Origin of the sequence: Paenibacillus sp. CF384 (genome assembly GCF_900106745.1) — a bacterium.
In the GTDB taxonomy this organism is placed as follows: domain Bacteria; phylum Bacillota; class Bacilli; order Paenibacillales; family Paenibacillaceae; genus Paenibacillus_Z.
The window spans coordinates 461,372-922,744 of the sequence record NZ_FNNV01000001.1 but is presented as its reverse complement, the minus strand read 5'-3'; the positions used below and the strand labels follow the sequence as shown (position 1 = coordinate 922,744).

At 49.3% G+C, this 461,373-nt stretch carries 429 protein-coding genes, 7 pseudogenes, 3 riboswitches and 1 other annotated feature (2 of these 440 only partly in view); of the genes and pseudogenes, 374 read left to right on the top strand and 62 right to left on the bottom strand.

Annotation, left to right across the window (positions count from 1 at the left end; all coding sequences use genetic code 11):
• The 65 genes from BLW29_RS04310 to BLW29_RS03990 all read left to right on the top strand — a co-directional run.
• Nucleotides 1-1,907: the 3' portion of a chemotaxis protein CheA gene (locus BLW29_RS04310; protein WP_090976498.1), read on the top strand. 166 nt of this gene lie to the left of the window's left edge; 1,907 of the gene's 2,073 nt are visible here — the last part of the coding sequence; its start codon lies beyond the left edge, outside the window; its stop codon occupies nucleotides 1,905-1,907.
• A 14-nt stretch (nucleotides 1,908-1,921) separates the two neighbouring features.
• Nucleotides 1,922-2,383: a chemotaxis protein CheW gene (locus tag BLW29_RS04305; protein ID WP_090976496.1), complete on the top strand. Its 462-nt coding sequence runs from the start codon at nucleotides 1,922-1,924 to the stop codon at nucleotides 2,381-2,383.
• A 5-nt stretch (nucleotides 2,384-2,388) separates the two neighbouring features.
• The gene (locus BLW29_RS04300) at nucleotides 2,389-3,006 is read left to right on the top strand and encodes a chemotaxis protein CheC (RefSeq protein WP_090976495.1); all 618 of its coding nucleotides are present in this window, start codon (nucleotides 2,389-2,391) and stop codon (nucleotides 3,004-3,006) included.
• The gene (locus BLW29_RS04295; protein ID WP_090976493.1) at nucleotides 3,003-3,497 is read left to right on the top strand and encodes a chemotaxis protein CheD; all 495 of its coding nucleotides are present in this window, start codon (nucleotides 3,003-3,005) and stop codon (nucleotides 3,495-3,497) included. Before BLW29_RS04300 ends, BLW29_RS04295 begins: the two co-directional genes overlap by 4 nt.
• 1 nt (nucleotide 3,498) lies before the next feature.
• Complete coding sequence (locus BLW29_RS04290) at nucleotides 3,499-3,921, top strand: hypothetical protein (protein ID WP_090976491.1); 423 nt, start codon at nucleotides 3,499-3,501, stop codon at nucleotides 3,919-3,921.
• A 4-nt stretch (nucleotides 3,922-3,925) separates the two neighbouring features.
• Nucleotides 3,926-4,711, top strand: a complete 786-nt coding sequence (locus BLW29_RS04285; RefSeq protein ID WP_090976489.1) for a FliA/WhiG family RNA polymerase sigma factor — start codon at nucleotides 3,926-3,928, stop codon at nucleotides 4,709-4,711.
• Nucleotides 4,712-4,732: 21 nt separating this feature from the next.
• A complete protein-coding gene (locus tag BLW29_RS04280) occupies nucleotides 4,733-6,139 on the top strand; it encodes a FapA family protein (RefSeq protein ID WP_090976487.1) in 1,407 nt (468 codons plus the stop codon).
• A gap of 44 nt (nucleotides 6,140-6,183) precedes the next feature.
• Nucleotides 6,184-6,507: a hypothetical protein gene (locus BLW29_RS04275; protein WP_090976486.1), complete on the top strand. Its 324-nt coding sequence runs from the start codon at nucleotides 6,184-6,186 to the stop codon at nucleotides 6,505-6,507.
• A gap of 33 nt (nucleotides 6,508-6,540) precedes the next feature.
• Complete coding sequence (locus tag BLW29_RS04270; RefSeq protein WP_090976484.1) at nucleotides 6,541-7,149, top strand: DUF6115 domain-containing protein; 609 nt, start codon at nucleotides 6,541-6,543, stop codon at nucleotides 7,147-7,149.
• Nucleotides 7,142-7,711 carry an MltG/YceG/YrrL family protein gene (locus tag BLW29_RS04265; RefSeq protein WP_090976483.1) on the top strand — a complete coding sequence of 190 codons (570 nt, stop codon included), beginning with the start codon at nucleotides 7,142-7,144 and terminating at the stop codon, nucleotides 7,709-7,711. The genes BLW29_RS04270 and BLW29_RS04265 overlap by 8 nt, the downstream gene beginning before the upstream one ends.
• Nucleotides 7,712-7,914: 203 nt before the next feature.
• Nucleotides 7,915-8,613 carry a 30S ribosomal protein S2 gene (gene rpsB, locus BLW29_RS04260; RefSeq protein WP_090976482.1) on the top strand — a complete coding sequence of 233 codons (699 nt, stop codon included), beginning with the start codon at nucleotides 7,915-7,917 and terminating at the stop codon, nucleotides 8,611-8,613.
• A 151-nt stretch (nucleotides 8,614-8,764) separates the two neighbouring features.
• Nucleotides 8,765-9,415, top strand: coding sequence for a translation elongation factor Ts (tsf, locus tag BLW29_RS04255; protein ID WP_090976480.1), 651 nt, complete (start codon nucleotides 8,765-8,767; stop codon nucleotides 9,413-9,415).
• A gap of 115 nt (nucleotides 9,416-9,530) precedes the next feature.
• Entirely contained in the window at nucleotides 9,531-10,259 is a 729-nt protein-coding gene (pyrH, locus tag BLW29_RS04250) for a UMP kinase (RefSeq protein ID WP_090976478.1), read from the top strand.
• A 4-nt stretch (nucleotides 10,260-10,263) separates the two neighbouring features.
• Nucleotides 10,264-10,818, top strand: coding sequence for a ribosome recycling factor (gene frr, locus BLW29_RS04245; RefSeq protein ID WP_090976476.1), 555 nt, complete (start codon nucleotides 10,264-10,266; stop codon nucleotides 10,816-10,818).
• A 70-nt stretch (nucleotides 10,819-10,888) separates the two neighbouring features.
• Nucleotides 10,889-11,656: an isoprenyl transferase gene (locus tag BLW29_RS04240; RefSeq protein WP_090976474.1), complete on the top strand. Its 768-nt coding sequence runs from the start codon at nucleotides 10,889-10,891 to the stop codon at nucleotides 11,654-11,656.
• A gap of 27 nt (nucleotides 11,657-11,683) precedes the next feature.
• Nucleotides 11,684-12,478, top strand: a complete 795-nt coding sequence (locus tag BLW29_RS04235) for a phosphatidate cytidylyltransferase (RefSeq protein WP_090976472.1) — start codon at nucleotides 11,684-11,686, stop codon at nucleotides 12,476-12,478.
• A 20-nt stretch (nucleotides 12,479-12,498) separates the two neighbouring features.
• Nucleotides 12,499-13,638 (top strand): 1-deoxy-D-xylulose-5-phosphate reductoisomerase, encoded by a 1,140-nt coding sequence (locus BLW29_RS04230; RefSeq protein ID WP_090976470.1) that lies wholly within the window; start codon nucleotides 12,499-12,501, stop codon nucleotides 13,636-13,638.
• Nucleotides 13,639-13,717: 79 nt separating this feature from the next.
• A complete protein-coding gene (gene rseP, locus BLW29_RS04225) occupies nucleotides 13,718-14,998 on the top strand; it encodes an RIP metalloprotease RseP (RefSeq protein WP_090976468.1) in 1,281 nt (426 codons plus the stop codon).
• A gap of 7 nt (nucleotides 14,999-15,005) precedes the next feature.
• A complete protein-coding gene (gene proS / locus BLW29_RS04220; protein ID WP_090976465.1) occupies nucleotides 15,006-16,454 on the top strand; it encodes a proline--tRNA ligase in 1,449 nt (482 codons plus the stop codon).
• A gap of 81 nt (nucleotides 16,455-16,535) precedes the next feature.
• Nucleotides 16,536-20,846 (top strand): PolC-type DNA polymerase III, encoded by a 4,311-nt coding sequence (locus BLW29_RS04215; protein WP_090976462.1) that lies wholly within the window; start codon nucleotides 16,536-16,538, stop codon nucleotides 20,844-20,846.
• 566 nt (nucleotides 20,847-21,412) lie between these two features.
• On the top strand, nucleotides 21,413-21,874 hold the full coding sequence (rimP, locus tag BLW29_RS04210) for a ribosome maturation factor RimP (protein ID WP_090976460.1): 462 nt from the start codon (nucleotides 21,413-21,415) through the stop codon (nucleotides 21,872-21,874).
• Nucleotides 21,875-21,936: 62 nt separating this feature from the next.
• The gene (nusA, locus tag BLW29_RS04205; RefSeq protein WP_090976458.1) at nucleotides 21,937-23,034 is read left to right on the top strand and encodes a transcription termination factor NusA; all 1,098 of its coding nucleotides are present in this window, start codon (nucleotides 21,937-21,939) and stop codon (nucleotides 23,032-23,034) included.
• A 26-nt stretch (nucleotides 23,035-23,060) separates the two neighbouring features.
• Entirely contained in the window at nucleotides 23,061-23,378 is a 318-nt protein-coding gene (gene rnpM / locus BLW29_RS04200) for an RNase P modulator RnpM (protein WP_090976456.1), read from the top strand.
• Nucleotides 23,359-23,694 (top strand): L7Ae/L30e/S12e/Gadd45 family ribosomal protein, encoded by a 336-nt coding sequence (locus BLW29_RS04195; protein WP_090976454.1) that lies wholly within the window; start codon nucleotides 23,359-23,361, stop codon nucleotides 23,692-23,694. Before rnpM ends, BLW29_RS04195 begins: the two co-directional genes overlap by 20 nt.
• Nucleotides 23,687-26,620 carry a translation initiation factor IF-2 gene (gene infB, locus BLW29_RS04190; protein WP_090976452.1) on the top strand — a complete coding sequence of 978 codons (2,934 nt, stop codon included), beginning with the start codon at nucleotides 23,687-23,689 and terminating at the stop codon, nucleotides 26,618-26,620. Before BLW29_RS04195 ends, infB begins: the two co-directional genes overlap by 8 nt.
• A 7-nt stretch (nucleotides 26,621-26,627) precedes the next feature.
• Complete coding sequence (gene rbfA, locus BLW29_RS04185) at nucleotides 26,628-26,981, top strand: 30S ribosome-binding factor RbfA (protein ID WP_090976450.1); 354 nt, start codon at nucleotides 26,628-26,630, stop codon at nucleotides 26,979-26,981.
• Nucleotides 26,978-27,988, top strand: a complete 1,011-nt coding sequence (locus BLW29_RS04180; protein WP_090976448.1) for a DHH family phosphoesterase — start codon at nucleotides 26,978-26,980, stop codon at nucleotides 27,986-27,988. Before rbfA ends, BLW29_RS04180 begins: the two co-directional genes overlap by 4 nt.
• Complete coding sequence (truB, locus tag BLW29_RS04175; RefSeq protein WP_371264668.1) at nucleotides 27,985-28,908, top strand: tRNA pseudouridine(55) synthase TruB; 924 nt, start codon at nucleotides 27,985-27,987, stop codon at nucleotides 28,906-28,908. Before BLW29_RS04180 ends, truB begins: the two co-directional genes overlap by 4 nt.
• Before the next feature lie 28 nt (nucleotides 28,909-28,936).
• Entirely contained in the window at nucleotides 28,937-29,893 is a 957-nt protein-coding gene (locus tag BLW29_RS04170) for a bifunctional riboflavin kinase/FAD synthetase (protein ID WP_256208318.1), read from the top strand.
• Between the two features lie 167 nt (nucleotides 29,894-30,060).
• A complete protein-coding gene (gene rpsO, locus BLW29_RS04165; RefSeq protein ID WP_090574209.1) occupies nucleotides 30,061-30,330 on the top strand; it encodes a 30S ribosomal protein S15 in 270 nt (89 codons plus the stop codon).
• Between the two features lie 241 nt (nucleotides 30,331-30,571).
• The gene (gene pnp / locus BLW29_RS04160; protein WP_090976444.1) at nucleotides 30,572-32,677 is read left to right on the top strand and encodes a polyribonucleotide nucleotidyltransferase; all 2,106 of its coding nucleotides are present in this window, start codon (nucleotides 30,572-30,574) and stop codon (nucleotides 32,675-32,677) included.
• A gap of 128 nt (nucleotides 32,678-32,805) precedes the next feature.
• A complete protein-coding gene (locus BLW29_RS04155) occupies nucleotides 32,806-33,801 on the top strand; it encodes a polysaccharide deacetylase family protein (RefSeq protein ID WP_090976442.1) in 996 nt (331 codons plus the stop codon).
• A 74-nt stretch (nucleotides 33,802-33,875) separates the two neighbouring features.
• Nucleotides 33,876-35,141, top strand: coding sequence for a M16 family metallopeptidase (locus BLW29_RS04150; protein ID WP_090976440.1), 1,266 nt, complete (start codon nucleotides 33,876-33,878; stop codon nucleotides 35,139-35,141).
• Entirely contained in the window at nucleotides 35,122-35,565 is a 444-nt protein-coding gene (gene dut / locus BLW29_RS04145; RefSeq protein ID WP_177186483.1) for a dUTP diphosphatase, read from the top strand. Before BLW29_RS04150 ends, dut begins: the two co-directional genes overlap by 20 nt.
• 360 nt (nucleotides 35,566-35,925) lie before the next feature.
• On the top strand, nucleotides 35,926-36,825 hold the full coding sequence (gene dpsA / locus BLW29_RS04140) for a dipicolinate synthase subunit DpsA (RefSeq protein WP_090976438.1): 900 nt from the start codon (nucleotides 35,926-35,928) through the stop codon (nucleotides 36,823-36,825).
• Nucleotides 36,822-37,409: a dipicolinate synthase subunit B gene (locus tag BLW29_RS04135; protein WP_090976436.1), complete on the top strand. Its 588-nt coding sequence runs from the start codon at nucleotides 36,822-36,824 to the stop codon at nucleotides 37,407-37,409. The genes dpsA and BLW29_RS04135 overlap by 4 nt, the downstream gene beginning before the upstream one ends.
• Nucleotides 37,410-37,466: 57 nt before the next feature.
• Complete coding sequence (locus BLW29_RS04130) at nucleotides 37,467-38,507, top strand: aspartate-semialdehyde dehydrogenase (RefSeq protein WP_090976434.1); 1,041 nt, start codon at nucleotides 37,467-37,469, stop codon at nucleotides 38,505-38,507.
• Nucleotides 38,508-38,587: 80 nt separating this feature from the next.
• On the top strand, nucleotides 38,588-39,805 hold the full coding sequence (dapG, locus tag BLW29_RS04125) for an aspartate kinase (protein ID WP_090976432.1): 1,218 nt from the start codon (nucleotides 38,588-38,590) through the stop codon (nucleotides 39,803-39,805).
• Between the two features lie 41 nt (nucleotides 39,806-39,846).
• Nucleotides 39,847-40,710, top strand: a complete 864-nt coding sequence (dapA, locus tag BLW29_RS04120) for a 4-hydroxy-tetrahydrodipicolinate synthase (RefSeq protein WP_090976430.1) — start codon at nucleotides 39,847-39,849, stop codon at nucleotides 40,708-40,710.
• 378 nt (nucleotides 40,711-41,088) lie between these two features.
• Nucleotides 41,089-42,768, top strand: coding sequence for a ribonuclease J (locus BLW29_RS04115; protein WP_090976428.1), 1,680 nt, complete (start codon nucleotides 41,089-41,091; stop codon nucleotides 42,766-42,768).
• Nucleotides 42,769-42,926: 158 nt separating this feature from the next.
• A complete protein-coding gene (locus tag BLW29_RS04110; protein ID WP_090976426.1) occupies nucleotides 42,927-43,685 on the top strand; it encodes a ClpP family protease in 759 nt (252 codons plus the stop codon).
• Nucleotides 43,682-43,906, top strand: a complete 225-nt coding sequence (locus BLW29_RS04105; RefSeq protein ID WP_090976425.1) for a YlzJ-like family protein — start codon at nucleotides 43,682-43,684, stop codon at nucleotides 43,904-43,906. Before BLW29_RS04110 ends, BLW29_RS04105 begins: the two co-directional genes overlap by 4 nt.
• 76 nt (nucleotides 43,907-43,982) lie before the next feature.
• Entirely contained in the window at nucleotides 43,983-46,607 is a 2,625-nt protein-coding gene (locus tag BLW29_RS04100) for an FtsK/SpoIIIE family DNA translocase (protein ID WP_090976422.1), read from the top strand.
• A gap of 98 nt (nucleotides 46,608-46,705) precedes the next feature.
• A complete protein-coding gene (sleB, locus tag BLW29_RS04095) occupies nucleotides 46,706-47,488 on the top strand; it encodes a spore cortex-lytic enzyme (RefSeq protein ID WP_090976420.1) in 783 nt (260 codons plus the stop codon).
• 129 nt (nucleotides 47,489-47,617) lie between these two features.
• Complete coding sequence (gene yfmF / locus BLW29_RS04090; protein WP_090976418.1) at nucleotides 47,618-48,898, top strand: EF-P 5-aminopentanol modification-associated protein YfmF; 1,281 nt, start codon at nucleotides 47,618-47,620, stop codon at nucleotides 48,896-48,898.
• A 4-nt stretch (nucleotides 48,899-48,902) separates the two neighbouring features.
• Nucleotides 48,903-50,189: an EF-P 5-aminopentanol modification-associated protein YfmH gene (gene yfmH / locus BLW29_RS04085; protein ID WP_090976416.1), complete on the top strand. Its 1,287-nt coding sequence runs from the start codon at nucleotides 48,903-48,905 to the stop codon at nucleotides 50,187-50,189.
• 14 nt (nucleotides 50,190-50,203) lie between these two features.
• Nucleotides 50,204-50,935 carry an elongation factor P 5-aminopentanone reductase gene (gene ymfI / locus BLW29_RS04080; protein WP_090977120.1) on the top strand — a complete coding sequence of 244 codons (732 nt, stop codon included), beginning with the start codon at nucleotides 50,204-50,206 and terminating at the stop codon, nucleotides 50,933-50,935.
• 88 nt (nucleotides 50,936-51,023) lie between these two features.
• Complete coding sequence (locus tag BLW29_RS04075) at nucleotides 51,024-51,275, top strand: DUF3243 domain-containing protein (RefSeq protein ID WP_090976413.1); 252 nt, start codon at nucleotides 51,024-51,026, stop codon at nucleotides 51,273-51,275.
• Nucleotides 51,276-51,425: 150 nt separating this feature from the next.
• On the top strand, nucleotides 51,426-52,190 hold the full coding sequence (locus tag BLW29_RS04070; RefSeq protein ID WP_090976411.1) for a DUF3388 domain-containing protein: 765 nt from the start codon (nucleotides 51,426-51,428) through the stop codon (nucleotides 52,188-52,190).
• 20 nt (nucleotides 52,191-52,210) lie between these two features.
• Entirely contained in the window at nucleotides 52,211-53,143 is a 933-nt protein-coding gene (locus tag BLW29_RS04065; protein WP_090976409.1) for a helix-turn-helix domain-containing protein, read from the top strand.
• Nucleotides 53,144-53,252: 109 nt separating this feature from the next.
• Complete coding sequence (locus tag BLW29_RS04060; RefSeq protein WP_090976407.1) at nucleotides 53,253-53,741, top strand: YajQ family cyclic di-GMP-binding protein; 489 nt, start codon at nucleotides 53,253-53,255, stop codon at nucleotides 53,739-53,741.
• Nucleotides 53,742-53,878: 137 nt separating this feature from the next.
• Nucleotides 53,879-55,207, top strand: coding sequence for a 30S ribosomal protein S12 methylthiotransferase RimO (rimO, locus tag BLW29_RS04055; RefSeq protein ID WP_090976405.1), 1,329 nt, complete (start codon nucleotides 53,879-53,881; stop codon nucleotides 55,205-55,207).
• Nucleotides 55,204-55,779, top strand: a complete 576-nt coding sequence (gene pgsA, locus BLW29_RS04050) for a CDP-diacylglycerol--glycerol-3-phosphate 3-phosphatidyltransferase (protein WP_090976403.1) — start codon at nucleotides 55,204-55,206, stop codon at nucleotides 55,777-55,779. The genes rimO and pgsA overlap by 4 nt, the downstream gene beginning before the upstream one ends.
• A gap of 120 nt (nucleotides 55,780-55,899) precedes the next feature.
• Nucleotides 55,900-57,141: a competence/damage-inducible protein A gene (locus BLW29_RS04045; protein WP_090976402.1), complete on the top strand. Its 1,242-nt coding sequence runs from the start codon at nucleotides 55,900-55,902 to the stop codon at nucleotides 57,139-57,141.
• Nucleotides 57,142-57,363: 222 nt separating this feature from the next.
• Complete coding sequence (recA, locus tag BLW29_RS04040; RefSeq protein WP_305728481.1) at nucleotides 57,364-58,422, top strand: recombinase RecA; 1,059 nt, start codon at nucleotides 57,364-57,366, stop codon at nucleotides 58,420-58,422.
• A gap of 90 nt (nucleotides 58,423-58,512) precedes the next feature.
• Nucleotides 58,513-59,178, top strand: a complete 666-nt coding sequence (locus tag BLW29_RS04035) for a RecX family transcriptional regulator (RefSeq protein WP_090976398.1) — start codon at nucleotides 58,513-58,515, stop codon at nucleotides 59,176-59,178.
• A 180-nt stretch (nucleotides 59,179-59,358) separates the two neighbouring features.
• Nucleotides 59,359-60,900 carry a ribonuclease Y gene (rny, locus tag BLW29_RS04030; RefSeq protein ID WP_090976396.1) on the top strand — a complete coding sequence of 514 codons (1,542 nt, stop codon included), beginning with the start codon at nucleotides 59,359-59,361 and terminating at the stop codon, nucleotides 60,898-60,900.
• A gap of 75 nt (nucleotides 60,901-60,975) precedes the next feature.
• A complete protein-coding gene (locus BLW29_RS04025; RefSeq protein WP_090976395.1) occupies nucleotides 60,976-61,770 on the top strand; it encodes a TIGR00282 family metallophosphoesterase in 795 nt (264 codons plus the stop codon).
• A gap of 141 nt (nucleotides 61,771-61,911) precedes the next feature.
• Nucleotides 61,912-62,172, top strand: a complete 261-nt coding sequence (locus BLW29_RS04020; RefSeq protein WP_028597363.1) for a stage V sporulation protein S — start codon at nucleotides 61,912-61,914, stop codon at nucleotides 62,170-62,172.
• 101 nt (nucleotides 62,173-62,273) lie between these two features.
• A complete protein-coding gene (locus BLW29_RS04015; RefSeq protein WP_090977118.1) occupies nucleotides 62,274-63,224 on the top strand; it encodes a dipeptidase in 951 nt (316 codons plus the stop codon).
• A 190-nt stretch (nucleotides 63,225-63,414) separates the two neighbouring features.
• Nucleotides 63,415-65,148: a 2-oxoacid:acceptor oxidoreductase subunit alpha gene (locus BLW29_RS04010; protein WP_090976393.1), complete on the top strand. Its 1,734-nt coding sequence runs from the start codon at nucleotides 63,415-63,417 to the stop codon at nucleotides 65,146-65,148.
• A gap of 3 nt (nucleotides 65,149-65,151) precedes the next feature.
• Nucleotides 65,152-66,018 carry a 2-oxoacid:ferredoxin oxidoreductase subunit beta gene (locus BLW29_RS04005; RefSeq protein ID WP_090976391.1) on the top strand — a complete coding sequence of 289 codons (867 nt, stop codon included), beginning with the start codon at nucleotides 65,152-65,154 and terminating at the stop codon, nucleotides 66,016-66,018.
• Between the two features lie 100 nt (nucleotides 66,019-66,118).
• Nucleotides 66,119-66,691: a phosphate propanoyltransferase gene (gene pduL, locus BLW29_RS04000; RefSeq protein ID WP_090976389.1), complete on the top strand. Its 573-nt coding sequence runs from the start codon at nucleotides 66,119-66,121 to the stop codon at nucleotides 66,689-66,691.
• Between the two features lie 173 nt (nucleotides 66,692-66,864).
• Nucleotides 66,865-68,466, top strand: a complete 1,602-nt coding sequence (gene miaB / locus BLW29_RS03995; protein WP_256208310.1) for a tRNA (N6-isopentenyl adenosine(37)-C2)-methylthiotransferase MiaB — start codon at nucleotides 66,865-66,867, stop codon at nucleotides 68,464-68,466.
• 22 nt (nucleotides 68,467-68,488) lie between these two features.
• Entirely contained in the window at nucleotides 68,489-68,977 is a 489-nt protein-coding gene (locus BLW29_RS03990; RefSeq protein ID WP_256208308.1) for a YlbF/YmcA family competence regulator, read from the top strand.
• Nucleotides 68,978-69,034: 57 nt separating this feature from the next.
• Here BLW29_RS03990 and BLW29_RS03985 read toward each other — a convergent pair whose 3' ends face one another.
• The gene (locus BLW29_RS03985) at nucleotides 69,035-70,264 is read right to left on the bottom strand and encodes an MFS transporter (RefSeq protein ID WP_090976384.1); all 1,230 of its coding nucleotides are present in this window, start codon (nucleotides 70,262-70,264) and stop codon (nucleotides 69,035-69,037) included.
• Between the two features lie 110 nt (nucleotides 70,265-70,374).
• Between BLW29_RS03985 and lepB the strand changes: the two genes are divergently transcribed.
• From lepB to BLW29_RS03775, 42 genes and pseudogenes are all read left to right on the top strand, one after another.
• Entirely contained in the window at nucleotides 70,375-70,977 is a 603-nt protein-coding gene (gene lepB / locus BLW29_RS03980; protein ID WP_256208307.1) for a signal peptidase I, read from the top strand.
• A 2-nt stretch (nucleotides 70,978-70,979) separates the two neighbouring features.
• Complete coding sequence (locus tag BLW29_RS03975; protein ID WP_177186482.1) at nucleotides 70,980-71,987, top strand: DUF4184 family protein; 1,008 nt, start codon at nucleotides 70,980-70,982, stop codon at nucleotides 71,985-71,987.
• Nucleotides 71,988-72,054: 67 nt separating this feature from the next.
• Nucleotides 72,055-72,396: a DUF3889 domain-containing protein gene (locus BLW29_RS03970; protein WP_090976380.1), complete on the top strand. Its 342-nt coding sequence runs from the start codon at nucleotides 72,055-72,057 to the stop codon at nucleotides 72,394-72,396.
• Between the two features lie 139 nt (nucleotides 72,397-72,535).
• Nucleotides 72,536-72,844 carry a rhodanese-like domain-containing protein gene (locus BLW29_RS03965; RefSeq protein ID WP_090976378.1) on the top strand — a complete coding sequence of 103 codons (309 nt, stop codon included), beginning with the start codon at nucleotides 72,536-72,538 and terminating at the stop codon, nucleotides 72,842-72,844.
• Nucleotides 72,845-72,974: 130 nt separating this feature from the next.
• On the top strand, nucleotides 72,975-75,179 hold the full coding sequence (locus tag BLW29_RS03960; RefSeq protein WP_090976376.1) for a heavy metal translocating P-type ATPase: 2,205 nt from the start codon (nucleotides 72,975-72,977) through the stop codon (nucleotides 75,177-75,179).
• Between the two features lie 78 nt (nucleotides 75,180-75,257).
• Nucleotides 75,258-75,496, top strand: a riboswitch (cobalamin riboswitch).
• 145 nt (nucleotides 75,497-75,641) lie between these two features.
• A complete protein-coding gene (locus BLW29_RS03955; protein WP_090976374.1) occupies nucleotides 75,642-76,673 on the top strand; it encodes an ABC transporter substrate-binding protein in 1,032 nt (343 codons plus the stop codon).
• Nucleotide 76,674: 1 nt separating this feature from the next.
• Nucleotides 76,675-77,715: a FecCD family ABC transporter permease gene (locus BLW29_RS03950; protein ID WP_090976372.1), complete on the top strand. Its 1,041-nt coding sequence runs from the start codon at nucleotides 76,675-76,677 to the stop codon at nucleotides 77,713-77,715.
• Complete coding sequence (locus BLW29_RS03945) at nucleotides 77,712-78,497, top strand: ABC transporter ATP-binding protein (protein WP_090976370.1); 786 nt, start codon at nucleotides 77,712-77,714, stop codon at nucleotides 78,495-78,497. Before BLW29_RS03950 ends, BLW29_RS03945 begins: the two co-directional genes overlap by 4 nt.
• A gap of 14 nt (nucleotides 78,498-78,511) precedes the next feature.
• Complete coding sequence (cobT, locus tag BLW29_RS03940) at nucleotides 78,512-79,570, top strand: nicotinate-nucleotide--dimethylbenzimidazole phosphoribosyltransferase (protein WP_090976369.1); 1,059 nt, start codon at nucleotides 78,512-78,514, stop codon at nucleotides 79,568-79,570.
• A 45-nt stretch (nucleotides 79,571-79,615) separates the two neighbouring features.
• Nucleotides 79,616-80,212 carry a bifunctional adenosylcobinamide kinase/adenosylcobinamide-phosphate guanylyltransferase gene (gene cobU, locus BLW29_RS03935; protein WP_090976366.1) on the top strand — a complete coding sequence of 199 codons (597 nt, stop codon included), beginning with the start codon at nucleotides 79,616-79,618 and terminating at the stop codon, nucleotides 80,210-80,212.
• A gap of 1 nt (nucleotide 80,213) precedes the next feature.
• On the top strand, nucleotides 80,214-81,029 hold the full coding sequence (gene cobS, locus BLW29_RS03930; protein ID WP_256208304.1) for an adenosylcobinamide-GDP ribazoletransferase: 816 nt from the start codon (nucleotides 80,214-80,216) through the stop codon (nucleotides 81,027-81,029).
• 248 nt (nucleotides 81,030-81,277) lie between these two features.
• Complete coding sequence (locus BLW29_RS03925) at nucleotides 81,278-82,318, top strand: LacI family DNA-binding transcriptional regulator (RefSeq protein ID WP_090976364.1); 1,041 nt, start codon at nucleotides 81,278-81,280, stop codon at nucleotides 82,316-82,318.
• Nucleotides 82,319-82,680: 362 nt separating this feature from the next.
• Nucleotides 82,681-84,075, top strand: coding sequence for an ABC transporter substrate-binding protein (locus tag BLW29_RS03920; RefSeq protein ID WP_090976362.1), 1,395 nt, complete (start codon nucleotides 82,681-82,683; stop codon nucleotides 84,073-84,075).
• Between the two features lie 193 nt (nucleotides 84,076-84,268).
• The gene (locus BLW29_RS03915; protein WP_256208303.1) at nucleotides 84,269-87,205 is read left to right on the top strand and encodes an extracellular solute-binding protein; all 2,937 of its coding nucleotides are present in this window, start codon (nucleotides 84,269-84,271) and stop codon (nucleotides 87,203-87,205) included.
• 109 nt (nucleotides 87,206-87,314) lie between these two features.
• Nucleotides 87,315-88,187 (top strand): carbohydrate ABC transporter permease, encoded by an 873-nt coding sequence (locus BLW29_RS03910; RefSeq protein ID WP_256208382.1) that lies wholly within the window; start codon nucleotides 87,315-87,317, stop codon nucleotides 88,185-88,187.
• Between the two features lie 4 nt (nucleotides 88,188-88,191).
• Complete coding sequence (locus tag BLW29_RS03905) at nucleotides 88,192-89,058, top strand: carbohydrate ABC transporter permease (protein WP_090976358.1); 867 nt, start codon at nucleotides 88,192-88,194, stop codon at nucleotides 89,056-89,058.
• Between the two features lie 13 nt (nucleotides 89,059-89,071).
• Nucleotides 89,072-90,547 carry an NHL repeat-containing protein gene (locus BLW29_RS03900; RefSeq protein WP_090976356.1) on the top strand — a complete coding sequence of 492 codons (1,476 nt, stop codon included), beginning with the start codon at nucleotides 89,072-89,074 and terminating at the stop codon, nucleotides 90,545-90,547.
• Nucleotides 90,528-91,148, top strand: a complete 621-nt coding sequence (locus tag BLW29_RS03895) for a Yip1 family protein (protein ID WP_090976354.1) — start codon at nucleotides 90,528-90,530, stop codon at nucleotides 91,146-91,148. Before BLW29_RS03900 ends, BLW29_RS03895 begins: the two co-directional genes overlap by 20 nt.
• A 14-nt stretch (nucleotides 91,149-91,162) precedes the next feature.
• The gene (locus BLW29_RS03890; RefSeq protein ID WP_256208301.1) at nucleotides 91,163-93,739 is read left to right on the top strand and encodes a DUF5696 domain-containing protein; all 2,577 of its coding nucleotides are present in this window, start codon (nucleotides 91,163-91,165) and stop codon (nucleotides 93,737-93,739) included.
• Nucleotides 93,736-94,638: a carbohydrate ABC transporter permease gene (locus BLW29_RS03885; protein ID WP_090976352.1), complete on the top strand. Its 903-nt coding sequence runs from the start codon at nucleotides 93,736-93,738 to the stop codon at nucleotides 94,636-94,638. Before BLW29_RS03890 ends, BLW29_RS03885 begins: the two co-directional genes overlap by 4 nt.
• A 21-nt stretch (nucleotides 94,639-94,659) precedes the next feature.
• Nucleotides 94,660-95,658, top strand: a complete 999-nt coding sequence (locus BLW29_RS03880; RefSeq protein WP_256208299.1) for a carbohydrate ABC transporter permease — start codon at nucleotides 94,660-94,662, stop codon at nucleotides 95,656-95,658.
• Nucleotides 95,659-95,685: 27 nt separating this feature from the next.
• The gene (locus BLW29_RS03875) at nucleotides 95,686-97,428 is read left to right on the top strand and encodes a DUF5060 domain-containing protein (RefSeq protein WP_143044351.1); all 1,743 of its coding nucleotides are present in this window, start codon (nucleotides 95,686-95,688) and stop codon (nucleotides 97,426-97,428) included.
• A gap of 35 nt (nucleotides 97,429-97,463) precedes the next feature.
• A complete protein-coding gene (locus BLW29_RS03870) occupies nucleotides 97,464-98,489 on the top strand; it encodes a glycosyl hydrolase (protein WP_090976350.1) in 1,026 nt (341 codons plus the stop codon).
• A 49-nt stretch (nucleotides 98,490-98,538) separates the two neighbouring features.
• Nucleotides 98,539-99,507: a glycoside hydrolase family 113 gene (locus BLW29_RS03865; protein ID WP_090977102.1), complete on the top strand. Its 969-nt coding sequence runs from the start codon at nucleotides 98,539-98,541 to the stop codon at nucleotides 99,505-99,507.
• A gap of 153 nt (nucleotides 99,508-99,660) precedes the next feature.
• On the top strand, nucleotides 99,661-102,207 hold the full coding sequence (gene hrpB, locus BLW29_RS03860; protein WP_090976348.1) for an ATP-dependent helicase HrpB: 2,547 nt from the start codon (nucleotides 99,661-99,663) through the stop codon (nucleotides 102,205-102,207).
• A gap of 13 nt (nucleotides 102,208-102,220) precedes the next feature.
• Nucleotides 102,221-102,511: a DUF1294 domain-containing protein gene (locus BLW29_RS03855; protein WP_090976346.1), complete on the top strand. Its 291-nt coding sequence runs from the start codon at nucleotides 102,221-102,223 to the stop codon at nucleotides 102,509-102,511.
• Nucleotides 102,512-102,745: 234 nt separating this feature from the next.
• The gene (locus BLW29_RS03850; RefSeq protein WP_090976344.1) at nucleotides 102,746-104,839 is read left to right on the top strand and encodes a HelD family protein; all 2,094 of its coding nucleotides are present in this window, start codon (nucleotides 102,746-102,748) and stop codon (nucleotides 104,837-104,839) included.
• A 712-nt stretch (nucleotides 104,840-105,551) separates the two neighbouring features.
• Entirely contained in the window at nucleotides 105,552-106,379 is an 828-nt protein-coding gene (locus BLW29_RS03845; RefSeq protein ID WP_090976342.1) for an aminoglycoside adenylyltransferase domain-containing protein, read from the top strand.
• Between the two features lie 121 nt (nucleotides 106,380-106,500).
• Nucleotides 106,501-107,601: a DUF3900 domain-containing protein gene (locus BLW29_RS03840; protein ID WP_090976340.1), complete on the top strand. Its 1,101-nt coding sequence runs from the start codon at nucleotides 106,501-106,503 to the stop codon at nucleotides 107,599-107,601.
• A gap of 22 nt (nucleotides 107,602-107,623) precedes the next feature.
• The gene (locus BLW29_RS03835) at nucleotides 107,624-108,046 is read left to right on the top strand and encodes a ribosomal maturation YjgA family protein (RefSeq protein ID WP_090976338.1); all 423 of its coding nucleotides are present in this window, start codon (nucleotides 107,624-107,626) and stop codon (nucleotides 108,044-108,046) included.
• Between the two features lie 113 nt (nucleotides 108,047-108,159).
• Nucleotides 108,160-108,921, top strand: a complete 762-nt coding sequence (locus BLW29_RS03830) for an SDR family NAD(P)-dependent oxidoreductase (protein WP_177186481.1) — start codon at nucleotides 108,160-108,162, stop codon at nucleotides 108,919-108,921.
• A gap of 76 nt (nucleotides 108,922-108,997) precedes the next feature.
• Nucleotides 108,998-109,666 (top strand): response regulator transcription factor, encoded by a 669-nt coding sequence (locus BLW29_RS03825; RefSeq protein WP_090976333.1) that lies wholly within the window; start codon nucleotides 108,998-109,000, stop codon nucleotides 109,664-109,666.
• A 2-nt stretch (nucleotides 109,667-109,668) separates the two neighbouring features.
• The gene (locus tag BLW29_RS03820) at nucleotides 109,669-111,090 is read left to right on the top strand and encodes a HAMP domain-containing sensor histidine kinase (protein ID WP_256208296.1); all 1,422 of its coding nucleotides are present in this window, start codon (nucleotides 109,669-109,671) and stop codon (nucleotides 111,088-111,090) included.
• 203 nt (nucleotides 111,091-111,293) lie between these two features.
• Nucleotides 111,294-111,728 carry a GNAT family N-acetyltransferase gene (locus BLW29_RS03815; protein WP_143044350.1) on the top strand — a complete coding sequence of 145 codons (435 nt, stop codon included), beginning with the start codon at nucleotides 111,294-111,296 and terminating at the stop codon, nucleotides 111,726-111,728.
• A gap of 25 nt (nucleotides 111,729-111,753) precedes the next feature.
• A pseudogene (locus tag BLW29_RS03810) lies at nucleotides 111,754-112,143 on the top strand (GNAT family N-acetyltransferase); the annotation flags it as partial.
• Nucleotides 112,144-112,266: 123 nt separating this feature from the next.
• On the top strand, nucleotides 112,267-112,689 hold the full coding sequence (locus BLW29_RS03805) for a GNAT family N-acetyltransferase (RefSeq protein ID WP_090977098.1): 423 nt from the start codon (nucleotides 112,267-112,269) through the stop codon (nucleotides 112,687-112,689).
• 22 nt (nucleotides 112,690-112,711) lie between these two features.
• Complete coding sequence (locus tag BLW29_RS03800; protein WP_090976329.1) at nucleotides 112,712-113,197, top strand: DUF1572 family protein; 486 nt, start codon at nucleotides 112,712-112,714, stop codon at nucleotides 113,195-113,197.
• A 30-nt stretch (nucleotides 113,198-113,227) separates the two neighbouring features.
• Entirely contained in the window at nucleotides 113,228-113,704 is a 477-nt protein-coding gene (locus tag BLW29_RS03795) for a GNAT family N-acetyltransferase (RefSeq protein WP_090976327.1), read from the top strand.
• 337 nt (nucleotides 113,705-114,041) lie between these two features.
• Complete coding sequence (locus BLW29_RS03790; protein ID WP_090977096.1) at nucleotides 114,042-114,521, top strand: 8-oxo-dGTP diphosphatase; 480 nt, start codon at nucleotides 114,042-114,044, stop codon at nucleotides 114,519-114,521.
• Nucleotides 114,518-114,715, top strand: a complete 198-nt coding sequence (locus tag BLW29_RS03785) for a hypothetical protein (RefSeq protein ID WP_090976325.1) — start codon at nucleotides 114,518-114,520, stop codon at nucleotides 114,713-114,715. Before BLW29_RS03790 ends, BLW29_RS03785 begins: the two co-directional genes overlap by 4 nt.
• A gap of 30 nt (nucleotides 114,716-114,745) precedes the next feature.
• Nucleotides 114,746-115,450: a class I SAM-dependent methyltransferase gene (locus BLW29_RS03780; RefSeq protein WP_090976323.1), complete on the top strand. Its 705-nt coding sequence runs from the start codon at nucleotides 114,746-114,748 to the stop codon at nucleotides 115,448-115,450.
• Nucleotides 115,451-115,452: 2 nt separating this feature from the next.
• Entirely contained in the window at nucleotides 115,453-116,019 is a 567-nt protein-coding gene (locus BLW29_RS03775) for a GNAT family N-acetyltransferase (RefSeq protein WP_090976321.1), read from the top strand.
• Nucleotides 116,020-116,064: 45 nt separating this feature from the next.
• On the opposite strand, the gene thrC is transcribed toward BLW29_RS03775, so the two are convergent.
• Nucleotides 116,065-117,342: a threonine synthase gene (gene thrC / locus BLW29_RS03770; RefSeq protein WP_090976319.1), complete on the bottom strand. Its 1,278-nt coding sequence runs from the start codon at nucleotides 117,340-117,342 to the stop codon at nucleotides 116,065-116,067.
• 183 nt (nucleotides 117,343-117,525) lie between these two features.
• Between thrC and BLW29_RS03765 the strand changes: the two genes are divergently transcribed.
• From BLW29_RS03765 to fosB, 21 genes are all read left to right on the top strand, one after another.
• On the top strand, nucleotides 117,526-118,422 hold the full coding sequence (locus BLW29_RS03765; RefSeq protein WP_090976317.1) for a LysR family transcriptional regulator: 897 nt from the start codon (nucleotides 117,526-117,528) through the stop codon (nucleotides 118,420-118,422).
• Between the two features lie 152 nt (nucleotides 118,423-118,574).
• Nucleotides 118,575-119,897 (top strand): FAD-binding oxidoreductase, encoded by a 1,323-nt coding sequence (locus BLW29_RS03760; protein ID WP_090976315.1) that lies wholly within the window; start codon nucleotides 118,575-118,577, stop codon nucleotides 119,895-119,897.
• Nucleotides 119,894-120,454: an MFS transporter gene (locus BLW29_RS03755; RefSeq protein WP_256208295.1), complete on the top strand. Its 561-nt coding sequence runs from the start codon at nucleotides 119,894-119,896 to the stop codon at nucleotides 120,452-120,454. Before BLW29_RS03760 ends, BLW29_RS03755 begins: the two co-directional genes overlap by 4 nt.
• A 143-nt stretch (nucleotides 120,455-120,597) precedes the next feature.
• Entirely contained in the window at nucleotides 120,598-121,260 is a 663-nt protein-coding gene (locus BLW29_RS03750; protein WP_090976313.1) for an FMN-dependent NADH-azoreductase, read from the top strand.
• 265 nt (nucleotides 121,261-121,525) lie between these two features.
• Nucleotides 121,526-123,931, top strand: a complete 2,406-nt coding sequence (gene helD, locus BLW29_RS03745; protein ID WP_256208294.1) for an RNA polymerase recycling motor HelD — start codon at nucleotides 121,526-121,528, stop codon at nucleotides 123,929-123,931.
• A gap of 20 nt (nucleotides 123,932-123,951) precedes the next feature.
• Nucleotides 123,952-124,389, top strand: a complete 438-nt coding sequence (locus BLW29_RS03740) for a GNAT family N-acetyltransferase (RefSeq protein WP_090976311.1) — start codon at nucleotides 123,952-123,954, stop codon at nucleotides 124,387-124,389.
• Nucleotides 124,390-124,560: 171 nt separating this feature from the next.
• The gene (locus tag BLW29_RS03735; RefSeq protein WP_256208381.1) at nucleotides 124,561-125,166 is read left to right on the top strand and encodes a TVP38/TMEM64 family protein; all 606 of its coding nucleotides are present in this window, start codon (nucleotides 124,561-124,563) and stop codon (nucleotides 125,164-125,166) included.
• A gap of 3 nt (nucleotides 125,167-125,169) precedes the next feature.
• A complete protein-coding gene (locus BLW29_RS03730) occupies nucleotides 125,170-125,667 on the top strand; it encodes a tetratricopeptide repeat protein (RefSeq protein WP_090976307.1) in 498 nt (165 codons plus the stop codon).
• 17 nt (nucleotides 125,668-125,684) lie between these two features.
• A complete protein-coding gene (locus tag BLW29_RS03725; RefSeq protein WP_090976305.1) occupies nucleotides 125,685-126,812 on the top strand; it encodes an NADH:flavin oxidoreductase in 1,128 nt (375 codons plus the stop codon).
• Nucleotides 126,813-126,987: 175 nt separating this feature from the next.
• Nucleotides 126,988-127,335, top strand: a complete 348-nt coding sequence (locus BLW29_RS03720; RefSeq protein ID WP_090976303.1) for a hypothetical protein — start codon at nucleotides 126,988-126,990, stop codon at nucleotides 127,333-127,335.
• A gap of 101 nt (nucleotides 127,336-127,436) precedes the next feature.
• The gene (locus BLW29_RS03715) at nucleotides 127,437-127,850 is read left to right on the top strand and encodes a hypothetical protein (protein WP_090976301.1); all 414 of its coding nucleotides are present in this window, start codon (nucleotides 127,437-127,439) and stop codon (nucleotides 127,848-127,850) included.
• Nucleotides 127,840-128,295, top strand: coding sequence for a hypothetical protein (locus tag BLW29_RS03710; protein WP_090976299.1), 456 nt, complete (start codon nucleotides 127,840-127,842; stop codon nucleotides 128,293-128,295). The genes BLW29_RS03715 and BLW29_RS03710 overlap by 11 nt, the downstream gene beginning before the upstream one ends.
• A gap of 49 nt (nucleotides 128,296-128,344) precedes the next feature.
• Nucleotides 128,345-128,776, top strand: a complete 432-nt coding sequence (locus BLW29_RS03705; protein WP_177186480.1) for an NUDIX domain-containing protein — start codon at nucleotides 128,345-128,347, stop codon at nucleotides 128,774-128,776.
• Between the two features lie 148 nt (nucleotides 128,777-128,924).
• Nucleotides 128,925-129,590, top strand: a complete 666-nt coding sequence (locus BLW29_RS03700) for an HAD family hydrolase (RefSeq protein WP_090976295.1) — start codon at nucleotides 128,925-128,927, stop codon at nucleotides 129,588-129,590.
• Nucleotides 129,591-129,668: 78 nt separating this feature from the next.
• Complete coding sequence (locus tag BLW29_RS03695) at nucleotides 129,669-130,352, top strand: HAD family hydrolase (protein WP_090976293.1); 684 nt, start codon at nucleotides 129,669-129,671, stop codon at nucleotides 130,350-130,352.
• A 23-nt stretch (nucleotides 130,353-130,375) separates the two neighbouring features.
• Nucleotides 130,376-130,876, top strand: coding sequence for an NUDIX domain-containing protein (locus BLW29_RS03690; RefSeq protein ID WP_090976291.1), 501 nt, complete (start codon nucleotides 130,376-130,378; stop codon nucleotides 130,874-130,876).
• Nucleotides 130,877-130,942: 66 nt separating this feature from the next.
• On the top strand, nucleotides 130,943-131,449 hold the full coding sequence (locus BLW29_RS03685) for a GNAT family N-acetyltransferase (RefSeq protein WP_090976289.1): 507 nt from the start codon (nucleotides 130,943-130,945) through the stop codon (nucleotides 131,447-131,449).
• Nucleotides 131,450-131,464: 15 nt separating this feature from the next.
• Entirely contained in the window at nucleotides 131,465-131,953 is a 489-nt protein-coding gene (locus tag BLW29_RS03680) for an NUDIX domain-containing protein (RefSeq protein ID WP_090976287.1), read from the top strand.
• 33 nt (nucleotides 131,954-131,986) lie between these two features.
• On the top strand, nucleotides 131,987-132,466 hold the full coding sequence (locus BLW29_RS03675) for an SRPBCC family protein (RefSeq protein WP_090976285.1): 480 nt from the start codon (nucleotides 131,987-131,989) through the stop codon (nucleotides 132,464-132,466).
• A 36-nt stretch (nucleotides 132,467-132,502) separates the two neighbouring features.
• A complete protein-coding gene (locus BLW29_RS03670; RefSeq protein WP_090976283.1) occupies nucleotides 132,503-133,090 on the top strand; it encodes a hypothetical protein in 588 nt (195 codons plus the stop codon).
• 24 nt (nucleotides 133,091-133,114) lie between these two features.
• Nucleotides 133,115-133,537, top strand: coding sequence for a metallothiol transferase FosB (fosB, locus tag BLW29_RS03665; protein WP_090976281.1), 423 nt, complete (start codon nucleotides 133,115-133,117; stop codon nucleotides 133,535-133,537).
• Nucleotides 133,538-133,562: 25 nt separating this feature from the next.
• Here the strand turns inward: fosB and BLW29_RS03660 are convergent, their stop codons facing one another.
• Together BLW29_RS03660 and BLW29_RS03655 are read right to left on the bottom strand one after the other, a co-directional pair.
• Nucleotides 133,563-133,937 carry a VOC family protein gene (locus BLW29_RS03660; RefSeq protein ID WP_090976279.1) on the bottom strand — a complete coding sequence of 125 codons (375 nt, stop codon included), beginning with the start codon at nucleotides 133,935-133,937 and terminating at the stop codon, nucleotides 133,563-133,565.
• 166 nt (nucleotides 133,938-134,103) lie between these two features.
• A complete protein-coding gene (locus tag BLW29_RS03655) occupies nucleotides 134,104-135,510 on the bottom strand; it encodes a sulfatase family protein (protein WP_090976277.1) in 1,407 nt (468 codons plus the stop codon).
• 128 nt (nucleotides 135,511-135,638) lie between these two features.
• Between BLW29_RS03655 and BLW29_RS03650 the strand changes: the two genes are divergently transcribed.
• The 7 genes from BLW29_RS03650 (at nucleotide 135,639) to BLW29_RS03620 (ending at nucleotide 139,788) form a co-directional block, all read left to right on the top strand.
• A complete protein-coding gene (locus BLW29_RS03650; RefSeq protein ID WP_371264667.1) occupies nucleotides 135,639-136,667 on the top strand; it encodes a formylglycine-generating enzyme family protein in 1,029 nt (342 codons plus the stop codon).
• On the top strand, nucleotides 136,664-137,209 hold the full coding sequence (locus tag BLW29_RS03645; protein ID WP_090976273.1) for a GrpB family protein: 546 nt from the start codon (nucleotides 136,664-136,666) through the stop codon (nucleotides 137,207-137,209). The genes BLW29_RS03650 and BLW29_RS03645 overlap by 4 nt, the downstream gene beginning before the upstream one ends.
• Nucleotides 137,206-137,952, top strand: coding sequence for a ferritin-like domain-containing protein (locus tag BLW29_RS03640; protein ID WP_090976271.1), 747 nt, complete (start codon nucleotides 137,206-137,208; stop codon nucleotides 137,950-137,952). Before BLW29_RS03645 ends, BLW29_RS03640 begins: the two co-directional genes overlap by 4 nt.
• Nucleotides 137,953-138,019: 67 nt before the next feature.
• Nucleotides 138,020-138,526, top strand: a complete 507-nt coding sequence (locus tag BLW29_RS03635; RefSeq protein WP_090976269.1) for a GNAT family N-acetyltransferase — start codon at nucleotides 138,020-138,022, stop codon at nucleotides 138,524-138,526.
• Between the two features lie 122 nt (nucleotides 138,527-138,648).
• The gene (locus tag BLW29_RS03630; RefSeq protein WP_090976267.1) at nucleotides 138,649-138,987 is read left to right on the top strand and encodes a GNAT family N-acetyltransferase; all 339 of its coding nucleotides are present in this window, start codon (nucleotides 138,649-138,651) and stop codon (nucleotides 138,985-138,987) included.
• A 29-nt stretch (nucleotides 138,988-139,016) separates the two neighbouring features.
• A complete protein-coding gene (locus tag BLW29_RS03625; RefSeq protein ID WP_090976265.1) occupies nucleotides 139,017-139,319 on the top strand; it encodes a hypothetical protein in 303 nt (100 codons plus the stop codon).
• A 1-nt stretch (nucleotide 139,320) separates the two neighbouring features.
• Nucleotides 139,321-139,788, top strand: coding sequence for a GNAT family N-acetyltransferase (locus BLW29_RS03620; protein WP_090977090.1), 468 nt, complete (start codon nucleotides 139,321-139,323; stop codon nucleotides 139,786-139,788).
• 65 nt (nucleotides 139,789-139,853) lie between these two features.
• Here the strand turns inward: BLW29_RS03620 and BLW29_RS03615 are convergent, their stop codons facing one another.
• From BLW29_RS03615 to BLW29_RS03605, 3 genes are read right to left on the bottom strand one after another with little or no spacing between them, the layout of a single operon-like run.
• Complete coding sequence (locus BLW29_RS03615; protein ID WP_256208293.1) at nucleotides 139,854-140,342, bottom strand: YhjD family protein; 489 nt, start codon at nucleotides 140,340-140,342, stop codon at nucleotides 139,854-139,856.
• Nucleotides 140,339-141,604: a DNA polymerase IV gene (locus BLW29_RS03610; protein WP_090976263.1), complete on the bottom strand. Its 1,266-nt coding sequence runs from the start codon at nucleotides 141,602-141,604 to the stop codon at nucleotides 140,339-140,341. Before BLW29_RS03610 ends, BLW29_RS03615 begins: the two co-directional genes overlap by 4 nt.
• Nucleotides 141,594-141,809: a hypothetical protein gene (locus BLW29_RS03605; protein WP_090976244.1), complete on the bottom strand. Its 216-nt coding sequence runs from the start codon at nucleotides 141,807-141,809 to the stop codon at nucleotides 141,594-141,596. Before BLW29_RS03605 ends, BLW29_RS03610 begins: the two co-directional genes overlap by 11 nt.
• A gap of 473 nt (nucleotides 141,810-142,282) precedes the next feature.
• Here BLW29_RS03605 and BLW29_RS03600 point away from each other — a divergent pair, with 473 nt between their 5' ends.
• The 5 genes from BLW29_RS03600 to BLW29_RS03580 all read left to right on the top strand — a co-directional run bounded on the left by BLW29_RS03600 (nucleotide 142,283) and on the right by BLW29_RS03580 (nucleotide 147,339).
• Nucleotides 142,283-142,957 carry a response regulator transcription factor gene (locus BLW29_RS03600; protein WP_090976261.1) on the top strand — a complete coding sequence of 225 codons (675 nt, stop codon included), beginning with the start codon at nucleotides 142,283-142,285 and terminating at the stop codon, nucleotides 142,955-142,957.
• Nucleotides 142,954-143,958: a sensor histidine kinase gene (locus BLW29_RS03595; RefSeq protein WP_090976259.1), complete on the top strand. Its 1,005-nt coding sequence runs from the start codon at nucleotides 142,954-142,956 to the stop codon at nucleotides 143,956-143,958. The genes BLW29_RS03600 and BLW29_RS03595 overlap by 4 nt, the downstream gene beginning before the upstream one ends.
• A 178-nt stretch (nucleotides 143,959-144,136) precedes the next feature.
• Nucleotides 144,137-144,568, top strand: coding sequence for a hypothetical protein (locus BLW29_RS03590; protein ID WP_090976257.1), 432 nt, complete (start codon nucleotides 144,137-144,139; stop codon nucleotides 144,566-144,568).
• Nucleotides 144,569-144,584: 16 nt separating this feature from the next.
• Entirely contained in the window at nucleotides 144,585-145,352 is a 768-nt protein-coding gene (locus BLW29_RS03585; RefSeq protein ID WP_090976255.1) for an ABC transporter ATP-binding protein, read from the top strand.
• A 124-nt stretch (nucleotides 145,353-145,476) separates the two neighbouring features.
• Nucleotides 145,477-147,339, top strand: a complete 1,863-nt coding sequence (locus tag BLW29_RS03580) for an FtsX-like permease family protein (protein ID WP_177186479.1) — start codon at nucleotides 145,477-145,479, stop codon at nucleotides 147,337-147,339.
• A 240-nt stretch (nucleotides 147,340-147,579) separates the two neighbouring features.
• Here BLW29_RS03580 and BLW29_RS31665 read toward each other — a convergent pair.
• The 4 genes and pseudogenes from BLW29_RS31665 to BLW29_RS03560 all read right to left on the bottom strand — a co-directional run.
• Nucleotides 147,580-147,765, bottom strand: a pseudogene (locus BLW29_RS31665) (NAD(P)H-dependent oxidoreductase); the annotation flags it as partial.
• A gap of 118 nt (nucleotides 147,766-147,883) precedes the next feature.
• Nucleotides 147,884-148,987 (bottom strand): GerAB/ArcD/ProY family transporter, encoded by a 1,104-nt coding sequence (locus BLW29_RS03570; protein ID WP_090976252.1) that lies wholly within the window; start codon nucleotides 148,985-148,987, stop codon nucleotides 147,884-147,886.
• Nucleotides 148,984-150,153 (bottom strand): Ger(x)C family spore germination protein, encoded by a 1,170-nt coding sequence (locus BLW29_RS03565; protein ID WP_177186478.1) that lies wholly within the window; start codon nucleotides 150,151-150,153, stop codon nucleotides 148,984-148,986. Before BLW29_RS03565 ends, BLW29_RS03570 begins: the two co-directional genes overlap by 4 nt.
• The gene (locus BLW29_RS03560; protein WP_090976249.1) at nucleotides 150,150-151,688 is read right to left on the bottom strand and encodes a spore germination protein; all 1,539 of its coding nucleotides are present in this window, start codon (nucleotides 151,686-151,688) and stop codon (nucleotides 150,150-150,152) included. The genes BLW29_RS03565 and BLW29_RS03560 overlap by 4 nt, the downstream gene beginning before the upstream one ends.
• A 110-nt stretch (nucleotides 151,689-151,798) precedes the next feature.
• On the opposite strand from BLW29_RS03560, the gene BLW29_RS31320 reads away from it, so the two are divergent.
• Nucleotides 151,799-152,275: a hypothetical protein gene (locus tag BLW29_RS31320; RefSeq protein WP_177186477.1), complete on the top strand. Its 477-nt coding sequence runs from the start codon at nucleotides 151,799-151,801 to the stop codon at nucleotides 152,273-152,275.
• A 110-nt stretch (nucleotides 152,276-152,385) separates the two neighbouring features.
• Here BLW29_RS31320 and polYB read toward each other — a convergent pair.
• Nucleotides 152,386-152,541: pseudogene (polYB, locus tag BLW29_RS03555) on the bottom strand (DNA polymerase IV); the annotation flags it as partial.
• Nucleotides 152,531-152,746 carry a hypothetical protein gene (locus tag BLW29_RS03550; RefSeq protein ID WP_090976244.1) on the bottom strand — a complete coding sequence of 72 codons (216 nt, stop codon included), beginning with the start codon at nucleotides 152,744-152,746 and terminating at the stop codon, nucleotides 152,531-152,533. The gene BLW29_RS03550 and the pseudogene polYB, both read right to left, overlap by 11 nt.
• Nucleotides 152,747-152,970: 224 nt before the next feature.
• Here BLW29_RS03550 and BLW29_RS03545 point away from each other — a divergent pair, with 224 nt between their 5' ends.
• The 38 genes from BLW29_RS03545 to BLW29_RS03350 all read left to right on the top strand — a co-directional run bounded on the left by BLW29_RS03545 (nucleotide 152,971) and on the right by BLW29_RS03350 (nucleotide 190,804).
• A complete protein-coding gene (locus BLW29_RS03545; protein ID WP_177186476.1) occupies nucleotides 152,971-153,639 on the top strand; it encodes a histidine phosphatase family protein in 669 nt (222 codons plus the stop codon).
• Complete coding sequence (locus BLW29_RS03540; protein ID WP_177186475.1) at nucleotides 153,636-154,001, top strand: ankyrin repeat domain-containing protein; 366 nt, start codon at nucleotides 153,636-153,638, stop codon at nucleotides 153,999-154,001. The genes BLW29_RS03545 and BLW29_RS03540 overlap by 4 nt, the downstream gene beginning before the upstream one ends.
• A 154-nt stretch (nucleotides 154,002-154,155) precedes the next feature.
• Nucleotides 154,156-154,728 carry a hypothetical protein gene (locus BLW29_RS03535; protein WP_256208291.1) on the top strand — a complete coding sequence of 191 codons (573 nt, stop codon included), beginning with the start codon at nucleotides 154,156-154,158 and terminating at the stop codon, nucleotides 154,726-154,728.
• Entirely contained in the window at nucleotides 154,721-154,933 is a 213-nt protein-coding gene (locus BLW29_RS31100; RefSeq protein ID WP_143044348.1) for a hypothetical protein, read from the top strand. The genes BLW29_RS03535 and BLW29_RS31100 overlap by 8 nt, the downstream gene beginning before the upstream one ends.
• A gap of 232 nt (nucleotides 154,934-155,165) precedes the next feature.
• Nucleotides 155,166-155,795, top strand: a complete 630-nt coding sequence (locus tag BLW29_RS03530; protein WP_090976238.1) for a hypothetical protein — start codon at nucleotides 155,166-155,168, stop codon at nucleotides 155,793-155,795.
• Between the two features lie 115 nt (nucleotides 155,796-155,910).
• Nucleotides 155,911-156,504 (top strand): chymotrypsin family serine protease, encoded by a 594-nt coding sequence (locus BLW29_RS31095; protein WP_143044347.1) that lies wholly within the window; start codon nucleotides 155,911-155,913, stop codon nucleotides 156,502-156,504.
• 28 nt (nucleotides 156,505-156,532) lie between these two features.
• Nucleotides 156,533-157,033 (top strand): hypothetical protein, encoded by a 501-nt coding sequence (locus tag BLW29_RS03525; protein WP_090976236.1) that lies wholly within the window; start codon nucleotides 156,533-156,535, stop codon nucleotides 157,031-157,033.
• 306 nt (nucleotides 157,034-157,339) lie between these two features.
• The gene (locus tag BLW29_RS03520; protein ID WP_256208289.1) at nucleotides 157,340-158,269 is read left to right on the top strand and encodes an RHS repeat-associated core domain-containing protein; all 930 of its coding nucleotides are present in this window, start codon (nucleotides 157,340-157,342) and stop codon (nucleotides 158,267-158,269) included.
• Between the two features lie 157 nt (nucleotides 158,270-158,426).
• On the top strand, nucleotides 158,427-158,684 hold the full coding sequence (locus tag BLW29_RS32080) for an RDD family protein (protein WP_177186474.1): 258 nt from the start codon (nucleotides 158,427-158,429) through the stop codon (nucleotides 158,682-158,684).
• A 623-nt stretch (nucleotides 158,685-159,307) separates the two neighbouring features.
• Nucleotides 159,308-160,306, top strand: a complete 999-nt coding sequence (locus tag BLW29_RS03505) for a type I glyceraldehyde-3-phosphate dehydrogenase (RefSeq protein WP_090976227.1) — start codon at nucleotides 159,308-159,310, stop codon at nucleotides 160,304-160,306.
• Nucleotides 160,307-160,502: 196 nt separating this feature from the next.
• Nucleotides 160,503-160,883, top strand: a complete 381-nt coding sequence (locus BLW29_RS03500; protein ID WP_177186473.1) for a MerR family transcriptional regulator — start codon at nucleotides 160,503-160,505, stop codon at nucleotides 160,881-160,883.
• 1 nt (nucleotide 160,884) lies between these two features.
• Nucleotides 160,885-161,859: an oxidoreductase gene (locus BLW29_RS03495; protein WP_090976223.1), complete on the top strand. Its 975-nt coding sequence runs from the start codon at nucleotides 160,885-160,887 to the stop codon at nucleotides 161,857-161,859.
• A 176-nt stretch (nucleotides 161,860-162,035) separates the two neighbouring features.
• Nucleotides 162,036-162,941: an MORN repeat-containing protein gene (locus tag BLW29_RS03490; protein WP_090976221.1), complete on the top strand. Its 906-nt coding sequence runs from the start codon at nucleotides 162,036-162,038 to the stop codon at nucleotides 162,939-162,941.
• Between the two features lie 27 nt (nucleotides 162,942-162,968).
• Nucleotides 162,969-163,535 (top strand): YdcF family protein, encoded by a 567-nt coding sequence (locus BLW29_RS03485; protein WP_090976219.1) that lies wholly within the window; start codon nucleotides 162,969-162,971, stop codon nucleotides 163,533-163,535.
• A 94-nt stretch (nucleotides 163,536-163,629) separates the two neighbouring features.
• The gene (locus BLW29_RS03480; protein ID WP_090976217.1) at nucleotides 163,630-164,187 is read left to right on the top strand and encodes an ATP-binding protein; all 558 of its coding nucleotides are present in this window, start codon (nucleotides 163,630-163,632) and stop codon (nucleotides 164,185-164,187) included.
• A gap of 69 nt (nucleotides 164,188-164,256) precedes the next feature.
• Complete coding sequence (locus BLW29_RS03475; RefSeq protein WP_090976215.1) at nucleotides 164,257-164,724, top strand: NUDIX domain-containing protein; 468 nt, start codon at nucleotides 164,257-164,259, stop codon at nucleotides 164,722-164,724.
• Between the two features lie 29 nt (nucleotides 164,725-164,753).
• Nucleotides 164,754-165,281: a hypothetical protein gene (locus BLW29_RS03470; RefSeq protein ID WP_090976213.1), complete on the top strand. Its 528-nt coding sequence runs from the start codon at nucleotides 164,754-164,756 to the stop codon at nucleotides 165,279-165,281.
• Nucleotides 165,282-165,324: 43 nt separating this feature from the next.
• Entirely contained in the window at nucleotides 165,325-166,080 is a 756-nt protein-coding gene (locus tag BLW29_RS03465; RefSeq protein ID WP_090976212.1) for a Nif3-like dinuclear metal center hexameric protein, read from the top strand.
• A gap of 33 nt (nucleotides 166,081-166,113) precedes the next feature.
• Nucleotides 166,114-166,542: a VOC family protein gene (locus tag BLW29_RS03460; protein WP_090976211.1), complete on the top strand. Its 429-nt coding sequence runs from the start codon at nucleotides 166,114-166,116 to the stop codon at nucleotides 166,540-166,542.
• 142 nt (nucleotides 166,543-166,684) lie between these two features.
• Nucleotides 166,685-167,932, top strand: a complete 1,248-nt coding sequence (locus tag BLW29_RS03455; RefSeq protein ID WP_090976209.1) for a GNAT family N-acetyltransferase — start codon at nucleotides 166,685-166,687, stop codon at nucleotides 167,930-167,932.
• Nucleotides 167,933-168,126: 194 nt separating this feature from the next.
• Nucleotides 168,127-168,489, top strand: coding sequence for a hypothetical protein (locus BLW29_RS03450; protein WP_090976207.1), 363 nt, complete (start codon nucleotides 168,127-168,129; stop codon nucleotides 168,487-168,489).
• A gap of 426 nt (nucleotides 168,490-168,915) precedes the next feature.
• On the top strand, nucleotides 168,916-169,491 hold the full coding sequence (locus BLW29_RS03445; protein ID WP_090976205.1) for a hypothetical protein: 576 nt from the start codon (nucleotides 168,916-168,918) through the stop codon (nucleotides 169,489-169,491).
• A gap of 1,285 nt (nucleotides 169,492-170,776) precedes the next feature.
• Nucleotides 170,777-171,118 (top strand): hypothetical protein, encoded by a 342-nt coding sequence (locus tag BLW29_RS03435; RefSeq protein WP_090976202.1) that lies wholly within the window; start codon nucleotides 170,777-170,779, stop codon nucleotides 171,116-171,118.
• Between the two features lie 51 nt (nucleotides 171,119-171,169).
• A complete protein-coding gene (locus tag BLW29_RS03430) occupies nucleotides 171,170-171,460 on the top strand; it encodes a hypothetical protein (protein WP_090976200.1) in 291 nt (96 codons plus the stop codon).
• A gap of 49 nt (nucleotides 171,461-171,509) precedes the next feature.
• Nucleotides 171,510-171,986 carry an NUDIX domain-containing protein gene (locus BLW29_RS03425; RefSeq protein ID WP_256208286.1) on the top strand — a complete coding sequence of 159 codons (477 nt, stop codon included), beginning with the start codon at nucleotides 171,510-171,512 and terminating at the stop codon, nucleotides 171,984-171,986.
• 674 nt (nucleotides 171,987-172,660) lie between these two features.
• Nucleotides 172,661-173,425: a DUF7683 domain-containing protein gene (locus BLW29_RS03415; RefSeq protein ID WP_090976196.1), complete on the top strand. Its 765-nt coding sequence runs from the start codon at nucleotides 172,661-172,663 to the stop codon at nucleotides 173,423-173,425.
• A gap of 79 nt (nucleotides 173,426-173,504) precedes the next feature.
• Nucleotides 173,505-174,074, top strand: a complete 570-nt coding sequence (locus BLW29_RS03410) for an NUDIX domain-containing protein (protein WP_090976194.1) — start codon at nucleotides 173,505-173,507, stop codon at nucleotides 174,072-174,074.
• 125 nt (nucleotides 174,075-174,199) lie between these two features.
• Nucleotides 174,200-175,111, top strand: a complete 912-nt coding sequence (locus BLW29_RS03405; RefSeq protein ID WP_371264666.1) for an ADP-ribosylglycohydrolase family protein — start codon at nucleotides 174,200-174,202, stop codon at nucleotides 175,109-175,111.
• 88 nt (nucleotides 175,112-175,199) lie between these two features.
• On the top strand, nucleotides 175,200-175,730 hold the full coding sequence (locus tag BLW29_RS03400; protein WP_090976190.1) for a hypothetical protein: 531 nt from the start codon (nucleotides 175,200-175,202) through the stop codon (nucleotides 175,728-175,730).
• A gap of 446 nt (nucleotides 175,731-176,176) precedes the next feature.
• The gene (locus BLW29_RS03395) at nucleotides 176,177-176,539 is read left to right on the top strand and encodes a hypothetical protein (protein WP_090976188.1); all 363 of its coding nucleotides are present in this window, start codon (nucleotides 176,177-176,179) and stop codon (nucleotides 176,537-176,539) included.
• A gap of 44 nt (nucleotides 176,540-176,583) precedes the next feature.
• Nucleotides 176,584-177,054: a GNAT family N-acetyltransferase gene (locus BLW29_RS03390; protein WP_256208285.1), complete on the top strand. Its 471-nt coding sequence runs from the start codon at nucleotides 176,584-176,586 to the stop codon at nucleotides 177,052-177,054.
• A 523-nt stretch (nucleotides 177,055-177,577) separates the two neighbouring features.
• Entirely contained in the window at nucleotides 177,578-178,306 is a 729-nt protein-coding gene (locus BLW29_RS03380; protein ID WP_090976184.1) for an amino acid ABC transporter ATP-binding protein, read from the top strand.
• Nucleotides 178,307-178,374: 68 nt separating this feature from the next.
• Nucleotides 178,375-179,223: a transporter substrate-binding domain-containing protein gene (locus tag BLW29_RS03375; protein ID WP_090976182.1), complete on the top strand. Its 849-nt coding sequence runs from the start codon at nucleotides 178,375-178,377 to the stop codon at nucleotides 179,221-179,223.
• A 65-nt stretch (nucleotides 179,224-179,288) separates the two neighbouring features.
• Complete coding sequence (locus BLW29_RS03370) at nucleotides 179,289-179,942, top strand: amino acid ABC transporter permease (RefSeq protein WP_090976180.1); 654 nt, start codon at nucleotides 179,289-179,291, stop codon at nucleotides 179,940-179,942.
• Nucleotides 179,943-179,991: 49 nt separating this feature from the next.
• Entirely contained in the window at nucleotides 179,992-180,642 is a 651-nt protein-coding gene (locus BLW29_RS03365) for an amino acid ABC transporter permease (protein ID WP_090976178.1), read from the top strand.
• A 24-nt stretch (nucleotides 180,643-180,666) separates the two neighbouring features.
• Complete coding sequence (locus BLW29_RS03360; RefSeq protein WP_090976176.1) at nucleotides 180,667-181,974, top strand: sensor histidine kinase; 1,308 nt, start codon at nucleotides 180,667-180,669, stop codon at nucleotides 181,972-181,974.
• Nucleotides 181,975-181,979: 5 nt separating this feature from the next.
• Nucleotides 181,980-182,879 (top strand): response regulator, encoded by a 900-nt coding sequence (locus BLW29_RS03355; RefSeq protein WP_090976174.1) that lies wholly within the window; start codon nucleotides 181,980-181,982, stop codon nucleotides 182,877-182,879.
• A 437-nt stretch (nucleotides 182,880-183,316) separates the two neighbouring features.
• Nucleotides 183,317-190,804 carry an immunoglobulin-like domain-containing protein gene (locus tag BLW29_RS03350; protein WP_090976172.1) on the top strand — a complete coding sequence of 2,496 codons (7,488 nt, stop codon included), beginning with the start codon at nucleotides 183,317-183,319 and terminating at the stop codon, nucleotides 190,802-190,804.
• Nucleotides 190,805-190,925: 121 nt separating this feature from the next.
• Here BLW29_RS03350 and hisC read toward each other — a convergent pair whose 3' ends face one another.
• Nucleotides 190,926-192,044, bottom strand: a complete 1,119-nt coding sequence (hisC, locus tag BLW29_RS03345) for a histidinol-phosphate transaminase (RefSeq protein ID WP_090976170.1) — start codon at nucleotides 192,042-192,044, stop codon at nucleotides 190,926-190,928.
• 409 nt (nucleotides 192,045-192,453) lie between these two features.
• Between hisC and abc-f the strand changes: the two genes are divergently transcribed.
• The 7 genes from abc-f to BLW29_RS03310 all read left to right on the top strand — a co-directional run bounded on the left by abc-f (nucleotide 192,454) and on the right by BLW29_RS03310 (nucleotide 198,575).
• Nucleotides 192,454-193,938, top strand: coding sequence for a ribosomal protection-like ABC-F family protein (abc-f, locus tag BLW29_RS03340; protein WP_090976168.1), 1,485 nt, complete (start codon nucleotides 192,454-192,456; stop codon nucleotides 193,936-193,938).
• A 253-nt stretch (nucleotides 193,939-194,191) separates the two neighbouring features.
• Nucleotides 194,192-194,728 carry a P-loop nucleotide/nucleoside kinase family protein gene (locus BLW29_RS03335; RefSeq protein WP_090976166.1) on the top strand — a complete coding sequence of 179 codons (537 nt, stop codon included), beginning with the start codon at nucleotides 194,192-194,194 and terminating at the stop codon, nucleotides 194,726-194,728.
• Nucleotides 194,729-194,795: 67 nt separating this feature from the next.
• The gene (locus BLW29_RS03330) at nucleotides 194,796-195,596 is read left to right on the top strand and encodes a DUF3221 domain-containing protein (protein ID WP_090976164.1); all 801 of its coding nucleotides are present in this window, start codon (nucleotides 194,796-194,798) and stop codon (nucleotides 195,594-195,596) included.
• A gap of 140 nt (nucleotides 195,597-195,736) precedes the next feature.
• Nucleotides 195,737-196,402, top strand: a complete 666-nt coding sequence (locus BLW29_RS03325; protein ID WP_090976162.1) for a class I SAM-dependent DNA methyltransferase — start codon at nucleotides 195,737-195,739, stop codon at nucleotides 196,400-196,402.
• Between the two features lie 65 nt (nucleotides 196,403-196,467).
• Nucleotides 196,468-196,986, top strand: a complete 519-nt coding sequence (locus BLW29_RS03320) for a hypothetical protein (RefSeq protein WP_090976160.1) — start codon at nucleotides 196,468-196,470, stop codon at nucleotides 196,984-196,986.
• 55 nt (nucleotides 196,987-197,041) lie between these two features.
• Nucleotides 197,042-197,854, top strand: coding sequence for an alpha/beta hydrolase (locus tag BLW29_RS03315; RefSeq protein ID WP_177186472.1), 813 nt, complete (start codon nucleotides 197,042-197,044; stop codon nucleotides 197,852-197,854).
• A gap of 61 nt (nucleotides 197,855-197,915) precedes the next feature.
• A complete protein-coding gene (locus tag BLW29_RS03310; protein WP_090976156.1) occupies nucleotides 197,916-198,575 on the top strand; it encodes an alpha/beta hydrolase in 660 nt (219 codons plus the stop codon).
• A gap of 95 nt (nucleotides 198,576-198,670) precedes the next feature.
• Here BLW29_RS03310 and BLW29_RS03305 read toward each other — a convergent pair whose 3' ends face one another.
• Complete coding sequence (locus tag BLW29_RS03305) at nucleotides 198,671-199,906, bottom strand: outer membrane protein assembly factor BamB family protein (RefSeq protein WP_177186471.1); 1,236 nt, start codon at nucleotides 199,904-199,906, stop codon at nucleotides 198,671-198,673.
• Between the two features lie 577 nt (nucleotides 199,907-200,483).
• Between BLW29_RS03305 and BLW29_RS03295 the strand changes: the two genes are divergently transcribed.
• Nucleotides 200,484-201,089 (top strand): hypothetical protein, encoded by a 606-nt coding sequence (locus BLW29_RS03295; protein ID WP_090976150.1) that lies wholly within the window; start codon nucleotides 200,484-200,486, stop codon nucleotides 201,087-201,089.
• A gap of 9 nt (nucleotides 201,090-201,098) precedes the next feature.
• Here the strand turns inward: BLW29_RS03295 and BLW29_RS03290 are convergent, their stop codons facing one another.
• Nucleotides 201,099-202,352, bottom strand: a complete 1,254-nt coding sequence (locus tag BLW29_RS03290) for a sensor histidine kinase (RefSeq protein ID WP_090976148.1) — start codon at nucleotides 202,350-202,352, stop codon at nucleotides 201,099-201,101.
• 186 nt (nucleotides 202,353-202,538) lie between these two features.
• On the opposite strand from BLW29_RS03290, the gene BLW29_RS03285 reads away from it, so the two are divergent.
• The 3 genes from BLW29_RS03285 to BLW29_RS03275 are packed head-to-tail and all read left to right on the top strand — an operon-like array spanning nucleotide 202,539 to nucleotide 204,521.
• Nucleotides 202,539-203,456, top strand: a complete 918-nt coding sequence (locus BLW29_RS03285) for a phosphotriesterase family protein (protein WP_177186470.1) — start codon at nucleotides 202,539-202,541, stop codon at nucleotides 203,454-203,456.
• A 49-nt stretch (nucleotides 203,457-203,505) separates the two neighbouring features.
• Nucleotides 203,506-203,817 carry a DUF1806 family protein gene (locus BLW29_RS03280; protein ID WP_090976144.1) on the top strand — a complete coding sequence of 104 codons (312 nt, stop codon included), beginning with the start codon at nucleotides 203,506-203,508 and terminating at the stop codon, nucleotides 203,815-203,817.
• On the top strand, nucleotides 203,814-204,521 hold the full coding sequence (locus BLW29_RS03275) for a PIG-L family deacetylase (RefSeq protein WP_090976143.1): 708 nt from the start codon (nucleotides 203,814-203,816) through the stop codon (nucleotides 204,519-204,521). Before BLW29_RS03280 ends, BLW29_RS03275 begins: the two co-directional genes overlap by 4 nt.
• On the opposite strand, the gene BLW29_RS03270 is transcribed toward BLW29_RS03275, so the two are convergent.
• Nucleotides 204,522-205,679, bottom strand: coding sequence for an acyl-CoA dehydrogenase family protein (locus BLW29_RS03270; RefSeq protein WP_090977083.1), 1,158 nt, complete (start codon nucleotides 205,677-205,679; stop codon nucleotides 204,522-204,524).
• Between the two features lie 273 nt (nucleotides 205,680-205,952).
• Here BLW29_RS03270 and BLW29_RS03265 point away from each other — a divergent pair, with 273 nt between their 5' ends.
• The 5 genes from BLW29_RS03265 (at nucleotide 205,953) to BLW29_RS03245 (ending at nucleotide 210,325) form a co-directional block, all read left to right on the top strand.
• Nucleotides 205,953-207,302: a helix-turn-helix domain-containing protein gene (locus BLW29_RS03265; RefSeq protein WP_090976141.1), complete on the top strand. Its 1,350-nt coding sequence runs from the start codon at nucleotides 205,953-205,955 to the stop codon at nucleotides 207,300-207,302.
• Between the two features lie 7 nt (nucleotides 207,303-207,309).
• Entirely contained in the window at nucleotides 207,310-207,903 is a 594-nt protein-coding gene (locus BLW29_RS03260; protein ID WP_256208283.1) for an effector binding domain-containing protein, read from the top strand.
• Nucleotides 207,904-207,992: 89 nt separating this feature from the next.
• Complete coding sequence (locus tag BLW29_RS03255; protein ID WP_090976139.1) at nucleotides 207,993-208,403, top strand: VOC family protein; 411 nt, start codon at nucleotides 207,993-207,995, stop codon at nucleotides 208,401-208,403.
• A gap of 67 nt (nucleotides 208,404-208,470) precedes the next feature.
• On the top strand, nucleotides 208,471-208,980 hold the full coding sequence (locus BLW29_RS03250) for a DUF4362 domain-containing protein (protein ID WP_090976137.1): 510 nt from the start codon (nucleotides 208,471-208,473) through the stop codon (nucleotides 208,978-208,980).
• Between the two features lie 70 nt (nucleotides 208,981-209,050).
• Nucleotides 209,051-210,325 carry an MFS transporter gene (locus BLW29_RS03245; protein ID WP_090976135.1) on the top strand — a complete coding sequence of 425 codons (1,275 nt, stop codon included), beginning with the start codon at nucleotides 209,051-209,053 and terminating at the stop codon, nucleotides 210,323-210,325.
• A gap of 35 nt (nucleotides 210,326-210,360) precedes the next feature.
• On the opposite strand, the gene BLW29_RS03240 is transcribed toward BLW29_RS03245, so the two are convergent.
• The 5 genes from BLW29_RS03240 to BLW29_RS03220 all read right to left on the bottom strand — a co-directional run bounded on the left by BLW29_RS03240 (nucleotide 210,361) and on the right by BLW29_RS03220 (nucleotide 214,347).
• Entirely contained in the window at nucleotides 210,361-210,867 is a 507-nt protein-coding gene (locus tag BLW29_RS03240; RefSeq protein WP_090976133.1) for a hypothetical protein, read from the bottom strand.
• A 66-nt stretch (nucleotides 210,868-210,933) separates the two neighbouring features.
• Nucleotides 210,934-211,803 (bottom strand): SDR family oxidoreductase, encoded by an 870-nt coding sequence (locus BLW29_RS03235; protein ID WP_090976131.1) that lies wholly within the window; start codon nucleotides 211,801-211,803, stop codon nucleotides 210,934-210,936.
• An 89-nt stretch (nucleotides 211,804-211,892) separates the two neighbouring features.
• Entirely contained in the window at nucleotides 211,893-212,351 is a 459-nt protein-coding gene (locus BLW29_RS03230; protein WP_090976129.1) for a hypothetical protein, read from the bottom strand.
• A gap of 92 nt (nucleotides 212,352-212,443) precedes the next feature.
• Nucleotides 212,444-212,968, bottom strand: a complete 525-nt coding sequence (locus BLW29_RS03225) for a hypothetical protein (protein WP_090976127.1) — start codon at nucleotides 212,966-212,968, stop codon at nucleotides 212,444-212,446.
• A 176-nt stretch (nucleotides 212,969-213,144) separates the two neighbouring features.
• A complete protein-coding gene (locus tag BLW29_RS03220) occupies nucleotides 213,145-214,347 on the bottom strand; it encodes an HD-GYP domain-containing protein (RefSeq protein WP_090976125.1) in 1,203 nt (400 codons plus the stop codon).
• A 326-nt stretch (nucleotides 214,348-214,673) separates the two neighbouring features.
• Here BLW29_RS03220 and BLW29_RS03215 point away from each other — a divergent pair, with 326 nt between their 5' ends.
• The 3 genes from BLW29_RS03215 to BLW29_RS03205 all read left to right on the top strand — a co-directional run bounded on the left by BLW29_RS03215 (nucleotide 214,674) and on the right by BLW29_RS03205 (nucleotide 216,972).
• Nucleotides 214,674-215,282: an N-acyl amino acid synthase FeeM domain-containing protein gene (locus tag BLW29_RS03215; RefSeq protein WP_090976123.1), complete on the top strand. Its 609-nt coding sequence runs from the start codon at nucleotides 214,674-214,676 to the stop codon at nucleotides 215,280-215,282.
• On the top strand, nucleotides 215,282-216,040 hold the full coding sequence (locus BLW29_RS03210) for a ThiF family adenylyltransferase (RefSeq protein ID WP_090976121.1): 759 nt from the start codon (nucleotides 215,282-215,284) through the stop codon (nucleotides 216,038-216,040). The genes BLW29_RS03215 and BLW29_RS03210 overlap by 1 nt, the downstream gene beginning before the upstream one ends.
• A 164-nt stretch (nucleotides 216,041-216,204) precedes the next feature.
• Entirely contained in the window at nucleotides 216,205-216,972 is a 768-nt protein-coding gene (locus BLW29_RS03205) for a class I SAM-dependent methyltransferase (protein WP_090976119.1), read from the top strand.
• Between the two features lie 546 nt (nucleotides 216,973-217,518).
• Here the strand turns inward: BLW29_RS03205 and BLW29_RS03200 are convergent.
• Nucleotides 217,519-218,226 carry a FadR/GntR family transcriptional regulator gene (locus BLW29_RS03200; RefSeq protein WP_090976117.1) on the bottom strand — a complete coding sequence of 236 codons (708 nt, stop codon included), beginning with the start codon at nucleotides 218,224-218,226 and terminating at the stop codon, nucleotides 217,519-217,521.
• Between the two features lie 238 nt (nucleotides 218,227-218,464).
• Between BLW29_RS03200 and BLW29_RS03195 the strand changes: the two genes are divergently transcribed.
• The 25 genes from BLW29_RS03195 to BLW29_RS31310 all read left to right on the top strand — a co-directional run bounded on the left by BLW29_RS03195 (nucleotide 218,465) and on the right by BLW29_RS31310 (nucleotide 255,497).
• Entirely contained in the window at nucleotides 218,465-219,622 is a 1,158-nt protein-coding gene (locus tag BLW29_RS03195; RefSeq protein WP_218147086.1) for an extracellular solute-binding protein, read from the top strand.
• A complete protein-coding gene (locus BLW29_RS03190; RefSeq protein ID WP_090976115.1) occupies nucleotides 219,619-220,818 on the top strand; it encodes a CaiB/BaiF CoA transferase family protein in 1,200 nt (399 codons plus the stop codon). The genes BLW29_RS03195 and BLW29_RS03190 overlap by 4 nt, the downstream gene beginning before the upstream one ends.
• A complete protein-coding gene (locus BLW29_RS03185; protein WP_256208281.1) occupies nucleotides 220,815-221,930 on the top strand; it encodes a CaiB/BaiF CoA transferase family protein in 1,116 nt (371 codons plus the stop codon). The genes BLW29_RS03190 and BLW29_RS03185 overlap by 4 nt, the downstream gene beginning before the upstream one ends.
• 19 nt (nucleotides 221,931-221,949) lie before the next feature.
• On the top strand, nucleotides 221,950-222,789 hold the full coding sequence (locus BLW29_RS03180; RefSeq protein ID WP_256208280.1) for an amidohydrolase family protein: 840 nt from the start codon (nucleotides 221,950-221,952) through the stop codon (nucleotides 222,787-222,789).
• Nucleotides 222,790-222,804: 15 nt separating this feature from the next.
• Complete coding sequence (locus BLW29_RS03175) at nucleotides 222,805-223,269, top strand: MaoC family dehydratase (RefSeq protein ID WP_090976113.1); 465 nt, start codon at nucleotides 222,805-222,807, stop codon at nucleotides 223,267-223,269.
• A gap of 86 nt (nucleotides 223,270-223,355) precedes the next feature.
• Nucleotides 223,356-224,984, top strand: coding sequence for a response regulator (locus BLW29_RS03170; RefSeq protein WP_090976111.1), 1,629 nt, complete (start codon nucleotides 223,356-223,358; stop codon nucleotides 224,982-224,984).
• Nucleotides 224,981-226,849, top strand: a complete 1,869-nt coding sequence (locus tag BLW29_RS03165) for a cache domain-containing sensor histidine kinase (protein ID WP_090976109.1) — start codon at nucleotides 224,981-224,983, stop codon at nucleotides 226,847-226,849. Before BLW29_RS03170 ends, BLW29_RS03165 begins: the two co-directional genes overlap by 4 nt.
• Nucleotides 226,833-228,533 (top strand): extracellular solute-binding protein, encoded by a 1,701-nt coding sequence (locus BLW29_RS03160; RefSeq protein WP_090976107.1) that lies wholly within the window; start codon nucleotides 226,833-226,835, stop codon nucleotides 228,531-228,533. Before BLW29_RS03165 ends, BLW29_RS03160 begins: the two co-directional genes overlap by 17 nt.
• Nucleotides 228,534-228,685: 152 nt before the next feature.
• Nucleotides 228,686-229,591, top strand: coding sequence for an ABC transporter permease (locus BLW29_RS03155; RefSeq protein ID WP_256208277.1), 906 nt, complete (start codon nucleotides 228,686-228,688; stop codon nucleotides 229,589-229,591).
• Nucleotides 229,592-229,610: 19 nt separating this feature from the next.
• Nucleotides 229,611-230,489: a carbohydrate ABC transporter permease gene (locus BLW29_RS03150; protein WP_090976105.1), complete on the top strand. Its 879-nt coding sequence runs from the start codon at nucleotides 229,611-229,613 to the stop codon at nucleotides 230,487-230,489.
• A 75-nt stretch (nucleotides 230,490-230,564) separates the two neighbouring features.
• Complete coding sequence (locus BLW29_RS03145) at nucleotides 230,565-232,322, top strand: extracellular solute-binding protein (RefSeq protein WP_090976103.1); 1,758 nt, start codon at nucleotides 230,565-230,567, stop codon at nucleotides 232,320-232,322.
• Nucleotides 232,323-232,418: 96 nt separating this feature from the next.
• Nucleotides 232,419-234,908: a glycoside hydrolase family 2 protein gene (locus tag BLW29_RS03140; protein ID WP_177186469.1), complete on the top strand. Its 2,490-nt coding sequence runs from the start codon at nucleotides 232,419-232,421 to the stop codon at nucleotides 234,906-234,908.
• 111 nt (nucleotides 234,909-235,019) lie between these two features.
• Complete coding sequence (locus BLW29_RS03135) at nucleotides 235,020-235,412, top strand: hypothetical protein (protein ID WP_090976099.1); 393 nt, start codon at nucleotides 235,020-235,022, stop codon at nucleotides 235,410-235,412.
• A gap of 225 nt (nucleotides 235,413-235,637) precedes the next feature.
• Entirely contained in the window at nucleotides 235,638-240,257 is a 4,620-nt protein-coding gene (locus BLW29_RS31995; protein WP_090976097.1) for a fibronectin type III domain-containing protein, read from the top strand.
• A gap of 170 nt (nucleotides 240,258-240,427) precedes the next feature.
• Complete coding sequence (locus BLW29_RS03125; RefSeq protein ID WP_177186468.1) at nucleotides 240,428-243,307, top strand: beta-galactosidase; 2,880 nt, start codon at nucleotides 240,428-240,430, stop codon at nucleotides 243,305-243,307.
• Between the two features lie 7 nt (nucleotides 243,308-243,314).
• Nucleotides 243,315-245,285: a right-handed parallel beta-helix repeat-containing protein gene (locus BLW29_RS03120; protein WP_090976094.1), complete on the top strand. Its 1,971-nt coding sequence runs from the start codon at nucleotides 243,315-243,317 to the stop codon at nucleotides 245,283-245,285.
• A gap of 22 nt (nucleotides 245,286-245,307) precedes the next feature.
• Nucleotides 245,308-246,594, top strand: coding sequence for an alpha-L-fucosidase (locus BLW29_RS03115; RefSeq protein ID WP_090977071.1), 1,287 nt, complete (start codon nucleotides 245,308-245,310; stop codon nucleotides 246,592-246,594).
• Nucleotides 246,595-246,709: 115 nt separating this feature from the next.
• Nucleotides 246,710-247,291 carry a QcrA and Rieske domain-containing protein gene (locus BLW29_RS03110; RefSeq protein ID WP_090976092.1) on the top strand — a complete coding sequence of 194 codons (582 nt, stop codon included), beginning with the start codon at nucleotides 246,710-246,712 and terminating at the stop codon, nucleotides 247,289-247,291.
• Nucleotides 247,292-247,372: 81 nt separating this feature from the next.
• Entirely contained in the window at nucleotides 247,373-248,269 is an 897-nt protein-coding gene (locus BLW29_RS03105) for a proline iminopeptidase-family hydrolase (protein ID WP_090976090.1), read from the top strand.
• Nucleotides 248,259-249,071, top strand: coding sequence for an AAC(3) family N-acetyltransferase (locus BLW29_RS03100; protein WP_090976088.1), 813 nt, complete (start codon nucleotides 248,259-248,261; stop codon nucleotides 249,069-249,071). The genes BLW29_RS03105 and BLW29_RS03100 overlap by 11 nt, the downstream gene beginning before the upstream one ends.
• 261 nt (nucleotides 249,072-249,332) lie before the next feature.
• Nucleotides 249,333-251,120, top strand: a complete 1,788-nt coding sequence (locus BLW29_RS03095) for an AAA family ATPase (protein ID WP_090976087.1) — start codon at nucleotides 249,333-249,335, stop codon at nucleotides 251,118-251,120.
• A 234-nt stretch (nucleotides 251,121-251,354) separates the two neighbouring features.
• Entirely contained in the window at nucleotides 251,355-252,170 is an 816-nt protein-coding gene (locus BLW29_RS03090) for a GNAT family N-acetyltransferase (protein WP_090976085.1), read from the top strand.
• 165 nt (nucleotides 252,171-252,335) lie between these two features.
• The gene (locus BLW29_RS03085) at nucleotides 252,336-253,418 is read left to right on the top strand and encodes a tetratricopeptide repeat-containing glycosyltransferase family 2 protein (protein ID WP_090976083.1); all 1,083 of its coding nucleotides are present in this window, start codon (nucleotides 252,336-252,338) and stop codon (nucleotides 253,416-253,418) included.
• A gap of 19 nt (nucleotides 253,419-253,437) precedes the next feature.
• Nucleotides 253,438-254,145 (top strand): glycosyltransferase family 2 protein, encoded by a 708-nt coding sequence (locus BLW29_RS03080; protein ID WP_256208274.1) that lies wholly within the window; start codon nucleotides 253,438-253,440, stop codon nucleotides 254,143-254,145.
• Nucleotides 254,146-254,159: 14 nt separating this feature from the next.
• Nucleotides 254,160-255,497, top strand: coding sequence for a glycosyltransferase family 2 protein (locus BLW29_RS31310; RefSeq protein WP_177186467.1), 1,338 nt, complete (start codon nucleotides 254,160-254,162; stop codon nucleotides 255,495-255,497).
• A gap of 60 nt (nucleotides 255,498-255,557) precedes the next feature.
• Here the strand turns inward: BLW29_RS31310 and BLW29_RS03070 are convergent, their stop codons facing one another.
• Nucleotides 255,558-256,229 (bottom strand): class I SAM-dependent methyltransferase, encoded by a 672-nt coding sequence (locus BLW29_RS03070; protein ID WP_256208273.1) that lies wholly within the window; start codon nucleotides 256,227-256,229, stop codon nucleotides 255,558-255,560.
• Nucleotides 256,230-256,414: 185 nt separating this feature from the next.
• On the opposite strand from BLW29_RS03070, the gene BLW29_RS03065 reads away from it, so the two are divergent.
• From BLW29_RS03065 to BLW29_RS03040, 6 genes are all read left to right on the top strand, one after another.
• Nucleotides 256,415-257,164 carry an ABC transporter ATP-binding protein gene (locus tag BLW29_RS03065; RefSeq protein WP_090976079.1) on the top strand — a complete coding sequence of 250 codons (750 nt, stop codon included), beginning with the start codon at nucleotides 256,415-256,417 and terminating at the stop codon, nucleotides 257,162-257,164.
• A complete protein-coding gene (locus BLW29_RS03060; protein WP_090976077.1) occupies nucleotides 257,133-257,915 on the top strand; it encodes an ABC transporter permease in 783 nt (260 codons plus the stop codon). The genes BLW29_RS03065 and BLW29_RS03060 overlap by 32 nt, the downstream gene beginning before the upstream one ends.
• Nucleotides 257,916-257,990: 75 nt before the next feature.
• Nucleotides 257,991-258,707 carry a response regulator transcription factor gene (locus BLW29_RS03055; protein ID WP_090976075.1) on the top strand — a complete coding sequence of 239 codons (717 nt, stop codon included), beginning with the start codon at nucleotides 257,991-257,993 and terminating at the stop codon, nucleotides 258,705-258,707.
• Nucleotides 258,697-259,647, top strand: coding sequence for a sensor histidine kinase (locus BLW29_RS03050; protein WP_256208272.1), 951 nt, complete (start codon nucleotides 258,697-258,699; stop codon nucleotides 259,645-259,647). The genes BLW29_RS03055 and BLW29_RS03050 overlap by 11 nt, the downstream gene beginning before the upstream one ends.
• A gap of 20 nt (nucleotides 259,648-259,667) precedes the next feature.
• Entirely contained in the window at nucleotides 259,668-260,606 is a 939-nt protein-coding gene (locus BLW29_RS03045) for an ABC transporter ATP-binding protein (RefSeq protein WP_090977064.1), read from the top strand.
• The gene (locus tag BLW29_RS03040) at nucleotides 260,587-261,270 is read left to right on the top strand and encodes an ABC transporter permease (protein ID WP_090976073.1); all 684 of its coding nucleotides are present in this window, start codon (nucleotides 260,587-260,589) and stop codon (nucleotides 261,268-261,270) included. The genes BLW29_RS03045 and BLW29_RS03040 overlap by 20 nt, the downstream gene beginning before the upstream one ends.
• A gap of 100 nt (nucleotides 261,271-261,370) precedes the next feature.
• On the opposite strand, the gene BLW29_RS03035 is transcribed toward BLW29_RS03040, so the two are convergent.
• Nucleotides 261,371-262,018, bottom strand: a complete 648-nt coding sequence (locus BLW29_RS03035) for a ThuA domain-containing protein (protein WP_090977062.1) — start codon at nucleotides 262,016-262,018, stop codon at nucleotides 261,371-261,373.
• A 25-nt stretch (nucleotides 262,019-262,043) separates the two neighbouring features.
• On the bottom strand, nucleotides 262,044-262,766 hold the full coding sequence (locus tag BLW29_RS03030; RefSeq protein WP_177186466.1) for an SDR family oxidoreductase: 723 nt from the start codon (nucleotides 262,764-262,766) through the stop codon (nucleotides 262,044-262,046).
• A 153-nt stretch (nucleotides 262,767-262,919) separates the two neighbouring features.
• Between BLW29_RS03030 and BLW29_RS03025 the strand changes: the two genes are divergently transcribed.
• Nucleotides 262,920-263,657 carry a WecB/TagA/CpsF family glycosyltransferase gene (locus tag BLW29_RS03025; protein WP_090976068.1) on the top strand — a complete coding sequence of 246 codons (738 nt, stop codon included), beginning with the start codon at nucleotides 262,920-262,922 and terminating at the stop codon, nucleotides 263,655-263,657.
• Between the two features lie 10 nt (nucleotides 263,658-263,667).
• On the opposite strand, the gene dapA (BLW29_RS03020) is transcribed toward BLW29_RS03025, so the two are convergent.
• Nucleotides 263,668-264,552 carry a 4-hydroxy-tetrahydrodipicolinate synthase gene (gene dapA / locus BLW29_RS03020; protein ID WP_090976066.1) on the bottom strand — a complete coding sequence of 295 codons (885 nt, stop codon included), beginning with the start codon at nucleotides 264,550-264,552 and terminating at the stop codon, nucleotides 263,668-263,670.
• Between the two features lie 109 nt (nucleotides 264,553-264,661).
• Here dapA (BLW29_RS03020) and BLW29_RS03015 point away from each other — a divergent pair, with 109 nt between their 5' ends.
• Both BLW29_RS03015 and BLW29_RS32075 read left to right on the top strand, forming a co-directional pair.
• Nucleotides 264,662-265,528, top strand: coding sequence for a LysR family transcriptional regulator (locus tag BLW29_RS03015; protein WP_090976064.1), 867 nt, complete (start codon nucleotides 264,662-264,664; stop codon nucleotides 265,526-265,528).
• Between the two features lie 3 nt (nucleotides 265,529-265,531).
• Nucleotides 265,532-266,436 (top strand): annotated as a pseudogene (locus tag BLW29_RS32075) (polysaccharide deacetylase family protein).
• Between the two features lie 74 nt (nucleotides 266,437-266,510).
• On the opposite strand, the gene murA reads toward BLW29_RS32075, so the two are convergent.
• Both murA and BLW29_RS02995 read right to left on the bottom strand, forming a co-directional pair.
• Nucleotides 266,511-267,806 carry a UDP-N-acetylglucosamine 1-carboxyvinyltransferase gene (murA, locus tag BLW29_RS03000; RefSeq protein WP_090976059.1) on the bottom strand — a complete coding sequence of 432 codons (1,296 nt, stop codon included), beginning with the start codon at nucleotides 267,804-267,806 and terminating at the stop codon, nucleotides 266,511-266,513.
• The gene (locus BLW29_RS02995) at nucleotides 267,793-268,611 is read right to left on the bottom strand and encodes a DeoR/GlpR family DNA-binding transcription regulator (RefSeq protein ID WP_090976057.1); all 819 of its coding nucleotides are present in this window, start codon (nucleotides 268,609-268,611) and stop codon (nucleotides 267,793-267,795) included. The genes murA and BLW29_RS02995 overlap by 14 nt, the downstream gene beginning before the upstream one ends.
• A gap of 134 nt (nucleotides 268,612-268,745) precedes the next feature.
• Between BLW29_RS02995 and BLW29_RS02990 the strand changes: the two genes are divergently transcribed.
• The 18 genes and pseudogenes from BLW29_RS02990 to BLW29_RS02910 all read left to right on the top strand — a co-directional run bounded on the left by BLW29_RS02990 (nucleotide 268,746) and on the right by BLW29_RS02910 (nucleotide 283,597).
• Nucleotides 268,746-269,756: an aminoglycoside phosphotransferase family protein gene (locus BLW29_RS02990; RefSeq protein ID WP_090976055.1), complete on the top strand. Its 1,011-nt coding sequence runs from the start codon at nucleotides 268,746-268,748 to the stop codon at nucleotides 269,754-269,756.
• A gap of 82 nt (nucleotides 269,757-269,838) precedes the next feature.
• On the top strand, nucleotides 269,839-270,351 hold the full coding sequence (locus BLW29_RS02985) for a GNAT family N-acetyltransferase (RefSeq protein ID WP_090976053.1): 513 nt from the start codon (nucleotides 269,839-269,841) through the stop codon (nucleotides 270,349-270,351).
• Between the two features lie 29 nt (nucleotides 270,352-270,380).
• Nucleotides 270,381-270,991: pseudogene (locus BLW29_RS02980) on the top strand (nucleotidyltransferase family protein).
• 149 nt (nucleotides 270,992-271,140) lie between these two features.
• On the top strand, nucleotides 271,141-272,421 hold the full coding sequence (locus BLW29_RS02975; protein WP_090976050.1) for an erythromycin esterase family protein: 1,281 nt from the start codon (nucleotides 271,141-271,143) through the stop codon (nucleotides 272,419-272,421).
• Nucleotides 272,422-272,585: 164 nt separating this feature from the next.
• On the top strand, nucleotides 272,586-274,130 hold the full coding sequence (locus tag BLW29_RS02970) for a spore germination protein (RefSeq protein WP_090976048.1): 1,545 nt from the start codon (nucleotides 272,586-272,588) through the stop codon (nucleotides 274,128-274,130).
• Nucleotides 274,127-275,236, top strand: a complete 1,110-nt coding sequence (locus tag BLW29_RS02965) for a GerAB/ArcD/ProY family transporter (RefSeq protein WP_090976046.1) — start codon at nucleotides 274,127-274,129, stop codon at nucleotides 275,234-275,236. Before BLW29_RS02970 ends, BLW29_RS02965 begins: the two co-directional genes overlap by 4 nt.
• Nucleotides 275,233-276,441 carry a Ger(x)C family spore germination protein gene (locus BLW29_RS02960; protein WP_090976044.1) on the top strand — a complete coding sequence of 403 codons (1,209 nt, stop codon included), beginning with the start codon at nucleotides 275,233-275,235 and terminating at the stop codon, nucleotides 276,439-276,441. Before BLW29_RS02965 ends, BLW29_RS02960 begins: the two co-directional genes overlap by 4 nt.
• Nucleotides 276,442-276,454: 13 nt before the next feature.
• Nucleotides 276,455-276,676, top strand: coding sequence for a hypothetical protein (locus BLW29_RS02955; RefSeq protein ID WP_090976042.1), 222 nt, complete (start codon nucleotides 276,455-276,457; stop codon nucleotides 276,674-276,676).
• Nucleotides 276,677-276,799: 123 nt separating this feature from the next.
• Complete coding sequence (locus tag BLW29_RS02950) at nucleotides 276,800-277,678, top strand: GNAT family N-acetyltransferase (RefSeq protein WP_090976041.1); 879 nt, start codon at nucleotides 276,800-276,802, stop codon at nucleotides 277,676-277,678.
• A gap of 88 nt (nucleotides 277,679-277,766) precedes the next feature.
• On the top strand, nucleotides 277,767-278,327 hold the full coding sequence (locus BLW29_RS02945) for an FAD-dependent oxidoreductase (protein ID WP_090976040.1): 561 nt from the start codon (nucleotides 277,767-277,769) through the stop codon (nucleotides 278,325-278,327).
• A 102-nt stretch (nucleotides 278,328-278,429) separates the two neighbouring features.
• Nucleotides 278,430-279,317, top strand: coding sequence for a LysM peptidoglycan-binding domain-containing protein (locus tag BLW29_RS02940; RefSeq protein WP_090976038.1), 888 nt, complete (start codon nucleotides 278,430-278,432; stop codon nucleotides 279,315-279,317).
• A 120-nt stretch (nucleotides 279,318-279,437) separates the two neighbouring features.
• Nucleotides 279,438-280,163, top strand: coding sequence for a phytanoyl-CoA dioxygenase family protein (locus tag BLW29_RS02935; protein WP_090976035.1), 726 nt, complete (start codon nucleotides 279,438-279,440; stop codon nucleotides 280,161-280,163).
• Entirely contained in the window at nucleotides 280,160-280,384 is a 225-nt protein-coding gene (locus BLW29_RS31090; RefSeq protein ID WP_143044345.1) for a DUF1450 domain-containing protein, read from the top strand. The genes BLW29_RS02935 and BLW29_RS31090 overlap by 4 nt, the downstream gene beginning before the upstream one ends.
• 69 nt (nucleotides 280,385-280,453) lie before the next feature.
• Complete coding sequence (locus BLW29_RS02930; RefSeq protein ID WP_090976033.1) at nucleotides 280,454-281,311, top strand: AraC family transcriptional regulator; 858 nt, start codon at nucleotides 280,454-280,456, stop codon at nucleotides 281,309-281,311.
• Nucleotides 281,312-281,419: 108 nt separating this feature from the next.
• Nucleotides 281,420-282,082 (top strand): MBL fold metallo-hydrolase, encoded by a 663-nt coding sequence (locus BLW29_RS02925; RefSeq protein ID WP_090976031.1) that lies wholly within the window; start codon nucleotides 281,420-281,422, stop codon nucleotides 282,080-282,082.
• Entirely contained in the window at nucleotides 282,079-282,555 is a 477-nt protein-coding gene (locus tag BLW29_RS02920; protein WP_090976029.1) for a CcdC family protein, read from the top strand. The genes BLW29_RS02925 and BLW29_RS02920 overlap by 4 nt, the downstream gene beginning before the upstream one ends.
• Nucleotides 282,556-282,575: 20 nt before the next feature.
• Nucleotides 282,576-282,917, top strand: coding sequence for a DUF1801 domain-containing protein (locus BLW29_RS02915; RefSeq protein ID WP_090976028.1), 342 nt, complete (start codon nucleotides 282,576-282,578; stop codon nucleotides 282,915-282,917).
• Nucleotides 282,918-282,940: 23 nt separating this feature from the next.
• The gene (locus BLW29_RS02910; protein ID WP_177186463.1) at nucleotides 282,941-283,597 is read left to right on the top strand and encodes an HAD hydrolase-like protein; all 657 of its coding nucleotides are present in this window, start codon (nucleotides 282,941-282,943) and stop codon (nucleotides 283,595-283,597) included.
• Nucleotides 283,598-283,617: 20 nt separating this feature from the next.
• Here the strand turns inward: BLW29_RS02910 and BLW29_RS02905 are convergent, their stop codons facing one another.
• Nucleotides 283,618-284,328 (bottom strand): MerR family DNA-binding transcriptional regulator, encoded by a 711-nt coding sequence (locus BLW29_RS02905; protein WP_090976024.1) that lies wholly within the window; start codon nucleotides 284,326-284,328, stop codon nucleotides 283,618-283,620.
• A gap of 321 nt (nucleotides 284,329-284,649) precedes the next feature.
• Here BLW29_RS02905 and BLW29_RS02900 point away from each other — a divergent pair, with 321 nt between their 5' ends.
• From BLW29_RS02900 to BLW29_RS02870, 7 genes are all read left to right on the top strand, one after another.
• The gene (locus BLW29_RS02900) at nucleotides 284,650-285,045 is read left to right on the top strand and encodes a MarR family winged helix-turn-helix transcriptional regulator (protein ID WP_090976022.1); all 396 of its coding nucleotides are present in this window, start codon (nucleotides 284,650-284,652) and stop codon (nucleotides 285,043-285,045) included.
• A gap of 17 nt (nucleotides 285,046-285,062) precedes the next feature.
• Entirely contained in the window at nucleotides 285,063-285,689 is a 627-nt protein-coding gene (locus tag BLW29_RS02895) for an MFS transporter (protein WP_177186462.1), read from the top strand.
• 5 nt (nucleotides 285,690-285,694) lie between these two features.
• Nucleotides 285,695-286,636, top strand: a complete 942-nt coding sequence (locus BLW29_RS02890) for an MFS transporter (protein ID WP_090976018.1) — start codon at nucleotides 285,695-285,697, stop codon at nucleotides 286,634-286,636.
• 124 nt (nucleotides 286,637-286,760) lie between these two features.
• Nucleotides 286,761-287,489, top strand: coding sequence for a hypothetical protein (locus BLW29_RS02885; protein WP_090976016.1), 729 nt, complete (start codon nucleotides 286,761-286,763; stop codon nucleotides 287,487-287,489).
• An 88-nt stretch (nucleotides 287,490-287,577) separates the two neighbouring features.
• Nucleotides 287,578-288,102: a DinB family protein gene (locus BLW29_RS02880; RefSeq protein WP_090976014.1), complete on the top strand. Its 525-nt coding sequence runs from the start codon at nucleotides 287,578-287,580 to the stop codon at nucleotides 288,100-288,102.
• Between the two features lie 170 nt (nucleotides 288,103-288,272).
• On the top strand, nucleotides 288,273-288,749 hold the full coding sequence (locus BLW29_RS02875) for a DinB family protein (RefSeq protein ID WP_090976012.1): 477 nt from the start codon (nucleotides 288,273-288,275) through the stop codon (nucleotides 288,747-288,749).
• 27 nt (nucleotides 288,750-288,776) lie between these two features.
• Complete coding sequence (locus BLW29_RS02870) at nucleotides 288,777-289,370, top strand: YdeI/OmpD-associated family protein (RefSeq protein ID WP_090976010.1); 594 nt, start codon at nucleotides 288,777-288,779, stop codon at nucleotides 289,368-289,370.
• Here the strand turns inward: BLW29_RS02870 and BLW29_RS02865 are convergent.
• Nucleotides 289,367-289,735 (bottom strand): MmcQ/YjbR family DNA-binding protein, encoded by a 369-nt coding sequence (locus BLW29_RS02865; protein WP_090976008.1) that lies wholly within the window; start codon nucleotides 289,733-289,735, stop codon nucleotides 289,367-289,369. The two genes, BLW29_RS02870 and BLW29_RS02865, sit on opposite strands and share 4 nt — an antisense overlap.
• A 330-nt stretch (nucleotides 289,736-290,065) precedes the next feature.
• On the opposite strand from BLW29_RS02865, the gene BLW29_RS02860 reads away from it, so the two are divergent.
• The 5 genes from BLW29_RS02860 (at nucleotide 290,066) to rpoN (ending at nucleotide 295,641) form a co-directional block, all read left to right on the top strand.
• On the top strand, nucleotides 290,066-290,866 hold the full coding sequence (locus tag BLW29_RS02860) for a hypothetical protein (RefSeq protein ID WP_143044344.1): 801 nt from the start codon (nucleotides 290,066-290,068) through the stop codon (nucleotides 290,864-290,866).
• A 140-nt stretch (nucleotides 290,867-291,006) separates the two neighbouring features.
• The gene (locus BLW29_RS02855; protein ID WP_090976004.1) at nucleotides 291,007-291,297 is read left to right on the top strand and encodes a chorismate mutase; all 291 of its coding nucleotides are present in this window, start codon (nucleotides 291,007-291,009) and stop codon (nucleotides 291,295-291,297) included.
• Between the two features lie 156 nt (nucleotides 291,298-291,453).
• A complete protein-coding gene (gene gabT / locus BLW29_RS02850; protein WP_090976002.1) occupies nucleotides 291,454-292,815 on the top strand; it encodes a 4-aminobutyrate--2-oxoglutarate transaminase in 1,362 nt (453 codons plus the stop codon).
• A gap of 14 nt (nucleotides 292,816-292,829) precedes the next feature.
• Nucleotides 292,830-294,257 carry an aldehyde dehydrogenase family protein gene (locus BLW29_RS02845; protein ID WP_090976000.1) on the top strand — a complete coding sequence of 476 codons (1,428 nt, stop codon included), beginning with the start codon at nucleotides 292,830-292,832 and terminating at the stop codon, nucleotides 294,255-294,257.
• 49 nt (nucleotides 294,258-294,306) lie between these two features.
• Nucleotides 294,307-295,641 carry an RNA polymerase factor sigma-54 gene (gene rpoN, locus BLW29_RS02840; protein WP_090975998.1) on the top strand — a complete coding sequence of 445 codons (1,335 nt, stop codon included), beginning with the start codon at nucleotides 294,307-294,309 and terminating at the stop codon, nucleotides 295,639-295,641.
• 3 nt (nucleotides 295,642-295,644) lie between these two features.
• Here rpoN and ablB read toward each other — a convergent pair whose 3' ends face one another.
• Complete coding sequence (ablB, locus tag BLW29_RS02835) at nucleotides 295,645-296,523, bottom strand: putative beta-lysine N-acetyltransferase (RefSeq protein ID WP_256208269.1); 879 nt, start codon at nucleotides 296,521-296,523, stop codon at nucleotides 295,645-295,647.
• A 153-nt stretch (nucleotides 296,524-296,676) separates the two neighbouring features.
• On the opposite strand from ablB, the gene BLW29_RS02830 reads away from it, so the two are divergent.
• The 4 genes and pseudogenes from BLW29_RS02830 to BLW29_RS02815 all read left to right on the top strand — a co-directional run.
• Entirely contained in the window at nucleotides 296,677-298,008 is a 1,332-nt protein-coding gene (locus tag BLW29_RS02830) for an aspartate aminotransferase family protein (protein ID WP_090975996.1), read from the top strand.
• Entirely contained in the window at nucleotides 298,005-298,730 is a 726-nt protein-coding gene (locus BLW29_RS02825) for a CoA transferase subunit A (protein WP_090975994.1), read from the top strand. Before BLW29_RS02830 ends, BLW29_RS02825 begins: the two co-directional genes overlap by 4 nt.
• Nucleotides 298,673-299,335, top strand: a complete 663-nt coding sequence (locus BLW29_RS02820) for a 3-oxoacid CoA-transferase subunit B (RefSeq protein WP_090975992.1) — start codon at nucleotides 298,673-298,675, stop codon at nucleotides 299,333-299,335. Before BLW29_RS02825 ends, BLW29_RS02820 begins: the two co-directional genes overlap by 58 nt.
• A gap of 21 nt (nucleotides 299,336-299,356) precedes the next feature.
• Nucleotides 299,357-300,613 (top strand): annotated as a pseudogene (locus BLW29_RS02815) (peptidase); the annotation flags it as partial.
• Nucleotides 300,614-301,220: 607 nt separating this feature from the next.
• On the opposite strand, the gene ablA reads toward BLW29_RS02815, so the two are convergent.
• Together ablA and BLW29_RS02805 are read right to left on the bottom strand one after the other, a co-directional pair.
• Nucleotides 301,221-302,717 (bottom strand): lysine 2,3-aminomutase, encoded by a 1,497-nt coding sequence (ablA, locus tag BLW29_RS02810; RefSeq protein WP_090977058.1) that lies wholly within the window; start codon nucleotides 302,715-302,717, stop codon nucleotides 301,221-301,223.
• Nucleotides 302,718-302,874: 157 nt separating this feature from the next.
• Nucleotides 302,875-304,293 carry a sigma-54 interaction domain-containing protein gene (locus BLW29_RS02805; protein WP_090975989.1) on the bottom strand — a complete coding sequence of 473 codons (1,419 nt, stop codon included), beginning with the start codon at nucleotides 304,291-304,293 and terminating at the stop codon, nucleotides 302,875-302,877.
• A gap of 136 nt (nucleotides 304,294-304,429) precedes the next feature.
• Between BLW29_RS02805 and BLW29_RS02800 the strand changes: the two genes are divergently transcribed.
• The 5 genes from BLW29_RS02800 (at nucleotide 304,430) to BLW29_RS02780 (ending at nucleotide 309,698) form a co-directional block, all read left to right on the top strand.
• Nucleotides 304,430-304,720, top strand: a complete 291-nt coding sequence (locus tag BLW29_RS02800) for a hypothetical protein (RefSeq protein ID WP_090975987.1) — start codon at nucleotides 304,430-304,432, stop codon at nucleotides 304,718-304,720.
• A 141-nt stretch (nucleotides 304,721-304,861) separates the two neighbouring features.
• Complete coding sequence (locus tag BLW29_RS02795; protein ID WP_090975985.1) at nucleotides 304,862-306,556, top strand: M3 family oligoendopeptidase; 1,695 nt, start codon at nucleotides 304,862-304,864, stop codon at nucleotides 306,554-306,556.
• Between the two features lie 198 nt (nucleotides 306,557-306,754).
• Nucleotides 306,755-307,531: an RNA polymerase sigma factor gene (locus tag BLW29_RS02790; RefSeq protein WP_177186461.1), complete on the top strand. Its 777-nt coding sequence runs from the start codon at nucleotides 306,755-306,757 to the stop codon at nucleotides 307,529-307,531.
• Nucleotides 307,532-307,536: 5 nt separating this feature from the next.
• Nucleotides 307,537-308,520: a hypothetical protein gene (locus BLW29_RS02785; RefSeq protein ID WP_090975981.1), complete on the top strand. Its 984-nt coding sequence runs from the start codon at nucleotides 307,537-307,539 to the stop codon at nucleotides 308,518-308,520.
• 950 nt (nucleotides 308,521-309,470) lie between these two features.
• The gene (locus BLW29_RS02780; protein ID WP_090975979.1) at nucleotides 309,471-309,698 is read left to right on the top strand and encodes a hypothetical protein; all 228 of its coding nucleotides are present in this window, start codon (nucleotides 309,471-309,473) and stop codon (nucleotides 309,696-309,698) included.
• Nucleotides 309,699-309,702: 4 nt separating this feature from the next.
• Here BLW29_RS02780 and BLW29_RS02775 read toward each other — a convergent pair whose 3' ends face one another.
• Nucleotides 309,703-310,455: an SDR family NAD(P)-dependent oxidoreductase gene (locus BLW29_RS02775; RefSeq protein ID WP_090975977.1), complete on the bottom strand. Its 753-nt coding sequence runs from the start codon at nucleotides 310,453-310,455 to the stop codon at nucleotides 309,703-309,705.
• Nucleotides 310,456-310,608: 153 nt separating this feature from the next.
• Nucleotides 310,609-310,779, bottom strand: coding sequence for a hypothetical protein (locus tag BLW29_RS31305; RefSeq protein WP_177186460.1), 171 nt, complete (start codon nucleotides 310,777-310,779; stop codon nucleotides 310,609-310,611).
• A 157-nt stretch (nucleotides 310,780-310,936) separates the two neighbouring features.
• On the opposite strand from BLW29_RS31305, the gene BLW29_RS02770 reads away from it, so the two are divergent.
• From BLW29_RS02770 to BLW29_RS02700, 14 genes are all read left to right on the top strand, one after another.
• A complete protein-coding gene (locus tag BLW29_RS02770) occupies nucleotides 310,937-311,707 on the top strand; it encodes a gluconate 2-dehydrogenase subunit 3 family protein (protein ID WP_090975975.1) in 771 nt (256 codons plus the stop codon).
• 12 nt (nucleotides 311,708-311,719) lie between these two features.
• Nucleotides 311,720-313,441 (top strand): GMC family oxidoreductase, encoded by a 1,722-nt coding sequence (locus BLW29_RS02765; protein ID WP_090975973.1) that lies wholly within the window; start codon nucleotides 311,720-311,722, stop codon nucleotides 313,439-313,441.
• Nucleotides 313,438-314,202, top strand: coding sequence for a twin-arginine translocase subunit TatC (gene tatC, locus BLW29_RS02760; protein ID WP_256208267.1), 765 nt, complete (start codon nucleotides 313,438-313,440; stop codon nucleotides 314,200-314,202). Before BLW29_RS02765 ends, tatC (BLW29_RS02760) begins: the two co-directional genes overlap by 4 nt.
• Before the next feature lie 27 nt (nucleotides 314,203-314,229).
• Nucleotides 314,230-314,427 (top strand): twin-arginine translocase TatA/TatE family subunit, encoded by a 198-nt coding sequence (gene tatA, locus BLW29_RS02755; protein WP_090975971.1) that lies wholly within the window; start codon nucleotides 314,230-314,232, stop codon nucleotides 314,425-314,427.
• 20 nt (nucleotides 314,428-314,447) lie between these two features.
• The gene (locus BLW29_RS02750) at nucleotides 314,448-314,879 is read left to right on the top strand and encodes a cupredoxin domain-containing protein (RefSeq protein WP_090975969.1); all 432 of its coding nucleotides are present in this window, start codon (nucleotides 314,448-314,450) and stop codon (nucleotides 314,877-314,879) included.
• A gap of 151 nt (nucleotides 314,880-315,030) precedes the next feature.
• The gene (locus BLW29_RS02745; RefSeq protein WP_090975967.1) at nucleotides 315,031-315,462 is read left to right on the top strand and encodes a MerR family transcriptional regulator; all 432 of its coding nucleotides are present in this window, start codon (nucleotides 315,031-315,033) and stop codon (nucleotides 315,460-315,462) included.
• Between the two features lie 31 nt (nucleotides 315,463-315,493).
• Entirely contained in the window at nucleotides 315,494-316,945 is a 1,452-nt protein-coding gene (locus BLW29_RS02740) for an MFS transporter (protein ID WP_090975965.1), read from the top strand.
• A 20-nt stretch (nucleotides 316,946-316,965) separates the two neighbouring features.
• Entirely contained in the window at nucleotides 316,966-317,877 is a 912-nt protein-coding gene (locus tag BLW29_RS02735; RefSeq protein ID WP_090975962.1) for a DMT family transporter, read from the top strand.
• Nucleotides 317,878-318,454: 577 nt separating this feature from the next.
• Nucleotides 318,455-318,892, top strand: a complete 438-nt coding sequence (locus BLW29_RS02730; RefSeq protein WP_090975959.1) for a DUF1761 domain-containing protein — start codon at nucleotides 318,455-318,457, stop codon at nucleotides 318,890-318,892.
• 151 nt (nucleotides 318,893-319,043) lie between these two features.
• The gene (locus BLW29_RS02725) at nucleotides 319,044-321,539 is read left to right on the top strand and encodes a WG repeat-containing protein (RefSeq protein WP_090975957.1); all 2,496 of its coding nucleotides are present in this window, start codon (nucleotides 319,044-319,046) and stop codon (nucleotides 321,537-321,539) included.
• A 157-nt stretch (nucleotides 321,540-321,696) separates the two neighbouring features.
• The gene (locus BLW29_RS02720) at nucleotides 321,697-321,906 is read left to right on the top strand and encodes a cysteine-rich CWC family protein (protein WP_371264664.1); all 210 of its coding nucleotides are present in this window, start codon (nucleotides 321,697-321,699) and stop codon (nucleotides 321,904-321,906) included.
• A gap of 21 nt (nucleotides 321,907-321,927) precedes the next feature.
• A complete protein-coding gene (locus BLW29_RS02715) occupies nucleotides 321,928-322,716 on the top strand; it encodes a class I SAM-dependent methyltransferase (RefSeq protein WP_090975955.1) in 789 nt (262 codons plus the stop codon).
• Nucleotides 322,717-323,132: 416 nt separating this feature from the next.
• Nucleotides 323,133-323,969, top strand: coding sequence for a phytanoyl-CoA dioxygenase family protein (locus tag BLW29_RS02705; RefSeq protein WP_177186458.1), 837 nt, complete (start codon nucleotides 323,133-323,135; stop codon nucleotides 323,967-323,969).
• A 73-nt stretch (nucleotides 323,970-324,042) separates the two neighbouring features.
• Nucleotides 324,043-324,666 (top strand): polysaccharide deacetylase family protein, encoded by a 624-nt coding sequence (locus BLW29_RS02700; protein ID WP_256208266.1) that lies wholly within the window; start codon nucleotides 324,043-324,045, stop codon nucleotides 324,664-324,666.
• A 7-nt stretch (nucleotides 324,667-324,673) separates the two neighbouring features.
• Here BLW29_RS02700 and BLW29_RS02695 read toward each other — a convergent pair whose 3' ends face one another.
• On the bottom strand, nucleotides 324,674-325,558 hold the full coding sequence (locus tag BLW29_RS02695) for a LysR family transcriptional regulator (RefSeq protein ID WP_090977051.1): 885 nt from the start codon (nucleotides 325,556-325,558) through the stop codon (nucleotides 324,674-324,676).
• Nucleotides 325,559-325,667: 109 nt separating this feature from the next.
• On the opposite strand from BLW29_RS02695, the gene aroA reads away from it, so the two are divergent.
• From aroA to BLW29_RS02620, 15 genes are all read left to right on the top strand, one after another.
• The gene (aroA, locus tag BLW29_RS02690; protein ID WP_090975946.1) at nucleotides 325,668-327,014 is read left to right on the top strand and encodes a 3-phosphoshikimate 1-carboxyvinyltransferase; all 1,347 of its coding nucleotides are present in this window, start codon (nucleotides 325,668-325,670) and stop codon (nucleotides 327,012-327,014) included.
• A 17-nt stretch (nucleotides 327,015-327,031) separates the two neighbouring features.
• Complete coding sequence (gene aroC / locus BLW29_RS02685; protein ID WP_090975944.1) at nucleotides 327,032-328,087, top strand: chorismate synthase; 1,056 nt, start codon at nucleotides 327,032-327,034, stop codon at nucleotides 328,085-328,087.
• Between the two features lie 45 nt (nucleotides 328,088-328,132).
• Nucleotides 328,133-328,702: a GNAT family N-acetyltransferase gene (locus tag BLW29_RS02680; RefSeq protein WP_090975942.1), complete on the top strand. Its 570-nt coding sequence runs from the start codon at nucleotides 328,133-328,135 to the stop codon at nucleotides 328,700-328,702.
• Between the two features lie 191 nt (nucleotides 328,703-328,893).
• Nucleotides 328,894-329,919, top strand: coding sequence for a DUF2332 domain-containing protein (locus BLW29_RS02675; protein WP_090975940.1), 1,026 nt, complete (start codon nucleotides 328,894-328,896; stop codon nucleotides 329,917-329,919).
• Between the two features lie 55 nt (nucleotides 329,920-329,974).
• Nucleotides 329,975-330,568 (top strand): pentapeptide repeat-containing protein, encoded by a 594-nt coding sequence (locus tag BLW29_RS02670; protein ID WP_177186457.1) that lies wholly within the window; start codon nucleotides 329,975-329,977, stop codon nucleotides 330,566-330,568.
• Between the two features lie 133 nt (nucleotides 330,569-330,701).
• Nucleotides 330,702-331,613: a phytanoyl-CoA dioxygenase family protein gene (locus BLW29_RS02665; RefSeq protein WP_090975936.1), complete on the top strand. Its 912-nt coding sequence runs from the start codon at nucleotides 330,702-330,704 to the stop codon at nucleotides 331,611-331,613.
• 340 nt (nucleotides 331,614-331,953) lie between these two features.
• Nucleotides 331,954-332,940 (top strand): phosphotransferase enzyme family protein, encoded by a 987-nt coding sequence (locus tag BLW29_RS02660; protein ID WP_090975934.1) that lies wholly within the window; start codon nucleotides 331,954-331,956, stop codon nucleotides 332,938-332,940.
• A gap of 196 nt (nucleotides 332,941-333,136) precedes the next feature.
• Entirely contained in the window at nucleotides 333,137-334,126 is a 990-nt protein-coding gene (locus BLW29_RS02655; RefSeq protein ID WP_090975932.1) for an aldose 1-epimerase, read from the top strand.
• A 24-nt stretch (nucleotides 334,127-334,150) separates the two neighbouring features.
• Nucleotides 334,151-335,245: a Gfo/Idh/MocA family protein gene (locus BLW29_RS02650; RefSeq protein ID WP_090975930.1), complete on the top strand. Its 1,095-nt coding sequence runs from the start codon at nucleotides 334,151-334,153 to the stop codon at nucleotides 335,243-335,245.
• A 30-nt stretch (nucleotides 335,246-335,275) separates the two neighbouring features.
• Nucleotides 335,276-336,178, top strand: a complete 903-nt coding sequence (locus BLW29_RS02645; protein WP_090975927.1) for a sugar phosphate isomerase/epimerase family protein — start codon at nucleotides 335,276-335,278, stop codon at nucleotides 336,176-336,178.
• Between the two features lie 74 nt (nucleotides 336,179-336,252).
• Nucleotides 336,253-337,278, top strand: a complete 1,026-nt coding sequence (locus BLW29_RS02640) for a LacI family DNA-binding transcriptional regulator (protein WP_090975925.1) — start codon at nucleotides 336,253-336,255, stop codon at nucleotides 337,276-337,278.
• 64 nt (nucleotides 337,279-337,342) lie between these two features.
• Nucleotides 337,343-338,434, top strand: coding sequence for a fatty acid desaturase family protein (locus BLW29_RS02635; RefSeq protein ID WP_090975923.1), 1,092 nt, complete (start codon nucleotides 337,343-337,345; stop codon nucleotides 338,432-338,434).
• Nucleotides 338,434-338,751 carry a MocE family 2Fe-2S type ferredoxin gene (locus tag BLW29_RS02630; protein WP_090975921.1) on the top strand — a complete coding sequence of 106 codons (318 nt, stop codon included), beginning with the start codon at nucleotides 338,434-338,436 and terminating at the stop codon, nucleotides 338,749-338,751. The genes BLW29_RS02635 and BLW29_RS02630 overlap by 1 nt, the downstream gene beginning before the upstream one ends.
• 276 nt (nucleotides 338,752-339,027) lie before the next feature.
• On the top strand, nucleotides 339,028-339,684 hold the full coding sequence (locus BLW29_RS02625) for a GntR family transcriptional regulator (protein WP_256208265.1): 657 nt from the start codon (nucleotides 339,028-339,030) through the stop codon (nucleotides 339,682-339,684).
• Nucleotides 339,685-339,738: 54 nt separating this feature from the next.
• Complete coding sequence (locus BLW29_RS02620) at nucleotides 339,739-340,914, top strand: helix-turn-helix domain-containing protein (protein ID WP_090975916.1); 1,176 nt, start codon at nucleotides 339,739-339,741, stop codon at nucleotides 340,912-340,914.
• Nucleotides 340,915-340,977: 63 nt separating this feature from the next.
• On the opposite strand, the gene BLW29_RS02615 is transcribed toward BLW29_RS02620, so the two are convergent.
• Nucleotides 340,978-341,877, bottom strand: coding sequence for an RraA family protein (locus BLW29_RS02615; RefSeq protein WP_090975914.1), 900 nt, complete (start codon nucleotides 341,875-341,877; stop codon nucleotides 340,978-340,980).
• A 268-nt stretch (nucleotides 341,878-342,145) separates the two neighbouring features.
• Here BLW29_RS02615 and BLW29_RS02610 point away from each other — a divergent pair, with 268 nt between their 5' ends.
• From BLW29_RS02610 to BLW29_RS02595, 4 genes are read left to right on the top strand one after another with little or no spacing between them, the layout of a single operon-like run.
• Nucleotides 342,146-343,105 carry a carbohydrate ABC transporter permease gene (locus BLW29_RS02610; protein WP_090975912.1) on the top strand — a complete coding sequence of 320 codons (960 nt, stop codon included), beginning with the start codon at nucleotides 342,146-342,148 and terminating at the stop codon, nucleotides 343,103-343,105.
• Nucleotides 343,102-343,932 (top strand): carbohydrate ABC transporter permease, encoded by an 831-nt coding sequence (locus BLW29_RS02605; RefSeq protein ID WP_090975910.1) that lies wholly within the window; start codon nucleotides 343,102-343,104, stop codon nucleotides 343,930-343,932. Before BLW29_RS02610 ends, BLW29_RS02605 begins: the two co-directional genes overlap by 4 nt.
• Before the next feature lie 37 nt (nucleotides 343,933-343,969).
• On the top strand, nucleotides 343,970-345,313 hold the full coding sequence (locus tag BLW29_RS02600) for an ABC transporter substrate-binding protein (protein WP_090975908.1): 1,344 nt from the start codon (nucleotides 343,970-343,972) through the stop codon (nucleotides 345,311-345,313).
• Nucleotides 345,314-345,351: 38 nt separating this feature from the next.
• On the top strand, nucleotides 345,352-346,314 hold the full coding sequence (locus BLW29_RS02595; protein WP_090975906.1) for a mannonate dehydratase: 963 nt from the start codon (nucleotides 345,352-345,354) through the stop codon (nucleotides 346,312-346,314).
• A 60-nt stretch (nucleotides 346,315-346,374) separates the two neighbouring features.
• Here the strand turns inward: BLW29_RS02595 and BLW29_RS02590 are convergent, their stop codons facing one another.
• Nucleotides 346,375-347,808, bottom strand: coding sequence for a mandelate racemase/muconate lactonizing enzyme family protein (locus tag BLW29_RS02590; RefSeq protein WP_256208264.1), 1,434 nt, complete (start codon nucleotides 347,806-347,808; stop codon nucleotides 346,375-346,377).
• Between the two features lie 192 nt (nucleotides 347,809-348,000).
• Between BLW29_RS02590 and BLW29_RS02585 the strand changes: the two genes are divergently transcribed.
• The 3 genes from BLW29_RS02585 to BLW29_RS02575 all read left to right on the top strand — a co-directional run bounded on the left by BLW29_RS02585 (nucleotide 348,001) and on the right by BLW29_RS02575 (nucleotide 349,907).
• Entirely contained in the window at nucleotides 348,001-348,663 is a 663-nt protein-coding gene (locus tag BLW29_RS02585) for a 3'-5' exonuclease (RefSeq protein ID WP_090975905.1), read from the top strand.
• Between the two features lie 97 nt (nucleotides 348,664-348,760).
• Complete coding sequence (locus tag BLW29_RS02580) at nucleotides 348,761-348,949, top strand: hypothetical protein (protein ID WP_090975903.1); 189 nt, start codon at nucleotides 348,761-348,763, stop codon at nucleotides 348,947-348,949.
• A gap of 10 nt (nucleotides 348,950-348,959) precedes the next feature.
• A complete protein-coding gene (locus BLW29_RS02575; RefSeq protein WP_090975901.1) occupies nucleotides 348,960-349,907 on the top strand; it encodes a hypothetical protein in 948 nt (315 codons plus the stop codon).
• Nucleotides 349,908-350,222: 315 nt separating this feature from the next.
• On the opposite strand, the gene BLW29_RS02570 is transcribed toward BLW29_RS02575, so the two are convergent.
• A complete protein-coding gene (locus tag BLW29_RS02570) occupies nucleotides 350,223-351,266 on the bottom strand; it encodes an SIS domain-containing protein (RefSeq protein ID WP_177186456.1) in 1,044 nt (347 codons plus the stop codon).
• A 214-nt stretch (nucleotides 351,267-351,480) separates the two neighbouring features.
• Here BLW29_RS02570 and BLW29_RS02565 point away from each other — a divergent pair, with 214 nt between their 5' ends.
• The 4 genes from BLW29_RS02565 (at nucleotide 351,481) to BLW29_RS02550 (ending at nucleotide 355,711) form a co-directional block, all read left to right on the top strand.
• Nucleotides 351,481-352,347: a class II fructose-bisphosphate aldolase gene (locus tag BLW29_RS02565; RefSeq protein ID WP_090975897.1), complete on the top strand. Its 867-nt coding sequence runs from the start codon at nucleotides 351,481-351,483 to the stop codon at nucleotides 352,345-352,347.
• Between the two features lie 16 nt (nucleotides 352,348-352,363).
• On the top strand, nucleotides 352,364-353,086 hold the full coding sequence (locus tag BLW29_RS02560; RefSeq protein ID WP_090975895.1) for a DeoR/GlpR family DNA-binding transcription regulator: 723 nt from the start codon (nucleotides 352,364-352,366) through the stop codon (nucleotides 353,084-353,086).
• A gap of 187 nt (nucleotides 353,087-353,273) precedes the next feature.
• On the top strand, nucleotides 353,274-354,731 hold the full coding sequence (locus BLW29_RS02555) for a hypothetical protein (protein WP_090975893.1): 1,458 nt from the start codon (nucleotides 353,274-353,276) through the stop codon (nucleotides 354,729-354,731).
• Nucleotides 354,731-355,711, top strand: a complete 981-nt coding sequence (locus BLW29_RS02550; RefSeq protein WP_090975891.1) for a Gfo/Idh/MocA family protein — start codon at nucleotides 354,731-354,733, stop codon at nucleotides 355,709-355,711. Before BLW29_RS02555 ends, BLW29_RS02550 begins: the two co-directional genes overlap by 1 nt.
• A 48-nt stretch (nucleotides 355,712-355,759) precedes the next feature.
• Here BLW29_RS02550 and BLW29_RS02545 read toward each other — a convergent pair whose 3' ends face one another.
• Nucleotides 355,760-358,012: a helix-turn-helix domain-containing protein gene (locus tag BLW29_RS02545; protein WP_090975889.1), complete on the bottom strand. Its 2,253-nt coding sequence runs from the start codon at nucleotides 358,010-358,012 to the stop codon at nucleotides 355,760-355,762.
• 187 nt (nucleotides 358,013-358,199) lie between these two features.
• On the opposite strand from BLW29_RS02545, the gene BLW29_RS02540 reads away from it, so the two are divergent.
• The 17 genes from BLW29_RS02540 to BLW29_RS02460 all read left to right on the top strand — a co-directional run bounded on the left by BLW29_RS02540 (nucleotide 358,200) and on the right by BLW29_RS02460 (nucleotide 382,093).
• Nucleotides 358,200-359,834 carry an extracellular solute-binding protein gene (locus BLW29_RS02540; RefSeq protein ID WP_090975887.1) on the top strand — a complete coding sequence of 545 codons (1,635 nt, stop codon included), beginning with the start codon at nucleotides 358,200-358,202 and terminating at the stop codon, nucleotides 359,832-359,834.
• Nucleotides 359,835-360,080: 246 nt separating this feature from the next.
• Nucleotides 360,081-361,706: an extracellular solute-binding protein gene (locus BLW29_RS02535; RefSeq protein WP_090975885.1), complete on the top strand. Its 1,626-nt coding sequence runs from the start codon at nucleotides 360,081-360,083 to the stop codon at nucleotides 361,704-361,706.
• 85 nt (nucleotides 361,707-361,791) lie between these two features.
• The gene (locus BLW29_RS02530; RefSeq protein ID WP_090975883.1) at nucleotides 361,792-362,691 is read left to right on the top strand and encodes a sugar phosphate isomerase family; all 900 of its coding nucleotides are present in this window, start codon (nucleotides 361,792-361,794) and stop codon (nucleotides 362,689-362,691) included.
• Nucleotides 362,688-363,812, top strand: a complete 1,125-nt coding sequence (locus BLW29_RS02525; RefSeq protein WP_090975881.1) for a carbohydrate kinase family protein — start codon at nucleotides 362,688-362,690, stop codon at nucleotides 363,810-363,812. The genes BLW29_RS02530 and BLW29_RS02525 overlap by 4 nt, the downstream gene beginning before the upstream one ends.
• A gap of 18 nt (nucleotides 363,813-363,830) precedes the next feature.
• Entirely contained in the window at nucleotides 363,831-364,142 is a 312-nt protein-coding gene (locus BLW29_RS02520) for a hypothetical protein (protein ID WP_090975879.1), read from the top strand.
• Nucleotides 364,143-364,144: 2 nt separating this feature from the next.
• Nucleotides 364,145-364,984, top strand: coding sequence for a hypothetical protein (locus BLW29_RS02515; RefSeq protein ID WP_090975877.1), 840 nt, complete (start codon nucleotides 364,145-364,147; stop codon nucleotides 364,982-364,984).
• Between the two features lie 46 nt (nucleotides 364,985-365,030).
• A complete protein-coding gene (locus BLW29_RS02510; RefSeq protein ID WP_177186455.1) occupies nucleotides 365,031-368,798 on the top strand; it encodes a beta-galactosidase trimerization domain-containing protein in 3,768 nt (1,255 codons plus the stop codon).
• A 31-nt stretch (nucleotides 368,799-368,829) separates the two neighbouring features.
• Entirely contained in the window at nucleotides 368,830-370,845 is a 2,016-nt protein-coding gene (locus tag BLW29_RS02505; RefSeq protein WP_090975873.1) for a family 20 glycosylhydrolase, read from the top strand.
• 210 nt (nucleotides 370,846-371,055) lie between these two features.
• Nucleotides 371,056-372,498, top strand: a complete 1,443-nt coding sequence (locus BLW29_RS02500) for a hypothetical protein (RefSeq protein ID WP_090975872.1) — start codon at nucleotides 371,056-371,058, stop codon at nucleotides 372,496-372,498.
• Between the two features lie 189 nt (nucleotides 372,499-372,687).
• The gene (locus BLW29_RS02495) at nucleotides 372,688-374,805 is read left to right on the top strand and encodes a right-handed parallel beta-helix repeat-containing protein (protein WP_090975870.1); all 2,118 of its coding nucleotides are present in this window, start codon (nucleotides 372,688-372,690) and stop codon (nucleotides 374,803-374,805) included.
• Between the two features lie 80 nt (nucleotides 374,806-374,885).
• On the top strand, nucleotides 374,886-376,040 hold the full coding sequence (locus BLW29_RS02490) for a Gfo/Idh/MocA family protein (protein ID WP_090975868.1): 1,155 nt from the start codon (nucleotides 374,886-374,888) through the stop codon (nucleotides 376,038-376,040).
• Between the two features lie 24 nt (nucleotides 376,041-376,064).
• On the top strand, nucleotides 376,065-377,228 hold the full coding sequence (locus tag BLW29_RS02485) for a dihydrodipicolinate synthase family protein (protein WP_090977047.1): 1,164 nt from the start codon (nucleotides 376,065-376,067) through the stop codon (nucleotides 377,226-377,228).
• A 14-nt stretch (nucleotides 377,229-377,242) separates the two neighbouring features.
• The gene (locus tag BLW29_RS02480; RefSeq protein ID WP_090975867.1) at nucleotides 377,243-378,064 is read left to right on the top strand and encodes a sugar phosphate isomerase/epimerase family protein; all 822 of its coding nucleotides are present in this window, start codon (nucleotides 377,243-377,245) and stop codon (nucleotides 378,062-378,064) included.
• A gap of 18 nt (nucleotides 378,065-378,082) precedes the next feature.
• A complete protein-coding gene (locus BLW29_RS02475) occupies nucleotides 378,083-378,880 on the top strand; it encodes a creatininase family protein (protein ID WP_177186454.1) in 798 nt (265 codons plus the stop codon).
• Between the two features lie 18 nt (nucleotides 378,881-378,898).
• Complete coding sequence (nagA, locus tag BLW29_RS02470; RefSeq protein ID WP_090975863.1) at nucleotides 378,899-380,071, top strand: N-acetylglucosamine-6-phosphate deacetylase; 1,173 nt, start codon at nucleotides 378,899-378,901, stop codon at nucleotides 380,069-380,071.
• Nucleotides 380,064-381,086 (top strand): ROK family protein, encoded by a 1,023-nt coding sequence (locus BLW29_RS02465; RefSeq protein ID WP_177186453.1) that lies wholly within the window; start codon nucleotides 380,064-380,066, stop codon nucleotides 381,084-381,086. The genes nagA and BLW29_RS02465 overlap by 8 nt, the downstream gene beginning before the upstream one ends.
• The gene (locus BLW29_RS02460; RefSeq protein ID WP_177186452.1) at nucleotides 381,083-382,093 is read left to right on the top strand and encodes a zinc-dependent alcohol dehydrogenase; all 1,011 of its coding nucleotides are present in this window, start codon (nucleotides 381,083-381,085) and stop codon (nucleotides 382,091-382,093) included. Before BLW29_RS02465 ends, BLW29_RS02460 begins: the two co-directional genes overlap by 4 nt.
• 1,072 nt (nucleotides 382,094-383,165) lie before the next feature.
• Here the strand turns inward: BLW29_RS02460 and BLW29_RS02450 are convergent.
• Genes BLW29_RS02450 through BLW29_RS02440 form a run of 3 tightly spaced genes read right to left on the bottom strand, consistent with a single transcriptional unit; the run spans nucleotide 383,166 to nucleotide 386,871 of the window.
• Entirely contained in the window at nucleotides 383,166-384,125 is a 960-nt protein-coding gene (locus BLW29_RS02450; RefSeq protein ID WP_090975855.1) for a 1-phosphofructokinase family hexose kinase, read from the bottom strand.
• A complete protein-coding gene (locus BLW29_RS02445) occupies nucleotides 384,122-385,069 on the bottom strand; it encodes a carbohydrate kinase family protein (RefSeq protein ID WP_090975853.1) in 948 nt (315 codons plus the stop codon). Before BLW29_RS02445 ends, BLW29_RS02450 begins: the two co-directional genes overlap by 4 nt.
• A gap of 35 nt (nucleotides 385,070-385,104) precedes the next feature.
• Nucleotides 385,105-386,871, bottom strand: coding sequence for a DUF4091 domain-containing protein (locus BLW29_RS02440; RefSeq protein ID WP_090975852.1), 1,767 nt, complete (start codon nucleotides 386,869-386,871; stop codon nucleotides 385,105-385,107).
• A 258-nt stretch (nucleotides 386,872-387,129) separates the two neighbouring features.
• Here BLW29_RS02440 and BLW29_RS02435 point away from each other — a divergent pair, with 258 nt between their 5' ends.
• From BLW29_RS02435 to BLW29_RS02410, 6 genes and pseudogenes are all read left to right on the top strand, one after another.
• Complete coding sequence (locus BLW29_RS02435) at nucleotides 387,130-387,933, top strand: sugar phosphate isomerase/epimerase family protein (RefSeq protein WP_090975850.1); 804 nt, start codon at nucleotides 387,130-387,132, stop codon at nucleotides 387,931-387,933.
• 72 nt (nucleotides 387,934-388,005) lie between these two features.
• On the top strand, nucleotides 388,006-388,932 hold the full coding sequence (locus BLW29_RS02430) for an ABC transporter permease (protein WP_090977045.1): 927 nt from the start codon (nucleotides 388,006-388,008) through the stop codon (nucleotides 388,930-388,932).
• A 23-nt stretch (nucleotides 388,933-388,955) separates the two neighbouring features.
• The gene (locus BLW29_RS02425; RefSeq protein WP_090975848.1) at nucleotides 388,956-389,843 is read left to right on the top strand and encodes a carbohydrate ABC transporter permease; all 888 of its coding nucleotides are present in this window, start codon (nucleotides 388,956-388,958) and stop codon (nucleotides 389,841-389,843) included.
• Nucleotides 389,844-389,911: 68 nt separating this feature from the next.
• Nucleotides 389,912-391,549: an extracellular solute-binding protein gene (locus BLW29_RS02420; RefSeq protein ID WP_177186451.1), complete on the top strand. Its 1,638-nt coding sequence runs from the start codon at nucleotides 389,912-389,914 to the stop codon at nucleotides 391,547-391,549.
• Between the two features lie 84 nt (nucleotides 391,550-391,633).
• Nucleotides 391,634-392,401, top strand: a pseudogene (locus BLW29_RS32070) (alpha/beta hydrolase family protein); the annotation flags it as partial.
• Between the two features lie 1,220 nt (nucleotides 392,402-393,621).
• The gene (locus BLW29_RS02410) at nucleotides 393,622-394,578 is read left to right on the top strand and encodes a PLP-dependent cysteine synthase family protein (RefSeq protein ID WP_090975842.1); all 957 of its coding nucleotides are present in this window, start codon (nucleotides 393,622-393,624) and stop codon (nucleotides 394,576-394,578) included.
• 17 nt (nucleotides 394,579-394,595) lie between these two features.
• Here the strand turns inward: BLW29_RS02410 and BLW29_RS02405 are convergent, their stop codons facing one another.
• Complete coding sequence (locus tag BLW29_RS02405; RefSeq protein ID WP_090975840.1) at nucleotides 394,596-396,854, bottom strand: helix-turn-helix domain-containing protein; 2,259 nt, start codon at nucleotides 396,852-396,854, stop codon at nucleotides 394,596-394,598.
• 219 nt (nucleotides 396,855-397,073) lie between these two features.
• On the opposite strand from BLW29_RS02405, the gene eis reads away from it, so the two are divergent.
• The 8 genes from eis to BLW29_RS02365 all read left to right on the top strand — a co-directional run bounded on the left by eis (nucleotide 397,074) and on the right by BLW29_RS02365 (nucleotide 405,920).
• Nucleotides 397,074-398,240, top strand: coding sequence for a GNAT family N-acetyltransferase (eis, locus tag BLW29_RS02400; protein ID WP_177186450.1), 1,167 nt, complete (start codon nucleotides 397,074-397,076; stop codon nucleotides 398,238-398,240).
• A gap of 346 nt (nucleotides 398,241-398,586) precedes the next feature.
• Nucleotides 398,587-399,831, top strand: a complete 1,245-nt coding sequence (locus BLW29_RS02395; RefSeq protein WP_090975835.1) for a Gfo/Idh/MocA family protein — start codon at nucleotides 398,587-398,589, stop codon at nucleotides 399,829-399,831.
• Complete coding sequence (locus BLW29_RS02390) at nucleotides 399,821-400,573, top strand: glucosamine-6-phosphate deaminase (protein WP_090975833.1); 753 nt, start codon at nucleotides 399,821-399,823, stop codon at nucleotides 400,571-400,573. Before BLW29_RS02395 ends, BLW29_RS02390 begins: the two co-directional genes overlap by 11 nt.
• A gap of 40 nt (nucleotides 400,574-400,613) precedes the next feature.
• Nucleotides 400,614-401,813, top strand: a complete 1,200-nt coding sequence (locus BLW29_RS02385; protein WP_090975829.1) for an N-acetylglucosamine-6-phosphate deacetylase — start codon at nucleotides 400,614-400,616, stop codon at nucleotides 401,811-401,813.
• Entirely contained in the window at nucleotides 401,810-402,703 is an 894-nt protein-coding gene (locus BLW29_RS02380) for a sugar phosphate isomerase/epimerase family protein (RefSeq protein WP_090975827.1), read from the top strand. Before BLW29_RS02385 ends, BLW29_RS02380 begins: the two co-directional genes overlap by 4 nt.
• A 19-nt stretch (nucleotides 402,704-402,722) precedes the next feature.
• Entirely contained in the window at nucleotides 402,723-403,823 is a 1,101-nt protein-coding gene (locus BLW29_RS02375; RefSeq protein ID WP_090975825.1) for a Gfo/Idh/MocA family protein, read from the top strand.
• A gap of 4 nt (nucleotides 403,824-403,827) precedes the next feature.
• Nucleotides 403,828-404,853, top strand: coding sequence for an NAD-dependent epimerase/dehydratase family protein (locus BLW29_RS02370; RefSeq protein ID WP_371264662.1), 1,026 nt, complete (start codon nucleotides 403,828-403,830; stop codon nucleotides 404,851-404,853).
• Nucleotides 404,853-405,920 (top strand): dihydrodipicolinate synthase family protein, encoded by a 1,068-nt coding sequence (locus BLW29_RS02365; protein WP_090975823.1) that lies wholly within the window; start codon nucleotides 404,853-404,855, stop codon nucleotides 405,918-405,920. Before BLW29_RS02370 ends, BLW29_RS02365 begins: the two co-directional genes overlap by 1 nt.
• Nucleotides 405,921-405,970: 50 nt before the next feature.
• Here the strand turns inward: BLW29_RS02365 and BLW29_RS02360 are convergent, their stop codons facing one another.
• On the bottom strand, nucleotides 405,971-406,981 hold the full coding sequence (locus BLW29_RS02360; RefSeq protein ID WP_256208376.1) for a LacI family DNA-binding transcriptional regulator: 1,011 nt from the start codon (nucleotides 406,979-406,981) through the stop codon (nucleotides 405,971-405,973).
• A 393-nt stretch (nucleotides 406,982-407,374) separates the two neighbouring features.
• Between BLW29_RS02360 and rpiB the strand changes: the two genes are divergently transcribed.
• Together rpiB and BLW29_RS02350 are read left to right on the top strand one after the other, a co-directional pair.
• The gene (gene rpiB / locus BLW29_RS02355) at nucleotides 407,375-407,839 is read left to right on the top strand and encodes a ribose 5-phosphate isomerase B (protein WP_090975819.1); all 465 of its coding nucleotides are present in this window, start codon (nucleotides 407,375-407,377) and stop codon (nucleotides 407,837-407,839) included.
• 18 nt (nucleotides 407,840-407,857) lie between these two features.
• Nucleotides 407,858-408,421 (top strand): helix-turn-helix domain-containing protein, encoded by a 564-nt coding sequence (locus BLW29_RS02350; protein WP_090975816.1) that lies wholly within the window; start codon nucleotides 407,858-407,860, stop codon nucleotides 408,419-408,421.
• An 85-nt stretch (nucleotides 408,422-408,506) separates the two neighbouring features.
• Here BLW29_RS02350 and BLW29_RS02345 read toward each other — a convergent pair whose 3' ends face one another.
• Complete coding sequence (locus BLW29_RS02345) at nucleotides 408,507-409,448, bottom strand: nucleoside hydrolase (protein ID WP_177186449.1); 942 nt, start codon at nucleotides 409,446-409,448, stop codon at nucleotides 408,507-408,509.
• Between the two features lie 250 nt (nucleotides 409,449-409,698).
• On the opposite strand from BLW29_RS02345, the gene BLW29_RS02340 reads away from it, so the two are divergent.
• From BLW29_RS02340 to BLW29_RS02330, 3 genes are all read left to right on the top strand, one after another.
• On the top strand, nucleotides 409,699-410,766 hold the full coding sequence (locus BLW29_RS02340; protein ID WP_177186448.1) for an ADP-ribosylglycohydrolase family protein: 1,068 nt from the start codon (nucleotides 409,699-409,701) through the stop codon (nucleotides 410,764-410,766).
• A 47-nt stretch (nucleotides 410,767-410,813) separates the two neighbouring features.
• Nucleotides 410,814-411,917: an ADP-ribosylglycohydrolase family protein gene (locus tag BLW29_RS02335; protein ID WP_090975810.1), complete on the top strand. Its 1,104-nt coding sequence runs from the start codon at nucleotides 410,814-410,816 to the stop codon at nucleotides 411,915-411,917.
• 289 nt (nucleotides 411,918-412,206) lie between these two features.
• Nucleotides 412,207-412,397: riboswitch (Lysine riboswitch) on the top strand.
• 163 nt (nucleotides 412,398-412,560) lie between these two features.
• Nucleotides 412,561-413,952 (top strand): amino acid permease, encoded by a 1,392-nt coding sequence (locus BLW29_RS02330; protein WP_090977041.1) that lies wholly within the window; start codon nucleotides 412,561-412,563, stop codon nucleotides 413,950-413,952.
• A 67-nt stretch (nucleotides 413,953-414,019) separates the two neighbouring features.
• Here BLW29_RS02330 and BLW29_RS02325 read toward each other — a convergent pair whose 3' ends face one another.
• Nucleotides 414,020-415,891, bottom strand: a complete 1,872-nt coding sequence (locus BLW29_RS02325; RefSeq protein WP_090975808.1) for a metallophosphoesterase — start codon at nucleotides 415,889-415,891, stop codon at nucleotides 414,020-414,022.
• Nucleotides 415,892-416,361: 470 nt separating this feature from the next.
• Entirely contained in the window at nucleotides 416,362-417,990 is a 1,629-nt protein-coding gene (locus BLW29_RS02315) for an S-layer homology domain-containing protein (RefSeq protein ID WP_090975805.1), read from the bottom strand.
• 185 nt (nucleotides 417,991-418,175) lie between these two features.
• On the opposite strand from BLW29_RS02315, the gene BLW29_RS02310 reads away from it, so the two are divergent.
• From BLW29_RS02310 to BLW29_RS02295, 4 genes are all read left to right on the top strand, one after another.
• Nucleotides 418,176-418,907 carry a YheC/YheD family protein gene (locus tag BLW29_RS02310; RefSeq protein ID WP_256208263.1) on the top strand — a complete coding sequence of 244 codons (732 nt, stop codon included), beginning with the start codon at nucleotides 418,176-418,178 and terminating at the stop codon, nucleotides 418,905-418,907.
• 258 nt (nucleotides 418,908-419,165) lie between these two features.
• The gene (locus BLW29_RS02305; protein WP_256208262.1) at nucleotides 419,166-419,753 is read left to right on the top strand and encodes a hypothetical protein; all 588 of its coding nucleotides are present in this window, start codon (nucleotides 419,166-419,168) and stop codon (nucleotides 419,751-419,753) included.
• A gap of 57 nt (nucleotides 419,754-419,810) precedes the next feature.
• Nucleotides 419,811-421,511, top strand: a complete 1,701-nt coding sequence (locus BLW29_RS02300; RefSeq protein WP_090975798.1) for a diguanylate cyclase — start codon at nucleotides 419,811-419,813, stop codon at nucleotides 421,509-421,511.
• Between the two features lie 23 nt (nucleotides 421,512-421,534).
• Nucleotides 421,535-421,963: a GNAT family N-acetyltransferase gene (locus BLW29_RS02295; RefSeq protein WP_090975796.1), complete on the top strand. Its 429-nt coding sequence runs from the start codon at nucleotides 421,535-421,537 to the stop codon at nucleotides 421,961-421,963.
• On the opposite strand, the gene BLW29_RS02290 is transcribed toward BLW29_RS02295, so the two are convergent.
• The 3 genes from BLW29_RS02290 to BLW29_RS02280 form a co-directional block, all read right to left on the bottom strand.
• A complete protein-coding gene (locus BLW29_RS02290) occupies nucleotides 421,960-423,144 on the bottom strand; it encodes an MFS transporter (protein ID WP_090975794.1) in 1,185 nt (394 codons plus the stop codon). The genes BLW29_RS02295 and BLW29_RS02290 overlap by 4 nt on opposite strands.
• Before the next feature lie 142 nt (nucleotides 423,145-423,286).
• Nucleotides 423,287-424,207 carry an ABC transporter permease subunit gene (locus tag BLW29_RS02285; protein ID WP_090975792.1) on the bottom strand — a complete coding sequence of 307 codons (921 nt, stop codon included), beginning with the start codon at nucleotides 424,205-424,207 and terminating at the stop codon, nucleotides 423,287-423,289.
• Complete coding sequence (locus tag BLW29_RS02280) at nucleotides 424,204-425,091, bottom strand: ABC transporter permease subunit (RefSeq protein WP_090975790.1); 888 nt, start codon at nucleotides 425,089-425,091, stop codon at nucleotides 424,204-424,206. The genes BLW29_RS02285 and BLW29_RS02280 overlap by 4 nt, the downstream gene beginning before the upstream one ends.
• Before the next feature lie 279 nt (nucleotides 425,092-425,370).
• On the opposite strand from BLW29_RS02280, the gene BLW29_RS02275 reads away from it, so the two are divergent.
• From BLW29_RS02275 to BLW29_RS02250, 6 genes are all read left to right on the top strand, one after another.
• Nucleotides 425,371-426,852, top strand: coding sequence for a protein adenylyltransferase SelO (locus BLW29_RS02275; RefSeq protein ID WP_090975788.1), 1,482 nt, complete (start codon nucleotides 425,371-425,373; stop codon nucleotides 426,850-426,852).
• 144 nt (nucleotides 426,853-426,996) lie between these two features.
• On the top strand, nucleotides 426,997-427,707 hold the full coding sequence (locus BLW29_RS02270; RefSeq protein WP_090975786.1) for a phytanoyl-CoA dioxygenase family protein: 711 nt from the start codon (nucleotides 426,997-426,999) through the stop codon (nucleotides 427,705-427,707).
• Nucleotides 427,708-427,734: 27 nt separating this feature from the next.
• The gene (locus BLW29_RS02265) at nucleotides 427,735-429,600 is read left to right on the top strand and encodes a glycoside hydrolase family 127 protein (protein ID WP_090975784.1); all 1,866 of its coding nucleotides are present in this window, start codon (nucleotides 427,735-427,737) and stop codon (nucleotides 429,598-429,600) included.
• A 24-nt stretch (nucleotides 429,601-429,624) separates the two neighbouring features.
• Nucleotides 429,625-430,566, top strand: a complete 942-nt coding sequence (locus tag BLW29_RS02260) for a glycoside hydrolase family 43 protein (protein ID WP_090975782.1) — start codon at nucleotides 429,625-429,627, stop codon at nucleotides 430,564-430,566.
• Nucleotides 430,567-430,702: 136 nt separating this feature from the next.
• Nucleotides 430,703-432,025 (top strand): MFS transporter, encoded by a 1,323-nt coding sequence (locus BLW29_RS02255; protein ID WP_177186446.1) that lies wholly within the window; start codon nucleotides 430,703-430,705, stop codon nucleotides 432,023-432,025.
• A 392-nt stretch (nucleotides 432,026-432,417) separates the two neighbouring features.
• Nucleotides 432,418-433,035 carry a histidine phosphatase family protein gene (locus BLW29_RS02250; RefSeq protein ID WP_090975778.1) on the top strand — a complete coding sequence of 206 codons (618 nt, stop codon included), beginning with the start codon at nucleotides 432,418-432,420 and terminating at the stop codon, nucleotides 433,033-433,035.
• On the opposite strand, the gene BLW29_RS02245 is transcribed toward BLW29_RS02250, so the two are convergent.
• From BLW29_RS02245 to BLW29_RS02225, 5 genes are all read right to left on the bottom strand, one after another.
• Nucleotides 433,032-433,832 carry a DUF2935 domain-containing protein gene (locus BLW29_RS02245; RefSeq protein ID WP_090975776.1) on the bottom strand — a complete coding sequence of 267 codons (801 nt, stop codon included), beginning with the start codon at nucleotides 433,830-433,832 and terminating at the stop codon, nucleotides 433,032-433,034. The genes BLW29_RS02250 and BLW29_RS02245 overlap by 4 nt on opposite strands.
• Before the next feature lie 143 nt (nucleotides 433,833-433,975).
• The gene (locus BLW29_RS02240) at nucleotides 433,976-434,302 is read right to left on the bottom strand and encodes a YnfA family protein (protein WP_090975775.1); all 327 of its coding nucleotides are present in this window, start codon (nucleotides 434,300-434,302) and stop codon (nucleotides 433,976-433,978) included.
• A gap of 165 nt (nucleotides 434,303-434,467) precedes the next feature.
• Nucleotides 434,468-434,650 (bottom strand): twin-arginine translocase TatA/TatE family subunit, encoded by a 183-nt coding sequence (locus tag BLW29_RS02235; protein ID WP_090975773.1) that lies wholly within the window; start codon nucleotides 434,648-434,650, stop codon nucleotides 434,468-434,470.
• Nucleotides 434,651-434,683: 33 nt separating this feature from the next.
• The gene (locus tag BLW29_RS02230; protein WP_090975771.1) at nucleotides 434,684-435,241 is read right to left on the bottom strand and encodes a Rid family hydrolase; all 558 of its coding nucleotides are present in this window, start codon (nucleotides 435,239-435,241) and stop codon (nucleotides 434,684-434,686) included.
• A 25-nt stretch (nucleotides 435,242-435,266) separates the two neighbouring features.
• Nucleotides 435,267-436,871 carry a flavin monoamine oxidase family protein gene (locus tag BLW29_RS02225; RefSeq protein ID WP_090975769.1) on the bottom strand — a complete coding sequence of 535 codons (1,605 nt, stop codon included), beginning with the start codon at nucleotides 436,869-436,871 and terminating at the stop codon, nucleotides 435,267-435,269.
• Nucleotides 436,872-437,250: 379 nt separating this feature from the next.
• On the opposite strand from BLW29_RS02225, the gene BLW29_RS02220 reads away from it, so the two are divergent.
• Both BLW29_RS02220 and tatC (BLW29_RS02215) read left to right on the top strand, forming a co-directional pair.
• A complete protein-coding gene (locus BLW29_RS02220) occupies nucleotides 437,251-437,481 on the top strand; it encodes a MerR family transcriptional regulator (protein ID WP_090975767.1) in 231 nt (76 codons plus the stop codon).
• 17 nt (nucleotides 437,482-437,498) lie between these two features.
• The gene (gene tatC / locus BLW29_RS02215; protein ID WP_256208261.1) at nucleotides 437,499-438,233 is read left to right on the top strand and encodes a twin-arginine translocase subunit TatC; all 735 of its coding nucleotides are present in this window, start codon (nucleotides 437,499-437,501) and stop codon (nucleotides 438,231-438,233) included.
• Nucleotides 438,234-438,271: 38 nt separating this feature from the next.
• On the opposite strand, the gene BLW29_RS02210 is transcribed toward tatC (BLW29_RS02215), so the two are convergent.
• The gene (locus tag BLW29_RS02210) at nucleotides 438,272-439,126 is read right to left on the bottom strand and encodes an AraC family transcriptional regulator (RefSeq protein WP_090975763.1); all 855 of its coding nucleotides are present in this window, start codon (nucleotides 439,124-439,126) and stop codon (nucleotides 438,272-438,274) included.
• Nucleotides 439,127-439,254: 128 nt separating this feature from the next.
• Here BLW29_RS02210 and BLW29_RS02205 point away from each other — a divergent pair, with 128 nt between their 5' ends.
• Complete coding sequence (locus BLW29_RS02205) at nucleotides 439,255-440,145, top strand: phytanoyl-CoA dioxygenase family protein (protein WP_090975761.1); 891 nt, start codon at nucleotides 439,255-439,257, stop codon at nucleotides 440,143-440,145.
• Nucleotides 440,146-440,231: 86 nt separating this feature from the next.
• Nucleotides 440,232-440,648 carry a DUF1801 domain-containing protein gene (locus BLW29_RS02200; RefSeq protein ID WP_090975759.1) on the top strand — a complete coding sequence of 139 codons (417 nt, stop codon included), beginning with the start codon at nucleotides 440,232-440,234 and terminating at the stop codon, nucleotides 440,646-440,648.
• 33 nt (nucleotides 440,649-440,681) lie between these two features.
• On the opposite strand, the gene BLW29_RS02195 is transcribed toward BLW29_RS02200, so the two are convergent.
• Nucleotides 440,682-441,263, bottom strand: coding sequence for a TetR/AcrR family transcriptional regulator (locus BLW29_RS02195; protein ID WP_090975757.1), 582 nt, complete (start codon nucleotides 441,261-441,263; stop codon nucleotides 440,682-440,684).
• A 207-nt stretch (nucleotides 441,264-441,470) separates the two neighbouring features.
• Here BLW29_RS02195 and BLW29_RS02190 point away from each other — a divergent pair, with 207 nt between their 5' ends.
• The 8 genes from BLW29_RS02190 (at nucleotide 441,471) to asd (ending at nucleotide 450,137) form a co-directional block, all read left to right on the top strand.
• A complete protein-coding gene (locus tag BLW29_RS02190; protein WP_177186445.1) occupies nucleotides 441,471-442,196 on the top strand; it encodes a DsbA family oxidoreductase in 726 nt (241 codons plus the stop codon).
• 95 nt (nucleotides 442,197-442,291) lie between these two features.
• Nucleotides 442,292-443,701: an ABC transporter substrate-binding protein gene (locus BLW29_RS02185; RefSeq protein WP_177186444.1), complete on the top strand. Its 1,410-nt coding sequence runs from the start codon at nucleotides 442,292-442,294 to the stop codon at nucleotides 443,699-443,701.
• Nucleotides 443,694-444,575, top strand: a complete 882-nt coding sequence (locus BLW29_RS02180; protein WP_090975751.1) for a carbohydrate ABC transporter permease — start codon at nucleotides 443,694-443,696, stop codon at nucleotides 444,573-444,575. The genes BLW29_RS02185 and BLW29_RS02180 overlap by 8 nt, the downstream gene beginning before the upstream one ends.
• Before the next feature lie 16 nt (nucleotides 444,576-444,591).
• Nucleotides 444,592-445,467, top strand: coding sequence for a carbohydrate ABC transporter permease (locus BLW29_RS02175; protein ID WP_090975750.1), 876 nt, complete (start codon nucleotides 444,592-444,594; stop codon nucleotides 445,465-445,467).
• Between the two features lie 21 nt (nucleotides 445,468-445,488).
• Complete coding sequence (locus tag BLW29_RS02170; protein ID WP_090975748.1) at nucleotides 445,489-446,652, top strand: efflux RND transporter periplasmic adaptor subunit; 1,164 nt, start codon at nucleotides 445,489-445,491, stop codon at nucleotides 446,650-446,652.
• 103 nt (nucleotides 446,653-446,755) lie between these two features.
• A complete protein-coding gene (locus BLW29_RS02165) occupies nucleotides 446,756-447,328 on the top strand; it encodes a histidine phosphatase family protein (RefSeq protein WP_090975746.1) in 573 nt (190 codons plus the stop codon).
• A 25-nt stretch (nucleotides 447,329-447,353) separates the two neighbouring features.
• Nucleotides 447,354-448,586 carry a DNA glycosylase AlkZ-like family protein gene (locus BLW29_RS02160; RefSeq protein WP_090975744.1) on the top strand — a complete coding sequence of 411 codons (1,233 nt, stop codon included), beginning with the start codon at nucleotides 447,354-447,356 and terminating at the stop codon, nucleotides 448,584-448,586.
• Between the two features lie 72 nt (nucleotides 448,587-448,658).
• Nucleotides 448,659-448,919, top strand: a binding site (T-box leader).
• 132 nt (nucleotides 448,920-449,051) lie between these two features.
• Nucleotides 449,052-450,137, top strand: coding sequence for an aspartate-semialdehyde dehydrogenase (asd, locus tag BLW29_RS02155; RefSeq protein ID WP_090975742.1), 1,086 nt, complete (start codon nucleotides 449,052-449,054; stop codon nucleotides 450,135-450,137).
• Between the two features lie 73 nt (nucleotides 450,138-450,210).
• Here asd and BLW29_RS02150 read toward each other — a convergent pair whose 3' ends face one another.
• Together BLW29_RS02150 and BLW29_RS02145 are read right to left on the bottom strand one after the other, a co-directional pair.
• Nucleotides 450,211-452,703 carry a hypothetical protein gene (locus BLW29_RS02150; protein ID WP_090975740.1) on the bottom strand — a complete coding sequence of 831 codons (2,493 nt, stop codon included), beginning with the start codon at nucleotides 452,701-452,703 and terminating at the stop codon, nucleotides 450,211-450,213.
• 153 nt (nucleotides 452,704-452,856) lie between these two features.
• Nucleotides 452,857-453,510: a hypothetical protein gene (locus BLW29_RS02145; protein ID WP_090975738.1), complete on the bottom strand. Its 654-nt coding sequence runs from the start codon at nucleotides 453,508-453,510 to the stop codon at nucleotides 452,857-452,859.
• Between the two features lie 47 nt (nucleotides 453,511-453,557).
• On the opposite strand from BLW29_RS02145, the gene BLW29_RS02140 reads away from it, so the two are divergent.
• The 4 genes from BLW29_RS02140 to BLW29_RS02125 all read left to right on the top strand — a co-directional run bounded on the left by BLW29_RS02140 (nucleotide 453,558) and on the right by BLW29_RS02125 (nucleotide 456,094).
• Complete coding sequence (locus BLW29_RS02140) at nucleotides 453,558-453,854, top strand: hypothetical protein (protein ID WP_090975736.1); 297 nt, start codon at nucleotides 453,558-453,560, stop codon at nucleotides 453,852-453,854.
• A gap of 200 nt (nucleotides 453,855-454,054) precedes the next feature.
• Nucleotides 454,055-454,579 carry a GNAT family N-acetyltransferase gene (locus BLW29_RS02135; RefSeq protein ID WP_371264661.1) on the top strand — a complete coding sequence of 175 codons (525 nt, stop codon included), beginning with the start codon at nucleotides 454,055-454,057 and terminating at the stop codon, nucleotides 454,577-454,579.
• Between the two features lie 113 nt (nucleotides 454,580-454,692).
• The gene (locus BLW29_RS02130) at nucleotides 454,693-455,148 is read left to right on the top strand and encodes a GNAT family N-acetyltransferase (RefSeq protein ID WP_090975734.1); all 456 of its coding nucleotides are present in this window, start codon (nucleotides 454,693-454,695) and stop codon (nucleotides 455,146-455,148) included.
• A gap of 4 nt (nucleotides 455,149-455,152) precedes the next feature.
• On the top strand, nucleotides 455,153-456,094 hold the full coding sequence (locus BLW29_RS02125) for a LysR family transcriptional regulator (protein ID WP_090975732.1): 942 nt from the start codon (nucleotides 455,153-455,155) through the stop codon (nucleotides 456,092-456,094).
• A 27-nt stretch (nucleotides 456,095-456,121) separates the two neighbouring features.
• Here BLW29_RS02125 and metE read toward each other — a convergent pair whose 3' ends face one another.
• A complete protein-coding gene (gene metE / locus BLW29_RS02120; protein WP_090975730.1) occupies nucleotides 456,122-458,392 on the bottom strand; it encodes a 5-methyltetrahydropteroyltriglutamate--homocysteine S-methyltransferase in 2,271 nt (756 codons plus the stop codon).
• Nucleotides 458,393-458,559: 167 nt separating this feature from the next.
• Nucleotides 458,560-458,753: riboswitch (cobalamin riboswitch) on the top strand.
• Between the two features lie 181 nt (nucleotides 458,754-458,934).
• Between metE and BLW29_RS02115 the strand changes: the two genes are divergently transcribed.
• Nucleotides 458,935-461,373, top strand: partial view of an S-layer homology domain-containing protein gene (locus BLW29_RS02115; RefSeq protein WP_177186443.1) — the 5' portion only. It continues 831 nt past the right edge of the window; 2,439 of the gene's 3,270 nt are visible here — the first part of the coding sequence; it begins with the start codon at nucleotides 458,935-458,937; the stop codon falls past the right edge of the window.

Below are 461,373 nucleotides of genomic sequence, written 5' to 3'. Positions count from 1 at the left end.
GCTTTGAAGATCTCGCGTCGCTTACACATGAGATGGAGAATGTACTTGATCTTGTCCGTAACAACAAACTCAAAATGGACACCTTCATTTTCGATACGTTGTTTAAAAGCCTTGACGCGCTAGAATCTATGGTCCAAGACATTATCGGCGGCGGCACGGGAAAAGCGGATGTTTCGTCTATCGTTGCTTCGTTGCAAACGATCGTGAAAGCTGACTACAAAAGTGAGCAAAGCACATCCGCTTCAGCGGCAGCAGGTGGCAGCAGTGGGGACGGAGCGATACTGGACGAGTTCCAAAGCTCGATTCTTCTGCAATCTATCGATGCCGGACACTCCGTGTACCACGTAGTAGTCACTGTCCGTGAGGATTGTGTACTCAAGGCAGCACGTGCCTATATGGTATTTGATTTCCTTGAACGCAGCGGTGAGATTGTCAAATCTACACCAAGCGTTCAAGAAATCGAGCAAGAGAAATTCGACCGTTCTTTCACTGTATTTACAATCGCCAGCATTTCAGAAGAGGAACTGAGAAAAGGGATTGAATCCGTTTCTGAAGTTGAAGGTGCAGCGATTACACAATTGGATCGTGAATCATTACAGCAGCTTTGCGGTGCAGCATCGCAATCCGCTCCTGTGGCGGCAGCGAGTCCCATGTATGCAGCGCAAGTTGAAGTGAACGCTGCTAGATCGCAAACAGCAGCAACGACAATGGCAGCTGCTCCGGCAGTAGCTCAGGCTTCAACGGCTGCCAACAATGTTTCGCGAACGATTCGTGTAGATATCGAGCGGTTGGATGCATTAATGAATCTATTTAGCGAACTTCTGATTGACAGAGTAAGACTTGAACAGCTTGCCAGTGAGATACGCAGAAATGAACTGACCGAGACAGTAGAGCACATGACTCGCGTTAGTAGTGATTTACAGAACATCGTGTTGAAGCTGAGAATGGTGCCAGTAGAATCGGTATTCAATCGCTTCCCTCGCATGATTCGCGATTTAGCGAAGACGCTTGATAAGAAAGTAGATCTCATCATATCAGGTGCTGATACAGAACTTGATCGTACTGTTATCGACGAAATCGGTGATCCACTCGTTCATTTGCTTCGTAACTCGCTGGATCATGGCATTGAACCGATTGCAGATCGAATTGCAGCAGGGAAGTCGGAAACGGGCATGGTTCATCTCCGTGCTTTCCATAGCGGCAACCATGTCTTTATTGAAGTAGAAGAGGATGGCCGTGGCATTAACCGAGAGAAAGTGAAACAAATTGCCATCAAGAACGGAGTTGTTACTGCTGAAGAAGCCAAGCGGCTAACAGATAGCGAAATTAACATGCTTATCTTCGCGGCAGGCTTCAGTACGGCAGATAAAATTTCTGATATTTCCGGTCGTGGTGTCGGACTTGATGTCGTCAAATCCAAAATCACTTCACTAGGTGGACATGTCAGCGTAGAATCCGAACCCGGAAAAGGTACGAAATTCTCGATTCAGCTGCCGCTTACTCTTTCTATCATATCAGCCATGCTTGTGAAGCTTGGAACGGAGAAATACGCCATTCCGCTTTCATCCATTGTGGAAACGGGAATCGTTCCACGTGAGCAAATTCGTAAAATTCACGGTAATCGGATGATCGATTATCGCGGTTCTCTTATACCGCTCGTCTCCCTCAGCCAAGTGCTGGATGCAAAGTCGTTCCTAGAGGAAGAAGAGCATGAGACGGAGATCGTCGTTATTCGCAAAGGCGATAAAACATGTGCAATTACGGTAGACGAATTTATTGGTCAAAGTGAGATCGTGTTGAAAACACTTGGAAAATACTTAACAAACATTGAAGGAATCTCTGGTGCAACCATTCTTGGTGATGGACAAGTTGCCTTGATCGTCGATCCAAACGCGCTCATTAAATAGAGGAGGGGTTACGAATGGCTGAGGAAATCAAAGTTATCGTATTTGGTCTGGCACATGAGGAGTATGGAATTGAAGTAGAAAAAGTGCGCACGATTGAGCGTATGATGCCGATTACGCGCGTTCCCAAAACACCGCCTTTCATTAAAGGTGTAATTAATTTAAGAGGTGTTGTGCTTCCGGTCATCGATCTTCGCGGACGTTTTAGCTTAGCGGAATCCGAAGAAACGGAAAGCTCCAGAATCATTATCGTAGCCGTTAATGATTTGGAAGTCGGCTTCATCGTCGATTCAGCAAATGATGTCATCGATATCGATCCAGATTCCATTGATTCGCCTCCGGAAGTTGTAGGCGGCATTAAGGCGAAGTACCTGCGTGGCGTAGCGAAGATCGGAGACAGCCGATTGCTAATCATGCTAAATCTTTCCGAAGTTCTCAATAAGAGCGAAATTATTCAACTGGAACAGCAAGAGGTTTAAGCCGAGTGAATCCATTAGATAAGCTAGAAGCATTCAAGCTTGATGTATTGAAGGAAGTGGGGAACATCGGTGCGGGCAATGCTGCAACGGCGCTCTCCAGACTTCTGGACAAGCCTGTCGATATGAATGTTCCCACTGTCAGTTTAATCCCCTTCGAGAAGGTTGCTGATCGAGTGGGCGGATTCGAACAAGTTGTCATTGCCGTGTTCCTTCGCGTTGAAGGGGATGCACCGGGTAATATGTTTTTCCTGATAGAGGAGCACTCAGCGAAGAAGCTGTTGCGCAATTTACTTTCCATTCCAGTTTCAGAAGAGGGATATTCCGAAATGGAATATTCCGCACTAGCTGAGATCGGTAACATACTCGCAGGTTCTTATTTATCATCTTTGGCCGATTTCACGCAGTTGTACATGTCGCCGACCGTCCCCGCCATCGCAATCGATATGGCTGGAGCTATCTTGAGTTACGGACTTGTTCAATATGGTGAAATGGGCGATTCCGCGCTATTAATTGATACCACGTTTCTTGAAGGTCGGGAGGATCTTGCAGGACATTTCTTCCTTATTCCGGACCCGGAGTCGTTTGGTAAAATATTCAGCGCTTTAGGAGTGCCTAACGAATGATGCAGGAAAATCTCGTGAAAGTGGGCATGGCTGACCTTCAGATTGCACAGAATGGTGCAATCTTGAAGACAACGGGTCTTGGGTCATGTGTAGGCTTGACTTTGTTTGACGAACGCTCGAAGGTGGCAGGCATGGTGCATGTCATGCTGCCCTCCTCCGAGATTGCAAGAGAGGCTCCGATTAATATCGCAAAATATGCCGATACTTCGGTTCCTCATTTGATTGGACTCATGAAGCAAGCAGGCGCAGAACCGAGAAGACTCGTTGCTAAGATGGCAGGCGGCGCGCAAATGTTCGCTTTCACAACAAACAGTGATTCGATGCGGATTGGTCCGCGGAATGTTGAGTCCTGTAAAGAGATGCTGCGTCAATTCTCGATCCCGCTGCTCGCGGAGGATACCGGTGCTAATTATGGTCGGACCATAGAATTTAACAGTCTAAGCGGTGTACTAGTGATACGCAGTGTGCAGCAAGGAGTAAAGGAGATTTAGCATGGTAGGGTCTTGGCGCTGGAATGTCTTCCTTGGAGTAGGCGGCAGTGTACTTACATTATTATTCTCGCTGGACAGTAATGGGATGGCGGTTACCAGCCTCCGTTGCTTGTACGCATCTCTCACTTTTTTTGTACTGGGCTTCGTTTTCCGCGCGTTAGTGGCACTTATTATGAATCCAAAGGCGCAGGCTTTATCACAGTTAGACAGTGATGAATCGAAAGGGAGTTCGGTTGATTACGCAACGCCGGATCAAAGTGATGAGTTGAATAATTTGTTGAAAAACCAGCTGAACGGAAATCTACCGCTCGAAGCAAGTGAAGGAGCCGGGTTCCAACCGCTGACACCACCCAAATTAATATCAACTCAGAATAGAGAGCCTGAAGAATTGGCTAAAGCAATACGTCACCTAACAGGAGGGTGAGAAGATGATTGAGCCGAAAGCGCCTCATTTGTCTAACATCGAGATTTGGCAGAAGTGGAAAGAAGACGGGGACATTGAAGCGAAGAAACTGCTGATTGAACAATACTTGACTTTGGTTGATTTCGTAAGCAATCGTATGGCTATCGGTTTGCCTAAGAATGTGTCCAAGGATGACTTGGCAAGTAATGGGGCAATGGGGTTAATTGATGCGATCGAGAAATTCGATTACCGCCGTGGTCTACAATTTGAAACGTATGCTTCTTGGAGAATTAGAGGCGCCATTATTGATGGTTTGCGTCAAGGCGACTGGGTTCCGCGTTCGGTTCGTGAGAAAGCCAAGCGGATCGAAGAGGCGTACCAGCTGCTTGAACAGCAATATATGCGTTCGGTGACGGATGCGGAAATCAGCGGATATTTGGATGTTACGGAGAAAGAGTTTGACGTTATGCTGCAAGAGATTGCAGTAACGACGGTATGCTCACTTGAGGATCCGATCCGAGAAGAAGAGTCCGAGACCCGATTGTCGCTGCTAATCGATGAGAAAGCGAAGAACCCGGATTACAAGGTACATGAGTTCTTCCTTAAAGAGTCACTCATTCGCGGCATTGATCGTCTGACAGAGAAAGAGAGAACGGTAATTTCGCTCTTCTATTATGAGGAATTATCGCTAAGTGAAATCGCAGAAGTGATGTCTTTATCACCTTCGCGGATTTCTCAGCTTCATTCCAAAGCAATTTTGAGATTACGAGGTGCTTTAGAAAAACAAAAGGATCAGTTAATGCAGCATTAATGCAATAAAGGGGGGCCAGTCTTGTCTACATCTGAAACACTACAATCACATCTCGTTGTTCAGCTTGCACCTGATAAACTGACCGCTACGATCCAATTTAATGTTGCGGATGAACAGTTCTCATGCACGGAAGGACAGCTTGAAGAGTTTCTAAAGAGCCATGGAATATGTTACGGAATCAGTCGCGACATGCTTCGTAATATCGCGCAGCGGCCAAGTGCCTATTTCTACAGTCAAAATGTGATTGCGCAGGGAGAGCTGCCGGTTCATGGTGAGGATGGTCACATCCGATTCTCTTACGATATGAATGAAGGCGAATATCGTCCGGTAGAACTCGAAGGCGGTAAAATCGATTTTAAAGAAGTCACGCAACTGAAGAATGTGAAGCGTGGCCAATTGATCGCCGAGAAGGTCCCGGCTCGGGCTGGGGTGGCAGGCAAATCAGTAACCGGTGATGTGATCACTTGCAGAAACGGAAAAGAAGCTTATTTTAAGATCGGTAAAAATGTCGTGTTGAATCCTGAACAATCAGCTATGTACGCTACGATCGATGGACTCATCTCGCTTACAGATAAAAGTAAAATAAATGTGTTCCCTATCTTTGAAGTAAATGGAGATGTCGATTACAAAATCGGCAACATTGATTTCGTAGGTACAGTCGTCGTACGCGGAAACGTCTTGACCGGATTCAGAATTAAGGCTTCCGGCGATATTCGAGTCATCGGCGGAGTTGAAGGGGCCATATTGGAATCCGACGGCTCTATTGAAATTACCGGTGGAATACTCGCAAGCAACAAAGGCTATGTGAAAGCAAGTCGTAATGTGAAGTGCTCGTTTATTCAAGACAGCAACGTTTCTGCAGGAGAAGATGTATTGGTTTCTCAAAGCATCATGCATTCTCATGTTCGCGCTGGGAGAAATGTCGTTTGCAGCGGCCCCAAAGGGTTGCTTGTCGGAGGGAACATCCAAGCCGGTGATCGCGTTGTTGCGAGAACGATTGGGAATACCATGTCAACGGCAACGACGCTCGAGGTCGGCGTACGGCCGGAGCTGAGAGCGGAACTAAGTGAGCTTCGCTTACAAATCAAAAACACCGTGGATAATCTTGACAAAACGGAGAAAGCACTCAAATTGCTAGATCAGCTTGCTGCTGTTGGGCAACTGACTCCTGACAAAATGGCCATGCGCATCAAGCTGACCTCAACCAAACGTGCCGCGGTTGAAGAAATTGCGGCAGCAAAGGATCGTGTACTTGAAATTGAGAAGTCGCTTGAGGATACCGATCGCGCCAAAATAGATGTCGTAAACGTCGTTTATGGGGGAACTAAGATCGTAATCGGCCGTTACACACGATTTGTTAAAGACGCTACTCAGCGTGTTTCGTTCCGCTACTTTGAAGGTGACATCGTTATGGCACCTTATGTCTAGCATGGCTTAGCAAGTGATAGGGTTGAAGTTTAGGAGGAAACAGCATGCCTTTTAAACCTATAGATTTTCAGATCTCTATTCCACGGACTCCGGAAAACAGCTTGCATCAGCAGCAATTGAATCAGCGGCCGGTCGCAGAACAAATGCGATTGGAGAATGATACTGCTAAACAAACGGAGCTGCTGCGTAATCGCAATACTGCCGTTGAACAGAACATTGACACCAAGATCAAAGACAATCGGCAGCGTGAGTCTCAGAGCAAGCAGAATCGGAAGAAGAAGCAAGATGGTGGAGCTGGAGTTGCTGCGGAAACCGATCACGGACAGAAGCATCCTTACAAAGGCAACCATATTGATATCTCGATGTAACGGATTGTTAAATCGAAATGCAGGTGAATGAAGATGGAATCATGGCAAACGATCATACTTATCGGCGGTATTGTTGTTGTCTGCGCAGCTGTACTACCGCGTAGAATGCCGAGTGGCAAGCAGGAGCAATCGACACAAACCGTTCGGAATATGGAGACGGCACTAGAGCAGTTTATGGAGAACATGGAAGCGGACAATCGTGAGCTTGTTGAGCTTGTCAGCAAATCCACCCAGGATACTCAGCTTCAGTCCAAGAAGCGCGATGAGCGTACGGAATTGCTTGAGAAGCGCTGTGCCGAGTTAGAATTGCTTCTGGTTGAACAAACCAAGCTGCATGCTTCTGCATTAGAGCAGCAGTCTGCACAAATTTCAAATTTTACGATTCCAGTTACGGATACTCATGCCGCTCATTCAAGACCCCAGCATCTAATTCCAGCAGTTACAAGTGATGTGGAAGCGGAAGAGATGGTGGAAGATGAAGAGCCAATTTTGACGATTCGCGACCGTTATACCGATTTGTTCGATATGTATCAAAGTGGTAAATCCATTGATGCAATAGCTAAGAAACTCGGTAAGAACAAAGGGGAAGTTCAGCTTATTCTTCAGCTGTCGAAGCAGGAGGAAGCAGCGCGTCATGAATAAACGTACATTTCTCTTTGGTCTAGGTGTTGGTATTATTATTGGTGCAGCCCTTCTGCAACTGATGATTATTGGTGAGAAACAAGTGAACAAAATGGATGAGCCGGTTCAGCAGGAGACCACAGAATCAGAACTAATCGGGTATTCGAAGACCGAACTTGATCAAGCTGTTGCTGCTGAGCGTAAACGGGTAGAGGCTGAATATAAGAAGAAACTAGCAGACAAGCAGGCATTGCTGGATCAAGTGAAGCAGGATCAAGCGAAGCAAGATGCAGCTAAGGATGATAAGAACGTGAAGGAGACAGCAGCTTCTGAGAACACAGCTGTCTCTAAATCCGTTGTGGTGCGCATTCCGCCAAACTCCAGTGTAACGGAAACAGCAGACATCTTACATGGTAGTGGCGTCATTTCGGATAAAAAATCTTTTATCAGCCTGATGCGTACAACGAAGATACGTGCAGGTTATTTTGCTTTCGAAGGTGACTTGTCTTTGTCGCAAATTCGCACGATTATTACGAGTACACCGAATGCTTCTCCATCCGAGCTGTCATCTTCCGACCAATAAATCCGTATCTATCGAAATATCATAAGGAAACCTGTCAATTGTGGTTGCAAGCGTGTATGCAGATATGTTATAGTAATTGACGGTGTTAAAAACACACGCCGATTAATTCCGTTATTGGTGCTTCGACCCGGTCGAAGTGATGACGGAAAATGATATTGGCGGAGGTAACCACTAAAAACCATTTAACAGGAGGTGTGTAAGAGATGGCGGTAATTTCCATGAAACAGCTTCTAGAAGCTGGGGTACACTTCGGTCACCAAACTCGTCGTTGGAACCCTAAGATGGATCGTTATATCTTCACAGAACGTAACGGTATTTACATCATTGACTTGCAGAAAACAGTTAAGAAGGTCGAAGAAGCTTACAACTTCGTACGTTCGATCGGCGAAGAAGGCGGCACTATTCTCTTCGTAGGTACTAAGAAACAAGCACAAGATTCGGTGAAAGAAGAAGCAGAACGTTGCGGCAACTTCTACATCAATCAACGTTGGCTCGGCGGCACGCTGACTAACTTCCAAACGATTCAAAAACGTATCGACCGTCTTAAAACGCTTGAGAAATGGGAAGAGGACGGCACTTTCGAAGTTCTTCCTAAGAAAGAAGTTATCATTCTCCGTAAAGAGAAAGATCGTCTTGAAAAATTCCTCGGCGGTATCAAAGGCATGAGAGGTTTGCCAAGCGCATTGTTCATCATCGACCCACGCAAAGAGCGTATCGCGGTTGCTGAAGCACGCAAACTTGGTATCCCAATCGTAGGTATCGTTGATACAAACTGTGATCCGGATGAAATCGACTACGTGATCCCAGGTAACGATGATGCAATCCGTGCAGTTAAATTGCTGACAGCTAAAATGGCTGATGCAATTGTTGAATCGCGTCAAGGCGAAGTAACAACTGCTTAATAGAGTTTAACGATACGACACGAAGGGTGGTCAGAAGGTGCATAACCTCTCACCGCCCTTTTTTCGAATGTTCACGCTGATCGTTATGAATGAGCCGCCGGCTCATTCATAACGATCAGTCATACTTAACTAATTTCAGGAGGTTTCCAACATGGCAGTTAGTGCTAGTGCAGTAAAAGAATTGCGTGAAAGAACAGGCGCAGGTATGCTTGATTGTAAAAAAGCGCTTGATGAAACAAACGGTGATATCGCGAAAGCGATCGACTTGCTTCGTGAAAAAGGTCTTTCCGCTGCAGCAAACAAAGCGGGTCGTGTAGCTACTGAAGGTACAGTAGAATCCTACATCCACGCTGGCGGCCGTATCGGCGTTCTGGTTGAAATCAACTGCGAAACTGACTTCGTTGGTAAAACGGAACAATTCCGCGAGTTCGCTCGTGATATCGCTATGCAAATCGCTGCTGCAAACCCTAAGTTTGTTAGCCGTGAAGAAGTTTCCACTGAAGAGCTGGATAAAGAGCGTGAAATCCTTAGAGCTCAAGCGCTGAACGAAGGCAAACCAGAGAAAATCGTTGATAAAATGGTTGAAGGCCGTATCAGCAAATACTACGAAGAATACTGCTTGCTTGAGCAGCCGTTCATCAAAGATCCAGACAAAACAATCCATACCCTGCTGAAAGAGAAAATCAGCACAATTGGAGAGAATATTTCTATCCGTCGTTTCGCTCGTTTCGAGCTTGGCGAAGGTCTTGAGAAAAAAGAAGACAACTTCGTTCAAGAAGTTATGTCGCAAGCTAAATTGTAAACCGAACGCGCAGGCGGGGCGGGGCGTTCGCCCCGCCTATTTCCTATAATTAGGTCTAAATTTTCAAGTCCGTATACGGCCTTTTAAACAAAGTTGAAGATGGAGGTATACCACGTTGCAAAGTCCCGTGTACAAACGTATAGTGCTGAAGGTGAGCGGCGAATCGCTCTCGGGTAATAATGGTTTTGGAATTGACTCCGCAATGATTTCCTCTATTGCAGAGCAGGTAAAAGAAGTAGTGAAACTGAATGTTGAAGTCGCGATCGTATGTGGCGGCGGCAACATCTGGCGCGGAATTGCCGGTTCGGAGAAAGGTATCGACCGTGCAACAGCAGACTATATGGGTATGTTAGCGACTGTCATGAACTCTTTGGCGCTTCAAGATGCGCTGGAGCAAATCGATGTGCCGACTCGTGTGCAAACGTCTATCGCCATGCAACAAATCGCTGAGCCTTACATACGCCGCCGGGCGATCCGTCACCTGGAAAAAGGGCGTGTCGTTATTTTCGCGGCAGGCACAGGCAATCCGTTCTTCTCGACAGATACAACTGCAGCATTGCGCGCAGCTGAAATCGAAGCAGAAGTTATCCTAATGGCGAAAAATAAAGTGGATGGCGTATACTCCGCTGATCCATTTAAAGACGCGACAGCGGAGAAATTCGAAACGCTGACGTATATGGAAGTCCTCAACCGCAACCTTGGCGTGATGGACTCAACTGCTTCATCGCTTTGCATGGACAACAATATTCCACTCGTCGTCTTCAACATTACCGAGCAAGGGAATATCAAACGTGTTGTCCTTGGTGAGAAAATCGGTACTATTGTGATGAAAGGAAGCGTGTAACCTAATGCCACAAGCCATTAAGAAAAGCGCAGAAGATCGGATGGACAAAGCGATCGGAGCACTGAGACGTGATCTCTCCACACTACGTGCAGGCCGTGCTACTCCAGCCCTCCTTGACCGGGTTCAAGTTGAATATTACGGGGCAATGACTCCTGTCAATCAACTGGCTAACGTCAATACGCCTGATTCCCGTACGCTAATGATTCAGCCTTGGGATAAAACCTCCCTGTCTGCGATTGAAAAAGCGATCATGAAATCGGATCTCGGTCTGACTCCGTCGAACGATGGTGCAACTATCCGCCTGAGCATTCCGATGCTGACGGAAGAACGTCGTTCGGAGCTCGTCAAATTGACGAAGAAGTTTGGCGAAGAAGCAAAAGTAGCCATTCGTAACGTTCGTCGTGACGCGAATGACGACATTAAGAAACTCGAAAAAACCGAGATTTCGGAAGATGAGTCCCGTCGTCATCAAGAAGATGTTCAGAAAACGACCGATAAATTTATCGCAGAAGTGGAAAAAGTACTGGCTGCGAAAGAGAAAGAAATCATGGAAGTATAATGCAAGCTCTCCGGCCCCTCCGAATGGTGGGGTTTGTTGCATAAATCAACGTTAGCGGGAGGACGAGCGTGTGTTAAAACGATTGAAGGCGTTATTCAGTAAAGCGTCCGCGAAACCAACTTCGCCGACGCTTGATTCGGATGGCATTCCGAAGCATATCGCCATTATTATGGACGGCAACGGCAGATGGGCCAAGAGCCGAGGTTTGCCCCGCATGGCCGGCCATCACTCCGGTATGAAAACAGTCAAAAAAATTACGATGGCTGCGGATCGACTTGGTGTGAAATATTTAACACTATATGCCTTCTCCACGGAAAATTGGAAGCGCCCAAAAGCAGAAGTAGAGTTTCTCATGAAGCTTCCTCAGGAGTTTCTGTCTATTGAGCTTAAGGATCTGATGGCGAATAATGTTCAGGTTCGAATGATGGGATATAAAGGGGATCTGCCGGACTACACGCTCAAAGCTGTAGAAGAGGCAATCGTCCAAACGGCTAATAATACGGGGTTAGTTCTTAACTTCGCCCTAAATTACGGCAGTCGGAAAGAAATGATCGAGGCGGTACGTTCGATCGGTCAGGCTGTTCAAGAGGGCAAGCTGTCGCCGGAAGATATCGATGAGTCGATGATGGAAGCGAACTTGTTATCCGCAGGGGTTCCTGATCCCGATTTGCTTATTCGAACGAGCGGTGAACTTCGATTGAGCAACTTCATGCTTTGGCAGCTCGCCTACAGCGAGATGTGGTTCACTGACGTCTATTGGCCTGAGTTTACAGAAGAGCATTTCTTTGAAGCTGTGCGTGAGTATCAGCGTCGCGGCCGTCGCTACGGCGGGCTGTAATCGGCCTTACTGGAGAGTGTCATACAGGTGAAACAACGTATAATTACCGGCCTAATCGGCGGCGCAGCATTTATATTTCTAACTGTACTCGGCGGATGGTTTTTCTTTGCACTCCTCCTTCTACTTGCTGTTATTGGATTTATGGAATATACACGGATGAACGGGGTTTCTGCCAAACATCCGTTATCATTAATTGGGCTGGCAGGCATGCTGGTCTTGTTTATTCCTTGGGAAGATTTCGGCTTAGACTCGCCTGCAGCCATACATACAATTTGGTTATTGTTATTCTTATTACTCACGGTAACGGTTCTGACCAAAAATGTCATAACCATTGACGGAGCGGCATTGATGCTGCTTGGAGCCCTATATGTTGGCTATGGATTCCACGCGATGTACGAGGTGCGTAACGCGGAGCTCCATGGTTTACTTACGACTTGTTTGGCATTCGGTGCAATCTGGGCTTCCGATATCGGAGCTTATTTCACAGGACGAGCATTCGGTCGGAATAAATTGTGGCCTTCCATCAGTCCCAACAAAACAATTGAAGGCTCGATCGGCGGTATTGTGCTTTCACTGGCCATCGCGGCTATTTTTGCATGGATATACCCGGATATCATCAGCATCAGCAGGGCGCTGCTAATCGGTCTAATTGCGGCCGTTGCAGGGCAGTTCGGAGATCTCATTCAATCGGCTTACAAACGGATTCGCGGCATCAAGGATACCGGTTCGATTTTGCCCGGTCATGGTGGCGTGTTGGATCGTTGCGATAGCTGGTTAATCGTGTTTCCATTGCTCGTAATGACCGAGCTGCTTCCCCTGTGATTCAAGGAGGCTCCTTAGCGTTGAAGAAAATAACGATTCTTGGTTCTACCGGTTCCATAGGGACGCAAACCTTGGATATTCTAAGTCATGAGCCTGATCGTTATCAGGTTGAAGGCTTGGCTGCAGGCAATAATCTGCAATTACTTATCGAGCAAGCCAATCAATTCAAGCCCAAGAGCGTTTGCTTGTCGACCAAGGCATTAGCGGAAGAAGCTGCTCCACATTTGCCGCAAGGGACTAAGGTGCTCTATGGCAATGACGGACTGATCGAAATTGCTGCTGATAATGAGGCGGATACGGTCGTGACTGCAATTGTTGGCAGCCGCGGGCTGCAGGCAACGCTTGCTGCTATAGACGCAGGTAAACATATCGGACTCGCGAATAAAGAAACGCTTGTAACAGCTGGTCATATCGTGATGAAGCGTGCCCTTGATAAAGGTGTGTCCATTCTGCCAATTGACAGTGAGCACTCTGCGATTTTTCAATGCTTAAATGGGGAACGTCGGCGTGATGTGAACCGTATTACTCTTACAGCGTCGGGCGGCTCTTTCCGGGACCGTACTCGGGATGAACTTGAAGGCGTGACCGTTGCTGAAGCACTAAATCATCCAAACTGGTCGATGGGTGCCAAAATTACGATCGATTCTGCGACTATGGCCAATAAAGGGCTTGAAGTTATCGAGGCTCACTGGTTATTCGGGCTTTCATACGATCAAATCGATGTTCTTATTCACCCAGAGAGTATTATTCACTCTTATGTCGAGTTTGTGGATCACAGCGTTATCGCTCAGCTGGGGATGCCGGACATGCGTGTCCCGATCCAGTATGCGCTCACTTATCCGGAACGCAGGCCAACGCCAACAGAGAGATTGAATTTAGCGAAAATGTCCGCCTTGCATTTCCGGGAGATGGACTTTAATCGTTACCCATGTCTCCGATTTGCTTATGAGAGCGGACAGGCGGGGCAATCCGCGCCTACCGTATTTAATGCAGCGAACGAAACGGCTGTAGCTCGTTTCTTGGCAGGCGAGATCACATTCCTAGAGATTGAAACTGTTATAGCAGCTGTGCTGAACAAGCATCAGCTTGTAGATGTTCCCGATGTTCAGGCCATCGCAGAAGTGGATGCCTGGGCTCGAAGAGAAGCGGCAAGCATCTAACCGGTGGTTCTCTTGTATCGAACGGGAGAATAATGATAATCTAAGTACAGGCCGTTACGAACAGGAGGCAAGGGGAACGATGCATACGATTCAAGTCGTCTTTTTGACGGTAATGGTCTTCTTCGTCATTGTGACCATTCACGAATGGGGTCATTTTTATTTTGCGAAGCGTGCCGGAATATTGGTAAGAGAGTTTGCGATTGGGTTTGGTCCGAAGCTGTTTTCCATCAAACGCGGTGAAACCAGATACACGCTGCGGCTTGTCCCGGCAGGCGGTTTTGTCCGCATGGCCGGTGAGGATCCGGAGTTAGTCGAGATTCATCCCGGGCAGACCGTTGCAGTACGGGTGAAAGATAACACGGTTACTCGGATTTACTTGGATCGTTTAGATGATCGAAGCAATGTTGTCCGCGGCGAGGTCGAAACCATCGATATCGAACGTAAACTTAAGCTTGCTCTTAGTGCGGATGGAATTACGGATTCCTACGACGTACATCCGCAAGCACTTCTGATTAGTAAAGGGAAAGAAACGCAGATCGCTCCGATTGATCGCCAGTTCGGCAGCAAAACAGTAGGTCAGCGGGCGCTCGCTATCGTTGCGGGTCCAGTCATGAACTTTGTTTTAGCTTTCGTTTTATTTGGTCTCTATTTTCAAATGGCCGGTGTTCCCATGGAGAATCCGGATCGTTTGTTAATTGGCAGCGTAGTTGAAGGAATGCCGGCATCACAAACGGATCTTCGTGTAGGTGATGTGATTGATTCGGTGAACGGAGAGAAGATCGGCGGCGATTCCAACAAGATGATCGAGCTGATCAGTAAATCGGTCGATGTGCCGCTCGTATTTAACGTGCTGCGTGACGGGAAGCCGATATCTTTCAAAATTACTCCGAAGAAAGACCCCACTACAGGTGTCGGGAAACTGGGCATCTCAGCTGCGGTACCTACTCGGTCGGTAACATTCGGCGAAACATTCACCTATGCGGGCAAAGCGATGAAGAACATGACAATCATGATCTTTGATGGATTTAAGAAGCTGATTCTCGGTGACTTCAAGATGGAGGATCTTGGCGGGCCGGTTCGGACTGCTCAAGTGACAAGTCAAATCGCCGATGAAGGCATCGTCCAGCTTACTTCATGGGTTGCGGTTCTCAGTCTGTATTTAGGTATCTTTAACCTGCTGCCCATTCCGGCGCTCGATGGAAGCCGTTTGGTTTTCCTCGGATTTGAAGCTGTGCGAGGCCGTCCGGTTGATCCGAATCGGGAGAGCATGGTGCATTTCATCGGCTTTGCGATGCTGATGCTGCTCATGCTGGCAGTTACTTATAATGATATATTGCGATTGGTACGAGGGGAGCACTGAGTCGGTCATGTCGAAGGATAAGCAATTCGTAACGGAAATCACACCGCAAAACGAGGATTTCTCGCGGTGGTATATCGATGTCATCAAGAAAGCGGAATTGATGGATTATTCCCCAGTGCGCGGTTGTATCGTATTCCGTCCAGAGGGTTTTGAAATTTGGGAGCATATGAAGGATGAGCTCGACCGCAGGTTCAAAGAAACCGGTCACCGTAACGCTTACTTCCCGATGTTCATTCCGGAGAGCTTCTTCCTCAAAGAGAAGGAGCATGTGGAAGGCTTTAATCCCGAGCTGCCTTGGGTAACCGAAGCAGGCGGAGAGAAGCTTGAAGAACGTTTGGCGATTCGTCCGACATCGGAAACGATTATCGGCCATATGTACTCCAAATGGATTCAATCCTATCGCGATTTGCCCGTGCTGATTAATCAGTGGGCAAACGTTGTTCGTTGGGAGAAACGGACGCTGCCTTTCTTGCGTACAACGGAGTTTCTGTGGCAGGAAGGCCATACCGCGCATGAAACCGAAACAGAAGCGCGTGAAGAAACAAACCAAATGCTCGATATTTATCGTGACTTCTGCGAGAACTATCTGGCGATTCCGGTCATCATGGGCCAGAAAACGCCATCGGAACGTTTTGCAGGTGCAGTAGATACGTATTCCATTGAAGCCATGATGAAAGACGGCCGTGCCGTTCAGGCAGGAACGTCCCATTACCTTGGCAATAAATTCGCGGTTGCATTCGATATTAAGTACTTGGATCGCGAGAATACGCAACAGTTTGTTCACACCACCTCATGGGGTGTATCGACTCGTCTGTTAGGTGCGTTGATTATGGTTCACGGTGACGATCGTGGTCTTGTGCTTCCTCCGAAAGTAGCACCGACTCAAGTCATCATGATTCCAATTGGCCCGGCGAAGACGCGTGAGCAAGTGGTTGGACGCGTGGACGAGCTATTCGCTGAGTTGAAGAAAGCAGGCATCCGCGTGAAAGTGGATGACCGCAGCGATGTAAGTCCGGGTTGGAAATTCAATGAGTATGAAATGCGCGGTGTACCGATTCGCCTTGAGCTTGGACCTCGCGATATGGAGAATGGACAAGTTGTTCTCGTGTCGCGTATCACAGGTGAGAAGCGGATTGTCCTTCAAAGCAATTTGAAGGAAGAAATTGAGCATATGCTGGTGGAGACCCATAATGATATGCTTGAGCGTGCAAAGCAATTCCGTACGGAGCATACTTACTCTGTGGAGACGCTTGATGAGATGAAGGCACTCTTCGAAGAACAGCGCGGCTTCGCGCTTGCCGGCTGGTGCGGATCAGATGCATGCGAGCGTCAAGTGAAGGAAGAAACGGGTGCAACGAGCCGTAATATTCCGTTTGAGCCTGCAGAGCACAAAACCGTTTGTCTCGTTTGTGGAGAGAAATCCGAGCATTCCGTCGTATTCGCCAGAGCTTATTAATAGCAACAAGAGTAAAAAAGGAATAAACGGCTGTATTCGCTGAAAGGCGGCGACAGCCGTTTCGTCTTGGGGGAGGACAATATGAACCAAACCGGGGGAAAGCGACAGCGGTTCGAACTGCTTCTGAAGCAGGCGGATCTGCCGCAGCAAATGGTCGATGAATATTTCGCAGATGGGTATATAGATAAAGTAATCGTAAGCCGGAGTAACCGGGAATGGACGTTTTGCATTGGCAAAACGACTATGGTTCCGTTACCGGCTTTTGGTGTTTTTTGTCGTGCAGTCGTTGCGAAGTATGCCCATATTGCTCAAATCTCGTTTCAGTTTCAATATAGCAGCGAGGTATCGAAGGATGAACTGATTCAAGAATATTGGCCGGCATTTGTGGAATGGCTGCAGCAGAACAATCCTTCCGTTAATGGCTGGATCAGTAAATCGAAGATCATTGCTGAAGGTGATCTGATTACCCTTCATCTGATGGACGACATGGGTCTTGAGCTTGCGAAGAAGAAGAAGATTGACGAGCTTGCGATTGATTTCTTCAAGCAGCAATTTGCTACTACCTGCCGGATGAAGATGATTGTCGGCGAATCCAATCAAGAGGTGTATGAGCAGTTTGCTCAGAAGCGGGAGCAAGAAGAGCGCGAAGTTATTCAAGCGATGATGACAAGTCCTACGGTATCGGAAGAGCCGCAGCTAGACGAAGGCGAAGTTCGCCTTGTCGTCGGTTACGATATTCGAGATGCGCCTGTGCCGATTATGAACATTATTGAAGAAGAGAAGAAGGTCACCGTGCAGGGCGCGGTATTCGGTCTCGAAGAGAAAGAACTCCGCAATGGCAGCACGCTATTTACATTCAACGTTACGGACTTCACTGACTCTATCGCGATGAAGATGTTCGCGAAGACGAAAGACGATGTCAAAGTGTTGAAGCAGCTCGCTAATGGCAAATGGATCAAGGCACGCGGACGCGTCGAGTATGACCGCTTCATGATGGAGCCCGAGCTGGTCATGATGCCTTCCGATATGCATGAAGTTTTGGCACCAAGGGAATCCAAGGATGATGCCGAAGAGAAACGCGTCGAGTTCCACTTGCATACGACGATGAGCACGATGGATGCGGTTGCTCCGGTGGACGCATACATTAAGCAAGCTGCCAAGTGGGGACACAAAGCGATAGCCATTACAGACCACGGCAATGTGCAGTGCTATCCGGAAGCGGCTAAAGCGGCTAAGAAACATGGCATTAAAGTATTGTTCGGATTAGAGGCAAACGTAGTCAATGACGCCATTCCGATGGTTATGAATGCGCGCGAAGAAGCGATGCAAACGGCTGTTTACGTTGTATTCGACGTCGAGACGACGGGACTTTCCGTTGTAAACAACAAAATCATTGAGCTTGCCGGCGTCAAAATGCATGAAGGCAAAGAAATCGATCGGTTCTCGACGTTCATCAATCCGCATGAAGACATTCCTTATCACATTCAACAGTTAACGAATATTACGAACGAAATGGTCGAAGACGCCCCGGAGCTGGGTCCGAAGATTCATGAGTTTATCGATTTTATCGGGGATGCGGTGCTTGTTGCCCATAATGCCAGGTTTGATATGGGGTTCCTGAATGCAGCCTGCAAGCTGCATGGTCTTCCGGAAGTGAAGAATCCCGTTCTGGATACGCTTGAATTTGCGCGATTCCTGCATCCGACGATGAAGAATCACCGACTAAATACCCTTTCGGATAAATATAAAATCAGTCTCGAAAATCATCACCGAGCCATTGATGACTCCATTGCACTCGGCGGCGTACTATTTGGCTTAATTGGCGATGCGGCTTCTCGCAACATCACCGGTTTACAGATGCTCAACGACTACGTCGGGCTCGACTTGTCGAATATGCGTCCATTCCATTGCTGCATTTACGCATTGAATGGAACGGGCAAGAAGAATCTCTTCAAGTTGATTTCGAAATCGCATACCGAACATTTCAAACGCGTCGCTACGATTCCGAAGAGCAAACTGACCGAATTACGAGAAGGAATTCTAGTCATCTCCGGCTGCGAGAAAGGCGAGTTCTTCGAAGCGGTCATGAATAAATCGTTGGAAGAGGCAGAGGAAGTCGCGCATTATTACGATGTGCTGGAGATTCAGCCGATCGACTTCTATATGCATCTCGTTGAGAAAGGTTTCGTCGCCAGCCGTGCTGAGATTGAACAGGCCATTCGCCGTGTATGTGAGATTGGCGATAAGCTTGGCAAGCCGGTCATCGCGACAGGCAACGTGCATTACATGCTGCAGAGAGATAAGCTGTTCCGCGACATTACGATCCATGGGATTACAGGCTTTAGTCCGCTGAAAGATATCCGCAAGCCGGATGCTCACTTCCGCACGACTAAAGAAATGCTTGAGGAGTTCGCTTTTCTAGGTGAAGCTCGTGCTTATGAGGTGGTAGTCAAGAATACTTCAGAGCTGGCTGATCGATTTGAACCGTTTGATATGTTCCCGCCGAAATTATTCGTTCCTATTATCGAAGGCGCCGATGATGAAATGCGTAATACGTGTTATGACACTGCGCGCAGGCTGTATGGCGAACCGCTTCCGGACGTCGTTACTGAACGACTCGAGAGAGAGCTTGTACCGATTACGAAAGCCGGTTTCGCTGCCAACTATTTGATCTCAGCGAAGTTAGTGAAGAAGTCGAATGAGGATGGTTACTTGGTCGGATCACGGGGATCAGTAGGATCGTCCATCGTTGCGACTTTCCTTGGGATATCTGAAGTAAACCCACTGCCTGCGCATTATACATGCGTAGATGAAGCTTGTAAGTTTAGTGAATGGTTCCTTGACGGCAGTTATCCGAGTGGATTCGATTTGCCGGACAAGGTTTGTCCGAACTGCGGCAAGCCGCTCAAAGGCGAAGGTCAGGATATCCCGTTCGAGACGTTCCTTGGATTCAAAGGGGACAAAGTTCCCGATATCGACTTGAACTTCTCCGGTGAATATCAATCGGTAGCTCATAACTTCACGAAGACGATGTTCGGGGCGGAAAATGTGTTCCGTGCAGGTACAATCGGTACGGTAGCGGAGAAAACAGCTTACGGCTACACGAAGAAATACGAAGAGAGCTATGGGAAGAAGTGGCGCGGGGCAGAGCTTACAAGGCTTGCTAATGGATGTACCGGTGTTAAACGAAGCACGGGACAGCATCCTGGCGGTATCGTTGTTGTGCCGGACTACATCGAGGTTGAGGATGTAACCCCTGTTCAGTATCCCGCGGATGACCAGAATGCCGAGTGGAAAACGACCCATTTTGACTATCATGCCTTCGAGGATAACCTCTTGAAGCTCGATATACTGGGGCACGATGATCCGACCATGATGCGTATGCTGCAGGATCTTACCGGTATTGATCCGACAACGATTCCGATGAACGATCAGAAAGTCATGAGTATGTTCAGTTCAACGGATGCCCTTGGCGTCACGCCGGACAAAATCCGTTCCTCGGTCGCGACGTATGGCGTGCCGGAGATGGGAACCAAGTTCGTGCGCCAGATGCTTGAGGAGACGAAACCATCAACCTTTGCCGATTTGCTGCAAATTTCAGGGTTGTCTCATGGAACCGGGGTTTGGCTCGGCAATGCGCAAGAGCTGATTAAGAACCGTACCTGTACGATCAAGACCGTTATCGGCTGCCGTGATGATATTATGTTATTCCTCATCTATAAAGCAGGCATGGATGCAGGTCTCGCCTTCAAAATTACCGAGAGCGTTCGTAAAGGTAAAGGTCTGACCGCAGAGTGGATCGATGAAATGAAACGCTGTAAAGTACCGCAATGGTACATTGATTCCTGTCTAAAAATCGAGTACATGTTCCCGAAAGCCCATGCGGCTGCTTACGTTATCTCGGCAGTACGGACGGCGTTCTTCAAGCTGTATCATCCAATCGCATATTATGCGACGTACTTCTCCATTCGTGCCGAGGATTTCGATCTAGAGCTGCTATGCAAGGGATATGAGGCGATCTCGAAGAAGCTGGTCGAAATTGAACAAAAAGGCTTCAACGCCACGCCGAAAGAGAAGAACAGCGTTTCCTTGCTTGAGATGGCGCTGGAGATGACTGCGCGCGGCTTCTCCTTCAAGCCGGTTGATCTCTATCGTTCAGAAGCTACTCGATTTATCATCGACGGCAACTCGATTATCCCGCCATTCGGCGCAATCAGCGGGATCGGCGAGAACGCTGCGAAGAACATCGCAGGCGCTCGCGATTTCGGCGAGTTCCTATCGGTCGAAGACTTCCAGCAGAAATCGAAAGCAACCAAAACCATCGTCGAAGTTCTGACGACAATGGGCTGCTTCCGGGGATTGCCGGAGTCGAATCAATTGTCCTTGTTCTAGGTTGTGTCTTCACCGCAGGTGAAGTAAGGAAAGTTCACCGAAGGTGAACAAGCCCCGGAGGGGCGACTGTTTAAGGTTTATTCTTCTGGGGTTTATGGTAGTTTTAGGTGTACTGGTTTCACCGAAGTTGCCGGAGGACCTCGGCAACTTCGGCTTCGCCCCTAAGCGCTGGTAAGCGAGGGGAAGGAGCGGAGTTCGGGGTGCAGCCGGAGAGTTTACGTGCCGCCTTTGAACTCGGGATGCCACCGCGAAAGCGTCTAATCGAGCATCCCGAGTTCAACAGCGGCCGCAGGCGCACCTCGAATGGAGCGACCCACCCCGAGCGCACCTTAAGGCGCCGTATTGTCACCACATCATGGTTATGTTATAATCTTTCTGGTAATGCTGATGATACGACCTTTTCGCAGAAGAGTGGGGAAACCCACTCTTTACGTTTTGTCTGCACCTTTTTACATATACGATGGGACATAAGCAGGTCTGCAACAGGTGCATTTCAGCTGAAAAATTAAACTGACCGTACGCCGACTATGTTGTGGCGCACCGCTGCAGTGGGAGGTACATTGTTTTTGAGCACATCCACAATCAAAACCGCTGTCGAAGAGATGGTTAGACCGTTCCTCGATGAAAATGGATTTGAACTCGTTGACGTAGAGTATGTCAAAGAAGGAAGCAACTGGTTTCTTCGTGTCTACGTGGACAAAGAAGGCAACATTGATATCGATGAATGCGGCCGGATTAGCGAATATTTGAGCGAGAAGCTGGATGAGAACGATCCGGTATCTGACGCTTATTTTCTCGAAGTATCCTCGCCGGGTGCGGAACGTCCGCTTAAGAAGCCCGAAGATGTGAAGAAATCGGTCGGCAAGCATGTGTTTGCAACGACTTATGAGCCGATCGGCGGCTTGAAGGAATTCGAAGGCAAGCTTCTTTCATTTGATGGGGAAGAGATTGTCATTGAAATCGGCAAGAAGAAACATATCTTGCCGTATGCGAAAGTTGCAAGTGCCCGTTTAGCCATCGTCTTCTAAGGAGAAGGCAGCGGCATGATTATAACGTTAGGGAACTAGTTGAAAGGGGGAACTCATTTCCAATGAGCATGGAATTTATTGAAGCACTGACGGAAATCGAAAGAGAGAAGGGGATCAGCAAGGATATCTTGCTGGAAGCCATTGAAGCAGCCCTGATATCGAGCTACAAACGCAATTTTAATACTGCCCAGAATGTACGTGTAGATATTAATCGGTTTACCGGAGTCATCAAAGTGTATGCACGCAAAACTGTAGTTGAGGATGTACTGGATCCTCGACTTGAAATCTCGGTTGAAGCTTCCCGTGAGCTCAACCCGCATTATCAGCTGGATGATATTGCAGAAATTGAAGTAACGCCTCGTGATTTTGGCCGGATTGCGGCACAAACCGCAAAGCAGGTTGTTACACAACGTATCCGTGAAGCAGAACGCGGCCTCATTTACAATGCCTTCATCGATAAAGAAGAAGACATTGTGAATGGTATCGTGCAGCGTCAGGACGTGCGGAACCTGTTTATCGACCTTGGCAAAGTTGAAGCGGTGCTGCCGCTGACAGAATTGATGCCAACGGACAAATTCAAACATGGAGACCGCGTGAAATCGTTCATCACGAAAGTGGAGAACACGACGAAAGGACCGCAAATCTTCCTTTCCCGTACACACCCGGGCTTGCTGAAACGCCTTTTCGAACTCGAGGTACCGGAGATTTATGACGGTGTCGTTGAGATTCGTTCTGTCGCACGTGAAGCGGGTTTCCGTTCCAAAATCGCTGTTTATTCCCGCAATGCCGAAGTGGATCCGGTAGGATCATGCGTTGGTCAGAAGGGGATGCGCGTACAAACCATCGTTACAGAGCTCAAGGGCGAGAAAATTGACATCGTCCGTTGGTCCGAGAGCGTTGAGGAATATGTTGCGAATGCGCTAAGCCCTTCTAAAGTTATCGAGGTTATCGTGTACGAACAAGAGAAGATGGCACGCGTTATTGTTCCGGATTATCAGCTGTCGCTGGCAATCGGGATTAAAGGTCAGAATGCTCGTTTGGCTGCGAAGCTGACGGGTTGGAAGATTGATATTAAGAGCGAAACGCAGGCGGAGCAAGAATTTGGTCGTCCAAAGTCGCCGATGAGCACCATGCATCAGGATTCCGTCTCCATCGACTAAGCACTTATGTTCAGGGGGGATGAACGATGAGACCTAGAAAAATTCCACTGCGTAAATGTGTGGCTTGCCAGGAGATGAAGGCTAAGAAAGAGCTGATCCGCGTCGTTCGTACGCCTGAAGAATCGGTTCTGATCGATTTGACGGGGAAGAAAGCAGGTCGCGGTGCTTATCTTTGCGGGAAGGTCGCTTGTTTTAAGCTAGCCAAGAAGAGCAGAGCACTGGATCGGGCTTTGAAACAAACCGTTGGCATGGAAATATACGATCAGCTCGAGCAAGATTTTATCGCTGTAGAGGATACGTTTAACGCGAATAAGGATGAGATCGATGACGAAGACGAAGCATAAATCGCTTAACATGCTAGGTATGGCAATGCGGGCCGGTAAACTCGTTACCGGTGACGAAACCGTATTGAAAGCTGTCCAGCAGGGAAAAGCGAAACTTGTCATAGTTGCCGGTGATGCATCAGATAATACGAAGAAGAAGTTTCGGGACAAATGTACCACTTACAATGTTAAACTCGTAGAAGCATTCGACCGAATTACGCTCGGAGACGCAATCGGCAAGTCCGAGAGGGTTCTCATTGGTGTAACCGACTCAGGCTTTTCTAAAAGCATTGCACAGAGCTTAATTGAACCTACGGAGGTGGAGTATATTGACTAAACAACAAGACAAAGATAAAACACGCGTTTACGAATATGCGAAGTCCTTAAATATGAGCAGCAAGGAAATCATTACCATCCTAAAGCGGCTCAATCTTCCCGTTAACAATCATATGAGCGTCATGGAAAACGAAATGGTTTCGAAGGTGGAAGGTTTCTTCCGCGATATTAAAGCGAATGCAGCAGCGAAACGTGCCCAGGAGAGCGCGACCGTCTCTGCAGCAGCTCAGTCGTCTAATCGCCAGCAACCGCAAGGCCAGCCTGAACGCAAGGCGGGGTCCAATACGAATGCTCCAGCGCAAGGACACGGACAGGTCAACAAAAATACTCAGGAACAGCAGGGGAATATGAATACAACAAATACGCAAACACCTAGCACAAATGCAGCTCCGACTGCGAACGCAGCATCTCAGCCGGCTAGTACACAAACTCCGGCATCTAGCGTAACAGCGGGCACGACACCGACGACCTCCAATCAACAGCCTACAACAGGCCAATCGCAAGGCAGCTCGAATTCCAATCCGCGTCCGCAAGGTCAAGGCGGCTATCAAGGCAACCGCCCGCAAGGTCAAGGCGGCGGCTATCAAGGCAACCGTCCACAGGGCCAAGGTGGTCAAGGCGGTCAAGGCAATCGTCCACAAGGTCAAGGCGGCGGGTATCAAGGCAACCGTCCACAAGGCCAAGGCGGCGGGTATCAAGGAAATCGCCCACAAGGTCAAGGTACCGGCTATCAAGGTAATCGTCCACAAGGTCAAGGTTCGTCGCAAGGTGGTCAAGGTCAACGTCCGCAAGGTCAAGGCGGCGGCTACCAAGGCAACCGTCCACAAGGTCAAGGTGCGAGCGGCGGTGGCGGCTATCAAGGCAACCGTCCTTCAGGTCAAGGCTCGAATTCAGGCGGCGGCCAAGGCGGCGGATTCCGTCCATCAACTCCGCGTCCGGATCAAGCGAGTCAATCGCCGAGTCGCAACAATGCACCGGCTCGTACATTCGAGTCACGCAGCACGTCTTCCGATGATCATGCTAAGAAAAGAAACAATCCAAAGGCAGCTAACAGCAACTTTGGTGCGAATAAACGCTTTGAAGATTCACGTACAGGCAACTTCAAAAACAACCGCGGCGGCAAGAACAACCGTGGCAAAGGACAACAGCAAGAACGTAAAGAGAAAATCGACAATACGCCGAAGAAAATTATTGTACGCGGCGAAGTGACGGTTGGCGAATTGGCAAAATTGCTGCATAAGGATGCTTCCGAGGTTATCAAGAAGCTCATTACGCTTGGCGTCATGGCTACTATTAACCAAGAGGTTGACCTAGATACTGTACAACTGATCGCAACAGAGTACGGTGTTGAAGTTGAAGTGAAGATTCCAGTGGAAGAAGATGCATTCGAAACATTGGAAGAGAAGGACGAAGAGGATACACTCGAATCCCGTCCTCCGGTTGTAACGATCATGGGTCACGTCGATCATGGTAAAACAACGCTTCTTGATGCCATCAGACACACCAGCGTAACTTCCGGTGAAGCAGGCGGCATCACGCAGCATATCGGTGCTTACCAAGTTGAGATCAATAATAAGAAAATCACTTTCCTTGATACACCGGGTCACGAAGCGTTTACGCTTATGCGTGCTCGTGGTGCTCAAGTAACGGATATTACAATCATCGTTGTAGCAGCCGATGACGGCGTTATGCCGCAAACGATCGAAGCCATCAACCATGCTAAAGCAGCAGGCGTTCCGATCATCGTAGCGGTTAACAAGATCGATAAGCCAGGCGCTGACGTAGATAAAATCAAACAAAGCTTGACCGAGTATCAGCTCGTTCCGGAAGAGTGGGGCGGAGATACGATCTTCGTTAACGTATCCGCTAAGCAGCGCACCAATCTTGAGGAGCTCCTTGAGATGATTCTGCTCGTTGCCGAAGTGAACGACTACAAAGCCAATCCGAACAAGCGTGCCCGCGGTACTGTAATTGAAGCCGAGCTGGACAAAGGTAAAGGTCCTGTTGCGCGCGTTCTGGTTCAACACGGTACACTTAAGATCGGCGATGCATTCGTAGCAGGCAACTGCTTCGGCCGTGTTCGCGCCATGGTGAATGACAAAGGACGCCGTCTCAAAGAAGCGGGCCCAAGTACACCGATCGAGATTACCGGTCTGACAGAAGTACCGCAAGCTGGCGATCCATTCCTTGTATTCGAAGACGAGCGTAAAGCGCGTGCCATTGCAGATCGCCGTGCCATCAAGCACCGTCAATCCGAGCTTGGTGCAAATTCGAGAGTAACGCTTGAAGATTTGTACAATCATATTAAAGAAGGCGAAATCAAGGATTTGAACGTAATCATCAAAGCGGACGTTCAAGGTTCCTCTGAGGCGCTTAAAGGATCGCTTGCCAAAATCGACATCGAAGGCGTACGCGTTAAGATCATCCATAGCGGTGCCGGCGCGATCACGGAGTCCGATATCAACTTGGCAGCAGCATCGAGCGCGATCGTTATCGGCTTCAACGTTCGTCCAGAGCCGCAGGCGCTAGCAACTGCAGAGCAGGAGAAAGTTGATATTCGTCTTCACAGCATCATCTATAACGTGATTGACGAAATTGAGCATGCTATGAAAGGGATGCTTGATCCGATCTTCAAAGAGGTTATTATGGGTCAGGCTGAAGTGCGTAATATTTTCAAAGTTACCAAAGTCGGCGTAATTGCAGGCTGTATGGTTACTTCCGGGAAAATTACACGCAGCGCGAAGGCTCGCTTAATCCGTGCCGGAATCGTGGTTTTGGAGACCGAAATCGAATCGCTTAAAAGGTTCAAGGACGATGCAAAAGAAGTGGCACAAGGCTACGAGTGCGGCATAACGCTCGAGAAGATGAACGACCTTAAAGAGGGAGACATCATCGAGGCTTACGTCCTGGAAAGTGTAGAGAGGTGATTAACCTATGGCTAAAGTCCGCGTAGGACGTGTAGGTGAACAAATCAAGAAAGAATTGAGCCAAATCATTCAGACCGAGCTCAAAGATCCGCGCATCGGTTTCATTACAGTAACCGGCGTTGATCTAACGAATGACCTATCGCAAGCACGTGTATATCTTAGCGTGCTGGGAAGCGAAGAGCAGAAAGAAGAAACGCTTAAAGCTCTTGCCCGCGGTACAGGTTTCATTCGCTCCGAGCTCGGCAAACGCATTCGATTCCGCCACACACCGGAGCTGCTGTTTAAATTCGATGGCAGCATCGAGTACGGCAGTAAGATCGAGGCGTTGCTGCATTCGATTAATGGCCGGAGCGGCGAATGACCGCGGCGAAAGCTGCGGTGTTCTCAGCCGCTTATCAAGAACAGCTGCAAGCGGCGCTTGACTTCATTCGAGACGGCAATCGGTTTCTTGTCGTCTCGCATGTTCAGCCGGATGGAGATGCAATCAGCTCGACGATTGTGGTCGGCTGGCTTCTTCGCCAGTTGGGCAAGCAGGCCGTCCTGATTAATGAAGGTGCAGTGCCGATTCGTCTTCATTTTCTGGAATCGTCTGCGTCAATCATTAATTATAGCAAGCAGCCATTGGAAGAAACGTTCGACCGCATCATCGCTATTGATTGCGCGGACTTCCGCCGAATCGGGCGGATAAGTGAACGATTTGCCGAATCAGCTCAGTTGCTTAATATCGATCATCATCCTACTAATGATGCTTTCGGCACAGCTAACTTAATCCGAATCGATGCGGCTGCAACGGTCGAAATTTTATACGATCTTATCGAGCATGGGGCCATTTCACTTGATCGTGAAGTCGCTACCGCTATATATACGGGTCTACTTACCGATACCGGAGGATTCCGTTACTCCAATACCACTCCAAGGGTCATGCAAGTTGCATCGCGCATGCTTGCGGAGGAAGTTGAAGGACACTGGATTGCCAACCATTTGCTGGAGCAAATGACCAAGCCCCAATTACTTCTCTTGCAGCGTGGGCTGAATCGGTTGACGTTCTCGGATGATAACCGGATTGCATGGTTGTATGTGGCTTTCTCCGATATGTCGGAAACCGGTGCAGTTGGCGATGACCTTGAAGGTCTCGTTAACTACGCGGTAAATGTGGAAGGCGTTGACGTAGGCATCTTGTTCAAAGAAACCGAGAATGGCGATGTGAAAGTCAGCATGCGTTCTTCCGGCAAAGCAGATGTCGCGGCAATTGCACAATCATTCGGCGGTGGCGGACATGTCCGGGCAGCAGGTTTTCGATTGGAGCAAGGCATGCAGGAAGCGATCGGCAAAGTTGTGCAAGCAGCAAGTGAGGCGCTAACGCTATGATGGATGGCATTTTGGCAGTTTGGAAGCCGGCTGGCTGGACCTCGCATGACGTGGTCGCGAAAGTCAGAGGCATCGTTAAAGTCAAACGTATCGGCCATACGGGTACGCTGGATCCTGCTGTAACCGGTGTGCTGCCGCTATGTATTGGCCGTGCGACGCGCGTAGTCGAATATGTGCAGGAGCGGCCTAAAAGTTATGAAGCGGTGATGCAGTTTGGTATCGCGACAGATACAGAGGATTTAACCGGTACTGTGCTGGAAGAGCTGCCTTCTGTAACGTTGACTGAAGCGGATATTCGCCGTGTCTTGTCTTCGTTCTTAGGCGAGATCGAGCAAGTACCTCCGATGTTTTCCGCTGTACGAGTGGATGGTAAACGGTTATATGAGTTGGCACGCGAAGGTCAAGTGATTGAACGGAAATCCAGACCTGTAACGATTTATTCGCTGGATTTGCTGGAGATGAAGCTGGATCAGCCGCATCCGTCGATTCGTTTCTCCGTTTCCTGCTCCAAAGGCACTTATATTCGCACCTTGTGTGTAGATATTGGACAAGCCCTTGGTGTACCTGCTGTAATGGCGGAATTAACGCGAACGATGTCCGGCGGATTTACGAAAGAGCAGTGCTTCACCCTTGAACAAATCGCGCAGCTGCAAGCTGCCGGCGAATTAGAAGAGAAGCTTACTCCATCGGATGAAGCGCTTGATCATTTCCCCCGTGCTACAGTTAGCATGGAGAATGTACAGCGCGCCTTCCAAGGCAAGCGGATCTACTTGAACGCGCTGTTCGATCATGGAGATTACACTACGAACTCCATCATCCGCCTCTATGGCAATGACGGTACATTCGTCGGGTTGTTTACTCCGGATGAAGAAACAGCGACGCTTAAAGCTGTTAAGGTCTTTACCAAAACAGCAGATTAGTGAAGAACATAAAGCAGGTGTGACTGCAGTGGAAATCATCTCATTACAATATCCGATTGTCTCGACTCAAGCAGCGCTGTCAGCGAAACCGAAAACGGTGGCAATCGGTCATTTTGACGGCGTACATCGCGGCCATCAGAACGTGATTCGTCATGCGATGGAAGCTGCCCGCGCGGCAGGTTTGCAGGGAGCAATCATGACCTTTCATCCTCATCCGAAGGAAGTGCTTGGTCAAACCGGGCAGTATACGACTAGCCTCACTCCCCTTGCAGAGAAGGTGGAGCGTTTTCGCGAATTAGGCGCACATGTCGTATACATCGTAAACTTCGATTTAGAGTTCGCGAGCGTGACGCCGTCTGACTTTGTCGAGTACGTGCTGCGTCCGCTTCAAGTGAAGCATGCGACGGTCGGCTTTGATTTTTCCTTTGGAGCCAAGGGTGCAGGGAAGCCGGAAACATTATGGGCACTTGGTGAGCCTGATATCGAGGTGGAAATCGTGGATCCTTTCATGCAGGATGGAGATAAAGTAAGCAGCACGCTAATTCGTGAAGCACTTTCCGAAGGGCGGCCTGAAGTAGCGGAGCAGCTCCTCGGCGAACCGTACCAAGTACGGGGAGTTGTAATTCACGGGGAAGGCAGAGGACGGACGATCGGTTTTCCGACAGCGAACATTAAGCAAGAAGCAGCCTATGTGATACCTAGACAAGGCGTCTATGCTGTAATGGTACAAGTTGACGGGAAGCGGGTGCCGGCTGTTCTCAACATTGGCGTGAAGCCGACTTTCCATGAGAAACTGCCGGAGCCTGTTATGGAGGCTCATCTGCTTGAATTCAGCGGAGATCTGTATGATAAATCCATAACGGTGCAATTCATTTCCTTCTTGCGAAGTGAGAAGAAGTTCGGCTCCATTGATGAATTGATTGCTCAAATCAAATCTGATGCCGAACAGGCGAGTTCCGTTCTGGCTGCTTACAATAAGAATTAAGCTCGGCATTTACTTCTTGTAGGCAGTTGTGGTATACTCTATTTCGTTGCGTAATCATGTTCTATTCACACTACGCGCGACTTTACAGAACCTTAGCTTGGCCGGTTCGTTTTTCACCGGGCGACGGCGAGGCTAACGGCGATTATGATAGAAGGAGGTGAACATGGATGGCACTTACACAAGAGCGTAAACACCAATTGATCGACGAACACAAAACCCACGCGAACGATACCGGTTCTCCGGAAGTTCAAATCGCTATCCTGACGCAAAACATCGTCAACTTGACAGATCATCTTCGGACGCACAAGAAAGATCATCACTCGCGTCGCGGTCTGCTTAAGATGGTTGGTCAACGTCGTAAACTGTTGGCTTACTTGAAAAACAAAGACGTTAAACGTTACAGCGCATTGATCGAAAAACTCGGCCTTCGCCGATAATAGATGCGGGGATAAAAGCAACCTGGTTGTCAAGCCGCCTGGGATTCCAGGCTCAGCTGCACTGGGTTGCTTTTTGTAAATGAACCATACATAATATTTTTGAGCAGCTCCCTTCGGAGCTTTTCTTATAGGTAATTATTCAGCAGTTTATGGTATGTAAGTACGCGTATGGAAATTAATGAAACCTGACAGCTGAGCATTCCGGGTGGAATGTAGCGGCTTGCAGTTAAGGAGGAATAACATGCTGCATCGTGTAGAAACCACGCTTGGCGGCCGACCGTTCATTCTTGAAACGGGTCGTTTAGCCAAACAAGCAAACGCAGCGGTAACCGTGAAATACGGTGAAACTGTAGTATTATGTACGGTTGTATCATCCAGCGAACCGAAGAATCTAGACTTTTTCCCGCTGACAGTCAACTATGAAGAGCGTCTATATGCGGTAGGTAAAATTCCAGGCGGTTTCATCAAGCGTGAAGGACGTCCAAGCGAGAAGGCGATTCTGGCGAGCCGTTTGACAGACCGTCCGATTCGTCCGCTATTCCCTGAAGGATTCCGTAACGAAGTTCAAATTGCCAACATCGTCATGAGCGTGGATCAAGATTGCACGCCGGAAATCGCAGCGATGATCGGGACTTCCGCAGCGTTGACGTTGTCGGACATTCCGTTCAACGGCCCTATCGGCGGCGTAATTGTTGGCCGTATCGACGGTCAATTCATTATCAACCCGACTGTTGAGCAAGAAACGAAGAGCGACGTGTACGTTGTAGTCTCAGGTACTAGAGATGCGATTATGATGGTAGAAGCGGAAGCTAACGAAGTGCCGGAGGATGTTATCCTAGAGGCGATCATGTTCGGTCACGATGAGATCAAACGTATTGTCGGAACAATTGATGAGCTTCAAGTTCTTGCCGGCAAACCGAAGGTTGAAGTGAAGCTGAAAACTGTAGATGCTGGTGTTAATGAGGCTGTTCGCGCGTTTGCGAAAACACGCCTTGTTGAAGCGGTAAGTATTGTGGAGAAGCATGCCCGTCAAGAAGCGATTGATGTGGTGAATGCAGACACGATTTCCCACTTTGAAGCTGAATATGCGGAAACGCCGGAGCTTCTTGGCGATGTGAAGGAAGTCCTTTACGATATCGTCAAAGAAGAAGTTCGTCGTTTGATCACGCATGATAAGGTTCGTCCGGATGGACGGGCTCTAAGCGAAATTCGTCCGATTGAATGTGATGTCGCATTGCTGCCGCGTACGCACGGTTCTGGTTTGTTCACACGTGGACAAACGCAAGCACTAAGCATCTGTACGCTTGGCGCGCTTGGCGATGTGCAAATTCTGGACGGCATCGATTTGACTGAAACGAAACGTTTCATGCATCACTATAATTTCCCGCCGTTCAGCGTAGGGGAAGCTAGACCGCTTCGTCCTCCGGGCCGTCGTGAAATCGGTCACGGTGCTCTTGGCGAGCGTGCGTTGTCCAAAGTCATTCCGAACGAAACTGAATTCCCATATACGATTCGTCTCGTTTCCGAGGTACTGGAATCGAACGGTTCAACCAGCCAAGCAAGTATCTGCGCAAGCACACTTGCTATGATGGATGCAGGCGTTCCGATCAAAGCACCGGTAGCAGGTATCGCAATGGGTCTAATCAAAGACGGCGATCACTTCTCCATTCTCTCGGATATTCAAGGGATGGAAGATCACCTCGGCGATATGGACTTTAAAGTTGCCGGTACGGCAGCAGGCGTAACTGCGATCCAAATGGATATCAAAATCGACGGTATCGACCGTGCGATTCTTGCGCAATCCTTGGAGCAAGCACGTGTAGGCCGTTTGCACATTCTTGGTAAAATGAATGAAGTGATGCAAACACCTCGTACAAGCCTGTCGCAATATGCACCTAAGATCGTCATCATGAAGATCCATCCGGACAAAATCCGTGATGTTATCGGCTCCGGCGGTAAAATCATCAATAAAATCATTGATGAAACCGGCGTAAAAATCGATATCGAACAAGACGGAACCGTGTTTATTGCGTCTTCTAATGCAGAAGCCAATGAGCGTGCAAAACAAATCATCGAAGGCATCGTACGTGAAGTTGTTGTAGGCGAGGTATACCTCGGTACAGTGAAACGGATCGAGAAATTCGGCTGCTTCGTAGAAATTTTGCCGAACAAAGACGGTTTGGTTCATATTTCGCAAATCTCCACAGAGCGTGTAGCTAAGGTTGAAGATGTCCTGAAAATTGGCGATCAAATTACCGTTAAAGTAACGGAAATCGATCAACAAGGCCGTATCAACTTGTCCCGCAAAGCGGTTCTGTCGCCTGAGGTTCCTGCTCAGCAGTCCTAAGGCTAGCGTAAGCAACAAGAAATGAGAGACAGATGATAGCATCTGTCTCTTTTTTGTTGTTCTTTCGCTTCTTCTCATAAAGTGGGCCGAGCCATAATATGATGAAGGAGAAGGGTGGGACAGCTCCTATGAAGCTGAAGAAAGCAATCGTCATGGCAATCGTCATGCTTACATTGATTACATTTGTTAGGCTTTATAGCCCGCTCAATGAATACGTGACGCTCCTTAAGAATGGAGAGCGTGCTGCGTCTGTACCGGCGCTGTACGCATTCTCCGGAACCAACTCCGCTCTGATGGATACGATTCGTTCAGAGGCAGAGAAGAAGCGCATTGCGCCGGTGGATGCGAGAGTGGACCGGGTGTGGAAAGCGATACCGGGCTATAACGGGCTCGAGATTGATGTGGATAAGACCTATCGGCTCATGGAGAACGCCCCGGAGAGTGAGCCTATTCGATTTGTATACAGGGAAGTTGAACCGAAAATTAGTTTGAATGATCTTGGACGGGTCCCCATCTATAAAGGCAATTCCAACAAACCGATGGTAGCGCTGATGATCAACGTTGCTTGGGGAAATGAGTACATTCCTTCCATGCTGAATACGCTGAGGAAAGAAAATGTCAAAGCTACGTTCTTCTTCGACGGGTCTTGGCTCAAGAAAAATACGGATGTTGCTAAGCAGATTCAAGCAGAGGGACATGAAATCTCGAATCACGCTTATACACATCCGAAGATGAGTCAACTTGATCGGCGTTCTGCATATAATCAAATTGCAAAGACAGAAGCACTGCTGAAGTCGACCTTGAATGTAACGAATCATTGGTTTGCGCCGCCTTCGGGCGATTTTAACCAAATGACGGTTGATGTCGCGGCAGAGCAAGGGCTCAAAACAGTTCTCTGGACGCTCGATACGATTGACTGGACGCATCCGCCTGCCTACGCAATCATTCGTAAGGTGCGCACTCGGGTAGAGCCGGGATCGCTCATCCTCATGCATCCGACAGATTCATCAAGCGCTGCACTTCAAGGGATGATTACCGCAATTAAGCAGAAAGGGCTAATGCTCGGAACAGTAAGTGAAACGCTTTCCCCCAAGAGAACCTCATTAGTTGAGGCAAGACCATAATTTTGTTATAGTGAAGTCATTGTATTTCTGCTAGATGATAAAGAAGCAGCAGAAAACGTGTAGGAGGAACCGAATTGAATAACTATACCCTTAGCAATGGTTTACGCGTCGTAGTAGAATACATACCGACATTCCGATCGGTGGCCTTTGGGATTTGGGTCAAGACTGGCTCGCGAAATGAATCGCCTGAGAATAATGGGATATCCCATTTTATCGAGCACATGTTGTTTAAAGGAACGGAACGTCACAGCGCCAAAGATATCGCAGATCTGTTCGATGGAATCGGCGGTAATGTAAATGCGTTTACAGCCAAAGAATACACCTGTTATTTTGCCAAAGTATTGGATCAGCATCTGCCGATCGCCGTGGATGCGTTAGCGGACATGTTCTTCAATTCACAAATGGACGCAGCGGAATTAGCAAAAGAGAAAAACGTCATACTCGAAGAAATTTCGATGTACGAGGATACACCTGATGATAAGGTTCACGATGAAGCGTCTCGTGCTGCATATGGGGATCACCCGCTCGCTTACTCCATTCTTGGTTTGGAAGAGCGGTTAAGTGCCATGAACGGCGACTCGCTGCGCGGATACATGAAGAGCCAGTATCGAATCGATAATACCGTCATCAGTGTGGCAGGTAACGTAGAAGAGAAGGCCTTGCTGGAGCTGCTCGAGCAGCATTTTGGAGGATTCCAGAATAACGGGACGGAAACGGCGGTTTCTACGCCAACCTTTAACGGACAGTATCTGTTCCATAAGAAGAAAACCGAACAAAACCATATTTGTATCTCGTTCCCGGGCTGTTCGATAGCAGATCCGCAGCTGTATGCGATGATTTTGCTGAACAATGCGGTAGGCGGAGGCATGAGCTCCAGATTGTTCCAAGAAATCCGTGAGAAACGCGGTCTTGCTTATTCGGTTTATTCCTACCATACGTCTTATGCAGATAGTGGACTATTTACTGTTTATGCAGGGACGGCGCCTAAGCAAACGAAAGAAGTGCTGGAGCTGACGATGGCTCAAATGCATGACTTGGCTGTGAAAGGGCTAACGGATACGGAACTGCACCGCGGTAAGGAGCAGCTTAAAGGAAGTCTGATTCTTAGCCTTGAAAGCACGTCCAGCCGGATGAATCGTCTTGGCAAAAACGAGCTGATGCTTGGCCGTCACTATACGCTGGATGAAATGTTGAAGCGCATTGATGATGTCGATATGAAAGATATTCAAGACGTAACGAAACGAATGCTATCTGTTCCTTTTGCCGTGGCGATGGTCGGCAGCAACGATAAAGCAGCAGCGTCAATCGGGAGGGATTCACTTGTTTCAAGTACACTTTAAACGACTGCCCGGCAATGAAGAAATCGCGCTGCCCCGCAAGATGTCAGAGCTTGCGGCGGGATTCGATCTTCAAGCGGCGGTCAATGAGCCAGTAATCTTGAACCCGGGAGAGCGCAAGCTCATTCCTACGGGGTTCTCGATGGCTATGCCTGCAGAACTGGAAGCGCAAATTCGTCCCAGAAGCGGGCTTGCTTATAAGCATGGGATCACATGCTTGAATTCGCCCGGGACAATTGATGCAGATTACCGCGGGGAGGTAAAGGTGCTGCTGGTTAATTTGGGGCAGGAGCCATTTGCGATTGAACGTGGGGAGCGCATTGCGCAGATGCTGTTCCAAATCGTGCCTGATGTAGCGATTACGGAAGTGGATGAGCTGCCTGATACTGTACGCGGTACAGGCGGCTTCGGCCACACAGGGGTGTAATCTTAAGCTGCAAGTGTAGAAATTATCTATTTATTGTACGAAGAGCACCGGGGCAGTAGCCCTGGTGCTTTTTTGTCTCTTCATGCCGCTCGAATTTGATTTTCACCCCGCTCTGGGCGAATGCATAAGATGGTCTATAACCAAGTGCGCATACTGTCATTTGGGTTGCCTTGACGGAAGGCGCTGGGGCAGTTAGAGAGGTGCTGCTAACCGAACCGCGATATACGCGCGTCTAACGGTTACAGTAGGACTGCTAACCGAGCCGCGATACATTCGCGTCTAACGGTTACAGTAGGACTGCTAACCGAGCCGCGATACATTCGCGTCTAACGGTTACAGTAGGAAAGGAGTGATTCCCTTATGTTGACAGGGGTTCAGGTCTTGCTTCTTGGCGGTGACGCTCGGGGGCTTGAGGTCATCCGGAAGCTGACCGAGCTCGATGCATCGGTTACGGTTGCGGGCTTTGATCAGCTGCATTCCTCACTGGATGGAGCGGTGCGCGCCGAGCTCAGCGAGGATTTATTTGCAAATGCCGATGCGCTTGTCCTTCCGGCTGTCGGAACGGACGATGACGGCAAAATCATTGCTGTTTTCAGTGACCGCGAATTAGCGCTTACTGATGAGTATGTTGCACGTTTACCGAAGCATTGCACCGTGTATACGGGGATGGCTAAGCCATATTTGCGGAATTTATGCGGCAAATATGCCATTCGGCTTGTGGAGTTGTTTGACCGCGATGATGTTGCCATTTATAACTCGATCCCGACAGCGGAAGGTGCTGTCATGATGGCCATTCAGAACACGGATATTACCATTCATGGTTCATCCTGTATGGTGCTTGGCATCGGCAGAACAGGATTTACATTGGCACGAACCTTGCAGGGACTTGGGGCAAAAGTGAAGGTAGGTGTGCGCCGCGAGGAGCATTTTGCAAGGGCGTATGAGATGGGGTTTGAGCCCTTCTACATCAAGCAATTACAGCAGTTTGTGGGGAATATTGACTTGCTTTTTAATACAATTCCGACTATGATAGTCACAGCGCAAATTATAGCAAATTTGCCATCGCGAGCGGTCATTATTGACCTCGCTTCGAAGCCCGGCGGAACGGATTTCCGCTTTGCCGAGAAGCGCGGAATTAAAGCGATGCTCGCCCCCGGCCTACCAGGAATCGTCGCACCCAAAACCGCTGGACGTATCATTGCGGATTGTTTAAGTCGATTGATTGAGGAAGATTTCAGGCAACGGGGGAATGAGCAATGAAATGGCAAGGCAAAACGGTGGGCTATGCGCTCTCCGGTTCTCACTGTACGTTTGCAGAGGTCATGCCGGTCATTCAGCGGTTTGTTGACGAGGGAGCGAATGTAGTTCCGATTGTGACGCAAACACTGATTACTACGGATACGCGATTTGGAACTGCGGCAGAGTGGCAGCGACAGCTGAAGTCCATCACTGGCAATGAAATTATTTCGACAATCGTTGATGCTGAGCCCCTGGGGCCGTCTAAACTGCTCGACGTTCTTGTTATTGCACCTTGCACGGGCAATACGACAAGTAAACTCGCCAACGCGATGACGGATAGTCCTGTACTCATGGCTGCGAAAGCGCAGATGCGCAATCAACGCCCGCTTGTTCTCGCCATCTCGACGAATGACGGTCTCGGCTTAAACGCCGCTAACATTGCAAAACTTTTAGTATGTAAAAACGTTTATTTCGTACCTTTCGGACAGGATAATCCGATCCAGAAGCCCAACTCGCTTGTCGCCAAAATGGAGCTGGTACCTGAGGCTTGTGAAGCCGCTCTACTAGGTAAACAGCTGCAGCCTTTATTGATCGAACGATCTTAATTTGTAAGTAGAAAAGTCTCAATTTTACGAATTCAGATGTAATTGGAGCGATCCTTGATGTCGAATCAGAAGTTGTTTAACGTCGCAGTAGTTGGTGCGACAGGCGCAGTAGGAGAACAAATCATTGGTTTGCTCGAGAAAAGGGATTTTCCGATTGCTGAGCTGAAATTGCTGTCTTCCGCACGTTCAGCAGGTTCGAAGATCATATTCAAGGGAAAAGAAATTACGGTGGAGGAAGCTTCACCGGATAGTTTTAAAGGCATTGAAATCGCCTTGTTCAGTGCGGGCGGCGATGTGACTAAAGCACTTGCCCCCCACGCTGTCGAGCATGGCGCTGTTTGTATCGATAATACGAACGCTTATCGGATGGACCCGGATACGCCGCTAGTCGTACCTGAGGTGAATATTGATAAGGTAAACGATCACAAAGGAATCATTGCGAACCCGAATTGCTCGACGATTCAGCTGGTTGCAGCGTTGAAGCCACTGCAAGACCGTTATGGTATTTCACGTATTATCGTTTCCACCTATCAAGCCGTTTCCGGCGCGGGCAGCCGTGCAATCGACGAGATGCTGCGTCAAACTCGCGAGGTTCTGGATGGCAATGAACTGATACCGGATATCCTGCCGGTTGGATCGTTACCAGTGAAGCATCAGATTGCATTTAACGCGATTCCGCAAATTGATAAGTTTCAAGACAACGGGTATACGCTTGAAGAAATGAAGATGGTTCGCGAAACAAAGAAAATCTTGGATGATGAGTCCATTGACGTAACAGCGACATGTGTTCGTATTCCTGTCGTTTATGGTCACTCGGAATCCGTATACGTAGAGCTCAAACAAAATTATGAACTGGAAGACGTCAGGACGCTCATTGCCGATGCTCCGGGTGTCGAGCTTGTCGACGATCCTGCAGGTCAACGTTATCCGCTTGCTACTGAAGCGGCTGGCAAACCTGAAGTGTTCGTGGGACGACTCCGCCGTGATCTAGGCCATGCACTCGGTTTGAATCTATGGATTGTTTCCGATAATCTGCTCAAAGGTGCAGCATGGAATGCTGTGCAAATCGCAGAATACATCGCAATTGAGAAAGAATAGACGTTATACAAGTGAAGCAGGTTGTTCAGGAAGCTAACGATTCGACGACGTTGTTCTCGTTCGGATACGGAGGCTTGTGAATGCGCATCCTCGTTCAGAAGTTCGGTGGGACTTCATTGTCCTCGGACGAAGCAAGACAATTAGTAATCGGACATATTGATCGGGAACGGCAACGACAGTATGGGCTGGTCGTTGTCGTCTCAGCAATGGGGAGAAAAGGTGATCCCTATGCAACGGACACGCTTCTCTCGCTTATTCGCAATCATGGTGATTCATTACCTGCCAAAGAACGCGATATGCTGCAAGGTTGCGGAGAGATCATCTCCGCTGCTTTATTGTGCAGCCTGCTGCGTGCCTCAGGGATCGCAGCAATCGCGTTGACTGGCGGAGGCGCAGGCATTATAACCGATAATCAATATGGGCGTGCCCGTATTATTGAAATTCGGTCGGAAGCCATTCATAAAGCGCTTGAGGATGGCCAAGTTGTAATCGTTACCGGATTTCAAGGCGTAACCGAAGCAGGGGATATTACGACGCTCGGCAGAGGTGGCAGCGATACTTCAGCAACTGCCTTAGGGGCTGCACTCCGCGCAGAGCGAGTCGATATTTATACAGATGTCAACGGCATTCTAACCGCAGATCCCAGGATCGTGAAGGATGCTCGGCCGTTATCCGTAATCAGTTATGCTGAGATCGGCAATATGGCTAGGCAAGGCGCGAAAGTCATTCATCCGCGAGCAGTAGAGATTGCACAGCAAGCGCGCATTCCTCTTCGCGTACGATCAACTTTCTCGCAAGAGGAAGGTACGCTTGTGACAGACACCTTCGATGCTGCTGCCAAAGCTTCTGCAGTGCGCGATCGTCATGTCACTGGTGTGGCGCATGTCAGCGGCGTTACTCAAATTACGGTACAGGCGCAGGATGGTCACACCGATGTGCAATTGCAAGTGTTTCAAGCGATGGCTAGGCATCAAATCAGTGTTGATTTTATTAACGTAAATCCCGGTGGTGCGGTATATACCGTATTTGATCATGATGCAGATAAAGCCGTTTCGGTTCTGCATGATATCGGTTATGCACCGCGAGCAGTAAGCGGATGTGCCAAAATCTCCGTCATAGGCGGCGGAATGAACGGTGTTCCCGGCATCATGGCACGTATTGTGGAAGCGCTGACGGAGCAAGGCATTCCGATCTTGCAATCCGCAGATTCCAACACTACAATCTGGGTGCTGGTCAGTGAAAATTATATGGCCGGCGCACTGCAGGCGCTGCATTCTAAATTCTCATTACATGAATAGCAATCGTAAGTAGTCCTTATTCACCTTGGGAGGAATCATACATGGATTTCGGAAGAATAATTACGGCAATGGTTACCCCGTTCCATGCGGACGGATCGATTGACTGGGAAGCGACAGGGCGGTTAATGGACTACTTGATCGAGGATCAGCAAAGCGACAGCCTCGTGGTTTCCGGGACGACCGGAGAATCTCCGACGCTAACCGATGACGAGAAGATCGCTTTGTTTACTTATGCTGTAGAGCACGCTCGCGGACGCTGCAAAATTATTGCAGGCTCCGGAAGCAATGAAACGGCTCATTCGATCCACTTGACTCAAGTGGCAGAGAAATGCGGGGTAGATGGGGCATTATTGGTTGTGCCTTACTACAACAAGCCGACGCAAGAAGGCATTTTCCAGCATTTCAAAGTGATCGCTGAAGGTACTAAACTGCCGATCATGGTGTATAACGTACCTGGTCGTACGATTGTCAGCATGTCTGCGGAGACTACGCTTCGTCTTGCGCAAATTCCGAATATCGTGGCTACGAAAGAGTGTGCTTCCCTGGACCAAGTGACCTTAATTGCTTCGCAAGCGCCTGCAGGTTTCCGCGTTTACAGCGGTGATGACAGCAGTGCTCTGCCTGCGGTTGCTGTTGGGGCTCATGGTATTGTCAGCGTGGCCAGCCATATTATCGGCAAGCAGATTCGTGAAATCATCGAGTCTTATTTGAAGGGCGATGTTGCACAAGCCTATAAGGTGCATGCCGCTTCGCTGCCTATTTTCAGAGGACTGTTTGATCTTCCGAACCCTGTCCTTGTGAAAGCGGCGCTGAACCTGAAAGGTTTGCCTGTTGGAGGCGTTCGTTTGCCACTGGTGGACGCGAACGAGTCAGAGTTAGCTGCGCTCCGGGGTATTTTGAACTAATACGTTATTCACTGCTCGTGGTACTTCATTCCGCAGTCGCCACAAACCGGTGCGCTTGCATCGGTTTTTTGTTTGTACATAGAGAAGGTCATTCTTGATGGGACATTTTCTCCTTTACTTGTTTTTCGTATTTTCAATCATGTATAATGAAAGCAAGTGACGGTGTGCGGCAAAATATTGAAAATGTGTAACGCCTAGGGTGGCGTTGAACAGCACTAGTTATTACTTGTATGAAGCGCGTTCCTGCGGGAGGAACGTCCAGCCATACAATTTGGACAACTATTATATAAGTTCGATCAGATTAGCTTCGGTTTCTGCCCTAACGGCAGTGATGAGGTCTGGTTTGTTTCGTAAAACTATTAGGAGGTACGGATACACTTGTCTAAGAAAAACATCCAGGATAAGCTGCTTATTTTCGCACTAGGCGGCGTCGGTGAAATCGGGAAGAACATGTATGTCATTCAATATGGTAATGATATCGTAGTCGTAGATGCAGGTCTTAAATTCCCGGAAGAAGATATGCTCGGAATTGATATTGTAATTCCAGACATTACGTATTTAACGGAGAATCGCGATAAAGTTAGAGGGATTCTGATTACGCATGGTCATGAGGATCACATTGGCGGCTTGCCGTATGTATTGAAGCACCTGAATGTGCCGATTTACGGTACGAAGTTAACACTGGGCTTGATCGAAGGCAAATTGAAGGAAGCGGGCTTGCTTGGCGAGACCAAACGCATCCTGATCAATGCAGATTCGGAAGTTCAATTGGGATCCATGAAAGCGTCGTTCTTCAGAACGAACCACAGTATTCCGGATTCTGTTGGCGTATGCTTGGATACTCCGGAAGGAACAGTCGTGCATACGGGCGACTTTAAATTCGACCATACTCCCGTAAATAATCAATACGCTGACTTGCAGCGTATGGCGGGAATCGGAGAACGCGGTGTTCTGGCATTGCTTTCGGATAGCACGAATGCAGAACGTGCAGGCTTCACACCATCGGAGAGCAAAATCGGTGTGGAACTTGAAGATATTTTCCGTAAAGCTACACAACGCGTAGTAGTCGCTACATTTGCATCCAACGTTCACCGTATTCAACAAGTGGTGAACGCAGCAATCGCAACGAAGCGCAAAATCGCCGTTGTTGGCCGCAGCATGGTCAATGTCGTGTCGATTGCTTCAGAGCTGGGCTACTTGAACATTCCGGAAGGCACGATCATTGAGCCTGAAGAAATCAACAAAATGGCAGCTGACCGCGTTGCAGTCCTATCGACTGGCAGCCAAGGCGAGCCAATGTCCGCTCTTACGCGCATGGCGCGTTCCACACACCGTAAGGTTGATATTATGCCTGGCGATACCGTTATTATTGCTGCAACTCCAATTCCGGGTAACGAGCGTTATGTTGGCCGTACTGTAGACGAGCTGTTCCGTCTTGGAGCTAACGTTATCTACGGAGCTGGATCTGTTTCCGGCGTTCACGTTTCGGGTCACGGCAGCCAAGAAGAATTGAAACTGATGCTTAATCTCATCAAACCGAAGTATTTCATTCCGATTCACGGTGAATACCGTATGCTTCGCCAGCACGCATTGCTTGGCGAATCCGTCGGAATCGAGCGCGAGAATATCTTCGTTATCGACAATGGCGATACGGTAGAGTTCACAGGAGGAGTTGCCCGTAAAGGCAGCAAAGTGCCAGCCGGCAACGTTCTGATTGATGGACTTGGCGTAGGCGATGTAGGTAATATCGTACTTCGCGATCGTAAGCTTCTGTCCCAAGACGGCATTCTGGTTGTCGTAGTCACGTTGAGCAAGCAAGATGGTGCGATTTTGTCCGGTCCGGACATCATCTCCCGCGGCTTTGTTTACGTGCGCGAGTCCGAAGGTCTGCTCGAGGAAGCGAACCGCATCGTAACTTCAACCTTGCATAAGCTGATGAACGATAAAGTCAATGAGTGGGCATCGCTCAAAACAAACGTGAAAGATGCACTCGGACGTTTCTTGTATGAGCAAACGCGCCGTCGCCCAATGATTTTGCCAATCATCATGGAAGTATAAATTGTCCCACCAATAGGAAGCGGTCTCCGAAGAGCATCATGCTCAAGTTCGGAGGCCGCTTCTTTTTGCCCGGAATTGCATAATTCTACAGGCAGATTCCATACTATGCAGAGCCGACCATAGGCAGTCTAGGTGGAACGTTGAGGAGGACAAGGCATATGTTTGAGGATGAACTAGTGTTTAAATCGGAGCAGCCGGAGCCGCCGGCACCGGATCGAAAAACGAGCACCAATCCGGTTGTGGAAACGATTCAGCAGCTTGGTCAGACGGCGACACCGCAAGCGGAGTCCAATATATTTTGCATGACGATTATCGGGCAGGTAGAGGGACATCTCGTATTGCCCCCACAGAACAAGACAACCAAGTATGAGCATCTAATCCCGCAGCTTGTCGCAGCTGAACAAAATGCTAAAATCGAAGGAATCATGATCGTGCTCAATACGGTCGGCGGGGATGTGGAAGCAGGGTTAGCCATTGCTGAAATGATCTCTTCGCTAACGAAACCTACGGTAACACTGGTGCTCGGCGGAGGTCATTCGATCGGGGTGCCAATAGCGGTAGCCGGCAATAAATCGTTTATCGCGGAATCCGCAACGATGACCATACATCCGATTCGATTAAATGGACTCGTCATCGGGGTTCCGCAAACCTTCGAATATTTGGACAAAATGCAAGAGCGGGTCGTTCGGTTCGTCACTTCCCACTCCAATATTACGGAAGCGAAGTTCAAAGAATTGATGTTCAAGACAGGCGAATTGACCCGGGATATCGGGACGACGGTTATTGGGCCGGATGCGGTGAAGCATGGTTTAATCGATGCGGTTGGGGGCATTGGACAAGCACTGCGTGATTTGAATATACTGATCGATCAGCGCAAGCAAGGAGCAGTTGCCGGGGCAGGAGGTCTGACACAATGACGATATATTCAACCATGCCTCTTGAGCTTGTCTATGACGGAATCAACCATCAGCCGGGTCCTTATGTGTCCATCAGAATAGGGGACGTACAGCTGCAAATCGAATCGGTTACGCCGGGTGTCGGCCGTATCGTGCGTTTGCTTGACGGGCCGTTAGATGCATATTTGCGTCCGGAGCTTTCACCGGGAACGTTGATTCCATTCGGACATCCATCCTCGTAGAAAGCCCGTCCTTGCTGGATAATAGTAGCACAACCTATGGTCTCCTATGGTATAATGACTACCAGAGGTGACCATTTTGGCGAAGAAAAAGAAGAAGCGCAAGAGCTCAATTGGGACGAGCCTTAAATATGAAGTATATGGCATTTTACTCATAACCGTGTCCGTGATCGCACTGTCGGGTGAAGCGACGGTTGGCCGTTCCTTGTCCAAATTATTCGGATTATTGCTGGGTAAGTTTTATTTCGTACTCCCCCTTGTCGGCATCTATGTCGGGCTGATCGTCATGATGAAACGCGCCTGGCCTACAGGCTGGTCCTCCCGCAAGACGGGCTTTCTGCTCGCAGTGCTTGCTTGTACCTTATGGAGCTCGGTAGCGGTTATGGATCTGAAAACAGAGCCAACCGGCGGGCTGTCTGCTTCTTACATACTCACTCAACTTGGAAGCGATATCCGAGGGACGTTAATGACCTCTGCACAACAGGCTCAGGCGGAAGGTGTCGTTCAAACGGTAAGCGGCGGGTATGCGGGAGCCATTCAATATACGTTGCTTTATTGGCTATTTGGTTACTTTGGCGCGAAGTTCGTGATGATCGTGATGTTTGCGATTTCAATTATGCTCATGACCAACAAATCCTACGTGGATTTGCTGCGTGCAGGCCGTATCAGAGGCGGTCGTTTCTGGTCTCTGCTGCGGATGAAGTTGTTCTCGAAGAGGCAATCGTTGGCAACTGCCGGTGCGAAATCAGGTCCGGTTAAAGGCAATGTCGTTACCTTGGATGACCTGGATGACGATGATGACGAGAATTATGCGCCGGTGCATAACCAGCGTGCGAAGAAAAGCAGATTTCCCATTTTCTCTTGGTTTAATGAGGTACCGAAGGCCAATGAGGATGCTCATGATTCGGAATGGCAGATGGATGACGGACAAGTCACAGCTGTCAAAGGTCAAGGGGGACGGATGCCTTGGCAGGACGATGAAGATGCGGACGAGCTTGGCTGGCAGGCGAATGTACTGGAGCAGATTGAAGATCGAACCGCGAAATCAACGGAAGAATCGTCTTGGGAGCTTCCTTACGATGATGACAAGGATAATACCGAGGTTCTGACTGATTTCCATCCGATTGACAATCCGGCTGAAGTAGAGGATGACTTGCCTGAGGCGGATGATTTCGAGGAAGAGCTGCCAGCTGCAGCTATCCCGACAAGTCCTGCCATGATGCCCGATGATCCTGATTCACCGGATGGGACCATAAATGTCATCAATCGACCGATGGAGAAACCCTATGTATTGCCATCGCTCTCACTCCTGCAGAAGCCAAGCGGGCTTGGCAAGTCAGGGGAAACAGCCGACTCCTTGGAGTCCAGACGTAAACTGGAAGCCACGCTTGAGAGCTTTGGCGTAAGAGCCAAGGTGCTTGATGTTGTGCGAGGACCGGCAGTAACTCGGTATGAAGTACAGCCTGCTACCGGCGTTAAGGTTAGCCGAATTGTCGGTCTGACCGATGATATCGCGCTTGCTCTTGCAGCGAAAGACATTCGAATGGAAGCACCGATTCCGGGCAAATCGGCAATTGGAATCGAAGTTCCGAATACAGAAGTATCGGTTGTCACGATGCGAGAAGTGATGGAGACACCGTCATTCTTAAATGCCAGCTCGAAGATGTCGATTGCATTTGGTCGGGATATCTCAGGGCAACCCATTGTCGGTAACCTGGCTAAGATGCCGCATTTGCTTGTAGCGGGTGCAACAGGCTCCGGTAAATCCGTCTGTATCAACGGAATTATTACAAGCATTCTGTACAAGGCGCGGCCGGATGAAGTGAAGCTGCTTATGATCGATCCGAAAATGGTCGAGCTCAACATGTACAATGGGATTCCCCATTTGCTTGCCCCGGTTGTTACAGATCCAAGGCGGGCTTCGTTAGCTCTGAAGAAAATCGTCGTTGAAATGGAGAAGAGGTACGAGCTGTTCTCCAAATCAGGTGCACGTAATATTGAAGGGTACAATACGCTGATGGCGGACAATCCGGCAGCGGTTCTGCCGTTTATCGTTGTTATTGTGGATGAGCTTGCTGATTTGATGATGGTTGCCGCTAACGACGTAGAGGATGCGATTTGTCGGCTTGCACAGATGGCACGTGCTTCAGGCATTCATTTGATCATCGCTACGCAGCGTCCGTCGGTTGACGTTATTACGGGCCTTATCAAGGCGAACATTCCATCGCGGATCGCGTTCGCCGTGTCTTCGCAGGTCGATTCGCGAACGATTCTCGACGGGGTCGGCGCGGAGAAGCTGCTCGGACGCGGGGATATGCTGTTCCTGCCCGTAGGTTTGTCCAAGCCGATTCGCGTACAGCAAGCCTTCCTTTCCGATCAAGAGGTAGAAGCGATCGTCGCTTATGCACGCGGTCAAGGTGAAGCCGAATACAAAGAGGATTTGGTGCCAGAGATCGATGATACCGTCTCCGAGAATGAAGAGATTCTGGACGAGCTGTACGAACAAGCGGTAAGAATCGTGCTGGAAGCGAAGCAGGCTTCAGTTTCCCTTCTCCAGAGACGGATGCGTATTGGGTATACGCGTGCTGCCAGGCTGATTGATCAGATGGAAGCTCGTAGTATTGTAGGACCTTACGAAGGCAGCAAACCACGTGAAGTGCTGCTCACGATGGATCAATATGAAGCAGGAAAGATTAGCTCTTAAGGCAAATTCATGCATAATCGTATCCTTGATTTCTCATACTAGGAATATGCTTCGCTTGCTTTGCGAATCCATTTGCAAGAGAAAGGCAGATTCTAAAGATGAGAAATCGTTTAATTACGGTGACCATCGTCATCGTCCTTCTGTTGTTCGGCGCCTTCACATTGAAGCATGCCTCGTTCGGTAAAACAACCGAAACGTTCAGCAGCGCTACACTCAAAGTCGGGTCATCAGGAAAAGACGTCACAGAGCTGCAAGGCCGGTTGAAAGCACTTGGCTACTTCGACGGCAAAGTTGACGGAGTTTTCGGGACCAACACGAAAAAAGCAGTCACATGGTTTCAATGGAAGTTCGGCCTCAAATCCGATGGGGTTGTCGGGGCAAAGACGAAATTGAAGCTGTGGGAAGCAACGAAGAATTGGAAACCGTCTGCAGCAGATACGAGCAGCGGCGGGAGTAGCGGCAGTGGATCAAGCGGTAATCAGAACAATTCCGGATCAGACGTAAACAAGTCCAACAACCTTGGTTTGTCTGCGAATGATCTTAAGCTGATGGCCAATGCCGTGTATGGTGAATCCCGCGGGGAGCCATTTATCGGACAGGTAGCTGTGGCAGCCGTTATCCTGAATCGAGTGAAGTCGCCAAGCTTCCCGAACACGGTTTCCGGCGTTATTTTCCAGCCGGGGGCTTTCACGGCAGTTGCCGATGGACAAATTTGGTTGACACCCAATGAGAACGCGAAGAAAGCGGTTCAGGATGCCATCAATGGTTTAGATCCTACCGGCGGATGCCTCTATTACTTCAATCCGGTGACTGCAACTTCCAAATGGATATGGTCACGTCCACAGGTGAAAACGATCGGAAAACATATTTTCTGTATGTAGTAATTTGAGGAGCAGCCTGCTGATCGACGCGGGTTGCTTCTTCCATTTCCGATCGGGTAGAATGGAATAGAACCTAGGAAATTGGAATAGATTGACTTTAGAAACTTGAGCGGAAGGGGGTCGTGTTGCGTGAGCAACTCTCCATTTCAACGAGGACAGCTGAATCGAATTCGCTTGCATGTTCTGCCCACACAGCGCTTCAAAACATTTTCTATTTCCTTGTACTGTGGTCTCCCGCTGACGGAAGAGACTGTTACTCCGGTAGCTCTAATACCATTTGTGCTGCGCCGGGGAACGGCATCCACGCCGGAGACAATTGAGTTCCGCGAACGTCTTGATGACTTGTATGGTGCAGGCTTCGGCTTCGACGTGTACAAACGCGGCGATGCTCAAATTGTGCAGTTCAGAATGGACGTCATTAACGACCGGTTCGTATCGTCCGAGCAGCCGCTGCTTGGCGAGTCTTTGAAACTGTTAGGCGAGGTCCTTACCGAGCCGACATTAGAGAACGGGCATCTTCGCTCCAAATACGTAGAGGCCGAGAAAGAAACACTGCGTAAGCGTCTTGAGGCGATCATTAACGATAAAATTCGTTATGCGGCGGAGCGTTGCTTAGAGGTCATGTGCGAGGATGAGCCTTATCGTCTTCACCCGCTCGGCAAACTCGAAGACATTGCGAATCTGACACCGGAGTCCGTTACGTCGGCTTATCGAGAATGGCTGTCCAACGCTGCATTTGATTTGTATGTAGTGGGCGACACTTCGCTGGAAGAAGTGAAAGCGCTCGTAGCGGAAGCGTTTCATCATAACGAGGGAGCGCCGGCCGATTATAAGCTGCCGGAGATTCGTAAGCCCATTAGTCAGGTTCAGACGGTTGTCGAACAAATGGACGTGAATCAAGGCAAGCTGAACTTGGGCCTTCGGATTAACACGGCTTATGGCGATGACGATTACCCGGCAGCCCTGCTGTATAACGGTATTCTGGGCGGCTACCCGCATTCCAAGCTGTTTCTTAACGTACGTGAGAAAGCCAGCCTAGCTTATTATGCGTCCTCTCGCTTAGACGGTCATAAAGGCATTTGCACGATCCAATCCGGCATTGAAATCGCCAATTACGATAAGGCGACTACGATTATTAAAGAGCAGTTAGAGAGTATGCGAAGCGGCAGCTACAGTGATCTGGAAATGAATCAGACGAAAGCGATGATCGCCAATCATCTGCGGGAGCTTCAAGATTCCGCTAATGAAATGATCGGCTTCGATTTCAATGCCATTCTTTCCAAGCGCGAACGTTCCGCTGCACAGCTCCTAGAGCAAGTGCAGGCTGTTACTGCGGAGCAGATTGCGGCTATCGCACACAAAACCGAGCTCGATACGATCTATTTCCTGCGTGACAGGAAGGAGGGCTAAGCCTATGGAAACGTTAGCTTACCCAGGCGTTCAAGAAACGCTGTACCGTGAAATTTTACCGAATGGTTTGGAAGTCGTTGTTCTGCCCAAGGAAGGGTTCAGCAAGACCTATGCGACATTCTCCACTCGCTACGGATCGATTGATAATCGGTTTGCCGTAGGCGATCAAGCACCGATCTCAGTTCCGGACGGCATCGCTCATTTCTTGGAGCACAAGATGTTTGAAGAGCCGACAGGTGATATTTTCGCAACCTTTGCGTCTCAAGGTGCATCGGCGAACGCATATACTAGCTTCGATCGCACCGTTTATCTCTTCTCGGCTACGGAGCAAATCGATGCGAACCTGGAAACCTTGCTGGACTTTGTGCAAAATCCTTACTTCACCGACGAGAACGTCGAGAAGGAGAAAGGGATCATCGAGCAGGAAATCAATATGTATCGCGACAATGCGGATTGGCGTGTTTATTTTGGGTTGATCGATGCGTTATATCACAAGCATCCGATACATATCGACATTGCCGGCACGGTCGATTCGATCCGTCAGATTACCAAAGAAACGCTGTACAGCTGCTATGAAACCTTCTACCACCCATCCAACATGTTTCTGTTCGTTGTGGGAGGCGTGCAGGCGGAAGCGGTTATGAAGCTGGTGCGGGAGAATCAGGCGCGCAAAACCTTCGAGCCGCAAGGCCCAATCTCCAGATTCTTCGATCCGGAGCCGGATACAGTGAAAATTCCGCGTAAAACAACAGCTTTGCCTGTTTCTATGCCGAAATGCATGATCGGCTTTAAAGAGGATCGCGGTGCTTTGAAGCCCGAGGAGCTGCTTCGGACAGAGCTTGCAACAAAGTTGATGTTAGAAGCGTTATTAGGTTCAAGTGCACCTATTTATCATGCTTTATATGATGATAATCTCATTTCGGATTCGTTCGGGCATGAGTTCAACAGCAGTGAGGATTATGCTTTCTCCGTTTTAGGCGGAGAAACGCGCGATCCGGATGAGCTTATTCGCCGGCTTCGTGCTGCAATAGATGAAGCACAATCAACGGGACTTAACGAGGAAACATTCGAGCGGACCAAACGCAAAAAAATCGGCGGCTACCTTCGTATGCTGAACTCCCCTGAAGCAATCGCCGGTGAATTTACACGCTATCGTTTCCGTGGCGCAGATCTGTTCAAGATGCTGCCCGTCTATGAAAGCATTACGCTCGAAGAAGCAAATGAGCGGCTGCGTAATCATTTTGACTGGAATCGAATGGCTGTATCCATCGTAGCGAAAGAATCAGATTGAAAACATTAAAAGAAATGACGGTGCTCGTGACCGGGGGAAGCCGTGGGATCGGAGCGGCCATTGCGCGCCGCTTCGCCGCGGAGAACATGAACGTCGTCATTCATTATAATCAGGCACATGAAGCGGCCAACGAGACGGCTCGCAGCTGTATGCGGCTCGGTGCTGCCAATGTGTTGACCGTTACTGCGGATATTCGTTCGAAGGAGCAGCTTGTTCGCATGCGCGAGAAGCTGGAGTCTCGTGGCATGATGCCGGATATCGTCGTTAACAATGCCGGAATTGCCCATTACAGCATGTTAGAGGATGTGACGGAAGAAGCTTGGGACGAAGTCATGAACGTGAATTTAAAGGGTATGTTTCTCTGTACGCAGCTCTTTATGCCCGCGATGATTTCCCAGCGATTCGGCCGCATCATTAATGTCTCGTCCATATGGGGGATGTCCGGTGCCTCGTGCGAGGTGCTGTACTCCACCAGCAAAGGCGGCATGAACGCCTTCACGAAAGCACTAGCCAAGGAATTGGCGCCGTCAGGAGTTACTGTAAACGCAGTAGCGCCCGGGGCTGTCGATACCGTGATGCTGGACAACCTCAATGCAGAAGAGAAGTCGGCATTGGAGTCCGAAATTCCCGTTGGCCGTTTTGCGCAGCCTGAGGAAATTGCATCGCTGGTTTATTTCTTGGCGTTGCCGGAGTCCGCGTACATTACAGGCCAAATCATTAGTCCAAACGGCGGTTGGCTGACTTGATGCTCAAATCCGAATAAGATTGATCCTTTGCGTGTACAATACGGTTGTTGCCGTATAACGGCTAACATGCGAAGGAGGAACAGAAACAATGTCAACTGTCCTTTCTAATTTCGAAAATTGGAAGAATTTCTTGAGCGATCGCGTGGATCAGGCCAAGGGAATGGGATTGAATGAAGACACCATTGCAAATCTTGCCTATGAGATCGGCTCCTTCCTTGGAGAAAAGGTCGATCCCAAAAACGAGCAGGAACGCGCAATCAAGGAACTTTGGGATGTCGGCGACGAGCAGGAACGAAAAACGATTGCTGGCCTAATGGTCAAGCTTGTACAAAGTTCGTAAACCTTCCACGAGAAAAGCCTCCCGAAACGGAGGCTTTTCTGTAATGTTTGCCTGAGGTTGCAGGATATTGACGAATATTGTAGAATAATCTTTTATCACACATGAATTATTAGCTTACTACCTATTCCTCCACAAACACGAGGTGTCATAATGGAATTTAAACAATGGTACATGGAATACAGAATACATAAGAACCGCCCGGGCTTGCTCGGCGATATCGCCTCCTTGCTCGGTATGCTTGAAGTCAACATTCTTACGATTAATGGTGTAGAGAACCGTACACGCGGCATGCTGCTGCAAACGAATGACGACGAGAAGATTGAAATTCTCGGACGTATGCTTCAGAAGGTAGACAATATTACGGTACTTAAGCTGCGTGAACCCAAACTCGTAGATATATTGGCGGTTCGTCATGGCCGCTATATCGAACGTGATTCTGACGATCGCAAAACATTCCGATTTACGCGGGACGAGCTGGGGATGCTGGTTGATTTCCTTGGAGAAGTGTTTAAACGAGAGGGTAACCAATTAATCGGACTGCGTGGAATGCCGCGCGTCGGTAAGACGGAATCCATTATTGCGGGCAGCGTCTGTTCCAATAAACGCTGGACTTTCGTTTCTTCTACGCTGCTTAGACAAACCGTGCGCAGCCAGCTGTCGGAAGAGGAGATGACCCCGAACAATATTTTTATTATCGACGGGATTGTCAGCACAATTCGTTCAAATGAGAAGCATCATGCGCTATTACAAGAAATTATGGCAATGCCATCGACCAAAGTTATCGAGCATCCGGATATTTTCGTGAAAGAATCGGCGTATGAATATAGTGATTTTGATTATATTATCGAATTGCGAAATACACCCGACGAGGAAATTTCTTACGAATCGTTTACGATGGGCTTTAACGATTTTTGATGAAATGAGGAGGTGTGGTCATGTCGGATTTGGGTGCCTTGCTTCAGAAGGCGAGGGAACAGCGAAGGCTGTCCCTGGATGATATCCAGGAATTGACGAAAATTCGTAAACGCTATCTTGAAGCGATTGAGGAAGGCAATTATAGTGTGCTTCCCGGTTCATTCTATGTGCGTGCGTTTGTAAAGAACTATGCGGAAGCAGTTGGGCTTGATGCTGACGAGGTTCTTCGGTTGTACAACAAAGAAATCCCCTCTAACGTTCCGGAGCAAGTGGTGGAGCCGATCCAACGACCACGCCGTTCTCAAACGCAAGCCAATGATCGATGGGGCAAATGGGGATTCCGTACGCTGATGTGGTCGTTTCTGCTCTTGATTATCGTGGTTGTTTATATTTATGCAATCAAGCAGCCTAACAAAGATAATGTGAATACGACAGATCAGACGAAGATGACGGACCAGACGAAAGCACCGGATTATAACCCGGATAAGGATACGGTCAAGAATAACGATAATTCGTCCACTAACGAATCTACCGGCGGCAAAGATGAAGTTCCGGTTACGCCGCCGCCAACGGATGAGACGCCAGTGGAGGAGCCTGTCGTGCCAGCTACAACGCTGACGCTTGATCGTTCTTCCGGTTCGACGGATTATTACAAGGTTGCACCTGCCGGCACGCATAAACTCGTGTTCAAAGCGACAGGTGCTGCTTGGATAGGCGTTAAAGAGAACAACAAGAACGGGAAAAAATATTTGCTGCAGCATAGTTTTACTAAATCCGGTGAAACGACTGAGCTTGATATCAATGGTCCTGTTTATATTAATATCGGACGCGCGGATTTAGTTGACGTGACCGTTGACGGCGTTCTGCTAGAGGACGGCAACGGGACGGGGAAGCCGCACCGCATGCAGCTTGATATGGCTGAAGGGGAAACGACGGAAACACCTGCACAATAACGTGAACAAGGCATTCATGCCGGGAATAGCCGGGAGGAATGCCTTTTCTTGTGCAGGAAGATGCGTTATAATACTTGTCAATGAAAAAGCAAAGGAGCTGCAATGGAAGATGGCTGAGAATTCATTTGATATCGTATCGAAAGTCGATATGCAAGAGCTGAACAATGCAATCACACAAGCGGAGCGGGAGATTGAAACGCGCTTTGACTTCAAGAACAGCAAGAGCAGTATTGCAATCGAGAAAGAAGATATTGTCGTCGTATCGGATGACGAGTACAAATTGGCGAGCGTCATTGATATTTTGCAATCCAAAATGATCAAACGCGGTGTGCCGATCAAGAACATGGAATTTGGCAAATTGGAGCCGGCTTCGGCGGGAACGGTTAGACAGAAGATTAAACTGAAACAAGGCATCGAGCAGGATATCTCGAAGAAAATTAATATTCTGATTCGTGATTCCAAGCTGAAAGTGAAAAGCCAAATTCAAGGCGATTCCATTCGTGTAACAGGCAAGAGCCTTGATGATTTGCAAGCGGTCATGGCGTTGCTGCGCGGCGCAGATCTTCAAATTGATCTGCAATTTACGAACTACCGCTAAGCGATTTAGGTACATAAGAAGAGTCCCGGTCCGCAGGCAAAGTCGCGGTGGCTGGGACTTTTTCGTATTTTGACACTGTATATGCCTTGTATTATACTTGTTAGGATAGCTTTACGGAGGGGTTTGGGGGATACAAAATGACAGAACGAGTGAAAGTCGTAACATTGGGCTGCGAGAAGAATTTGGTCGATTCGGAGATTATGTCCGGTCTAATCGATCATCGCGGCTACCAATTGGTGGATCAAGCAGATGATGCCACCGTTATTATCGTGAATACATGCGGATTTATTGATGCGGCTAAGGAAGAGTCCGTTAATACAATTCTAGACATGGCGGAATTCAAGCAAACAGGCCGGCTTAAGGCGCTTATCGTCTCCGGTTGTTTGACACAGCGGTATAAGAAGCAGTTGATGGAAGAAATGCCGGAGATCGACGGTATCGTCGGTACAGGTGATTTCCATCAGATTACGGATATTGTCGAAGAAGCGCTTCGCGGTAAACGTCCGGTTAAAGTCGGCAATCCGGTCTTTGACTACGATCAGAAGCTCCCGCGTTTAGTGACAACACCGCGTTACACAGCTTATGTCAAGATCGCCGAAGGCTGCGACAACGCTTGTACATTCTGTTCGATTCCGATTATGCGCGGTAAATTCCGCAGCCGTTCGATGGAATCCATCGTGGCTGAAGTGGAGATGCTGGCTAAGCAAGGCGTGAAGGAAGTCAGCTTGATTGCACAGGATTCGACGAATTACGGTACGGATCTGTATGATAAGTTTATGCTTCCGGAACTGCTGAATCGTGTTAGCGAAGTGGAAGGCATTGCATGGGTGCGTCTGCATTATGCATATCCAGGCTTCTTTACGGACGAATTGATCGATACTATCGCAGCAAATCCGAAAGTATGCAACTATATCGATATGCCGCTCCAGCACAGCGAAGATTCCATTCTGAAGAGAATGCGCCGCCCGGGACGCCAGACGGATACGCGTGCATTAGTACAGCGCATTCGTGCCCGCATTCCGGATGTAGCGCTTCGGACATCCATTATTGTTGGGTTCCCAGGTGAAACCAACGAGGATTTCGAGCGACTGTGCGACTTCGTACGCGAGATGAAATTTGATCGTCTGGGTGTGTTTACCTACTCGGCTGAAGAAGATACACCGGCGGTTCGCTTGCCGGATGCTGTTCCTGATGATGTGAAAGAGTGGCGCTCCAACACACTCATGGAAATTCAGCGTGAAGTATCCAAAGAGCTTAGCGGCAAACATGTCGGCAAAGAGATCGACGTGCTGGTAGAACGCTATGACGGCCGCAGTGATGTATACGTTGGTCGCTCGGAATACGATGCACCTGAAATTGACGGTGAAGTGTTTATCTCGAAATGTAAAGCCGCAATCGGCGAAATTCAAAGGGTGCGCATTACGCACGCTTACGAGTTTGATATGTCCGGGGAGGGGCTCGCGTGAATTTAGCCAACCGCATTACGCTTGTCCGCATCTTTTTGGTGCCCATAATTATGGTGCTGCTGCTGATTAATGTCGATCTGAAGCCGCTCACCTACGATGATTTTTCCATTACTTGGAATCAAATTTTGGCCGCGCTGGTCTTTATCGTTGCAGCGAGCACGGATGGACTTGACGGTTATATTGCACGCAAGAACAAAATCGTCACTAATTTGGGCAAGCTGTTAGATCCGCTGGCAGACAAGCTGTTAGTTGCGGCGGTGCTTATTTCGCTTGTTGAAATGGCTAAGCTTGATGCTTGGATTGCGATCGTCATCATTAGTCGGGAGTTTGCAGTTACTGGCCTTCGCCAGATTGCATTGCTTGAAGGCTCTGTTCTGGCTGCCAGCACGTGGGGCAAATGGAAGACCGCCATCCAAATTACGATGATTATCGCGTTATTGCTTAACAATTTCCCGTTTGCATTTCTGGATTTTCCATTCGATTTGATTTCTAGTTATGCAGCGGCACTCATCACGGTTTACTCCGGTATCGATTATTTTGTCAAAAATAAAAATCTCATTCCGGTAGCCTAAACCGGCATTCACGCATTAAACATGTAGCATCACTCCTTCTGTTCGTCCGGAAGGGGTGGTGCTTTGCTTTTCCTACACCTGGTTGCTAATCCACCTTATACATAGATCGGAGCTGTTGGCATGCGCGCAGAAATTATTGCTGTAGGTACGGAATTGCTGCTGGGTCAGACTGTGAATACGAATGCTACCTATTTGTCTCAGGGGCTTGCGGAGCTGGGCGTCGATGTTTATTTTCAGACTGTCGTCGGCGATAATGCAGGCCGAATTCGCCAAGCGATCGAGCTTGCGCGCACTAGAGCCGATCTCATTCTCTTTACGGGCGGGCTTGGGCCGACGATGGATGACTTGACGAAAGATGCGCTGGCGGATTATTTGAACCGTTCCATTGCGATTCATCAGCCGTCTATGGACAAAATAGAGGTTATGTTCAGTTCGCGCGGCATTCACATGGTGGAGAGCAATCGTCGTCAAGCGCACCTAATTGAAGGCAGCGATCCGCTGATGAATGATGCGGGCTTAGCTGTAGGCAATGCACTCACCGTAGACGGCACAAGCTATGTACTGCTTCCGGGGCCGCCGCGCGAGATGAAACCGATGTTCGATGGGCCGGCAAAAACGTGGATTCGATCCGTCATGGGTGAGGAACGCAGACTGTTCTCTCGTTTGCTGATGTTCGCCGGCATCGGTGAATCAAGTTTGGAGCAGGCTATTATTGATTTAATCGAAGGTCAATCCGATCCGTCGATTGCTCCATATGCCAAAGAAGGCGAAGTTGCGATTCGGATTTCGACGAAAGCGTTAAACGAGCAGGAGGCCGAAGCGCGTCTCAAATCGGCGGAGGATCAAATTCTTGCACGTGTTGGCACGCATCTGTACGCTCGTGAAGACATTCCGCTCGAGGAAGCTGTCATTAGGCAGCTGCGAGCCACAGGACGCTCACTAGCCAGCGCAGAGAGTCTCACAGGCGGTTTGTTCGCGCAGCTCGTGACACAAGTCCCCGGAAGCAGCGGAGAGTTTGTTGGCGGCGTCGTAACGTACACCAATTTAATGAAACATAAATTGCTGAGCATCCCGATGTCGCAGCTCGAGGGAACTGATGCACCAGGTGCAATCAGCGAGTCGACTGCGGCGCTTATGGCGGAGCGGGTACGCGAACTTGCAGGCAGCGATTTCGGCGTGTCGTTAACCGGAGTAGCCGGCCCGGCAGAGTCTGAGGGGAAACCGGTCGGGCTTGTGTATTTCGGACTTTCGGAGCGCGGGAAGCCCACACAGGTGTTTACGGCGAATCTTAGCGGCAGCAGGGGCATTATTCGACTGCGTGCTGCAAAGTCGCTTCTATATCGGCTGTGGCAGTCGCTATAAATTAGAATAAATTGTTAATTTAGGCTTGTCAGATGATTAATTTTCGACTATAATCGACATTAGTTAGCGGAAGAACCGTGGCGAAGATTACTTTGCTGCGGTTCTTTTTTTGTTTCTCTATTTGGCCAAATGAGAAATAAGAATATATGTTCGTAAAAACTCTTGTCAAAGCGAACGAAACAAGGTATCATGAAAGTATAAATTATAAGGGATGTGGATTTCTTGGCAGATCGTAAAGCCGCATTAGAAATGGCATTGCGTCAAATAGAGAAGCAATTTGGTAAAGGATCCATCATGAAGCTTGGTGAATCAACTCATATGCAAGTTGAAACAGTGTCGAGCGGTGCACTTGCATTAGATATTGCACTTGGAATTGGCGGCTTCCCACGCGGCCGGATTATTGAAGTATATGGACCGGAATCCTCCGGTAAAACAACAGTTGCGCTTCATGCGATCGCAGAAGTTCAACGTGCAGGCGGACAAGCTGCATTTATCGATGCGGAGCATGCGCTTGATCCTTCGTACGCAAGCAAGCTTGGCGTTAACATTGATGAGTTGCTTCTGTCGCAGCCAGATACGGGTGAGCAAGGCCTTGAGATCGCAGAAGCACTTGTTCGCAGCGGCGCGGTAGACATTGTCGTTGTCGACTCCGTTGCGGCACTCGTACCGAAAGCGGAAATCGAAGGCGACATGGGAGATTCCCACGTTGGTTTGCAAGCGCGTTTGATGTCCCAAGCACTTCGTAAGCTCTCCGGTGCGATCAGCAAGTCGAAGACGATCACGATCTTTATTAACCAGCTTCGTGAGAAGGTCGGCGTTATGTTCGGTAACCCTGAGACAACGCCAGGCGGACGCGCACTGAAGTTCTACTCCACGATTCGTCTGGATGTACGTCGTATTGAGTCCATCAAGCAAGGGAACGACGTGGTCGGTAACCGGACGCGTATTAAAGTTGTTAAGAACAAAGTAGCTCCTCCTTTCAAACAAGCCGAAGTCGACATTATGTATGGTGAGGGCATCTCTAAAGAGGGAAGCATCGTGGATATCGGCGTCGAGCAGGATATCGTTCAGAAGAGCGGTGCTTGGTTCTCTTATAACGGCGAACGTCTTGGACAGGGCCGCGAGAACGCGAAGCAATTCCTTAAAGATCATAAGGACATTGCGGCTGTGATCGAGAAGCAAATTCGTGAAGCCAGCAACATGGCGACTGCAGCTGCAGTCGCAGCTGGAGATGCATTCAGCGAGGACGACGAGGACGAGTTGGATCTAGATTTGGAATAAACCGACGGAGATCGGTTACCCCGGAGAAGCACCTTTACAGGTGCTTCTCTGTTTATTAAGTAAGTGGTCTGAATTGGGGGAGTGACAGAGGTGTTAGTAATTACCGGCGTAGAACAGGACCGGAAGGCCAAGCAGCGCTACCATCTATTTGTCAATGATTCGCAAGAACCGTACACCAGCGTACATGAAGACCTACTGATTAAATTTCGACTGCTGAAGGGCAGAGAAATTCATGGGGATGAGCTGAAGCAGATTGTCCAAGAGGACTCTAAGCACCGGGCGTACATTCTATCGCTATCCCATTTAGGGGCAAGGCAGCGTACGGAGAAAGAGATTATGCGGTATTTGGCAAGGAAGGAAATCGACCCCGAAACTGCGGAGAAAGCATTGGAGCGTCTGAGACAAGAAGGTTTGGTCAACGATAAGCAATATGCTAACATGTATGCTTCGGAACGGATGCGAACCCAGATGAAAGGGCGCCGCTTATTGCAGCAGGAGCTTGTGCAGCGAGGAATCTCCAGAGATATGGCGAAGCAGGCTTCCCAGAAGCTGAATGAGCAATCGGAGACGGATATCGCCATACGAGCCGCCCACAAGAAATGGCCGTATATTAAAGGCGAACCTCGTGAGAGGAAACAGAAATTAGCGGTGTTTCTGCTGCGCCGCGGGTTTCCGATGAATACGGTAAGAGAAGCGGTAAAGGCTGCTGTTCTCGGAATGGAAGATGATGAGGATGGGCATATGCTTGACAATTGATTTTCACAAAAGATAAAATAAGTTTGTATTCTTTATTCTAGAATCGATTTTCCTTCCAAAAATTGATTCGAAACGATTATTTTCGTCAAATTAAGTATGTATGATCGGGTTAAAAACCGGCTAGAAAACCAAATAATGTCCCAAGCGTTTGCTTAGGTGAGCAACGAGGAGGTGAGAAAGATGCCAGTAGTGGTATGGATCCTGATCATTCTCGTTGTTGGTGCAATTTTCTTTGGTGTCGGTTATTTTATTCGCAAATCGATCGCCGAGGCCAAAATTTCAAGCGCCGAGCAGGCCGCTAGTCAAATTGTTGACAATGCGAAGAAAGAAGCCGAAGCGCAGAAGAAAGAAACGGTTCTCGAGGCGAAAGATGAAGTCCACAAGCTCCGTACCGAGGCTGAGAGAGATATTCGCGAACGTCGCAATGAGGTACAGCGTCTTGAAAGACGACTGATTCAGAAAGAAGAGTCGTTGGATAAAAAAATAGAAGCGCTGGAACGCAAAGAAGAACAAGTTGCCAACAAAGAGAAGCGGATCGAGGAAACACAGGAACAAATCGATACCCTTTACAAACAGCAGCTTCAAGAGCTTGAGCGGATTTCGAACTTAACAATGGAAGATGCGAAACAAATCATCTTGAACAACGTTGAGCAGGAAGTTCGTCATGAAACTGCACAAATGATTAAAGAAATCGAGCAGCAGGCGAAGGAAGAAGCAGATAAGAAAGCACGTGATATTATCTCGCTTGCGATTCAACGCTGTGCAGCAGATCATGTGGCTGAAACTACGGTTTCCGTAGTCGCATTGCCAAATGAAGAAATGAAAGGCCGCATTATCGGACGTGAAGGCCGCAACATTCGCGCACTGGAAACGTTGACCGGTATCGATCTCATAATCGACGATACACCGGAAGCGGTCATCTTGTCTGGTTTCGATCCAATTCGTCGTGAGATTGCTCGTACATCACTCGAGAAGCTTGTAGCTGATGGTCGTATCCATCCTGCACGTATCGAGGAAATGGTTGAGAAATCGCGCAAAGAAGTGGATGAACGTATCCGTGAATACGGAGAACAGGCGACTTATGAAGTTGGCGTCCACGGTTTACATCCAGATCTCATTAAGATTTTAGGTCGTCTCAAATATCGTACAAGCTATGGTCAAAACGTGCTCAAGCACTCCATGGAAGTCGCTTATTTGACCGGCTTAATGGCTGCAGAGCTGGGTGAAGACTTGACGCTTGCAAGACGTGCCGGATTGCTGCATGATATCGGCAAAGCGCTCGATCATGAAGTGGAAGGCTCACATGTCGAGATCGGCGTAGAGCTGGCGAAGAAATACAAAGAGCATCCTGTTGTCATCAACAGTATCGCGTCCCACCACGGTGATTGCGAAGCAACATCTGTAATCGCCATGCTCGTTGGTGCGGCAGATGCGTTGTCGGCAGCAAGACCGGGTGCACGCAGAGAAACGCTCGAGACGTACATCAAACGGCTGGAGAAGCTGGAAGGCATCTCGGAATCGTTCGACGGAGTCGAGAAATCTTACGCGATTCAAGCAGGCCGCGAGGTTCGCGTTATGGTTCAACCTGACAAAATCGACGACACAGAAGCATTCCGCCTAGCGCGTGATATTACGAAGAAAATCGAGAGTGAACTCGATTATCCGGGGCATATCAAAGTAACGGTCATTCGTGAGACACGTGCTGTCGAATATGCGAAATAAGTAAATAGCAAGGTACCTAGAAAAGTGGCTGCTTGCAGCCACTTTTCTGGTCTTCACTAGAGAGGTTATGGTGTCATGAACGTATTGTTTATTGGGGATATCGTCGGTAATGTGGGTCGTAACGCGGTTAAGAAGGTGCTGCCGGCACTGAAATCCAAATATAACCCGCATATTATTATTGCCAATGGCGAGAATGCAGCAGCTGGCAGAGGCATCACATCAACGATTGTGAAAGAATTGCTTGAGGCCGGTGTTCACGGCATTACAATGGGCAATCATACTTGGGATAACAAAGATATTTTCGAATGGATCGATGATCAGCCTCGGATGGTTCGCCCAGCCAACTTCGTGGAAGAGGCCCCTGGTCAAGGTGCTGCCTTGATAAAGGCAAACGGCAAAGAACTGGCGATCATTAATCTGCAGGGAAGAACGTTCCTGCCGCCAATCGACTGCCCGTTCCGTAAAGCAGATGAGCTGATTGAAGAGATGCAGCAGCAAACGAGAAATATCTTGGTCGATTTTCACGCCGAAGCGACTTCGGAGAAAATCGCGATGGGCTGGTACTTGGACGGACGCGCATCCATCGTAGTCGGCACGCATACACATGTGCAGACGAATGATGATCGCATTCTCCCGGGCGGCACTGCTTACTTGACGGATGTAGGCATGGTTGGGCCTAGAGACGGCGTGCTGGGCATGGAACGGAGCGCAGTACTCCACAAGTTCCTGACGCAGCTGCCGACACGGTTTGTGGTGGATGAGGGAGACTGGCATCTCCATGCCATCGCGGTTGAGATTGATGAAGCAACCGGGGCAGCCACGAAAATTCAGAAAATACGACTAACCGAAACAGATTGGCTGCTCATGTAGCAGACAATCTGTTTTTTTTGTTCTATGAAAATTCTCATAATTCAGAATATATTGCAAAGTGAAAGCAGGAATTATTTCACCTCTCTCGAATATCTATCTAAATAGCGATATTCATCCATCATTCCCGAGGAGGTACTATCCATGGATGTCTTAAAAGTTTCAGCAAAGTCCAATCCAAATTCTGTTGCAGGAGCGCTGGCCGGCGTATTACGCGAACGCGGCGCAGCTGAATTACAAGCAATCGGGGCTGGTGCGTTGAATCAAGCGGTAAAGGCGGTGGCAATTGCAAGAGGATTTGTAGCGCCGAGCGGAGTAGACCTTATTTGTATCCCAGCATTCACAGACATCGTAATCGACGGCGAGGATCGTACAGCGATAAAACTCATCGTTGAGCCGAGATAGATACGCCCACATAATTCCATCTGAACGCTTCGACCTGTTTACGCTGTAGGCAGGTTTTTTTGCGTGAAAAATAGGTGTTACAGAAAGGTGTGTTCATGTCCATGCCAAAGCTGCGAAGTGTGGATTTTCATTGTGATGTGCTGTGGAAGCTGCTTGAAGATCAGTCCTTGTCTTTTGAACAGGACATGACGAATAAACTCGATGTCACTTTACCGCGCCTGAAACAAGCTGGCTCTGTGCTTCAGACCTTTGCCATTTATGTTCCCGAACGGATGGAGAAATCGATGATACCTATTCTACATAGTATTGATTTGTTTCATCGTAAAGTACTTTCCGTTCCGGAAATGACCTTTGTACGGACTTCATCAGACGCAGCGAAGCTCATGAACAACAGCCATTCAATAGGGGCCATGCTGTCGCTGGAAGGAGCAGACGGTTTGCATGGCGATCTGGCGATGCTGCGCATCCTCTACGAGCTCGGAGTGAGGGCTTTGGGGTTAACATGGAACTATGCGAACTGGGGCGCTGACGGGGCCATGGAGCCGCGTGGAGGCGGTCTTACAAAAAAAGGCGAAGCCCTCGTAAAAGAATGTGATAGATTGGGTATACTGTTAGATGTGTCTCATTTGAGCGACCGTGCATTTTGGGAAATGATCAAGATTTCAACAAAGCCATTGATTGCATCACATTCGAACTCTCGGAGTCTGTGCGCGCATCCCCGCAATCTTGCGGACGATCAGCTTAAAGCGCTCATTGAACGGGGAGGTATGATTGGGATTACTTTCGTGCCCCAATTTGTTGCGTCTCATCATGCTGCGGCCATTGCTGACGTGCTGCGTCACATAGAGCGAGTTTGCGAGCTTGGCGGTGAAGATCAGCTGATGTTCGGATCGGATTTCGATGGGATAGAAGCACATGTACAAGAGTTGGCGCATCCCGGAGAGCTTTATCGTCTACAGAATGCACTGCTGGCGCGATATTCCGAAGAGCGAGTGGATGCATTTCTCGCCGGAAATGCATTGCACTTTCTTGTAAAGCATCTTCCTAGCTGAACGATTAAGGGATTCCCATCTCGCTGTGATATGGGTATAATCGAAAAGAACTATGCGATGAAAACGCATTTACACCTTGCATTTTAGTACTTTGAGTCATAAAATTTATTTGACTGTTGAAAGAATTTTATTATTATTGTTAAAAGATGTCGAAAATATTGCAGGTTCATCAAAAGAGGAGATGGGCGTTTTGATTAGTCAATTGTCTTGGAAAATCGGGGGACAACAAGGGGAAGGCGTTGAAAGTACCGACCGTATTTTCTCGACAGCTCTTAACCGTCTTGGGTACTACTTGTATGGTTACCGTCACTTTTCTTCACGTATCAAAGGCGGTCATACCAACAATAAAATCAGAATCAGCACCAAGCCGATGCTTGCCATTTCGGACGATTTGGACATTTTGGTCGCATTTGACCAAGAGAGTATCGACTTAAACGCACATGAACTGCGTGCAGGCGGCGTAGTCGTTGCTGATGCAAAGTTTAATCCTGTTCTGCCGGAAGGCATTAATGCACGTCTATTTGCAGTACCGATTACTTCGATCGCGGAGGATCTGGGTACTTCTCTAATGAAAAACATGGTTGCGTCCGGCGCGTCTTGGGCGCTTCTTGGTCTGCCGGTCGATGTATTTAATAAAGCAGTAGAAGAAGAGTTCGGCCGTAAAGGTGCGGCAATCGTTGAGAAGAATATCGAAGCGGTTAAACGCGGATCGGACTATGTGCTAGATCTGGCAGGCGGCCCTTTGGAAGAGTTCCAGCTAGAGCCGGCTGACGGCAAACAGAAGCTGTTCATGATCGGTAACGAAGCGATCGGCCTTGGCGCTGTCGCAGGCGGCTGCCGCTTGATGTCGGCCTATCCAATTACACCGGCTTCTGAGATTATGGAGTATCTCATTAAGAAGCTTCCTAAATTCGGTGGAACCGTTATTCAAACGGAAGATGAGATTGCAGCTGTAACGATGGCAATTGGCGCGAACTATGCCGGTGTGCGTACGATGACAGCTTCTGCCGGCCCTGGTTTGTCTCTGATGATGGAAGCGATCGGACTTGCAGGGATGACAGAAACGCCGCTTGTAATCGTAGATACGCAGCGTGGAGGTCCTTCCACAGGCTTGCCGACGAAACAAGAGCAATCCGACCTTAATGCCATGGTATACGGAACGCACGGTGAAATTCCGAAGATCGTAATCGCGCCGGCTTCCCTGGAAGATTGCTTCTACGACACTATCGAATCGTTCAACCTGTCGGAGCAATATCAAGTACCGGTTATTCTTATGACTGATCTTCAGCTGTCGCTTGGCAAGCAATCCTGCGAAGCGCTGGATTTGAATAAAATGCCGATTAACCGCGGCAAGCTCGTTAGAGAATTGCCAGAACTTGAAACGAATGAGCTGTTCAAACGTTATGAACTAACGGAAGACGGCGTATCCCCGCGTGTTATTCCGGGCGACAAAGGCGGTTTGCACCATGTAACGGGCGTTGAGCATGACGAAACAGGACGTCCTTCGGAGAGTGCCATTAACCGTAAGAAGATGATGGATAAACGTCTTACGAAGCTTGACGGCATGTATATCCGTGATGCGGTTCGCGCAGACGCTCCACATGCAGAAGCGGATCTTCTCATCATCGGCATGGGTTCAACCGGCGGTACGATCGACGAAGCTCGTCTACGTATGGAGAGTGACGGCCTGAAAACGAACCATATTACGATTCGTCAAATTCACCCGTTCCCTACGGATCTGGTGACGCCGTACCTGCAAAGCGCTGCTAAGGTTGTCGTGCTTGAGAACAATGCAACCGGCCAACTGGCAGATCAAGTGAAATTGCACGCAGGTTACGCGGACAAAATCCAAAGCGTTCTGAAATACGACGGCAATCCGTTCCTGCCTTCCGAAGTGCACAAAGCATGCAAGGAGTTGGTCTAAGAGATGGCTACATTTAAAGAGTTTCGTAATAACGTAAAACCTAACTGGTGCCCGGGTTGCGGAGATTTCTCCGTTCAAGCCGCTATTCAGCGGGCTGCCGCTAACGTTGGGCTAGAGCCAGAGGGTCTAGCTGTTATTTCCGGAATCGGCTGTTCCGGTCGTATCTCCGGTTATGTGAATGCGTACGGTCTTCACGGTATTCACGGCCGCGCACTGCCAATCGCGCAAGGCGTGAAGCTTGCGAACCGCGAGCTGACGGTTATCGCTTCCGGCGGTGACGGCGACGGCTTCGCAATCGGTATGGGCCATACGGTTCACGCCATTCGTCGTAACGTTGACCTTACGTACATCGTTATGGATAACCAAATCTACGGCTTGACGAAGGGTCAAACTTCGCCTCGCAGTGCGGAAGGCTTCAAGACCAAATCGACGCCGGAAGGTTCGATCGAGACCACATTGTCGCCGCTTGAAATCGCAATGTCAGCTGGCGCTACGTTTATCGCGCAATCGTTCTCCAGCGATCTGAAGCAGCTGACTGCCCTGATCGAAGCTGGCCTGAACCATAAAGGCTTCTCGCTGATCAACGTATTCAGCCCATGCGTAACGTTCAACAAAGTAAACACCTACGATTGGTTCAAAGAAAATATCGTAAACCTGGATCAATTCCCGGATTACGATCCGACGAACCGTATCGCGGCTATGAACAAGATCATGGAAACGAACGGCATGCTTACAGGCCTCATCTACCAGAACAAAGAACGCAAATCGTACGAGGATATGGTGAGCGGCTTCCAGCCGGAAGGGCTGGCTAACCAAGATCTATCCTTGTCGCAGGAGCAGTTCGACAAATTGGTAGCGGAATTTAAATAATCGCAACGTTCAGCCTATATAGAAGGCATACAGTTCTTCCTTTGAGCTGTATGCCTTTCTTATCGACCTGACGCGTTATAGAAGGGTGTTTAATTAGCATATGACAAAGATGGTTCCCGTTGGCGTATCCGCCAGACATATTCATCTATCGCAGGAGCATGTAGAAATACTATTCGGACAAGGTGCAGAGTTGTCCGTCTTCAAGCCGTTATCTCAGCCAGGGCAATACGCTGCTAATGAAACGGTAGAGGTTGTTGGGCCAAAGGGAAGCTTCGGCAAAGTCCGGATTCTAGGTCCCGTGCGCAAACGTACGCAGCTCGAGGTTTCCCGCACGGATGCCTTCACCCTGGGTATTAAACCGCCTGTTCGCGAATCCGGTGACATCGCAGGCTCTGCGGGCATCACGATTAAAGGACCTGCAGGGGAAGTGACGATCGAAGAAGGCGTGATCGTAGCAGCGCGTCACATTCACTTCCATACGAGCGATGCAGAGCGCTTCGGAATTGCGGATAAACAGCGGTTGACAGTACGCTTGCAAGGCGAACGCGGCCTCGTGCTGGAGAATGTAATCGCACGCGTATCTCCGGAGTTCGCGCTTGATATGCACATTGACACGGATGAAGCCAATGCAGCAGGCGCGTCTACCGGCGATCAAGCTGAGATCATCGGATAACCTGCTATAGTCGATAACTAGAAAGAGACAGTCGCTCGCAGGGGTGAATTGTCTCTTTTTTGTTACAATTGGAATGCTGTAAGGTTGAACAAAGGTTCATTCTTCTTTATAATCGCCAATGGGTTTGCTATAATATTGGAATGGACACGTATGGAGGAAGGGCGTGAAGGTTTGTGAGTAAGGAGACGCACGGCGCGGCTGCAGGCCAAACAAAGCCCGTGAGCGGCGATAAAGACTTCTCCAAGTATTTTGACTTCACAGGTGCGAAGGTACTGAGGGAAGAAGACGGGAAAACAACCTACCGAATTAACGGTCGAGATATAACGGTGAACGCTGCGCCTAATTATAAGGACGAGAAGCGTAGAGGAAAGGAAGCCATTCAGGTTCACTATGAATCGGCAACACCTCCGGAACTGCTGCAGCTCGGCAAAGGCAAGCTCTATCATATTACGACATACGGCTGCCAGATGAACGAGCATGATACGGAAGTCATGAAAGGCATGTTCGAGCAAATGGGCTACTTGCCGACGGATGACCGTACCGAAGCGGATGTCATCCTGCTCAACACTTGCGCAGTTCGCGAGAATGCAGAAGATAAAGTATTCGGCGAGCTGGGGCATCTGAAGCATCTGAAGCTGGAGAAACCGGGATTGATTCTTGGCGTGTGCGGCTGCATGTCGCAGGAAGAATCGGTGGTTAGCCGAATTATGCAGAAGCATAGTTTCGTAGATCTGATCTTCGGTACACATAATATTCATAGGCTCCCTTACCTCTTGCAGGATGCGCTGTTTAGCAAGGAAATGGTAGTAGAGGTATGGTCCAAAGAAGGCGACATTATCGAGAACCTGCCTAAGAAGCGTGAAGGCATGCGCGGCTGGGTGAACATCATGTATGGCTGCGACAAGTTCTGTACGTACTGTATCGTGCCTTATACGCGCGGTAAAGAGCGCAGCAGACGTCCGGAGGATGTAATCGCAGAGGTTCGCGATCTGGCTCGGCAGGGCTTTAAAGAGATTACGCTGCTCGGGCAGAACGTTAACGCCTATGGGAAAGATTTTGACGATATCGAGTATCGGTTCGGCGATTTGATGGCGGATATGGCCAGAATTGATCTGCCGCGCATTCGATTTACGACGAGCCACCCGCGCGACTTTGACGATCATCTGATAGAGGTTCTGGCTACACGGGGCAATCTTGTAGAACATATTCATCTACCGGTGCAATCCGGCAGCACGGAAGTACTCAAACGGATGAGTCGCAAATATACAAGAGAGATGTTCCTGGAGCTGGCAGCGAAGATCAAACGAGCAATTCCAGGCGTATCAATGACTACAGATGTCATCGTAGGTTTCCCGGGCGAAACGGACGAGCAGTTCGAAGACACGCTCTCCCTGATGAGAGAGGTCGGCTTTGCTTCAGCTTACACCTTCATCTACTCACCGCGCGTGGGGACACCTGCTGCGGAGATGGAAGATAACATTCCGGAGGCTGTGAAGAAAGCGCGGCTCGCGCGACTGAACGCCGTTATTGCGGAGCTCAGCCGTCAAAGCAATCAAGATGCGATCGGCCAGGTTGTCGAAGTGCTGATTGAAGGCCAGAGCAAGAACAATGCGCATGTCTTGTCCGGACGTACGCGTACGAACAAGCTGGTACATATCGAAGGACCGGCGGAGTGGATTGGACAATTCATCGAAGCAAGAGTGACCGAGGCTCAAACTTGGTATGTCAAAGCAGAGCCCATCATGGAATATACGAAACACGAAGCCGTATCTTAACAAACTAGAGGAGCTGGACCCATTGGCAAACGAGCAAACAGCGAAACACGATCATAAACATGACCACGATCACGACCACGATTCAAGTTGTACGGTACCGAAATTCAATACGGAAGACATTATCGTTCGTGCAGATATCATGGCCAAGACGAAAGAACTGGCAACCATGATCTTCACTTCGGAAGAAGTTCAACAATTCCAACGTGCAGAGAAACAAATCCAAGGCAATGAGCGCATTCAAGGATTGATCGCAATAATCAAGAAGAAGCAGAAGGAAATCGTTGCTTTCGAAACAACGTTCAAGAACGCAGATATGGTGGCTAAGATCGAGAAAGAGATCGAAGTGCTTCAAGATGAGCTGGACGGAATTCCGATCATTACGGAGTTCCAACAAAGCCAAGCGGATATTAACTATCTGCTGCAGACGGTCGTTTCTGTCATTCGCGACACGGTTGCCGAGAAGATCTCGATCGAGGATGCTCAGGTTGAAGATCCGGAAGAGTGCATGTAGTTAGAGGCAATGAGAAAAACCTGCCGCGCGAGCAATGTGCGGCAGGTTTTTGCGTTGTTAAGCAGATTGTGGCGCTTGACTTCGTCGCCATATGAGTAGTAAGCCAAGTGCAGCAAGAGCGAAGAGGCCGCCCAGCCAGAAACCGTAATCGCGGCCGAAGGCTTCGTTAATGAAACCGGCTAGGAATGGGCCTGCGAACATGCCGATTGAGTATACGGCTTGGTAGAAGCCCATCGCCGTTGCGCGTTTAGAAGACTCAAACGGCTGTATGGCGAGTCCGAGCAGCAAGGGCAGGTGCATGCCCTGTGCAAAGCCGTTAAGCGCCTGCGTAAGAGCCAGCCATCCGAGCGAAGGTGAGTAGGCAATGGCAATCGTGCATACTGCACTAAGTGCGAAGCCTACAGCAATGACACTCCTGCTCCCATATCGAGGTGCAAGGATGCGACCTGTCAGCAAGGAAGCGATGGCGTGAGGAACCATGAAGGCAATGACGATTAATGTAAGCTGACTGCTTGAGGCACCTAAGGATGTTGCTTTCAGCGGCGTAAACCCGAACATGGTAATGAAGAGCACGCAATGCGCCAAGATCGATAGCGTCGATACCTGTATAAGAGAAGGCGTTCGAACGACCTCTCGCAGATGCTGAAGCGAGATTGGCGGACGCTCGACCCCCTCGCGCGGCTCTTTTACTGCAAAGGAGAGCAGTAACCCTGCGATGCCGAGTCCAATCCCGGCGATGAAAGCAGCATTCCAGCTGTATGCTCCGGCAAGCCAGCCGCTCAGCGTCATGCCGATCAATTGCCCGGAGACGGTCATGAAGCTGATATTACTCATCGCTTTGGTCGCTTCAGAGGAAGCGTAGTAGGCGGCGTACAGCACGGTGAAGGCAACCCATGCGGAAGCGCAGACGCCTGACATCATTCGTCCTGCCAGCGGCCATAGCCAGGAGCCGGGAATCGTGAACAATACGCAGCTTAGTGCGCCGCTCACCATGCCCAGCATAAGGAACGGCTTACGTTTATGCAGCTTATCGGAAGCGAGCCCAAGCGGGAAACGGACAAGCATCTGCGTAAAGCCGTAGCTGCCGAGTACGATGCCGATCAGCACATCGGCGTACCCGCTGCTTTTCATAAACGGAGGAAGAATGGGGACATAGACATAAAGGGTAGACCAGTACAATAAGGTGACTATGATGAAAATAACATGATCGGCGCGAGTAGTGGGTATAAGGGCAGCCTTGGCGTCAGCGGACAACGGAAATTCACTCCTTTGGAAAGCTACGTTCATCTCCTAACTTTATCCTACGAGAGCGCGGACGGGCAATGCTTTTTACAAAATGCTGTTTTCAAAGAAACTATTTGCTGGTTAAATTCGTAATAGTTATAAGAAGGTTTTGCTTGAAACGAACGATGCTCACGGAAAGCTGTACGAATTGGAAGGAGAATCATATGGAGAAACCGGAAGTTACACCAACACATAAGAAACCGTGGGCGAGAGAAGTACGAGATTGGATACTTACGCTGGGAGTGGCAATGGTAGCCGCGCTGCTGATCCAGAACTATGCATTTGCCCAAACCGAAGTAAGGAATATCTCGATGCAAAAAACTTTAGTAGAAGGTCAACGACTGATTGAGGACAAAATCAGCTACAGATTTGAATCTCCGCACCGTGGAGATATCGTTATCATCAGCGGTCCTGAAAGTGACAAGCGATTAATTAAACGCGTGATCGGCTTGCCGGGAGATGTCCTTAACATTACCGGAGACGGTCATGTCATTCTGAATGATCGACCATTGGAAGAGCCGTACATAAAAGGTCTCACCTTCTCGAACGGGCTGGAAATGCCTTACACGGTCCCTGCCAACACCGTATTTGTAATGGGAGATAATCGAGAAAACAGTCAAGACAGCCGCGTGTTAGGCCCCATCGCCTTATCAAGCCTGGAAGGTCGCGCAGTATTTCGTCTGTGGCCTCTGAATAAGTTCGGCGGGTTAGAATAACCGTGCCTTTTACATTTGCGCATCCGCTCTTTGCGGTTCCGCTTCGACGGATCAAACCTAAATGGGTAAGTGTTACGGGACTTATCCTCGGGAGTATGTCGCCTGATATGGAGTATTTTGTGGCGATGGAGCCCTATCAGAGTATTGGACATTCGATATTAGGTTTTCTCATACAAGGCTTGCCATTGTGTATAGCCTTCGCATTCGTGTTTCATTATTTGATTAAACCGGTACTGCCAAAGTTTCTTCCATCATTCGGGCGAATGGATCAGTTCGTCTCAAGCTTATGCGTGGAATGGAAGCTGGACTCGGTTCGAGCATGGATCGTATTTCTCGGTTCCTTGTTGGTTGGTTACTGGACCCATATGTTCGTTGATGCTTGGACGCATGCAGGCGGCATATTCGTCGAGACATTCGATTTTCTGCGCGTACACCATGGCGATTCTCCTTTGTATGCAAAGCTGCAGATTGACTTCTCTTTAGTAGGGCTGTTTATACCAGGGCTCATGCTCCTGTATCGATACTTTCGTTTCATGGGGTTGTCGCGGAACACTGTTAAAGAGAAGATTGCTGCTCCAAGTACGAAAATCTCCCTATGGCTTGTGTTACTGAGCACAACGGTAATTGTTTATAAGCTGAAAATGATGGTTATTCATCACAGGCATGATTTCGTCAGTACCGTCGTTGTGGCTCCGTTGTCTTCCCTGTTATTCGGCTTCTATGTTGCATCACTGTTCTATTGGGCCGTGAAGAAGCAGCGTGTGTGGTATGCGCTTGGATCACTTGCTCTTATCGTAGCCACTATAATTGCCCTGCGTTTCGGTACCAATCTAAGAGAACATTTGTTCACAGACGGTATTCCTTATCGATATCTAAACCCGCCTAAGGGAGTATTCGATCCTCTATGGAATGGATTTCTATTGTGCTGGAGTACGGCGCTGCTGCTGTCTAGTCGTATCGTGGCAACAAGTCATCGTGTCGTCAAAAGTCCATTCCAATTGAAACAGTAGCTCTTCCATGTATGAAAGAGCTTGAAATGGGGAATTCTACCATCGCCTAGACTATGGAGGTGGAAGAATGAGACCGTTAATAATTCTAATGATGACTTGTATGATGTTGTTCTGTGCCGTTACACCTGTTTCCGCTGAACCGCCTTACGCAAAGTGGGGCAGACTCGCGATGAAGGAAACGACGCACCGTTATCATGCTGAGATCGTGGACTATAAGCATGTCGGCCGTAAAGTGGAAGAAGCGGGATTGATGTCGGAAACGTTCCGTCTGCTGCTGAACAAAGGCTCTCGGAAGTTTGAAGTTACCGTGCGTATCTGGTTTGAACAGCATAGCGAGAAGGTCGTTCGCATTCAATTCATGGAAGACGGCAAAGTGGATGGATTGCCTGCCTTTTCTTCCATGATCTGAATCTGATCTGGAGCAGCATTCGCTGGGAACGGCTGGTGCTGCTCCTTCTTATGTCGCTTGCCGGATGGACATTTGGCAAGGCGGAGGAGTAGAATGCAGGTATAGGTTTGAATTTAGCGTTAAGGAGCGATTGCAGGAAATGGGAGAAATAACGGCTAGTGAATTGGAAACTCGGCTGCGTGAAGGCGAGAAGCTGAGCGTAATCGATGTACGTGAACCCGATGAGTGGGAGTCGGGTCATATCAAAGAAGCGGTGAGCATCCCGCTCTCCGTCTTTATCGAAAGACTCGGTGAATTGAATGCTTTCGAGGAGCCGCTGTATATGGTGTGCAGAAGCGGCAATCGCAGCGGCAAAGCTTGTGATTATTTGGCTGCCCAAGGGTATGAGGTCGTTAATGTGCTTGGCGGTATGCTGAGCTGGCCCGGGGAAGTGGCTACAGGGGAATAGAATGGTGTACAAGAGAGCACTTTCGCGCTTATTGCGCGAAGGTGCTTTTGTTGTTTATATCATGAGTCGAACAACCCTGCCATATAGTGGAGAGTAGGACAGCTAGTTTGTTTGATGGAGGAGGTTCCTTATGCAGCAGCAACGCGGAGATCAAGCGCTTGATTTGCGAATACACGGCATGAGCTGTACGGCCTGTGCGACCCGCATCGAACGGGCTGTCGGCAAGCTGGCAGGCGTATCCGGTGTATCCGTTCATTATGCGGCCAAATCAGCTTATATCACCTTCTCACCGGAACAAACGACGCCGACATCCATTATCGAACGAATCGGGCAGCTTGGATTTCATGCTTTCCTCTACGGGAAAGATGGGGACAATTCTTCCGAGCTGGACTCGCTTAAGGTGCGTGTCTTCGTGGCGGTGCTCTTCACAATTCCGCTGCTATGGACGATGGTTCATCATTATGCCTGGCTGGAAGCCATCCCGGTTCCATTGATTATTCAGGAGCCGCTGCTTCAATTTGTGCTCGCGGCAATTGTTCAGTTCTTTATCGGGATGCCTTTCTATTTCGGCGCATTCTATGCCCTTCGAGAGCGAACGGCGAATATGGATGTGCTTGTCGCGATCGGAACTACAGCTGCTTTCGCTTACAGCTATATCTCCATGATGACCGGCGGGGCGTTATATTTCGAAACGTCAGCGGTTGTCATAACCGCTGTGCTGCTTGGCAAGCTGCTGGAGGCGTCCGCATCGGAGCGGGTCATGAAGGAAAGCGATAGCTATGCTTCACTTCAGACGAGCGAAGCGGTCATCATTCGCGGTGGAAACAGAGAGAAGATATCACTGGCCAAAATAAGACTCGGTGATCAGCTTATTGCTGCGGTGAATGAACCGCTTCCGACGGATGGGATCATCGTGGAGGGACATTCGACGATGGATGAATCCTTCCTAACCGGTGAAAGTTCGCTTGTCGTGCGGTCGGCTGGGGATCAAGTGTACGCCGGTACTATCGTTCGCGGACAAGAGCTGCGAATTCGGGTAACGGCGACAGGGCCGGATACGATGTTAAGCCGAATTGCGGCCTTGACGCGCCAAGCGCAGGCGACAAAGTCTTCGATCGGGCGAAGAGTGGACCGGTTATCCGCTATTTTTGTGCCGATTATGATGCTGCTTTCGTTGGCTACCTTGCTGCTATGGCTGATTTGGCTGGAGCCTGGCGACTGGGGGAAGGCATCGCTTCATGCGCTGGCTGTGCTTCTGGCAGCATGTCCGTGCGCGCTTGGTTTGGCGGCGCCGATATCGCTCGTACTGGCTACAGGTAAACTTGCCCGCCGCGGCGTCGTGATGAAGGAAGCAGGCGCACTGGAGCGTCTGGCTCAATTGGATACGATTGTACTGGATAAGACAGGTACGTTAACAGAAGGCAAGCCTGCGTTAACGGAAGTTTCCGCATTGTCAGGCTCACCTAGCGCTCTGCTGCGACTAGCAGCGTCTGCGGAGGCAAATTCACAGCATCCATTCGCAGCAGCGATTAAAGCTGCAGGTAAACGGGCTGGGCTAGTGATTCCGGAATCATCCGCTTATCAAGCCTACCCGGGCAAGGGGATTGAAGCAGTCGTTGAAGGCAAGCGCATCGAAATTGGCAATGCCGCATTTGCCGCTGAGCGAGACTGGAAGATGAATCGCGTGCTGCTTAGCTTCGTCAATCGGAAAGAAGAACTCGGAGAGACGGTCATCTATGCCGCGATAGACGGGGAATGCGCCGGTGCGTTTGCCTTCACCGATCAAGTAAAACGCTCCTCGACGGATGCAGTCTCGGCGATGGCTGCCGAAGGCGTTCGCATCCTGCTTGCAACTGGCGATCATTCGTCATCTGCTATGAACGTGGCTCGGATCACCGGAATCGCACAGGATCATGTACATGCGTCCATGCTGCCGGAGCACAAGGCAGCGCTCATTCGCAAGCTGCAAGCGGAAGGAAGAGTCATAGCTATGGCCGGTGACGGCTGGAATGATGCGCCCGCGCTTGCTGCCGCAGATGTCGGGATCGCGATGGGAGGCGGCACGGAGGCAGCGCTGGATGCCGGACATATGACGCTGCTTCGTTCGCGGCTGACCGGTATTTATGAGGCTTTTCAGATCAGCAGAATGACAGTCCGGAATATCCGTCAAAATCTTGGTTTTGCGCTGCTCTATAACTCTATTGTGATCCCGTTTGCGGCAGTAGGCGGTATCGAGCCGTGGATGGCCGGAACAGCGATGGCGCTTAGCTCGGTGTCCGTCGTATTTAATGCGCTGCGTTTAAACGGTCAAATGAATCGATTTCTTCGGAAGTGAAAGCCAATTGTAGACATCCTAAATAGGTGATGGTATAGTTACTCAAGCACAATTTCATAGTTTACGAACAGGTGCTAAGCATATGCGTTAGTTTCAGTCCGCTGAGACATGCAAGCTTAGCTTAAATGGGAAGACCGGTGAAATACCGGCACGGACCCGCCACTGTAAGAAGCGTCGATTCTGGAAGAGAAGGCATGCAAGCCTATTGCCAATCGACAACGCATCAATGATAGGTCACTGAACGATGGGATCGTTTGGGAAGACGTTGATGTCAGAAGCTTCGAGTCAGGATACCTGCCTGTTCAGTATGAACGCTACCTACGAGGACTTAGGGAGGTGTTGGAGATGGGCAACCGTTTATTGCCCGCTGATGTTCTACGGAACGTAAGCATTTCTGACGCTCGAAGTCGGAAATGCTTTTTTTGTTGTACGCAATTATAGAATGGGGAGAGAAGGATTCAAATGAAATCTACATCTAGTTTAATGCCATTAACTAAACTCGTGTTTCTCGTAGCAATAACTGCAATGCTGCTGATTACAGCTGCATGCGGCTCGGGTGAGAATAACGCCAATCAAGCTGCTGAGAATGCAGGAAATGCGGGCAGTGCCGGCAATTCAGCCAATACAACAGAGCAAGCTGCTGCGAATAACGCCACGCCGCAACAACATTCCGTATACCCGCTGTCGTTGAAGGATGTTACGGGAACTGAGCTCACGTTCCAGTCTGCGCCTGCGCGCATTGTTTCACTGCTGCCGAGTGAGACTGAGATCGTCTATGCAATCGATGCCGGGGTTTCTCTGGTTGGGGTAGACAATTACTCTAACTATCCCAAGGAAGCGGAGAGCGTGACGAAGATCGGTGATATGGACGCCGATATTGAGAAGATCGTGTCGCTGAAACCAGACCTTGTGCTCGCCTCCTACACCATGGGGAGTGCCGTTGTAGATAAGCTTCGTTCGCTCCAAATCCCTGTGTATGCTACAGATCCTAAAACGTACGATGCTGTCATAGCGAAGGTAAAGCAGATCGGTGAAATTTTGGATAAAAATGAGCAGGCAGCTGCAGTTACCGCTCATATGGAGCAAGTTAGAGAAGAAGTAGTTAACACCGTTAAAGATGCGCCGAAACGGAATGTGTACCTGGAGTTCGCACCGGGCTGGACAGTGGGAAAAGGAGAGTTCTTGGATGAACTCATTACACTCGCCGGAGGCGTTAACATCGCTAGCGAGCAGGGCTGGTACGAGATTGACCCTGAGTCGGTCGTGAAATCGAATCCGGATCAGATCATATATGCCTCCATGACTCTCGCTGAAGGCGAGACAAACCCTATCCTTACCGGGATAGAAACAAGACCAGGCTGGGCAACAATTAATGCGGTTAAGAATAAGCAAGTGTTTGAAGTGGATCAGGATCCGCTCACTCGGGTCGGACCTCGACTTGCCGATGGGCTGCTGGAGGTAGCGAAGAAACTCCATCCGGATCTGTTCAAATAAGATGAGAACAAGGCTATATATTTATGGAGGAGCAGCGATGCTCCTTCTTGCTGTATCTGTCGTCGTCAGTTTGTCGATTGGCTCATCCGGATTGCCGCTTTTGCGCGTTTGGGGAATATTGATTCATCAGCTGCCGTGGATGGAGGACCCAAGTAGTCTCTATGACGCCAGCGATATCGCAATCGTGACACAGCTAAGATTATCAAGAGTCGTATTAGCAATGCTTGTCGGCGCTTGTTTGGCACTTGCCGGCTCCGGATTTCAAGGCGTTCTGCGTAATCCGCTTGCTGATCCGTTCACACTAGGTGTCGCAACGGGGTGTTCGGTTGGCGCGGCTTTCATGATCGTATTCGGCTACCAGTCGGTGATCGGCTTATGGACGGTTCCGCTCGTCGCTTTCATTACGGGCATCGTTACCCTCTTTATCGTGTTTGCACTTTCACGAGCAAGAGGAGCGATTAATGTCGAGACGTTAATCTTATCCGGTGTCATCGTTCAAGCTTTTCTCGGCGCTTTCGTGACCTTCATGGTGTCGATGTCGCAAGGCGTTATCAACGAAGCTTTATTCTGGCTAATGGGCAGTCTTAGTGCTCGCAGCTGGGAACATGTCCGGCTGATTTTGCCGTTTCTTATCGTGGGATTGCCGGTCATGATCCGCTATGGTCAGCATCTCAATTTGTTCGTGCTGGGCGAACGTCATGCCGCGCATTTGGGCGTAAACGTCGAACGCACGAAGCTGATCGTTCTGATCGTTTCTACATTTCTGACCGCGGTTGCGGTATCGATTGCAGGTGTAGTCGGTTTCGTTGGCTTGGTAGTTCCTCATCTCCTTCGGTTGCTGGTCGGCCCGGACTATCGATTCATTATTCCGTTGTCTGCGCTAGGTGGTGCTATTTATCTCTTATGGGCGGATACGCTCGCTCGAACTGCACTAAGCCCTAAGGAAATCTCGCTAGGCGTGGTGACGGCGCTTATCGGTGCACCGTTCTTTGCCTATTTGCTCTATCGGCGCAAGGTGCTGCAGGGAGGGTCGCAAACATGATCGAAGCAAGGCGATTATCCAAAATCATTGCGGGCAAACAAATTCTGCGCGAGATTAGTTTCTCGATGCAAGAAGGTCGAATGTACGGCATTATCGGTCCGAACGGCGTCGGTAAATCTACGCTTCTCCAGCTGCTGACAGGCATGGAGCAGCCGAATTCAGGCGAAGTGCTGTTAAGGGAACGGGCTGTCAGTGCGTATAAACGCAAGGATTTGGCCAAATGGGTTGCCGTGCTGCAGCAAGGCGGACTGCCGGCGGTTGGTTTTACCGTGCGTGAAGTGGTTACGATGGGGCGTTTTCCTTATCAGAACTGGCTGGGTGAAGAAACTTCGGGCAGCGGCGATGTGGTTGAAGATGCACTTGGCTCCATGGGTTTGCTTGATCTGCAGCATCGACGGATCGATCAATTGAGTGGAGGCGAGCGTCAGCGTGTTGCTTTGGCCAAAGTGATGGCACAGGAGCCTGAGCTGCTGCTGCTCGACGAGCCGACCACTTATCTGGATATCGGGTATCAGATACAGCTGCTCGATACGGTGAAGAATTGGCAGCGGGAGCGCGGGCTGACGGTCATCTCCGTGCTGCATGATCTGAATCTGGCAGCTCATTATTGCGATGCATTGCTGGTACTGCATGATGGTGGTATTGAAGCGTTTGGATCTCCCTCGGAAGTCATTCAACCTGAGCTCATTCAAACGGTGTTCGGTGCCAGATCCATCGTGCTGCCGCATCCGGATACCGGTGTTCCACAAATTCTACTGCAATCAGGTGTACAGCCAGGGTGAAAAGGAGAGTTAGCATGAAAAACGAAAACTATTTAATGGAGTTAATTGATCGGATTCAACCACTCCATGCGGAACAACTCGTAGAAGCACAGCTTCACTTGAACAATTTGACGAAACCTCCAGGCAGCTTGGGGAAGTTGGAGGAACTTGCTAAGCAAATAGCAGGTATAACGGGCGAAGTTTCAGCCGATTTATCCAAACGGGCCGTTATTGTGATGGCTGGCGACCATGGGGTGTGCGAGGAAGGCGTTAGTGCTTTTCCCGCTGAAGTAACGCCTCAGATGGTATTGAATTTTCTCTCAGGCGGAGCTTGCGTGAATGTGCTTGCCAGAGGCGCAGGCGCTGACGTTTACTGCGTGGATATGGGCGTGAATGCGGATTTGGAGCACCCGTCCTTGATTTCGTGCAAAACCCGCAAGGGCACCGCGAACATGACAAAGGAGCAGGCGATGACGCGTGATGAAGCGCTCGCGGCTATTATAGATGGTTATCATTTGACGACAAAGCTTGCTGCTGACGGCTACCGCATGTTCGCTACCGGCGAAATGGGGATTGGCAATACGACGGCTAGCGCTGCACTTTGTGCGGTGCTCGGCAATATGTCGGCAGATGAGGCGGTTGGGCTTGGTACGGGAATTAACGAAGAGCGTCGTTTGCATAAGGTTGATGTGGTTAATCGGGCAATCGCGTGCAACATGCCTTCTCCTTCCGATCCGATTGGCGTACTAGCCAAAGTAGGCGGGCTTGAGATTGCCGGATTAGTCGGCGTCATCCTCGGTGCAGCGGCTAGTCGCTGCCCGGTTATTATTGATGGTTTCATCTCGTCGGCAGCTGCGCTTGTTGCAGCCTCGATCGCACCGCAATCGGCGGCGCATATGATCGGCTCCCATCTCTCGCAGGAACAAGGACATCACAAGCTGCTGGAACAGATCGGATTATCGCCGATGCTTCATTTGGATATGCGGCTGGGTGAGGGGACGGGGGCCGTGCTCTGCTTCCATTTGGTCGATGCGGCACTTCGCGTGATGCGAGAGATGGCTACGTTCGAGAGCGCTGGGGTTTCGCGCGAGTAGCTTTCGGTAAGGTTTGGTGGAACGAGAGGCGGGGGAGAACAGAACATGGCGATATTCATTACAGGCGGCGCTCGGAGCGGGAAGAGCGGCTTCGCCGAAGCCTATGCGAAGATGCTTGCTAAGCGGGGCATCTATGTCGCCACATCTCAGATATGGGATGAGGAGATGAAGGAACGGACGGACCATCATCAGGAATCGCGCGCGGAGTCTGGGTTTGCTTGGGAAACGATAGAGGAGCCCTACGAAGTGGCCGAGCTGCTGGAACGGTTAGAAGCTGTACATGAAGAAGAACGCCCGGCTGTGCTAATCGACTGTCTTACGCTGTGGTTGACGAATCAGCTGCTTCGGGTCGGTGAGCTCGATGAGAGTGACGGTGAATCGTTCCGGTACGATTCCGGTGCTTTGTTAGTTGAGGTTAATCGTCTTGTCGATGCAGTTTCCGGATACACAGGTCCGCTGCTGCTCGTCACCAACGAAGTAGGCAGCGGCATCGTACCTCCTTATCCGCTCGGACGCCGGTTTCGCGACGAGGCAGGGCGAATGAACCGTAAGCTGGCTGCATGCGCTGAGCAGGCTTTTCTGGTGGTAGCAGGTATTCCGCTTGATTTGAAGGCACATGCTTTTGAGTTGGGGGAGGAATAGCGTGCTTATTCGGTTCATGAAAGTACAGCTTCAAGCGCTGGGAACTGCCTTGCAGCTGCTGACAAGAATCCCCGTTCCGGTGGTCATTCCATTCACGCCGCAGATGCTGGCTCGCAGTGTGATCTACTATCCGCTTGTTGGTGCAATTATTGGCGGCATTGTCGCCGGAGCAGCTGCTCTCCTGCATGGTGTGGTACCGGCAATGCCGGCAGCTGTTATTGTGCTAATCGTCTGGATCATGTTGAGCGGCGGTTTGCATATGGATGGTTTAATGGATACTGCCGACGGTGTGCTGAGCCACCGCTCACGCGAGAGAATGCTTGAGATTATGAAAGACAGCCGGGTTGGCGCCATGGGTGTTCTTGCTGCAGTGCTGGTGCTATTGTTCAAATTCTCTAGTCTTGCGGCTATAATGGACGAATCGGAGCTGCAATGGCGCATCTTCTTCCCTCTGATCATGTTGGCTTGCGCCTGGAGCAGGTTATGGATCGTTATTGCCATGGCATTGTTCCCATTCGCAAGGCCAAACGAGGGAATGGCAGCGTTGTTTCGGGCGGTACGCTATCGTCATGCAGCGTGTGCTTTGTTGGTTACGTTGTTGCTGTCGGCAGGAGCATTGCTTATATGGCCGAGCGCAGAGCTTCAGTCGGCGTTTGTTGCGCTTCTGCTGCTAGGCGGTATCACGATTGCAGCGGGCTGGATGCTCGGCTTGTGGCTTACACGCAAATTGAGCGGTTTGACCGGTGATACCTATGGAGCCATGTGTGAAATCATAGAATCGATACTGCTGTTTTATCTGATGTTGGTACTGGTATAAAGGGACGACCTGCGGCTTTGATGCCTGCAAGGTCGTTCTTTGTATGTCCAAATGAAACTTTCGTTAACAATTAGCCATTCGACCAAACAAAAACATAACAAAATTCAACATCTGATTTACGTTTGGCAAACCGTTTGCTATGATTGGTTTACAACAAGCTGCAAATTTGGACTCATTCATCGAAATGCGGCCAAAGATCGATCAATAGGCCGATACACCTAAATTGTGCACAGAATGGACTGGTCTGAATGAGAGGAAAAGTGAAAATCCAAGAAATCGCCGATTTTGCCGGCGTGTCCAAGTTTGCCGTGTCGCGAGCGCTATCAGGCAAGAATGGGGTAAGCGAACGAACGAGAGAAATGATTATGAAAGCGGCTGGCCAGCTCGGATATTTCAAGAATAATGAGCCCGCCCGTTTTACGGGAGAGCTGAACGAGCATGAGGAGATGAAGCGGAGCGGAACCATTGTCGTGCTGTTTCCGAACGTGCGTTATCAGAATCGGGATTCCGTCTACTGGGGGCCCGTATTTGACGGCGTCAACACGAGATTGAGCCAGCGGGGCATGGACATTATTACGCTGACCGAACCGTCCGGCGAGCATGTGTTCTCTCTTCTTAAGCCGGAAGCCATTCAAGGCGTCATTACAATCGGCTCGGTCTCGACTCAGATTCTGCTCGATATTAAACGAATGAATATCCCTGTCGTCATGATCGACCACAGTGATCCGGCACTCCATTGCGACACGGTATTCTCCGACAATTTCAGCTGCATGCAAGAACTTATGACGAAATTAATCAGCAAAGGCTACCGAAAGTTCCAATACGTTGGGAGCATCAATGAGGCGCCTAGTTATTTCGAGAGATGGCTTGCCTTCCGCACAACGCTGGAAAGCTACCAGATCGAATTGAATCAAGACCCGCAGCTGATCGGTCCAGACGCTCAAGATATGTATCTGTTATTCTCCAAGATTAAGCTGGGAGAGCTGCCTGAGGTATTCGTCTGCGCGCACGACGTGAATGCGAGGTATTTGATCGAAGAGCTGAATAAGCTTCAAATCCAGGTGCCGGAACAATGCGCCGTTACCGGTTACGATAACACCTGTGACAATTATCCGATTCTTGCGACGGTCAATGTAAACAAGGAATTGCTTGGCATGAGAGCAGTCGATCAAATCTTGTGGCGGATCTTGAATCCGAGCTCATCCTATGAGAAAAAGCTGATTTACGGCGAAATTATTACTCGTGATACCCATGCTCATCCCATTACGAGCATGGAATCTGTCATGTAATTGCATATAAGGGAATACTAGAAAAGCTCGGTCGAATGCGTCAAAGCGTTCAGGCGGGCTTTTTTTATATGCCGTCAAGCATGACTGTTAGCCTAACAAAATAACAAACAAATAACAATTAAAAAACAATGAATAAATTATTTTGCTGCTTTAGCTAAATTTTAATTGACTCATTTTGGCAGATGATGCTATGATTGGCTCGTGGTTTTGGAAATGTTAGCCTAACGGTGGTGGTGAGACGGCATTAAGCGGTGAAATGTAAACGTTTACTTTGGGGTATCTGGTAAAGTAATGCAGTTCGGAGGCTGGTTAGCGATTGCTCCGAAGTTCGGCAAGACAAACAAATAGGAGGTTGTTTTGCAATGAGAAAAATGAAAGCACTTACAATCCTGTCTGTCGCGTTAATGCTTACTCTAAGTGCATGTGGAGGAGGCAACAGCAATACCAGCAGCAATGGCTCAAACACAACCGAAAGCAACACTGCATCCAATACAACAACCGAACCTGCCGCTAACAATGCAGCAACCGAAGAAAATGCCGCAGAGAACGAGCCTGTGGCGGCAGCTATTGATTTAGGCGGCCGTACAATCAAAATCTCCATGTGGTGGGATGGCAAGCCAAAAGGTGAAACGGCTGGCGAGAAAGCTTCCCTCGCGAAGATTGCTGAGCTCGAAGAGAAATATAACATGAAGCTCGAATTCGTGAACATTCCGTTCGATCAATACATGGACAAGTTCACGACCGCAGTGCTTGCAGGCGAGCCGATGGCCGACATTTCGATGATGGAGTTCAAACGCTCGATTGCGCCAATTAAACAAGGCTTGGTACTTCCGCTCACGGATTTCACAACGGCTGATAACGACATCAACAAAGAACAGAAGCACGTTCAGAAGCTGCCGGCAATCGGCGGAACGGAATATGCGTTCAATACACCTGGCATCTCGGCAGTCGGGCTGTACTATAACCGCGATTTAATCAAGAAGCTTGGCTTGCAAGATCCGCAGGATCTGTATAACAGCGGCGAATGGACTTGGGATAAGTTCATGGAAATCGCGAAGCAAGCAACGACGGACTCCAACAACGATGGCAAGAAAGATACATGGGGCTACGCAGGCTGGGCAGCTGACGCGGCTCGTCACATTGGCGTAACGAATGGCGCGTTGTTCGTTAACGAAACGGACTTATCGCTAGGTTTTACAGATCCGAAGATGTCTGAAGCACTAGAATTCGTTAACCGTCTCTACAATGTGGAGAATGTCGTGAAAGTGAAATCAGGCAATAAAATGGACTGGAACGAAACAAATACGTTCAAAGACGGCGATGTCGCCATGTCGATCAACTATGACTGGAATATGGGTGATCTGACCTTCGAGGTTGGTATCGTGCCAAACCCTGCTGGTCCTCAAAGTGACGGCAAATACACTTTCGCGAACACGGCTCAGAACGGTTACTTTATTCCAAAAGGAACGAAGGATCCGCAAATCGTCTACCAAATCTTCGAAGAATTGCAAGACATCCCAGCGACAGAAGAGTACCTTGGTCAAGACTGGCTTGAGTCCCGCTTCAAGAACGAAGCTGACATCAAGATGGCGATCGAGCACGTAAACGGTACTGGTCGCCTTTCGATTGAAGAAGGCGTAGCAGACTTCCCGTTCTTCACGATCATGGATGATGTTATCGTCAAAAATCAATCCGTAGCGGCAACGCTTGAGAAGTATAAGACAAACGGCCAAGCTGCGCTGGATAAGCTGAAATAAGCTGAACGAAGCAGGGCTGGCAACTAAGGAAGGGGCTGCCGACATAACCGGTACAGCCCCTTTTGTTTCACCAATTGCAGGATGCAGCTTCAACTTAGCTCGTGATCATAACAACCTAACTTATTTTTTAGTTTGTTAGGTGAAAAAATATGAGGTTGGCCGCAGATCAAGTCGCCGCATAGGAGGGCTGACAGTGAAAGGAACTGTTCGAAAGAAGAAGTTGACGGTATGGTCGATCGGGATCATTGGAGCGGTCGGGCTAATTGTGCTCTGGACGCAGCTTGGGGCTGACGACGTGAGCGGAGCAGGCGGGAAGTCGACGTTCGTAAGTGGTTCATGGACCTCGTTGCAGCAAGAACGAGAAGATTACACATCATACCTGGCTAAGAATGAGAATGCCGGGTTTCCTGATCGCGAAGTCATCATCAACGCTTCTGATTATGACAAAGTGGACGGCGATGACTTTGAGAAACTCGACAATTATGAGGGGATGAAAGGCACTTCGCTTATGAGCGGTGAGCAAGGGCGAGTCGACTGGACGGTGAGCGTCCCTGAAGCGGGCTTTTACAATATGTCGGTGCAGTATTATCCCATTAAAGGAAAAAGCTCTAGCATCGAGCGTTCTTTGTTAATCGACGGCGCGCTGCCATTCGAGGAAGCGGGGTATTTGCAGTTCGACCGTATCTGGGACAATCAGCTGGATCAGGTGAAGCGGGACAACCGCGGAAACGATCTGCGTCCTCAGCAGTTTGAGCGGCCCGAGTGGCGCGAAGTGCTGCTAAAGGATTCGAACGGCTACTATGCGGATCCTTTCCGGTTCTACTTAACGGCCGGAACGCACACCCTCTCCTTCGTATCGCAGCGCGAGCCCATGGTCATTCGGCAGCTGCGCTTGTACCAAGACAAGCATCCCGCGCTATATGAAGAGACCGTAAAGCGATACGAGCAGGAGGGATTGAAAGAAACAGACGGTCAGCTCATTACGGTTCAAGCCGAGAATGCGCGTGCCAAGTCGTCTCCGACGCTCTATCCGCAGACCGAGCGGGCCAGCGCAGCCGTGAAGCCGTATAGTCCGGAGCTTGTTCGGGTGAATACAATTGGCGGCTACAATTGGCGAATGCCCGGTCAGTGGATCGAATGGGAGGTAGACGCTCCAGAAGCCGGACTATACAAGATTGCTATGAAGACCAAGCAGCAATTCGTTCGCGGCATCTACTCGACTCGGACGCTTTATGTGAACGGCGAGGTGCCATTCCGAGAAGCGGAGCAAATTCCGTTCCGATATAAGAGCGGATACCGTGTCGATGTCATGGGCGGAGACGAGCCGTATCTATTCGAGCTAAAGAAAGGCAAGAACATCATCCGCCTTGAAGACACGCTCGGCGAATTCGCGCCGCTTATCCGCGAAGTGAAGGACAGCTTGTTTAACCTCAACGCGATGTACCGCAAAGTCATTATGATTACGGGCGCATCCCCGGATAAATTCCGTGATTACCGCGTGGACGAGCAGGTGCCGAACCTGCTGAAGACGTTCAAGCAGGAGGAAGAAAGACTTACGGCCGTCAGCAAAGAATTGAAGAGACTGTCGGGCGGAAGCAGCGATTCCGAAGCATTGCTCAAGACGATGGCGCTGCAGCTCGGCGAACTCATCGACGAGCCGGACACGATCCCTCGCCGACTTGCCGCCTACAAGAGCAACACGGGCGGTCTGGGCACTTGGCTCCAGAAGGCGCTCGAAATGCCGCTGCAAATCGATGAAATCTATGTCGCTTCGCCGAACAAGAAGCTCCCTTCCGCGGGTGATGGTTTCTTTACAAGACTTAGCCATGAGATTATGACGTTCGCGTATTCCTTCTATATCGACTACAACCAAATCGGCAACGCTTCGGACGAGAAGAATCCGCGTTCCATTACGGTTTGGATCGGAAGCGGCCGTGACCAGGCGAATACGTTGAAAGCGATGATCGACGAAACCTTCACGCCGCAAACCGGCATTAACGTGAATCTGAAGCTGGTACAGATGAGTACGCTGCTGCCGGCAACGCTTGCAGGCCAAGGGCCGGATGTAGCGATGCAAATTAGCAACGATATTCCGGTGAACTATGCGATGCGCAAAGCTGCGGCGGATCTATCCCAATTCCCGGATTACAAGGAAGTGGCCGATTGGTTCCGTCCAAGCGCGCTGGTTCCGTTCACGTATCAGAAAGGTGTCTACGCGCTGCCGGAGACCCAAACGTTCAATATGCTCTTCTATCGGAAGGATGTACTTAACGAGCTTGGCCTTGAAGTGCCTCAGACTTGGGACGATATGTACAAGCTGCTCGCCGTGCTGAACAAGAACCGGATGCAGCTGGGCATGCCGATTACAACGCCGCCGACCTCCGTACCTATTCCGGGGCAGAACATTCCGCCGAATGCCATCTTTGCTACGATGCTCATGCAGAACGGCGGGCAATTTTATAGGAACGATGGCAAGGAATCTGATTTGGATTCCAAGATCGGCGTTGAAACGTTCAAAACTTGGACCGACCTCTACAGCGATTATAAGCTCGAGCGTGAATTCGATTTCGCGAACCGCTTTAGAACCGGTGAGATGCCGATCGGCATCGTCGACTACACGACGTATAACCAATTGTCCGTATTCGCTCCGGAAATACGCGGCATGTGGGGCTTCGTTCCGATTCCGGGCACGAAACAGCCGGATGGCACAATCCGCAGGGATACGCCGAGCAATGGAAGCGGCACGCTGATGCTTAATGCCGCGAAGGATAAGGATGCCGCATGGCAGTTTATGAAATGGTGGACAGGCGAGGAAGCGCAGACGAAGTATGGCCGCGAAATGGAAGCGCTTATGGGCGCATCGGCCCGCTATCCGACCGCGAACGTCAAAGCGCTTGACAGCTTGCCTTGGCCAGTGGCCGATTATGACAGCTTGAAAGAGGAATTTGAGTGGGTCCGCGGCATTCCGGAAGTTCCGGGCGGTTACTTCACCGGACGGCATTTGCAGAACGCATTCTTGAAAGTCGTCGTTGGTGCGGATACGGAAGCGCGCGAAGCGATCCTCGACTACGCGCAGTATATCCAAGATGAAATTCGCGCGAAACGCAAAGAATTCGGCCTGCCGGAATAAAGGAGGGGTCTACATGTCAAATATCGATATGCCAAATCAACGAACAACGACAGTGGCCGGACAAGCGGCGACGAGCACTCCGAGCTGGTGGGCTGTCAAATGGGAAATCATGAAGGCACACAAGCATTCTTATGTTCTAATGTCGCCTTACTTGCTGCTCTTTGCCGTATTTACGGTTCTGCCTGTCATCATGTCCATCGTGATCAGCTTCACTTATTTCAATATGCTTGAATTTCCAAAGTTTATCGGCTGGCAAAATTACGGCCGTTTGTTTCTAGAAGACGACGTGTTCTTGATTGCGGTCAAGAACACGATCCTCTTCGCGGTTATTACAGGCCCGCTCAGCTACATAGCCTGCTTTATCTTTGCATGGCTTATTAACGATCTTCGGCCGAAGCTGCGCGCATTCATGACGCTTGTGTTCTATGCGCCGTCCATTTCGGGGAACGTTTACTTTCTCTGGCAGATGATCTTCTCCGGCGACCGATACGGCATCGCGAACGGATTCCTGATTAAGATGGGGGTCATCCTTGACCCGATTCTATGGCTAAAAACGGAACAGTGGATTATGCCAATCGTCATCCTCGTTCAATTATGGTTGAGCTTGGGCACCGGATTCCTTGCCTTCATCGCAGGGCTTCAGACCGTAGACAAGACGCTCTATGAAGCGGGCGCCGTCGATGGCGTCAAGAATCGTTGGCAGGAGCTATGGTATATTACGCTGCCGTCGATGAAGCCGCAGCTGATGTTCGGAGCCGTCATCCAGATCACGGCGTCACTCGCCATAGCGGATGTTTCCATCTACTTGGCCGGCTTCCCGAGTGTGAACTACGCCGCGGAAACGATCGTTACGCACTTGATCGACTTCGGTACGATTCGATTCGAAATGGGTTACGCTTCCGCGATCGCGACCGTCTTGTTCCTCTTGATGCTTGGCGCGAATTTGGCGGTTCAACGACTTCTCAGGAAGGTGGGGAACTAATCGCATGAAGCTCGTGCTACCGCTTCGCAAAAGACGCGTTAATCGTTCCTTTGCCGGAACGTTCTGGCTGACTGTCTTTCTGGCTCTTGTCGCTTCCTTCATGGCACTGCCACTCGTGTATGCGATTAATGCGGCGTTCAAGCCGCTGGACGAAATTTTCTTGTTCCCGCCGACCTTATTCGTCAGGCATCCGACCACGAGCAATTTCATCGATTTGATGACGCTGCTAGGTCAATCGTGGGTACCGTTTTCCCGCTATATTTTCAATACGTTCTTCATTACCGGGATGGGCGTCGTCGGTCACGTTCTGCTCGCTTCCGCGGCGGCTTATCCGCTGGCCAAGCACAAATTTCCGGGCAGCAAAATCATCTTCACGGTCGTCGTGCTGTCATTGATGTTTACGCCTCAGGTCACGGCAATACCGAACTATATGGTCATGTCCTGGATCGGATTAATCGACACGTACTGGGCGGTCATCGTGCCAGCCTTCGCATTCTCGCTCGGCCTTTACTTAATGAAGCAGTTCATGGAGCAAATTCCGGACGCGCTTCTGGAATCGGCGAAGATCGACGGGGCTAACGAATACCGTATTTTCTGGCAAATCGTCATGCCGAACGTGAAACCGGCTTGGCTGACGCTCGTTATCCTCTTGTTCCAAATGCTTTGGGGGACGGACGGCAACGGATTCATCTATAGCGAACAGTTGAAAACGCTTCACTATGCGTCCAATCAAATTATTTTCGGCGGGATCGCCCGTGCCGGCGTCGGCTCGGCTGTCGCATTGATTCTCATGAGCGTGCCGATTGCCCTGTTTATATTCTCGCAAAGCCGCATTATCGAAACGATGACGACGTCCGGCATGAAGGACTAGAGGGGGTGGAAGCATGCGAAGAAAGAGAGTGCTCCTGCTTGCTGCGATTATAGCGCTGGTGATGACGATCGTTGTTCCGCCGCCGCCGGCCTCGGCAGCTGCGCCTTACGAAGCTTACAATTACGATTTCTACGGGGATGCCGTGCCGCTGCCCGCCCCTTACTTACCGGATTATGCGATTACCGGAAGCAGCTTGGGCGTCGGCGAATTCAATCAGCCTAACGATATGTATGTGACTCAGGACGGCACCATGTATATCCTGGACAGCGGCAATGCGCGCGTAGTTATCGTTGACAGTCAATTAATCGTCAAGCAGATCATTACCAAGTTCGATAATAACGGCAAGGAAGATGGATTCGCTGCGCCGGAAGGGCTGTTCGTTTCGGAGAAGAATGAGATCTACGTTGCCGATACCGAGCACAATCGGGTTGTCGTGCTTTCGAACACCGGTAAGCTAATCAAGATCGTCGAAAGTCCGAAATCGGATATTTTGCCGAAGGATTTCAAGTTTGTGCCGCTTAAGGTGACGGTTGACAGCGCGGACCGATTATTCGTAGTCGCCCGAGGCGTCTTCGAAGGCATCATGCAGTTCGATGACAAGAGCCTGTTCATGGGCTACGTCGGTACGATTAGCGTATCGCCAAGCCTGTGGGAACGGCTCTGGAGATCCTTGTCCACGAAAACGCAGAAGCAGCAGATGGAGCTGTTCATCCCAACCGAATTCGCAAGCGTCGATATTGACCGCAAAGGATTCGTCTATGCGACCGCCATCGATAACACGTCGGATGAAACGATCAAACGGCTTAATCCGTCCGGTCAAGACGTGCTTAAACGGTATGGCTATTGGCCTGTCAAAGGCGACATCCGTTTTCGCAGGTTCGGTAATTACTCAGGCCCATCGAAGCTCACCGATATCAAGGTGCTGGATGGCGGCATGTACGTAGCGCTGGATTCCAATCGAGCTCGTCTGTTCACGTACAATGACGAGGGCGATTTGCTCTATGCATTCGGAGACAGGGGCAATCAGCTTGGCGTATTCAATACGCCGGTCGCCGTGGAACGAATCGGCGATAAGCTCGCCGTGCTCGACCGGGGCAAGAACAATGTTGCGGTCTTCCGTCCGACGGAATTCGGCAGCTTGGTGAGACAAGCAACGATACAGCATTATAGCGGGAATGATGACGCAGCCGTCAAGATATGGAGCCAAGTGCTGCGTCTGAATACGAACTACGAGATCGCTTACCTGGGCATCGGGAAATCGCTGCTCATGGAGAAGAAGAACGAAGAGGCGATGGAATATTTCAAGCTCGGCATGAGCCGCAAAAACTACTCCGTTGCATATAAGAGATTTCGCCGAGATGTGATGAAGGACAATTTCGGCCCGTTCATGACGGTGCTGATCTCGCTCGTAGCCGCATTCGTCGCGTTCCGCATCATCAGGAACGTCATAAGAAGGAGGACTGTGAAACGTGAAGCAGGATTATATTAAGTTTCCGCTCCATCTCATCTTGCATCCGTTCGACGGATTTTGGGATATGAAATTCGAGAGCAAAGGGAAGGTCAGAGTTTCCTTGGTCATTCTCTTGCTGCTTGTGCTGACGCTCATCCTGCAGAAGCAATTCGCAGGTTTTCTCGTCAATTTCGTGGATCCGAGATCGTTAAACAGTTTGGATGATTTGCAGTTCACGGTACTGCCGTTCTTCCTGTTCTGCATAGCGAACTGGTCGATCACGACGCTGATGGAAGGCGAAGGCAAGTTCAAGGAAATCGTGATGACGACCGGGTATGCGCTGCTGCCTATGGTGCTGCTCAATCTGCCGATTACGTTTATTAGTCGGTTTATGACCCAGGAGGAGACGCCTTTCTACTGGCTGGTCAACAGCATAGCGAGCATCTGGTTCCTCCTCTTGCTGTTCATCGGCATCATGACGGTTCATCAGTATACACCGGCAAAAGCGGTTCTTACTTTGGCGCTGACGGTTGTAGCGATGGGTTTCGTTGTATTCCTTGGCACGCTGGCATTCAGCTTAGGTCTGCAAATCTATTGGTTCGTCTATGACGTGTATAGAGAAATCATATTCCGTACGTAAAGGAGGCCGCACCCTTGAATAAGCGAATGAAATGGTATGCGGCGCTGGCTTGTATCGGGATAGCGGGCATCTCGGCTCTCGCCTATTACCAGTCTACTAAAGGAGCGCCGGCAATCGAGGTAAGTGCATATATGCAGCCGGATGATAAGCCGACCGCGGCCTCGGAGCTTAAGTATTTGACGGATAGCACGCCTGCCGTTCCGGGCATGAAGCTAGCTGCCCAATCGGATTCGCTCGCGCTGTATATCAACCCGGATACGACCGAAATCGCGGTGCTTAACCGAATCAGCGGCAAAGTATGGCGGAGCAATCCAGAGGATCTGGGGTCGGACGCTAAAGCATCGCCTTTCGAGAAGGACCGACTGGCCGCCCAGATCACGATCAATTATAGAGATGCAATCGGGACGCTTGGATCGATTACGAACTTCACGGATAGTATCGCTCGCAAGCAGTTTAAGGCTGAGGGCATCGAGAATGGTATTCGGCTCACGTATACGATCGGGGATACGTCGCTCGGCATCGATGCGCTGCCGAAGAGAATCAGCAAGAAGCGCATGGAAGAGAAGGTATACAGCAAGCTTGATGAAGCGACGGCGAAATACGTAGGAAACCGGTATTTCCCGCTCGAGAACAATCCGGAGGTATTGGAGCGACTCGATACGGCGGTTTCCAGAGCGCTGGTGCTAAGTAGAATGCTGGATGCTTTTGCAAAAGCGGGCTATACGGCAGAGGATTTGGCCGCTGACAATCAAGAGAACGGATTGTCTGTCGAAGGAGGAGCGAGCCGACCGAACTTTACGGTTCCGATCGAATATCGGCTAGATGGCGATGCGCTGACGGTCCGCGTCCCTGTTCAAGAGATTCAGGAAAGCAAGGGCTATCAAATCCGCACGGTGGAGCTGCTTGACTTCTTCGGAGCAGCCGGCTCCGATGCGAAAGGCTACATGCTTGTGCCGGATGGCTCCGGAAGTTTGATCGAGCTGAACAACGGCAAAATCAAAGAAGAGGTCTATGCCCAGCGCGTCTACGGCGAAGACGAGAACAACAACTCCCGCCGCCGGGGACAGCTGTCGGAAGCCGCGCGCCTGCCGGTATTCGGCATGAAATCCGGCGATGACGCCTGGTTCGCCACGATCGAGAAAGGCGAAGGCATTGCCAGCATCAACGCCGATATCAGCGGCCGCAAAAATTCGTACAACTATGCTTACGCGAGCTTCGCCATTCGGGGGGAAGATGAGCTTGAAATCTACAAAGGCAATAAAGTAGATGAAATCCAGCTTCTGACCGAGGATTCCTTCAAAGGCGATCTGCAGGTCCGTTACAGCTTCTTATCCGGAAGCGAGGCGAATTACTCCGGCATGGCCAAGCACTACCGCGAGAAGCTGGTTCAGGATAAAGTGCTGCAGTCGAATAATTCGCAAGGCGGAATGCCGTTCTACCTCGATGTGCTGGGTGCTGTGGACAAACGCAAGTCGTTCCTCGGCATTCCGTATAAAGGTCTAATGTCGATGACGACGATCGAACAAGCCGGTCTAATGGCCGATCAGCTGAAGGCAGCCGGCGTTTCCAACATCCAAATGCGCTATGTCGGTTGGTTCAATGAAGGCGTCGATCATAAAATCGCGAAGAACGTTAAATTGGACAGCGAGCTTGGCAGTAAAACGGAGCTGAAGCAGTTGTCCGAGAAGCTGGAGTCGATGGGCGGCCGTTTATATCCGGATGTCGCGTTCCAGCATGTGCTCCGCGAGAATCGCAGCTTTAAGCCGGCTTCGGACGCAGCGCGCTACGTAACACGGGAGCAAGCGATGCTTGCGCCAATCAATCGCGCGTTCAACGCGATGGATATCTCGCTTGGTTCCTTTTACTTGCTTTCTCCGGCCAAGCTGCCTTACTTCGTTGACCAATTCATCGACAGCTATGACGGCTACGGAATCGATGCCGTATCGCTTCGCGATATGGGAGACTTGCTGCAGTCCGATTACCGGGTAAGCCGCGTCATATTCCGCGATGTCGCGAAGAACATCGTTACGGAGCAGTTAGGCAAGCTGGACAAGAGCTACCCGAATATGCTGCTGACCGGCGGTAACGCCTATGCGCTCAAATATGCGGATGAGCTGATCGACGTACCGATGTCCTCCAGCGGCTTCAGCATTACCGATCAGGAGATTCCTTTCTACGAAATGGTCATTCACGGTTACAAGAATTATGCCGGCTCTGCCATTAATCTGGATGACAATCAAGATTTGAACTACCATCTGCTGCGTGCGATGGAGTATGGAGCAGCGCCGCATTTCTACTGGTCGTATGAATCGTCGTCCAAGTTGAAATTGACCGCTTATGAATCGTTGTTCTCGACGCACTATACCGACTGGCTCCAAGCAGCTTCCGGTCTGTACGGTAAAGTGAACAAGGCGCTCGCAGGCTTGCAGAACCGGACGATTACGGAGCATATCCAGCATCAGCCTGGCGTCGTGCAAGTGCTTTATGATGACGGCACCTCCGTTTACGTGAATTATTCTGAGAAGCCGGTCACCATCAATGGCGTTCAAATCGCGGCCAAAAATTTCTACGTAGGCGGTGACAACTCGTGAACCTTAGACGATTAACCTTGACGCAGAAGCGTGCATTTCTCGGAATCGCGTTTATTACGCCTTGGCTGCTAGGCTTCGTGTTCCTGTTCGCGACGCCGCTAGTGCAATCTATCCGATTCAGTTTCAGCGAGCTGAAGGTAGCTCCGGGCGGGTACTCGCTCGACTTTATCGGACTGAAGAACTTTACCGACGCGCTCTCCGTCGATCCGAACTATAACCGGATTCTTACCGAGTCGCTGACGGAAATGGCATGGAACGTGCCGATGATCCTGTTCTTCAGCTTATTTACCGCCGTCATGCTCAACTCTAAGTTTAAAGGTCGTCCGCTTGCGAGAGTGATCTTCTTCCTTCCGGTCATTCTTGCTTCGGGTGCAGTGGCCGCAGCTCAATCCTCCGGATTGATTCAACTGACGGGGAGCTCCGAGGTCGCACAGGAATTAGGTCTGGCGCAGAACGGCTTCGATCCGCTTATGCTCGCTTTCATGCTTGCCGATGCGGGCATGCCGACTATCTTCATCGAATATATCATCGATGCCGTACAGCGGATTTATGAGATCATCAGCAGCTCCGGCGTCCAAATTCTTATTTTTCTAGCGGCATTGCAGTCTGTTCCGGTCACGATGTACGAGGTCGCCAAGATGGAAGGGGCAACGCCTTACGAGACCTTCTGGAAGATTACGTTTCCGATGGTTAGCCCGCTTATTCTGACCAACATCATCTATACGATTATCGACTCCTTTACGGAAAGCCAGCTTACCAGAACGATCTACACAACGGCATTCCAAGCGCAAAATTTCGGCCTGAGCGCCGCCATGTCCTGGATCTATACGATCGTCATCAGCTTGGTTCTCGTTATCGTCGGCATTCTGGTTTCCAGGAAAGTGTTCTACTATAACTGACGCAGAAGGGAGGAGAACGGCATGAAGGGTTCGCTTATGGAGAACGAAATCGTGGTTCTGAGGATGCAGAAGGCGAAGAACAAATCGATTGAGCTGCTGTGGTCCATATTTCGCTACATCCTGATTATTGGCATCTCGTTCGTCATCATTTATCCGCTCCTTCAGCAGCTTTCGGTCGCCATCAAGGATAAGGCCGATATTTACAATCCGACCATCTATATGATTCCCGTTCATTTCACGATGGACAATATTAAGCTCGCGATGAACGTGCTGAATTATTGGTCTCTGCTGAAGAACACGCTGCTGTTCGTCGTCTCGACGACGGTGCTTCAAGCCGCATCTTGCGCGCTTGCGGGCTATGGCTTTGCGCGGTTTACGTTTCCGGGAAGAAACATTCTGTTCACGCTCGTCATTCTGACGATTCTCATCCCGTCAAGCACGCTGATGGTGCCGATGTATCTGCACTTCCGCAACTTTGACATCTTGGGCCTAGTGAACCTGTTTACGGGTAAAGAGGGCATCAACATGCTGAATACGTACGGACCATCCTTGATTACGGCCGCGCTTGCCAATGGCTTGAAGTCGGGCTTGTACATTTATATTTTCCGTCAATTCTTCCGGGGCATGCCCGCGGAAATTGAAGAAGCGGCGCTTATCGACGGAGCGGGCGGCTTCCGGACGTTCTTCACGATCATGCTGCCGAATGCGATTCCGCCATTGATCACGGTCACGCTGTTTGCATTCGTCTGGCAGTATAACGATACGTTCTACAGCTCGCTCTTTATGAGCCAAAGCAATCTCATGGCAATCAAGATCGCATCATTGCCGGCTGACGCCAACCAGTATTTGCCGGGCATCCTTGGCGTTGGCGCAGGCTCGAACGTGAAGGTCGATCCGAACCTGGTGTCGATGATCGTGGATACCGGGATTCTGCTGGCAATCGCGCCGCTTGTGGTGATGTATCTGTTCGTTCAACGGTTCTTCGTAGAGAGCGTCGAGCGGACAGGCGTCGTTGGTTAACCGGCAGCCCAAGGGGAGACATCACACATGATTAATCGCAACAAGTTAGCCCTTATTACAGTGGGGAGTTTGTTCGTGCTGGCGGCAGTCGGTTACATGGTGCTGACTGCCGGTAACAGTCCGGGTAGTCAAACCGGACCGCAGCAGAAGGAGCCGGCAGCGGCAGCCAATGCTGAAAAGGCGCCGGATGCAACGCCAACAGCGAAATTGCCGGTTATTCAAAAAGTCGTAGCAAATTCAGCTACAGTCGATCTCTATGCGAAATTCGAACTGACGTTTGAACTGGATGCCGATTACAAGAATCCTTATGATCCGCGCGAGATTGACGTATCAATGGACTTAACTTCACCAAGCGGGAAGAACTGGTCGGTCAATGGTTTCTATGACGGTACAGGTTTTGCTTGGAAGGTCCGGTTCTCGCCGGATGAAGCCGGCAAGTGGAGCTATAAGCTGCGTGCAACAGCGGCAGGGACTTCTTCGAGCGAAGGGCCGCAAGGTTCGTTCGAAGCAGCTCCTTCTGACAACCGCGGCTGGATTCAAGTGTCGGACGGTAATAAACGGTATCTTGAATATAGAGACGGCTCTTCCTTCTACGGCGTAGGCGTGGCCTATCCGTGGGGAATTACCGACGCCAATCTCGATAAGATCGCAGAGCACGGCGGCAACCTTATTACCTACTGGAACGGCAATTACGACAGCTCCGGCAATGGCGGCGGCAGTAATCAGCTGCAATCCGTCACATTCGGCGTCCAGAAAATCGACCCGCTGAAGGCGAAGCGGATCGATGACTTGATCGAGTCGTTCGAGCAGCGGGAGCTGCATATGAACTTCGTCATTTGGCCGCATGATTCGCTGGCCGACACTTTGGACGGGTGGCCGAAAGCATGGGAGAAAAGCGGTTACTCAGCGCTCGGCGAAGCAAAGGATTTCTTCACAGACCAAGAGATGTGGGTCTATCAAGAGCATCTCTATCGGTACATCATTGCCCGCTGGGGATATAGCAGCGCAATCGGTATTTGGGACTTGGTGTGCGAGATTAACGGCACGGATGGCTGGGTGCAAGGCAGTACGGCTGATACCGATGCCTGGACGGCGAAGGTGCACAGCTATTTCAAAGAACATGATCCGTACGGACATCCGACAATGGGCTCTATGGCCGGGAATCGTCAGGATTATTGGGATTACGGCTATAAGACGCTGGATCTCGCCGATCGGGAGAACTACTACAATCTTAGCTACAAGGCTTACGCCCAAGATATCCGCAAACGATGGGACAGTTATGAGAAGCCGCTTATCATCGGTGAAACGGGGAATGTGACCGATACGCTGAAATACCATCAGTCCATCTGGATTTCTCTTGCAAGCGGCTTGGCCTCCTCGCCGTTCTGGTGGGATTTCGGGCAAGTAAGTGATGATATGTTCCAGCATATGAAACATTTGGCCGCTTTTACGGCGGGTATTGATTTTCGCGAGAAGCGCATTCCGGTGAGCAGTGCGGAAGGCGATGAAGGCGGACAAGCGCAGGCTTGGGCGATGCAAGGGGAGCTTCAATCGTATGGCTGGCTGCTCGCTGAGAACGGAGGAGCCGGGGGCAAGTCCGTAACGCTGCCTAGCTGGCCGGCCGGTACGTATACGTTGTCTTGGTATGATCCTTGGACTGGCGTATCGCTCGCAGCTGGTTCTGTAGAAGCGGCGGACGGCAAGCTCGTACTGGTTTCACCGCCTTATACTGCTCAATCCGATTTGGCGTTTACGATTACACTTAACTAGTGTGGCATGACGATCTTAAGCATGGGAGGCAGAGTATGTCAGCAAACGCTGGAGATCACAGGCAATTTCAGGTGCAGCCGAATTTAATCAATCCGAATGCCGATGATTGCGCCAAACGGCTGATGGCTTATTTATGCGATACGTACGGACGCAGCATGCTGACAGGACAGCAGATTGGCGTTGTCACGACGCCTGAAATGGATTTTATCTACCGTGAAACGGGCAAATATCCGGCTGTCGGCGGATTCGATTTCATGAACGATTCCCCCTCACGCTTGGAGCGCGGAGCGGTTGGGACGGACACGGAGCTGGCGCTCAAGTGGTGGGAGGAAGGCGGCATCGTTACCTTCTGCTGGCACTGGAACGCGCCGAAGGATCTTGTCGATCAGCCGCCCGACAATGGATGGCATCGAGGCTTTTATACATCCGCGACGACATTCGATCTTGCGGCAGCGATGGAGGATCCGGATTCCGAGGACTATCGGCTCCTTCTGCGCGATATCGATGCGATTTCGGGCTTACTGGCGAAGCTTCGGGACGCAGGCATACCTGTTCTATGGAGGCCGCTTCACGAAGCATCCGGCGGTTGGTTCTGGTGGGGGGCGAAAGGGCCGCAGCCTTGCATTCAGCTGTGGAAGCTGATGGTCGACCGCATGACCCGTGTGCATGGGCTCCATAACCTAATCTGGGTTTGGAACGGCCAGCATAAGGACTGGTATCCGGGCGACGAATACGTCGACATCATCGGTGAGGACGTTTATGTTCCGGAGCGCAATTACGTTTCGAACGAAATGCGGTTCCGTCAGGCGCTTGATTATACTAGCGTTGCCAAAATCATCGCGCTTTCGGAGAACGGGCCGCTGCCTGACCCAGACCGCATGGTTGCGGACGGGGCACTGTGGGCGTGGAATTGTACATGGTACGGCGATTTCGTAAAGTCGGAGCAGTTTACCGACTGGGAGATGCTGCGGAAAGTATACAATCATGCGTTTACGCTGACGCGCGACGAGCTTCCGGACCTGAGAAACTATCCGCTGCCGGTAGTGCGAACAAGAGACTAACAACGTAAAGGAGAGAAGGCGAGTGCCGACCGATTTGTTCATTAAAGGGATGACGTATGGATGGAATAGTTCCCGAGGCTCCTATAGGCAGCCCTATGCCGTTGATTCTCTCCGCAAGCTGAGCGAGACTGGCAGCGAATGGATCGCATTATCCTTTTATACGATGCAAAATAACGTGTATGCCACAGAGATTCCGTTCGATTACGGATTGACGATGACCGATCGGGATATCGAGCACACCGTAAAAGAAGCCAAAGCTTTGGGCTTGAAAGTATGCTTGAAGCCCGTCGTCAACTCCAAGGACGGGATCTGGCGCGCGCATATCGGCTTCCCGGAGGAATCCGGTGCCGAGCCTTACTGGGACGCGTGGTTCCATTCATATGGCAATTTTCTGAGTCACTATGCGGAGCTCGCGCAAGAGCTAGGCTGCGAGATGTTCTGCATCGGCTGCGAAATGGTGAAAACCGAAGCGAAGGAGGAGCATTGGACGCGGCTGATCGAGCGAATCCGCAGTATCTATGACGGGCCGATCGTTTATAATGCCAACCACGGATCGGAGGAGCGAATCAAATGGTTCGACCAAGTGGATCTCATTGGCACGAGCGCTTATTATCCGGTTGCGAATCATCCCGGTGACAGCGAGGAAGCCATGATTGCCAACTGGCTCCCGGTACGCGAGAAGATGGCTGCGCTTCATGCGAAATTCGGCAAGCCGATCATCTTCATGGAGATCGGATGCAGAAGTGCACATGGCTGCGCGACGATGCCTTGGGATTTCTCGCATACCGAGCTGCCAGTCAGTGAAGAGGAGCAGGCGAACTTCTACAGCTCGGTCTTGAAGGTATTTTGGGACGAGCCATGGTTTGCCGGTCTCTTCTGGTGGGATTGGAGCGTGAAGCTGTACGACAAGGAAGAGGCTGGGTCGAATGTTGGCTTTGATATTTATGGTAAGAAGGCGGAGCACATCTTAAAGGAATGGTATGAGAAGCCAAAGCATTCGTTGGTACAGCTTGGATGAGCTTCTTGCAACACGGCAGCTGTATATTCGAAACGTCATAGTGATTGGTATGGCCGTCAGAGACTTGTCTCTGGCGGTTTTTTGAGTTTTGACGATGAAAGCGGTAAGTCTCTATAATAGGACATATGAGTTTGAGAGACAGGGGAACGAATCATGAACGAACGAAATCACAATCGAACGGTTCGCGCTGAAGAACCGCTTCCGATTGATAGTCTTCTGCCTGAGCTGCGGCAGGTGCTCGAAGAAAGGACTTCTGCCGTGCTCGTTGCCTCCCCCGGCGCGGGGAAGACGACACGAGTACCGCTTGCTCTGCTGGATGCGCCGTGGCTTCAAGGCCAGCGTATCCTCATGCTGGAGCCGCGCCGTTTGGCGGCTCGATCGGCCGCTCGTTATATGGCATCAGCGCTCGGCGAACAAGTGGGAGGAACGGTTGGGTATCGCGTGCGGATGGATACCAAAGTCGGACCGAATACCGTTATTGAGGTTATTACAGAAGGCGTTCTGACGCGGATGCTGCAAGCGGACCAGGCACTTGAAGGCGTTGGACTCGTTATCTTCGACGAGTTTCATGAGCGGCATTTGCACGGAGACTTAGGGCTGGCGCTCTGTCTGCAAACGCAGTCCGTCTTGCGTGAGGAACTGCGGCTGCTTGTCATGTCGGCGACGCTTGAAGCAGAGCCTGTTGCCTCGTTGCTCGGCGATGCTCCAATGCTTGTGAGCGAAGGTCGTGCTTATCCGGTCGAGACTTATTATGCTGACAAGCCGGTATCCGGCAGAATGGAAGATGCTGCTGCTCGAACAGTAATGGAAGCGATGCGTCAGCATGATGGGGATGCCCTCGTATTCCTGCCCGGAGTCGGTGAAATTAGGCGGGTCGAAGGGCTGCTGCGAGCCGCTCAGTCGTCCGCTTCACTGCCTGGAGCGGAATTGCTCGCGATTATGCCGCTATACGGCGCGCTGCCGCCGGAGGCGCAAGATCGTGCCGTCGCGCCACCTTCCGCGCCGGGCTTGCGCAAAATCGTCCTCGCCACTTCGATTGCCGAATCCAGCGTCACGGTGCGCGGCGTGCGAATTGTGGTGGACGCCGGACTAAGCCGCGTACCGCGATTCTCGGCTCGGACCGGAATGGCGAGATTGGAGACGGTACCTGTCTCCATCGCTTCCGCAGATCAACGGCGCGGTCGTGCCGGTCGGGAAGCGCCGGGTTACTGTTACCGGCTGTGGACGGAGCAAATGCATGCTCGTTTGCAGCCTCAGAGCGATCCGGAGCTGCTCGGTGCCGACTTGGCGCCGCTTGCGCTAGAGCTGGCGATCTGGGGGATCGCAGATCCGGGCGAAGATTTGGCCTGGCTCACGAAGCCGCCGGCGGCCGCATATTCGCAAGCGTTGGAGCTATTGCGCGAGCTGGAAGCCATTGACGCGGACGGGAAGCCGACCGCTCACGGACGCGAGATGGCGGAGCTTGGCATGCACCCTAGGCTTGCGCATATGGTGCTGCAAGCCAAGAAGCTCGGCCTTGGCCGCCTCGCGTGCGAGCTTGCGGCACTGCTAAGCGACCGCGACCTGCTGCGCCAATCGCGCAGCATCGACATGCGGCTTCGCTTAGATGCGCTGCATGGGCGGGCCGCTGGCGAGCAGCCGGACGAGGCTGCGGTGAAACGCATCGCCGCGGAGGCTCGGGAATGGATGCGCGCAGCGGGCATCCATGATGCGGCGGCGGCGCAGCAGTCTGGCGATAGCTGCGGCTTGCTGCTCGGGCTCGCGTATCCCGACCGCATCGCGCAGCGCCGCAGCGACGGCCGCTACCTGCTCCGCAGCGGCCGAGGCGCAGCCATTCAAGAGCTGCAGCCGTTATCGAGCTTGGCTTATCTGGCTGCAGCGGAGCTGGAAGACAGCGGGAGCGACAGCCGCATTCAGCTAGCAGCGCCGATTACGCTTGCGGAGATCGAGCATTATTTTGCCGATCAGATCGAGACGGAAACGGAAGTGAAATGGAATCGGCAGACGGAGTCCGTGCGGGCACGGCGCAGACAAAGGCTTGGTTCGCTAATTCTCAAAGAAACGCAGCTCACGGATGCTGAGCCGGCACTTGTCGCAGAGGCGCTGCTTAGCGGTATCGCTGAACAAGGTTTGGAGCTGCTCCCATGGTCGAAGCAGGCCCGTCAGCTGCAAGCACGGATTGCGCTTATGCATACGCACAATAGTAACTGGCCCGATGTTTCGAGTGAGGCTTTAATTGCGACGTTGTCTGATTGGCTCTCACCTTATATAGGTGGGATGCGAAGTCGAAGCGATCTGTCGCGGTTGTCTATGGTGACTCTATTGGAATCGCTGCTTACTTGGCAGGAACGTTCAGAGCTCGATCAGGAGATACCGACTCATATCACCGTGCCGAGCGGCTCGCGGATTCCGTTCGATTACAGCGATCCGGCAGCTCCTTTTGTTGCCGTTCGGCTGCAGGAGCTGTTTGGATTACAGCAAACGCCCCGCATTGCAGGAGGGAAGCTGCCCGTGACGATTCATCTGCTCTCTCCGGCACAGCGACCCGTACAGGTGACGCAGGATCTAGCGAGCTTCTGGCAGCATGCTTATTTTGAAATTAAGAAGGATTTGAAAGGCCGTTATCCCAAGCACTACTGGCCGGATAATCCGCTGGAGGCCGAGCCGACGAACCGCGCGAAGCCACGCCCCAAGAATTAAGGAGGTCTGCTGCATGACACTGACATTACTGGACAAGCTTGTTTTAGCTTACATCATCGTTATCAACGTTTACGTTTTCGCCCTAATGCGTATTGACAAAACGCGGTCCGTCCGCGACCGCAGGCATCGCATCCCTGAACGTCGATTGCTCGGCATGAGCGCAATAGGCGGAGCACTCGGCGGATTCATCGCCATGCGGATGTTCCGTCACAAGACGAAGCATCCTTCATTTTCTGTTGGGCTGCCGCTCTTACTTATTTTGCATATTATCGTTGTGATCTGGTTGCTCCGTACGGTGCTGTAATAGACGTATCTTGTCTAAAATGGGATGGATTGACTCGGACGGTTTGGTTATGCTATAGTGGGCACTCGTGCTCCGCCTCGGAGCCTTATCAATTATCACATATTTTCAGACCAAGCCGCATGCGAATGCGGCTTTCGCCGCCTCCTTGTAAGTCTATGGGAATGGGCGGCGAGAGCTGTATCATACGCTGCATAGAATGCAAGCGGCTTGCAGTCGCAGAGGGAGGTAACTGACATGACCGTTCAAAGTGCCTTTCAAGAAGAGGCTGCGCGCGTAGACGAAGTGCTGCTGCAAATTCGCAAACAGCTTCGCCAAATCGGACCGCGCTACACCGGCAATGACTTCACCGAGCAAATGTTGGAGCTGCAGCGCGAACAGCGGCAGCAACGGCTGGAGGTGGCCGAGCGAGAGCCTTATTTTGGCCGAATTGATTTTCAAGAGATGGTGCATCCTGCGCCGAAGCCGCTCTATATCGGCAAAGCCGGCGTTGCCCATGAGAAGTCGAATGAAGTGTTGGTCGTCGACTGGCGCGCGCCAGTGGCGAGCCTGTTCTATGCTTTCAGCGGCGGGGAAGCGCCTGTTACGTATGAATCGCCGGATGGCGATGTTGAAGGTACGGTGCATCTCAAACGCAATCTGATGGTCCGAGAAGGGAAACTTGAGCGGGTTGTCGACAGCTACGTGCGGGGCCAGGAAGAAGAGTCCGTTACCGATGAGTTTCTGCTCTATCGGCTGGGTGAGAGCAAGGACAACAAGCTGCGCGATATCGTCTCGACGATTCAGCAGGAGCAGGATCGCATCATTCGTACGGATAAAAATAAAGCTGTTTTCATTCAAGGGGTTGCGGGTAGTGGAAAAACGACCGTAGCGCTGCACAGGTTAGCCTATCTGCTGTATCGTTATGCAGGTGCTATTCGGGCAGAGCGGATGGTTATTTTCGCGCCTAACCGCATGTTCCTTGATTATATTTCCGGCGTATTGCCGGAGCTGGGTGTCGGTGACATTCTGCAGACAACTTTTGCCGATTGGGCGCAGGAGCAGCTGCAGCATGAGGTTCGTCTGGATGAGGCTTATGATCCTTTCGTGTATTGGTTCGAGCAACCGAGAACGCGCGAAGAAATGGAGCATGCGCCGAGTCGTGTGAAGGGAAGTTTGGCTTTCAAGGCGCTCGTTGATGAGAAGCTGGCGTTAACCGAAGCTTCGCTTATTCCGGAGCAGTCCTTCGAGCCCATGCCCGGATGGAAGGTAACGCCGGCTATGATCGTCGAGTGGCTGTCAACGGATGATGCAAGCGAGCCTTATATGAAGCGGCGCAGTCGACTGGTTAGTCGGCTCAAGCGCTGGCTGGAGTCCGAATGGAAGACGCGCAGACTGACCGACAGCAAGCTGAAGTCGCAGCTGGGTACGAAGTTGAACGCGTATACGAAGAAGATTCCTTCGTATACGGCATCGCAGCTGTACAGCTCATTGCTGCGTGAGCCGGCCGTTCAAGAGCTGCTGCCTGCGAAGAGCACTGCAGCGACGATCAAAGCGCTGAAGCAGAAGCTCGTTCAGCCGGAGGATCTGGCGCCGCTTGTATATATTCAGCTGCGGCTGTTCGGCTTCGAGCACTCGCCGTATGATCATATCGTCATCGATGAGGCGCAGGATTACTCGCCGTTTCAGCTTGAAGCGCTGAAGCAGTGCCAGCGTCAGCCGTCGATGACGGTGCTCGGCGACTTGCAGCAAGGGATTCACGGCTATGTCGGTATTCATAGCTGGAAAGAGCTGACTTCGCTGCTCCCGGACGACGATACAGGATATTTCGAGCTCGATCGGAGTTATCGGTCCACGATGGAAATCATTGATTTCGCGAACCTTGTGCTCGGAGGGATGGGGACCGGCGTGAAGCCAGCTGTCCCAGTGTTCCGAAGCGGCGAAATGGTGGAAGTAACGAACGCTGCTTCTGATGAGAAGCGGCTTGATATGGTCGTTGAAACCGTGAAGGAATGGCAGAAGTCCGGCCATTATCGGACGATGGCCGTGATGGGCAGAACGGCACGCTCCTGCGAGGAGATTGCCGGTAAGCTTGCTGAAGCGGGCATAGCGGCTTCGCTCGTGCAAAGTAAACAAGATGCCTACGGCGGCGGATTGACCGTCGTTCCTGCGTATCTATCCAAGGGTCTCGAGTTCGACGCCGTGCTGATTGCGGACGCAGATGGAGACAGCTTCGGCAGCAACGATTCCAAGCTGCTCTATGTCGCTTGTACGCGTGCGCTGCATAAGTTAAAGCTGCTCTACTGCGGCGAGTTGACCTCCTTGGTCTCCGAGCCTGTTGTTGCTGGATAGTAAATAGTCTACAGCTGCCCCCTGTCATCCGTTGATGACAGGGGGCAGCCTTGTTTTTATCGCCTTGACGCCGCATTATTTCCTTTTGCGCACCGACTCCCGTTGAGAGCGGCTATTCCGCTCCCGGTATCGCCAACACTCCAAATTCACTACATACTCGCACCTTTCTTCCGCTGAGAGCGGCTATTCCGCTATCAGCGAGCAAACTAGCTCGTTTTGGGCTTTGAAAGCGGATATGCGGCTCTCGGCATCGCCAACACTCCACATGATCTCCTTTCTGGCATTGGTCTTTCGTTGAGAGTTCGAAAATTGAACTCTCAGCTCAGTAAGTGCCTCGATTTCATTGCCTTTTAGGCTGAGAATCGGAAAATCCGACTCTCAGAGGCAAAACCGTCTCCATAAAAGGCTGAGAGTAGGAAAACCCGACTCTCGGCATCAGAAACGACTTGATTTCGCAGTTTGCGCAGGCTGAGAATCGGAAAATCCGACTCTCAGAGGCTAAACTGTCTCAAAAAATGGCTGAGAGTAGGAAAACCCGACTCTCCGCACAGAAAGCGCATCGGTTTCCCCATCGGCACACCTCTGCACGTTGAGATCTTTAAAATAAGAAAGAAAATAATACAACTTTTCTCTTTTTGCCGGGTCGCAATGCCGATAGTATGTGGAGAGAAGCTCCTAAACTGCAAGGCGTAAAGGAAGGGATGGGTGAACCATGAACACGGGCAAGAACATGAACAAATCCATGATTCCAGATGAACTAGTTCCGCTCATGGACGATTTTGGCCGGTTGCTTCGCTTGCATGTGCCGCATCTCGTGCATGGACTTTATCTTCAAGGCTCGATTGCCCTAGGCGGTTATCAAAGCATGAAGAGCGATATAGACTTCATTGTCGTGTTAAATCAAGCTGTCGTAGACGAGGAAGACAATGCGAAGATTACGGCAATACATGAGGAATTACATGTCATGCATCCGTTTCATCTGGCGGTCGAAGGGCTGTATACGAGCTTGTCCCATCTGAGCAAGAAAGCGGAACCGGCTGGGGAGACTTTTCCTCGACTGACCCACGGCGGGAAGAAAAGCTTGCATACCGGCTATGTTGACGCCACATCGGCATGGATTATGAGGGACCACGGCATTGCGGTTTTTGGCCCTGAAGCGTCTGAGCTCGATATCGTCGTGGAATGGGATGAAATTCGCGCGGCTATGAACTATAATTTGAACGTCTATTGGGCAGGAAAGGCCGCTCGTGCAGAGCTCTATATGGATGAAGAATGGATCGATTTCGCTGTGCTGACCCTCGCCAGAATTGTCTACACCATGGAGCACCGCAGCATGATTACGAAGCTTGAAGCGGGTCATTATCTACTGCAGCAGCAGGAGCAAAGTCGGTGGCATCGCGTCCTTCGGGAGGCTGTTCAGATTCGCAGCGGCGGCGGTGCAGAGGGAACCCTGTTCAACACGGATCTCGAACGTGCGCAAGAGGTGCAGCAATTTGTGCTGACTACGATTGCGGAATGCAACGCGAAGTATCATTTCTAAATATTCCGAACACGGTTTCCGGCAGGACAGCTTGGAGCGAATTATGCTATGCTAATGTCTTGAGTGTCCGCTTGACTGACGGGTTCGCACATTACACCAGCTAAAGGAGTTTACATACCGGATGGATTTTATCGTTGAATATTTATCGTTTTTTGTTATACAAGGCGAAGGTGGCGACAACAGCGCCGCGAAGACGTTTAAACATTTTCAAACCTTGGATCGATACGATTACGCAGAGAGCGAGCTGAAGGCTTTCCTGGATGGGGAATTCACGCGTATCTGTAAAAGAAAGGCGGATCGTCATCCAAGCACGGAAGGCGCGCCGACCAAAATCGGCCGTTTTATCGTGGAGCCCGGCTACGAGCTGGACAGCAACCCGAACTATAATACGTTTCAGCGGCTGCGTGCTTCCGGTTCTGCGTCAGAGTTTCACGGCTTCGCCGATGAGCTCGTTCGCCTCTATATGGAAGCGGCTGCTGTGCGGGGCGGAGCTTTATTGGTGGTGCATGCCACGCCGAATCGTCACACGGATGAGCCGCTGATCTTCGTATTGAAATGCGATTTTGAGCCGAAAATCGCCAGGATTACGGATGAGCATAATCTGATTTCGCATGTCGAAATGGCGATCAGCGCCCGTAATATGAAGTCCATTCAATACCCGTTCATGCCGGAGGATGGCATGCTGGAGCCGTGGGAGCTGAAGATTCATCAAGCGTCGCATGCCCGGTATTTCGAGGATTTCCTTCGTTTTGTCAGTTATGAGAAGGCGATGCCGGAGCTTATGAGCGAGCAGATGCTGACGATGGTTCATGAGTATATGGAAGATAAATGGCAGGGGCATGTGGGTGAAGAGCGGCAGCAAGAAGAGAATCAGTTCGAAATTTGGGCGGCCAGTGAGAAAAGGGAGCTGCAGCAGTCCTGGGATCAGGAGCGGGTTGTTGCCGCGGCGGAGCGTCTGGTCGAGCAGCAGCCGAACCTAAGCGTAGCGTTTAAATTAGGCGATGTTTCCATTAAAGGACCGCTAGCCGAGTTTGGGCAATCGATTCATTTTGCAACCTATAATGGCCGTTATATTGCACTTATTGAAGGGGATGCGTTCCAATTCGATCGCAGCATGTCGCCGGTTGAATTGCTGCAGCCGCCGGATTTGCTGGAAGTGCTCGAAGTGGTCGGACGGAAGAAAGAGAAGGCAGACACGAGCAAGCATGATTTGCCTTACTAAAACCGGTAGTTAGGGGCTTCGAATGAGACGTCGTATCTACTATTTCATCGCAGCTGTGGTGCTGATTGTACTGGGGCTGTCTGTTAGGCACTTCGGAGATCGCCTCCCAAGGTTTGTTGCGGATCATGCCGGCGATGCCCTCTGGGCAGGTATGATCTATGTTGGCTTTAGAGGATGCTTAGTTCGCCAACGCGCTTCGATTGCAGCCGGTATCAGCTTCCTATTCTGTATGGCGATTGAATTCAGCCAGCTGTATCAGGCAGATTGGATTCATGCGCTGCGCTCGACAGTGATTGGTGGATTGGTGCTTGGGCAAGGATTCCTTGGCATTGATCTAATTCGTTATACGGTGGGCATCGCTATCGGTTATGGAGTTGATAGCGGACTCCTTGCAATCAGCGGTCGACGAAGGAGCAACAATATTGTACACAAGAGCGATCTGTGAGCCTATGCTTACGGGTCGTTTTTTTGTCCGTCGGAGAAGGTGGGAGGCAGGTTGCGAAGTTCATCCTTAGATCGCTACAATAGAGGAAAATGATCCCAGGGAGGACGACTGTTATGAATCGGGGAAAATCAGTTGCAATTGTAACGGGTACGTCGCGAGGAATCGGCGAAGCGGTGGCGCTGGAGCTGTTAACGGATGGCTATGAGGTTTATGGATTATCACGTTCGGAATCAAGCCTGCTCGCAGGACGGGACAGATTCATTCCTATACCGTGCGATGTGGCGGATGCAGAAGCACTTGAGCAAACCATGAATCGATTGTTTCAGGAAATTACCGCGGATACCGACATAAACGAACTATTGCTCATCAATAATGCAGCGATGCTGGAGCCGTTAAAACCGATCGAGGCCATCAGCGCTTCGGAAATGGCACTGCATATGCAGACAAGCCTGCTGGCACCGATGCTGCTCTGCGGCCGATTTATTCACCATACACGTTCCTTAACGACGCTCCGTCGCAAAACGATCATCAACGTAACTTCAGGTCTTGCCGAATACTCGGCACCTTCCATGAGTATGTACTGCAGCGGCAAAGCGGCACTCAATATGCTGACTCGATGTATTGCCGATGAGCAGCGGGATGAGACGAATCCGGTTCATGTGTTTGCGTTTGATCCCGGTATGACCGATACGCAGATGCAAACCGTTGCTCGTGGACGGGACAAGGTGGATTTTCCGTTGCAAACCTTCTTCCAAACCAGTTATGAGCAAGGAAAACTGCGTTCGACCGCAGATGTGGCGGCAGAGCTGATTCGATTGTTGGGAGAGTCGCATCAGAGCGGGAGCGTTCTGCGCGCATTCGGGAATGAGCGCTAGCTGTTCATATTTTGTTCATGGAACGGCCTTATAATAAGCGCAAGAACGAGTAATTCATAGACCGGAGATGATCACCATGACCAAACTGCTTATCGTAGATGACGATCCCCATATTCGTGAACTGATATCGCTGCTGCTCGCTGCGGAAGGCTTCGAGATCGTGGAAGCAGGCGACGGGAGGGAGGCGCTTGCGGTGCTTGAATCCACGCAGGTGCAGCTAGTCATTCTGGATGTCATGATGCCGAACATGGATGGCTGGGAGCTGTGCAAGGAGATACGCGATGGAATGGAGCTGCCTGTTCTGATGCTGACTGCAAAAGGAGAGACCAGCCAGAAAGTAAAAGGGTTCGAGCTTGGCGCAGACGATTACCTCGTGAAACCGTTCGAACCGCTTGAGCTTGTGGCTCGGGTGAAGGCGCTGCTGAAGCGTTATCGCATTGCAACTTCACAAACGGTGCAAGCCGGCGGCGTTATATTGAACCGGTCAACCTATTCGGTGACGGTTGAAGATTCCACGATGACCTTGCCCATGAAGGAATTTGAACTGCTGTTCAAATTAGCAAGTTACCCCGGCAAAACCTTCGCGCGCGAGCAGTTGATCGAACAGCTCTGGGGTTACGATTACGAAGGCGATGAGCGAACGGTGGATGTTCATATTAAGCGTCTTCGCGAGAAGTTTCCCGAGGAACAGAGCCGGTTTCGCATTCAGACTATACGTGGCCTTGGTTATCGGCTGGAGGTATAGTCATGCCGAAATGGAAGAGGTTCCTCATGGTTTTAGCAGGTGTTTTGCTAATGAACACCGCCATCTATACCTGTTACACGATTGCTTTCACTATTGTTTCCTATACCAAAGAGGCGCGGAATCATTCCGCCGTGACTTCGGCTATGCTTCATGAAGTGGAGCTAATCGCCATTACACTAGCTAACCAAGATCAAGTATCGGAATGGAACGGCGGCTTGGAGTCGCTGTCGAGCAGCAAGGGATATCGGTTTATTATGGTGGACGCTGCCGGTGATGAGCAGCGTATCGGCGAGCTGCATGATGGTGGCGGCAAATCTGTCGAGACTAGGATTGAACGGGATTACACGACTAAGGTGCTTGGCGGAGGAAACGTCGAAAATGTGGAGCGCAGCCATTTTTTTACCAAGGGGCTTGCAATGGTTGGGGTACCTGTTGATATTGGCGGGAAGCGCTACGCTCTGTTCGCTGAACGGGTAGCTCCGAGTATGTACGCCGGATTGTGGCAGCAGCTATTTACGGTGTTCCTCGGTTTCTTGCTCTTGTTTATCATTTTGTTTATTATTGGCCGACCTTGGAAGCAAAGGGAAGGGTTCAATCTCTATATTTCCGCGATTCGCCGAATGGCGAAAGGGGATTTCTCCGTCACGATTAAATTGCCGAAGCAAATGCGCGGTGAATTCAGCGAGCTGGCCCATAGCATTAATGATATGGCTGCGGAGCTGAGTCAGATGGAGCAAATGCGGCAAACGTTTATCTCCAACGTGTCGCATGAAATCCAATCCCCGCTGACGTCCATTCGAGGTTTCGCTCGCGTGCTGCAGCAAACGAATCTGGAAGAAGAACAGCGCCAGCACTACGCGAGTATTATCGAGACCGAGAGCGTTCGACTCTCCCGATTGAGCGATAACTTGCTGAAGCTCACTACATTAGAGGCGGATCAGCAGCCGATGCGGATGAAGCCTTTCCGGCTTGATCAGCAGCTGCGTTCCACGATTCTGGCCTGTGAGCCGGTATGGACGGAGAAAGATTTGCTCATGGATGTGAATCTGGACGAAGAGGTCACTTTTATTGGAGATGAAGAACTATTGTCGCAGGTGTGGACGAATATGCTCGCCAACAGCATGAAGTTCACGCCGGAAGGCGGCAGCATTTCTATCGAAGTCAAGAGGACAAACGGCGGAGCGAGTGTCTGTATCTCCGATAATGGTGTGGGTATCTCTGTGGAGGACCTTCCTCATATCTTCGAGCGTTTCTTCAAGGCGGATAAAGCGCGCAGCCGTATGGCGGGAGGCAGCGGACTTGGATTATCCATCGTGAAGCGAATCGTCGAGATGCACGGCGGGACGGTCACCGCAAGCAGCACACCCGGAAGCGGGACTACGATCACGGTGTTCCTGCCGGATGCGGCGGTTAAGCAGCAATAGGGATTGGATGAAGAGAGGTTGCGACGTCTTTATGTGACGGTTGCAGCTTCTTTTTTTATTTCCAGTTTTTACTATGGCTGTTATACTGGGAGGATACTTGTACTATTAAAGTGTTTATTTACCATTGAGATGAGGGTTTACAAGGATGATAACGATTCAAGAAGTAAATAGAAGTAATTGGTTTGCCTGTACGCAGCTTCTTAATGAAAAGGCATAACCTTACGATTCAACTTTGTACGACGGATGATGTAGAGCTGCTTGCCGTTCTGAATAAACAACTAATTGAAGATGAGAAACACGACAATACGATGGATATTGAACAACTGAAAGCGCGAATGAAGCATTTCATTGAAACGGACTATAGGGCCTATAAGTTTGTGGTGAGCGATGAAGTTAGAGGTTACGCGCTTGTTAATCATAGTAGATCGCCGCTTTATTTAAGGCATTTTTTTATTTGCAGGAAGGATAGAAGAAACGGATATGGGAAATTGGCCTTCGTGAAATTGACTGAATGTTTAAACACTAAGGAGATGGATCTCGAGGTTATGCACTGGAATGAGGCCGCTCATCATTTCTGGAAATCACTCGGGTTTAAAGAACGAAGTGTATATATGAGGTTGGAGAGTTTGGACAAGTAAGCTGACAATAGAAGGGGAGCCTCACATGATCACCATTCAAAAGGTTGACTACGAGCAGAAATCAATTTTGCGACATTTATTGGAGTTGTACCGATACGATTTTAGCGAGTTCTTCCCTGAGGATGAGCTGAACCCACAAGGACTGTTCGAGTATAAATACTTCGATCATTATTGGACAGAAGACAGTAGATTCCCATTCTTTATTAAAGTTAATGATAAGCTGGCAGGGTTTGCACTTGTGAGAGTGCTAGGAACGAATGACAAGAATGAAACGATCTATTGGATGGCTGAGTTTTTTGTGCTGAGGAATTACAGGAGACTGAAAGTCGGACAAGGTGCTGCTTATCAGATATTTAATCACTTCCCCGGCGCATGGAAAGTGGCTCAAATCGAAGCAAATGTACCTGCAAAAGCGTTCTGGAGGAAGACCATTGACAGCTACACGAATGGTGCTTATGAAGAAATTGAAGAAGCGGATTGGAACGGACCGATTCAGACGTTCTCGTCTGTAAGTGGGGGTAACGGCGCAGGAGAAAGTATGGCCAACACTCCTTCTCAGATCCTGATAGGCTCATCGGATGATGCAGCCTATGTGAGAAATAAGCTGATCGAATTTAACGCGAAGCATGTGCCGAACGGCCGTTATGAAGAAGTGAATCTATGCTTGAAGAATGACAAAGGCGAGATTATTGCGGGACTTAACAGTGCGGTCTGTTGGAACTGGATGGAAATTGATATTTTATGGATACAAGAAGATAACAGAGGTAAGGGGCTCGGGAAGCAGCTATTGGAGGAAGCGGAACAGATTGCAAGAGCGAAGGACTGTACGTTTATTAAGCTGAATACGTTCAGTTTCCAAGCACCGGAATTCTATAAGAAGTATGGCTATCAGGTAATCGGGATTATTGAGAATGCTCCAGCAGGCAATAAGCATTATTACTACAAGAAGGACCTGAATTAATTTCCGGATAGAAGGTGTTTACATGGAAGATATAAAAACCATTCTAATCAGCAAATTCGAAGAAATCGAACGAAGGATGCTCTCCGTTCTCGAGCAGCTTGATGATGAAGAAGTCAATTGGCGACCGAATGAAACCAGCAATAGTATCGCGAACTTGATCGTACATATCAGCGGTAACATTAATGAAAGAATCTTGAATGGCATCCTTAACCGCAACGCAGTCAGAAACAGAGATGAAGAGTTTGAAGAGTTGTATCGAACGAAACAGGAACTGCTCGATATTACACGTGAATCTTTTCAGTTCACGATTGAAACGATTAAAGGTTTAACGAAAGATGAGTGGTACAAAACGCAGGTCGTAAGAAACAAGGAAAGAACGCATTTGGAAGTAATCATTCAATGCGCGGCTCATTTCTCGGAACATCTGGGACAAGTGTTTTATATTGCAAAGACGATCAAAGATTCGGAGTATGTAACGACATCGATTCCGAAGAAGTACAAGTCGTAGTTGAATTCGTCGCCGAAGGAGTTCGAACACATGTATGCTCATAGACCGCTGCTCAAGGAAGACCTTGAAACGATAAGTTCGTTCCCTCAGTCGGCTGAAGAACTATTTTATGTAAGCCCGCGTTTTCAATATCCGTTGACGCCGGATCAAATTATGAAGGTCCTTGAGAATCGATTCGAGCCAACAGTCATCCTCGATGAGGAATCTGGCCAAGTAATCGCTTATGCGAATTTGTATGACATTAAAGATGAGAAGTGTTGGCTTGGCAACGTCATTGTATCCAGTAGTTTTAGAGGGAAAGGCGCTGCAGCGTACTTGTTGCAGACCATGAAGGATAAAGCGAAAACAGAATATGGTGCCTTACAATTAGTGTTGTCCTGCGCCAGCACGAATTCCAGAGGATTAGCTTTCTATCATAAGCTTGGATTTAAGCCTATAGGGATGCGAATCAACAATATTGAAGATCAACAGCGGGTTATAACATTTCAGATGATGGTTGAGCTTTGATTGGATGGGAACGGACTTATCATGTGCCAATGAAGTAACCGTACAGCACGGAATTAGAGAGGAAGAAACAAATGATTATTATTCTTATCATTATTGTAATTGTTGCCTTTGGATATATTGGGATTAGGAATAATCAACATTCCGCACTTCGAAGAATGGATTCCATTCAAAGGTCGCTAGATGATATAAACCAGAAGCTGAGAGATATGAAGTCCGGAAGATAGTTCGTTGTATCAGAGAAAGAAAAGTATTATGGAATACAACTATTGAGGCTCGAACAGCCGGACTAAATGGGGTGAATCAGTTGCCAGCGAAGGTCACACACAAGATCTATACGATGTGTATGGTGCAGGACGGAACGAAAGTGCTGTTAATGAATCGCCCCGATAAACGCGGATTTCCTGGCTACATAGCTCCGGGAGGCAAGGTTGATTTTCCGGAAAGTATCGTTGATGGAGCCATTCGAGAAGTGAGAGAAGAGACGGGTCTGATTATTAAAGACATCATTTATAAAGGGCTGGAAGAGTTTTGCGATCCTGATCAAGGCTTGCGGTATATGGTATTTAATTATTTGGCCACTTCGTATGAGGGAGAACTGCTCAGCAATCCACCGGAAGGGGAGCTGTTATGGGTGGAAATCGATGAAGCGTTGAAGCTGCCAATGCAGGATTGGTTCAAGCGAAGGTTTCCGTTGTTCTTTGAACCGGGAACGTTCGAATTAAGTTTCGTATGGGATGAGAAGAACAATGAAACCATAGGGCAGACGATCAAGAACTACGGTGTGGGGAAGCCAATACCTATGAGGTTGGGAAAATGAAATCCTATACATTCGGTTATTTTCTCCTTTCCGTTGTGATTACTGTCATTTTGTTCATGATTCTTGCAGTCATCTTTCAATTTTCTGCGGACGAAGGATTGTTGATTATTATTGGCATCATCGTTTCGCTTCAACTCTCCTTTCTAACAGGATGGACCATCAACAAATTAAATCAAATACAGAGGAAGCGTTAATAAAGCGCTAAGAAAGCGAGCGAATCCGCCATGTCGAACACAAATGTAGGACTCGATCTTGAACGCATTATTTTCATCGGAAGAACGTTTGAAGAATATAGCGATATTTTCAACCTGACAAAGGAAGATCTAATGGATAAAAAGATATTGGATTGTCCGTCCGGCGCGTGCTCGTTTACTGCGATCGCTAATCAGCTCGGTGGAGACGTCACAGCCGCGGATATTGCCTATTATCATCCCGTCCAATCGCTCAAAGAGAAAGGGCTTCAAGATCTGGAACACGGAATTGCGCACATCGAGAAAGTAAAACAAAATTACAAGTGGGACTACTTCAAGTCTTCGGATGAGCTGCATGCTACGAGATCGAAAGCTTTACTAGATTTCACGACCGATATGATTGCAAATCCGCAGCGTTATGTGGCTGCAACATTACCTCAATTGCCGTTTGCAGATAAGCAATTCGATGTGACGTTATCGGCGCATTTCTTATTTATGTATGCAGATCGATTGGATCTCGGCTTCCACAAAGCTACTCTTGCCGAGCTTATGAGGGTAACGAGAAGCGAAATTCGTATATTCCCACTCGTCGATCAAACGAGTGAACGATCTGAGTTTGTGGACGAAGTGCTAAGCTATATTCAAGAGATGGGCTGGAGCTATGAGGTTCAAGCTACAAGGTATGAGTTCCAACGAAATGCCAATCAAATGCTGATTATTCAAGCTGCGGGAGTGTAAGAATGAACTTATTTACGATTGATTGCAAGGACGTCTTATTAAGAGAATTTATAGCTGAAGATTTGGAGTCATTTCATGCGCTGACCTGGCAGCCGGAGATCTATGAGTTCCTTCCGGGCTGGAATGTACCCCGTGAACAGCGGGAAGATTGGTTCATCAACTACGAGCTGCCAGAGAACCTAGCATTTCTACGTGCCGTATCAGACGAAGGTGGTACCATCGGCGAATTGCGTCTGCGTTTGGCCATTATTCATAAAGAATCGGGAGAGCTTATCGGCTGGTGCTGCACGGGCATAAAGGATGAGCTGCCCGCTCCTAACCGAGAGATTATGTATGCGATATCGAAGGATCATCGGGGTAATGGGTATACGACGCAGGCGGCACAAGGGTTAATTGAGTACTTGTTTGAGCAAACCGATGTAGAGGTGTTGAATGCACTAGCGCTTCTGCAAAATGAACCTTCGAATAAGGTCATCAATAAATGCGGATTCGCATTCCAGAGTATCATTGAAATCGAAGATGAGCGATTCAATACTTACACGCTAAAAAAACAGGATTGGTCAAAATAAGTGGAAACAGAAGGCTGAGCGGAGATTGCCGCTCAGCCTATTTGTCTACACCACTAGGCCATTGCCGCTGCGGCCGAGTGTAACGGAGCGGATTACGTTTCGAAGGTGCGGGGCGGCGCTCAGTTTTCCATCGATATGATATTCGCGGATAGCATCGGTATCCTTGAGCATGCTGCCGGTGAGGATGCATGCCGCCGTTTCTTCCGGCGCGATGACGCCTTCACGAACGAGCTTGCGCAGCCCGGCGACGGCCGCGGCGGAAGCGGGTTCGCAGCCGATGCCGCTGCGGTCGATATGGGCTTTGGCCTCCATGATCTCCGCATCGCTGACCGCTGCGGTTATGCCTTCTGTCATATCGAGCAATCGCAGCGCTTTGAGCCAGCTAGGCGGATTGCCGATATTGAGCGCGGATGCCCGCGTCGAAGGCTTCAGCTCCGGTGTGAGCGTCCGAAGGGAGGCTGCGACCATGCGATGGAAGGGACTTGCTCCTTCTGCTTGAATGACGGCTACTCTAGGCAGTCGGTCAATGAACCCCAGCGTGTACAGATCATGCAATCCTTGTCCCAGTGCGGCTGCGTTGCTTAGTGCGCCTCCAGGCAGGACGATCCAGTCAGGGAGCTTCCAATCGAGATCATGGGCAAGCTCGAAAATAATGCTTTTCTGACCTTCGATTCGCAAGGGATTAATGGAATTGCACACATACATGCTTTGCAGCTCAGCGTTGTCGCTTAACCACACAATTCCATCGTCATAGGTGCCGTTGAACGTATTCAGCGCAGCCCCATACGCAAGGGTTTGCAGCACTTTATTCGGTGACACCTCATTGCTTGGAACCAGAACCATCGCCTGCATGCCAGCTGCTGCCGCATACATAGCCAGTGACGAAGAAGTATTTCCGGTTGAGGTGCAGGCGAAGGTAGAATAACCGAGCCACTTGCCATGCGACACGGCAACTGCCATCCCGTTGTCCTTGAAGGAGCCGCTCGGATTCTCGCTCTGAGCCTTCAAGTACAGACGGCGAATACCGGCAAACTCCCTTACCGTTGCTGGTTCGTACAACCCCGTATTGCCTTCGTTTCTGGTCACAATTGCGGTGTCCGGCAGCTCCGGAGCAATGAGCTCCTTATACCGCCACACGCCGCTGGCTGTGGTGCAGTTTCGCATCCCTCGCCGCTCATCGAATATACGCTTCAATCGCGCAGAATCCACCTGACGAAAATCATGAACGATTCGCAGTAATCCCCCGCATAACCCACAATGATAATGCATCGGTTTACGATCCAGCATCACCTGGTCACCGCAAGATATACAAGCTGCCTGCATCATCCTGCCTCCCTTTAGCTGTTCTTTAATGTTTGTTCGCTTGTGAAGCCGCTTCATACTTCATACAATAAATTGGAATGATTAATAATTCCAATACAGAGTTTTATGGTAATCATAATTAATAGTTATGATATAGATACGCTTAGGTTAGCTCTGTCTCAATAGGGAGGCTCCAACGAAACGATGAACCTGTATGGACTTATTGTCTTTCACCATGTCGCTGCTTCAGGCAGCGTTACGAGGGCGGCTGAAATTCTTCGTATCAGCCAGCCTGCGGTTACCGCGCATGTGCGCAATATGGCAGCAGAAATTGGACTCACGCTGTTAGCGCCTAAAGGAAGAGGAATTCTGCTCACCGAAGCAGGCGAGCGGCTGGCTAAACACGCGGCTAAGGTATTCGCGCTTCAGAATGAGATCATGCGCGATCTCGACCTCTACTGCTCCGGTGAAGCAGGAGAGCTTCGCATTGCGGCAACCTCCTTGCCTGCGAACTTCCTGCTTCCCGAACAATTGGTTTCCTACAGAGCCGCTTGCCCCGCTGTCCAAGTGGCCATACAGACACTGAACGCAAGTGATGCACTTACGGCACTTCAGCATTATAAAGCCGATATCGCTGTCATTGGCGGCGGCGGAGAGTCTCGCCAGGGACTGGAACGGAAGCTGCTTCTGGAAGATGAGCTCTGGTTCGTAGTCGCGCCGAATCACCGTTATGCGGGGAAGCGACAAGCTTATGCAACATTGATGGAAGAGCCGTTCATCATGCGCGAACCCGGAAGCGCAGCGCGCGATAGATTGCTCTCGTTATGCCGCGTTCAAGGAACGAATTTGCCTAGAGCTGCCTTGCAGGTGAACGGTGTACATGAATCCCTTCATGCCGCTGCTGCCGGACTTGGCGTAGCATTCGTGTCTTCGCTTGAAGCGAAACGAGCCGTCATGCGCGGCGAGCTGTCCCGAGTTGAAGTGGAAGGCGTGGACCTGCGCAATCCAATCGTGCTGTATACGAGGGAAGGGGAAGCGCCGCCGCCTGCTGCACAGCAATTTATTCAAGTGATTATGAAGCAAGTGGAGGTGATGGTCTGATCGAAATCGAACCTGCCAAGCCTATTCGAAAGCTTCGTATTCGGCCTTTTATACCCCTAGTTGTCCTCATCTACGGTTGTTTGCTGGCCGGATCAATCCTCGCTCGTCTCCATACACAGGATGATGAGTTTGCGAGTAATGTGAGTCGACTCATGGAGGTTCGAATTTACAAGACGATTCACGTGAAAGATACAGCAGATATTAAGGATGCACTTGAGGAAGCGAAGCGAAGAGGGCTGCCGATCTCGGTGTCAGGAGCCAATCACAGCCAAGGCGGTCAAACCTACATAGAGAACGCAATTGTGCTTGATATGAAGCCCTATCATCGCATTATTCGGTTAGACGAGAAGAACAAAGAAATAACCGTAGAGACCGGCGCTGCTTGGGAGCAAATTCAAAAGGCGCTGAATCCGCATGGCCTCTCGCTTCGAATTATGCAATCGCAAAATCTGTTCACAGTAGGCGGCACAATGAGCGTGAATGCACATGGGCGGGATATCCACGAGGGTCCATTTATTGAGTCCGTTAAATCTTTTCGTCTGATGAATGCAGATGGCGATATTGTACAAGTGAGTAGAGCAGAAGAGCCGGAACTGTTCGCGAATGTCATTGGCGGCTATGGCTTGTTCGGCGTTATCTTGGATGTGACGCTGGATTTGACAGAGGATGAAGTGTATAGGCAGCATGTGGTGCCAATTCATTATGAGGCATTCCCGGATTTATTTAAGAAACAGGTACTGGAGCAACCTTCAATCGCAATGGCGATTGCACGTTTGTCCGTGTCACCAGATTCCTATCTGACCGACATGTTCGTCACTACGTATGAGCGGACGAAGGAGCCATTAAACGATAATCTACGAAAGCTTCATGAAGAGAATTTTGCCAGCATAGGGGTTACGAAGTTCGTATTTGGTTTGTCGCGCAAATGGGAATGGGGCAAGGAACTAGTTTGGAAGCTGCAGAAGAAAGGGTATCTCCTTAGTGACGGCGACCTGATCTCCCGAAACAACGCGATGCGACCGGCAGCCAAGTTTATGGAATATGCGGATACGCAGCGAACGGATTTACTGCAGGAGTACTTTGTGCCGATTGATCGCTTTAAGCCGTTTGTCGACGGGATGCGGTCCATTATGCGCGAGGATGAGCTTAATTTGCTCAATATTACGGTTCGTTATGTACCACGGAACGAAGAGTCCACGCTCTCGTATGCGAAGCACGACAGCTTTGCATTTGTGCTGCTCTTCAATAATAAACGCTCCGCGGCCGAGGTAGAGAAGCTTGCCGCATCCACTCGGAGATTGATCGATTTAGCCCTGCGCAATGACGGGACCTACTACTTGCCTTATCAGTTATTTGCGAATGGGGATCAGCTTCGAGCTGCTTATCCGATGACGGACATATTCTTTGAAGCCAAACGGCGAGCAGATCCGGGGCTGCTATTCCAAAATGAGTTCTACGCGAGGTATGCCAAATGACGAAGACGATGCGTTTGATGATGCTGTCGCAAAGTATGATGACGTTCGGCTCCGGGATTGTGTTCCCGTTCTATCTGATCTTTGTAAAGGAGATCGGCGGAGACTTCACGCAATACGGCATCGCCTATGGGTTGTTTACGCTTTGTTCCGCTTATTTGAATTGGTGGTTCGGCAAATCCTCAGACAAATACGGCCGCAAACTATTTCTGCTGTTAAGCGCCTGGGGAACTGCGATATTGTTTCTTATTTTCCCACTCGTATCAAGCATTTGGCAGGTTTATGCACTGCAAATTGCGATGGGGGCGTTTAGCGCGATGCAGCGGACCTGCGAGAAGGCTTATCTCGCCGATCTGACTGAAGAAGGTCGCCGCGGCGAGCAAATCGGGCGTTATCATGTCGGCGTATCCCTATTCTCAGGCGTCGCAGTCATAGCCGGCGGATTCCTCATTGATTTGTTCACGCTTGATTTGATGTTTTATTTGGGGTCGGTCATCTTGTTCATTAGTGGACTTATGCTTTCGCGTGTCGATGAAGCACAAACGCAAACGCGCAGTTGACCCTAATATTCACGCACTTTTTGACATTGTATCCAATAAGACTTACTGACATGCAGCGCTTTGTCATACATCGTTCGTCCCTAGCCGGTACACTCTAATCAGCGTGTTCTTCAATCTAACGAAGAGGCAGGGATCACTACTTTATGGCAAAGCTTCTGTATATTACGGCTCATCCTCATGATCACCAGGCTTCGTACAGTATGGCTGTCGGTAAAGCATTCATCGATTCCTACAAAGAATCTCACCCGCAGGACGAGGTCGAACATTTGGATCTCTACAACACGCAAATCCCCAATATCGATGCGGATGTGTTCAGCGGTTGGGGCAAGCTTGGGGGCGGGAGCAGCTTTGATAAGCTGAGTTCGGAGGAGCAGCAGAAGGTAGCACGGCTGGGCGAATTGTCGGATCAGTTTGTTGCGGCGGACAAGTATGTGTTTGTTACGCCGATGTGGAACTTTTCCTATCCGCCGATTATGAAGTCCTATATTGATGCGATCTGTGTTGCGGGCAAGACGTTCAAATATACGTCGGAAGGTCCTGTTGGTCTTCTCCCGGACAGATCGGCTATTCATATACAGGCCAGCGGTGGCATTTATACGGAAGGTCCGGCTATGGATTTCGAAAGCGGGCATAGGCATTTGTCCAAGATCATGCAGTTCATCGGCATTACGGATTTCAAAGGCATCTTCGTAGAAGGCATGGCCGCAAAGCCCGATCAGGCTGCCTCCATTAAGGAGAAGGCGATCGCAGAGGCGCAGAAGGAAGCCAAAGTATTCGGCAAGCAAACAACAGGCGCAGGGAAATAACGAACCCGAACTCCTTCCGCTGCAGGTGCAGATGTCAGAGCACTTGTAGTGAAGGGAGTTCTTGTGTATACATAGAAGAAGATACGGCTGTCGCAGGAACCTGATTAATTCTATAATAGTAATAGCAAAAGACATTGTTCTGTTCGGCGTCTCGATGATGTATGATATGCATCGTATCTTTCTCTACAGGCTGAAGATGAAATCGGCAGCGGCTCTGCTGATACTTAGGCGGGTTGATTTTATCTCAAGAGAGGATGGGTTTAGGTTGAGTCAAGATGAGGTATGGAAGTCAGAACAAGATCGCGTAGCCTCGGTCGTCAAACAGATCGGGCAGCGGATTGAAACGCTGGAACAACAAACAGCGGATACAAGAGAAGAAATGGTCGATATTCGCAAAAACTTCTGGGATGAAGTAACCGTCAACTTCGAGGATTCGGTTGAAATGGCGGAATCCTTTGCGAGCTTGAAGCAACAGGCAGAGGTTCTCTCGGAGCGTGAACGGACGCATCGTCAAGCTGCGATGCAGCTTAAGACGCTGAGGAAGCTGAAGTCGTCGCCATATTTTGGACGGATTGATTTTCAAGAGGATGGCGAGAGTGTCGATCAAGTATATCTCGGCATTGCATCGCTTCGTGATGCTGCGGATGAGGATTATCTGATTTATGATTGGCGTGCGCCCATTGCGAGTCTCTATTACGATTATCCCCCGGGTCCGGCTCAGGTGGAGACACCTATGGGAACGGTTCACGGGGAGCTGAAACTGAAACGTCAGTTCGTCATACGGGACGGGGAGATCCGCAGCTTATTCGATACAGGTGTGACAATCGGCGACGAGCTGCTGCAAGAGGTGCTGGGCAAACAGTCGGATGCAGCCATGAAGAGCATCGTCGGCACGATTCAGCGGGAGCAGAATCGGATCATCCGAGATGAGCGCAGCCGTCTGCTGCTCGTTCAAGGTGCGGCGGGAAGCGGTAAGACTTCTGCAGCGCTGCAGCGCGTGGCTTATCTGTTGTACCGGTTCCGTGGAACACTGAGCGCCGATCAAATCGTGCTGTTCTCGCCGAACCCGATGTTCAACAGCTACGTTTCGACGGTATTGCCTGAGCTTGGTGAAGAGAACATGCAGCAAACGACTTTTCAAGAATACTTAGCGATACGAATGGGGAAATCATTCAAGCTGGAAAATCCATACGCACAGCTGGAATATGCTCTTACGGCGGAGCAGGAGGCCGGTTATCAAGCCCGGATGGCGGGTATTCGCTTCAAAGCATCGAGTGACTTTGTCGCGATTATTGAGCGGTATCTAGGTGTTCTGTCGGAAGAAGGGCTGAAGTTCCGCGATGTTGCTTTTCGAGATGAACTGCTTGTTTCGGCGGATCAGATTAGTGACTACTTCTATGCGATCGATGGCTCTATCGCGATTCCGAACCGGCTTCGCCTCGTTGCGGAATGGCTGCTCGGTTTATTGAAGGAGCGTCAGCAAGCTGCTCTGGAAGAGGAGTGGGTGGACGAAGCCGTTGAGCTGCTGGATAAAGAAACGTATAACAAGGCTCACCAAAGCTTGAAGCGCCAAAATCGGAAGAACAGAGAAGATACGTTCGACGATTTCGATCGGGAACGAGAGCTGCTCGGCCACTATGTCGTTCAAGAGCAGTTTAAGCCCATTCGCGCGCGCGTACGGAAGCTTGCTTTTGTCGATTTGAAAGCTGCTTATGTGAAGCTGTTCAGTGATCCGACATTCGCAGCGAAATTGTCTGACTCCATTGGCAAGTCATTGCCCCAGGAATGGACGGATATATGTAAGCAAACGACAATGCGGCTGCAAAATCGGACCATGGCGTATGAGGATGCTACGCCGTTCTTATACGTTATCGAGCGTATTCGTGGATTCCAAACGAATACATCAGTCCGTCATATCCTTGTGGATGAGGCGCAGGATTATACGGCTTTCCAATTTGCGTATTTGAAGAGGTTGTTTCCGTTTAGCCGTGTAACCGCGCTTGGTGATCTGAATCAATCGATTAATGCCCATGCAGCATCGGATGAGAACACTGGTTTTGCCGCGCTTGCAGCCCTGTACCCGCAGGAAGAAACGGAAACGGTGGTGCTCAAGCGAAGCTACCGCTCCACGCGTCCCATCGTGGAATTTACAAGCCAGCTCATTCCCGGGGGCAATGAAATCCAGCCTTTCAATCGGGATGGCAATCGGCCGACTTTAACGGTAGCGGCTGATTATGAGGATTTGCATCGTCGCCTTAAGGCTCGCATCGTTGACCTGGTGGCAGAAGGCAGCCAGACGATTGCCGTTATTTGCAAGACAGCGGTTCAAAGCTCGATCGCTTACGATGCACTTCGCGATGATGGTAAGGTCAGGTTGATTGCAAAAGAAACAACGACCTTCGAGCCAGGCATTGTCGTCATTCCATCCTACCTTGCCAAAGGGGTGGAGTTTGATGCGGTTCTGGTGTATGATGCATCTGCCGCCTCTTCCGGCTATACGAGGGAGAGCGAACGCCGATTGTTCTATACCGTATGTACACGCGCGATGCATGAGCTGCATCTGTTTGCGGTAGGCAGCACACGAAGTCCGTTTCTGGATGAAGAAGCGGCACAATACTACGATGTTCCAGGTACAAGGTCTTCTGACAACACGCCGGTTCATACTTTATAAATGTGAAAGAGGTCTTATTCGTGGATTATATAAGAGCTACTACTCCTGATTTGTTAGAAGAAGCGATTGCCGTACGATTCGAAGTGTTTGTGGATGAACAGAAGGTGCCTGCGGATTTGGAGCGGGATGAATACGATGATTCACCTGAAGCCTGTCATCATTTTGTCGTGAAGGATGATGGCAAAGCCATCGCAGCAGGAAGATGGAAAGAATACGAGCCTGGCGTTGCAAAGCTGCAGCGCATTGCCGTTCTGCTGCCCTACCGTGGGCACGGAATCGGTAAGAAGCTGATTGAAGTGATGGAGCAGGATGCTCGCGCGAGTGGCTATACGTCGTCCATCTTAGGTGCGCAATGTACGGCTGAAGGCTTTTATCAGAAGCTGGGTTATGTGACGGAATCCGAAGAGCCATTCCTTGACGCCAATATTCCGCATGTGAATATGCGCAAAGTATTCTAACGCTTGTAACATTGGAACTGCTAAGAAGACACCTATTGAGAAGCCGGTAGTTGATGCCGCGACTCTATGGGTGTTTTTTTGTGCTTGCAACTAGATTACCATTTCTTGCAACCTGCAAATCGAATATGCGATAATCGCGAATAGAAAGCAGGTGTAGATACGTTGAAGCGCGTGTTGGTTATCGGCGGGTATGCTTTAATTATTGCGATTGTTTGGTATAACAAAACCGAGCTTCTGAGTTGGATGAAAGAAGGGGATGCGCCGCTTCTGTTGATCATGCTGCTTGTTACCGGGCTTGCATGCATACCCATCGTCCCGTTCAGTGTTGTCATCGGAACGATGGGATTTCTGTACGGTCCTTTGCTTGGCGCACTGCTTAGCCTACTCTGTGCATGGCTTGCTGCGCTCTTCATGTATGGGTTGTTCCGTTACGCCCTTCGTGAGCGAGGGCGAGAGCTGCTGCGGCGTTATAAACTGACTGATCGCTGGACGGCGATGGTGGAGCGGCACCCGTTCCGATCCATTCTGCTTGCAAGGTTGATGCCGATTCTGCCGCAAACGGCAGTGAATTTGTATGCAGCCGTTGCAGCGCTCCCATTCTTGCCCTACATGCTTGCCACTTTATTCGGCAAAATACCGGCGATGCTGATATTTGCATTCATCGGTGATCACATTTCGGGGGATTGGCAATCGCTGCTGCTTGTGGCAGGTATATATGTCCTATTTCTGCTCACGGTTTATGGTTCTTTTCGATATTGGCAAGCAAGGGGGGCTTAAGGAATGGATGGGCTGTATCAAGCCATTGCGCTGCGAGAGGCGGGGCAATTAGAAGAGGCGCGTCAGCTGCTGCTTAAATTGGTGAAGAAGGACATAGACAATCCGCAAGTATGGTATCAGTGCGCATGGGCACATGATGTTTTGGAGCTCGAACGAGAAGCGGTACCCTATTACCGGCAGGCACTGGCGCTTGGAATCTCTGGCAAAGACAGACAAGGCGCTTATCTGGGCCTTGGCAGCACATTTCGAGTGTTAGGACAGTACGCGGAGGCTAAAGCAATCTTCGAGCAGGGACTCTCCGAATTTCCGGAGTGTCGAGAGCTTCACGTCTTCTATGCGATGGTGCTGTACAACTTGAAGGATTACAGCGGGGCGATGGCAATCATGATGAGAGAGCTTGCTGAAACGACCAAGGATGCGGGTATTCGCGATTATAAGCGAGCTATTCTGTATTACTCGGGCAAGCTGGATGAAGTGTTGGACTCACCGGACGGTAATTAATAATAAGGAGGACTACCATGACGCAAACGAACTTATCTAACCAACCAACGGATATGGAAGTGTTATTTACGCCATTTAAGCTGGGAAATCTGACTTTACCGAATCGGATCGTAATGGCACCGATGACGAGGGGGTTCTCTCCTGATGGAGTGCCGGGACAGAATGTGGCCGACTATTACCGTCGCAGAGCTGAAGGCGGCGTAGGATTAATCATTACGGAAGGCACGCTAATTAATCATCCCGCTGCGTCAAGCAGTCCCAATTATCCTAGCTTCTTCGGTGAAGCAGCGTTGCAAGGCTGGGCCCAAGTTGTCCAAGATGTGCATGACGCAGGCGGCCTTATATTTCCACAACTATGGCATCAAGGTACAGTACGTCAAATCGGCAATCTTCCTAATGTGAATGCACTACCCGTTGGTCCGTCAGGACTAACTGCTGAAGGTGTTCAAGTAAATGAACCGTTGACGCAAGCGGAGATCACTGATATTGTTGAGGCTTTTGCCCAGGGAGCTGCGGATGCGAAGAGACTTGGGTTTGATGGGATTGAAATTCATGGCGCCCACGGTTATCTAATCGATCAGTTTTTCTGGGAGAAAACAAACCAGCGTACGGATCAATATGGGGGAAGCCTTGTAGCACGCACACGATTCGCGGCTGAAATCATTGCAGCCTGTCGTCTTGCGGTAGGTCCTCATTTCCCTATCTGTCTGCGAATCTCGCAATGGAAGGTTACGGATTATAATTATAAATTGGCTGCCAATGCAGATGAGCTTGCACAGTTCTTAGCGCCATTGGTAGACGCCGGCGTTGATATATTCCATTGCTCTACACGCCGATTCTGGGAACCGGAGTTTGAAGGATCCGAGCTTAATCTGGCTGGATGGGTCAAGAAAATAACCGGAAAACCGACGATTACAGTCGGATCCGTTGGACTTGACGGTGAGTTTCTCGGTTCCTTTGCAGGGAAAAGTTCCGGTAATGAAAGTATCGACAAAGTGCTGGACCATCTGGGAAAGGAAGAATTTGATCTAGTTGCTGTAGGCAGGGCTATTCTGGTTGACCCAGAATGGCCACGCAAAATCAAGGAAGGCAAAAAAGATGAACTGCTGCCTTTTACTTCGAGTGCATTACGTACATTATCTTAATCGATAGGACTTCTAACGCAATCTCTACAAGTAATGTAGGGGTTGCTTTTTTATGGGCAAAATTGTATGTAATTTTATAAAAAAGTAAGATTTTAGAATGAATTAAGTCCGAAGCTGGTGAGTTTCGTTTAGGATAGAGATATAAACTAGATGATCCCACTGGAGGTGGAGCAGCGTGTTGAACAAGATAACGAATCCGTATATTGAAATCGTCGGTTATGCCGCATCCATCTTCACGACTGTGCTTTGGCTGGTGTTAGTTTGGAAGGATCCTTACTTCGAGGGGATGAACAAGATTGACCCTACCCACTCTTTTCTGATGTTAGTTCTGCCTGCTTGTTTATTTGGCATTGGATTATTGCAATCTCGGGTCATCCTCATGCTCGCTGCGTTTCTTTGGAGTGTTCCGTTTAGCCTTTTTATGTTATTCTCTTCCAGTATGTATGTCCTGTTTGGCGTGTGCTGCATCCTCTATTTGATTTGCGCTGTCCTGTCTCGCATGAATAAGATTCGATATTGGTAGGGAAGCGAGAGAGGGCAGGCAGCTGTGAAACATTATTGCAGATCATGACGTTGGTAGGATATAGAAACCATTTACAATTTACCAAGGTCGGAGGTTACAACATGAAGCGAATAACGGTGTTTTTCTTGGTTATTTTCTTGGCTGGGTGTCAGATGCATTTGGGCGGAAGCTCAGGGAAATTACATGCGATTACTTTAGCGGAGGCTTATTCTGGGGATATATCAAAGGTTACAAGAATCGAGCTCTTGAATGGTTCCTCAGGGGAACACGCAACTGTGGAAGATAAGGACACGATATCGCAGTGGATCAATCAGGTAAAGGATCTTAGGCTGAAACCGGATGATAATCAAGAGCCGAGAACAGGTTATGTGTTTGGCATCAGCTTGTTTGAAGGGGATGTGAAAACAATGAGGTTTACTCCCAATGGAATAGGGGAGGTGTACTATGAGTCAAATTCTCAGTTCGAAGCCCTTACCCGCTCGTTATTCGAGAAAGCGTTCGGGCATGCGTTCTAAGCGAGTGTTGCGTATTCTCGTGTCGGTTGTTGTTGTGACACTTCTCGCAGTCACCTTGTTTATTCACTCCCTGTATTTATTCAACCCATTGACGTTTCATCGCGATAATGTGACGTTGTACAATTGGTGGCATTATCCCAAATCCGTGGTAATGGAAATCGCAGATATAGATAAAGGTTGGAAAACCGTAGTCGTTACCGATCCGGATGAGATTCGGCAGATATATATGGAGCTTAAGGGCGCTCCGGAAACTGAGAGTAGGAGTACAAAGCAACTAGGCAAACACTTCGTCATCACCACAAGGCATGCCGGCACTTCAGGAAATGTCGGCTGGATTGATCAGTTTAGCGGGTATACGGAAGGCGGGACCTCAATTAACAATGGGAAGGAAGTTGAAATCGGAAGTACGCTTAAGGAAATGCTGGAGAGACTGATGACGGAGTAGGAGTGAGCGGGACGATATGAAAAACATGAAGTTTGAAAAGAGGGATTCCATGCCAAAAGGTCAGGATGCTTCAGGAATCATTATCATCGATGAGCAGAACAGAGTACTGCTGGTTCGTCAAACATATGGGAAGAAGAAATGGTCCATTCCCGGCGGCATGGTCGAAGATGGCGAATCCGCATGGCATGCGGCCGAGCGGGAGCTGCAAGAAGAAGCCGGTATTAGCGTTCGCGACATGGAGCTGTCCGGGCTCTATTATCAACCGCATAAGAACCGATACATTTACACATTTAAGGCAGATCACTATATTGGAACCATACGCGTAGATAATACGGAAATTGATCAGTATGGATTCTTCAATCTGGAAGCGCTGCCGAGGCCGATTTCCAGCTTCACGATTCAACGACTCGCGGATGCGATCACACATACGAAAGCTGTCTTCAAGGAAGAGAAGATTGATCAGTATGAAATCTTGTATTAATTGCTTAGCGGCGTGTAGCTTTATGAAAGTCCGAAGCGCATGTAGAAGAATGTTATCTAATTTGCTTACTCAGCGACATTCTCAGATGGCCGAAGTGTGAGGGAGTTTGAGGTACTTAAAGGACGCGAATTCGAGCAGGGAGGCACGTATGCAGAAGCCGATTAAAGCTGTCATTTTTGATTTGGATAATACGATACTGGATCGAACCCGGATGTTTAGCGACTTTACGCATTCGTTCCTGGGTCATTATTTCAATCACCTTGAATCGACTAAGCCTGTTTATGACCGAATGATGGAACTGGATCTAGATGGCTACAAGGATAGAAATGTGTTATTTGCAGAGCTAATTGCAGAACTGCCATGGCGAGAGAAGCTCACCCATGCGGATTTGGCAGATTACTATAAACGTGAGTTTATCAAACATGCCATCTTAATGGATCAAGCCACGGATGTCCTCTCACACATACGAAAGAATTACCGATCTGGGTTAATCACCAATGGCAGAAATGCCGTCCAGTATGGAAAGTTAGACCAATTGGGTATTCGGGATGCTTTTGAGTTCATTCTTGTGTCCGAAGAGGCAGGAGTGAAGAAGCCGGATGTGCGGATTTTCCAAATGGCGATCAACAAACTTCAAGTTCCAGCAGAAGAATGCATTTATGTTGGCGACCATCCGATCAATGATATTGAAGGAGCTTCAATGGCTGGGATGCGAACAATATGGATAAGGGGCAAGCATAGCTGGAAGGATGATTTGAAGGCCAAGCCCTTACATACGATTGATCAACTCAGTGAACTGATTGAGCTTCTGTAGGGAGGCAGCTGATTAAACGATCAGGGAGGACAATATCATGTTGACGTTCATTACGGCGCTTAGTTTGGAGGCGATCACTTGACCGTTAAAGCTGTATTCTTCGATTTGTTTGAAACCTTAATTACTGAATTTGAGCAGGGCAAGAGAGTGTCGAATCGGAACTATGATTACAGTACGTTACTGGGCATCTCAAACGCAGACTTTAAGAAAGAGTGGAGTCTTCGCCAGGAGAAGCGCATGAATGGGCATTTTGTTTCTTATGGGGAAGTGCTCAGAGATATTGCGCTCGCAAGAAACCTGGAGATCAATGAGGATTCTATTCAATATCTGTACCAAGCCAGAAAAGAAGAGAAGAAGCTCCCCTTCCATGCAATTCAAAGTGAGATTATTGAGCTGTTGACGGAGCTTCGCAGCCATCCACTCAAGCTCGGTTTGATAAGTAACTGCACGGAAGAAGAAGTGACCTATTGGCCCGATTCCCCGATATCGGCGTTCTTCGATGATGTTGTGTTCTCTTTTGACGCCAAATGCAGCAAGCCGGATGCTAGAATCTATGAGATCGCTTGTGAGCGATTGCATGTAAAGCCTGAAGAATGTGTATTCGTCGGTGACGGTGGCTCCAATGAATTGGAAGGGGCATCACGAGCGGGAATGCGCGTGTATCATGCCTTCTGGTTCAACACTTATGTGCAAAGTGATTATCGTAAACTACGAAGTCCGAAAGATCTCGTGAATGAACTTTGGCAGGCGCGAGGCAGATAGGATGATCGAGAGAGGAAGTCCCCATGGAGCTAAGGCAAATGGCAACGGTGTTCTTGTTTTATGACAATCATGTCTTGATCATGAAGAAAACAAGCAGCAGGCTCTACCAGCATGAGTTTTATTCCGGATTAGGCGGGCATCTGGAGCCAAGTGAGCTTAATGACCCGAAGTCAGCTTGCTTCCGCGAGGTTCAGGAGGAATCGGGAATTCCGGAGCAAAATATTCATGATTTGAAGCTCAGGTATGTGTTGCTGCGTGTGAAGGATGGAGAGATTCGGCAGCAGTTCGTCTATTTTGGACGGACAAGCGATAGGCAATGCGTGCCTTCTGAGGAAGGCGAGCTGCTGTGGGTCGAAGAGGCGGAGCTGTTGAAACTCCGAACCTCCCAAATCATTCATTTCATGCTGCAGCATTACTTCGCTCATCGTCAGTCCGAAGAGGTCATGGTTGGAACAATCGCTCTAAACGATGAACAAAAGCCTATCATGCAGTGGGCTCGAATGCAGGATCCGATTATTTTCTAACTGTGCAAATTACCGTTACCAAACTTGGTAATGGTCTATTTATTTCCGAAGAGGTTGGTGGGTCGAATGAACATTCGTGAAGCCTCAATTGATGACAGTGAAGGAATCGCCAAGGTCCATTTGGATAGCTGGCGGACAACGTATGCCGGTTTGGTGTCCGATTCTTATCTGGCCGGGTTGACATTGGAAGGTCGTACGCGCAACTGGATATGGTCATTTAATAATCCGAATCCTGATCAAATTACACTCGTAGCCGAAGAAGCGAATGGACGTATTATCGGTTTTGTCGATGCTGGGAAGAGCCGCGAGCCGGATTGGGGCTATGAAGCCGAAGTGTACGCCATCTATTTGCTGAAAGAAGCGCAGGGGCAAGGCCACGGCAGACGATTGTTTACTGCTGCACTGGACACGATGAAAGCTAGATCCTACTCCTCGCTCATGCTCTGGGTATTGAAAGACAACCCGTCCCTACATTTCTATACCAGGCTTGGTGGAGAAATACTCGGGAGCAAAGAAATTCAAATCGGCGAACAGCTGCTGTTGGAATCGGCGATTGGCTGGAAAACCATATAGAAGGGTGGCGGCAAGATGTCGTTTCCTATTAGAGTCAGACCTACCGCTCTTATTATTGAAAATAATCATGTACTGCTGATCGAATACAGCGAGCATAAGGGGCGACTTCATTATAACCTCCCGGGCGGAGGAGCCGAGCCGGGGGAATCTGTTACGGAAACGCTTGTTCGTGAATTGCGCGAAGAAGCCGATGTCGAGATCGATATCGGTCCGATCGCGTTCGTATACGAGTTTGCTCCTCATCGACAGTCGGGGGAGTATGATTCGGAGACACCTTGTCTTAATCTTATTTTTGACTGTACGATTCAAGAGGGATCTGTGCCTAGATTGCCGGATATCCCGGACCCGATGCAGGTGGGGATACGCTGGGTCAGCCTTCAGGAGCTCGGATCCGTTACGCTGTATCCCAACATGAGCAAGCAAATTATCGAATACGCAAGCACGAAGAGATCCATTGCATTGGTTGAAGATCATCAACTAGAACGGTATGCTAATAACAGGTAATACCTGACCAACTACAAAGGAGCTGTTCTCAAAATGATCCAAACTACATTGATTGCTGAACCGGGTAAACAAGAGTACTTTATGAGCGTTACGTTCGCCGCGCCGCGCGAGCTTGTTTTCAAGACCTATACCGACCCGAATACGATTGCAGAATGGTGGGGGCCAAGATACTTAACCACGACTGTCGACCAGATGGATGTCCGAAAAGGCGGCGTATGGCGATATGTACAGCATGACAGCAAAGGGAATGAATACGCGTTTAGCGGTGTTTATCATGAGAGCGTTGCGCCCGAGCGGCTTGTGCAGACATTCGAGTTTGAAGGAATGCCGGGACAAGCCGGTCTTATCGTAGTAACTTTCGAGGAGCTCCCTGATGGCCAAACCAAGCTGACGGAGCAATCGATCTTCCCATCGCTTGCCGCCCGTGATGGTGTTCTTCAATCCGGCATGGAAGCAGGGGCGAAGGAATTGTTTGAACGTTTTGCCGAGCTGCTGGCGAAGCTTCAAGCTTAGCTCGCTTGTACATAACGAAGTGAAGGTGGGAATGAGATGTCGCCGTCGGTAAATATGAGAAGTGATACGGCCTATACCTTGAATTTCCTGGTGTACATTCAAAACCTGTATGTAAACCAACGAAGCGGGCAGGGCGAGGAACGTTATAAATTTCCTTATCTATCGGGGAGAGAAATCCCATTCTTAGCTGAATTTGAGAGGGAATTTGCGAAGGTCTGGGCGGATGTCGCTTCACCGCTTCTAGCCGAGGAACCCTTCTATGATTTGAACTTGTTCAAATCGAATCAGGAGCTGGTATACGAGCGGCTGTTCGTCCAGGAGGAAGACTGTTATCGACAATACTTCGACATCTATCAATCCTTCCTTGCTTGGTGGAACAGTTGGGCGGGGAGGTTTGCGCTTGATCAGGGTTTCGACAATCGCAAGCTGTATGATGCATTAATGGCTGCCGTTCAAGCAACCGGCGGCGAATTGCGCAAAACGTTCGAGATTAGCATTTTGTATGATGCTTGCACACTAGGGGACGAAGAGGTGTTCCCGTATTTTGCGATTATGCCGTATGCGGATTGTTTGTTGAAAGAGGAAGTACTCGTCGCTAAATTAAAGGCGTGTTTACAACAGTAGCTCTTATGCTTGGGGGAGATAGCTATGCAGCTAGAGCGGTTGAATCATCTATGTTTCTCTGTAAGCAGTTTAGAGCGATCCATTTCCTTCTATGAGCAGGTGTTTGATGCCAAGCTGCTCGTGGTCGGGCGCTCTCTTGCTTATTTTGACTTATTCGGGTTGTGGATTGCCTTGAACGAGGAGCGGGACATCCCGCGAAACGAAATTCATGAGTCTTACACGCATATGGCCTTTACGATTGCGGAAGCAGACTTCGACGCTTGGCTTGGGAAGCTGGAAGCGCTTTGGGTGAATATATTGCCGGGCCGGTCGAGGGAAATAGAGGATCGTCAATCCATCTATTTCACCGACCCGGACGGACATAAATTCGAGCTTCATACGGGAACGCTGGAGGAGCGATTGGCGCATTACCGAAGCACGAAGCCGCATATGACGTTCTATACATAAGTTCTTTAAGTACGTTAGCCGGCAGTTACTGCCATTCCAGAAACTCCAGCCGATTGCCGAAAGGATCCGCCACGTAGAAACGCGAGACACCTTCGTCGGCCCGTGCTTCATCGTCGATGACTTGAATCTGATTGTGCTGCAAATGCTCGCGCAAGGCTTGAATGCCGCGAACGTGAAAAGCCGGATGCGCTTTGGTTGCAGGAACAAAATCCCGCTGTACTCCGATATGGACTTGGTGGATGCCGGATTGAAACCATACGCCGCCGCGCTGACGCAGCGGCTCAGGCTTGGGCAGCTCGGTCCAGCCAAGCACATCGGTGTAGAAGCTGCGAGCCGCTGATTCGCAGCCCTCAGGAGCTGCAAGCTGAACATGGTCGATGCCGTCGTATTGGTAGGACATGTTAGATCCTCCTTGTTACTGGCATTGGTTTTTGAAGTTTTATTCTGTGAAACTTAGTTTCATAATACGCATCTAGATTATACTGCAATATCCCAGAACGTTCCAGTACAAAAAAAGCACAGCTCCGACTTGCGGAGCTGTGCTTTCTGGCAGAGTCTGTCTTGCGTCAGTGCAGCGCTTCATCTCCGACATCGCGCATGAGCTGTTCCATCTCAAGCGTGAGCGATTTAACAATCTGCTCATAGTCCGGCGAATAGTAGACGTTGCGCAGCTCGTACGGGTCTTCGGCCAGATCGAACAATTCCCATTCCGGCGGCATGGATTCGTCGCGGGAGCCTGTTGTGCCGAGCGCCTCGGCGTAGTAATAGATGAGCTTATAGCGCTGCGTCCTCATCCCGTAATGGGCGTACACCTCATGGGCGCCGTCAAGATGCATCCAGTAACGGTAGTACATCGAGGTTCTCCAGTCCTCTGGCGTTTCGGAGTCCAGTACGGACCTGAAGCTTCGGCCTTGCATCGTCTCCGGGATCGGGAGGGCAGCGTAGTCCAAGAAGGTAGGCGCGAAATCAACATTCAGAATCATGGTATCGTTCACGGTGCCGGCTTGAATAGCCCGAGGATAACGGATCAGGAATGGCATGCGCAGGGATTCCTCATACATAAATCGTTTATCGAACCAGCCATGGTCGCCTAAGAAGAAACCTTGGTCGGATGTGTAGATAATAATCGTATCGTTGGTTTCGTCTTCTTCGTCCAAATAATCGAGCAATCGGCCCACGTTGTCGTCGACGGAGGCAATGCAGCGCAAGTAATCCTTAATGTACCGCTGATATTTCCACTTCTTCTCTTGCTCCGGTGTTAATCCCGCAGGCGGTGCGCCTTTGGTATCAAAGTCAGTCAAATCTTCGATGCGCATCTTAGCATTCACGGCCGCCTGAGAGCGAGTGGCATAATCGTCGTAAAAGGTTTCCGGCTCCGGAATATCGATATCTTCGTATAAATGCATATGCTTCTGATTGGGCTCCCAGCTGCGATGCGGTGCTTTGTGATGACACATGAGCATGAACGGCCGTTCTTTATCCCGGTTCTTCAGCCAGTGCAAAGATTTATCGGTAATAATATCCGTTACATAGCCATCAAATTGCTGGGAAACGCCCATCTCAATCATGACGGGATTATGATAATCGCCTTGGTCGGGAAGGACGCTCCAATAATCGAATCCGGTCGGATCATAGTTGCCGCCGTGGCCGAGATGCCATTTGCCGACAATCGCGGTTTGGTAGCCGTCTTTCTGCAGCAGCTTCGGAAAGGTCGTCATGCGCCCATCGAGCGGGTCAGCTAACGTCTTGACGCCGTTCATATGATTGTATTGCCCGGTTAGGATGGCTGCGCGGCTCGGCGTGCAGATCGAGTTGGTGCAGAAGCAATTATCCAAACGCATGCCGCCTGCCGCGATGCGGTCTATATTCGGCGTTTCATTGATTTGGCTCCCATAGGCGCTGATGGCGTGGGAGGCATGGTCATCTGACATGATGAACAGAATGTTCGGTCGTTTCGGAGTATTCGTGGTCAAATTTCATCTCTCCTATCCTCTTAGAAACGTTTCGATAGACTCAAAGGTATTGTATAATATTCCCTTGGAAGCGTCTACAACGGTGCCGATACGGGCAGACCGATTACGATATGCAAGGAGATGACATGATGGCTGAACAACTTAAATCCTGCTGCTGTGCAAGCAGAGGTGATGCTTCTATAGTGGCGCCGGAATCGACTGTGTCATACGAGCGCAGCGTAAGCGCGGATCAACAGCAACGATTACCGGAGGTTGATTCGGAGCTTGCGTCGTCATCGCAGGCAGACGAGAATATGGTGCTCATCCCCGCAGGGGAATTTCTGATGGGAACGGATGATGCGGAAGGGTTTGCGCAGGATGGTGAAGGCCCAATTCGAAACGTGAGGCTGGATGCATTCTACATCTCTCGTTATGCGGTTACGAATGAGCAGTTTGCTCAGTTTGTGACCGCTACCGGTTATGTGACGGAAGCCGAGAAGTTCGGTTGGTCTTATGTGTTTCATTTACTGGCCACTGACGCTGCGCGAGAAGCAGCGGCTGGTTCACCGCAAGGCACGCCATGGTGGCTGGCGGTTAATGGCGCGTATTGGGCACAGCCGGAAGGAGCGGATTCCAACATCCTGGATCGTGCGGATCATCCGGTCGTGCATGTGTCTTGGAACGATGCGACAGCGTATTGCTCGTGGCGCGGCGGGCGACTGCCGACCGAGGCGGAATGGGAGTATGCGGCAAGAGGCGGTCTGGTCCAAAGGCGATACCCGTGGGGGGATTTGCTGAAGCCGGATATCGAGCATCTCTGCAACATTTGGCAGGGGAAGTTTCCGGTCAAAAATAATGCAAGCGATGGCTATCATGGAACCGCGCCTGTCCATGCGTATAAGCCGAACGGGTACGGGCTTTATAACATGTCCGGCAACGTATGGGAGTGGTGCAGCGACTGGTTCACGCCGACGTATCACCGGGTGACATCGGCGGTCAGTCCTCATTATACGAAACCGACGCATGCGCGGTCGATGCGCGGGGGCTCCTATTTGTGCCACAAATCGTACTGCAACCGATACCGGGTAGCTGCGCGAAATTCCAATACGCCGGATAGCTCAACCGGCAATTGCGGGTTTCGCATCGTTGTTGCCGGCGAGGGAGGCAATCAGCAGTGAGTGATCCGATCATCGTTGTTCCTTATGATGCCGCGTGGGTGAACGAGTTTCAGGAGATTGGACTGCGACTGCGCGAGGCACTTGGTGAAACAGCGCTGCGAATTGACCATATCGGTTCAACGTCGGTGCGCGGACTGGCTGCCAAGCCTGTAATCGATATTCAAGTTTCGGTCCGCTCCCTTGAGCCGGTGGACTTGTATCGCAATGGATTTGAACAGCTGGGTTACACGTTCAGAGCGGATAATCCGGAACTCACCAAACGCTATTTCAGAGAAGGAGCAGGCATGCGGCGCACGCATATCCATGTTCGAGAAGCGGGCAGCTTCGGTGAACAATTCGCCCTGCTTTTCCGCGATTACCTGAGAGCCCATCAAGATGAAGCAGACGGCTATGCGAATGTGAAAATGAACCTAATGGCGCAGTTCGCTCAAGATCGGCAGCGCTACGTCGATGAGAAAGATCCTTATATCTGGGCCATCATGCGCAGGGCCAGCGATTGGAGTCAACGCATGGGCTGGAAGCCGGGAGCATCGGATCTATGATGAGGATAGATTTTGCGGTCTGGAAGCATTATTTTCTACATAACCAGCAGAACTTGAGGGCGATTGATTGGGAGGATTCGTATCGGCTGACGGAGGCTGAGCGAAGGTGCATACAGAAATCCGTTCAGCAGTTTCAGCTCGGCGAGAGCTCCGAAGGCAAACATCTTATTCAGCAGGCGAAGCGTTATGCCGAGCGAACCGGGAATCACGATTATTACGAGGCGGTCGCCGCTTTCATCCGTGAGGAGCAGCGTCATGCCAGAGACCTGGCTAGGTTTATGAGAGGTCAGCAATTGCCGACCATTCGCGGCCACTGGGTGGATCATGTATTTCGCAAACTGCGCCAATTCGCTGGCTTGGAGTTGTCTGTCATGGTGCTGATCACAGCAGAAATTATCGCTAAGGTTTATTATGTCGCTCTCGAGCGGAGCACGAAGTCGAAGACGCTGCAGGACTTGTGTGATCAGATTTTGCAAGATGAGGAGAAGCATGTCGAGTTTCAATCGGAGACGCTCTGCAAGCTTGGTGAGGGCAGATGGTCAGTTGTGAATCGCTCCTACAGGCTAGCCCATCGTGTGCTGCTTGAAGGTACGCTCGTCGTGGTTTGGCATCAGCATCGAAGTGTTTTTCGGGCCGGCGGGTACCGGTTTCGCGACTTTCTGGCAGCATGTCGGAAGGAATTTCGCTTATCAAGCAGCATAGCCGCCGGAATCGCACGATTGGGAAGGACGTTTGAGGGATGATTCGGATTACGGAACAGCCAGGGCTATTACATGATCTATGGCAGCACTAGGAGGGAGAGGGCAAGTTATGATCGTGGTCAAAACGATTACACCTGACGATGTAGAGGCGTACTGGCGATTACGGCTGGAAGCGCTGCTTGACAGTCCGGAAGCGTTCGGTGCGACGTATGAGGCATCGGTTGACACACCGATTGAATCGGTTAAAGCGCGAATTCAAGCGAGCGAGGATCAGTATGTTTTGGGAGCGTTCACGGAATCGGGCGAACTTGTCGGCATGGTCGGGTTTCGGAGGGAAGAGTCCGTCAAAGTGAAGCATAAAGGCTTCGTATGGGGGATGTATGTATCGCCGATCGCACGCCAGCAAGGTGTCGGACGACTGCTGCTGCAGGAGCTGCTGAACCGGGGTCGCGAGCTGGACGGGCTGGAGCAAATCAATCTCATGGTCGTTACGGGTAACGAACGGGCGAGAGGCTTATATCTGTCGCTGGGGTTCGAGGTATACGGCTTGGAGCGCAGAGCGCTTAAGTATAGAGGAATCTACTACGATGAAGAACTGATGGTCTATACCATCTAACGGGGAGGTTGTCAGAATGGTGCTTGTTCGTCCATATGAGTCGGAGTCGGATTTGGAACCGCTCACCGCGCTGATGGCTGATCTGGGATCGCCGTTCGACGCTTGAGGATATTAGGCTGCGAATGGCGCATATTGAGGGGAGTCCGAATTATTTTACATTCGTGGCGGAACTTGAAGGTGCTGTAGTCGGCATGGTCGGTCTGAGGATGCAGTTCAGCTACGTCAGCAATGACATTAAAACGCAAGTATCTTCGCTCGTCACGAAGAAGGAGTTTCAAGGTCGCGGCGTCGGCCGGGCGTTGCTTGCGCACGCGGAGCAGTGGGTGCAGGAGCAAGGCGGGCATTTTATCTACTTGAATAGCGGGATAAAGGAAGAACGGCTGGAAGCCCATGAGTTCTATAAGAAGCGGGGCTACATGATTACGGGCTATCGGTTTGCGAAGAAGCTGCAGCGTTCGTAGAACAAACAAGAATAAAGGGGCCAAATACAGTGAGAAAAGTTGAGATTCGCGAAATCGGTACGACGAGCATGTTTAAAACTACGATTTATCTAATGATCATACCTATGGCGCTAATGGCCTTTATTGGACTGATGATTACGATTATCGGGGCGGCCACAGGTAAAGGTACTCTGCTTGTCGTAGGCATTCCTTACTTAATTATTCCTTTCTTTCTGATCTTTGTGTATGGGGCTCTAAGCATGCTTGTAGCTTTGGTGTACAGTGCGTTTGCGAAGAAATTCGGCGGATTGGAGCTAACGCTGGCGGATAAGGATGCGCCTACGGATGTCTAAGCTGAGTATTCGGATTCGATCAATCGGTGAAGGCGAAGAGCTGCCGTATGAGCTGTTGCTGCTGGCCGATCCGGAGCGTTCGGCGATTGATGCTTATGCGGGGAGGAGCATCTGTACGGTATTGGAAGAGGACGGACAGGTGATCGGTGCTTATGTGCTGCTCGCGACTCGGCCGAAGACAGCTGAAATCATGAACATCGCCGTGCGGGAGGACTGCCAGGGCAGAGGGCTTGGCAGGAAGTTAATCGAGCATGCGGTAGCGCATTGCAAGGAGCAAGGGTATCGCGCGCTTGAGATTGGGACGGGCAATTCGAGCTTAAATCAGCTGGGATTGTATCAGAAATGCGGGTTTCGCGTGATAGGCGTGGAGACGGATTATTTCGTCAAGCATTATGCGGAGCCGATTGTGGAGAACGGGATTCCATGCCGGGATATGATCCGGCTGCGGATGGAATTGTCCTTAATGTAGAGAAGGCAGCGATAATAGCTGCCTTTTCTTGTTGCCATTGGTAGGTTGCATATGAATGGTAACAGTCATTTCTTAGTGGTAAGCCCGTTGAAAAGTTTCTCGAGTTGAGCGATATAACTGCCTAATCGTGTACTAATCTCAGACCTCACTAAAAACCTCATTAATGCAAACTGATGTTCATAACCTCGATAGTAAAATTTATAGTGTGCGGCATCGTCAACGCGTTCTTCCTCAATGACTTTAATATGATGTTCCCTTAATTCTTTGCGGATCCCGGCCAAGTCGGCATGGATGGCATTCAACAGCGTGTTCGCAGCTGCCGAATAAAGTGTCTTTAAGGAGTGGTTCGACCTCTCGATCTCAAGCCGATTGTTCTCAACCACTGTCATCATAATCGGTAAAAGTACGGAGTCACGTACCAAGATCAGTATCTGTTGAGGGACCTTCAGTGATGCTCCCTTATCAGGGTCGCCAAGCTCGTTCAGCTGATCGCGATGCTCGGGAGAAATAAACTTCGTGCTCCAACGGCCGTTCCCCTCGAGAAATTTGCTCATTTATAGTGCCCTCCAATTTTGTGAGCCCGCTCGCGCGCTTGCCCAGATTTAAGGAGCGATGCGGCGCTTAATATGGCTGCCTCGCCGAACCGTTCTTTGATGTTGTCCTTGGTTGCGGCGAGTGCGTGCTGCCTGGGTAAGTCTTCAAACAAGTCCAGTTGGTACACGCTATTGTCTGTTAGCTGGGACAAATCCACGGCAAGATTCGTCAATGGATTGCCGTCCCAGTTCGACAGAAACAGTTTCTGTGCAGCTGCGAGAATGTGATGCTCCAAGCAACTGGAACTATCCAGAGTCATTTGGCGGCTGAAGCCGCTGGTTTTAACCCCGTCCGTTGTACCCGCGCTGACAGTGACTGTTCGCCCTTTATACTTGTGGTATCGACTTGTGCGGCATACCTCAATCACGAGCTCGAGCATGAGGGGTTCAACATCCTCTAAAGTCTGATATAGCTTCCAAGGTAAAGCACGGCCTCTCGTGACCGACTTCGGCTTGCCGAACGCTCCCGCAACGACGGGGCTTGGGTCAATGCCACGCGCAGTCTGCCAGTAATAGATGGCCTTGATATCGCTCTGTTTGCCCATTCTCTGCTGCATCCGCCGTTTGAAATCATGCAGCTCCATTCGGGCTAAGTCGCCAATCGTCTGAATCCCCATACGTATAAAGTGCACGGTCATGCGAGAGGCGACCATAAACATGCTGCTGATCGGCAGCGGCCATAACTCGGATTCTATATTGTCGTAATCAAGCGTGAAAATCCCGTCCGGCTGCTTTTTGGCGAAATTATCCGTTGCAGTCTTGGCTAATATCTTGGTTGGCCCGCAGCCGATACGCGTCCAAACGCCGGTAGAGAGCAGCACCTTGCTCTGCATTTGGTTGGCGATTTCCAGTGGCGGGCCGTAGAGCGAGACTGATCCGGTGACATCCAGGAACTGTTCATCAATCGAGAAAGGCTCAACAAGCGGGGTGAATGACTTGTATATTTCCGTAATGAGCAGGGATACGTTGATATAAGTCTGCATCCGCGGCCGGATCACGACGAGGTGAGGACATTTAATAACGGCTTCACCTAACCGCATCGCTGTAGATACACCGTAAGATTTGGCAAGCGGGCAAGCAGCTAATACGATACCCGATTTGCGATTGGGATCGGCGCCTACAATGACAGGCTTATTCGCATGTTCAGGATGCGAAGCCTTCTCTACCGACGCATAGAAGCTTTGGCAATCCGCCAACATGATGACTCGATCTTTAACCGACATCACGGATCACCGGCTCGTGTGCCAAAATATTATGCAGCTTAAACAGACGAGGTCCGCCTGATTCTAGGCAAGTTGCTCGTACATGCGTATGGGTAACGGATCGTATAAGGATCTGTCTCTTGGTTATTCGGTTGCTTCTGTCCTGATAAATGATAACTACGGCCATCCCGATATATTTGCTGAGATTTGATTGTAATGATGGCATTCTTATTCGCCTCCATACGAACGTTTGTTCTTTATTATACTACAAACATATGTTCGATATGCAAGGGGTGTTTCTGGAATTTTTTAATTTCCTAAATTATTCCTGAATTGGTTCGGGAGTGAGATTTTGCGCTAGTGCGTAAACTATTCCAAGAGAAAAGAGGCTAAGACCGGGGCATCCAAATGATAGGGGATTAAAAGGCTTATTGTATTTGTTCATGCTACATTTCACGGACTGAAGCAGGTCTATATCTATTGGAGCGGATTACACGATGAAATCAGTTATTAGATTGGTGACGATTCCGGTAACGGTAACAGCTTTGGGATCGTGTTGCTAATTGATAGAAGATGGCGATTCGTCAATCTGTTGGCTACATTTCACTTAAAAGTCTAGGTAATTATTTTTGCATAACACAGGATATCCAGTATATGATAGGAAAAATAAATATGATTAACAGAAATCGGAAGTGATCGATATTGAAAATTGTCATTGTAGAAGACAATGAGGTTATCCGGAAAGAGCTTATAACTTTTTTTTCGCAATACGGGTACGAGGTTGCGGCGCCGACCGATTTTATCAATATTCCAGAGTACATTGAAAGGGAAAGTCCAGATTTGATCCTGTTGGATATTAACCTACCCATGTACGATGGCTACCATATATGTCGGGAAGTTAGAAAGAAATCGGATACTCCAATTATCGTCGTTACGAGTCGGGACAGCGAAATGGACGAGTTGATGAGTATGCATTTGGGAGCGGACGATTTTATTTCGAAGCCCTATAATACCCAAATTCTGCTCGCCCGCATCGCTTCTATATTAAAACGAACCAACGGCGCAGCAAGTCAGACTCACGATATTATGATCTATCGCGACTTGAAACTTAATTTGTCCAGCGGTACCATCACTTACCGGGACCAAACGCTCGAATTGACAAAGAACGAACTAAAAATTCTATCCTACCTGATTAAACACAAAGGCAAAATCGTATCTCGCGATGATTTGATCGATTTTCTATGGAATACAAATCTGTTCATCGACGACAACAATTTGTCAGTGAACGTTACAAGACTTAGAAAGAAACTGGAAGAGGCCGGAATGCAGGACAATATCGAGACGAGACGCGGGTTAGGATACATTCTGCCATGAGAATCTGGGATTATTTCAAGGATCGTATCGTCTTTCTGGTCGCCAATCTTCTTGTGATTACGCTGCTGTGCAGCGTCCTTTTGTTCTTTCCAATCGGAAAAGCTTTAATCATCCCGACAGTCGCCTTGTGGTTCGGACCTTTGCTTATTTATATGATACTTGAGCTTATTAAAGAGAAAAGGTATTACGATGAAGTAATGGATGCACTGGAAAGCTTGGATCGGAAGTATTTATTGCCCGAAGTGGTGAAAGAACCATCATTTGTCGAAGGAAAGCTCTTGCATCGATTACTTAAGGAAACCAGTAAAGACATGCATGAGCAAGTAAACTTCTATCGCAACCTGCAAAGAGAATACCGGGAATACATTGAAATATGGGTGCATGAGGCAAAGACGCCAATCGCTTCGGCCAAGCTTATCATCGACAATAACGAAGGCCCGGCGACAAAAGCGATCGACTACGAATTGAAAAAAATGGATGATTACGTTGAACAGGTGCTGTATTACTCCAGAAGCCAAAACGTCAGCAATGATTTTATCGTAAGACGGGTATCACTGGAGCAGATCGTCGCGAGCGCAATCAGAAGAAACGCCAGGGACTTCATTTACAAACGCATCGCGATCGATATCGACAGTGTGCACGGCACGGTATTCAGCGATGCCAAATGGTTGGAATTCATACTTAATCAAATCATCGGAAATGCGATTAAATATTGTAAGAAAGGTGAAGGAAATGTGACTGTCCGCACCGATAAAACACGTGATCATATCCATTTGACGATCGAGGATAACGGTATCGGCATCGTAGAGCGGGATGTCGGCAGAGTGTGGGAGAAGGGCTTTACCGGTGAGAACGGAAGGCTTTTTGGCAAATCGACGGGAATTGGACTTTACTTGTGCAAGAGCTTGTGTAACAAGCTTGGGCTTGAAATTTCTCTAACCTCGCAGGTCGGAGAAGGAACGAAAGTAAGTCTTCTTTTCCCCAAACAATCGGAGGCATAATAACACAAAGAGTCGTTGCGGCTAAGGCTGCAACGACTCTTTGTCGTTTCTTTCCTTCAGTCCTTGGGATTTCGCTTCGCTAGATGACAAAAATGTAAGGTTAATGAAACGTAAGGTGATACGTACGATGAACGAAAAAAACTATGATAGAGGCAACCAAAGAAAGAGGAGGATTCAAATGAAAAAAACATGGATTTGGATAGTCGCCTTAAGTTTGATCTCATGTGCTGGATTGTATTATTATTTTCAATTAAACGGTCCGAAAATCGTGCAGGGCTCCGCGGCCTTGAGTGAATCGGTAGATGTGCAAGGAAAGCCAATCGCTCCGTCAAAGACGTTCTCGTCCAAGGCTAAGGCACTATACGTTTCGGCGAAATTCAAACGATTTATCGCAAAAGGCGCAACGGTGAGATGGTATAAAGGCGAGACGATAGTCGAAAATAGAATTAAAGTCGACGAAAATATTAAGCTGAGCAAAGCAGGTTACGCCTATTCGAAACTGACAGCGCCGCCGGAGGGCTTTACCCCGGGCGACTATTCCGTCATCGTATATTCAGCAGGCAATGACGTCTCGGAAGCAACAATATATTTTAAGATTAATGAACAATGAACGGAGGAGGGGAATTATGGAGCCAATTTTGAACGTAGACAAAATCGAAAAATATTACGGAAAAAAAGCCAATATCACAAAAGCAATCGACAATATAAGCTTTAAGGTACAAAAAGGGGAATTTATAGGCGTCATGGGCGCATCGGGAAGTGGAAAGACGACGCTGCTCAACTGCATTTCGACAATCGACACGGTGACGACTGGGCATATCCACATTAATGGCCTGGACATTACTAATCTAAAGTCCGCAAGTTTGGAGAAGTTCAGGGTCAATGAGCTTGGCTTCATCTTTCAAGATTTCAATCTGCTCGACACGCTAACGGCTTATGAGAATATCGCATTGGCGCTAACGATCAAAGGGGAGAAAACGAAGCATATCGATTCGCTTATCCAGGAAGTGGCCCGTAAGCTGGAAATCACCGGGGTGCTGGGGCAATATCCTTATCAACTTTCCGGCGGCCAGAAGCAGCGCGTCGCTTCCGCAAGGGCGATCGTGACGAGTCCCTCCCTGATTTTGGCCGATGAGCCAACCGGTGCTCTGGACTCCAAGTCGGCAAAGTTGCTGCTGGAGTCGTTCGAAAAGCTGAATCGGGAGCTTCAGGCGACCATACTGATGGTTACCCACGATGCTTTTACGGCAAGCTACTCCCATCGGATCCTGTTCATCAAGGACGGCAAAGTATTCAACGAACTAGTCAGGGGCAGCGATACCAGAAAGCAATTCTTCAACCGGATCATCGAAGTCGTAAGCCTTCTTGGAGGCGATGTCGGCGATGTACTTTAGAATAGCATGGAGAAGCGTCAGAAAAAGTTTTAAAGATTATGCGATTTATTTCTTGACGCTATCATTCGCTGTTTGCTTATTTTACAGTTTCAACTCTCTCGAAGCGCAGCAAGCGGTGTTGCAGATGAACCAAAGCTCGGCTGATTACTTGAAGAAAATCGCAGGCGTCATTTCCATTCTCTCCGTAGGCGTTTCGTTTGTTTTGGGAGGATTAATTGTTTACGCTAATGGTTTTCTGATCAAGCGGCGCAAGAAAGAGCTTGGAATTTATATGACGCTTGGGATGGGCAGAAATAAAATATCGGTCATTCTTGTATTTGAGACGTTCCTGATCGGCTTCTTGGCGCTAGGAATAGGGCTGGTGCTTGGGATCACGGTTTCACAGTTCTTCTCTACGATGATTGCCGGGCTGTTCAATGCCAAGATGAATGCTTACGAATTCGTCGTTTCCAATAGTGCGATAGCGAAGACATGCTTATATTTCGGTCTTATTTTTGCCTCTGTTATTTTGTTTAATTACATGATCGTCTCTAAAGTCAAACTAATCGATTTGCTAAACGCATCAAAGAAAAATGAGGATGTGAAAGTCAAGAACGCGTTGGCGTCGATTATCGTTTTCCTCATTTCCGCGGCTATGCTTTCCATTGCTTATAAGACTGTGCTCAATACCGGTTTGGATCCATATAACCCGGCTTTTGTGCTTGGGTTACTGCTGGGCATATTGGGGACGCTGTTGCTCTTCTTCGGTTTGGCGGGATTCTTCCTGCATCTGTTGCAGCGCAACCGGAACTATTATTTGAAAAATTTGAATTTGTTCGTTTTGCGACAGGTCCACAATAAGATCAATACAAATTTCGTATCCATGACAGTCATTTCACTGATGCTGTTCGTTACGTTGTTGTCGTTGTTTGTGGTCATCAACTACAAGTCTAACGTGGACAAAACTGCTGAGGGCATGGCGCCTTTCGCAGCGTCGATGGTTACCGGATGGGTGGAGAAAGGCGCGCACACTCCCGATATTGAAGAAGCTCTAAAGAAAGCGAATTTTCACTTCGAGGATAACGAGACGCATGTGTTTTTTAACGCCTATTCCTCCGGCATTTCGGTTAATGAATTAATGGGCGGGTACCTTGACGAGAACAACAAAACCGACCAATCTCTCCTTAGGGGGGAGATAAACGTCATTCGATTGTCCGACTACAATCACATCAGAGCCTTGGAAAAGGGAGAATCGATCGCTTTAGGCGCCCATGAGGCTTTGATTGTATCGAATTATGGAAACTACAGCAATGGCTTCGGCAAATTCATGGCAAGCTTGAAGGATGTGAAGATCAATGGGGAGTCTTTGCAGGTAAACAACGAAAAGCCGGTTAAGGAAAACATTGTAAACGCACCGTATTGGCCCTTTTTCTTCTACATCGTCGTTCCGGACAGACTAACGGACGGATTGATAGTATCCTTTCGGGCACTCGATATCGAGCCTCGAGGTGGCACTGATCCTATAAATGAGGATAAATATGCGGATTTGTTCAGCCACATGTACGATGCAGACATCCCGCTCGATGGATACACAAAAGGGAAAGCTGTCATGGTCGCTTATGGGATTTCTGCGTTCCTTACTTTTATTGGATTGTATATCGGCCTGGTGTTTCTCATTTCCAGTGCGGTCATATTGGCGCTTCAGCAACTGGTGGAAGCGAGTGACAGCGTGCAAAGATATCGCATTCTGAAAAAGATCGGCGCTACCGACAAGATGATCAACCAAACGATTTTTAAGCAAACCCTGATTTATTTTATAGTTCCGTTCTTGGTTGCCGTCATGCATACGGTTGTCGGCTTGAGAATTATGAACGAGTTTTTTGCGACACACGACAGAAGCATATACGGTTCGTCCGCAGGGATGCTGGCCGTCATCCTTATTCTGATTTACGCTGGATACTTCTATACGACCTATTCCGGTTATAAGAGCATCGTCCGGAATAGCTAAGGATGAATGGAAGGCTCGTTTAGTAGGAACTAATTATTATTGAAGGAAGCAGCTGAGATCGCAGCATTACAACGCAATCAAGCCGATCTTCTACGCCGAAGTGAACGATCAGAAGCAGCTGTTCGTAAGCGGGAGCAAATAGCGGATGTACGTCAAAAAGCCGCTCCGATCGGTCGCGAGACCTCTCGGAGCGGCTTTCTCATTATTAAAACCCGGCAGCAACCGTCGCGACTTGCGGTTCGCAGCTTCCATTGCCGCCATGAACTCGTTCGAGTAGTCGCCGCCGCGAGCGCTCAGCAGCACGACTTTTTTATCGCCTGCGAGACCGACGGGGCCTTCAGCCGTGTATTTGAACGTACGGCCTGCTTGCGCCAAGTAGGAGATGTAAGTGACGAGCGGAGCCGGAACCGTTGCTTTGACGAACGGTACTTTTGCCATGTTATAATTTCATCCTTCATGTGTCTGGATTTATATGCAACCTTAATAAGCTTAGTATAAAACCGTTGCTTACTTTTTTAAAGTATATAATAGTTTTATTGTTGCTCTAAATTTGTCTATATTGTGTCCGCTGTCTGTAAGCTGCCAATCCCCACATCAATAGAGGCAGACCGATCATGAAAATAGGAAGCATAAAACGGACGGCGATCTTTTGCGGGAAAACGATCGAGGTTTCCACGACGTTTAGTGGAATTAAGGTTATTCCGTAAGCGATGCATGCTATAATCCAGGTCATTCTCTTCCAATTGCGAACGCCGAACAGTTGAGCGGAGCCGTGTCCGGATATGAACAAGTACAGCGCGAGCTTCGTAAAGACGCTCATAATCCAAATCGTAACCGCGATGGCATCCAAATTCTCGATGATTCCGCCGAGGGAGACAGCTCGCACTAGCATCATCAAGGGATAATTGTTGCTCTGGCTGACCATGGGGCCAAATGAAAGCAAGCTGGCGATAATCGAGAGCATCGTGAACAATCCGGACACAAGCACGCCGCTCACGGCATACTTTACCGTTTTGCCCTTGGATTTCACGAAGGCGATGATCATAACCAATAAGACGCAGTCGCCGAGAAACGTGAGCGTGGGAATGGAGCCCTTCAGAATGCCGAACACGCTGACATCGCCGAAGAATGGCCGAATGGATTGTAACTCCATATTATTGACCGACAGGACGACGGGGAAAATAACGCCACCCATGACAATCGGTCCGATGACCTCGCAGCAGCGAGCGATCACGCCGACACCGTGGAGGGTTGGATATAGAATCACGGCCAGCATCATGGCTATGATGACAGGCATCGGCGTTTCAGGCAATATCGTTTCGGAGAGGAAGAAAGCGAACTGCTTCAAGATCACCGTGAGCAATACGAGCCAGAAGATCATATAGAGAAAACCGATGGCTCGGCCAATCCATCTGCCGAATAGAATATCGCTATAAAGTATTACCGTCATTCCCGGGAAGCGAAGAGCCGTCTTGGCGCATACGAGCGCGATCAGGAGCCCGGCTCCCGTCGCGATTAACGCCGATATCCAAGCATCCTGACTGGCGATCTGTATCGTCGGCGCAGTCGTAAGCAGCAGCGTCATCGTAATTTGCGTGCTGGTCATGATCCAAAACAACTGTCTTTCGGCTATGTTCATGTCCGTCATTGGGCGTCCTCATTCTTTCTGGTTGCTTGAATGCTCGTTTTTCCCGGCTGCCTGATGAATACGTCAACGTCAAAGTCGACCTCGACTTGCGTAAACCGTTGGTCCCAGCTGTTCATCACCTTGCGCCATTGCCCGGGATAGCGGATATGGAAAGCTTTCGCAAATCCAATGGCGTCCGTACGGAAACGATGCTGCGCCTGCCATAAGGCGCTTCTCAGCTGCTTGGTCATTTCCTCCTCGAACCGTTTACCCAGCTTTCTCAATCGATCGTCATCTTTCATGAGGTTGTAATGCGTACTATTCATAAGGACGTCGCCGTCTACTCGTATCCGTATCGTCATTTTCCATTTTCCGTCTTGAATGCGCGGCTTCCACTTCATCCGGTAATGCCTCATTCGAATAGCGACGATGCCGCCGTTCTCTCTAACGGACATGGTCGCGAATCTGCTGAGCTGCGTATTGGTCAGCCATTTGAAGCCTTGCACATGCGGGGCATCCACGAATCCGACCAGCTTTAGATCCTTTATAACCGCCATGCCTTCAACGCTTATGATGGCCTTCTTGGTTCCGTTCGAGGCGAGCATCATTGTGGTTGCGACGGGAATAACGAATGATCCGGACTCGCCGCTGATCAACTCCTCCACGATGTGAAGCGTCGAATGCTGCAGGGAAGGCTTTTGGGACATTTTAATCAGCGTTTCGTACGTGTTGGGATCTTGGAGCGATTGAATCAATTCCTTTGCCGTTCCTTTGCAGATGAAGAGATTGGCCTGTTCCCGGGGCTGAATATCTCGAACGAGAAAATCCATCTCATCCTGTAACCCGTCCCGGGCAAGCGCCTCTCCGAAAAAATAAGCCTTGGCGTGGCTCCACGAAAACCTTCTCGGCAATTGGGCTTGCAGCTCCGCGAGCGCATCCGGCACCGTTTTGCCCGTATTGGTTGCCGTGTATAGCCTGCCTTGGCCGCCCTCGGCAGCACCTCCCGTTGAAGAAGGGTTCGGTATGAACACTTGAAACGTCAGAGACACCATGCCATTCTTTTCTTTATCGATCCCGGCGGAAATGATTAAAGCCATATTATTGACCTCTTCCCGATCCCAGCAGCCTGTAAGGAGGAACGCGAACAGGCATGGGAGGAGCAAGCAGCGAATAGGCGCTAGTTTCACTGGTCTTCCCCTTTCGCCGGCTCCACTTGACGATTCGAATTGCCCGGACTCGCGTAAGCGGCTGGGCGCCGTTTCATCAATCCGATTGGCGCGCGTATGAGCGTATCCTTAAAGCTGTCGGTTTGAATAGGAGCGATAGGAGTCAGATAGGGGACGTCGAAGGAACGAAGGATGCATAAATGGCTAATGATGACCAAGATGCACAGGATCAGCCCGTAGAGGCCGAACATGCCGGACATGATCATGATGGGAAATCGCAAGATGCGGAGCGCGATATTAAAGGCGTATTGCGGAAGCATGAAAGAAGCGATCCCCGTAATCGCGACGATCATGACCATAGGCGCCGACACGAGTCCCGCTTGAATGGCGGCCTGTCCAATCACGAGCGCGCCTACGATGCTGACCGCCGACCCGATCTGCTTGGGCAGCCGAACGCCGGCCTCGCGAAGCGCTTCGAAGGTGATCTCCATGATAAGCGCCTCCATGAGCGCGGGAAAAGGAATCTCTTCCCTGGATTGGGTGATGCGCAGCAGCAGGGTGGTCGGTACCATCTCCTGGTGAAACGTTAACGTGGCTACATATACGGACGGAGCAAGGAGCGCGAACAGGAAGAAGAGATAGCGAAGCCACCGGATCAGCGTACCGATTAGAAAGCGCTCGTAATAGTCCTCCGGCGACTGCAGCATGGACCATAGGGTAGTCGGAGCGATCATGACAAAAGGCGTATGATCGGTGATAATCAGCACTCGGCCCTCCAGCATGGCCGCGACCGCCACATCGGGGCGTTCCGTCGTTTGCAGCTGCGGAAACGGGGAAAAGACGCTGTCCTCGATGAGCTCTTCGATCATTCCGCTCTCGACAATGCCGTCGATCTCGATTCGTTGCAGCCGGTGTTTGACGCTGGCTACGATCTCTTCTTTTGCGATGCCTTGCAAAAACGCGACGCTTATATCGGTCTTGGAATATCGGCCGAGCGGGAACGTATCGATTTTCAGAGCAGGCGTCTTCAGACGCTTGCGCAGCAGCGTCAAATTGACGATTAGCGTCTCGGTAAAGCCGTCCCGAGCTCCCCGAATGACCGATTCCGCTTGCGGTTCTTCCACGCCTCTTTTCTCGCAATGGATGAGCCCTAGGCTTAGCGCCCCCGGGATGCCATCTACAAGGAGAAGTGGCCGGCCGCTGAATAATTCAGGCACCATTTCTTCATAGGTAACATGCTCCTTGCTGTCCATAACCGTAAGCCAGGCACGCAATTCCGTCAGCGAGGACGCGGTGAGCGCATTATCCGGCTCCATCATTCGCTTTAACACATCGTGATCGATCGAAATGACGTCGGCAAGCCCGTTAATGTAGACGATCACAGCCTCTCGGGAGTCGGAAGCGCGGAACCGGTGATAAAGAACGTCGCCGCAGCCTTCAAACTGCGCTTGAAGCCGCGGCAATACAACGGCTAATTCCGCGGCAAGCGGCCCTCGGATCGTCGGCTCGGCTTGTACCCGTTGGCCGATGCGATCGGCTAGACTTCGTTTCTTCATCCTTTCTCGTCCTCCGTTCCCACCTTCTGGATATCCTATGTTTTGCTCAAAAAACAGTCAAATTATCCGGGTTTGGAAACGATGTACTTCTTTTGGCGGGATTTTCATACTTGGACGGAATCCTTAAACCGACAGTCGCGGCGGCAGAACAAACGGCAACTGCGCCGGCAGCGACCCCGATCAATAGCGCCTTGTCCACGCCTGCAGAAGTGGCGAAAGCTTTAGGGTACATTCACGCCAAGTTTAACGAAACCCTTGCAAGCTACAACCAAGGGTCGCACGATACGATTTCTTACATTCAAGAGACGGACGGTACTCTAACAAAAGCGCCTAACTACTTATATGACGAACGACTTACGCATCAACCGGAAATATACCTTCGCATGGCTGACGTGATCGGCAACGCTGCCCCGTCCCAGAAGTTAAACCATTCAATTTTTCATGCTCGGGATTGTCGGATGGCAAGAACATATATGCTTAAGAAGCCGCGTGGTTGCGGCTTTTTTCGTTTAGCTTACGCGATGTTGATCGCCCGCGCTGCCAATACAGCGACAATCACGAGCAAACGCAGGATTGGACCATCATAAGGAGTTTTGCTCTGCTCGACAACACTATCGTATCCGTCGGGCTAAATGCGGTGTTCGTGTTAAAAACAAGATATAAGTAGCCCGGAAACATGCCGTTCCGGTACGACATAAAGCGTGCTAGCGGCTAAAACGATACCCGATTTACGATTGGGATCGGCGCCTACAATGACAGGCATATTCGCATGTTCAGGATGCGAAGCCTTCTCTACCGACGCATAGAAGCTTTGGCAATCCGCCAACATGATGACCCGATCTTTAACCGACATCACGGATCACCGGCTCGTGTGCCAAAATATTATGCAGCTTAAACAGACGAGGTCCGCCTGATTCTAGGCAAGTTGCTCGTACATGCGTATGGGTAACGGATCGTATAAGGATCTGTCTCTTGGTTATTCGGTTGCTTCTGTCCTGATAAATGATAACTACGGCCATCCCGATATATTTGCTGAGATTTGATTGTAATGATGGCATTCTTATTCGCCTCCATACGAACGTTTGTTCTTTATTATACTACAAACATATGTTCGATATGCAAGGGGTGTTTCTGGAATTTTTTAAAGAATGTTAATGCCTTCTTTTGCGCTAACGGAGCAGGATAACATAATTATTGGAAACGACTTTAGAGGAAAGTGCAATCTAGTCCTCGAAGTTTCTATACTGCATCATATCTTTGGTGTTTCAAAAGGAGTGTTTTTTTGACTAAAATAACGACAGTATATTTAACTCGTCATGGTGAAACCAAATGGAATGTTGAAGGCAAATTGCAAGGCCATAAAGACTCGCCTTTAACCAATTTAGGTAAACGCCAAGCGCAATGGCTGGGAGTCTCCCTCAAGGATATTAAATTTGATGCTATATACTCCAGTGCGAGCCCAAGAGCAATCCATACCGCTGAGATCATTCGGGATAAACGAGAAGTAACTGTTTCTTCATGTGAGAGCTTGATGGAGATAAACATGGGCTCTTGGGAAGGTGAAAAAAGGTCAGAGATTGAAAGGGAATTTCATGATGAGCACAAGACATTCTGGAGTGCACCTCATTCATACATACCTACGAACGGGGGAGAGAATTTCTTTCAACTGCAAGATAGATTAATCCCTCAGGTAGAAGAAATAATATCAAAGCATCCTGGCGGCAATGTTCTTGTTGTCACTCACGCAATTGCGCTTAAAGTTATCATGGCATATTTTAAGGAAGAGTCCCTTGAAAAGTTATGGACTCCACCGATAATTCAACCCACCGCACTAAACAAAGTTGTTAAAGAGGAAGGCAAGTTCAACATTGAGTTGCACGGGGATGTTTCACATTTTGTCAACACCATATGGTTTGTAACGCTATTGCCGATGGGGATACTGCGTACGTGAGTTTATCACTCTCAAGTGGAATCAATCCAAATGAGATATGCGGAAACGGTGGACAATCGTGGTTAATTATAGCTGTAGAAAATCATCAGAAGGAAATGATCCACTTGTTGCTCCTAAATGGAGCGGATATAAACTTTAAAAGTTACGGTGGATGGACGCCTTTGCATGCGACAGTAGATAATTCAATTGATGGAACAATTCAAACCGGAGGAAATCCTGGAGATGAGCCCACAGAGATAATTAGGTATTTAATAGATAATGGTGCGGATAGAAACATCTTGAATGATGAAGGTCAAACCCCACTGGATATTGCAAAAGATTATAAATCAATAAAGATAATCGTTTTTTTTGAGAATAGCTAAACTGCAGTTTAACGTCTGATAGCCAACCATTTCAAAGACAACTGCAATCGATGAACAGGCTGCCGAAATCGGCAGCCTGTTCCGCTAACTGGGCAGTTTAGCGCAACAAATGATTCCAATTTTCGTCTATTACTTTAGTTGGGATAATTTGGGGGTGTTTGAAATTAAGCGATTAATTTCTGTGTTAATTGTATTACAATTAATAACCACAGCTTGTGATTCAAAGACGAATTCAGCGTTAAACCCCAATATCAAACATAATGATGTCCTTGTGCAACAGAATAAAATGCCTAATGAAATGCCTGACGATTTCAATTTCTTAGTTCGTTTCGGTTTAGGTGAGTCTAGAAAAAACGAAATTAATACCTATAATAATACGGTTACAAAAGATTTGATAATTCATGGAACTGCAACTGCAAAAGTGGCTTTTACCAAGGAAGAGAAGCGCAACATTTATGAGAAGATGAGAGAGATAAACATAATGGGAACGAAAGAACTAATCCCAACATTGCCAACCGACCAGAGTTGCGATAAGACACCATACAATGAAGATAGTTGGCAAATTAGTGTAATTGGAGAAACCAAAACTTTAGTCTGGTCAGATAAAAATTGTGAAGTTACAATTGATGCAAAACAGCTATTAGAACTGCGCACATTCATTCAAAAATTAGTTGTAGGAAAAGAAGCTTATAAAGAATTACCCGAAGCAGAAGGTGGTTATGATTAATCGATTAGTAGAAACTGCCATTGAGCTAACGGGTACGATAGCTAAACGAACAAGGAGCAGTTTGCCAGCGGCAACTGCTCCTTGTTTTATTGAAGTAACTGGCACCATCTTCCCCAATACTCAGTGTGCAAGAGTTAAACTAGAGGTAATTATTGATATATTTGTAAGTGATATTGTTTTTGAATCTCTCAACTGTTCCCATTAATTATGGCTAATTTAACAAAAGAGCAGACAAAAGCTGCGCATTTTTATCAAATATTTATTTAATTCGACATTAAAAGACAGACAAAAGTAAAAAATGTAATTATAATTAAATTTGTGTAAGGTTTTCGTAATTATTTATAGTGAATGGAGGTGGTTTTAGGTTAATGTAAATAAGAATTTATTTATTATACAAGTGATTTCAGTAAAAAATATAATCTAAGGAGAATTTGAATATGTATTCTAAGTTGAAAAAATTGTCTTCATTCATATTGATGTTGGTTTTATTGGTGGTAGGAATGAACGGGGCATATGCAGAACAAATATCAGATGAAAATCAATACACAAAAAACGATGAGAGCACTACTTTTATTGAATTTTCAAAAGAGGATGAAAAAGAATATAAATTCAGAAAAATGTTTGGACTAGAAATGAACACAGACAAAGTAAAGGATTTAATAAAAAAGAACAACATCAGCTCAAAATATGGAGTTCATTTATCTCCAGAGGAAGCACTTGAACTAGATAACAGAATTGCATTTCAAGAATCCAGTATCCCAAAAATAAAAGAAAAACTTAAAAATAAAACAAATGGAGATTACTCTATTTACATTGATCAAGAAAATGGTGGGATTGTAAATATTGGATTGAAAAACACAAAAATTAGTGTTGATGACATCACGTCCATGTTTTCTGATAAAAGCAAGATCGTTATTAAACAAGTGGATAAAACCGAGAAAGATCTTGATAACTTACATGAAAAAATATGGAATTCAAAAGAGAGCTTAAGTAATGATGGAATAATCATTCACGATATGGCAACTGATGTTATAAATCAAAAAATTATGTGTTATAGATTTAGATGAAGGAAAGAAGAATAAACTAATTGAAAAGTACGGGAACGTAATTGAAGCCAAAGAGGCTGAAATAGCTTCGACAGATGCTGACCGCACTACAACATGGAATCCAATGCAAGGGGGAGTGAGAATAACTTATCCTAAGGACGGAACTACTTACATGTGTTCCGTTGGATTTATGGTTTCAGATGGAACGAATAAGTATGTGGTTACATCAGGACATTGTCGCCCTGATATATCAACATACTTTAATCAAGGTACCACTAACCTTGGACAAATGCCATTCAAACACCAAGGCGGAAATTCAGATGTAGGAATTATTGGTGGAGGTCCATCAAATGTTACATATCAGGGAGGAAAAATATATTTAACTAGCACTACTAGTGGGAAATACGAAATTACTCAAAATGCTAGCGAGGATGTTGTTGGTGAAGTTGTAAGAATGTCAGGGGCTTCAACTGCTACTAATTCGGAACAAATGGGAACAATTACAAATAAGAATTTTTCTGTTAGTGTCGATGGCTATAACTATACTAAATTGCGTTTAGCTAGTTACACAAGTGTCGGAGGTGACAGTGGGGGTACTGTATACAACGGGAATAAGTTAAAGGGAATTAACATGGGGCACTCTGGTACTAGTGCTTTCTATTGTCAGTTAGAATATGTACTAATAGATCTTAGCGCTATTACCGGAAAAACAATAAACATACTCTTTTAATATACTAAAGTTTTGAGGGGTTGATAGGATGATTAGACATTTGGCTATCTCAATAATAATACTTTCAACCATTTTAGTTTTAAATGGATGTGCAAATAAAAAAGAACCTGATTTTATAGGTTATATCTTTACAAAAGGAAATAATAAAACTGTAGTAGTAGGAACTAAAGATAAACAACCACCTGATGTAATTATTAAAAAAGGTGAGAGCAAATTAGAAGTTGGAACTAAAGTAGAGGTCAGATATAAAGAAGATGGGGTATCAGATGTTTTTCCATCAAATGCACCTGTTACCCTTTCTGAAGTCAAAGTAACCAATGAAGAAAAGGAGATGTTAAAACATCTATTTGAAGACATGTACAATAAGAACGGTCAAGATTATTATCCAGTTATTTTAGGTATTGAAGAGAAAACAAATGAGTGGGTTGTTACATTAAAGGAGTATTATTTTAAGATCGATGGTGAGACATATAATGATGCAACATTTCAGATTTCAAAAAATGGCTTTACTATTACAGGTTCCAACTAAAGATGGACGATAAATGATGGAAAGCCGCTATTTTGCGGCTTTTTTTGTGTCTTTTATGAGTTCTATCAAGTCTCAATTGATGCCATAACCCACAAAAATATAGATTGTAACTGATAAAAGAAATTTGTAATTTCAAAATAATGTGAGTAACGGTTAATAGCCTAAGATCGTATCATAGCTGAAGGGCCTGGTGAGCATTCTTAGGCCTTTTTTTGCAATTTAGAAGACTTGCTTTATAGATTTGATAATACAAATTCAAGAGGAGGGTATTACCTTTACAATGGGCATGGTGATGTCGAGACAATTGTGGATTCGGATGCAAGTCACGATGTTCTGAAGAAGTATAGTTTCGATATTTGGGGGAATATCACATCCGAGTCTTCCAATCCCAATAAAAACTTTAATAACCCGTTTAAGTATACTGGAGAGATTTATGATGATGAGTCTGGATTAATTTATCTTAGAGCTCGTTATTATGATCCATCTAATGGTCGTTTTACTACAGAGGATACGTATGAAGGTAAGATTAATAATCCACTTTCTCTCAATCTATACACCTACGTGCATAATAATCCGTTGATTTATTCTGATCCTACTGGGCATTGGTGTACATCAGCGAAAGGTCAATATTCTCATGCAGGCACATGTAATGGTGGGAAAGATGGGGGTGGTGTAAAAGGTAATGTTAACGGCTCGACCTGGACACCTGATTATCAACATATTGGCCAAAAAGAGAAAGATAATTATAAACCTATTGGACTTTACATGACAGCTCAAGATTTAGACATGAGTGAATATTGGAAATTGGTAGACCAGAAGTTAGCCGCTGCCTCTAATGGTCAAGCTATAAATATAACGGGTAAGCTCGGAACTGGAGCGGCGATAAAAGCAAAGGTTATGGGAATTGGAGTAGAATTTACTCCATTCAAATTTTACGACTCCTGTGACGTCTATCTTAAATGTGGACAAACCATGGAGTTAAGTTTAAATTTCGCTTATGATGTCGGAATTAAAATTACAGGTAGTAAATTTATTGATGTTTATGGAAAAGAAGAGGGTTCTTATACCGCAGCTGCGTTTTGGGGGGATCATCAAATCGGTTGGGGGCAAAAGGATGACCTTGTAGATGCGACTTTAGAAACTAGCTTTGGTTGGTGGGAGGGTCCTGGGGGAGAGATAACTCTGTCGATTGATCCTGATGTATTATTTAGTGATATTCGAAATTTTCTTAAATAAGGAGAGAGACAGTGTACTACTTTAAGCGCTTATTTGCTGTTGTTATTGATTCTTTAATTTTGTCTTCTGTAATAAGTCCGCTATTATGGATTAATTTTAATAAGCTAGTTCAATTAAAGAATTCAGTTCCTGGTTTATTTTCAAATGTTTTTTTATAGTGGTAATTTCGTTTTTAATTGGTCTTTACTTCCTGATATTTGAGATAACTTTAAATAGAACCCCTGGAAAGATTCTATTTAGACTTCGTATCATTTCAATGAATGGGGGTAAAATCAATAATCTTCAATTGTTTATAAGAAACATTTTTAGGCTGGTGGATCAGTTCTTATTTCCTGGGGTACTTTTAATCATGTTTAATAAAGATAGATTGAGAGTCGGGGATTTAGTAGCAAAAACAAAAGTAGTGGAAGAATAGGTGGGGAAGATATATGTTATTATCAATATTGCTGATTTGTATAGGGCTATTATTCTTTATTTTTCCTGTGAAAATATGGATGATATCTCGCAGGGCTTATGACTTGAAGAAAGGGAAATTTACACCCCCTTCTTCTGGACATAAGGCTATGAAAATACTTAATCGAATTTGGGGTATTTTAATAATATTTATTGCTTTATTGAATTTAATTGACGGCTCAATTTTAAGTTAAACAATTCAAGGCAAGACTGTTTAAGAACCTTTGCAATATCTCACCACATGCGAGTGCAACAACTCCCATGTGGTTTCTTTTTGCCCCCGACGCATCAAGATAAGGACTATGCAAAATTTAAAACCTTGGGGAGGGGACGGTTAGGGTTCTTCGACGATATCATTGAAGGGTGATTATTCTTAGGAGACGTTTACGAAACGCTTAATTTAATAATTCATTGCAAGTTCTCTCCGAAGCCGAATTGCAGTACTTATTCTCTAAGGATTTATGGAAAATGACGTTTATTAAAAAAGTATCAACCTCAAAGATATGGTGCTACCTGATGACTTAGGTCAGCTAAATATGTGTACACTATTCCCGTTGACAATAACATGCAGATGGAGGTTGAATCATGGGCAAAATTGCAATTTTTGGATTTGGGCGCATTGGCAGGATAATGTTACGCGTAGCGCTTCAGGATAAGCTCTTCGTTCCACTTTCTATATCCGATATTAAGGACGAAGGCACGCTTGCTGCGCTGTTCGAAGTGGATTCAAACTATAAGCGTTGGCATGAGGACGTATCCGCCAGAGAAGGCACGATGATCATCGGCGGACGAGAGATTATTTATATAAATGCATTGCAGGAAGTACCGGATTGGAAGGAGCTTGGTGTGGATCTGGTCGTCGATTGCACTGGCCGTGCCGTTGTCCGTTCCGTCGCACAGGTACATCTCGACCGAGGAGCGAAACGCGTTCTGATTAGCGGGCCAAGCAAATCCCTCGACGATTGCGACGCTGTACTGCTGAAGGGGATTAATCTCGACAGTTTTGATCCTGATAAGCACCGAATCATCAGCGTAGCTAGTTGCACGACTAACGCGTTGGCCGCCGTCATAAAGCTGGTCAAAGAAAATTATGGGATTAAATTCGGGCTGTTCTCTACGGTCCATTCCTATACGAACACGCAATCATTGACGGATCAGCCGATGCGTGACCGCCGGGACTCCTGGGCTGCGGCCGAGAACATCATCCCGTCTTCGTCCGGAGCGGCCAAGGCCCTCAAGTTCATCTGGCCGGATCTGCAGATCACGGGCAAAGCATACCGCATACCAACCCGTACGGGGAGCATCGCCGAGCTAAACCTGATAACGGAGAAGCCATGCACAGTGCAGGAAGTGAATGATATGTTCCGCCGCGCCTCGCGTGAAGGCGACCTGAAAGGCGTAATGGATGTACTTGAAGGAGAATGGGCGTCGTCGCGCATTGTCGGTGATCCGCATACGTCAATCATTGATCTGCCGCTCACGCACGTGGAAGGTGATCTCTTATCCATTGCAACTTGGTACGACAATGAATGGGGATTCGCTACCCGTCTGGCGGAGGTTGCCGCTTTCTTGGCGAATAAATAACGGAATTGCAAATGATAATAACCCCTGATCATCAGGGGTTATTTTGTATGTTTTTTGTGTTGTTCTCCTTAATATTTTTCTTGTATAAAAAGAATGGGCAAGAGAAATATTGAGATTATCCCTTTACATGGAGTTTACTCCATGAGTTACGATTGAAAACGTAACAAGGAACATGAATGTAGAAGGGAGGGGCACCATGGAGTCCATCTATTCAATCGCAGAAATCTCACAAAAGACGAACCTGAGTTACGATACGATACGTTATTATGGCAAGCTCGGGCTTCTGCCGCCGACCAAGTTGAATGATCACGGTAGAAGGGAATATGGAACCATTCATCTTGAACGGTTAACGTTCATCTCACACCTCAAGCGAACCGGCATGCCGCTTAAGGAGATCGAAACCTATATGTCTCTGGCAACCACTAAACAATATGTAAATTGTTACCGCGTACTCTGTGCACATAAGCTTAACATCGAAATGCAGCTGAAGGAGATTCAGGCATCTTTGGATGTCGTCAATTATAAAATCGATCATTTCTATCAATTAATGGAGCAGTTAAACTTAGGAGGCGAATGAAATGAGCGCAGATCGCAACTATACAATGACACCGCAAAAACCAATATTATCAGGATTTGATTCTCATACAACAGCGCGTGAAGTACTGATCGGTCAAGATTTGACCGGTAAGATTGTTATCGTTACCGGCGGCTATTCCGGTGTCGGACTTGAAACGACTAAAGCGTTGGCAGAAGCAGGGGCGACAGTTATTGTTCCCGCGCGCACACCTGAGAAAGCTCGTGCTTCGATAATCGGAATTCCACGTGTTGAACTGGAAGAGCTGGACTTGATCGATCCGGCTTCGATCGACGCTTTTGCGAGTCGATTCTTGGCATCCGGTCGGCAGCTGGATATCCTGATCAATAACGCCGGGATCATGGCTCCGCCGCTCGTACGTGATGCACGCGGCTACGAATCTCAATTCGCAACTAATCATTTGGGTCACTTTCAGTTGACGTTACGACTGTGGCCTGCCCTGAGGAAAGCGGGAAAAGCACGAGTAGTTTCTGTTTCCTCCACTGGCGTGCGCTTCGGCGGCGTTGATTTTGAGGATCCGAACTTCGAGAAACGTGAATACGACAAATGGAAGGCTTACGGCCAGTCCAAATCAGCGAATGCACTCTTCGCCGTCGCTCTGGACAAGCGCGGGCAAGCTTATGGTATTCGCGCATTCTCGGTACATCCAGGCAGAATCATGACCGATTTAGTACGATATATGTCCGAAGAGGAAACGATAGCTGCTGCTTCCGGGGAATTAAAGACGACGGAGCAAGGGGCAGCTACGAGTGTATGGTGCGCAACAAGTCCTGAGCTCGAAGGAAAAGGCGGAGTCTACTGTTTGGACGTCGATATTGCTGAGGTCATTGGTTTGGAAGGTACACAGGGGCTCAGTCAGAAACTCTCAGGCGTTCTCCCTTGGGCGGTTGATCCGGCTTTAGCAGAGCAGCTCTGGCAATTGAGTGAAAAGTTAACTTCCGTAAAGCTCCCACAGTAGAGTGTTTGTTGAGCTAATGGATTCTGCCCTTATAAGGAAGCAGCACAGCGATGATTCGCTTGATGCTGCTTCTTTTTTATTCGTAACGTGTGCTCTGCAGAGACTGAGACACGTGCAGGATAGTATGAGGCGTATGAAGAAAATAATGGAAGAGGTTGAATTTAAGGAGGCAATAAATGAGCTTTAAAGGATTTGAAAATGAGCTGCCGGATATCTATATTTTAGCTGATCAAGCTGAGCAAATCATGGATTTCGATCACGTTCTTGCTTTGAATCACTTAAAAGAGATAGCGCGGATACTGGTTAAAAAGATTTTAGAGAATGAAAATGTGGAAATTGACGATGTGAGCTCATTTACGAACTTAGCCGCAATAATGAATATTGAAATCCTGCCCAATCAAATGCTGACTACGTTGAAACAGTTAGAATATTTTGATACGAATGAGAGTTCTATTTTTATTGAGTCTAGTCAAGTACAGAAACTTGTGATGGAGATTTATGATATAACGGTTTGGTATTATAAGACCTTCGTGAACGATCAATATACTCCGCCCCCTTTATTGCTTAAGGTCCAAAAATCAACGCTGGTTACTCCACCCGAACAAGTGACACAATCCACTGTAATAAGATCCATTATCCAAATTGACGACAAAATGGTTGAGGGTATTTGGGAATCTGAAAAAGAGAATATGTTTTATATTGAATATGAATCAGGTGAGACCTATCGAGGGCAGATCAAAAATGGAATGAAGTCGGGAACCGGACTTTATCGTTGGTGCGATGGGTCTACGTATGAAGGGCAATGGTTTAATGATAGCGAATACGGGATCGGTGTTAAAGAGTATGCCAATGGTGATCGTTACGGGGGAGAATGGAAAGATGGGCTATTTCATGGAAAAGGAATTTATAAGTGGAGTGACGGTACTGTTTTTGAAGGCGGTTGGCAAGATAACTTAGAACACGGATATGGCACCAAAAGTCATCGAGATGGTTACATACAAAAGGGATTTTGGACTCGTGGGGAGTTAGTTTTTAATAAAGAGCAGCTAGATGAAACCAAACCTCTAATTACTGAAGATTAAATCGTGCCAGGGTGAGGAGGCAATACTATGAAATACCCATTTGACTGCATAACCGATCTTGTATTTGTTGAGGAAGAAGAAATCGTTCCATCCGATGTGATCTTAGTGCCTGGTGGGAGTCATGTAAAACCAATGGAGATGGCATCAGAATTATATCATGCTGGGATTGCGCCTTACATCATACCTTCTGGTGGGTTAAATTCGAAAATTGAGATCACAGAATGGGAGCACCTGAAGAGAATAGGTATATCTCTTGGTGTGCCTGACAGTGCAATACTTAGGGAGGATCAAGCGAGAAATACATTTGATAATGCCAGGAATTCTTGGCAGGTAATAAATGAGCGTCAATTAAGCGTTAAGAACGCAGTCATTGTATGCAAGTCCTTTTTTGCCAGGAGGGCATTGATGACATACCAGACTGTTTTCCCGCCAAACGTAAGTTTTAGAGTAAAACCAGATGAAAGTCGTATTAGCAGAACGAACTGGTATTACAGCGAGGCAGGGATAAGCGCTGTTCTAAACGAGGCCGAGAAGATAACCAAATATTTTGGACATCATATTCCAAACTGGGTCAAACAGAATGAAATGGTTTGAGCATCTGATACTCGCTTTAAACAGATGTTGTCTGAAGAAAACGGTAAGGCAGGTGGGTACAATTCAAAGAAGTGGCTTCCTGGGGGTAATGTGAATGAAACGATATGTAATTATTACAGTTGGGAAAACACATAGCGGAAAAACCACCTTTGCAAAATCGTTAGAAGATAGGTTGCCAAATTCAGTTGTGATCGACCAAGATAATCATGCTGCTTTCCTTAATACATATTACAAAACGTTAATTTCATCTCAGAATTCTAAATTTCTCAAGCATGCTATTACAGAGAACATAATCGATTATGCCATTTTTCATACGGATAAAGATTTAATTCTCTGTAATTCAAACCTTGATCATGATGCTCGTAAAATGTTGCTCGCAAATTTTCATAAAAATGGGTTCACCAGTGTACTTGTATATTTTGATCTGCCGTCTCATGTTCTTCATGAAAGGATCTCTAACAGTGGACGTAGTTCTGTACTAAATATCACGGTTTCTTTTGAAGATGTCCTTGATCGGCAAGAAGCTCGATACCGCGATGGCTTATGGATAGCTCCGGACCAGCAAGAAGCAAATATTTACTTTGTCATTAGCGATTCTAATCAAGTCGAGTATGTTAAACAACAAGTAATAAACATCACGCAAGCTACATGAAACAAACGTCTTAATGAGGAAACTGGTCATACGTTAAGTCATGAAAGATTACTTAAAGGAGAGATTTATTTGAGCAGACCTCAATTAAGAGCTGAAGTAATAATAATGCGTCAAGATGGTTTAGCCATATTAGTTCAATGTGATAAAACAGAATCATTTTATCGCTTCCCTGGTGGAGGTGTTGAATTCGGAGAAACTGCTTCTGAAGCTATTCAGAGAGAATTGATTGAGGAGTTTGATTTACAATCTGATATCGGCTCCATTGCGTGCTTAAATGAAAGCATTGTTGAATTTGATGGCAACAAGAGACATGACTGCACCATCATACATTGGGGTTCGATTAATGAAGCTCACATTCAGGAAACCTTGATTCATAAAGAACGAGAAGAAATTATTTTAACTTGGCGCACCTTCGAACAACTCAAACTAAAACCATTATATCCAGAAGGCATATTGAGCTTTCTTAATGAAAAAGTGAATTCTGTATCCCATTTAGTTATAAGGAAAAACTATGATGAATCGAGGAGTAATAGTTGAGGTGAAATTTATATTCCAAGGGGGATTCGATGCGAACATACCTAATTGTTGGACTTATGCTATTCTCCATCCTGCTAGCCAGCTGCGGCTCACGTGAAGAGGCAGTGGTTCATCCGACGACCGAGGTCGCTGTTACCCAGGGCGATTTCACCTATCGCCTCGTGACGGCGAAGCCCGAATACAGCCGAGGGGAAGCAGTTCCGATTTTCGCGGAGCTGACATATATCGGGGATGGAGCGAGCGTCACAATCAACCATTCCGCTTCGCCGTTTTATTTTCCAATCCAGGAGCTGACAACGGGCTACATAATCGACTATGCAATGAACGATGTTGGCATCTCCACGACACTGTACAAAGGCAAACCGCTGCGCGACACGTTCAGCATCCGAGGCGGCGGTTATAGTGAGAACGACCCGAAAGCCTATAAGGATTTTATCGATAACTTCCGCGACAACGGGTATGCCAAAGGTCATTACGCAGTGAACGGCTTCGTCGATTTTTCCGTGGAAGGTCAGCGGGTGCGATTCGGTGCGAAGATTGATTTTCTGGTCGACTAGTTTACCTGGTTACGCCTCTTGTATACTTATTGGGGGGATATAGGTGAATACACAACAATTTAATGAATTAATGACAACTCTATTTGGCGGACTCCTCAAGCCAGTTGATTACGGAGAGGAGTTTGCATTTTACAATTATGGTCCTGATTTGATTCGTCGAATTGGGTATGCAACAAATATTACTCCTGAACTTATCGAACAAGCCGCACAAAAGAAAATTGATCTCATAATAACCCACCACGATGCATGGGATTTTGTCTTTGGAATGAAAGAAGAGTGTCATAAACTTCTGGAAACCTATGGAATCAGTCATTATTTCGTTCATTTGCCATTGGATTATGCTGAATTTGGCACCTGTGCTTCATTATTCAAGGCAATTGGAATACATAATGTTATTCAACAATCAATTGAAATGGAGGGTAGGAGCCTGCCTGGTATTGGAGAATTCGAGTTTCCGATTAGCTTTCAAGAATTAAGTGATCGGGTTAGTTCGGTACTAGGCGAAACGATAAAATCGTGGAAAAACTCCGATAAGCCAATAAAAAGAGTAGGGATTATTACAGGGGCGGGAAACTCTACTAAAAGTCTTCGTGATTCCCATAATTCAGGATGCGACGTCTATATTACCGGGGAGAAAATCTTGTACACCATCCAGTATGCGAAATTCATTGAAATGAACCTGATCGTAGGGAGTCACACTTTCACAGAGATTTTCGGCGTGAGATCCTTGTCTGAAAAAATGAAAGAAAAGTACGACTCTTTAGAGATTATACAACTAGTAGAAGACCATATCGAATAGTATTAGATTCAATGAATCGAAGGAGAAGAGATCATGCTGCAATCAATCGTTCATATTGCTCTTGTTGTAAGGGATTATGATGAGGCAATAGAGTTTTACACACAGAAGCTTCATTTTGAATTAATCGAAGATACATACCAGCCTGAGCAAGATAAGAGGTGGGTAGTCATTTCTCCTCCTGGTTCAGTAGGGACAACAATTCTACTTGCAAGAGCATCCAAACCAGAGCAAGAAGCGTTTATTGGTAATCAGTCTGGTGGAAGAGTATTTTTATTTCTAAACACAGATGATTTTTGGAGGGATTATAACGATATGACCTCTAAAGGCATTGAATTTGTTAGAGATCCAGTAGAACAATCCTATGGGATAGTTGCTGTTTTTAAGGATCTGTACGGAAATCAATGGGATCTATTGCAGTTGAAAGAAGATCATCCAATTATGAAACGATGTAATAAGATGTAAGTCATTAAGATAGGGTAAGCAGCAATATAAGACGGCAGCCTGCGATCGGCTGTCGTTTTTGTCATTGGAAGTAACAGACAGGATAGCGAAAGTTGATGTAAAATATAGGAATAAAAGTGCTAGGTAGTTAGGAGAGTATCACATGCGCAATGATTGCAAATTGATCTTAGTCGAAGGATTGTGCGGTACTGGAAAATCAACGTTAGCGGAACGATTACATCACTATCTCGTCCAGCAAGGCAGATCTTGCTGTTTTTACGATGAAGGCGCCGAAGGTCATCCCGTGAGCTTAAACTGGCATGCTTTCTTCCGAGCAGAGGAATATAAGGATTTACTAGAGCGTTATCCGAATACAGCCGACGAAATCCGTTCACGGGCTATAAAGGATGATAGCATTTATTTACTGCCCTATCGTGGGGTCAAGGAGTTCAGTGAGCAAGATGCACTCTATGCAGAATTGAAGTCCCGTGAGCTATGCTGGACTGATTCGCCTATAGCCACGCAGCCTGAGTTTACCTATCTGATCCAGCGGCATTGGGCTCGTTTCGTTGAGCATGCCAGCCATACAGATACCGTTTATGTACTTGAAGCGGTGGTTTTTCAGCATCAAATCCATGATTTACTAAGGCACTATCAAGCCTCTGATAACCAAATTAAGCAGCATATTCACGGAATCGCCGAATGTATTGCTGCTATGAATCCAGTCTTGATTTATTTAACCCAACCTAGTGTGCGCGACCAGCAGGTATGGATTTCATCCATCCGTTCCAAACCCAACTTCGCAACGGAACAAAATATTAGGTTTATGGAGAACCGCAAGCGAATCGAATTGAGTTTGCTTGATACGCTTCCTTTCCCTGCCCATACGATTGAAAATGTAAATCTTGACTGGGATGATGTCTTTTGTAAGATGATAAGCGCAATGTCCGAGGCAGAAGTGGTGCAACTAACCGAAGGCCTTCTTAATGAGGCGAGTAAACTTCTAGTAAATTATATGTACCCCAATGGTGATTATGGGAAAAGCCAAGAAGAGGAGTGTAAAGAAAGCCTCGAACGACTGTTAGACTTTCATCATGCTGATTTTTATATGGCAAAAGTTGAAGGCGACTATGTCGGATTTATTGCGACAAACTGGGGATTCTCCACTACAAAAGGACAGCCAATACTAAGAATTCAAGACCTTTATGTCAGTGATGATTATAGAAGACATGGGATTGCCCAGTTGCTTGTTAGAAGAGTACTGAAAATCGCTAAATTAAAGAATGCCAATAGAATTCAACTAGACACGAGCTCTGTAAATACACCTGCTAGAAGATTGTATGAAAGCTTAGGTTTTGAGTGGTTTTCCGAAAAGGAGATCTACATGCTGTTCCTGAACGGGCACGATTGAAGCCGGCATTCGGTGGCCTATTCCGTTAAAGGAACAGGATAATGGAACTTTTAAAGAAGCTGTTAATATTAGTGTTGATCAAATTGTTGGTTAAGCCAACAGGTGTGTTAACATTGTGGCTACCTTGAATGAGTGTAACAATAATTTAATGATAATCGCGCACTTGTCGCATCATTTAGGAACGGAGTCACCACATGAAACTCAAAGGGACTATGACTGAACAGGCATATCGTGAACAATTAGTAGCATCAAAATCTCATTTGTTCAATGATATTTCCAAGCGTACGTTTTTAAAAATTATTAGAGAGACATTTCCCGCGATGAAGACAGCGCACGCTGTAGATTGGATACCCGAACAGGGTGAAGATATCATTAGCTATCTTGTAGATACTCACTCAGTTATTAAGATAGAACTGGACTGTTATGATAAATCAGTTGTACCGATAGTCGATGTATATCCAATTGAGATTTGGATGAAGGGACTTAGTAAACGGTCTCAGATTAAAATCGCAGTAGCCATCGAGTTAGCTAAGAACGATTTAAAAGAAGGCAATTAAGCTAGTAGCGACATCAAGTTATTCAACTAACGGGACACTATAGTCACGAAGAACCAAGCCACTAAGATGCCAAGGAGTGGTACTGAATGAAAACTCTTATTGGGCTATGGAGCGTGGGGAGAACGGCTTTAGAGCGTTACTTGAAAAGGCCCTTGGTATTAATGATGACGAATTTATGGTAGGGGTCGCTTCCGTAAAAAACGTTATGTGAAAGAACGGCAAGTTCAATATTTAAACAGACAAGGGGAAATGAAGTGGAAAGAGATCGTAGATACTTCTATTTCATATTAATTACATTATTTATTTTGTTATGCATAGGATTGTCCTATCATCTTATTAATCAATATCGACATTCAAATCGTTACGAATACAAGGCATTGAAATACCTAGCACCTATCACCACATCCACGATTCGGGGGGACAAGGTTGATTAAGGAAATCATAAATTTTCCATATTTAGAGCAGGATGCAATCATCGACAAACAGCTTGTACTTCCAGAACACGTGACATACGCTGATAAGGAATTTTGGGCGCAGGACTACGATAATCGTGACCCGTATTTTGAAAATCGTTTGCTACTCCATTTTCCTGCGATTAGAAATCGCATGGGTTATGATTTGACGAATGGAACAGGTGTCGCTTTTGTCGTGGAAGATATTGTGACGAATCTAGGGAAAGAAGGTTTTCTTCCGTATGATTCAGAGTTTTTCCAAATGTATGATTACCACTACATGAGAGCCATTGCGACTTTATGGGCGTGGCGACGCTCGATTGATAAACCAACTGAACAGAAACGTAATAGATGCATTGCATTTTCAATAGCATTAGAGAACGGTTTTAATGGCGGAGAAAAAGATGGTTTCGGTAGTAAACTGCATCGGGATGCTTCTATTGCGTTAGATAAGATCCTTGAAAGGGAGGGTCCTGCTTCCCCATATCGCAGTACGCAAATCCTTTATGCTTTATTTGACTTTTGTCATCTTACAGCAAAACATGACTGATTAGCTAATAGATTACAATAGCCCAATCGCAACATGATTCTCAGTTAATTGAAAAAATCGAATGAATAATTTAACGGCTACTATAGCTCAATAAACACAAAGATAAGGTAGCCAGCAAAAAGGCAACCGTTACGCTTAATAAAAACGCGGCACTGCTGAAAGGAACTGTGATATATGGAACCTTTATCATATAAACCGCTAAGACCGTCAAAAGCACCTCCACTTTCTTGGGTCGGCTTTTGCATCGGGTTAGTATGCATCGTGCTCTACAAAGTTGGGATTATCCCAGTAGTTGGGTTGATACTTAATTTCTATGCCTACTTCAACCATAACAAGTTGGGGGCTCCAAAGATTTGGCTGCCTGTTGTAGGGGCAATCCTATGTCTCGTGTTCTACTTTGCGTATAAATTAGATTTATGATAGTGCATTCATAGTAATGCTCAGCCAACGAGCACTACAGCTAAAGTAATAAGGAGCAGTTTACCAGGCGACAGTTGCTTCTTATTTCGTTGAAGTAACGGGCAGATAGATAATCTCGAAGGGAATAATACGAACAGGTACGATAGCGTAATGCGCTTACTGCTAAAGTCATGAAATAGGGGGTGCAATTATTTAAGCTGTGAAATCAAAATATATTAATTTCTTTTTAGTGATCTTCATACTCATTTCATTTATTTTTTTTATCTACAATTATTACTCGAATTTTAACTTTAGAATGAAAATGGATTTAATTACGAACACCGAATTCGAAAATAAACTTAGAGATAAGAACGGGAATGCATTAAAATTACCTGAGAAAACAATTTTTCAATTTCAGGGCACTGAAACAGAAATTGTATATTATTGCAATCAAACAGAGGATAGAATAATAGAGTTTTATAAAAAAATATCAGATTCATTTGAAGAGATAGACAAAACCAATTTTCAAATTAAATACATACAAACCTTATACAATATACATCTATATAAATTGGATGGTTGGAATGGAAATCAAATTTATATAACATTATTAGAATGATTATTAAGTATTGTATTTCAATAAGAAGAGGTAACATAATTACATCCACGCACCTTCGAGCAGTTTGCCGCCGGCAGCTGCTCTTTTTTCATTATGCTACTAACAAGAGGTTAATCTAATGTATTATCGAGGCTAGCTACTGATATGAAGCCTTTTCTTATGATGAAAGTTTCCACTCCGGGAGATTACATTAATGAACTGATGCTTAAAAGGATACATTTGGCTTGTCACGAATAAGAGATACATAAGACAAGCGAGGTGAGATGAATGTATTACTACATTAGTATCCATTCTGATGACTACACGAAAAAAGTAAAGTCAAAGGTTCTAGAGCAGTACCTAATTCATATTTTGGAATTTGAAAAGGCCAGTCACCTAACATTTTTCAAAGAAATCTATGGAGAGCTTATTAAGATAAGAGGGATAACTTCTGATAACGATGGTAACTATGGGTTCGATACACTGGAAGGGATAGAAGAAGTTAATTTAATTGAGATTGATTTTCCCAATTACATTAATGATATTCTGGAACAGACCATAGCTGCAATTGCTACCGCCATTGCAAAAGAGTTCTCATGGATAATAGATGAAGACCATGGACTAAGCTAACGGGCACTATTGTGGAATTATGACATAATTTCAGCTTGGAGGTGTTCTGAGATGTGTATTGATTGGATAAATGAGAAGTATAAGGAAGCCAATAGAGTAATGGATACGGATTGGGAAATATACGAATGGGCAGATTCACTTTATTCTGATTTTGCTGGAGGCATTCGAGTAAATGTAGGTTATGCAACTCCAGATTATAAAGTTTACCTCTATCTGGTCGAACATCTTCCGAGATGGAAGGACTTGAATCAAACGAAAGTTATTATTAATACATCACATAGCATTGAGGATGAGAAAGTAATTTATAAAATTTGGATAACATCGCCATTTTCATTATGCTAACGGGATAGGTTTCATGTAGGGTTTAATTTAGAGGGAACGAGGGCTTTTATTGACAACAATTATTAATAAAAATGGCTTCGAGTTTTTAGAATGTATATCGTTGAATGAAAATGAAATGGAAAAGTATGAACCATTGGCTGGTTCATACGCTTTGGTCAGATTCGAAGATAGATATCTTATTTGCTTTAATACATGGAGAAATCAATGGGAGCTACCGGCTGGGGGAAGAAATGAAGAAGAATCAGCTAAAGAATGCGCTATACGGGAACTCTTGGAGGAAACGGCGCAGGTTGTTTACGATATGGTATTTATAGGACTATTGAAGGTCCGTAAACCAGATGGTGCAATAAAATATAATCCAATATACTTTGCTGACCTGGAATACATAGTGCCGTTCAAAGTAAACGATGAGACAGATAAAATCATGTTATGGAATTTAACCGATGATATTGGCTATATTGATGAAGTAGATCAGGCAGTTCTTAAATGGTGTAATTCCATTGCACTAACCGGGAACGAGAATTAAAAATCTATATCACTGGGCTGTCGCACGGCCTCGTTCAGTGAACGGGGGGTTAGCGGAGTGACAACGTGAAATAAGCATTTAGATTAATTTAATGACTTTACGAGAGATGGAGATTTATATGAGAGCAAATAGTGGTCTTCCATACTGGATAATGAGCCTTATTGTACTGGGATTTGTAGGCTGGTTGTTAGTACATTATTACTCTAGAAAATTGCATACGAAGAAGCCGGAAGGCCATTTCCTATTATGGGGAGTAGTTGTATGGTTTTTTTTGAACGGAGTATGGTTATTAAATATACAGTTTAACTTATTTGATGATCATACACAGCTTACTTTTCTTATTGTTTCACAACTAATAGGGGCATTTTTGTGCACAATTGGAGTCATTATTTTCAAGATAATCCAAAAAAAGAACGGGAGAAGGGAATAGTCTTGATGCTTACTTGGATCACAATGGCTTCTGGCTGAAGACGATCGCGTTATTCACGTTGCAGATATTAATTCTGCCATTTTTTTACGCAGCTAACGGATACAACAATGAAAAATACGCAACCGACCAAACGGCTGCCTGTTCCACTAACAGGCAGGATTGTTTAATAACGAAAATAAGATAGTCTGATATAGTGGGGTATCTATTTAATAAAAAACAAGTGTCTATGAAGGTGATGCTAAAGATGAAGTATCAGTGGAGAATTACAAAATATAACCCTCTATTTAGAAATGAAAAAGGACATTATTTATTAGATGAATGGACTTGCCCATCTGAAATTGGGAAAATAATAAATGGAAATTTATTTACATTAGAAGAATATCTCTTTATTGAACACGCTTATGTTGAGACCATAATAGAGTTTTTAAATGAAAAAAGGCAATATTCTCTGCGTTTAATTCAGACATCCAATAGATCGATTTCACACGAAGATAAGACCTCAATCTTATATGATAATGAATTTGGAATGATCAATATTAAGGAAGATTTGATCGTGAACATAAATGAAATTCGCCTAATATGTAAAATGATATTAAGAAACTTTGCTGATTGTCAGCTATATTCCAAAGATAATTTTTTTGTGCATTTTGGTTGGGATTATTATATGTATATTGGTAGCAATCAAAAATCTTTAACTGCAATTGAATTCGCAAAAAAAAGTGGCCTTTATGTAGAGGAACTTAGTTCACCGTATTATTTCGAAGAAAAAGATACAACAAGATTAGTACAATGGAGTGAAGTAGGCGTAGAGATCCCGTTGGTTATAGGGGATGAGGAAATAGTTAATGTGCCATTAGAAGAATATCGAAAAATATTTGGTTTATCAGAAGAGCATCCTGTTTTTGGATATTTCGAAATAACGGAAAATTATAGGGATTACTTTCAATTATTTCTGAATCACAAGATGGATTTTACAAAGTACGAATACGGCTTGTGGGCTGGTAATTGAGCTGTTCTACGAACGAGCAGGATACATCATTACCCCTACGAAATCTTAGTTTATATAATCTTAGGAGGTGGAGGGCCATTTGAGATTGAAAATAATTACTGCAGGTGCTTATGTGAATTTTGATGGCCACTTTCTGTTTCAAGTAGGGCCAACTAAGTCAGGGACAACTTTAGGTGTTGTGAGGCTAGGAGGCCATAGGGAGTCTGGTGAAACAGGTTGGCAGTGTGCCATGAGGGAGGTGTCTGAGGAATCCTCTCTTACAATTAATACGATAAAACCACCTATTACCTATTGGTACGAGGCTTCCGACAATCCAGATTTAGTACCTGGCGGATGGATTGAGGAAGATCATGAACCTATATTAGTAGCGAAACGTCCTGAAAGTAATCTAATTACTCCTATTTTCTTAGCAAGCGCTGATGAAGCTCCTGTACCGTCTATGGAAACGAAGGGAATATTAATACTTAGCCCTGAGAATATCACGAAACTAAGTTCTGAACGAATGACACTTGGTCAGTATCTAAAATCAGGAGGAAAAGCGGTGATAAAGGAAGAATTACCGTTGCATAAATTGTTGGAACCTTTTCCACATCTCTTACTCCTGGATACATTAATCAAAAAGCACCCTGAAATAGTTACTCTGTATTAAACTAACTGGACACAATCGGCGAATTGATACGTTAACCGGATAGTGGTCGCAATGGCTAATACTACAAATGTGAGTCGTTCCTCATACTGCAATTATTCTAAGATGCATTTTCTAGGAGGATCAATATGATCAATCGCTTCCAAGGTAGCCTTATTGGGTTAGCCATCGGTGATGCAATCGGCACGACCGTTGAGTTCAAAGAACCTGGGACATTTTCGGAGGTCACAGAAATGAACGGCGGTGGTGCCTTTGATCTGCCAAAAGGTAGTTGGACGGATGACACTTCTATGGCCATATGCCTTTCTGAAAGTTTGATCTTAAAAAAGCAGTTTGATCCCGTGGATCAGATGCATCGGTATGTAAAGTGGTATCGCACAGGCCATCTAAGTTCAACTGGAGAGTGCTTTGATATTGGAAATGCCACCGTTGAAGCGCTTCGAAGGTTCGAACGTACGGGAGAGCCATTTAGCGGTTCGGAAGATGCGTATACCGCAGGCAATGGTTCCATAATGCGACTTGCACCGGTGCCGTTATTTTTCGCTAATGATCTATATGAGGTTGCGAAATGGTCTGGTATAAGTTCCAGAACTACACATTCAGCCAAAGAGTGCGTCGATGCTTGTAGGTTGTTAGGGGTTATGATAGCCGCTGCAGCAAAAGGGATGAATAAAGCGAACTTACTGCATCCAGAGGCATTCAATAATCTATGGGAGCATGATCCTCTTGCTCCTAAAATTAATGAGGTATATAAAGGGTCATATAAACGGTTACAACCTCCGGACATTCAAGGCAGCGGGTATGTTGTGAAGTCGTTGGAAGCAGCATTGTGGGCATTTTACCATGGAGAAAATTTTGAAGAAGGTGTACTGTGCGCTGTCAACCTTGGTAACGACGCAGATACTACAGGTGCCGTATACGGTCAGTTGGCTGGTGCCTTTTATGGTTTAGAATCCATGCCTAAGCGTTGGGTGGAGCCACTGGCATTGAAAGATTTAATTCTCGATTATGCCTTGCAATTACACCAATCAATAAACTAACAAGTACGATAGTTGGATTTACTACTTTTCTGAATTCGCGACACGGTGTCGCATACATCCAAAGAAGTAACGTTTAAAGGAGACAGTTATGGCAACAAGGATTTATTTATTTTTAGAAGAAAAGGATTTCCAATTGGAGGCTTGGGAGGGTGCAAGCTCGGAATTTAAGCGTTGTGTCGATAACCATCAAATATCTGTCCGTCCAGGCTGTAATATAAACCACGCCAACATCGAAGTACGGTGCGCTGAAATAGGTCTGACATTTAGGTTTAATCTAAGGGATTTGAATCAAGAACAATCGTCGATGCTCAAGTCCATGGAGCAAAGCGTCGTAGAAGATTATGAAGATAAGGCGTATGATTACTGGGATCAGATTCCTCCATTCGGGGTCGTAGAGCTATACAGCATTGAGTTAGAGAGAGGAAAGAGAGCGACCGAAGCCGAAGTTAAAGCTTTCTTTGCATTGATATATAATTTCTTGCTAAAACATTTTATGATGTTCTCCTTCCGTGAGAGCGAGATCCAGTCAATACGATCATATATGATCGATTGGAGTAGTTGTATTAAGACGTTTACGCATAACGGCGAAATTGGCTATCGGGTGAAAAATTTCGGATAAACAGTCTCTTGTGCAGATATCAGAATATGGTAACATTTAACTAAATGAATGAAAAGGGGTGATTGTCATAAAGTTTGAATATACGGTCTTGAAAATGGAACATGATATTTATGGTGTTAGATATTATGTAGATGAAAGTGAACACACTCCAAAATTCAATGGCATCTCCCTCATAAGAGTTTTAAATATTCTTGGAGATGACGGGTGGGAACTGGCAATCAAAGAAAGCAAAAGTACATACATTCTAAAACGTCAGTTGAAATAGCATTTCCTTAAAGTTTCAAAATTCTATACTTGTTACGATAGTTAAGGAGCTTGCTACACGGCAGCTCCTTTTCATTTTGTTGAAGGAATAGGCAGTTTAGCGTGGTAATTGAGAATGGGAATACAATGAGTTTTTCATGATATGATTGGGAAGTGAAATATTAATAGAAGCGAAGGTGGTAATGATTAAAACCCCCGAACTTTATGAATTAGAATACTTATTTGAGTGTGAAGCCGAATTTATTGATGAAGGAATTCCTTGGCAATACACGACCGTTTCTTTCAAAATAGCACGTGGTAATCTAAGGGCTGAATTTGATCTTAAAGAGGCGAGTAATTGTGGACAAATAAGGTTGTATCTTGAGGAAGAAGAAATTAACAAGTTTTACATAGAGAACATCCTTAACCTCACAATAAAACGAATAAATGATTTAGAAAGCCTAGTCATCGAATTTGACAAAGAGAATTTTGTTATCCCGTTGGAATTACAAACCAAACCGACAATTAAGATTAGGTGGGGAACATCATTGGATTTACAAAGGTAAAGTATTGAACTCATGCTCTGTGGCGTAGCAGACGGGAGGACGACATGAAGCTTTACACTGATAAAATGAGTAAAGATGCAGCTAGCGATATCTTAGGTTGGAGATATGATGAACCGTATGATTTTTATAACAATGAATTAAGCCCTGAGGCGGGAAACGAGATGCTTGAGGGCTTATATTTTTCTGTGTTTGATATTGATAAAAGGTTAATTGGCTTCTTTTGTTTAGGAATCGCTGCACAAGTACCAAATGATATATATACGTATTCCCAAGCTTATATGGACACTGGCATTGGAATGAGACCTGAGTACACGGGGCAGGGAAATGGAACATCGTTTCTAACATTTGTACTTAGCTATATCGATAATAACTTCGAGATCCTCCCAAAGCGACTTACGGTAGCAAAGTTTAATCAAAGAGCAATATGCTTGTATAAAAATTCGGATTCAGCCAGGAAATTGAATTTAGTAAAGGGTCGACGGAGTTTATCACCATGGCTCAGAGCAATGCATTGAAATAACGGGCACTTCATTTAGGCGACTTGAGAGGAGAATCGGAGTGTGTGCAAACAATGAAGAACTCTTGTCTTATTTACACAAGAGATTAGCCCATCTAAAAGAGAAAAAACTAGTTCATTTTTTTCAAGCAAGTGAAACTTTATATATGAAACAAGGAAGAATTGAAGAACTCATAGATATCATTAATCGAATAGAAACGGGCAACTTTGAATACCCGGACTATACTTAATAATCTTGAATTGAACTAACGGACACATACAGCGGAAGTCGCATAAACTGCGGCTTTTTTTATTTTTGTATAGTAGTTCTGGGCGATTGCTCAAAACAAAACCACCTCTTACCAAACCGTATTAGGACATTGTCAAAATGGAATAATCGCACTCACTTGTAAAAAAAATCACGTCTTTCATGTCGGATTCGTTAGGATTGCGTAGGTTTTCGTTATAGTTGTCTACACAGTATGTGAGTTCACATTCCATTTCCGCAGAGAAGTGAAAGGCGACGATAAGGAGGGATTGTGGTGATTGAATTTCAGCGGGTGGAGAAGCATTATGGCGATTTTCATGTGCTTAAGGGCATCGATCTTCGAATTGCGCAGGGTGAAGTCGTCGTTGTGGTAGGGCCTTCCGGCTCGGGGAAGAGCACCCTCCTTCGCTGCATCAACCGGCTGGAGGCCATTACGAGCGGCAGTCTGACCGTGGGCGGTGTCGACGTCACCAATAAGAAAACCGATATCAACAAGCTGCGGCGAGAAATTGGCATGGTGTTCCAGCACTTCAATCTTTATCCCCATCTGAACGTGATCGACAATATTACGCTCGCGCCAATAAAGGCACTCGGCATCACGAAGCCGCAAGCGGCGGTTACAGCCAGGATGTATCTGGAGAAAGTCGGCATCGTAGACAAGGCGGACGCGTTTCCTTCGCAGCTGTCCGGCGGGCAACAACAGCGCGTTGCAATCGCAAGGGCACTGGCGATGAAGCCGAAGATCATTCTCTTCGACGAGCCGACCTCCGCGCTCGACCCGGAAATGGTCGGCGAAGTGCTGGACGTCATGAAGACCTTGACGCACGAAGGAATGACAATGGTCGTCGTTACGCACGAGATGGGTTTCGCACGGGAAGTGGCGGATCGCGTCGTCTTTATGGACAAAGGGCAAATCGTCGAAATCTCTCCGCCGGAGGAATTCTTCGAGCAGCCTCGGGAAGAAAGGGCGCGCTTGTTTCTCAATCGCTTGCTGCGCCATTAACGGCTTGCGCGCAACCGAACTTGGCGTTCTAAACCATGCAATCCCATAACGGAGAGGGGTTTTAAGCTATGAAGAGAAGAAGTTGGATGACGCTTGGCATCGTTCTGACGGTTCTTTCCGCGGTTGTATTGACCGGATGCGGCAACAAAGAGGGAGGGGACAACGTCGGCGCGAACGGAAATTCGCCGTCTGAAGCGGCATCGGCGCTGGGCGATATCAAGAGCCGAGGGAAGCTCGTCGTCGGCGTCAAGTACGATACGAAGCTCTTTGGCTTGAAGGACCCGGCAAGCGGCAACGTCGAAGGTTTCGACATCGACATCGCCAAGGCGCTCGCTAAGGAGATTCTCGGCGACGAAACTAAGATTGAGCTGAAGGAAGTCACTTCCAAGACACGCATTCCGATGTTGAACAACAACGATATCGATATGATCGTCGCCACGATGACGATTACGGAGGAGCGCAGGAAAGAAGTCGATTTCTCCGACGTGTATTTCAAGGCAGGCCAGTCCCTTCTGGTGAAGAAAGGAAGTCCGATCAAGAGCATCGACGACATCAAGAAAGGCACGAAAGTATTGGCCGTGAAAGGCTCGACCTCGGTCGACAACATCAAAGCGAAGGTGCCGGACGCGACCATCTTGGAGTTCGACAACTATCAGGACGCATTCAGCGCGCTCAAAGCCGGACAGGGCGAAACGCTGACGACCGATAACGCGATTTTGTACGGCATGGCCGTTCAGGACCCGAACTACGAGGTTGTCGGGGAACCTTTCACCGATGAGCCGTACGGCATTGCGATCAAGAAAGGCGCAACCGATCTGCTGAATAGCGTTAACGAAGGATTGAAGAAGCTGCATGACAGCGGCGAATACGACAAGATGTACGAGAAATGGATCGGCAAAGCCCCGTCCGGGGAATAGAGGTTAGCGAACGACAGGATGGGTGGCCAAGCGCCACCCATCTTCTGCATATCGGGAGGGATAGCATGCCGGACATATCGATTTTTACGGACCATTTCGGAATCTATATGAAAGGGTTTGGCAACACGATCTGGGCGAGCGTCATTGCTTTACTAGGAAGCTTCGTTCTTGGGACGATCATCGCCGTATTCCGTATTTCGTCCGTCAAGCCGTTGCGGTGGATCGGGACGGCTTACGTCGAGTTCGTGCGGAATATACCGCTGCTGCTGGTTGTATTTGTGTTTTATTACGGCTTGCCTTCGCTCGGCATCACGTTAAGCGGATTCATCTGCGGTACGGTCGGTCTAATGGTATATACCGCCTCCTTCGTTGCGGAAGCAATTCGGGCGGGTATCATGAGCATTCCATCTGGACAGACGGAAGCGGCCAGAGCGTCCGGATTGACGTACATGCAGACGATGCGGCATGTCGTGCTTCCGCAGGCGATTAGAATCGTCATTCCGCCGCTCAGCAACCAATTCATCAACCTCGTAAAAAATTCGTCGATTCTCGGCGTCTTCGCCGGATTCGACCTGATGTATTATGGCGATCAGGTGGCCAGCAAGACGTATGCAACCTTCGATACTTATATCTTCGTCGCGGCGCTGTATCTCGTTCTGACTCTTCCCTTAAGCTTCGCCGCGCTTCAGCTCGAACGAAGGTTGGCCAAGAACGGATAGAAGTGCCGTGAAACGCAAAATTCGATTATAACTTTAGGAGGATCGGCGGATGGACATTGCTGGTGCTTTCTCTTACCATAATCTCATCTTCGTCATGAAAGGCTTCGGCATCACGCTCTGGGTTGCTTTCGTCGCGATCGTGCTGAGCTTCGTGCTGGGCAGCATCACCGGAACGCTGCGTTATATGCGAATTCCGGTCGTATCCCAAATCCTCGGCGTGCTCGTCGAGCTTATCCGCAATTTGCCGCTGCTGTTGATCTTGTTCTTCACTTATTTCGCGATGCCGGACGTCGGCCTCAAGCTGGGGGTCATGAGCTCGGCCATACTCGGTCTGGCGGTATTCGAAGCGGCCATGATCTCGGAGATCGTCCGCGGCGGACTAAGCTCCATCCCCAAAGAACAGGTCGAAGCCGCCCGTTCGTCGGGTCTCACCTATACGCAGACGGTTTGGCATATCGTGCTCCCGCAGGGACTGAGGCGCATGGTGCCGCCGATCGTGAGCCAGTTCATCTCCTTGCTCAAGGACACGTCGCTCGCCATCGTGATCTCGCTACCTGAGCTGATGCACAATTCGAAGATCGTCATCGCGCAAAATTTCAATTATACGCTGCCGATTCTGGCGCTTGTGGCTGTCTTGTATTTCGTGGTCAATTACGCGCTGTCGCTTGCGGCCAAGCGCCTTGAAAATAAATGGGGCTAACCAACCTCGGACGTTAGAAACCCGATGGGAGTCATTCCTATAGCCATACAAACTTGGTCCAAATCGGAAAGCATGCAAATTACCATCGTCGCCATCGTCGTAGCGGTTGCCGGGGAATTCAAGATCAACCCGTTCATCGGCGAGGTCTTTCGCATCGGTCTTGGCAGCAGCGCCTTTCTGTTCCTGCTTCTGCTAATGAGCCATCTGCCTTATTGGCGGACGGGGATCGCCGCCGGCGCGACGGTGCTGCTGTTTCGGGTATCGTTCGACGGAGCCGCCTCGTCCGGCACGTTCGATCTTCTGGGCAGCGTGCAGACGCACTTCTCCGCCATGCTCTTTTACATCGTATTCGGGGCCGGAATGGCCCTCATTCAACGCAGATTACATCAATTGAATCCGCTTATTCTCGGAGCGTGCGTGTCTCTGATCGACGTTGTCTCCAATGAAGCGGAGCTGCTGATGCGCAGCATCGCCTTCGGACTGCCGTATTTTCAAATCAATCAGTGGATGCTGATTTCGGTCATCGCCGTTGTTCGCAGCTACTTTACGACAGGCATCTACAGCAGTATAGCCGTACACCAAATGCGAAGCGTTCACGCCGAGCAGCAGAAACGGATCGAACAAATGATCAATGTCGGCAGCGGACTCTATGGCGAAGTCTTCTATTTGCGCAAATCGATGGATGTGATCGAACAGATTACCGCGAAGAGCCACGATCTGTACGGACAGCTGAACAAGGAAGGGCTGCATGACTATGGGCGATCCGTTCTCGGAATTACCCAACAGATTCACGAGGTGAAGAAAGATTCGCAGCGCATCCTGGCAGGACTGATGAAACTGGTCGACCTGGAGAGTGCCCCGGAAATGACCTTGGCGGAGATCGTCGAGCTTGTGGAAAAGTCGAACGGCGAATACAGCCGGATGCTTAAGAAAGAGGTGCGGATCGAGAAGGACATCGGCATCGATTACCTGACCGCGCACTATATCCCACTTATCACCGTGCTTAACAATTTGGCAGCCAACTCGGTCGAAGCGATCGAGCGGCATGGAACGATACGCATCCGGGTACGCGAACGCGGTGGAGACACCTTGTTTATCGTCAGCGATACGGGGACGGGGATCGCCGAACAGGATAAGGATATGGTATTCGAGCCCGGGTTTACGACCAAATTCAATCAGGAAGGCGTCGCTGCGACCGGCATCGGCCTCTCGCATGTTCGGGTTATCGTCGGCTCGTTCACGGGCAGACTTCTCCTTACGGAACCGGAGCGGGATACTGAAACCACGTTCTCTGCAGCTTTTCCAACAGTGAAGTTGAAGAAGGGAGTGTAGGTACAATGCTATCATTCTGTATTGTCGACGACGATGCGGTAAGCAGGCGGATGCTGCAGACGATTATCGAGAAAGGCGGCGTCGGTGAGGTGGTCGGAATGGCGGCGGGCGGCGTTGAAGGGAAACGGCTTGTACTAGACGAGAACCCCGATGTCGTGCTCATTGATCTGTTAATGCCGGACCAGGACGGGATCGAAACGATCACGCGGCTAAATGAGGAAGGGTACGAGGGAAAGTATGTCATGATCTCCCAGATCGAGAATAAAGAAATGATTAGCAAAGCGTATCAAGCGGGCATTGAATTCTATATCCAGAAGCCGATTAACCGGGTGGAAGTCAAAGCCGTGCTAGGCAAAGTGTGCGAGCAATGGCGAATGTCCCGCTATCTGAAGGAAATCAAACAGTCGATCGCGAAGCTGGATGACCTGAATTCAGAGCCGCCTGGCGTGCGTAAGAAGCACGATGCCAAAGAAATCATGCAGGTGATCTTAATGGACATGGGCATCATCGGTGAAAGCGGAAGCCATGATATCATCGAAATGATGTCATGGCTGATTGGGCGGCATCAAGGCGGGGGCATCCCGCCGCTGAAAGCGTTATACGAGGTCGGAGCCAAGGTGAGCAAGCCGGAAGGCGGCGATATCGAGAAAGAAGGGAAGGCGGTCGAGCAGCGCGTTCGCCGGACCGTCATCGCAGCATTATCCAATCTGGCGAGTATCGGCCTCACGGATTACAGCCACCCGAAGTTCGAGCATTACGCGCCGCTTTATTTTGACTTCGAGGACGTGCGTCTCAAGATGCGAGAAATCGACGAGAAATACCCGCAGGAGAAGCGCAAAGTCAATATCAAGAAGTTTCTTCAAGTCCTGTACTTGGAGACGCTTGATAAAATGAAACATCAGTAAAAAGCGTTGTTTATGATTCGTCAGGTCGTCAGTTTAACAACAAGGAGCAGTTTGCCACAATGGCAGCTGCTCTTTGTTATGTAGAGGTAACAGCAGATTTGTTGTTCATTTGGATTCATAGCCAGTTTTATTTAGGACAATAATGCCCTCGTAAGGAAAAGATTACCTCATAGAAACTGGATTTCAACACTCGTATGATAAGACTAGTCCTCCATATAGACAGAGTAACGCTGCGGTAGAGGAGTACAGGCTTAACAAGTAGGAAGAGGCGTTTTTTGCATGTTTTAGTGAAAGCGCTAACATGGTGTCGATTGTTGTCAAATGCGCTTTTGCAAGTTTGGCCATATGGAATCGTAGAGGTGATGCGATAGCGGGCATAAGGGGAAAGTGTTGTCTTGTTGCGCCTAAACTACATTAGATATGGAGGGAATTTTAGAATGATAAAAAGACGGTTGCTAGCCTATTTGCTTGTGACAGCGATGGTTCTTACTTTGTTTTCTCCACCGAAATCAGTTAGCGCAGAATGGGGAGATGCCGTACAGCTTTTGACTGTAAATGCAGGCGTGGATGGCAATACGGCCACGGCAACCAATGCGCCGGACGGACAGACGGCGTGGAGTTTAAATACAGGAACCTCTAAGGGCGGCGGTCCTTGGGATAACCTGTTCACGCCGAGCGTGTCGCCCTTGAAGGATTTATCGGCCTATAAAGACGGCTACTTCGTGTTCGAGATGTACATTCCCAATGCGAGCTTCAAAAATATGCAAGGAAATAACTGGCTCGTCATTGTAAGCGACAGCAACCCCTCTGGGGATAAGTTTAACACCGATTCACGACTGCAGCTTAATATAAGCGGGGTCACAAGCGCAGCGGTGGGCACATGGGCGACGGTCTATACGAAGTTATCGTCGACAAGTGCGGTAGCCGGGAATTTCAATGATGCCTGGCTAGACAAAGTAACCAGACTGGCTATGCATCTGCAATGGGATACCAGCGTTCCCAGCACCCCCGTTTTCATTAAAAACCCCCATTTCCAGAAAAGTACGTTAGGCGTTCCGCTATCACCGTCATCGGTTCCCGCACTTGACGTGGCAACTCGAACAGTAACTGCGAACGCACCGGCTAGCGGGCAAGCCGTGGAATTTGCCATAAGCGAAGACGGGAATGCTCCCTCATCCGGTTGGGTGGATGGAGTTAACAATGGTAGTGTTTATTCTTATCAATTTGCCGCATTGCCTTCAGCAGACACCTACTATGTATTCGCACGCACGAAAGCAGACGCCAGCTACAACTTCATCGGCGCATCGACAAGAACTACCGTAACGACTATTAACGAACAAACTTTGGTAGATACAGTGGCGTCGTCCCTGACATGGGATACGATTAAAGGCAGTAATACAATGGATAGCGATGTGAAATCAAGACTCAATCTCTCGACGGCAATAGGAACGACGAACGTAGCATGGTCTTCGGACAATGCGGCAATAAGCAGCACGGGAAGCGTGGATCGTTTATCCAACAGAGGCGTAGACAAGACTGTTGTGCTCACGGCGACGATAACCAAAGGTGCGGCAAGTGCTGTTAAAGCGATTACGGTGACGGTGAAAGCTGTGCCGGCGGCGGTCAACGCTCGGGCTGCGACGTATTTCCCTAATGCAAATGAGGGAGCGAATGCGATTGCGCCGGACGGAAATACCGCGTTTAAGTTAGGCGCTGGAAGAATCGGAGCAGGCGCTGAGCGGATTTGGGATGCCCGCTTTATTAATAGCAGCGGCAATCAGGATTTATTAGGTTACGCGAACCAGTATTTTGTGTTCGATATGTATGTTAATCATTCGGATCTTTTGAATGTTGCAGGAAACAACTGGATTGCCATAGCGGCCGGAGGCAACAACCTCGACACTAATTCGCGTCTTAGTCTTAACGTTAGCGAAATGCGAAATGGACCTGCTAACGGATGGATTACGGTATATGCGCAATTATCGGCTGCCAATTCTTCGAATGGTTTCAATCCCGTTAATCTGGACACGGTAGAAGCCGGGAGACTGCAAATGCAATGGGCGTCTGTACCCCAAGGCGACATCTATATCAAGAACCCGCGCTTCCAGAGCAGCTTGGATTCGCCGAAACCGATTCCCGCAGCCGTTGAGACAGCTGACAGCGTTACGTTATCGTCGGCTGCGCCGACCAACGGCCAAGCTGTGCAGTTTGCGGTCAACACTACGGGCAGCGCTCCTGTAGAAGGCGATTGGAAGACGGGTACACTCCATGAAGGCGTGTACGCTGCGACAATTGCAAAACCAACAGGCAATACCTATTATACGTTCGCACGCACGGCTCAAAGCACGCAGTATCCATTCGCAGGAACACATACCAGAGTGAAGATCGAGCATATTGACGACAATCAAGCTGTAACGGATGCTGCGGCTCAACTGACATGGGACACGATCAAGAATGGAAATGCGAACCAATCTGGCGTTAGAACGGCGTTATCCCTTCCAACAACGGGAGCGAGAGATACGGTTATCGCATGGTCGGCTAATCCGGCAGGTATTATAGAAACCGCAACTGGTAACGTCACCCGCGACCCGGACGAGGACATAACCGTAACCCTTACGGCGACAATAAGCAAAGGCAGCGCAACGCCTGTTCAGGTCCCGTTTGCTTTGACAGTAGCCAGTTTGGCTGATGAGCTTGCCGAAGTGTTCATTGACTTCAACGATTCCGGCACGTTTGTTCCATCGGGCAACAAGCTTCAAGGCAATGGCATTGGCATCAGCCTCGAAGGAGACAGTGTAGCCGTAGAGAGAGTAACTCAAAGCGCTGTCGGCGGCGTGAAGGTTGGCGACTTTCTTTACGTTATCGTAGACGACAATCGCCTTAAGCCGGTAAACAAGGTCGAACTGGCGGTCACCTACTGGAGACCGAGTGCAACCGGCGGTATCTCTCTGCACTATAACACCATCTATCCCGGCAGTTTCTCCGGATATGATGCCTATAGATCGGCCAGCATTCCGGCGGCGGGAAGCGGCAGCGCTTGGGTCACCTCGAAGGTTGTGCTTAACGGAGCAAACTATGCGATAGGCGCGCAGAATCAAGGGGCGCACCTTCGTTTCGCCACGGCGGGAGCCATCATTCAGAGCATTCGCATAACCGAAATTCCGCCAACGGACGCAGAAGCGGTACAGCTTGCTGCGGACGCGCTCAATTGGGATGCTATCAAAGGAGCAAATACGAGGCAAGATCTGGTTGAAACGAATTTGACGCTTGCTGCGGCTGGTGCGGCAAGAACGAACATCGCATGGACATCTACTAATAACGCGGTAATTAGCAGCAACTCCGGCGCGGTAGCGCGTCAAGAAAACAATGAAACCGTAACCCTCACGGCGACAATAAGCAAAGGTACTGCAGTACCGGTCGTAAAAACCTTTACGATCGTCGTTCGCGGAACGGGTACCGGTACCGATCAGGATGCAGTAAGTCATATGATTAGCAAACTAACATGGGATTCGATCAAAGGTGTGAATCCTTCTCAGACGAAGGTGTCGACGAATCTCGTTCTTCCGTCGATGGGCGAGAATATGACGGATATTACGTGGACGACGTCAGACGCTGCTCGGATAAACGCTGCAGGCGTGATCCCGACGGACCGTCCGGACGGCGGCGGTATCGTAACGCTCACGGCGACGGTCACAAGAGGCCCGGCAGCCGCTCTCGTATCCGAGAGCAAATCGTTCGTGTTGACGGTTCCGGGCAGGTACGATTATGCAAATTACATGAGAACGGCAATCTCGCAGGAAAACGACGCGAAAGATTGGGCGATATCGGACTATAACGTCTTGGCTTTCGGTGCAATAACGGAAGCGATGGCAGCAACGGAACATCTCTTGAATGTGGATAACAGAGAGGCCTTCCAAGCAGCAATCGACGCGGCTTATCGTGACGGCGGCGGAGTAGTCTATATTCCGGCGGGAACCTATGCGTTCCGTACGGAAACGACCGGCACCGTTAGCGTTCAAAGCGCGAACGGCAATACGACCTACGAATATAAACAAGTGTTGAATTTGCGGGCGGGCGTACAGCTCCGTGGCGAATGGGATAACCCGGATGCGGACCCATACGACGGTAAAATCGACGGAACTATACTCGCGGTATATGCCGGCAAGGCAACCGCTAATTATGACACGTACGTGGATTCCGACGAGCGTGAAAATCAAACAGGCGGGAAAAAGGTAGCCAACGTGTCCGATCGATTCATCGATATGGAACAGGGCACTGGCGTAACGAACCTTTCCGTCTGGTACCCCGAACAGGATCTTACTGCCGAAACCGTAGTGGAAGTCAGAGGCGAGGACGGTCAGAAGACAGGGGATACGGAGACGATTCATGGCATTCCGTATCCATGGACGTTCTATCAAAGAACCGGTAACAGCGTGACGCTGGATAACGTGACGCTCGTCAACGCTTGGGGAGGATTCATTTCGCTGCCGAGCGAAATGCATTATGTCCTGAACAGCAAGATAACAGCGCTCTACAAGGGCATCGTCATTCATACTTGTACGGACATCGGGCGTATCGAGAACGTCGACATCGACCCGAAATACTGGGCGAATTCCGGACTTGTCGGCGCACCGACTCTTGCGGATGCGAAGGCTTATACAAGAGCGAACGCTACCGGATTCATGATGCACCGTTCGGACTGGGAATATATATCCGGTCTACGCGTATCAGGGTATAAGACGGGGATGTGGATCGGGAGAGAACCGGGCGGCAACGAATCTCCGAACGCGCAGTTCTATGGAGTCACGACGGAAGACTGTCAAACAGGCATCTATATTGACAGCGTCAACGGTTTCGGGCTGCTGATCTCGAATTCGGCATTCGGAGGCGATACCTCAGCCTATTTCAACGAACGTTTCGACACATCTGTCCAATTCAACGGAGTGGCATTCAAGGGTCCGATTGTAAGCAACGCCAGAGGCGGCGTCATCTCCTTCGAGGATAGTTCATTCGACGAATATGACGACGGTTATGCGCTGAACTTCCTTAACCGAGGCAACGCCTTGGTCAGTCAGAGCAACTTCAAACAGGCGTCCAAACATGCACATCTCGGAGCCAACTTCGGATCGTTCAAATCGGTGAACGCCGGTTATAACCTGAACATCGAGAGCGCTAACCTTGCCGATCACATCGACAACCTTAATCTTGACGTTAAGGCAGACGGCACGAATACGACGGTTCAAAGCGTGAAGGACGTCGATTATCTGTTCGAACCTATTCCGAAGGACATTAAAACAGATATTGACGTACACCCGAGACCGGCATCGAACGCAGTGCTTAGACTCGACCTCCCGCGCTCGTTAACAAGCAATGCGCCGACCGTGGACATATCCGCTAAGCTGCAGGATGCGCTTGACTATATTAAAGTTCATCACGGTGGCGGTACGGTCTATTTGCCAGGCGGAAGATATCGACTGGATCATCCCGTAATCGTTCCGGCAGGCGTCGAAGTCAGAGGAACATGGGATGTACAGCACCATACGCAAGGCGGCGGAACGGCGATATTCACGACTTATACCGGCGGCGATGAGGGAGAGAACGGAGCTTCTCTAATTCGGCTTCTAGCTAATGCTGGTCTACGCGGACTTAGCATTACGCAAGCGAATATAACCAGTGTTACCCTCAGTAATCCGGACCAAACGATAAAAACGCCGTTCTTGGTACAAGGACAAGGCGCAGGCGTATATGCCATCAACTTAACGATTCCGATCGGGGATAAAGGCATCGACCTGGCGTCCTACCGCACCGACGGTCACTACGTGGATTATTTAGGCGGCACGCTCTTGCGAGCGGGCATCTGGGTCGGAGGAGGCTCGGAAGGCGGATTCATCCGAAATATGCAGCTTAATCCGCATTACGCGCTTAGACTTCCGGCAGGCCAAGGCTATACGGCTCCTTCCGGCGATCTGTACGGATTCGTGCAAAGATACCTCAGCGCGCTTAAATTTTCCGATGTGGAAGGCGAGACGATTTTCAACAATTTCGTTTACGGTTCGGTTTACGGCGTACACTTCCTGAAGCGAGACTTGGGGAATGGCGAATATGCTTATCCTGGCAAATTGACGATGATCGGTCACGGCTCGGACGGATGCGCTTATTCCTTGTATGTGGAAGACGCGGACGAACACACCACAATCATCGCGATCAACTCGGAATTGGTGAATACGAACATCGCGACGGAGCCGGACAGAGCGTACGTCAGAATGGGCGATACACCCAATACCGCGAAAATTCACCCTGATGCGGAACTTGTTCTGTACAACAGCGCGTTCTGGGGAAGCCCGAGCCTTGCAGGCGCGGTTGTCAATAACGGTATCGTCCGTTTCCAGCAAGCAAACTTCACTCAGCTGCCCGGTAACAATCCGGGGATAGACGTCCGCGGCGGTAGAGCGAAAGTATATTCTTCTTACTTCCAGCCGTCAAAGGACGGTCAGAATAATAACGTGTATGCGATGCTGCGAGACGGGGGCACTTCGATTGAACTTAGCAACAATTATTACGCATCCGGGTTGAGAAACAGCACCCCAGCCAACAATCCGTATGGCATCTACGGCTCTGACTTATTGGCGGAACCGTTTGTGTTTGGCTTCATCCAAAGCGGAGATCAGAAACAATTCAGCTTCAAGTATAATGTGAGCGGGAAAGTCTCCGCCCCTGGGACATTGACGATGGTTTCCCCGGCTGCTTATGCGGAAGCATTCACTCCTATCCCATTCGGCGCACTTGCTGCAGGAGAATCCGTAACCGTAGATTTACCGTCCTATGTTGCAGGTCTGATCACGTTCAAGCTGCAGCTCGAAGACGGGAACGAATACGCCTATACGGTAAAATTCGATACGGCTTACGCTGAGCAGGCAAGCTCCGCCGGCACGGGAAATCCGGCCAAGAATGCCGCGACTCCGGCATTCGTAATGGACACCGAAGATTATGTAACGGCGGGAACGTGGGATGGCCCGCAAGATCTCAGCGCGGAATCGCGTTTCGCCTGGGACGACAACAATTTATACGGGTACATTGTCGTTAAGGACGACGTGCACTTCAATAACCAGACGGGCGGGAATATATGGAGAGAGGATAATTTGCAGTTAGGCGTTGATTTACGCAATCCAGTAACCGACAGTACTACGCGGAATGAATTGGGCTTCGCGCTCAACAACGATAACGAAGTGATTACATGGGTGTGGACACGTCCTTCAGGCAGCAATGCGCCGACGGCTCCGATTACGGATATCGTGGCAAAGATTACGCGTGACGAAGAGACGAAAACGACGATTTACGAGTTGAAAATTCCGTTTAATACGCTTTATCGTAATCCTGCACCGGAGCTTGCGGACGGAAGAATCGGCGTATCGATCATGCTCAATGAATCCGACGGCCCGGATGAATCCGACGGCTCCAGAGGCACATTCGAAGTGGCAAGCGGACAATTAAAGAATTCAGAGATATTTACGGATTTATTACTGTTAAGCGATGGCGAGTACAAGGAAAGGCTTGAAGCATCGGCCAGGGCTGCCGTATCAAAGGCTCTCGGGTCTGGATCAGCTGCCGATATCGCGTTGGCTCGCAACTTTATCACGATTCTGGCAGACGGCGAAGTTAAGGCAGAGTTATTGGCGTCGCTTGAGCCACCCGCCACTGTTATCGGCGCGACGCCAACGGCTTACGTAGAGAAGCTCAAAGGGAATAAAAACAACTTGATTATCACGGTCAGGGAAAAGTATTCCGACGGTTCGTTTAATGACATTACCAAAACGTTCTCTATCCAAAATAACGCGAAAGGTACGTATGAAGTAGGCCCATATAAAGTCTATGTGGACACCAAGGGAAACACGCAAATCCGTGAAATCTATATTGTGTCTCCATAGCCAAGCCCGAAGGCGCCGGTGACAAAAACAAGCAAGTGGCATTAAGTTGCCACTTGCTTGTTTTCTTGTCCATCATGCTCACGATTCTTTATATTTGCGTCGTCTTAAACAGCGAGCGTGTTTATCGATCCGCCGTTACTATCGATTGTCGAAGTGCATGAAGCAGTATTTGATTCTCCTCGGGTGTGCCGATTGAGATTCGAACATGGTGCGGCAACCCCCAAGCTGCCCCGTATCGAACAATGACCCCTTGCCGCATCAGCTCGTTGTAACGCTGTTCCGCATCCTCGCCAAGCTCAACGAGAATAAAATTACTCATGCTTGGGGTATAAGCTAAATCAAGTTCCCTAAAGCCCTGATACATCCGCAAACGTTCTTCCTGCACCAGCAGGCTGGACTTTCGGACATGGTCATCATCTAGAATCGCTGCCTTGGCTGCTGCTTGTGCAAGAACATTTACATTGAACGGCTCCTTCACTTGAAGCACCTCTTTAATAATCGCTGGCGAGGCGACTCCGAAGCCCACTCGAATTCCCGCTAATCCATACACCTTGGAGAAAGTTTGCAGAACGATGACGGGATAACCTGCTTTAACAAACTCTATACCATCCGAGTAATCGTCTTCGGTTACAAAGTGACTGTAGGCGGAATCGAGCATAACGAGTACATAAGGTGGTAATGCATCTAACAACTCCGTCAGCGCCGACTTGCGCAGGATCGTTCCAGTCGGGTTATTAGGGGAGCATAGATAAAGAATCTTCGTACGTTCACTGACAGCTTCGAGTATTGCGGAAACATCGTATTGATAATCTTCTGTCAACGCGACCGTTCGGATAACAGCCCCCATCAATTGACCTCCGAACACATATTCACTGAACGAAGGACCCGGCACAATGATTTCGTCCCCCGCCTCGATGAATGTCTCGGATACAAGCGTAATCAATTCATCGCCTCCGTTGGTGATAATGATTTGCTCAGATGCAAGCCCATATCGCCCAGCTATCGTTTCACGTAAATCCACTGCCTGCGCGTCGGGATACCGATGAATATGAACCAGCAACTCGTTTATCGCTTCCAATGCTTTTGGTGAGGGACCCAGAGGATTCTCATTGGAGGCAAGCTTTACAACGTGTTCAAGTCCGAGCTCCTGCTGTACCTCCCAAATCGGCTTGCCCGGCGAATAAGGCTTCATGCTTTTCAATACATTCCGTGCTTGAATTTCTGACTTTGTTAAGGGCATGATAGGTTCCTCTTCTCTTTGAAAAGTTTATTTATATCTTGTTGATATTCACTGCGTTAATGCAATAATACAATAACGCGTTACTATAATAAAGTGTTTTTTTGATTTCGGAATCGGCAAGTTCGACAGGTATCGGGTTGAAACACCTTCGTCCATGTGTTATGATGACACCAAATTTAACGATGGGAGTGATTGAATAATGTAATATTTCTTGCCGGTCTTAGGGGATAAAACAAAGGTGATTTTTGCGTTGTTTTGTTCTTTATTGCCGCGAGAAAGTTACTTATTCTTTCACTCTTTTATATACTCCTTCTGCCATCCGTACGGTTGGTCTGATGTATATTTTTGAGCTGCGAGAAAAGTAACTTTCTTGCAGCTCATTTATTTTTCAGCAGAAGGAGGAACTAACATGTCAACGATTCAAGTATCCAACCTGACCTTTGCGTATGAAGGCAGCTACGACACTATTTTCGAAAAGGTCAGCTTCCAGATCGATACCGATTGGAAACTGGGATTCACGGGCAGAAACGGGCGCGGCAAAACGACGTTTATGAAGCTGCTCCTCGGTAAATTGGAATACGGCGGAACCATATCGTCGCCGGTCAGCTTTGATTATTTTCCATTTTCCGTTAATGACCCGGATAATCTGACCATGGATGTCGTAAGCGACATTTACCCGGATTATGAGCTTTGGAGGTTGGAGCGCGAGCTTTCCCTTCTCAAAGTCGCGGAAGACGTGCTGTACCGGCCGTACAACACGTTATCGAATGGAGAGCAGACGAAAGTGCAGCTAGCGGCTTTATTTCTAAAGGAAAATCATTTCCTGCTGATCGACGAACCAACCAACCACTTGGATGTGCATGCGAGAAAGCTGGTCAGTCAATATTTAAACGGGAAAAAGGGGTTTATTCTGGTATCTCACGACCGGGCGTTTCTCGATCATTGCGTGGATCATATTCTGTCGATTAACAAAACCAATATTGACATTCAGAAAGGAACCTTCTCCAGCTGGTGGGCAAACAAACATTTGCAGGATCAGTTCGAGCTGAACGAAAACGAAAAACTCGTCAAAGACATCAAACGACTATCCGACGCCTCCAGAAGAACAGGCCAATGGTCGCACGAGGTGGAGAAAAGCAAAAACGGAACACGCAATTCCGGTTCCAAGGTAGACAAAGGATATATCGGGCACAAAGCCGCCAAAATGATGAAACGCTCGAAGTCGATTGAGCAGCGGCAGCAGAACGCGATCGATGAGAAATCCAAGCTGCTCAAAAACATAGAAACGTCGGAGAACCTGCACATTTCGCAGCTGGTTTATCCTAAGCCCCTACTGGCTGAATTGGACCATGTGGCTATACACTATGACGGCAGAACGATTTGCCGGGACATCAGCTTCACGATTAACCAGGGAGAGCGAATTGCTTTAACCGGGCCGAACGGTTCGGGAAAAACAAGTCTGTTAAAGCTGATCCTTGGCGAAACGATTCCGTACACCGGCGCATTCCACAGAGGCAGCGGATTGCAAATCTCCTACGTCTCCCAAGATACTTCCCATTTAAGAGGTGACTTGTCCGACTATGCCCGGGAGCAGGGTATTGATGAGAGCTTGTTTAAGACGATTTTGCGCAAGCTTGATTTCTCCCGCATACAGTTTGAGAAAGACATGTCTATGTTCAGCGGAGGTCAGAAGAAGAAGGTATTGATCGCCAAAAGCCTATGTGAACAAGCCCATCTGCATGTTTGGGATGAACCGCTTAACTTTATTGACGTTATTTCCCGGATGCAGATTGAGGAAGTGCTGCTTGAACATCAGCCTACCCTGATTTTTGTAGAACATGACATTGAATTCACGAGGAAGATTGCAACGAAAACGGTGGAGCTGAAGGGCTAACGCTTACTCACAAACGAACGAAAGGAATGGATAAGATGTTGGATGAGATTGTAGATGACAGAGCGAACCGCTTGCTGACAATAGAGGTGGTTCGCGCTAAGATCGCGAAGTGTCGGAAGACAAGAACAGTATCCGAATGAAGTCCGCGTAAACCGCGGGCTTATTCGTCGTATATCGGATCATGTTCTTGTCAGTGAAGAAGATTTCCGACAGACCGCTGCAAACTATGAGGTAGTTTAGAGGAGGAATAGGCATGAATACGAATCAAAGGAACAGGAGCGTCATTTACTTGATATCGGGACCGCTTGGCGTCGGCAAATCCACGACTTCCAAAGAACTGGCACGTAAAGTCGGGCCATGCGTACTGATCGAGGGGGATATGTTGCTTCACATGCTCAAGAACGAGCTGCCCCTCTCATGGGAAGAAAAATTGCGCCTCACTTGGGATAACATTGTAGCTTTAACGAGAAATGTGATACGTAGTCAGATAAACGTCGTCATCGATTTCGTCGTCGAAGATGAATTCGAATGGTTCTGCGAACAAATAGCCGACCTGGACGTAGACCTGAAGTATATGATTCTTCTAGCCAATCAAGAAACCATTATCGAGAGGTTGACGATCAGAGGAGATCTGGATTCTTTGGAGCGTTCTTTGTTTCTAATGAACAAAATGGAGCAATCGCCACACGTAAATCGATTTGGTTACCATACAACGGGAAGCCGGCCCACGGAAACGGCAGATGAAATTGTTATGAATACCCGTTATGATGTTGAGCTTAATCCGCTGTGAATTTCAGCAACTAATGCATGGCTTCGTGCGTTAAAGGTGTAAACACCGATGAAAGGAAGCGTGCCTCATGAAGCGAATGACCATTACTGTACTTCTGGCTGTTCTTCTGTTAACCGGCTGCGGCCCCCGCATGGAGCCTAGTGACAATGTGCAAGGCGGCAACGACAATAATATCGTCCAAGTAACCGACAATGAAGTAAAAGGTTCCGGGACCATCGATCCAGTGAGCGAGCCCGGAGAAGTTCGCGGTTTTCTCCAAGACCATCAGATTGCGAACGGCGATATCTATTTAAAGGACGGGCTTCTCTATATCAATCTCGTCAAACCGACCGAAAATGGCGAGAAGTTGCTGGCTGACCGCTATAAATCGGGGACATACAAGACGGTGCGCGTTACACACTCAATTGAGGAACTGCAGGCAGCACAAGATAAGCTCGGCGATCAGGATTTATTCAGTAGGCTAAATTTATACTCGACAAGTATTGATGTGATCAAAAACAAAATCACTATATCGATGCCGGATTCAAGTGAGGCAGAAGCTAAGCCCGAAATCGAGAAGCTGATTGATCCCAATCTGATCGAATACGACATTCAGAAGCTAAGCGAGACGCCCGATGTCGTCGGCACAATCTCGAAAATCGACAACGAGTCGCACCGCATCCTAGTTCTGGAAGAAGGTAAGACCGAGCCAAGCTACTGGTTTAGCTTCAACGATCATTCGGAAATGGTAGACAGCACCGGGGGTTCAGTCACCTTTGACGATTTGAAGGAAAAAGGCAAAGTGCGGGTATGGATCAACGGCGCAGTAATGGATTCCTTCCCAGGTCAGGCGGGAACCCGCAGACTTGAGCTCGTTACTTCGAATTAAGGAACGAAGCGTAAGGGGATAAAAGTGAATATCAATATTTTAACAAGGCTGCCGGGCATTTGACTGGCAGCTTTGCTGCATGAATGGAAGGATAGTGCGTATGCGGAGTGGAATTAGTCAGTGCGGAGGTGTGTTGCATAGTGGACTATTCTCAGAATGATAAGTCTAAGATAGCGCAAATGTACGACTGTATCGCCGAGATTTACGAAGAACATTCCACGCCTCTGACCCATTGTCAATCTTTCATAGAGGAATTCTTAGAAGAGAATGTACGTGCAGGGCAGCGTGTACTTGATATTGGTTGTGGACCTGGACACTTGACGAATGAATTACCTCCTGATGTGGAAGTGGTCGGGCTTGATTTATCGGCTTCTATGGTTGATATGGCGCGATTGAAACGCCCTTCCGGTACATACCTCGTGCACGATTTTCACAAGGTACTGCCTGCTGAACTCGGGAAGTTTACTACCATAATAGCTAACGGATGCTTCGATTTTTGCGAGGACCTGGATCAAGTCCTTAGTAATGTGGCAGATGCACTTGCAAGTGGAGGTCGGTTTTACTTCACCATTAACGAGCGCCGCGCAGAGTTGCCCTTTCATGATGCCCCTTGGATTGATGCTACCGGTGGACTGTCAGATACTCGGATATTTTTCTGGACGTTTTCCGAAACCGCCATCGCCGTTGAGCGCTGCGGACTTCGACCACTAACGTATCGGCACGCGCCTGGTTGGGAGAACGAGTCCTTGCAGACAACTATGTTTTATGGCTATTGGGTAGTAGAACGTCTGCAGAAGTTGGAGTAAGCAGGGGGAATTTTCGTTCGATAGGATAGGGACTAGAATAATACCGATACCTGGAGGAATGCAACTTGAGAAGAGTGCATGTAGTCTTGTTGTCTGTCATGTTGTTGCTTGTCCTGGTGGGATGCCAAAATAGTTACAGCGCGGCAATTCAAGTTGCGAAAGAATACGCCAAAACGCAATACGAAGTAGAAGATTATACGAATGTCACGTTTCCAAGCAGCATTCAAATAAAAGAGCGGGAATTGTCGTCCCTAATAACCGATGATTTTATCCCTGCAAGTAGGAGGGGAACTCAGAGCCGTGTTATTGAACTGCCACTTCAAGTAGCTCAAGCGGAGCAGTCTACGATTAGCGTTGAGAAGGTTCATCTTATTCCGAGTAGTAAAGATGATATCAAAAATGAATCTAATAAATTCTTTAGATACGATATGACTTTAGTAGTAACAAATGGCCAAGAGGAATCGAAGAACGTTCATATAAACGGTGTCTTGACGATGCAAAAAGTAAACAACGAATGGAAAGTTAGCTATGATTGGAATCGAAGTGAAAAAGATTTGGTTAAGTTGTTGACGAGACCGTTGTGAGAGAATCTATGAGTGATCCTATATCAGCTTTCCTATGAGAGAGGAGCAGCATCAGATGTTGGAACGAGAAATTCAAATCATTTCAGATGTGATCTATGGGGAGGCGGACGGCAAGCCGCTATTGCTCGACATCGCTTTGCCATCGCAGCGGGGAGGTAAACTTCCGATAGCAATGTATATTCATGGAGGCGCGTGGTTATGGGGGGACAAGGCTGAACCTTCGGAGAGCGGGATGTTTGTTCGACACTTTGCAGCCCAAGGCTACCTCTCCGTTAGCATTAATTATCGATTCAGCAACGAAGCGATCTATCCCGCTCAGTTGCATGATGCGAAGGCGGCTGTGCGTTGGCTTCGAGCGAACGCAGAATCTTTCGGTGGCGATCCGGCTCGGATTGGCGTCTTCGGGCATTCCGCCGGCGGACATCTGGCCGCATTGCTAGGTACGACTGGACACGTAGAAGAAATGGAAGGCTGTAGCGGAAATCCCGGTATTTCCAGTTCCGTGCAGGCGGTTGCCACCTGGTCGGCCCCAGTCGATTTCCTGCAGATGTTGGACGGCTTTCATGATTCACCGGAGTCGTTGGAATCTCGACTAATTGGCGGATACGTGAGAGAGCATCAGGAAAGAGCAAAGCTTGCCAGCCCGCTTACATTTGTAACAGATGCTGCTCCGCCCTTCTTGATCATTCACGGTACTGAAGATGAGATTATTCCATTCAATCAGGCAGAAATTTTACACGAAGCGCTTCATAATTCCAGTATTCTGGCAATCAAAGGGGCGAATCATGGTCTTCAAGGCGGCAATCTTGGCTGGGAAGATGTTCTCCAGATGACTGAAATTTTCTTTAATCGACATATTCGGAGCTAGCCCGTAGGCTAAATGAATTCGAATATATGCATGCATGATGTTAATACAGGAGATGAGAGATATGAAGATTGCGGGAGAGCTCGTAACAGAGACGCTTGAGTATGATGGTGGTCGACAGGTTACGGTGTATGTTCCTCACGAACCACCGCAGGCAATTGTGTTCGCCGGTGATGGTCAGTTGATCTCGCAGTGGGGCAGGTACCTCGAAGCGGCCGCTGACGTGCCGCCCACGATGATCGTCGGCGCGCACCGGACGTCCAATGCGGATGAGATGGTGCGCATCCATGAGTACTCACCTCCGTTCGATCCGGAACGGTTCGCGGCACACGAGAAGTTCTTCGTCGAGGACGTCCGCCGATGGGTGCGATCACGCTTCAGCGTCGAGCTGCCCGCCAAACGAACCGCGGTGTGCGGTGTGTCGGCCAGCGGAGAGCTCTCACTCGCCATAGGGCTTCGGCATCCGGATATCTACGGTACGGTCTTCTCCGCGTCGCCAGGCGGAGGGTACCGCCCGCCCGCCGAGATGCCAAGATCTCTGCCGCTCACCTACCTCGTGGCCGGTACATTGGAGCCGTTCTTCCTAGAGAACGCGACCCGGTGGGCGGATGCGCTGCGCAATGCAGGGGCGGACGTTGAAATGAGAGAGCGGATCGCGTCGCACGACGATGTGATGTGGCGAGAAGAGTTTCCGCTGATGGTGGCTTGGGCGTTTGGACGATGAACAAAAGGCAGCCGGCACAAGAGTGTCGGTTGCCTTTTGTTGATTAATTTGAAAAGTTAATTGTAACCTGTCAGCTTAGTCCTAATATAACTTCATTATCCAATGCAGTAGATCATGCCGTTAGATGTCACTACATAAGCACGGCCATTGCTGTAATCGCTAAATGGGGCAGTTGCAATAGGCCCTTTTGCATGGAATTTCCATAGACCGGTGCCATCCGGCCGGACGGCGTATACGTAATGATTGGATGTTGCGAAGAAAATAACACCCGTGTATATGAGTCTAGGTGTTCCTATGACGGCACTTTGCGTGAATGCTCCTTGCTGACTGTACTTCCATTTCAATGTGCCATCAGTCGATAATGCATAAAGCTTGCCCGCTATGGATGTTCCAAAATAAACCGTGCCATTCCAAATTTGGGGAGCGGCGCTCACTTCGTCATTTAGGAGAGAGTAATGCCATTTCACCGAGCCGTTCGCGTTCAGAGCGAAGACGCCGCTCGATGTCGAGCTCACGAACAATTCGTTCGTAATGGATTGAACAGCTGGATAAATCGTATCGGTCGGCTTCCCGATGGTTGCTTTCCATTCCAGTACGGGATTGGCGAGCGAAATTTTAATGGTATAAGTGCCTGGTACCTGTACGGCTACTGCATTACGCGTACTAATTGCATAGAGTTTGCCAGAGAGGGAGCCTGCGTAGACGACATTATGGTTGTCGATTTCAGGCGGGTTGCTGAAATAGTCAGCGAATCTATATGTCCACAGCACTTTGCCGCTCGGGCTGATGGCAGTTAATTTACTATATACTTCGGCATTCGACAGGACGTAAATATTGCCATAAGTATCGAAAATGGCATGGTCAATCGTATTGCCGATTGGTAGCGTCCATAGGAGGGAGGGTGTGACGTGATCCTCGAACGAGTATGGAATTTGATAGGCATATAACATGCTTTGGGTACCGACGTAGAGTGTGACACCCGAGTAGTTGGGTCTCGAGGCAAGCGATGTAATCGGCTGATCGTAATCAAACTGTTGGACGTTTTGATAGTCCTCATTAATGAGGTCAAATACATACAGATGATTACCGTTTCTAACGTCCGAGGCCGCAACGAACAAGTGGTTCAGTGCGTGTACGGGACCGATGATTGCTCCTGTTCCGATCGGCTGTTTCCAAACCAAATACGGCGAAGGCAAGGTCAGCCACGGAATCTTGATAACTGGAAGGTGGATGATGTTGTTGTCGGCGGAAGCGGGGGCGGGGGCGGTGAAGATGAAGCACATCATACATGTTAACAAACTAATAAGCAGCGTCTTGAAGCGATGGTTCATTCGCATTCATCCTTTACTGGAAGTGTTGTCCAACTTCAGCATACGCTGTCAAACTGCAGTTGGAACCCGATAAAGGCACATTCTTTATATTGACTAAGGAACAAACGTTCGCTAGTATTAGTGTTAAAATATAACAAATGATAAAAGGGGGGATTGAGATTCGTCTTATCTTTTTGATATTACTATGTTGTCTTTTGAGTGGATGCAGTAGCGATAATGAGATGGAAGCTTTGAGTAAGCGGAGTCATTATGAACCCTATACATTTTCTGAAAAGAAAAATATGCAGTCTATAGACCTCGATAATGGAATTCATGCCTACGACGAAGACGAAAGTAGTCAATCCATATGGTGGGAAAGTCAGAATGGCTTATTAGCTCGCTACGTGTATTACATTAACGGTAATCAGGCTCCGTTAGGTGAGTATAAACTAACACAATCTGAGCTAATAGACTTAGTTAATCAAGTTCAATAATAGATGTGCTAGATGTAGAAATCGAAGAGTTTGTTAAGAATATGAACATCATGGATGGAAACCAATTCGGCATATAAAGTTTTTTAACAGATTCGGAGGGACTAATGAAACGTAGAACCAAACTAATCAGCTCGATTATCGGTGCGGCTGTTGTTGTTTTACTATATTACTTGCTGGTCGGCTTTCCGGCTGCATGGACGATGCAAATGGCGGATATCGCGAATAACACGGATAAGTTTACGGATAAGCATGGTTACACCGTTCCGGGGGAGTATTCCGTTACCGTCGATTTGGCCGATTTGGAAAGCAACGTGGGTAAAGAACTGTACAATGACGGGGCGCACCGCATTTATGTGATGTGGTTCGATAACGTCGATTTGCAGGGCGGAGGTTATCGAATCGGATTTCGGACGGTCGGAACGTATTCGAGTAACGGAGCCTCATTAATTTCAGGCACACATCACAAGACGGTAGGCGAACACGAATTCACGTCCGAGACGAGTGCGAAGATGACGGCCGAATATAACGGAAACGTGTATGAAAGCGCTACGTACGGCACCAGTGGCATAAATTTCAAGGATGGGGATGAATTTTCTTTCTACCTCTTTCCGAATGATGCGTATAAGAAAGATGGGATCACGCAAGACGAAAAAGGCACTGTCCGTCTGACGGTCACGGGCTTGTATCAGAATTTATGGTCCAGGAAATAGGGAGAACTCCTAATCATTAGCATGTTGACTCAACGGCAGCGTGATGAAATACGTAGTACCTTCTCCTTCTTTGCTGCGTACCTCGATCTTGCCGTTCATGCCCCGAATGACGCTGAAGATGACCATGGTGCCAAGCCCGGTGCCTTTATCTTTGGTGGTGTAATAGGGCGACCCAAGCCGGTTAAGTTGTTCCTCATTCATGCCGATTCCGGTATCGGTGATCGTGATGGTGACGATTTGTTTAGGCTCATTGACCGTATAAGTCAAAGTCAACATACCCCCGCCGGGCATTGCCTCGATGGCGTTCTTGCCGATATTGATGATGGCTTGCCTGAACTTGGACTTGCTGCCATATACCGTTGCGGGGTGCTTGATATCCGTGATGATCTCGACATTTTGAAGATTCGCATATGAGTTCAGGATTTGGGCCGCTTTGGCAAGGGCTTCCTCCAGGACGATCGGTTCTAGCTTCTCGTTTTGCGGTTTGGCGAGCGACAAGTAATCGGAAATAATCGATTCTGCCCGGTCAAGCTCCTCGAGCGTAATAGCTGAGAACTCTTTACGCTTCCGGTCGCTGAGTGCCGGATCGGACATCAGTTGGATGAAGCCGCGGACGGACGTTAACGGGTTGCGGACTTCGTGCGCTACGGAGGCTGCGATCTCGCTGACGACCTTCATTTTCTCCGCATGGATGATCTCGTCTTGCATCCGACTCTGCGAGCGGATCATTTCAATGATGAACACCAGCATCACTGCCATGATGCACTGAACGAAGATGATGGGCAGACTCGGAACAAACGACGCCATAAAAAAGGAAGCATTCCCTTCTAGCAGGGCGTACAGATTGACAACCGTCACGCGTAAAAAGAAGCAAGTAACAGCAACAATCACCATTCTCTTCTTGGCGCCTGCGTTCTCGTACATCTTGAATAGGAACAGCAGCAGCACAATTGTCGGCAATAGCGATAGGAAGTAATGAAATAGATTGATATCGCCTAATATCTGCCGGTACGCAAGCAGACTGCCGAATAAGAGCAGCATGGTATAAAGGCCGCCGGAGAGAGAGCCGATCACGAGCGGAATTCCTCTTAGGTCGAGCACCGAATCGAATATTCTCACCGGAAAGGTCATTGTAATAATCATGGGAATCAAGAACAAAACAAATACGAAGAGCGGGTGCTTGCGTTTATAGAAGGGACGGAAAAAAATCAAAGGCAAGAAGATAATAAATGCATTGAGGATGAATGCGGAATGAGAGAGCATGAGGTTGCTCCTTTTCTGTGTGCTTGCTCTTGATTTCGAGAGAAGGACCGTTGTTTCCTTCAATTGGAGGAGAGAATTTTTACGTGAACTTCTTTGCAGCGGAATGGGCAGGAGAGTTCATTGATTTCTCGAATACCAACTAAGAGTTGAAACGCAAGAAGCCAGATCACGAGAAGAGGTGCTGCTGTGCTGCAAACGGTTTTGGGTCGAATTACAGCAAAAGATGCAGGACGAATTTTGGAACATGAGCATGTGCTCGTAGGGTTTGTAGAAGACGGGAAGCTTGCTCCGAACATGTATGACCGTGAAGAAGTGGTCACATCCGTTCTGCCGTACTTGTTAAAGTTGAAGGAATCTGGATGCAGCACCATGGTGGACTGCGCACCGGAGTATTTAGGGCGGGACCCTTACATTCTGCGGCAGCTGTCGGAATTGTCCGGAGTCCATCTAATTACGAACACTGGATTTTATAAAAAGCCGTATTTGCCTGCTTTCGTTAATGAGATTACAGAACAAGATCTTGCCGATATATGGATTCGAGAAGCACGGGACGGTATCGGAGAGAGTAAGGTGTTTCCGGGTTTTATCAAAATCGCGCTTAATGACGGCACGGTAATCGACGATATTCAAGCGAAAATTCTCCGTGCTGCGATGCGAACCTCACTGGAAACCGGCCTGCCGATACAATGTCACACGATAGGTAATGATATCGCTTTGCATGCCTACGATATTATGAAAAAAGCGCAATTCGATCAGGAACGGTTCATTTGGGTGCATGCACAAACGTTTAAAGTCAGTGATGTTTACAAACGGCTTGCGGAGGCAGGAGGTTGGATATCCATCGACTCCATATTGCCGGGCACGTATGAAGAGCATGTGGATCTGTTAGGTCAGCTGCTGGGCTGCGGCGTCGGTGACCGCGTGCTTTTGTCACAGGATACAGGCTGGTACAATGTAGGACAACACAAAGGCGGGAATTTGCGTCCTTATCATCACTTATTTACCGACTTTCTCCCTGCAGCAGCGGCCGGTGGTCTCGAACCGCTTTGGCTCGAGCAATGCGTTACGAGTCATGCCTTTCAAGCCATGAGCATGCGATCCTAACAGGGCAGAAGCTTTATAACACATTCCTTATAGAAAAGAGAGTTTAGCCATGATGCCTATTAATCGAATTGAAGTGGAGGCCGAGCTGCGAAAATTCGTAGAGTCCGAGATTTATATTCACAGCGAAGCAACGTCATTCATGTTTGTCCGCAATTTCAAGGTGCGGGTTACGCATGCTTTTATCGCGGGAGAAGAATCATTCCGCGCGGCGCTCCGTTTTGACGGCCACGGCTGGCTGCGGATGGAGGCGCTTACGCATTTCGAAGTGGACGGAGAAGGCCGTCTGCTGCTGGCCGGCTATGACGACAGAGGTCGCATGAATGTCGCGCTGCATCTAGGAAGGGAGCCGTTTCCGGAATGAGCCACGAACAAGTGCTGAAACGCAAGCTGCTTGCTGTATTCGCCCATCCCGACGACGAGTCGTTTATTTGCGGGGGGACGCTGGCGAAATACGCCGCCGAAGGCGTCGAGATTACATTAGTGAGCGCAACGAAAGGCGATATGGGAAGGCGCATGGGTAATCCGCCGTATCTCAATCGCGAAACGATGGCTGCCGCCCGCGAGCAGGAGCTGCGGGAAGCCTGCGACTGCCTGGGCATTGGCAGGTTAATTTTCTTCGGACTGCGGGATAAAACCGTTGAATTCGAAGACGAAGCTTCGCTAATCGAGCGTATTGAAGCTCTTATTCGCGAAGTAAAGCCGGATGTCGTGTTGACGTTCCATGAACGGTATGGCGGTCATCCGGACCACTGCGCAATTGGCAAGGCCACGACGGCCGCCTTCCGGCGTACCGCTGATAATGGTGCGCTATATTTCATTACGTTCGGGGACGCGCTGGAGCATCCGGAGCATTACGGACACACCAAGAACGACGTCATTCGTGTCGACGTGAAGGCGCACAACGCAGCTAAGCTCGCCGCATTCCGCGCTCACCGCTGCCAGACCGAAATCGACGAATGGGTATGGCAGTCCGATAAAGCTGCGCTGTCCCGGTTCGGTAAGTATGAGTATTTCCTGAAAGGGGACGTCAACTCGCCGCAGCGGGCTAGTGACGATTTGTTCTGATTATGTTTCCTCGCCTAGCGCCTGAGCGGCCAGCATCTGAATAACCGAGCTGTCCATCGGCGGGTTGTGCAAGCCGGCACGGACGTCGCGGTAATAGCGCTCAAGCGGATTCGCGCGCGCTAAGCTGGTAGCGCCGACGATCCGCATCGCCAGGTCGACGACGCGGATCGCGTTGTTCGTGACCGTATATTTCGCCAAGCCGAGCTCCGGCTTCATCGCGGTCCGCTCTGTCGGTTCCTTATCCCATCTGTCGGCCGCCGCATACAACAGCGTGCGGGCGGTGCGAAGCTCGACCTCCATCTCCCCGATCGTTTGTTGAACGGTAGGGAGGGCGGCAATCGGTTTATCCAAGGAATTAGGTTTATAAGAGCGGGCGAATGCCAGCGCATAGTCGCGCGCGGCAATGGCAATGCCCATATAGCAGGCGGGTATATGCAGCAGCCAACCGCCGCCGTCATCCGTGCCTTTGCCGGTCAGTCGGCTGTCCGCGCCGGCGAAAGCGCCATCCAGCACGACGTCATGGCTGCCTGTCGCGCGCATACCAAGCGTGTCCCATGTCTCCACGATCGACACCCGGTCCGATTGATAGACCAGAAAGTCTGCCGTACAATCTTCGTCCGGGAGGTAGGCGGACACGACGAAGCGGTCAAGAATGGGCGACAGCGTGCTGAACGTCTTGCGTCCCGTGATCCGCCAACCGCCGTCCGCAGCAACGGCGATTGTCTCCGGGCGGCCGCCACGGCTCGGGCTGCCGGAAGCGGCCTCGCTGGCGAACGTGTTAATCATCGTGCCGTCCTTCACGACGGAGCGGCAAAGTGCTTCGAACGTCTCCGCCGGCCACTTACCGGTCGTGCGCAAATGCATGATCTGGCCGAGATGCCAGCCGACGGCAAGCGCAGTCGAACCGTCCCCGTAAGCGAGCCTTTCTTGCAGCAGGACGAACTCGTACAGAGAGATTTCGTCGCCACCGAAAGCCCGAGGAACGGTCAGCTTCAGATATCCTTCCTTACGCAGGTCGGCAAAATTATCAAATGGAAACGAGCCCTCGCGATCGTATCTGGGCGCTCGCTCCGCGAAACGAACTGCCAGCTGCTCGACAAGCGCAGCTCGATTGCGTTCTACATCGTTGCGAATGGGGCTGTCTATTAATCGTATCATCATAGCTCACTCCTTCTCTTAGTAGTATAACAACCTGATAAAGGATAGCGCGAGCACTAAGTCTGCAATAATGTAACCTCATTATCGATTGAAAAAGTGAAGTAACGGTGGCCTAGTTAAAGGCTGCCGTTTTTTTTATGCTCGAGCGCTGATAGAAGTCGATTCATGTTTACGATGTTGAAGAATTGCGGTTTCTGAGAATTTTGAACATTGTGGGAGAAATTACCTTTGTTATAATTAGGCTAAGAAAACCTAAGCAGCAGGTGATGAAGCGTGCGTTACCAGGAATCCGTGCAGCGAGCGATTGATTATATCGAAACCCATTTGGAGGAGGAAATTGATCTTGCAGGCTTGGCAGAACGCTCCTATCTCTCCGTCGCACAGTTGTACCGAGTCTTCTCCGCGCTTACCGGGCACCCGATTAAAGACTATATACGAAAAAGAAGGATGAGCGTAGCTGCCGATCACCTGAGAAACTCGAAGCGTTCCATCGAGGAGCTGGCATGGGAAAGCGGGTTCGAGTCCTATCACTCGTTCGCCAAGGTATTCAAGAAGATTGTCGGGCTGACTCCGTCGGCATATCGCGAAGCTGACATTTATTTCAGCTTTGAACCGATTCGGTTGGAGGAACGGGTCGCTTACATGGAGGATAGGGAGCATAGCGAACGTTTTCCGGACGTCAAAGTGATCCGGTTCGCGCCGGAGAACGTCTATTCCTACTTGCATAGATCAGAACAGGAGCTGGGGATGGAGAATGAAGCTTTCCGAGTCGTTCGTGAAATGATAGCTGATCACAAATCAGTTTCAAAGATGAGGATTTTCGGTCGCAACGTCGATCTTCCGGAAACAGAAGGCAAGACGCATTTTGGTTACCAGATGCTAGTGGTCTGCGAAGAAGGGCAGATTCCGCATCATGCTTTCACGGAGGAAGCATTCGTTGGTGGTCTCTATGCAGTAAGAAAAGTGTCCGCCAAATCCCCGAAGATCGTTCAAGAGAGCTGGGACCAGCTGCTGTCCGAATGGTTGCCTAAGAGCACGTTCGAAATCGGTACGCATTCGTACGCAGAAGAATTCATCGCCTACAACGGCAAAGTTGCGCGGATGAACTTGTATCTCCCGGTACAACGAAAGCAGCGCAACGAATCGATTGCAGTCGTGAGTCTTGCGTCTATGGAAGCCTACTTTTGCAGGGAACTGGGGGCTAAGGCTCAAGAGGTCGCCGAACGTCGGTTAATTGACTGGTATGGAAAGCAGCCTTCCGGCACGAACTGGGATGACGAAGGTTATTATTACATGTCGTACCACTATGGCGCTGGCGATTCCGATTCCGAGCCAAACTGGTGGGAGAATGGAATTCTAGTAAACGCTGAGGTAAACGTTCAGAAATCAGGTCTTGAACGGAAGTATATGGGAGCGGGATTGTATGCTTGCCGTGTATCCAAAACTTACGGGCAGCTAACCGGCATTCTGGAAACGATACATCGGTGGATTGCGGTTAACGCAGCGTACCGATTCGATGAAGACAGGCAATGGTTTGCCTCCTATCATCCAATGAAAGACGGGGATATCGAGCGGGATACGCTCGTTAAACTATATATTCCAATTCTATTGATAGAGGAGTGAGTAGAAGATGGGGTCTGTTCCTTTGAAAACCTCTAATTCGGACGGCTACAAACCAGAGAGGGTTCCGGCAGCACTGAAACTCATGAAGGGGCAATTCAAGGAGGGGAATACGAAGTTGGAGGACATGAAGCCAGTTATCGTCGAGCATGGCGAAATGAAGTTAATCGGTATTCCCTGCATCAGCCTGAACGACATGAGCGGCAAATACCATCATGCCAAAGAAGGTCTATTGTCATCGACAAAATATTTTCCGGCGGTAAGAAATCACTCCGTTCATTACGGCATTTGGCCGGTTACGCCTTCACAGAGCGAGTCCGATCAGCATGCATACATTCTCTGCGTGGAAGTCGATTCTTTAGACGACATTCCGGAGTGGTATTTCAAGTCGACGCTGCCGCCGCAACGATGCGTCGTTGTCCCGAATGAAAGCGGTAACTATGACGCAGCTTGCCAAGTCGTCGATCAGTATGTTGCCGACAACGGGCTTGTTGTAGATGCATCAGGGCGAAAATACACGATCTGCGAACGATACAACTATGAGGGAGAAGGGTTTGCCAAATATTCGCTTCCGATACTTGTGCTACCTGAGGGAGAACAATGAGTCACGATCCTTTGCGCACAGACATACCGAAAGACTATCGGCCATTGATGGTACCGAAAGCTTTTAAATTGATTAGTGGAGGAAGAATCATGAAAGAACAACAGCAATCCACAGCGGAATCATTGTCTTCGAGTCCGATCAAGAACAAAGTCGGCAGCTTGTTCGTCCCGGTTCGGGATATAGAGAAATCGCGCGATTGGTATTGCATGATTCTCGGACTAAACGCAGCCGACTGTGCAATTTTGTCCGGTCACCTGTGCCCGCTGCCGATGGAAGGCACCGGCCTCATATTGGATACGATGCCGCAGTGGGGAGGCCAAGAACCGGATGGACCTCCAACGATCGAGACGCCGGCGTTTATGCTGATGACGGAGGATCTGCAAGGCTCTCTGGACTACATGAAGAAACTCGGGGTCGAGCTTGTCACGGAAATCGAACATGACCATTGGTTCGTCGTGAAGGATCCGGACGGGAACAAGCTGATGATTTGCCGGGAATGATGTAAGTGGCCGCCGATTGCAACTTTCGTGGGAGTCATCCCGTCGATAGGCATGAGGTGATTGTTAGATGATGAGAAAAGCGTTAATTATCGGAATGGCCCTGCTGCTGCTGCTGACGGCTTGCGGCCGAGTGGGAAGCAGCGGCCAAACCGAAGGCGGTCAGACGCATGGGGCCGGGGACGATTTTCCGAAGGTGACTGAACCTTACAACCCTGATCAGGCGATCCAGAACGGTGACGTTGTTAATCTGCATGGGAAGTACTCGAATTTGGAGAAATGGAATCAATTTGTGAAGCATGTGAAGGAGAAACAAGCCGGTCGAATGAATGTGAGGATTACCCAGTACTCGATTGAAGGGGATCCGATCTTCTATGAACTTACCTACGACGGGAAGCAAATTTATTATACGTTTGACAATAGCATGGATGCCTTCGGGAGCGATCTGGGCAGACCAAGCACGACTTGTGAAGGCTTTGACACGAAGCAAAACGATCAAGGACAGTCGTATGTTGTACTGTCTGGTTGTGTAGATCAGAAGACGGCGGATACGTTCTACTTTGCGGCAGATGCCAAATGACGAAAGCGGTTGAAGGTGGCCTCTGCTTCCATTAGAATAGGAGGACATCAGCAAGAGGAAAGGCGTTCACATGTGGAAGTATACGTATCATCTATTTCGTGATCTATCTCCGGGCGTTAAGCGATTTATTGCGACGGAAAGTCTGTTTGGCATCGGGGCGGGCATCCTCAGCCTCATACTCAATTTGCATCTGCTTGATCTCGGATTCTCCAAAGGTGCCGTCGGTCAAATCACGTCGCTCGGGGCGCTCACCATCGGGCTGACAAGCTTGCCGGTCGGTCTCATTGTACAGCGTGTCGGACGCAAACGAATGCTGGTTATAGGGATGCTGCTCTCGTTTGTTTCGCTTGTCGTGTTCGGCTTTGGTACGAGCAGGGCAGCGGTCACAGCGGCGCAGCTCATCTGGTCGCTTGGGGTTACGGCCATCGTGAATTCGGAGATTCAACTGATCTTCCAATATTGCAAAAGCAAGAAGGAAGAGACGAATGCTTACTCCCTGTTATTTGCCGTATTCACGCTGTTCACCGGGATCGGCACACTGCTTGGCGGGTTTCTGCCGAACTGGATTCAGGGCAGTACGACAGTGTATCAATATGCGTTCTTCGTAGCAGCAGGCTGTTTTGCCCTATCTGCGATCCTAAGAGGGATCTTATTACCGTCGCCTAGCGAGGCACCGAAAGAAGGGCAAGAGAAGCAGAAGGAAGATGCGAAGGGAGAGGGCGGCGGACGGCAAAAGAAGCGGCATGCTGTTTATTTTCTGCTTGCGCTTTCGCTGCTTATCTTTAATTCCGGCTTCACCTACGGACTGCTCAGTCCGTTCTTGAATGTCATTCTGAAATTCCGGTTTGAGATGAATGATGACACGATCTCCGGTTTGCTAGCGCTATCCGGATTCTTCTTCTTCATTGGCTCGATCATCATGCCGTATTTCATCGAGAAGCTGGGAAGCCGCAGAAGCTTCATCATTCTGTTTCTCTACAACATTCTGATTGTGGCGCTGATGGCAGTAGCCATTCCGGCGGCACCATTTGCCATTCTGCTCATGCTGCGCGGGACAGGCTTCACGATGCTCAACAACCTCATAGACAGCAATTCCATGTCCGCAGTAGCCGAGGAAGACCGCAATTTATTCGCAGGCATGCGAACGGTATCCCGCAGCATCGGCAATACGATAGCCTCCTTCTGGGCCGGGTATATTCTGGCCGGCGATCATTATTCGCTGCCCTTCGTACTGACGGCGGCAGCGACGCTGCTTGGTTTTATCGGCTATACGTGGTTTATTCAAGGGATGCTGGAGCGAAGAGGGCAGAGCGATCAGGCAAAACAAGGAACGGCTGAAGTGTAAGCGAGAGCACGCAAATAAACGGCAAAGGCGAACAATCAGCCTTTGCCGTTTATTTGCGTATCAAGCAATTGGTCCGTCTTGGATTTCATCGCCGAGACGACCATTTGTTTGTGACGAACCGCAAGGAGGAGCACCTGCGCTTGCTGCCTGCGGGAGAGCTGCTTGAAACGGTGATCCTCCTTCAAGTAAGCACGCATGATTGCCCAGCTGGATGGAGTTAACCGTTTGAACGCGGAAGAAGCAGGTTCAGCCGCAGGCGGCTTGCGGGAGAAGCGCTGCAGCCAATTCTGAAGGCCGGCGACGAGCTTCGATTCATTGACGATACAAGGTGCCGTCAATTTCTTCGTATGGTTGCGCAAATACTCGTAACGGTCATTGCCGAGCAGGATTCGGTATTGGCCATCCTTGCGGTCCCTCTGCACGACGATGAGATGCAGACCATCCCACATCAGATGGCGCAAATACCTTAGGCGAGCGGTCATGCCGACTGGCAAGCCGGGTTTGATTTGGCTGAGCGGGATGTAGCGGACTGTGAAACGCATGATGATCCCCTCCCTTATTGGAGGATATGGGGAGTATCCGTTGTCCTAGTCCTCGCAAGCCTGCGGTTACTTGCCTTTGCGCGACAATGCGGCAAGTGCATTCCATTGATCATCGGTGACATCGGCAAGTCCGTTGAATTGGCCGGCACCTTGCAGCCATTCACCGCCGTCGATGGTGACGACCTCGCCGTTGATGTAGCCTGCGTAGTCGGAGATCAGATAAGCGGCGAGATTGGCGAGCTCCTCCGGATCGCCGACCCGCCCGAGCGGAATACGGCTAATCAGGCGCTGCTCAATCTCCGGCGTAGGCATGAGGCGCGACCAGGCGCCTTCAGTCGGAAAAGGTCCGGGTGCAATAGCCACCTGCCGAATTCCGTGTGGAGCCCATTCGGCAGCAAGCGAGCGGGTGAGCGCAAGCACACCGGCTTTGGCCGCGGCAGAAGGCACGACGTAGCCGGAACCGCTGGAAGAAGAGGCATAGGTGGTCACGATATTGAGCATCGTTCCGGATCTGCCTTGCGCAATCCAGCGTTTACCGAGCTCCAGCGTCGTGTAGAAGGTGCCGTGCAGCACGGTTCCTAGCACGGCATCGACTGCGCGGTGGGAGAGCCGTTCGGTCGGGCTGATGAAATTGCCCGCCGCATTATTGACAAGAACGTCGATATGGCCGAAATGTCCTTCCACTGCATCCATGAGAGCTTGCACGGCAGCGGGATCACGAACATCGCAGCTTTGGTAGAACACGGGTACCGCTGCAGTCCCGACAGAGCTCAATTCAACGCTTGCTTGCTGCAGCACCTCTTCACGGCGGCCGGAAATGGCCAGTTGTGCGCCGAGCGCTAGAAATTTTTCCCCCATCGCTCGGCCGAGACCGGTGGCTCCGCCTGTAATGAGCACCACTTTTCCGTTCAATAAATCAGGTACAAAAGGTCCCATAAGCCGATTCTCCTTTATATCAGACATGCGGCAATTATGGTTATAGGTATGTCAGTAGGGCAAGCGGCATGCCTGCCCTCGTTCTGATGTTACGTGGCAATCTGGCGAAGCTCCGGATAGTCCTCCAAATAACCGGCATGCTTCAGCTCAAGCAGCGCTTTGCGAATCGTGGTTTCATTCTCATCCGATTGATCGGACAGCGCGATCAGCTCGTCTACGCTGGTGCTTGGATGTTCCTTGCAGTAGGTGAGCAGCCCTTTCGCCGACCAGGACAGTCGATCGTCTTGAAATTCGCCGATTAGATGTCGGAACACTTTATGGGAGATCAGCTTCTGTTCGGTAAGATCCTGCATGGCTTTAATGACCTGCTTAATGGTCATTCGGCCCTTGCGGGCCATGTCAGGCACGCTCAAGGATAGGGAGTCTGACGCGCCGGAACTGAGCACGATATACGTCATTTGGGCATAAATATCGAGATTGGGCATCGAGAAAATTTCACCGGAAACGGTAAAGCTGCGCGCTGAGGCTGCAGTGGATTCTTGCGACATATCGATCTTCCTCCATTTCGCAGAATAGATGGTATGTCTATACAATACGAGCAAGCCGGCAGGAATCAGGGGTATATGAAAAGTTTCTAACCTTACTTGCCGATGCATTTACGCGCGGCATTATGAGCCATGCGGTGCAAGGCGTTGTTCGTCTTATGACGGTGCATATGCTTGATAAGGATCTCCACATCCGGGTGCTCGGCACGCAAGCGCTCAAGGATCGCATGAATGGCATCTCGAACCACGGCATAGCGGGCATCGGCAAAAGAAGCCTTCGTGAGCAGCCGCTCTATGGCGTGACAATCGGTCCATACAACAGCAGATTTGGGCATGGGATGAAGCTGTTCCTCCGTTAAAGCGCGCGCTAGCCATTCCAGGCTAAAATAAATCGCCTGCAGTTCGCCATAATCGGAGCCGAGCACATGATCATACTCAAGCCGCTTAGCCTGCACGCGCAAGGTACGGTTGAAAACAAACGTACACGCAACCGCATGAACATGCTGCTCGGAACCGGAGTAATCGCAATACAGCGAAATCATGCCGGAGTTGACAAGGTTCGCTCGGACTGCCGGCGTGGCATAAGCATGTTTGATTAAAGCATCCATCGTAGAATCCATCGTGATCGTGAATCTCCTTTTGAATAAGTGAAGTATCGGGGAGTGGCGTAGCCACCTATTGTTTTTATCATCGACACAAAAGCTGCGGAGCAAAACAATGCCAAGAAAGACGCAACAAAAAGGGACAACCGGTGCACACACCACCGGTTGTCCCTTATCACTTTGTCATTCACTAATTATGGCAAATCCAGCAGCGTCTCAAACTCAGATAGATCCTCGTTGTTTTCTTTGTAAATCCGCCTCCAGCTCATCACGACTTCATCAATAATCATAATTAATGCTGGATCGAATTGCGTTCCGCTCGCTTCTTTAATTCGGTCAATCGCATCGTTAACCGATGCGGCTTGTCGGTACGACCGGCTCGATGTTATGGCATCGAACGTATCGGCAATGCTTAATATCCTTGCCTCAAGCGGAATATCAAGACCTGCGGCGCCAGTCGGATATCCTTGTCCATCCCACCGCTCATGATGATAGAGAACACCTGGTTTTAATTGTCCCAGTCCTGGTATCTTCTCTACCATCCGGCCTCCGACAACCGTATGAGACTTAATGATTTCGTATTCTTCTTCCGTTAACTTGCCTGCCTTCGTCAGCACCGATTCCGGAATGTTAATCTTCCCGATATCATGCAGCAAACCGGATAATCGAAGCGTCTGCATCCGCTGCTTATCCTGAAACTCGGGAAGTCTTGCGGCTAACTCCACGGCGTATTTGCTCACTCGCTCACTGTGACCGAACGTATAGCTGTCTTTGGCCTCAATGGATACGATGAACGTTTTGACAACCTGTTCGATCGTCGTTTCCATCGAGCGGATAATTAAATTGACTTGGTTGTTGTACAGCCGATCCAGTTGTTTGGGCAGCAAATAGCTGAACGTCCCGACGACCAGATAAAGCAGTGCTCGATTGGAAATGTCGATGGAGTCAAATACGCCGCTTACGAGGGGATGATACTGATCTACCCCGAGCATCATGACAAATCCAACAGCCGAATAAACGAACAATACGCGCAAATTGCCATACATGCCTGCCAGAATAGGGATGACTAGAAAATAGCCCCACGCCTCTCTATAGCCTGACCCAAAATATAAGCAGCAAATGACAAGAACACTAAAAGAGAGGACGACATGCTGCATGATAATCGGCTTGATTTTGATAAACCAGTTGATAGTCAGAATGACGGCCAGAATAGCAACCGGGATCAGCAGAAATTTAATTTCCGCTCTCGAATACGGCATTTGAAGCAGACGAAATACGGAATTCCACCCTATGCTTAGAAGCAAATAGATGAGTGCAATCTTCAGAATGTTTAGGCTGAGATTTCGCTGATGTGTTTTGTAGTACGAAGACAAAAGTTTTTTTCGTTCGCTCAGCATATGCCCATCCCATCCGGAGTAGTAGACTCCTATTTGAAAATCAAACGTCTCGCACTCTTTCTCCTCTATCAATACGACAAAGCTTTGGTATAGTGGATATATAATCCATTTGAACTAGGAGATGATCGATGGGGAGTGAAAAGTCCTATGTCAATCGACAACCTTGAGCCATTCAATTACAGCATGAGATATACAGATTATTAAAATCAGTGTATCACTCAGCATTCGACAATAAAAGACCAAATGCAGAAAGAAACAGTCAATCTACGAAGTGTTATTTTGACGAAAATGCCTTACCAAAATCCAATATAAGGGAGTTTTTACTTATGAAAACAAGTACTCAATACTTTTACAGCGTTGCAAGAGGGAAACAGCGCGAAAAAGCGATTAAACTGCATGTTGAACGCTATGTAGAAGTCGGTTTTTTTAAAAAGAATGAGAAGGATCCTTATCAAGCCAATTCTACTTATTTCACCTCGCAATCAGTTGAAACAGAAGAGGTAGTTGGCGTCACCCGATTGATTTTCGAGAAGCTTGATGAGCTGCCAACGCTGCAAAACTTTCGCATCTTTGACATTGAGAGAATTAAACTCCAACAGCTTGAAGTCATTCGGTATGCCGAACTGAGTGCGTTTACGAAATTGCCTGCACATGACGTTGCACTTGGATTGCTGAAGACGGCCTTGCAATATTCACTTCAGATTGGCATTACTCACTGGGTTTGCTGCGTGGATGAGAGAGTCTATAATTATATGAACCGGATCTTCAAATTTCCATTCCGACTGATCGGGGATTCACGCGTCTATCTGGGCTCGACAACAATCCCATGTGTTCTCGTGCTGGATGATGTATTAAATACGGTTAGAGAAGCGCGACCTGCGCTATACGATTATTTAGTTGAACAGGAAACTCGCTATCTGGAGGTGCTTAATTAATGAAAGAGCAATTTATCCGCAATTTAGGCATTATGTCTGAAATCGACGTGGACAAGCTTCAGCAATCGACGATTGCGATTGCCGGCTGCGGCTGTATTGGCGGCTTCTCGGCTGAACTGCTGGCGCGTATGGGGATTGGCCGACTCGTGTTAGCAGATCCTGATACGTTCGACGTCTCCAATATTAATAGGCAGTGCGCAGCGACCTATCATACCGTCGGAATGTCCAAAGTGACTGCACTGAGGGAGCATTTACTCGCCATCAACCCGGACCTGGACATTATTGAATTTCCAAATGGAGTCACAGAAGCGAATGTCGCCGAATTTGTCCAAGATGCCGATTATGTCATCGATGCGATCGACTATTTCGCCTTTCATGATGCGGTTGCGCTGCACCGGGCGGCTCGCCGCCAGGGGAAGTATATCATTACGGCAGCGGCACTAGGGTTCGGAGCTACGGTACTTACTTTTGCACCGGATGGAATGACAATTGAACAAATCGCGGGCATTCCGGAAGATATGCCAATCGAGCAGCTAAGAGGTGCAACATTCCCACCGGCGAGCTATGCCGATAAGCTGCCTTCATACGTGACGGTTGACCATCTCCAAGAATGGCTGACGAATAAGACGATTCCGACTATCAGTGTCGGTCAAGCTTTAGGTCCGGGTGTGCTCGTATCGCAGCTCGTTCTCCATCTGCTCGGCAGGAAGAAGCCGCTGCTTGTACCGGAAATGTTTCAATTGCAATTTGAACTGTAATTTTTAATATTGACCAAAATTTACCTTGCGCATATAGTTGAATTAATTTAATGAAAGTGAGTGATTCCTATGCAAATGCGTCCATTCCAGAACAAGTCGGTGCGGAAGGGATAAGACCAAATATCCCTTCTGTGGTCAATGCCAACTCATGGAGGGAAGAATAAATGTCGTATAGCTACTATGGGAAATTATGTACCGAGGTTTATGATTTAACGAAGCGGGTCGGTCAGTCTCTGGGCGGCGATCTGGAATATTATCAAGAGCGGTTGAGCGGGTGCAAAGGGCGAATACTTGAAGCGATGGTTGGGTCCGGGCGCGTCATTATTCCTCTGTTGGAAGCGGGACTGCTAGTTGACGGCGTGGATTATTCACCCGACATGCTGGCATCTTGCCGTAAACGGTGCGAAGATCGAGGGCTAAACGTGAGGTTGTTCGAATCGAATCTCGTAGAGCTTGACTTGCCCGATCGCTATGAAGCGATTATTATACCTGGCGGCTCGTTCTTATTGATTGAGAATCGTGAGGATTCGATTGCAGCACTGAAGCGATTGTACGAACATCTGCAGCCTGGCGGACGACTGATGCTGAGTTTATTTCTGCCGGATACTCATTTTGAAAGCGGCGGGTTCGGCGGATCATCGACCTTTCATTTGCCGGATGGCGATATGATTACGATGGAGGGCAAGCTGCTCGAAGCGGACTTCTTCGATCAATACAAAGTGACCTTGTTGAAATACGAGAAGTGGCGCAAAGGTGCTTTGATCGAGACGGAGCTGCAGCGTTTTGCCTTGCGGTGGTACGGCGTGCACGAGTTTAAGCTCGTGCTGGAGAGTATCGGTTTCAAGGATGTGGTCGTGTCAGCAGACTACGAGTATGGCCGAACTCCAAGTAACGGGAAGCAGAGTTATGCGTTCGAGGCGGTAAGGAAATAAAGATGAGGGCTGTTTCAGAAGCGGGTTTTTGGCTTTTTGAGCGGCCCTTTCTTATGTTGTCGAGAGTGATGCGAGGGATGCGGAAGTGAATCTTAGTCGCTGAGTAAGTGGAGTGAGTAGTGGATGCTTTTCGAGAGTCGGATATCGCGACTCTCAGTGTTAAATTAGTAAGTTTTCGTGAGTGAGAGTCGGATTTTCCGACTTTCAGCCATTGGTAAAGGTGTGAAATTGGAGCAAAGAAGTGTGAAAGTCGGATTTCGCGACTCTCGGCGTCAAAATAGTGAGATATCGTGGTTGAGAGTCGTGTTTTCCGACTTTCAGCTATGGATAGGGGGGCGCTTGGTGTGGGGAGGAGGTGTGAGAGTCCGAATTTGGAACACTCAGGGCATGGAAAATGTGATTTTGCGGTTGAGAGTTTGATTTTGAGAGTCTCAGCTACGGGAAGGGGAATTGGTGGGGGAGGCCAACTGGGATGGAGGAGTAGGAGTGGTGGAAGAAATATGAAAGAGATATGAAAGTGAAACGAAAGAGAGGGCATGCGCCCCCTTAGTCGGTTTTCATGATGTTCGCGTAGAACTGTTTCGAGGAGGTGAACAGTCCCTTGAGTGCAGTGTGCAGTTGTTTCTTATCACGGGAGGTAAGCGCGGCGAGTATGGCGGAGCGCTGCTTGACGCTGTTTTCTTTGGCACCAGGTACGCGGAGCAGCTTCAGGCTCGTTTCTCGTCTAAGGTGAATGCTCATTTGCATCAGCTTGTTGAAGATTCGATTGTCGGAGCGTTCGCCGATGCGAAGGTCGAAATCATCAAGCAGCTGGAGAAAAGCATCCGCCTCCATATGAACCGACTCCGACATGTGGACGAGCTTCCTGTCAAGCAAAGCAAGCTCCTCCTCGGTGAGTTGATCGGCGGCAGAAAGGTAAACCTCGGTTTCGATCAGCTGCCGCGCCGCATAAACCTCGTCGAGGTTATGTTTCTCCCTGTGGAACATCCAAGCAATCGTATCCGAAGGAATCGGCTCCTCCTGCTTATTCACAAAGCTGCCTTCACCTGCCTTGATGGTGATGAGGCCGATCAGTGCAAGCGCTCGAAGCGCTTCTCGGACTCGACCGCGTGTAACGCTGAACCGCTCGGCGAGCTCTCGCTCGTTAGGCAGCTGCGCACCAGGCTCAAGATGACCGTTTGTAATCAGCTGCGCGATTTGCTCCATAATTTGTTCGGTAACCGTGAGTCGTTTGACAGGTTCAATCTGTATCATGAGAGGTAGTCTCCTTAATCGGCACATGGGATTGAAAATTAGCATTGATGGAAGAAGATCATTCATGGTAATCTGGTCTCGTGGTACTACCAGAGTACCGATTCCTCAAAGAAGCTTAACACGAAACAGAAACCGAGTAAAGAACAGGCAAGCATCTGCAATCCCTCCTTCTATCTATCGTGGTACTACCAGAGTACCATGCTGTTACTAGTCAATCATGATGAAAGGTGATGACAAATTGACGACAACATTAAGAGGTATTACATGGAACCATAGTAGAGGGTATGTGCCGAAGGTGGCAACCGCGCAGCGTTTTATGGAAACGCATCCAGGCGTGGAGATCACTTGGGAGAAAAGGTCACTGCAGGAGTTCGCCGATGCGCCGATCGAGCGTCTGGCAGAGCGGTATGACCTGCTCATTATCGATCATCCCTGGGCGGGTTTCGCAGCGGACAAAGGGATACTCGTTCCGCTGGAGCAGCATGTGTCGGCAGCATTCCTAGCCGATCAAGCGCAGCATTCGGTCGGTCGCTCGCACGAGAGCTACCTTTTCGATGGTGTGCAGACAGCATTCGCCGTAGATGCGGCGACTCCGGTAGCTTCGTATCGGCAGGACCTACTTGCGGCCGCTAATGAAGAGGTGCCGCAGAGTTGGGATGAGCTGCTTGCCTTAGCGAAGAAGGGCCGGGTCGCTTTTGCAGGGATTCCGGTAGATGCGTTGATGAATTTCTATATGCTCTGTGTCACGCAAGGTGAGGAACCATGCAACAGCAACGATGAACAAGTAGTGAGCGAGGAAACAGGTGTTCTAGCACTGGAGCTGCTTCGAGAATTAACGGCATTGTGTCCAGTAGAGATGCTTCAATGGAATCCGATCCGAGTTTACGAAGCCATGTCCTCAGGAGATGGCATCGCTTATTGCCCTTTCGCTTATGGATACTCCAATTACGCTCGTGCCGGGTATGCGCGGCATTTGCTTCATTTTACCGATATGGTGTCGCTCGGTTCACATGGGCGGCTTCGGTCCACGCTGGGCGGAACGGGAATTGGCGTGTCGGCACGATGCACGAATACCGATCTGGCGGTGGAATTTGCTGCCTATATAGCCAGCCCGGAGATCCAGCGAACCGTATTCGCGGAGAACGGAGGGCAACCGGGACACCGCGCTGCTTGGGATGACGTAGAGCTTAATCGACGCACGAACGGGTATTTCCTGGCTACGCTTCCGGCACTTGACCGCGCCTACTTAAGGCCGCGCTACAGCGGTTACTTAGAATTCCAAGACCATGCCGGCGACGCGGTTCGGGACTATATCATTTCCGGCGGGCGGCCGCAGGAAGTGCTTGAGCGATTAAATGGACTTTACCGGTCATCCAGAATGGAGGCGTCAAAATGAAACCATTAGAGGGACTACTGGTTTTGGATTTCAGTCAGTTTCTGGCCGGACCTTCGGCAGCGCTGAGGCTCGGTGATTTGGGTGCGAGGGTCATCAAGATCGAGCGGCCGGGGACCGGCGAGCTGAACAGGCAGTTGTCGATCAAGAATCAGATGGTGGACGGTGACAGCATGCTTTTTCATACGATTAATCGGGGAAAAGAGAGCTATGCGGCGAATTTGAAGGACAGCGAGGATGCAGCCAGTGTACGGGCATTAATCGCGCGAGCGGATGTGCTGATTGAGAATTTTCGGCCGGGGACCATGGAGAAACTTGGACTTGGCTATGAGGCGGTTAAGGAGCTGAACAGCGGTATCGTATATGCCTCAGTGACCGGTTATGGGCAGGAAGGACCTTGGCGTGATAAGCCTGGGCAAGACCTGTTGATTCAGTCTTTATCAGGACTTGCATGGCTGAACGGCAATGCGGACCAGCCGCCCGTACCATTTGGACTCGCGGTCGCAGATATGTTCGCAGGTGCTCACCTGGTGCAAGGGATTCTAGCCTGTTTAGTTCGGCGAGGGCGAACCGGCCAAGGCGGGCGAGTGGAGGTCAGCCTTCTGGAATCCGCGCTGGACCTCCAGTTTGAAGTACTGACGACACACTTAAACGATGGAGGAGAGTTGCCCCAGCGAAGCGCGGTGAACAATGCACATGCGTATTTGGGAGCACCTTATGGCATTTATGAAACGAAGAACGGCTATTTGGCGCTTGCAATGGGATCGGTTGTGCGGCTGGGTGAGCTGTTGGAATGCGAACCGCTGTCAGCCTTTCAAGATCCGAAGACGTGGTTTACGCAGCGTGATGAGATTAAACAACATCTTGTGTCGCACATCCAAACGCGCAGCACGGAGGAGTGGCTGAACGTATTAGAGCCGGCGGATTATTGGTGTGCTGATGTGCTGACGTGGGAGCGATTGTTTGCCCATGAAGGATTTAAGGCACTCGATATGGTTCAAGAAGTAAGGCGCGAAGATGGCAGCCGCCGACTCCTGACGACGCGTTGTCCGATTCGGATCAATGGCGAGAGGCTGTTAGATACAAGTGCGGCACCAAAGGTCGGGGAGCATACTGCGGCGATTGAGCAGGAATTTCAGCTTCGCGATGTACAGTCGCCCGAGGGACAACAGCAAATTGACGGAGGCGAGAGAGCTTGATCGACTTCAGCAGTAAGAGCGGGTCCGCGCATAGTGAACAGATGCAGCAACGTCCGTTAGAAGGATTGCTCGTGCTTGATTTTGGGCAGTTCTTGTCCGCTCCATCCGCCGCGCTCAGGCTGGCTGATCTTGGCGCACGCGTGATCAAAGTGGAGCGGGCGGGCAGCGGAGATATTTGCCGCAGCTTGTATATCTCCAATATGGAGCTGGACGGAGACAGCACGCTGTTCCATTCGATCAACCGCAACAAAGAGAGCTTCGCTGCCGATCTGCGTAATCCGATCGATGCAGCCGAGGTGCATGCGCTCATCCGGAAGGCGGATGTACTCATTCAGAATTTCCGTCCTGGCGTTATGGAACGGTTGGGCTTTCATTACGAAGCCGTCAAGGCGATTAATCCAGCCATTGTCTATGGAGAAATTACAGGATACGGGAACGAAGGTCCGTGGGTAGGCAAGCCGGGCCAAGACTTGCTCGTGCAATCGATGTCCGGCTTGACGAATGGAGGAGGTCTTAGCAGCGGATCGCCAATGCCGCTCGGGCTCGCGGTCACGGATATGATTGCAGGTGCGCATCTGGTTCAAGGCCTATTAAGCTGCCTAGTGCGCAGAGCAGTGACCGGAGTCGGAGCGAGAGTAGAGGTCAACTTGCTGGAATCGGCGCTTGATCTGCAAGCAGAGTCGCTGACCGAGTATATGAATCGCGATGCTGCGGAGGCGCAGCCGAATTCTCCACAGCCGCCAAAACCAAGTGGCATCTATGCGACAAGTGACGGCTACGTCTCCGTGATGCCACGGGAGCAACACGAAGCTAAAGTAGAAGCCCTCTTGCATGCCACCAACGCCATGACATCGCAGCAGTTAACCTCAGCGCTGGAGTCCGCAGGATACGAAGTCTCGCAAGTGCTGAATTGGCGACAGCTGCTAGAGGAGGAACATGTTAAAGGGATGAATATGGTGCAATCCATCACGCGCGGCAACGGAACCACGATGAGGACAACATGCTGTCCGATTCGCATAGACGGCATACAGTTTAGGTCAGCGAAAGGCTCACAGAAGGTTGGCGAAGATACGGCAGCAATCCGGAAACAGTTGATAGATCCAATACCTTAAAGGAGGATGTCGCACAGAGATGATGAAAATCGACGCGCACCAACACTTTTGGCATTTGGAGAAGGTCGCATATCCGTGGCTAGATCCTGCATTCGGCACGATTTGCCGGACGATCGAGGCGCCAGAGCTGGAGCCTCTGCTGAAGGAAGCCGGCATTGATAAGACCGTCATCGTACAAGCGATGAACAGCTATGAGGATACGGAATACATGCTGCAAGTAGCAGAGGAGAAGGACTGGGTGGCTGCGGTCGTAGGCTGGGTACCCCTCAACATTCCTGAAATCGCAGATAAAAAACTAAAGCAATTCAAGCAGAATCCGTATTTCAAAGGTGTCCGTCACTTAATCCACGAGGAGAAGGACCCGGACTATATCATTCGTGAATCCGTTATCGAAGGTCTCCGCGTGCTTGCCTCCTACGATCTCACGTTCGATCTCGTGGCTGTATTCCCTGATCATCTCAAGCATGCTCCGCATCTGGCGAAGGAAGTACCGAACCTTAGAATCGTCATCGATCATCTGGCCAAACCGCCCATTAAGGACAGGACGATGGGTGAGTGGGCGGAGCAGCTCGCCCGAGCCGCGCAGTTCGAGAATGTCTACGCCAAGGTGTCGGGGCTGAATACAGCTGCACATCACGACAATTGGTCGGCCGAGGATCTGCAGCCTTACATCGATTACGCCAAGGAGCAGTTTGGTGCAGACCGCCTCATGTTCGGCAGCGACTGGCCTGTCGCCAACTTAGCTGGCGATTACGGCAAAGTATGGAGAGAAACGAACCGTGCGATCGCCGCTTATTCGGAAGCGGGGCGAGATGCGATCCTGGGCGGGACTGCGGCGAAATTTTATCAAATCAAATAAAAGGAGGCTTGCGGGATGAGAAGTTTATTTTACGACGATTACGAGATAGGAGCAGTGAGAAGCACGTTTGGTCGTACGATTACGGAGACGGATATTGTGCTGCATGCCGGCCAAACCGGAGATTTCTATCCGCATCATATGGACGCTGAATGGTGCAAAACGCAGCCGTTCGGCCAGCGAATCGCACATGGCACGTTGGTGTTCAGTGTCGGTGTCGGCATGTCCGCAGGTGAACTTAATCCGGAGGCATTCTCCTATGGGTACGACAAGCTTCGTTTCACCAAACCGGTGTTTATCGGGGATACGATCTCGGTGCGCATCACCATCTCGGAGAAGCGTGATTATCCGAAACGTCCTGAATTCGGTGTTGTTGTGGAACATGTGGAAGTCATCAATCAGAATAAGGAAACCGTTCTGGTCTGTGACCATTTGCTGCTCGTGAACAGAAATAAACCGGCTTCCCAATATACGGAAATCTAGCGAACAAACGGAAACGATTGACCATCTGCCAGGCATAATAGTATGGTAAGCTTGCAGCACCATCAGAGGGGCTAGGAGGCTTCTGCATGTTCAACGTCATGATTGTTGAAGACGAAATGCTCGTACGTTTAGGATTCAAAAACTCCGTGCAATGGGACAATTACGGGATGACCGTATGCGCAGATGCGGCCAATGGCAGGGAAGCGTGGGAATATTACACGAACAGCGTGCGTCCGGATGTCATCATCACCGACCTTCGCATGCCGATTATGGGCGGGATCGAGCTCATCAAGAAGATTCGGGAGCAGGATGCGCAGACGCGTATTGTCATTTTGTCGTGCATGGAGGATTTTGATTTAATTCGCCAGGCGATGCAGCTTGGCATCTCCAGTTATATTCTGAAGCTGACGATGACGGAGGAGGAGATCCATCATGTACTGATGCGCGTGCGCGAAGAGCTCGGCACGCAGATGACGCTCGGTACATCCAAAGGGATCATCCATAACCCGGATCAGCTGAAGGAAAACATTATCAAGAACTTCGTCTTCTACCATCTCTATTCCAAAGACGAGTTCGTTCATCATATCGATCAATTGAAGCTGCGGCTGAACCCGGAGCGGCTCATCGTTGCGATGATGGAAATCGATCATTTCGAGCTGGTGCAAACGAAATTCAATGACGAGAAGGGCGAGCTGATACGCGTTACCTTCTTGAATGTCTTGAATGAGCTGCTCGTACAGTCGCAGCGCGGCGAGGTCGTTTCCGACGAAGACAAACGATATCTATTCATCTTCAGCTTCCGAGATATCGCGAGCGAATATCAAATTCGTGAGGAAATGATCGGGATTATGACCCAGATTCAGAAGGTGCTGAGCCGGTTCTTCAACATCTCCGCAACGTTCGGCGTGAGCGGGATGAAGAGCGGATACGCTTCGCTGCACACGCTTTACAAGGAAAGCGAACGAGCGGTCGCGCAGAAATTCTTCCATGGTACGGAGCGTTTGCTGTTCCTCAGCGATGTGGATGCCGATGCGACCGAGGAACTCGTGCGCAGGAAGCTGCAGCAGTTTCATGAGAAATGGTCGATGATCGAAGAAGCGGCGCAGAAGGATGTGGAAGCCATCGTGCAATCCTTCCTCACATCCGGTCGGCTCAGCCATGAACAGGATATTAGGAAGCTGTTCGTCCGCCTGCTGCATTGCCCGTCTGTCACCGCCTCCCTTAGTGAATCGGAAGTAACAGCGCTTGTCTCCGCTTATGGCGAAGAGATGCAGAAATGCGAAACGCTGGATGAAGCAGCGACAGCTTATAGTAAATTTCTATCCGAAATCATCTCCAGAGGCGGTATCAAGAAGCAGCTGAGCAAAGATATAGCGCGTGCCGTAAGGTTCATTCAAGACCGATTCCACGAGGACATCTCCTTGCAGCAAATTGCGCAGTACTTGGAATTGACGCCGAACTACTTAAGCGTATTGTTCAAGAAAGAGCTGCAAATGAACTTCTCCGAATATCTCAACCGCATTCGCTTGGAGAAAGCGAAGGAGCTGCTGCTCGGCACCAATCTCCGATCCTATGAGGTTGCGCAGCAGGTCGGATTTACCGATGACAGCTACTTCAGCCGTGCCTTCAAGAAGCACACGGGCGTAAGGCCGAACGGCTTTCGCAGATTGTGGATCAACGACTGGACAGGTACGGTGGAGGCGGAGGACAAATGATTGCCAATGCAGCGAAGTTCAAGTTTCGACTCTCCGGCATCTCGCTTAAGGCGCAGCTTATTTTCTCCTTTATGGCGGTTACGCTGCTGGTCTTGTCCATTAGCTCCTATTACAGCTATAAGAAAACACTGGACATCTTCCAAACGAGAACACAGGAGACCACCTTATCGCAATTTCGTCAAATTGAAATGAATACGCTTACTTTGCTCCATGAGGTGGATAAGCTGTCGAAGACCTTCCTCATGGAAACCAAAGTTCAGTCGTTTCTGCAAAGCGACAAGCTTTCGCATCTCGAATTCATTGCACTGGAACGAGACATTATGGATCGGATTAATCAATATTTAACGACTTATAATTATTTGGATTCGGTGTATATCTTCGCTGAGAACGGCACGGTTATCGGGGGAACGCTCTCTCAGAATCAGAGTACGGCGGAGGTGGGAAGGAACTATCCGTTCTACGCTACTCCGTTATACGAGCAAGTGAAATCCAGTTTCCCGCAAACGATTTGGACAGGCGGCTTGGAGACGATTGACTTTATGCGCAGCTCGATTCCGGATGGGCTGTCCAATTCCAGGGTCATCTCCTCGCTGCGCGGCGTAAGGTGGATCGGGGGCAGCCAGATGAGCGCAGAGCTCGTCTTTAATGTGAATGAGCGTTATTTCAATTCCGGCTATGGAAGTCTGCAGAGCACGCCCGGCGGCTCCATGCATATCATCGATCGCTACGGCAAAGTGATTTCAAGCACGATTGAGGAAACGATTGATCAGCCGTATCCGTTCATCTCGAAGCTGACGCCGGAGCATGCATTCGGCAGTTTCGCAGATAGCCGGGCCGGAACGCATGAGCAAATTATTTATTATCGGATGAAAGAAACCGGCTGGACCTTGGTTAACGAGGTGCCTACCGAGCTGTATACGAAAGATATTAGCCAGATTGGGCGATTCACGGCTGCGGTCTTCCTGCTGTCGCTCATTCTGATCGTCGTCTTCGCATCGTTATGGATGGACCGCATAATGAAATCGCTGCATCAGCTGATTAAAGGGATGAAGAATGTCGGCCGAGGGAACATCGGCATGACCTTGCCTCAAGCGTCCAATAAAGAAATCTCACTGCTGATCGAGCAGTTCAACAGCATGTCTACCGGTATTCTGGAGCTGATGAATCAGAATGAGGAGACCGAGAAGACGAAGCGCCAGCTTGAGATCGAAGCGCTCCAATCGCAAATTAATCCTCACTTCTTGTACAACACGCTGAATACGGTGAAGTGGATGGCGGCTATTGCCAAGGCACCTAACATCATGGAGTGCATGACCAGCTTAGGTAATATGCTTAGGCCGATTTACTATGATCCTTCGCCTCTCTGGTCGATTAAAGAGGAAATTGCGTTCGTTCAAAGTTATATCAACATTATGAATTTCAGGTACGGCGAGGAAATGAGGTTTGAATTCGACGTGCCGGAGCAGCTGCTGCAATGCCAGACGCTTCGCTTCATGATTCAGCCGTCCATCGAGAATGCGCTGATTCATGGCGAGATGCATAAAGGGGTCATTCAAATCTCGGTCTCTGAGAAAGGCGACGATTTGCTTGTTGTGGTGCATGACACCTGCGGCGGTATGGCGGCCGATAAAGTGATCGAAGTCAATCGGAAGATTCAATCCCAATTGAACGGGGATCGGGCATCGAAGGGGATCGGGCTGAACAATGTGAACAAGCGGATCAGGCTGCATTTTGGCGAACGATATGGCATCGAAGTGCAAAGCAAGGAAGGGGTCGAAACGAAAGTATTCATGACCATTCCCGCCATTTATGACCAACCAACCTCACTGATTACTGGAGGCGAACAGCTTGAAGCCGATAATTAGGCCGCGAATCATGTTGACGATGACGATCATGCTCGCCTTGTTGACCGCTTGCAGCGGAACCGGCGAGCCGAAGCAGCAAACGCAGGACGTGCAAACCGAAGAAAACAACGATACTGTCGTGCCGGCCAAACAGCCGGTTACGCTTAAAGTTCAATTGAATAGTGTAGGCAAGGACTTCGAGCATACAGAGGTATACAACGAGATTACGAGACAGACCGGCGTGACGATGAATCTGGAATTGTATGATGAACAGAAATTCAAGGTCGAGCTGGCCGGCGGCGATTTGCCGGATATTATCCAGGTACCGAATAAGAACATCAAGGAGCTGATAGCAGGCAGTAACATCATTCCGCTGGACGAGCTGCTGAAGACGAATGGACCTGACTTACAGCTGCCGGTATTTGAGAAAAGCTTCGCGTATATCCGGAAATTCTGGAGCGACAATACGTACAAGCTGTACATGGTTCCGGTCCAAATCGGCACCAGCGATTTCGGCTTTGAGCAGCAGGTCGGCTTTAATGTGCGTTGGGATTATTACAAGGAGCTCGGATATCCGAAGATCGATTCCATCGACGATATGGTGAATGTGCTGACCAATATGGTACAGAGGCATGGGACGACGAAGGACGGCAAGAAAGTGTACGGGGTCAGTATGTGGAATGACTGGGCGACATGGGGCATCCGAAGTATGGGGTTGATTACCGGCAACGGGATGTTCAACACCAATTTGATGCAGCTGATCAACACTTATACCGATACGACTCACAGCGAAATCTGGGACACCGCGATGTTCATGTACAAGGCGCAGCAGAAGGGGATTCTAGATCCGGATGCTTTTACAGCCAAATATAACGACATTGTAGCCAAAGCATCGGAGGGCACGCTGCTCTCGGCCGTCGCGACATGGCCGTTCACACGAATTAACGCGGATCTGCTGAAGGAAGGGCCTGATAAAGGGTTCGTCACGATTCCGCTGGACTTTGGGTTCACGAATGTCGGAGGCACGACGATAGCGGGTTGGAGCGATCGCGCTTTTGCCATTTCCGCGAACTGCAAATATCCGGAGCGTGCGATGGATCTCATCAATTTCCTCGTGTCCGAGCAAGGCTCGCGGCTGATTGCCAGCGGCATTGAAGGCGAACATTGGACGTACGTGGATGGCAAACCGGCGATGAAACCAGAGACGGTCACACTTGCGGCAAGCGGTGGAGACAACTGGAAGAAGACGGGGATTGGCATGATCGCCAACCAGCAAGGTTTTGCTGACTATACGAAGCTCAGCGACGGAGGAATTGTTAATCTGTTCAATACGCCTGAGGTGTTCGCGACCAAAGTGAATTCGCTGAACAAGGATTATGACGAATACTATGACGTTTCCTACCCGGCAGAGGCGTACAAGCGGCTGGTAGATCAAGGGAAAGTGAAAACGCTGTCCCATATGCCACTGGATGTGCTAAGTGCAATGCCTTCGCCGCCGGATGACATGAAGCGCATTCAGACTAAGCTCGATGAGCTGCTCGTGAAAGGAATGCCGATCATTGTCCTCGGTTCCAAGAACGATCAAGACTTCAAAGTCCACCAACAGGAATTGATAGATGAATTAATAGAGGCAGGCGCAGATATCTATTTCGCGTGGTATAAACGGTCTTATGAGGAGACGAAAGCACGGCTTGCAGGCGGGTAGACGTTCACACCATCATTCCAGGCTCTTCCAAAGCAGCGTTCAGCTGCCGTGGGGGAGCCTATTTTAGTCCAAAAATCGTAGAAAACTTCATATTTACGTCCTTGGCGATTTCTTATACTGAGGATAGAAAAAGAGACGGAGTGATACGAGAGATGAAATTTAAAGCTAGCCGAGTCACATTGTTCATCATGGTTGTGCCGTTTATCCTCCTGGTATTCGCCTTCAACTACATTCCATTGTTCGGATGGGTGTACGCGTTCTACGATTACAAGCCGGGCATTCCGTTATCGCAGACGCCGTTTGTCGGATTGAAGTTCTTCCGCTGGGCGATTGAGGAGAAGGAGGATTTGTTCCGAGTTCTCACCAATACGCTCGCGCTCAGCTTCTTATCAATTCTAGCTTCTCCGCTGTCCGTCATCTTTGCGATCATGCTCAACGAGTTGAGAAGCAAGCGCTTCCGCAAAATCGTGCAAACGCTGACGACGCTGCCGAATTTTATAAGCTGGATTATCGTGTATTCCCTTGCTTTCTTCATGTTCTCCTCCGGTGGCTTGCTCAATGAAATTCTGATGAAGCTCCATTGGATCGATGAACCGACGACTTTGCTTGGCAACTCAGCGGCGACCTGGTGGTTTCAGACCGGGATCACGATTTGGAAAAGCTTAGGCTGGGGCGCCATTATCTACTTGGCCGCGATAGCAGGCATTGATCCCGAGTTGTATGATGCAGCCAAGGTCGATGGGGCGGGCCGCTTTCAACGAATCATGGCCATAACGGTTCCGGGCATCATGCCAACCTTCTTCGTATTGCTGCTGCTCAATATTGCAAGCGTCCTCTCTAACGGGGCATCCGGCTTTGAGCAAAACTTCGTCTTCTACAATTCGCTGGTAGCAGACCGAATAGAAGCCCTTGATTACTACGTCTACCGCGTCGGGATTACGACAGGCGACATCTCCTTCGGTACGGCAATCGGCATAGCCAAATCGATCATCAGCATCCTGCTATTGTTCTCCATGAACGCGCTGTCCAAGAAAGTAAGAGGCCATTCCGTATTCTAGCTGGAGGTATTGACGACGTATGAAAAATGATTCCTCGCTTGTGTTCGATGTGTTCAACTACACGGTGCAGATTCTATTCACAATCATGTGCATTTATCCGTTCTACTATATCTTGATCTACTCTTTCAGTGAGCCGCAGGAAGCGCTGAAAGGGGTGCTGCTGATACCTAGAGGATTCACATTCGTCAACTATACGACAATCTTTAAGCTAGACGACATGCTGCACTCCTTCTTCATCTCCGTACTTCGTACGGTCATTGGAACAGCGCTCACGATAGCCTGCTGCTCGTGGTTTGCTTATGCCGTAACGAAGAACGAGCTGTATCTGCGCAAATATATCTACCGATTCTTGGTCATCACCATGTACTTCAACGCCGGTCTGATTCCGTGGTATATCACGATGAAGGAGCTGGGGCTGAAAAACAACTTCCTGCTCTACATTCTGCCAGGTGCTGTTGTCGCTTATTATGTTGTGCTGCTGAAGACGTTTATTGAACAGCTTCCGCAAGCGCTGGAAGAGTCCGCAATGATCGACGGCGCCGGACATTTTAAAATCTTCACGAATGTCATCTTCCCGCTCTCCATGCCGATTGTCGCTACTATTGCCGTCTTCGCTTCGGTAGGGCAGTGGAACACCTGGTATGACAATTATTTTCTCGTATCGAGTGATAGACTGCAGACGCTGCAGTTGATCCTATACAACTATCTGACGGATGCACAGCGTATCGTGGCAAGCAGCAGCATGCAGGATTTAAACCGTGGCATTGCCTCCAAAATATCGCCGGATTCGATCCGGATCACCATTACCATGGTGGTTACCCTGCCCGTGATGCTCGTATATCCGTTCCTGCAGCGTTTTTTTGTCAAAGGACTCATGCTTGGCGCCATCAAAGGCTAGCAAGTCCATAGCGCTTGGATGCAATAGCTCATTTAGAAGCTATCATCATAGAACATCATTTCAGGAGGTCATGGTATGAAGGTAAAGAAAGCACGAGGCAAGGCAGCTCTTATGCTTGCCACCATGCTGGTTGTTTTGTCAGGCTGCGGCGGCAATTCCGGGAACAATGCCAATAATACGGCTTCGACGAACACGCCTGCAACGACAGAAACAGAGAATACAACTACAGAAGCGACGAACAACAGCACAGCGACGGATGAGACTGCTGCCAATGCGCCAGCCGAGAATGCCAAAGCACCTATTACGTTTAAAGTACAAGTAAACAGCACGACCAAGGATTTTGAGAGCACCGACGTATACGCCGAAATTACGAAACAAACAGGCGTCACGATGGATCTTGAAACCTTCGATGAAGAGAAGTTTAAGGTAGAACTGGCTGGCGGTGATTTGCCGGATATCATTCAAGTGAAGAACATCAATACCTCCTACTTGAAGCAGTTGATTGAGGGCAACAATATCATTCCACTTGATGATTTGGTTGTGTCGAACGGTCCGGATATTCAGAAGCCGGTCTTCGAGAAAAGCTTGGCGTACAGCAAGAAGTTCTGGAGCAACGACACAGGCAAGCTGTATGTGATTCCGGTTCAGATCGGCCAGAAAGGTTGGGGCTTCGAGCAGGGAACCGGCTTCGTTGTCCGTTGGGATTATTACAAAGAGCTCGGCTTCCCGCAAGTGAAGAGCATCGATGATATGGTCAATGTGCTGGCAGACATGGTTGCCAAGCATCCGAAAACAGCAGACGGCAAGAAAGTATACGGTACGTCGCTTTGGAACGATTGGGGCACTTGGGGCTTAACCAGCATGGGCATGCTGACCGGCTCCGGCGATCCGATTGTCAATGATTACACGGATCTTGCGAAAAGCGGTGTCTGGGCAAATGCGGAGTTCCTGTATAAATCGAAGCAAAAAGGGATTCTCGATCCGGATGCATTCACAGCCAAATACGAGGACCTTGTAACAAAGGCTTCCCAGGGCACGCTGCTGAATGCGATTGCGACTTGGCCGTTCCAGAACGCGAATGCGGAATTGCTCAAAGAAGGACCAGACAAGGGCTTCGTTACCCTGCCGCTCGACTGGGGCTTCGCATGGGCAGCTGGCACTACGGTTGCAGGATGGGGCGACCGCGCATGGGCGATTACATCTAACTGTAAAGATCCGGCTCGTGCAATGGATTTGATTAACTTCCTGTCCTCCGAGCAAGGCTCCCGTCTGATCGAGAGCGGCATTCAAGGCGTTCACTGGGATATGGTTGACGGCAAACCGCAAATGAAGCCTGAGATTGTTGAACTTTCCAAAGCCGGCGGCGATCCTTGGAAGAAAACAGGCATTAACATGATGGCGAACCAACAAGGTCTTTCCGACGATACGATGCTTAGCGATGGCGGTCCTGTAAATCTGTTTAATACACCTGAAGTGTTCACAACGAAGATGAATTCCTTGCAGAAAGACTATGCCGACCACTTTGGCGTTCCATATCCAGCGGCCGCATACTCTAAGTTCGAGGATGCAGGTTCGGTCAAAACGCTTAATGTCATGCCGCAAGACGAGCAGGCTGCAATGGCGCCGCTGACGGATGATATGAAACGGATTCAGACGAAGCTGGATGACTTAATTACGAAAGGCATTCCGGATATCGTCTTGCATGCGAAGAACGAAGAAGATTATAAAGCAAGACAGCAGAAGCTGATTGATAAGCTGAACGATGCAGGCGCAGAGGAGTTTTACCAATGGCGTCTCAAAGCGTTTGACGAAGCCAAAGCGAAATTTGAATAAGCGGCTAATGGTTAGTTAATAGAAACAGCGCCGGACTGTTGAGAGGATTCAACTTGTCCGGCGCTTGTTTTTTGCCGTTTAGAAAGGGAGATGAACATGGGTATTGGCAGACAGGAACTGAATGGGGCATGGAAGCTGCGGGGAGCAGACGGACAGCGAGGCGCGGTGAAGACGCATCACCTATACGAAACGGATGCCGCGAAGTGGATGGACGCAACCGTCCCGGGCGAAGTCCACCTGGAGTTAATGAAGCAAGGACTGATCGAGGAACCGACTGAAGGACTGAACGCCTTGTCGGCTCGGTGGGTAGAAGAGAACCTGTGGAGCTACAGAAGAAGCTTCACCGCTACAGATGAAGCGATCCATAATCATGCTTGGCTGATTTTCGAAGGACTTGATTATCATGCGAAAATTTATCTCAACGAAGAATTGATTGGCGAACACGCCAATTTCTATCGTCCATGTAAGGTCTGCGTGACTGGTAAGCTTCGCAAGGAGAATCTGCTTGTCATCGTACTCGACAGCGGATTGCATCTGGCTGGGAACAAGTCCATCGAAGGTTACTACGAGAATTCACAGGATCATGAACTCCATAAGCGGATTTGGCTTCGTAAGCCGCAAAGCTCGTTCGGCTGGGATTGGTCAACTCGCCTCGTGAATGTCGGTATTCATAAGCCTGTTGCGCTTGAATGGACGACGAGAGTCCGGCTTGATGACGTCGTTATTCTATCTCAGGTGAGTGAAACGATGGATGAAGCGGTCGTGACGGTTCGCGCATTCGTTGAAGGGTGCGGGAAAAGTCCTGTTTCTGGCAATTTGACGGTGCGAATCGGCGAGGATACGAGTGAAGTTCAGTCGTTTGACTATACAATCGAACCCGGCATGCAGCGGCTTGAAGCGAAGTGCACGATTGCGCAGCCGAAGCTGTGGTGGCCTGCGGGTCATGGGGAGCAGCATCTCCATGAAGTGGCAGTGGAGCTGCTTGTGGATGGCGAGGTCGCCGGTTACCGCTCGAAGCGAATCGGGCTGCGCAAGCTGCGGATTAACCAAGACCCGCATCCGTCCGGAGGGAGTTACTTCTATCTTGAAGTTAACGATCGTCCGGTGTTCGCGAAAGGTGCGAATGCCATACCGCCGGATATGATTTTCTATCGTGCGGATCGTGCTCGTTATGAAGGGCTGATCAGTCGTGCGCTCGAAGCGAACTTTAATTTCCTGCGGGTTTGGGGCGGCGGCATCTACGAGACGGATGACTTTTATGAGTTGTGCGATGAGCATGGCATCATGGTTTGGCAAGATTTTGTATTTGCCTGTGCGGACTATCCGGTGACGGATGCTTCATTCATGAGCAATGTGAAGCAGGAAGCAATTCATAATGTTCGGCGGCTGGCGCATCATCCGAGCCTTGTGATGTACTGCGGAAACAACGAGAACGAATGGCATACCTTCTACCGGGAGGAAGGCGTAATTTACCCGGACTATGCCCTCTATCATCATATTCTACCGCGTATCGTGCAAGAGGAAGACCCTGGTCGGTATTATCAGCCGAGCAGCCCATTCTCGCCGGATCATCAGTACCCGAATGCGAATGATCGCGGCGATCAGCATCCATGGACGGTTGGTTTTGAAAATAACGACTTCCGCGATTATCGCGAGATGATCTGCCGCTTCCCGAATGAAGGGGGCATTCTGGGTACGACAAGTCTGCCTGCCACCGAAGCTTGCCTGCCTGAGAGCGGACGCTTCGTGCAATCCTATGCGTGGCAGCAGCATGACAATGCGGTTGATTCTTGGTTTGCGCTCTCGGCACCCGATAAGCAGATTAGCGATTGGACGGGGCTTGATCCACGCAGTATGTCGATCGAGCATTACGTCTATTACGGCGGCTTGATTCAAGGGGAGGGCTTGCGGGAGTATATCGATAATTTTCGTCGGCGCATGTTCGACTGCGCATCGGCGATCTTCTGGATGTTCAATGATTGCTGGCCGGCGACGCGCAGCTGGACGATCGTCGACTACTATTTGAATCGGACCCCGGCGTTCTATCCGGTGAAGCGGGCTTTCCAGCCGATTTCGGTCGTGGCAGCCAAGGAAGGTCAGATCGTTCGTGTATTCGGGATCAATGAGACCGAACAAATGTGGGTTGGGGAGTTGAATGTTGGCTTATTCCGGCTTTCCGGCGAATATGTGATGGATGTGCTTCGGAAAGTGGAATTGCCGCCAAATACATCCGTTTGTGTGATGGAATTCAGCGATGCGCAGTGGGAGGAAGCAGGTATTTCCGAAACGGCTGTTTTCGCAAGACTGGTGAATGAGCAAGGGGAGACGGTGGCGCGGAATCGGTTGCTTTTGCCTCGTTTTGTGGAGATGAAATGGAGTAAACCTCGGATTGAAGTGGCTAGAGAGGAATCGTTCGCGGTGTTCCGGAGCGACGTGTTTGCGTGGGGCGTATGTATCGACTTGGACGGAACCGAGCCACTGTCCGATAACTTCTTCGATGTTTGGCCGGGGATGCCTTATCGGATTCCGTGGCCGGAGGATCGGGAGCTGCCGGTTGTCCGATTTGTCGGCAATTTGGTTGAATAACGAAATAAAGGCGGCAGCGCGCGAACGGAGCGCATTGTCGCCTTTATTTTCTGTTGCAGCAAGAAGGAGAAACCAGCGAATCTGGAGCATGAAGCGAACCCAGAGGTCTACATGGCGGCGGAAACAGCGATTATGGAGCAAGAAGCGAACCCAGAGGTCTACATGGCGGCGGAAGCAGCGAAAATGGAGCATGAAGCGAACCTAGAGGTCTACATGGTGGCGGAAGCCGTGAATTTGGAGCATGAAGCGAATCTAAAGGTCTACATGGCGGCGGAAGCAGCGAAAATGGAGCATGAAGCGAACCTAGAGGTCTACATGGTGGCGGAAGCCGCGAATATGGAGCATGAAGCGAACCTAGAGGTCTACATGGTGGCGGAAGCCGCGAATTTGGAGCATGAAGCGAATCTAAAGTTCTACATGGTGGCGGAAACAGCGAATATAGAGCATGAAGCCGAATGTGGGGCAAGAAGGCTGTGTTTCCCGTCAACTGTCCAAAAACAGTAGAAATCTTCATTTCACCATCCAGCCTCGAAACGCTATACTTTTAGATGCAAAAGAAAGCGTTTTCATAACGAATCATCGCACGTTACATACGATACATCTCTTTTTAAGTCATAGGAGGTAGGTAGCTTCAAGTGTAGGCATTTGTTCGGCTAATGCTCGGCTGATTTCAAGTCCGCAGTTTGAGGGGTTTGAGATACAATTCTCTAGGAGGAAAGGGTGTAATTGATGAGGAGAAGGTTCATCTCGTATCTTCTGATTACGGCTTTGCTGTTGACCGGTTATGTTACGGCAGCCCCGCAGAAGGTATCCGCAGCAGGCAACACGTATTATGTCGATGGCGTGAACGGCAACGACACAACCGGAACAGGCAGCACGGGCAGTCCGTGGAAAACGATCAGCAAAGCGGCAAGCATCATGACAGCAGGTGACACAGCGAAGATCCGTACCGGCGTCTATCGCGAAACGGTCAAACCGACGAATTCGGGCACACCGGGCAATGAGATGACATTCCAGCCCGATACCGGAGCAGATGTCACGGTCAGCGGCGCGAATCTCGTAACCGGCTCGTGGTCGGTTCACTCCGGTAGTATTTACAAGACAAGTGTCACGCTGCCGATGGGGGACTATCTGGATTCTGTGTACGTCGATGGGATAGCCAACAACTTGGCACGATCCCCGAACACAGCAGTCGGCAACCTGTATGACCCAGCCCTCTATCAGTATAACAACACCTCAAACCGTGGACTGCTAGTCGATTCCACCAATCTGACACAGGCTGCGGGCTATTGGGATAATGCTTCCGTATTTGTGGAGGATTCCGGCGAATGGAACTTCAGTAACGCGCTGGCATCCACGTATACCCCCGGCAATCTGAATCTCAAAACCTCGCAAAATGCATACAGCCTTAAATTTTCCACCTATGATAATACACTCAAACTGCTTGGCGTAGGCGGGGCTGTATTAGGCTCCTACAATGTCACAATTGCGCAGAACACCACTTACAACCTGAAGGTTACGATCTCCGGAAGCTCCATTAATGTCTATTTGAATAATGGAGCGTCGCCAGTCATCACAGCGACGGATACGAATTTGAAGGAAGGAAGCTTCGGCCTAGGCGTGGAATCGAGCAGTTCAACGACTGCAGCGAAGGCGGAGTTTACGAACGTTAACGCAACCATTACAAGTCAAGATCCGAACCAAGCAACTGGCCGGGAGGCTCCTCCTTTCACCAGTAACATCAAAGGCTGGTACGCTCCGGAAGCTTCCGGTTACTGGATGCCAAGCGGAGCTACATTGTTTGGCTACACGCAGCCTCAAACTTCAGGAACAAACGCCTGGTATGAGAACACAACCACGGCCAAGGATTTCACCTACTCCGCAGATGTGAAGCTGACAAGCGCGGGTACGGCATATCTCGTGTTCCGCAAGGAATTGCCTCCGGGCAGCGTCATCGATCTATCCAACTGGGGTTATGGAGCAGCGGAATATTTTATCATGGGCAAGCTTGCCGCGCTCGATTATCCTGGAGAATGGTATTATGACAAAACCGCCGGTCAGCTGTACTTGCGCACAACGGCCAGCAACAGCCCGGCATCCCATTCGGTAGAGTATAAAGCGAGGAATTTGGCTTTCGACCTGACGGGCAAATCCAATATCGTCATCAAGAACGTGAAGCTGTTCGCAGCGGCTATTGATACGACAGATGGCTCGAACAACGTCATCGACGGCATCAATGCCAAATACGTATCGGAGTTCAACCGCGCTATTACCTATTCGGCAGGTGTCTGCCTGTGCGGAACGAACAATACGCTGAAGAATAGCGAGCTGCAATATTCATCCGGTGCTATCGTGACAATCGAAGGCGATAATAATAAGCTCATTAATAATTCCATCCATGACGGAACGTATGGTCCGATCGTCTTTAACTCTGTCGTCGATATTACCGGCAGAGGTCACCTGATTAGCCATAATACGGTTTACAATTCAGGAAGATCGCTTATCGGCGGTGAATTCTTCGCTACGGTTATCCAGTATAACGATTTCCATCATGGGAACTATTTTGCCAAGGATACCGCGATGCTGTATACGGCCCATAATGATCTCGGGAACTCCGAGATTCATCATAACTTCTGGCATGATTCCGTCAGCCGTACCAATGCGGATGCCAATGGATCCGGGGGATGGACCGGCGGCGTGTATCTGGATGAATCATCCGCTAATGCGCTCGTCTATAAGAATGTGACATGGAATTTATCCTGGGTAGGTGTTATCGTCAATCATCTCTCCGACTATGTCATGGTCTATAACAACACGACACATAACTTCTCCGGTATCCGGATTTCAGAACCGACCTACGGAATCGATGCGTACAAGGATCGGATAGCCAACAACATTGCCCTTCAAGAGTTCGGCACCGGCGCTTCTGCCATTGGTGCGGTTTTTAGCAACAATATGACCTCTGGTTCACCGCTCTATGTGAATACAGCAACGAATAATTTCCAACTGCAATCCGGCTCGGGAGCGAAGGATATCGGATTGCCGATCAGAGGAATCACAGATGGATATACCGGTACTGCACCGGATGCGGGAGCTTATGAATATGGGGGCACAGCCTGGACGGCCGGCGTCAATTTTGCCAGTCCGCCAAGTCCTGTCTATCAGCTTGTGGACACGGATTACAAGAATCTCGTCGTAAACGGCAGCTTAGACTTGAATCGGATGCATCATCCGGTGATGGATAGTTTATATGGCTGGACGAAGACAAATTCACAGACTGCGCAACCTGCCTATGATTATTCCGGAGGCAAGGTATCGAGCAGATTCAGCTATGAGACCGGCGCCAGCTTGGGTTCGGGGGCGGATGGAATTGAGCAGACGATTACCGGCTTGACGCCTAATACGACCTATGAGCTTTCAGGCTATCTGCGGGCCGGAGCTTCTGGGCAAACCGTCCGACTCGGCGTTAAGAATTATGGAGGCAGCGACACCTACCAAGAGAACACCACAACAGCGTGGGTGAATAAGACGTTTACCTTTACAACCGGGGCAGCGAATACGAGTGCGACGATTTATGGGCTTAAGCCCACAACCGGCGGTTATGCTTTCGTCGATGATGTCATGCTGTCCGCGACGACTGCACTATCGGGCAGCGACACAACTGCTCCAAGTGCGCCAACGAGCCTGGCTGTAGCATCAGTTACCGATACAACTGCATCACTGACGTGGACGGCATCGACGGATAATGTAGGTGTAACGGGATACAGCGTTTACCGTAACGGCGCACAAGTGGGCACGCCAACCGGAACCAGTTTCACGGATAGTGGATTAACGGCAAGCACGACCTATACGTATACGGTAAAAGCCATCGATGCCGCAACCAATCTATCAGCGGCCAGCAACTCGGTTTCTGCTACAACGTCTGCCAGCGGCTTCGGCGATTATTCGGAAAATTTCGAAAGCACGACAATCGGGCAAGTACCTGCCGGCTGGACGGTCAACGGTGCAGGCGGTGCGGTGTCCGTTCAACAAGTCGCGGACGGAGCCAATACAACGAATCGCGCATTGACCTTAACGCAATCGGCAGGGAGCTATGGCGTTGCGGATGTCAGCGCCTCGAAGTCGTTCACGGCAGCAACAGGAACCGTAACGATCGATACGCGGATGAAGGCGAATCAGACGAACGCTCTTACGGCCAGCCCGGTCTTGATGAACAGCAGCGGAACGCCGATCGTACAGCTCGGCTTCCGAGATAACGGGAAATTCGCTTACGTTAATTCAAGCATGGCATGGACGGACACGACGATGACTTATGCAGCGAATCAATGGTATGACGTTCATATTGTTGTGAATCTGCCTGCGGGAACGTTTAGCGTGACCATTAACGGTACAGCCGTATTAACGAACGTACCTGTAATGGCATCTTCCGTCAACCTGTCGCAAATTAATTTCTCGTCCAATATGTGGTATACGGGAACCGTGTCTTATGACAACATTCAAGTCGGTACGGGGGATACGCAAGCGCCGACTGCACCAACCGGCTTGGCAGCAGCTTCGGTGACGGCAACAACCGCTTCGCTAACATGGACGGCATCGAGCGATAATGTTGGCGTGACCGGCTATAAGGTTTACCGGAATGGCGTGGAAGTGGGCACCGCTTCCGGTACCAGCTATACGGACAGCGGATTGACGGCGAATACAACCTACGCGTATACGGTCAAAGCGTACGATGCCGCAACCAATTTGTCTGCTGCCAGCGGTTCGGTTAATGCCAAAACAAACATCTTCTCGGAGTTCTTTGATGCTACAACGATTGGGCAAATGCCTTCCGGGTGGACGGTTACCACTTCCGGCGGCGCAGCTTCGGTGCAGCAGGTTGCTGACGGAGCGAATACGACGAATCGTGCGTTAACGTTGACGCAATCGAACTACGGGGTCGCGGATGTCAGCGCCGTGAAGACGTTCACCTCCACGCCTGGAACGGTCACGATCGATACGCGGATGAAAGCCAATCAAACGAATGCGCTCATCGCCGGCCCTGCGCTGCTCAATAGCAGCGGAACGCCGATCGTGCAGTTCGCCTTCCGGGAGAACGGGAAATTCGGCTATGTCAGCTCAAGCATCGCATGGACGGACACGTCCATGTCGTATGCTGCGAACCAATGGTACGATGTCCGTCTCGTGGTGAATTTGACGGCAGGAACGTTTAATCTAACCATTAACGGAACGTCCGTATTAACGAATGTGCCTACAATGGCAGCAGCAACCAGCGTTTCACAGCTTTCTTTTGTCTCCAACATGTGGTATTCGGGCGTGGCTTCTTTCGATAAAATTCAGATCTCGCAGTAACAATAGGGAGAGCGGTTAGTGCATTCGTGCGCTAGCCGATTTTTATAATTCTACAGCGGGGGAAATCGTCCAAAAATCGTAGATTACTTCATATTTGGTCCTCCCTCCGGCTCGTATACTCGATAGTGTGAGCGTGGGATTCCATGACTATTGAAGATAGAGGTGCGGGAATGAAGCTGACGTATGACGGCCAATCATTTATGAAGGACGGCGAGCGGATCTGGATTATAGGTGGTGAAATCCATTATTTCCGTCATCCGCGTAGGGAATGGAGAGAGGTATTGCTCCGGGCCAAACGTGCCGGGTTGAATACGATATGCACATATGTTGCGTGGAATTTTCATGAAGTGAAGGAAGGTCAGGTGGATTTCGCGGGCGACAAGGATCTTGCCGCCTACATTGACCTCATCGGGGAGCTGGGCATGTATGCGATGCTGCGCCCAGGTCCTTATATTTGCAGTGAATGGGATGGCGGCGGAATACCGGCATGGCTGTGCGCGAATCCGGTTCTGCGGTTCCGTGAGGACGATCCCGTCTATATGGCTGCCGTAGAAAGCTGGTTCGATCAGCTCATTCCGATAATCAGTGAACGCCAAATTACGCGCGGCGGCCCGGTGATCACCATTCAGAACGAGAACGAGTATCCGGGCGGCTGGGATGAATCCATGCGTCGTTATCTCTACAAGATTAATGAAATCTATTACGGACATGGCATCGATATCCCGATTCTGGCCTGTAACGTACATGGTGCTACGCCAACAACCGTTAAAATCAATGATTCCACGGAAGCAGCCGATCAACTAATCGATGAAAGTATGATTCTGACTTACAACCATCATGTTGAGGTTGAGCCTGTGTACGACCTTAAGAGCAAGCAGCCGAATGCGCCATTAATTACGACCGAGTTCTGGTGTGGTGCACCGATTTATTGGGGCAATCAAGTCAGCGACTGGCCGAATCGGCTCGATCTGGCACGGGCGGTGTATGAGTATACCTCATCTGCCACTCAGGTTTGTTATTACATGTTTGAGGGCGGAACGAACTTCGGCTTCTGGGGCGGGAACAACATTGCTACCTCGTATGCCTCCGGCTATCCGGTTGGAGAAGGCGGGAAGTTGACGGACAAATATTATGCGGTGCGTCCGGCTAATTTGTTTATCTCGCATTTCAGCGCATATATCATGGATAGCTCGGAGCTTAAGGATCGCGGCGGTATGACATGCGAGGAGGGCGGCGTGCGACTAATTGTTCGTGAGAGCGAGAAAGGCACGCTTGCGTTTGTGTCGACAGCTGATGCTAGGCGCGAGCTTCTGGTTACGACCAAGGCCGGTAAACAGCTGACCGTTCATCTTGGGGAGGTCGCTGCCGCCGTTCTTCCGGTGGAGATGCAGCTGTTTGGCACTACCGGCGGTGTAACCATCAATTACAGCAGTCTTTGCCTGCTGGCTTGCAATGACTCGCGGAAAGCCATTCTATTGTACGGCCCCGCTGGTACAGATGGTGTTATTAGCGTGAACGGGATCGAGCACGATTTGTCCGTAAAGCGGCGGAAAGTACAGCATACGGCAATAGACGGCATTACGATCATCGTTGTTGATGAAGAAATGGCCAGAAGATGCTGGATCGTCGAAGACCAGATCGTCTTCGGACCCGATTATGTAGCGGAGCTGCAGCAGGATGGTTCGTTAGATATTCGAGTGAGTGACGGAACGCCAGAGGTGGTTTATCTCGATGCGAAAGGACAGCCGCTCATTCTCACCTTCAACCATAAGGCCTTGCAAATCAACTTGCCAGAGCTTCATTCGTGGAAAATAGCGCCTTGTCCTGAGCTGCATACGAGGGGCGAAGCAGCTGGTTGGACCGCACTCGATAAGCCGCAATCCCATGAGGCTTTAGGTGTTGTTCAAGGGTATCTCTGGTACAGTGCAGAGCTGGAGTGGGACACAGACGGCGTGGAAACCATGCTGCTCACTCATACGCCAACCCGAGCAACGGTATTCGTGAATGGTCAACTATGCGGCATTCATGCCGAGCGCCGCTCTGTGCGCATGAGAGACGAATACGGTCATCCTGCGGATTGGGCGTTCGAAGAAATTACGGTAACGCTGAAGAAAGGAACGAATCGTTTCGTCTTCTTGTCCGATGATCTCGGTCACAATTACGACGTGCCGATCGCAGTCGGTATTCAAGGGCCGGTGGTTGTTGGATCGCGCAGGATTCAAATCGAGACATACCGTGAAGTGAGCCCGCAGCCGATGTCCGCACAAGCCTTCCATTTCTTATATAACCGATTCTACCGCGAACAAGAGCCGCTTCCGGCAATTGAATTCGACCTTTCACTGCAGTCCGAGCAGCAAGCTTTCATTATGCTTCATGGCGTGAAGGCATGGGTGACGGTGAATGGCGAGGAAGTACTGCCATTATCTTATCCGGACTCGCCGTGGACGATGTTTTCCCAAATCAAGCGCTGGATCACGTGGCAGCTTCCCTTGCCATCTGAAGTCGGCGGCAGCCTCAAAGTCCGGATTCATTACGCGGAGAATGTGCCTGATGCCGTGAAGGAGAATTTGGCTGTCTATGTGGCGCCTCAATCAGGTCAACTATCCAACTGGCAGTGGAAGCCTTGGGAGGAAAGCGGGGACTTCTCGGCTTCGCAGCTCATGAACGGGCAGGCCAAGGAAGAAGAAGGACTTGTCGTGCTGCTTCCGGTCGGTAACAGGGTTGCACGGAAAGGCAGGACATTGAAACCGGCCTATCTGCAAACGCAATTCAAGCTGCCGGAAGGCGATCGCCCTGTCTATCTCCAGATTGGAGAGCTGCAGAAAGGACAACTATTCTTAAACGGCCATAATGTCGGCCGTATGTGGGCTTATGGAGGCACGCAGGAACGTTATTATTTACCAAGGAGCTGGATGAAAGCGGATAATGAGCTAATCATCTTCGAGGAGCTCGGTTTAAATCCGCAGAACACTTCGTTGGTGTTTGGCGAAGCCGGCGATTGGAGCAGCATAAAGCTGCAATTCGAGCAGACAGAAGCACACAAGGGGTGAATTCGGAGTGACGATTGACTCTATTTATGTGGCAACGAATGGGCTGGACTCCAATCCCGGTACGGAGTCGCGCCCGGTAGCTACGCTTGGCGAAGCGCTGAATCGCACTAGGGCAAATAAGTCCGATGAAGCAGCAACAGCAGCAGCAAAACGCATAATCGTTCGTGGCGGTCATTATTACGATGTTAGCTTGACGCTCACTAAGGAAGATGCGGGGCTTCAACTGGTTGCCTATCCGGGGGAGAGCCCAATTCTGTTCGGAGGTGCTCCCGTGACATCCTGGCAAAGAGAAGGAGATTGGCTCACGACGCCGCTTACCGGCGTGTATAATCGTGAGTTGGATTTCCGCCTCATTGAAGTGGACGGCGCGTACCGACAACGCGCGCGATTGCCGGAACAAGGGGCATTCCATCATTTGAATGAATTCAAGGTGGAGTGGCTCTCAACCTTCGCCGGCGGTTGGAAACGTCCGCCGAAGGACGAAGAAATGATGTCGCTGCGCGTGAAGCGAGAGGACATATCTGATTGGCTAGATGCTCGGAATGCGGAGCTGACCGTTTATCATGAATGGGATGAGTCGCTTGTTGGTGTTGCCGGTGTTCGGTCAGATGGCGAAGAAGCCGACATTCAGTTCTCCTATGCGCCGGGACATCCACCCGGTGCCTTCTATGAACGCAATGCCAACGCACGAACCTATGTGGTTTGGAATGTACGGGAGGGCTTGAAGAAGCCGGGGCAGTGGTATCTGGATCGAACGAACGAGAAGCTGGTCTACTGGCCGCTTCCGGATGAAGAGATCAATCACTTGCAGCTTATTGTTCCCTCGAAGGAGCATATCCTCTATCTGGAACCAGGAACTCAAGATGTTCGTTTGGAAGGACTAACCTTCGCTTGTGCAGCAACGCCGTTATCGGCAGGAGGCTTCGGAGCAATCTCTGTGAGCGCCGTCATCCACGGCGAAGACGTGCAAAAGATCATATTCGATCGCGTAACTGTGCGGAATACAGGCGGGTGGGCGTTCAATCTTAGCGGTAAAGAGATTCATCTGAACGAGTGCCACATTCATCACACCGGAGCGGGAGGCATCAAGTGGAAAGGTGATGGGGTTCGACTGGAGCGATCACGGATTCATGATATCGGACTCACGTATCAGAGTTCAATCGCCGTTAATAGCGACGGATCGAATCATACGCTCGTTCATAACGAGATCTATAATACGCCATACAGCGGGATCGCCAGCAGCAGTCCGAATACGGTGATCAGCGGCAATTTGCTGTATAACACGATGCAATTTATGAAAGACGGCTCCGCGATATATATTTGCTGGTACAGCGACAATGTATCCGTTAGCGGAAATGCAGTATTTGCAACCTATAACGCTTCCGAGAAAGTTCGCAGATACGCGTACTACTTAGATGAGAAATGTACGAATTGTTCCGTGCACGACAATTTGGCCGTTAATCTCGGTGTTCCCATGCTCAGTCATATGACGCGTGATTGTAGCTTCTTGAACAACATTTTTATGGATAAAGGGCTTCAAGTGGTATCGGTCTTGAATTCATCGGGCACCCGGTTTGAACGGAATATTCTCATAGCTGACGCGATCGAAATTCATACCCCGCAGGGGAATCCGGAAGGCTTAGTCTCGGAGGAATATGACTCGCATCCCTATATGAGCACGTTCTCAACGTCGGATGGGATTGTATCCTTTCAGAACAATTTGTTATTTAGCCGGAATCAATCGCGACGGTTCAAGCGATATTTTCATTATAAAGCGATTCATGAATATGAACTGCAAGAGTTATCAGGGAATCGGTTTGCTGATCCCTTGCTGACAGGAGCCGCTGCAGGGGACTATTCCTACGATGCGAATTCAATGGCATGGTCTCTCGGAATCCAACCGTTATCGTTTGTTGATGTCGGCTGTGATGGCAGATTTACCGAGGTATATGAACAATTCGGTGGCGATGAAAAATAGAATGAAGAGAGGTCGTATGGAGATGACCAGCACCGCTGCACCACATATGAAATGGTTTATGGAAGATCGTTTCGGCATGTTTATCCACTGGGGACTCTACGCGATTCCGGCGCGCGGCGAGTGGGTGCGCAGTCTGGAGAAACTGTCTGTAGCCGATTACGAGCCGTTCTTCGTAGAATTTAACCCGGTTAAATATAATCCGAAAGCTTGGGCCAAAGCTGCAAAAGCGGCTGGGATGAAGTATGCGGTGATGACGGCCAAGCACCATGACGGCTTCTGCTTGTTCGACAGTAAGCTGACGGATTACAAAGCAACCAATACGCCGGCAGGCAGGGATCTCATTCGCGAATATATGGAAGCATTCCGTGCAGAGGGGCTGCGTGTAGGGCTCTATTATTCCATTATTGATTGGCATCATGAAGACTACCCTCACTTCGGGGACAAAATTCATCCCATGCGCGATCACGAAGACTATCGGGATCATCGGATCGAATTCGACCGTTATCTGACTTACATGCACGGACAAGTGAAGGAATTGCTTACGAATTACGGGACGATTGATGTAATGTGGTTCGACTTCTCCTACGATGACATGACCGGCGAGAAATGGAAAGCCACCGAGCTCGTGCAGATGATGCGAAGCCTGCAGCCGGACATCGTAATCGATAATCGTCTTGGCGGCAATAAGAAATCGGCTGAACCTGAAGTGTATGCAGGCGACTTTATGAGTCCGGAACAGCTGCTCCCGCCGGAAGGCGTCGTGAATGAGGCCGGTGAACCACTGCCTTGGGAAGCGTGCATAACGCTGAATGATCACTGGGGTTATTGCGCGGGGGACAACAACTATAAGTCACCTAAGACCGTCATTCGAGGGTTGGTCGAATGCGTGAGTAAAGGCGGCAACCTGCTGCTTAACGTCGGTCCGAATGCCAAAGGCGAAATCCCGCGGCAATCCCTAGAGATTCTGGCCGAAGTCGGCCAATGGATGGATGACAATGGCGCCAGCCTGTATGGCTGCGGGCCAGCCAAGCTGGAGAAGCCCGAGTGGGGCCGCTATACGCGCAGTGGCAACTACCTGTACGCGCATATATACGATCGAGGCATGGGACCGATTAATTTCCGTGGCTTGAATGGCAAAATCAAGCGTGCACGCCTGCTTGCAGACGGCACGGAGATTAAAGTAGAAACGCCTTGGAATGCTTGGGAATATCCGGATGATGCTTTCATTAGCTTCACCGGTGCCTCGCTCCCGGACGAAGTAAATACAGTCGTAGAGCTGGAATTAATGGAGAACGTCCTAGATAATTAATGAAATTAATCATTTCACAAAGAACAGGATTACCGTTGGAGAATCGGCGCGAGCAATAGTGGCCGAGGCTTTGATCGTAATCCTGTTCTTCTTTTTCATAGGTGGGTGGGGTATTATGGAAGAAGTGGAGGCGATTGTTATGGATGAGATCAGACCGAATAAAATATCGCGCAGAGCATTTATCGGTACGACAGGCAAGCTTGCCATTGGAGTCGTTGGCGCACTGGCAGGCACGAGCGGTTTGTTCTATTATGGAGCGATTAAGCACCGTGGCAATGTTAATGAAGGGTTGCCGCAGAGTTATGCGCTGCTCGGTGATCATAATTGGTTAATGTCATTAAATGATGTGGTGAAAATACATTACAACGCCATCTACGACGATGCTTGGAACTCCAAGCCTGTGCAAGGGTTCGTGTACGTGGCGGTAGATCAACAAGGCATGCTGCGGATCATGTCGCCTGCCTGCTCACATCTCGGGTGTACGATTGAGCCGGCTACCACTGCGCAGATCAATGCGGCACAGGACAAATCGACTTATTTTAATTGTCCTTGCCATGGCGCACAATTCGATCGTGTCGGGAATGCCACCTTTGTCGTGACCAGAGGCCTTGATTTATATGAACCGATCCTCTCCGGCGGCAACGTATATATGGACATTATGAAACCGATTATGCAGCAAGACGGTCAGCAAACTTAACATAATTGAAGCGGCTGTGTTGCAGTCCTCCTCTACAATCAGGTAGGATCTAATAGATGTGAGATGTAGGAGGAAATCGTGATGACAACGAATGAAGGATATATTGAAGTACCCGGTGGGAAAGTCTGGTACGTGCAAGTTGGCGATAAGGGGAAAACACCTCTCTTAGTGCTTCATGGCGGGCCTGGAAATGTACATGACCCATTAAAATCGGCGTTAAGCGCGTTAGCGGATGAACGTCCCGTTATTTTCTACGATCAGCTGGGCTCCGGTAATTCGGATCGACCTGAGGATCCGTCATTATGGCATACCGACCGCTTCGTAGAAGAGCTTGCTTGCATTCGCGAAGCACTCCATCTGGATGATGTGCATGTCCTTGGGCATTCATGGGGTACGATGCTGGCATCTTCTTATTGCATAGAGCGGAGACCGATAGGGATCCGAAGTTTGATCTTGTCCAGCCCTTGCTTGAGCGCTCTTCGTTGGAAACAAGATGCGGACCGTCTGCTTGCTCAGCTGCCGGAAGAAATGCAGCAAGTGATTGCAGCTCATGAGGCGGAAGGGACAACGGATTCCGAAGCTTATGGAGAAGCCATTAAAGCCTATTACAACCGACATGTGTGCAGACTTGATCCTTGGCCGGACATTATGGCGGAAAGCAGACCGAAAGGGAACAAAGAGGTCTATCTGTCCATGTGGGGACCATCTGAATTTTGTCCGACCGGCAGCTTGAAGACCTACGATGTCACGGCTCAGCTGCATGAAATCCATGCGCCGACATTGTTCTTGTGCGGCAGATATGATGAAGCGACTCCGGAGGCAACGCAGTATTATCAATCTCTTGTCCCTGGAGCGAAGCTGCATGTGTTCGAAGAAAGCTCACATATGGGATATTTGGAAGAAACGGAAGCATATTTGCAGGTCGTCCGTCAGTTTATTCGTGAGACAGAGGATGAGGCAGGCAATCATGGTCATTAATGAATCGGAGCTTCCGCTAACTCGGAAGTCCATTGCTGCAGCATTATCACAAATTGGAGTAGAACCGGGTATGACTCTGCTCGTCCACTCCTCGCTTAAATCGTTTAACCGCTGGATTGTCGGCGGTGCTGAAGCTGTCGTACTGGGACTTGAAGATGCCATCGGCGAAGATGGTACGCTGGTTATGCCGACACACAGCAGTGATTTATCGGATCCTGCGTTATGGGCTAATCCTCCGGTACCGCAGGATTGGTGGCCTATTATAAGGAATGAAATGCCTGCATTCTCGCCGGATCTGACGGTAACAAGCGGAATGGGCCGGCTGGTTGAATGTTTCCGCAAACAGAATGGAACGCTCCGAAGCGGGCATCCACAGGTTTCGTTCGCCGCTCGAGGGCCGAAAGCAGCTTTTATTACAGAAGGACATTCGCTCGAATTCGGTCTCGGAGAGCACTCTCCGCTTGGCAAGCTCTATGCATGCGGAGCATTCGTGCTGCTGCTTGGTGTAGGACACGGCAACAATACTTCATTTCATCTGGCCGAGTATCGGACAAGTTATCCGGGCAAGAGTGAAATGACCCAAGGAGCACCGATTGCGGTGGACGGCGTCAGAGAATGGGTGACGTTCCCGGATATTAACATCAATTCGGATGACTTCGCGGAGCTTGGTACTGCGTTCGATGCACATGCCGGCGGCTCTATGAAGTCGGGCTTTCTGGGAGATGCAGAGATAAAGCTGATGTCGCAGCGAGAGCTTGTTGATTTCGGTATAGACTGGCTTGCTAGCTTCCGGAAACAGTAGCCTAGACTTAGAAGATATGAACAGCATTTACCCCCTATCCATAAGTGGATAGGGGGTTTTGTGCGTAGGCGAGACCAGCATATTTTAATGTTTCCGTTCTATTTGGAGATGTCAGGTTTTCTAGTATTTCATTTATATTACAGATGCTTGCAAGGGACTTTCTTCTCTCGATCCCACGCATATTTTCAAATATTACTAAGTAAAAATGAGTATCGCAATAAATACGAGCGAGCACATTTCGTGTGAAAAGGAAGTGTAGCCATGAGGAGTTATCAGTGGGTCAAGTGGCGCAAATTCCTCATTAGGCTCACCGTCATCGTCATCATTGGCGTGTTGGTGTGGTCAGGAGGGCCCCAAGTCTGGGGGATTACGCTGAGCATCGTCAGTCTCCTATTCCAGCTGGTCTTCGCTATGATGTTCATGATTGTGCAATTCGCGGCCCTGTTCTGGTTTCTCGCGAGGGGGAGAACGTATTGGATTCTTCCCGGCGAGACCGGCGCCACCTGGGACGATTACAGGGGGAACCCTGAAATCGTAGAGAACGCGAAGCGAATTGTGATCCTGCTCAAAGGGGTCAAAGAGTTCAAAGAGATGGGGGGAGAGGCGATCCGGGGCTTTCTGCTATGCGGTCCTCCGGGTACAGGTAAGTCCTATTTGGCTCAAGTTATTGCGAATGAAGCTCAGGTTCCCTTCGCTTACGCGTCGGCGCCGAGCTTCCAGAACATGTTCTTCGGGGTCGGTAACCTCAAAGTCATGCGCATTTATAAGAAGGCTAGGAAGCTTGCCAAAATGTACGGCGCTTGCATCATCTTCATCGACGAAATCGATGCCATCGGCATGAAACGCCAATCCGGCGCAGGGGCAATGGGCGGAATGATGGGGATGGGAGGCGGCTCAGGGCTGCTCAATGAGCTTCTCCTGCAAATGGACCCGCCGAATATCGATAATACGAGAATTGCCAAAATGATGCGTATGCTCGGGCTGCGCCGGAAGAAAGCAGAGCGTCCGGCGGTACTCACCGTAGCCGCGACGAATTTGCCGGATGTGCTCGACGCTGCACTGCTGAGGCCGGGACGGTTCGACAGACAGCTATGGATTGATACGCCGGATTATGACGGCCGCGTGGACGTCTTCCAATACTATCTCAAGAAAGTAAAGCATGATGCCTCCCTGACGCCGGAGAAGGCCGCACTGGATACGATCGGTTACAGCCCGGCTCAAATTAAGCATATCGTCAATGAATCGGTCGTTATCGCCCACCAACGGGGGGTATTGATTGCCGAATATCCGGATTTCCGCGTTGCCATGGAAACCTATGAGTGGGGGCTGAAGCAGCCGCTGCGTTCCATGCGTCCCGATGAGAAACGAAACGTGGCTTACCACGAGGCAGGTCACGCAGTTGCCCAATATTTGCTGAAGCCGCATGATCGAGTATGGAAAGTAACGATTGTTCGACGCGGCAATGCGCTCGGTCTTGCTGCCACCAAGCCGACGCACGAGCGGTATAATCGAAGCGACAGTGAAATCTTGGCGAGTATTCAAGTCTGTTTGGCTGCCAGGGCGGTTGAAGAGCTGTTCTTAGGCAAGAAGTTGAATGGCGTCACTTCCGATTTGCAGCAAGCTACGAATATGGCCGGTGCCTATCTCGGTGCGGTTGGTATGGGCGATGAGTTGTTCAGCTTCTTGGCTGTCGGTTCGCAAGCGGATGCGCTAAGATCGCTGCGACCGAAAATCAACGAGCTGCTCAAGGATATGATGAATCAGGTGAAGAAGCTCGTATCGGATCATACGGAATTCGTTCATTCGATCGCTGAATCTCTGTTGAATCAAGATGACTTGACCGGCGAGGAAATCGAGCAAATCTATATTCGTTTATACGGTCAGAATAAACCGGATCCCTCAGTCATTCGGACGATTATATTCGACCAGCCGTCTAAGAATAAAGAAGTTGAGGCACCTGAGGAATCCCAAGACGAAGACGAATTGGCCCGTGAAGAGAAGGAAGCCACAGACGAGGACGATGATACGGAGAAACCGGAAGAATCTTAAGCGTTGCGTAATCGTGACGAAATCGGGAGAACCCAAACAAGCCACAACTGCTCAGAAGCAGCTGTGGCTTGTTTCGTGTTGGATGGTCAGGAAAGAGAAGCGACAACGACAAAGGAAAAGTCAGATTCAAGCACGAATGTAAGTAGTAGGTAAAGCAAACAGAAAGTTCGGTGTTCTGACAGATGGGAAGCTGCGCGCTATACGGCAACATTAATCTCGTCAAGGAGGTCAAACATGTTTGTGCGATGGGGTCAACTTCATAATGATTTAGAGACAGCTCCGTTTATTCACGATGAAGTCCGGTACAATCTGCTTCATCGGATTACAGAGATAGAAGATTCCTTATGCCTTCGATCCGATAATGGTCAGCTGCTGTTCGCGCAATCGCCGGGACAGAACGGCTGGTTATGGATGGCAAGGTCGCTCGCCGGGGATGAGGAGAAGCGGATGCTTCAAGGGCTGGTTAATTATCTGGATGGTCACTCGCTGCCAGGCATATCCGGTGCTCCGCAGACGGCGTATCCTTTTGCCGTGGAATATTCAAGAGCGAACAACTTGCGTCACTCGACTCAGATGACGATGGAGGCTTATCATTGTCCTCAGGTGAACAAGCCCTCGAATGTGAGAGGGGATGCGAGCGTCGCGACGCTGCAGGATGTTGAAGTGATTGCGCAATATCTGGCCGGATTCATGGAGGACGCACACGGAAGGACAGTGGAACCGGAGAGCCAGCTGGAGTCGGCCCGGGGGTTGGTCGACACGCGCAAGCTGTATATGTGGCGCGTTGATGGCGAAGCGGTTTCGATGGCTAATATTGCTCATCGTTCGCGGAGACATGGTCGTATCAATGCGGTATTCACGCCGCTGCGACACCGGAAGAGAGGGTATGCGAGTGCGATTGTCGCTGCCGTCTCCGAGCAGTTATTGCAGGAGAATTTAACTCCGATGTTGTATGCCGATTTGCGTAATCCGAGCTCTAATAAGATCTATCGAAACATCGGCTTCCTGCCAAACGGCCAAATTTCGGATATCGGATTCAGTCCGAACTAAATATAGTTTGCCATAAGGCATCTCGAATCCTATTAATGGATGGTCGAGGTGTCTTTTTATATGACCATACGAACGCCCTTGCAACTGTCAGGAGAGAAGCATAGATATAAGAAAGGATGGAAGAAGCTACCTTGGACGGATTAAAGGGGGAAGCAGCGGGGAGAAATGGTTACGATAAGCCTGTGCATGATCGTGCGTGACGAAGAGCTGGCATTGGAACGATGCCTATTAACAATTCATGATATGGTCGATGAGATTAACATCATTGATACCGGTTCAATGGACCGAACGAAAGAAATTGCTCGGAAATATACGGATAACATTTATGATTTTGGCTGGATAGACGACTTCGCTGCTGCGCGTAACTTCGCTTTTCAGACCGCAACGAAGGATTATATATTATGGCTGGATGCGGATGATACCATTGAAGAAGGGGATCGAATTCGCTTCAAGCTGCTGAAGCAAGTTCTAACGACCGCAGTTGACCGAGTGACGATGCCCTACAATCTTGGATTTGATCATGCAGGCAACGTCACGTCCAGTTTAAGGCGCAATCGACTTGTTCGAAGGGATTGCCAATTTCAGTGGATTGGACCTGTTCATGAGTATTTGAATGCTTGGGGGCCGGTACTGGATAGCGATGTTTGTATCACGCATAAGAAAGAGAAAACATACACCGATCGGAATCTGCAAATCTATCAGAAGCGTCAGAAGGCCGGCGAGGAATTCTCCATTCGGGATTTGTATTACTATGCCAATGAGCTTCGTGACCATCGCATGGATACAGAGGCCGTCGTGTATTATGACAAGATGTTGAAATCCGGCCAAGGATGGATCGAAGACAACATCCAAGCATGCCTCAAGATGTCGGAGTGTTATCAACGATTGGCCAACAAGGAGCTGCAGTTCCATTCCCTCACTCGCGCGCTCCTATACGAACGTCCAAGACCTGATGTTTCCTGTGCGCTTGGCGCTTATTTCTTCGAGGAGAAGCAATACGAAACCGCGATTTACTGGTATCGCCAAGCAACGGAAGTAACGCAGCCCGCGACGATGGGAATGGTGAACAACGCAACCTCGACTTGGTTCCCGAATCTGCAGCTGTGTTTGTGTTATGACAGGCTGGGGCAGTATGAAGCCGCATACACCTATAATGAGACTGCGCTGCGTTACAATCCGACGCATCCGAGTTTATTGTATAACCGCGATTATTTTAAGGATGTTCGCAAGCTCGGTGGGACGTCATAAGCGAAGGGGGTAGTGGCAAGTGGCAGAGAGACAGGGGCGAATAACGCTCTCTATGGTCGTGCGAAACGAAGCAGGTCGTTATCTTCGCAGAGCACTCATGCAGCATCGCGAATTTATTGATGCAGCCGTAATCATCGATGATTGCAGCGACGATGAGACCGTTGCGATTTGTATGGAAATGCTGGCAGGTATACCGCTCAGAATCGTGAGCAACCCACGTTCGGAGTTTAGCAACGAAATCGAGCTTCGCAAACGGCAATGGCAAGAAACGGCGGCTACGAATCCGGAGTGGATCCTTAATCTGGACGCTGATGAAATCTTCGAAACGAAGATGCGTGATGATGTGCCGGCCATGGTTAATCAGCATGTGATCGATACGTTTGGTTTCCGCTTATACGATATGTGGAGTGAAACGCATTACAGGGAAGATAACTACTGGCAAGCACATCTCTTCTATCGTCCGTTCCTGGTCCGATATCGGCCGGATATTGAGTACCGATGGAAGGAAACTCCGCAGCACTGTGGCCGCTTCCCTCTCAATGTACTCGAGTTTCCTTTTGCCATCCACGAGGCTAGGTTGAAACATTACGGGTGGGCAACTCCGGAAGATCGACAACACAAATACAACAGATATATGCAGCTTGATCCGGATGCCCGTTATGGGTGGAGAGAGCAATATGATTCCATTCTCGACCAGGCACCTCCGCTTAAGGAATGGATGGATTAAGGAGAGTGACTTTGTTGAGTGAGAAGCGCGTGCTGATCGCAAGTCCCGTCAATCAGGTCAGGACTATTTTGGAACCGTTCTTGGCATCGCTGATGGGACTTGCGAAGAGCGAACTCATCGTTTCGTATTTGTTTATCGACGACAACCAAGATCCGGCATCCAGCCACCTTTTGCAGCAGTTTCAACAGACGGCAGGGAACACCGAGCTGCTGCGTTACTCGAATCTCACTTTCCCGGACGCCCGAGTTCATTTCTATCATAAGGACGAGAATACCCATTATTGGAAAGAAGATTTGATTTGGAAGGTCGCAGAGATGAAGGACTATATGATCCAAAAGGCGATCGAGCAGCAGTTTGACTATATCTTCCTGATCGATTCTGACCTCGTCCTGAATCCCGGCACGTTGGAACAGCTTGTCCTGGCACAGCGAGATGTGATCTCCAATGTCTTCTGGACGAAGTGGGATCGAAGCGGGATGGAGCTTCCTCAGGTGTGGTTGTCGGATGAATACATCCTATACGATAAGAAACGAGAGGAACATTTGCTGCCAACTGAAATTACGGCCCGCACGCAGCAGTTTATAGATCAACTTTGGGTACCTGGGGTATATGAGGTAGGTGGTTTGGGCGCATGCACGTTGATCAGCCGGCACGCACTTAGCGCAGGGCTTCGATTTGCCAAGATCCCTAATCTTAATTTCTGGGGCGAAGATCGACATTTCTGTATCCGGGCAGCAGCCATGGGTTTTCCTTTGTATGTAGATACTCATTATCCGGCTTATCATATCTATCGAGAAGCTAATTTGTCTGGGTTGGAAGCTTTTGCGGTAAATGGGTATCGAACGATTCGCGATCGATTGGGGAATGCACAGTGGCTGCAGCAGCAGGAATGTTATGATCTGGCTTGCGTGCAATATGAAGCTTATTTGGATGAGAAGCTCGGAACGCCCGAGCAGATGTTAAGCGCAGCCAAGAGTCTTGCGGATTGCTGGGGCAAATTAGGGGATACCGCGAATCAAGTAAAGACGCTGCGCCGTGCACTCGAAATCGGAGTTCTTCCGCAGCCAGACTGTTATTGTCAGCTCGGAGCTGTTTATGTGGAACGGAAGGAATGGCAGCTAGCGATTGAGGCTTACACGGCTGCCGCAGACATGAGCGAACAAGATATGCCGCTTGAACGATGGAACGCCTATTGCACATGGCTCCCTCATTTGCAGCTTAGTTTATGCTATGACCGTCTGGGGTTACTGGAGGCTGGCAATCGTCACAATGAAATTGCCTATTCCTATCATCCGGATCATCCTGCTATCTTGTATAATAAAGCTTACTTTGCAGAGGCGCTGAAGAGTTAGCATGGCAACAATTTAGGCGACGTTCACCGCGTGTATGGCGGTAAGCGTCGCCTATTGTGCTTACGATGCGCTTCGCTTCTTCAACAACACGCGGAAGCAGCTTAGGCCGCCCCATTGCTCGGTGTATAAGACATTGGCCGGTAATGTCGTATCGATAGAGCCGACAAATTCTAAGCCTGTCAGCATCATGATTAGTTGAAAGTAAGCAAAATCGACAGTCGGGTAATCCAGTGTCATCACAATTAGGCCGTCATCTTTCAGTGTGCGATGAAATTCATGCATGGCGAGAAGCGCGTCTGATGGGCTTAAATGCTCCATGACAGAGACGCAAAATATTTTGTCAAAAAGGCGGTCACCGTAGGGAAGTTCGGTTAGGCTTGCTTGCTGAAGATGGATTCTTGAGCGGAATTGCGAGTCGACTAACTTGGCTGCCTCCTCGCTGATGTCCGTGCGGACTCCTTCTACGATGTTGTCAAAGGAGGAGATCAGCGGATCCCAATCGCAGGCATAGGTTTGTTTGCAATGCTGTGCCAAGTAAAACTTAAAGGGGTGCGAAATGCCGCAAGCGGCATCCAGCACAATGTCATCGGCTTCTGCAAAAGCAGAGCACCACTGATATTCATAAGGTCGGCTCCACCAGGAGCTCGGAAGCGGGAAGACGAATTCGCTGGCAAACGGATCACTTTCCAGTATGAACCTGGATGTGAGGTCAGACGGAGACAGATGCTTCAAGCGTTCACACTCCTTCTGGAACGGACGATTAATCTGATATTGCTGATAGTGTATGAGTGATAGGTTCGTTTGCGTACAGCCGTTTGCGGAGCATTTCGAAAGACTTTCGTAAGATTTGGGAAAGGGTCAGGTATGGTTTCTCCGTTACGATTAGAGCATTGAATGAGTGATGGAGGGATTGCACAATGAGCGAACCTATTGTTGAGGTCCATAATCTAACGAAGCAAATTTTCGGAAAAACGATCGTGCATCATCTTCACTTTCAGCTAAACCGCGGCGAGGTGTTTGGTTTACTCGGACCCAACGGAGCTGGCAAAACGACAACGATTCGCATGATGGTCGGCTTAATAGCAATGAGCGATGGAGATGTCCGAATTGGCGGAAGCAGCATTCGAAGTCAGTTTAAGGAAGCGATTCGGGATGTCGGCGCAATCGTGGAGAACCCTGAGCTGTATAAGCATCTCACAGGGCTGCAAAATTTAAAGCAATATGCCCGCATGGGTGAGGGGATCACGCCAAGCCGAATCGAGGAGGTTGTTGCACTGGTGGGACTTACTTCTCGCATTCAAGACAAAGTGAAAACCTATTCGCTCGGCATGCGCCAACGACTTGGCATCGCGCAAGCGCTGCTGCACAAGCCGGCCGTTCTCATACTCGATGAACCGACCAACGGCCTTGATCCCGCGGGTATCCGCGAGATGAGGGGACTCGTTCGTAAGCTTGCTCATGAAGAGGACATCGCGGTGATGGTTTCGTCGCATTTGCTCGCTGAGATGGAGCAGCTGTGTGATCGATTCGGCGTCATGATGGATGGCCGATTGCATGCGACCTTTGCGCTGGAGGATCTGACCCAATCACAAACCTTAGAAGAGAAATACATGCAGCTGACGGAGGGCGACAATCATGCAACAAGTAATACGCAAACTGCTCGTTAACGAGCTGCACAAGCTTTATACGCGGATAGGGACCAAGATCATGGTTGTACTCGTTCCCATGATGACAATTGCAGCGGGACTGCTTTGTTTCTATTCGAGTGAGCACGATATTCAAGTGAAGGATGCATGGGAGTTTCTCGATCTGGTCTTAACGGCCATTCCGAACCTCATGGATATTGTGACCCTGTGTACGATTATCGTTGGGGCAGGCATTGTCGCATCTGAATTCTCCGGCGGTACCATCAAGCTGCTGCTCATTCGACCGTATAGTCGTTCGCAAATTTTACTGGCGAAATACGCAGCGATGCTCTTATTTGGACTTTCGCTCGCAGGAGTCATGTTGGTTGCAGCATTGATCACTGGCGGTTTATTGTTCGGTTTCGGAGCTGGAGATGCTGCAGGGGATGTCCTGGGTAACTTGTTCAAAGCAGCAGTCTATGGCGGAATTGAGCTTGTGGTGATGGCGACATTCGCTTTCATGATCTCCTCCGTTCTTCGTTCAAGCGCAGTCGCGATCGGCGTATCGATCTTCTTCCTGCTGAGCGGACCGCAGCTTGCCTATATGCTGAAATCATTCGGCTGGACCCAATATCTGCTGTTTGCCAATCTGGATTTGTATTCGTACACGGCGGGGAGACCCTTCCTCAGCGATATGACGTTGACCTTCTCGCTGCTTATTCTGGCAGTCTATACAGCCGTATTCGCTGTTTTCGCATGGGTCGTATTCGCGAAGCGGGATGTCGCGAACTGACGATTCAACCGGACTGTTCATGGATTGGCAGAAAACGGTATACTGGTAGCAACTAATAGCCAAGGTGGTAGCAGCATGCAAAGTCGACTTTTACTCATAGAGGATGATTACGCGATAGCAGATATGGTTCAGCGGCATTTGTCCAAAGAAGGCTTTGTCCTCAGCCATGCGGCAGATGGGGAAGCAGCGCTTCGGCTGCTGGCTCAGGAAACGTATCAGCTCATCTTGCTTGATCTGATGCTGCCTGGCGTGGACGGCATGGAAGTACTGCGTTATGTGCGGGCAAGCAGCACCGTACCGGTCTTGATTCTCTCCGCCAAAGACAGCGATGTGGATAAGGCGCTCGGGCTCGGGTTTGGAGCGGATGATTATTTGGCCAAGCCGTTCTCGCTTATTGAACTGACTGCCAGGGTGAAAGCAGCGCTTAGAAGGGCATCGCAGTATGCTGGTGCAGCAACGGTTACCGCACCTCAGCAACATGTGCTTCGCGTTCATGAGCTAACGCTGCATACCGAGGAGCATCTGGCGATGAAACGCGATCAGCCCATTAATCTAACTGCCAAAGAGCTACTCATTCTGAAGCTGTTAATGACGTATCCGAAGCGTGCGTTTTCCAAAGAACAAATTTACCGCGCGGTGTGGAACGATGATTATTTGAACGATGTAAATGCGATCCAGGTTCATATATCACGCCTTCGGGACAAGATCGAGGATGAGCCTGCCACTCCGAAATACATTAAGACGGTATGGGGGATCGGCTACAAAATGGGGGAGTTCCGGGATGATGCTTGATCTTGTTCTCGTTCTGGCGGGGCTCGTGCTCCTTCTTCTTGTGCTTGTTCTTATTCTGCTCAAGCGTGGAAGGGCCATCACTCATGATCTTCGTTATGTGCAGTACAAATTGAATGCCATTATAGATCAGGATTCCTCGGAGAAAGTGCTTCGGCATACGGAGGCAAAGCAGGTTCAAGAGCTGCTTACTGCCGTTAACCGGCTTCTTGATGCCAATCGGAAAACAAAGTCAGACTACATTCGGATGGAAAATGCGCTGAAGAAAATGATCGCCAACATGTCGCATGATTTGAAGACACCGCTGACGGTCGTGCTTGGATTGACCGAGACGATGGCGCATGGGACATTGGCGGATGATCCCGGCGAACAGCGCAGACTCTCCCTTAAGGTTCATGAAAAAACGCTCGATATTATCAATCTGACGAATCAGTTCTTCGATCTGGCTAGACTGGAATCCGGAGATCGACCCGTTCCGTTGTCCAAAATCAACCTAAGCAGCTCCTGTCGCAGCAGCATCCTGTTCTACTATGAGGAAATTGAGTCGCAGGGACTGCAAGTGGAAGCTGATATTCCGGAGGAGCCGATTTATGTCTATGGCAATGAAGACGCGATCGGACGCGTATTACATAATCTCTTATCCAATGCCATCCGGTACGGTCATGATGGCGGAGTAGTCGGAATTGCGTTAGTTGAGCAAAGGGATCACGTGCTTATTGAGGTATGGGATCGCGGAATAGGGATTCGGCAGCAAGATCAAGCGAGCATCTTCGAGCGGCTGTATACGCTGTCGGATTCCAGAAATCAATCGCATCAAGGAAGCGGTCTCGGTTTAACGATTACGAAACGGCTTGTGGAGCTGATGGAAGCGGAAATTTCGCTCAAGAGTATGCCGAATGAGAAGACGGTGTTCACGATTCGGTTTATGAAATTCCGTTTCTAACGAGGGGGGCACGCATGGGTATGGGCATGATCATGCAAACGAAGCAGCTATCCAAGACCTACAAGAAGAAAGAAGTCATCGCAGGCGTAAACATGAGCGTGCAGCAAGGGGAAATCTATGGCTTTCTCGGACCGAACGGAGCCGGCAAAACCACCGTCATGCGTATGGTGACAGGACTTGTGCAGCCGACAAGCGGCGAGATCGAGCTGTTCGGCGAGAAGCAAACACCGGGGACCTATGAATGGATGAAACGGATGGGAAGCATTATTGAATATCCCATCTTCTATGACCACCTGTCTGCTCATGCCAATCTTGAGCTGCACTGCGAGTATATGGGCTATTATGACAAAGCTGCGATCGCAAACGCGCTGGAGCTGACCGGATTATCCGATGTGGATCGGGGAAAGCCGGTCAAACATTTCTCGCTTGGCATGAAGCAGCGACTCGGGATTGCCCGTGCGATATGCACGAAGCCGGAGCTGCTCATCCTCGATGAGCCGGTTAACGGCATGGACCCGTCCGGAATCAGGGAGCTGCGGGATCTGTTTCGGATGCTCAGCAAGGAGTATGGGATGACGCTGCTGATCTCCAGTCATATTTTGCAGGAAATCGAGCAGTTGGCGGATACGATTGGCGTAATCAATCATGGGCGGCTGATCGAAGAAGTGTCCATGGAGCGGGTAAGAGAAAGGCAGAATGAATACGTGGAAGTAACGGTCACGGACAGCAAGCAGGCGGTGCTTGTTCTGGAAGACAAGCTGGCTATTGCCAACTATAAAGTGATGGGGCAGGGAGCAATTCGCATCTATGACCCCGGAGTAACTCCTGTGGAACTGAATCGACTGCTGGTACAGCATGATATCGGAGTTGAGTCGCTCAACAAGAAGTCGCGTTCGCTGGAAGAGTACTTCCTCGGATTGATCGAAGGAGGCAGCGGGCATGTTGTGGAAGCTGATTAAGCTGGAGCTTAAGAAGACGAGGTGGCGCGGGCTGCTGCTCTCTGCCGTGGTTACCATTCTAATGCTGGTGCTTTGGGTGGTAGGCAGCGATATCCCTAATAATGATGTCGATTCGTATGATCGTGCTTTTCAGAGCATCATGAATTACGTGGGCATTACGTTCGTGATCTTCGCATCCGTGTTGATGTCGAGAATGATCATTGATGAATATCGCAACAAAACGGTGACGATTCTGTTCGTGTATCCGGTGCCTCGCAACATGATCTTCGCGGCCAAATTGGTCATTATCGGTGTCTGGACTTTTCTGACGGTTATCATCGGGCATCTTGTGGTATCCGGCGCGCTGCTTGTTGCCAATTCCCATTATCACTATATTGCCGAACCGTTAACGAGAGATCGACTCTGGGAGGAAGCGCTGCGAATCATCATTATTGCCGTTATCGCTGCAGGGTTGTCCCTCGTTCCGCTCTTCTTCGGTATGCTCCGCAAGACGATGCCGGCGCTGATCATTAGTTCGTTTATCATCTCTAATTCGGGGATGGTCGTTATGAATAACGATGTCCTGTATCAGAACCTGCAATCCATGTCGATACTCGCTTTGGTCAGTGTTGGTTTCGGTTCATTGATGGCTTATCTGGGGGTAAGGCGGAGCGGAGAGTTATAGGGAGTAAGGTAATAAAATAAGCCGGAGGGTATCGCTCGCCTTGTGATCTTGCGATTATAAGAGCGAGTCAAATACCCTCCGGCACAAATGCATAAATGTATTAGAGCTGTTCTGTCAGCCAATTTGCGCTGTTGCGGATCAATTGTCGACAGGCCGGATGCAGGAAAGAGGGCTTATGATGCCCGGGCATCAGATAGACTAACCTTCCTCGACCGCGGTTAGCGGTCCATGCAGCCGGATAAAGTTGACCCTCCATTGCGTATTCCATCAACACGCTGACATGGCTTGCCGGAAGAAATTCGAACCGATACGGTTCTTCTTCGAGGAAGAAGGGGGCGACGCCGCGTGTGACCGGATGCTCCGTATCGGAGAAGTGAAATTCAAGGCTTTGATAGTCCGGATGTCCGGTGAAGCGCGCACCGATGAGCTCGGCGCATTCCTCTCGGGACTGAAGCGATATTCCGTTATGGATGACCAGCAAACTGCCTCCTTGATGCACATATTGCATCAAAGCAGCAGCTTGGTCCGTTTCAATCGGTGAGCTCCAGCAGTCCGTGTAGGAGATAAACAGATCGCAGGCATGCAGAATATCAACATCCAGCGTATTGTAATTATCGGTGTAACTGATTTCATATTGTTCCTCGCCAAGAATGGCAGAGAGTTCCTCTTGAATGTTAATCAGTGGATGGTAAGGCGCCTTTGCATTATCGCCAAGCACGAGCACATGCTTCCGAGTATGTACAGTCATCGCATTATCCCTCGCTTTCTCATTCTCACCAAGACATTTCATTTCCTGAGTAGTCTCTAAACAGCGGCTTATCGGACGGTTCATTCGGCTTGAGCTCAAGGATGCGTTCGATAATATGAGCTGCAGATTGATCTGCCGTGAGGGTCGCTTCGGTGTTTAACGTCCCGCTCATGTACGATTGTACCCAGCCTGGATGGAGGAGCAGGACTTGCCCGCCGGACTTCTTCACTTCGTTATGGATAAGTGCACCTTGCATATTCAGCGCTGTCTTCGACATGCAATAGCCAAACCAGCTTGTACGTTCGCAATCGGCAATGCTGCCGGCTTCCGAGGAGATCGTGACGAACAGCTTGGATTCGCTGCGAAGCACCAGTGGAGCAAGCGCATTGGTGACGCGCAGCGGTCCGAGCGTGTTTACATTGAACACCTGCTGCATGTCGGCCAATGGAAGCGGATCTAGAATGGTCGCCTGAATATCGCCTAATATCCCGGCATTATTGAGCACCAGATCCAAGGTGTCGGTCATGGCGGCGATTTGTGCTGCCGCTTCGGCCACGCTTTGATCACTTGCAACGTCCAGCTTCACCAAACTGAGAGAATCCTGAACCTCAGACGCGAGCTGTTCAAGCTGCGGACTTTGATCCAGATAGTGACCGGCTATTACGTGATACTGTTCTTGAAGAAGTCCTTTCACAAGCGCTAAGCCAAGCCCGCGATCGGCGCCTGTTACGAAGGCAAAACGTTTCATCTGAGCAGCCATCTCCTTATGCGACCCGAGTAGTAGTGGTGGAAAGAATCGTGCCTATTTCCATTTTACTCTTTTTCTGGCTGCTGCTAAAGGGTAATATTGGGTATGTAAGCGAATTCCAACTTTCGGCAAAAGGTGGCTCAACGACTACACATGAAGACCTACTCGAGGATTATGGGAATTCCGGTTCCTAAGCTGACGATGAAAGAAACGATTGCCATTATTGATCAAGTTATAGATGAACATCGATCTGAATTATTTCATGTTGTGACGCTTAACCCCGAAATCACAATGTCCTGTCAGCATGATACGCAGCTGCGCAATATTGTAGAAGAAGCTGGACTGCTCACAGCGGACGGCATGGGCATCGTAATGGTTTCCCGGCTGAAGGGAAATCCGCTTCCCGAACGCGTAACCGGTTGTGATCTGCTTCTGCAGCTGCTGCAAGCAAGTGGTCCGATTGCCAGAACGTATTATTTGCTTGGCGCGAGTAAAGAGACCAATCAACTAGCGGCGGAAGAGATCGAACGGAGCTATCCCGGTGCGAAGGTAATTGGCAGACAGCATGGCTTCTATGGCGAACACGAAGAGGGACGCATTATCGCAGAGATTGGGAGGCTGAGACCGGATATCCTGGTCGTTGCTTTAGGTGCGCCTAGATCGGAACAGCTAATCCACCGCTATAAGAGCGTGCTTAACGCGAGGATTGCCATGGGGGTCGGCGGCAGCTTGGATATTATCGCCGGAACCGTGAAGCGAGCGCCGGCGATCTGGCAGAAGTGGAACGTGGAGTGGCTGTATCGACTGCTTAACCAGCCTTCCAGATGGCGCAGACAGTTGATATTGCCGCGTTTTGCAATTCGGGCATTGATGTATAAGGACAAGAATTAGAGCAGTGACCTTATCGCTGCAGCAGCAATCGGTTTAATTGTTGAGCTAAATCGGCACTAATCGGACTCATAGGCAAGCGCAGCGAAGGTGAGGCAAGAAGGCCTTGCTCAGCCAGGATCCATTTGAGAGGTGCGGGATTAGACTCTTGAAACAGGGCTTGAATCATAGGCGTAAGCGAATGGAATAAGTTCTGCGCTTCGATCATTTCTCCTTGCGACACGTGGTTGAATAATTGCACAAACCGTTCGGTATGCACATTTGCCGATGATAATATGCCTCCGGTTGCTCCGTTGGCTAACATCTCCAAGTAGGTTTGATCATTGCCGCAGAGGATCGGTTTCGTATCCGATTGTACAAGCTGGGTCAGGAGCTGCGTGCTGCTTGTGCTGTCCTTTAATCCAATGACACCTTGTACATCCAAGATTCTTTGGACCGTTTCTGAGGTTAATTGCAGCCCCGTGCGAGCAGGTACTTCGTAGGCAATAACGGGCACGCCGACTTCGGCAGCTCTACGAAAATGCTCGATCACGCCTTCCTGCGATGGACGGCTGTAATAGGGCGTTACAACGAGGACGGCATCTGCGCCTAGCTCAGCGGCTAATTCCGTCCGCTGGACGGTGGAGCGGGTGCTGTTCGTTCCCGTACCGACAATGATCGGCAGTTCATGATTGCCCTTTGTCATCGTTTGTTTGGTCGCTGCGAAGAGAGTTGCTACTTCATCCCAGGTTACGGTCGGTGCTTCACCGGTGGTACCGTTAACGACTATGCCCTGTATGTGATGGTGCAGCAAATTCGCCACATAACGCTGATAAGATTCCAAATCCAGCTCTTCTGTCGGCAAGAATGGTGTAATCGTAGGTACATAAGTTCCTTTTAAATCGCGTTCATTCAGCATGATAACATCCTCCTAAAGTATGGTTGCTATCACTTTAACATGTTCTTTCGCATCACAGTTATCTATAATAAGTGATGAGTGTTATCAATAATATTGAAGTGGTGACGATATGGATCTTACTTATTTCCAGACCTTTCGGGAGGTCGCATTCCATCAAAGCTACACGAAAGCAGCGGGAGAGCTTGGTTATGCGCAGTCCAGCGTAACGATGCAAATCCAGAAGCTGGAGCAGCTGTACGGAGTAAAGCTGTTTGAAAGGTTCGGTCGCGCCTTGCGGCTGACATTGGCGGGAGAAGAGCTGCTCAAGATCTCTGTTCAGATGCTGAATTTGTATGACCAGTCCAAGGGGATGCTTGCCGTTCAAGGCGGGGGGACTTTGACGATCGGGACGATTGACTCGCTAGCTTCGTATTATCTGCCACCTTTTATTCAGCAGATGAGGCAGCGGTATCCGGCACTTACCATCCGGATTCAGCCGGATCGCGAGGCTGCGATTGTGGAGAAAGTGCGAGAAGGGGAGTACGATCTTGGACTCTTACTGGAAAATAAACCTGCTCATACCCCGCTAACTTGGACGGCGATACGTGAAGAACCGCTGGTTCTGGTTACAGGTGCCGAACATCCGGTTACATCGATGGGAACCATTCACATCGAACAGCTTCAAGACGCAGAGTGGCTGATGTCCGAGCCCAGCTGCAATTATCGGATGATGCTGGAACGGGTCCTGCAGGAGGAAGGTATTTCTTATCGCATTGGCTTGGAGCTTGGTAATCCGGAAGCGATTAAGCGCTGCTTAAAGGCTGGCTCAGGTATCGCGTTGCTGCCACGAATGGCTGTACAAGAAGAGATTGAACGTGGTGAGCTAGCTGTACTGCCATTCTCTCATGCAGATATCAGACTGGACTTGCAGCTTATCCTTCACCCGAAGAAATGGATCTCTCATGCCTTGCAAGATTTTATCGATTTGTTGGATTAAGAGGTGGTTGGCGTGCTTCATAGGTTAGGTTGTGCAGCAGAGGATCGCTTGTTAATTATTAACGCGGACGACTTGGGCATTACGCAGGGAACGAATGAGGCGGTTTCGAAGCTGTTTGCAAGTCGCGCCATTTCATCGGCTTCCATTATGATGCCTTGCCCTGGTGCGAGAGAGGCGGCTCAGCTCTGCTTACAAGATGCCAATAGTCATATTGGCATTCATCTTACCTTATCCAGTGAGCAAACCCATCCCTATCAACCTGTTTATCAAAAGGGGAGCCTGTCCAGTTTAGTGACAGCGGACGGATTCTTTCATAGCGACTTATCGTATATCGAGCACCATGGCGACCCGGAAGAAATTCGCTGCGAACTGGAGGCACAGATCCAGCTTGCCCTAGCCCTTGGCATCGACCCGACCCATCTGGACAGTCACGGGGGCACGATTATGGGGCTGGCAGGAGGGCGAGATTTTCTGGAGATCGCCATTGATTTATGCGAGAATACCGACTTCCCTTTAACTTGCCGAAACGCATCATGGAGCAGTCATTTATTCCATCAGAGCTGAAGATGGTGTTTCAGGCCAGGATCGAGATTGCAAGGCAGCGAGGGATTTTGTTGATCGACGATTTGATTTCTTTGCCGTACTGCATGGAAGAATCGATGGGATACGAGCAAGCAAAGGATCGAATCATGAAGCTGCTGGCGGATCTAAAGCCGGGAGTCACACAATGGACAGTCCATCCATCATGGCACACGCTCGAGCTAGAGACGCTGACATCCTGTGCACGGGAAAGGGAGATTGAATATCGCTTGTTGTTGGACGAGGATATTAGCAGTCTCTTGAAGAGTGAAGGCATTCGTCGAGTGTCTTGGAAAGATATAAGAGATGCCCAGAGAAAGTTCCTATAAATTCACTGGCAACCAGCGCTCCGTTGTCATAAAGAGAGCAGCCAACCATACACGGCAAGCTGCTCTTGGATAACTTATTGAATGCCGGTGATTAAGCTGTGAGCCGGCATTTCGCTGCTGTCATACATGCTGATGTTCGCGCCGAGTGAGCGGAAGGAGCCGACTACATCCTCATAACCGCGATCGATATGCTGAACGCCGGCGATTGTCGTTGTGCCTTCCGCGCGAAGTCCGGCAAGAATCAAGCAAATGCCGGCTCTAACATCGGAAGCGTGCACCAAAGTACCGTGCAATACGCTGCCGCCTTTGATAGAGGCTACGCCAGAGCGGATCTTAATATCCGCCCCCATGCGAATAAGCTGATGGGCATGATTGAATCGAGCCGGATAGATCCGCTCGCCGATGATGCTTTTGCCGCGGGCTTGGGTAAGCAACGCCGTCAATGGCTGCTGCAGATCCGTTGCAAAACCCGGGTACATGGCCGTACGTACTCGAGTAGCACGAAGGATTCCGGTCGAATGTGCGGTAATGGCGTTATCGTGTACATCCAGCTCCATCCCCATTTCACGCAGCTTCGCTAAGCAGGAAGAGAGATGCTCGGGGATCACATTGTCCACGGTAACCGATCCGCCCGTAACGCCGGCAGCCATCAGGAATGCACCGGCAATCAGCCGATCCGGTATGACAGTATAGGAACCGCCGTGCAGCGATGTAACACCTTCTATGCGAATGGTATCTGTACCGGCTCCGGTAATTCTGGCACCTAATCGATTAAGCAGATTCGCGGTATCTGTAACTTCCGGATCACGAGCCGCATTGAGCAATACCGTTGTGCCTTTCGCACGCACGGCTGCCATCATGACGTTAATCGTTGCGCCGGATGTAATCATGTCGAAGTAAATTGTCGCCCCATGGAGCTCTTTGGCTTCCACGGTGTAGAAGGTCGGATGAAACGTGAACGTTGCGCCCATCATCTGAAGTGCTTTAATATGCTGATCCATTGGACGACTGACAAAGTCATCACCGCCGGGATATCCGACTGAAACTTTGCCGAACTTGGCTAGAAGTGAACCGACGAAATAATAGGCAGCACGGAAAGAGGACGATTTGACAGGATCAAGCACCGTGCTCGTAATATTACGCGGGTCCAATGTAATGGCACCTGACTCATGACGTTCGACCTGAAGTCCGATTTCACGGCTCATTTCATAGATGACTCGCAAATCCGCAATGTCCGGAATACCGAGCAGCGTGACCGGTTCATCGGCCAAACAAACTGCTGCAAGCAGTGCTAGCGAGCTATTCTTGGAACCGGGAATTTGAACGCTGCCATGAAGAGAGTTGGACCATTCCACATTAATTGCTTTCATCGATTACGCCTCCGCTTGAATAGTGTTCATCGGCAATGATGACATTGACGTTACGGTTCTCACATTCTTGTATAAAGGGATCGGGAGCCTTCTGGTCGGTAATAAGCAAATTAATCTGCTGCAAGGGGACAGAGGTGGCAAAGCTGCGGACACCAATCTTCTCGTGAGGCGCAAGACAGATGGTTTGCTGAGAGGCATCGGCTACTGCTCGAATGAGTGCAGCATTCTCCGGCGTTGCGACGCAGATGCCGTTCTGTGCGATTCCGCCGCCGGTAATAAATCCGATATCGTAATTGAATCTGCTGATCATTTCGACGGCAATGACGTCGATTAAGCTTTCACCGGCAGCTCTTAGCTTGCCGCCGACAAGGTAGGATTCAATATGAGTCATGGATCGAATCGATTCCGCGATCATAAGAGAATTCGTAACGACGGTGAAAGGAAAGTCGGTGGGGAGATATTTCAACATGCCGTACTGAATACCGGCTCCGCCAATGAAGATCGTATCGTTTCGTTGAATGTAAGAAGCGGCTAATTTGGAAATGGCATTCTGGTGCGGCGCGCCTTCCCCGTACCGAATATTCTTCGGCTGCGGTTTGGCACGTACTTTATGCGACTCATTCGGAGCTGGCGGTATCGCGCCTCCGTATGTTTTCTGAAGGAGACCTTGCTCCTTCATGATGGTTAAATCACGGCGTATCGAATCAATAGAAAGCTGAAATTGTTGTGCCAGCTCCTGTGCAACGACTCTGCCGTCCTTGGCAAGCATCTCCAGGATGCGCTGCCTTCGTTCCTCTGCGAGCATGGTGACCTCCGCGGCTTTTGCTAAAGAATAGAACGCTTTTGCCTATATCCTATTCCGTATTGTTCATTGTTGTCAATTGAATTATTCGGTTTTCTTCATGGTTGTTCATTATTCGTGACAAAAGGAAGAAGAACATGAACATAGAACGTAATGAAACACTTATTAGGCAGTGGGCCGAGTCGAATGCAGCTTCATTGGGACTGCAGCAGGGATCTGAAATAAAGGTTACTTATATTTACAATCCCGGGGGATTTGTGAATCAGTCGTATCGGATCTCCGCTGGGAAGACGATCAGGCATCTCAAGCTCGCACCTGATGCGAAAATGCACCGGCTTCAGCAATGGGCTTCTGTCAGCGAACAGCTGTCGAACCGCTATAACGCTCCACGGTTAATCCGTGAAATACAAGAAGAGATCATACCCGATTATCGATATGGGCTGGTGTTCGAATATATTCGTGGCGAATCTTTGACATCGATCTCGCATGCATCAGCTGCGATTTCGAAAGTGCTGTTCAAGCTGCAGCAGCTGCATCGTGATCAAGAGCTCGCTGCGGCGCTCGTTCGTACTGACGCTACATTTACCTATGCGGATGCCTTCGCTGATGCTTACATTTCTCGTTTCGAAGGAGATATGGTCACGATCAGAGAAGGGAAGCATTTGCTTCATTTTGTAACGGAAGAGACGTTGGATTGGTTTGATGCTGAGATCCATGATTTGCGAGAGACGGTGTATGCCAATCCGGCTTTCCGGAAGTCAGCGAGCGATGTTGTGCACAATGATTTGGGCTGGAACAATGTCATGGTGGATGAGCGCGATGAGATTTGGATGATTGACTGGGATGACTTAGCGGCAAACGGAGATGCGGCGATGGACTATTCCGTCCTGTTATGGCCGTTATATAACACAGCTGATTGGCCTTACTGGAAGGCAAAAGTGATCGAACAGGCAGGCGAAGAGCTGTACGAGCGACTGTCGATGTATTTTCGAGCTAGTCTTCTGGATGATGTCATCGACATCTTGGCGGATTATGTAGATTCGGAGACGATTCCCGAGCTGCGAGAGAAGACACAAGCAAGGGCACAAGCGACACATCTGCGCGCTTATCCGGAGTATTTGAGGTTATATTTGCGAGGAAACCGCTAACGAACCGTAGAGGTCTTATTCGGCTTCAAATTGTGACGGAATCAAACAATGATACATATTTGGTGAGAAGGAGGAGAACCCGTTGAACATTGAAGTAATGGTACTGCCTTATCAGGACAAAACGCTCCTCTACCAGCTCATACAACTGTACCGTTATGATAGCAGCGAGTTTGATGGACATGTGCTGAATGAGCATGGCTTTTATTTATACAAATACTTCGATCATCAGTGGACAGACGACTATCGGCGTCCCTATCTCATTAGGGTTGACGGCGAGATTGCGGGATTCGCACTAGTAAGTCTGGATGTGCCACCTGAGTATATGAAGCTGAGTACCGCTGAACGCACGCATACCATCGGTGATTTCTTCATCATGCGCAAATATCGGCGTATAGGCGTTGGTCGAGTGGCGGCGCAATTCATTATGGAGCAGCATCGCGGTTTCTGGGAGATTCGGCAAACAGCCGCCAATACATACGCGCATTCTTTCTGGAAACAAGTAATCTCGGATTATGTCGGTGAAGGCAATTATCAAGAGAAGCTTATTCAAACTGACCAGTGGAATGGGCCGGTGTTTGTATTTCGCAGTGAATAATATGAGGTCGGGAGGAGTATGGAATCGGAATGATCATGAAGTCATATGCTTCGCATAATCAAGATATTGCCACGCAGATGGACAGTCTTACACGGATTGTTCTAATGAATCCTGTACTGGAGAACGTTTTGGTGAAGGCATCGTCGCTCCAATTGGAGCACTATTACATAGGGGCAGGCTGCGTGACGCAGACGGTCTGGAATTATCTGTGCGGGCGTCCGCTGAATGATGGGATTAAGGATCTGGACTTTGTGTATTATGACGAGGATTTGTCGTACGACAAAGAAGGAGAGATTATCGATAGAGTAAGAGCGGCCTTCGGTGAACTCCCCTATCAGCTGGATGTGAAGAATCAAGCTCGGGTTCATCTTTGGTATGAGGACCGTTACGGCTATTCGATCCAGCCTTATCGATCATTGGAAGCAGCCATTAACAGTTGGCCGACAACGTCGACGGCAATTGGGCTCAGAAGGACTGAAGATGGCACCTGAATATCTATGCGCCATTCGGATTAAATGATCTGTTCGGGTTGATCGTACGAGCCAATAAGGCACAGATCACGGAAACGTTCTATCTGCAGAAAGCGGCGAAATGGAAGGCAAACTGGCCGGCATTGACGGTCATTCCATGGGAGGAATAGCGACGCATAAGGGGGAGACGTGTGAAGGCGAATACGAAGCTTATTCTGCTTGAAGCGGCCTTAACAGCATAGCTCATAACTCTTGCACGAATTGGAAAATATAAACACTATATTTTCCAGCTTGTGAGAAGAGAAGGGGACATTCTACGATGAGCATTAAAGGACGAACGAACGATCGGCAGGAAATAGTCGATGCGATCAAGCAGCGAGCGAACCGCTTGGAGCAGCCTGTGGATCTTCTGCATCTTGCGAACGCAACAGCCGGCTCGAAATATGTATTGCTCGGCGAAGCGAGTCATGGAACGAGTGAGTTTTACACGAATCGAACGGTGCTCTCCCAAATGCTGATCGAACAGCATCAATTCAGCTTCATCGCAGTCGAAGGTGACTGGCCCTCCTGTTATGAAGTGAACAAGTACGTCAAGCATCATCCGGAGGCATTAGGATCCGCCCTCGAAGTGCTGCAATCCTTCGATCGCTGGCCGTTGTGGATGTGGGCGAACCGGGAAACGTCGGAGTTAATCGAATGGCTGCGCGAGTATAATCGCGAGCTGCCTGAGGAATATCGGATTGGATTCTATGGCATTGATGTGTACAGTCTTTGGGAGTCGATGGACGAGATTATCAAACATCTGAAGAGGACGAATTCGCCGGAGCTTGCTGCAGCGCTGAACGCCTTCTCCTGTTTCGAACCGCACAGCCGGGATGGCCAGAACTACGGCATGTCTGCTGCATTCTTCTCCGAGATGTGCCAGGATGAAGTGCTTCAACTGCTAAGAGAGCTGGAAGCGAAGCGCAATCGTGCCGGCGGCACGCATGAATCACTGTTGAATGATGAGATCAATGCGCTCGTTGCCGTCAATGCCGAGCGTTATTATCAGGCCATGGTGAAGGGCGGTCCTGACTCGTGGAATATTCGGGATCGGCATATGGTCGAGGCGCTTAATCGAGTCATGCATTTCTACGGTCCTTCTGCAAAAGCAATCGTATGGGAGCACAACACGCACATCGGAGACGCGCGTGCTACGGATATGGAAGCAGACCGTATGGTCAATGTGGGTCAGCTTCTCCGCGAGCAGAGCGATGAGATGGAAGTGTTCGCCATTGGATTCGGGACACACAGCGGTAAAGTCATCGCGGCGGATGCCTGGGAATCACCGCTTGAGGTGCTGCGTGTTCCGGAAGCGCGGCGCGGCAGCTGGGAGGATCTGATGCACGAAGCAGGTGCATACGATCAATGGTTGATTTTCCGAGGGACAGATACGGAGGTCTTCCATCATACGTACGGCCATCGCGCGATCGGCGTGGTCTATCATCCGCATTACGAGCGAGGCAATTATGTCCCCAGCGTCATGGCGGAACGCTATGATGCCTTCGTGTTTATCGACCGATCGAACGCGCTTCAGCCGTTAATTCCGGCCACGGTGTAAAGAGGTGAGCTAATGAAGGAGCTAAGCATGCGTGTGCTTAGCTCCTTTTACTATGAGGGCGGCAGGCGCGCATACTCAAGATGGAATTGGGAAATCCTGCATAGTGATGTCGAACGAGCGTCATAGGACGGGAAACTACTAACGAGATAAGAGGATGAACTTTCATGAAGGCGTATCGTCAACCAGCCATCGATTCGCAACACCAAGAAATGAAACGCCCTCTGTCCGCGAAGCTCGGTGAAACTTTGCAAATGCTTCGCTCTATTTACGATAGATGCGAATATGTGACCATTCATGAATTCGTCTTGTCTAATAGACGGAATGCCGCCCTGATCTATATCGAGAACTTATCCGGTAAAGAAGCCATAGACAAATTTGTGCTTGTCCCACTCATCGCGGAAAGCTCCTGGCTGGAAGCGGGTGAATCCATGAAGGCTATTCAAGAGAAAATTCCAGTCTCCAAAATATATACCGTAGACCAGATTGCAGACGTCATTGAACGAGTATCCATTGGATATCCGGTGCTGCTCGTTGATCTGGAAGATCAAGGCCTCGCTCTTGGTTTGTCGCAATCGACCAATCGGTCGATCGAAGAACCGATTGCAGAATCCATCGTCAGAGGATCAAGAGACGGATTCACGGAAAACTTGATGACCAATACATCTTTACTGCTAAGGAGAATCAGGAGCCCGAAGCTGAAGATGAACTGCATTAAGATCGGAAGATATACGCAGACGGACGTAGTCATTACCTATATCGATGGAATCGCTGATTCTGACTTAGTGAGTGAGATAACTGCGCGTTTAAAGCAAATTGACGTTGACGGGATATTGGAAAGCGGTTATCTTGAAGAATTTCTGGAAGGTAATTCTTATTCTCCGTTTCCTCAATTTATTGCTACTGAACGACCAGACGTAACTTGCTCGAATTTATTGGAAGGACGCATAGCCATACTGGTGGACGGGACGCCATTCACGATCATCGCGCCGACAACGTTCTTTTCCTTGCTGCAGTCGCCGGAGGACTATAATAATAGGTTCATAATCGGCACGATGATTCGCTGGCTTCGTTATCTCTTCATCGGAATCAGTTTGTTAGGGCCCTCGGCATATATCGCCATCCTAACCTACCATCATGAAATGATTCCCACAATCCTGCTGCTCAGTATAGTGGAATCACGAGAGGATATCCCATTTCCGGCTTTAATTGAGGCTTTGTTAATGGAGGTTACGTTTGAGGCGCTTCGAGAAGCCGGTTTACGACTTCCCAAACAGGTCGGTCCCGCCGTCAGCATTGTCGGAGCGCTCGTAATTGGACAAGCCGCAACGGCAGCCGGTCTCGTATCATTTCCCATGGTTATGGTCGTAGCCATTACCGGAATCGCTTCTTTCTTAACGCCGCATTATACGCTTGGCATTACGATTCGAATGCTTCGCTTTCCGATTATGATTATGGCGGGCATGATGGGTTTGCTGGGGATCATTCTCTCGCTCATCCTTATCGTCGTCCATCTAAGCACGCTGCGGTCATTCGGTATTCCATATTTGACGCCGCTCGCGCCATTCAAACCTAACGAACTGAAGGATGTGCTTATTCGTGCTCCCTGGTGGAGGATGACTACTCGCCCGTCTCTGGCCGGCGCGATCAATAAGTATCGACAAGCTCCCGGACAAAGGCGCAACAAGAAAGAAGGGGAGGGGGCGGAATGATTGAAAAAGGCAAAATATCCGCGCTGCAATTGGCCATGATCTTGTATCCGGCTATAGTCGCTACAGGCGACCTCATTATCCCAGCCTTTACGGCCAGACTCGCTAAACGGGATTTGTGGATGTCTCCGATTTGGGCGATCGTTGTCGGTTTAATCGTGCTCTATATCATGTATCGGCTATATAAGATCTATCCGAACGAAACACTGATTCAACAGCTGGAACGCATATTCGGCAGCATACTTGGCAAAGCCATCGGAGCTTGCTATCTATTCGCCATTCTTCATATTAACGGAATGATCGTCAGGCAATACGCGGATTTCGTCACGATGGTTTTCCTGCGCAATACGCCGATTCTGTTTATCATCGCAAGCATGGTGTTGGTGTGCGCGATTACCGTGCGCGGAGGCATCGAAGCGATCGCAAGAAGCGCACAGATTTTAGTGCCGCTGCTCATCCTATCCTGGATCATCATACTCGTCTTGCTCATTCCGGACATGCAGCCTCATAATCTGCTACCTGTCTTTGCTAACGGGGTTCAACCTTCATTAAAAGGTGCAGTCCCGACAGGGGGCTGGTTTGCGCATTTCGCGCTCGTATCTTTTCTGCTGCCTCATCTGGTTAATCCGCAGAAGGCGATGAAGTGGGGCACTATCGCGGCTATATTTATTATGGTCACGCTGGTCTTAATCACGATGGCGACCTTATTTATATTCGGAGACATCACCTCGCAGCTGCAATACCCGGTCATGATGGCCATTCGTTATATTAACGTCGCCGATTTCTTCGAACATGTAGAGGCGATTATGGTGGCAATCTGGGTTATCGGTGCGTTTATTAAAATTTCGATTTACTTTTACGTGTTCGTGCTCGGAACCTCGCAGCTGCTTCATTTATCCGACTTCCGTCCGATCGTATATCCAAGCGGTATCCTGCTGGCCTTGTTCACGCTGTGGGTTGCCCCCAATATTCAAGAGTTCGCTCACTACCTCGGAACGAGTACGCCGTTTGAGAATATGACGTTTGAATTGGTTCTTCCGGCTGGCTTGCTGCTCGCCGCGATCTTGCGAAACAAATTTCAACCCCGAGTAAGGAGGCATGGAGGATGAACGACGCAGGTCGAAGATGCTCCAGTAAATGGCTGCTCTTGCCTGGTTGCGTCATTATCCTTCTAACTCTCTCCGGTTGCTGGGATCGAAGAGAAGTCAACGATGTGGCAGTCATCCTCGCTACGGGTATCGATAAGAACGAATCCGGCGGCATTGAGCTGTCCGTTCAAGTATTTGTACCGAAAAAGCGGAGCGGAGGTCAGGAAAACTCGCGATCAGGCGGAGGGGCACCTTCGACATATGTGAGATCGGCCACCGGATTGACGGAGGCTGATGCCTTCTCAAAGTTGCGAGAAATGTTCCCTCGCGATGCCATCTGGGGACATGACAAGATTCTGATATTTAGCGATAAGGTCGCCAAGGAAGGCATTCGCGATACCGTCGACGTCAAGATGCGGTTTCCGGATGCTCGCATGCGATTGAAAATTTTTATCAGCGACGGAACCGCCAAGAGCGTACTTGCGCTGCAGCCTCCGTTAGAACAAAGCACAGCCAGCACGCTGCGGGCAATGACCAAGCTCCATTCCGTCATGGAAGTGCCGATCAAATCGCTGGCACAAATGCTGGCCGGCAAATCCGGAGCAGCCGCATTACCGCTGGTTAAGATACTCCCATCGGAGCAACCGTCAAGCCCGAATCAGTCAACGCCTTTCGTAAAGGGGACAGCCGTTCTCAAAGATGGCAGGATGATTGGGAAAATCGACGATGAATTAACCAGGTCGCTTCTCCTGCTTAGAAACGAATTAAGAACGAGTATCTTAACGTTTGCTCCAAAAGAAGGGAAAGGCCTGGTATCGCTGTCTTTAATAAGGAGTCATACGACAATGCGGCCTCGAATCAGCGATAAGAAGTGGAGCATGACAGCCCAAATCAATCTTGAGGCTAGGCTAGTCGAAAGCACAAACGCCATATCTTATAGAAACCCGCAATTAGCAAAACAATTGGAGGGTGAACTAAGCGAATACGTGGAAGGCCAAATAAAGAACCTATTTCAACGAGTCCAATTGGAATTGAAATCGGACATCTTTGAATTCGCCGAAATCTTTTACAGGAAATACCCGAACGAGTGGGAGCGCAATAAGGTGAATTGGGAAGAGAAGTTTCCGGAAGTCCAAGTTCACGTGCAAGTGGTTTCGAAGATCGTTTCGACAGGGTTAGTGGATGCCGGCGTCAACCGGCCTGAGAACGAAGTGAAGAAGAAATAAAGGGGCGATCGTTATGAAATTGGGTTCTTTATTAGGGATCACGGTCATTTTCGTCATCATGATTGTCATGGAATGGCCCAGACTGCGACACCTCCGAAGAGAAAGAACCGCATTTGCCGTGCTTACGGCCATCGGATACCTGCTTGCCTTGCTGCTGCTCTATTACCCGGAGGTACCAGGCCCAACGCAAATGTTCGAAATGTTCTATAAACCGTTTACCAGCATACTGGAATAGAAATTTGGTATACATATAGCCACTAGTTAACCCATTTTATGTGCTATGATGGAGTTATTTGAATCGCTGCTTTCCGGATAATCCATCATCGGCCTTTACTTCATTTAAGAGAGGGGTACTAGCATGATTACGTTTAACCGCTTTAGTCAGCTTCCAGCTAATGAAATCGTCACGCTTTGGAACAAAGGCTTCGAAGGGTATTTCACCAATGCTGCACTGAATCTTGATCGTTTTCTGGCTCGAACCGTCAGTGAAGGATTGTCGCTTGAGCATTCGCTGGCGATGATGGTCGACGGGGAACCTGCAGGCTTCGTGATGAACGGCTTCCGAACCGTTAACGGATTGAAAACAGCGTGGAACGGCGGTACAGGCATAGCCCCGTCACATCGTGGTAAAGGATACGGCAAGCTGCTTATGGCACAAAATATTCAGCTGTATCGGGAGCAGAACGTTAATCTGGCCCTGCTCGAAGCGATTAAACAGAATGAAGCGGCGATAAAGCTTTATCAAGGTGCAGGTTATCAAACTACAGGAGAGTTGGTTTGTTCCATCCAAGAGGACGCTTTGGACCCTGAGCTATTGCTGCCCAGCTTTCCTCAGCGGTTTGTGATTAGACATGCGAAGCCGCGTGACGCGAGAACGCTCTCTTTCTATAATCGCGATGCCGCTTGGCAGACAGGCTGGCAAAGTCTGAAGGACGGCGATTGCTGCATACTCTCGGATGGAGAAGAGCGTGTAGGTTACGCCTTATACAAACGGAACTATAGCGAAGACGGTTTCTTGAATTCGATCATCCTCTATCAATGTGAAGCGGCACCTGGCAGAGCAGATTCAGGGAAGATTCTCAAAGCGCTGCTCAAAGAAGTGTACGGTCCGCTGGAAATGCCCTATCAACGAATGACGCTTAACATCAGGCATACCCATGCAGAGCTGCTCGAGCTGCTTGATCGCCTTGGCTTCAAACCGTATATTGAACAAGTTCATATGTCGCTCCGTCTATAAGGGACAACTTGCAACCGCTCTATCGAATGGCTTATGATTATTTTGAAATGCTGCAATCATCTGTAATCATATGAAGGAGTGATTATTCGTGTTTGACATTATCATTATCGGAGCAGGCCCTGCAGGAGCTAGTGCAGGATTATTCGCAGCTAAGGCTGGCAAGAAGACGCTTCTGATCGACAGCGATAAGAGCATGACGAAGAAGGCATGGATCGAGAATCATTACGGTTTACTGGAAACGACAGGTCCAGAGCTCGTGGAAATCGGCAAGAAGCAAGCGGTTAAATTCGGTGCAGAGCTGATTCAAGATACAGTAGTCAATATTACTAAGAATGAGAACGGTTTCAACGTAGCGACGGAATCGCAGCAATTCGAAGGCAGTCATGTTATTGTTGCCACAGGGATCTCGACAGATCTGGCTGAGAAGATCGGTTTGTCGGTAAAAGAAGGCACTGAGCCGCGGATCAAGCAAGTATTCGATGTGGATGCGAGCGGTAAATCGAACGTTGCCGGCGTCTGGGTTGCGGGTACGGCGGCCGGAGTCAGCGTGCATACGATTATCACTGCTGGCGACGGCGCTAAAGTTGCGATTAACGTAATTAGTGAGCTGAACGGCACGCGTTACGTGGATCATGATTTGCTGAAATAAGATCAGCTAAACCTCATATAATGATCAAAAGGAACTACCCTGAGCGGTAGTTCCTTTTGTTTGTGTGCCTGAATACGTATAGGCAGGAGAGGAGAGATTCGCATGATCTACGTCGTACAAGGTGGAGACACGTTGGAGCGAGTAGCCGACCGCTTCGGATCAAGTGTCGCACGGCTGCTGGAAGTGAATGTGATTTGTGACCCGCAATGGATTCTGGTAGGTCAACCGCTGCTGATCCCGGATGCAGGGATCGATTATCAAAGAGCAGGCGGATATCCCTATTATGTCGTTCAATATGGCGATACGATAACCTGCTTAGCGCCTCGGTTTCATCAAACACCGGCAGCCCTAGCGGCTAGTAATCGACTTCCGATAGCAGCGCCTTTAACGGTTGGTAGTGAGCTTCTTGCAGGCTTTTCTGTGCCGGATCCGGCACGTTTAGCTTCCGAGTGGCAACAAACCGCTTCATCAGCAGCGTGTGATCTTAATTCCATGCAGCAGCATGGCATCTACTATATCGGTTCCTTTCAATGGGAGACACTCGGAGAAGCGGCGGTTCCATACCTTGTGCCGCTATTGAAACACGCCTGTGAGACGGTTCGTTATTACGCCGTAATGAGCTTAGGACGTATCGCAACAGGTAATGCAACTCGAGCTGCATTAGAATCGGCGACGCAAGATCAAACGCCATATGTGTCAGAGCTTGCGAAGCTGGCATTGCGCCGAGCGAAATTAGTGCCGGAGGTGACCAAACGCGTGCATCTCTTGACTGCGGATCAACGTTTGTATTCGGAACCTAACGGGAGTTCAACTTCAATTCCGCTTCCGGCTGGTACGGAGATCTTCTCGATGAGATGGAACATACCCAGCAGTACGAACGAAGAAGGTCCTAGAGGCGGATTGGAATATTACGATCAAGTGCAGGTTCGGAGCACCGGTCAGGTCGGATATTTGGGCAGGGTTGGGTTCAACGATGCACAGATGATTTAAACGCACTGGGATGGTGGAAAAAGTACAATAACTACAGGAACCTGTTCATTGTCCGCAGCTCGAAACTCCTTGATAATAAAGGTAAATCAGCTTCATCCACTATCGAGGAGTGAAAGAATTATGCTGAACGCGGAACAGTTGAAGCAGTATCATGAACAGGGATATGTCATCTTGGATCAATTATTCACAGCCGAAGAGATGGACCGAATTCGCGCCATTATTGACGTGTTCGATTGGGAAGGCGAAGAAGCGCTTAAGAAGGGCAGCAAAGGGTTCAACAACATTCCGAATCAAATCAATTTCACTTGTAATTTGGCCAGAAGGCATGAGGAGCTTGAGCAATTTATCGGCGATCAGCGCTTTGTCGATCTGACAACTAGCGTATTAGGCGGGGATATTCGGCTGTATTGGGATCAATCCGTCTACAAACGCCCGGAAGCGAAGAAAGACTTCCCATGGCATCAGGATAACGGTTATGTACCGACTGATCCCGTTCATTATATGACCTGCTGGCTGGCGCTCGACGATGCGACGATAGAGAATGGCTGCATCTATATTCAGCCCGGCTCGCATTTGCAAGGTTATGTCGAGCATGTGCAGACGGACACGGGCTGGCAGTGTTATTTTGGCGAAGACCCCGGACAACCGGTGCCGCTTCCTAAAGGCAGCATGGTGATCTTCCATTCGCTCCTCTTTCACCGCAGTACGCCTAATCAGAGTGACAGCACGCGCAAAGCCTATGTTATTCAATATTCGGTTGAAGGGGCTAAGAATCCGGTAACTGGCAAAGTATTCGACAATGGACCGCTCATCGCTCAAGACGGCAGAGCACTGATTGCCAAATGAGTGCCGTCATCGTCGTTTGTTTGCGGAATTTACAGGAGAATCGCCATGGTACGATGCTTGATCAGCTCGTGGAAGAAGGCCATGACGTCTCATTGTCTCATTGCCTGAATCAGTGCGTGGGCTGTAGAAGGGGACCGTCACTCTCCATCGATGGGTCTTGGATCGGTGCTGCCGATGAAGCGGCACTTCGAAACGAGCTTGACGCGAAGCTGCCGAAATAACGTTTCCAAACCATACTACGGCTGGTGTAAACTAGGAACATACTAGCTGATAGATTGGCGGGGGAACCGGTGGAAACCAGATCGCTTACAAGCACAAGCTTCGATCAGTGGCAAGTCAACGTCTACATGGTCGATGAAGGTAAATACGAGACGCTAAATCATCAGCAGATTATATATCCGAATTGGGTCATTAGCCATGTGCGGCAAGGCCAAGTGATTACAACGACGAATGGCGAACAGCACGAGGTACGTGAAGGAGGGGTTATGCTGCACCCTCCTTTTTTGCCGTTCTCCGAACGAGCGGACCAGTCCGGTTTGCATGAGTGGGTATCGGTTCAGGTTCAAACAAGTTATAACGTAGACCTGTTCCAGCTCTATCAAGTTCAGCCCGTGGTGCAGCTGCTCGATGCTGAGGCGTATAGTCACGTGTTCCAATCCATGCTTCGCACTTGGAAGAGCAGCTCGTCCTTTCGCGAAGTGTCACTTGCAGCAGACATGCTTCGATTATCTACGATGATTCTCGAGAGCTGGGAAGCGCATGGTAGAATCGGACGCAGCGAAGCTTATTCCGCGAAGTATGACAGGTTCTTTCCTATCATTCGTTATATGGCGGATCATATGGCGATGAAGCTCTCGCGCGACATGCTGGCGGAGAAGGTGCATTTAAATACGAATTATTTGGACCGAGCTTTCCATGAAGCTTATGGGATTAACCCGATGCAGATGCTCAGGCAGATGAGGCTGAACAAAGTGAAACGTCTGCTCGAGACGACAGAGGAGCCGCTCAGCCAGCTGGCGCAACTATGCGGATTAGGCGACGCTGCCTACTTGAACCGTCAGTTCGTGAAGACGTTCGGCATGACACCGGGCAAATACAAGCAGACGATTCGCTCCGCGCAATCGAATTTTATGGCGGATAAGAAATAATTGAACGGGTGAAGCACAAGGGACTGACTTTTGTTCACGCGGCACAAGTGGTACGATAATCAGGAAGAGTTTACAAGTTTGCAAAGTTGAGAGGAGTGGCAAGTAACGATGGAGAAATCAGGAATCAAGGCGCTTCAGCTAAATATGCTGGTGAATGGGAATGACTTCATTGTCCATGCTGCTATTGTATGGGACGAGCAAGAGCTTATTCTTGTAGATACCGGAATCCCCGGGCAAGTAGAAGTCATTCGTGAGGCGATGGCCAAGGAAGGCTTCAATCTGGATGATCTGACCCAAATCATCATCACTCACCAGGATCGTGATCATATCGGCTCGCTTCCGGAGCTTGTGGAATTATTTGAGGGGCGCGTTGAAGTGCTTGCTCACGAAGTTGGAGTCCCTTACATTGCCGGCGAAATTCCGCTTCTGAAGAGCAAGACGCTGGTACCTCCGGTTAAGGTCACTATCATTCTGAACGATGGGGAGCAGCTGCCTGTTGCCGGTGGGTTGCAAGTGATCTATACACCGGGACATTCGCCGGACCACATTGCACTCTATCACATCCCGAGCAAGACGCTGGTTACAGGCGACTCGTTGACCTCTAACGAAGGCGTGCTGATGCCGCCGGCCGCAAACTTTACACCGGACTGGGAGACGGCGATGGCGTCGGTTAAGAAATTCCAGAAGCTTGATATTGCAACTATGATCACCTATCATGGCGGCGTTTGTACGGATAATCTGCAAGAGCGATTGGCCGATATCGTGAAATGAATCCACAAGTCATAACGATCGTCATCGTCATTGCCGGGTTGGTCATTTGGCGCAGAAGAAACAGCATGTATCGGCCCATTAAAGGAAACGGCAGACGCATACTGATTCCGCTCCTCTTCTTATTACCAGCGTTCTCGTTATTGTTTAATCCCGAATTTAAGCTGCCGGTAAGTGAACTGGTCGCAGCGCTTGGTGCTGGTCTTGTGCTGTCTATCCCCCTTATTCTGACGACGAATTATGAAGTTCGCGAAGACGGACAGATCTACGCGAAGAAGAGCACGGGGTTCATGATCTCGTTCGTCGGCTTGGTGCTGCTTCGACTCGTCGCGCTAGATTACTTGTCCGACCTGGATCCGAATGAACTAAGTGGGATTTTCATCCTAGTGGCTGTTGGTTACGTCATTCCCTGGCGTATCGCAAGTTATATTAAATTTCGCACCGTTTATATGGGAAACAAGCAAGTGTCTGAATAATAGAGAGGAGATGTGCGGAAATGAATCAAGAAGTGAGCAGCTTTATCGAGGAATTGAAACAACCGTGGCAGGTGGAGGCTTGCAATCAACTCCGTCAAATGGTCCATCAAACCGTACCATCAATCGATGAGCGCATCCAGTACAAGAAGCCGCATTTTCTGAAGGACGGCAAATATGCAGCAGTCATCAGCACGGCCAAAGATACGGTAACGTTCATGATCTTCAATACGACTGACCTTGATCTGTCCGGAGGTAAATTCGAAGGACCCCCAGAGCGAAGATGGATGAAGTTCCGTGAAGGGGACCCGATTGATTTGCCATTACTTGCTAACGTGCTAACCGAGGCATCGAACACATTATAGGCGAGAGAGAGCGTGCAATCATCATGTATAAGGCGATATTGTTCGATCTAGACGGAACGCTTACCGATCCGAAGCAAGGGATAACCCGAGCCGTACAGTATGCACTGGCGAAATACAAGATCATCGAAGATAATTTGGATCTGCTGGAGCCGTTTATCGGGCCGCCGCTTGCGAGTTCTTTTGAAGAACGATACGGTTTCTCGGCGTCAGAAGCTCGAACGGCCGTGGATTACTATCGCGAATATTTCGCGGATAAAGGGATCTATGAGAATGAGTTGTATGGTGGAATACGAGAGCTGCTCGAACTGTTAGTAGAGCAGAAGCGGACTATCATTGTTGCAACTTCCAAACCTACTGTATTTGCGGAGAAAATAGTAAGCTACTTCCGAATCGATTCTTATTTCGACTATGTCTGTGGCAGCAATCTCGATGGCACGATGTCGGATAAAGGTGAAATTATCGCGCATATTCTGCAATCGCAGCAGCTTACTGCGGCTTCAGCGATCATGATAGGTGATCGCAAGCATGACTTGATCGGCGCTCAGCGTAACGGTGTTGCTTCTATCGGAGTAGGGTACGGCTATGGAAGCGAAGAAGAATTACAGGCGCATTCGCCGGCGTATTATGTACGGAATGTGCGTGAGCTGCACGAGTTGTTTCAGGATGCAACAGCCGTTTAAGTCTCGCCGCGTGGTCTCCGTCAATCGATTAGCTTAACCGCTTTGCATAACTCAACTAACTGATGAACACCTTGAAATTGATTCCGAATTCGCGCATGAATGCCTTGGATTGCGTTCTCCGTCAGCTTCATGGCTTGCTCGACGCTCTGGTGCTCTACGGCATGAACGATATCCTTCAAGTTACGGAGCAGATACACGGTGCTTCTCAGCGTTCTGATAATCAGGATCTGGCGGATATGCAGAGCGTTGTACAGCCGATAGCCGTTGTCCGAGTCGCGTAATGGTGTGAGGAGCTCTTCCTTCTCCCAGTGACGCAGGGCAGATGTCGTTACCCCGGCTAGTGCAGCAGCTTCTCCAATGGACATGGGATTCTTCCTTCTTGTATCAACGAAATCCGGCAATGCCAGCTGATGAAGCAGCTCCAAGGTCTGATCCGCTGCAGACTTATCCTGCTGAAGGAGAGCTTGCTCCTTGTTCACAAGCCAGAATGCGGCATTCATCTGACCCGCCTGAATGTGACGAAGAACATCACAGGTGACGGCAACGCCGAAACCGGCAAACATCGTTCGTAAGCATCGGAAATAAGCCAAATGGATATCCGTATAGAGACGATAGCCATTAGCGCCGCGTTCCGGAGCCGGAACAACGCCCCAAGACTCATAATGTCGCAGCGCGCTTGTACTAAGGTTCAGCGCTCGGGCAATTTCGATTGGCTTGTATGTGCGTTGCATTCCTTCACCTCCATTCATTACGGAGCGTTAATGCTCAATTTTACCAGAAGCTTGGAAGACTGGCAATTGCCTGAACGGTCGCTGGAACAAAGCGATCGTTCAGGCTTTTTGTTTGCCCATTAACCTCATATGTAAAAATTTTAATATAAATCTATTGACGGCGGCCCGCATTGTGTAGTATTTTCTTAAAGGCCTAATATCTTATTCAGTAAGATAATGAGCAGGTAAGCAACTGATGAAGGAAAGTAACGCATTGTTCAGAGCGGAGGGAGAAGGATTACGCATTCAGGTGGAAATAAACTAGCTGAGCTTCAGCTCCTCATGGAACGTTTTGCGCAGAGGGCGAAGAATCGGATCAAGCTGCTTGAGAATCCGTTCAACCTCGCCAGCGGTCATATCTTCGTATTGATGTATTTGCATCGAACGGAGATTTGTCGGGTGAATGATGTCGTGAAGCTCCTTGGCATTACGTCAGGTGCTGCTACGGGATTGACGGATAAGCTTGTTTCACTTAGCCTCATTGAACGGACGAGACCTGAGGATGACCGCAGAGTCGTGCAATTAAGTTTAACGGAGCAAGGCAAGGAAACCGTTGAGCTCATCCGCAAACAGCGAATGGAATGGTTCACCGGCTTGATCGGACAGATGGAGGAAGATCAGGTAGATCTCATCACGGATGCGTTTAAGCTGCTATTGCAAGCACTCGAGGAAAAATGACAGAAGGAAGTGGTACGATGACAAATTTAAGTCCCAAACAGCTTCGCTGGATCGTGACAGGACTTATGCTTGGCTTGCTGCTCGGATCGCTCGATCAAACGATTGTATCGACGGCCATGCCGCATGTAATTGCAGAGCTCGATGGTTTCAGTCTGTATAGCTGGGTATTTACGATTTATATGTTAACTTCAACAACGGCAGTTCCGATCTTCGGGAAGCTCGCCGATTTGTTCGGCAGAAGACTTGTGTACTTGATCGGGATGGGGTTGTTCCTTGTGGGATCGGCACTTTGCGGGCTGTCCCATAATATGACGGAGCTCATCATTTTCCGTGCGATTCAAGGTATCGGTGCCGGTGCGCTTATGCCAATCGCAATGACCATTATCGGAGACATCTATCCGCCGGATCGCCGTGGCAAAATGCAAGGGATTTTCGGCGCTGTATTCGGATTGTCCAGCGTTCTCGGTCCTGCGGTCGGCGGATTTATCGTTGACCATATTGCTTGGCAGTGGATATTCTACATTAATCTTCCTTTCGGCATATTCGCAGCCATTATTCTATCCATTGCACTGAAAGAATCAAGAAGCTCGAGAAAAAATCGATCGACTGGGGCGGCGCATCTACGCTCACAGGTGCGGTTGTAGCTTTCTTGCTCGCGATTGAGATGGGCGGCAACGGTCCATCCGAAGGCGGCATCACGAAATACCCGTGGGATTCCCCGCAAATTATCGGCTTGTTCGGAGCTAGCCTGCTGCTCATCCTGATCTTCATTTGGATCGAATCCAAAGTGAAGGAACCGATCATTCCGCTGAAGTTGTTTAAGCTTCAAGCGATTTCGGTTTCCAGTATCGTTGGTTTCATGATGGGCATGGGAATGTTCGGCGCAATTACGTACATTCCGCTGTATTCACAAGCCGTAATCGGGACATCGGCGTCGCACTCCGGTTACATTCTGACTCCGCTCATGCTGTCCTTGATTCTATCCAGCATCCTTGGCGGGATTCTGATCAAGAAGCTGAGCTACCGTACAATCGTCATGTCGGCTATGGCGATCATGACGGTCGGTTACCTGTTCATGTCGCAAATGGACGTGAATACAACCAGTCTGGAACTAATCCTGTACATGATTATTATAGGTTTCGGTATGGGAGCGCTTATGCCTGTCCTCACAATCGCTGCTCAAAGCGCGGTTGGCCATGATCTGCGCGGTGTTGCAACCTCGACTACGCAATTCACGCGCTCCATTGGCGGTACGGTCGGTGTTGCGATCATGGGCGTTATTATGACGAACAACATGACGAGCGGGATTAAAGATATTCAAGGAGATTTCACTGATATCCCGGGTGATAAGCTTGCTCAGTTTGCCAATCCGCAATCCTTGCTTCAGCCGGAAGTGAAAGCACAAATTCCGGATAAGCTGCTTGCAGCCTTACAAGGAATTCTGAGCCATGCGATCACATCCGTGTTCGTAATCGGTATTGTAGTTGTCTTGATCGGTCTCGTTGCAGCCATCTTCTTCGGCAAGCTGCGCATGCCTAGAAGCGAACAGAGCAAAGAAGCATTCAAAGCGGCATCGGTGGATATGCATTAAATAATGGAGGTGGACAGCTGAAACCAGCTGTTCACTTTTTTTTGTGCAAGCATATGGGCTCAGCCTGGAAGCAATGAGTAAAATAGGCGGATTCCACTGAAACTACGATAGAGGTGATGAAACATTGGGGAGTACGAAAACCAGAGCGATCCATTATGGTTGGTTAACGCTTAGTATTGTGCTTGCTTGTACGGTCTTCCTGCAGTTTAGAGCGTTGAGCAATCAGCGTAACGAGAAGCAGGAGGTACAGGCACTGTACGAGGAGAAAACGAATGATTATTTTCTGGACATGCTTGCTAACTTGAACTCTTTTCAGCCGCTGGTGAAATCTCTGACCGATATCTCCACTATCCATGATATGAAAGATCGCATTCATAACCAGAAGATACTTGATCTTGCCAAAGAGCAGGCCAGTCAAGTGACGAATCAATTGGTGCTGCTGATTCAGGCTGCGGATCTCAAAGAGCAGAACCAAGAACTGCGACATCGCGTCAATAACCTGATTATGACCTCTCAGCAGCAGGAGGATGCAGCTATTCTGGCCTTTGAAGCCGATCTTTGGAGAACCGTATATAACACGAGCTCGAGGTACTGGTTAAGTAAACCGCAGGTGATCGATCAAGATTCGCTTGATGCCAATCGTGATGCAGCTATAGAGATGGCTCAATTGGATAAGACCATGCAGCAATTCAAAGAACGTGCGAACGAGATGAAGAAGAGTGATCGTTACGAAGGGTTGCAATTGGATTACATGACGTTATTAAAGAAAGACCTATTGAAAGGTCTTATCCCGCATTTGAAGAAATTGAATGCTGTTAATGAGTCGTTCAACAACCGGAATTCGACAGACTAGATTGTTCAGTGGCAAAAAAATCCAACCATTCCTTGCGGAAGCTGTTATAATACGGCTTATTACACATTTTCCGACGAGGTGAGCTGCGATGTACATACCGAAACCTAAAGCAGGACAGTATAACTCCGTATGGGACAATTACTACGCAACGGTCGATGAAGGCGATATCCATCAGCTTCTCGTGAGCCAAGGAAAGCGAATTTGCGAGTTGTATAGTTCCCTGACGGAGGAACAAAGTTTATTTCGCTATGCGGAAGGCAGATGGAGTCTCAAAGACGTGCTGGGTCACATTATCGACACTGAGCGGATGATGACTTATCGGATTCTTGTTGCCGGCAGAGGCGATCTAACACCAATGCCAAGGCACGCGGATGTGTATGTGAGCTTGACGAATTTTGATCGTCGTCCGCTAAGTGAGTTGATTGAAGAGTACCGCACAGTGAGAGCATCCTCCGCCTCGCTTGTAAATGGACTAACGGAAACGGAGATTCAGCAATTCTGCATCCTCAATGAAGTGAAAACGTCGGCTGCTGCAGGTGTGTATTTCATTCTTGGACATGCGCAGCATCATATGAACGTTGTACATGAACGATATTTACCTCGTTTAACTTAATGTAATAAGCCGCGATTAACGTTCGCGGCTTATTTATTTACAGCGGCGCTAGGTGGTGATGTTCGCTTCCGGAGACAGGATTTACGAACACTTTGGCGAATAAGTAGAGGTTGTGGTGGTAGTGATATAGTGAATTATAGTAAATTCCGGTCAAAAAGGAGCGACGTTACATGCAGAAACTGTTTGAATACAATTGGCAGGTCCGAAAGGACTGGTTAGCTTGGTGTGAGCTTGTATCGGAAGAGGAATTGGTGAAGAAACGTGTTGGGGGAATAGGAAGTATTCTCTATACCTTGTTTCATATCATCGATGTTGAGTACAGTTGGATTAGTGGTTTGCAGGGTAAAGAGGAACCGCCAATGCCGCCTTTCGAAGAATATGCTACGCTCCAGAAAATAAGGGATTATTCCGAGCAATGTCATGAAGCAATTGCCCCGTTCGTATATGGATGGAATGACAGCTTGGAAGAGAAGGACCTGCTGGATATCAACAATGAAGGCGAGACCGAGATTTTTAAATACGGAGAGATTATGAGACATGTCCTTGCGCATGAAATTCATCATATGGGCCAATTGTCGATTTGGTCGCGTGAGCTGGGTTTGAAGCCGGTTACGGCCAATCTCATTCGAAGAGGACTGTTCGACTAGTATGATGCTAATGAGGAGCGTAAACGGATGGCCAACAGCAGATTGAATCATAAAGCAGATGTATTTATAAGCAGTTCCACGAAGTGGCGTGAAGAATATGAGGAGTTACGAAATATCGTTCTGGATTGCGAGCTGACCGAGGAATTCAAATGGATGCATCCATGTTACTCCTTCCAGGACAAGAACGTCGTCTTAATCCATGGATTCAAAGAATACTGCGCACTGCTGTTTCACAAAGGGGCTTTGTTAAAGGATCCGCAAGGCATCCTAATTCAGCAAACGGAAAATGTGCAAGCGGCACGCCAGATTCGGTTCACTAGCGTTCAACAAATCGTTGCCATGGAAGCCACCTTGAAAGCTTATATTCGTGAAGCGATTGAGGTAGAGAAATCCGGTATGGAAGTGAATTATAAGAAGAACACCGAGTATACCGTTGCCGAAGAATTTCAATCGAAGCTGGATGAAGTCCCGGCCTTGAAAACAGCGTTCGAAGCCTTAACTCCGGGACGACAACGAGCTTATCTTCTCCATTTCGGTGAGCCCAAACAATCCAAAACACGTGCGGCACGGGTCGATAAATATATGCAGCACATTCTTAGCGGCAAAGGATTAAACGATTAATTGGCTTGTTCCATGAACTGCTTGATCAGACGTTTCGGAGCGGCGTGCAAATAAGCTTCCGTTAGCAGAATGCCCATTTGATCCCAATCCGAAGGCGAATTCACGCCGACCCAGCCGCGATGCCCGATGTACTTCGGTATGAAGAATTGCTCCTGCTGCACAATAATTTCTTGATTCTCCAGATCAGACTTAAACGTCATGCCGTAATCGCTCATGATAATAAACGATTTGTCTTTCACTTTGAACGTCGTATGTCCATGGCCGTCGATGATTTCGGTTGTTTCGGGAAGGCTGCTGCAAATTTGTCTAACTTGTTCCAGCATGCGAATGCCTTCCGGTGTTTGCATCCCAATAGGGTGGTTCATGTTGTTATCCTCCTTATGTAATGGCCGGCCGTCTGCTCTTTCCAGACAAGCACCGCATTGTCCTTATATAAACATGACAGGAAAGAGTTCGCATTTCAAGCAGATCATGCTGGCTGCAACCTTTTGAACCCCAAAGGAGTCAGTATTAGTGAAGTGCAGCTTGACTAATGAGGGGGTTAGAGAATGAAAACATCCGTTCTCTTTATGTGTCTACTTAGTGGAGTCGTCATGGCAGCAGGCGTGTGGAGCTATATAGTTGTTTCAACGATCTAAGTAGGTTTAGTTAACTTTATTGATATAGCAAGTGAAGAGAAGGTGGCCAGTCTGCAATTGTCGACCAGGTGGCGTATGATTCGAGCTTCAACCATTCTGCTGGGAATCGTCGTGATTCTCGGTGGGATGTTACTCTTGCTGGTGAGAATGCTCAATTCGCATCACACACCGAGAGTCGTTCGATATCCTGCGCATGATTATCTCTATACGGAGCGAGAAGCATCGAATGGATTCAAGCTTCATGTGCTCCAAACACATCCATCGAATATCACCTTCGAAACGATACGTCAGAATATTACGTTATCCGATTATTACGGTATAAACGGCGGGTTCTTCTATGAGTCCGCACTTCTCAGTATGGCAGTTGTGAATGGTAATCCGGCAGCGGGGGCATTGAATCAATACGGCTCCGGCTCGGAAAATGCCAAGTACCCGCGCGGCACGCTCGTTTGGGATGAATCCGCGAATAAACTGAGTGTGCAGGTTGTATCTCATGCTTCGGAGCTGCAAGTAAGGGATCGAACGCATTTCTGGGCGCAAGGCGGAATCAGCATGAGCCTCGGAGATGATGCAATGTGGCTGAAGAGAGCGCAGCTTGAGCATGCGCCTAATTGGGATGAAGAGAGGCTCCGCACCGCAGCCGTTTACGATAATTCCGGAAAGCTGTATTTAGTCGTAAGCAGTACGAAGGGGACACTCGAAGCGTTTAGAACGGCGATAATCGAGCAAGTCGGAGAAGGGCAGCTGGCTGACGGGATATTTCTCGACGGGGACGGTTCTTCCCAAATGCAGGTCGCCGAAACGGTGCTTCCAGGCGACAATAGGCCGGTAGTACAGATGATTCGGCTTATTCGGTGAGTACACTGCGAACATTTTACACTTACATAACGATTTAATATGTGTTAATCTAGTAGCTATTATTGCTTTATTGCAAAAAAGCGTCAAAGCGCGAAATCGCGGAATTGCGACGCTGCTAAGCGACTAAGGAGAGACAATAAATGACTACTGGATTAGATGAACTTAGACAAAACATCGATAGCATTGATAATGAGCTGGTTGCACTGCTTGCTAAGCGGTTCCAACTAACGGAAGAAGTAGGACGCTACAAAGCGACCCACAATCTACAAGCTCAAGACGCAAGCCGAGAAGCGCAGCAGTTCCTCAAAATCGTACAATTGTCAGAAGCGCACGGACTAAACGCTTCCTACGCAACAGCCATATTCAGATGTGTGATGGATCAAGTGATCGCTAGGCACGAAGAGTTGAGAAACGTAAGTGTGCCGCGGTAACGTGATTGCATCTGCAGCTTGAAAGAAAGACGCCTCCAGAAATGGAGGCGTCTTTTTCATATTTTCGGTGAGGTTGGCATAGAAATTGCTCATTCAGCTGGCAGAAGTAAATGCAGGAGACCAGTTCGCGCGAAAGGCGCGGAAGGAGCGCGTTGAATGAAGAAGCATAGAGCTTATGTATCCGTTGCGGAACCTTTCCCAGGTCCTAAGGCGAGAGCGCTGTTAGAGAAGCGAAAGCAATTTGTACCGCTAGGCATTGGCAACACGACGCCGATCTTCGTGCAGCAGGCCAGCGGTGCACAGGTGACGGACGTGGACGGCAATGTATTTCTTGATTTTGCCGGTGCAATCGGTACACTTAATGTCGGGCATTGTCCGCCTGAGATTGTCGATGCGCTGCAGAAGCAAGCTTCGCAGTATATCCACACCAGCTTCCATGTGGCTATGTATGAACCGTATGTCCAGCTGGCGGAGAAATTAGCGGAGATTACGCCAGGGGATTATCCGAAGAAAACCATTCTGCTGAACAGTGGGGCTGAAGCGGTAGAGAACGCCGTTAAGATTGCACGGAAGTTCACGGGGAAGCCGGGCATTGTGTCGTTTACGCGCGGCTTTCATGGACGTACACTGCTCGGAATGTCGCTTACCAGCAAAGTAAGACCTTACAAATATCGAATGGGGCCGTTTGCGCCTGCTACTTATAAAGCCATGTATCCCTATCCGCTGCACAGACCCGAAGGAATGACAGAAGAGCAGTATGCGGCATTCTGCGTGGCGCAATTCGAGGATTTTCTATTGACGGAAGCCGCCCCCGAAGAGCTGGCAGCCGTCATTATGGAACCGGTTCAGGGTGAGGGAGGTTTCATCGTTCCGCCTGTTTCGTTCGTGCAAGGCATCTATGAGGTGTGCCGCAGCAATCAAATTCTGTTTATTTGCGATGAAATTCAAACCGGCTTCGGACGAACGGGAACGATGTTTGCTTCGAGCTATTACGGCATCCAACCGGATCTGATTACCATGTCCAAATCTCTTGCAGCAGGCATCCCGCTAAGCGCCGTTACCGGTCGAGCAGAGATTATGGACGCGCCGAATCCGGGTGAAATCGGCGGCACGTACGGCGGCAGTCCGCTTGGCTGTGTCGCAGCACTTGCGGTTATTGAGAAGATCGTTAGAGAGAAGCTCTGTGAGCGTGCTTCGGAAATCGGGAAGAGGATCATCGATTGCTTCACGGCTCTGCAAGAACGAGTACCGGTCATTGCGGAAGTGCGCGGCTTAGGTGCGATGTGCGGCGTTGAGTTTATCGATCCTTCGTCCAAGAAGCCGATGAAGGAATTTACAGCGAAGGTTATTCAAGCTTCCTATGAGGCAGGTGTCATCTTGCTTAGTGCGGGCATCTACGGCAATGTGGTTCGATTCTTAACGCCGCTGGTAATAACAGATGAACAGCTGCAAGAGGGACTGGATATCCTAAGTGATATTGTGGAACAGCTCTATTCGCAGGAACAACAACTCAGTTAAAGGAGGTTTGGCGGATGATAAAGAAGCAGCTCTATATAGGTGGAGAGTGGTTGGAGGCCAAATCCTACACGAAGTTGACGGCGCCATACTCCGGAGAGGCATTAGCGGAAATTCCGCTTGCTGACAGAGAGGAGACGGAGCGCGCCATCGAAGCCGCTTACGCTGCAAGAGGGGTAATGGCGAAGCTGCCCGCTCATAAACGGGCAGCGATATTGGAAACATTAAGCCGCCTGCTGACCGAACGCGCGGGGGAGGCAGCCCGATTGATCGCGATGGAGGCGGCCAAACCGCTAAAGGCTGCGTTAGCTGAAGTAGATCGTACCATTCAGACGTATAAGTTTGCTGCTGAAGAAGCGAAACGCTTGAGTGGCGAGATGATTCCGCTAGATGCTGCACCGGGCGGCGAAGGTCGAATCGCCTATACGATGAAGGAGCCGATTGGCGTCATCGGCGCGATAACGCCGTTTAATTTCCCCATGAATCTGGTCGCGCATAAAGTAGGGCCGGCCATTGCTTCCGGTAACACCATCGTGCTTAAGCCGGCATCGCAAACGCCCTTGTCCGCATTGTTCTTGGCCGAATTGTTGGAAGAAGCGGGTCTTCCCGCCGGTGCGCTGAATGTGGTGACGGGCTCCGGTTCCATAATTGGAGATGTCATCGTTAAGCACGATAAAGTGAAGGCGATCTCGTTCACAGGCAGCCCGAAGGTCGGCATCGGTATTCGCAATCAAGCTGACTTGAAGCGTGTTGCCCTCGAGCTGGGCTCAAACTCCGCATTGATTATCGATAAAGGCGTTCCGTTGTCCAAAATCATTCCGCGCTGCGTGGTTGGCGCGTTCTCCTATCAAGGTCAAGTATGTATCTCCTTGCAGCGTATTTATGTGCATGCGAATCACTATGATGAGTTCGTTGCTGGATTCTGCGAGGCTGCAGCTAAGCTGAAGGTAGGAGACCCGCTTGATCCGGATACCGATCTATCGGCCATGATCACGCAAGGCGACGTCAGCCGGGCACTGTCCTGGATTGAAGAAGCGGTACAGCAGGGAGCAGTCGTTGCATGCGGAGGAGGCACTTCATCCGCGCAAATTCTACAGCCTACCGTATTATTGGAGGTAAGTCGATCCGCCAAAGTAAGCTGCGAGGAAGTATTCGCTCCAATCGTGCTCATTAACCGAATTCGCGATGTGGAGGAAGGAATCCAGCTTATTAACGATTCCAGGTTCGGACTCCATGCCGGGATCTACACGGACAATATTCATACAGCGCTCGATGCAGCGGAGAAGCTGCATGTAGGAGGCGTCATGATTAACGATATTCCTACGTTCAGGGTGGATCACATGCCTTATGGCGGCGTGAAAGAAAGCGGGCTTGGCCGCGAAGGCGTCAAGTATGCGATCGATGAAATGACGGAAATCAAAACCGTTATTATTAATCGGACTTAGCCCATCCCGAATATACTATAGGAATCCACCTTCGAAGCAGGTGATTCTTATGACTTCCCGGTACGGGTTCGGGATGTATCAGCAGCAGAAGGCGCATATGCATATGTCGCCGCAGCTGCAGCAGGCGATCAAAATTTTGCAGCTGCCGACGTCGGATTTGCTTGATTTTATTCGGGATGAGCTTGAGGAGAATCCGTTCTTGGAAGCGTGGGATGGACAGGGAGGAGCCGGACTTGGCACGGACTTCGCACGAGGTTCGCGAAGCGCGGCCCCACTCGATTACATCGCGGCAGATCAGGGGCTGACGCTGGAGAAACACTTGAAGGAACAGCTTCGTTTCGATTCGGAGATCGCAGGCGCTAAGAAGAAAGTGGTCGACTTTATCATCGGAAATTTGGATGCAAATGGTTATTTGGACTGCCCGCCGGAGCATATAGCTGCCAAACTTAACGTATCGCTTGTTGAGGTTGAGCAGGCATTAAATTACGTGCAAGGATTAGAGCCCGCTGGGGTCGGTGCCAGAAATTTGGCGGAATGTTTGCTGCTGCAAGTGAAGCGAACGGAGGGCTGCAGTCCGCTGATCATCACGTTGATTACAACACATCTGGAAGTGGTAGCGGATTATCATATCCAGAAATTAATGAGGCTGCTGCATGCCTCGCACGAGGAGATCGTCTCGGCCATCGCGTTCATCCGATCGCTGAATCCAAGGCCAGGTGCCGTCTATCAGCCGAAACAGGCTGATTATATCATCCCGGATGTACTCATACGATTGGTTGGGGATCAGTTTGTCGTATCCATTCAAGAGTCTGCGGCGCCAAGACTAACGATGAACACCACGTATGTAGGAATCGCGAAGGAGCTGGGGAATTCGGATGAATCAGGACGATATCTCTTGGCGAAACGAAGTGCCGCTGCCTTCCTGCTCAAATGCTTGGAGCAGCGCAGGCTGACTCTATTGCGGGTGACTAGAGCGATTGTGGAAGAACAGGCTGCATTCTTTCGCGGGGGAGCAGATCACCTCAAACCGATGGTGCTCCGGCAAATTGCGGAGAAAATAGGCTTGCATGAATCGACTGTCAGCCGAGCGGTTGCAGGCAAATATGCGCAGACGCCATGGGGCACCTGCGAGCTCGGTTATTTCTTTCCTTCCGGCTACAACAGCGGGCAGGAAGATGCGTCAACAGTAGAGAGTGTAAAGTCGAAGCTGCGCGAGATGGTGTCGCAGGAAGCGGACAGTACGCCGTATTCCGACCAACAGCTGGCGCTAATGCTCGAAGGGGAGGGCATTCCCATTTCCCGGCGAACGGTCGCCAAGTATCGGGAGGAGCTTGGCATTGCCTCCTCCTTCAAACGTAAACGAGCCAAGGAGCAAGAGCCATAACTGTTATTGCTCTGGCAGCATTTTGCACCATAAATTCATATCTTCGAACTTGTCATAAATATCGCAGTTCTTCGTCAGTCGACCCTGATAGTCATACCCTAATTGAAATAATGCGGCATTCATGCCGAAAGACAGTGCGCGTGAGAGGGAGTAAGTAGAGCGAATATCCCGCAGCTGTAATTCTTCTTCGAGCACATGAAGCAGCTGCCGCATTAAACCATGTCCGCGATAGGCGGGCAGCGTGAGGCAGTCCGTGAGCTCTGCATTGCGGTATTTGGTGTTGATTTCGGCCGAAGCCGCGCTGATGATATGACCCTCATGCTCCACAACAACGAACAGCGTGCCTTCTTCCATGACATGAGCCACATAGCCGGGGTCATTCATCGGAATCGGGTAGGTTTGAAAAATCTGTCCATATAAGAAGGCCAGCTCCCCAGCATCCTTCGCTTCAGCCTTGCGAATGGAGAACGGTTCCGCTAACGATTCTCTATCGGGCTTCGGTTGCAGGGCAAGCACTTGCTCCAGAATGTGATCCTCTTCGATCCAGTGATCGCTTGCGCGTCTCGCGAGGTCCGTATATTTGGCCATACAGTAAGCATCTTCCCCATCGAAATAACCCTTGTAAATCCCTTCAAGCATATAGCCCTTGGCCAGCAAGATTCGCATATCCGTTTCCCGCGTCTTCACGAACAGTTTCGTAAACAGTGGATTGCTCATTAGCTCCGTGAGACGGCTGCACAATGCATCCATATTTCCCTCGTAGTTGTAATCGTCGACCCGCAGCCGCATGTTGAATTCATCTCTGCATAATAGAAGGGTGAAATTGCTGCCCTGTTCGTTGTCCATTGCATAATACTGCTTATCGTTCTGCTTCGATTCCATGATGAGTGATCCTCCAATCCTGTTTCCGTTATTCTACATGGTAGAGATGCAAAATCAATGCCAGATTCGTGAATTCGCAGCCTTCTAGCCTAAGTTGGCACCGAAATTGCAGCAAGAATGGGCGAGAAGAGAGGCCGTTTGGAGGGGAAGCCATTGACACGGGAGCATTTGATCAAGCCGCTGCTAAGTGCCCACTATCCGAAGATTGACTATGGCAAAGGCGTATTTCTGTACGATGAGCACGGAAAAGCATACTTGGATGCCTCGTCAGGCGCTGTAACGGCGGGGATCGGACATGGTGTGCAAGAAGTGATCGATGCGATGCTCGCTCAAGCGCAGAAGGTGTCTTTTGTCTACCGCTCCCAATTTACGAGCGAGCCGGCGGAACAACTTGCGAAGCGGCTTAGTGATATGGCGCCGGGCCATGATTACTGGTCCTTCTTCGTGAACAGCGGTTCTGAGGCAACGGAAACCGCAATGAAGATTGCCATTCAATATTGGCAGGAGCAGGGTCGTCTTGGCAAAAATAAAGTCATTTCCAGACGGATGAGCTACCATGGCATCACGCTTGGGGCATTGTCGATGTCCGGTCATGTCACCAGGAGAAGGCGGTTTGTTCCGCTGCTGGAGGAGCTGCCGGTTGTCGCTGCGCCGTATTGCTATCGGTGTCCATTGTCGGCGCCGAGCTGCGGGCAAGCCTGCGCGGATGACTTAGAGACGAACATTAAACGAATAGGTGCAGAGCATATAGCGGCTTTCATCGCGGAGCCGATTATTGGAGCAGCCGGTGGCGCTGTTGTTCCGCCGGAAGGCTATTATGAACGAATCAAAGCCATCTGCGAGAAATACGAGATTCTGTTTATCGCCGATGAGGTCATGACCGGCATTGCCCGTACCGGAGCGATGTTCGGGATGGAGCATTGGAGCGTTGAGCCGGATTTGATTGCGCTTGGCAAAGGGCTTAGTGCGGGTTATACGCCGATCGCCGCTACGTTAGTGAAGGACCGAATCATGGAGCCGATTCTAGCCGGTTCGCAGATTGTCATGTCCGGCCATACCTTTAGCGCTAATCCGCAATCTGCGGCAACAGCCTTGGCAGTTCTCGATTACATCGATGCAGGTGGGCTTGTAGGTGCCGCTGAGGAGAAAGGCCGTTATCTGCGGCAAGCGCTGGAGCGGATTGCTTCTACCTGTGCGATTATTGGCGATGTTCGCGGCAAAGGGCTGCTGCTTGGGCTTGAGTTTGTTGCCGACCGGGCGAGCAAGCGGGTCTTCCCGGTCGTGCTAAGTGTCACAACACGGATCGTGGAGCGCGCGCAGAGCAAAGGATTGCTCATCTACCCTGCGGCAGGAGGCGTGAACGGTGAAGGGGATGCCGTCATCATTGCGCCGCCGCTTGTGATCACAACCGAGGAGATGGATCTGCTGGCCTCTTTGCTTGAAGAGACAATCGTGGAAGTGATGGGGGAGGTCATGGACGGATGACGAAACAGAAGACGATCGCTATTGATGAGGCGCTTAAGTGGATCGAAGATGGCTGTACGCTGATGTACGGCGGCTTCGGCGGAATCGGGACGCCTCCGACGCTTGTCGAAGCGATTTTGGATAAAGGCGTAAGGGATATTACGCTTATCGGTAACGATACCGGGTTTCCGTGGATCGGCATCGGTCGCTTGGTCACCGAAGGACGTGTTCGGAAAGTCATTACCTCGCATATCGGTTCCAATCCGAATGCAGGTCGCATGATGGAGGATGGCCGGATGGAAGTGGAATTCTATCCGCAAGGCACGCTGGCTGAGAAGATCAGGGCAGGCGGAGTAGGGCTAGGCGGTATTCTAGTTGATGTGGGGATGGGTACCACATTGGAAACAGGCAAGGAGAAGGTCGTGGTGGACGGCAAAACGTATCTGGTCGAACCGGCGCTCACGGCAGATGTGGCTATCGTTCATGCGTTGAAGGCTGACGAATACGGGAATTTGATCTACGACAAGAGCGGTCGCAACTTTAATCCTCTAGTAGCAATGGCAGGCACGCGGACAATTGCGGAAGCGGATGCGATTGTTCCGTTAGGCGAGCTTGATCCGGAGCGTATCGTGACACCGGGCATCTTCGTTGATGCGGTCGTTGCAGGGAAAGGAGTGAATTGGCAATGGGTGTGGGAGAAACAAGCCGTGACCGGATCGCAAGGCGAGCCGCCCGTGAAATAAAGGATGGGATGGTCGTTAATTTGGGGATCGGCATTCCGACGCGAGTGGCTGATTTCATTCCGGAAGGCATCCATGTGACCTTCCATGCGGAGAATGGAATCTTAGGAACGGGGCCGACGCCGGCCGCTGGCGAGGAAGATGGGTTTCTGTGCAACGCGGGCGGTTATCCGGTAACCCTGGCAATCGGCGCGTCTTATTGCGATAGTGCCATAGCTTTTGCCATGATTCGCCGTGGCTGCATCGATATGACGGTACTCGGAGCGCTGGAGGTCAGCGAGCAAGGGGATTTGGCCAATTGGATCGTACCCGGTAAACGGACGGCGGGTATCGGTGGTGCAATGGAGCTGGCGCAGAAAGCGAAGCGGGTCGTAGCCGTGATGAATCATGTTAATCGCGACGGCAAGTCGAAGATTAAGAAGCACTGCGAGCTGCCGCTTACGGCGCAGCGATGCGTCGATTCTATCATTACGGAAATGGCGGTCATGGACGTGACGGATGAGGGTCTCGTGCTGAAGGAAGTGATGTCTCCTTTTACGATTGAGGACGTAATCAGGTGCACCGAGGCAACGCTGCTCATACCGGGCAAGGTCGATTACATCACGTAGCCGATGAAGGAGGCGGACAGCATGGACCTGAAGGCGCAAATTCATGAATGGATCCAGCAGCACCGTGAGGAAGGCGTGGGCCTGCTGCAGAGTTTGGTCCGAATCGCTAGTACCCAAGGCAATGAACAGGAAGCGCAATTGCTCATAGCGGGTAAATTGTTCGAGATGAAATTGGATGTGGATCTGTGGGAGCCCGATGGTGCCCTGCTGGAAAAGCATCCTTATTTCTATTCGCCGAGAACGAGCTTCTCCGGCAGTCCGAATGTTGTGGGCATCCTGCGAGGAAGCGGGGGCGGCCGTTCGATTATTCTAAACGGTCATATGGATGTGGTGCCTGAAGGCGATCGCTCGCAATGGCGCAGTCAGCCATACAGCGGTGAAGTGGTGGACGGGAAATTGTATGGGCGCGGCGCATCGGATATGAAGGGCGGCAATGTCTCGCTGCTGCTTGCCATTCAAGCGATCCGCAGTTTGGGAATTACGCTGCAAGGTGATGTCATCTTTCAAAGTGTGATCGAGGAAGAAAGCGGAGGAGCCGGGACTTTGGCGATGATTGTGAAAGGGTATAAGGCCGATGCGGCATTGATACCCGAGCCTACGAATATGCGGATCTTTCCCAAGCAGCAGGGGTCCATGTGGTTCCGAATCGTGGTGAAGGGCCGCGCGGCGCACGGAGGAACACGGTACGAAGGCGTCAGTGCGATTGAAAAAAGCATGCTCGTGGTCGCTCATGTGCTGGAGCTTGAGCAGGTGCGCAATGCGAGGATCCATGATCCGCTCTTTGCGGATAATCCGATCCCCATACCGATTAATATCGGCACGATTAGCGGCGGCAATTGGCCATCCTCTGTGCCTGACACGGTGATATTGGAAGGTCGAATGGGGGTTGCGCCGGAGGAGTCGCTTGAACAAGCCAAAGAACAAATGGCCACTTGGTTGGAGCTGCTGGAGGAGAAGGACGAGTGGTTTCGCGCCGCGCCGCCAGAGCTGGAATGGTTCGGTGCCAGGTGGGTGCCGGGAAGTGTCGATCCGGCACATGAATTGGTGCGGATCGTGGCGGAGCAATACACGTCGGTTACGAATCAACCGGCGGTCTTGGAAGCTTCGCCATGGGGCACAGATGGCGGGCTTCTGACGGTTCTGGCCGAAACGCCATGTATCGTCTTCGGCCCCGGCCTCACGCAGATGGCCCATTACCCTAACGAGCATATCGAGCTCGACGCCGTGTTCGAAGCCGCCGAGATTATCGCGCTCACAATGGCGGAGTGGTGCGGGGTTGAGGAGGAAGCGGCTCGAGATGGGGAAGGTGTAGGAGCAGGGGATGTGATTGGCAGAAACGAAGAAGTTGAATCAGTTGTAGAGGTTGATGTCGGTGCGGAAGTGGCGGGAACGGTAGTGGAAGTGAATGTGGTAGCGGAAGTAGCAGAAGTGGGAGCTGAAAATGCAGAAACAGAAGCAGAATTCAAAGCAGAGAAAGAACCAGAACAGAAGAAGGAGCAGGAGCATCAACAGCAGTAAGGATATAGAGTAGAAGTAAGAGCTGGAGTAGTTTCCATAATTCGCTAACGAACCGTGGAGGCCTTATTTGGGCGAACATGACGGCTAAAAAACGCTAACGAACCTTGGGGGCGCTATTGAGCGGAAATGCTTAATTTGTACGGGTTTTGAACCAAATAACGCCTGTACGGTTCGTTAGATTTTCAATCGGGGTTATTGCCGGAATAAGGCCTCAGCGGTACGTTAGAATTTCACAAGGTGGACGCCGCTAAGCATACACAACAAAAGCCGTCTCAACCGCGCATCGCGCAAAGTTGAGTCGGCTTTTGGGCATTAATGGTGGGCTACTAACTGATTATCTTTATAAACGGATACGATGCCAGCTCAATTACTCGCTCTTGCCCTCATCCTTCGGCGCCGCCGCTTGCTCCGGAGCGCTATCCTCGCTAGCGGGAGCGCTCTGCTGCTTCGCGCCTTCGCCGGCTGACTGATCCTGCTGCCGCGCCTTCATGAGCTTCTGCTTCATTTCGTCACGCTTCTCGCGTTTGTCTTTGAGCGAGTGGTGGTCGGCCGCTTGCTCATACAGCTTGCGTCTGCCGATACGCCGCAAATTTTCCGGCACCAAGTTGAAATTTTCATCTTTGATGAGCGAGATGATGCCGGTGCTAGGCGGCTGCTTCTCGATGCCGTAGATTTCATTGAAGTACTCATCCGCACGGCCCGGCACATAATTGCTAGGCTCCGGATAACCGACGATAACGCCTTCATAGTTACGCAAGATCACCTTATCCTGACTTTGCGAGATGAGATAGTTCGGTTGAAGTGCGATCTTGCCGCCACCTCCGGGAGCGTCAACAACGAAAGTTGGCACCGCATACCCGCTGGTATGCCCGCGAAGCGCTTCAATAATCTCCAACCCTTTGGAGACAGGCGCCCGGAAGTGGCCGATCCCTTCGGATAAGTCGCATTGATAGATATAGTATGGTCGCACGCGGATTTTGACCAGCTCGTGCATGAGCTTCTTCATGATGTGGGTACTATCGTTGATACCCGCGAGGATAACGGATTGATTACCGAGCGGCACGCCGGCATCTGCCAGCATCGCACAAGCTTGCTTCGCTTCTTCTGTTATTTCCAGCGGATGATTGAAATGCGTGTTCAACCAAATCGGGTGATACTTGCGCAGCATCGTGCACAGATTCTCCGTAATCCGCTGCGGGAATACGACCGGCGCCCGCGTGCCGATTCGAATGATCTCGACATGGGGGATCTCGCGCAAGTTTTTCAATATATATTCCAGAATCGTATCGTTAATCAACAACCCATCCCCGCCGGACAACAGCACATCCCGAACCTCCGGTGTATTCCGGATATAAGCGATGGCATCGTCCATCTGCTTCTTCGGCACGCCCATGCCCACTTGGCCGGAGAAGCGGCGGCGCGTACAGTAACGGCAGTACATCGAGCATTGGTTCGTCACGAGGAAGAGCACACGGTCCGGATATCGATGGGTTAGTCCCGGCGTTGGTGAATCTTCGTCTTCATAGAGCGGATCCTCGAGATCATATTTCGTCTTCAACAGCTCCGCAGAAATCGGAACCGACTGCAGCCGAATGGGACAGCGCGGATCATCCGGATGCATGAGCGAGGCATAGTAAGGCGTAATGTTGAGGGGAATCGTTTGCGTCGAAATGAGCACACCTGCCTCTTCGTCAGGCGTTAGATTGACCACTTGCTTCAACTCATCCAGCGTCTTAATCGTATGCGTGAGCTGCCAGATCCAGTCATTCCATTGTTCATCCGTTACATCTTTCCAGAGCGCTACTTGCTTCCAGTGCCTCTTGCTGCTTAGGGGCACCTTGTCCGTCCCGCTATCGTTTGACATGCTCATGTTTGGCGCACCTCCACGGAAATTTGCTAGTCGCACTTATTGGTGCAAGAAACATGCCAACCTTGCCAAACGCAGCTCATTGCACGCAAAAAAAGGCCTCTGCCCACAAGCAGAAGCCAACCCGTCGCCAACTCTCACATCATCCCTCCAATCAAGGTTTCTTCGTAATCCCATATCGATTCAGTTTATATTGCAAAGCCTGCCGTTTCATGCCTAGCTCATTCGCGGTTTGACTTACGTTATAGCCATTCTTCTGAAAAGCAAGCGCAATAGCCTCGCGTTCCAGCTGCTTCATCCGCTCCGGCAGTCGATCGTTACCGCTGCCACTATCCACCTCAGCTGCTGCCTCGCGATCTACCAGCAGTCCACGAGGTAAATGCCGTTCTTCAATGGTTTCCTCATCGATTTCGACCATATTATAGGCAGATTCGATCGCATGACCCAGCTCGCGAACATTACCGGGCCAGCTATAAGCGGTCAACCGTCGAAGCGCATCAGGCGAGAGGTTCCGAATGTGCAGGCCAAACACCGGATTCAGCTTCTCGATAAAATGGTTCACCAGCAGCGGAATATCCGCTTCTCGTTGCTGCAAAGGAGGAAGCTCGATCTTCACCACGCTCAGCCTATAAAATAAATCATACCGCAGCAGCCCTTCTTCAAGCGCCTGCGCCGGGTCCATATTCATGGCGGTAATGATACGAACATCCGCCTGCTGTTCATGGGTGCCGCCAATCCGCCTGACCATGCCATCCTGAAGCACCCGAAGAAGCTTTGCCTGCAAATAAACATCCAGACTGCTCAGCTCGTCGAGGAATAATGTGCCGCCGCTGGCTTGCTCGAACAGGCCCGCCCGATCGACCGCACCGGTAAACGCGCCTCTTGCCGTGCCGAACATGATGCCTTCCAGCAGATCAGCAGGAACAGCGGCGCAGTTCTGTGCAACGAAAGGACGATTGCGCCGGGCTCCGGCGTTGTGAATGCTTTGAGCGAACAACTCCTTGCCGGTACCGGTCGGACCGCAAATCATGACGGGGGAAACCGTTCGTGATGTCTTTTTCGCAAGGGTTAAAGCGTCTTGGAACGCTTTGCTTCGGCCGATGAGGTCGCTGAACTCGTATCTTGCCGTCCCTTTATGCTTGTTTTCCTTCTGCTTCGCCTGATAGAGCTGATGCCGAAGGTCGAGAATCTGATCATGCAGCTGCACGATGCTCGTAATATCTTTCGCGACTTCCAGTGCTCCGATCAATTGGCCATTGTCATAGAGCGGATAAGTGCTGTTAATGGTCATAATCCGTTTACCTGTTACGTTGAAATAGGTTTGAATATGGGCGGGCAGCTGCTGACCGGTCTGAAGCACCTTCTCAAGCGTGCTCGTTTCCTGCGTAAGGGACGGATAGAGGTGCAAAATATTTTTCCCGAGCACTTGCTCCCGGTCCAGCCCGTCAATTTCGGCCATTTTATCATTGTAGAAGACGGTATTGCCTTCCTGATCAATGAAATGAACACCTACATCAATCGTGTTGAGGATCTTCTCGAAATAGTCGGACACGATGCTGTTTCGATCGGACATCGTTCGCTCGCCTCCATGCCCAGCTGCGATTATCTGAATAAAATTCACACGCTATACACAAAAGTTATGCACCATGCCGAATAATCATCACCCAGAAACCAACCTAGCATACTGTGTAGGAAGGTGGTGATGATAAATGACATTTACACTTGCAGCATGGGTGACCTACACGATGTGGGCTATATTTGCCCTGATGATCATTGATTTTGTTATAGCCTTTTCCAAGTCTTTCTGGAAAGGGACTTTCGATACAACATTTCTCGGCTATTTGAAAGACATTGTCTTCTATGTACTTCCTCTGAATTTCCTGCTTTCGATGGTTTCCATCGACCCGACTACTTACACGCTGATCGTACTATTCTTCATAGGCGGCGTTTCGGTCATCTATAAGTACGTGATGGATATCATCGGTCGATTCAAAGAGTAAAGCTAAATAGAATTGCTGATGGGGCTGCGAGGGGGCGAGCCCCGAACGGCCTCTTTTGGTATTGGTGCGTTTAGGCTATAATTGGGAAGTTAGACTTTGGTATTCTTTTTATTCCCGTTATGAAAGGTTAGGTGCGAATTCATGAAATTTAGCGAGTACCAGTACGAACGCCCGGATGTAAAAGAGTTTGAACAGAAGTTTAAGTCGCAATTGGAATCGTTCCTATCCGCGCAAACCTACGACGAGCAAGACCTTGCCATGACGCAGTTAAACCACCTTCGCAGTGAGTTCGATTCGCAAGCGCAAATCGCGAGCATCCGCCACTCCATTGATACGAATGACGAGTTTTATAAAGCCGAGCAAGATTTCTTCGACGAAAGCGGCCCAGTTGTGCAAGAATACATAACCGATTACTATCGCGCACTCGTGGGTTCCAAGTTCAGAGCTGAGCTTGAGCAGAAGTGGGGCCGTCAGCTGTTTCAATTGGCCGAGCTGTCGCTCAAGACGTTCAGTCCAGAGGTCATTGAGGATCTTCAGCAAGAGAATAAGCTGACGACCGAATATTCGAAGCTGATTGCGTCCGCCAAGATCATGTTCGAGGGCGAAGAGCGGACATTGTCCCAGCTCGGGCCGTTCCAGCAATCGAAGGATCGCGATATGCGCAGACGTGCAATGGAGGCTTCATCAGGCTTCATGGCAGAGAATGAAGCCACTTTCGATCGGATCTACGATGATCTCGTGAAGGTACGTACGAAGATTGCGAAGAAGTTGGGTTTTGCCAACTATGTGGAGCTAGGTTATGCACGAATGAGCCGCACGGATTACAATGCGGAGATGGTCGCTAACTTCCGCAAGCAGGTGCTTCAATACATCGTGCCGGTTGCTTCGAAGCTGAAAGCTGCGCAGCAGGAGCGAATCGAAGTCGATACTTTGCTTTACTACGACGAGAATTTTGTATTCAAGTCCGGGAATGCAACGCCGAAGGGCAATCCGGAGTGGATCGTGAAGAACGGCGAGAAGATGTATGCGGAACTGTCTCCAGAAACCGACGTGTTCTTCCGGTTCATGCAGGATAACGATCTGATGGATCTGGTAGCGAAGAAAGGCAAGCAGGGCGGCGGCTATTGCACGTATATTAGCAAGTACAGTGCGCCTTATATATTCTCCAACTTTAATGGGACTTCAGGCGATATTGATGTGCTGACGCACGAAGCCGGCCATGCTTTCCAGGTGTATGAGAGCAGAAGCTTCGCTGTTCCGGAGTACAGCTTCCCGACCTACGAGGCTTGCGAAATTCATTCGATGAGCATGGAGTTCTTTACTTGGCCGTGGATGGATCTGTTCTTCGAGGATGAAGCGGACAAATACCGGTTCGACCATCTGGCAAGCGGCTTGATCTTTATCCCCTATGGCGTGACGGTGGATGAGTTCCAGCATTTCATCTATGAGAATCCGGATGCATCTCCTACAGAGCGCAAGCAAGCATGGCGCGAAATCGAGCGTAAATACTTGCCGCACCGCAACTACTCCGACAATGCTTATCTGGAGCAAGGTGGATTCTGGCATAAGCAGGGTCATATCTTTAACAGCCCGTTCTACTATATCGACTACACGCTGGCACAGATCTGTGCGTTCCAATTCTGGAAGAAGATGCACGAGGATCGTCCGGAAGCATGGGCTGACTACCTGAACCTATGTCAACAAGGCGGAAGCTTGTCATTCACGGAGCTGGTGAAGGTTGCCGGTCTGAACTCCCCGTTCGAAGATGGCTGCGTAGCTTCTGTTATTGGCAGCATTGAGAGCTGGCTGGACGAAGCGGCACCGAATGTTGAATAAGTAGTGTTGGATAAGAAGTGAAGAAGCAGAAAACCGCCGTTTTGGCGGTTTTTTTGTGTGTAAAACAGGGTTCTGAAAGGCTGTGAGGAAATAGAGTACAGAGCATAGCGGATTTGTTGAAAAAAGTTTAAACCCTTCAGATAGATTGCAGCTTCGGCTGGCATCTATAGATATAGGTCGACGAAAGGAGGCAGCGTATTGTTGGTTTCTAATCATGCTGAACAAGAGCGCAAGGAAGAGAAAGTACCGATAGGGGAAGCGGAACTGGTAGCTCTGGCGAGAACAGGTGACCCGGATGCTTTCGGGGAGCTTGTCCGTAGGAGCCGAGCCAAAGCCTTTCATCTGGCCTACTCCTTAACGCAAGATCATCATCTTGCGGAGGATGTCGTGCAGGAAGCGCTCGTGCGGGCATTTCTTCATCTGGGATCGCTCGTGGACAGCAGCCGATTCGCTCCGTGGCTCAAGACCATTGTGCGAAATGAAGCCAACATGAAGCTGCGCCGAGGAGGGCCACACCGTAGGGAGCGGCCTTTCACCAGCTGGAGCAGCAAGGAGATTGCTGCAGTTGAAGGTGCGAATGCTGCCTTCGACGATCCATATAACATGGATCATGTGCTGTTCCGCCTAGGTAAACTTGCTCTTGATGAAGCGAAGCAAGCGACTGATCCCTCGGCTGCCCTTCTGCGCAAAGATTTGGTCGATGGCATCCGCGGCATGATGTATTGCTTGACCAGTCGGGAGAAGCGAATCTTCGAAGCGTATTTCTTCGATCAGCTGTCGCCGCAGCATATCGCTTCCTTGATGGACACGGCAGTCGCTAATGTGTACAACAGCATTTCGAGATCACGGCAGAAGCTGCAGCAGGAGCGAATTCGTACGCAAATCAGCATGTACATCGAGGGACGCAAGAAGACAGGGAAACCGGCAGTAAAGCTGCTCGCTCCACCGCAGTACAAAATCACATGGAAGGAATGATGACAATGGAAATGATCGCGACAACCGATTGCAGCTGGAGCCATAATACGGATACGGCAGCGCTGCACAGCATGATTCAGTATACGGAGCTTAAAGGAATGTCTTTGGTGGATGTGATGGGGTACACCGCACAGGCGTTTAAGATCATTATCGATCCGGAGGCCGTGGAAGTGGGGAGCTATTCTCACTTTGATTGGAAGCTGCACCATGAAGAAGCGCTTCATAATCTCGGATTTTCGGTTCAATACGCAGGGAAGCAAACAAACATCCCGCCAACACCTGAAGAGCTCGAGGAAGGGATTGCGCTTGTGCAGCAAGCGATCGACCGCGGAGTTCCCGCGTTAAGCTGGGATCTCTTCATACCGGAGTGGGGCGTCATTTACGGGTATGACGATAATCGTCGTGTATTCCAGTGCAGAGATGTGCGTCAAGATGGCGAATTGCCATATGAGAAACTGGGGCGAGGCGAAGTAACGGAGCTGTATGTGCTGGGAATTACGGGGTATCAGCCAGTCGATCGGAGATCCATGTTGAAAGGAGCGCTTGAGCTGGCACTTCGGCATGCAAAGGAGGTTCTTCCCGGACTAGAACGATCGATTCATCGCAACGGAATTGCAGCCTATGACGCGTGGATTAAAGCGTTCACGAACCGTACGGTGGAATCATTCGGCAACAGCGTTAATGCTGTTAAAGTTTGGGATGCCCGCGAATTTGCCGTAAAGTTTCTGGATGATGTGGTGGCAAATTGGCCGGAGGAGAAGGACAGGGACTCGTCGCAGCTGCGTGAGCTCGCTTCTGAAGCTGCCACCCATTACCGGATCGTGGCAGACCGTCTTGGCGCATTGGTAAGTCTGTTCCCGTTCCCGCAAGGAGGCGAGCCGAATCAAGAGGCGAGTGCTACTCGTGCGATTCAGCTGCTGCAAGAAGCCAAAGCCGCGGAGATTCAAGGAGTTCGAGTTCTGGAGCAAATGCTGGAGGCATTGAGCTGAATAGGTATTAGGTAGAGAGCGGTATATTCGCTCTCTTTTTGATGAGAGTCGGGAAACCGTCTCTCAGCGAACAAACTAACCTCAAAAACCCCGTGCCGGATGGTGAGAGTCGGAAAAACCTACTCTCATAGCCAAAACCACCGAAAAAATAAGCTGAGAGTCGAGAAATCGAACTCTCAGCGAACAAACTAACTTCAAAGACTCCGTGCCCGATGGTGAGAGTCGGAAAAACCTACTATCACAGCACAAACCACCGAAAAAATAAGCTGAGAGTCGGAAAATCCGTCTCTCAGCAATCAAACTAACCTCAAAGACCCCGTGCCGGATAGTGAGAGTCGGAAAAACCTACTCTCACAGTCAAAACCACCGATAAAATAAGCTGAGAGTCGGAATATCCGTCTCTCAGCAATCAAACTAACCTCAAAGCCCCCGTGCCGGATGGTGAGAGTCGGAAAAACCTACTCTCACTGCCAAAACCACCGATAAAATAAGCTGAGAGTCGGTAAATCCGTCTCTCAGCGAACAAACTAACCTCATCCCGTCCGTGGTTAGAAGGCGTTAGCGATATATCCGCTTAAGCTGCAAGATTTGAGTTAGTTTAGAGGCGATAAGCGGCATATCCTCTTACAGCCTAGAAAAAAGCGAGGTTTGAGCGGTTTTGCGGTTGGACAGAGGTTCGTTAGCGATATATCCGCTTAAGCTGCCAGATCTGAGTTAGTTTAGAGGCGATAAGCGGCATATCCTCTTACAACCTGCATAATGAGACTAGTGCCAAAAAAGAAGCTCAGTAGAGGCTGAGCCTCTAACGAGCTTTACTTACGGCTTATCCGCGAAATCAGCCTATCCGCTATTTGCCGGACTAAATATGGATTATTTTCCCATAAATTCGATGATCGAACCTCTCTTACGCCTCATATAGTAGCTATATAAGCAACTAAGGAGAGTGCGGTATGGAGGAAATTTGGGATGGGCTGCTCGAAGTGCTGGCGGGCATCGGCGTGTTGTTTTTCATCTTGAGTTCGTGGTTCTGGTTTGCGATTGGAGGCGTAAGCTGGATTCTGTACGCAGTGTTTGTTCATGGCGATACCATGCACTATATTTGTCTGGGTATCACAGCCTGGTGGCTTATTACGCTATGTATCTCCAGTGAGACCAAAGATGGACTGTGGGGCGGATAGTGCTCTATTCGAGATAGATCATTTTGCGCGTCATCCCGCCATCGATCACTAGATTGGTTCCCGTAACGAAGTCATTTCGAGAATCTGTCAGATACAGACAGGCTCTGGCAATATCATCGGGTTTGCCTACCCGATGAGACGGGTGCTGGTGATGCTCCTCTGGCCGAAGCTTGGTGTAATCGCCTGTCTCGATCCAGCCAGGACTGATCGCGTTTACACGTATCCGATCCTGCCCAAGTGAGACCGCCAGCGCATGCGTAAGCGAGAGAATCCCGCCTTTGGACGCGGCATATGCTTCCGAATTCGGCTCGGACATGGTTGCTCGCGTAGATGAGATATTTACGATTGCTCCGCCGCTGCCTCCGGTTTTCATGATCTTGGCCGCTTCGCGAGCACATACAAATGTACCGCGCAGGTTCGTATTAATGACGCGGTCCCATTCCTCGATCGTAAGATCATAGACAGATTTCCAAATGCCGAAACCGGCATTGTTAATGAGAACATCGAGCCTTCCCACACTCTTCGCCAACTCTTCGAAGCAGGCTTCGATGGAGGCGGGGTCACTTAAATCAAGTACACGGCTTATTGGCCGATCAAATCCTTCCGCAATGATAAGCTCCGCCGTGCCTTCCAGCGACTCCGCATTCTTATCCACGATGATGACTGTTGCGGCTTCCCGCGCATAGGCAACCGCCACATTTCTGCCAATCCCATTCCCCGCGCCGGTGACGAGCACAACTTGGTTCTGAGCACTCAAACGGATCCACTCCCATTCTGTTCTTGTCATGCTACTGTATACGATAATTAGGTTGTGTTGTCAAACACAATGCTCCTAAACCTAACAATAGGCTGTCCCAAAAAGCGCGGAATGCGACTTTTTGGAGACAGCCTTCTTCGCGTAGCATAAACCTCACTTCATATATTTCTGCAGAAAGGTCAACGGAGAGTAAGAATTATCGACTTCAGACAAACCATACAGCTCACTCCAATTGTAAATGACAAGAAAAGGAAGCAGCCCAATTGCCAGAACAGCAATCAAGAAACCGAACAGCAACACCCGTAATGCTTTTGCGGCATTCATTGCTTTTCATCTCCAATCGTGAAGTCGTGATAACTCGCTCCTTATTACCATATGCCGCCCAATCGCGTAATCGGCACTTTTCTAAATAATTGGATGTTAATTCATGTTGTGGAAAATACTAAGCCTACTGAACTCAAGTGAATAAGAAGGAGAGATCATGATGGCAACGGATTCGAAACAGCCACAAGATGAATCCAGGCGAAGGTTTCTTAAATACTCCGGTACCGCACTGGGAGGAGTTGTCCTAGGCGGTGTAATCGGCGGATTAATCGGCTCCAACACGAAACAAACAACGAAGGACGAGGAGCCAGCTGAACCCGCACCGACGGTGACCGAAACGAAAGACTACAATCAAGCGTTGATGTTCTTCTCGCAAGATCAGTTTCTGACTGCGGAAGCTGCGGCTGAACGGATATTCCCGAAGGACGATCTTGGACCGGGAGCCAAGGAGTTAGGCGCCGCCTTCTTCATTGACCACCAAATGGCAAGTTCTTTCGGAACCAACTCCCGAGATTACATGTCGCCGCCGTTCTACAAAGCGGAAGCCTCGCAAGGCTATCAGCTTACCTTCAAGCGCAAGGAGCTGATGGCACTTGGTCTCGATTCGCTCAATTTGCACAGCAACTCGAAGTACCAGAAGCAGTTCGTGGACATCACCCCTGAAGAACAAGATGCGGTTCTGACCGCTTTTGAGAAAGATGACGTGCATTTGAAAGGGGTTCCGGCTTCAACCTTCTTCTCGATGTTTCAGAATCTGACGATCGAAGGCGTCTATTCGGATCCGCTCTACGGAGGCAACAAGAACATGCAAGGATGGAAGATGAGAAATTATCCGGGCAACCAAATGAGCTATTCCAAGGAGATCGAGAAGGAAGATTTCGTCAAAATGGAACCGCTTAGTCTGGCTGATCATCTCGATATAGGGTAGGAGTGATGAAATATGGCGACTAAACTTCCGAAAGTACCTGTCGTAATCGTCGGAATGGGCTGGGTTGGCGGCATTATCGCCGCGGAATTGGCGAAAGCCGGCATTCAAGTGGTCGGGCTGGAGAGAGGGAAGGGGCGGGGGACGCAGGATTATTTTCACGTCCACGATGAGCTTCGATACGCCGCTCGCTACGAGCTGATGCAGGATTTGTCCAAAGAAACGGTGACCTTCCGAAACACCTACAAAATGCGTGCCTTACCGATGCGCACATACGGATCTTTCCTGCTTGGTGACGGACTTGGCGGGGCAGGCGTGCACTGGAATGGCCAGTATTATCGGTTTCTGCCGTATGATTTTGAAATCTACAGCAAGACGGTCGAGCGATATGGGAAGAAGAAGATTCCCGTGGGGATGACGATCCGCGACTGGGGCATTACATACGACCAGCTAGAGCCGTATTACGTGATGTACGAGCAAATGTCAGGGATATCGGGGGAGAAAACGACACCGCCGAATGTCGGTGCGATGTCCAAGCCGTTTGCAACGGAACCAATGAAGAAAACACCGGGGATGAAGTTGTTTGAGGAAGCGGCCAGTAAGCTTGGCTACCATCCTTACGTTATTCCTTCGGCAAACTTAACGGAAGTGTATAAGAACCCGGACGGTATTCAGCGCGCGGCCTGCCAATACTGCGGCTATTGCGAACGATTCGGCTGTGAATACGGAGCGAAGGCGGATCCTGTCGTCACCGTTCTTCCCGTCGCTCAGGCATCGGGAAAGTTCGAGCTTCGCACGCACTCCAATGTGACTTCGATCCTGCACAGCGGTTCGAAGGCAACAGGTGTCACCTACATCAACACGCCAACCGGGGAAGAGTATATTCAACCGGCGGATGTTGTGATTTTGGCCAGCTATGTGTTCTCGAACGTGCGTTTGCTGCTCATGTCCAAGCTTGGTACGCCGTACAATCCGGACTCTGAAACAGGTGCAGTCGGCCGCAACTATGCGTATCAAGTCAACGGTGCGAGCACAAGCGCATTCTATGAAGACCGAGAATTTAATCTGGCGATGGGCGCCGGGGCGCTCGGCAGCAGCTTGGACGACTTTAACGGCGACAATTTCGATCACAGCGATTTGAAATTTCTGCATGGGGCCAATATTCGGTTTACGCAAACAGGACTGCGACCGATTCAATACCAGCCGGTTCCGGCCGGCACACCAAAGTGGGGTGCAGAGTTTAAGAAGGCGACTATTCACAACGCGAACCGAATCTTATCCGTCACGGGTCAAGGGGCGAGCATGCCGAACCGTTATCACTTTCTCGATTTGGATCCGGAATACAAGGATGCGCTTGGACAGCCGCTGCTCCGCATGACGTTTGATTTTGAAGAACAAGACCGGGAGCTTGTTAAATTCATTGCGCAGAAGACAAAAGGAATCGCCGATGGCATGAGTGCCACCAAAGTGGAGATGCATGATGCGCTTAAGCAGTACAACATCGTTCCGTACCAATCCACTCATAATACAGGTGGGACGATTATGGGAAGTGATCCGAAGACATCGGTAGTGAACAACTATTTGCAAATGTGGGATGCCGAAAATGTGTTTATCTGCGGGGCTTCCAACTTCGCGCATAACAGCGGCTATAATCCTACGGCAACGGTTGGCGCATTTGCTTATCGGGCTGCGGAAGGGGTCCAAACCTATCTTAAGAAAGGAGGACCTCTTGTGTGAGCAGCGGTAAAGGCCAGGCGAAGGAGCTGCTGGACCGTGATTTGATCGTTCACTTGTCGGAGCTGCGCAAACGTCTGATCTATGTTGGATTATGGTTTCTGGTCGCTTTTGCAGCCGGGTTATTCGAATCACCGCGCATTATCCGGTTCATCAAGTCGCATCTAGGCGGCATTCAAGTGGAATGGAGCGTTTTTGCCTTATCGGATGGGCTCGTTGTGTACATGAAATGTGCGCTTCTGATTGGGATTACGATTACGCTTCCGTTCCTGATGTATCATTTCTGGGCTTTTGCGAAACCCGGAATGACGGAATCCGAAGCCAGAGGCACGCTGATCTATGTCCCGATGTCAGTTCTGCTCTTCCTATTAGGCGGTTCGTTCGGGTATCTGGTCGCGCTGCCGATGATGATTCGGTTCATGATCAAGCTCAATCAATCCATGGGAGCCGCCGAAGTGTATGGCATTCAGCATTACATGTCGTTCCTGATCAGCTTTCTGCTGCCGATGGGAATCGCTTTTGAAATGCCGCTCGTGATGACGTTTCTAACCCGAATCGGACTGCTGACACCGGAGAAAATGAAACCCGTTCGCAAATATGCGTACGTCAGTTTAGCAGTGCTGGGTTCACTGATATCACCGCCGGATTTCGTATCTCATCTGTCTGTCACGGTGCCTCTCATTCTTCTGTTTGAGATCAGCGCGCTGGGTTGCTCGATCTACTACAGACGGAGGCTGAAGATTGCGATGCAGCCGGCGCAGTAAAACAACTTAACAATTGGAGGTGCTTCTATGTTTAACAATATTGGTATATCGGGGCTGATTATTATTTTCGCCATTGCGTTAATCGTGTTTGGCCCTGCTAAGCTTCCGCAGCTTGGACGAGCGTTCGGGGATACACTGCGCGAATTCCGCAATTCCACCAAAGGAATTGTCGACGATACCCCTGATGAGAAGACGAACATTATCGAGATCGAATCCAAGCGTTAACCTATAAGGAGGAAGCTACAATGAAACTAAGATTACTGGTTATCACAGCAGTATTGGCGATGGCGGCGTTCGGTCTGGCAGGCTGCGGTGGGAAGGATAACGACAACACGGGGAATAACACGAATAACGGAGCAAATTCCGGGAACAACACGGGTACTAATACGGGGTCGAACAACAGCAGCGGCGGCGGCAAGACGATTACGGTGAAAGCCTCCAATTTCAAATTCGATCAAGAGGAAATTCATGTGAAGCAGGGAGACAAAGTGAAAATCACTTTGCAGGACGAGGAAGGCGTACATGGTTTTGCGATTGATGATTTCAAAGTCGATATCCAAGAAAATAACGGGACTGCGGAGTTTACGGCTGATAAAGCCGGCGAGCATCCGTTTCATTGCTCGATTATGTGCGGCTCGGGACATGCGAAGATGGTTGGGAAGTTGATTGTAGATTAAATTAAAGTGATTCTTGTTAGAAGAAGCTGCCGGGAACGGCAGCTTTTTTGATTTTCAGCGCCGATCGTGGATTGACGATTTCAAGTTTCTTGGGATAACATTACGTTAACGTAAGTTATCTGGGAAGAGAAGGGAGAACGCCGAATTCTGCATGGAAGGAAACCTGAAATTTACGATGGAAGACATCACTGAGCGACTAGGCATTACAGCCAGAACGCTTCATTATTACGAGGAAATTGGATTGCTTCCTACGGTAAGCCGAACGGAGGGCAGGCACCGGGTTTACGATGAGGAGATGGTGCTGCGCATTCAACTCATTCTGAGATTGAAGGAAGTGCTTGGTGCATCGCTGCAAGAAATACGCGATATTCTGCAAGCGGAAGCTGACCTTGATCGTCTTCGAGCAACGTTCTACGGGGAGTCGCTTTCGGAGGACGAACGAGAGAATGTGCTGGATGAAGCGACGGACCGGCTCCGGGACATTATCCGACACATCGAGGAGCGGATGGAGAAGCTGCAGCAGTTAAAGCAAGGATTTGCAGAACGTCTCGATCGCGCGACTTCCTTGAAGCATCGCTCTTGAGCGGCGCCTGCGGATGGAGTGAAAGGGGAGAATGAACGTGGATGCTTCGCGAAAATGGTGGATTTTATCCGTAACGAGCCTTGGTTCCTTGTTGTCTGCACTTAACTTCAGCACACTTATTATTGCGCTGCCGGATCTGCTTACAGGCTTACAAGCAACGCTTATGCAAGCCATGTGGGTGATGCTCTCGTATATGGTAGCTCAGACGGTTATGGTGCTTATGGCCGGCTCACTTGCGGATCGGTTCGGAAGGAAACGGATTTATATTGCGGGGATGCTGCTGTTTACTGTCGTATCGCTGATCTCTGGGTTCGCCGAGCATGCGCCGCTGCTTATCGTGTTTCGGATCTTACAGGGCATCGGCGGCGCGATGGTGATGGCCAACAGCACGGCGATTGTCGCTGACGCTTTTCCGAAGGAAGAGCTGGGCAAAGCACTCGGCATTAACATTATGGTCATCGCGGTTGGGCAAATTATCGGTCCCGTTCTAGGCGGCTGGCTGACGACTGCTTTTGGCTGGGAGTGGACCTTCTGGTTTAACGTTCCTTTCGGCGTCATTGGCGTCATCTGGGGGCTGGCGGTCATGGGGATCAAGGATGATAAAATTGCCGCTCCTAAAGCAGGTGGATTTGACATCGGCGGGGTGGTCACGTATGTCGTTTCAGTTACCGCCTTGTTGATTGCTTTGACATGGGGTCCGATTCAAAGCTGGACGTCGCCGGTCGTTTGGATATCGGGACTATTCTTTATCGTACTCTTTCCACTATTCCTGCGGTTCGAACGGAGACATCCAAACGCGCTGCTGCATTTGCCATTGTTCACGAACAAAATATTCTCATTCGGCATCATATCCGCTACACTAAACGCCATTGCGCGGATGGCAGTCATGTTCATGCTTATCTTCTACTTCCAAGGGGCACTGGAGAAGGATGCGCTGGTGGCCGGCATCATGACGATTCCGCTTGCGGCAGGCATGCTCGTCGTATCGCCGCTTGCAGGCAGCCTTGGCGACAAATATGGGGAAACAACGCCTGCCACTGTAGGCTTGTTCCTTAGCATTATCGGCTTGGCAGGACTTGCGCTTGATACGAATCTGGCGACGCCGTTCTGGCATTTAGCGCTTTATATGACAATCATTAGCATCGGCTCGGGGTTGTTTAATTCGCCGAATTCCAGCAGTATTATGAATGCGGCCGGTGCCAAATATCGCGGCGAAGCCTCCGGGATTCGCTCCCTCACGACGAACATGGGAATGATGCTCAGCATTGCGTTCTCGATGCCGATCGTCACGCATAGCATTCCACATGAAGCGATGCTTGCGATATTCTCGGGCACACAGGTGGGTATGAACGGTGCAGAATCCTCTTTGAATGGATTTATCAGCGGACTGCATGCCGTATACTGGCTCATGGCGGCGCTGATGGCGCTTGCTGCGTTCATGTCTCATCTGCGCGCGAACAAACGAATGACTAATCATGGATAAGTAGGGAGACTTTCATTGAAATGCCGGATCGAACGATTTTATTAAAGCTATGGGGTGTTTCGTTGTTATGGGGCGGCAACTATGTTGCCAGTGCCTATATGCTGCGGGAGTTTTCGCCGATATACCTGTCCTTCGCAAGACTCGTCGTCATGTCGCTGTTCTTAATTAGTGTTGCTATGATTCGCCACTCCATGAGGAAGCCTAGTCGAAGAGAGATCGGTTTGCTGTTATTGGCGGGAATATCCGGCACGTTGATTAATCAGTTGTTTTATTTTACCGGTCTGCAGCATTCCACGGCAGGCAATGCTGCCCTCATTATTGCGTTGTCGCCCATTGCGACGACACTGCTGTCGCGGATCTTCCTGAAAGAAGAGATTACGCTGGTGAAAGTAACCGGTGCGATGGTAGCGCTTGTCGGCGTCGTTTGCATCGTGCTCTACGGCGGTAAGGAGCTTGGTATCTCCAAAGGTGATGTGTACCTGTTGATGGCCATGCTCGGAATGTCGGTGAGTTTGCTGTTCATTCGTAAGCTGACTGTCTCCATGTCGTCCTATGAGGTGACGATTTACTCCACGGTCATTGGTACGATTCTGATGTCTCCGGCCGTTGGCGTTGAGGCATGGAACGGTCAATTGCATGGGAGCCATCATTGGCTGGTGTGGCTGCTCCTGATTACAGTTGCAGTTATCGGGCAAGGACTGGCTGGCTTCTGGTGGAACCAAGGGATTGCGGTTGTCGGACCTTCGACTAGCGCCATGTTCATGAACATTCCGCCATTCGTCGCCATAATCGTGAGCTTCTTTGTTCTAGGAGATCCAATCAAAGCCGCACAGATTGGCGGAGGTATTCTGATCTTAGCCGGTGTCGCCATCACCAACATGAAGCGCCGTCAGCCGCAGGTGAGAACGGCCGGCGTTGATGTGAACGGGTAGTTGGGGAAATGAGGGGATGAAGTAGTCGGCAGCCTCAGCAGAAGGCAACTTCAGCAGGAAGGCTACCTCAGCAGAACGGCAGTCCGCCGCGCACTTGGAGCTGAGAGTTCCATATTGGAACTTTCAGCGCGTGTGTCTGGCGAATTTGCTGCTGAGAGTTCGATTTTCGGACTCCCAGTCTCTGCCGGACGGCAGCTAACCGTGTTTTTGGTGCTGAGAGTCGGATTTTCCGACTCTCAGCACCTTTTTTATGAAGTTTTCCGATTGAGAGTCGGGTTTTCCTACTCTCGAGGCACGATCATGGTGGTGGTGGGTGATTTTGGACACTGAGAGTCGGATTTACCGACTCTCAGTGTCTTTTTTATGTAGTTTTCCGATTGAGAGTCGGGATTTCCTACTCTCGAGGCACGATCATGGTGGTGGTGTGCGACTGTGGCGGGCGACTATGGCAGAGTCCTTCGATTGTGAGCGTGAGAGGATTGACAGGAAACCAAATGGTTGTATATAATCGGAAACGTAAAGCGAAACCAAATGGTTTCGTATTTATCCAACAATCAAACAAAGCGAGGGAAACGGCATGTTGTTTAGCGACATTAATTATTGGGCTGTAGTAGTTACTGGAGTACTATCTTTGGCATTGGGGTTTCTATGGATGGCGGTCATTTGGAAGAAGCCGTATCAGCGGGATATGTACCCGAACGTTACAACTCAGCCTAGCAACGCTGCTAAGATGCAGTCCTTTATCATCTATATTGTTATTTCGTTCGTGACCTCGATCGTTTACGCAGTTTGCTTACAGCTGTGGCAAGCCGGTGGACAAGCATTCGATTATGACGGTGATTCTTTTGCCGGTGCATTCTGGTTCACGATGCTGCTGGCGGCAGGCTATACGTTACCGTTCACCATTGGCAAGAAAGTATGGCAATTCAAGAGCTGGCTCGTTGTAGCTGTCGATACGTCCTATGAAGTCGTTCGTTTTGCGATGCTGCTGCTCATCTTCTGGTATTGGAATTAATCCTTATAAGCAAATACCCGGTGAATGAGCGGTCAAGCTCGCACCGGGTATTTTTTCAATTCGCAATGGAATAATTACACCGTGAAAGGCATATCTGACAATGCTCCGCATACGATTAGGCGAAGAATGCGAGGAGAGGGATGATGCTGACATGGCCGCGAACGAACAGCAGCTGTCGCAAATCGCAATGGCAAATTTGCCGAGTGGTGCGGAGCTGATGTTACTCAACCAGTCTGCCGCGAATGCGGCGGTTTGTGCAGCTGATTTAAACGGAGACCGATTGCCAGAGGTTGCTGCAGTATACCGGCTTCGCAACCAGCTTCATTTGGTGGTGTTGCAGCAAAAGAACGGGGTATGGGAAAGAGCAGCCGATATCAAAGGACATGGCCACGGTGTGGCGCAGTTGATAGTGATGCCGGTGCTGCGAGCAGGTCAGAACAATCTTATCGTAGGCTGGCAGATCAACGCACAGTGGTCGAAGCTGTCTGTTTATGAGTGGAGCAAGGATGGGCTAAGAGATGTTGCTCCGTCTGGCATGAGTTACAGTTACATGGAAGCGATGGATATGCCGAGCAAACAAGGTCAAGACGGCAAGGCAGAGCTTGCGATCTGGATGCAAAGCAGCGGCGAATCCTACCACATTGACGTTCTACGTTGGCAGGAAGGAAGCTTTGTACCTGCGCATGATGTGTACAGCTATTATTTTCCACATGTGGTCAAATACTATGAGCGCCTCGTGTGGCGGTATCCGCAATATCCGCTGTATTGGTATCATCTCGCTGATGCCCAACATCGCTCCGGACGTGCTGAGCCGGCGTTGGTGTCGGTGCATCAAGCACTTGCTTTTGCTCAACCGACTCGGGATACGCTTCTTGAACTGGAACAGTCGATCCGGGATGTGCTGGAGCCTGGAGGTGCATCTCGAGCCGTGGGATTGTTTCCTGCGTCGCTGAAGACGGTTAAGGGCATGAGATGGGGCTACATCGACAATCGGGGCAGGATGGCGGTAGACCCCAGGTTTGATGATGCCGGTGACTTTCAAGAAAACGGATTGGCAGTCGTCTCCGAGAAAGGGAAATATGGCATCATTAACGCATCCGCTCAGTTCATCGTTCCACCCATTTACGATTCTATTGGTACATTCTCAGAGCAGCGCGCCTCTGTAATTGACAGCCAAGGGTTTAAGCTGATCAATGAAAACGGCACGGTGTTGACGAAGAAGGCCTATCCATTTATCGCAGATATGCATAACGGAAGAGCGGTTTTCTATGACACGCTTCCCGGTGCTTCCGGTGAGAGTACGATCAAATATGGCTATCTGGACGCGCAGGGCAATGTTGTGATTCCGGCTCAATTCGAGGAAGCCAATGATTTTCAAGGAAATAAGGCACTCGTCAAGGTAAAGGACAATGAATATGCATTAATCGGTCTCGATGGCCGGCGGCTCCATACTTACAAGTATGCGAGTGTCGGACCGCTAGGGGATGGTTTGCTATCCTTCCAGCGCGAGCTTGCGGGTAAAACCGGCTATATGGATGAGACCGGGAATATCGTAATTCAGCCTACCTTTTATTCCGCCTTTCCATTCGAGGATGGCCGTGCGATCGTGAACACCTCCGATGATTTCAGGTCAAAATACGGGGTCATTAATAAGCAAGGTGCATTTATCATAAAAGCAGCGTATAACGACATCCGAAGCTTAGGAAGCCGGCGGTTTGCAGTTGGTAATGCGATCGATCCCCAGCAGCCTTTTATCGGTTCGATTTATGCGATTGCAGATTGGGACGGTAAGCTGTTAACGGACTTCAAGTACCGTGATGTCGCCGATTTCAAGGATGGCTTGGCTTCCGCATCGGATGTGAAGCAGACCTTCTTTATCGATCTCACCGGCCAACTGGCTGCAGGTTATCCGCGCGTTAACGGCAGCGGTACGCTCACTCTGGAAGAAGGCGGGTTGATCAAGGCATATGTCGATCAGCGGCTGTCCTATCTGGATCGCACCGGTCGAATCGTTTGGCAGCAAAATACGATTATTCCCCTGAAAGAGCCTTACTTCGTCAAGGAGGAGAAGTATAAACCGAATCGAGATTATCTGGTTTATTATCCGCAGGTGGAAGGGATAGCTGACCAAGCTGCGAAGCACAAGGTTAATGCGAAGTTGAGGGAGCTGTCTCAAGTAAAGCCGATTCCCGAGAATCAGAAGCTGGATTATTCGTACTCCGGCGATTTCGATGTCTCCTTCTACAAGCAGCAGCTGCTTCAGCTTGAGCTGACCGGCTATCATTTTCCGTTCGGAGCTGCTCATGGGATGCCAACTAAGAAGTACGCCATTATTGATCTAACGACAGGCCAAATGTTCGCGCTCAAGGATTTGTTTAAGCCGGGCAGCAACTATGTGAAAGAGCTTAGCGAGATTATCGGTAAGCAAATCAAGAATGATCCGCAATATTCGTACGTGTTTCCGAATACCTATAACGGCATTCGACCGGATCAGCCGTTCTTCGTCTCCGAGAACGCCCTCCATATTTATTTCGAACCGTATGAAATTGCACCGTATGCGGCGGGATTCCCAACGTTCACGATTCCTTTTGCCCAAATTAGATCGATTCTGGACACGAACGGAGCGTTTTGGAAGTCGTTTCATTGATCGGGTTGATGCTTGCTGGAAGAGCCGTGATTTCTTCGCGGCTTTTTTCTTTGTGTAGAAGGAGGTTCGATTCGGTAAATGGAATGTATATAGTTCGTGTAAGAGAGGGTACTCTGTGATCGGCATGCAGTGTAAGTACGAATAGGATAGGTGATCGATGATGAAGGATGATGGAAAAGCAGCGAACGAATGTCCCATCTGTCGCAAGCGTAATAATTGTGAAGGAAACCATGCCTGTTGGTGCAGCAGCGAAGAGTTTCCAGAAGGGATATTTGAGCTGGTGCCGGCGGAACAGCTGAATAAATCATGTATTTGTATGGAGTGTCTGAACAAGTTTAAAAGGAGCAATGCGGATTCGGAGAAATAGTCGTTGGGAGGCGAAATCACAATGTTTCCAGAGATTACGAAACATCCGGATTATTTAAGTCCGCAATCGTTCGCATGGTGTAAAGAACTGGCAGCAAGGTCAGGTAAATATGAGTTTACATGGAACGGCGTAGTTGACGGCACGCCTGGGGAAACTGTGCTGACGGACAAGCTTGCGGCTGTTATGGGCGGAAAAGTGCTCGATGTTGGATGCGGTCATGGGGAGTATACCAATCGTTGGGCGGCTTATGTTGAAGAGATTGTAGGTCTAGATGTAACGGAGGGATTTCTGGAGACGGCGAATCTCCATCGGAAACCGAATGTCCGTTATGTTCAAGGTGATACGCATCATTCATTGCCATTTGGCGATGATGCGTTTGATGTGGCTTACACGAAGAAAGGTCCAGGCAGCTGGTATAAAGAGGGGAACAGAGTCGTTCGTCCGGGCGGTAAAGTGATCTTCTATCATCCGGGTGACGGGAATGGAGAGGGAGGGGAGCTTGGATTGTGTTTTCCGGGAATCTTCCAGCCACCGACGCTGGGTACGCCGATCTTGGATAGAGTGCAGGAACGATTGGAATCGAGTGGACTTGTTGACATTCATATGTCGCGGATCAGAGAATCGGTCTGGATTCCATCAGTAGAAGATGTGCTGAACATGCTGTGTTTCGGCCAGCGAGAGCGTTATTCCCACTATGTGCGGGAAACTTGTTATGCGGGTATCGTATCTCAATTTGAGAAACATGCCACTACGCAAGGAATCCGTACGACCGGATTTTATTATTTGATCGAAGCTGCTGCTTCGGGCTAGGTGTCGGGCATTCTCAACGTATAAGCGGCTGTCGAAGTTGAATGAATTCCCTTCATAGCGACACCACGCACTAATATTCCTGCACACGAATCCGAAGATAGGTTGATGAGAGTCAAAGAAGATGATTGCGCTTTGCAGCGAAATCTTGCAATTCAGTATGAGATGCAGCATTACAGCCATACTAATTCAGAGCTCTCCGAGCACTCATGCACGAAGCTGACGGGGCGCCAGTTCAAGCTGTATACATCGTTTCAATGCCTTCTTATAGAGAATCCCAAGAATTTCATCCGGGCATTATCTTGCAATGTGATGCATCAATCGGAAGATAAGTTTAGTATTTCGGAATCAAAAATGATATTTTAGAAAAGAAACTAGCAGTCTACTCGATCGACATCCATTACGTGAGGTGAATCATTGTGAAAGTTAGTCAACATGAAATCGATACTCTAACGCTAAGTGAAGAGAATATTCAACTTGCCGAAAACCTGATCCGCGTTAACGGATATGTAATCCTAGAAGGCGTCCTGCCGAAGGAGAAAGTCGCTGAACTTAAGAAAGCGTTCACAGACGCGATGAACTGGTTCATCGATAAACACGGTAAAGAGATTTATTTGAATAAAACGGGCTTTAACGAAGGCACGAACCACTTGGGTATTTTCCTTCCGTTCGAAGCGCCATTCAACGATTCCCTGGTTATTGAGCATCCTTTTGCGCTTGCCATTATGGATCGTATTCTAGGCAAAGACTACTCGGTTACGCTGTTCTCTTCCAACACGTCGCTGCCAGGCGGTCAGAAATCGCAGCCGGTTCACCCGGATTACGGCGCTCGTTTCGGCGATTTGTGCACGACGCACCTGCCGATCACGGATCTTGTGTTCAACATTCCGCTCGTCGATGTTCACGACGGCAACGGACCAATGGAAATTTGGCCGGGCGGCACGCATTTGCTGCCGGATAACTACTACGGTCCAAACGGCCCGGATCCTGAGAAATTGGCACCGCATATGCATTCGATGAAAGTCCATATGCCTGCTGGCTCCATCCTGCTTCGCGATGTACGTATGTGGCACCGTGGAACACCTAACCGCGGTAACGAAATTCGTCCGAACCTTGCTCTTATCTACAGTGCAAGCCACCGCGATAACCGCGTTCAGATCCCGCAAGAAACGTACGAGCAAATGTCGGATCGTGCCAAGCACCTGTTCCGCTGGCAGAAGATCGGCTTCCCGGCTATCGAGCCAACTCACGAATAATTTGAAGAAGGACTACAGAATCGTTATGATTTTTGTAGTCTTTTTTTTGAATTCCAATAAGGGGGAGATCAAGTTGAAAGCTGCACGTATCTACAATGAAGTAACAACTTCGGACAAGTTAATCGCAATCACATTCGATGATGGGCCGAATCCGGAATGGACGCCGCAATTCCTCCAAGTATTCAAGGAGCATGGTGCAAAAGCAACCTTCTACGTACAAGGGTCGAATATGGAGAAATTTCCAGATGTCGCACAACGAATGGACGCGGAAGGGCATGAGTTCGGCAATCACAGCTTCACTCATCCGCATATGGCAAGTTTGAGCAAAGAGGAGCAGTCGGAGGAGCTTCGTCGCGCTGAACAGATCATTATCGACGTGATTGGCAAACGTCCGACGACGTTTCGGCCGCCCTATCTGGAATATAACGACGACCTGATCGCCGTATGCGAGCAATTCAACTATCCCATCATTCACGCGACGAATCTCGATACCCGTGACTGGGATATGCCGGGAACGGATCACATCGTCAAGGTGTCACGCGCTGAGATACGAGAGGGAAGTATTCTCTTATTCCATGATGGATTCGGAGATCGATCGCAATCTCTTGCGGCCATTCAAATCCTCGTACCGGAGCTAATCGAACAAGGGTACAAACTTGTTACGATTAGTGAACTACTTGCTGCAGAGATCAAATAACCATTCCTCACTCCGCTTCGCGAATACGCCGAACGAAGCTTTCCGCTGCAACGGAGAGCTTCTTATCTCGCCTCACTGCAAATCCAATCTCACGAGTCGGAAGAGACACATCCAACTTGAGCTCGAGCAACCTCCCGCTGCGCAGCTCCTCCTCTACAAAAGATCGGCTGATCAATGCCGCCCCATAGTTCAAACTTGCGAACTCCACCAATAAATCAACGCTACCAAGCTCAATATCCGGCCGCACCATTACCCCTTTTGCCGCAAACCATTGATCCACAAAGTTACGTGTGCTGCTGCCGGGTGAGAGTAAGATCAAGGGCAGATCAGCCAGCTCCTGAATGGAAAGTGTCCGCTCGGTCAGTTCCTTATAATCCACTCCGACAACAAAACAATCCTCAATCGTTGCCATCGTATGAATCAGCAGCTGTGGATTCTGTATGGGCAAATGCAGCATAGCGCAATCAATCTCACCATCCAGCAGGCGCCGAGTGATGTCGGGCGTTTTGCCATGAGAGAGACGAATTCGAATGCCCGGATGCTCCCGGTGAAAGGTATTCAGATGCGGAAGCAGCAGATGCTTGATGAGGGAGTCGCTCGCTCCGATCCGGATCTCACCGGCGTGCAACTGCTTCAGATTGTGTAGATGCTTCTGCGCGGAATCCAGCATCGAGAAGGATTGCTCGACATAGTCGAGCAGGGCCTGACCTTCGGCCGTGAGTTCGACACCTTTGGATAATCGGTGAAAGAGCTGCACGCCCATCGCATCCTCCATCTGCTTAATCGCATAACTGACAGACGGCTGCGTGACATGCAGCTCTTGCGCGGCTTTCGTTAAATTTCGATGTCGCGCCGTATGCAGAAAAATCCGATACCACTCTAAATTGATCATTTTGACATAAACCACCTTTATGGCAACGATTGAATATTCCGATTTCATTTATTTCAAGTATCTCATTATAATCGGGATAGATCAATTACTCCTAAAGAGGTGGACGGAAATGACAACGATACATCCGGATTTAGAAGCGCGTTCTCCGTGGTCGGCGAATAACGATCGACTTGAAGTAAGAATCAGTTCTCCGAAGTCACTGGTTCAAGGTACGATTCGAGTACCTGGCAGTAAAAGCCTCACCAACAGAGCGCTAATTATAGCTGCACTTGCCCAAGGGAAATCCGAACTGCACGGCATTCTGAAGAGTGACGACTCGTATTGGTGCATCGATTCGTTAAAGAAACTTGGCGTAGCGGCGGCTGTTCAGCAAGAGACGGCTTCCATTGAAGGCTGCGGCGGAGAGTGGCCCACTACATCGGCGAATTTATATGTCGGCGCTGCTGGCACGGTGGCAAGATTCCTGCCCGGTGCGCTTGCGGTCGGTCATGGCAAGTGGACAGTGAGCGGGAGCAAGCGGATGAGCGAGCGACCCCAAGCTCCTTTGCTTGCTTCATTAACCAAGCTCGGTGCCAAATTCGAATACACGATGGCCGAACATAGCCTTCCCTACATGCTGGATGCATCCGGCTTGAATGGCGGCGAGGTTACGATTCCTGGCAACACATCCAGTCAATTTCTAAGTGGGTTGTTAATCGCTGCCCCATACGCGAAGGAACAGCTAACGATACGCATTGATGGAGAAGTGGTTCAGAGAGACTACGTTCAGATGACACTGGATATGATGGCTGACTTCGGCATTGAAGCTGAAGTGTCGCCGGATGGTCAATCCATCACGGTTCCTCAAGGAAAATATGAAGGAAGGGCCTATCAGTTGGAGCCGGACGTCTCCACTTGTTGTTATTTCTGGGCTATTGCCGCACTGACCGGAGGCCGAGTTCGGACTGAAGGCATTCATGCAGCCAGAACAAGTCAGCCTGATATCGAGATGCTGCAGATTTTGGAGCAGATGGGATGTACGGTTACTCATGGAGAGAATTACGTTGAGGTGGAAGGAACGGATCAGCTTAAAGGCGGGTTCACGCTAAGCATGAAGAAATGGTCGGATCAGACGCTAACGGTTGCAGCAATGGCTGTGTTCGCAGATGGTCCTATTACGTTAAAGGATGCTGCGCATATCAGGCATCATGAGTGCGATCGTATCGCAGCGATTTGTGCAGAGCTAACTAAGCTGGGAATTCGGGTAGAAGAGCATGAGGATGGTTTAACGGTTTATCCAGGGATGCCCGTTCCCACGCTGGTTGATTCCCATGACGATCATCGGATGGCTATGGCGCTTTCACTGATTGGTCTGCGGGTTCACGATATCCGAATTTCTGATCCCGGCTGTGTATCCAAGACTTGCCCGGGGTATTTCGAGCAGCTGGCCGGACTTGGTATCCAAGTCGACTATTAATAGAGGAGGCCAATCTAATGGCAGGCAATACATTCGGCGAACGGTTCAAAATCACTACCTACGGAGAATCGCATGGCGCTTCAGTCGGCGTCATTGTAGATGGCGTTACGCCAGGTGTTGAAATCGATGAAGCTTATATTCAGAAGCAGATGGATCGGCGTAAACCGGGACAATCTTCCGTGACTTCGCCTCGCAAGGAATACGATATTGTTCATATCGAGTCCGGTGTGTTCGAAGGCCGAACAACAGGGACGCCGCTATTCATTATTTTGCATAATCATGATATGAGACCGGAGGCATATGGCTCGATTCAGCATGCTTTTCGCCCCGGACATGCGGACTTTACGTATTTGCAGAAATACGGCATTCGCGATCACCGCGGCAGCGGGCGCGCTTCAGGGAGAGAAACGGCGGCCCGTGTAGCCGGAGGTGCGATTGCACGTAAATTGCTTGAGCGACGCGGTGTTGACGTTATTGCATACTCGCGCGAAATCGGCGGCATTAAATGCGAAACCTTCGATGAATCCATCATCGAGCAAAATGCGGTCCGTGCCTGTGACCCTGAGGCTGCGAAGGAAATGATTCGCAAAATCGAGCATTTAGCTTCAGTCGGCGATAGCTGCGGCGGAATCGTGGAATGCCGCATTCGCGGGGTGATGCCGGGTCTTGGCGAACCTGTCTTCGACAAATTGGATGCCGAGCTGGCCAAAGCCATGCTGTCCATCGGCGCGATTAAAGGGATCGAATTCGGCGCCGGCTTCGAAGCGGCTGTGATGCTGGGCAGTGAGCACAATGACGGCATGAACAGCGGCGGTTTTACAAGCAATCATGCAGGCGGCATTGTGGGCGGAATCAGCAACGGACAAGACATCGTGTTTCGGGTCAGCGTTAAACCGACATCATCGATATCCGTACCTCAGCAGACGATTAACGTGGACGGCCAGGAACAAGAGATTCAAACGATAGGCCGACATGATCCTTGCATTTGTCCAAGAATCGTACCTGTTGTGGAAGCTATGGCTTGTCTTGTTGTGGAGGACATGTATAAGCGGCAAGCAGCTATGCTTGGCTGAGAATTAATGGTAAGATACGCCTGAGAACGAGGGAGGCGAGCAACCATGATATCCTACATGTGGGAAGGCAGTAAGATCAGACTGAGGCCACTGGAATTCGGCGATTGGGAGGACTATCATCAGAATGACCGCGATTCTGAAGGTGCTCGGCTAAGCGATATGATTCATTTTCCAAGAACCGAAGAAGGTACGAAGGCATGGGCGGAAGAGAAGGTCGACCATCCGGTTGAAGGAGACAATATTTGGCTGTCCATTGAGACGCTTGAAGGCGTGCTGGTCGGCAGTTTGTGTACGAGCAATTGCGATCCGCGAAATGGCACATTCAAATACGGCATTGCGATCTTCCGCGAGCATTGGCGTCAAGGTTATGCATCGGAGGCGGTTAAACTGATTCTTGGCTATTATTTCGAGGAGCTGCGCTATAACAAGGCTAATGCCCATGTTTATGCCTTCAATAACAGTTCCATTGCGCTGCAAGAGCATCTGGGCTTTAAGCAAGAAGGCTGCCTGCGTGACATGATCTTCACAAAAGGCAAACATTACGACGAATATATCTACGGGCTCACGAAGAGCGAGTATGAGGAATGGCTGCAACAGAAATCAACGATGGAATAATGCGTCGTTGATTTTTTTTATTGACTTGCGATCATTACCAACAAGACCGGGGACTGTCTTATTAAGGCTACCTTTGGCAGTCTTTTTTTAGTGATAAATAATACTTATTGTATGGATAGAATAATGATGGTTCTGTTTATCGAAATGCGATGCTACACTCTAACTGAGCGATAATTGTTGGAGGTGGACGTATGGAGATTTCGAGCATATCCGAGCGCTTCAGAAGATTTGCCGAGAAAGAATGCAAGGGATCAAGCAGCTTGTATGAGCAGCTTTCCAGCCGAATTGCAGGTGACGATGACTTGCTGCGCTTGGCTTCCGCAGGCAGGGAAGGACAGCCAATTCCGAACCTCTTGCTGGGTGCTGTTCATTATTTGCTGCTGAATGAATTCGAGCATGAGTTAAAATATTACTATGCGAGTATTGTACCGAATCCGAGGGACGCTGCAGCAGCTTTTGAACCTTTCAAGTCGTTCTGCCTGCTCTACCAGGGCGAGCTTGTTCAACTGCTGACTACGAAGCTGGTTCAGACGAACGAGGTTCGCCGCTGTGCGTATCTGTATCCGGCGTTCTGCCTCATCCACCATCTATCGAACAAACCTCTTGCATTGATTGAGATCGGAACGAGCGCCGGACTGCAGTTGTTCTGGGATAAGTATAGGTATGCCTATGACAATGTCGAAGGGTATTATGGCAACCAGCAATCTCCAATCACTTTGACCACTTCTCTGCGCGGCCCGAACCTTCCATTCCTCTACTCGGATAGTCCTCCGGTGGCATCCAGGATCGGAATTGATCTCCATGTGAATCGTCTTCATCAGTCGGAGGATCGAATGTGGATGAAGGCTTTAATTTGGCCGGAGCATCGTGAGCGGATGAACCATTTTGAAGAGGCGGCCGGCATTTTTGACAATCAAGCTGTACGATTCATTGAAGGCGATGCCTTGGCTTGTTTGGATTCGGCGGCAGTGGCGACCTCGGAGGAACAGGCCTTGTGCATCTTTCATACGCATGTGGCGAATCAGCTTAGCCTCGCAGATAAACACCACTTGTTCGAACAAATTCGCATATTGGGGGAGACAAGAGAGGTCTATCACCTCTACAATAATATGTGGGATCTCGATTTGCATCTCGATTACTATAGGGATGGCCGATTTCAGAGTATGGTGCTCGCCGAGACGGACGGACATGCCAGGTGGCTCAGTTGGAAACGCTAGTTTAGAGATGCCATGACCACGATTAGCCGTATTAAGAAATAAGGATGTGACTAAGGTGTTCACGGAGAGCGAATATTTCGATGAGCAATTCAAGGATATCAAGTTTAGTAAAGAGGAAGTCGTCGCGGTCAATTTCTACGATTGTACGTTTACGAATTGTGAGTTGAGCGAAACCGTATTCAATGAATGCAAATTTACAGGCTGCACGTTTATCCGCTGCGATTTGAACCTCATGAAGGTTGCGGACAGCAAGTTCTCTCAGGTTCATTTCATACAATCGAAGCTTGTCGGGATCAATTGGTCGGAAGCGGAATGGCCGCGAATCGCGGTGCCGGGCTTGCTCAAATTCGAAGATTGCACGTTAAATCACTCCACCTTCATCGGCGTTGCATTGCCGCAATCGACGATCACGAATTGTTCCGTCAAAGATGTTGATTTCCGAGAAGCGGATCTCTCGAAAGCCAATTTAAGGGGCTCGGATTTCACGGAAAGTATGTTCGGTGACACGAATTTATCCGGAGCAGACCTCTCCCACGCGCTTCATTATCAAATTGATCCTAGCCAGAATCGAATCCGCCAAGCGAAATTTATGCTGCCCGAAGCGCTTAACCTCTTGTATTGCATGGATATTGTACTCGATGAAGAATGACTGAAGAGGTCGCGAGGAATCGCGGCTTTTTGTTATGTATAAATATGGATATGAAAATAGCCTGTCGCCTGATATATTGGAGAAAGCGCTTCAATTATGGTGGGCAAATCAGTAATGGGAGGCTTGAACAGAGATGAACAAGGTGCTGACTGATTCACAGATTGAGCAATTTATGGAACAGGGTTGGGTCAAAGTGGAGGAAGCATTCCCGAGAACGCTTGCGCTGGAATGCCAAGACTTCCTGTGGGAGCAGCTAAGACGATATGAGATCGATCGAGACAACCGAGAGACGTGGAACACACCTATATTGTTCATGAAAGAAAACTTTCGAAGCGACGCATTTGATCGATGCAACACGGACCGGCTTGGTGATGCCATCGAGGATCTAATCGGTGAGGATCGCTGGACACAGAAGGTATTGTGGAACGGTGACGAGAATCGGAATTATCCGCAATGGGGCTGGTGGCCGGTTAACTTCAATCTGGGTGCGAACGAAGAGTGGAACGTTCCGGCAAACGGCTGGCATTGGGATGGTTCCCATTTCCGCCATTTCGTCGACGCCCGTGAGCAGGGCTTGCTGTGCTTGTGCATCTTCTCGGAGATCGGGCCGCATGGCGGGGGAACGTTGATCGCAGAAGGTTCGCATCAAGTTGTCTCCCGGTACCTAGCCACGAAGCCGGAGGGAATGGATCCCCATGAAGCGATTGCAGAGTGTAATGGTTGGCATCCTTGGCTGGCTGCGTTAACTGGTAACGCAGATGATTCTTTCTTGCCTGGAGCGGATCGAGTTGAGAAGTTTATGACGAACGCTTATACAGATGAGCAGGGCACATTGCTTCGGGTGAAAGAAACGACTTTATCGCCTGGCGACGTCATCTTATGCCATCCTTTTCTCTATCATACCTCCTCGCAAAATCATAGCGGCGTGACGCGGTTCATGTGCAATCGAACGACGCCTCTCAAAGAGCGAATGAACTTCGACCGTAGAGACGGCAGTGCGTATTCGCCGCTTGAGCTCAGTATTAAACGTGCGCTCAAGCTGTAGGTTGAGGTAGCAAAGTTCTCATAGAAATAGTAATTGCTTCCAAGCATGATCTCCTATACGATGAAGATACTTGGTATTACCGAAAGGAGTGAGCGGCATGAAACGCCGGGCTACGATGACTACTACGACAACTATTAAGGTGAACGCGAACTGAATAGGTGGGCAGACACAGTGAGTCTGCCATACACTAGGATATTTCTGTACTTTATTTCTGAATCGGGATAGGTTTGTTTGCGCATGCAAGCTAATCCTAATGATCAGAATGATGAGGCCGCAGGCAATATGCCTTGCGGTCTTTTTGCGCGCAAAAATTGGTTTACGACGCGGAGGTCAATTGAAAATGTTAAAGCTGAAATATCTATTCCATAATGAAAATTTGACTGAAATGATACTGAGAAACTGGGACTATGATGCAGAGTCGACTGAGATGTTTCAAAAGTACCGGATATCATCGAATGCGATTTATCCGTTTCTCAAGGAAGGCAAGACGCAGCTGTTGAGGTTTGCTCCAATTGAGGAGAAGAGCAGAACGAATATTGAAGCTGAGCTGGCATTCATTAAATACTTGCAAGAGCATGAGTATGGCGTGCTGGTGGCCGTGAAATCCAATGCAGGGGAGGAACTCGCAGAAATTCAAACGCCTTGGGGAGGCTATTACGCCTCCGTATTTGAGAGAGTGCCTGGATCTGCTATGAATCAAACTGACCTGACCGACGAGATCGTCTTCAGCCATGGCCAAGCATTAGGTGAACTCCACCGGTTATCGAGCGAGTATGAGCCAGGGGATCAACGAAGATGGTCCCATCGCGAAGTGCTGGATTGGATTGATGATCAAATCAAGGAGCTCCCGAATGAGGAAGCAGCTAGGTCAGAGGTCCAATTACTACGGGATTATTTCGCTGTATTACCTATTCATTCACAAAATTACGGCTTGATCCACTATGACTACGAATACGACAATGTATTCTATGATTACGAAACGAAGCGTTGTTATGCGATTGATTTCGACGATGCCATGTATCACTGGTATGCGATGGATATCGAGCAAGCGCTGGACAGCTTACAGGACTGTATTTCGGAAGAACTGTATGACCATAAAAAACAGCGCTTTCTCGAGGGGTACAGCACGGCATACGCTTTACCGGAGAACATGGAATCGGTATTGCCGGCGCTGAGACGTTTTGCAAATATATATGGTTATGCGCGACTAATTCGATGCGTTGCGGAGACATGGGATCATGAGCCGGAGTGGATGCAGCACTTACGAACTAGATTTGAGCATGCCTTGAGTAGGAAATCGACGGTTTTCGGCACGAAGCTTGAATAGACGACACAAGAGGGAAGAGGCTCATTCATTGAGCCTCTTCCCTCGCTTCGTCAGGGAACACGGAGGGGAATAAATTGTTGTTGTGAATATCGATTACTCGTTATATAATCAAATGTGCCCGAGCACATAACGATTGAAACCGTTGCCAACGTGCCGGACTCAAACTCGCGATCCCGCGAACCATCGGAGGGAGAACATGAGTAGATACGCAGTTGAAACGCTCAAGCAAGATGGCTTAACCATTATTAAGTTGTCTGATACATTAAGCGGTAGTATTGCAGAGCTGCTGCCGGAGGTTGGTAATAATCTGTACAGCTTTACGACCGGTGGACGCGAAGTCATCAAGACATCCATCAGTTTAGCAACATTGAAGAACGAGAAGTTCGCCAGCTCGAAATATGGGACTCCGGTGTTGTCTCCACCTAACCGGATTAATAAAGGTACATTTACATTTCAAGATCGTACGTACCATTTTCCAATCAATGAACCGCCGGATTATCATTTGCACGGAGAGCTGAGCGTAAGAGCATGGGAAGTGCTTGATTGCGGTGCAACTGACGAACAAGGAGCATGGGTTACAAGTCGTCTCCGCTATGAGAATTACCCGGACATCCTGGCCTATTTTCCGCATTTATTAACGTTCACGATTACATACCGGCTGCTTGACGGCAGGCTGGGTATGGATAGCTGCATAAAGAATGAAGGCTCCGATGAAGCGCCATTCGCTTATGGATTGCATCCTTACTTCTCGCTGCCATATGAAAGCGACCCTAGACTTACATTGCATGTTCCTGCTGCGGCAGAATGGCCGATTACGAATTTATCTTTCGTAACGGGACTTCCGGCAGTAACAGAGCTAAGCGAAGCGATTCAATCCGGAATCGAACTAGCCGATTATCCGGAGCTTGGCTGTACGCTGCTCACTATTGATCCGGAGTCGGATTGCATTACCCGTTTAGTACTGCCTAATGCGGGCTATACGATCGCCTACCAACTTGATACGCAATTCCCATTCGTGCTGTTGTTCCGGCCGAACTGGGATCAAGCTTTCTCCATCGAGCCTTATACTTATGTAACGGATGCCTTCAATCTCCCGTACGAGCATGAGTTAACCGGTGTCCAGGGTATAAAAGCAGGGGAAGAGCGCACGATAACAACTTCACTTTGGATCGAATCCAATAACTAGGCAAGGAACGAAGGAGGCACATCGATGAAACAGCTTGATTTTCAAACCATTATTCGGCCCGAAATGCCGAAAAGAATGGATTACCGGATAGGATGTATCGGATCAGGCTTTATTATGCGGGATTGCCATCTGGTCGCTTACCGCGATGCCGGTTTCAATCCGGTTGCCATTGCGTCCCGTACGTATGAGAATGCGAAAGCCGTAGCAGAGCTGCGTAATATCCCTAAGGTTCACCGTACGTGGGAAGAGCTCGTGCGCGATCCGGAGATCGAAATTCTCGATATCGCTTTGCCGCCGGATCGTCAGCTTGACGTAGTCCGCGAAGCGGTGAAGCAGCCGCATATTAAAGGCATTCTGTGCCAGAAACCGCTTGCGATGAATTCGCAAGAAGCTCGTCAAATCGTCGAGTTATGCGAAGCGGCAGGCATCAAAATCGCGGTAAACTCCAACATGCGTTATGACCAATCCATTCGCGCACTGAAAGCGATTCTTGAAGGCGGATATTTGGGACAGCCCGTACTTGCGACGATTGAAATGCGCGCGATTCCCCATTGGCAGGGCTTCCTTGAGCAATATGAGCAAATCGAAATTCTTAATATGGGTATCCATCATATCGATGCGTTCCGTTATCTGTTCGGCGACCCCGAGAAGATCACAGCGGTTACGCGCAGAGATCCGCGCACGAAGTTCTCTCATATCGACGGTATTTCGCAATACACGTTCCAATACGCGGATGAGCTGATGGCTACGAGCTTGGATGATGTATGGGCTTGGCCGGGCGAAGGTACGGAGAAGGATATATACATCAAGTGGCGCGTTGAAGGTTTGGATGGCATGGCTACAGGTACGATCGGCTGGCCGCGTTATCCGGAGCATTCGCCAAGCACGCTGGCATTCACGACCCGCCAGCAACCGAACGAATGGATTCGCCCGGAATGGGATTCCGTTTGGTTCCCGGATGCCTTCCAAGGCACAATGGCGCAGCTGCTTCGTGCCGTGGAAACAAACAGCGAGCCGGAAATCGGCGGACGCGATAATTTGAAGACTATGGCGGCAGTTGACGCTTGCTACAAGTCCATTGCCGAAGGCAGAACAGTGAAGTTATCGGAATTTATCTAACCCAAAATAAAACGCGCGGAGGTCATCATTATGTTATCAGTCGGTATTTTCAACGCTTATTATCCTTATTCGCTTCAGGAATCGATCGCAAGAATGAAGAAAGACGGTTTCTCTTGCGTGCAGCTGGACTTGGCTTTCAAAGACATGGATCTATCCTTCGATTCCTTGACGAAAGAGAAATGCCGCACCATTCGCGATGCATTCCGTGATGCCAATCTGCCGATCGTCTGCATCTCCGGTTATACGAACCTGATTCATCCGGATCCGGAGAAACGCAAACAGAACGTCCATGGCGTTAAGAAAATTCTTGAATTCGCTCGTGACCTTGGCAGCCCGTATGTAGTTAGTGAAACCGGTACTTTCAATACGGAGAGCGACTGGGTATGGGATCCGAAGAATGCAACAGAAGAAGCGTATGAGCAAGTAGCAACAACGATCGAAGATCTGGCTAAATTTGCTTACGACAACGGCTCTGTTTTCTTGATTGAGAATTACGTAAACAACGTAATCGGCTCTGTGGATCAGGTATCGCGCTTGCTCTCGGATGTCAATCATCCAGGACTTGGCCTACTGATGGATCCGACTAACTACTTCACGGACAACAATATTGACCATATTGATGAAACATTGAACCGCATCTTCAATGCAGTTGGCGATAAAGTGAAAATCGCGCACGCCAAAGATTGCATGCGGGCTACTGATACGGTAGAGAAGCATGCTAACATTGATGCTTCGGAGTCCCATTCGTTCCGTGGTGCAGGTGCAGTTGAACTGCCGGCTCCGGGCCTTGGCAATTTGAACTATGATTTGTATCTGGAGCGTCTGGCGAAGCTGCATCCGAACATTCCGATCATCATCGAGCATTTGGAAGAAGAGGACATTCCGCGTGCGAAAACGTTCCTCGACAATAAACTCAAATCAGTTGGCGTATAAAGGCTCTTGTGAGAATAAATCATTCGCTCTATAATAATAGGTGCCCGAGCACACCTGGGCAATAGGAGCGAATTATGACCGTAACCATTAGAGAAATTGCCAAGCAGGCAGGGGTATCGCGAGGAACCGTTGACCGGGTGCTTAACGACAGGCCCGGCGTGAAACCAGATGTTCGCGATCGCATTCTTAGCATTGTAGCTGAATTGAATTATGTACCTAATATTGCAGCTAAAGCTTTAGCGTATCAGAAAAAACCGCTAGTCTTCGGCATCATCATGCCGCCGCAGGAAATTCAGTTCTTCGAAGCGATCCGTAACGGAATTAGCGTTGCGGCAGAAGAGCTCAAGGATCTTGGCGTCCGACTGGAGTATCGCTTCGTCGATAATAAGAGTCCAGAGGAAGGTGCGGCTGCCATTCGTGAGCTTGTCGAAGCTGGCGTAAGCGGTATTATGTTCTCCGTCATGGACGATGAATTGATACGTGCAAGCATCGATTACGCAGCTGAACGGGCCGTACCGATCGTGACGTTCAACTCGGATGTAGAGCTCAGCAAACGGATTTGTTTTGTGGGGCAGGATCTGCACAAGAGCGGAATGGTTGCTGCAGGTCTGATGAACCGTGTTCTGCAGCCGAATGACAAAGTGTTGATCGTTACCGGTAACTTGAAGTTCCATGCGCATCGATCGCGGGTTGAAGGCTTCAAGCAAGGACTTGCGGAGCATGGAAGCAGGCTTGAATTGCTTCAAGTCATCGAAGGCTTCGACCGTTATGCAGATACGTATTTGCAATTGGATTGTGCACTCGGTGAACATCACGATATCGGCGGCATCTACATGGCGACAGGCGATATTGGCGCGTGTGTTGACGTTATCAAGAAGCATCACCTTGAAGGCGAAGTTCGAGTGGTGTGCAATGATCTGATTCCGCCGGCTGTTCAAGGCCTTCGTGAGCGGATAATTGATTTCACGATTGTACAGAATCCCGAGAGGCAAGGATACTTGTCGCTGCGTATCCTGTTTGATCATGTATTTGCAGGCAAGCAGCCGGAGACCGAGCATCATTATACAGAGACACATATTTATATTCCCGAAAGCCTGTAAGGCTTTCTTTTTTGGAGCATTACGTGCCCGCGCACGAATAGAATGAATGAAGGAGGCGGTCATAATGGCAATTGTAGTGCAACGTAGAGACTATAGCTTGAAAGGCGTTGAAAGTAAACGCGCGGATGAGAAGGGTCTGGCTTCCGCAGAGTGGCATCAAACCCCGATCCCTCGTGCGAAGATGAAGGAATTGATGAAGAGAAAGGATGGCCCGGCTATCCGAGATACGCTGATTTGGTTTGGCGGACTCATCATTCTAGGATTCCTTGCTTATCAATCTTGGGGCACATGGTGGGCCGTTCCGGCTTTCTTCCTATACGGATTGCTGTATGCAACACCAGGCGATTCCCGCTGGCATGAATGTGGACACGGAACCGCGTTTAAGACACCTTGGATGAATGACGTCGTTTACCACATTGCTTCGTTCTTTGTCCTGCGCTCGGCTACGCCATGGCGCTGGAGCCATGCGCGTCATCATACCGATACGATTATCGTCGGCCGCGATCCGGAGATCATTACCGCCAGACCACCGGTTTGGAAAATCCTCTACATGCAAATTTTCCACTTGTACGGCGGTCCGCTGGCAATCAAAAGCTTCATCCTGCATACATTCGGTAAGCTGGATGAGCAAGAGAAAGACTATATTCCGGCTTCCGAGCACCATAAAGTGTACCGTGAAGCACGTGTTTACATGCTGATTATTCTGGCTGTTATTGCAGCTTGCATCTACATGGGCAGCATTCTGCCGGCAATGTTCATCATTCTTCCTTCCTTCTATGGCGGTTTGCTTGTACTCACGTTCGGGATTACGCAGCATTTGGGCCTGTATGAAGATGTGTTGGATCATCGCCTGAATACGCGGACAATCTATATGAATCGGGTCTTCCGTTTCCTTTATTGGAACATGAACTACCATACGGAGCATCATATGTTCCCCATGGTTCCGTTTCACGCCTTGCCTAAGCTTCATGAAGTCATGAAATCCGACTGCCCGCCGGCACGTCCGAGCCTATGGGCAGCTCTGAAAGAAGTTATCGGCGCGCTGCGCAAGCAGAAAGACGATCCGTCTTATGTTGTCGTTAAGCCGCTGCCGGATACAGCCGTTCCTTATCGCTACGGTCCTAATTTGGACCATCTAACAAGGAGTGAAGCCTAGTGTCAAACCAGGAATGGGTGGAAGTTTGCGATGCTGATGAAATCGAGGTAGAAGATGTGATCCGCTTCGATCAGGCTGATCGTTCCTTCGCGGTGTACCGCTCCGACAAAGGGGATTACCACGCGACTGACGGTTTCTGTACACATGGGAAGTACCATCTGTCGGAAGGGCTTGTGATGGGGAAGCAGGTGGAGTGCCCGAAGCACAACGGTCGCTTTGATATTACAACCGGTGCGGCAGTACGCGTTCCAGCTTGCGTGGATTTGCAGTCCTACCAGGTCAAAGTAGAAGATGACAAAGTATTTATTCTGATTTAAATAGCGTTCATAGAAGGCACCGAGGGCAGGAGAAACTCCTGTTCGTTCGGTGCCTTTTATATTGGTTGATATTCTGAAGGAGACGTATACATGATTGTGACTTCTGAAGAGGTTGCTCGATATCATAGAAATGGGTCGTTGGTTCTAAGACTGGCAGCACAAAAGTAGTAACATAATATGACAAAAATAGCGATTGTCACCACCGGTGGTGAACTCTATAATATAGCTATATCTAACATTATCGATAATCGATAATCGATAATGTTAAAAGGAGCAGTGAATGCCATACGCAGTCCTCATGCGGATTATCCGATCAACTCGATAAGCGAACATGTTTATGCAGATTTGAAGAAAGCTATTCTTGAAGGCGTGCTCCAGCCTGGCGCTCGACTAATCGTGACAGAGATTGCGGGCAAATATCAAATTAGCCAAGCACCGGTACGTGAAGCGTTGGAGCGGTTGAAGCAAGAAGGCCTCATATCGGGCATTCCGAACAAAGGCTCTGTCGTAGCTGCGATAACAGCGAAAGAGATTCGAGATATCTTCGTCCTGCGCGAAATCATCGAGGGTTTTGCGGTACGGCAATCCATGCCGCTATTAACGGAAGAAGACTACGACTATCTTCATCACATTATTGCAGAGATGGATATTGCGAATCAGCAGCAGGAGATGATGCGCATCTTGGAGCTGGATATGGATTTCCATGCCTTCTTCTATAAACGCTGCGATAATCAGGCCGTACTGGAGCTGTGGAATCATATGCGCTCCAAGGTCATGCGCTTCATGGCGATTTCCAATCGTCATTATACTACCGAGGTTCTGGCCGAGTGGCATCTCATCCTTATCGATGCTTTACGCTCGGGCGATCCGGATGCAGCAGAGGCAGCTTTCGTTGGACATATGCACGCTTATAAGATGATTGATCTGGAATAGCAGCATGAAACAAGCATACAGCTGATGAACATCCGTTCGTAAAGGGGAGAAAAGATGCTAAGCGAAGGGCTGTTGTATAAGGATGACGTTATTTTGACGTGGATGCGTGACCGTTTTCTTCAAGATCTTGTCTTGGGTCTCAAGCCGAAGAGTACGAATTTGAAAGATAGCTTATCTCGGTTGAATTTGAATCCCTATTTCACCTATCCTGCATTAGCGCTGCTTGAGCCTTCTTCGTCTAACTTGGGGGAGCAAGAGAAAGTGCTTCTTGAGGAAATGCGGGATTATTTGCAACAGCAGATAGCCGTTCATACCGGAAGTATTGTATTTATGGATGATCAGAATCGTCTTGCCTTGTTGTTCTCATGGGTATCCAAGTCGGACTTGGAGACGCTCCAAACCAAGTTGAGCAGGCAATTCAGCCTTCAGGTCAATATTGCGGTTGGCAATCCATGCAGTCAATTAAATGATATCAAACAATCGTATAAACAAGCAGTCTGTGCACTGCAAGAGAAGTTTTATCGCGGAACGGGCCATATCATCTATTTCAGCGAACTTCCCGAATACTTGGCGTGCTATGATTATCCGGCAGATAAGGAGCTTGAATTACATGAAGCTATAAAATCAGCAGACTCTGCCGACGAAATTGAAGAGGCTGTTGAAGACTTCTACCATGCCATGCTTGAGCAAGGACCGGTAGACATCAAATCTATGTATGAATTAACGGCTCGCTTATTAATTGGAACGGAGAAGAAGCTGCTTACTTCCACTAATTATGACAGCGCTTACAATAAATTGGAAATTATGTCCATTGTTAAGATGCATACGTTGCAGGAAATTAAACAATATGTCTGTGCGTTCTTGTCCGGCGTTAGAGAAGTCCTGTCCTATGATCAGAAGGAGAGCCACCGAAGCATTATTAAGAAAACCATTCATCACATGGAGCAGGAATACCAGGCATTGTCACTGCAAAGCGTTGCACAGAAGGTTTATATGACACCGACATACCTAAGTCTGCTCTTTAAGCTAAACACCGGCAAAACCTTTATCGAGCATTTGACGGATATCCGGATCGAGAAGGCTAAGAAGCTATTGGTCAGCACGCATTATAAAAACTATGAAGTGGCTGAGCAGGTCGGGTACCAAGATCCTCGTTATTTTAGTCAAATCTTCAAGAAGAAGGTAGGCGTATCGCCAACGGAATATCGAGAGACGACGGTTATGAATTAGACCCTGAATAAGGACTCCGAAGAGCGTTCAACTAACGCTTAGCCGGAGTCCTTTTGTATTTACCTATAATCGCACATCGCTGCCGCCATCGTCGAGCTTCGCTGCGCTTTCAAGCTCTTTATCCCATGTCAAATGGCGGTATTCCGCTGCAGCTTGATCGTTGTCAAACCAGCTTGTAAAGTCATTCCACATCGCCATGGTCCAATTGGAATCGATTTGCGCCGTGGAGTAGACGGCCTCCTTGAGACGGACGAAGCCGAAAATATCGCGGACCTGGGATTTCTCAGCCTGCGCGACAGTAAGCTCGGCAAGGTGCGGAGGGATGAAGATTACGCCTGCAGGCGTTCCGAGCACGATATCCCCTGGAAGGCAAATCGCCTTTCCGATGCGCGTAGGCACATTCATGCCTACCATCGTGACATCCGCGATGGCAGTAGGGTCGCTGCCCCGATAATAAACATTGATATTATCAATCTCGACAATTTGCTGATTATCGCGAATGCCGCCCCATATAACCGCGCCTCCGCGTTTGGTGCGTGTAGATATGGCTGTACTCAGATTCCCGCCGACATAAGTCCCGAGATGGACTTTGTCGAACATATCGACAACGACAACATCGTCCTCTACAAGGGAGTCAATGACCCACTGGTTAAAGAACCCCTTGCGGCCTTCCTGCTCATGACCATACTTGAGAAGTGTTTCATGCAGATCAGGACGCTTCGGAACCATAACTGCAGTCACGGCCCGGCCGACCATCACGTTATCCGGATGAATGATTTTGAATTCACCTTCGAATTGAAAGGTGTAACCGTGGTTCCAGAGAGGACCCCATGCTTCCTCCAATGTGATTTTGCGCATTCGGCGCAGCACATCCTCCGAAACTTTAGGGCGGCCATTCGGGAAGCGTTCCCCCTCCCATAACGGGGTCAGCTGGACAATATCTTCCGGGTTATCGAATCTCACGTTTGAGCACCTCTTTCGTCTGGTTAGGGAATGATTGCGTTTCTTAAGTCTATTGTTATGGACAATTCGCAGATTGTCGATGCGAGATTCTTAAGGCATTTCTGCCGGAACGCATAATAATTTCACCTATCCCGCAATCGTTTTAAATAAATCCAACCATATCGTAAAATTGTCACCTTCTCTCATGTAACCGTTTTCTATTAGAGTTAAGACGAGCTTCATCTTACAAAACAATTACTATATCCTTTCAAGAGGAGGAGATCCAGGGGTGACAACTGAAACGTTAGCCCAAGCACCACGCACGGAGTCGGCAAGAGCTTCCTTACGCAAGCGTAAAAGCAAGGAAGAAACCAATCTAGCCGGGTATCTATTTATTGCTCCGTGGTTAATCGGATTTTTGCTGCTGACGCTATGGCCGATCGCGCAGTCCTTCTATTTATCGTTCACGGAGTATTCTTTGCTCGAAGCCCCGGTTTGGACCGGAACAGACAATTACGCCACTATTTTCACCAATGACGATACGTTCACCAAGTCGTTAAGCGTAACGTTTATGTTCGTTCTGATCTCGGTACCGTTAAAGCTATTCTGCTCGCTGCTGGTCGCGATGGCGCTGAGCAAGAACATTCGGGGGATGAACCTGTACCGGACGGCGATTTACTTTCCTTCCTTAATCGGCGGCAGCATCGCGGTAGCTGCACTGTGGCGCAATATGTTCGGTTTGGAAGGCTATATCAATCAAGTGCTGTCATGGTTTGGCATACAGGGCTTAGGCTGGATCACGAATCCCGACACCTCGCTTGGAACGCTCATTCTGCTCAATGCTTGGCAATTCGGTTCTACGATGGTCATCTTCTTGGCAGGACTCAAGCAAATCCCTCAAGAGCTCTACGAGTCTGCATCGGTAGACGGTGCCGGCCGATTCCGGAAATTTGTCAGCATTACCTTGCCGATGCTGTCACCGGTTATGTTCTTTAACCTCGTACTGGGTATCATCGGATCCTTTCAAACGTTCACTTCGGCTTTCATCATCACCAAAGGCGGCCCGATCAATTCGACTTACATGTACGCGCTATTCCTATATGAGAAGGCGTTTAAACATTACCAAATGGGCTATGCGTCCGCTTTGGCATGGATTCTGCTGGTCATCGTTGCGGTATTGACCGCGCTCAATTTCTTGGCCTCACGTTATTGGGTATTTTACGAGTCGGATGGAGGGAGGGCCAAATGACTACGATTCGGTTCAAGCTATCCAATCATTTGTTTCTCTCTGTATTCTCGCTCTTGATGCTTTATCCGGTCATCTGGTGGATCGGCGCTTCCTTAAAGAAAGCAGAAGAGCTGCGATTACCTACGATTTGGCCATCCATTCCGATGTGGGAGAATTACAGCAAGGGCTGGAACTTCTCTGCCGACTACAGCTTCGCTCATTTCTTCGGCAACACGCTGTTGATGGAACTCGGCAATGTCACGGGCGGCGTGCTGACAGCAGCGCTTGTAGCCTACGGCTTCGGGCGGCTTCAATTTAAGTTCCGCGGCTTCTGGTTCTCGATTCTACTGCTAACCATGATGCTTCCAGGTCAGGTTACCGTGGTGCCGCAATATATTCTCTTCAACAAACTCGGCTGGGTAGACAGCTATATACCGCTGGTATTGCCGCATTTCTTCGGCGGTGGAGCCTTCTTCATCTTCCTGCTGGTTCAATTCATTCGCGGCATTCCGCGTGACTTGGATGAAGCGGCTAAGATTGACGGCAGCTCCGTGTACGGCATTTTCTTTCGTATTATTCTGCCGCTAATCAAGCCTGCGCTTGTTACGGTAGCGATCTTCACTTTCATCTGGAGCTGGGATGATTTCTTTGCCCAGGTGCTGTATATCAGCTCGATCGACAAGTTTACAGTCGGTTTGGCACTTCGGATGTTTATCGACCAATTTGACATCCAGTGGGGACAGCTGCTTGCCATGTCCTTCCTGTCGATCATGCCATCTGTGATCATCTTCTTGTTTGCCCAGAAGTACTTTGTGGAAGGGATTTCGACGACTGGTTTGAAAGGGTAGCCCCATCATTATGAAAGTATGAGAGGAGATTGAAGGTATGAGAAGAAAATCAGCCAGTTTACTGATATTGAGCTTAGCCCTGACGCTAACGGTAACAGCGTGCAGCAGCGGAGGTGGAAACGGCAATACGAACGGCAATAACGCTGCGGGTACCGAGACCGGAGCGAATAATGAGCCGGCGAAGGATAACAACAAGGCGACCCAGTTAAGCATTATGTGGTGGGGTCCGGATGCGCGGCACGAAGCAACGAAGAACGCACTGTCGATCTACACCAAACAGCATGCCAATGTGACGTTTAAGCCGGAATTCATGGCCTGGGATGCCTATTGGCAGAAGCTTCCAACGCTTGCCGCATCCAAATCGATAACGGATGTGCTGCAAATGGATGCCGCATTTCTTCAAGAATATGTAGCGAGAGGGCAGCTGGAGGATTTGTCCGATGTGGATTTAAGCGGAATCGTGGATCCGAAGGTGATCGAGAATCTGAAGATCGGCGGTAAATTATACGGCATTCCGCTTAGTCAGAATGCGGCTGGAATTGCATTCAACAAAGAAGAATTGGCGAAATACGGCATTGCGCTTCCGAAGCAGAACTGGACCTACGATGAGTTCTTCCAATGGGCGAGGGATGCACGCGCTAAGCTGCCGGAGGGCAAATATCCGATCGGCGATTCGGGCACATGGGATTCGTTCAATTTCTATCAAACTTCCATGGGCAAGGATCCGGTCATGGCCGATGAGGGCAAGAAGTTTACCCTCGATAAAGACTTATTCATGACCTACTACAAGACATATGAAGAATTCCGTAAAGCCAAAATCGTTCCGCCGGCAGAACAGGGAGCCGCGTTCCTCGAGAACGACCCGCAGGCTGATCCGATGGCATCGGGCGTGCTGATGACGCGCGGCGCGACGACGGGATCGGTTAGTGCGCTGGAGCAGCTGATGCCGGGTAAAGTAGGCGTCGTCAACATGCCGGTCGGTCCATCCGGAGGCGGCTGGGCACAATCGACGATCTTCCTGAGCGTGAGTGCGAATTCCAAGCATAAGGATGAAGCTAAGAAATTTGTACAATGGTTTATTTCGGACAAAGAAGCCGGCAATGCGCTTGGTCTGACTCGCGGTATTCCGATTAACCCGGAAATTTACAAAGTGCTTGAGCCGACGCTTGAACAGAAGGACAAGCTGGGCAAAGAAATCTATGACCTCTCGGTTGAGAAGGCGCTGCCGTTCTATTCCGCTGCCGCAGGATTCTCGGAGTGGGTGGATACGTACAAGAAAGAGATGGAGGCTGTCTCGTACGGTCAGCAATCCATTGAAGATGCCTATGACAAGATCAACAAAATGGGTATGGATTTGGCGGCTAAAGCCGCTTCGAAATAATCTCGGACATCGATTCCGACCTATAGGAGATCACGATTATGAAACTAGCTGAATTTTTCTCTTCGCAGCCCTCACAGCTATGGGAGCTTGCGAAGCAAATGAATGTGAACTATGCGGTTAGCGGCCTTCCTTGGGAGGAGAAAACCGAGAAGGCTTGGGACCTGATGCCGCTTATTCGAATGAAACAGCGGTATGCCGATCACGGCTTGTCCTTATTGGTCATTGAATCCATGCCTCCGAGCAATCATATCAAGCTCGGTACGCAAGGACGGGACGAAGAAATCGAGACGTTCCAGAAGTTCATCCTCAACATGGGTGCAGCAGGCATTCCGGTACTCTGTTACAATTTCATGGCGCAGTTTAACTGGTTCCGCACGTCCACAACGACCAAAGCTCGCGGTGGAGCCCTCGTTTCCAGCTATGATCATAGTTTGATGAAGGACGCTCCGCTAACGGATGCTGGTGTTGTGACGGAAGAGCAGCTGTGGGAGAATCTTCACTATTTCATGGAACGGATTGTTCCCGTTGCCGAAGAAGCTAAAGTCAAACTGGCGCTTCACCCCGATGATCCGCCGATTACGCCGATTCGCGGCGTCTCGCGTATTCTTCGCAGCGCGGATGCGCTGCAGCGTGCGATAGATTTAGTTCCTAGCGCCTATAACGGCATTACGCTCTGTCAGGGAACAATGGCAACAGCGGGGGAGGATATCCCAAGCGTAATCCACCGTTTTGCCAAGCAGGATAAGCTATTCTTCGTCCATTTCCGCGATGTGAACGGTACACCGGAGAAATTCGAAGAGACCTTCCATGATAATGGCAAAACGAACATGTTCGAAGCGATGAAAGCCTACTATGAAGTCGGATTTACCGGACCTGCGAGACCTGACCATGTGCCGACCATGGCCGGCGAAACGAACGAGAATCCGGGTTATGAGCTGCTGGGCAGATTATATGGAATCGGTTATATCAATGGGTTAATGGAAGCAGCTTCGGCAGGGTAACACACAAATACAGTCCGCAGGTGAGTTACACGACCTGCGGACTGTATTTTTATTTATAGATTAACTCCAAAGCCGATCAGATGAATAGTATTTATTCCACTGATCTGTCGATTCCCACAGGCCCGGAATTTCAGGATGCAGATGCTGCCTTAGCACCTCATCGTTTAAATCGTCAATGCCAAGCCCTGGCGCATCCGTTAACGTTATAAATCCATTCTGCACCAGTTTCTTCGGCAGCTTGCTGCCTATAATAATATCATCCCACCACTCCACTTCGCAGGAATGATACTCTAACGCGAGGAAATTCTCGGTGGCTGCGGCAACATGGGCAGCAGCCAAACACGCGATCGGGCTTTCCGCCATATGAATCGCCATCGCGACTCCGTAATCCTGCGCCATATCACCGATCTTCTTGGTTTCCAGAATGCCTCCTGTTGTAAGGACGTCCGGATGGATGACCGAGACGCCGCCGGCTTCGAGGAGGGGCTTGAAATTTTCCTTCAAATAAATATCTTCCCCCGTACAGATTGGCGTCGTGACCGCGCGTGCCAATCTTGCATACTGCTCCGTATATTGCCAAGGGATCATATCTTCCATCCAAGCGAGATTGAATCTATCCACTCGCTTGCCAAGCTTTATGCAATCCTCCAGCCCAATATGACCGAAATGATCAATCGCCAGCGGCACTTCATAACCGATTACCGATCGTACATCCGCCACATATTGCTCCAGCACATCCAGGCCGTGCTCCGTCACATGAATGCCCGTGAACGGATGGGCGATATTGTGAATATCATAATGGCGATTTCGAATGTCGCAGACTTCCTCTTCAGATAGGCCTGCAGCGTTCAGCTTGTAGCGTCTTCTAGACTTGTCTATCATTTCTTCGATGAAACCTAGAGGCGCGCTCAGAGTCCCGGGTTGATCCATCAGTTGCCCGATGCCAAGATCCATCTTGAGGAACGTAAATCCTTCGTCCATCCGTTTCTTAAGTGCAAGTCCCATCGCTGTTCCTGTATTCTTGCCGCTTACGTCCGTATCGCAATACATGCGAATCTTGTCTCGGAACTTACCGCCGAGCATTTGATAAATCGGCACGCCATACGCTTTGCCTGCCAGATCCCAGAGCGCGATCTCAAGTCCGCTGACACCACCGCCTTGACGGGCATGTCCACCGAATTGCTTGATCCGGCGAAACAACTTGTCGATATTGCATGGATTTTCGCCCAGCAGCCTACTCTTCAAGAGCGCAGCATAGACCTTATCCGCCCCGTCGCGCACTTCTCCGAAACCAACCAGTCCCTGATTGGTATACACTTTAATTAAGCTGCTATGAAACGGACCGCCAACAATGTCGGTAAAACGGATATCCGTGATGCGAAGTTCAGACGGATTGGAATGCGTATTCACATGTGCAAGTGTGTCTTCATAGGTGTTTGGCTTATTCGTCAACTCATTCACCCCGATTGAATAGAAATAGCGATGCATCTTCATCTTAGTGAATTCCATTGGTCGGTCGCGATACCGTAAAATTATGATTTCGTTTGTTTTCTTTGGAGAAACCAAGGTCGGTTATGGATTGGGTTTTTTGTGGTTGGCCGGTAAGTTCTATTCATGGTTGGTAGAATAATGGTAAACTAAAGATGTTATTATTTTACAGAATAAGTTGAAGATAAGGGGCCGCGCATGACTATTACGATTCTATCTAAAGAGGAATATCTGGTAGATGGCATTCAAGTGGACAATCTATTTGACCGGCTCTACTGTATTTTTGATTTGGAAGGGACAGGCATTCTTGTAGAGCATGAATCGATTACCCAGTTTGGTGCTGTTTTATTTCAAAAGGGTCGTGTGCTGGATACGTTCACCTCACTGGTTAAATCCTTCAAGCCAATTCCGGAAGCGGTCGAGCAGCTAACTGGAATCTCGAATGAAAGCTTAGTGGATGCACCAACGTATGCTGAGGTTTATCGCCGTTTTGTTGATTTTTGCGGGGATGCTGTTCTGGTTACCCAGGCGGGGTATGAGTATGATATCCCTATGCTGAAGAAGCATTGCCTTTTGCATGATGTTCCTTATGTGGAGCGTACAGTTATCGATACGAAAGCATTGTTCGCGGCAATCCATCCGGAGCTGGATGAGGTGTTCTCAACGGATTATTTGGTCGACTATTATGGTATTAATGATGCTGATATTAAACGTCACGATGCTGTTGGGGATTGTGTGTTGATCAGTCGCATTCTCATGAATGTTTTGGAGGAGTATCGTCTGAAGCAATGTTCTGAATTTGATCTGACCGAAGGCTTGAAGGTGAAAAGATTCATCATCCCGCAGATGTACCTGACCTAGTAGGGGTTGAAACTTCTGCGACTTGTTGAACGTATGGGAAATCATTGGCGATGGTGCTTAAGCGAAGGCAATGCTAGGGGCAAAGGGGGAGAACCATGTGGCTTGGATGACGTTAATGGATCATGATTTACTTAGTGCAAGGCTGGATACCGATGATCAGAGTTTACTGCTTGAGATTAACGATGGGGGCTTCTCGCCTGAATATGTGACCATCCGATTAGGAAGAGAAGATGTGGAACTTCTCGAAGAAGCCATTCGTCAATATAAAGACATAACGAAGAAGTGAGGGTGATCGCATGTCAGAGGACCTGAATCGTCAACTGCTCGAGGCCAAGGAGCGGATGTATCATTACCAGAAGGCGCAGCGCAAAAGCGAGGAGCTCAACAAGAGACTCCATTCGCAGGAACGACTCATTATCCAATATGAAGTCCAGCTTGAATCCGAGCAAGCAGATGTCGAACGTTTAACGGGTTTGACGATGACTAATCTATTTCATACGATCCTTCGCAGCAAGGATGAACAGCTTGACATGGAAAGACAACAGGCACTGCAAGCTGCGCTTAAGCTGCAGGAAGAGAAGCAGCGATTAGCCGATACGCAGGATGAATTGAAACGAATAGGCGTTACGCTTGCTGCATTCAGTAGTGCAGAGTACGACTATCAAGCGCTGATGAAGGCGAAGGAAGCGGCGCTGCGCAGCGGAAGCTTCGGATCGGAAGAGCTAAGAAAGATGGAAGAGCAAATTGCGGAACAGACCCTTCTAGTGAAAGAAATTAAAGAAGCGGTAACGGCGGGCAAACGAGTAATGGCTTCGCTGGAGGATGCTTCGGACAGTTTGGATAAAGCGGAGAACTGGGGCAACTGGGATCTGTGGGGCGGCGGCGGAGCAATCAGCACCCATATCAAACATAACCATGTTGATGATGCCAAAGGGTTTATTCATCAAGCGAATCATCAATTGCACGATTTCCGCGATGAGCTGAATGATCTCAATCGGAGCATCAATATCGTAATCGATATTAGCGGAACGCTAAAGATGGCCGATTATTGGTTTGATGGCCTGATTGCCGATTGGATCGTCCAAGGTCGCATCCAAGATTCGCAGCAGCAAACCTTGGATGCGATTCATAATGTTCGCCAAGTTCTCAAACAGCTCGAAGCGGAGTATTCCAAAGCAGAAGCCGCACGCAGCGGCCTCGCCACGAAGCGTCAAAGCTGGATTGAAGATACGAAGAGCGAGTAATGGTTTATGAAGATGGCTCCTTTAAAGTTGAGGAGCCATCTTTATTTATGTAAGGTCGAAGCGCATAAATTGGCGGCGTCTGCTGCTCTAACGAACCGTACAGGTCTTATTCTCACGATAATGGGCTCTACGAAATTCTAACGAACCGTAGGGACGCTATTCAGCCGAAAATGGTAGCTTGGTGCCGTGATTCGGCTGAATAAGACCTGTAGGATTCGTTAGAATTCCAAATGGCCCTATTTGGAGGGAATAAGGCCTCCTGGGTTCGTTAGAATTATGGGATCAGCGGCGAGCAAGTGAGCGACGCCTCCGCCATTACAGCTTCACCCACGCCGTCAAGCCATCCGGTTCATCGGGGTTGATTCCCTGACGCTCGGCGCTCGAGAGGGCAACGATCTGTGGAATGAATAAGAACGGGATACCTTGAACCGGCAACTTAAGCTCCGATTCCGTCATAATCGCAAGATCGGCATCATCTGCGGAGAGGTTTGCTGCAGCATCGCCGAACGCGATTACTTTGGCGCCGCGTGCACGAATGTCTTGCATCAGCTTACGTTGATGCTCGCTGCCAGCGCTAGTAAGATGTGCGATCACGAGCGTTTCCGGGCCAACCGTCACCATCGGACCGTGGCGGACATCAAGGACATGAAACGCATGGGCTTGCATCTTCGCGATTTCCGTCAGCGCGATTGCGCCTTCAGCAGCAAGGCCGTTCAGTTCTCCATCGGCGAGGAGGACCGCGTTCGTCCAGCCATAGTCACTTGCTTCACGGATCGCCGATTCAACGCGTGTCATATAAGCTTCTCCTTGCGTAATCGCAGCAGCGATATCAGCAAGGACGGATTCGTCGTTGCCAAGAAATGCGGCAATCATAAGATTAGCCGTGTACAGATTGGTTACCGTTCTCGTCTGGCAGACGCTGTGGTCAAAAGCCCAAGGGAGCGATAGCGTGAGATCTGCAATTTCAGATAGGGTGGAACCATCCACGCACGAGATCGCTAATATCGGCGCTTCACCGCTTGTTTTCAGCAGCCGAACGGACTCGACGATTTCGCTGGTAGATCCTGAACGGGAAGGGGCAACGAGAAGGGTATCCTGAAGCAGCGGAGCGTAATCTGCGGCGTTAAGCAGCAAATCTCCGCCTGCAAGTGCCGAAGCAGGTATTCCTGCACGTAAGCGAACGGAGAACGCAGCGGCTTCACTGAGCGTAAAGCTCGAACCGCAGCCGATAAAGGTGACGGAGCGTTTACCTTGCGAATGAAAGAAATCGGTAATCACGGTGCGATTCGTCAGCATGTAGTCGTACGTTTGCTGCAAGGCCGAATATTGCGATTTTATTTCCTCATAGGTCAAGCTCATCGGAATCCTCCTCATAATCGATGTTGTCGATGCGTATGCCTCTATCATAGATCGTTTCGTTGATGTCATCAATCATTATTTGATTGTAACGATCAAATAATGATTGTAAAGATCAATTCAACCCGATATGATTAGCTTATTAGAGTCATAAACTTCCAATGCTAGTTTCGGTATGAACAGCAGTCATTCAGAAACGACAGGAGGCTCCTTCCTTATGCCACTTCTATCATCCACCCGTATGCTTCAGCAAGCCAGAGCAGGTAAATACGCCGTAGCCGCATTCAATGTACACACACTAGAGATGCTCCAAGCGGTAACAGAAGCCGCGATCGAAACACAATCGCCGCTAATCATTCAATCCACAGTAGGTACAGTCAAACATTTGGGTCCGGAATATATCGTTGCCGCGGCTTCAGTTGCTGCCAATCAGACCGGATTGCCTATCGCGCTGCATCTCGATCATTGCACGGATTTCAAGCTCATTGTCAGATGTATACGCGCAGGCTATACCTCTGTTATGATGGATGCTTCGATGCATCCTTTCGATGAGAACGTACGGCGAACCGCGAAAGTGATCGAGGTCGCAGAGGCGGCCGGAGTTAATGTGGAAGCGGAATTAGGCAAGGTTGGAGGCGTGGAGGACGATATCATCGTGGATGAGCTTGAGGCATTGCTTGCAGATCCGGATGAATGCGTGACATTCATGGAACTGACAGGCGTCCATACGCTCGCTCCTGCAATCGGAACCGCACACGGTATTTATAAAGGAACGCCTAATATTGATTTTGCAAGAATAGCATCCATCGCGGATCGAATTGCCGCACCGCTTGTGCTGCATGGCGGTTCAGGCATTCCGGCTGAACAAGTGAAGCTGGCGGTATCGCTTGGGATGGCGAAGATGAATATCGCGACCGAGCTTCGCATTGCCTTTTCGGATGCGATCAAGGATGTTTTTGCAAACAAACCTAGTGAGAATGATCCGCGCACCTACATGGTGCCGGCCAAACAAGCAGTGAAGCGGCTTGCCATGGAGAAGATGCAGCTATGCGGCTGCGTAGGCAAAGCTATCGAAATGCGCTAATGACGGAGGAAAGAGCATGCTGCAATCGAAAGGTGATCTTCGCAGAACGAAATTGCTTGAACGGATTAAAGAATCGGGAAAAGCCTCAATCGGTGATTTAATGGAAGCCACGGACAGCTCGATCGCAACCGTCCGGCGGGATTTGGAATGGCTCGAGAAATCGCAAAAAATCATTCGTACCATTGGCGGAGCCATCTATGATGAAGGCAGCGGCAGAAACGCCGAGCTGGCATTTGCCGAGAAACGCGATGTCAGCCGTGAAGGGAAGGAGCGAATCGCTGCGGCGGCTGCTTCATTAGTAGAAGAAGGCGACATCATATGCCTGACCGGGGGCACGACCACGTATATGATTGCAAGAGCGCTCAAAAACCATCAAAACATAACCGTCGTCACGAATGCGATCAATATTGCAAACGAATTGTTCGATGCCGAAGGGGTGCAGGTTGTTGTATCAGGCGGCGTTATGCGGCACAAGAGCTATGAGCTTATCGGCCCGCTGGCAGAGAGCGTCATCGAGAAACTGAATATTACGACCATGTTCCTCGGCGTGGACGGCGTTTCGCAGGAGCATGGGTTTACGACTCATAATGAGCTGGAGGCCCGTATTGCTCAGCTCTTCATCGCACGGTCCAGCAAGGTATATGCCGTGTTCGATCAAGCGAAGCTGCAGAAGACTGCGCTGTTTACCATTATTCCATACGATAAAGTAACAGGTGTAATCACGGATCTAGATGATTGAGAGACGCATAGGGTTGAGAAAAGGCGCAAGCAATGCTTGTCGCTTTTTTTGTTTTGCTGCAGGAATCGCGATAATCAATAAAATGATGAAGGTGCGTAAATTTCGTAGATATCTTTTCCGCGAGTCTTCTTATATTTTGAGAGTAAGGAGTACGGTTTTACATCCAATTAGGGGAGTTGAACTGCTGGTGGAAAAAGGGGCAAAGAAAGCGATAAACTTGGGACGCCTGTATCAAGGACCATTTCAGATCGAACAAGATGATGGCTGGTATACGATCTTTACAACGACTCCATCAAACAAGCCGGTCCGCAATCCAGGCTTGGGATTGATTGCATATGCTTGGGAGGAGAATGGGCCATCCATTCAAGCAAGACAGGGGCAGGAGACAATTGAGGAACATGTAGAGAAGCTGGCCAAGCTTCCATATGTCGATATTCTCTATATTCGCTGTGATTGGAGAGACGTACAATCCAGTCCCGGACAACTCGACCTTCATCCGATCTGGGAAGCAACGTTTGCTGCCGCTGAACGATATGGCCTCCGCGTTGCCTTCCGTATACAGCTGTCGAGCCCTAATATTCAACCAGCAAAACTTGCCATGCCGGATTTCTTGCACGACCAAGTTCCGCTGGTCAATATCGGCCGTTTTCATAATCATGACTTTGATTACTATGAGCCTCGCTACGATCATCCTGCGTTTCAAGCTGCATTCACGGAGTTAAATGAGCTGCTTGCTGAACGATTTGACGGTAATCCCATCATCGAGTTCGTGGACCTGATGATGTATGGCTTCTGGGGAGAAGGTCATACGAATGATCTGCAAAATCCATTTCCCGATTATACAACGGCGGAGCATACATTCATGTCTATGACGAGGCAACAAATTGAACGTTGGAAATATACGCCGCTTGCAGTCAATACGCAGCCTGACATAAGCCATACCGGTAATCGTACGGTTAGAGAGTACGCGATGAATGAAGACTGTTGGGTACGGACGGACAGTATCATTCTGGATGAACCGGAGCAAATTGAAGTGATCTCGGGACGGGCGACTTGGACCGCGGCTGTAATCGAGGACGGCTACTACAGGCATTTCAAGCAAGAGAAGCTTAAATTCGATAGCGGGAATGTCGATGTCATTGCAAACTCCATGCTGCATGCGCTGGATATCGGCGGGAATTATTGGGGGTTATGGACAGAGGCAGAAGCGATAGCCAGTTATCACGAGCTGTACCCGGAGGGTATCGATACGCTCCAGCGCCGATTGGGTTATCGACTTCGCCCATCATGGGTGTGGCAGCGCAAACGTCTCGGGACGGATGAACTGGTCATCGCCCTCTCCAATGACGGCGTTTCAGGCGTGCCAGGCACATTATGGTTGGAAGCCGTAAACGCAGATGGCTCGGAGAAAGTGCGCGGCAAGCTGGATAAGGGATGCCCACTGCCAAGTAAAGTAAGTCTGGCTTCAATGATTCTGCCTGCATCTTGGCGTAATCAAGAGATTAGGCTTTCCATCGAGCTTGAAGTTAGGCCGGGTCAATATAAACAAGTAAACTGGGCATGCGCACAGAAAGTGAACGAAGACGGCTCGCTGTCGATTCAATTGAAGGCCCATGAAGATACCGATTGGCGGTGCGGCGTCTAATGTTAACCATCGGAATAATCGGCTGCGGCTGGCATTCAAGGGCCACACATGGACCTTGCTTAAAACAATACAAGGAGACGATTGGCGGCATTCGTCTTGCAGCTTGCTGTGATTTAGATGGGGAGGCAGCAGAAGCTTATCGGGCGGACTTCGGATTTGAGCGGGCTTACACGAGCTGCACTCAGATGCTGGAGTCCGAACAATTGGATGCCGTATGGGTGATCGTTCCGGAACATCTGACTGTCCCCATCTCGCTTCAAGTCATGCATGCCGGCATAGCCGTATTCTTGGAGAAACCACCTGGTGTAAACACTTCAGATGTCATACAGCTCCAAGAAACTGCGGCTAAGAAAGGTATCCGGCATCGCGTGGCATTTAACCGTAGATATGTCCCGATGACCGCCACGCTCATCGAGAAACTGCGCGCACACGTCCAAGAACAGGATAAAGAAATCTACAGCATCACTTACGACATGATACGGATTAATCGTACAGACGCCGATTTCTCCACAACAGCGATTCATGCCATTGATGCGGCGAAGTTTATCGCCGGCTCTGATTATGAGTCACTGCGGTTTCAGTATGATGATCTATCAGGAATAGCACCCGGACTGATCAATATCATGGCTGAAGGTAACTTCCGTAGCGGCGTGCGCGTCCAGCTGAACTGTTATCCTTATTCCGGATCAGCAAGGGAGATGGTCACCGTAAGGGGAGAGGGCTTCTCCTATGAGCTGCATTTGCCGCTTATGGAGAGCTTGGACAGCTTTGCCGGGCTCATTTGTTCGGAGAAGGGGAAGGTTGAAGTGCTGCGCGAGGAGCGGGAGTGGACGACGGCATTTGGTTTCTACCACGAGAATGCAAGCTTCCTGGATGCACTCAAATCCGGCGGGAATTTGACGGAGGATCTAAGCTCCTCGATTCAATCCGTCGCCGTCATGGAAGCCATTCGCAATCGCGCAGAAACCTATCACGGATAAAGGAAAGCCGCTTCCTTCACGGTTATCGTGATTAGAAGCGGCTTTTTGTTACCCTTCAATGAGATACTGCTGTTTACGGAATTCGCTTGGCGTAACGCCGCTAATTTTCTTGAACATCCGGTTGAACGAATTAATGTTCTGATAGCCGACTTGGGTGGCCACATCCTGAATGCGAAGATCAGCGCCTTTGAGCAGCGATTTGGCCATATCGATTCGGTAATTGTTGATGTAATCGATAAAATTCATGCCAGTCTTGGTCTTGAAATAGGTCGATAGATAGCTGGCAGAGATATTAAGTTTATCCGACAGAATATCAAGGGTAATATCGTCCTGGTAATGCTGCTCCATATATTTCATGACAAACTCGATAATATTATCGCGGGCTGCTTTCTTCTCGTTCACGCGAGCCATCGCGAAGGTGAGCAGCTGGACTACATAGTCCTGCAGTTCATCCTGATTCGAACAGGAGCGTGCTTTGCCGGACAGTGCCAGATGACTCTGAAGGGCCTGCATATCGAGATGAAGGGATGCGAATGTTTTGGTTACCAATTGAACGATGTTATCTGCAAAATCATAATATTGGTTAGCCGTTGCGTCTTTCTTCTCTAGCTGTCCGAGTACTTTGGAGACGATTCGAAGCACGAACTCCTCATTGCCCGATGACAAATTCGTATAGAGCTCTTGTTCTTGACCGCCTGTCATTGCAGCTTGCCAATCCGGCAGAGGCTCGGCCGCGGTAATGATTTGAGTCACATTCCCAAGCTTCCGGTAGTCTAGTAAAGCTTGTACTTGTTCGTAAGCCCGCGTTAAATCGGACGAATTGCGATAGAGGCTGCCGACGCCGATCGTAACCGACCAATAGCGCTGGTCGAGATCGAAGACGGTCTTCAAGCTGCTGAGAAAGGCCGGGATATCCTCTTGAATCGAATTTCCAATGACAAGCGACAGTATAAGATCATGCTCCAGCTGAATCGTTTGCGTCTGCACATAGGTCTTCAGATGAGAGTCAATATACTCGCGTACGAAGAAAGAGGCTTTACCTTCATCCGCATCGATCTCACGGAAGAACGATGGCGTAAACTGCAATCGAAACAGGAGAAGGCGATACGGCTCCTGGATGGAGAAGTCGTATAACTCCTGATCCTTGAGCTTGATATTTTTGATCTTATTCATAAAAGCATAATAGCTGAGCAAGGAGTTTTTGCGGCTGTTGGCTTGATCGATCGTGTTGTTCGTTTGGACGAGATGACGGACTTGATCGTTGATGTAGTTGAATTCATGGATGCTGCTTTGAACAGCAGAAGGTGCGTTTAACGTCTGAATGGACTGCATAATATTCTTGACCGGATTGTGGAATCGTTTCGTGAAGAACCAAGCTGCGCAGATGCTGATAATGGCGAACACGATGAGTAAGGTGAGCAGAATAGAGTTGATGTTGCTGATTTGGGCTGAGATCAGATTATCGGGAACGATCTTGACGTATCGGATACCTGTCACAGAGCCTACCTTGTTGAAATAATAGATATCGTTCTGCTTCACATCATTCTTACCGCTCTCCCAAGCAGGCAGAGTCGATTCAACCTGCTCGTTGACGTTATTAGCCGCAAGGGGGTTCCCGGCTGCATCTAAGAGCAAGAATTGATCTTGTGAGGAATCGTGGAACTCGTGCAGCATCTTGTTTAAATCAAGCATAATAATCACTTGATAATCTGGGAAGAATTTGTTCCGGACAATTACCGGCATATATCGGCCTTTGGCCGTCAGTTGGTTGATCGTTTTCTCTTTGAACGTAGAGGAAGGCAGAATGCTGAAACTGCTAGACTTGCTGAATTGCTCCGCCCAGAAAGCAGGCGAATAGTCCGCGCTTTGGTAGTATTGACTGAACATTTCATCAGCGCCGGCACCGCGGTCGCCTGAAATGATAAAATTGCTTTTCTTGAAATAAATGAAAATATTATGCAAGGCGATATCTTTATGGCCCAAGTAGCTGTTAATGGAGCGCATCAGGGAGCGGGCATTCAAATAGTCGAGCGTGGAGCGATTCAGCGTATTCAATTTCTCGTCTAGCAAGAGATCGAGTCCAATATTCCGGATTTGATTGAAATGATTCTCGTATTTCTCGATGGTTTTGTTCATGCTTAAGGTATTGTATTTGATGACTTCGTCTGTGGCGTGATTCTTCAGCAGAGTGAAGGAGAAGAAGAAGAATGAGATGAGAGGGATGAGGATAGCTAGAAAGCTAAGTAAAAGCTGAATGAACAGGGAGCCTGCAGCGTGCTTAAGGAGCCCGATTTTTCCCATTGTGTTCCTCCTCTGCTATGGAATACATGAGATGTCCCCATAGTAGCATCGAGATACTGTTAAATCAAGGTAGAATTTTGTACTAATAGGAAACTTCCCTTGTTAGATAAGGAGGAGATCGAGGCACATCCTGTCGAATAACATAGCAAAATGATCGTGTCGAACTCGGTTATAGGAGGGCAATCGTGTGAAGAAGAACGGAGTAGCAGGTATGCTCATCATCGCCATGTTCGCACTCCTTGCAGCATGTGACGGCGAGGGGGGAGACACTACGAATACTAGAACCAATTCGGCAGCGGATAAGCAGGCATCAACAAAGGCCGGTACATCAGCAGAGAACAGCACCCAATCCATAGCCGGTGGCGCAGTCCGCGTTTCTTATATGGATGGCTTATGGGACGCAGCCATTCCATCCCAGGACGGTCCTGCAGTGCAAGCCATTAATGAGAAATTCGGCATCGATTTCAGACCTCAATTCTATTACATGCAGGAATACCCGGATAAGCTTGCCGTTACAATGGCAGGCGGCGATTTGCCGGATATGATCGGCCTTGAGAATCCCGATTCGGGATTCATTAAATGGGCGAAGCAAGGCGCGTTCCTGCCGCTGAATGATCTTATTAAGAATTATCCGACGTTATCCAAAATTCCGCAGAGCGTATGGCAATCTGTTTCAGTCGACGGCAATATCTATGCCATTCCAAGATGGTTTACGAAGAAATACGGCAAACATCCGGTGATTCGGAAGGATTGGCTGGACAATTTAGGCTTGCCGATGCCGACCAATTATCAGGAATTGCGCGATGTATTAATCGCCTTCACCAATCATGATCCCGATAAGAACGGGAAGGATGATACGCTTGGTCTGGGTTTATCTTCCGTGGGAACCGGTCTCTTGTATGGGGCAGCAATGGGAGCCGCTTACGACTCAGCCGCCTGGTACGATCGGAATGCTGCGGGGCAGCTCATTCCCGGCACGATTACGGAGAGCAACAAAGAGCAGATCCAATTTCTAACCGAGCTTTATTCAGCAGGCGCTATTGCCAAAGATTGGGCCGTATCCAAAATGAGCGATGTGCGCAATGATTTCTTCTCCGGCAAGATCGGGATGTACTTCGAGCAGCCGTATGATTTCAATGAAAAGCGCTTTACAGCACTTAGGGAGCTGCAGCCCTCTGCGAATCTGGCCGTGATCCCTCCTTTTCTCCAGAGTGACGGACAAAGCGGATATGTTTCTTCCAGTAAGGGCGTCTATCAGATGATCATGCTGAATGCAGAGCTGAAGGAACAGCCGGAGAAGGTGAACCTGATTCTTGGCATGCTCGATTATATGAGCAGCTGGATTCCATGGGAGGAACGCAATCCGGCGAATGGGGATTTTGACTGGCAGTACGGCGGCGTGAATCAGGGCTATGAGATGAAGGAAGGCATACCGGTCGAGAAAGCGGATGCCCAAGACTTGCGTCCCAAAAACTACTTGATCGGCCGATATTGGGCACCGAACGATGAAGCGGTTCAACCGCAATACACCTTCTCGGATCCGCTGGCCAAGCAGTTCGTGCAAGATGCGGTCGACACGTTAAAGAGGTATAAGTTTTACCGGAACCCGGTGGATTACATTACTTCTCCACTGCGCAGCGAGACGGAATCAGAGCTTGAACTAGCGTTTACGGACCATGTAACGCGCATGATTGTCGGTGATGAACCCCTCTCAAGTTGGGATGAAGCTGTCCAGGAGTATCTAAACAATGGCGGGCAAGCGATTATTGACGAGGTAAACAAGCTCATTAAGGAGCAGCATATTTCGCCGGGATGGGAATAGTGAACGGAATGATAAGGGTTGTTTTCAAAGTGTGCACGGCACTTTGGAGACAACTTTTTTTGTTGAGCAAGCTAGAGTCGGTGTGACGACCTGGTCGATTTTATTGGTACTTCACTTTTTTTCACCTGAACGAATAAATCGTTGAAGCAGTCAAAGAACAGTCGATTTTCATCGTAGCGCTCATCTTATACGCTTAGTGTGAGGGGGAAGCGTCTGCAAAACCGATCAAGCTAACGGAGGGATTGCGTGAATCATAGAAGGCTATTGATCGTTGTTCTCGTCATGTCCCTGGCTTCGACCTTTGCCGCCTGCAGCGGAGGCAATAACGGGGGGAATAACCTCGCAGAGACAAGCACATCGAATTCTTCGAACAACAGCTCGGCAACCACTGACCATGCATCCGGAACCAAGGAGAGGTTCACGGTTTCGTATATGGATGGAATTTGGGATTCAGCTATCCCCGCTCCTGAAGGTCCGGCGGTTACGGCTATTAATGAGAAATTTAATATCGACTTCAAGCCTCAATTTATCTACATGCAGGAATATCCGGATAAACTGGCGGTCGCGATGGCGGGCGGCGACCTGCCGGATATGATCGGCCTCGAAGGACCTGATGCCAATTTCGTGAGATGGGCCACGCAAGGCGCGTTCATGCCTCTTAATGACATCATCAAGAAGTACCCGACATTATCGCAAATTCCACAAGAGATCTGGGATTCGGTTTCTGTGGACGGCAATATATATGCGATACCAAGATGGTTCCCTAAGAAATATGGGAAACGTCCGGTCATTCGTCAAGATTGGCTGGACAACCTCGGCCTCAAGATGCCTGCAAACTATGAAGAGCTGAAGCAAGTACTTATCGCCTTCACGAAGGAAGATCCGGATCAGAACGGCAAGGACGATACGCTAGGAATGGGGATCTCCTCTGTCGGTACAGGCTTGCTATACGGCGCAGCGATGAGCGTAGGGTGGGACTCCGGCGCATGGTACTACAAGAATGACAAAGGTCAGCTCATTCCGGGTACGATTACCAGCCAGCACAAGGAAGAGATTCAATTTCTGGCGGATCTATACCAAGCAGGCGCGTTATCCAGAGACTGGGCAGTCGCCAAGCAGGCCGATGTGCGCAACGATTTCTTCTCGGGCAAATACGGGCTGTATTACGAGCAGCCGTATGATTTCAACCAGAAGCGTTTCACTGGTTTAAGGGAGCTGCAGCCTGCTGCAAGCCTGGCCGTTATTACTCCATTCGCACAAGAAGACGGACAAAGCGGCTATATCGCTTCGGGCAAAGGCTTCTACCAAATGATTATGTTAAACGGCAACCTAAAGGATCAACCGGACAAAGCAGACCGTATTCTCGGCATGCTCGACTATATGAGCACGTTCGTTCCTTGGGAGCGGCGCAATGCGGATAATGCTGATTTTGACTGGCAAAATGGGGGTCTGGGCAAAGGCTACGAGATCAAAGACGGAATCCCAATCGATCTTCCGGATAAGCAAGACTCACGTCCGAAGAGCTACCTCATCGGTCGTTATTGGGCGCCAAACGAAGAAGCAGTACAGCCGCAGAACTTATTCACAGATCCGCTGGCGAAGCAGTTCGTGCAGGATGCGGTCGATACGCTCAAGTCGGTAAAGTTCTACAAGAATCCGGTGGATTATATCACTTCGCCGGTTGCAGCCGAGAAAGGCTCGGAGCTTGATCAAGCGTTCAATGACCATGTGACACGGATGATTGTCGGCACGGAGAAGATGGAGAAGTGGGATGCTGCGGTCAAACAGTATCTCGACAACGGCGGTCAGGAAATTATCGATGATGTGAACAAAGTTCTATCGGAGAAAAATGTAACGCCAGGTTGGGAGTAAGTTCGTACATGCAGCCATATGCAGGAACCCTTGTCGGTGTAGGACCTGGGTTCCTGCTTGTTACGAAGTGAGGGGGAAATTACAAATGTGTCCGATATCGAACCAAGAGCTATATGAATGGTGCAAAGTGCCGGTTAATGAACTGATGGATCACAAGGCGCGTCGAATTCCTCTTCGATTGGTCAGGGATTCCGCCGAAATGGGAACGATCATGGCAAGAGAATTCGCCGATGATATACGTCTTGCCAATGAAGAGGGCCGTCCCTTCCGAGCGATCGTGCCTTGCGGACCGAAGGCTTGGTATGAACCGTTCGTCAAAATTATTAATGAAGAGAGCATCTCGCTTGCGAATATGACGGTGTTTCATATGGATGAGTGCTTGGATTGGGAAGGGAAGCTGCTCTCTCGCAATGACCCCTATAATTTCAGAAGTTTCATGGAGACTTATTTCTATGACGGGGTTCGGCCAGAGCTTGCCGTTCCGCAAACGCAGCGATATTTCCCGATTCCATCGGCGATTGAGACCATCAAGTCGCGTGTTGCCGAAGCTCCCATCGATCTGACGCTTGGCGGTTGGGGTCAGGATGGACATCTGGCTTACAACCAAGCGCGAAGGCATCCATACAGCGCGATTACGGTAGAACAGCTCCGTAATTCGGAGATCCGAGTACAGGATAATAACCTCGATACGATTATAGCGCTCGCGCAGCGCACCTTCGGTGGCGCGTATCAATTCGTGCCGCCGATGTCGATTACCCTAGGTATGAAAGAATGCCTGTCAGCTAAGAAAGTAAGGATTTACAGCGATACCGGTGCGTGGAAGCAGACTGCTCTCCGCGTAGCTCTATTCTCAGGGGAGACGACCGAGTATCCGATGACCTTGCTTCAAACTCACCCGGATGCGCTTATTACAGCGACGCTTGAGACGGCTGCACATCCCATTGCCGAACATCCGGAATGGGAGATTAACGGGGTCAATGTATGAGTACACTTCGGCCCGTCTCCGGTACCTCATATCGATATCGCCGCCTTATCGGAACCGGTGGAATTGGCTCAGGCATCTTGTTTCAGCTTGAAGGTAATCAAACGATAGGCAGAAACGAGAGCCGCCTCGGCGAGCTGACCAACAATCAAGATTTCTGCAAGCTCCATATTATTTGCCATTATCCGGCTGTACTGCTTAGCGATCCGCGCAATGACGAAGACAGTTTCAAGCTATATCCGATCGGTAAAGTAGGAACCGACCTAGAGGGGAAAGCACTGCTTGAGCAGTTGGTTGCTTCCGGGATGTCCACAGATTACGTAGACAGCCTCTCCGATGCCAAAACACTATTCAGTGTCTGCTTTCAGTATCCGGATTTGGCTGGCGGCAATATTACGACTTCGAATAGCGCGAGTGAGCAGGTAATGCCGCAAGATATCAATTACGCATTAGAGCAGCTTCCACCAATCGGACCGGCAGAAATTGTGCTTGCTGCTCCTGAAGTGCCACTTGCCGCTCGCATCGCGCTCCTCGAAGGAGGCCGAGCACGGGGGAGTTTCAATGTCGCAGCCTTGCTGTCTTCCGAAACGGCCGAGTTCGGCAAGCTTGGCGGATTCGCACTCACTGATCTGCTTTCCGTTAATCGCGATGAAGCTCGCCGCATCGCCGAATTAGCTGAATCGGAAGAGCAAGAGGAGCTTGGAGGCTATCAACTGGCAGCAAAATGCGCGAGTCAACTCAGCAGCCACAATACTGAGATAAAGCTGATCATGACGGATGGTGCAGCCGGCTGTTACAGCTTTGAGAATGGCCGCATTACGCATACGCCTCCGCTTAAAGTAGAGGCCTTCAGTACAGCAGGCGCAGGCGATGCTTTGCTTGGCGGCGTCATTAGTGGCTTGAGCTGCGGCTTGCCATTCACCAAGGTGCACAACGATGCGTATTTCGCGGAAACTCCACTCGAAAGTGCGGTTGAGCTTGGCACTTTGATCGCGGCTCTGGCAGTAACTTCGCCGCATTCCATTCATCTTGAGCTGAATGTGCAGCTGCTCGCCGATTTTGCCATAGCGAACGAGTTTCCGATGACTTCGGCTTTCCGGCACATGTTAGGTGTAGATCAATAAGAGGGAGAGTGCAGCACGATGAAGGTGAAGGTGCGACTAGTGCAGCGGTTTCACGCGGCCAGCAGAGAACAATTTCTGGCGCTTGAGAGCCAGTTTGCCAAACTCGAACGAGAGAATCCGGCGTTTCCTAAGGGTAAACGCTATTTGCCTTATAGCGGCAGAGAAGCTGGAAACACATTGATCTGGGAGTGTGAATTCGACACCTTGGAAGCGGCTAACCAAGCGCTAGCTTTTCTCGAGCAGGATACGAGTCATGAAGAGCTGGCCCAGCAGCAGCTGCCTTATTTTCAAGATGCCTACACCGAAATCTACCGATTGTTGGAGGACTAACCATGACGAAGTTGAAGATTCTCCCGATTGAGGAAGTCATACCTGAGCCTACTATCATTGTCATCTCTCCGCATTACGATGATTTCCTATTCTTTCTGGGCGGTTACGTGCTGGAGCTGAAGGAGCGTGGTCTCCTCCATACGAAACATTTTCGCATCATAAATGTGTTCTCGCGCAGCAATTACTTGGCACATACCGGAAGCGGCAATTTCGACGCCAGTCTGGATCGCATCAAGCTGGCAACCGGCAAACGGCTGTTGGAAGATTTGAATTGTATCGATGAGCTGCTCAGCCCGTACAGTTACGGCTATGAGCTGCTTGCTGAATATGAATGCTTCACTAGAGGCAAAGCGCTGGCAAGCAGTGAAATGGAGTTTCCGCATGGGATGTTCGAGGATTTCGACGAGCGAGATCAAGAGATTTACGACCGTATGCTTGGGCGAATAACTCAGCTGGCGATGCTTCCGGATACGGCTCTGGTATTTCCGATTGCTTTCAAGGAGCATATCGACCACTTCATCGTGCGTGAGGCTGCGGTGCGAACGGCAAGCGAGCTTGGCAATGAGGCGCGGGCAGCTTTTTATTTTCAAGAGGATAAGCCTTATGGCGGGATCGCAACGGAGGAGGAAGAGGCGCGAATCCAAGCTTTTATCGGCAAACATAATCTGGAGCGGCGCGTTTATCGCCACCATCCGGAAGTCGTTGTGGAGCTTGCCTTCAATCATTACATCAGCCAAGTCGATGAGGTATACCGGCTGGGTGTTCTTAATCGGGCGGATACCTTAAGCAGAATGTACGATATTCCATTTCCATGTGATCAGCTATTTCGCTATGAACGGTGACGGTGAGGCAGACATCAACGGGATTGTATATGAAGGAGGCGACTTAATGGTGGAGAAAACGTATGACATCACCTACGAAACGAGCTTTGGCGGCGATTATCCAGACCGATTGCAGTCGTATGCAGGCGAGAAGTTGAAGCTGTTCTTCGTGCCAAGCGTGAAGCATGGCCGCGAGATTGTCGAATTTATTCGCCGAACCGGCGTGGCGTATGAGACGGTAACGATCGACAGAGCTTGGGATCTCAACAAATGGGGCATCGGCGATTATTACGATATTCGAGCATCGGTCGATGATCAGCATATTATGTTCGACAACTTAGAGAAGGTGTTGACCTCAGAGGAGCACTTTGATGTGCTGGTTATACCAGCAGTGAACGGGTGGTCGCATTTCACAGCTGCAGCCAGAGAAGCGATTGTTCGCCGTGTGAAGGCTGGAGCTGGACTCGTGCTAATGCGTCCTTTCCACGGGGAAGACAAGCTGAAGTCTCCAGAGCTAGAAGAACTGTCGCCGCTGGTTAACCTATTCGAAGAAGGGTTCGCGGTCGACAATAATGCCGGAGAAGGCTATCCGAAGGTAAGATTTGACTTGTTGAAATCAGGACGATGGACAGCTGCAAAGTCGCACTATATCACCAGTGGAATACCACTTGAGCTATTGCCGTGCGAGGAACTGGCTTATTATCCTTATCAAGCAGCCGGGGATGTGCTGATTGAAGCTGCGGATGGATCGCCAATTGCTGCAGTTAAGAGCTGCGGCAAAGGCAGAGTGGTCGCATTTGGCTACTACCCGCGCGATATTCTGCCTCAGCATAAGGAGTTCACCGGCAAGGAATCAACCTATGACGCGGTCATTGACAGATGGGCTGGCGCGAAGAGCAGCTGTACGTTTGCCTTCCTGGAATCGTTCTATGAGCTTGTCTACCGAAGCGTGATCTGGGCTGCTAAACGCGAGACCGATTGTTTAATAGAGCCGCCGGTACGCAAGGAACAGGAATGGGACGTTCGAACTTCGGGTTCCTTGGTTCCGGATCGTATCCAATATACGATCAAGAATGCGTATGATGAGATTGTCGCAGAGGGGAATTGCGATGGCAGTGTGCTTCCATTGCCGAGGCAGCTCGAGAACGGCGGCGAATTTCGCGTTGCATTGAATGCCTTTGCAGCCGGGGAGTTAGTAGACTTTGCGACATTCGGCTTCTCTCAGCCACTTCAAGCTTCAATCGCTGAAGCTGTGCTTAGCCACCAGTCGCTTCAAGTGGGAGAAACACTACAAGTGATGCTCCGGCTGGAAGGGTTGGCTGCCGGTGAGTTGAGCGTTCAAATCATAGATGATTACGGCAATGTTCTGCAGCAATCAGTGACTGCATTTAAGAGCGGCAGTGATCGGCTGACTCAGGAATTCCGCGCAGCGGCAATGAAATCAATGCATATTACGGTGCAAGCAGATGTGAGAATCGGAAATCATCTTGTGCAGCGCTGGACGTCGGAGAGAATCGTAGTGACGCCGTCTCAAAGACAGATCGAGGACTTCGAAGTGTTCACGGCACCGCAGAATCGGGGCCATGGCGATTTTCTTGGGTTAGTCGGCGAGCGCTATCATGAGATCGGCATTACCGGATTGTTCCCGGGCAGCTCCAAAACACTCACGATGTCAGGGGCAGAAGGGCTCGGCGTGTATTGGTATCATAGAGGGCCTTATGTGGAGAGGAAGGAACAGTATTACCGGACGAAAGATAAAGAATATCTCGTTCGTATTCCTTGTCTGAATGATCCGGCGTTCTGGCAAGGGCTGCAGCATAAAATCACCGGCAAGGTCGCAGAGTTTAAGCACTTCGGTCCCATTGCTTATTTCGCCAATGACGAAGGCTCGCTCACTTGTTACACCGATGAGCTCGACCTTTGCTTCTGTTCTCACTGCCTAGGAGAGATGAGAGAGTGGCTTAAACAAGATTATGCAAGCGACATCGAAGCGCTCAACCTATCTTGGGGAACCGCATATAGCAGCTGGAATGAGGCGTTTCCACTCACACGAGAAGAAGCGAGAAGAAGAAGCAGTTATGCCCCTTGGGCCGATCACCGCCGTTTCATGGAGAATACGTTTATCGAAGCCTATCGGAGAATCGCTTCCATCGTGAAGAGCGAAGACGAAGGTGGCGTCATTCGAATGTCCGGCTGCCAGGCGTCTACGGCATATTCAGGTTATGATTATTACCGCCTGCATCAGCATGTCGGGTATTTCGAAGCCTATGGAGTAGGCAATCAATACGAGTTCCACCGTTCCTTCGCGAAACCCGGCACCATTATTGGCGGCTGGTTCGGGTATGGTGTCGATGGCGCGACCGCGAAGCATGGCGTATGGCATGGCGTCTATCACGGGCTTACGTTATGCAATATTTTCTGGGAGTTCAGCATGCTGAACCCGGACTATTCACTCAGCAACAGTGCTAAGGATCTCAGTGTGCCGTTCAAAGAAATTCGCGAAGAGGGAATCGGCAAGCTGCTGCTTCATGTGGCTGAGCGGGATCATTGCGGCATCGCCATCCATTATTCAATGGCATCCGTACGGGGGACAACAATAGCGGCGGACAGGGCTCGTTTCGAAAGCAACCGTCAAGGCTGGATCGACATGCTGGAGGATAGCGGCTATCAATATTCGTTTGTGGCCACGCAGCAGATCGAAGCCGGTGAACTGTTAAAGAATGACTACAAGCTGCTAGTGCTGCCATATTCCATCGCTCTGAGCGCAGCGGAAACGGCCGAAATTACTCGTTTCGTTCAGCAAGGCGGCGTCATCATCGGGGATATCCAAACGGGATTGATGGATAAGCATTGTACGCCGCTATCACAAGGACAGCTTGACGAGCTGTTTGGGATCGAGCGGCTTTCGACTGAGGCAGAACCGTTCTATAACAATGATGGCTTCGTGCCGAATGCCGATTTCAATTATTTCGTACCGGATGAATCGTTCCAGGATGTGCGGATTGCGGAATTCGGAATCCGTTCAAGAGATGGACAGCCGGCCTACCGCGACGACTTCATGCGGAAGATTGCAGCTGTGAACATTCGCCAATATGGCGAGGGGAAAGCGATTTATCTGAATCTCGCCTTGGCGGAGTATACGAAGCTTCGTCGTCAATCGAATGGAGGCTCGGCGCTTCGTGAACTGATCGGCCACGTCATTGGGCTATCAGAAGCAAGCAAGCCTGCCGAGCTTACGCAACTGAATGGCCAAGCGGTTCATGCCGGCTACGAGAGCTTCTATTATACGAATGGGAACGCGGCGTATGTGGCGGTTCTCCGCAAACTGAGCGATGTGCAGTCGCTGGGTCATGATGGTTTGGCGGTAGGAGGCGGGAAGAAGGAGGAGGCAGAGGCTTCAATGCTTCGATTCCAGTTTGCCAACTATGCACATGTCTATGACATCCGAGAGCGTCGTTATTTAGGCTATACGGATCACGCGGAATTCTCGCTTGCCGAAGGCGATACGAAGCTAATCTCGTTGCTGCCTTGTCAAGTTACCGACCTAGGCGTGACAGCCAATGGCGAATGGAAACGCGGAGCAACGGAACAAATCAGCTTCGCGCTTGAAACGAATCCACTTGCAGAACCTGACTTCGAAAGTGTGATCAGCATTCATATTAGTGCGCCGGATGGATCGAGAGATTGGCTGTATTCCGATAATATTCGGTTGGCACGGACCAATTACGTGCATGAGGTCGCGGTTCCTTATAATGCGCGCACAGGAATTTGGACCGTGACGGCGAAAGATACAGCGACTGGTATTTCCACCCAATTTGAAGTGACAATCGTATAGGGCATTCAACTCGGAAGCTGGAGGTTGAGAGATGAACGATTATTTGACGGCACATGCAGCTTGGGAGACGATAGGGAACTGGTTCACGAAGGATACAGCGATCGAGTGCGAAACTCCATTCATGAAGGGTATGCTGAGCAGCGTTGCAAGTAAGGTGACGAAAGATTTGTACTTTAAACGGATCTCATTCCGGTATGGCGTGACGGCAGCAGTCCGTGCGATCATCCGCGAACAACTGAAATGCGAGTATGCGGAGCATGATGAAGGTTATGTGATTCATGTCGCAGCAGATGAAATTACGGTCTATGCGGAGCAAGAACGCGGGTTGATGTACGGAGCGGTAACCTTGTCCAAGTATGTGGACCGGAGCCATGGTTACGTCAATAAAGGCATCGTTTACAATGTTCCGACCTGTCCGGTTAGAGGGCTGAAGGTGTATCTCCCAACGGAGGAAGGCATCGCCTATTTCAAGAAATTCGTCGACATGCTGGTTCACTTCAAATACAATACCGTTGTCATTGAGGTCGGCGGGGCAATGGAATATAAGAAACATCCTGAGATTAACGAAGGCTGGGTTCGTTATTGCGATGAAATGTACGAATACAGCGGCAAGACAATCGTGATTCAGGAGAAGACCTTCTCTTGGTACAAGAATTCAATCCATGCCGAGAATGGCGGAGGACGCTTCCTATCGCAGCAGCAAGTTCGCGAGCTCGTCGATTATTGCAAAGAACGTAACTTAGACGTCATACCGGAAGTACCATGTCTCAGCCACTGCGATTATTTGCTCATCAATCATCCCGAAATTAGCGAACGTCATAACGATCCGTATCCGGATACGTATTGTCCATCTGACGAACGCTCTTATGAGTTATTGTTTGATGTGCTCGGCGAGGTGCTGGACGTGTTCGAGCCGAAGACGGTTCATATCGGTCATGATGAGCTGTACTCCATCGGATTGTGCGACAAATGCTCCACAAAACCTGCTGAGCAGCTATATGCGGACGACATTAAGCGCATCTATGCCTACTTGCAAGAACGCGGCGCACAAACGATGATTTGGAGCGAGAAGCTGCTGAACGCCGTTACGTCCGATGGCAAAACCTACGGCGGCTCCGAGCGAAGAATGGTCGATTATGAAACAGGCGTCTATATGGGGGAAACGATCCCTGCCACGCACAAAGCGATTGATCTGGTGCCGGGCGATATCATCATGATGCATTGGTATTGGGGCATTGAGCGGCATTTCGACCAGCCGTTTATCGAACGAGGAATGCCGGTTGTATTCGGCAACTTCGATGGACCGTCCTTTGCAGACTGGAGTACGCGGCTTAGCGATGGGCCGCTCGGCGGCATTATTTCCAACTGGAGCGCCTTGAAGGAAGAGAATCTGCAGCGCAACGGCGTGCTGTTCTCGATGGCTTACGCTGCTTATCTGTTCTGGCGCGATTCGTATGACGATACGCAGCACGAGGAAACAGCGAGTTCTGCTTTTGATGAACTGTACCGTTACAGGTATCGTGATGCGCTTCGAGAAGCGGGATCAAGTGCCGGAACTTCGTATGTGGAGGTTGTTCATACGACCGATCATATTCGTGAGTACCATCAATTCATCGACGGCATTTACCTCGACAATAAGGAGTATCGGATAGGCGAGTATGTGCTGGAGTATGAGGATGGATCGCGGATTAGCGTACCGATTACGTATGGCTTCAACATCTCGAATAAGGATCGGTTCTGGGAGCGAAAGCTGTCCAAGGGCAGTGTTCATACAGCAGCTCAATATAGCGTGGACGCGATTCTGTATGAAGCGGCGTTCACCTCTTTACCGGTGCAGATCGGTGAAGAAACCTATTATAAATGGCTGATCGCCAATCCATTCCCGGACCAAACGATTACTGCAGTCAGGTTGTTGGTCGATAATCCGGTATCCGGAAACATCTGGGTGCGAGCCATCAATCAAGTTCCCGACCGTGCTAATGCGTCGAAGGCACAAGCAGCGGAACCTATTCGTATCCTCGGAGAGGCGAATTTGGCATCCAATTAGTCACATTGTTGGAAAGCATGAAAACGATGAGAGACATAAAAAACCGACGATAGGCAATTCGTCGGTTTTTTTCTATAGTATGGACATTCTGAGACGCGCGGAGGTGGTGAATAAGCCGATTTGCATGCTGTGTTGCGCCCCAATGGGCAGAGCGGGTACATCCAAGTTGCAGTCATGACCCGGTGAACAAACCAAACAAGGAGGAAGAGGATGAGAAGAAAATCGTTGGTTGTGCTTTTTGCATTGTCGCTCGTCATGGGGGTATTCAGCTTCACGCCCCAGATCAAGAAAGCTTATGCTGCTACGATCTACGAGGTTGGCCCTGGCAAAACATATACCAATATCGGGGATGTTCCGTGGGAATCCCTGGTCGCAGGCGATACCGTCAAAATTTATTGGCGATCAACGCCTTACAAAGAGAAGATCGTCATCTCCAGAATGGGTTCGTCAACAGCTCCAATTACGGTAACCGGTATACCGAACGCAAGCGGCGTACGGCCGGTTATCGACGGCAACGGTGCAACGACACGCTCGGCGCTTGATTTCTGGAACGATAACCGTTCGGTCATCAAGATCGGCGGGGCCAGGTTCGCAGGCAGTGCTTCGGATCCATCTACAGGCAATCTGCCGAAATACATCACGATCGAGAATTTGGAAATTCGCGGCGCAAAATTAGGCTACAACTACACCAATAATGCAGGTACAACTGTAGCTTATGTCAAAGCGGCCTCGCCGATCTTCGTCGAGTACGGTGAGAACCTAACCTTCCGCAACAATATTATTACCGATGGCGGTAATGGATTGTTCGTTGCGAGCTCAGACGCCGGCGTTTCGCGGAATATCCTTGTCGAGAAGAACTATATCTACGGCAATGGCAACAGCGGCAGCGTCTACGAGCATAACATTTACACTGCTGCGATTGGAATCACGTTCCAGTACAACCGTTTAGGCGATCTATGCAGCGGCTGCACCGGAAACAACCTGAAGGATCGTTCGGCAGGTACGGTCGTTCGTTACAACTGGATCGAAGGCGGTAATCGTCAGATTGACTTGGTTGAGGGCGATGATGCGACTGCCATAACGAGCGATGCCAGTTACAATAAGACATTCGTCTATGGCAATGTACTTATCAAGCCTAATGATACTCGTAACCCGCAATTCATCCATTATGGCGGAGATAACGGCACAACGTCCCTTTACCGCAAAGGAACGCTGTATCTGTACAACAACACCATTATTTCGAATCGGACCACCAATTCTACCATGCTGCGGTTATCTACGAGCAGTGAAACAGCGGATGTGCGCAACAACGTGTACTATAAGAGCGTTTCGACGTCCTCGCTGCGCATCATCGACCAGACAGGAACGGCAAATCTGTACAATAACTGGATCAACACCGGCTATACGAATATCGCTGCAGGCTCGGGCGGAACGGTGACACATTCCGGCACAATAACGGGGACATCGCCGGGCTTCACGAATTTCTCGACGCTCAACCTGCGTCCTACTACGGGGTCTGCCCTTATTAATGCCGGCACCTCCTTGCATGCAAACGCAAGTGCTTACCCGGTCGGCAACGAGTATGTGCAGCATCAATTATCCGTGGCTCGCGCAGCGAACGGAACACTGGATATCGGGGCATTTGAGTATTAGAGTTCCGCATCATGAAGAGGAGAGGAGAACCGGCTGGTTCTTCTCTTTTTTTATGATTCAGGTCAGATTTTAAACTAGTCGAAGAAGGATGAAGGTTTGATAAAGGCTACTGTAGTGTGCGAGGTCAATCTACGGTACGTTCAATGGGAAAGGTGACAATCCAATATTGATTTCGGGAGGTTCGTAGTAATGGTTAATCAATTACCCAGAAGGGCTTTACTGATTACGATTATGACTTCCATGCTGGTTTCGCTGATCATGATCGGCAGCGTTCGTTCAGCAGACGGAGCGGCAGCGCCGTTCAAGCTGAAGGCGTTATTCAACGTGGATGCAGAAACCGGTGTCTATGACGCCGAGAAAAGCTTCGCGTTCGAGGTGGATCAGAAGGACGGATTCCAAACGTTCAAGCTTCCTGTCTCTGTATTGAAAACGCTCGTAGCAGACAGCAAGCTGGGCAGCATTGCTTTCGTACCTGCTGAGGCTTCGCTCAATGACGATGGTGAAGCAGTAGGTGGTTGGCCGGCAGACAAGGACGCCGTTTACGTGGACAAGATTAACCTCGGCAGCACGTCCATCTATTCCAATCAAGCGGATAAGCCGTTTTACTTTCAGAATTTTGCCAGCGAGGAAGATCTGTACTACACCTATTCCATCAACGGGATTGAATCGAAGGACTGCGGGGTCAACGACTCCAAATGCGTGGCATTCTCAGTGGCTGGAAACGCCGGCACCTCTTGGATGATCTACAAGGAGCCGATTGATCTGGCAGGCTTGGCAGACTCGGATAAGCTGACGTTTCAATTCGATCTAAGCCGTGTGAAATACGACAATTGGGAGCCGGATTCCGCGAAGAAGCAGCCAGGCGTGAATGAAGCGCCGCCGGCCACAATCGAAATCGGTCCGGGCAAAACCTACGAGAACATCAATGATTTTGCATGGGAAACGCTCAAGGCTGGTGATGTAGTTTATGTGTATTACCGCGACACGCCTTACAAAGAGAAAATAGGTATTTTCGCAGAAGGGACGAAGGAGCAGCCGATCATTATACATGGTGTTCCCGGTCCAAATGGCGAGCTTCCGAAGATTGACGGTAACGGCGCTGTATTCAGAGCACAGAATCCGGTTCCGAATGCGAATCGCTCGCTCGTCCGTATTGGCAAAGACAGCAAGCCGGCGAAGTATGTGACGTTCGAGAATTTCGAAGTCTTTAACGCGCATGCCTCGAAGAAGTATGTGAACGCAAGCGGAGCCCTGGCCAGCTATGGATTCAATGCGTCCGGGATCTGGATCGACAATGGGGATCACGTCACGCTCCGCAACAATAAGATTCATGACAACGGAAACGGCATATTCGGGACATCCTCGATGTATGTATGGGAAGGAGCGGTAATTGACTATACCTCGAAAAATCTGCTCATCCAAGGCAATTTCATCTATGGCAACGGCAACGTCGGCAGAATGTTCGAGCATAACAGCTATATCGCGGCAATCGGCACGGTATACGAGAATAATCATTACGGCGATTTGCTGCCGGGCTCGCAAGGGTATGGCTTGAAGGATCGCGGAGCTGGAACGGTTGTGCGGTATAACTGGATCGATGGCGGCAGAAGGCAAATAGCGCTTGATGATGCCGAAGATTCACCCCGCATCGTATTCGATCCTACTTACAATAACTCGTTTGTTTATGCCAACGTGCTGATCGAGCGCGATCACTTATTCGATACGTGGGGCGACGATGAGATCATTAACTTCGGCGGCGATAACGTAACGGTTCCGGATCGTCATGGAACGTTGAACTTCTTCAATAACACGGTAGTGACGTACAGACAGCAGCGTGTTTATGGACAAGACGGCGTGCCAGGCTTGAAGGATCCGGGTCGTACCGAACGGACGGTACTGTTCTATGCGCCGGGCAAACATGTGGACGCGCGTAACAATGTATTCCATCAAGCCGGCGCTAATCCGGCACCGCTAGTGATTACGGATGATGACGGTTCGATCGAGCTGCGCAACAACTGGTTTACGGCAGGCTACTTCTACGATTTCAATGAGCCGTCTCGTGTGCCAGCTAAGAACATGGGCACGTTGACAGGTACGAATCCGGGATGGATCGACGGTTCGCTTGGCGGGCAGAATTACAAGCTCAGCGCTGGCTCTGCCCTCATTAATGCCGGAGCGGGATTGCCTGGGCAATATGATGATTTGATCGAGAAGCAATATGTGCTTCATCAGAATAGCGAGAAGAGACCGGACAAAGACAAAATCGATATCGGGGCTTTCGAGTATGGGAAGAACGGCGGAAATTAACGCGTTACGTAAGCGGGGCGTCGATTACCGGCGCCCCATCTCACCTTTAACCAACATCTACTTAACGGAGGTACTACCTAATGACTACCCATACCATCGGCATTATTATGAACGGCGTTACGGGACGAATGGGCACGAACCAGCACTTGATCCGATCCATACTTGCCATTCGGAACCAAGGCGGTATCCAGCTAGTGAATGGCGATACGATCATGCCTGATCCGATACTGGTCGGCCGGCAAGCGCATAAGCTGCAGGCGCTAGCGCAGAAACACGGTATTGAAAAGTGGAGCACGGACTTGGAGGCTTGCTTGGCTGATTCGAGTTATTCGATTTACTTTGATGCGCAGACCACGAATCGACGCGCGGAGAGCATTAAGCAGGCGATTGCAGCGGGCAAGCATATCTATTGCGAGAAACCGACGGCGGACAGCCTTGAACAATCCCTCGCGTTAGCGCGCCTAGCGAGAGAAGCAGGCGTCAAGAACGGCGTTGTGCAGGATAAATTGTTTCTGCCAGGCTTATTGAAGCTGAAGCGGCTCGTAGATTCGGGATATTTTGGCCAGATCCTGTCCGTACGGATGGAATTCGGTTATTGGGTATTCGAGGGAGATTGGCAGGCTGGGCAACGTCCATCGTGGAATTATCGCAAGGAGGATGGCGGCGGTATCATCGTCGACATGTTCGCCCATTGGCGGTATGTGCTAGACAATCTGTTCGGGGAAGTGAAAGCGATTTCGTGTCTTGGTGCGACGCATATCCCGCAGCGGGTGGATGAGCAGGGTGAACGTTATGCCTGCACCGCCGATGATGCAGCGTATGCGACATTCCTTCTCGAGAATGGCATCGTCGTGCAAGCGAATTCCTCTTGGGCGGTGCGCGTAGATCGCGATGACTTGCTTACCATTCAGGTAGATGGAACGGAAGGCAGTGCCGTTGCCGGACTTCGGGATTGCAAGGTGCAGCATCGCGTGAATACGCCTAAGCCGGTGTGGAATCCGGACATCCCCAATCCGTTCCAGTTCACGCAGCAGTGGCAGGAAGTCCCGGACAATCAAGTGTTCGAGAATGGCTTCAAGGTACAGTGGGAGCTCTTCTTGAAGCATGTTGTTGACGATGCGAGTCCATTCCGATGGGATCTGTTCGAAGGCGCGAAGGGTACGCAGATGGCGGAGCTTGGGCTGCAGTCTTGGGCGGAGCGCCGCTGGGTAGACGTGCCGGCTTTGCAGCTGTAGGAGGTGCTAACTACGATGACAATGATGGGAAAAACGATTAAATTGCCTCGCGCCGGCGGCGAGTTATATGAATACAAGCTTGCAGGAACAGCGCCGATTGCCTCGCCTTCCGTCCCATTGCAAGGGCGAATTGCCTTCTCCGCCGTGCATGTCGTCTGTGATCCGTTCGCCGAAGCGGAGCCGCTGCTTGGTGCAGCCATTGATTGGCAGACTACGATGGCATATCGCCATCACCTGTGGTCGCTCGGCCTTGGCGTAGCGGAAGCGATGGACACGGCCCAGCGGGGAATGGGGCTGGATTGGCCTCGCGCCAAAGAGCTGATCGGACTATCCTTGAAGGAAGCGGAGTCGGTGAACGGGAAAATCGCTTGCGGCGCGGGAACCGATCAACTGATGCCCGGACCACAAGTTACGATCGATGAAGTTATACGCGCCTATGAAGAACAATGCGAATATATCGAAAGTCGAGGCGGGCAAGTCATTCTGATGGCAAGCCGGGCACTGGCTGCCGCTGCGAAGTCGCCGGAAGATTACGAGCGGGTGTACGGCACGATATTGCGCCAAGTGTCTCGCCCGGTTATTCTGCACTGGCTTGGCGACATGTTCGATCCCGCGCTCGCCGGATATTGGGGAGAGCGCAATGTTGACGCAGCAATGGACGTCTGTCTTCGCATCATCCATACGCATCCAGATAAGGTGGATGGCATTAAGATATCGCTGCTCGATGCGGATAAAGAAGTGCAGATGCGGCGGAAGCTGCCAAACGGCGTTCGGATGTACACGGGAGATGATTTCAATTATCCGGAGTTGATTCTTGGCGATGAGCAGGGGTACAGCCATGCATTGCTCGGCATATTCGATGCGATTGCGCCGGTAGCCGCAGCTGCAATACATGCGCTGGATCAAGGGGATATAGCGCAGTATCGTGCATTGTTCAATCCGACAGTTCCGTTATCCCGGCATATTTTCCAGCGTCCGACCTACGCCTATAAGACAGGCATCGTGTTTATGGCGTATTTGAACGGACATCAATCCCATTTCCGAATGCTGGGCGGCGCGGAAGGTGCCAGGTCTATCCTTCATCTTGCAGAGCTGTTCACGTTAGCTGATCAAGCAGGACTGCTCGCGAAGCCGGAGCTGGCAGTTCATCGCATGAAGCAGGTACTGGCACTGTCTGGCATAGAGTAGAGGAGGTGACGGGCTTGGAACAACTGACAACCTTCAAGCGACTGAGCTTGAATCAAATTACGACAGATCGATTGTCGCTGCCAGAGGCCGTGGAGGCATGCGTACGTGCTGACATTCCATTGATTGCGCTGTGGCGGCATAAATTAGCACAGACAGGATTGACCGAAGCCAAGCGGCTGATTCGTGATGCCGGACTTCATGTTTCGAGTTTATGCCGAGGAGGCATGTTTCCGGCAGCTACTTCAGAAGAACGGCGGCAGCGGATGGAGGATAATCGGCGTGCGGTCGAAGAAGCGGCTGAGCTCGGGACGGATGTCCTCGTCCTTGTCTGTGGGCCGGCTCCGGATAAAGATATTGCCGCGGCTAGGCTTATGGTGGAGGAAGGGATCGCCGAGTTGGTTCCCTATGCGGAATCCCATGGGATTAAGCTTGGCATTGAGCCGCTTCATCCGATGTATGCCGCTGAGCGTTCGGTGATCAATCTGCTGTCGCAGGCGAACGATATCGCCGAGAGGTATAGACCTGGTCAAGTCGGCGTTGTCGTCGATGTCTTTCATGTGTGGTGGGATCCGGCTTTATATGAACAGATTGCTAGAGCCGCCGGTAGAATCGTCGGCTACCATGTGTCCGATTGGATTGTGCCGACTCCGGACCTGTTAATGGGGCGGGGCATGATGGGGGATGGGGTCATCGATCTGCGGCGCATAAGGGCAGCCGTTGAAGCGGCAGGATATAACGGCCCAATCGAGGTGGAGATTTTCAACAGGGCAATCTGGGAATTAGATGGCGATGAGTCGCTTGCCTTAATCAAGAATCGTTACTTGGAGCATGTGTAAGGATCGGAGGTCATTTTCTTGAGAACCTATTATGACGCGGATAAAGTACGCAGCGAAATTCCTGATGAACCAATCCCTGAAGAAGTCAGGGCGATTTACTTACGTCCGGGGGAGCTGCTGTCTATTCAGAAGCAGTTCCCTGTTGCCTATCAGCCGCTTGGCACGTTGGAATGGCATGGGCGACATAATCCGCTTGGCGTCGATTCGCTCAAAGCCGAGCATTTATGCTTGGAAGCGGCGAAGCAGGCAGGCGGCGTCGTGATGCCAACGATTCATTTTGCAGCGGATGCTTATTGGGATGCGGGATTTGGAATTGGCTACGGCATGGACGCGACTGCAGGCTACCAGCTGCCGGGTTCGTTCTATGCGATCGATACGGCACTATTCTCCGCGCTGCTCCTTAACGCATGCCGTAACTACTTGAATCGGGGCTTTAAGCTCGTCGTGCTCGTATCCGGTCACAATCCCTCCATTCAGCAAAATGTACTCGATGAAGTGTGCTACCATTGCAAATCTCCTGAAGGTGAGGAGCCGGTCTGTTTTACGATGGATTATTTGCTCATGGATGCGGATGATCCGCGTCGTGCCAGTGATCATGCGGCGGGCATTGAAACGAGCATGATGCTGCACTTGAACAAGGACAGAGTCAATATGACGGCGAATCTGGGGCATGCCCGGGAGCATCTAGGTATCGGCGGTTCGATGTTGTATTCGGATGCTACAGCGGAAGAAGGCGAGCTTCGGTTCAATCGGCAGGTCGCTGGTTTGGTCAAGTTTGCAACCGAGCGTCGTAACAGGCTGATTGGCTCAATTTAAGCGATAGGAGATGAAGCGATGGCAGCGCAAGCCTTATGTGTTGTTGGCGCCACTGTTTATACACCTAATGGCATCGTGGAGCAAGGAAGGCTTATTGTAGATGAACATGGCAAAATAGCCGCTATTGGCGGGTCTGAGTTGCAAGTGGAATCCCAGGTGGTGATACAGGATGCGAGTGGCATGCTGCTCATCCCCGGATTCGTAGATGTTCATATCCATGGTGGCAACGGCTGCAGCGTGATGACTGGGGAATACGAGCAGTTGGACGGAATCAGTCGATTCCATGCGGCGCACGGGACGACCTCGTTCCTGGCGACGACAACCACTGCTCCGCTTGAACGAATAGAATTGGCATTACGAAATATCGCGGCTGCTATTCGAGAAGGTGTTTCCGGGGCAGAGCTGATCGGAATTCATCTGGAAGGGCCCTATATTGATGAGAAGAGGAGAGGGGCACAGAGTAAAGCAGATATCCGTGAGCCTAATGGGTTGGAGATTGAACGGTTAATCGAAGCAGCTGATCATCGGATTAAGCTGGTTACCCTGGCGCCTGAGGTGAACGGAGGACTTGAAGCGGTGAGGCAGCTGGCGAGTCTTGGCATTACCGTCTCGGCAGGTCATTCCAATGCAACCTACGAGCAGGTTGGCGAGGCAGTTAGCAGCGGGCTTAGCCATACCACGCATCACTTTAATGGAATGAGTCCGCTTCATCATCGCGAGCCTGGTTTAGCCGGGGCGGGGCTGATGCTGGCAGAGCTGACGACGGAGCTGATTTGCGATGGCATTCATGTTCATCCTGCCGTAGTTAAACTCTTGTTCGATACCAAAGGCCCGGATCAGGTGTGTATGATTACGGATGCTGTCTCCTGCGCCGGACTAGCTGATGGAGATTACGGTGAAGTTACGATGCGTGGTGGTCAGATCTTGTTGAAGGACGGCTCTAGTTTGGCTGGGAGCTCACTTACTATGATTCATGCTCTGCGAAATGCGATTCGGTTCACGGGCTATCCGCTGGAAAAGCTACTGCCTTCAATGACAGCCGTGCCCGCACGTCAAGCAGGTGTTGTCGCCTCGAAAGGATCGCTTGAGCAGGGAAAAGATGCGGATTTCCTCTTGCTGGATCAGAACTTGGATATCGTGGCTACCTATGTTCGTGGAAAAGCGGTCTATCGGAGGGAGACGGATGACTGATGCGGCGGCTGAAGCGGGATCGGTAGCGTTGAAACAAGCGTATGTGGGTGTTGATATCGGCGGCACCAACACCGTTATTGGTATTTTCGATCATTCACGGCAATTGCTGAAGAAGAAGTCGATCCCGACCCTGCTGCCACATTTGCCGAAATCGACGGATCTTCCTGCCACTTTCTTCGATTTGCTTCGGGATGAAATCTTCCTTTTGGCGCAAGAAGCCGATTGTTCGGATGGCTTGGCGTTATGCGGTATGGGCGTTCCCGGCATCGTTGACCCTGTTCGTGGCAGGGCAGAGGCGGCATCTAATCTGGGCTGGTTCGGCGTGCCATTCGCAGAACAGATGAGCAGTCGTTTGGGGGTTTCTGTGTGTATCGACAATGATGTGAGAATCTATGCGCTTGGCGAAGTCATCGCAGGTGCCGGGCATGGCTATCGCAATGTGCTTTGCTTGACAGTGGGAACCGGCATCGCTGCGGCTATATTTGCTGACGGACGTATCGTTATGGGCGGGGATTATTTTGCCGGGGAAATCGGACATGATCCGGTGGATGGGGCAGTTGGCGTTTGTATTTGCGGGCGGCAGGGCTGTGTGGAGAGCATCGTCTCCGCGAAAGGAATTTCTCGAATGGCGCGAGAGGCGGTTGAACGTGATGACGTAAGTACCTCGTTGCGTTCACTAAACCAGGTACCTACTGCGTTCGATGTCTACACTGCCGCGACGGAAGGCGATGTTGTTGCACAAGGAATCTTCCGATACGTAGGCGAGGTGCTCGGCTCCAAGTTGCTGACAGCCGTTTGTTTACTGAATCCGGACGCCGTCATCATTGGGGGCGGCGTTGCCGAAGCTGGCGAGCTGCTGCTTGGACCGATCAGAGACAAAATCGATGAACGCTACGTCAATGCGAAGAAACCGGCAATTCTCAAGGCCAAATTAGGCGATTCCGCCGGATTAATCGGCGCCGTGTCGTTTGCACAGCAGCATTACCGTGCAGAAAGGAAGGAATGCGAGACATGACTCAAATAGGTGTTACGAAGCTGGTGTTTCCCCGCCCATATGCGCTTGAATATGAAGAAGAGGAACTTGATCTTGCGGCAGTGGATGAGGATCAGGTCGTGGTCAAAACCACGTATAGCTTAATCAGTCCCGGGACCGAGCTTGCGCTGTATACGGGCACTCATATCGATATCGATAATCCGCGGAATCGCTTCGCGAAATTTCCGTTTTATCCGGGATATGCTGCTGTGGGGGAAGTAGTTGTCGCAGGTAGCCGGAGTGGGTTCGAGGTCGGCGATCATGTTTTTACAGCGGGACATCATGCGAGTTATGGTGTGTTTGGAGCTACGGATGAAGAGATCGTAAAGCTATCAGACGGCGTGGATCTCAAGCTTGCCTTGTTTGCCAGAATTGCTGAAATTTCGATGACTTCTGTACTTCAGTCACGAATTAGAGAAGGGGATTATGTAGCTGTCCTTGGCATGGGGCTGGTCGGTAATTTAGCGGCACAGCTGTATGCGGGGCATGGGGCTATTCCTATCGGGGTCGATGTAGTAGCAGAACGACTTGAATTAGCTCGAAGAACGAATGTGCAGCATGTTGTGCAATCGGGGCCGGATCTTCGGGAAGCGATTCATCAGTTTACAGGCGGCAAAGACCCAGATATCGTCGTAGAGGCAACCGGAGTTCCGGCACTGGTGAACTCGGCGCTCGAATTGTGCAGGGTGCACGGACAGGTCATATTGCTAGGATCGACGCGCGGCTTGGTCACTATGAACGTATACGACCATATCCACCGCAAAGGCGTCAGCTTGATCGGGGCACATGCCTCAATAAAAGATATCGACGGTCTCCCATCGTCTGGTGCGCTCTATCGCGAAATGTTGCAGCTTATCGAAACCGGCGATCTGATCGTGGAGCCATTCATCACGCATCAGCTGCCGAGTTCACAGGCAAAGCAGGGTTATGAGCTTTTGTTGAATAGCAAGGATCAGGCGCTGGGAGTTCTATTGGACTGGAACGATTGATAAGTTTGTCATGGGAAACGTTCGCTTCTTTGATGGAAGCGGAGGTTTCTTTTTTTAGAGTGCGTTGATGGGCAGCTTAACTTCGCCGACAATTGAGCGGAAAAGTGGAGCAAATCGCAAAAGAAGCGAACGTAGGTGGCTACATTGGTGCAAAAGTGGGAGAAATCGCAAAAGAAGCTAACCTAAGTGGCTACATTGGTGGAAAAGTGGAGTAAATCGCAAAAGAAGCTAACGTAGGTGGCTACATTGGTGGAAAAGTGGAGTAAATCGCAAAAGAAGCTAACGTAGGTGGCTACATTGGTGGAAAAGTGGGGGAAATGGCAAAAGAAGCGTACGTAGAGGGTTACATTGGTGGGAAAGTAGGGGGCAATCGCAAAAGAAGCACACGTAGAAGGCTACATTGGTGGAAAGTGGTGGGAAATCGCAAAAGAAGCTAACCAAGGTGGCTACATTGGTGGAAAGAGTGGTCCTGGGAGCAACACATCGGCGGAAAAGTGGTTGAATCGTCGGAAGTGTGGTCCTGGAGGCAACACATCGGCGGAAAAGTGGTAGATTCGTGGGAAGAGTGGTCCAGGGGGCAACACATTGGCGGAAAAGAGGTAGATTCGTGGGAAGAGTGGTCCAGGGGGCAACACATTGGCGGAAAAGTGGTAGATTCATCGGATGAGTGGTCCTGGGAGCAACACATCGGCGGAAAAGTGGTTGAATCGTCGGAAGTGTGGTCCTGGAGGCAACACATTGGCGGAAGAGTGGTGGAACCGTCTGAAGTGTGGTCCTGGAGGCAACACTTTGGCGGAAGAGTGGTGGAATCGTCTGAAGTGTGGTCCTGGGGGCAACACATTGGCGGAAAAGTGGTAGATTCGTGGGATGTGTAGTCCTGGGAGCTACACATTGGTGAGAAGGTGGCGGATCGTCGGATGAGTGGTCCTGAGGGCAACACATTGACGGAAAAGTGGTAGATTCGTGGGAAGTGTGGTCCAGGGGGCAACACAAATGCGGCAAAGTGGTAGAAATGAAGAGAGAGTTGCTCTGAGAGCAACTCTCTCTTCTAATGAGGATGTGCCACCAGCATTTAATGGCTTGTAACCTTCACTCGTGGAAGCAGCTCCTCAACATTCGCCAAGTTCACTTGCCCGGTGCCGGGAGTCATCGCATTGGCGGTGCCGACGGCGACTGCGAACTGCAAAGCCGCCGCGATGTCCAGGCCGCGTGCGCATGCGACTGTCCAGCCGGCGACAAAGGAATCGCCGCATCCCACCGTATTAATAGGCTCAATGATCGGAGGCAAGCCCAGCCACAGCCGACCGTCCGGTGTTGCGGCAAGGCAACCGTCAGCACCTAGCGAAACAATCAAGGTCTGAACGCCATATTCGCCGAGCCGCGCTGCCATTCGGCGAACGGCTTTATAATCACGAGGGTCGGAGCCAGACCACTGGCGAAATTCATCCTCGTTAGGCTTCACCGTATGGGGACCGCTTCGAGCGCCTAACTCCAGCGGTGTTCCGCTCGTATCCAGCACTACATGGGCTCCCGCAAGTTTAGCTTCCGTAATCAGATCGGCATAGAAACGGTCACCAAGTCCGCGCGGCAAACTGCCTGACAATGTCAGCCACCGCCCTGGCACGCACAAGCTGCGCCATAACGCAATAAAACGATCTTTCTCCTCCACTGATATGTTCGGTCCGGGTTCCAATAACTCGGTCGAACGACGACCGCCCTCATCAATAATATTCAAACAGATGCGGGATTCTTGCTCAATGGAGACCATCTGCTGCTCAAGCCCAATCTCCTGCAATTTGTTCATAATCCATGAGCCATTGCTGCCCCCGGCGAATCCGGTCGCCAAGACCGGAGCGCCGATTGACTTCGCCACACGCGCAACATTCAGACCTTTACCTCCTGCAGTTGCATCGACTTGCGATACCCGATTCACCTCCCCGAGATGAAAAGCAGGGAGGACGAGCTGTTTATCAATCGCCGTATTTAATGACGCACAGACGATCGAAGAAGATCCAGTCCAAGCCCCTGTCATATCGCCTTCGACCCTTCCGGCCAAAGCTTCAATAAACCTTCACGGGAAACCGTACCGGCACCGCCAATCGCAAGCGTCGATAGTGCACCGCAAGCATTCGCGAATGATAGCGCCTCGGAATCGGATTTGCCTTCGAGCTTGGCCGTAATAAATCCGGCATTAAACGAGTCGCCGGCTCCTGTCGTATCAACCGGATTCACTGAATAGGAGGGAGCAAATTCAACAAGCCCGTCAAGGAACACGGCCATGGAGCCTTTACTGCCGCATTTCACCACGACAGTTCCACGAGATTCCGGTAAGCAATCCGGTAATCCTACTATCGTATCCGCTTCAAAAATCCGCATCGCTTCTTCTTCACTGGGAATGAACCAATCGGTTAAAGCAAGCAGTGAGCGTATCCGCTCGCGATCCCAGCTCTCTGACGGATCCCATCCGGAATCGAAAGAAGTCGTGAGGCCATTCGCCTTGGCCTGCTTGAACACCTCAAGCCAATGCGGCCTCATCTGCTCTTGCAGGTAATACGATCCGAAATGTACATGTGCAGCCTCGCGAAGCAGTCCATCTGGAATAATCGCCGGAGTAACAGCGCCAATTGCCCCCATATAAGTGAGCAGTGCACGATCGCTGCCATCTGATAGGGAAAGCGTGACCCCTGTACGCACATTGCTGTCCATTACGACATGCGTAACGTCAACGCCAAGCCGCTCTAATTCTTTAACGCAGAATCGGCCAAACTCGTCCGCGCCAACAATGGAAACAAATGTTACATCCATACCCAGTCCAGCCAAGCCAGCAGCTGTTATAGCAGAAGAGGAACCTAACGCAAGTCGAAAATCCCGTATTAACTTCTCCCGATTCGGTTCAGGTTGAATATCGGAATCAGCGAAGATCAAATCCACATTCAATTCACCAATGACAACGACTTTCTTTGAATTAACGGACATGTGCAAGACCTCATTTCATCTCATCTGATTCCATCTCATTTCGTCTCTATCGCCGAAGCAACGATCAGTTCAGCCGCTTGCCTCCTGTAGCTGTCCCAATCACTCCCGCATGACGACCACGAAGCTTGCCCATCTGCAATTGTCTCATGCATGCCAGTGGGAACAGCTTCCTTGGCGATCGCGTCCGCCTCTGCACGGCTGCCGTGCTGCGAGACCAGCCACAAATATTCGTAATCCTGGATCCCTCTACGGAGATTCTTCATCCGAATGGAGCTAATCGGCCCGTTAATCCCCCGATCCTGCTCGCGGAAGAACGGATCACGTCCGGGATAGAATAATAGCCCGTCGCCATTGCCGAAATGGACACCGTCTTCGCCGTAATAGGCGGATTCGTTGTTCGAGACATACATGAACGTAACCGGATACTGAAACACATTCTGATTCCAGCGACCGCGCGGTCCTTGATGATTATGACGCCAGTGCGTGCCATGCCAGATGAAATACCCTTCAATGCCATAACGCCAGCGCAGCCAAGCATTCACGCGCATATCGACTGCCTCAGCTTCAAGAATGATCGACCCGTGATAAGGGCGATAGCCATTGTAGAACCACAGTTTATCGCCGGTTTCTGCACAATGTTGAGCGGAATTCGGATCCACGGTATGCGCGCACCAAATGTCGATGGCATCCTCAATTTCAGGCGTGAATTTGCGTGTCGTTAGTAGAGGAAGCTTGCTTCCTGAGCCTTCGGAGTCGTGTATAATCTTTGCGCGCTCACGAATCCAATCGTATTTAGCCGGAAGGGGCTCATCAATCAAATAACAGAAATAAACACCTGGCCAATTCATGCCTTCGAAATAATCCACCCACTTGTCCGCTTCGCGCTGAATTTCCGCCGGCTCAGTTCCGAGCACCTTAGCACCATACATCCCGATCGGAAAAACACCTTCACCGACCTGTTCGCCGGGCCCCTCATAGCCATTTTCTCGCGCAAAGAAGGATCCATCGAGGTAAGGTGCATATTGCTCTAGCTTATCGACGTCAAAACGTTGGTTATGGACATCCGAGCCGACCAAGTCGAACCGGTGCCGATGCGCCATTCTGCGAAGCCGATCCCGAATGTCTGGTGTATCCGGGAAATATTCGTCAATTTCGTTCGCATAGACGAAAGTGACCGAGTGATTCTCGTCCGGCAGCGCAAAATCAAAGAGCTGCAGCTCGACCGGCAGCTTCGCGACCAGCTCATCGCCGCATCGCACGGTCACCGCGCCAAGGTAGATCCCCGGCTTCAACGACGCCTCCCGGGGAACATACACATCGATCCAGAAGCCTTGGTTGGAGCGGGGCGACATGTGCACGGGTTGACCGCCAAGCCGCGGCTTGGCATCTGCTGGAATAAGTGCATCCGGAATCCAGCCTGAGCGATGAAGCGGCGGAGCGGATTCCGCATAGAACCATTGAGGCGCCGTTCCGAGATCGGGGGAAACGTATAAATAATGCTGCGTGAACACTTCGATACGCCGTCCAACGTAGTTGGAGGGATCTTCATCTAGCAAAGCGGCATTGTCGATTCTGCATTCCCCGTGCTCCGAATGCACAAGCTCGGACATCTCGACATAGAGGCCGGTCACCTCTGTGCTGTCTGCTTCTACGATAACCTGGAACGCGACCGTCTCGTTCCTTGCCCCGAACAAACGAATCGTGCTGCCATCCCAAACGCTGTTTCCGTTCTTATTCGGATTGGCCAAATCTTCCTTCAATACCTTCTCGCCGTCATTCACGGCCCACACTGAAAGCACCATATCGGAACAACTCCTTCTATATAACCGCTATCCTCATTGTGCGCCTTCCAATGACAATGGGAAACTGTAGGAATTTCGCATGGTTCACGAATTTACCGTATCTTTACTAGTCGCTTTTTTAAGTTCTTCACGAATTTTAAGACGAGCACAAAATAAATGAACTAGTGAAAAAAGCAGCAGTTTTCATAGGTATCCTGCGTCCGTTACATTGAAATCAGCGAAAGCGAGAAGATGGCGAAACGAATGGGAGGCTAGTCGATGAAATTGGCATTTTCCACGCTGGGCTGTCCGACTTGGAGCTGGGAGAAGATTTTGAAAGAAGCATCCGAGCTTGGATTCGACGGCATTGAAGTCCGCGGTATCGAAACGGAAATGGCGCTTCATAAATGTACGCCGTTTCTGCCGGCAAATATCGAGGAGTCCATGAACCAATTAGAAGAGCTCGGCCTGAAAATCATTTGCTTGGATACGTCCTGCGTCTTTCACGATTCGCCGAAGCTCGAAGCTTCTATTGAAGAAGGAAAAGCAGCCGTGGATTTGGCCGTCAAGCTGGGCGTCCCTTACATCCGGGTATTCGGGGATGCGATTCCGAACAAAGACGCCCGCGAAGCAACGATTGCGCAGGTTGCCAAAGGCTGGCAGGCGGTTTGCCGCCATGCGGAAGGCAGGGGAGTCTACGTCTTAATCGAAACGCACGGCGATTTCTCGGATTCCCGCACTTTGCTGGAAGTGATCAATCAAGTGGACAGCAGCGCGCTCGGTGTGCTCTGGGACATAAACAATCCTTATAAGTACGGAGACGGGGAAGCGCTGGACGTCACCTATGAACGATTAGGACGCTACATTAAGCATACGCATATCAAAGATACAAAAGGCTCGGACATGCACAGTCAAATTACGCTCGCTGGCGAAGGCGACGTACCTATTCGCGAATGTGTTCGGCTCCTTGCTGACAAAGGATACGACGGCTGGCTGTCCTTCGAGTGGGAGAAACGGTGGGTTCCGGAGATTGAAGAACCGGAAATCGCATTCCCGCAATTCATCCGTTATATGAAACAATAGATTTGATCGAAATCGAAGCAGGGAGGTAGAAGCAGCATGGCTACAACGTCCGTGGAAGCCAGCACAACAGTAATGAAGAGCCAGAAGGCGCCGACAAAGTCGCTTGCCTCCCGTCTATTCCGAGAGCGCTACGGATTTCTGCTCTTGCTGCCGGGGCTCTTGTTCTTCATCTGGTTCCGGTATGTCCCGATGTTAGGCAACATTATCGCGTTCGAGGATTACAGCCCGTTTAAAGGCTTTATCGATAGCGAATGGGTGGGGCTGAAGCATTTTAAACGCATCTTCGAGGATGCGGAAGTGATCCGAGTGCTGTGGAACACGCTCTTGCTTTCTTTTCTGCAAATCGCCTTTGCGTTCCCTGTGCCGATTGTACTCGCTTTGATGCTGAATGAAGTGAAGAACCAAAGGGTAAAGCGGCTCATTCAATCCGTCGTCTATTTGCCTCACTTCCTGTCTTGGGTCGTCGTCGTGGGCATCGTGACGATTTTCCTGAAGACGGAAGGGATCGTCAATAAGGGATTGAGCATGGCCTTCGGCATGGAGGCGATTCCGTTTCTGCAGCAGCCGGGTTGGTTTATGCCACTCATCGTGCTCGAGGTCATCTGGAAGGAAGCGGGCTGGGGTACGATTATTTTCCTAGCTGCTCTGGCCGGGGTTAATCCGACCTTGTACGAAGCGGCGATTGTGGATGGCGCGAGCAGATGGCGTCAGCTATGGCATATTACACTACCGGCCATTCGAGGCACGATCGTCATTCTGTTAATTTTGCGGCTCGGCGGCGTGCTGGATTCCGGTTTTACGCAAATCTTCCTCATGCTGAATCCATTCACGATGGACGTCGGAAACGTGCTGGATACTTTCGTCTATTTCAAAGGCATCCAGCAGTCGGATTTCAGCTTTGGTACGGCGGTCGGATTGTTTAAAGGGCTTATCGGACTGATCCTTATTCTGGCGGCCAATAAAATTGCCAAGAAGTTCGGCGAAGACGGCGTATTTTAAACTAAGGGAGGAGCTGGCGAGCCATGCCGATCAAGCGAACGATGTCGGACCGCATAACCGATGGCATCAATTTATTGCTGCTGGTGCTGCTGTCGTTAGTGATGATATTTCCGTTCTATTACATTACCGCGGTTTCGTTCTCTTCCTACGAGGAGTTCATGAATACCGATCTGCTGCTGTTCCCGAAACATTGGGTGCTCGATGCATACCGGTTCATCTTCGACTCCAAAGAATTTATTCGGTCGATCGGCGTAACGGTGTACATAACGATCGTCGGCTCGATCGTGAGCCTGCTCCTCACGTCCACGATGGCTTTCGCGTTGACCAGAAAGCTGTGGGGACAACGGTTCTATATGTTTCTTGTCTTGTTCACCTTCATCTTTGGCGCAGGCATGATCCCGACGTATTTGATCGTCAAAGCGACGGGACTCATTGATTCCTACTGGTCGCTCATCATCCCGGACGCGATCAGCTCGTTTAACTTAATCATCATGCGTCAATTCTTCATGAGCATTCCGGAGGAGCTGAACGAAGCCGCCGTCATCGACGGCGCGAACGATTGGCAAATCTATACGCGTATCATTCTTCCGCTGTCCAAACCGGCGCTCGCCGCCTTCGGTTTATTCTATGCAGTCGGTCAATGGAACACCTACTTCACGGCTATCTTGTATTTGAACGATCCGTCAAAGTGGACCGTGCAGGTCATCTTGCGGCAAATCGTCATTCTCGACGACGCTGCCAACACCCTTGCTAGCGCCGCTCGCGAAGCCGCGAGATCCGCGCACTTGCCGCCGCCGGAGACGATCGGCATGGCTGCTATCATTTTGGCTACGGTTCCGATTCTGATCGTGTATCCGTTTCTGCAAAAGCATTTTGCCAAGGGGGTGATGCTGGGCTCGGTGAAAGGTTAAAAAGCAGGATTGTAATGGCGTCCAGATTCGGCATACCATTAAGAGGGATACTAGGGAGGGGCTTACACATGACAACGAAAAAGCTCGTGACGCTGCTCGCAGCCGTAAGTATCATTACCGGGCTAACCGGATGCAGCGGCTCAAACGACAATGCGAACAAACCTGCAAATACCGCTGAACAGACCGATTCCAGCAACACGCCGGCTACGACGACAACCGAGAATGAGCCTGCGTCAACGAACCAGCCTGCTGCAGAGAAGAAAAATTTCGAGATCAGCACCATTCAAGGCACCTGGGCCAGCCCGCTTCCGGATCCGAACGGCAACGGCGCCAAGATGATCAACGAGAAGTTCAGCATCGATCTGAAATCGCAATTCGTGCCGTATGACGAATATGCGAACAAGCTGCCAGTCGTCATGGCGGCCGGCGACCTGCCTGATATTATCGGGATGGAAGGCGTGGATGCCAACTTCGTCAAATGGTCGAAGCAAGGCGCGTTCCTTCCGCTGAACGATTATATCGACAAATACGATGCGATCAAGAACATCCCTAAGAACGTCTGGGATGCCGTAACGGTCGACGGCAAGATTTACGCGATTCCGAATTATTTCCCTTCCAAATACGGCAAGAAGCCGATCATCCGCCAAGACTGGCTGAACAATCTCGGTCTGACGATGCCGACCACCTACGATGAACTGAAGAAAGTGGCGATCGCTTTCGCGAAGAACGATCCGGACAAGAACGGCAAGAACGATACGCTCGGCCTAGGCCTCGCCAAGTCCATCGTTTACGGCGCATGGATGGGCGCGGCGTGGGACAGCGGCTGGTACAACAAGAACGAGAGCGGCCAGCTGATTCCGGGCAATATCTCCGAAGGCTTCAAGAAGCAGGTTACGCTCTTGAACGATCTGTACAAAGAAGGCGCGATCAGCAAGGACTGGGCCGTTACGAAGTCGGCTGACGTGCGCAAAGATTTCTTCGCCGGCAAAGTCGGGATCTTCTACGAGCAGCCTTACGATATTTCCGAAACGCGCTTCAAAACGCTGAAAGAAACGAATCCGACAGCAGAACTCGCGGTCATTCCTCCGTTTGCGCAGGAAGACGGCCAACAAGGGTTCATGGGCTTGCCGGGCTATTACGAGCTGCACAGCTTGAACGCGAAGCTGGCGGACGATCCGGCAAAAATCGATCGCATTCTAGAAATGATCAACTACTTCATGACGTTCATTCCGGTCGATCAACGCAATGATCAAAATCCGGAATATGACTGGCAATACGGTGGCTTAGGCAAAGGCTACAATATGGAGAATGGCGTAGCCCTCGGCATCGACGGCGCGTTCAGCGAAATGCCTACGACGTATTTGGGCATTCGCTACTGGGCGCCGGTGGATGAAGATACGCAGCCGGCGATGGTGCTGCAGGATCCGTTCACGAAAGGGTTCGTGCAGTCGGCGGTCGATATGCTGAAGACGACGAAGACGTATTTGGATCCGGTCAACCGCATTCACTCCGACTTGCTGTACGCGAAAGTATCCGAGCTGGATCAAGTCGTGGCCGAGCATACGACGAAGATGATCGTCGGCCAGGAGTCGATCAACGACTGGGATAAAATGGTACAGGAATATTTGAACGCGGGCGGCAAGGAAATCATCGACGATGTCAATCGTCTGCTTGACGAGAACGGGATCGCGGGCGAGTGGAAATAAGCCTTCCCACTAAGAGGGAGAGAGGAAACTCTCTCCCTCTTTATGATCCGGGTGGCGACAATGTAAAGGCGAAAGGAGCTGGCTATGCGTACATATTCCTTACAGGAACAACAAGCGAATCGCAGGCGGGAGCTGTCCTATATCGACGATTATCCGAATATCGAGCGGTTTCACAAAGATCCGTTCCGGCGTTATTTGGACCGGTTAAACACGGATTATTTGGTCAGCAGAAAGACCGCGCTTCAGCAAGTGAAGGATAGAGAAGGGGCTTCGGACTATCGACAACAGATTCGGGAAGCTTTCCGCGCGACCGTCGGTCGGCTGCCTCAAGCTGCCGAAAGCGCAACGGTTACGGGCACGCTGGATCGAGGCAGTTACTTCATTGACAAGGTCTGTATCGAAACGGTTCCAGGGCTCTTCGCAACCGGAAGCTTCTACTATCCGAAGCAGAGCAGCGGTCCGCTGCCTGCGGTGCTGCTGTTTAACGGTCATGCGAATGATGGAAAAGCCTACGGTTCTTATGTTTCGTTCTGCGTCGAAGCGGTCATGAACGGCTTCTGCGTATTGACGTTCGACCCGATCGGGCAAGGGGAGAGGCGTGTGCCTCAAGCGGAAGGATCCGCAGACGGCGAGAAGTGGATGGACGCGGTCGCCGCCCACTGCTTCTTGGACGAGAAGCTCAGCTTACTGGGCGAGCATCTCGGTGCGTATATGATGTGCGACAATATCGCAGCGTTGACATACTTGCTGTCAAGGCCGGAAGTGGATGCGGAACGCATAGGCGTAACCGGCAATTCCGGCGGCGGCACAATGTCCGCTTATATGGGCGCTTACGATGACCGAATCAAGGCGGTTGCGCCATGCTGTTACATAACGGAGCTGCGCTCGCTGCTGTACCGGATCATGGCGCAGGATGCGGAGCAATGTTTGCCCGGCATAATGGCGCGTGGACTCGACCATAGCGATCTCGTGACGGCTGCAGCGCCTAAGCCTTACTTGATCGGCGCCGCCATGTTCGATTTCTTCCCGATCGACGGCGTGCGGGATGCGTTCATTGAATCGAAGAAGCTGTACCGTCTGCTCGAAGCGGAGGAGCAGTTGGAGCTTCACGTCACGATGAAAGGCCACGGATTCTGGCATGATATGCGAGAGCAGGTGCTCCGATTCTTCTGCCGCGTCTTTGAAGTCGACTTCGTGACCGAGAAGGGGATAGATTACGAGCGGCTGCCGGTGGAAGCGGATTTGTTGTGCTTGGAAGCTGCCGATGCTTCAGGCGGAGCCTCATTCGGCGGGACGATGCTGAGAATGATTAGGGAGAGGCTTCTTCAGCTTCCTAATGAGCGACATCTGCAGCTGCCAGAGGTTCGCGAACAGCTGAGAGAGCTGTTGCAGCTGCCGGCTGACAGTACGATGAAATCCGAGCCGTTAGCCATCGACGAGACTGGGGCGGTTGCCTTCGAGTCCGAAGAAGGCATGCCGCTTATAGGTTCCGTGCACCTCTTCACGGACCGGACGGAGATAGCTCGCGTTTACCTTGCGGTAGGCGGTATGAGCGGCGAGCAGGGACTTGAGCAAGCCCGCGAGGCCGGATATGATGCGGTGCTTACGATTCATCCGCGGGGAACGGGACCTGCAGCTTTGGAGCCTGCATGCACCTTCGGCATGTTCGAGCCGGAGAAGGCGAGCGGCTATAATGCCCGAATGCTGGGCCGATCGCTGCAAGGGATGCGGGTCACGGACGTACTTGCCGCGATTAGCAGCTTGAAGCGAACCGCTGGCTTTGAACGGGCGGAGATTACGCTGTACGGGCAAGAAGAGCATGCGCTCACGGCCTTTTATGCTGCCGTGCTGAGCGGCGATTGCCAAGGGCTTCATGCGGCAGGGTTGCTGGAGAGCTTCCGGGCGTTTGCGGAAGCGGATTCGCACCGGTACGCATCTGGCATCATCGTTCCGGGGTTGCTGCTTCAATTCGATATCCCCGATCTACTGCAAGTGCTGCAGCAGGAGGATGTCATTGTCGAGAGCTGGGCAGACCCCATGAAAAATCCACGCCATGGAGGGACAACGAAGCGATGAGAGGACAACTGCTCAGCGGTGTTCATCAAGCTATCGGCAATACGCCGATGGTTCATCTATCGCGGCTGACGGCCGGCTTCGAAGGGACGATCTATGCGAAGCTGGAGTATTTGAACCCCGGCTTCAGCAAGAAGGACCGAATCGCGCTGCAAATCATCGAGGAAGCCGAGCGGGACGGCAGCCTGCAGCCTGGGCAGACGGTCGTCGAGCTAACCAGCGGCAATACGGGCACGGGACTTGCTATCGTATGTGCGGTCAAGGGGTATCCATTCATCGCGGTCATGTCACGAGGTAATTCCTACGAACGCGCTCGCATGATGATGGCGCTTGGCGCTGAGGTTGTATTAGTGGACCAGGCGCCAGATTCAGCACCGGGGCAAGTTTCAGGTGAGAGTCTAGCCCTCGTAGAGGCGGAAGCACGAAGAATCGTAAGGGAGAAAGATGCTTTTCGAGCGGATCAATTTGAACGACTCGGAAATACGCATGCTCACGAATACCATACCGCTGCTGAAATGTGGGAACAAACAAAAGGCGAAATCGATGTGTTCGTCGATTTCGCCGGAAGTGGCGGTACTTTCGCAGGCTGCGCAAAGGCGCTTAAACGTTATAAGCCGTCGATCCGATGTTACTTGGTTGAACCTGATCAAGCGCCGTACCTTGCAGAAAGAGCGATGTTGAATCCTAATCACCGTATCCAAGGCGGCGGATACAGCATGGATCTGCCGTTATTGAATCGGGAACTAGTGACCGATTACTTGACTGTTACAGATGAGGATGCGATTGCCGCTGCCAGAGAACTGGCTAAGAAGGAAGGGATCTTCGCAGGTTTCTCCTCCGGTGCTAATATCGCCGCTGCCTTGCAGCTTCTGCAAGAAAGGGAACGCGGCGCTCGAATCGCGCTTACGATCAACGACTCGGGTTTAAAGTATTTAAGTACGGACTTGTTCGAATGAACGTGGGATAGCGTGAATCAAACGCGTTCCACCTTGCGAAACTCACTTGGCGTGACGCCTGTGAACTTCTTGAACATCCGATTGAACGAGTTAATGTTCTGGTAGCCGACCCGGGCGGCGGCGTCCTGAATCTTCACGTCCGAACGGGACAGCAGCTCTTTCGCCCGGCTCACTCGAATCAAGTTGACGTAATCCACGAAATAGGTACCTGTTTTCTCCTTGAAATAGGTAGAGAGATAGCTTCTTGTGATGTTGAGCTTATCGGCCATCATATCGAGCGTAATATCATGCGCATAATGATTCTCCAAATAATCGAAAACGAAGCTCGTAATGTGATCCTTCTTCTCCTTCTTGCTCTTGATGAGATTGGTAATGGAAGGCAGCCATTCCTCAAATAACTGCTCTAATTCTTCGAATGTATGGCTGTGCTGCAAGCTGGTTTGCAAGCTTTGAAGCAGCTCCGTATCCAGATGATTTACGTTGTAAGCACGTTTCGTTCTCTCCACCACGATGTTTATGAATGCTTTGACCTCATGCTCAGTCGCTTCTTTCTTCCGTAATCCGGCAATTTCGCGTTTCATAAACTGAACAAGCTGCGATTCGTTGCCGTTATTCAAGCTTGCAGTGATCTCTTCCTCTTGTGCCGACATTAGAAAATAGTTTACCAGCCTTGAATCCGTCTCCGCCCACAGCACTTGATTCCGATCATTGAATTTACGATGAAGGAGCAGGGATTTGGTCTGTTCAAAAGAAAGATTGAAATCGTCGGCGTGTTCATAACGCTTGCTCACAGCCATAGTCGAGAAACAGTAAGCGCGGTCCAGATCGAGCACGATACGAAACCCATCCAGCGTCTCGGCGAGCGTATGCTCGGCTTGGTCAGAATAGATGACCGATAACAGCTGATCGCTTTCGAGCTGCAGCGTGAGGGAATCGGGATAGCGTTCCGTTAAGATTTTATCGATATAGGCGCGTATGAATAAGGTTGCACGTTCCTCGTCATCATCGATTTCCTCCAGCAGCTGCGGTCTGAAGGTCAGCTTGAACAGCACGACTCGGTAAGGCTGGTTATTCTGGATGAGATCCTTTAAGAAGCTGGTGTTGTTCCGTATGTTCTTCAGTTGATTGATGTAAGCATAGTGACGAAGAAGGGAGTTCTTCTCCTCTAAGTTCTGGCTGATGTCAAAGTTAGAATCGAGCAGATGTCTGACTCGCTCCTGTATGAAGGCAAATTCCTTGATTCCGCTGTGCTTCTGCGAATGGAAGCCGGTTGTAAGCTGCTGGATCGATTGCACGAGCTGCTTGACCGGACGGTTAAATCGCATGCTGAACAGGAAGGACACCAGCATACTAAATAAGATAGAAAGCACGAGCAGCATAACGAACGTTATATTCCATTTCATCTGCGATACGATGCTGTCATCCGGGATTACGTTGATATAGGTGAGTCCGGTTAGCTCGCCTTTTTTGTAAAAGTAATAGTTGGAATCCTTCTTCACATAACCGTGACTGCCTTCTAATGCGGGAAACTGCAGTTGTTGATTATTGACGGTCGTGAAGAATGAGCGCTGCGCGTCGTCTAGGATGTAGAAATCGTTGGTAATGGATTGATGAAAGGCTTTGTACATTTTCTGGGCGTCGGCTAATGCGATGATATAAACAGAGGGGTTGGTTTGGTTCTTAATGATGATTGGAATCAGCTTGCGTTCACTGGTTCGTTTGGCATTGTATTCAAGCTCAGAGAATACGTCGTTGGGTAAGATGCGAGTCACGTAATGGTTATCGAATTGCGATTGCCAGAACTCATAGCCATAGGTCTTGCTCACATAATAGCGCTTGAACATGACGTCTGCGTCAGCGCCGCGTGTTTTCTCGATGGCGACGTTGCTTTTCTTGAAGTAGACGATCATGTTCTCCAAGAATAGCGATTGGTTTGCGAGGTAGATTTGAATTTCGTTCATCAGCTTGCTGCCTGCAGCATAATCGAATTTGGGTTTGTCGAGCGCAGCAATGTGATCATTGAGCGAGAAGGATAGAGCGGCGTTCTCGATGAGTTGGAATTTGGCTTCATAATTCTCCATGGTATTGTTCAGGTTCACGTTATTATAGGCGATGACTTCTTCCTTTATCGTGCCCCTGTAGAAAAATACGGAATAGAGAATGAAAGATACGAGCAGGATCACAATCGTCATGTAGCTGATGAGCAGCCAGAAGAACAGAGAAGGGGACTTCGTACGTATGTAGGGGAACCGCAGCAGCCTACCGATTATTTTCATGAAAACAACCCTCTCCCGTCATGGTCTGTTTTCAAGCCTGTTTCTCTTATATTAAAGAAAGAAAGCGGTTTGAACAATGGTCTTATTTTCATAACTTCACTGAATTTCTAGGTATTGTAAATAAAATGAATGATTATAAATACTGCTCGTTTCTCGCATAAAATCGATTCGTTATAGTTTGGTCAAGACCGGAAGAACGTTATGGAAAGGGGGAGCAGCATGATTAGAACCATCAGGCAAGAGGAAGCAGGCCAGTCGCTTACGCTAACCCAGGCTGCTTTTGCCGTCCGATTCTCGGAATCCGATGTGCAAGCGCGTCTAGCAAAAATGAACATGGAGCACTTTCTAGGCTACTTCGTGGAGGATCAGTTAGCTGCACAGCTGGCAGTACTTCCGCTCTATATTTACGTGCAGGGGGAAGCGATAGCGATGGGCGGAATTGCCCATGTCGCCTCCTATCCGGAATTGCGCAGGCAGGGGATGGTCAGCAAATTGCTTGTCCGCAGTTTGGAGATGATGCGGGAGAGCGGCCAAACGGTCTCGATGCTGAACCCGTTCTCCTATTCGTTCTATCGCAAATATGGCTGGGAGTATTTCTCCACGCAAAGCGTGAATACGCTTGATATGTCGGTTGTCCCGAAGTTTGGTTCAGCCGCCGGAGCAGTCAAACGAATGTCGGCCGAGGATTGGCACACAGCAGATCAAGTCTATGATCGATATGCTCGCACAAGCTTCAACGGCATGCTGCGACGTGATGAGAACTGGTGGCGGCAGCATGTATTCAATCGTAAGCTAGGCAGTTTGGCCGTCTATTACGACACGAACGGTGAACCGACCGGCTATATGCTTTATGACATTAAGGATCGTTTCATGAACATCCATGAGCTTGTTCATCTCGACCCATCTGCTAGGAACGGCTTATGGCAGTTCATCGGCAATCATGATTCCATCGTGACTAGGCTGAAGTTTACCGCACCTAATGACGATCCTTTCCTATTCGCAATGGCAGAGCCTAAGCTCCAACAAGAGATGGTTTCGAACTTTATGTTCCGCATCGTCGACGCTGAAGCGTTCATTCGGCACTATCGTTTCACCGCCGAGTCTGTGAAGCTAATTGTCCGAATTACCGACGATCATGCCGACTGGAACCGCGGTGTCTGGGAGCTTTCGATAAGTGACACCGGCCGTGCGGAGGCTGTCCGCCTGGAAGATGGCGACTTGGATGGCGTCAGCTGCGACATCCAAACGCTCTCCACGATGCTGATCGGCTGCCAGCGACCAGCCCAGCTGAGCATGAATGGCCGCCTAAGCGGCAGTCCATCCGAAATCGCCAGATGGGAGCGCGCAATCCCACGCCGAGTCGCGTATATGACGGACTTTTTCTAGTGGTCGGCATTGCTTTGATCAGTGTATTTATCTTTCCATTGCCTTAGCGGAGCAGGCGAAAACAGTCTGAAGAAGCGTTAGCGTTCGCCTTTGTACAAATATAAGAAGTATAAGTTTCACCTTATACATAGCTTATATTTCACCGGAATGAAACGCGTTTCTCCGCCGAAAAGTCGGCGAAAGCCGTTTCACCTTGCCTTAATTTTACCTTTGAGCCATCCAAGTTCAGAAATTCAAGGGGACAACAGCGATCGGAAGACGTTTTCGCATGCGCAGCGTGGTTTTACGGTTATTTATGCATTAGAATTTATCATTCCTCTAGCGAACAAAGGAGGCGAACATTCTCGTGAAAAGCTACGCGCTCGTAGGCGCAGGCAACAGAGGCACCTATATGTTCGCGGTCCCGATTGCACGGGATTATGCCGATGTGGCGACAATCGTCGGTGTGTATGACACGAACGCGAAGCGCTCGGAGCTACTGCGGTCGCGAACCGGCGGTCATTTTCCCGTGTACACAAGCTTCGACACCATGTTGGCCGAAGCTAAGCCGGACGTGGTCATCGTCACTTCCATCGACAGCACGCATCACCTTTATATCATTCAGGCACTGCGCGCCGGCTGCGATGTCATCACCGAGAAGCCGCTCACGATCGATGAACACAAATGCAGCCTGATTCTTGAAACGGAGCGGCAAACAGGCAGGCAAGTAACCGTTACCTTCAACTTAAGATACATGCCTTTCATGAACCGGCTCAAAGACATTTCCCGGGAAAATGCGCTCGGCACGTTGACTCATGTTCATTTCGAGTGGTTTCTGGATACGAAGCATGGCGCGGATTATTTTCGCAGATGGCATCGGAAGAAAGCGAATTCCGGCGGGCTGCTCGTCCACAAATCGACGCATCACTTTGACATCGTCAACTGGCTGCTCGAGGATGAACCGAAATCCGTTCATGCGTTCGGTTCTACGAGATTCTACGGTCCGACACGTGAAGAACGAGGCATCAGATGCTCGAACTGCGCCTATTCCAACACCTGCGAATTCTATATCGACCTCAACCAAGGCAACTATAGAGCGCTCTACTTGAATTGCGAAGACGAGGATCACTATTTCCGCGATCAATGTGTATTTGCTGATGAAATCGATATTGAGGATACACTCAGCGTAAATGTTAGGTATTCCAAAGGAGCAATGATGAGCTACTCGCTCACAGCTTATGCCCCTTATGAGGGTTTCCGGATGGTGCTGACGGGGACGAAAGGGAGACTAGAAGCGGAATATTTTGACGGCGCGATCGGCCCTTATGCAGGTAACCCGGTTCAGCGCATTCGGTTATTCAACCGTATGCAAGAGATGATCGATATTCCGCTGCAGGTTGAAACCGGTGATCATGGCGGAGGCGATGGTCGGTTGCTCCATGCGCTTATGCTTGGATCGGATCCTAGTGATTCCAGACAGGCATCCAGTCGAGACGGTGCAATGTCTTGCGCAATCGGATTCGCAGCTAATCGCGCGATCAGAGAGGGCAATGCGGTACGAATCGCAGACTTATTCCAACCAAACCCAGAGGAGGATCAACATGAACATTAGAGTAGTGGAGACTGCACAGCAATTGGGAGAGGAAGCAGCCGAACATGCCTCGCGGATTTTGCAAGAAGTGATAGAACGTCAAGGGAGAGCAAGACTACTGCTATCGACAGGCTCGTCGCAATTTGAATTTCTCAAAGCGTTCGTCAAGCAGCCGGTAGAGTGGAGCAAAGTTGAAATGTTCCATCTGGATGAATATGCAGGCATCGAGGATACGCATCCTGCAAGCTTTCAAGCCTACCTAAAGGAACGTTTTATCAGTCATGTGAATTTGGCGAAGTACCATCTCGTTGAAGGAAATGGGGATATTCAGCAGACGATTGAGCGGTTAAACGTTGCCATCCAGGAAGCTCCGATCGATCTTGCCATGATTGGAATCGGCGAGAATGCGCATATTGCCTTCAATGATCCGCCGGCGAATTTCGAGACAGAAGAGCCTTACATCGTAGTAGAGCTGGACGATGCATGCAAACGTCAGCAAGTCGGGGAGGGCTGGTTCCCAAGCTTGGAGGATGTGCCTGCACAAGCAATCACCATGAGCGTGCGCCAGATTATGAAGAGCAAGGTTATTCTCTCCTGCGTCCCGCATGCCGTCAAAGCGGATGCGATCAAACGTACGCTCGAGAATGACATCACTCCGCTAGTGCCGGCAACGATGCTGCGGTCACATCCTAATTGGACGCTCTACTTGGATAAGCAATCGGCAGCTCAAGCCATTCGATCTGACTCGGTAGTAAACGAGTGAACCGCAACGACTCGGAGCGGCGAGGAGGTGTTGCATCATCATGCAATGGATAGGAAGACGTTATGATACGGGTGAATGGGTGCAGCTAACAGCAGCAGATGGTGTCATCCAAGCCATCTCTCCTGTATTGCCTGACGATGAAGCCAAAGCTAGCGAAACGTGGATATCACCGGGGTGGATTGACCTGCAGGTGAATGGTTTCGCCGGCTTCGATCTGAATGGCGACGTAACCACGGAGCAAGATGTCGCCGAAGTGACGAATGCCTTATTCCGGCACGGCGTCACCACCTATTGTCCAACGGTTATTACCGGCAGTTTCGCCAGAATGAATCAGGCTTTTCGTGCGATTCACTCCGCTTGTGAAACTAACAAGCTGCTCAGTTCTGTTATTGGTGGTATTCATGTCGAAGGCCCGTACCTGTCTGCAGAGGATGGTCCGCGCGGCGCTCATGATAAGGCTCATATCCGAGACCCGGATATGGCTGAATTCGATGCATGGCAGCATTCGGCCGGAGGTCGAATTGTACTTTGCACGATTGCTCCTGAACGTGAAGGCGCCGTCGAATTCATCAAGCATGTCATCGCAAACGGTGGCGTTAAAGTAAGTATTGGCCACACGATGGCGGATGCGGAGCAGTTAAAGTCGGCTGTCGAAGCAGGTGCTGCGCTGTCCACGCATCTTGGCAATGGCGCGCATCCGGTCATGGCAAGGCATCCGAATTACATATGGGATCAATTGGCCGAAGACGGCTTGCATGCGATGTTTATTGGGGACGGCCATCATTTGACCGCATCGGTGCTGAAATCCATGATTCGCGTCAAGCGAGATCGCTTCATCCTCGTCAGTGACAGCGTCATGTTCGGCGGGATGCCCCCTGGACGCTACCCGAGCATGATCGGGCAAGAGGTAGAGCTTCTTAGCAACGGCAGGCTTCAGACGGCAGCTGATCCACGAATATTGGCAGGCTCCGCTCAAGCGCTAGACCGAGGAGTAGAGAATGCCATGCGACTTGCCGGAGTCAGCTTGCGGGAAGCGATCGATGCGGTGACGAAGCGACCTGCAGAAGCCATGGGTTGGCCGATGGTAGGGAAATTAGAAGTAGGCGCTAGAGCCAATTTAACTTTATTCAAGATAGATAGCAGCGGCAGCGTGAATGTCCAGCAAACCGTTGTGAATGGGGAAACCGTTTGGAACAACAAGCAGCAGTCACTGCAAGAAGAGAATGGGAGGTTGACATGATAGAGGATCGTTTAGGTGTCATAACGGATGAAGTCTCGCCGTCGGATCTCATTGAAGCGCTGAACTTTGCCGTATTAAATGGCTTGAAGCATGTTGAAATTCGTACGATCAATGGCCAGAATGTACTCTCGCTCCATGACCAGCAGCTTGCCATCATCCGTTCAGAGACGGAACGTAGGGGACTGTTCGTTTCATGTATCGCTTCTCCGATATTCAAATGTGCGCTAGGAACAGGCAGTAAAGTAGCGGAAGGTGATCGGTTTAATCAAGAAGAGCGTACGGTTTCCGAGCATTTCACGATGCTGGAACGCGCCATGGACATTGCTGATCAGCTAGGTACGGATCGGATTCGAATCTTCTCGTTCTGGCGTGAAGCTGAGCCGGAGCAGCACCATGACGAGATTGTGATGCATTTGACTCAAGCTGCATTGCTGGCAGCGAGCCGCGGGAAGCTGCTGTTGCTCGAGAATGAACCTTCCTGTAATGGCGGGTATGCCGCAGAAGTTGCCAAACTCGTCGGAGCCGTAAATTCCCCTGCACTGCGCGTCTTATGGGATCCCGGCAATGAGCAATACGGAAGCCGTACCAGCTATCCGGAAGGTTATTCCAGCGTTTGCAATCTCATGGCCCATGTTCATTTGAAAGACGTACGGTTCGACGAGAGTGGTCAGCCCAAAGCGACTCCGATTGGGTCTGGTATCGTTCCGTATGAGGCTCATTTTCAAGCGTTACTTCGAGATGGCTATACGGGACTATTCACGCTAGAGACGCATTATATTCCCGAAGGGGGAACTGCGATGGAAGGCACAGCCCAGTCGCTCCAAGGATTGAAGGCTCTTCTTGCGAATATGCGAGCACCAATGGATACCATTCATAAACCATCTAAATAGGGAAAAGGGGACGGTTAACATGGAACAATCAATCGTAACAATCGGGATTATCGGGCAAGGCCGAAGTGGACGCGACATTCATGGACAATTACTCGCCAGGCTGCCACGCCACTTTAGAATCGCAGCGGTTGCGGATTCCATTCCGGAACGACAGCAGCTCGCTCGCCAAGAATTCAACTGTAACGCCTATGCGACTTGGCAGGAGATGGTGGAGAACGAGCAGCTTGATCTAGTCGTCAATGCATCGCCAAGCCATCAGCATGTACCCATTTCCCTGGAGTTGCTGAATCGTGGCTTTAATGTGTTGTGCGAGAAGCCGCTGGCTAGAACTTCGGAAGAAGTTGATCAACTGATTGAAGCCGCCTCGCGTTCAGGCAAAATGTTAGCTGTATTCCAACAGTCCCGCTACTTGCCTGCTTACGTGCGTATTCGTGAAGTGATTGAAAGCGGTGTCTTGGGGCGAATTGTACAAGTTGATTTCACCAGCAGCCGCTTCGCGCGCAGATGGGATTGGCAAACGCTGCAAAGCAACAATGGCGGCAGCTTGTTGAATTTAGGTTCTCATACGTTGGATCAGGTGCTGCAGCTGTTCGGATCGGATCAGATCCCGGAAATCACGTGTATCATGGACCGAGCCAATACGCTCGGGGATGCCGAGGATTATGTGAAGCTGCTGCTTCGAGGACAAGGTCGTCCTACTATCGATTTGGAAGTCTCCTCGTGCAGCGTGTTTCCTGGAGAAACGTTCGTTATTCAAGGGACAAACGGCGGTCTGCACGGCAATAACGATCGCTTGGAATGGAGCTATTTCAAACCGGAAGAAGCTCCCGTGCAGCAATTAACGAGGGAGCCGCTGATGGACAAGAACGGCATGCCGAGCTACTGCCGCGAAACGCTCAATTGGTATAAAGAGAATTGGGAGGTTAATTCGGCGGAAGGGCAGGGCGAATTTGATTACATGACGGAGCAATTCTATATGATGCTGTACGGAACGCTTGTGAATGGCGATGACTTGGCCATTACGCCGCAGCAGGTCCGGCAGCAGCTTGTAGTCATGGAGGAGTGCCGCCGCCAAAATCCGCAAATCTATCGTCCGGCTCAAGAAAGCATCAGAGGTTAATCCGATGACGTTCATTCAATCGATTGCGGAGCTTGAAGCCAAATTGTCCGAACCTTCCGAGCAGCTCATCTCCGAGATGGCGTCTATTGAAGGAGACATCATCGTGTTAGGCGTAGGCGGGAAGATGGGTCCTAGCCTAGCCAAACTAGCTGTTCATGCACTGCGCCGTTCAGGCGCTCGCAATAGAGTCATAGGTGTGTCGAGATTCTCAAATGAGGAAACGCGCAGAGATTTGGAGGCCGCAGGCATTGAGACAATCTCATGCGACCTTCTTGATGATCGGCAATTGCAGCAGCTGCCTGATGCTCCCAACATTATCTATATGGCCGGCAATAAATTCGGCACGACGGGCAATGAGAATTTCACATGGGCAATGAACGCTTATTTGCCCGGTAGAGTTGCGGAGAAGTATCGGAATTCGCGTATTGTCGTATTCTCATCTGGGAATGTGTATCCGTTCTCGCCGCCTGGACTCGGCGGCGTCACGGAATCATGCTCGCCGGAGCCTAAAGGGGAGTACGCGCAGTCTTGCTTGGGACGCGAACGTGTGTTTGAATACTTCTCTAAGCTCAACAACATGCCTATGGTTATTTTTCGCTTGAATTACGCGATCGATCTTCGATATGGCGTCCTGCTCGAAATTGCCAAGTCGGTTCTGAACGATCGACCGATTAGGCTCGAGATGGGGCATGCCAATGTGATTTGGCAAGGGGATGCCAACGAGATGGCGCTCCGCTGCTTGGCACTCTGTGAATCGCCGCCGCGCACGATCAATTGTACAGGACCTGAGACCATGTCCATACGCTGGGCAGCGGAAGAGATGGGCAAACGCCTCGGGAAAGAGGCATTATTCGAAGGTACAGAGTCCGATACAGCTCTGCTAAGCAATGCCGGTCAATCCTTTCAATTGTTCGGGTATCCGCGCGTATCGCTGCTGCAGATGATCGATTGGGTTGCGGAATGGGTGCGAGCTGGCGGATATACGCTGAACAAGCCGACACATTTTCAAGAACGAAAGGGGAAGTTCTGATGCGCGGCAAGCAGCTGACAACGGAACAGCTTGAAGCCCTTCATGACGGCCTGGTAATTCCTGCTCATCCCCTTGCTCTGAATCAGTATCGCAAGCTAGATCCGCGGTATCAACGTGCGCTCACTCGATACTATATCGATTCCGGAGCAGGTGGAATTGCCGTTGGCGTGCATTCCACGCAATTCGAGATTCGCGATGCAGACATCGGATTATACGAACCGGTGCTGCGACTTGCAGCCGAGGAAGTAGAGCGGGCGAAGCTGGAACGACCTTTCATTAAGGTGGCAGGCATTTGCGGCGATACTGATCAAGCGTTGAACGAAGCTTTACTTGCCTTAGATCTTGGTTACGATGCCGGGTTGCTCAGCATGGGCGGCCTTGGAAGCTATAGTGAAAGCGATCTATTGAGACGAACGGAACAAGTGGCAGAGCTGATGCCGGTTATTGGGTTTTATCTGCAGCCGTCAGTAGGCGGAAGAGTGCTCAGCTATGCGTTCTGGCAGGCATTCGCGGAAATTCCGAATGTAGTTGCGATTAAGATCGCCCCGTTTAATCGGTATCAAACGATCGATGTCGTCCGTGCCGTATGCAACTCAAGCAGGCGTGATCAAATTGCGCTTTATACCGGTAATGACGATAACATCATCGGCGACCTTCTGACTGTCTATCGTTTTACGATTGACGGGACTCCGGTGGAGAAGAGAATTGTCGGAGGTTTGCTGGGGCATTGGGCGGTCTGGACGAGAAAAGCCGTGGAGCTGCTCGAAGAAGTGAAGCAAGTGCGAGGCAATGCGGCATGGTCTTCCGAGTGGTTGACGCGGAACATCGAAGTGACGGATATGAACGCGGCACTCTTCGACGCTGCCAATCGGTATGCTGGTTGTATCGCCGGTATACACGAGGTGCTGCGCAGACAAGGATTAATGCCGGGGATATGGTGCTTGAATCCTCAGGAGACTTTATCTGATGGTCAAGCGGATGAGCTGACACGAGTTAGCCGCGATTATCCGCTGCGAGTTGACGATGAATTCGTTGCTGAGCATTTAGCGAAGTGGCTGGAAGATTAAGAGCGGCGGCGCAGCATGCAACTGCTGCGCCGCCTATTTAATTAATTGCGTTAAATATTACGAGCTGTACTGTCTCTAATGATAAGCTCGGGTTTCTTAGGAGGCTCGAGCTTAATCGGTATGCCTTCGATCCGCTGCAGCAGCATATCGACCATTTTACCGCTGGCATGTGAAATATCGAAGCTGACACTCGTTATGTTCGGTCGAAGACTGCGATATAGATCAGAAGGGCCAAAGCCAATCATGGAGATGTCCTGCGGTACGCGATAGCCATAGTCGTAGAAATAGTTCAGCGCCGCCACCGTTGTAATCTCGTTCGATATCATAAGCGCCGTAGGTTTCTGGGTTTGGAGAAGCTGGTGTATCCCATTGTAGCTTTCTTCCATTTGGCCGGGAATACGAACGATATATTCATCCTTAAACGGAATTCCATACTCGTTATAAGCTTTCTTAACGCCATTAATTCTCTCGTTGTTGAAGGAAATAACATCACCTTTGATGCTGCCTACAATAAAGCGGATATCCGTATGATTCAAATCAAGCAGATACTTAGCCGCCATGTAGCCGGCTTCAAGATCGTCGGAAGATGTATAATAAATATCCTCAGCATTATTCGAATATTTCATGTTGAATACATAAGGAATACCGGATTCCTCCAGCATAGCGGCCAGGGATTCATTGTTAGAAGGGCTTAATATAATAAAGCCGTCCGCCACTTGACTCTTAATGACATTAAAGAATGTTTCGGAATCCGGATCACTTGCCGTAATAATCAAGATATTGTAGCCCTCGCTGTGTGCCTTCTCGGTCAGCGCTTTAAACAAAGCCTGGAAGCCAGCATTGAAAATCAACTCGCTTATATGCTGCGCGCTGACGACTAGCCCGAGTATGCCGCTTTTGCCGGATTTGAACATACGCGCGGTTTTGCTGGGGATATAACCTAAACTCTTAACGGCTTCAAGAACCCGCTGCCTGGTAATCGGCTTTACGAGACTTGAACCGTTCATAACTCTGGATACGGTGGAGGGCGTCACTTTGGCTTTCTCGGCGACGTCGTGTATGGTTGGCTTCTTGATTTTCCGTTCCTCCTAGCTAGTCCCATGAAATGATAACGATGCCATTCTATTTGGATTGTAAGGGTTTGCGAGCTAAAATGCCAGCGGAAAGTGAATCATCCCATTTCTTGTATTGACAGCGTTCTGCATTCTAGGATAATATTGGCTCGAAAAGGCTTACAACCCCTAATTGATCGCATAAGCGACAAGCGAAGGCAGTGTAAGTTTTTTATTTCAACCAAATTGGCAACGTTGCCAATAATAAGGTCGAAAGTCGCAGAATTCTACTTTCATTCACGATTCATAGGCATCTAGTACTGCAACATCACTGATCCCCATTTATGGCAACGTTAACATTATTCCACATCACTCCTCGAGTGAACCTAGGAGGCTTAAGAAATGAAACTATCATTAGGCTGCGATCATGCGGGATTCCATCTGAAGTCCGCTGTCGCCGCACATCTGGCATCAATCGGCTGTGAGGTCATTGATCATGGCTGCTACACCGCCGACGCCGTTGATTTTCCCGATATTGCAAGATTGGTATGCCAGTCGGTTCTTAAAGGTGAAGCTGAACGCGGAATTATGGTGTGTGGAACAGGTGTTGGAGCAAGTATTGCCGCGAATAAGATTCCGGGTATACGAGCAGCTGTCTGTCATGACTACCATTCCGCGCATCAAAGCGTCGAGCATGATGATGTTAATGTGATGTGCATAGGTGCTCAAATCGTTGGGGAGTGGCTGGTCAAAGACTTGATTTCCTCCTACGTGTCAGCGACATTCAGCACCGAAGAACATTTCCGCAGAAGAGTGGAGAAATTAGCCATTCTTGAACGTGAAGCAGCGATTAAACTACCTGAATAAATTGCGGGAGGTCTGTTCATGCAAAGCGTACTGAAATTATCCCCTACATCAGCTCCGGCGTTGAAATCGCCTTATATTCAGATTGCGAAACCCAAACTGCTGCAAGAAGCAGGCAAGCTATCTTCCCAGGAACAAGCTTACGGGGTGGAGCTGGAGGAGCTTTATCATTTCATTCATCAATCCATATCGAGCGCGCTCCATGAAGCAAAGCAGCAAACCGACTTTAACTACTGGTACAGCAAGGATCGAAATCAGCGCAAGGTAGAAGAGGCGTTGTCTTATATTGATGAGCATTTCCATGAAGATTTTGGCCTAGAGCAAGCTACGGATATCATGCACTGTTCTTCCACCTATCTTAACCGGCTGCTGAAGCAGTACACAGGGAGTACCTTCTACAATCTACTGACGCAGAAGAGAATCGAGCATTCTAAGCATCTGCTCGCGATGGATCTGCAGACGGTATGGGAAATCAGCAGCGAGGTCGGCTACACCAATGTGCATAGCTTCATTCGAGCTTTCAAGCGCAGCGTTGGTGTTACTCCTGGGCACTTCCGGGAAAGCTGTCTCGTACATTCAGGTTAAACCGTTTAAGTGGCGGGCAACGGCCGATCCGAGCAATGACAACGAAGACATGCCGGTTTCGCTCTCTTCAGCCGTGCCGCTTGAGTTACTTATGAGTTGCTAGTTTGTTGAACATATCGATATAGACGAGGCTTCGGTCGATATCGATCGCTTCTTTGTAGAAGTGTCTGGCATCATCGTTGGAATACGTGAAATTCGGATTCAGAATCGGCGTTCTTCGCACGACAGACGGCACCCATTCCTCATTCAACAGCCAAGCGATTGCCGACACATCCCAGAGTACCTTCGACCAACCAGGGCGGTTGAGGCCAAAACGTTCGAACCGTCCATGGAACAGGTCGCTGAAATAGGTACCTAATTTGTTTCGGTCTCGCAAGCAAGCATCAATCTCGTAGGTGGATGTCAGCAGATGGGATGCGACGCTGTGACATGGCAGTACGACTAGCGGAACACCGCTATCATAGATAATGCTGGAAGCGTGATAGTCTTGCGATACATTGAAAATATCTTGCGTTGGCCACCAATAGGAGTTTGGTCCAAGCCAGACTACGACGATTTTCTGGATAATTTCCGGGCATTTGGCGATTGCTGAAGCTACGTTCGTAATGGCACCTATGGCGACAATATAAAGTGGGTCATTTAGATCAGCTTCAAGTGCCAATGCAATGATTTTGTCTACTGCCTCACTTGGAACCGGTTCTTCGCGGCTGCTCATGAATTGTGCAGATCCTCTGTAAACAGGAGGAGGCGATTGCAGGTCCATCAGCTTGTAGATGTTGAAAATCTCGTTATAGCTTTTTTCCATTCCTTCACCCGGACTCGTTGAATTCCAATTGAAGAATGGAGCAGCAGTAACTGCCAACAGGTCGATTTTGTCCGGCGATAATAGCGTGTATGCCAGGGCAAACTGATCATCCACTTCATTGAATGCATCCGTGTCCAGAATCATTTTCACTTTGCCTGTCGGATGGCTCAGTCGCTGCAGCATCGCTGCATGATCAAGCTGATAGTTAGCCCAACTGCTCATTTGATGCACCTCTTTCATTCCATGTTCGGTAGTATGTAAGCTTCGAATTCAGTATAGGGGAGCGACTCGGATTTCGAAATGTTCATATATCAAATGAAGGAACGTTAGATTTCTGTACATCTTGTTCGATAATTGAGCGTGGCTGGTTGAGAACTGTTTATATCATCGGGCATACCCCTTCATTACAATAAAACCATGCAATTACTACTTAGTTGTAGAGCACATTATGAATTCGGGGAGCGAATTAGCCATGAGTGAGCAAGTCTCTTTATTTGACAAATTTTACGGATGCATCGCCGGCGTTCATATCGGTTCCGCAATGGGGGCGCCGGTGGAAGGCTGGGATTTCGATCGGATCGACGCACAGTATGGTATTCTTGAAGATTTGCTGCCCTATGAGCATTTTCATAACGGCTGGGTTCGCGAAGCAGGGACGACAGAGGACGGCGTAGAGCGCCAGAAGCTGATGATCTCCGCGATCATGGAGAAGCAGGACCGCGTCACGGCCGAGGATGTCCGCAATATGTGGATTTCGAGGATCAAGCCGGAATCGGCGGGCATGATCTCTGAGCCTTTCGAGGCCGTACTGCTGGCTATGGCTAAGAGCGGCATTCCAGCCAGGGACATCGGCAAATATTGCGATTATGCGGGGCTAAACAGCTTCTCGCGTTCTTGCCATCCGATCGGATTGATTAACGCCGGCGATATTCCTAATGCCATTCATGATGTGAATGAAGTTGGCCAGCTCTACCAAACAACGAACGGTCGCGGATTGAAATGGGCGACAGTTACGGCAGTTGCAATTGCTTCCGGTACCAAAGCAGGCGCTACCGTTGACAGCGTACTTGGCGCGATCTTCGATCATTGCGATCCGGATGTGGTGGTAAGAGAGTTGGAACGCGAGCTGAAACGGACCGCGAACATTGAGGACTATCGTGAATTTAGGAAGACGCTCTATGAGTCATATAACATTCGAGGTATCCCTTATGAGGTCAGTTATGCGAATGAAGTGGTGACCAAAGCGGTCTGTATCTTCAACAGGACACAAGGAAATGTCAAAGAAGCGATGGTCGCCGCTGTTAACATGGGCCGCGATACGGACTGTGTGACTGCGGTTGCAGCCGGTATATCCGGTGCGTTAACAGGCACGACTACGATTCCGGAGTCATGGATTAAACAAACGGACTATGCAACGACACTGCATGTCGTTACCAATTCCCAGCGCACGATCAAAGAGCATGCGGATGGTTTGTACCAAGCGTATCGTTCGCGATTGCATAAGCTGAAGGCTTATACCGAGCTGATGGGTGCGCTGTAGGTAGTCGTGATTACGAGAATGAGTGAAACAAAAAGGAGCGAGCGACAATGAGTGAAGCAGTCAGCTTACAAGATAAATTCTACGGTTGTATCGCAGGGGCACATGTTGGTGCAGCTCTCGGCGCGCCTGCGCAAGGACTTACTTGGCAGGGCAGCGAGGCTGCGTTCGGTGTCCTAGATCAACTGAAGTCATATGAGAATGGTTGGATCCGCGAAGCAGGAACGACCGGAAGCGGAATCGAGAGGCAGAAGCTGCTCATTACGGCCATCTCAGAGCGACAGGATCGGGTAACAGCCGAGGATGTTCGTGCGATCTGGGTGTCGGATATGGCAATGTCATCGGCTGAGAAGATCATGGAACCCTTTGATATTAGCTTGCTGGCGGTTGCGAATAGCGGTATTCCTGCTCGTGATCTTGGCAAATATTGCGATTATGCAGGGCTTAACAGCTTCGCCGGCTACTGTCATCCGGTCGGGTTAATCAATGCAGGTGATGTGTTGAATGCGATTCGAGATGCTTTCGAGCTTGGTCAACTGTATTACGCATCCAGAAGCTATGGCGTGAAGTGGTCAGGCGTAACCGCTGCCGCGATTGCCTCCGCTACGAAACCCGGCGCAACGATTGACAGCGTAATCCAAGATTTAATCTCCAACTGCGTTTATTCAGACGTAGGTGCTAAGATCGATGGCTACAAGTATGGTTACTTAAGAGATAACGTGGTGGATGAACTCGAATCCGGATTGAAGCTGACGGAAGGCTGCCGCGATTTCCGTGAATTGCGCGAAGCCTTCGATAAGAGCTACCGCGGCTGCGGCGTTCCATACGGCAACAGCTTTGCCAACGAAGTCGTGACCAAAGCCATATGTATAGTAAGAATGGTAAACGCCAATGTGCATGATGCGATTATCGCCGGCGCTAATATGGGCCGAGACAGCGTAAGCGTGGCAGCTCTGGCTGGCGGACTTGCAGGTGCAATCAGCGGTGCAGCAACATTGCCGGAATCCCTCATTCAGCAAGTGGATGATGCCGCCGGCATGAACAACTATACGTGCACTCAGCAGACGATTCGCGAACAAGCGGACGGCGTCTATCAAGCTTTTCAAAGCCGGCTGAGCACGATTAATAAATTAGTTGAAGAAATGCTCGTATAAGAGGTATAGGTTTTACATGTAGCGGACATACTAGCTATTATTGCGTTCATACGGTCAGATGGAAGACATGTTTACCGGATAATTGAATCATAGAGTGAAGTATTGCCTGCAATTTGGCTTAAATCGCCACTGTATATACGCAGTATCAAGAAGCTGAGATCATGGATCCAGCTTCTTTTTTCATGCACGATTGTAGTGGCGTGGAATGATTATCCATTGCTTTTTGGGCTGAGGCTACTTATTATAGAAACTTGTTGTCACAATTAAATAGGTATTACCTCATCAAACTTGATGAGGTAGAGGTCGCGATGTTAAGGAGTACGCCGAGGGAAGTCCAGTATAGACTGAGGATTTCGGGGGAAAGGTGCCATCGCCGAAGCCGTACGGTTTACTGACCGTTCGAGCTGGGGCCGTTTCCGAAAGGGACGGAACTGTCACACGAATTCGCGCCGGCAATACGTGTGTTGAGCTATCTTCAAACAGGAGAGATGAGGGAGTATGGAAGCTGCCTTGTTAGGCAGTTTTTTTGTGTTTCTATGCCATTTTTTCTCATTAAAATATGGAAAACAAGTAAGGGAGCGTACTGAAAGTGAAGGAGCAATTAAACAAAAACAAATTACGCAGAGGCTTGAAATCGCGTCATATGACGATGATTTCACTTGGCGGCTCGATAGGAACAGGGTTGTTTCTGGCCAGTGGCGGAGCGATCCATTCTGCAGGTCCCGGTGGTGCTCTTCTTGCCTACCTGATTATTGGCATCATGGTTTATTTCTTAGTGACTAGTCTGGGCGAAATGGCAACCTATATGCCGGTCTCAGGCACATTCAGTACCTATGCTTCCCGATTCGTTGATCCTTCCTTTGGTTTCGCGCTGGGCTGGAATTACTGGTACAACTGGGCCATAACGATTGCAGCTGAATTGTCTGCGGCCACGATCATCATCAAGTTCTGGCTTCCGGATAGCCCGTCCTTCTTATGGAGCGCGTTGTTCCTAGCGTTAATGGTCGGCCTGAACTTGTTATCGGTTAAAGGTTATGGCGAATCCGAATATTGGTTCGCGATGATTAAGATCGTCACCGTGATCGTGTTTATCGGTATCGGGCTTCTCATGATTGTCGGCATTTGGAGTGGACAAGCAACCGGATTCAGCGATTTTACAACCGGCGATGCGCCTATCTCCGGCGGTTTACTTGCCGTGCTCGGTGTTTGTATGGCGGCGGGTTTCTCGTTCCAAGGCACTGAGCTCGTCGGTGTTGCTGCAGGGGAGTCTGAGAATCCGCGCGTAAACGTTCCTCGTGCGATTCGAAGTGTATTTTGGCGAATCTTATTGTTCTATATTCTTGCCATATTCGTTGTGGGTTTGTTGATTCCATATACGACGGAGTCATTGGCAAGTGACAGTATAAGCGCAAGTCCATTCACGATTATATTCGAGAAAGCGGGCTTAAGCGTAGCAGCTTCTGTGATGAACGCGGTAATTCTCAGCTCTGTGCTTTCCGCCGGCAACTCGGGGATGTATGCTTCCACAAGGATGCTATGGGTTCTCGCGAAGGAAGGTAAAGCGCCAAGATTATTCGCTGCATTAAATAAAAACGGAGTTCCGGTGTATGCGCTGCTTGCAACAGCTGTCATCGGAATGCTTGCTTTTCTTGCTTCCTTCTTCGGTGACGGTCAGGTTTACATCTGGCTGTTGAACGCATCCGGGATGTCAGGCTTTATTGCATGGCTTGGCATTGCCATCAGCCATTATCGCTTCCGGAAAGCGTATCAAGCGCAAGGCAGGAAACTGGCGGACCTGCCATACCGCTCGTTGTGGTTTCCGCTCGGTCCGATTCTGGCAGGCGTCATGTGCATGATCGTCATTTTGGGCCAAAGCATCAGTGCATTCTCCGATGGGCAAGTCGATTGGAAATTCCTTGTTGCATCTTATATTGGCATTCCGTTCTTCTTAGTATTATGGCTCGGTTACAAATGGAAATACAGAACCAAGGTAGTAAAATTGGAAAACTGCGAGCTCGACGCTGCAGTTGAATAGGAAGTTGGTTGGAATCGCCAAAAAGGCGGCAGCGTGAACAGATCAACTGTTTCGCTGCCGCCTTTGTTCAATTCATATTACGCTTTACAGCGGGAATTCGAATAGGCGATTCAATCATGACCGGCTCGGCTTTGGATGGCTTGTTAGGTGGCAGGTCAGGCTCTAACAGCGGTCCGTTATCCACGTTCGAAGCACGTTTCCACTTCTTCACGACACGTTCCATCCCAATGGGGAAGATGGTTAAGTTTCCGCCTTTATCAATATGGATGCGGATGAAGTTCTTCCAGTTGTCGATTTGCATCGCAGAGAAAGCTTCGCCGCTGTGACGACCGAAACCATTCAACGATAGGAGCAAATACAGCCCCATGATGACCGATCCGACGATCCATCCGCCATATGCGATTAATAGTCCGGTCAACACCCATGCACCGAGTCCCCAATCAGAATGGAATGCGGTACGGACCATATAGACGGCCGCGCAGCCGATGAAGAAGGCAGCTGCAGCATGGGATAAACCATGCAGGCAGCCGGCGATCCATTTGTACGTACGCGAATGCGTATCCGTAAACAGCCAGAATCCTCCGATAATGATGAACATCCATATAAAAGCGCCAGGTGTTTGAGCAATTTTGTTGAAGGAGGACGTGACAAGATCCAGATAAGTCGCAGATGCAGGGGGAGCGGTGGTGACGGATAGTACGGAGTTACAGGCTAACACATAGAGAATTGCCGTTACGATTCCGAACATCTGGTTCTTCCAAAGGAACAGCAGATTTCCCCAGGTCAACCGTCTTGATGCGGCAACATCCGGGAAGTCCATCTTTCGTTTAAATTCGATTGGTTTCTCATCCTCGTTCTTATGCGCATAGATGGCTTGATCTTTGAGATCGTGGGTTGGATGTAGGAAGGCGCCGCCACCGCCGGCCGTAATTTTCTCAACTTTGCGGCTATGATCCGCTGTACCGTCGGCTTGGATAGGGATATGCTCGAATCTGCGATAATGATGCAGATCACCGGCGATGAAGATATGTATATCGACCTTGTTCTTATTCAGCATATTTTCAAGGAAGGTTAGATTGTTCTCATTGTAAATCGGATCGAACTTCCCATATTTATGCGCGGAAACCCAGTAAGGCTCGGCATTGCACAGAATAACGCGATCACCGGCTTGCATTTGCGCAGCGATTTGTTCGAAATAGCGCACCTGCTGCCCGTCGATGTCCGAATTCAGCTGAACATCGGTTCCCAGGAGCCACCAGCCATGAGGGAGCTTCAAGGCAAAATAACTCTTCTGCTGCGGTGCGTGCCAGCCATTGAACCATTTGCGCGAAGTGAAAATCCGCGAGAACGAAATTAAGCCGTCATACCAGTCATGGTTACCCGGGACGGCGAATACCTGCGGGTGCGGATCTGCCGTATATCCTTGCGCGAGATAATAAGGTGTAATCAGCCTGTTCATATATTCGTCTCGGTTTGCGGTAGGGTAAACCTGGTCGCCGCCAAAGATCAGCACATCTCCGCGTTTTGTCGTCACGATCTTCCCGGTTTCAGGATCAACCAGCAGCAATTCCGGACGAGTGGCATGATACGCAATGGAGTATGTCGAATTAAACCCATCGCCCAGATCACTGATGTAATCAATCCAAATTTCATCGCGAGAGTGGTCCGGATCCGTCAAGTAGAAGCCATCCTGATCCACTTTATAGTTCCCCGATTCATCATGTGCGAATTGCTTGGAGTAATCGTTCAGTTGCTCTTCTTTCTGGTTGAATGCCTCAATTAATCGAAAGTCCGAATAGAGCCCGAAGATGGTCGAGAGGACCGTCTTCATGCCTGTCACGACTAATTGTTTCGGATTAAACCATTCGACCATTCTAGGTCGTGTATTGGGATCCGCAATCATTTTCTCTGCCAGCTGCTGAACCTTGCTCTTGACCATGGGCTTCTCCTTTCAGCATACCTAAGTAGAACTATTATTCCATAATTCTGCTGCAAATCACGTCGAATTCCGTCCGCAGCCGATATTCTCGCCACACAACGAACAAGCCTGCCTTATGTTCGGGCAGGCTTGTTCGATCATTAGCTGAAGCGTTGCAAAACTAAATAACCACTGATACTCGATGTGCTTTTGCGAAACACGATTTTGAAGCCGATGTCGTTGTCTAATAAGCAGTTTAAGGCATTAATAAGCAACGCACCTTCTTGCAAGTTAGCACGGCATGGATAGGCAGAGCCAATTACACGAGAAGCGAGAATTCTGCGTGGTGATCCGCTTACCAACGGGTTTCTCGACCAACTAATAAGAATTAAGTCAGGCTGTTGAGTAGCTTGAATACGAACCATACTGATCACCTACTTCTATTCCGTCGTTACTCTATTAAATGAGAAACGGGATGAAATGGTGATAGATTAAGAGAAAGAATACGAATGATAGCGAAGTGAATTCCGGACGCTGGTCCAACTGTCGCGGCTCTCACCGCCCAAATACCAGTACCCATAGCCGGCAATGGAATACGATTCGCCTAAGCCGATTTTATTGGAGAGGGAACGTCCGTCTTCCAGCCATATTCGGTTCAGGACATGAGCATTATTGGGTTCCGAGTATGCGGCAAAATATTGGCCGAGCCGCTCATCCCACGATATCGTTGCATGGTTGGATATGACTAGGTTATTTTGACGAATGAGCGAGATGTCCTCGGATAGGACGCCTCCACCGGTCATATCTGATTTCCAAAGCCGGGTATATAATGACAACGCAAGTATGACTTTATTGGAAGGCACCTTCTCTAATAAAGCCTCTATGCCTGCTCTGAGCCAAGGCAAGGAAGAGACAGATCCGGCTACCGGAGCTCCGCCCCAATGCTCATCATAGCCCATAAGAAGGACATAATCAGCAAGCTCACCAAGTGCGTTATAATCGAACACTTCCGTCCAGTCGTAGCCGAAATCAGGGGAGACGTTAACAGAGATCGTCGCCTTCGTTGCAAGTTTCAGTGCTTTCACGAAAGAAGTGAATGCGTCACGATCCTGCGGCATCATATTCTCGAAGTCGATATTTAACCCATCGATATTGAACCGTTGCACACGATCCGTTAATTGTTTAATAAAAGCTTGTCGCTGAGTCAGATCCGATAGCAACGTATGAGTAGCCGCTTGATCGGAGTGATTACCAACCATTGCCCACAGCTTCTTGCCGTGCTCATGTGTCCAAGTAAGCAAGCTCGCATCCATTTGATCTTCTAACGCGCCGTTCTTGCCGATAAAAAACCAACGCGGCGATAACGTATTTACGGTTGATTGAACGACTTGCTGTTCAAATTGCTGCGTGGATTGCCCATATTGCCATCCCAGTTGAATCTTAGGTAGAGGAGCGGCTGTTATTTGCTTAGACCAATCCTCATTCTTCCACACGCGGTCCATCAGCACAGCGGCTTCTTGCCTTGTTATGGATTCCTTCGGTCGTAACTTTCCCTCATTGCCGGTTATCAATCCTAATTGGGACAGATGAATGACTGCAGGCAGCGCCCATTCACTGATATCGTCTTGATCATCGTATAAAGCAGGAATAACGGTGCTTTCCGCCTGATTTAATGCTCGATTCATAATGACGGCCGCTTCTTCGCGCGACACCGGGCGAACCGGTTCGAACATTTGGTTTGCGTTTCCTTGCGCGATACCAAGCTGCAAGGCCGGTTGCACCCACTGGTAATACCAGGCTGATCGTGACACATCCTTGAAAGAAGGAATTTCGCTTGCTACGGGCTTGATCCCTAACAGACGATCGATCAACGTGATAAATTCGGCACGTGTAATTCCTTTATCGGGCTCGAAGCGCCTCTCACCGGTTCCGTTCATTATTCCAAGCTGCGTCATGTTCAGAATCGACTCTCTGGCGAAGTTGAATTTAAGATCGTCGTAAGGCAATCGAGGCACAGATGCAGCAGCTGATAACGGTACCTGGTTGGTGAAGCAGATAAGACAGAATAAACCTATGCTTGCAGCCATCGCTCGCAAGAGGATGGGCGTATGATGTTTCATAGCTATAAACTCACTTTCCGATTGTAATAGAGTGGCGAATGTGACATCTCTATATCGTAATCAATCGGAACAAGAATACCTATCCTAAATTATTGGAAAGAGCCTGACTGTAGAAACACCCAAGCCTTCCTCATCCTTATTGAATACGGTGTAATACATCAATTCTATAACCTGAGGGGATGAATATGTCGCGATATGTAGGAAGCAAATGGACGAAAACAGTTGCTATACGCAAACAACCTTTTCTCGCTCAATACGTGCCGGAAACCTCGCGAATGACTAAGCAATCGCTTAGAAGACAATTGCTGAAGTATCGCATGGTCTATGTGAAACCTGAATTCGGCATGCACGGTAATGGCGTTATGCGCGTAGAGCAGTTGGATCAGGGTTATCGCTACCAACTCGGCAACACGATCAGAACCTACGAAGAGTTTGACTCCTTATATAGAGGCATTACATCAGCGAAACGAAGAGGGCGTTATCTTGTTCAGAAGGGAATCCATCTCCTAAAGCATAATGGAAGAAGATTCGATCTTCGGGTCATGACGCAATACACGCCAAAGAAGCAATGGGTTACCACGGGGATCATCGGCAGAGTTGCAGCCAAACGCAAGATTGTTACAAATTATCATAGCGGCGGTCAAATTCTTACGGCTGAGAAGCTGCTCCATTCTCATACCGAGAGGGTGCAGACTAAGCTCGAACTGCTGTCGAAGCTAGGTGTTGCAGCGGGGCAGGCGATGGGCCGTTCATTTCCGGGTGTTCGCATGATTGGGCTGGATGTTGCCTTAGATCAATCGCTCAATCCGTGGGTGCTTGAAGTAAATACTTCTCCGGATCCTCATATTTTCAGAAAACATCCGAATAAGCAAATCTATCGAAGCATTATGAAGCTGATCAGAAAGAATGCCAGATAACCGCGTTGTTCAGAAGCCGTGGCAACGCGGCTTTTGCTGTCTCACAATTAGCATAAACAAACAAAAATCAAACATGTAATCCAAAACATTTTTAATACTTTGTTCTTATCATAAGATAAGGTGTGATCCATAATAAGAGTGAATAGAAATACACCATGATAGGAGGATAAGACACTGAAGATAATCGGATGTTTTCATGCACACTATTCCAATATCGCTCATATCGAGAATGCACTTAAACCTTATGAAGCAGAGCTGGTGCACTTCGTAGATCCCGGACTGGATCGCATCAAGAACGATGCTTCTTTCACCAAACAACTGGCTGAGAAGAAAGTGATTGAAACGCTTGAGTGGATTTCCGGCTGTCATGTGGATGCGATATTAATCACATGCACCTATTTTACTTCCATCATGCAAGATGAGATGAACCGTTTGCCAATCCCGGTTATCAAGATCGATGAACCGTTATTCCGGGATCTCTCCAATCAGGACAAGCCGATAGTGTTCGTTTTTACGAATCCGAATACGGTTGAGGGGACGATGAGTCAGTTCCGACAATACACGGATAGTAGGGGGATAAGCGTTCAGGCTGAATCCAGATTGATTTCAAATACCTTCGAGCTGATCATGCAGGGTAAAACAAAAGAGTACATCAGCGAGGTTTCTACGGGGCTCCTCAACATCGCGAAGGAACAACCTGATGCCAAGATCGTAGCTGCACAACTCTCTATGGTGCCAGCCGCGAGATATGCCGAGAGTTTGCTGAATGCCGAGATTGGACATGCACTGGCTTCATTGTCCAGCCATTTGGAGCAAATCCTGCAGTTAAATAAGCGTGAAATGTGATTGGAGCTAAACCAAACATAATTCTAATACTTTTCTCAATAAAGGAGTGTCATTCGAGTGCTAAATTCCAGCTCAGAGCTTCTAGACAACAGTTCGGATGAAGTATTAGTCGAGAATCAGAAGCAATACGTAAGTGAACTGCGTGAACGGTTGTCTGTCTTGAGAAATCTGTCCGAACTTGCGGATGACATGATTTGTTTCGAGAAAGCCAGACAAATCTATCGGATTGTCCATTCGATCAAAGGAAGCGCTCCAATATTAGGTTTCGACAGAATCGGCAGCATGGCCGCGAATATGATCAGTGAGTGGGAATGGACGCAAGAGGAAGGGAATGAGCCTGAGCGGCAGGTTTCTCTTCAGCTTCAGTTCGTCGAAAGCGCACGTGTACTGGATAAATTTCTCCCGGAACTGGAACAAGAATTAGAGAGCCATACAAGTGGTATCAGACCAAGTAACGTCCAAGCATCTAATCGAAACATGGACAGCGACATACAGCTGGCTAAACGTATCTTAATCATTGAGGATGATAATATTCTGCGCGGATACCTGGCTCGAAAACTCTTCTTGGATGGGTATCAGGTCGATGAAGCTTCTAACGTAGAGGATGCGATTTCGCTGCTGCGAAACCATCACTATCAGCTCATTACGCTTGACTTAATGATGTATCCGAAGAGCGGCTACGACATATTCGAAATTCTCAAAGAAGATATGATGATTCGATGGATTCCGATGATTGTATTATCCGGCCGCGATGATATTCGGGATAAGTTACGCTGTTTTCAAATGGGAGCGGATGATTATGTCGTCAAACCGTTTCATTATGATGAGCTGTGCGCACGTATTAGAAGATTGATTGAGCGTAACCAAGAGTATAACTTCATGGCCTTTCACGATCCGCTTACAGGTCTCTTCAATCGGCGGTACATGGACAAACAAATTCAGCTCGAGCTCGCCCGGGTCAATCGCTATCCTTCACCAATTACAATGATCCTCCTGGACATCGATTATTTCAAAATGATCAACGATAATTTCGGCCATCAAATCGGTGATGTGGTGCTGCAGAGCTTTAGCAATATTCTGACGAGCCAGCTTCGTAAATCAGATATGATCGCTAGGTGGGGCGGTGAAGAATTTATGATTCTGATGCCCGGCACGCGAGATGCAGAGGCTGTTTCCTTAGTAGAATCCGTCCTTACCCATGTCCGCGAAAATCCGATCTTTGACGATCATACGAGGAATATCTTTATTACATTCTCGGCAGGCGTTGTACAGTGGAGGCCGCAGAGCAGCGTTACCGTCTGGACTCGCCATGCTGATTTTGCTCTCTATAAAGCGAAGCGCACAGGAAGAAACCGCGTCGTTAAATCGTCCCTCCGTAAAACAGTCGCGAAGAAGATCCTGGTCGTGGAAGATGATCGTGTACTAAGACGAATGATCGTGGAATTGGTAAACGGCTGCTCCGAACAAGTGCTGGAAGCCACTAATGGACTCGAAGCTTATGAGTTGTTGACTAAAGAAGATATGGATTTATGTATATTGGATTTCAACATGCCGCATCTCGATGGTTTGGCGATGCTTAGACGAGTGAATCAAGAGGGGATTGTATCGAAGCGAACGAAATTTTTGATGGTTTCCGGCAATGAGAGCCATGATAATATTAAGACTGCCCTAACATTAGGCGCAAACGGTTACATTACGAAGCCATTTACATTTCCTGAATTGAAGAAGAAGGTCTTGTCCTTGTTACAGCAGCGATAATAGATAATTCGGAGGATAACAGAATGAACACAGCCATTACCGTATTAAGAAGAGTGCCGACACTGTCGGAATACAAACATTTATGTCAGGAAGTAGGTTGGAACGACTACATGAACTTCGATGTAGCGGAAGAATCATTAAGCCGTTCCTTATTCGGCGTTGTCATAGAAGACCAAGGTAAACCCATTGGCATGGGAAGAGTAGTAGGAGATGGTCGCATTTATTTCTACATTCAAGATATTGTAGTGCTGCCTGGCTACCAGAACCAAGGAATCGGTAAGATGATTATGGAAACGATCAAACAATTTCTGGAGGAACATGCCCCTGAGAAAGCGTTTGTCGGCTTGTTTGCTTCACAAGGCAAAGAATCGTTCTACACCAAATACGGATTTCAGAACCATGACGGCATGACCGGGATGTTCGGCGTCATTCATAATGGCAGATTGAGCTAGTCTTTGTAAATCGTACCGCTGCTGATGACTTTCGTTGTTTCATGGTTTCGTTGAACCCAGAACACGATCGAGAAGATCACGATACATACGAAGGCAAGCATAAAGTTGTATAGAAACATCCTACGCATGCCAACCGCTTCGCTTGCGATTCCACCGGCTAAGCTTCCGATAATACGGGCAACGCCTAGCGTCAATAATCCGTTCAAGGTTTGACCGCTCGCTTTGAGCTCATTCGGTACTTCCTTATTGATGACATTCGCCATGGTGACGGACAATACGATAAAGATCAATCCGTGAAGCGCTTGCGTCGGCAATAGCCAGATAGGATCATGAATGCTCGAGAACAGGTACCACCGAAGCGCGGCGGCTACGCCTGCTCCAAGCAAGATATGCGAGGTTTGAATACGCCGGAAGATTTGTTTAGACATTAACAGGAATGGCACTTCGCTCAAGGAAGAGATCACCATCGACCATCCAAGCCAGGCGCTGTCGCCGCCCATCTCTTTGAAATACAGCGGGAAGAACGCATAATAATAGCCCAGTGTAATTTGAAAAACAAAGTTAGCGCTTAAGTACAGCATTAATTTCCGATTACGGAATAAGACCCAAAGCGGCATTTTGCGATTTCGGGCTTGATGGCCTTCGATCTTCGGAAACCGCAGTGCAAGTAAGAAGCAGCAGGCAAGGATAATGGCATAGACGCCAAACAGCCAGTCAATTCGTTTCTGTGCGATGAGTCCAAATACGATCGACATGATGGCAAAACCGAACGTCCCGCCCATGCGAATGAGGCTGAAATTCCCTTTACCACGCTTATCCAGTGTTTCCAATGTAACCGCATCGGTTAACGCAAATATCGGGGATTGAAAGAAGGTAAAGATACAGATAAATACAAGTAAAAAGACGAAATGATTGGATAGCGGATACAGCAGTACGGTAAGACCGGTACCCACGATCAGGAATAGCAGGACGCTGTTCTTCGTCTTGGCTCGGTCACTGAACAGCCCCCATACTGGCTGAGCGAGGATCGCAACCAGCGGACCGAGTCCGAGCAAGGTGCCAATCTGTGATTGTGTGAATCCGATGTGCTGAAAGTAAAGGGGAATAAATGTACCATACACGGCATTGGCCATGTAGAAGAATACGTAGAAAAAGACGAAATAAGTAAGATTGATCGGCATGGTGTACCTTCCTTTGTTAACGGCTTTAAGTGGTCTCGCACTTGTAGTACTTCCTCGTAAGGCGGTCGATTCCTGCAAGCGAACTCTGCCGGACGATAACGAAAACCAAGGCTGCCGGAATGGCAGCCTTGGTTTATTTGGATTAAATATGCGAGAACTTCGCGAATTTCTTGCGATACAGCTTCTCCAGACCGACGGAGATGAGATGGAAGCCGAGAATATAGATGATGTAGAGGGCAAGCGGAATGAACAGAATCCATTGGTAAATGAACAGATTATTTCGGGCTTGGCCGATAAGTCCGCTCCATTCATTCGTTCGGCTCACAAATTGAATAGGATCGAAATACTGGGTCGTACCGCCAACGAAAATATTGAAGATCGCCAGCTGCCCGAACAATCCCAATATAAGCACGACTTCTTGGACGAACAAGATGACGAAGCTTTCCTTCATGTGCGGGAAAATGTGAGTTCGGATTATCGTCGCGTGATTTGCGCCGATTGACTTGGCCGACAGCACGAATTGGCGTTCTTTCACGATCATCGTTTTCTCTTTCATGGTTGAAGCTACGGACGGAATGCCGACAACGGTTAAGACAACGGCAATGATTAACGACATATAGAGGGGAGAAGTCGCCGGATTCATGGTAATGCCGATCATGATCATCCAAACGATAATGAAGATCGGAATCCCGTTCAATACATTCCAGATGGGAAACGACTTGGTACCAGGTCGTTTCTCTTTCCCCATGTAGCCAAGGAACAGCCCGATCAGTCCACCAAGGAATACACGAGCTAGCGCCACTGCGAGTGACAGAAAGATCGTATATTTGGAGCCCGCAAGCAGTTTCGCCATCATATCGTAGCCGTCTTTATCGGTTCCGAAGAGAAAATTATCGTTCGGCGCTGCAGGAGGCACATAGAGAGTGCTGTTTCCATCGGCATCGACGACATAATCGGTTTCGAAATGATCATTAAGATCATGAGGTGCGAAATATTGTCCGAATAGCGAGGCTGCGATCATGATCAAGGTGATGAGCAGACCGGCCAGTAATGTTTTATTCATCGTACAAACACCTTCTCCCAGCCGAATACGACTACCTTGAGCAGCGCGTAGATGATGGCATACAGAAGCAGAAGCGTGATGATTCCGTTCACGACAAGACTGTATTGGTAGCCTCCATATGCAAACGCGTTAGAGAAAACAAGCAGCGTAACGCCATTTAGATTGTATAAATATTCGAAAATGAATAGATTACCGAATAAGATGCCCATGAACTTGTGCAAATCGGCTTTGACGAAAGGGAGCACATTCGGAAGGGCATGATAGAACACAATGTAGGTTTTCCCGAGCCCGCGTGCCTTTGCAAAATTAATATAATCTTCGGTAAGCGTGTGGCTCATATGCAACGCGACATTTCGAATCATATAAATGGCTGGTATAATGATCGTAGAGATCAAGGGAAGCGCAACCGCCGGATCATCGGTTGAGAAGCTTGCCACTTGGAAGATGACTAGTCCGGTTTCAGAAGCGATAAATACGATTAGAAATTGAAGCAGGAGCACGATGACGAAATCCGGAAATACACTCGTTAACTCCAAGATGCGTTTCAGCCAAACGACACGTGAGACTGCAAAATAAACGCCAAGAATGATGCCAAGCGTCATGCCGACAACTGCCCCGATAATCATGTACGTGAAGGTAACGGAGAAGCTGCTGCCGATCTGTTCCCAGAACGATAATTCGGTTTTGCCGGATAAGTATTGAAAGGAGTTTCCGCTCCATAGACCGTCAACGTAGCTGTGAATACTGGAGAAACCTTTCGCCCAGTGGAAGTGAAGCGAACTGTCCAAGCGGTCTGGCACAAGCACGGCAGGGAACATGGCGAAGAGAAGAACGAACAGCAAAATACCGGGAATAACTAATGATAGTTGAACTGTTTTTGACATACAGTTATCGCTTCCTTTCTAATAGATTTCCACCTAGGATCATTTTATAAAGTATAGCTGCTTGTGCAATAATTACAAGACTTGACGAAATGCGACAATTCCCAACGTCTTGATGCGTAAATGTTTACATATGATTGTTAAATTTAGGTGAAGGCATTGGCGATTCGATTGGTGAGGAACGCATTGCAAGTGCTGTCCGATCTTTGTGTACAATAGAGGGTAAGTATTATAGAAGAGAAGACGTCGGTTCGATGGCGAATATAAGATGGAGGTACGAAAATGACTGAACCTACAGCAACACCACAAGTGGGATGGAATTTTGATAATAGCTATGCTCGTTTGCCGGAGTCGTTCTTTAAGCGTCATAGCCCAAGCTCGGTACATGCGCCGGAGCTCGTCATTCTGAATGAGCGGCTGGCAACGTCGCTTGGATTGCATGTTGACGCGCTGCGAACAGATGACAGTACTGCCGTATTTGGCGGAAACGAGATTCCGGATGGCGCATTGCCGTTGGCACAAGCCTATGCCGGTCATCAATTCGGCCATTTCACGATGCTCGGCGATGGGCGAGCAATTCTGCTTGGCGAACAGATTACGCCTTCGGGCGATCGTGTAGATATTCAATTGAAAGGACCCGGCAGAACGCCGTATTCGCGCCGTGGTGACGGGCGGGCGGCGCTGGGTCCGATGCTGCGCGAATACATCATTAGTGAAGCCATGCATGCGCTGGGGATTCCAACTACGCGCAGCCTTGCGGTCGTCACAACCGGTGAACCGGTTTACCGTGAAACGGAGCTTCCCGGGGCTGTGCTGACTCGCGTGGCTGCGAGTCATATTCGTGTCGGCACGTTCCAATATGCAGCGAATTGGTGCACGCTTGACGATTTATGCACACTGGCGGATTACACGCTGGAGCGTCATTACCCCGAAGCCGCGGAAGAAGGCGCCGATAACCGTTATCTTGCACTGTTGAAAGCCGTCATATCGAAGCAAGCTGAGCTTATTGCGAAGTGGCAGCTCGTTGGCTTCATTCACGGCGTTATGAATACCGACAACATGGCATTAAGTGGTGAGACCATCGATTACGGTCCTTGTGCATTCATGGATGCTTATGATCCGTCGACGGTATTCAGCTCGATTGATTCACAGGGGCGTTACGCGTACGGGAATCAGCCCAAGATTGCAGCTTGGAATCTGGCTCGTTTTGCGGAAACATTGCTCCCTCTCCTGCACGAAACCGAATCCGAAGCCGTTAATCTGGCAGAGGACGCAATCGCAGAATTCGCAACGTTATTCCAATCGCATTGGTTAACGGGGATGAGAGCGAAGCTGGGCATCGTCAATGAAGAGCCGGAGGATGAGGCGCTTATCGAAGAGTTATTGACCATGATGCATATGCATCGTGCCGATTATACGAATACGTTCCTGTCCCTAACAGAAGATAAGCCGGAAGAGATCGCTATGTTCGACACGGAGGGATTTACGGAGTGGCTTGAGAAATGGCAATCCAGACTTGGACGGCAGCCGCTTACGAGGGAAGAATCGAAACAGATTATGCGGAGCCGGAATCCGGTTATTATTCCGCGCAACCACCGCGTCGAGGAAGCGCTCGATGCAGCCGTTCATCAAGGCGATTATAGCGTCATGGAACGATTGCTGGCAGCGATCACGAATCCGTTCGAGCAAACGGCCGAGCATGCTGATTATTGCGCAGCGCCTGCGATATCCTCACAGCCATATCGAACCTATTGCGGAACCTAATCCGTAGAAGATGGTCGGAAGAGCCAATAGCTTGGCTCTTTTTTTTTGTCTATTTTTAAGGATAATAATGGTTTACAAAACGGCATCGCAGGTTTATGATCGGATTTCAGAGGGTCAAATCTAGCATGTCGGAGGCGATAGACAGTGAACGATAAGGAACGCTATTTATTTGATCTACAGGGATATTTGGTTGTGAAGAACGTATTAACGGCCGATCAGCTTGAGCGGATGAACCAAGTTGTTGATGACCGTCTCTCACAGCCGGAAGATTCCATACTGCAATGGGGCGAAGATTTCCGAGCATTGATTGATGATGCTAAGCTCAATCCGCATCTAAACGAAATTCTTGGCGAGCATTACAGACTCGATCACGAATATGCCATTATCCATCGTAAAGGTGCACCTCAGCTCGGGCTTCATGGCGGAGCTACGCCCTATGATCCCGGTCAATATTACACCTTCCGCAATAATCAAATGTTTAGCGGGCTCACCGTTGTTTCTTACGCCTTGACGGATATTGGAGAGGATGACGGGGGATTCAGCTGCATCCCGGGAAGTCATAAATCCAATTACCGAACGCCTAAGGAATACCTGGATTATTCGGAAATCGGGCCAACGGTGCATGTGGCTCAGAAAGCCGGCGATGTTCTGATATTTTCGGAAGCGCTTACGCACGGGACGTTCGCCTGGAAAGCAGAGCATGAACGCAGGTCGCTGCTGTACAAGTTTGCGCCGGAGATGATTTCATGGAGCCAGCATAATCGCGATCAGAGCTTCGTGGATTCGCTGCCTGAAGCGCAGCGGAGAAGATTGCTGCCGCCGGCATCGCCGGGTCATCGGCATTATGGCTATTAATCAATAGGATCCATGGTGATAGAGAGGATGAATCGAGTGACAGCTGTCGTAACGCCGTTGCCTAGGTGGAAGAGTATTCCTTTTACAAGCGTAGAGATTAAGGATGCCTTCTGGCGTCCGCGCTTGGAAGTCTTGAAGAACGTGACGGTTCGTACCAGCTTGGATCAATGTGAAGCTACAGGGCGCATCTCTAATTTCGCTAAAGCCGGCGGCTTGATGGAAGGCGAACACGAGGGTATGTATTACAATGACTCCGACTTATATAAAGTAATTGAAGGGGCGGCCTACGCCTTGATGCTGGAGCGGGACCCGGAATTGGAAGCTGAGCTTGATCGTATCATTGCTCTCATTCAAGCTGCTCAGGAGCCGGATGGTTATTTGACGACCTATTATACGCTGCGTACTTCAGAGCGCAAATGGTCCGATATGGAGAAACATGAAATGTATAACGGCGGGCATCTGATTGAAGCGGCCGTCGCGTATTACGAATCGACAGGCAAGAGAGTGCTGCTCGATGTTGCTTGCCGTATGGCGGATCATTACGACAGCCTATTTGGACGTGGCAAACGTCATTGGGTGGAGGGGCATGAAGAAATTGAGCTTGCCCTCGTGAAGCTATATCGCGTTACGCAAGAAGAGCGTTATTGGAAGCTTGCGCTATGGTTATTGGAAGAGCGGGGACATGGCCATGGGCACGGGGCCATCTGGGACAAACCGGATTGGGGACCGGCTTACTGCCAAGACGATGTTCCCGTGCGAGATATCGAGAAAGTAACTGGACATGCTGTTCGTGCGATGTATTTGTATACGGCGATGGCGGACGTTGTGCACGCTTCAGGCGACCCGGCTTACGTAGGCGCTCTGCACCGGGTTTGGTCGCATACCGTGGAGCGCAACATGTATCTTACCGGAGGCATCGGGCCATCGGTGCATAATGAAGGCTTTACGCATGATTATGATCTCCCGAATGAATCGGCTTATTGCGAGACCTGTGCGGCGATTGCGATGGCTTTCTGGAATAATCGGATGAACCTGCTATTCGGCGATGCCAAATATGCAGATCTGGTGGAGAGAGAGTTATATAACGGCGCATTGTCGGGTATATCGCTGTCCGGGGATAAATTCTTCTACGTAAATCCGCTAGCCTCCAAAGGCGAGCATCACCGGGTAGAATGGTTCCACACCTCCTGCTGTCCGACGAACCTCGTTCGTTTTCTGCCTTCCATTGGTCAGTATACGTATGCGAGCACGAATGACGGAATTGTAGTGAATCAATATATGAGCGGCGATGCGGTTATCAACTTTGGCGAGAGTGAAGGCGATGGCCATGGGCAGCAAGTGAAGCTGCGACAAACAACGAATTATCCGTGGTCGGGGTCCATTGCAATTACGGTGGAGCCGGAACAAGAAGAGGAGTTTGTCATTCGTCTTCGTCTGCCTGATTGGTGTAGAGGGTACAGCTTGCGTATTGGTGGGGAGAAAGTGCAGGCTCTGCCCATTAGGGGATATCTCGAGGTCAAACGGAACTGGACTGCCGGAGACGTCATCGTGCTTGAACTGGATATGCCGGTTGAGATCGTACGAGCAAGATCCGAAGTTGAAGAGAATCGAGGCCGGGTTGCCTTGCAGCGAGGGCCGATTGTATACTGTTTGGAAGAAGTAGACAATGCGAATCTGGCATTTGACGATGGTAGCATCACCGATCGGGATGCCATCTATGTTGATCACGAGCTCGAATTGCTAGGCGGTATTACTGTGCTGACCGTAAGCAGCAGAGAGGCCGGAGGAACGCCGCTTCGGTTCATCCCTTATTATGCATGGGACAACAGAGAGGCCGGTTACATGCAAGTTTGGATTCGCGAGAAGGACACTACGCACTTATATCGGTATTAATGGATTATGGAGGGACTTATTCTAATGACTACAGGCAGCACATCTGCGAATGAAGGCAAGAAGTTATCTGGTAATCCGATCGTGCCAGGCTGGTATGCCGATCCGGAAGCTAGAATTTTTGAAGGCCGTTATTGGATCTATCCGACGTATTCAGCACCTTATGATGAACAGCTGCATCTGGATGCTTTTCATTCCTCTGATTTGGTAGAGTGGACTAAAGTGTCGAATGTCTTGGAAATGAGCAGCATTTCGTGGGGCAAACGGGCTCTATGGGCTCCTTCTCCGATTGAACGGGATGGCAAATACTATTTGTACTTTGCAGCTAATGATATTCAGAGCAATGACGAGCTTGGCGGTATTGGAGTAGCCGTTTCCGATCGCCCGGAAGGTCCTTTCCGTGACGCAATCGGTAAGCCGCTCATCGATAAGTTCTATTATGGAGCACAACCTATCGATCCGCATGTATTCATTGACGATGATGGGACTGCTTATCTGTATTACGGCGGCTGGGGACACTGCAATATCGTGAAGCTGAATGAAGATATGGTGAGCTTGGATACATTCGAGGATGGGTCCACGTTCGTAGAGATCACACCTGATCACTTCGTGGAAGGTCCTTGCATGATTAAGCGGAACGGCCTCTATTATTTCATGTGGGCCGAAGGTGGCTGGGGAGAGCCGGATTATTCCGTCGCTTATGCCGTCTCGCCTTCTCCGATGGGTCCGTTCGAACGCGTAGGCAAAATTCTGCAGCAAAATGCCGAGATCGCCACCAGCGCGGGACATCACGGTATTATCGAGGTTCCTGGTGCCGACGAATGGTATATCGTGTATCACCGCAGACCGTTGACCGAGACAGACCGCAATCATCGCGTCCTCTGCATTGATCGTATGCATTTCGCTGAAGATGGCAGCATCGAGCCTGTTCAGATCACGTTCGAAGGTGTAAGTGAAAGATTGATATAAGTTCAGGTAGAAGTATGCATGAGAATCCGCGAAATGTCGCGGATTCTTTTTATTTTCCAATTGCACGAAATTGGCTATACAAAAGGTGGTGAATCGTTTAACCTAAATAGAAATGACTTCAGCAGAGGGACGACATATGAATTGGAAACTGCCTTTATTTCGTAATCTTCGAAGAGATTCAGATCAACGCAAGTACTTAAAGATCATTACCAACGAGGGCATCTCGGGAGTTCTGCTCGCCAGCTTGATCGGAGGCCCGTTCCTTACGGGATACATGCTGCATTTAGGTGCATCAGCCGCACAGATCGGATTCGCGCTGGCCATTCCGGCATTTGCCAACCTGGCTCAAATCTTCACCGCGATCGTTACGCATAACGTTGATAATCGTAGAGCATATGTACTGGGTTATGGCGTATTGTATCGATTGTTGTGGGTGCTGACGGGACTTATTCCGTTTGTGCTTCCTCAGAGTTACTGGGTGTATACATTTATTATCTTGTATTTGCTCTCTTATTTGTGCTCTAACATTGCCGGTGTCATATGGGCGTCGTTGATCGGGGATATGGTTCCCGCTAAGGTTCGCGGACGCTATATGGGCATTCGGAATACCATCGTAGGCGGCCTTGCAGCCGCAGCTGTATTGTTTGGCGGGCAGTTGCTGGAGCATTATTCGCAGGAGAAAGGCTTTATCATTCTCTACTCGATAGCGGCGGTTTGTATGGTGTGGAATGGGTATCATTTGTTCCGCTATCCGAACATCCCATTCGAGAAATCCAAGGAATCGCAGAAGCTGAAGCTGTTGATGAAACCCTTACAGGATCGTTCCTTCATGCGTGCGACTCTGTTTCTGGCTGTATGGATTCTTATCCAAAATGTAGCCGTTCCGTTGTTCTCGTATGCCATGCTCGACGTCATTAAAGTGAGTATTGAGTGGGTGTCGATCATTACAACGGTTCAGATGATCGTCATGATGATCAGCTATTATGTGTGGGGGAATTTGAATGCGAAGTATGGCACGAAGAGGACGCTGATGTGGACGCTTCCGATTATTGCGGCTTCTTGCATCTTATGGGGAGGCATTGCTTGGTTGCCCGCGATACCGGTGCTGGTTATCGTACATGTGCTGCTCGGGATTGGAACCGGCGGTTTTACCCAGTTGACGTTTAATTTCACCATCGAAGATTCGCCGAGCGCGGAACGTACGATCTACGTGGCGGTGTATGCGATGCTGACAGGTTTCACAGGATTTATTGGCCCCATTCTGGGCGGTGAAATCTACCATCAGCTGAAAACAATGCCGGATTGGATGGAACGGTACGGATTCAGCGCTATGATGGGGCTTGTACTGCTTGGTATTGCCATGACGGTGGGGCGTGCCATGTTAAGGAGTCACCATCCCGCTAAGCCGGGGAGAACGGCAATAGTTCGCAGCAAGAAGAAAGAAGAGCTGGCGAGTTAGCAGCGTCGTCAAGAGCTGCCGGAAGGGAGTTGGCAGGGCATTTCGATGCTCTGCCAATTTTTTTTGTAGTGCGAAATGTTCTAACGAACCGTACGGGGCTTATTTGGCCCAAAACAGCTATTGAAAAATTGTAACGAACCGTAGAGGTCTTATGTGGAGTTTGGTGGGGATGAGAGAGCTGGATCGCCCCGAATAACGCCTCTACGATCCGTTAGAATCTCAATGCGCCGAAATCCAGCTCAATAAGACCTGTACGATCCGTTAGATTTTCGCAGGGCTGTGACAAGGAATTGAAATGTTACAAATAGAATTAAAACAGACGAACGGATGGTACATAGAAATCTCCAAATTATCATGCAATGGGATAGATGAGCGAAGGTGGGGTAGCTGCGATGAAAACTACGATCTATCTGACAAGACATGGCGAAACCGAATGGAATGTAGATGGCCGACTGCAAGGGCACATGGATTCTGAACTTACAGAGCTTGGTACAAGTCAGGCCGGCTGGTTAGGCAAGTCATTGCAAGGCGTTCATTTCGATGCGATCTATACGAGCGCAAGTCCGAGAGCACAACGTACTGGGCAGATTATCAGAGGGAATCGTAACATTCCTTTAATTCCCAATGAGGAGTTGAAGGAAATCTATTTAGGCGCTTGGGAAGGGCAGAAATTTACGGAGATTGAGCGAACGTTCCCAGAGGAACATGTGGCTTTCTGGAATACACCTCATCTGTATCAGCCAAGCAACGATGGCGAATCTATCGTGCAATTACAGGAGAGGGTCATTCCGAAAGTCAAGGCTATAGAAGCTGCGCATCAAGGCGGGACGATTCTGATCATTACGCATGCCGTTACATTGAAAACGATCATGGCGTATTTCAAAGGCGACCCGCTAGAGCTTCTGTGGTCGCCGCCTTATATACATCCTACATCGTTAACAAAAGTTACGATCGATGCGGAAGGACCTCATATCGAGCTCCACGGAGATGTCTCTCATTATGAAGCTTAGCTCGCCGGCGCTCCGGCTAGCCGCTGCTCGAAGAGGTCGATCAGATGCAAGAATCGCTCCGCTTCACGGTATACATGGTCAGCAAGGAGAGGGTGGATGATGCTCTTGATCCGGCAAGACTCAATCAGATCACGAGCCGTTTTCTTGAAATCTCGCAGGCTGGCAACCGATACCCGGTTCTGATCGAGAAACTGCGTTAAGAGCGGCGTCGTTTGAGACTGCGGGCGCATCGACCCGAGATCCTGAGCTTGAAAAAGCAGTTGATCAAAGTCATGGCTGAAATCTCTCGCTTGATCGACCAGCTTCCGCTCAGACGGATCCAGCAGATGCCCGATAAACTTAGCGTGATCCGCCATAATCTTGAGAAAGAATACATTCTCATCAATAATGGCATCCGGCAGAGGCTCCAGTTGACCGTTATTTAACTCATGAAGACGGTTTCGGAAATAATTTGCTTCACGACTGACATGATCCACTAAGAGAGGAAAGTTGTTGCCGCCTGGGAGTTTGCAAGTAAGTATTAGTCCTAATATTTTGCGTTTGTATACCCAAATATGAGATACAGCCGTACATACCTCCGTATTAAACGCTCTGATTTGCTGAGGGTCTGTGGTGAGAGGGAGTGCGTTCGCTTTGGCCTCAATCTGTTCGAAAACCGAGTAGAATCCATTCGCTTCTTGAATGAGCTGCGTATCTTCACAGCGAAATCCAAGCTTAAGGAACAACGAATGCTCCTTCATAATGCGTGACCAGAAACGAATCTCTTCCAAGGATTGCGCGACAAAGCTATCTGCCATGATAGAACCTCCTTTGTTCGGCTGCCTTTATTACCATATGGGGGAAGGCTGGAGGTTAGATGTTGTCCGCTTTAAACTTACTGAAAAAAGGAATTTATTAGGAGGCAAATAAAGTCCATTTTCTGGATAAAACTAAAAAGAAACTAACCCCTAGGCGCCCAAAGCATGATAGAAATACCGACGAGACAAACCGCGGCTCCGATCCAGTCATACATGTCCGGTGATTTGCGGTCGACTAACCACCCCCATAGAACCGCTAATATAATGAATACTCCGCCGTAAGCTGCATATACGCGACCGAATGATGGGAAGTTCTGCAGCGTCGGAATAATTCCGTACGCGATTAAGATGAAGCTGCCAACTATGCCATACCAGAGCGGTTTGGATTCTCGCAGCCAGAGCCAAACCATATATCCGCCGCTAATCTCGGCGAGACCGGCGATTACGAAGAGTAGAATTGCCAACATCATGTTTCTTAGCCCCAATCTCTATCCATCAGTTTCACAGCCCATCGGGCAGCATTAGTTAGAGTATAGTGGGTTGGATGTTAAATGAGCAACTTAAAGAAAGGCCGCCTTCGACTGCTGCTTAGCAGCAGAATCGAAGGCGGCCTTTCGCCATCCTGCATGATTCGATTATGATTTATTGTCAGTAACGTCATCTCTGGTGTCAGAGACAAGCTCCTTCGCAGAGGTCTTGAACTCATGCAAAGTACGGCCAACGGCGCGACCGAGCTCAGGCAGCTTGGATGGTCCGAAGATAATGAGAACTACTACTAAAATCATCATAAGACCCGGCAAACCGATATTTTGCAACATACGAATCATCTCCTGTCGAATAGTTGAATGGGATTAGTCCTGATTATGATTGCTCGGATATGCAGCTACCGCTTCGATCTCAATCAGCCAGTCGGGACTAACGAGGCCGGCGACTCCGACAGTGGAGCGCGCGGTTTTGGTCGGATTCGTCTTGGTGTTGAAGTATTTGGCGTATGCCTTAAACCAGCCGTCAAAGTCGAATTTGCCTTCCTTGGCAGCGTCTGGGGCGATATACACGCGCAGATAGGTAACGTCCTTCATCGTCAGCCCTTGCTCTTTCAATTGCTTCTCGATATTAAGAAGAATGCTGGTTCCTTGTGCTTCCGTGTCCCCGTATCGCTCATAGATGGTTTTACCGTCCTTGTTAATGACTGCCGGCGTAGTGCCGCTAGTCTCAAAGGTAGCCGTTCCGGCTGGCATGGCTACCGCACTTGAGATCGAGGATTGCGGGCTGCCGTAGAATTCAGGCTCATAAATAGGCGTTAGTGGATATTTGTGCGGTGTAATGGCGGCATAAACAGTTGCGGTAGCTGCCAAGGAAGAGATGACGACGGTGGCGATGGCGATTTTGACTTTGCGTTTCAATTTCATGGTTCTTCCCTCCCGAATAAGTGGACTATTCTTTCATGACGCGTTCATGAATATCGGTGACGACTTCACGAGCAGACTCAATGCCGCCTGCCATCCAAGCCGTAATATAGCTGATATGCTCCCCTGCGAGATAGACACGGCGATCAGGTTTGCAGAGCACGGGATAGTTGGTCCTTCGATCTTCCGAGGAGTAGGAGACCCAGCTGCCCATGTTATATTTGATTGTTTTCCAGTTTACGGAGAACGAGGACTCGAATTCGCTGTAATACTGCGGATGGATCTTAGCTCCTTGTTCCAGAGCAAGCGCTTCGCGCTGCTGAAAGCTGAGCGCTCCGAACTTGTCAGCACTTCCGCCGAAAGCGTAGTAGCCGAGCAGTACCCCTTTTTTGGCAAAATAGTTCGTAGGCGGGTAATAGATGGAGGAAATATCCAAATTCGTCAGTGTATTGCCTCCATAGATTTGATCGTCTTCTTCCCAGAATCTACGCTTGAACTGCATACCAATCTTGCCGGCGTTTGCGTAGCTGGTGTTATTGATTGCTTTGGTCATCTCGGAAGAAAGATCATGTTTGATCGTCTTCAGCACGGACAAGGGGATGGTGCAGATGCAGAAGTCGCCTTCGATTTGCTTCGCCTCTCCACTCAGCAGGTCGGTGTAGGACACTTGGACTTTCTCCCCGACATGCTTGATCTCGGTTACCTCCATATTGTGCTTGATCCGGTTGCCAAGCCGCTTCTCGAAAGCCTTCGGAATTGCGTCTATGCCGCCAACGGGGTGGAACATCATCATCTGCTGATCGTAGCTGTACTCGCTGCTGAAATAATTGGCGAATCCGGAATTTATAATGGCTTTCATATCGAATGGATCGCGGATGACGCCGGCATCGAGCCTTGAACCAGGCTCGTCTTTATAGCCGCCGCGAGACGACCCCTTATAGAACAAATCCGCATCCAAATTACCCTCGGAGCGAAGGTATGCAACGACTTTCTCTTTCTCTTCAGGTGAAATCGGTAAATCAAGGCCTGGCTGATTGACCGCTTTGGCGAGCAGCTCGCTGATGTAGCCTCTTGCATCGGCTTTCGCGGCGCGTTTGCGGACCCGAGTGCCGGATAAGGCGCCGACTTTCTCATTGTAATAATACGCGCTATCGTTCACGTTATTGAAGGGCTCCATCGGAATGCCGAATTCCCGGCAATAGTCCATCGTGACATGAAATTGCGGGATACGCATGGGACCTGCGTTCAAGTAATGACCGTCATCGAATCGCGCAACCTGCTTCTGGCCGCCGACTTCTGTCACCGTGGTGCCTCTTCGAACGGACCAGTTTCGACCGCCTGAACGAGCGCGAGCTTCGAGAATGGTGCAATCGTAGCCTGCTTTGCCAAGCTCGTAAGCAGCTGTTAAGCCGGCAATGCCGGCGCCAAGAATGACGATTTTCTTGCCGGAGCGGTTCGTGCCTTTCAAATCCCAACCGGATGGAGGCGTGTATTCCGCCGCTTTCATCGTTTGCGGCGTGAAGAGGCCCATCGTGCCCATGACGCTGAATACGGCAGCAGCGCCGCCGATCTTGCCGACCGTCGTCAGAAATTGTCTGCGCGATACTTCGTTTGGCGATTCTTTCGTTTCCATGCGCTTCAGCTCCTTTGGTAGATCGTCTGTTCGACTCTGCGAGAAATGTATCACGGATAAAATCGGAAGCGCCAATAAATTGTGAGGAAAACTAACATCAATAAAATTTATATAGGCGATAGAAATCATGAATGTCATTACAAGTTTCTTACAACGAGTGCAGTCTATATGCGGGTTTTAATTGGGATCAAGCAAATGTATCAAGGTAGTATTTACCAGATGCTACAAGTATGCTGGGTAATCCGTCCCATTGAACATTCCAAGAGATGATGATAACATTTCGACCCAAGAAGGTTTGTGTAATGTTTCCTTACATATCGTGTTGTGAAAGGCTCTTTCGACGATCAACTACTTTATAGTTCTAGGGAGGCTGCCAGCAATGAATGACAAGGTAATGAGCATTGGTACAGTGTGCGACTTGACAGGATTGACGGAAAGACAGATTCGCTATTACGAGGAGAAGCAGTTGATTTTCCCTGTTCGGACTAAAGGCGGGGCGCGTAAATTTTCATTCGACGATGTAGAAAGAGTGAAGGAGATCAACATGAAGCTCAGGGATGGCTTTCATACATTTGAGCTTAGAAAAGCCGGAAGGGCGTGCGGGGAATGAGGAGCGGCGGAGAGACGATGACAATCATGTCGCATATTATTGAGCTGCGAAGCCGTATATGGCGGATACTCGCTGTCGTACTGCTATCACTTGGAGTCGGATTATATGTATCGCCTAAAGTGCTCAGATATTTAAAGAGCGTGCCGCCGGGCTCGGACATCACCTGGAACGTGTTCTCGCCATGGGATGGGATTCGGATGTACATGACAATCGCGTTTGTCTTCGCACTGGCGATATCCCTTCCCTTTATTCTGTATCAGCTGTGGAGCTTCGTGAGGAAGGGACTGCATCCAGAAGAACGTTCGGCAGCCCTTCGTTATGTGCCCTACAGCGTGGCCTCTTTCTTGATTGGGTTGGCATTCGGGTATCTGATCGTCTTTCCGATGAGCTTCGACTTCACTTCCAAGATCACGACAAGTATGGAGCTGGTGGAGACTTACGGCGTTGCGCAATATTTCGGTTTCATGTTCAATATCGTCATTCCGCTTGGCGTAGCCTTCGAGCTCCCGGTCGTTGTGATGTTCTTGACGAAGATCGGCGTACTGACGCCGCAGGTGCTGTGCAAGATGCGGAGGTATGCGTATTTGGTGCTTGTTATCGTGGCCAGTCTGATCTCGCCTCCGGAGCTCATCTCGCACTTGATGGTATTTATCCCGCTTGTCATTCTTTATGAAATTAGCGTAGTGCTCTCACGCGTCGTGTACGGGAGAAGAAGAATAAATGCCGCAGCTGAGGTTTCCGGCTCGTTATAAGTAGAGCGCCCCGCATGAATAACGGGGCGCTCTTTGATTTATTCTCGGATAATATCATGCTGCTTCCGCAGTTTCCGATATGCAGAGGGGTTGAGCTTGAACAAGCGAGTGAAGGCAGATGAGAAATAGTTGATGTTATTAAAGCCAATCGAGTACGCGATATGCTCAATGGACAAATTTGTTTTATCCAACAGCTCAGCAGCCTTATTCATGCGCACTTGTATCAGAAACGCATGAGGTGGTACTCCCGCATGATCTTTGAACATTTTCGTAAAGTAACTGCGTTCCAAACCGAGCTGTGCTGCAATAATGGGGACAGATAGGGGTTCAGCATAATTATCGGTGATGAATTGGATTGCCTTGGTGATATACACATCTGCAGTAGAGGTGCTCCTTGAGATCGGTTCGCGATACGCCGTGTCTTGCATGACAGCAGCAAATAATTGATAGATAAGTCCGGTTACCAGAAATTCGGTATAGGCTGGACTCCCTTGGACGTCGAACAACTGCTGGAAGAGAGAGGTAATAGCAGCTGGAGATTCATGCGAAATGACGGGGGATTCCGGCGTAATTCCTGCAAACTGCACGAACGAATCCCGCTTGCCGATGTTGAAACCGATCCACATATAACTCCACGGATCATGCTGGTCCGCTTGATAGAACCCTAACTGCTGCGGAAACAAGAGGAAGCTATCATTAGCTTGTAACTCATAGGTCGTATCATTGGATCGGTAGATGCCTTTACCTTGTTTCACGAAGACATACAAGTAGTGATCTCTTATAGCCGGTCCATACGAATGTCCGGGTAAGCAATCCGATTGTCCGTAGAAATGCAGATGAATGGGAGGAGCATGATGATTGAACACATATTGAGAAGCTTGGATGCGAATCACTCCTTTTTCCAGTAGGTAATCTTAGATTACCACACAAAAGTGTAAATTCACCACGCATTTGTTCATATACGATTCCTTCGATTCTGCATAAAATCAAGCTATGAACCGCACAAAAGAGGAGAATCGCGATGACGAATTTATCGATGGGCAAACAAAAGCTGGAGTGGAACAGCAAGTATCTGACTGAGCTTCGTGATTCCAATGCACTGCTTGGGAATATCGATGCCTTAAAGAACAGATTGGATGAGGACGGGTACTTGCTGCTGCGCTCCTTTCACAATCGTGATGCTGTTATGAGAGGCCGAATGGATATCATGCAGCAGCTGTCAGAGGCTGGGTGCTTGGATCCTCATTCGCCAATGGAGGAAGGCGTGATTGGGCCGGAGAATCGCGCTTTGGGGCTGGACTATAAACGGATGCCTGCTTTTCTGGATGTAGTCAATTCGCCTAAGCTGATGGCTTTCTTCAATGAATTTCTGGGAGGAGAGTCGATCACTTATGATCATAAGTGGATTCGAGCCATTCAACGCGGAGCTAATACAGGCGCACATTATGATCGAGTATACATGGGCAGGGGAACACAAAATCTGTATACGGTATGGACTCCGTTCGGTGATATAGCGAAGGAGCAAGGGACGCTGGCGATTGCGCTCGGGTCACATCATTGGGACAAGGTCAAGAACACTTACGGGCAGGTTGATTCTGACTCAGGACCGGTTAAAGATTCGTTGTTTAGCCGCGATCCGTATGAGATTGTGGACAAATTTGGCGGATGCTGGGGAACGACGGATTTCGAAGCCGGGGACATCATCATGTTCGGCATGTTTACGATGCATGCCTCGCTGGATAATAACACAGATCGCTATCGGTTAAGCTCTGACACGCGCTATCAATTAGAATCTGAACCGAAGGATATGCGGTGGATCGGGAAAGATCCCATTGGTCACAAGGGTGCAGATTCATCGAATGAACATAAGCAAACGATGGCTGAAGCACGTAAGGGCTGGGGGTTAGATTAACATTATCGATTATAAGGGATCTACTTCGTTTATAATGAGAGGAGGCCGGACCATCGGCCAAGCTAATGGCAGAGGAGGTTCGGTTCATGTACGAAACCAAGACCAAAGAAACGGACAAAAGCGTTCTGGAGTTTATTGAGAATGTCGAGAGTGCTGCAAAACGCGAGGATGCCTATAAACTGCTGGATATTTTTACGGAAGAATCCGGATTTGAAGCGAAGATGTGGGGACCGACCATTATCGGATTTGGTTCATATCACTACAAATATGAATCCGGTCATGAAGGTGATGCACCGTACGTGGGTTATTCGCCGCGTAAAGCCAAGATCAGTTTGTATTTTGCGCCGGATGACCCTCAGAGGGAAGAATTATTGCAGCGACTAGGCAAACATACGTCGGGCAAATCATGTGTCTACATCAATAAAATAGCCGACATTGATGTTGAGGTCATGAGAGAACTTATCCAAAATACGCTCGCGTATGTGCGTGAACGATACGAATAAACGAGGCAATTGCAAAAAACCTCCGCATGCCGGTTAACAGCCGCATGTGGAGGTTTTTTGTGCATCAAACCTATCTAACATATCGCGCAACTGCTTGGCGACATTGTGCGGGGACAGGGGCATCTTGTTTATAATCCACCACTCCACGACGCCGACGTATGCGGATATCAGAAATTGAATGGCTACCTCTTTGTTACCTTTATCGTAATTTTCGTTTACTTTCAATCGTTCTACGATTCCGCCCTGGATAAGTTGAATCAATTGTTGCTGAAAACATGTGATCCCTTTGTGAGTTAGGACGGTGTAATAAAATGTGAAATGTTCTTCAAAATAAAGAAACATCTGCAGCAGGGAATGATCAAGATCTGATTCCTCTTCAGGCAGCTTGGACAGGATGCAAAATTTCATCATATTGCCCAAATGCGACTTAATCACTTTGTCGAGCAAATCAAATTTATCGGAATAATGGAGATAGACGGTGCCTCTATGAATGTCGGCTTTTGTCGAGATGTCGTTAATCGTAATGGCATCGAAGTCTTTCTCTGCCATCAACGCAATCAGAGCTTGATAAATGGCTTCCCTAGTCTTAGCTGATCTTCGGTCTAATTTAGACATGGTATGATAACCTCCCCCGGCTTACGTTTATGTACAAATGTGGACAAAGCGTCCATTACATGACACTATACACGTTTTTGACGATTGAGATCCAGCTTGGACTATCTATAATGTAAATCAATACATGTGAGTTGATCAACGGATTTCGTCAGATCATGTTGAAATATAAACATGTATGTCAATAAAAATAGGAAAAGAGGCGGAGAGATGATGAAAATTGAAGTGTGGTCGGATATTATGTGCCCGCTCTGCTATATCGGCAAAACGAATTTAGATAAAGCTATCGAGCAATTCGGTGAAAAGGATCAAGTAGAAGTCACTTACAGACCGTTCCAGCTATTTCCCGATGCTCCCAGCGATACGGGGCTAAATTATTATGAATGGACTGCCGAAATCCATGGCGGCGGCATGTCTGCGGACTATGTAAAAGAAAGTAATCAAGCTGTGGTCCAAATGGGCGCCAATATTGGCTTGACTTATAATCTGGATACATTAATTCCGTCCAATACGACAGATGCACTACGCGTGGCAATCTATGCACAAGAACAAGGCAAAGCATCGGAATGGATGGCTTCCGTTTATAAGGCATATTTTACGGATGCTAAGGATATCGGCGATCATGAGACACTTGCGAAGCTAGCTGGGGAGAGCGGTCTTGATTCCGGAGCAGTTCTAACCATGTTATCAAGCGATCGATACAAGGAGACCGTTAAGAAGGAACGCCGAAACGGTTCCGGAAGGGGAATTACAGGAACACCGTTCTATATCATAAATGATAAATACGCGATCTCCGGGGTAAGGAGCAGCGATGCATTTCTCGAAGTGATGGAACAAGTCTGGAGAGAGGAACATCCTCTGCAGATGATTGGCAATAAGGCAAATGGCAATTCTGTAGGCGGTATTTGCGGGGAAGATGGCGTATGCAGTATCTAACGTAACTGTTGGTATTATTCCCTCTATGTGACGTTCAATTCATTATTTCTTGGGGATTGATCGGCGCATGGAGGGACCAAGGAAGGATGAAGAGGATGACAAAAACGGGATGGCAAAGAATACTGCAGTCTATCGTTATTATCGCACTAATCTTTGGTATCGCCGCTTGTAACAACGGCACAGGGGAGAGAGGAACGAACGGGATGCCATCTTCGAAACCGGATAACAGCAGCCCTGCAGCCTCGAATGATGCAGCTGCAGATCCCGTGAAGCCGATGCCCGTTCCCGACCCGAACAAACAGAGCACGGTTGTCTTCTCTATGTACGAATATGACCCCTATTACGAGGATGCGAAGAAAGCTTATGAGCAGGAGCATCCCAATACGACAATCGATCTGCGTTACGTAACCAAAGAGTTTGATTCCTCCGGCTTGCTGGTGGAGAAGTTCAGAACTAAGACCGCGGCCGAATTCCTAAACGGAAAAGGTGCCGATCTGATAGTCATGGACGACCTGCCTGTCGACCATTATATCGGCAACGATCTGTTAACGAATTTAAACGAATGGATGGACGGCGATCCTGCGTACCGGAAAATCGATTATTTTCAAAACCTGCTCGACCATGTGAAGCAGAGCGATGGCAGCGTCTATGCGGTGCCTCTATCGTTTTATTTAACCGGGGTGTTGGCGGATGTGGATGTAATTCACGATACTGGCTTGCAGTTTGACGACAGCAGCTGGACATGGGAGCAATTCGGCGGCCTCGTGCAGAAGTTTCCTCTTGCGGATCAACAGAAGTACGGCTACTTCGAGAGAGGCAAGACCAATATGTTATGGCGTTTGGTGACATCTTCCTACTCACAATTTGTAGATGAGGTTAACCGGAAGGCCAACTTCGAATCTGATGCATTCATCGGGCTGTTGAACCGAATCAATCAACTGGAAGCGGAAAAGATCGTAACTTTTGACGGAAAGAATTTAATCAATGGGAAAGTATACTTTCAACCATCGGAAATGTATAGCCTGTCGGATTATCGCACGCGTCTGAATGAAAGCAAATTGGCAAATCCGAGATTGTATCAAATGCCTAAGTCCGAGGGACAGCAGGATGGTGGTTTCTACGCACCGCTCGCTAATATTGCGATCAATGTGAACTCCAACGTTAAACCTGAAGCATGGGATTTTCTGAAGTTTCTGATGTCGGGCAAAGGGAAAACATCGGCTAAGGAATTAACAGACTCTTCCTGGTACAGTGTGTTCCCTGTATCCAAATCCGCATTTGAGGCACGGGCGTTGGAGGCGAAGAAGGAAGGACGCATCAATGACGCGGAGATTCAGATGTTATCCGAATTGATTGGGAAGGTCGTCAATCCAATTGTCATGCTTCCAGGCGAGATTGAGCTTATGCTGTTCCAGGAAACGCCGGCATTCTTCAGCGGTCAGAAGTCGGCAGAAGCCGTTGCAGCATTGCTTCAGAACAAAGCGACGACTTACCTCAATGAATAGGCTTCGATTTCGAGGCTGGACTAGAGGAGATGGACCGACAGCCTTGTTATTTCTGGCACCAAGCCTGCTTGGTTTCTCTTTGTTCTATGTCATTCCGTTTGTGCTCGGCGTCGGATATTCCTTCATGAACAAACCGACCGGCGGGGTCTTCGTTGGTTTCGACAATTACAAGGATCTGCTCTTGAGCAGTTCCTTCCGCAGAGCAGTTGTCAATACACTGATGTTTACCGGAATTGGCGTTCCCACCTTAGTTGCAGGATCACTGATTTTGGCCATTCTATTGAATCGGCGGCTGTGGCTAAGAAACAGTCTGCAGACAGCATTCGTCCTGCCTCTTGTCGTACCCGTTGCTTCCATTGTGATGATATGGCAAATATTTGTGGACTGGAACGGTACGTTGAACGCTTGGCTGCACGCTTTGGGCATACCGCGCATCGATTGGATGAACTCGAATAGTTCGATGATGGTGCTAGTGTTGATCTATGTTTGGAAGAATATAGGATACAATATGATTCTCTTTCTTGCCGGACTGCAATCCATTCCGCAGAGTTATTACGAAACAGCGCGTATCGAAGGTGCAAACGGGAGCCGACAGCTGTTCTCCATCACCTTCGTATATTTAACGCCTACGATGTTCTTCGTCATTCTGATATCCATCATCAATTCCTTCAAAATATTCAGGGAAACGTACTTGCTCGCTGGCGATTATCCGTTCGATCGTATTTATATGATGCAGCATTACATGAACAATATGTTTCTCTCTTTGGATATCCCAAAGTTGACCGCTGCGGCGACGCTTATGTTCGGCTGCATCCTTCTGCTGGTCTCAGGTATGCTGGCGATTGATCGCCGCTTTCAGGATCATTTGGAGTAAGCGGGAGGGAAAGTACATGCATTCGATTCGCAGCCTTACAACTCTTGCATTATTTATATGTCTAGTGTTTATGTCAAGTATTCTGCTTATACCGATTGTGCTGACAGTTGCAAATTCGCTGATGACGCCAAGTGAAATTGCATTCAATTACGGTTTGCTTGGGAAGATGACCGAAGCTTCGAGCCATCAGCGCGCCTTCGTCAATTTGAAAATCATACCGGATCAAGTTAGCCTTGAGCAGTATAAGACTCTGCTCCTTGAATGGCCAAGGTTTCTGCATCTGTTCTGGAATTCGGCTGGCCTTGTCGCTCCGATCGTGCTTGGACAGACATTGATCGCATCGCTTGCAGCTTATGCATTTGCTAAACTTCGGTTCGGTGGACGAGACGCACTGTTTCTGGTCTACTTGATGACGATGCTTATGCCGTTTCAGGTAACGTTAGTGCCTAATTATTTGGTTATCAATCGGCTGGGACTTATGAATACGTCGGCAGCGATTATACTGCCAGGCATCTTTGGTGCGTTTGGCGTCTTCATGCTTCGTCAATTCATGGCGCAGCTTCCATCTGCGTACATCGAGGCGGCCAAGATTGACGGTGCGGGGCATGGCACCATATTTGTCCGGATATTTCTTCCGCTGGTCAAGCCGGGATTGTCTGCACTGACAGTCTTGCTCTTCGTCGATTACTGGAACATGGTCGAGCAGCCGCTTATCTTTCTGGAGGATGCGTTCAAACAACCTTTGTCTCTATATTTGCTTCAAATCAGAAAGCAGGAGGTCGATGCGATCTTCGCCGCTTCTGTTCTGTACATGAGCCCGATGGTATTGCTATTCTTGTATGCCGAAACGTATTTCATCGCGGGTATCCAGCATTCGGGAATTAAAGGATAATCCGGTGGAGGAGTTGTGAGAATGGATGCAACAGCAGAGAGTACGACAGCAGGGAGACGCAAGCGAGCAATCGGGCTTATTGCAGGCATTGGTGGAGCTTCGCTTGTCTTATTGACCCTCTTCAGCAATACGCTTTACGGACTGACGTTACCCAAAGTGACGACAGAGCAACCTGCAGACGACGGAATTGATCCGGTCTTCAAGGGGACGGGGGTTGTGCATTACGCTTTAAAGCTGGAACTTTCCAACCCGGGAGGCGGCAACGTGAAAGAAGTACTCGTCAAGGAAGGCGATAAGGTGACGAGAGGGCAAGGGCTTGTGCGTTACGAGAATGACGAAGCTATGCAGCAGATCGAAGCCGGACAAGCTGCGTTAGACAAGTTGGAACTAGCACTGCCTGCTTTGCGCCGCATCTATATAGAAGCTGCTCGGGAGTCAGATGCAGAGGTGTTAGAGGATGCTCGCATTGCCTTGGAAAGTGCGAATATCGACATCGCCTCACAGGAGAAGAACATTCGAGCGCTGCAGCATCAAGCAGAGGAACGCGGAGAGCTAAGAGCACCATTCGACGGCGTAATCATAGCCGTCCATGCCATTGCGGGTCTACCCTCCGGAGTTGAAGCAGCGCCTGACATTCAGCTAGCCGATCTGGGTAAAGGGCTGCAGATCGAAACACAGGTACCCAGGTATCTGACGCAATCACACCAGATTGGTGATCCCATTGCAATGTCAGTCGGTGAAAGCGGACGCGACGTACAAGGAGAACTCGTCGACATCGGCGCATCCAGCTTCGCAGACAGCAGAGGGGCTGAAGTTCCTGAGCCGGGCGACGCGGTTACTCCTGTAGATGATGCTCCGCCGACCATACGTGTACTCATCGGCATAACGGATACGAAATTTAGGGATGGCGAACAGATAACGTTTAAGCTGACGACTGACCATAAAGTAGACGGGGTAATGGTGTCAAGCACGGCGGTTCATTATGGCATGGACGGTGCCTATGTCTTCGTCGTCGATAGGAGAGAAGGACCTCTCGGAAATGCAGCTTATGCTCGCAAAGTTCCTGTCACCGTGTCTGCTATCAATGGACCGAGAACGGCGGTCGCAGAGGGTTTATTAGGTGACGAAACCGTCATCCTGGATAGCAGCGAACCGCTTGCGGACGGAGTTCAAATCCGCCCTTAACAAATTTAACCACATGACGGTGTCATGTGGTATTCTTTTGTCTATATGATGTCGTTGGTTGTTGAATACGAAGTTCGAGGCACGATGGAGAGGAGCAATGGATATGACGAAATTCGGACTAATCAGACATGGAGAAACGGACTGGAATACCGAAGGACGAGCACAAGGTCAGAGTGATATCGCACTCAATGATACGGGCAGACTGCAAGCGCATACGTTAGCCGAACGATTGCGGAATGAATCGTGGGATGTTATTTTCTCGAGTGATCTGTCACGCGCGAAGGAAACAGCTGATATCGTGGCTAAGTTAATGGGGTTAACCGTTCTAACGGACAGTCGATTGAGGGAAATGTATAAGGGTGAGATGGAAGGCACGACATTGAAGGAACGTATACAGAAATGGGGAGAACAGTGGGAGCGGCTAGCCCCGGGATTAGAATCTGAAGACTCCATCGTAAGTAGAGGAACTTCTTTTATCGCAGAAGCTGCCGAAACCTATAAAGGAAAAAATATCCTGGTGTTTAGTCATGGCGTATTGATTGGTTCAACTTTAAAGCATTTCATCCCTTCCATAGATACGAAGGTACATATTGTTAACACCTCTGTTACGACGATTACTCGAAGCGGTTCGAAGTGGGAATGTGAATTGTTTAACTGCTCCAAGCACGTAGTATAATCCATCTATTATTGGAGGAATCCAGATGCAACCATTCCAAACATCGAAACGGGCCATTAGGCGATTTTTACTGGAGAAGCAGCTTCTGCTTCAATCGCCACAGCCATCACTAAATTCTAATGAATCGATGCAGCAGCAGGTGCTTGAAGTAATCAAACAGTTAGAATGCGTGCAGATTGATCCTGTAGCGGCGGTACGAGCGAATCAGCATCTGGCTTTGGCAGCGAGAATTCCCGGTTATGAGCCTCGCTTCTTGAATGAACTGCTTAGCAGCAACGAGGTTTTCGAATATATGGCGAATGCGGCCTGCATCATTCCGATGAGCGATTATCCGATCTTCGAACCAACTAGGAGGAGACTGCGGGAGAACATTCAGCCTCGTATCGATCAAATTGCAGCTGTTGTAGAACAGGTCCTGCAGCGGTTGGAGCAGGAAGGGCCTCTGTCTGCAAAATCCTTCGAATCGAGCGAGCGGGTACAAGGGTATTGGGATAACGCCGACGGGAAGACGAAAGCTACCTCACATGCACTGAATTTATTGACCGACGCCGCCCAAATTCGCATCGTTGGCCGTGAAGGGAATCAGCGCAAGTTCCATACTACCAGTCATAGCGTTCCTGCTGCGCTGATCCGGCAGGCGGAGGAGATGGACGAGCCGGAAGCGCTCGAAGCGATGATGATGAAGTATTTCCGAGCTTATCGTGTGTTCGAACCAAGCGACCCTCGTTTGGGTTGGCAGAATCTGCGCGCAAGCGAAAGAAGAGGCACGATCGAATCCCACATTCGAGATGGGATAGTATCGCCGGTTGAAGTCGAGGGCTTGGACAAGCCCTATTACATCCTAACTGAAGATATGGAGCTTCTTGCTGCGCACGATGAAGCAGCCCGGAATTTGCCTATTCAAGATGAAACTGATCTCGCGGTACACTTCTTGCCGCCGCTTGATAACCTATTGTGGAGCCGCAAACGGTTAACCGATCTGTTCGAATTTGAATATCGTTGGGAAATTTACACGCCAGCAGTTAAACGTACGTATGGCTATTATGCGATGCCGATCTTAGCCGGCGATCGGTTAATCGGCCGCATGGACCCGCGCTTGGATAAGAAGCTGGGTCACTTGAAGGTGGAGTACCTTCAAATCGACGCGGAAATCGAATTCACGACTAAGCTTCGGGAGCAAGTTTATGGCGCGCTTGATACATTCGCTAAGGCTCATGGAGCGACAACCGTTTCCGTTGCACGCACTTCTTTTGAATAGTTGAATTTTTTTAAATTTTTTTGAAAATATAGTTTACCTTGCTACGGTTATTTGATACTATAAACGAAATGTTAAAATGCGATGAAGAGACGAGTAAATAAATGAAACCTTTCACAGAGAGCTCCGGCAGCTGCAAAGGAGCAAAGGTTCATTATTGAAGAAAGACTCTGAGCAGCACATCGGAACCTACTGTAGGTGATGGTGTGACAGGAGCTCCTGTTACAGAGCTAGAGTATAAGCATGACAGGATCATGTCGTACTCGAAGAGGCTGGTATGGCGACATGTCAGCGAATTTGGAGTGGTACCACGAGCGGACTAATCTCGTCTCCAAGACTTATTAAAGTCTTGGAGGTGGGATTTTTTTATTGTTTCAGTGGAAACACCGCTCGTTCGCACGCATAAGGTACACCAAATCATACTTTTACGGATTATGAGAAACCATTCTGAAGGGGATTGAATTGCTAATGACTAACAAACTTAGAGTTGGAATTGTCGGAGGAACAGGCATGGTTGGCCAGCGTTTCGTACAGCTGCTGGATCAGCATCCATGGTTTGAAGTAACAGCGATTGCTGCCAGCAGCAGCTCAGCTGGTAAAACATATGAAGAAGCGGTAAAAGGCAGATGGAAGCTGTCCGGTTCTATTCCGGATGGCGTGAAACAAATCGTCGTTCAGGATGCTTCCCAAGTAGAGGAAGTTTCCGCTAATGTTGATTTTGTATTCTGCGCCGTGGATATGAAGAAAGATGAAATCAAAGCGCTGGAAGAAGCCTATGCCCGCACGGGTACTCCTGTCGTTTCCAATAATTCCGCACATCGCTGGACGCCTGACGTTCCGATGGTGATCCCGGAAATTAACCCAAGCCATCTTGAAGTGATCGCGGCTCAAAGAAAACGTCTGGGCACTTCGACAGGATTCATCGCGGTTAAGCCGAACTGCTCGATCCAAAGCTACGTTCCGGCACTTCATGCATTGCTCGATTTCAAGCCTACGCAAGTCGTAGCTTCGACGTACCAAGCGATCTCCGGTGCGGGTAAGAACTTCACAGACTGGCCGGATATGTTAGATAATGTCATTCCGTATATTGGCGGAGAAGAAGAGAAAAGCGAGCAAGAGCCGCTGCGTATCTGGGGAAGCGTGGAGAATGGCGAAATCGTGAAAGCAAGCGCGCCGCATATCACGACACAATGTATCCGCGTTCCGGTAACGGATGGCCATCTGGCAACGGTATTCGCATCGTTCGAGACGAAACCGGCAAAAGAAGAAATTCTTGCGCGCTGGAAGGAATATCAAGGACGTCCGCAGGAGCTTGGCCTGCCGAGCGCGCCGAAGCAGTTCATTACTTATTTTGAAGAAGAGAACAGACCGCAAACGAAGCTGGACCGGGATATCGAGAACGGTATGGGCGTTTCGGTCGGCAGATTGCGCGAGGATTCCCTGTACGATTATAAATTCGTAGGGTTGTCGCATAATACGCTGCGCGGTGCAGCAGGCGGCGCAGTATTAATCGCTGAATTGCTGAAAGCAGAAGGTTATATTCAGGCTAAATAATCAGCATAGTCACCAAATAGAAACAGCAAGCACGCTAATGTGCTTGCTGTTTCTGCATGTAGGGGACCATTGATCAATTGTAGCTCTTCAGCACGAACATGGGTTGGTTATTGGTATCAACATCAATGGTCATTGCCTCATAATAACCTTCTGTAATCGATCGCTGTACCGCCTGTGTGTGAAGATCGATTTGTATGACTTCGGTAACATACGACTTATTCCCATCTGGATTGTCCTGATTATGCGAGTAGCGGTCATTCTGGTTGTTATGCAGCAAGAAATATAGTTTCCCATCAACCATGCTGAGTTCTCCGAGATCGGCGTAATTTTGCCTGAAGAGTGTGGTTACGGATTCGCTTCCCAGATGAATCTTCAGAATGCGGTATCCTTGCAAGAGGTAGAGGTTATCGGAGGAGCTATCCAGGATATATGAATTTTCCCCTTGTGTCGTGCGATCATAAATGCCGTCTGGCGAAGAGCGAGGAAATGCAATCGTGCCCAGCCTTTTGCCTTGTCGGTCGAAACGTTCAAGGCGTCGGTCAAGCAGCACGATGACCTCATCCTGGTACGGAATAATCCGCACATGCGCTTGCATGTTCTCATTCTCGCTTAAGTAGAAGGAGCGATATTGCTTCTTCTTTTCTTGCACCTGATACAAAGATCCGAGCAGATAATACCAAGTGATTCCGCTTTTCTCATCGTAATACCACTCTTGCTCATGAAAGTTAGGATAGTCGACTTTGCTCAGCTTCGCTGTGGATTGATAGCCTTGTGATTTGACGTTGATTCGGTTCAAATTCTGATCCACGATCCAGGTTAATCCAGTGGAAGCAATCTGCAGCTGTTGTCCTTTGAGCGTCAGCTTATAGGGAGTGGGTATATAGATGACAGCCGTTATCTCGAGCTTGTCATTCAGCTTTAATACCCGAGATGCTTCCGTGTCCGTAACGATCCAACTGCCTTGCCACCTCATGAAATCTCGTGCACCGATACCGCCGGCTGCTTCTCCAATCTTAACGGTCACCGTTACAGGCAGCTCGCCGATTTCGGTAAGCGCTCCTGATTGGTATTGATAGAAGTGACGATCAATCAACACAAACCAAGTGGTACCTATCTTTCGGAATGTTTTGGCATAGCTATAATCTTCTTCGCGGTAGAGCTGATCTATGGCATCACGAAGTTCCTGTGGAACTGCAGCGTTTGTATTGTCTTCCTCGAAACGCCATTCCAGAATCGACTGACTAAACGTTGTATAAGGTTTGCGATTCTCGTTCTTGATGGTGAAATTCTGCAGCGGGGAGGACCTGATTGATTCCAGCTCCGCCTCCTCCGTATTAATAATATCAGGCCATGACAGGGAGATGATCCTGCCATTGTCCTCATACTCTACTAGCGATCCGCGAGATGCGATCCATGTGAGCCCGTTTGTCGGGAATTGCGTGAATTTAGGCGGGTATTTGGTAGTGACTGCGGTTACAGATTCAGCACTTGCTTCGGCTTCGCGATCGGATGGAATCTCATCTTCATACTGAAGAATTTCTAGCTTATCAGGTGCTACATGAGTGAAAGTACGATAATTGAATGCTTGCCATTCCTCCTGCCACAGCCTTGGTTCAACCGGTAGAGGACTGAGTTCATAGTTGAGGAATGACATGAATTCTTCACCGGCTTGGTTTCGAAATTGTCCGATCAGCTGTGGAGTATCCTCCAAGAATGGAATGCGTTTCACTTGCAGCAATTCATATCCGTCATATCGTCTCACGAGATAGTGAGGGTCTTTGAAGTAGACAATGCTGCTTCCCTCATCCAGGAAACTGTAAACTGTTGGCCCTTCCGGCAACAGAAACACGCGATTGTTAGTTAATACATGCAAATCCGGAGTTGTACCCGAGGTTTCAGGCGCTGAAGCGTCCATTGTTCCTCTATTGATGGTTTCCCAGCCATCGTGAGAAGGATCAAATGCTTCCTCAGAGAAACCTGATCCATTGCGTACTTTCAGAAGGAAGAGCCTTGGTTCCTCGGTAAGTCGTATCGACAATACTTCATGAGGTCCAAAGAAGAGATTCGTGTCCTCGATCACGACCGGAGCCGGCTCAATCCGTATGGCAAGCCATGCACCGCTTGCGCTTGAAACGTCATCTTGTGCATTATCTTCTGTCAGTTGAGCCCCAATAAGCAAATAATCGCCGTTCAACCAAGCTTCAAGCGGGAGGGGAGTTTTCCATTCGTAAATGAGCTGTTTATTTGTGCCATCCGTTGTGTAGTAGAGTTGGAGGTTCTGCACGTAAATCATAGCTTGCTCGTGCTTCCAGAGCACACGGGCGTCCTTCGAGTCCGCCATAAATTCGCCCTCAAGAGGCTTCCAATCCGTGTTTACAGCAGGAGATGGTGATTGGATTTCGGCAGAGGTTGAAGTTTGATCTGCGATTGTTGTTGTCTCAGTAGAAGTGCGCTCGACGATGGGGGGATTATCTTCGAACATCCCGTGAAAATAGAAGAATACAATTGTAAGGAAGGAAAGTACGACGAAGGTGATAATGATGAGCATACGACTTTGTGGTTTCATATGGCCACTCCTCAATGCTGCCAAATAATCTCAATCATTAGACGTTATTTAGCCGGAAAAGTTGCTTGTATACATGTTCATTATATGGTTATGCGATTATATCCAATAGCGAATGAAGGAGAGTCAGATTGACTCTCCTTGGAGGAAACTATTTTAGGGCCTCGTGAATAATTGATTGATGGTGTCCATCGCAAAATTCACGTTCACTAAAGCCTGTTGTATCATTGCCTCGTCCATCACGGCTGATTGTTTACCTTGCTGAATGGGTTGCTTATAGGCGATTTGTTCCATAAGCTGATTATTTTCTTCGATTCTGTAGTCGGTAATCGCATTCAACGATTTCAGATGCTGCTCATATCGTTCCCGTTCATCGGATTTGTAGGGTGTACCTGAATCTAAAGAAATCAAGGCATCCTCGAAGAAATATTTCATATAAATGACTATAGGGCCTGCCAGCAAGTCTTTCATCGTTGCCAATTCTTCCTCTGTTGCTCCAACCTCATCCACCAGTTCCCAGAATTGTCGATGTGTTTCAGGCGTCAGATTGTTGCGATTGCGTAGCACCCGTGCGAGAATTTCTTGAAAAATGTCCTTCTGATGAGCGGTCATGTTCTTAGCAAGAGTTGTCTGTGGTTCTTCAGCTATTGAAGCGGTTTGATCTGCATTCGTGTTGTCACAGCCTATAAGCAGTAGAAGTGCAAGTAAGGAAAGAATCAGTCTTGTCAGATTGATCAACACTCCCATCGGGCGAATGATGCTGTGGAAATACATACGTTGAATTATATGCATAAAAATCCACGAAATCACAGGAATATTCACCGATGTATGACATGTTTGAGAAAGGAGGAAGGGACATGAAAGCTAAATATGTACTCCTTACAGGGATGCTGTTCGTCACTGTTCTTGCATTGTCGGGGTGTGTACCCGGAGACGGAACAAATAATGTGGCCCATCCCGCAGGATTTTTCTGGGGAATTTGGCATGGCTGGATCGCACCAATCTCGCTCATAATAGGCATCTTTAAGCCCAATATTCGAGTCTATGAGGCACTCAATACAGGCTGGTGGTACGATACCGGATTCTATATCGCGGTCATTTGTGGTTTTGGCGGCATATCCTTCCGCAGGCGGAAGAAAGGAAAACGAGATTAGCTTGCCGCAGAAGATGGGATAGATGGGATAGTCGGGATACCCGACTATCCCATTATTTGGTATGATCAATTTATAGCATATTGCTCCACAACAAATAATTGAATATTTATGCATAAATCAGAAATTGTAAACAGCATGATTACGCATCAAAGATTACATATATATAGTTATGTAAACTAACTCAGTGGAGGCTTAACGACATGATGGAAACAAATCGATTAATCATACGAGAATTTAAGGCTTCCGATTTGGAAGCTGTTCATGCGTACGCCTCGGATCCTTTGGTCTGTACCCATACGATTTGGGGGCCGAATACCATTGAAGACACACAGAACTACCTCCAGAGCGTCATTGACATGCAGAACCAGCAGCCGCGACTGGATTACGAGTTTGCTGTTGTATTGAAGGAAAGCGGGGAGTTGATCGGCGGCTGTGGCCTGCACATCGGGAACCCTTTACAAGCGGAATTGGGTTATTGCTTCAATCGCGCATTCTGGGGTAAAGGTTATGCTACTGAAGCGGCGGCTGCCTTACTGCAGTTAGGTTTTCGAGAGCATGGACTTCATCGCATGTATGCAACCTGTCGCCCGGATAACTTAGGTTCAGCAACGGTGCTGCAACGAATCGGAATGAAATTCGAAGGTCATTTGAGAGAACATATGCGGCATAAAGGAAAGTGGTACGACTCCTACCAATATTCGATTCTGGAAGATGAATTTCTGTAAGCTCGAATCCATCCTTGGACTCAGATGATTATGAGATGAATACATATCGACTTCACTTAGCTGGGCTTGTATAATAGGTGAATTAAATCCAACAGACAGTGGAGTGTAGACTTATGGAAATCAGAATCGACGATTTAACCGGAGACCAAATTATTGCCCTTATAGCGGAACATGTTCGCAGTATGGCCGAGCAATCTCCCGAGGAAAGCATGCATGCGCTCAACCTTGACGGATTGAAGCAGCCGGAGATTACGTTCTGGAGTGCTTGGCAAGAGGATGAATTACTCGGCTGCGGCGCGATTAAGGAGCTGGATGCGGAACATGGTGAGATCAAGTCAATGCGTACCTCCAAGAAGCATTTAAGAAAAGGGGTTGCGAAGAGACTTCTTGTCCATATGATCGAAGAAGCCAAGAAACGCGGATATGTACGGCTAAGCTTGGAAACGGGATCGTTGGAATCGTTCAAACCCGCGATGAAGCTGTATGAGAGTCTAGGCTTCGAAGAGTGCGAGCCATTCTCGGATTATATACTAGACCCATATAGTGTTTATATGACGAAGGCATTATAAAGTCATGACCTTACAGCAGCTGAAATATATCCTTGCCATCGTAAGCTGCGGCTCCATTAGCGAGGCAGCCAAGCAGCTTTTTATCTCTCAGCCCAGCTTGTCCAGTGCAGTTAAAGAATTGGAGCATGAGATCGGCTTAGACATCTTTCTTCGGACCTCGAGGGGTATAGCGCTTTCCAACGAAGGTGCTGAATTTCTATCCTACGCCAGGCAAGTAGTAGAGCAAGCCGAGTTGCTTGAGCAGAGATACATGGATAAGAAACCTACGAAGAAGCTATGTTCCATATCCACGCAGCATTATGCTTTTGCCGTTCAAGCTTTCGTGAGCCTGTTGAAAGATTTGAATACGAATGAATACGAATGTACGTTGCGTGAAACCAGAACTTACGAAATTATCGAAGACGTACGAAACATGCGCAGCGAGATCGGCATCCTGTACCTAAGCGACTTTAACCGGAAGGTTATCGAGAAAATAGTGAAAGATAGCGGACTCCGATTCCATCCGCTCTTCGAAGCAGAACCGCATGTCTTTATAAGCACGGAACATCCGCTGGCCAATAAGACGATGTTAGAAATCGATGATCTGGACGAGTTCCCATGTCTGTCTTTCGAGCAGGGGGAGTATAATTCGTTCCATTTCTCGGAGGAGATTCTAAGTACCAGGTCCTACAAGAAGAAAATCATGGTGAGCGACCGGGCGACCTTATTCAATCTTCTTATCGGTTTGAATGGTTATACGATCAGTTCCGGAGTTCTGAATGAGGATTTGAACGGGGAAAATATTAAATCGGTGCGTCTGCGAACAGTCGAGAAGATGCAGATCGGTTATATCACGAACAAGAAAACCAATTTAAGCCAGCTCGCCACCGATTATGTAGGGAAGCTGGAGAGCATCATCGCGGATTTCGGATACGCCATACTAAGTCAAAAGGATGAACTCGGTTGAGTTCATCCTTTTCTGATTCCAGTAAAGTTACAACGCTGCTCTGACTTCTTTCGCAGCTTGGACCAAGTGCCGCAGACTTTCCCACGTTTCGGTTACGCCTCGCGTCTTCAATCCGCAATCGGGATTGACCCACAGTTTGGCAGCGTCGATTTTGTCTAGCATGCGGTGGAGTCCTTGCTTGAGCTCGTCCACGGACGGAATACGAGGGGAGTGGATATCGTAAACCCCTGGTCCGACTTCGGTCTGGAAGCCGCAAGCGTTGATGGCATCGATAATGGCAAGATCCGACCTGGATGCTTCGAACGTAATGACGTCGGCATCCATGGCATCGATATCCCGAATAATATCACTGAATTGGCTGTAGCACATATGGGTATGAATTTGCGTATCGGCCTGGACGCCGCTATGCACCAAGCGGAAAGCAGGGATGGCCCAGCTCAAGTATTCGGCTTGCCAATCCGATTGGCGCAGAGGTAGCTTCTCTCTCAGTGCGGCTTCATCGATCTGGATGATTTCAATCTGATTGGCTTCCAAATCGAGCACTTCGTCTCTGATTGCAAGCGCAATCTGTAGGGCGCTATCCTTCAAGCTAATATCCTCGCGAGGGAAGGACCAGTTGAGAATGGTAACCGGGCCGGTCAACATGCCTTTTACCGGTTTGTTTGTTAAACTCTTAGCATAAGCCGAATATTCGACAGTCATGGGTCTGGAGCGGCTGATATCTCCCCATACGATTGGCGGTTTGACGCATCTTGTACCATAGGATTGCACCCAAGCGTTCTCTGTGAAAATAAATCCGTCTAAACACTCCCCGAAGTATTCCACCATATCGTTACGCTCATATTCGCCATGGACCAGAACGTCCAAGCCAATCTCTTCTTGCAGTGCGATACATTCCGCAATCTTATCGAAATTGAACTGTTTGTATTGTTCTTCGGTAATGGCGCCTTTCTTGAAAGAGAAACGGTTCGCTCTGACTTCGGCTGTCTGCGGGAACGATCCGATCGTAGTCGTCGGAAGCGGAGGCAGCTTGAACTTGTCATTCTGAATCGCTTCACGTTCGGTGAAAGCAGGCAGTCTCGTGAAGTCAGCGTCCGTTAACGTTGACGTTCTGGCGTGTACAGCTTCGTTACCTGCGAAACGAATTCCATTGAAGAGCTCTTCATTCTGGAGGTAAAGGTCGGCTGCATATGGATTCGCATGTGCCAAGATCGATTTAAGGTCAGCAAATTCACGCAGCTTCTCTTCAGCGAATGCAAAATAATGTTTATGATGGTCAGTCAGCTTTGTTTCGTTCTGCAAGGAGTATGGTACATGAAGCAGCGAACAAGAGGAGCTCAGCACCAGCTGTTTGGCTAGACCCTTCAACTCTTGCACGGTTGCAAGTGTGTGTTTATAGTTGTTTTTCCAAATATTCTTCCCGTTTACGACACCGGCGAACAGTACTTTATCAGCAGAGAATCCGTTCCGGCGCACGAGCTCCAGCGATTGTTTGCCTTCGACGAAGTCAATCCCAATGCCATCGAATGGGAGGGCTTGAAGCGCTTGATAACAGTCGCGAATGTCACCGAAGTAGGTTTGAGCGAGAACTTTTACATCGCCCTTGGAGGCTAGAATGAGCTTATACAGCTTTGAGAAAAGGTCAAGATCCTCTTGCGAGAGATCGGTTACCAGTGCAGGCTCGTCAATCTGAATCCATTCGGCACCGAGCGCGTTTAGTTCGATGAGTACATTCGCATAGGCAGCGGCTGTTTCTTGTAGGAAGTCGCCTGCTTGCTTGACGCCTGTATATTTGGCAAGCTTGAGCAGCGTGAAGGCACCGATTAATACCGGTTTCGTTGGGATATGTAGACGTTTAGCCTCTAGGAACTCATCGAACAGCTTCGTGCCTGCTAACTGAATCGTAGTGGAATCGTCAATGACAGGAACCATATAGTGATAGTTCGTGTTGAACCATTTTTTCATGGCCAGCGCTTTAACATCGCCTTGTTCGCCTTGGTAACCTCTTGCCATAGCAAAATAGGTTTCAAGCGGGCTAAGACCCAGCGATTGATAGCGCTCCGGAATGATATTGAACAAGCATGCCGTATCGAGCAGGCCGTCGTAGAATGAGAAATCGTTGGAAGGTATATAGTCAATCCCATTCTCTTGCTGTTTCCTCCAGTGGTTGGCGCGTAGCTCCACGCCGGTCTGATGGAGTTCGTCTAGCGTAATGTCGCCTTTAAAATATTTCTCCGAAGCGAATTTCAGCTCTCGTAATGATCCTACTCTAGGATAGCCAATAAGTGATGTTTGCAATGTCAATCTCTCCCTGCGCTGTATGATGAGCTTATTATAGAGCGGAGAGCTTGCTATCGGAAAACACATAAATACTATGTCAAGGTATAGCTTTTTACTATGGGTTTGGAAGGCGATTCGCTAATTTCATAGACAAAAGCAGCTACATTCTATAATATGAATAGCAATTGAATAAAACTAGTCAAGGTGCAGGCTTAGTCGATAAGCCTGCTTAATAGGGAAGTCCGGTGAAAATCCGGCGCGGTCCCGCCACTGTAAATGAAGAGCTGATCTGGGAATTGCCACTGGCCGACAGGCTGGGAAGGTAACAGAGAAGCGTTGACGCATAGCCAGGAGACCTGCCTTGATTGGATTTCACACACTCTACGGATGATGGAGGCGGTGCTTTTTTTGTTGTCTTTCCTTGTAGTTGACGACGCGGGCTGCCCTTGATTCTTTCATGAATCGGGGGCGTTTTTGTTATTATGTATGCCACAGATTACTGTAGAACGAGAAAAGGTTGATATCAAATGCAACAATATACGAAGAGAGAAGGCAAGACTATGCGTTCAAAGGCAATCAAATCATTAGCTATTATCGTTTCATTCATTATGTTGTTATTGTCGATCACTGCCGGCCTCGGTCCGGTGAAGACAGCGCGCGCTGAGGCGCCTTTCGATCTCGCAGCTACAATCGAAGCTGCATCGGGTTACTTCCAGAAAAGCTCATCAGGAGTTGGTTCCGATTGGGGGGCAATCGGACTGACAAGGGCGGGTAAGAAGATACCCGATACCTATGTACAGTCATTAGTTAACCGCGTTAAGTATAGCGAAGCTGAATTCGATCGCGTTACCGAGTTAGAGCGTACGATCATGACCCTATCGGCTGCAGGTCAAGATGCAACGAATATCGCCGGCTTTAACTTGATCGAGAAGCTTTATTCTAGCAACTATATGATTAACCAAGGGATCAATGGCCCTATATTTGCTTTGATTGCAATGGATTCAGGTCACTATGAGGTTCCAGCAGACGCGAAATGGACTAGAGAAACTCTTATTGACGAAATAGCCTCCCGCCAAAACGAAGACGGGGGATTCTCGCTAAGCGTTGGCAACCATAGCGACCCGGATCTTACGGCCATGTCTTTAATCGCGCTTGCGCCTTACGCAGAGAATGCAACGGTTAAGAGGTTGGATTTGATTTCAGATCTGACACAGTGGCTTTCCTTAAAACAATCGCCGAATGGCGGTTATATTATCACGTCATGGGGGAGTACCGTCGATTCCAGCGAAAGTGTGGCGCAGGCGATCATTGGTTTAACTGCTTACGGCGTCGACCCAACCGGTCCGGATTATACCAAGAACGGAATCACATTGATCGACAAGCTCATGCAATTCCGAATGGAAGACGGTACATTCACACATACGATGGATTGGCCAATGTCAAACGGCATGGCTACGGAGCAAGCGCTTCAAGCACTTGATGCTTACAAGCTATTCTTGGAAGGTCATGGTGAGCGGCTTTATGACTTTAGCGGCACACTGCCCGGACTTGAGCACATTCCGGCCGCACCTGTAAAGATCCGAGTCGAAGGCCCGGAACCTAATCAATCCTTCTTCGAAGGAACGGCAAATGCAGCAACACCTTTAGAAGCTTTAAAGTCGGTGTCAACCACGGGCAGCATTCAGCTGGGGATCACTTCCATGTGGGGTATGGTGTTTGTTGCCATTAACGATATTGCATACAATCATTATGAGAATGATTATGGAAGCTGGAGTTTTGCCATCCAAAGAGGCAACACATGGTTGACTTCGTCGGATGGCGCGATGGATGAGATTCCATTGAAGACTGCGGATAAACTTGTATTTTATTACAAAGCTGATAATACGGAGATGATAGACACCATTAAGGTGCAGCCAGAATCAGGTACATCGCTGAATGAAGATCATGCTTTCGACATCGTAGTCAATAAGATGACTATGGATTGGAGCTCCTTTACACTGGTTTCAGCTCCAGCAGAAGGCGTAAATGTCGATATCGTTCACGAGGGTGAAACGATTTCCACGCAGACGACTAATGCGCAAGGTACGGCGCGATTTGACGGGTTGACTGCTGGAAGTTACACCGTTTCCGTATCTAAATACGTCCCTAAGAGCGGGCCTGATGTCGTACATAAGTCCATGCCGCTGGAAGTGAGAAGCGGTATACCGCCGATTGAATTGCCGCTGCCCAATGGAGTTCAGCCAACGATTACGATTCCTTCGGATGATCGTCCGTATATAATCGGCATTGCCGATTCGGATTCGCAGAAGCAAATTGCCATCACGATTCCTCAGCAGAATCAGTCGTTGGTGATGTTGAACTTGCCGCCTAACACCGATCTGCCTGCCATAGAAGCGAAGAAAGGGAATCTAACGTTCAGCATAGCGCAAGGCACGCAGCTCATTAGTGGTGATGGTTCTTCTATCGAACTGTTAACATCCAAGAATAAGTCGGATTCCGTTCTGATCAGTCGCGTTAATTCCTTAATCCCTAGCGGCTCAACCCTTAATCGACTTAGCGAAGTAATTACGGTCGGAGGTGGAGTCGGCAGAGTCGAATTTGATTCGTACCTTACACTGACCTTCGCAGGATTGAAGGGTAACCAGGCTGCCTATATCCAGAATGGATCTCCACATGTGATCCAGCGGTTTGCGAACGATGCCGAGGGACTCGCTAGCGGAAAAGAAGAGTATGCGTTCGACAGCGGCGATGATCTGATTGTGAAGACGAAGCATTTTACTGACTATGTGGCCTATACAACCCAAACAGTGACAATTCCGTCAGTCCCAACCCCTCATGCGACTTTATCCGTTGATAAACTCACGATTAATAAAGGGTATGTACTGCAAAACACAAGTTTTGACTTGCAGCCGGGCGATACCGCATGGAGTGTGCTCAAGCGATCGCTTGATGCGAAAGGCATCAGCTATAAATCCAAATATTATGCTTCGTTCGGAAGT

Coding starts and splice junctions, on each gene's coding strand:
- rseP (WP_090976468.1), top strand. CDS start 13,718: ATGCATACGATTCAAGTCGTCTTTTTGACGGTAATGGTCTTCTTCGTC.
- BLW29_RS03900 (WP_090976356.1), top strand. CDS start 89,072: ATGCGAAGAAAGAGAGTGCTCCTGCTTGCTGCGATTATAGCGCTGGTG.
- BLW29_RS03095 (WP_090976087.1), top strand. CDS start 249,333: ATGAGGAGTTATCAGTGGGTCAAGTGGCGCAAATTCCTCATTAGGCTC.
- BLW29_RS03435 (WP_090976202.1), top strand. CDS start 170,777: ATGTATTACTACATTAGTATCCATTCTGATGACTACACGAAAAAAGTA.
- BLW29_RS03715 (WP_090976301.1), top strand. CDS start 127,437: ATGAAGCGAATAACGGTGTTTTTCTTGGTTATTTTCTTGGCTGGGTGT.
- BLW29_RS02365 (WP_090975823.1), top strand. CDS start 404,853: ATGCGCGGCAAGCAGCTGACAACGGAACAGCTTGAAGCCCTTCATGAC.
- BLW29_RS03855 (WP_090976346.1), top strand. CDS start 102,221: ATGACACTGACATTACTGGACAAGCTTGTTTTAGCTTACATCATCGTT.
- BLW29_RS03310 (WP_090976156.1), top strand. CDS start 197,916: ATGAAGATTGCGGGAGAGCTCGTAACAGAGACGCTTGAGTATGATGGT.
- BLW29_RS03170 (WP_090976111.1), top strand. CDS start 223,356: ATGTTCAACGTCATGATTGTTGAAGACGAAATGCTCGTACGTTTAGGA.
- BLW29_RS03805 (WP_090977098.1), top strand. CDS start 112,267: ATGGCCAACACTCCTTCTCAGATCCTGATAGGCTCATCGGATGATGCA.
- BLW29_RS02735 (WP_090975962.1), top strand. CDS start 316,966: ATGCCGGATCGAACGATTTTATTAAAGCTATGGGGTGTTTCGTTGTTA.
- BLW29_RS02800 (WP_090975987.1), top strand. CDS start 304,430: ATGACATTTACACTTGCAGCATGGGTGACCTACACGATGTGGGCTATA.
- BLW29_RS02635 (WP_090975923.1), top strand. CDS start 337,343: ATGGCAATTGTAGTGCAACGTAGAGACTATAGCTTGAAAGGCGTTGAA.
- BLW29_RS03505 (WP_090976227.1), top strand. CDS start 159,308: ATGGGCAAAATTGCAATTTTTGGATTTGGGCGCATTGGCAGGATAATG.
- BLW29_RS03255 (WP_090976139.1), top strand. CDS start 207,993: ATGAAAGAACAACAGCAATCCACAGCGGAATCATTGTCTTCGAGTCCG.
- BLW29_RS02865 (WP_090976008.1), bottom strand. CDS start 289,735: ATGAACCACCCTATTGGGATGCAAACACCGGAAGGCATTCGCATGCTG.
- BLW29_RS02350 (WP_090975816.1), top strand. CDS start 407,858: ATGCAAAGCGTACTGAAATTATCCCCTACATCAGCTCCGGCGTTGAAA.
- BLW29_RS03610 (WP_090976263.1), bottom strand. CDS start 141,604: ATGTCGGTTAAAGATCGAGTCATCATGTTGGCGGATTGCCAAAGCTTC.
- BLW29_RS03400 (WP_090976190.1), top strand. CDS start 175,200: ATGGCAACAAGGATTTATTTATTTTTAGAAGAAAAGGATTTCCAATTG.
- BLW29_RS03760 (WP_090976315.1), top strand. CDS start 118,575: ATGGAGGTTCGAATTTACAAGACGATTCACGTGAAAGATACAGCAGAT.
- BLW29_RS04025 (WP_090976395.1), top strand. CDS start 60,976: ATGAACGTATTGTTTATTGGGGATATCGTCGGTAATGTGGGTCGTAAC.
- BLW29_RS02795 (WP_090975985.1), top strand. CDS start 304,862: ATGAAATTTAGCGAGTACCAGTACGAACGCCCGGATGTAAAAGAGTTT.
- rpsO (WP_090574209.1), top strand. CDS start 30,061: ATGGCACTTACACAAGAGCGTAAACACCAATTGATCGACGAACACAAA.
- BLW29_RS03100 (WP_090976088.1), top strand. CDS start 248,259: ATGGTCATTAATGAATCGGAGCTTCCGCTAACTCGGAAGTCCATTGCT.
- BLW29_RS02195 (WP_090975757.1), bottom strand. CDS start 441,263: ATGTCTAAATTAGACCGAAGATCAGCTAAGACTAGGGAAGCCATTTAT.
- abc-f (WP_090976168.1), top strand. CDS start 192,454: ATGTCAACGATTCAAGTATCCAACCTGACCTTTGCGTATGAAGGCAGC.
- BLW29_RS04155 (WP_090976442.1), top strand. CDS start 32,806: ATGAAGCTGAAGAAAGCAATCGTCATGGCAATCGTCATGCTTACATTG.
- BLW29_RS02385 (WP_090975829.1), top strand. CDS start 400,614: ATGCAATGGATAGGAAGACGTTATGATACGGGTGAATGGGTGCAGCTA.
- BLW29_RS04130 (WP_090976434.1), top strand. CDS start 37,467: ATGTCGAATCAGAAGTTGTTTAACGTCGCAGTAGTTGGTGCGACAGGC.
- BLW29_RS03205 (WP_090976119.1), top strand. CDS start 216,205: ATGTCGTATAGCTACTATGGGAAATTATGTACCGAGGTTTATGATTTA.
- BLW29_RS04195 (WP_090976454.1), top strand. CDS start 23,359: ATGACGAAGACGAAGCATAAATCGCTTAACATGCTAGGTATGGCAATG.
- BLW29_RS02405 (WP_090975840.1), bottom strand. CDS start 396,854: ATGAAAATAATCGGTAGGCTGCTGCGGTTCCCCTACATACGTACGAAG.
- BLW29_RS04045 (WP_090976402.1), top strand. CDS start 55,900: ATGCGCGCAGAAATTATTGCTGTAGGTACGGAATTGCTGCTGGGTCAG.
- BLW29_RS02870 (WP_090976010.1), top strand. CDS start 288,777: ATGGCCAACAGCAGATTGAATCATAAAGCAGATGTATTTATAAGCAGT.
- BLW29_RS02165 (WP_090975746.1), top strand. CDS start 446,756: ATGACGAAATTCGGACTAATCAGACATGGAGAAACGGACTGGAATACC.
- BLW29_RS02570 (WP_177186456.1), bottom strand. CDS start 351,266: ATGAGCTTGACCTATGAGGAAATAAAATCGCAATATTCGGCCTTGCAG.
- gabT (WP_090976002.1), top strand. CDS start 291,454: ATGAAGAAGCATAGAGCTTATGTATCCGTTGCGGAACCTTTCCCAGGT.
- BLW29_RS02915 (WP_090976028.1), top strand. CDS start 282,576: ATGAATCAAGAAGTGAGCAGCTTTATCGAGGAATTGAAACAACCGTGG.
- BLW29_RS03270 (WP_090977083.1), bottom strand. CDS start 205,679: ATGATACGATTAATAGACAGCCCCATTCGCAACGATGTAGAACGCAAT.
- BLW29_RS03580 (WP_177186479.1), top strand. CDS start 145,477: ATGAACCAAAGCTCGGCTGATTACTTGAAGAAAATCGCAGGCGTCATT.
- BLW29_RS03470 (WP_090976213.1), top strand. CDS start 164,754: ATGCGAACATACCTAATTGTTGGACTTATGCTATTCTCCATCCTGCTA.
- BLW29_RS02545 (WP_090975889.1), bottom strand. CDS start 358,012: ATGGGAAAAATCGGGCTCCTTAAGCACGCTGCAGGCTCCCTGTTCATT.
- BLW29_RS03910 (WP_256208382.1), top strand. CDS start 87,315: ATGAAGGCACACAAGCATTCTTATGTTCTAATGTCGCCTTACTTGCTG.
- BLW29_RS03630 (WP_090976267.1), top strand. CDS start 138,649: ATGGCGCATATTGAGGGGAGTCCGAATTATTTTACATTCGTGGCGGAA.
- BLW29_RS03985 (WP_090976384.1), bottom strand. CDS start 70,264: ATGAACGTAGCTTTCCAAAGGAGTGAATTTCCGTTGTCCGCTGACGCC.
- BLW29_RS03870 (WP_090976350.1), top strand. CDS start 97,464: ATGTCAGCAAACGCTGGAGATCACAGGCAATTTCAGGTGCAGCCGAAT.
- BLW29_RS02880 (WP_090976014.1), top strand. CDS start 287,578: ATGTACATACCGAAACCTAAAGCAGGACAGTATAACTCCGTATGGGAC.
- BLW29_RS03690 (WP_090976291.1), top strand. CDS start 130,376: ATGGAGCTAAGGCAAATGGCAACGGTGTTCTTGTTTTATGACAATCAT.
- BLW29_RS03820 (WP_256208296.1), top strand. CDS start 109,669: ATGCCGAAATGGAAGAGGTTCCTCATGGTTTTAGCAGGTGTTTTGCTA.
- BLW29_RS03710 (WP_090976299.1), top strand. CDS start 127,840: ATGCGTTCTAAGCGAGTGTTGCGTATTCTCGTGTCGGTTGTTGTTGTG.
- BLW29_RS02375 (WP_090975825.1), top strand. CDS start 402,723: ATGGAACAATCAATCGTAACAATCGGGATTATCGGGCAAGGCCGAAGT.
- BLW29_RS02965 (WP_090976046.1), top strand. CDS start 274,127: ATGATTGAAAAAGGCAAAATATCCGCGCTGCAATTGGCCATGATCTTG.
- BLW29_RS03395 (WP_090976188.1), top strand. CDS start 176,177: ATGATTAAAACCCCCGAACTTTATGAATTAGAATACTTATTTGAGTGT.
- aroC (WP_090975944.1), top strand. CDS start 327,032: ATGGCAGGCAATACATTCGGCGAACGGTTCAAAATCACTACCTACGGA.
- BLW29_RS02495 (WP_090975870.1), top strand. CDS start 372,688: ATGGTTAATCAATTACCCAGAAGGGCTTTACTGATTACGATTATGACT.
- tatA (WP_090975971.1), top strand. CDS start 314,230: ATGTTTAACAATATTGGTATATCGGGGCTGATTATTATTTTCGCCATT.
- BLW29_RS03570 (WP_090976252.1), bottom strand. CDS start 148,987: ATGACGGACATGAACATAGCCGAAAGACAGTTGTTTTGGATCATGACC.
- BLW29_RS03675 (WP_090976285.1), top strand. CDS start 131,987: ATGATCCAAACTACATTGATTGCTGAACCGGGTAAACAAGAGTACTTT.
- BLW29_RS03350 (WP_090976172.1), top strand. CDS start 183,317: ATGATAAAAAGACGGTTGCTAGCCTATTTGCTTGTGACAGCGATGGTT.
- BLW29_RS31995 (WP_090976097.1), top strand. CDS start 235,638: ATGAGGAGAAGGTTCATCTCGTATCTTCTGATTACGGCTTTGCTGTTG.
- BLW29_RS03085 (WP_090976083.1), top strand. CDS start 252,336: ATGGTTACGATAAGCCTGTGCATGATCGTGCGTGACGAAGAGCTGGCA.
- BLW29_RS02590 (WP_256208264.1), bottom strand. CDS start 347,808: ATGAAGATGCATCGCTATTTCTATTCAATCGGGGTGAATGAGTTGACG.
- BLW29_RS03190 (WP_090976115.1), top strand. CDS start 219,619: ATGAAACCATTAGAGGGACTACTGGTTTTGGATTTCAGTCAGTTTCTG.
- BLW29_RS02620 (WP_090975916.1), top strand. CDS start 339,739: ATGCTAAGCGAAGGGCTGTTGTATAAGGATGACGTTATTTTGACGTGG.
- BLW29_RS02520 (WP_090975879.1), top strand. CDS start 363,831: ATGAAGGTGAAGGTGCGACTAGTGCAGCGGTTTCACGCGGCCAGCAGA.
- BLW29_RS03500 (WP_177186473.1), top strand. CDS start 160,503: ATGGAGTCCATCTATTCAATCGCAGAAATCTCACAAAAGACGAACCTG.
- BLW29_RS04180 (WP_090976448.1), top strand. CDS start 26,978: ATGACCGCGGCGAAAGCTGCGGTGTTCTCAGCCGCTTATCAAGAACAG.
- BLW29_RS03055 (WP_090976075.1), top strand. CDS start 257,991: ATGCAAAGTCGACTTTTACTCATAGAGGATGATTACGCGATAGCAGAT.
- BLW29_RS03450 (WP_090976207.1), top strand. CDS start 168,127: ATGAAACTCAAAGGGACTATGACTGAACAGGCATATCGTGAACAATTA.
- BLW29_RS03220 (WP_090976125.1), bottom strand. CDS start 214,347: ATGCTGAGCGAACGAAAAAAACTTTTGTCTTCGTACTACAAAACACAT.
- BLW29_RS04285 (WP_090976489.1), top strand. CDS start 3,926: ATGATTGAGCCGAAAGCGCCTCATTTGTCTAACATCGAGATTTGGCAG.
- BLW29_RS02380 (WP_090975827.1), top strand. CDS start 401,810: ATGATAGAGGATCGTTTAGGTGTCATAACGGATGAAGTCTCGCCGTCG.
- rnpM (WP_090976456.1), top strand. CDS start 23,061: ATGAGACCTAGAAAAATTCCACTGCGTAAATGTGTGGCTTGCCAGGAG.
- BLW29_RS03140 (WP_177186469.1), top strand. CDS start 232,419: ATGGGTATTGGCAGACAGGAACTGAATGGGGCATGGAAGCTGCGGGGA.
- BLW29_RS02485 (WP_090977047.1), top strand. CDS start 376,065: ATGGGAAAAACGATTAAATTGCCTCGCGCCGGCGGCGAGTTATATGAA.
- BLW29_RS02225 (WP_090975769.1), bottom strand. CDS start 436,871: ATGGAAACGAAAGAATCGCCAAACGAAGTATCGCGCAGACAATTTCTG.
- BLW29_RS03355 (WP_090976174.1), top strand. CDS start 181,980: ATGCTATCATTCTGTATTGTCGACGACGATGCGGTAAGCAGGCGGATG.
- BLW29_RS02820 (WP_090975992.1), top strand. CDS start 298,673: ATGGGTGTGGGAGAAACAAGCCGTGACCGGATCGCAAGGCGAGCCGCC.
- BLW29_RS03815 (WP_143044350.1), top strand. CDS start 111,294: ATGAAAAGGCATAACCTTACGATTCAACTTTGTACGACGGATGATGTA.
- BLW29_RS03125 (WP_177186468.1), top strand. CDS start 240,428: ATGAAGCTGACGTATGACGGCCAATCATTTATGAAGGACGGCGAGCGG.
- BLW29_RS02140 (WP_090975736.1), top strand. CDS start 453,558: ATGAAAGCTAAATATGTACTCCTTACAGGGATGCTGTTCGTCACTGTT.
- BLW29_RS03765 (WP_090976317.1), top strand. CDS start 117,526: ATGAACCTGTATGGACTTATTGTCTTTCACCATGTCGCTGCTTCAGGC.
- BLW29_RS31090 (WP_143044345.1), top strand. CDS start 280,160: ATGAGTGCCGTCATCGTCGTTTGTTTGCGGAATTTACAGGAGAATCGC.
- rny (WP_090976396.1), top strand. CDS start 59,359: ATGCCAGTAGTGGTATGGATCCTGATCATTCTCGTTGTTGGTGCAATT.
- BLW29_RS02130 (WP_090975734.1), top strand. CDS start 454,693: ATGGAAATCAGAATCGACGATTTAACCGGAGACCAAATTATTGCCCTT.
- BLW29_RS03785 (WP_090976325.1), top strand. CDS start 114,518: ATGAAATCCTATACATTCGGTTATTTTCTCCTTTCCGTTGTGATTACT.
- BLW29_RS03960 (WP_090976376.1), top strand. CDS start 72,975: ATGCAGCAGCAACGCGGAGATCAAGCGCTTGATTTGCGAATACACGGC.
- BLW29_RS02645 (WP_090975927.1), top strand. CDS start 335,276: ATGTTATCAGTCGGTATTTTCAACGCTTATTATCCTTATTCGCTTCAG.
- BLW29_RS03200 (WP_090976117.1), bottom strand. CDS start 218,226: ATGATACAGATTGAACCTGTCAAACGACTCACGGTTACCGAACAAATT.
- BLW29_RS02805 (WP_090975989.1), bottom strand. CDS start 304,293: ATGTCCGATCGAAACAGCATCGTGTCCGACTATTTCGAGAAGATCCTC.
- BLW29_RS03730 (WP_090976307.1), top strand. CDS start 125,170: ATGGATGGGCTGTATCAAGCCATTGCGCTGCGAGAGGCGGGGCAATTA.
- BLW29_RS02450 (WP_090975855.1), bottom strand. CDS start 384,125: ATGACAGGGGCTTGGACTGGATCTTCTTCGATCGTCTGTGCGTCATTA.
- BLW29_RS02855 (WP_090976004.1), top strand. CDS start 291,007: ATGACTACTGGATTAGATGAACTTAGACAAAACATCGATAGCATTGAT.
- BLW29_RS02175 (WP_090975750.1), top strand. CDS start 444,592: ATGCATTCGATTCGCAGCCTTACAACTCTTGCATTATTTATATGTCTA.
- BLW29_RS02445 (WP_090975853.1), bottom strand. CDS start 385,069: ATGTCCGTTAATTCAAAGAAAGTCGTTGTCATTGGTGAATTGAATGTG.
- BLW29_RS02160 (WP_090975744.1), top strand. CDS start 447,354: ATGCAACCATTCCAAACATCGAAACGGGCCATTAGGCGATTTTTACTG.
- BLW29_RS04105 (WP_090976425.1), top strand. CDS start 43,682: ATGACGATATATTCAACCATGCCTCTTGAGCTTGTCTATGACGGAATC.
- BLW29_RS03490 (WP_090976221.1), top strand. CDS start 162,036: ATGAGCTTTAAAGGATTTGAAAATGAGCTGCCGGATATCTATATTTTA.
- thrC (WP_090976319.1), bottom strand. CDS start 117,342: ATGCAGGCAGCTTGTATATCTTGCGGTGACCAGGTGATGCTGGATCGT.
- frr (WP_090976476.1), top strand. CDS start 10,264: ATGCCACAAGCCATTAAGAAAAGCGCAGAAGATCGGATGGACAAAGCG.
- BLW29_RS02715 (WP_090975955.1), top strand. CDS start 321,928: ATGTTTCCAGAGATTACGAAACATCCGGATTATTTAAGTCCGCAATCG.
- BLW29_RS02325 (WP_090975808.1), bottom strand. CDS start 415,891: ATGGTCAAGAGCAAGGTTCAGCAGCTGGCAGAGAAAATGATTGCGGAT.
- BLW29_RS02170 (WP_090975748.1), top strand. CDS start 445,489: ATGGATGCAACAGCAGAGAGTACGACAGCAGGGAGACGCAAGCGAGCA.
- BLW29_RS03315 (WP_177186472.1), top strand. CDS start 197,042: ATGTTGGAACGAGAAATTCAAATCATTTCAGATGTGATCTATGGGGAG.
- BLW29_RS03430 (WP_090976200.1), top strand. CDS start 171,170: ATGTGTATTGATTGGATAAATGAGAAGTATAAGGAAGCCAATAGAGTA.
- BLW29_RS03480 (WP_090976217.1), top strand. CDS start 163,630: ATGAAACGATATGTAATTATTACAGTTGGGAAAACACATAGCGGAAAA.
- BLW29_RS02220 (WP_090975767.1), top strand. CDS start 437,251: ATGAATGACAAGGTAATGAGCATTGGTACAGTGTGCGACTTGACAGGA.
- BLW29_RS02245 (WP_090975776.1), bottom strand. CDS start 433,832: ATGGCAGATAGCTTTGTCGCGCAATCCTTGGAAGAGATTCGTTTCTGG.
- BLW29_RS03240 (WP_090976133.1), bottom strand. CDS start 210,867: ATGCGTTTCACAGTCCGCTACATCCCGCTCAGCCAAATCAAACCCGGC.
- BLW29_RS02190 (WP_177186445.1), top strand. CDS start 441,471: ATGATGAAAATTGAAGTGTGGTCGGATATTATGTGCCCGCTCTGCTAT.
- BLW29_RS03330 (WP_090976164.1), top strand. CDS start 194,796: ATGAAGCGAATGACCATTACTGTACTTCTGGCTGTTCTTCTGTTAACC.
- BLW29_RS02290 (WP_090975794.1), bottom strand. CDS start 423,144: ATGCCGATCAATCTTACTTATTTCGTCTTTTTCTACGTATTCTTCTAC.
- BLW29_RS03335 (WP_090976166.1), top strand. CDS start 194,192: ATGAATACGAATCAAAGGAACAGGAGCGTCATTTACTTGATATCGGGA.
- BLW29_RS03850 (WP_090976344.1), top strand. CDS start 102,746: ATGACCGTTCAAAGTGCCTTTCAAGAAGAGGCTGCGCGCGTAGACGAA.
- BLW29_RS03155 (WP_256208277.1), top strand. CDS start 228,686: ATGAAATTTAAAGCTAGCCGAGTCACATTGTTCATCATGGTTGTGCCG.
- BLW29_RS02740 (WP_090975965.1), top strand. CDS start 315,494: ATGAACGTGGATGCTTCGCGAAAATGGTGGATTTTATCCGTAACGAGC.
- BLW29_RS02595 (WP_090975906.1), top strand. CDS start 345,352: ATGAAACTAGCTGAATTTTTCTCTTCGCAGCCCTCACAGCTATGGGAG.
- BLW29_RS02585 (WP_090975905.1), top strand. CDS start 348,001: ATGACTATTACGATTCTATCTAAAGAGGAATATCTGGTAGATGGCATT.
- BLW29_RS03790 (WP_090977096.1), top strand. CDS start 114,042: ATGTGTATGGTGCAGGACGGAACGAAAGTGCTGTTAATGAATCGCCCC.
- BLW29_RS31100 (WP_143044348.1), top strand. CDS start 154,721: ATGATTAATCGATTAGTAGAAACTGCCATTGAGCTAACGGGTACGATA.
- BLW29_RS03245 (WP_090976135.1), top strand. CDS start 209,051: ATGTGGAAGTATACGTATCATCTATTTCGTGATCTATCTCCGGGCGTT.
- BLW29_RS02500 (WP_090975872.1), top strand. CDS start 371,056: ATGAGAAGAAAATCGTTGGTTGTGCTTTTTGCATTGTCGCTCGTCATG.
- BLW29_RS02260 (WP_090975782.1), top strand. CDS start 429,625: ATGACTACAGGCAGCACATCTGCGAATGAAGGCAAGAAGTTATCTGGT.
- hrpB (WP_090976348.1), top strand. CDS start 99,661: ATGAACGAACGAAATCACAATCGAACGGTTCGCGCTGAAGAACCGCTT.
- BLW29_RS03905 (WP_090976358.1), top strand. CDS start 88,192: ATGAAGCTCGTGCTACCGCTTCGCAAAAGACGCGTTAATCGTTCCTTT.
- cobT (WP_090976369.1), top strand. CDS start 78,512: ATGAAAAACGAAAACTATTTAATGGAGTTAATTGATCGGATTCAACCA.
- BLW29_RS03840 (WP_090976340.1), top strand. CDS start 106,501: ATGGATTTTATCGTTGAATATTTATCGTTTTTTGTTATACAAGGCGAA.
- BLW29_RS03925 (WP_090976364.1), top strand. CDS start 81,278: ATGAGAGGAAAAGTGAAAATCCAAGAAATCGCCGATTTTGCCGGCGTG.
- BLW29_RS02780 (WP_090975979.1), top strand. CDS start 309,471: ATGGAGGAAATTTGGGATGGGCTGCTCGAAGTGCTGGCGGGCATCGGC.
- BLW29_RS02370 (WP_371264662.1), top strand. CDS start 403,828: ATGACGTTCATTCAATCGATTGCGGAGCTTGAAGCCAAATTGTCCGAA.
- BLW29_RS03795 (WP_090976327.1), top strand. CDS start 113,228: ATGTATGCTCATAGACCGCTGCTCAAGGAAGACCTTGAAACGATAAGT.
- BLW29_RS02420 (WP_177186451.1), top strand. CDS start 389,912: ATGACAACGAAAAAGCTCGTGACGCTGCTCGCAGCCGTAAGTATCATT.
- BLW29_RS03415 (WP_090976196.1), top strand. CDS start 172,661: ATGAAGTATCAGTGGAGAATTACAAAATATAACCCTCTATTTAGAAAT.
- BLW29_RS03250 (WP_090976137.1), top strand. CDS start 208,471: ATGATGAGAAAAGCGTTAATTATCGGAATGGCCCTGCTGCTGCTGCTG.
- BLW29_RS02435 (WP_090975850.1), top strand. CDS start 387,130: ATGAAATTGGCATTTTCCACGCTGGGCTGTCCGACTTGGAGCTGGGAG.
- ablA (WP_090977058.1), bottom strand. CDS start 302,717: ATGTCAAACGATAGCGGGACGGACAAGGTGCCCCTAAGCAGCAAGAGG.
- BLW29_RS02560 (WP_090975895.1), top strand. CDS start 352,364: ATGCTGCAATCGAAAGGTGATCTTCGCAGAACGAAATTGCTTGAACGG.
- BLW29_RS03635 (WP_090976269.1), top strand. CDS start 138,020: ATGATCGTGGTCAAAACGATTACACCTGACGATGTAGAGGCGTACTGG.
- BLW29_RS02345 (WP_177186449.1), bottom strand. CDS start 409,448: ATGAGCAGTTGGGCTAACTATCAGCTTGATCATGCAGCGATGCTGCAG.
- BLW29_RS03230 (WP_090976129.1), bottom strand. CDS start 212,351: ATGTCGCAAGAATCCACTGCAGCCTCAGCGCGCAGCTTTACCGTTTCC.
- BLW29_RS02250 (WP_090975778.1), top strand. CDS start 432,418: ATGAAAACTACGATCTATCTGACAAGACATGGCGAAACCGAATGGAAT.
- BLW29_RS04110 (WP_090976426.1), top strand. CDS start 42,927: ATGTTTGAGGATGAACTAGTGTTTAAATCGGAGCAGCCGGAGCCGCCG.
- BLW29_RS02440 (WP_090975852.1), bottom strand. CDS start 386,871: ATGGTGCTTTCAGTGTGGGCCGTGAATGACGGCGAGAAGGTATTGAAG.
- BLW29_RS02525 (WP_090975881.1), top strand. CDS start 362,688: ATGAGTACACTTCGGCCCGTCTCCGGTACCTCATATCGATATCGCCGC.
- BLW29_RS02650 (WP_090975930.1), top strand. CDS start 334,151: ATGAAACAGCTTGATTTTCAAACCATTATTCGGCCCGAAATGCCGAAA.
- BLW29_RS02510 (WP_177186455.1), top strand. CDS start 365,031: ATGGTGGAGAAAACGTATGACATCACCTACGAAACGAGCTTTGGCGGC.
- BLW29_RS03660 (WP_090976279.1), bottom strand. CDS start 133,937: ATGTCCTACCAATACGACGGCATCGACCATGTTCAGCTTGCAGCTCCT.
- BLW29_RS03165 (WP_090976109.1), top strand. CDS start 224,981: ATGATTGCCAATGCAGCGAAGTTCAAGTTTCGACTCTCCGGCATCTCG.
- tatC (WP_256208261.1), top strand. CDS start 437,499: ATGACAATCATGTCGCATATTATTGAGCTGCGAAGCCGTATATGGCGG.
- BLW29_RS02895 (WP_177186462.1), top strand. CDS start 285,063: ATGACAAATTTAAGTCCCAAACAGCTTCGCTGGATCGTGACAGGACTT.
- BLW29_RS03595 (WP_090976259.1), top strand. CDS start 142,954: ATGAGAATCTGGGATTATTTCAAGGATCGTATCGTCTTTCTGGTCGCC.
- BLW29_RS03780 (WP_090976323.1), top strand. CDS start 114,746: ATGTCGAACACAAATGTAGGACTCGATCTTGAACGCATTATTTTCATC.
- BLW29_RS03105 (WP_090976090.1), top strand. CDS start 247,373: ATGACAACGAATGAAGGATATATTGAAGTACCCGGTGGGAAAGTCTGG.
- BLW29_RS03280 (WP_090976144.1), top strand. CDS start 203,506: ATGATGCCTATTAATCGAATTGAAGTGGAGGCCGAGCTGCGAAAATTC.
- BLW29_RS03835 (WP_090976338.1), top strand. CDS start 107,624: ATGAGACGTCGTATCTACTATTTCATCGCAGCTGTGGTGCTGATTGTA.
- BLW29_RS03525 (WP_090976236.1), top strand. CDS start 156,533: ATGATTAGACATTTGGCTATCTCAATAATAATACTTTCAACCATTTTA.
- BLW29_RS02410 (WP_090975842.1), top strand. CDS start 393,622: ATGAGAGGACAACTGCTCAGCGGTGTTCATCAAGCTATCGGCAATACG.
- BLW29_RS02745 (WP_090975967.1), top strand. CDS start 315,031: ATGGAAGGAAACCTGAAATTTACGATGGAAGACATCACTGAGCGACTA.
- BLW29_RS02465 (WP_177186453.1), top strand. CDS start 380,064: ATGACTGATGCGGCGGCTGAAGCGGGATCGGTAGCGTTGAAACAAGCG.
- BLW29_RS02655 (WP_090975932.1), top strand. CDS start 333,137: ATGAGTAGATACGCAGTTGAAACGCTCAAGCAAGATGGCTTAACCATT.
- BLW29_RS03865 (WP_090977102.1), top strand. CDS start 98,539: ATGACGTATGGATGGAATAGTTCCCGAGGCTCCTATAGGCAGCCCTAT.
- truB (WP_371264668.1), top strand. CDS start 27,985: ATGATGGATGGCATTTTGGCAGTTTGGAAGCCGGCTGGCTGGACCTCG.
- BLW29_RS02235 (WP_090975773.1), bottom strand. CDS start 434,650: ATGTTGCAAAATATCGGTTTGCCGGGTCTTATGATGATTTTAGTAGTA.
- fosB (WP_090976281.1), top strand. CDS start 133,115: ATGCAGCTAGAGCGGTTGAATCATCTATGTTTCTCTGTAAGCAGTTTA.
- pnp (WP_090976444.1), top strand. CDS start 30,572: ATGCTGCATCGTGTAGAAACCACGCTTGGCGGCCGACCGTTCATTCTT.
- BLW29_RS03955 (WP_090976374.1), top strand. CDS start 75,642: ATGAAATCTACATCTAGTTTAATGCCATTAACTAAACTCGTGTTTCTC.
- BLW29_RS03650 (WP_371264667.1), top strand. CDS start 135,639: ATGGCTGAACAACTTAAATCCTGCTGCTGTGCAAGCAGAGGTGATGCT.
- BLW29_RS03530 (WP_090976238.1), top strand. CDS start 155,166: ATGTATTCTAAGTTGAAAAAATTGTCTTCATTCATATTGATGTTGGTT.
- BLW29_RS03950 (WP_090976372.1), top strand. CDS start 76,675: ATGAGAACAAGGCTATATATTTATGGAGGAGCAGCGATGCTCCTTCTT.
- BLW29_RS03365 (WP_090976178.1), top strand. CDS start 179,992: ATGGACATTGCTGGTGCTTTCTCTTACCATAATCTCATCTTCGTCATG.
- BLW29_RS03775 (WP_090976321.1), top strand. CDS start 115,453: ATGAACTTATTTACGATTGATTGCAAGGACGTCTTATTAAGAGAATTT.
- rpsB (WP_090976482.1), top strand. CDS start 7,915: ATGGCGGTAATTTCCATGAAACAGCTTCTAGAAGCTGGGGTACACTTC.
- BLW29_RS03755 (WP_256208295.1), top strand. CDS start 119,894: ATGACGAAGACGATGCGTTTGATGATGCTGTCGCAAAGTATGATGACG.
- nagA (WP_090975863.1), top strand. CDS start 378,899: ATGGCAGCGCAAGCCTTATGTGTTGTTGGCGCCACTGTTTATACACCT.
- BLW29_RS02970 (WP_090976048.1), top strand. CDS start 272,586: ATGAAGGCGTATCGTCAACCAGCCATCGATTCGCAACACCAAGAAATG.
- BLW29_RS03700 (WP_090976295.1), top strand. CDS start 128,925: ATGCAGAAGCCGATTAAAGCTGTCATTTTTGATTTGGATAATACGATA.
- BLW29_RS03050 (WP_256208272.1), top strand. CDS start 258,697: ATGATGCTTGATCTTGTTCTCGTTCTGGCGGGGCTCGTGCTCCTTCTT.
- ymfI (WP_090977120.1), top strand. CDS start 50,204: ATGACGGTGCTCGTGACCGGGGGAAGCCGTGGGATCGGAGCGGCCATT.
- BLW29_RS02330 (WP_090977041.1), top strand. CDS start 412,561: ATGACGATGATTTCACTTGGCGGCTCGATAGGAACAGGGTTGTTTCTG.
- BLW29_RS02975 (WP_090976050.1), top strand. CDS start 271,141: ATGAGCATTAAAGGACGAACGAACGATCGGCAGGAAATAGTCGATGCG.
- pduL (WP_090976389.1), top strand. CDS start 66,119: ATGACAAAGATGGTTCCCGTTGGCGTATCCGCCAGACATATTCATCTA.
- BLW29_RS03360 (WP_090976176.1), top strand. CDS start 180,667: ATGGGAGTCATTCCTATAGCCATACAAACTTGGTCCAAATCGGAAAGC.
- BLW29_RS03175 (WP_090976113.1), top strand. CDS start 222,805: ATGAGAAGTTTATTTTACGACGATTACGAGATAGGAGCAGTGAGAAGC.
- BLW29_RS04295 (WP_090976493.1), top strand. CDS start 3,003: ATGATGCAGGAAAATCTCGTGAAAGTGGGCATGGCTGACCTTCAGATT.
- BLW29_RS02280 (WP_090975790.1), bottom strand. CDS start 425,091: ATGTCAAAAACAGTTCAACTATCATTAGTTATTCCCGGTATTTTGCTG.
- dapA (WP_090976066.1), bottom strand. CDS start 264,552: ATGCTGAATGAACGCGATTTAAAAGGAACTTATGTACCTACGATTACA.
- cobU (WP_090976366.1), top strand. CDS start 79,616: ATGGCGATATTCATTACAGGCGGCGCTCGGAGCGGGAAGAGCGGCTTC.
- yfmH (WP_090976416.1), top strand. CDS start 48,903: ATGGAAACGTTAGCTTACCCAGGCGTTCAAGAAACGCTGTACCGTGAA.
- BLW29_RS03135 (WP_090976099.1), top strand. CDS start 235,020: ATGGCGGCGGAAACAGCGATTATGGAGCAAGAAGCGAACCCAGAGGTC.
- BLW29_RS02730 (WP_090975959.1), top strand. CDS start 318,455: ATGTTGTTTAGCGACATTAATTATTGGGCTGTAGTAGTTACTGGAGTA.
- rimO (WP_090976405.1), top strand. CDS start 53,879: ATGACAGAACGAGTGAAAGTCGTAACATTGGGCTGCGAGAAGAATTTG.
- BLW29_RS02255 (WP_177186446.1), top strand. CDS start 430,703: ATGAATTGGAAACTGCCTTTATTTCGTAATCTTCGAAGAGATTCAGAT.
- BLW29_RS03585 (WP_090976255.1), top strand. CDS start 144,585: ATGGAGCCAATTTTGAACGTAGACAAAATCGAAAAATATTACGGAAAA.
- BLW29_RS02285 (WP_090975792.1), bottom strand. CDS start 424,207: ATGAATAAAACATTACTGGCCGGTCTGCTCATCACCTTGATCATGATC.
- BLW29_RS04070 (WP_090976411.1), top strand. CDS start 51,426: ATGGAATTTAAACAATGGTACATGGAATACAGAATACATAAGAACCGC.
- BLW29_RS02515 (WP_090975877.1), top strand. CDS start 364,145: ATGACGAAGTTGAAGATTCTCCCGATTGAGGAAGTCATACCTGAGCCT.
- BLW29_RS03370 (WP_090976180.1), top strand. CDS start 179,289: ATGCCGGACATATCGATTTTTACGGACCATTTCGGAATCTATATGAAA.
- BLW29_RS02430 (WP_090977045.1), top strand. CDS start 388,006: ATGAAGAGCCAGAAGGCGCCGACAAAGTCGCTTGCCTCCCGTCTATTC.
- BLW29_RS02340 (WP_177186448.1), top strand. CDS start 409,699: ATGAGTGAGCAAGTCTCTTTATTTGACAAATTTTACGGATGCATCGCC.
- BLW29_RS02530 (WP_090975883.1), top strand. CDS start 361,792: ATGTGTCCGATATCGAACCAAGAGCTATATGAATGGTGCAAAGTGCCG.
- murA (WP_090976059.1), bottom strand. CDS start 267,806: ATGAAAGCAATTAATGTGGAATGGTCCAACTCTCTTCATGGCAGCGTT.
- BLW29_RS04275 (WP_090976486.1), top strand. CDS start 6,184: ATGCCTTTTAAACCTATAGATTTTCAGATCTCTATTCCACGGACTCCG.
- BLW29_RS02785 (WP_090975981.1), top strand. CDS start 307,537: ATGGAAATGATCGCGACAACCGATTGCAGCTGGAGCCATAATACGGAT.
- BLW29_RS02310 (WP_256208263.1), top strand. CDS start 418,176: ATGTCGCGATATGTAGGAAGCAAATGGACGAAAACAGTTGCTATACGC.
- BLW29_RS03460 (WP_090976211.1), top strand. CDS start 166,114: ATGCTGCAATCAATCGTTCATATTGCTCTTGTTGTAAGGGATTATGAT.
- nusA (WP_090976458.1), top strand. CDS start 21,937: ATGAGCATGGAATTTATTGAAGCACTGACGGAAATCGAAAGAGAGAAG.
- BLW29_RS04075 (WP_090976413.1), top strand. CDS start 51,024: ATGTCAACTGTCCTTTCTAATTTCGAAAATTGGAAGAATTTCTTGAGC.
- BLW29_RS02845 (WP_090976000.1), top strand. CDS start 292,830: ATGATAAAGAAGCAGCTCTATATAGGTGGAGAGTGGTTGGAGGCCAAA.
- BLW29_RS03945 (WP_090976370.1), top strand. CDS start 77,712: ATGATCGAAGCAAGGCGATTATCCAAAATCATTGCGGGCAAACAAATT.
- BLW29_RS04265 (WP_090976483.1), top strand. CDS start 7,142: ATGAATAAACGTACATTTCTCTTTGGTCTAGGTGTTGGTATTATTATT.
- BLW29_RS03260 (WP_256208283.1), top strand. CDS start 207,310: ATGGGGTCTGTTCCTTTGAAAACCTCTAATTCGGACGGCTACAAACCA.
- BLW29_RS02910 (WP_177186463.1), top strand. CDS start 282,941: ATGTATAAGGCGATATTGTTCGATCTAGACGGAACGCTTACCGATCCG.
- BLW29_RS02185 (WP_177186444.1), top strand. CDS start 442,292: ATGACAAAAACGGGATGGCAAAGAATACTGCAGTCTATCGTTATTATC.
- BLW29_RS03495 (WP_090976223.1), top strand. CDS start 160,885: ATGAGCGCAGATCGCAACTATACAATGACACCGCAAAAACCAATATTA.
- BLW29_RS02575 (WP_090975901.1), top strand. CDS start 348,960: ATGTCAGAGGACCTGAATCGTCAACTGCTCGAGGCCAAGGAGCGGATG.
- BLW29_RS03110 (WP_090976092.1), top strand. CDS start 246,710: ATGGAAGAAGTGGAGGCGATTGTTATGGATGAGATCAGACCGAATAAA.
- BLW29_RS03015 (WP_090976064.1), top strand. CDS start 264,662: ATGGATCTTACTTATTTCCAGACCTTTCGGGAGGTCGCATTCCATCAA.
- BLW29_RS02950 (WP_090976041.1), top strand. CDS start 276,800: ATGATTACGTTTAACCGCTTTAGTCAGCTTCCAGCTAATGAAATCGTC.
- BLW29_RS03180 (WP_256208280.1), top strand. CDS start 221,950: ATGATGAAAATCGACGCGCACCAACACTTTTGGCATTTGGAGAAGGTC.
- BLW29_RS02640 (WP_090975925.1), top strand. CDS start 336,253: ATGACCGTAACCATTAGAGAAATTGCCAAGCAGGCAGGGGTATCGCGA.
- BLW29_RS02725 (WP_090975957.1), top strand. CDS start 319,044: ATGGCCGCGAACGAACAGCAGCTGTCGCAAATCGCAATGGCAAATTTG.
- BLW29_RS02125 (WP_090975732.1), top strand. CDS start 455,153: ATGACCTTACAGCAGCTGAAATATATCCTTGCCATCGTAAGCTGCGGC.
- BLW29_RS03830 (WP_177186481.1), top strand. CDS start 108,160: ATGAATCGGGGAAAATCAGTTGCAATTGTAACGGGTACGTCGCGAGGA.
- BLW29_RS04290 (WP_090976491.1), top strand. CDS start 3,499: ATGGTAGGGTCTTGGCGCTGGAATGTCTTCCTTGGAGTAGGCGGCAGT.
- BLW29_RS03670 (WP_090976283.1), top strand. CDS start 132,503: ATGTCGCCGTCGGTAAATATGAGAAGTGATACGGCCTATACCTTGAAT.
- BLW29_RS04020 (WP_028597363.1), top strand. CDS start 61,912: ATGGATGTCTTAAAAGTTTCAGCAAAGTCCAATCCAAATTCTGTTGCA.
- BLW29_RS02600 (WP_090975908.1), top strand. CDS start 343,970: ATGAGAAGAAAATCAGCCAGTTTACTGATATTGAGCTTAGCCCTGACG.
- BLW29_RS02275 (WP_090975788.1), top strand. CDS start 425,371: ATGACTGAACCTACAGCAACACCACAAGTGGGATGGAATTTTGATAAT.
- BLW29_RS03455 (WP_090976209.1), top strand. CDS start 166,685: ATGCGCAATGATTGCAAATTGATCTTAGTCGAAGGATTGTGCGGTACT.
- BLW29_RS04270 (WP_090976484.1), top strand. CDS start 6,541: ATGGAATCATGGCAAACGATCATACTTATCGGCGGTATTGTTGTTGTC.
- dapA (WP_090976430.1), top strand. CDS start 39,847: ATGGATTTCGGAAGAATAATTACGGCAATGGTTACCCCGTTCCATGCG.
- BLW29_RS02905 (WP_090976024.1), bottom strand. CDS start 284,328: ATGCAACGCACATACAAGCCAATCGAAATTGCCCGAGCGCTGAACCTT.
- BLW29_RS02135 (WP_371264661.1), top strand. CDS start 454,055: ATGATGGAAACAAATCGATTAATCATACGAGAATTTAAGGCTTCCGAT.
- BLW29_RS03210 (WP_090976121.1), top strand. CDS start 215,282: ATGAAAGAGCAATTTATCCGCAATTTAGGCATTATGTCTGAAATCGAC.
- BLW29_RS02460 (WP_177186452.1), top strand. CDS start 381,083: ATGACTCAAATAGGTGTTACGAAGCTGGTGTTTCCCCGCCCATATGCG.
- BLW29_RS02425 (WP_090975848.1), top strand. CDS start 388,956: ATGCCGATCAAGCGAACGATGTCGGACCGCATAACCGATGGCATCAAT.
- BLW29_RS02920 (WP_090976029.1), top strand. CDS start 282,079: ATGAATCCACAAGTCATAACGATCGTCATCGTCATTGCCGGGTTGGTC.
- ablB (WP_256208269.1), bottom strand. CDS start 296,523: ATGGAATCGAAGCAGAACGATAAGCAGTATTATGCAATGGACAACGAA.
- BLW29_RS02390 (WP_090975833.1), top strand. CDS start 399,821: ATGAACATTAGAGTAGTGGAGACTGCACAGCAATTGGGAGAGGAAGCA.
- BLW29_RS03970 (WP_090976380.1), top strand. CDS start 72,055: ATGAGACCGTTAATAATTCTAATGATGACTTGTATGATGTTGTTCTGT.
- BLW29_RS02940 (WP_090976038.1), top strand. CDS start 278,430: ATGATCTACGTCGTACAAGGTGGAGACACGTTGGAGCGAGTAGCCGAC.
- BLW29_RS02315 (WP_090975805.1), bottom strand. CDS start 417,990: ATGAAACATCATACGCCCATCCTCTTGCGAGCGATGGCTGCAAGCATA.
- BLW29_RS03295 (WP_090976150.1), top strand. CDS start 200,484: ATGAAACGTAGAACCAAACTAATCAGCTCGATTATCGGTGCGGCTGTT.
- BLW29_RS04215 (WP_090976462.1), top strand. CDS start 16,536: ATGAACCAAACCGGGGGAAAGCGACAGCGGTTCGAACTGCTTCTGAAG.
- BLW29_RS04065 (WP_090976409.1), top strand. CDS start 52,211: ATGTCGGATTTGGGTGCCTTGCTTCAGAAGGCGAGGGAACAGCGAAGG.
- rpoN (WP_090975998.1), top strand. CDS start 294,307: ATGACTTCCCGGTACGGGTTCGGGATGTATCAGCAGCAGAAGGCGCAT.
- BLW29_RS02900 (WP_090976022.1), top strand. CDS start 284,650: ATGGAACGTTTTGCGCAGAGGGCGAAGAATCGGATCAAGCTGCTTGAG.
- BLW29_RS03275 (WP_090976143.1), top strand. CDS start 203,814: ATGAGCCACGAACAAGTGCTGAAACGCAAGCTGCTTGCTGTATTCGCC.
- BLW29_RS03290 (WP_090976148.1), bottom strand. CDS start 202,352: ATGCTCTCTCATTCCGCATTCATCCTCAATGCATTTATTATCTTCTTG.
- BLW29_RS03680 (WP_090976287.1), top strand. CDS start 131,465: ATGTCGTTTCCTATTAGAGTCAGACCTACCGCTCTTATTATTGAAAAT.
- BLW29_RS03375 (WP_090976182.1), top strand. CDS start 178,375: ATGAAGAGAAGAAGTTGGATGACGCTTGGCATCGTTCTGACGGTTCTT.
- BLW29_RS02665 (WP_090975936.1), top strand. CDS start 330,702: ATGAACAAGGTGCTGACTGATTCACAGATTGAGCAATTTATGGAACAG.
- BLW29_RS03880 (WP_256208299.1), top strand. CDS start 94,660: ATGAAGGGTTCGCTTATGGAGAACGAAATCGTGGTTCTGAGGATGCAG.
- dapG (WP_090976432.1), top strand. CDS start 38,588: ATGCGCATCCTCGTTCAGAAGTTCGGTGGGACTTCATTGTCCTCGGAC.
- BLW29_RS02605 (WP_090975910.1), top strand. CDS start 343,102: ATGACTACGATTCGGTTCAAGCTATCCAATCATTTGTTTCTCTCTGTA.
- hisC (WP_090976170.1), bottom strand. CDS start 192,044: ATGCCCTTAACAAAGTCAGAAATTCAAGCACGGAATGTATTGAAAAGC.
- BLW29_RS03035 (WP_090977062.1), bottom strand. CDS start 262,018: ATGACTGTACATACTCGGAAGCATGTGCTCGTGCTTGGCGATAATGCA.
- BLW29_RS02205 (WP_090975761.1), top strand. CDS start 439,255: ATGACGAATTTATCGATGGGCAAACAAAAGCTGGAGTGGAACAGCAAG.
- BLW29_RS03390 (WP_256208285.1), top strand. CDS start 176,584: ATGAAGCTTTACACTGATAAAATGAGTAAAGATGCAGCTAGCGATATC.
- BLW29_RS03845 (WP_090976342.1), top strand. CDS start 105,552: ATGAACACGGGCAAGAACATGAACAAATCCATGATTCCAGATGAACTA.
- BLW29_RS03920 (WP_090976362.1), top strand. CDS start 82,681: ATGAGAAAAATGAAAGCACTTACAATCCTGTCTGTCGCGTTAATGCTT.
- BLW29_RS04135 (WP_090976436.1), top strand. CDS start 36,822: ATGAAATGGCAAGGCAAAACGGTGGGCTATGCGCTCTCCGGTTCTCAC.
- BLW29_RS02995 (WP_090976057.1), bottom strand. CDS start 268,611: ATGCTCGCAGAGGAACGAAGGCAGCGCATCCTGGAGATGCTTGCCAAG.
- BLW29_RS03150 (WP_090976105.1), top strand. CDS start 229,611: ATGAAAAATGATTCCTCGCTTGTGTTCGATGTGTTCAACTACACGGTG.
- BLW29_RS03405 (WP_371264666.1), top strand. CDS start 174,200: ATGATCAATCGCTTCCAAGGTAGCCTTATTGGGTTAGCCATCGGTGAT.
- BLW29_RS03030 (WP_177186466.1), bottom strand. CDS start 262,766: ATGAAACGTTTTGCCTTCGTAACAGGCGCCGATCGCGGGCTTGGCTTA.
- BLW29_RS03305 (WP_177186471.1), bottom strand. CDS start 199,906: ATGAACCATCGCTTCAAGACGCTGCTTATTAGTTTGTTAACATGTATG.
- BLW29_RS02295 (WP_090975796.1), top strand. CDS start 421,535: ATGAACACAGCCATTACCGTATTAAGAAGAGTGCCGACACTGTCGGAA.
- dpsA (WP_090976438.1), top strand. CDS start 35,926: ATGTTGACAGGGGTTCAGGTCTTGCTTCTTGGCGGTGACGCTCGGGGG.
- BLW29_RS02675 (WP_090975940.1), top strand. CDS start 328,894: ATGGAGATTTCGAGCATATCCGAGCGCTTCAGAAGATTTGCCGAGAAA.
- BLW29_RS02335 (WP_090975810.1), top strand. CDS start 410,814: ATGAGTGAAGCAGTCAGCTTACAAGATAAATTCTACGGTTGTATCGCA.
- BLW29_RS03235 (WP_090976131.1), bottom strand. CDS start 211,803: ATGGGACCTTTTGTACCTGATTTATTGAACGGAAAAGTGGTGCTCATT.
- asd (WP_090975742.1), top strand. CDS start 449,052: ATGACTAACAAACTTAGAGTTGGAATTGTCGGAGGAACAGGCATGGTT.
- BLW29_RS04305 (WP_090976496.1), top strand. CDS start 1,922: ATGGCTGAGGAAATCAAAGTTATCGTATTTGGTCTGGCACATGAGGAG.
- BLW29_RS03605 (WP_090976244.1), bottom strand. CDS start 141,809: ATGCCATCATTACAATCAAATCTCAGCAAATATATCGGGATGGCCGTA.
- sleB (WP_090976420.1), top strand. CDS start 46,706: ATGAGAAATCGTTTAATTACGGTGACCATCGTCATCGTCCTTCTGTTG.
- BLW29_RS03145 (WP_090976103.1), top strand. CDS start 230,565: ATGAAGGTAAAGAAAGCACGAGGCAAGGCAGCTCTTATGCTTGCCACC.
- BLW29_RS02565 (WP_090975897.1), top strand. CDS start 351,481: ATGCCACTTCTATCATCCACCCGTATGCTTCAGCAAGCCAGAGCAGGT.
- BLW29_RS03825 (WP_090976333.1), top strand. CDS start 108,998: ATGACCAAACTGCTTATCGTAGATGACGATCCCCATATTCGTGAACTG.
- BLW29_RS02750 (WP_090975969.1), top strand. CDS start 314,448: ATGAAACTAAGATTACTGGTTATCACAGCAGTATTGGCGATGGCGGCG.
- BLW29_RS03215 (WP_090976123.1), top strand. CDS start 214,674: ATGAAAACAAGTACTCAATACTTTTACAGCGTTGCAAGAGGGAAACAG.
- BLW29_RS02490 (WP_090975868.1), top strand. CDS start 374,886: ATGACTACCCATACCATCGGCATTATTATGAACGGCGTTACGGGACGA.
- aroA (WP_090975946.1), top strand. CDS start 325,668: ATGACAACGATACATCCGGATTTAGAAGCGCGTTCTCCGTGGTCGGCG.
- BLW29_RS02955 (WP_090976042.1), top strand. CDS start 276,455: ATGAAATTGGGTTCTTTATTAGGGATCACGGTCATTTTCGTCATCATG.
- eis (WP_177186450.1), top strand. CDS start 397,074: ATGATTAGAACCATCAGGCAAGAGGAAGCAGGCCAGTCGCTTACGCTA.
- BLW29_RS03725 (WP_090976305.1), top strand. CDS start 125,685: ATGACGCAAACGAACTTATCTAACCAACCAACGGATATGGAAGTGTTA.
- BLW29_RS02770 (WP_090975975.1), top strand. CDS start 310,937: ATGATGGCAACGGATTCGAAACAGCCACAAGATGAATCCAGGCGAAGG.
- BLW29_RS03045 (WP_090977064.1), top strand. CDS start 259,668: ATGGGCATGATCATGCAAACGAAGCAGCTATCCAAGACCTACAAGAAG.
- BLW29_RS02180 (WP_090975751.1), top strand. CDS start 443,694: ATGAATAGGCTTCGATTTCGAGGCTGGACTAGAGGAGATGGACCGACA.
- BLW29_RS03225 (WP_090976127.1), bottom strand. CDS start 212,968: ATGGATTCTACGATGGATGCTTTAATCAAACATGCTTATGCCACGCCG.
- BLW29_RS03065 (WP_090976079.1), top strand. CDS start 256,415: ATGAGCGAACCTATTGTTGAGGTCCATAATCTAACGAAGCAAATTTTC.
- BLW29_RS03640 (WP_090976271.1), top strand. CDS start 137,206: ATGATGAGGATAGATTTTGCGGTCTGGAAGCATTATTTTCTACATAAC.
- BLW29_RS03965 (WP_090976378.1), top strand. CDS start 72,536: ATGGGAGAAATAACGGCTAGTGAATTGGAAACTCGGCTGCGTGAAGGC.
- proS (WP_090976465.1), top strand. CDS start 15,006: ATGTCGAAGGATAAGCAATTCGTAACGGAAATCACACCGCAAAACGAG.
- BLW29_RS02875 (WP_090976012.1), top strand. CDS start 288,273: ATGCAGAAACTGTTTGAATACAATTGGCAGGTCCGAAAGGACTGGTTA.
- BLW29_RS02150 (WP_090975740.1), bottom strand. CDS start 452,703: ATGAAACCACAAAGTCGTATGCTCATCATTATCACCTTCGTCGTACTT.
- BLW29_RS02935 (WP_090976035.1), top strand. CDS start 279,438: ATGCTGAACGCGGAACAGTTGAAGCAGTATCATGAACAGGGATATGTC.
- BLW29_RS03025 (WP_090976068.1), top strand. CDS start 262,920: ATGAAGACCTACTCGAGGATTATGGGAATTCCGGTTCCTAAGCTGACG.
- BLW29_RS04015 (WP_090977118.1), top strand. CDS start 62,274: ATGCCAAAGCTGCGAAGTGTGGATTTTCATTGTGATGTGCTGTGGAAG.
- BLW29_RS02680 (WP_090975942.1), top strand. CDS start 328,133: ATGATATCCTACATGTGGGAAGGCAGTAAGATCAGACTGAGGCCACTG.
- BLW29_RS03550 (WP_090976244.1), bottom strand. CDS start 152,746: ATGCCATCATTACAATCAAATCTCAGCAAATATATCGGGATGGCCGTA.
- tsf (WP_090976480.1), top strand. CDS start 8,765: ATGGCAGTTAGTGCTAGTGCAGTAAAAGAATTGCGTGAAAGAACAGGC.
- BLW29_RS03485 (WP_090976219.1), top strand. CDS start 162,969: ATGAAATACCCATTTGACTGCATAACCGATCTTGTATTTGTTGAGGAA.
- BLW29_RS04060 (WP_090976407.1), top strand. CDS start 53,253: ATGGCTGAGAATTCATTTGATATCGTATCGAAAGTCGATATGCAAGAG.
- BLW29_RS03060 (WP_090976077.1), top strand. CDS start 257,133: ATGCAACAAGTAATACGCAAACTGCTCGTTAACGAGCTGCACAAGCTT.
- BLW29_RS04005 (WP_090976391.1), top strand. CDS start 65,152: ATGGCTACATTTAAAGAGTTTCGTAATAACGTAAAACCTAACTGGTGC.
- BLW29_RS02695 (WP_090977051.1), bottom strand. CDS start 325,558: ATGATCAATTTAGAGTGGTATCGGATTTTTCTGCATACGGCGCGACAT.
- rbfA (WP_090976450.1), top strand. CDS start 26,628: ATGGCTAAAGTCCGCGTAGGACGTGTAGGTGAACAAATCAAGAAAGAA.
- BLW29_RS03040 (WP_090976073.1), top strand. CDS start 260,587: ATGTTGTGGAAGCTGATTAAGCTGGAGCTTAAGAAGACGAGGTGGCGC.
- BLW29_RS02765 (WP_090975973.1), top strand. CDS start 311,720: ATGGCGACTAAACTTCCGAAAGTACCTGTCGTAATCGTCGGAATGGGC.
- BLW29_RS02240 (WP_090975775.1), bottom strand. CDS start 434,302: ATGATGTTGGCAATTCTACTCTTCGTAATCGCCGGTCTCGCCGAGATT.
- BLW29_RS02660 (WP_090975934.1), top strand. CDS start 331,954: ATGTTAAAGCTGAAATATCTATTCCATAATGAAAATTTGACTGAAATG.
- BLW29_RS02990 (WP_090976055.1), top strand. CDS start 268,746: ATGAACATAGAACGTAATGAAACACTTATTAGGCAGTGGGCCGAGTCG.
- BLW29_RS31305 (WP_177186460.1), bottom strand. CDS start 310,779: ATGAATGCCGCAAAAGCATTACGGGTGTTGCTGTTCGGTTTCTTGATT.
- BLW29_RS02925 (WP_090976031.1), top strand. CDS start 281,420: ATGGAGAAATCAGGAATCAAGGCGCTTCAGCTAAATATGCTGGTGAAT.
- BLW29_RS02550 (WP_090975891.1), top strand. CDS start 354,731: ATGTTAACCATCGGAATAATCGGCTGCGGCTGGCATTCAAGGGCCACA.
- BLW29_RS03685 (WP_090976289.1), top strand. CDS start 130,943: ATGAACATTCGTGAAGCCTCAATTGATGACAGTGAAGGAATCGCCAAG.
- BLW29_RS02265 (WP_090975784.1), top strand. CDS start 427,735: ATGAATCGAGTGACAGCTGTCGTAACGCCGTTGCCTAGGTGGAAGAGT.
- BLW29_RS03590 (WP_090976257.1), top strand. CDS start 144,137: ATGAAAAAAACATGGATTTGGATAGTCGCCTTAAGTTTGATCTCATGT.
- rpiB (WP_090975819.1), top strand. CDS start 407,375: ATGAAACTATCATTAGGCTGCGATCATGCGGGATTCCATCTGAAGTCC.
- BLW29_RS02230 (WP_090975771.1), bottom strand. CDS start 435,241: ATGAAATTGAAACGCAAAGTCAAAATCGCCATCGCCACCGTCGTCATC.
- BLW29_RS03090 (WP_090976085.1), top strand. CDS start 251,355: ATGTTTGTGCGATGGGGTCAACTTCATAATGATTTAGAGACAGCTCCG.
- BLW29_RS03800 (WP_090976329.1), top strand. CDS start 112,712: ATGGAAGATATAAAAACCATTCTAATCAGCAAATTCGAAGAAATCGAA.
- BLW29_RS03705 (WP_177186480.1), top strand. CDS start 128,345: ATGCCAAAAGGTCAGGATGCTTCAGGAATCATTATCATCGATGAGCAG.
- BLW29_RS02200 (WP_090975759.1), top strand. CDS start 440,232: ATGTACGAAACCAAGACCAAAGAAACGGACAAAAGCGTTCTGGAGTTT.
- BLW29_RS02960 (WP_090976044.1), top strand. CDS start 275,233: ATGAACGACGCAGGTCGAAGATGCTCCAGTAAATGGCTGCTCTTGCCT.
- BLW29_RS02505 (WP_090975873.1), top strand. CDS start 368,830: ATGAACGATTATTTGACGGCACATGCAGCTTGGGAGACGATAGGGAAC.
- BLW29_RS02825 (WP_090975994.1), top strand. CDS start 298,005: ATGACGAAACAGAAGACGATCGCTATTGATGAGGCGCTTAAGTGGATC.
- BLW29_RS03875 (WP_143044351.1), top strand. CDS start 95,686: ATGATTAATCGCAACAAGTTAGCCCTTATTACAGTGGGGAGTTTGTTC.
- BLW29_RS03615 (WP_256208293.1), bottom strand. CDS start 140,342: ATGAGCAAATTTCTCGAGGGGAACGGCCGTTGGAGCACGAAGTTTATT.
- BLW29_RS02720 (WP_371264664.1), top strand. CDS start 321,697: ATGATGAAGGATGATGGAAAAGCAGCGAACGAATGTCCCATCTGTCGC.
- BLW29_RS03115 (WP_090977071.1), top strand. CDS start 245,308: ATGACCAGCACCGCTGCACCACATATGAAATGGTTTATGGAAGATCGT.
- BLW29_RS03750 (WP_090976313.1), top strand. CDS start 120,598: ATGGCAAAGCTTCTGTATATTACGGCTCATCCTCATGATCACCAGGCT.
- BLW29_RS03560 (WP_090976249.1), bottom strand. CDS start 151,688: ATGAAGAAACGAAGTCTAGCCGATCGCATCGGCCAACGGGTACAAGCC.